Genomic DNA, 457,223 nt, shown 5'->3' on the forward strand with positions numbered 1-457,223 from the left:
ATTTCGACACCTTGCTTTTGATAGAGCGGGTACAGTTCGTTCATATACGGCATTTCCCGCTCACACGGTTTGCACCACGTCCCCCAAAAATTCAAAAAGACGCCTTTGCCGCGATAGTCTGAAAGACGATGTTCATGCCCTTTCAAATCGGCCAACACAAAATCAGGCGCCGTCGAACCAACAGCGACAGCCGTTTTCTCCGTGAAAAAATTCGTGTAAATCGTATAGCCGATCGCCGCGAGCAACACGAGCAAAATCGCTGTCCTCATCACTAAGCGCTGTTGCTTTTTCATCGTTCAAACCCCTTTACGCTTCTCCTCCCCCACAGCCAACGCTAGAGGGGGAGGCAAGCGGTTCACAATCTCCCATTTTCCATCATAGCAAAGTCCCTCGCTCGTTTATGCGCAAGGATATGAACATTATGTGACAATCTTCGTCATTTTCTTCCCCCGGATTGGGCAAGGACGCGCAGCAACTTTACCTCATGCGGTGTCAGCTCGCGGTATTCGCCGGGGCGCATCCCTTTCAAATCGAGAAACGCGTACCGCTCCCGCTTCAGCTTCAGCACCTCGCAGCCGATCGCCTCAAACATGCGGCGCACTTGCCGGTTTCGTCCTTCGTGGATACGGATTTCCACAATGGCTGTCCCCTTCTTCCGGTCGGCGGAGAGCAGCTTCACTTTGGCTGGCGCCGTCATGCCATCTTCCAGCTGCACTCCTTGTTCGAGCCGTTTCAGCTGCTCGTGCGTTGGAATGCCTTTCACTTTGGCAATGTACACTTTTTCAATTTCATACCGCGGGTGCATAAGCAGGTTGGCAAAGTCGCCGTCATTCGTCAACAAAAGCAGTCCAGACGTATCGTAGTCAAGCCGCCCGATCGGATAAATGCGTTTGTCCAGATCTTTGAAAAAATCGGTCACCACTTTGCGGCCTCTGTCATCTTTGACGCTGGAAATCACCCCGCGCGGCTTGTACAGCAAATAATACACCGGCTCTTCGCGCTCGATCGGGATGCCGTCGACTTCGACATCATCGCGCGGCCCGACCTTGACGCCAAGCTCCTTGACGACGCGGCCGTTCACTTTCACCCGCCCTTGCAAAATGAGTTCTTCCGCCTTGCGCCTTGACGAGATGCCGGCGCGGGCGATCACTTTTTGCAACCGTTCCATTCTCTCTCACCTCTTTCATCATCTTACCCTTTCCGTCTAACAGATACAAGTACGGCACTTTTATTTTTCACCTTTCCCGTCCCCTTTGCAAACAAAAAACCCGCCGGACGGCGGGAACGAAAAAAGGCGCCGCTAGCGCCCGAATACAAACAAAACGATGAAAACAGAAACAATAAAGCTGAGAATGTCGGCCAAAATGCCGACTTTTAACGCATCGCCCATTTTTTTGACGCCGACGGCGCCAAAATAGACGGTGAGCACGTAAAGCGTCGTCTCCGTACTGCCTTGGATCGTAGAAGCAAGGCGCCCGATGAACGAATCCGGGCCGTAAGTAGCGATCAAATCGGTCGTCATGCCGAGCGCCGCCGTGCCGGAAAGCGTGCGGAGAGCCGCAAGCGGAACGACTTCGGCCGGCAGTCCAATGGCATCAGCCAGCGGTTTGATCACTTCCATCATGGCATCAAGCGCCCCTGAGGCTCGGAAAATGGCGACCGACACCAACATGCCGACCAAATACGGGATGAGCGAAAACGCGATCTCGATCCCTTCCTTGCCGCCTTCCACAAACGCTTCGTACGTCGGCACTTTCTTTGCTGTACCGTAAAGCAAAATAAAAGCAATGAGCGCAGGGATCAGCCAAACAGAAAGAAGTTGGACGATAGCCATTATGGCTTCCTGCCTTTCCGCATCCGTTTCCAATAATAGTACCGGTCAATCAATACCGCCCCAATCGTCGAAATCGTCGAAGCGACGATCGTCGTCCCAATGATCTCGCTCGGCGCCGCTGAACCGTACGTCATGCGAATCGAGATGACAGTCGTCGGAATGAGCGTAATGCCTGATGTGTTCATGGCCAAAAACGTCACCATCGATCGGCTCGCTTCGTCGCGGCCGCCGTTGAGCTTTTTTAGCTGCTCCATCGCCTTTATGCCCATCGGCGTCGCCGCATTGCCAAGGCCGAACATGTTGGCGACCATATTCGAGACGATATAGCCAAGCGCGGGATGGCCGGGCGGCACCTCTGGAAACAAGCGGCGTACGAGCGGCATAAACAGGCGCGCAACGTTAGCAAGCAAGCCGGACCGCTCGGCAATCGCCATCAACCCGAGCCAAAAGACTAAAATGCTGATCATGCCGATGCTGATCGTCACCGCCTCTTTCGCGCTTTCAAACACCGCCTTGTTCACTTCGTCCATCGTGCCGTTGGCCGCCGCAAAGACGATGCCAATCACCGCCATCATCACCCAAATGAGGTTAACCATCGCTTCTCACACCTAAAAAGCGAAATACTTGCCATAAAAACCCTCGGCCGCTTTCTTCCTTTCCCGGTTCATACAGCAGCGGCACCGAATCAACCGCCTTTTGATGCAAATAAAGCACCACCTTTCCGACCTCTGTCGGTGCCTGTTCTGGGTATTCTTTCCACTCTTTGCGCGGCTTCAGCAAATACACTTTCACCCGCAGCCCGCTCTCCTCTTTATCGGTCACCGGATATCGCAAATCGCGGACCGCCTGCAGCCGCCCGCGGTAAAACGGATCAGAAATTTTGTCGACCACCCGCTCGCTGCTCACTTTGGCGATGTGATAATGAGAAAATCCATATTCGTACATAGCGATATGGTCATTCCAATCGTCCGGTGCATCCAACGTCACGGCGATCAAATCGATGCCGCCTTTGGACGCCGTCGTCACGAGCGTGCGATGGGCTCGTTTCGTATAGCCGGTTTTGCCGCCGGTGCAATATTCGTAAAGACTTGTCAACAACTTGTTTTTATTTCGCCACACACGCGCGCCGTCTTCGCCGGGCGGAGCGGGGGCGCGGTACACTTTCGTTCCGGAAATGCGACGAAACTCTTCGTTTTTCATCGCGTATTGCATGAGCAACGCCATATCATAGGCCGTTGAGTAATGGTTTTCCGCATCGTCCAATCCGTGCGGATTGGCAAACTCTGTGTCGCGCATCCCGATTTCAGCCGCCTTTTTGTTCATTAAAAACACAAACCCCTCGACGCTGCCGCCGACATGTTCAGCGATGGCCACCGCCGCGTCGTTGCCGGAACGAAGCATCAGCCCATATACCAAATCGCGCAGTTTGATTTTCTCCCCTTGGCGCAAGTAAATTGACGACCCTTCGGTCCGGACAGCGCGGGCGCTGACCGTCACCGTGTCGTCCATCTTCCCCGATTCAATCGCCAAAATGGCGGTCATAATTTTCGTAATACTGGCGATGCGCCGTTTTGTATAGGCATCCTTGGCAAACAAAACCCGCCTGGAATGCTGCTCTATCAAAATCGCGCTTTTTGCGCTCACCCCATCCATAGCGCGCATCCGCTCTGGAACAAATGCCATAATCCCCGCAGCGAGTGCAAGAATGAGCGCAATGAGCCGCTTCTTCTTATTCATCTCATATCGGCGAGGATCCCCCTCCTTTAAGGAGCGGAGAGGAATCGCCTGTTCCTCCTTTCCATTCAACCTGAAATGAGTGCAATAGAGGGAAGATCGCGACATACCAAGGCCATGTTCTGTACAAGTGTATGCGCCGGTGGGACAAATATGATGAAAAATTGCGGCAAAACCTACCGGGGCGGCGCTTCCGGCGAACTACCCCCGAAACGGCCTTCATCTAAAAAAAGAAGCGGGGTCTTCCCCGCTCGGGTGAACTCCCCACCGCCTACGCTTCGCTTAGAGGCGGGGGACTTCAAGCGACTTGTGCGTGTTCGCCGAACGGTAAGCCACACACAATTACGCTTCCCTTCATTCCGAAGGTGTCCGTTCTAACCATATTCGATCGTATGGATTGGCTAAAGCCTACCAACATTCAGCTGAGGCTGTCCCAAAAGATCGTCCTCTTTGAGAGAGATACAATATATCGTGTCGCCGAAGTGATTTGTTCCTACCTCTTGTAATAAAAAAGGGTGTCCCGTTGTGTTTGGGACACCCTCAGACTTCTTTCGGAAAGATGTTAAAACGGCTGCCAGCGCAGCTTCCGCGCCTCATGAAAACGCGCTTCGACATCGCGCCAATTGACGACGTTCCACCAATGTTCGATGTATGCCGCCCGGTCGTTTTTATATTGCAAGTAATAGGCGTGCTCCCATACATCGAGCACAAGAAGCGGAATCACATCCCATTGCGCCATGTGCTGGTGTTTTTCCGCCTGCAAAATTTCCAGACGGTGCGCTCGCGGCGCCCAAACGAGCAGCGCCCAGCCGACCCCTTCGGCGCTTTTCGCCGCTTCGGTGAAATGACGGCGAAAGGCGGTAAAACTGCCAAAATCGCGCTCGATTTGCGCCCGCAGCTCCCCGCGCGGCTCGCCGCCGCCCTCTGGATGCATGTTGTACCAAAAGATTGTATGCAAATAATGCCCGGAGCCGTGGAACGCCGCTTCCCGCTCCCAATGCTTCAGCAGTTCAAAATTGTTCGTCCGGCGCGCTTCGGCCATCATGCGCACCGCCTTGTTCAGACCATCGACGTAGCTTTGATGATGCTTCGTATGGTGAAGGCGCATAATTTCTTCGGAAATATGAGGTTCAAGCGCATCATAGCTGTACGGCAAAGGCGGCAGCACATGCCTGCCAGGCGGGATCGGCTGTTGCCGCTCTTCGTCATGAAGGTCCGAAGGGAGCGACGAAGCCGGTTCTGCCTGTGCTGTTGCCGAATCAAAAGGCTGCTCCGACTCTTCCTCCCGCTTCCCCTCTTCGCCGACGTCCAGCCGTTCTTCCTCGCCGTCTTCGCCAACACCGCCCGATTCAACCAGCGGCGCTTCCTCTTCCAGAAACAGCGCCTCTTCGTCTTTTTCGGCGGCCGAAAAGTCCGCAAGACGGACGGCCCGGTTGTACACGTCGTCAACAAGACGCTGGAGTTCGGAAACCGCTTCCTCTGTCCACGCACCGTTCCGTTCGTCAATATACGCCAACAAGGAAGAAAGGCCAACATCCTCAGCTGCCCCGCGCACGGACAAGGCATGCTCCACCTGCCTTCCCCATTCGGCCGACTCTTCGGCATAGCGGCAAAGCGCGGCGGCGTATACGTCATCAACAAGGCGCTGAAGCTCGCGGACGGCCTCTTCCGTCCACTCGCCGTCATGCGCGGCAATGAACCCGCACAGCGACGAAGCGCCATCCGTGCTGGCTCCGCGCAACGCCAACGCTTTCTCAACTTGTCTTGCCCATTCGTTCACCTCAGCGGCATACTGGGCGAACTTCTCTTGATCGTTCATTTGGTAAAAACCTCCTCCTGCTTTTTTCGCCATATCGTATGCCTGCTTGCGGAAATCGTTCTTGTCCGCATTCACCCAAATTTTTGGCTGCTCATACATAGAGGAGCGAGGGCATACTCAGCTGAAAAAACAGAAGGAGGGGAAAAGCATCTATTACGTCCAAGGCATGCAGTCGCCGCTGATGGCCGACCATATGGCGCGCGAAGAATGTTACTACTTGCAAAAGCTGGCGGAAACGACCGGCGAAGTGAAAGCTCCGGCCTGCGATCCGACCAAGCCGCGCACACAATAGTCCATAAGAAAAAAAGCGGTTCGCCCGAAGGAACCGCTTTTTCTTGCCCGTATAGCCGTTTTGCCGGCCCCGCCAAGCACGGAACACACGGCTTTTGTTTCACTGCGGCGCGCGCTCTGGCAAGCGGCACTCGCCGGTTTCCGCCCATTCGCTGACAAGCGCCTGCAGCGTTTTGGCGTCTACCTCAGCAAAATAACGGCGCAATTCCTCTTCATCATGAATGTAGACGCGCTTTCGCTTCCGATACGCCGGATTTTTCCATAAACAGACAAAAGCAATGATGTCGCGCAAACGAATGTCGCGCCCGTTAGCCGTAAACAGTGGATCGCTTTCATACGGCAGCCAATCAAGCAGCGCCGCCTCAAAATGGCGCAAATACAACACAGACAGCGTCCGCTCTTCGCCGCCGTCGCGGTACGTGACTTCCGATCGGTTGAAGTAGTCCTCAAACGTATTCGACTGCGATTTTTGCAATTCTTCGCCGTGCAGGCGGCAAATGTTCATGAGCGCACCCCTTCCCGGTCAGCCGTTTTTTCTTTAGTTTACCATATTACGGCTGTCCGTCGCTCAAATTTTCCGCCAATTTTCCGAAAAACAAGTCAGCTTCCCGCTCAACCTCGCCATCGTCCGTCCATTCTGGCAGCGGCGGCAGTTCTTCAATCGTTTTCAGGCCGAAATAGTCGAGAAATTCGGCCGTCGTCCCGTATAAAATCGGCCGCCCAGTCCCTTCGGCGCGGCCGACTTCTTTAATGAGCGCCCGCGCCATGAGTGTCTGCAGCGGCTTGTCGCTTTTCACGCCGCGGATTTCCTCGATTTCAGCGCGCGTAATCGGCTGGCGGTAGGCGATAATGGCGAGCGTCTCGAGCGCCGCCTGCGACAGCGGCGACGCTCCCGGCGCTTCGACCAGCTTTTTCAAATACGGAGCATACTCTTTCTTCGTCGCCAATAAAAACACGCCGCCCAGCTCGACCAGCTGAATGCCGCGTTCTTCGCGGCAGCAGTCTTCCTGGAGCGCCGCCATCACTGCTTTCGCCTCCGGCTCGCCAATATCCAAAACAGCGGCAATTTGGGCAAGCGACAGCCCCTCGTCGCCAGCGGCAAACAACAGCGCTTCCACGATCGCTTTGAATGGAGCCGGCGCACCAGCAGCGCTGTTTGTTTTCATTTCCTTTTGGTCCATTCTCCCTTCTCCCCTTTCCTTTTTCACCGTTTTGATCGCAACTGCAGCCATCTTGCGGCTTCCCGGCATTTTCCGCGAAAATGCAGGACTGGCGCGTGATTTTCATCCCCGGGTGAAGGGCAAAACGTTGCCCATGAGACTTTTTCGTGAAGATGCGCATGCCTTGAGCAGACATTTTCACGCCTGGGCGAAGAGCAAAACTTGCTCATGAGCCTTTTCCGAATCAGCAGCTGTCCGTCTCTCCTTCGCACCGACCATCAGCCGATGGGCCCAGCAGGCAAAAGGAAAGCGGTCCGCCATCGCGAACCGCCTCAACCGGCCAGATGATTGGCGGCGAGAAACAAATCGCTGAAATTCCGCTCTTGCTCAACGATGATTTTATTTTGTTTCATTAATTCCAAAATAGCCAAAAAAGTGACAACGATATACGAACGGTCGCAGGACGGAAATAACTCATAAAAGTTTTTCCGTTCTTTCGCCTGCTGCAGTTCATGCAAAATTTCCGCCATCCGCTTTTCAACGGAAATATCTTGGCGGGCAATTTTCGTCCGCATCGGTTTTTGCAGTTTTTTGCGGCGCAACAGTTTTGACAGGGCGCCGAGCATATCGTAGACGTTGACATCAAGCGGCGCGGACGCTTTTTTTTCATCGGCGTACGCGCTCAAGTCACTCGGGGGTTTTGTAAACAGAAGCGCCCGTTCTTCTTCGCGCCGCTTCAGCTCGCGTGCAGCTTCCTTAAACTTTTTGTACTCAAGAAGCCGCTGCATCAGCTCTTCGCGCGGATCGTCCGCCTCGGCGAATTCCAAGCTGTCGTCTTCGGCGTGTTCGTCGGACACCGGCAGCAGCATTTTGCTTTTCATCGCCAACAGCGTAGCCGCCATAACCAAATATTCGCTGGCGATATCAAGCTCAAGCTCTTGCATGGCGTGAATGTACGCCATATACTGTTCCGTAATTTGCGCCACCGGAATGTTGTAAATATCGATCTCATAGCGGTTGATTAAATGCAAAAGCAAGTCAAGCGGCCCTTCAAACGCTTCAATTTTGACGTTATACGGCACTTGCACATCCATCCCACCATTTTTCCGCAGCCATTCCCCGCGCCGATGCGCACATTGGAGAACCTTGCTGGCAATATACTTATTGTATCATAATTCCGCGGCGAAGCGAACGGAAATGAGACGGTTTTTGCCTCGAACGCCATGAAAACGTATAATACAAGGAGAGCCCTGCCGCAACGCCGGCAGCTGCACGGCTTTGCCTGGCAACAAGGTCGCCTACCGCGAAACACGCCTCGGCGAAAGGAACGATGGCCCATGTATCCAAAAGCATATATCGACTATTTAGTCCATTTCCATGGCGACCGCGATTATTTCGAATGTCATGAGATTTTAGAAGAACAATGGAAGCGCGACGGACGGAAACGGGAATGGCTCATTCTCATCCAAATTGCCGTCGCCTTTTACCACTACCGGCGCGGCAACAGTTCCGGCGCGCTCCGCCTTATCAAACGGGCGCGGACGTTGCTTGAGGAGGCGCGCGGGATGATCCGCCGGCTCGGCCTTGACGAGAAGGAGTTGGCCGTGCTGCTTGAAGAGGCCGCCGAGCGGATTGCCCGCGGCGAACCGTATGAAAGCATTGAGCTGCCGATTCGCGACCGCTCCCTGTACGAACAGTGCCAAGCCGCCTGCGCCGAGCGGCAGCTTGTTTGGGGGCAGGCGAGCGATCTCACTGATATCGACCTTGTAGACAAACACCGGCGGCGCGACCGTTCGGACGTCATCGCCGCCCGCGAACAAAAAAAGCGGGCGAAAGCAGAAGGGACATAACCCCTCTGCCGCCCGCAACAGCGCGGCGTTGCGCCGATTTGTCTCGTTGGGCTAGCACGTTTGGCATTTATCGAAAAACGAGGCGGTCCACTCGTTCGCGCATAGCCGACGGTCGGGGTACGCCTCTTTCAACGCCTTGACCATCTGTTTTCCGATCCCTTGGTGGCGATGCGATGGATTGACGCTGATGTGCTGGATTTGCACAACATCAGGAGCGCACAACAGGACGCCGATAATGCCGACGATATCGTCCCCTTCCTTCCATAAAAACAGCTGCCAGTCGCTGTTCGTTTCATACTGTTTGATTGTCTGCTGGAGCCGTTTCAAATCTTTTTCCGTCGGCATAAACGACAACAGTCCCATGGCGATTTTCTCATAGTTTTTTCGATAACGGATCAACATAAAAATCCCTCATTATCGACAAACGCTTTTCCGAAAAGGAAAACACGTTGTCATTTTCTCTATACGTATTATAAACATTCTCACCGATATTGTGAACCATTTCATGCCTTTTTACACAAATGTCCGCAAAACGTTCGCCATCTCAATGGCCGAAACGGCCGCTTCCCAGCCTTTATTGCCCGCCTTTGTGCCGGCCCGTTCAATGGCTTGCTCGATCGTATCGGTCGTCAATACGCCGAAAATGACCGGGACGCCGCTTGAGAGCGCGGCGTGGGAGACGCCTTTGGCCGCCTCGCTGCACACGTAGTCAAAATGGCTCGTCGCCCCGCGGATGACGGCGCCGAGCGCAATGACGGCATCAAACTGCTTCGATTCCGCCATTTTTTTTCGCGAGGAGCGGAATTTCAAATGCGCCCGGCACCCAGGCGACCGTGATGTCATTGTCGCTGACGCCATGGCGCGTCAAACCGTCGATCGCCCCTGACAAAAGCTTGCCCGTAATGAATTCATTAAAACGAGAAACGACGATGCCGATTTTCAACCCGGTGCCGACTAAATTTCCCTCAAGAACCCGCATGTTTTTTCTCCTCCTGTTTTCAAAAATGAAGCATATGCCCTAGTTTTTCATATTTCGTGCGCAAGTATTTTTCATTTTCTTTTTTCGCTGGCATTTGAAGCGGCACCCGTTCGACAACTTCAAGCCCGTGCCCTTTCAAGCCGGCGATTTTGCGCGGATTGTTCGTGAGCAGACGCATTTTCGTGACGCCAAGGTCTTTTAAAATTTGCGCACCAATGCCGTAGTCGCGCAAATCGGCCGGGAAGCCGAGCTTTTCGTTCGCCTCGACCGTATCGTAGCCTTGCTCTTGCAGCTTATAGGCGCGCAGTTTGTTCATCAGGCCGATGCCGCGCCCCTCTTGACGCATGTAAAGCAGCACCCCACGCCCCTCGGCTTCGATTTGCCGCAGCGCCGCATGCAGCTGCGGACCGCAGTCGCACCGATACGAACCGAACACATCACCGGTTAAACACTCGGAGTGGACGCGCACAAGAATCGGTTCATCGGGAATAATGTCTCCCTTGACGAGCGCCACATGCTCCTTGCCATCAAGCACGTTCGTGTAGCCGACGGCGCGAAACTCGCCGAACTCAGTCGGCAGCCAAATGTCGACCTCGCGCTTCACTAGTTTTTCCCGCTGGCTCCGATAGGCGATCAAATCTTTGATCGTGATCATTTTCAATCCGAATTGGTCGGCGATTTGCCGCAAATCCGGAACGCGCGCCATCGTTCCGTCCTCTTTCATGATTTCGCAAATGACGCCAGCCGGCTTCGCCCCGCAAAGGCGGGCCAAATCGACCGCCGCTTCCGTATGGCCGGCGCGCCGCAGGACGCCGCCTTGTTTGGCAATCAATGGAAAAATATGGCCAGGCCGTTTAAAATCGCTCGCTTTCACATTTGGATCGAGCAACGCCCGAATGGTCGCCGCCCGCTCGTAGGCGCTGATTCCGGTCGTCGTCGTCTTGTAGTCGATGCTGACGGTAAACGCCGTCCCATGAGCGTCGGTGTTATGCGCGACCATCGGCTCAAGCCCGAGCCGCGCCGCCAACTCTTCCGTAATCGGCACGCACACAAGCCCGCGGCCATGGGTGATCATAAAATTAACGACATCCGGCGTCGCTTTTTCAGCCAATGCGACAAAATCGCCCTCATTTTCCCGGTCTTCGTCGTCGCAGACGATGATCACTTCGCCGTTTTTCAGCGCGTCCAGTGCCGCTTCAATCGTGTCAAACATCTGAAGTTGCCCCCTATCCCGTTTATTTATAGCCATGCCGCTCCAAAAATTCGCTCGTCACTCCAGAAGGCAGCTCCTCTTTCGCGGCAAGAAAAGCAGCGACGTATTTGCCGATCATATCGCACTCGATATTGACGAGGTCGCCCGGCTGCTTTTCGCCTAAAATCGTCGCTTCACGCGTATGCGGAATGAGCGAAATGGTGAACGTGCGCTCGCTCAGACCGAAAATCGTCAAGCTCGTCCCATCGACGGCGACCGATCCTTTATAAATCATGTACGGGCGAAGCGGGGGAGGCGCTTCAATTTCATAGTAGACGGCGTTCGCCTTCGGCCATCGGCGGACGATGCGCCCGACGCCGTCCACATGACCGGTGACGAAATGGCCGCCAAACCGCCCGCCAGCCGCCATCGCCCGCTCTAAGTTCACTTTCGATCCCGGCTTCAATGTTTTGAGCGCCGTCGCCTTGACGGTCTCCGGCATGACATCGACGGTAAACCGCCGGTCAGTAAACGACGTGACGGTCAGGCAGACGCCGTTGACGGCGATGCTGTCGCCGAGGCGAACGTCTTCGAGCACCCGGCGGGCGCCAATCGCCATCACGATGGCGTCGCCCGTTTGCCTCATTTGTTCAACCGTGCCGACCTCTTCAATAATACCGGTAAACATCCTTACTCCCCCCTCTTTTTCACCGCAGCAACGACTTTTATATCCGGGCCGACCATCTCCAACTGCCGGATGTCAAGCTCCATCACCTCTTCAAGGCGCGAGAAGCCGAGGCCGCCGACCGGCGTCGGCGCTTCGCGGCCGCCGATCAGCTTCGGGGCGATGTAGGCGACCACTTCATTGACCGCCCCTGCCCGGAGGAAACTGTCATGAACGCGCGAGCCGCCTTCCACAAACAGCGACGTAATGCGCTGCTCACCGAGCAGCCGGAGCACGTCGCACACATGAATGTGCGCAGCCGCCATCGGGATGATGCGCACCCCGAGGCGCTCGTATGCCTCGGCCTTTTCCCAGCTGATGCCGCTTCCGGTGATGATCCACGTTTCCGCCTCCCGGTCGGTGACGACATGGGCGTCAAGCGGCGTATGCAAGTTTGTATCCAAAATGATGCGGAGCGGATTTTTCCGTTGCTCCCCGATGCGGACCGTCAACTTCGGATTGTCCGCCAACACGGTGTTGACGCCGACCAAAATGGCGTCATGCTGGGCGCGAAGGCGGTGCACATCTTGGCGCGCCGCCTCGGACGTAATCCATTTGCTTTCCCCGGTCGCCGTCGCAATTTTCCCATCGAGGCTGCACGCGTATTTTAACGTCACAAACGGCGTTTTTGCCGCGATATAGTGAAAAAACACCCGGTTGAGCTCATCCGCCTCTTCTTTCAGCAGCCCGACATCGACCTCAATGCCCGCCCGTCGCAGCTTGTCGATCCCTTTCCCGGCGACGAGCGGATTCGGGTCGGTTGTCGCGATGACGACGCGGCGGACGCCGGCTTGAATGAGCAAATCCACGCATGGAGGCGTTTTGCCGTAATGGCTGCACGGCTCAAGCGTCACGTACACCGTTGCCCCGCGCGCCTTCTCGCCGGCCATGCGGATCGCATGCACTTCCGCATGCGGCTCTCCCGCTTTTAAATGGGCGCCAAGCCCGACGACCGCTCCGCCATTGACCACAACAGCACCGACGACAGGATTGGGGGATGTTTGCCCGATTCCGGCTTTCGCGACATCGAGCGCAAGCCGCATATAATGTTCATCGCGATACACCACACTCCCCCCTTTTTTCTAAAAAAATAAACCCCCGGAACTTCCCCGGGGGTTCGTTGATGAGAGAATGAACCATGATGTGCAGCCAAACAAACAAGAACACTTGTTCGTTAACTATGTCATACCGACCGACACAAAGCGGCCGCCGCTACACCAAACCGGCGCCGGCCGTCCAGGCCGGCCGAAAACAACCGTGCGCACATCGCCATCCTTCTCCCATCCAGACTATACTGTCGGCTCCGGAATCACACCGGATCGTGCCGATACGGCTCGCGGGCTGAGAGGCATAGCGCCTCATCACCGCCGGTCGGGAATTTCACCCTGCCCCGAAGGAGGCTTCACTATATTGTTAGGTTTATTATACCACAAGAGCGGCCGGAAATCATCATTGTACGACCCAAAACCAGTACGCCGCTCCCCACAATAGGCTCATCCCCAGCAAAATGAAAAACAAAAGCCAATTGTTCCGGCTTGTCCGCTCCTCGTCTTCCGTCCGTTGCTTACGGTTCGTCAAATACTTTCACTTCTTTCATCACGTCGCCGTTTTTCATCGTCTTCACGACGTCCATGCCCGATGTCACTTGGCCAAAGACGGTGTGCACCCCATCCAAGTGCGGCTGCGGCTCGTGGACGATAAAGAACTGGCAGCTGCCGGTGTCGCGGCCGCGGTGCGCCATGGACATCGCGCCGATGACATGTCGGTGTGGATTGTTGTCCGTCTCGCACGGGATCGTATAGCCGGCATCGCCCGTTCCATTGCCGCGTGGACATCCTCCTTGGCTGACAAATCCAGGGATGACGCGGTGGAACGTCAACCCGTTATAAAAGCCTTCGTTTGCGAGCTTCTCAAAATTGGCCACCGTCACCGGCGCTTCGTTCGGGAATAGTTCAAATTCGATTTTCCCACCGTTTTCCATCAAAATATATCCTTTTTTCGCCATGGTACTTCAGCTCCTTTTTTGCGCTTCAACCGCTTTTATCATATCATGATTCGAAAGGGAAAGAAAGCCAAAATGCCGCCTCGTCGAACTGCTCATTGTTTTTTTAATATAATATATTTATTATAATTATTTATATGGAATCGGAATGGGTACACTAGTGATGAATGATAGACGTAGCAAAACTGGCAAGGGGGCGTCCGACGGTGTTGTTGATGGCGGTGACGGTAATCGTCTTTTCTGTTTCGTTTCTCCTCATGCCAAAACGGCTTTCAGGCCTTGAAATGTATACAACTTCGCTGTTTGCGGTTTTCTTCGGCCTTTCAACGGATTTGTTTCTCGATGTCAAGTACCATTTATACGGGTATTTTGATGTTGGAGTCGACGGACTGGCCTATGTATTTATTGTTTTCATTTACGTCACCGTCAACCTCCTTGTTTTTAAACGGATACCCGATACATCGTCCGATTTGGGTGCAGGCCGCCTATATCGGCGGATGGTCGCTCTTTTCCTTTTTGTATGAAATGGGGCGCTGAGGACAGAAATTTTTTACTACCACGGCTGAAAGCTTTCCTATTCAGCCGCCTTATATCCGCTTCTGTTTCTGATTTTGCTTTGGCATTTGTTGTTCGTGCGCCGCTTGGCGGCGAAGGCAAAGCGCCGTTACGAATAGAAATTCACGCCAGCGTACGTTATAATGGTAGTGCATGGTTGGTAGATAGGAGGCGAGCAATGTGAAACGAACGATTGCTTCATCGCTGCTTTGGGCGATGCTGCTGGCGTTTCCGGCCATCGCAGCCGCCGATGCCGCGCCGGGTGATGTCATCGTCACGCTTGGTGAAAATTTGACCGCTGAACAAAAACAAAAAGTGCTGGAAGAAATGAAAGCGCCGGACGGAGCGCAGACAATCACGGTCTCGAACGCCGAGGAGCATAAATATTTGGATGGACTCATCCCGAAGGCACAAATCGGCACGCGCGCCATCTCATCGTCCATGATCACCATCGGTGAACCGGGCTCAGGGCTTCACGTTGAGACGCACAACATCACATGGGTGACGAAAGAGATGTATACAAACGCCTTGATCACCGCTGGGGTGAAAGATGCCGATATTTATATCACGGCTCCGTTTCCGGTTTCCGGCACCGCAGCGCTGACGGGGCTGATGAAGGCGTACGAAATTTCGTCCGACAAGGTGATTCCAGATGACGTAAAAAAGGTAGCCAACGAGGAAATGGTGCAAACGGCCAAGCTCGCTGATTCGATCGGCGCGGACAAAGCGGTCGCCTTGCTGGCGAAAATCAAAGAGGAAATCGCCAACAACCCGCCGCAAACGGACGCTGACTTGCGCGCCTTGATTGAAAAAATCGCCAATGATCTTGGCATCACATTAAGCGCCGATGAAATCAACGCTCTCGTCTCCCTTTTTCACAAAATGCAAAACGCCGACATCAATTGGGACCAAGTGAACGACCAGCTGAGCAAGGCGAAAGAGCAGCTGTCTGCGTTTTTGCAGTCAGAAGAAGGGAAAACATTCATCCAAAATTTGATCGACATCCTCAAAGAAATTTGGAATGCCATCAAATCGGCCTTTTCCGCCAACCAACAATGAGAGAAGGCGCCCTGCTGCATTAGGGCGCCTTCTCTTCTTGGCGGCGGCCGTTCTTTTCCAGGGCCGCCTTCATTGGTTGACTTTCGCCTTCAACGGCAAGTCATATTGGATCAAGTCTTCATACGTTTCCCGTTTGACGACGAGCTGGGCGTCGCCGTTTTCGACGAATACGACCGCCGGACGCGGCAGACGGTTGTAGTTGTTCGCCATCGAATAGCCATAAGCACCGGTGCAAAAGACGGCTAAATAATCGCCCGGTTTCGCTTCCGGAAGTGCGATGTCCCAAATGAGCATGTCGCCTGATTCACAACACTTCCCTGCAATGGACACAACTTCCATCCGATCGCCCAACACCCGGTTGGCCAGCACCGCTTCGTATTTCGCTCCATACAGCGCCGGGCGGATGTTGTCGCTCATGCCGCCGTCAACGGCGATATAGGTGCGGACGTTCGGCACCTCTTTTCGCGAGCCGATCGTATAAATCGTCGTTCCGGCATCCCCCACGAGCGAGCGGCCGGGCTCAATCCAAATTTCCGGCATCGGAAGTTGATGCACTTCCGCCTGTGTTTTCACCTCATCCACGATACAGTCGACATACGCTGACACCGGAATCGGGTCGTCTTCATCCGTATAGCGGATGCCAAAGCCGCCGCCAAGGTTGACGACCGCAGGAACGAACCCACACGTTTTGTGCCATTCGGCCAGCTTCGCAAACACTTTTCGTGCGGCGAGCACAAAGCCGGTCGTTTCAAAAATTTGCGATCCGATATGGCAATGGACGCCGAGCAGTTGAAACGCAGCCGACGCCATGACGCGCCGGAACGCTTCATCCGCTTGACCGTTATTCAAATCAAAGCCGAACTTCGAGTCTTCCTGTCCGGTTAAAATGTAATCGTGCGTATGCGCCTCAACCCCTGGCGTCACGCGAAGCAAAACCGGAACCGCTCGACCGGATGGCCCCACCAATTGTTCAATCAGCTCGAGCTCGTAAAAGTTGTCGGCCACGATGCAGCCGACCCCGTGTTCAAGCGCCATCGCCAGTTCATCCCAACTTTTGTTGTTGCCATGGAAATGGATGCGCTCCGGCGGGAACCCGCCGGCCAAAGCCGTATACAGCTCTCCGCCTGAGACGACATCGAGCGACAATTGTTCCTCAGCGGCCAGCTGCACCATGGCAACTGAAGAAAACGCCTTGCTGGCGTAGGCGACTTGCGCCTGCACGCCATGGCGGCGGAACGCTCCCTTAAACGCGCGCGCCCGCGCGCGGATCAAAGCAACGTCATAAATATAAAGCGGCGTTCCATACGTTTTCGCCAACTCGACCGTATCGACGCCGCCAATTTCCAAGTGCCCTTTTTCATTGACGCGGCTCGTCCCATGAAAAAACATTGAAATCCCTCATTCCTCATCAAAGTGGCGCAAACATGCATACCAAAAGCAAAAAAGACAGTTTCGCAACCGGCGCCTGCCTTGAAAAAAACAAAGCCGCAGAGCAATCAGCCCCGCCGCATGGCAGGCTGTCATACAGCCGCGTGCGCCCTCTGCATCGAGCGCCCGCCCTCCTTAGGCGGACGGACGACTTGCCAATGGCGCTTGCAAAGGTGCGAAACGTCAAGTATAACGTATCATAATTATAAAAAAGTTTCAATAGCGCCAAAAGGGAGAAAGCGGCCGTCCATATATGCCAATGGAAACGGCCGCTTGTGCGATGACGACCTGCGTCATGTCGGTTGCTTTCGCACGTCCTGCGGATGAACGATGCTCGGACGCACTTTCGCCCCGGCCGCCGAGCGGCGGACGACAATTTGCATAAATGCCGCCGGGTCAAACGGAATGAACGGCCATAAGTACGGCGTGTTGAGGGAACGGATGCTAACGAGCCAAAGCAAATAAACCGTCGCGCCGATGACGAATCCGGGCACCTTAAACAAGAAGACGAGCACGACGAGCGCCAGGCGGGAAATTTTATTGGCCACGCTCAGCTCATAGCTCGGCGTTGCAAATGAACCGATCGCCGCGACGGAAACATACAAGATGACTTCCGACACAAACAGCCCAACGTCAATCGCGATTTGCCCGATCAAGACAGCGGCGATCAAGCCCATCGCCGTAGAGAGCGGCGTCGGCGTATGAATGGCTGCCATCCGCAAAAGCTCAATTCCAAAATCAGCGATCAAAATTTGCACGATGATCGGAATATTCGTTTGCTTGTTCGGACCGATGAACCCCCACTCTTTCGGCAGCAGTTCAGGCTCAAGGACAAACAGCACCCAAAGCGGCGGCAAAAACAACGACGTCAAAATGCCTAAAAACCGCACCCAGCGCACAAACGTCCCGACCCCTGGCGACTGCCGGTATTCCTCGGCATGCTGGACGTGGTGAAAAAATGTTGTCGGCGTGATGATGACGCTTGGCGATGTATCAACCATAATGAGCACGTGCCCTTCAAGCAGGTGCGTCGCTGCTACATCTGGCCTCTCGGTGTAACGGACGAGCGGGTACGGGTTGTATCCTTGCTTGACTAAAAACTCTTCAACTGTTTTGTCGCCCATCGTCAGTCCATCGACGTTGATTTGCTGCAACTCTTTCTTGACGAGTTCAACAAGCCCCGGGTCAGCGACGTCTTTAATATAGGCGATGCATACGTCCGTTTTTGACCGCTCGCCGACTTGCAAAATTTCAAAGCGCAGCCGCTCGTCGCGGATGCGGCGGCGGGTGAGCGCCGTGTTGACAATGATGTTCTCGACATAGCCGTCGCGGGCGCCGCGCACAACTTTTTCCGTATCCGGCTCTTGCGGCTGCCGACCCGGATAGCTGCGGACGTCGACAGCAAATCCGGTCGATTCGCCTTCAATTAAGACGATGATCAAGCCCGACAGCAGCTTGTCAACCGCTTCGTCGAGGCTCGTCACCGGACTGACTTGCTGATGAACGAGTCGATTTTCGATGATCTGCCACGCTTGGGACGCCTGGCGTTCATCATCGTTGACGTGCACAATTTGTTTTAACAATTCGATAATGTATTGCGTATCGCATAAACCGTTGCAGTAGTAAATATGTACTTCCCGGTTTAGGATATAGATTTTCCGCACGCCTAAATCAAAGCTTGTCCCGACGCCGATCCGCTGTTGCAAAAACTTCGCGTTGTCAACGAGCCGCTTCGCGATCGGCGCTTTCGGTTTCTTTTCTTTTTCCGGCATGTCCACCACTCCTTTCGAGAATCAACTCGACCGCCTTGCGCGTAATCGGCGCTCCGTATTTCGCATGGTCTCGATATCCCATTTTGCCGATGTCGCCGATGCCGACGATGAGCGGAATGTTCAGCCGGTCAAGGCAGTAGACGGTATCGCCATTGATCCGCCCGATCTCGAGGTCCCGGACGCCTTCTTTATCGACCCCATATTCGGTCATCACGCCGTCACGGTCGATGCTCACATGCACTTTTGTCCATTCATGCTGGTGCGTATTGGAGGCAACCGCCAGCGCCCCGAGCACTTGGATTTGCTCATGCGTCGCCACATAGCGAAGCGCCTGCTCTCCGGCCCCCTCCCCGAGGGCGCCGCAATCGTCAAACATGACAAACACTGGATCGTGCGGCGTTTGCAAAATGAGTTCGACCAACTGTTCACCGCTCAGTTTCGTCGGATTGCCTTGCGAGCGAGAAATGCAACGGCCGCCGATTTCGGCTGCAACCCGCTCAATCGCCCGGCAGGCGAACTCGTCCCCATCCGTTACTAAAATGACTCGTCGTTTTTCCATCATCTCTACCCTTTCGGTTTGCAAGTGAGCGCCGCGGCAAAAGAGCCAGCCACGATAAAAGCGAACAAGGCGCCGGCAAATCGGAACACCGCTGCTCCGGTTTCGACAAATCCCTCCGGCCGCGGTTCTACCATGGCCCCTTTCGCCAACCAATACCCAAATCCGCATAGCGGCATCGTCGCCCCGGCGCCAGCCCAAGCGACGAATGGATCATAGACGCCGCCAAAGCCAAGGAGTACGCCAAAGACGACAAGCGAACCGGCGACGCCAGCCGGCGTCCATTTGCCGCGGTCGATGATGAGCTGAACGATGGCGCACAGCAGCCCGCCGGCGAGAAAGGCACGGACGTATTCCATATCACATTCCCTCCTGATCGTTCCCAAATAAAAGACGTCCTACGGCGGCAAATCCGACTCCTGTCCAGCCGCTTCGATGACGACGCCGTGAGCGATCGCTGGGATCGACTGTTTTTGCTGCACCATCGTTTGACTCAAGAGCGCCCCGGTAGCGACGACAAACAGGCGTCGAAACGTTCCGCGGGCGAGCTCTTGAAGCAAATACCCGTACGTGACGACCGCCGAGCAGGCGCAGCCGCTGCCGCCGGCGAACACCTTTTGATCTGGCCGGTAAATCATCATCCCGCAATCGTTGTAAACGTCGGTCACATCGTAGCCTGATTCAGCAAGCAACTCGCGGACGATGACGCTGCCGACGCGCGACAAGTCGCCGGTGACAATCAAATCGTAATCGCCCGGCGAGACGCCTAAGTCACGGAAATGCTGCTCGATCGTATCGGCCGCCGCCGGGGCCATCGCCGCCCCCATGTCGAGTGGGTTTTTCAGCCCGGCGTCAACGACTTTGCCGATCGTCGCCGCCCGGACGCGCCAACGTCCCGGCGCGCGGCCAACGAGCGCGGCACCGGCGCCCGTGACGGTGAACGTCGCCGTTTTCGGCTTTTGCACCCCCAGTTCAGTCGGGTAGCGAAACTGCCGTTCGGCCGTCGCGTTATGACTGCTTGTCGCCGCAAGCGCCCGATCAGCCAATCCACCAGCGACAAACGCAGCGGCTGCCGCCAACGTTTGCATCGAGGTCGAACAGGCGCCGAACAAGCATAAAAACGGAATCGGCAGCTCGCGGGCGACATAGTTCGATGTCGCATTTTGGTTTAACAAATCACCGGCCAAAAATAGATCGACTTCTTCGGCAGAGACGCCCGCCTTTTGCAAGCAGCAATCCACCGCCTCCCGCATCAGCCTCCGCTCGGCCAGCTCCCACGTCGCTTCGCCGCAATATAAGTCGCGATGACAAACATCAAAATAACTTCCGAGCGGCCCGTCGGCTTCAAGCGGCCCGACTGCGGCAGCGGCCGCTTGGATGTAAACACCATCGTCAAACACCCATGTCTGCTTTCCGACACGTTTCATGGCCAATCCCTCTTTTCGTCACGGCCAAACAAGGCCAAGCACATAGGCGGCAATCAGACCATAAATGACCGCTGCCCCACCGGCTTTCAACATCTGCCCGGCCACCCCGGCCGTCCATCCTTCGCTGCGATGTTCGATGGCAGCGCTCGCGATGGCATTGGCCAGCCCTGTAATGAGCATCGTCGCCCCCGCACCGGCAAATTGGCTGAAATCATCATATTTCCCGACGGCCGTCAGCACAATCGCCAATCCGGCCATCACCATAGACGCCCACAGATGAGCCTCGAGCGGCGAAGCGGCAAACGTGACGCCATACCAATCAACGAGCCATTGCGCCAACGCACAAAGCGCCCCGCCGACAAGAAACGCTTTTACCGCATTGGCGGCGTATGGGGGAGAAGGCTGAAACGCCTTCACCTCACGGACATAATCGGACTTTAATCCCACGTTTCCTTCCTCCTTTGTCAGCGAAAGTGATCGACAAAATAAAGCCAATGAAACAACGAACCGGCCACTTTGCCAAAGGCGATGGCCATAAGTAAAATGACGATTTTATCATCGACGCCGATCCGCTTCGCTAAAATCGGCCAAACGTTCAACACCTCTGTTAAAGCGGCAGCGAGCATTCCGATAAACACACCATGAAACAATCCGATCGGCACAAGCCAATATTTGGATAAATGCCACACCGAATGGCACAGGCTCATCCAGCCGCCGACAATGGCACCCGCGACAGCACTCCACTCATAGGCGTGAATGCGCTTCGTCGTTTTCGTCAGCTGCGTCAAGCGCGGAATGACGCCAAGCACAACCAAAAAGGCGACAAACCCGGTTCCGACCGCCAGCCCTCCAGCAAAGCCGACGAACACTACCAGCAACACCTTAAGCGTCGTCAAGATGCCTCATGCTTTCTTTGTTTTCGTGCAAAATGACGTATTGATCGATCGCCTGCTGGTAGTTGAACATTTCGACTTCAAGAGGGCTGGGCTCCTCGTTGATTCGTTTGCGGAACCAATGGTTGAAAAATAAAATCATCCCGATGCCGAGCCCAAGCGAATATGGAATTTGCAAAAGCAGCGGTTTATCGACCGATTGGCCGGTCATCATCTGGTAAAGATGGCGATGCGCTTGCTGCATGCTCACATCTTCGTGGAAATTCATGATCGCCATGGCTGAACCGACGAACAAAAGAAGCCAAACGAGAAGAAAAGAAGCCATTGAAAACCGCCGTTTTTCGTACACAACTTCCACGATCGTCTGTGAGGGGCCGACCATCTGCACATCAAGCGACGGGTCGGCATCAAGCACAGCCCGAACAATGTGCATCATATCGATAATGACGATGTTCTTGTCGCTCGGCTGGATGCGGTAGAGCGGAATCGCCTTCAGCCGGCGAATCAGCCCGCCATCTCCTCCCGTCATTTGGGCCACTTCTCCGAGCGTGACGACCGCTCCCGGTTTCACTTGCACGCGATGGCGTGGCTTAATAAACACAGTGGTTGCCATCTGCTTCACACCTTTATCCCCATTTTGTTTTTCTTTAGTTTGGTTGGCAAAAACACCGATCATGCGGCCTGTCGGCGTTCACCATCGATTTCATAAAAATAGAAAAGAATGGGCAAAAAATGCCCATTCTTTTTTAGACTTTTGTTGCTTGCTCTGGAAAAAGCGTTCCAAAATGCGCTTACAGACCAAAAGACGGATGCGATTCATGGTTCACCGCCGATGAATTGACATCCGTCCATTTTGAGAACACTTTGTGCGGACAAAATGGACTATCCGTCCATTTTGTTGCCCACTCCGTGCGGACAAAATGGACTATCCGTCCATTTTGTCCTTTATGTGCTGCAATATTTTCTTTTCCAGCCGGGATACTTGCACTTGAGAGATGCCGAGCCTCGATGCCACTTCGGACTGGGTTTGGTCTTTGTAATAGCGCAAATAGACGATCAGCCTCTCACGCTCGTCGAGTTCTTCGATCGCTTTTTTTAAGGCGATTTTGTCAAACCATGACGCCTCGTCGGCGTCAGCAATTTGATCAAGCAACGTAATCGGATCGCCGTCGTTTTCGTACACCGTTTCGTGAATCGATGTCGGCAAGCGGACCGCCTCTTGAGCCAGAACAACGTCTTCTGGCGAAATGCCTAAATGGTCGGCGATTTCCGTAACCGTCGGCGCCCGCCCGCGCGTTTTCGACAGCTCATCTTTCGCCTTGCGGATTTTGTTGCCCATCTCTTTCAGCGAACGGCTCACTTTGACGGTGCCGTCGTCGCGAAGAAACCGCTGAATCTCCCCAATGATCATCGGCACGGCGTACGTCGAAAACTTGACGTCATATGACAGGTCAAACTTGTCGACCGACTTTAACAAGCCGATGCAGCCGATTTGAAACAAGTCATCCGCTTCATAGCCGCGGTTTAAAAAACGTTGAACGACCGACCAGACGAGGCGCATGTTTTTTTCAATAATTTCATCACGCGCTTCTTGATCGCCTTCTTGGCTGCGGCGGATCAGCTCTTTCATCTCCTGATCTTTGATTGGCGACTGACCTTGCTTGACATCGACATCCATAGGCATGTCTCCCTCAGTTACATAACGCTTTGCTTTTCACAATATGCTTTTTCAAATACACAGTCGTCCCTTTATTCACTTCCGATTCGACGATGACTTCGTCCATGAAGTTTTCCATAATGGTAAAGCCCATCCCTGACCGCTCGAGCTCGGGCTTTGTCGTAAACAACGGCTGGCGCGCTTCTTCGATGTCAGGAATGCCGACTCCTTCGTCTCTCACCGTCAAATGGACGACACCGTCTTCAATGATGACCGAAATGGAGACGATGCCGTTCGGATCGTTGTTGTAGCCGTGAATGATCGCGTTTGTCACCGCCTCAGAGACAACCGTTTTAATTTCCGTCAGTTCGTCCATCGTCGGGTCAAGCTGGGCGACGAACGCCGCCACAGTCACACGGGCGAACGATTCATTTTCGCTGCGGGCAGAAAATTGGAGGTGCATTTCGTTGCGCATTTACGCCACCCCCAATGCTTGCAAGGCGAATTGCTCATCCGCCTCAACGCGGATGATTTTAAACAGACCCGACATGTCAAACAGCCGTTTGACGGCCGGCGATACGGCGCATACAACCATCTGCCCGCCGACGTTTTTGATTTGCTTATAGCGTCCGAGAATGACGCCGAGGCCAGAGCTGTCCATGAACGTCAATTGTCCTAAATTGAGCACGATATGGCGGATCGCTCGGTTTTCGAGCACATCCGTCACTTGTTCACGCAATTCTTCGGCTGTATGATGGTCAAGCTCCCCAGACAGGCGAACGATGAGCACGTCTTGCTTCACTTCCAAGTCGATCGCGAGACTCACAGCGTGTTCCCCCTTGTCCATTTCAGGATATGGAGACATTTCGCTGCTGTCCGCCCGAAATCCTGCCGCCCGACAAAACTAGTGGTCGTTCGCCAAAGAGAGCGAAAAGACCGCAAAACTTGACATTATCCCACTTGCACGAAGCGGCCAAACACCCGCTTAAACAAATCCCAAAAGCTCGCTTCTTCGACCGTTTGCTTGGCGACGATCGGGCTGTGCAAAATTTCTTTTCCATCCTGTTTTAAAATGAGGACGCCAAGCTCATCGCCTTTGCGAACGGGTGCTTTCACATTGTCTTTCACTTTGATCACTTTTTCGATCTGCTCGACCGACTGTCCTTTTTTCGTCAGCACCGACACCGACTCCGACGTCACCGCTTCGACGGATGACCGTTTGCCTTTGCTTATGTTGACGCGGGCGACTGTTTCATTCCGTTTGTACACCTGGTGAGTTCGATATTGGGAAAACGCGTAATCGAGCATCTTCGTAATTTGCGCATTGCGCGATTTCGGCGTCGGTGCTCCAAACACAACAGCGATGACGCGCATGCCGTTCTTTTTCGCCGTGGCGGTCAAACAATATTTCGCTTCGGCTGTATATCCGGTTTTCAGGCCGTCAACGCCCGGATAAAATTTGACAAGCCGGTTCGTATTGACGAGCCAAAATTTTTTGTCCGTATTTTCGCGCAAATAGTCTTCGTACTTGCTCGTATATTTCGTAATATCTTCATATTTCAACAGTTCGCGCGCCATCATGGCCATATCATAAGCGCTGCTGTAGTGATGTTCCGCCGGCAGGCCGGTCGCATTGGCGAAATGGGTGTTTTTTAAGCCAAGCTGTTTCGCTTTTTTATTCATCATCTCGACAAATGCTTCTTCCGACCCGGCGATCTGCTCAGCCATAGCGACCGACGCGTCGTTGGCCGAACCGATGGCAATGCCGTGCAGCATCTCATCGACGGTCATTTCCTCGCCCGGCTCGAGGAAAATTTGCGATCCACCCATTGACGCGGCGTATTCGCTCGCCCGCACTTTTTCATCGTAGGACAGCTTTCCTTCATCGATGGCTTCCATGATCAACAGCATCGTCATAATTTTCGTCATGCTCGCCGGCGGCAATGGTTCATGGGCATTTTTTTCATACAATACTTTGCCGGTGTCGCGTTCAATCAAAATGGCTGATTTCGCCTCATCGGCCAGCTTCACTTTCGCCTCCTTCATCTCTTTCGCCTCGGCATGGGCAGAAAGAGGAAGAAAAAGAAGAAACGGCAATAAAAGAAGACGAGTGACTTTCGTTTTCATCTCCCAAACCTCCATTCTTTATACATGCCATTTTTTCCAGGCGAGATATTTTTATACAAAAAACAGCTCATTTTCCAAAAAACAAAAAAAAAAAACGCCCGAAACACGCGTTTCAGGCGTCTTCTACTTGAACAACTGCTTTTTTCCTTGCGGATCGCCAGCGTCCCTCTCTATACGATGGTCTCATAAATGAGCGGCGGCCGAGCAACCGGCTGCGGCGACAGACGAATAGCCGCCTCGATCTTTTCTTTCACGTCAAGCACATCTGGCCGGTTGCTGTGAATCGTGGCGAGCGCTTCCCCTTTCTGCACGCGATCGCCGATTTTTTTATGGAGCACAATGCCGACCGCCAAATCGATCACGTCTTCTTTTTTCGCCCGGCCGGCGCCGAGCCACATGGCGGCCGTGCCGATGTCATCGGCGGCCATCTCGGCGACATAGCCGTCGGCAGCCGCCGTGACGGTCGACGTATAGGCCGCCTTGGGCAATTTATCCAGATCGTCGACGACCGATGCATCTCCACCTTGAGCGGCCAAAAACGTTTTGAACGCCGCGATGGCGGCCCCGCTGCGAATCGCCTCTTCAAGCAAACGGCGCGCCTCATCAAGCGATGGCGCCTTCTCCGCCAAATAGACCATATGGCTGCCGAGCGTCAAACAAAGTTCGGTTAAATCGTGCGGCCCGTTTCCTTTTAACGTTTCGATGGCCTCTTTCACTTCCAAGGCGTTGCCGACGGCATAGCCGAGCGGCTGGCTCATGTCAGAAATGACCGCCATCGTCCGGCGGCCGACGCGCTTGCCAATGTCGACCATCACTCGAGCGAGCCGGCGCGCCTCGTCAAGTTTCTTCATAAACGCTCCGGCGCCCGTTTTCACATCCAAGACGATGGCATCAGCCCCAGCGGCGATTTTTTTGCTCATGATCGACGAGGCGATGAGCGGAATGCTGTTGACGGTCGCCGTCACATCGCGAAGCGCATATAGCTTTTTGTCAGCCGGTGTCAAATCGCCCGTTTGGCCGATAATGGCGATTCCGTTTTCATTCACGAGTCGAATGAACTCGTCTTTGCTGATCTCGACATGAAACCCGGGCACGGACTCGAGTTTGTCGATCGTGCCGCCCGTATGGCCGAGGCCGCGCCCAGACATTTTCGCCACCGGCACGCCGACAGAAGCGACAAGCGGCCCTAAAACGAGCGTCGTCGTATCGCCGACCCCGCCGGTCGAATGTTTATCGACTTTCACGCCGCGAATACTCGACAAATCGAGCATTTCGCCGGATTGCACCATCGCCATCGTCAGCGCGGCCGTTTCTTCCTCGGTCATGCCGCGAAAATAAATCGCCATCGCGAGCGCGCTCATTTGGTAATCGGGAATGTCCCCGTTTGTATACCCTCGGACGATCCACTCAATTTCTTCCTTCGTCAGCGCCTTTCCGTCGCGCTTTTTCGCAATCAAATCGACCATTCGCATCGCGGTCACCTTTTTCGTTTTGATTTCGCCATTTCGGCGACAATCGCTTTCACAAGCCGCAAAAAGTCCGTCTTCACCCGCTCGGCCGTTTCAACCACTTCGTCGTGGTGAAGCGGAGCATCCGACATCCCTGCAGCCATATTCGAAATGCACGAAATGCCGAGCACCTCAATGCCGCCGTGGCGGGCGACGATCACTTCCGGGACGGTCGACATGCCGACCGCATCGCCGCCGAGCGTACGAATCATGCGGATTTCCGCCGGCGTTTCGTACGACGGCCCCGTATTGGCGACATATACTCCTTCATGCACGCAAACGCCAAGTCTCGCCGCCGTTTCCTTGGCGAGCTCGCGCAGCCGCCGGCTGTACGCTTCCGTCATGTCTGGAAAGCGAGGACCAAGCTCCGGATCGTTCGGACCAATGAGCGGATTTGTGCCCAGCAAGTTGATATGGTCGGAAATGATCATGAAATCGCCGGGCTGGAACCGTTCGTTGATGCCGCCCGCAGCGTTTGTCACGATCAATTCGCGGACGCCAAGCGCCTTCATCACCCGGATGGGAAACGTCACTTCTTGAAGCGAATACCCTTCATAATAATGAAACCGCCCTTGCATGGCGACAACGGTCGCCCCCTCAAGCCGCCCATATACGAGCCGTCCAGCGTGTCCTTCAACGGTCGACACTGGAAATCCGGGAATATCTTCATACGGAATGCGAACCGCCTCTTCGATTTCATCAGCGAGCACGCCGAGCCCCGAGCCGAGAATGAGACCGATTTCAGGCGGAGTTGGCATCAATGGGCGCAAATGACCGGAGGTTTTTTCAATCGCTTGTCGATCCATTCTTTTCCCCCTCATCGTTCTTTATGAAGTTAGGCCAAATCAGCCAAAAAGCTTGTTCCGTACGGCGGCCGGTTGACTTGGAAGTTATCCGCAATCGTTGCGCCGACATCGGCAAACGTCTCGCGGACTGGGAGCGGCTTGCCGCCGCGAAATCGCGGGCTGTACACAAGAAGCGGCACATATTCGCGCGTATGGTCAGTTCCATGGTGAATCGGGTCGTTGCCATGGTCAGCGGTGATGATAAGCAAGTCGTCCGCTGTCAAGCGCGGCAACACATCGGCAAGCCGGGCGTCAAACTCTTCGAGCGCATCGCCGTAACCTTTTGGGTCGCGGCGATGGCCGTATTTAGCGTCAAAATCGACGAGATTGACGAAACTCAACCCGGTAAAGTCCATGCCGAGCGTGTCGACGAGCTTATCCATTCCGTCCATATTGGATGTCGTTCGCAACGACTGGGTAACTCCTTCATTGTCGTAAATATCGGCGATCTTCCCGATGGCAATCACTTCATAACCGGCGTCTTTCAATTCATTCATCACCGTTTTGCCAAACGGCTTAAGCGCATAGTCGTGCCGGTTGGCGGTTCGCTCAAAATGGCCGGGTTTGCCGATGAACGGTCGGGCAATGACGCGCCCGACCATATACGGCTCGTCGCGCGTCAATTCACGAGCGATTTCGCAAATGCGGTACAATTCATCAAGCGGCACAACTTGTTCATGGGCGGCGATTTGCAAGACGGAGTCGGCTGATGTATAGACGATGATCGCCCCTGTTTTCATATGCTCTTCGCCAAGCTCTTCGATGATCGCTGTTCCGCTCGCCGGTTTGTTGCCGATCACGTTCCGGCCGGTGCGCCGCTCGAGCTCAGCGATCAATTCATCTGGGAACCCGTTCGGAAAGACGCGGAACGGCTTGTCGATGCGAAGGCCCATCAGCTCCCAATGGCCTGTCATCGTATCTTTTCCAGCCGATGCTTCCTTCATTTTTGTATAGTACGCGAGCGGGCGCTCGACTTTCGGCACCCCTTTGATCTCACGAATATGGCTTAGGCCGAGCTTCGCCATGTTCGGCATATAGAGGCCGCCGCGATACTCAGCGATATGGCCGAGCGTATCCGCTCCTTTGTCGTTGTATTTCTCGGCATCCGGCGCCTCACCGATGCCGACTGAATCCATCACAATCAAAAAAACACGCTGGTATGTCGTTTTCACATTCATTCCCCCTGCCTGCAATGAAAAATGGAGTCTCTTTCTATCGTTCCCGTATTTTCGCGAAAACACGCCTATGGCCAATTGGTCAGAAGTCTGACAACTAAAACGACAGGCAAGCGCCTAGCATACGGCAGCTGCTAGGCGCGCGGGTGGTACTGTTTGTACACGTCTTTTAGGCGCGTTTTCGTAACATGCGTATACATTTGCGTCGTCGAAATGTCGGCATGCCCAAGCAACTCTTGCACAGCGCGCAAATCGGCTCCGTTCTCAAGCAGATGCGTCGCAAACGAATGCCGAAGCGTATGCGGCGTCAATTCTTTTTCGATGCCGGCTTCTTTCGCGAGCCGCTTTAAAATTTTCCAAAACCCTTGCCGTGTCAACCGCTGGCCATAATGGTTCAAAAACAGCGCCTCCGTTGCCCGTCGTCGCAGATTGACAAGCTGCGGGCGCCCTCGCTCCAAATAGTGGGCAAGCGCTTCAATCGCCATGCGCCCGATCGGCACGATCCGCTCTTTCCGCCCTTTTCCATAGCAGCGGACAAACCCCATCGTCAAATGCACGTCGCTTAAGTTGAGCTGCACAAGCTCACTGACGCGCATGCCGGTCGCATACAACAGCTCCAGCATCGCCTTGTCGCGCAACCCAAACGGTGTGCTCACTTGCGGCGCTGCAAGCAGCGCCTCGACTTCCTCGACCGACAGCACTTTCGGCAGCGTCCGTTCAAACTGCGGCGTTTCGATATGGACGGTCGGGTCTTGCGCCGCGATTTTCTCCCTTAGCAAAAACTGATGAAACGAACGGATCGACGCCAAATGGCGGGCGATCGTCCGCGCCGATTGCCCTTGTTCGCTTAAAAACTTTAAAAAATGGAGAATATGGAGGCGCTCCACTTCGCCCCACGCCTGAAGCTGCTCGACTTGACACAAATAGCGGACGTATTTTTTCAAATCGCGTTCATACGAAACGATCGTATTGTGCGCCAAATTCCGCTCCACCGTCAAATAATGCAGAAAATCTTTCAACTCGTATTCCAACGCTCTCTACTCCCCGTCGCGATAAAAAAATATCAGCCGGTCGAGCCAACTTGGCGGCGCACTCTCCGCCGCCGATACTTTGACCGCCGATCCCTTCGGCTCATCGTATCGGTGGTAATACTCGTACTCGCGGTTAAACCATACAAGACTATAATAAAATAAAATGGTGCATCCCGTAAATAAAAGAAACACTTTCACCATTTGCCAAACGGTTTTCATGGCATCCTCCCTATCAGTTGCTTGTCAGCTTGCTAGTATGAGGATATGCCATTTGTTTCGTTGTTTATACGCAAAAAACCTTTCCCGTTGGAAAAGGTTTTATTTTTCTTCATGCTTTTGCTGGCAACGGTGACAAATGCCGTGGAACGTCAAACGATGGTCTTTAATTTTAAATTTCCACTTCTCCTCAACAATCGCTTCGACATTCTCAAGCAAATCTTCTTGAATTTCCGCCACCGACCCGCATTCTAAGCAGATGAGGTGGTGATGAAAATGGGCCGCTCCTTCCTTGCGGAGGTCATAGCGCGACACCCCGTCCCCGAAATTGATTTTATCGACAATTTTCAACTCGGTGAGCAGCTCGAGCGTCCGATATACGGTCGCCAGTCCGATCTCTGGGGATTTTTCTTTCACGAGGAGGTAGACGTCTTCCGCGCTTAAATGGTCTTCTTCATGTTCAAGCAGGACTCTTACTGTCGCTTCCCGCTGTGGCGTCAGTTTATAGCCGGCTGAGTGCAGCTGCTTCTTAATTCGTTCCACACGATCTTCCATGTTTTCATTCCTCCCTCGCCATTCACCTCCCATTATAACAAATGTGCGCAGGAAGGTTCAAAGTATAATTACTATCACAAAAAAACAAAAATGATTACTACATAATAATTATTATTAAATTAGCGACCCATTTCACCACCTGTTTCATCAAGACCGGCGAAAGGTACGCTTCCACCGCCGAAGAGACAAGCAGCCCGAAGGCGGCCGCGGCCATCGCCGCGGCATAGCGCATCACCATCGGGAACACTGGCTCGTGCGGCCGTTTCATAAACTGATTGCGCACCATCCGCAAGGAAAACGATATCGACATCACGCCCATCACGATCATGAGCGGAATGACAAGCAAATTTTGCGGCATCACCGAAACAAATGACAATAAAAACCCTTTCCAGCCCATTTGATTGACTAAAAAGCCGACGGTGAAGCCGACGACAATGCCTTTTAAAAACAGTAAAACCAAAATGACCGGCAGTCCGATGACGGAAATGCCGAGCACCCACATGAGGACCATATATTTGACGTTATGCATGTAGCTTTGACGGAACATGTCGTGGGCGCTTGCCACGTTGTCTTTTGATACTTGTCCAAAAAATTGCGCCAAGTAATAATACAAATCTTGCTTTTGGCTGAAGCCGAGGCTGTTGACGACAATGGCGCCGAAAATGACGCCCATGAGAAACAGGACGATGACAAACACGTACAGCGAAGCATGTTCACGCCAATGAACAGCGATAGCCGATTTCAGCGGATGGGTTCTCATTGTGCTTCGTCCTCCTACTTTGTCTCTTAGTAGATTGTATGTCCATCCGCTTTCGGTATGACTGTTTTTCTAAAAGGCTGGTGATGGAATAAAAAAGCAGCTCAACACCGACGTGTGACCAACTCCACGGGCGGCACGCCGCCTCGGTCCATTGGCGCATGGCTGGGCCAAGCAGCACGCACGGCATGATGATGAACGGCAGGAGCGCTGCCCGAGTGGTTACCCCTCCCACACTTTCCCGTATCTCCCACCGCCCCCGGCCTCGATATGGAGCGCACCGCTGCGGGCAAGGACGATCAGTTGGGCCAACTTTTCTCCCACCGTCTCCGCGATCTCTTCCTCCGCCGCCTCATGAAGAACGCTCATTTCCGTGCCAAAACGGGCGAGCAGCTTTTCATACGCTTTTGAACCAAGGCCGGGGATGAATTCAAGCGGCACTTGATAAATGTACGGCGGCCGTTTCGGCCCGCGTTCCGCCGTTTTCAGCTCCGCAAGCCGGTCAAACACGCCTTTCACGAAGCGATGATGGCCGCATGCCGCACAGCGGTCGACGTCCGGTGCAACCGGCGCAAGGCAGCGCTCGCACACTGTCTGGTGATATTTTCCGAGTTTGGGATTTAAACCGTAGTTGGCGACAATCGCGCGCCCGTCTTCACCGCGCAGCGCTTTTTCCAATTCAGCAAACGTCGGGGCGGCGAGCCGCACTTCTTCATATTCGCGGGCGATCTTCCGCAGCGAATGGGCATCGGAATTCGTCAAGTACGGGTAGCGATGCAATTCGGCGATCTGGTCCGCCATCGCCGTGTCGGCGCTTAACCCAAGTTCAATGGCATCAATCCAATCCGGGTCAAACACTTCTGTCAGGCTGTGCTTGACCCCTTTTCCGTACAAGCTTTTAAACGGGGTGAACGCGTGCGCGGGAATGAACCAGCCGCCCTGCTCTTTCGCGGCAGCTTGCAGCTCGCGGCCGGAGGCGTAAACGCGCTGTGAACTGAGCGACATGTTCTTTACCCGTTTGCCAAGCCAGCCGGAAAACGTGCGCATCGTCTGCACAGTCGGCAAAAAAACGAGCACGTGGATCGGTCCATGGCAATGGTCGTCATATACTTCGATTTCACTGCCTAACAAAAGCGTCACTTTCCCAGCGCTGACGCCGCCCCCCTCATGTTCGCGCCAACCGTGCTTCTCCATTGCCCGCTCGAGCTCGTCCAGCACTTCGGGCACATGGCTGTCAATGACGCCGACGAGGTCGATCCCTTTCACCTCAGCCGCTTCATGCAAGATGTTCTCAAGCGTCAACGTCCGCGCCCCAGTAATTTTCACCGGGCGGCCCGAGGCGGTGCGGCCGATGTGAATATGTAAATCAGCATAATAACAGCCGAGGCCGCGCTCGTTTTTTTTATTCGGCATTTTGCTCCCCTAGCGCGCGGCGCAGCTGCAAATATTGCAAGGCGTATGCCGTTTTCGCATCGTAAATGTCGCGTTGTTGAAGCATCTCAAGCGCCTCCTCCAATGTCACTTCCAACAGCTCGACAAACTCATCTTCATCCAAACCGGCGCTGTCCTCCGCTTTTTCCAGCCCCTCGGCGACATACAAATGGATGAGTTCATCGGCAAACCCTGGGGATGTATAAAAGGAAATGAGATGGCGCATCGAATGGGCGCGGTAGCCGGTTTCTTCTTCGAGCTCGCGGTGTGCGGAAGCGAGCGGCTCTTCCCCATGTTCTAGCTTGCCCGCCGGAATCTCGACTAATGCGCGCTCCAGCGCTTTTCGGTACTGGCGGACAAGAACGATTTTCCCGTCCGGCAACAGCGGCAGCACCGCCACCGCCCCCGGATGTTTGATCACCTCGCGCCGGCTCGTTTTCCCATTTGGCAGCTCGACTTCCTCGATATACAAGTCAATGATGCGGCCGCTGAACAATTTCTCTTTGTGGACGGTTTTTTCATACAACTTCTCCATTCTTCTTCTCCCCTATCGATTGATGGACTCTTTTCCATTGTACTACATGTTTGGCCATTTTTTCGCTTTCGTTGTACAATGAACATATCATCATCGATCGCGAAAGGGGGCGCAAAAGATGAACAAACGCCGCATCGGCACATCAGACTTATACGTCAGCGAAATTGGACTCGGCTGCATGTCGCTCGGCACTGATGAAAACCATGCCATCTATCTCATCCATGAAGCATTGGAGCGCGGCATCAACTACTTGGATACAGCCGATTTATACGACCGCGGCTTAAACGAGGAATTTGTCGGCAAAGCGGTGAAAGGAAAACGCGACCAAGTCATCATCGCGACAAAAGTCGGCAACCGTTGGCGCCGAGACGGAAGCGGCTGGGACTGGGATCCGTCAAAAGCCTATATCAAACAAGCGGTCAAAGAGAGCCTGCGCCGCCTGCAAACGGACTACATTGACTTATACCAGCTCCACGGCGGCACGATCGACGACCCGATCGATGAGACGATTGAAGCGTTCGAAGAGCTGAAGCAAGAAGGCGTCATCCGTTGGTACGGCATCTCCTCGATCCGCCCAAACGTCATTCGCGAATATGTGAAGCGCTCGAACATCGTCAGCGTCATGATGCAATACAGCTTGCTTGACCGGCGGCCGGAAGAATGGTTCCCGCTTCTTCGCGAACATCACATCAGCGTGATCGCCCGCGGTCCGGTCGCTAGAGGCTTGCTCACGAGCCGCTCGCTTGAACAAGCGAGCAGCGCGGTGAAAGAACACGGATACCTCGATTATTCCTACAAAGAACTGCAGGCGCTCATCCCGAAGCTGAAGGAAAAAACGGCCGGGCGCCGTTCATTGACCGCGACCGCGCTGCAATTTTGCCTGTATGACCCGGTCGTTGCCGCCGTCATTCCGGGCGCAAGCCGGCTTCGGCAGCTTGAAGAAAACATCGCCGCCGCTTCCGCCCCGCCGCTTGATGCCGACGAATACGAATGGCTGAAACAAACGACAAAACGCTCGGTGTACGACGTGCATCGGTGAACTACCCCCACTTAATTTTCTAGCGAAAATTTGAAGTGGGGGCTTCCAAAGAAGTTTGACTGCTTCAAGCAATCCTTATTCTTTGAGGCGTGTCCACTTCGCCGCTAGAGCATAAGACACTCAGGTCTACAGCTTTACTTTTCTTTAAGATGTTTAATGCGCCATTGACATCAGCATTAATTAGTTTGCCAGACTTTGTTCGATACAAGCCGCGCTTAATACGTTTGCCGCTGAACTTATATTCTTTTGGATTGTCGGCATTATATTCAGGAATCTCATCGCCGTCAAAAAAGCTGGCTTGAGACGTATAGGATTCTTCCTGTTTCAAGAATTCAATGCCGTAAAATTCACAAAGATATTCTAGTTTTTCTTTTATGTTACCGAGAGGAATATTGACAAAGTTTTGATTTGTCTTTTTTCCTAGATTAATATTGCGTTGCCATGTTTCCGCATAGCCAATGACAAGTTTGCCAATTTGATTTTCAATACAGTAGTTAATGATGTAACGGCAAGTCTTGTTGATATAATCATTCACTTTATTATTGCGATTCATAGCAAGCAAAGCCTGTTTACGAGTGGTGCCTTTGATTTTTTGCTTATCTTTTATGCTTTGAAGTCTGGCATTTTCTTTGTTAAACCATTGATTTATACTTTTTAATCTCCGCCCATCAATGATGAATGATCTGCCGTCTGATGTGACACAAGTGGCAACATTGTTTAATCCTAAATCAATTGCCAGTGCTTTTTGGTCATTTAATTCTCTTTGATCTTCAGGCATTTCATATTTGTACTGAATCTCAAAGAACCTGGCATGATGCTTAGGAATGATTTCAATCTGCTTAATCTTTTTGTCCAGTAACACAGGCGGAATCGTTATCGTGATAGGCTTGTGAGTCTTTTTAAATAGGCGAGAATACGGTATCGTGAATTTGTTGCCGTCTATACGAATCTGGCCAATGATCAGTGAATGAAAGCCATCTTTTTTAAGATATTTTGGAATACTGATAGCCTTGTGGTCATATTTTCCTTGTTTGGCAAGACTGATCAAACCAAAGAAAGATTTAAAGGCTTCATTGACCTTTTTTAAAATTTGCTGTGCCATGTTGCTGTTTAACAGCTTATAGTTTTCGTTAGTTTTTGCAAGATGATAGTTTTTCTCATAATTAAGAAATTCCTTGTGTTTAAAATAGTATTGTCTGACATTGTACAATCCGACGTTGTACATGTTCTTGGCAATATGGCACAGTTCTCGAAGAGTCAAGTATTCTTCTTTGGTCAAACCATTTAGCTGTTGTTTGATACAAAAATACATTTCTTCACCTCCCATCTAACTATATTATACTATATTTTACTGAATCTATCCTATTTTCAGCAAAATATAGTTAAGGCGATTCATCTCCCACTTACTCCGCTTCGCTTCGTTAAAGTGGGAGTCTTCTCGCCTAATTAAGATAAAAACCAAAGGAGCGGAAAGAAAGCCGACATGCCTTGCTGAAAAATAGATCGAGCCAAAAAATGCAAACAAATCGAGAGCCCGGCGGCCGTTGACGGCCGCATACGGGCTCTCGTTCGGTACGTGCGGCCGCTCATTTGTGACGAGCGGGCCGACCGTCGTAAGCGGCGCGCGCAAATTGACGGCCAACGCGACGACTGCTCCGGCCGTCCAGAATGGAAAAGAAGAGGGGCGCGTCGCTGCCGCATTCGATTTCATCGTCCATCCCCTCCGCTACTTAAATTTCCGCCAGTCTAGCTCGCTTTCCTCAAGCAGCTCGGCAAACGATTTCTGTTCCTCACGGCGGCGCGCTTCCTCTGCCGCTCGCCTCCGCGCTTCTTCCTCGGCAAGTGCGCGCTTTTTCTCAAGCAGCTTCGCTTCCACCGCGGCGCCAAGCCGGTCGGCGATCGTCAAAGCCTCCGTCCCTTGCTCTTTTTTTCGCCCGATTTTCTTCATCATGTCCGCCCCCTTGCATAACAATCGTTCATTTGTCAAACGATACAACTACACGACAAAGAAAAGGAGAGATGATGGATGGCGAAAAACCGCGCCCAAAAAGGGAAACCGTCCGCTGATACGGTCAAGCCGGTGATCGCAAAAGAAGAATTGGAAAAAGCAATCCACCCGACCAAGCGGCAAAACAGTCCTCAATAACCGCAACATGGACGATGCAGCTTTTATCAAAAGGGGCGCCCTGCAGCCCAAACCGGCTTTCAGGGCGTCCCCTTTACAACACTTCGGTGATGTGCGGCATATGCTCACCAAGCCAAGCAATGGCCGCCTCCAGCGTCGGAAACTCTTTCGTTTCAAACGTCATTTCGTTTTGCAGCAGCCAGACGTCTTTCGCCTCATGATACGGGCCGGCGACCGACCAATGAAGCAAGCTGTACGGATCGTTTTCATGGGTGAACGACACCCATGTTTTTTGCTTCGCCGTCTTTGCGAGCTGCTCTAACTTACCGTTCATCGCCGGATTTCACCTCAACAAGCGGCATATGACCATTCAACGTTTGCCCTAGGCTTTTGAGCTGAAAAACGGTTGTTCCCGGCTTGACGTCAATCGTCATCGCTTCATCAAAAAAGATAAGGCGCGACCGTTCCACGAGCACCGGCACGAAATTCGTCTCGACGGCCAAATCATCGTCATCGGCCTTGTCGACAAGCCATAGCACCGGAACGCCGTCGACCAAACAGCCGCAGCCGTCCGTGTCAAACGCCAGCTTTAACTGCCGCTCGGATTGCGCTACAATAGAGGCAAGCGCTCGCTTGGCTGCATCCGTAAACGTGATCGATACACTCATGCTTGACTCCTTTTTCCTTATTGATTTTCTTTTTCATTTTACCTACCAACACGCGAAACTGTCAAAGCAAAGAAGGAACAAGCGATGGCAAACGTGCAAATCAAAGTGAATGACAACGGTTCGCTGCGCGTCACCGGCGATGTGGAACTGCTCGATGGAGAAGGAAAGCCGTTTGTGACGAAATAAACGTTTTCGCTCTGCCGTTGTGGGCTGTCGAACAATAAACCGTTTTGCGACGGTTCACATAAAGGCCGATTCCAATCGGTCGTCCGCGCCCCTTTGCCGGAAACGGATAAACAATAAGGCGGTGAGAAGCCGATGGACGAACGATGGCTGCAAAAACAAGTGCGCAACTGCCTGCGGCATTATGGCTATGATGATGACATGATGCCGCTTGGCGAAGACGACTGGCGCGAGCTTTGCGCCCGCATTGCCGCCGCCAAAGAGAGGCAGCCAAACGCGGACATGTATGAACTTGTCCATGACGCCGTCTACCGGTTCATCACCAGCGCTTGACCCGGCTCGTGTCAAACGAACACGGGGTTGGCCCCAAAGGCCATCTTTCTTCAAGAAGAGGAAAGGCGTTTCGCGCGTCTAGACGATGATCAGAAAGGGTGCCCCTTATATTTGGGACACCCTCGCTTACTTTTGGAAAAACGCCCCTTTCGCCACCTTTTCCACCAAACTCGGCGCAAGGCGATACAGCCGGCTGCCGAGATCCATCCAACGCGGCATGTTCACTTCGCGCGTCGGCGTCATCATCACGTCGACCACACGCTTCGCCACCGCCTCCGGGCGCAGCATCCAACGCGACACGTTGCGCACATACTCTCCCGATTCATCAGCGGTTGAAAAAAAGTTCGTCTCCACCGGCCCCGGATTGACGGCCGTGACAAAAATGCCAAAGCGCCCCGCCTCGAGGCGAAGGCTGTCAGTAAAGCCGATGACGGCATGTTTCGTCGCGGAATAGACGCTCGACTTCGGCGTCGCGATTTTGCCGGCTTGCGACGCAATGTTGATAATATGACCGCTTCCTCTCTCTTTCATATGCGAATACACCGCCTTCGTACAGGCGATGAGGCCGAAGACGTTGACGGCAAACATCCTCTCCATTTCATCCAAGTCGATGTCCTCGACATAGCGAAAGACACCAAACCCGGCGTTGTTGACCAACACATCGATCGCGCCAAGATCCGCAATGAGCTGGGAAACAACCGCCTCGATCATGCCGCGGTCGCTGACATCAAGCGATGCATACGGGGCGCGAATACCGGTTTGCGCTTCGATCCGCGCGCTCGCTTCTTTCAGCCTTTCTTCACTGCGCGCCAAGAGCACCGGCACCGCCCCTTGGCGCGCCGCTTCATAGGCGATTTGCTCGCCAATTCCTCCCGACGCTCCGGTAATGACGACATGGCGCCCCTTCAGCCGCACACCGACACCCCCGCCGCTTCGTAGACGTATCGGCCGGCTTCCTGCTTTTTCGTCACATACCCGTTCGCCTCGAGATAATCAAGCTGGCCGATCGTCTCTGACATCGTCAGCATGAGCTGGCGTTCGTAAGCGGTCGGGAACAGCTTTTGACAAACGTCAAACACCGTATGCGGGCGTTCTTTCACCATTTCGAGCACCCGCTCGGCGCGCTGGCGCTGCTTACCCAGCCGCTCTCGAACGAGCGCCGGAATATCGGTCGCATCGTCGCCATGGCCGTTTAGCGAGCGAACGATATCGTATTGCAGCATTTTTTGCAGCGACTCGTTGTACTGCAACAACGGTTTCGGCCGTCCCGTCTCCCCTTCCGCCGGCGGCTCCATCATTGGATTCGGGGAAATATGAACAAGCAAATGATCGCCGCCGATCAGCAATCCGTCCGCCTCGCGGTAGAGGGCGATATGGCTTTGCGCATGCCCCGGCGTTTCGATGACCTGCCACCCGGGCATCCCCGGCACCGCGTCCCCTTCCGTCACCATGATGTCAAGCCCGCGCCGGCTTGCGTAGCGAAGCGATCCGCCTTCTTTGGACAGCTGACTGAACAAACGGCGGTCGACGCCGCATTCCGTAAAAAATTCCTGAAAAAATTGGACGTACCGCTCCATAAACGAACGTTCGCGGCGCAAAAACGGATCCGCTTTCGGATGACCGATGATCGGCGCATGCGGAACATAATCAAGCAAGCCGACATGATCCGGATGATGGTGAGTAATGACGATTTGTTCAATATCCTCTGGCGCATAACCGACCTCGCCAAGCTGCTTCACAAACAGCTGCCATGCTTCCTCTGTTTTCACTCCGGCATCGACCAGCGTCAACCGATCGCCGGCGATCACGTACATATGCACATCGCCGACCGGAAACGGCGTCGGCACTGTGATCCGATACACTCGTTCCTCGTTCATTGCATTCCCTTCTTTCCTCAAGTTCATGAACCATCCCGTTCGAACCGTTTCATCAGTCAAAATGAATAGTTATTCATTATATTTTATTTTACAGTTTACATCGATTTCATCCATTTGTCATGCCTTTTTCTTCCGCACGACGAAATTGCAAAAAAATTCGCTCTCCTCTCTTGACAACAGCGCCTGTCCCGCGGCATAATGACTAATAACATCACGGATACGGCAAACCGGCGATGAACAGGGCCAGTAAACCGCAAACGGCACCAGAGAGCGAAGCCCGCGGCTGGAAGGCTTTGCGGCCCTCTTTGCGGTTGAACCTACCCTAGGAGCTGTTAGGCCAACCTAAACGCCTCCCCGGCGTTATCGGGGCAGAGTCGGGCCTGTTTGGCGCTTGGGCCAAATCGGGCCAAAAAAGGTGGTACCGCGGAAACGAAGGTTTTCCGTCCTTTTGCAGGACGGGAAACCTTTCTCTTTTGGATGGATACACCAAGGCAAGGAGGAGTGGAATGATGAACAACGAACGATCGATCGCGCTCATCGGCGCCGGCTCGATGGCGGAATCGCTCATCGCCGGCATGACGAAAGCGTTTTGCCATCCGGCGCACATTGTCGTCGCCAACCGACAAAACCGCGCTCGGCTTGAGGAGCTGGCGCGCCAATACGGTGTTTGCACGGCAGGTTGCGCGCAAGAAGCCGTCAAACAAGCGGATATCGTCATTTTGGCGATGAAGCCGAAAGACGTCGTCGAAGCGATGAACGCCATCGCACCGACCCTCCGCGCCCATCAGCTCATTCTTTCACTGCTCGCGGGCATCACGACCGAGACGATCGAACGGCTCGCTGGACGCAACATCCCTGTCGTGCGCGCCATGCCAAACACATCCGCCGCCGTCGGCTTATCAGCGACCGCCATCGCCGGCGGCCGCTTCGCCGCGAAAGAACATCTTGAGGTCGCCAAACAGCTGTTTGAAACGGTCGGCATCGTCGCTGTTGTGCCGGAGCGCGACTTGCATGCGGTCACCGGCCTGTCCGGGAGCGGTCCGGCGTATGTGTATTACTTGGTCGAAGCGATGGAAAAAGCGGCGGCCGACATCGGCCTTGAGCGAGATGTCGCCAAACGGCTCATTTTGCAAACGATCATCGGCGCAGCCGAGATGCTAAAAGCGTCCGACAAGCACCCATCCGTCCTGCGCCGTGAAGTCACGAGCCCAGGCGGCACGACCGAAGCCGGCATTGGCGTGCTTGAGCAATACCGGTTCCAAGAAGCGGTCATCGCCTGCATCCGCCGGGCGACGGCCCGCTCCGAAGAGCTCGGCAGCGCTCTTCTCTCTGCCATCGCCGAAGCGTAAAGAGCGGACCTCCGGAGCGCGCCGCTCCTTTTCCCGCCTAGCCCGAACACGGCGACAATCCGTTTTATTTTGTTTTTGATAAGCAGCGTGCTATCATCAGTCATGAACCACTCATCGGCCTAGAAAGGAGCTGCTTGTCATGAACACGGTATTGTTTTCGCCGTATACAATCCGCGGGCTGACGCTGAAAAACCGAATTGTCATGTCGCCGATGTGCATGTATTCGTGCGACACGAAAGACGGCGCCGTACGCACGTGGCATAAAATCCACTACCCGGCTCGCGCTGTCGGCCAAGTCGGCTTGATTATCGTTGAAGCGACCGGCGTGACGCCGCAAGGTCGCATTTCTGAACGCGACTTAGGCATTTGGAGCGATGACCATATCGCCGGGCTTCGCGAACTCGTTGGGCTTGTGAAAGAGCATGGGGCGGCCATCGGCATCCAGCTTGCCCATGCGGGGAGAAAATCGCAAGTGCCGGGAGAGATCATCGCTCCGTCAGCCGTCCCGTTTGATGATTCGTCGCCGACGCCAAAAGAAATGACGAAAGCCGACATTGAAGAAACGGTGCAAGCGTTCCAAAACGGCGCACGGCGCGCGAAGGAAGCCGGCTTTGACGTCATTGAAATCCATGCCGCCCACGGCTACCTCATTAACGAATTTTTATCGCCGCTCTCCAACCGGCGCCAAGACGAGTACGGCGGCTCTCCGGAAAACCGTTACCGTTTCTTAGGCGAGGTGATCGACGCTGTCCGCGAGGTGTGGGACGGACCGCTTTTTGTCCGCATCTCGGCGTCCGACTACCATCCGGACGGGCTGACGGCCAAAGACTATGTCCCATACGCCAAGCGGATGAAAGAACAAGGAGTCGACCTCGTCGATGTCAGCTCCGGCGCTATTGTTCCGGCGCGCATGAACGTCTATCCCGGCTACCAAGTGCCATTTGCCGAACTGATCCGCCGTGAAGCAGACATCCCGACCGGCGCTGTCGGCCTCATTACGTCCGGCTGGCAAGCGGAAGAAATTTTGCAAAACGGCCGCGCCGATCTCGTCTTTTTGGGGCGCGAGCTGCTGCGCAACCCGTATTGGCCATACGCCGCGGCGAGAGAGCTGGGCGCAAAAATCTCGGCGCCCGTCCAATATGAGCGCGGCTGGCGGTTTTAACCGCGCGGGATCGAAAACGAGGCGAAATCAACGGCGAGCTCGGTGTTCGGAAACACGCTGCGCGCCTCGGCGACGAGCTGCAGCGCCGCCTCACCTTGGTAGCGAGAGCTGATATGGGTCAAAATAAGCCGCTTCGCCCCGGCCCGCCTCGCCACCTCGGCTGCGTCTGTGGTCGTGGAATGGAAATAGTCATGGGCCAGCCGCTGTTCCGCCGCGGCAAACGTCGCCTCGTGGACGACGACATCGGCATCGCGGGCGAGTTCAATCGCCGCTTCGCAAAAACGGGTGTCGCCCAACACGGCGACGATTCTCCCCTTTTGCGGCGGCCCGACAAATTCGCGCCCGTCGATGACCGTGCCGTCATCCAGCACGACCGTTTTTCCTTGCTTAATTTCTTGATAAATCGGGCCGGGGCGGACGCCGAGTGCTTGCAATCGCTCGACCAAGAGCGGGCCGGGCAAATCTTTTTCAACGACGCGGAAACCGTATGACGGCATGCCGTGATCGAGCCGTTTGGCGATGACGGAAAACCGTTCATCGTCAAAAATGACGCCCTCATCGATCTCCGCAATGTTCAGTTCATAGCGGAGCTTTGTCCCGCTGACGGCAAGGGCCGTTTCGACAAACGCGCGAATGCCTTTTGGGCCGAAGACCGTAAGCGGCGTCTCGCCGCTTTGAAACGAACGGCTGCCTAGCAGTCCAGGCAATCCAAACAAATGGTCGCCATGCAAGTGCGTAATAAAAATATGCTCGATGCGGCGCGGGCGAATGGCGGTATGCAAAATTTGATGCTGCGTCGCTTCGCCGCAGTCAAACAGCCATGTCGCCCCGCGTTCACCAAGCAGCTGCAGGGCGACGGACGATACGTTGCGCTCTTTGGCCGGCACGCCGGCACCCGTGCCTAAAAACAACAGTTCCAACGCGCTTCACTCCTTTTTCTCGCTCAATATGGCCTGTTGTTAGCGTACCAATGTCAAAACGGCTTTTCAACTTTCTTTTGCGCTCAAAAACGCCGGGTTGGCGCCCGGCTCTTTCATGAACATAAACGCTTTCCCGCCGGAAAGCAACAAAGTGTTTGCGTTCCGACCGGCAAACCTCTACAATGGTTTCATTGAAGAGACAAATTTGGTTAAAGCGAGGTACATACGGTGGACAACATGAATCCGAAATCGATCATCGTCATTTTCGGAGCGACGGGAGATTTGGCGAAACGGAAACTGTTTCCGTCCCTTTACCGCCTGTATGAAAAAGGGCATTTGAACGAGCAATTCGCTGTCGTCGGCGTCGCGCGCCGCCCGTTGTCGGCCGACGAGTTCCGGAACTATGTGCGCGACTCGGTCGAAACGGCGTTTCACCAAAAGCTCGCCGACGGCCGATTCACCTCCCATTTCTATTACCATCCGTTCGACGTGACGGAAGCCGAGTCGTATCAGCGCTTAAAGTCGCTCCTCGAACAGCTCGACGGCACATACAAGACCGAAGGCAACCGCATCTTTTATTTGGCGATGGCGCCGGAATTTTTCGGCACCGTTACTTCCCGCTTGCAGTCGGAAGGATTGACGGAAACGCACGGCTTTAAGCGGCTCGTCATCGAAAAGCCGTTCGGGCATGACTTGGCGAGCGCCGAGAAGCTGAATGACGAGATTCGCCGCGTCTTTTCCGAGCGGGAAATCTACCGGATCGACCATTACCTCGGCAAAGAAATGGTGCAAAACATCAAGGTCATCCGCTTTTCAAACGCCATTTTCGAGCCGCTTTGGAACAACCGGTTCATCGCCAACATTCAAATCACATCGAGCGAAACGCTCGGCGTCGAAGACCGCGGCCGCTACTACGACCATTCCGGGGCGTTGCGCGACATGGTGCAAAACCATATGCTGCAAATGGTCGCTCTGTTGGCGATGGAACCGCCGATCAAATTAACGACCGATGACATCCGCCATGAAAAAGTGAAAGTGTTGCGCGCCTTGCGCCCGATTGCGCACGATGAAGTCGACCGCTATTTCGTGCGCGGCCAATACGGGCGCGGGGTGATCCACGGCAAACACGTGCCGGCGTATCGCGAGGAGCCGAACGTCGATCCGGACTCGAACACGGAAACGTTCGTCGCTGGAAAACTCCTGATCGACAACTTCCGTTGGGCTGGCGTGCCGTTTTACATTCGCACCGGCAAACGGATGGCGGAAAAATCGACGAAAATCGTCGTCCAATTTAAAGATGTACCGATGAACTTGTATTACCGGACGAATGAGACGATCGCCCCGAACTTGCTCGTCATCCACATCCAGCCGGACGAAGGGATCACCCTTCATTTAAACGGCAAAAAAACCGGGGAATCGACGACCATAACAGCTCCATTTCAACTCGACTATTGCAACAACTGCATCGATGGGATCAACACGCCGGAAGCGTACGAAAAGCTGCTGTACGACTGCATGCGCGGCGACGCGACAAACTTCACCCATTGGGATGAGGTAGCAGCGTCATGGCAGTTTGTCGACCCAATTTCTGAGGTGTGGGCGAACACAAAAGCTTCCGACTTTCCGAACTATGCGGCTGGCTCCATGGGCCCGGCGGCCGCGGGCGAGCTGCTCAAAAAAGACGGCTTCCACTGGTGGCCGATCGAGCATCCGCGGCCATAACCGCGAATCGTTTGCGCCCGCCGCCCTTTTGGACAAGCGAGCGTTATCTCTCATGCAAAGGAGCGAATGAACGATGAAGGTGTATGACGTCACGGCCCCGATTTACGAGGGCATGCCCGTATATAAAAACAAACCGGAAAAACAACCGAAGCGCACCACCGTCACCAACGGCTATGTGACCGAATCGCGCATTGACATGGACGTGCACACCGGCACGCACATTGACGCCCCTCTTCATATGGTCGAAGGCGGAGCGACGTTTGAAACGATTCCATTGGACGACCTCGTCGGCCCGTGCAAGCTGTTCGATTTAACCGATGTCAACGACCGGATCACGAAAGACGACATCGCGCATCTTGACATTCAAGAAGGGGACTTCGTTCTGTTTAAAACGAAAAACTCCTTTGATGATGCATTTAACTTTGAGTTTATTTTCGTCGCCGAAGACGCGGCTCGTTATTTGGCCGACAAACAAATCCGCGGCGTCGGCATCGACGCCCTTGGCATTGAGCGAGCGCAAGAAGGCCATCCGACCCATAAAACGCTCTTTTCGGCCGGCGTCATCATCATCGAAGGGCTGCGGCTGAAAGACGTCCCCGAAGGCCGCTATTTCATGGTCGCCGCCCCGCTCAAACTCGTCGGCACCGACGCCGCCCCGGCGCGCGTCTTGCTGTTTGACCGCGAGCCGTAAAAACAGCCGGCCCCTTGATGGGACCGGCTGTTTGATCATGTCAAATTGAATATTCGCCATGGCCGCCCTAAAGACTGGTAAAATGGCGGGGGCTTCCCCGCCTCTGTTTACATCTCTTCCCCGTTCGTGCGAATGACGCGCTGGAACCAATAAAAACTTTTTTTCTTATAGCGCTTCAAATCGCGCAAGTTCTCGTCGTCGCGGTTGACGAAAATGACGCCGTAGCGCTTGCGCATCTCCCCTTGCGAGCTTAATAGATCCGTCGCCCCCCACATCAAATAGCCGATCACCTCGACGCCTTCTTCCATGGCCATCTTCATTTGTTCGATATGACGGCGCAAATAGTCGATCCGCTCATCATCTTCGACCGTACCGTTCTCATTCAGCTCCTCTTCCAATCCGATCCCGTTTTCGGTGATGAAAATCGGCATCTGATAGCGGGCGTACACGTCTTTTAAGGCAATCCGCAACCCGATCGGATCGATCGCCCAGCCCCATTTCGTCTTTGGCAAGTGCGGGTTCGGTTCAAGCCCTTTGATGATCCGCTCATCCTGTTCCTGATGGCGGACGATTTGGCTTTGATAGTAGCTGAACGACAAAAAGTCGACCGTCTGCGAACGGAGCAACTCCTCATCCCCCGCTTCGAGCGGCAGGCAGATTCCTTTTTTCTCAAGCCGGTTGGTCACATAACGCGGATAGGCGCCGCGGGCGAACACATCAAAGAAGAAATCAATGAACAGCTCTTTCGCCTGCACGTTCGCCAAAGCGTCTTCCGGCCGGCATGTCGCCGGATACGTCGTCAAATACGTCACCATCCCGCCGATCTTCGCCTCGGGAGCGATTTCGCGCAGCGCCTTCACGGCTTTCGCGTGGGCGATGAACACGTTATGACAGACGCGGTAGGCAAACGCTTCCGGGTCTTCGTCTTCCGGGCAGATCGCCCCCCATAAATACGGCTGTTCGAGCACTAAATTTTGTTCGTTGAACGTCAGCCAATAGTTCACTTTCCCGCGGTAACGCGCAAATACGGTGCGCGCGTACCGCTCAAACAAGTCGACGACTTTCCTTGATGCGAAGCCGTTGTATTTTCTCGCCAAAGCCAGCGGCAAATCAAAATGGTACAGCGTAATGACCGGCTCGATGCCGTTCGCCCTCAATTCATCAAACACAGCGTCATAAAACGCCAAGCCCGCTTCATTCGGCTCCCCTTCCCCGTCCGGAAAAATGCGCGTCCAAGCGATGCTCGTCCGGTAGGCGGTAAAGCCGAGCTCCTTGAACAAAGCGATGTCTTCTTTGTAGCGATGGTAAAAATCGACCGCCACTTTCCAATCGGAATGCCCTTTTGGAATCGGGCGCGCATCCACGATCGACAGCCCTTTGCCGCCTTCGTTCCACGCCCCTTCCGTCTGGAACGACGTCACCGCCCCACCCCATAAAAAGCCGTCGGGGATGATCGATTTACGCTGTTGTGACATGGAAAGACCCTCCTATCTGTGAACAGACGTGTTTCAGTGATTGAACGCCTTGGAAAATTCACCCTTGGGCATCATCCTCATTATGACATATTTGCTTCTTTATAAAACTAGACGGGCGGAGGTACGAAGCCCGTCTAGACGTTGTGAAAACTGTTTCACGCGCTTTGGAGAGCACCAACGCTCCCAGTAATGGCAATTTTATTGAGACAGTTTTTGCTTAATCAAATAATGGTTCGTAGCCACTTTTCGATACGTGAAGATCATTCCATCATCTCCAGCCGTTGCGAGCAACGCTTCAGATGACAAATCGGCGATTTTCGTTCCTGTTGCCCGGTTATAAATGGCACGGCTGGTGATGATATATTGACGGCTCGCCGCCCGCAGCGGCTCCGGAAATTCAGCGGCCACCAATGCGCCGGGCTGGGCTGGATTGATGCGCGCCTTTCCGTAAAAAATCTCCCCGCCGTTCATAAAAAAGGCATCATCCCCTCCAGGGAAGGACAATAGTTGCGAAACATGCCAATCGGAAAGCCGCACCGCATACAGATTATGATCCGATGTTCCTTCCTGTCCAACATACAATACATTTTGTTTTTCGTCATACCCAATCAACGGATTGATGAATACCTTTGGGATTCGCCATTGTTTTTTCGTCTTCATATCATAAACGGCAATCGATCCCGTCAACGTGCGGCTATTGTCCGTGAAGAAAATTTTCCCGTCCCCGATCGCCAATGAACGCGGAGCAGCGATCAGCGGCACCGTTCCAAGAAACCGCATTGTTTTGGCGTCGTAAATCGCCATTTTCGTCGCTCCCGATAGCGCAACATACACCTTGCCGCCATCAATTTTTACATCCGTCGGCTGCGGTCCGGGATGAATTTCTTTCACCATTTTCATGTCGCTGGCGCGAATGACAAACAGTTTGCTGTCTTCGGCGGACAACACATACAACCATCCGGTCGACGAATCATAAGCCAAATGGGAAATGGGGACATTGGTGAAAGCATAATGGGACGATCGAACATAATAGCTTTCATCGGCCGGCAATGGATATTTATAAATTCGATTTTCCCCTTCTTTGATCAAATACAAATTGTACTTTGCATCCATCAACGCATAGTTCGTCGGGAATGGAAGCGCGTTTATCTTAGCAGAGGTGTAACGGTCATACACCGCCTTATTTGTCACCACGTAGGCCCCTTGAACATCTAAAACGGGGCCGTTATAACAGTCGTGCACCATGTTGATATTTCCGGCATCAATGCGCCTTCCCGCAAAAAACACATCGCTTCCGTCAACGATGAGCGGATGGATGGGCGCGCTGCCTCTCGGCCCTTGATACGAAACTCGCTTCACCACCTTCAAATCGGACAGGCGCAATACCGCTAAATCAGGAATGGAAACATTGCGGCCGATGAAGGCCAGACCTCGCTTCTCATCGAAAAACAACGTATTTTCCTCTGAAAAAACGGAAAAAAAGTTAGGATCAGCAATCAGCCGGCTTGTTTGGCGTTTCGCCGCCAAATCCCACATGTACATCTCATACGTCGTCTTCCCGCGCCCGTACTGCTTTCCGAAAGTTACGATTTTGTTGCCTAATAAGCCAAACGGCAATCCGTTATACGGGGCTCGTTGAATCAGCCGTTTCGTTTTGACGTCAAAAACGTCTATCGATGTTTCAGACGGCACATACAGCTTCCCGTCCCGCAAAAGAAGAGTGACCGACCGCTGGGTATATTTCCGCCATAAAGCGCTGTATGCCCGCAGAGAAACGGGTTCCTGCTTTTTGATCGACAATGTGCTCGCTTCAATAAATAATAACATCCCCTTTTCCGTGAGCGCATAAATATACCCATTTTGATCATCCATGACCCAATCGAGCACGCGCCCAGGAAGCTGTTGCGTACGCGGTCCGGCTGCTTCCGCTTTAGCGGAAGGAAACACATGGAAAAGACAGATAAACAAGAAGAGACAAAATAAAAAACCTTTCCTAAATGTTGTTCCCATTCCAATCCCCCGTCAAACAATGATTTCTAATTCCTTCCTTATACATTCCTTGCGCATAGAATAGCTCAAACAATCGTGCACCGACATTTGACCATTCCTTATCCATCCTCAATATCCATGATAGCCCACCGTCGATCATCACTTCAAGCTCTTTTTGCCATACGCACCCCGTTTGGCTGCATGGTCCCACTTCATTACCTTGGAATGAAAAAAGACTATTACGTCAACTACCATTTCACGTACGGCATGCCGACTGTCATCGTCGACCAAACAATGTTTGATCATTTGCAAAAAGAAACCGATCCACAAAAGAAAAAGGTGCATATCGGAATTCATCTGACTGACGAAACAAATATTGAACGGGCTGATCAGTTGTTTCAACGCATGGAGTTTTCCTCCATCGCCGATTCGCGCCTGATGATGAGCCGCCACCAAAAGCAAACGTTCGGATTGATCATGTTTGTCGTCACCTTTTTAGGACTCGCCTTTTTGGTCACATCCGGCTGCATTCTTTACTTCAAGCAAATGGGCGCCGGCGAAGAAGAGCGGCCGAATTACACCATTTTGCGCAAACTGGGATTCACCGAAAAAGACTTGCTCGGGGGCATTCGGCGGAAACAGCTGTTCTACTTTGGCATTCCGTTGTTGCTGGGATTGTCCCATAGCTATTTCGCTGTCCGTTCCGGCTGGTTCTTTTTCGGCACCGAACTGTGGACGCCGATGTTGACGGTGATGGCGATTTACACGGTCCGCTATTCGCTGTTTGGCGTGTTGTCCGTTCGTTATTACAAAAAGCTAATTCGCGAGGCGCTTTAAAACGATGCAGCGAGTGAGGGAAGAACCAAAACCGTTCCAACGTTCGCCCACTCGATCAGTGGTCATCCCATTCTGAAGATGCAGTTCCAGTTGACGGAACGAATTTTAGCTTTATCGAACACGAAAAGCCCTTAGAGTGGTGAATGACTCTAAGGGCTTTTTTCTTATTTCAACCATTCCGTATGGAAAATGCCTTCCTTGTCAACGCGTTCGTACGTGTGGGCGCCGAAGTAGTCGCGCTGCGCTTGGATTAAGTTGGCTGGGAGCACCGCGGTGCGGTAGCTGTCGTAATAGGCGAGGGCGCTTGCGAATCCTGGCACCGGAATGCCGCGCATCGCCGCGGTGGCGACGATTTCGCGGAGCGCGTCTTGGTAGCGTTCGACAATGTCTTTGAAATACGAATCCAAGAGCAAGTTCGAAAGCGCTGGATCACGGTCATACGCCTCTTTAATTTTTTGCAAAAATTGCGCGCGGATGATGCAGCCGCCGCGGAAGATCATGGCGATATCACCGTAGCGCAAGTTCCAGTTGTATTCCTCAGAAGCCGCCTTCATTTGCGCAAACCCTTGGGCGTACGAGCAAATTTTGCTCATATAAAGCGCGCGGCGCACGGCTTCGATGAAGTGGGCGCGGTCGCCTTCAAACGGCTTCACCGCTGGGCCTGCCAGCACTTTGCTTGCTTTCACGCGCTCGTCTTTCATCGCCGAGAGGAAACGGGCGAACACCGATTCCGTGATGATCGGCAGCGGCACGCCCAAATCGAGGGCGTTTTGGCTCGTCCATTTGCCCGTCCCTTTTTGCCCAGCTTTGTCCAAAATGACATCAACAAGCGGCTTGCCTGTTTCTTCATCGATTTTCGTGAAAATGTCGGCCGTAATTTCAATCAAGTAGCTGTTCAATTCGCCTTTGTTCCAGTCGGCAAACACTTCGTGCAGCTCTGCAGCATCCATGCCGAGCACATGTTTGAGCAGGAAGTACGCTTCAGCGATCAGCTGCATGTCGCCGTATTCGATGCCGTTGTGCACCATTTTGACATAATGCCCCGCGCCGTCCGGACCGATGTACGTCGTGCACGGCTCGCCGTCGACTTTGGCGGCGATGGCTTCAAAAATCGGGCGCACGAGCTCATGCGCTTCTTTTTGGCCCCCTGGCATAATCGACGGGCCTTTCAGCGCCCCTTCCTCGCCGCCCGAGACGCCCGTGCCAATAAAGTGGATGCCAAGTTCAGCGAGTTCTTTATTGCGGCGCTGCGTATCTTTAAAATACGTATTGCCGCCGTCAATTACAATATCGCCTTTTTCCAAATGCGGCTTCAGCTGTTCGATCGTCGCGTCCGTCGGCGCTCCGGCTTTGACCATCAGCAAAATTTTCCGCGGTTTTTCCAAGGCGTTGACGAATTCTTCGATGCTGTATGTACCGACAATGTTTTTTCCTTTCGCTTCTTGCAAAAACTCGTCCGTTTTTTCGCGCGAACGGTTGTAGACCGCCACTGAATAGCCTTTGCTTTCGATGTTGAGCGCCAAGTTTTTCCCCATGACCGCCAGTCCGATGACGCCGATTTGCTGTTTCGCCATTGTCCAACGTCCCTTTCCGTTTTTGTTTGTTCATCAAACAACATACCATACGTTTGCGCTTGCCTGCAAGTTTTTCTAAACCGATTTAGGAACGAGTCTGCACGACGGATTTGTTTGCCATTTTCATATTGAAAATGAAAGGGGCGCAACGCCCCTCATGCTTAGTAGCCTCCATAGTGCGGGAAGCCGTATGGTCCAAACGGGTAATGACCATAAGGCACGCCATACGGGAAGTGATGATAGCCGTCATACCCTCCATGCCAATGATGATGGTGATAACCGTATGGAGGATAGCCGTAGCCGCCAAAGTACGGCGGATAAAAGCCGCCCATATACGGACCGAACGGTCGAACCATGGAATGCGCCTCCTCTTCATGAGTTGAAGTTCATTTCCATGATTAGGATATGCGCGGAAGAAAAAACGGTATAGGCAAACACCTATACCGTCTCTCCTGCCCGGGCAGCGGCTTGGGCAGCGGCCACCTGCTCGCGAATCGCGTCCGCTTCTTCCAAATGGGCAAACAAGACGCGCGGATCCAGCACCGTGAGCAGCCGCTCCGGCAGCGTCGCGATCCCGACGACATACGGCGTGCGCTCCGCGGATACGAGCTGCAGCGGTTTGATGGCTTCCGGTTCAATATCGACAATTTCCTTTGCTTCGTCAACGATAAACGCCACCGACAACCCGTCGACCGCGGCGACGACAAGACGCGTCTGCTCGGTTTCCTCGATCGCTTTCCCATATAGAAGCTTTCGCATATCGAGCACCGGCACAAGCTCGCCGCGGATGCGCACGACGCCGGCCATATAGTCCGGCATATGCGGAACGGCGGTCGGCGCTGTCATTTTTTCAATCGAGACGACATACGCGATCGAAACGGCGTACTGTTCCCGCTCAACGCGAAAGATGACGTATTTGTCCATTCCCCAGCCCTCTCTTCTTCAACATCTTGCCTTTGCTTTTTTTATCGGCAGCTTTCATCCTACTTTTCAGCGCGAATGTTCTCCGCTCGAGAAAAAGAGCATCCAGCCTCGGGATGCTCACTCGGCATTGGCGACTTCTTCGACAATGGCGATGACCATTTCCGTCAGTTTGACCAACTCTTCAATCGGCATCCGCTCGTTCGTCGTATGGATCTCTTCATAGCCGACAGCGAGGTTGACCGTCGGAATGCCGAAGCCGGCGATGATATTGGCATCGCTGCCGCCGCCGCTTTTCTCCAGCTTGCACGGCCGGCCGATTTTCGCCGCCGCCCGCTTGGCGATCTCGACGACGTGGTCGCCGTCGCTGAACTTGAAGCCTGGGTACATCACTTCGACCTCGACATCGGCGCGGCCGCCCATTTCTGCGGCGACTGTTTCAAACGCTTCTTTCATTTTCGCCACTTGCGCTTCCATTTTTTCCGGAACGAGGGAACGGGCTTCCGCTAAAATATCGACGCGGTCGCAGACGATGTTCGTTTGCGTGCCGCCTTCAAAGCGGCCGATGTTGGCCGTTGTTTCCTCGTCGATGCGGCCGAGCGGCATTTTCGCGATCGCTTTCGCCGCAATCGTAATGGCTGACACCCCTTTTTCCGGCGCCACACCGGCATGAGCGGTTTTGCCATGCACAACGACTTTCAGCTTCGCCTGCGTCGGGGCGGCGACGACGATGTTGCCGACTTTGCCGTCGCTGTCCAAGGCATAGCCGTATTTCGCTTGGATGAGCGACGGATCAAGCGCCTTCGCCCCGACAAGCCCCGACTCTTCTCCGACGGTGATGATAAACTGGATCACGCCGTGCGGGATGTTTTGCTCTTTCAACACCCGAATCGCTTCCAACATCGCCGCCAAGCCCGCTTTATCATCCGCGCCTAAAATCGTCGTCCCGTCGGTGACGACATAGCCGTCTTGAATCGATGGCTTCACGCCTTTGCCCGGCACGACCGTATCCATATGCGACGTGAAATAAATCGGATCCACCCCGTCTTTCGTCGCCGCGAGCGTGCAAATCAAGTTGCCTGCCCCATGCCCCGTTTTCGCGGCCGCATCGTCTTCGATCACATCGAGGCCAAGCGCTTCAAACTTTTGTTTGAGCACTTTCGCAATGTCCCTTTCATGCTTCGTTTCCGAATCGATTTGCACGAGTTCCAAAAATTCGTCGACAAGACGCTGTTCATTGACCATCGCTTTTTTCCTCCTGCTTATGTATTCCACCTTAAGTATACCGAAATGTTCCGCCAAGAGCCAAACCAGACGCCGGAACGATCGGCACGCACAGCGCTGACAGCCACGTTCGCAATGCGCCAGCGCGAGCTCCCGGGTTCGACAGACGAAAAAATCCGTAAGCAATGGGAGACATAGCAGCGGAATGAGCCTGATGGATGCGAATCCGTATGCGAAAATAGAGGCCAAGCAACAAAACGGGGCCCCTTGACCCCGTTTTTACAGCGGAATATTGCCATGCTTTTTCTTCGGCCGCTCCTCGTGCTTGTTTCGAAGCATCTCGAGCGCCTGAATGAGCTTGATTCTCGTATCGCGCGGGTCGATGACGTCATCGATCATGCCGTATTTGGCGGCGACATACGGATTGGCGAATTTCTCGCGGTATTCGGCAATTTTTTGCGCCCGCGTTTCTTCCGGATTCGGACTTTTTTCAATTTCGCTCGCGAAAATGATGTTCACCGCCCTTTGCGGCCCCATGACGGCCACTTCGGCGTTCGGCCACGCATAGACGACATCGGCGCCGATCGATTTGCTGTTTAAGGCGACGTACGCGCCGCCGTACGCTTTCCGCAAAATGACCGTAATTTTCGGCACCGTTGCTTCCGAGTAGGCGTACAAAATTTTCGCCCCATGGCGGATGATGCCGCCGTGCTCCTGCTTGACGCCCGGGAAAAAGCCGGTGACGTCCTCAAACGTAACGATCGGGATGTTGAACGAATCGCAAAAACGGATAAAACGCGCCGCCTTGTCGGACGAATCAATGTCAAGCCCGCCGGCCATAAACTTCGGCTGGTTGCACACAAGCCCCACCACTTCGCCTTTGATGCGGGTAAAGCCGATCACGATGTTTTTGGCGAAATCTTTTTGCACTTCCAGAAACGATCCGTCATCGACGACGTGGGCGATGACGTGGCGCACATCGTACGGGCGGACGGCGTCAATCGGCACGACATCAGCCAAATCGGGGCGGTAATCGTCCCCGTCCGGAATCGGGCCAAACGGCGGCTTTTCGTTATTGTTTGACGGCAAATAGCCTAAGAGCCGCCGCACCTCGGCGAGCGCTTCCTCTTCATTCGCCGCCGCAAAATGAGCGTTGCCGCTGATCGTGTTGTGCACGCGGGCGCCGCCTAAATCTTCGGCGCTGATTTTCTCCCCGGTCACCGCTTCAATCACTTTCGGGCCAGTGATGAACATTTGGCTCGTTTTTTCGACCATGAACACAAAATCGGTGATAGCCGGCGAATAGACGGCTCCACCGGCGTACGGCCCCATGATGACAGAAATTTGCGGAATGACCCCGGAGTAAATGACGTTGCGGTAAAAAACGTGCCCGTACCCGTCCAGCGACAAGACCCCTTCTTGAATGCGGGCGCCGCCCGAATCGTTCAAGCCGATGACCGGCGCCGCGTTTCGGCGCATCTTGAATCATGCGGATGCCGTGCTCCTTCAGCTCACGGATGCGCTCGGTGATGTCTTCCACCCCAAGCGCCACATGCTGAATCCCTTCGCCGCGCTTCTCGATAACTTTCGCCACCGCGCTCTCTGCCGACAGCGGCTCAAGCGGCTCCAGTTTCGCCTCTCCCGCCTGCAAAAACGCCACTTTCACCTGCTCCGACTCGACTTCCTCGATGCCGAGAAACGGCAGGCCGAGCACATCTGCATAAAACGGAAGCGCTTTCTAAATCGAGCGGACGGCGATGCCGATATGGTCGACTTTTTTCACGTGCATCGTCTGCAACCCCTTTGCCGCAAAATGATGAGGCCAACGTTTTATTATTCGCCGTTTCGACAAAAAATCCTGCTTTTTTTGTTTTTCTTTGTCTGCGCAACGGTCAAGCCATGGAGCGGTTCGTTTCATCTCTCATCCTGCTTTTTTCCTTGTCCGCTCCGCTGTTTGCCGTTACAATAAACGTAGAACAGCGGACGGAAGGAGGACGGACCGTTGTCGCGCAAAACGCAAAAATTCGTGGTTTACTTGATGCTCATTTGCATGCTGCTGACGACGCTCCTTGCCGGCATCAGCCTATGGTTTTAACCCGGCAAAAAACGCAAGCTCCGAAACTGGAAGCTTGCGTTTCTCATTGGATGGCGCCGTATCGCTTGGCAATGTCGTAAAACGACTCGTTGCTGCGGAGAATGAGCACGCGTGCGCCGATCGGCACTCGCTCGTACAAATGCTCGACATCGCGGTTGTGCATACGCACACAGCCTTGCGAAGCGTAGCCCCCGATCGATGCAGGGTTGTTTGTTCCATGGACGCCATAGATGCGCCCATCCGTCCCGCGCGCATCAAAACCGATCCACCTTGTGCCGAGCGGATTGTTCGGCGCTCCGCCCGGGATGTTCTTTTTCCGATAATACGGGTGTTTCGCCTTTACCGTCACGGTAAACATTCCTTCCGGCGTCAACGCCGCATTCACCCCGGTCGCCACCGGATAGACGGCTTCGATGCGGCCGTCGCGGACGAGCGCGAGCTTATTGATCGCTTTGTTCACAATGACAAGCGGCTTCGCCTCCGCCGCTGTCTGAAAAGGAGCCCCCAATACGGCGGCGATCACGAGACAAATGGCCAACCATACCCGCATATCCGTCCATCCTTTGCTTGAGCGTTTGGCTATAGTGTGCGCCAAAACGGATGGACATATGCCCTGCATCATGCCTTCAGCCGCTGCGGTTTTCGTTCGTTTCCGAGATGGAATTCGCTTTTGATGATTAAATATCGCTCCAATTCGCGCACCAAATGAAACAACGCCGCCCGCTCTTCAAACTGTTCGCGCGTCGTTGGCAGCGGCATCGCCTTAAACTGTTCGCGCATCTCGGCAAGGCGCCGCAAAAACCGATCGGCCGTATTTCCCGGGTGAATGGCGTCGCTTAATTCGTCGATAAAATCGGCGACCATCATCCGCTGCTCGACCGTGTAGACAAGCGATGTCACAAGCGGAAGCATATGCTCGATGACTTCCAACTGCCGCTCGCGCATGCGGAAGTAGCGGACATATTCATCCTCATTCCGCCATAATTGATTGTCGGCGTGGCGCATGGCGAGCTTTTTCGCTTTGTCGAGCGTCTCCGCCGCAAGCGGCAGCTCCTTCCCATCCCAATCAAGCTCATTTGTGCGCAAGTAGCGGACGATTTCTTTTAAAATAATGCGAAACAAATCTTCGACAATGCGCTGGTACTCTTTGAGCTGCTTCTCGGCGCTCGGCATATACATGTTCATCAGCAGCGCTACCCCAATGCCAACCGCTACCAGCAAGATCTCATTGGCGACCAATCCCCACGTGATGTCCCCGGCCGCATACAAATGCAAAATAATGACCGAGCTTGTCGCAATGCCTTCATTGATTTTCAAGCGAACCGTCACCGGAATGAACAACAAAAGCAACAGCCCAATCGTCCACGGATGATAGCCGAAGACGGTAAAAAACAACGCCGCAAACCCGATCGCGACAACGCACGCCGCAAAACGAGCCCGGGCGGTCTCAAGCGACCGCTTTTTCGTCACTTGGACGCATAAGATGACGATAATGCCGGCAGAAGCGAAGTTATGAAGACCGATGAGCTGAGCGATGGCAATCGCCAGCGCCACCCCCACCGCCGTTTTCAATGTCCGATAGCCGATTTTCATCGCGAGTCTCCTTTGCCAATGGTTGCCGACTTCATTGTACCGATGACGGCCCTTTCGGTGCAAGGAAAAACGGACAATCCTGGCCTCCGCTCCGAAGCCGATCTGTCCCAACAGGCGCAAAAGGACAAAAAAGGCGGCTGTCCGCTCATGCAGGGCAGGCCGCCTAGGCTCACGACGGAGATTTCTCATAAATCGTCTTCCCGTCGCGCTCGATTTCGCGCCGGATCGCTTCGTTCAGCGCGTCGAAAAAAGCACGTCACATGAGTAAATGCCGACAATCTCGTCAAGATCCTCTTTGATTTTCCACTTCTGTTTTCCGGTCTAGTCAATGCACAAGTCAATGTCCGAGTTGTAGCGGGCCGTGCCGCGCGCCCGCGAGCCGAACAAAACGACTTTTTGTATATCTTCTTCGCCCGCGAAATACGCCATCAGCCGTTCAAACACGGTCGGGCTCATTCCATACATCACGGTCGATCACTTCTTCTTTGATGTTTTGCAGTAGCGTTTCGATTTCATGGACATATTCATTCATCTGAAATCAAACATGCCTACTTCAGAAAACAGTGAACAGACTAAATCACTTCTAACGATATTTCATGTAGCATATCGAGATCTTGCGTCTGGCAAGATGGGAGGAGCTCACCGTAGACACTTATATTTACTTTCCGCTGTGGAAAAGCCTCAACATGAATTGATTCAATTCTCGCCATATAACGCCCGTTATTTTGAATAAGGTTAAACATAAACTCGCTATAGAAAGCAGGAATATACACGTTCATAATAAAATACATACTTATCCCCATCGTGTAATAAGTTTCCAATATGATATCGCTGCCGAGTACATTCATTTTGCCAAATTAACCAAAGCACAAAAGGGCGCATCGCTTATTTCACCTCCATATACCAATTTACGAGCCATTCTTTTCGATACAATAATAATTTTAATACCGATTCTTTGTAAATTTTACTCATGACATTTTCTGAAACACCATCTAAAACAGTTGTGACTTGTTGCTCATTTATTTGACTGATACGATCAATTTCCTTCTTCATTTCTATTATCACAAACAATAATGGTCATGCAAAAACCCGAAGTCCCTTTTCGAACTTCGGGTTCTCCTTTCACACTTCCTCGCAATATTCGTCAAACAGCGCCTGCAGCTTTTGCACGACGGCGACCGGTTCGTGCCCTTCGATGTCGTGGCGGTGGAGCATGGCACACAGTTTTCCGTCTTTTAACAACGCGAACGACGGCGAGGACGGCGGCTCGCCGACAAAATACTCGCGCGCGCGGGCCGTTGCTTCTTTGTCTTGGCCGGCAAAGACGGTCACCAAATGGTCCGGGCGCTTGTCGTAGTGAACGGCATGGGCCGCTGCGGGACGGGCGATGCCGCCGGCGCAGCCGCATACGGAGTTGATGAGGACAAGCGTGGTGCCCGGACGGCGGAATGCCGCATCGACGTCTTCCGGCGTGCGCAGCTCTTCAAATCCGGCTTCGACCGCTTCACGCCGCGCTTGTTCGACGATGTCGTGATAGAGCGGAAATTGAAATTGGAACATCTCAACACCTCCTTCGGTTTGCCTTTATCATATCATACTTCGCCGCCGAGGCTCCGTTCGTATGCTTCAATCAGCTCGCGGACGGCGGCGGTGACCGGCTTGGCGCCGGAAATGACACTGTTCTCGAGCATCGGAAGCTTCTCTTTCACGATCGGGTCAGCGAAAAAGCGCGTTTCGATATATTCTTTGATCATGGCGTGCATCCAGTCTTTTTGCTGCTGGCGGCGGCGCCGTGCTCATACAAAAACGCGTAGTCTTGCGGCGGGATGACGCCGCCGACAAAAACGAGAATGTCGCCGCGGCCGAGTTTTTCAAGCTCCGCCACAAGCTGCGGCACGAGCGTTTTATGTCCGCCGGCGAGCGAGCTGATGCCGACAGCGTGCACGTCGTTTTCGACCGCCTGGCGCGCCGTTTCTTCCGGCGTTTGAAAGAGCGGGCCGATGTCGACGTCAAACCCTAGATCGGCAAACGCTGTGGCGACGACTTTCGCCCCGCGGTCATGCCCATCCTGCCCCATTTTCGCAATCAAGATGCGCGGACGCCGCCCTTCCAGTTCGGCGAACTGCTCCACCCGCCGCTTCACCCGTTCGAGCTGGGTTTCGTTTTTGTATTCCGAGCTGTACACGCCGCTGATCGAGCGGATGGCGGCGCGATGGCGACTCGCCACTTTTTCGATCGCGTACGAAATTTCCCCGAGCGTCGCCCGGACGCGCGCCGCTTGGACGGCAAGCTCAAGCAAGTTCCCTTCGCCCGTTTCCGCCGCTTTTGTAATGGCGGCAAGCGCCGCTTCGACCTGCTCGCTATCGCGCGTCGCCTTGAGCTCGTTCAGCCGCTCGATTTGCCGCTTTCGCACGGCGGTGTTGTCGACTTCCAAAATGTCGATCGGTTCTTCTTTGTCCGGGCGGTATTTGTTCACGCCGATGATCGTTTCCGCTCCTGAATCGATGCGCGCTTGGCGGCGGGCCGCCGCTTCTTCGATGCGCATTTTCGGGATGCCCGTTTCAATGGCTTTCGCCATCCCGCCCAAGCTTTCAATTTCTTCGATATGCACCCACGCCCGCTTCATCAACTCGTTCGTCAACGTCTCGACGTAATACGAACCGGCCCATGGATCGATCGTCCGGCAAATGCCCGTTTCTTCCTGCAAGTACAGCTGCGTATTGCGGGCGATGCGCCGTGAAAACTCATCAGCGAGTCCGACATCTTTGCGACATCGCTCATTCCGATCCCCCTTTGCCTTCCAGACATAAGAAACCGCTTTCTTTTCAAGCCGCACCTTTCCCTCTCGAACCCGTCTGCTCAGAACGAAACGCTGATGACGCTTCGTGTGGGAAAAAACGGTTTCTATGTTTATTGTAGTACATCGGCCGCGTTTGGACAATGAACAAAAAGGCAAACAACTTGCTGATGCCACCATTTCACCATGAAATGGAAAACAAAGCGGTCAAAAAAACATGAACGATCTCGAAATGGCTCGATGACTTGGCGAAACAACACCATCTCAACGATTCACAAATCCTCCAAGAAGCCCTGAAAAAACATGAAAGGAAGAGGGCGTTGTTGCATGCTCTCTTGGACGATGCTCCCTCGTCCCCCTCCAAATCGCCACTTAGCGAAAATCTCAACTGCCATTTATTCATTGGAAAATGTTTCGCAAATCGATCACGAAATCCTTCAATACATGAACCAAAACAGCGTCATCCCGGTTGTACACTCCATGAAGTTCCAATCTTCCTGTTTTTCCGCGCAAATACACTTCCACCACTTGATTCGCCGGGTCAACGATCCAATATTCCTTCACCCCGGCCCGCTCGTACGCGATCCGTTTGTCCATCCGGTCGATTTTGGCCGTAGCGGGGGACAAGATCTCGACGACCAAATCCGGAGCCCCGACAATGCGGTTTTTTTGAATTTTGTTTTTGTCGCAGATGACGACAAGATCGGGGCATACCCAGTTTCGGACGTTTTCATCCATCCATCCCTTTCGATGATCTTCGAAAAGATACACATCGATCGGGGCGGCCAACACGCGGCAATCCTTCCCACGAAGATGCATCCCGAATTCAATGGAAAGTTGGAGCGAAACGGATTGATGTTCCGGTGTCGGCGACGGCGCCATGCTGATGATGTTCCCATCCAACACCTCGCACCGTTTTCCTTCCGGCCATGTCGCATACTCTTTGTAGGTCATAGGGGCCTGTTCCTTTTCCGGTGAACCCATATCCTCCACCTTCCTCCTAATTTTATATTGATTATACACCATCCATTCCTGTATCTTGAACGATGTTTATTCCTCTTCCCGAACGAGCGGCAGGCGGACGAATACAGTCATCCCGCGTCCAAGGTCGCTGTCGAACCAAATCGCGCCGTCATGAAGAGAGACGATTTGTTTGACGATGGCAAGCCCCAAGCCGGTGCCGCCTTCTTTGCGAGTGCGGGCGCGATCGACGCGGAAAAAGCGCTGGCCGAGAAACGGGAGCTGGTCTTTTGGAATGCCTTTGCCCGTATCTTGGACGACAAGCTCGCCTTCCGCTTCCGAAAAGCGGGAAAGCCGCACCGTCACCACACCGCCTTCTGGGGTGTAGCGGATGGCGTTGTCAAGCAAGTTGCGCACGACTTGTTCGAGCCGGTCGGCGTCGCCGTTGACGATGATGTCATAGTCCAACTCGAACGCCAGCTCGATCCGCTTTTGCGCGGCGATCGGTTCGTACGTGGCGATGACATCTTCGATCACTTGGGCGAACGCCACCGGCGCGCGCTCGAGCGGCACGCTTTGCCCTTCAAGGCGCGCCAGGTCAAGAAGATCGCGCACCAGCCGCTCCATCCGCTCCGTTTCGCGGTGGATGAGGCGAAGGTACGCCTTTTCTTCTTCCTTCGTTTTCGCGAGGCCAGCAAGGAGTGCTTCGCTGTATCCTTTCATATAGCTGAGCGGCGTGCGCAGCTCATGCGAGACGTTCGCTAAGAACTCGCGTTTCCGCTCGTCTTCTTTAGCAATGGCGTCCGCCATTTGGTTGAACGCCTCCGCCAGGCGGCCGATTTCATCATCGCTCCGCACGGGGATGTCCGCTTCGTAGCGTCCTTCCGCCATGCGTTCTGCCGCTTGTTCCATCGCCTGCAGCGGCTCGGTCATCTGCCGCACCATCCGTCGGCCGACAACCAAAAGCGCGGCGACGAATATGGCGGCCAACGGCCAAAACGCGGCGGCCGCCCGCTTCGTTGCTTCCTGAACGTCGGCTAACGGCAAATACAAGTAAATCGCTCCTTCAAGCCGCTTGCCGTCCAAAAGCGGAACGACGACCGCCATCACGCGGCGGCCGAACCGCTTTTCGTATCCCGTTTTGACAACAGGCTTCCCGGTTAACAATGTTTCCCGGTCGCGGCCGCTGACTAACGCGTCATAGTGGACCGGAAACGGAAAGCAGGCGCTCAGTTCGCGCGGGTTGTCAATCAACAAGATCGTGGCCGTTGATTTTTCGTCATACCATTCGATTTGACGGCGATATGCCTCCGTCACCGCCCCGCCGCGATAGTCGCGGGCGAGGCTCGTCCCTTCCGCGATCAACGTTCGCTCAACTTCTTTCATGTACACCGTCCGGTAAAAATAATTGAGAAGACCAAAAGAAAACGCCAGCGTCACCACGACCGCGGCGCCGATCGACAGCCATAGTTTTTGTCCTAACCGAAGCCGTTTCATGTTCATCCCTCAAACTTGTAGCCGATGCCCCAGACGGTTTGGATATGGCGAGCGGCGTCTTTCAGCTTCATGCGCAGCGTTTTCACATGCGTATCGACCGTGCGAGCGTTTCCTGTATAATCATATCCCCACACTTTGACGAGCAAGTCGTCGCGGCTGAACACCTGACCGCGGTGTTTTGCCAAAAACAGCAGCAGCTTAAACTCCTTCAACGTCAGCTTCACCGCCTCGCCGCCAACGGTCACGGTTCGTCCTTTTTCGTCGATGGCAAGGTCGCCAAATTGCAGCCGGCCGTCATTCTCGCGGACGCGCTGCACCCGGCGCAGCACCGCCTCAAGGCGGGCGATGAGCTCTCCCGGGCTGAACGGTTTGACGATGTAATCGTCGCCTCCCAGCTTCAATCCTTTCACTTTGTCCCATTCTTCGCCAAGCGCGGTCAAAAACAAAATCGGCACGTCCGACTGCTCGCGGATGCGGGCGCAGACGGCGAATCCGTCCTGTTTTGGCATCATGACGTCCAACAGCACGGCATCAACCGGATGTTGCGAAAGCAGCGCCAGCGCCTCCTCCCCATCTCCCGCTTCCAAGCAGCGAAAGCCGGCGTTTTCTAAATACATGCTGACCAACAGACGCATTTCTTCTTCATCATCCACGATTAAAATGGTTCGTTCGCACATGTTCGTCCCTCCCGAATGAATAGTTGCAGCGGGCCGTCTCCCGTCTTCCAACGGGCGAGCAGACGCAACGTCGCCTCATCGACCACGATAATTTCATCGCTGTCATAGCTCGCGATATACAAACGACCGAACGCCGCTTCCATCGCAAATGGATTGGCGCCGACAGACGCCGAAGCGAGTTTCTTTCCATCTAGGGAAAATTGGTAAACTGTGTTGGAGCCATGGCTTAGCACAAACACGCCGCGGCCTGTTTCGACGAAATCGACCGGCATGACCGGAGCGGCGATCGTCCGGAGCAAGCGGCCGTCTTGCAGTGAGTAGACATGAATGTTCGTTTCCACACGGCTTCCGCTGCCGTGCCCGCCGACCCACAGCTCCTCTTGTCGCTCGCGCACCACTCCGCCCAAGGCGAACTTCGGCACGGCGAACGAACGGATGACGCGGCGGCGGTCCACATCGATGATCCACGTCCGTTCGTCTTGAAAATCGATCACATACAACCTCGTTCCAGCGCGATTGACCAGCAGCGTCATCGGGGAGCGTCCGACCGAAAGGCGGGCGATCTCTTTCCCGTCCCGGCTCACAACGCGCACCGCGTGATGGGTGCTGTCGCCAAAAAACCACGTGCGGCCATCCGGAGATGGAGCAGCGCTCACAATGCCGCTTCCTATTTTCCATTCGCCAAGCAGCTTCCCGGTCGCGAGATCGTACCGATAGACCCCGTCAAGATCCCGCCCGTACAAAAAAAGCGTCCGGCCGTCTGGGCTCAACACCCCGCCTTGAAACGGCTGATCAATGTTCCAGCGGGCGATTTTGCCGCCATTTTTCGCGTTCAAAAAGGTGACCGTTTCCGCTTTGACATCGAGACTGATGACGACCGACAGCGAATCAGCGATCGGAGGAAACGATGTCTTCGCGCAGCCGCTTAGCATAAAGAACAAACACAACAGCATCCATACGCTCTCTCGTTTCATCTCGAGTTTCTCCTTCACCTATTCGTTTCTGCCCCCATTATACCTCACATTTGTGAGAGAAGTTTGAAATCGCGCCATGCAAAAACCCCACCGCCAACCGATGGCGATGGGGGAATCGTTAATAAATCGGCGTGTTGTCTTTGTTCATGTTTTCCAAAATCGCTTTGACGCGGGCGAGGAAGCGGCCGCAAATGAGGCCGTCCAAGACGCGATGGTCAAGCGACAAGCATAAGTTGACCATGTCGCGGATGGCGATCATGCCGTTTTTCACGACCGGGCGTTTGACGATCGTTTCCACTTGCAAAATGGCCGCTTGCGGGTAGTTGATAATGCCCATCGACTGCACCGAGCCGAACGCGCCGGTGTTGTTGACGGTGAACGTGCCGCTCTGCATGTCTTCCGGGCGCAGTTTGCCGGCGCGCGTTTTCGCCGCCAGTTCAGCGATTTCACGGGCGATGCCTTTGATCGTTTTTTCATCGGCGTGCTTGATGACGGGCACGAACAAGACGTCATCCGTCGCGACGGCGATCGAGATGTTGATGTCTTTGCGTTGAATGATCTTATCGCCCGCCCACGTCGAGTTCAGCTGCGGGAATTCTTTCAGCGCTTGGGCGACCGCCTTGACGAAGAAGGCGAAATACGTCAAATTGAAGCCTTCACGCCGCCTGAACTCGTCTTTGATGGCATCGCGGTAGGCGACAAGATCGGTGACGTCGACTTCGACCATCATCCAAGCGTGCGGCGCTTCGTGTTTGCTGCGGAGCATGTTCTCGGCGATCGCTCTGCGCACCGGGGTGACCGGAATTTCGATGTCGCCCGCTCCGGCTTCGACGTTCGGGGCCGCTGGTTTGATCGGCGCTGCCTGCGGCGCGGTTGGCGCGGCCGCGGCAGACGGTTGAACGGTTGCGGCGGCTGTGGCCGGTTGTTCCGTTCTCGATTCCGCTTTTGGCGCCGCTTGTTCCGCCGCCGGTGCCGCTCCCGCTTTCGGAATTTGTCCAGACTCAATGAGCTTCAGCAAATCTTTGCGCGTCACCCGCCCGCCAAGGCCGGTGCCTTCGACTTGTTCGAGGTCAATGCCGTGTTCCTGAGCCAAGCGGAGCACGGCCGGCGAATAGCGGCCGTTGTTTGCCCGGCCGGCCTTTTTCGGAGCGGCTGGCTTGGCGTTGTCTTCTGCTTTCGGCGCTTCATCCGCCGGCTTCGCTTCCGAAGCCGGTGCAGCGCCTTCGACTTCGATCGTGCAAATCGGCGCGCCGACTGGGAGCGTCTCCCCTTCTTTGGCGATCAGCTCGCGGATGACGCCGGCAAACGACGACGGAATTTCCGCGCTCACTTTATCGGTGATGACTTCAGCGATCGGGTCGTATTTGTTCACTTTGTCGCCCGGGGAAACGAGCCATTTGCTGATCGTGCCTTCCGTGACGCTTTCCCCGAGCTGAGGCATCGTCAATTGTTCGATGGCCACATCGATACCCTCCTATCTTGGCTGCAATGTCTTCGCCGCGGCGCCCCGGCCGCCTGCGGTTCGCCTCAAAACTTGAGAAGCTCCGCTGCGGACCGGGGTTCTCCGCTCCTCCACTGCTCCTACAATGAACCTCCCCCACTTATCGAAGTGGGGGTTTCCTGTTTCCCCTTCGGAGGTGGATGCATGATAGGCTGGTTGGCAGCCTATCTGCAGGCAACACCTGGCACCCGTCCCGTTGGGAGCCACAGGCAACATGAGTATCCATGATACTCAAGGGCGGGAACTCGCCATCTACGACTTCATACCTAAGCAATCCGTCGATACGTAAACGGTTTGACCGTAAATTCCAATGGGCGGATTTCACCATAATATACTTTGGCAAATAAATTCATTGCCCCATGGATATCACGGTGTCGTTTGTACCCGCATTGACATGTATAATTTCTAGAAGAAGATTTATTTTTCTTCCCGCAAACAGGGCATGTTTGCGAGGTATAACTTTCATCTTTTTTCTCGATTTGAATTCCTTCGGCATTCAATTTGTATTTGAGATAATCAAATAATTTTCCAAACGACCAATTGGATAATTTCTGATTGGTCTTTTTGTTTCGTTTCTTTTTCGTATTCCGTTGGATTCCTTCGATATCTCCAATGACGACTTCTTTCACTTGGTTTTCCAAACACCAACGAACAAATTGTCTCGTGGTTTTGTGCAGTGCATCCTTTAGTTGTGCCTCTGATTTCGAAAGTACATATTGTTTCGCCCGATTGTACTTTTTCCATTGTTTGGAGCCTTTTTTGCATCTGCTCATGAGTTTTTGCAGTTCTTTTAATTTCTTGTTTCTCAACCGATGAATGCTTCTTATTTTTCTTCCCGTGATAATGAGGCTTTCCCCATTTTCACAAATGGCTGCGATGGTGTGAATTTCCCCTGGGTCAATAGCAACACGGTTTTTACATGGATTTTCTTTTGGTTTTTTCCCATCTTCATACGATAAACAAAGCCACAAACCACGGTCATAGACCAACTCGATTTCTTTGACTTTTCCGTTTGGAAGTTTCTCTTTGTCGATTTTCACCACCAAAGGAGATTGTCGTTTTCGATTCCAAATTCCTAGCGACAGTTCCAACGTTCCGTCTTCATGCAAAACAAACCCATCTTTTGCCCATTTCGTGTTGAAATGTTTTTTCTTTTTGTATGGATATTTGATTTTTTCTCCTTTTTTCCGTGCTTCTTTTGCCCCATCACGGGCAAAGATATATTTATGCACAACCGCCTGGATGCTTTGGCTGTGGATAGAAAAACGACCTTTTGTTGCTTTTTGCAGTTCCGTTTTGGTTATCCATTTTCCTGTTTCCAAATGATGTTCTTTTGCCAAACGAAGGCATTCGTTCCAAACTTCTGCGGAGATACGATTGCATTCAAATAGTTTTTGGATAACTTCTTTCTTTGCCTGAAAACGGGTTTTCAGCGTTCGATACATGGTTTCACCTCCTATGTTTATTGTATTCTATTGCCATCCAAAGAAGAAAGAGAAAAACAGAAAAACCGAACGCCATTCATCCCCCACCTGTAGAGGTGGGGGACTTCTGGCTGATTTATGTTAAAACGCCGCGAGTTCACGCATCGCTTTTTCGACTTTTTCCGGGTTGACCATAAAGAACTTCTCCATCGTCGGCGCATACGGCATGGCCGGAACGTCTGGACCGGCAAGGCGCATAATCGGCGCGTCGAGATCAAACAAACAATGCTCCGCGATAATGGCGGCGACTTCGCTCATGACGCTGCCTTCTTTATTGTCTTCCGTAATAAGCAGCACTTTCCCCGTTTTGCTCGCCGCTTCGATGATCGCTTCTTTGTCAAGCGGGTAGACGGTGCGCAAATCGAGCAGATGGACGGAAATGCCGTCTTGTGCGACGCGTTCGGCCGCCTGCAAGGCAAAATGGACGCACAGCCCGTACGTGATGACCGTGATGTCCTCTCCTTCACGCTTGACATCAGCTTTGCCGATCGGCAATACGTAGTCGTCTTCCGGCACCTCTCCTTTAATGAGGCGGTAGGCGCGTTTATGCTCGAAAAAGAGCACCGGATCTTCATCGCGAATCGCCGCTTTCAATAATCCTTTTACATCATACGGCGTCGACGGCATGACGATTTTCAGCCCCGGCTGGTTGGCGAAAATCGCTTCCACCGATTGAGAATGGTACAGAGCACCGTGAACACCGCCGCCGTATGGAGCGCGGATGACGATCGGGCAGTTCCAGTCGTTGTTCGAGCGGTAGCGAATGCGCGCCGCCTCCGAAATGATTTGGTTGACCGCCGGCATGATGAAGTCGGCAAACTGAATTTCCGCGATCGGGCGCAGACCGTACATCGCCGCGCCGATGCCGACGCCGACGATCGCCGATTCGGCAAGCGGCGTATCAATCACGCGCTCTTCGCCAAACTGCTCGTACAATCCTTGTGTCGCTTTGAACACTCCGCCTTTTCGGCCGACGTCTTCTCCTAACACAAACACGCGCGGGTCGCGCTCCATCTCTTCGCGAATTGCCATCGTGACCGCATCAATATAGGAAATAACAGGCATCGTCAAATCCCCTCCCTTACTCCTCGGCATACACGTAGCGAAGCGCGTGCTCCGGCTCGGCATACGGCGCCTTCTCAGCGTAGTCAGTCGCTTCGTTCACTTCCTTCATGACGCGCGCTTGAATTTCTTCATCCCGTTCATCGGTCAAAACGCCCGTTTCTTTCAAATAGTTGGCAAATGTGATGATCGGGTCTTTGGCGCGCGCCTCGGCGAGCTCTTCTTCCGTCCGGTAGACGCGATGGTCGTCATCCGACGAGTGCGACGTCAGCCGATACGTCACCGCTTCAATCAACGTTGGCCCTTCGCCGCGGCGGGCGCGGTCGGCCGCTTCCTTGACGACGCGGTATACTTCAAGCGGATCGGTGCCGTCGACCGTATAGCCCGGCATGCCGTAACCGACAGCGCGGTCGGACACTTTTTCGCACGCGAGTTGTTTCGAAATCGGCACGGAAATGGCGTACTGGTTGTTTTCGCACATGAAGATGACCGGAAGCTTGTGAACACCGGCGAAGTTTGCCCCTTCATGGAAGTCGCCTTGGTTCGACGACCCTTCGCCAAAGGTGACAAAAGCGACAAAATCTTTCTTTTCCATTTTCGCCGCTAACGCAAAGCCGACCGCATGCGGCACTTGCGTCGTCACGGGCGAGGAGCCGGTGACGATCCGGTTTTTCTTTTGCCCGAAATGGCCAGGCATTTGCCGGCCTCCGGAGTTCGGGTCTTCCGCCTTGGCGAACGCCGCCAGCATCAATTCTCTCGCCGTCATTCCAAATGTCAGCACAACCCCCATATCGCGGTAGTACGGCAGTACATAGTCCTTCGTCCGATCGAGGGCGAACGCCGCGCCGACTTGCGCCGCTTCCTGCCCTTGGCACGAGATGACGAACGGAATTTTTCCGGCGCGGTTTAACAGCCACATCCGCTCATCGAGCTTGCGGGCGAGAAGCATTGTTTCATACATTTCCAACACCGTGTCATCGCTTAATCCGAGCGCTTGATGACGGTTTTGCGCCATCACAACAACCTCCCTTAGATTCACATAGTCAACCAATGATCACGCGCCAAGCTCATGCCGCCACGAACTAAAAATGAATCGCTTTGCCATCGACCGCCAGCGCCGCTTCCGCCATGGCCTCTGACAGCGTCGGATGCGGGTGGATCGCATGGGCCACTTCCCACGGAGCTGCATCAAGCACGCGGGCGAGCCCGGCTTCGGAAATCAAATCGGTCACGTGCGGCCCGACCATATGGACGCCAAGCAGATCGTCCGTGTTCCGGTCGGCGATGAGTTTCACAAACCCTTCCGCCTCACCGAACACAAGCGCCTTGCCAATGGCTTTAAACAGAAATTTGCCGATTTTGACATCATAGCCTTTCGCTTTCGCCTCTTGTTCGGTTAAGCCGACCGCCGCCGCTTCTGGACGGGTGTAAATGCAGCGGGGCACCATCGAATAGTCAATCGGCGCTGGATTGCGCCCGGCCAAATGCTCAATGGCGACAATCCCTTCATGGGCAGCGACATGGGCCAGCTGCAGGCCGCCGATGACATCACCGATTGCGTAAATGTGCGATTCTTTCGTTTGGCCGAACTCGTTTGTTTGAATATATCCCTTCTCCACAACAATTTCGGTGTTTTCAAGACCAATTCCTTCAATGTTCGCCTGACGCCCGATGGAAACGAGCATCTTGTCGGCCGCAAACGTTTTCCGCTCGCCTTGATGCTCCGCTTGGATCGTGACGCCGTTTCCTTTCTCGAGCGTTTCCGCGAGCACCCGCGCTCCTGTGACGATGTTGACGCCGCGGCGGAGGAGCAGTTTTTCCATTTCTTTTGAGACATCTTCATCTTCTGTCGGCAAAATGCGATCGGCATACTCAAGCACGGTGACCTCCACACCGAAATCGTTGAGCATCGACGCCCATTCCATGCCGATGACGCCGCCCCCGACGATCAAGATAGACGACGGAAGCACCTCCATTTGCAGCGCCTCATCCGATGTCATCACGAATTCGCCGTCCGGCTCAAGCCCCGGTAGCGTACGCGGCCGCGAACCAGTGGCAATGACGACGAATTTCGGGACAAGCATTTCGTTTTCGCTGCCGTCGTTCATCTCAACCGACACCGTCCCCGGCAGCGGGGAAAAGATCGACGGGCCGAGCAGGCGGCCGATGCCGGCGTACACATCGATCTTCCCTTTTTTCATCAAATGCTGCACACCTTTATGGAGCTGGTCGACAATCGTCGCTTTGCGCGCCTGCACTTTCGCGAAATCAAGGCGCACATCACCGACGATGACGCCAAACGCCTCGCTATTTTTCGTTTGCGCGTACACTTCCGCACTGCGGAGCAGCGCTTTGGACGGAATGCAGCCGGCGTGCAGGCACGTGCCGCCGAGCTTCCCTTTTTCGACAACCGCCGTTTTCAAGCCGAGCTGCGAGGCGCGAATAGCGGCCACATAGCCACCCGTGCCGCCGCCGAGAATGACGACATCGTATTCTTTTGCCATCTTGTCTTCCCCTTTCTCATCCGTTGCCGCATCAACGCCGGACTGAAACCGGCGAAGCCGCTTCACCCTGAATACGTTTTTTCCTCTTCTTCGCCGCGCAGGACGCGAAGCGCCCCTTCGGCAAGCGCCTGCAGTTCGTTTTCGCCCGGATGGACGATGACATCGGCGATCCATTGCACGCGGCGAGTGATTCGTTCGACAAACGATTTGCCATACGCCAACCCGCCGGTCAAAATGATGGCGTCCACTTTGCCCGCCAATACGGCGCTTGCCGCGCCGATTTCTTTCGCCACTTGGTACGCCATCGCCTCATAGACGAGCTTGGCCTTTTCATCGCCGGCTTCGATCATGTTCTCGACTTTCACCGCATCGTTCGTGCCCAAATACCCGACAAGTCCGCCTTGACCGACGAGCATGCGCATCACTTCCTCGCGATAGTAGTCGCCCGAGAAGCATAGCGCCACCAAATCGACGGCCGGCACCGTCCCGGCACGCTCCGGGCTGAACGGGCCTTCGCCGTCAAGCCCGTTGTTCACGTCCACCACCCGCCCTTGCTTATGGGCGCCGACCGTGATGCCGCCGCCCATATGAGCGACGATCAAGTTCAGTTCGTCATACCGCTTGCCAAGCTGCTTGGCGACGCGGCGCGCGACCGCTTTTTGGTTTAGGGCGTGGAAAATGCTGCGCCGCTCAATGAGCGGAAAGCCGCTGATCCGGGCGATTGGCTCAAGCTCATCGACGACGACCGGGTCGACGATAAACGCCGGGATGTTTAAGGCCGAGGCGATCTCATGCGCCAAAATGCCGCCGAGATTGGAGGCGTGCTGTCCCGAATAACCGCGGCGCAAATCTTCAAGCATCGCCTCATTGACGCGGTACGTCCCGCCTTCGATCGGGCGGAGGAGTCCACCGCGGCCGCAGACGGCGTTCAACTTCGATAAATTGATCCCTTCTTCATCGAGAGCTTGCAAAATCGTTTGTTTGCGGAACTCATACTGATCCGCAATCGTTTTATATTGCCGAAGCACCTCCGCCTCGTGGCGGATCGTTTTTTCGAGCAATGGCCGTTCGTTTTCAAAGACGCCAATTTTCGTTGACGTCGAACCTGGATTGATCGTTAAAATGCGGAACTTCTGCTCTTGCATCGTTGTCGTCCCTCCGTCATCCGCCGGCGGGGCGGAGGCCGCCCCGCGCCGCTGTTAGCGGGCGCGACGGCGGCTTAAAATATGGTGACCATTTTGCAAAAATTGACTGCGCGCTTTGCGCATCGTTTCAATCCGTTCTTCCGCCATCCGGTCGGCGGCCACATACGTTGGAATGTTGTCGCGCTTGGCGATGGCAAACACTTTTTCGATGTTGTCATAAATTTGCTCGATTTTTTTCATCGCCCGTTCCCGATTGTAGCCGTACAGTTCGTCCGCGACGTTGATGACGCCGCCGGCGTTGATCACATAATCCGGGGCATAGACGATGCCCATTTCATGGATGATGTCGCCATGGCGCGGCTCTTTCAGCTGGTTGTTCGCCGATCCGGCGATCACTTTCGCTTTCAGTTGCGGAATCGTTTGATCGTTGATGATGCCGCCGAGCGCGCATGGAGCAAAAATGTCGCACTCCACGCCGTAAATGTCGTTCGGGTCGACCGCTTTCGCTCCGAATTCCTCGACCGCGCGCGCCACCACTTCCTTGTTGATGTCAGTCACGATGAGTTTCGCTCCTTCTTCGTGCAAATGGCGGCACAAATGATACGCGACATTGCCGACTCCTTGGACGGCGACGACTTTTCCTTCGAGCGAATCGCTGCCGAACGCCTCTTTTGCCGCCGCCTTCATGCCGCGGTATACGCCGTAGGCGGTCGCCGGCGATGGGTTGCCGGATGAGCCGAATTCGGGCGAAATGCCGGTGACATAGTCGGTTTCTTGATAGATGATATCCATATCGGCGACGGTCGTGCCGACGTCTTCCGCCGTGATGTAGCGGCCGTTCAGCCCTTGAATGAAGCGGCCGAACGCCCGGAACATCGCTTCGTTTTTATCTTTGCGCGGGTCGCCGATGATGACCGTTTTGCCCCCGCCCAAGTTGAGGCCGGCGGCCGCGTTTTTGTACGTCATGCCGCGGGCGAGGCGCAAGGCGTCTTCAAGCGCTTCTTCTTCCGAATTGTACATCCACATGCGCGTCCCGCCGAGCGCCGGGCCGAGCGTTGTGTCATGAATGGCAATGATCGCTTTCAAACCCGATTCTTTATCTTGGCAAAACAGCACTTGCTCATAATCGTAAGTTTCCATATATTTGAACAATTCCATCTCAGATGGCCTCCTTCTTTTCATTTCGCTGCCGAACAGATGGCGAGCGCCAACGAATACAGTTTGCTTTCCGCCGAGTCGGCGCGCGACGTCAAGACGATCGGCGCCTTCGCCCCGGCGATGACCGCGCCGACTTTGGCTTTTGCAAAGTAGACGAGCGACTTGTACAACATGTTGCCGGATTCAATGTCCGGCACGAGCAAAATATCAGCCTGTCCAGCCACTTCGCTTTCAATTCGTTTATGCTTCGCCGCCGTCATAGACACTGCATTGTCCAAGGCAAGCGGCCCGTCAAGCAGGCAATGTTCGATTTGTCCCCGCTTTTGCATCATCGCGAGCGCCGCTGCATCGACGGTTGCCGGCATGGCCGGATTGACCGTCTCCACCGCCGCCAGCGCCGCGACTTTCGGACGCTCGATGCCGATGGAACGCGCCACGCTGACGGCATTGTTCACAATTTGCACTTTTTGCTCGAGATCGGGGGCGATGTTCATGGCCGCGTCGGTCACGATGATCAGCCGTTCGAACGCCGGCACGTCAAACACCGCGACATGGGACAACACCTTTCCTGTGCGCAGCCCGTATTCTTTGTTCAAGACGGCTTTCAGCAAGGTTGCCGTCGGTACGTGCCCTTTCATTAAGGCATCTGCTTCATTCAAATGAACGGCGCGCACCGCCAGTTCGGCCGCTTGGGCGACCGAATTGGTGTGAACGATGTCGACATCGGCAAAACGCGCCCCCCCTTTTTCTTTGAGCAACCGTCCGATTCGCTCCCGGTCTCCGTACAGCACAAACCGGTCGAGGCGATGCTCGAGCGCCATCGCCACCGCTTCGATCACTTCCTCATCCTCGGCGGCGACCACGGCCACCGTCCGACCTTGACATTGACTTGCTTCCTCGATTAATGTGTTCAAATTCATCGTCTGCACCAACCTTTTCTGCCAATCCGTCGAGGCACTTCTTTATACGCAAAAACCATGCCAATCACCAATATATGAAAGCGCTTTATGAAATAAAGGCTGTTGAAGTTCGTTTGTGTAATCTTTTTCACTATACGCAAATTATTGCACACTGTTTTTGTCAATGTTGTATTTTTCAAGCTTGTAGTATAAATTGCGCACCGAAATGCCGAGCGCGCCGGTCCGCCTCGCTTTTCAACTTGGCGATGAGCGCTTCCTTTTCCTAGACGAGCTCCGCCATCATTCGCGCGACGGCGCTTGGAACGATATTCGCCCCCTTGGGCGCCTGCTGGCGGATTAACTCAAGAACGTCTGCCCTCCCGGTCGTTTCAATAATCAAATCAAGCGGCTCATCCATCCATGGGCGCCAGTCGCGGCCAACCGCAATGCCCCATTTGCGCGCCAATTGCAGCCCCGGGGCGTTGTCATCAACATCAATGACGGCCACGACGTCAAACCCTGACGCTTCATGGAGCAGTTTCAGCAACGAGGTTCCGCCCCGATGATGATCACGTTTTTCATCCTGTTCCCCCACATTTCGTCCTATGCCAAATTTTGCAGACAGTTTTATCATACCCGCTTTTTCGTTCCTTGACAAATGACGGATAACGGTTATGATAATCGGTGAAGTGATTTCTGCTGGGAAAGGGACGCGATCGCGATGGGGCGAATGATTGCGCTGTTCATTTTAGTCGTTCCGGGGCTGGCGGCGGCGCTCGGCATTAAATGGATGCGCGATGCGTTGTTTGGCATCATGCAGCCGCCGTTTGCCGCCTTATGGCTGCAATTTCTCGCCGGGCTTGTGCTGTTTGCAGCCGGGTTGACGTTTATTGGCGGGTTTTTGCTGCACCGCGACCGAAAACGGAACAAAGTGCAGGCGCGTTTTCAACGAAAACGAAAAACGCCTTGATTCGGAATTGGAAACCATCCATTTCAAGGAAAGCCAAAAAACGCCTTAACGGTTTTCGTTAAGGCGTTTTCTCTTTCCATTCCTTCGCTTGACGCGGATAGTCGGTGAAAATCGCATCCACTTTATAGGCGAACATCGTCTTCGCCGTTTTCGGCTTGTTCACCGTAAAGGGCCGGACTGCGACGCCGCGGCGCCGCGCATCCGCGGCGAAGTCCGCCGTCACCGTTCGGTGGTACGGATGCACCCCGCCTGCATTCATCGCCTGCACATACGTCCACGGGTCATAGAGCGGCTCCATATAAAGAAGCGCCGTTTCGATCTCCGGCGCCAACTGGCGGCAAAGACGCATGCTGTTATGGTTGAACGACGAGAAAATCGTCCGGTTCTCGAGCCCATAGCGGCGCACAACGGCGATCACCTTTTGCTCAAGCCTTTCATAAGCCACGAGGCTGTTTTTCAGCTCAATGTTGACTAAAAGCCGTGTCGGCGCCAGCCAGGCGAGCACTTCCTCGAGATGGGGAATCGGGCAATGGCCGTAACGGCCGTCCCATTTCGCTGCTGCGTTGAACTTGCGGAGTTCGCGGTATAGGATGTCTTTGACCCAGCCGCTGCCGTCCGTCGTCCGGTCGACCGTTTCGTCATGAATGACGACCGGTTCGCCGTCTTTCGTCAACTGCACATCGAGCTCAATGCCATCCGCCCCCGCCTTCAGCGCTTCTTCAAACGCTGCCATCGTATTTTCCGGGTGGGTTCCCGCCGCTCCGCGGTGGGCAAAAATATATGTCATGCCGTTTCTTCCTTTCCCATATAATTCGCCATTTGGCCGACAAAGCTGGCCGAATGCGGCAGTGATCGGTTATACTAAAAGTAATGTATGAGGCACTGGAGGGGAAGATGATGCAGCCGCTGAAAATTTCCTTGGAGACGGCGCAAAAGCTGGCAAAAGCGCTCGGCGTGCCGATCGAGCAAGTGATGCACATGCCGCCGCATATTTTGATGAAAAAATTGCTCGAACTTGAGAAAAAGGAAACAGAGCATGACGAACCGTAGCGGCCCGCCCTCATCAACGGGTGGCTTGGCGTTTCGAGTAGGCGCCCGGCCGCAAAAAAGGCCGGCGCCAAAAAGCCGGTCAACCGCTTTTTCGGCCCGCCTCTTTTGCCTTCACCGCGTTCCGCCCTTTATGACGCTTTATGCTCAAGCCGCAGTTTGTCGGCCACCATGGCGATGAATTCGGAGTTGGTCGGTTTGGCTTTCGAGACGCTGACCGTATAGCCGAACAGCGATGAGATCGATTCGAGATTGCCGCGGCTCCAGGCGACTTCGATCGCATGGCGGATCGCCCGTTCGACCCGGCTTGCCGTTGTGTTGTATTTTTTGGCGATGTCCGGGTACAGCACTTTCGTGATCGAGCCGAGCAGCTCGATGTCGTGATAGACCATGGCGATGGCCTCGCGCAAATACAAATAGCCTTTAATGTGGGCTGGAACGCCGATTTCATGGATGATGCTCGTAATGCTCGCGTCCAAGTTTTTCGGCTTGTTGTCGCGCACTTGGGGCGCCGGGGCTGCTTTCCTCACAACCGGCGTCGTTTTGCCGTAAACTTGCCGAATATGGTGGGCTAAGTTTTCCATGTCAAACGGCTTTAAAATGAAATAGGAAGCCCCGAGTTCAACCGCCTTTTTCGTCACGTCTTCCTGGCCGAACGCCGTCAGCATAATGACATTGGGCTGGTGTTCGAAGCCGGCGCGGATTCTCTCCAAAACAGCCAGTCCGTCCAAATGCGGCATAATGATGTCCAACAGCAAAATATCCGGCCGCTTTTCCTCAAGCATCTGCAGGCAGTCCTGGCCGTTGTACGCCGTGCCGATCACTTCCATGTCCGGCTGGCTCGAAATATATTCATCAAGCAATGACACCAATTCGCGATTATCGTCGGCAATACACACTTTAATGCTCAACTTGATCGTCCTCCCCCACATTTTCTTCCTATGTAACTTTCCGTTAACGTACATTCGACAACAGCAGCAAAAAATCCTTTTCTTTTTCACAAATTAATGCAAAATAAAAATTATAGCAAAAAACGAGCTCTTTAGACAATATTCGTTTTTTTAACCATGTATTTGTCGAAAAATCTTTACATGTTCCATTTTAACGGATGTTTCACCAAATATCTATGCCCAATCGGCAAAATATTTGCCGTCTTTTTTGAAAAATTTTTGGGCTGCAAAAAAAGCGAGCTGACTCGCGGTCAGCTCGCCTTTTTTTGACGGCCATATAGATCGATTCCTGCTTCTTGCAGCATCCATTCAATATGGACGCCGTATCCCGATGTCGGATCGTTGACAAACACATGCGTCACCGCACCGACAAGTTTGCCATCTTGAATGATCGGGCTGCCGCTCATGCCTTGAACGATGCCGCCCGTTTTCTTGAGCAGGCGCGGATCGGTGACGCGGATGACGAGTCCTTTTGTGGCTGGAAACTTTTGTGGAACGTTGCTGACAATTTCAACATCAAATTGCTCCACCTTGTCGTTTTCGACCACTGTCAATATTTTTGCCGGTCCTTCTTTCACCTGGCTGGCCAAAGCGATCGGAATCGGTTTCGTGAATGGGCTGTCCGGCAATGGCTTTGTCAGTTTACCAAAAATGCCAAACGGACTGTTATTCGTCACCGTGCCGATCATCTCTTCGCCATCGGAGAAGCGGGCTAACTTTTCGCCTGGATTGCCGCTCGTCCCTTTTTCAATGGAGGTGACGGTCGAGCGCATAATTTGCCCATTTTGCACCAAAATCGGCTTTTTCGTATCCATGTCGGAAATGACATGGCCGAGCGCACCGTACGTTTTCGATTTTGGGTCATAGAACGTCATCGTCCCGATGCCGGCGGCGGAATCACGGATATACAAGCCGATGCGGTACACGTCGTCATGCTTGTCTTTCAGCGGAACGAGCTTCGCTGTGACGGAGTGCTGATCGCGCAGAATGGTGAGATGAAGCGGTTTTCCGGTTTTGCCGGCTTCCTCAATGAAAGGGGAGAGATCGCTCATGTTTTCAATTTTTTGCCCGTTAATGGCGGTGATCACGTCGCCGATTTGGATGCCGGCCGCCTCCCCCGGGGACTTCTTTCCGTTTTCTGTTTCGACTAAGTGGTAGCCGACCACAAGCACCCCAACCGTATTGAGTTTGACGCCGATCGATTGCCCGCCGGGGATGACTTTCAGCGTCGGCAGCACGTTGACATCCACTTGTTTAATCGGCATTCCGGCGACCTGCAAAACCAACGTTTCTTCTCCGCGCTGTTTCGCCTTTACAGACAACGAACCGTTTTTTTTGCTCAACATTGAGCGTTTCGGGAGCGTTTCGGTCATGGACGGCCGCTTGCACCGGAAGGGCTGACGCCCGAAATTCGACCGTATCGCCTTCAAACAGCACAAGCTGCTTTGGAATTTGCCAATATTCTTTCATCGGTTTGGTAAAACCGATCGCCATCAGCATGCCTAGGAGAAGCACTCCTGCTATGTTTCGGGCCATTTCTTTCTTCAATGTCGTTCACTCTCCTCGCTCCCGCCTACACCATACAAAAACGGTTACAGTTTTAATTTTGCCTGAACAGGGGAAAATATAATCGCAACGCTTATAAAAAAAGCTGCCCGGATTGGATGGACTTTCATCCGGGCAGCCCATTGCCTCGCAGCGGGGGCAACGGCCCGACGGGGGGCGGACAGCAAGGCTATCGCTTCATTTTCGCCGCCAGCTCGAGCAGCTCTTTGGCATGCTGCTTCGTCAGTTCGGTCATCTCCACGCCGGAAATCATCCGTCCGATTTCCTTCACCTTCTCCTCCTCATCGAGCTTTTTCACGGCCGTTTTGGTCCGCGTTCCGTCCGTTTCCTTCACGATCAACAGATGCGTGTCCGCCATGGCGGCGACTTGCGGCAGGTGGGAAATGCAAAGCACTTGCGACTGGCTGGCGATGCGGTAAATTTTTTCGGCGATCGCCTGGGCGACCCGGCCGCTGACGCCGGTGTCGACTTCATCAAAAATAATTGATGTCACACCTTGGTGTTTCGAAAAAATCGTCTTCAATGCGAGCATAATGCGCGACAGCTCGCCGCCTGAAGCAGTTTTGGCAAGCGGCTTCAGCGGCTCGCCGACGTTCGTCGACAGGTAAAATTCGACAACATCGATGCCGTCTTCCGCAAATTTGACCGGCACGCCGTCGACCAGTGGGGCGTCGAGCGGGCCTTCGCGTTTGGCGAAGACGATGTCAAACTGCGTTTTTTCCATGTACAAATCTTTCAATTCTTGCTGAATGCGCTCAATCAGCTGCCGGGCGTACGCCTGGCGGATGCTGGTCACCTTTTTCGCCTCGGCAAGCAATTTGCCGGTCACGTCGGCAAGCTGCCGCTCGAGGTCGTGCACATGCATGTCGCGGTTTTCAATCGTCTCGATTTCTTCGGCGATCGCTTCGGCATACTGCAAAATATCGGCGATCGTCGCTCCGTACTTCCGTTTTAATTGCTGGATTTCCGCGAGGCGGCTTTCAATGGCGTCAAGCCGCATCGGGTCGTATTCAAGCTCCTCAAGTTGGTCGCGCAGCCTATACATGACTTCCTCGAGCAAATAGTAGCTGTTGGCCACCATTTCATGCGCCTCTTTAAGTTCCGCGTCCATCGCGGCGACGTCCTCGAGATGGCCCATCGCCTGGCCGACCGAATCCAAGCCGCGTCCTTCGCCGGCGAGCGCTTCGTAGCTATGCTGAATGGCTTGATAAATTTTTTGAAAATTAAAAATCCTAACTTTTTCTTCCATCAGCCGCTCGTCTTCGCCAATCTCGAGCCCGGCTTGTTCGATTTCGCGCAGCTGAAACGTCAGCAAATCGAGCCGATGCGCCATTTGCTGCTCATTTTCACTCAGCTTTTTCAACTTTTTTACCAACGCTTCACGCTCTTCATACAGAGCGCGATAACGCGCCAGCGCCGCCGCCGTTTCCGCACCGCCAAACTCATCGAGAAGCGGCAGATGGCGGGATGGATCCATCAGCTCTTGATGCTCATGCTGACCGTGAATATCGACGAGCGTCGAACCGATGTCGCGCAGCACGGCGGTGGTGACGAGCTTGCCGTTGATGCGGCAGATGCTTTTGCCGCTCGCCAAAATGTCGCGGCGGAGCACCACCATCCCATCGCTGACATCAACGCCAATGTCCGCACATTTTTGGCAGCATGGATGGCGGTCGTCATCAAGCAAAAACAGCCCTTCGATTTCGGCCTTCTCTGCGCCGAAACGGACGAACTCAGACGAACCGCGCCCGCCGATGAGCAAATGAATGGCGTCGATGATGATCGACTTGCCGGCCCCTGTTTCGCCCGTCAACACCGTCAGCCCTTTATCAAACGACAACGAGAGCGATTCGATAATCGCGAAATTTTTAATCGACAGTTCAGCGAGCATTCCATCCTCCCCTTGAACGCTGGAATGGTGCCTGCCTTGTCCAGGCTGCCTTAATGATAAAACACGTGTTCACATCCCAACAAAGGACCGTCCCCGTTTGTTCCTCTCTCTGACGCAGAGGAAAGTCGGGCCGGTCCTCGGTTAAAGCATGGACAGCAGCTGGTTCGACACTTTTTTAGCGTCTTTTGGCGTCCGGCAGATGATTAAACACGTATCGTCGCCGCAAATCGTACCGACGATTTCGTCCCAGTCCAAGTTATCGAGCAGAACGCCGATGGCGTGGGCGTTGCCCGGCAGCGTCCGCAGCACGAGCAAGTTTCCGGTTCCGTCAAGCTTAATGAACACGTCAACGAGCGCCCGCTTCAGTTTTTGCAGCGGGTTGAAGCGCTGATCGGACGGAAGGCTGTACTTATAGCGGCCGTTGGCCATCGGCACTTTGACAAGCTGCATCTCCTTAATGTCGCGCGAGACGGTCGCCTGTGTGACGTTGAAGCCGGCTTCCCTCAGCCGGTCGACCAGCTCGTCTTGCGTCTCGATGTCGTTGTTCATGATAATCTCGCGAATTTTAATATGCCTTTGCCCTTTGTTCAAATCGCGCCACCTCCTCGTTCCCTAAGATGCGCAGTCGCGGCTCCGTCCGGCTGGGGGCGGGACTTCTTTCCGACGGTTGCTTAGGCGCCGTTTTCTTCCCCCTCTTTAAGGCTGAGGCGGGCGTGCGCTTCGCTGACGACGTCTGCAATCGGCTTGGCGAGCCGGTTTTCGCCTTCCCGCTCTTCGCCGGAATAGACCGCATGAAGCAAAAACTCGATATTGCCGTCGCCGCCGGTGATCGGCGAGTACGACAAATGAAGAACATCGAACCGTTCCGCGCAGGCAAACTGAACGATCGACTCCAGCACGTCGCGATGAACGGCCGGATCGCGGACGATTCCTTTTTTGCCAACCTTTTCTTTCCCTGCTTCAAACTGCGGTTTGACAAGCGCAATAACATCGCCGCCTGGAACGATGACCGTCTTGACGACCGGCAAAATGAGCCGAAGTGAAATAAACGACACATCGATGACCGCCACTTCCGGCAGCCCTTTTGTAAACAAATCCGGCGTCGCGTAGCGGAAGTTCGTCCGCTCCATGACGACGACGCGCTCATCTTGACGCAGCTTCCAGGCGAGCTGGTTGTAGCCGACATCGACCGCATAGGACAGTTTCGCCCCATGCTGCAAGGCGCAATCGGTGAAGCCGCCGGTCGAGGCGCCGATATCGAGGACAATTTTTCCTTTAACGCTGATCTGAAATTCGCGCAACGCTTTTTCGAGCTTCAAGCCGCCGCGGCTGACGTACGGGAGCGGGTTGCCTTTCACTTCAAGCGGGATATCCGTTGGCACTTTCTCTCCGGGCTTGTCGAGCCGGATGTCGTTCGAGTAGACGAGGCCGGCCATGATCGCCCGCTTCGCTTTTTCACGCGTTTCCGCCAGCCCGCGTTCAACAAGCAGCACATCGAGCCGTTCTTTTTTCCCTTTCATCATCTCAAGCCCTTTTCTGTTTTCTTGGCGCCATCGTTTTAATGCGGGCAACGATATGCGCGGCTGTCAGCCCAATTTCGCGCAGCAGCTCGCTGACGCTTCCGTGCTCAATAAACCGGTCAGGGATGCCCATCCGCTCGATCACCGCCTGATGGTAGCCGCGGTCATGGGCAAATTCAAGCACGGCGCTGCCAAAGCCGCCCTGCAGCACAGCTTCCTCGATCGTCAAAATCGGCAGGCGGCTTTCGAGCAGTTCAAGAAGCACCGCTTCGTCCATCGGCTTAATAAAGCGGGCGTTGACGACTTTGACCGAGACGCCTTCTTTCGCCAATTGGTCGGCAGCCTCAAGCGCCATGGAGATCGTTGTCCCAAACGTCAAGATCGCCGCATCGCGCCCATCGCGCAGCACTTCCCACGTGCCGATCGGAATCTCTTTCAGCTCCTCGTCAAGCGGAACGCCCAGGCCGTTTCCGCGCGGGAAACGCATGGCAATCGGCCCGTCATCGTAGCGGATAGCCGTATACACCATGTGCTGGCCTTCGTTTTCATCTTTTGGCATCATCAGCACCAAGTTCGGCACATGGCGCAAAAAGGCGATGTCAAACACCCCTTGGTGCGTTTCGCCGTCGGCGCCGACAAGCCCGGCGCGGTCAATGGCGAAAAAGACGTTTAAGTTTTGCCGGCATACGTCATGGACGACTTGGTCGTACGCGCGCTGCAAAAACGTCGAATAAATGGCCAAAAAAGGTTTCATCCCTTGCGTCGCCAGCCCGGCCGCCAGCGTCGTCGCATGCTGTTCGGCAATGCCGACATCAAACATCCGATCCGGAAATTCGCTTGCAAACCCTTCCAACTTCGATCCGACCGGCATCGCCGGCGTAATGGCCACGATGCGCGGATCCGTGCGCGCGAGCCGGCGCACCGTTTCGCTGACAAGCGCGCTCCACGACGGCCCGGCTTCCTTCGTTTTCACAAACGCACCAGTTTCAATTTTGTACGGGCCGGTGCCGTGCCACGTTCCCACTTTGTCGTTTTCCGCCGGACTGTAGCCTTTCCCTTTTTTCGTGATCACATGCACGAGCACCGGACCTTTCATTTTCTTCGCATAACGCAAATTTTCAAACAGATCCTCAAAATCATGACCGTCCACCGGTCCTAAATACGTAAACCCGAGCTCTTCGAAAAACACGCCGGAAACGAGCAAGTATTTTAAACTGTCTTTCAAACGTTCGGCCGTGGCCGCCAGCTTGCCGCCGACCGCCGGGATGCGCTTGAGCAACAATTCAAGCTCATCTTTCACCCACTGATATTTGCCGGCTGTTCGCAACCGTCCGAGGATGTTGTGCAGCGCCCCGACGTTCGGGGCGATCGACATTTCGTTGTCATTTAAAATGACAATCATATCCGTTTTTTCATGGCCGATATGGTTGAGCGCCTCGAGCGCCATGCCGCCGGTGAGCGCCCCGTCGCCGATGATCGGCACGATGTATTCATCCGTTCCTTTTAAATCGCGGGCGATCGCCATGCCCATCGCTGCCGACAGCGACGTTGAGCTATGGCCTGTTTCCCAGACATCGTGCTCGCTTTCGCTCCGCTTCGGGAAGCCGGACAACCCCTTGTACTGGCGGAGCGTGTCGAACTCAGCAGCGCGCCCCGTCAAAATTTTATGCACATACGCTTGATGCCCGACATCCCAAATGAGTTTGTCTTTCGGGCTGTCAAACTCCCGGTGCAGGGCGATCGTCAGCTCGACGACCCCTAAATTTGGGCCGATGTGTCCTCCCGTTTTGGACAGCTTTTCAATTAAAAACCGCCGAATCTCGGCGCTTAACTGTTTCAGTTCCGGAATGGACATCGTTTTTAACACGCGCGGATGTTCAATTTTCGTCAAATCCAAATGAGATCACTCGCTTTCATTCGGTCATTCTCCGAGCCGATTCCCTAGAATACAGGTAGTATTATTATACATGATTCGCCGCGAAAAATCGACTTTTTCCGCCAACGCCGGCCTTGGCGCCACTGTATGGCCGCGGCGCGAAGATGAAAGACCTATCATGGGGCGGAAGCAAAAAAGCAACACAGCCGCCCTTGCTCCGAAGCAAGGGCGGCTGTTCCGCTTTTAATGGTCGCGGGCGGCGACCAGTTCGCAAATATAGGCGAGCGCGGCGCCGTCAACGTCAGCGTTCCGTAAATGGCGCTGCGCCGCCTCGATATGGAACGCCAACTTTTCCTTCGCGCCGGCAAGCGACAGCAACGCTGGATACGTCGCTTTGTTGTTGCTTTGGTCGCTGCCGACCGGCTTGCCGATTTTTTCTTCTGCCCCTTCAATATCGAGAATATCATCGCGAATTTGAAAGGCAAGGCCTAGATGGGCGGCGAATTCGTCAAGCTCCCGCGTTTGCCGGGCATCAGCGCCGCCGATCAAGGCGCCGGCGTGCACGCTGTATTGCAGCATTTTCCCGGTTTTATGCCGATGAATGTATTCGAGCTCCGAAAGCGTCAGCGTTTTCCCCTCTCCTTCCATATCGGCTGCCTGACCGGCGACCATCCCTTCCGGACCGGCCGCTTTCGCCAGCCGTTCGATGAGCCGAAGCCGGACGGAAGGAGGGATGCGCTCATCGTCGATTTCGGTGATCAATTGAAACGCGTACGTCAACAACCCGTCCCCCGCCAAGATGGCCATCGCCTCGCCGAACACTTTATGGTTCGTCGGCTTGCCGCGCCGCAAATCATCGTTGTCCATGCTCGGCAAATCATCATGGATCAAAGAGTACGTATGGATCATTTCAATCGCGCAGGCGACGGGCAATCCGACCGCCGGGTCTTTGCCGAGCGCCCGAACGGTGGACAGAAGCAGCAACGGACGGATTCGTTTGCCGCCGGCCTCCAATGAGTACGCCATCGCCTTTTTCAGCTTCGCCGGCCCTTCTAAGCGCTCTATATAACGGGAGAGCGCTGTTTCCACCGCCTGTTTTTGCTCGTTGAGAAACTGTTCAACTGAAAGCTGCGCCACCGCTTACTCCTCCTCCGGCGAAAAAGGCACGAGCTGACCGTCTTCGCGCAACATATACTCGAGCTGTTTTTCGACGTGCTGCAGTTTATCATGGCAAAGTTTCGACAGCTTCATGCCTTCTTGAAAAAAGACGATCGCCTCTTCAAGCGGCACATTTCCTTCCTCGAGCCGTTCGACGATTTCCTCAAGCTTTTTCATCGCTTCTTCAAACGTCAGCTCTTTTTCTTCGCTCATATTGTTTTCTCCTCCACTCCCGTCACTTGACAATCGACTTGTCCGTCTTGAATCCGGATGGACAGGCGCTCGCCGACCTGAAGCTGGCCGATTCGTTTGACAAGCTCGCGCCGCTCATTGTACACCAAACTGTAGCCGCGCTCCATGATACGGAGCGGACTGAGCGCCTCAAGCCGCGCGACATGGGAACGAAAGCGGAGCGCATGGCGCTCTAAGGCGGTGCGCATCGCTTTTTCAAGCGCGCCGGCAGCCGCTTTTTGCCGCTCCTTCGTCCGCTCAAGCTCGGCCGCCGGGTGATGGCGCCACAGCCGCAGGCGCAGCTCACGCCATTGTTGGCGCTTCTTGTCGAGCAACCGTTCGCGCTGGCGGGCGAGCCGGTCGAGCAACACGTCAAGCTGCTGCTCTTTTTGTTCGTACAGCCGCCTTGGATAGCGGAAAGCGTACGATGCTTGAAGCCGCCGCAACCGTTCCTGGCTGGCAGCGAGCTGTTCTTTCATGGCGCGGATCATCCGCCATTTCCGCTCGGCGAGCCGCTCAGTCAGCTCCCCGACGTGCGGCGCAGCCAGCTCTGCTGCCGCCGTCGGTGTCGGCGCCCGCAAATCGGCGACAAAATCGGCGATCGTAAAATCGGTCTCATGGCCGACGGCGGAAATGACCGGCACGCGCGAAGCAAAGATGGCGCGGGCGACGATTTCTTCGTTAAACGCCCACAATTCTTCAATCGAACCGCCGCCGCGGCCGACAATGAGCACGTCAACCCCGCCGAACTCATTTGCCCGCTCGATGGCGCGCACGATTGACAGCGCCGCCCCGTCGCCTTGGACGAGCGCCGGAAACAAAATGATTTTCGCAAGCGGATAGCGGCGGCGGATCGTCGTCATAATGTCGCGCACCGCCGCTCCGGTCGGCGATGTAACAACGCCGATGCAGCGCGGAAACGCCGGAAGCGGCTTTTTATGGACGGGAGAAAACAGCCCCTCCGCCTCGAGCCGCTGCTTCAGCTGCTCATACGCCAAATACAGGCGACCGATGCCTTCCGGCTGCATTTCTTTTACATATAGCTGGTAGTTCCCATTCGGCTCATAGACGGAAATTTCCCCACGCACAAGCACGTTCATCCCATCTTCGGGACGGAACGGCAAATGTTGATTGTAGCCGGCAAACATGACCGCGGCAATGCGCGCCTGGCTGTCTTTTAAGGTAAAATACATATGGCCGCGCGAATGCTGCTTAAAGTTGGAAATTTCACCTTTCACCCATAAATCGCGCAAATGCGGGTCGACGTCAAATTTGCGCTTAATGTATTTCGTCAGCGCCCCGACGGTGACGTATTTCACTTCCATCGAAACCGCCTCACTTCACGGCGAGCTGCCGGGCCGCTTCGATCGTGTTGTGCAACAGCATCGTAATCGTCATCGGACCGACCCCTTTTGGCACCGGCGTGATATAGCCCGCCACTTCTTTGACGGCGTCAAAATCAACATCGCCGCACAGTTTGCCGCTCTCCAAACGGTTGACGCCGACATCAATGACGACAGCTCCCGGTTTGACGTGGTCCGGACCGATGAGACGCGCCTTGCCAACCGCGACGATCAAAATGTCAGCCTGCCGCGTGACGGCCGGCAAATCAGGCGTTTTCGAATGGGCGTAGGTGACGGTCGCATGCTCGCGCAAAAACAGCTGGCCGACCGGTTTGCCGACGATGTTGCTCCGGCCGACGACGACGACATGCTTCCCGGCAATGTCGATGCCGGCAGATTTGACCATCACGAGAACGCCATGCGGAGTGCACGGAAGAAACGCCGGCTGGCCGATCATCATTTTCCCGACGTTGATCGGGTGGAAGCCATCGACATCTTTTTCCGGGGCGATCGTTTCAATGACCGACCATTCGCGGATATGCTCCGGCAACGGCAGCTGCACTAAAATGCCGTGCACCGCCGGATCGCCGTTCAGTTCGCGGATTTTCGCCAACAGCTCCTCTTCGCTGATGGACGCCGGAAATGTGTAAAGAAATGAACGAATGCCCACTTCAGCGCACGCTTTTTGCTTCCCTTTCACATACGAATGCGACGCCGGATCGTCGCCGACAAGAATGACGGCCAGCCCCGGCTCAACGCCGCTTTCCTTCAACTTCGCTGTTTCTTCCGCCAACCCGGCGCGAATCGTTGCGGCCAGTTCTGCTCCGCTGATGATTTGTGCTGTCATCGTATCTCGTTCCCCTCTCCTTGTTCGTCCATCCATATCGGTTTGCCTGACTTGACGCCGAAAGCTTGCGCAGCCGGCGGCCTGTCCTATTTTTGCAGCGCCGCCTTCACTTTCGAAAGCACGCCGTTGACAAAACTCCCGGATTTCCAATCGCCGAATTTTTTCGCCAGCTCGACCGCTTCATCGAGGCTGACGCTCACCGGCACATCGTCGACATACTTCATCTCATACGTCGCCATGCGCAAGATGGCGCGGTCCACATTGGCCACCCGCTCAAGCGTCCACTTTTCCAAATTGGCACGCAACAGCTCGTCAATTTCCTCCTGGTGCTCGACGACGCCTAGTACAAGCTGGCGCAAAAATGGATCCGCTTCGCTGCTTCCTGCCACATTGGCCAGCGCCTCCTCCGGCGGAATGTGCCCGACGTCGATTTGAAACAGCGCCTGCAGCGCTTTTTCCCGCGCTTCATGCCGCTTCATTGCCTTCCCCCTCTCTAAATACGAACATTTATATTAAAATCTTATCATATTTTTCGGAAAAAGCCAGACCCTTCCCGTCGCCCGTCTTGCTGCCGATTTTACACCGCCGGCTCCGCTGATGGCCTCGTTCATTACAATAACAGACTTTGACGAAAAAAACAAAAGGCGGCTGCTCCGAAAGCAGCTGCCTTCTGTTTTTGTCACCGTTGTTCGACGGCGTCGTGCTCCTGTTTTCCGCTTTCAAACTGAATGCCGACGATGTGCACGTTTACTTCGCTCGTTTCCAAGCCGGTCATGTTCCAAAGCGCCTGGCGCACGTTTTCCTGCACCTTTTTCGCCACGTTCGGGATCGACGCGCCGAACTGGACGAAGCAATAAAGGTCAATGACAACCCCGTCATCGCGCAAATCGACTTTGACGCCTTTGCCGTGATGCTTTTTGCCAAACCGCTCGGCAACGCCAGCGGCGAAATTGCCGCGCATTTGCGCAACGCCATCGACTTCGCTGGCCGCGATGCCGGCGATCACCTCGATCACTTCCGGTGCAATTTCGACTTTGCCAAGCCCGGTGTACTCCTGTTCGGAGTTAAACATATGTTCAGACATGGGGCACCTCCTATTCCGCCTTCATAATATCATATAACTCCAAAAACTTCGTATTAAACTCGCCGCTTTGGAATTTCTCATGCTCCATTAATTTTATGTGAAACGGGATCGTCGTATGAATGCCTTCAATGACAAACTCCGAAAGAGCCCGTCTCATGCGGGCGATCGCCTCCTCACGCGTCGGCGCGTGAACGATCAGTTTGGCGATCATCGAATCGTAATACGGCGGAATCGTATAGCCCGGGTAGGCGGCGGAATCGACGCGCACGCCCGGACCACCCGGCGGCAAGTACATGGCGATTTTCCCCGGCGACGGCATAAAGTTTTTCGCTGGGTTTTCCGCATTGATGCGGCATTCGATCGCCCAACCGTTAAAGGAGACGTCCTCTTGGGTGAGCGACAGCTTTTCACCGGCAGCGACGCGGATCTGTTCTTTTACTAAATCGACACCGGTAATGAGCTCGGTGACCGGGTGCTCCACCTGAATGCGCGTATTCATTTCCATGAAATAAAACTGTTTGTTCCGGTGGTCATAAATAAATTCGACCGTGCCGGCGCCCGTGTAGTTGACCGCCTTGGCCGCCTTGACCGCCGCCTCGCCCATCCTCCGGCGCATGTCGTCGTCAAGGGCCGGCGACGGCGCTTCTTCGACAAGCTTTTGCAGCCGGCGCTGGATCGAGCAGTCGCGCTCTCCTAAATGAATGGTGTTGCCATATGAATCGGCGAGCACTTGAATTTCGACATGGCGGAAATCTTCGATATACTTTTCAATATAAACGCCAGGGTTGCCGAACGCCGTCGCCGCTTCTTGCTGGGTGATGTTGATGCCTTTGACGAGCTCTTCTTCGTTGCGAGCGACGCGAATTCCTTTCCCACCGCCGCCGGCCGTCGCTTTGATGATGACCGGGTAACCGATTTCAGCGGCGATCGCCCGCGCCTCCTCAAGACTTTCAATAACGCCGCGCGAGCCCGGCACAATCGGCACACCCGCTTCCCTCATCGTCTCGCGGGCGATGTCTTTAATCCCCATTTTGGCGATCGCTTCCGGGCTCGGGCCGATGAACGTGACATTGCATTCGCGGCACAGCTCGGCAAACGCCTCGTTCTCCGCCAAAAAGCCATAGCCCGGGTGAATGGCGTCACAGCCGGTCAACGTGGCAACGCTCATGATGTTGGTGAAATTCAAATAGCTGTCTTTCGAGGCGGTCGGCCCGATGCAGTACGCCTCATCCGCCAGCTGCACATGCAAGGCGTCGCGGTCAGCCTGCGAAAAGACGGCGACCGTCTCAATGCCGAGCTCCCGGCAGGCGCGAATAATGCGGACGGCGATTTCCCCGCGGTTCGCCACCAACACTTTTTTGATCATCGTCCGTTCTCTCCCTTATTCAGGCTTGACCAAAAACAACGGCTGACCGTATTCGACGAGCTGGCCGTTTTGCACGAGCACCTCGACAATTTCGCCATCGACTTCCGCTTCAATTTCATTAAACAGCTTCATCGCCTCGATGATGCAAACAACCGTATCTTTTTTCACTTTGTCGCCCGGCTTCACATACGGCGGCTTGTCCGGCGCCGGCGCTGCGTAGAACGTGCCGACCATCGGCGATGTAATTTGATGCAAGTTGCCTTCCACAGCCGGCTTTGCTTCTTTGGCCGCCGTCGGTTCCGTTTCCGGCGCCTGCTTCACTTCCGAAGCCGCCACTTGGACAGGCGCAAGCGCCGGGGCCGCCGTCGGTTCGACCGCTGCCACTGCCTGTGCGGGCGCCGCCGGTGCGGCTGCCGGTGCAACGGCGACAGCAACCGCTTTTTTCATATGTACTTTCGTTTCTCCTTGCTCATATACAAATTCATCGATTGAGGATTGATCGACCAACCGAATCAATTCGCGGATTTCTTGAATTTTCATCGTTCTCACACCTTTCTCCAAGTGTCAGCCCGTCTTTCGCAGGCGGTGATCAAACGTATTCATAACGATTATACACACAACTGCAGGGCAAACGAAAGGTTTTTATGCAAAAAAAACTGCTCTGGCAAAGAGCAGCGCGTTCATCCGGCCGGCTGGAACTCGACGGTGACATATTGGGCATCCGGAATTTCTTTTTTCACCATATGAATGACTTCATTCGCCGATTTAGATGAGCTTTGTTTCGCTTTGATCGTCACGCGCACTTGGTTGTCATCGGCGCGCACGAGCACGTCTTCATACCCGCCTTTCGATTTGATGAGCGTCTCCAACGTTGCTTCTTTTTCGGACAATGCTTGCAATTTTTCAATTTTGTCGAGCGCTTCACTTTTTTCTTCCTCCGTCGCGTTCGCTGAAGCGACAATGGCGTTCAGCTCATCGCGCAGCCGGCTCCGTTCATCCTCAATTTTCATGCGCAGCGCTGTAAACAAATCATCGCCTGCGGTTGACGGCTCCTCTTTCGCTCCAGTCTCTTCCACCGCTACGCTTGGTTGTTTGGCCGGCTTTTCTGTTTTCTCATTCGCGGTGAGCGCCGGGCTGTTGCCCATCTCTTTCGGCGCCGTGACATAATACACCGACAGTACGACTACTAAGCTTAGCATCGTCAACAGCCATACCGTTTGTTTTTTCAACATGGCGATCTCCTCTCCCCTTACTTGAGTCATTTTTTCGGCAAGACCGCGACGCGGTAGCTCGGAACGTTTAACACGCGCGTCACCGCCTCGACGATCCATTTTTTAATTTGCAAGTTGTCGGCCCCTTTGGCGACGACAAGCACACCGCGAATATCCGGCTTTTTCGTGGCGACAACAAGCGGCGTTTCCTCGTCGCCATTGCGGATGATGATCACTTCTTCGTTTGTCGACTGATTTTCAATCGTCCGTTTTCCGCCTTCCTTGTCGCTTTCTTCGGTCGTTTGCTGCTGGGTCGAGCGTTTTTTCTCAAACAGCTTCAGCTCGGTTGAGTCAAGGTTGACGACAACGGTGACATCCTCAACCCCTTCAATTGCTTCGAGGGCGGCTTTCAACTCCTTCTCGTACCGTTCCTCATAGGCGGCGATCACTTTATCCTTTGTCTCCTTGCTCGACAAAAACGCCGGCTCGGACGGGGATTCCGGCTGATTGGCGGAAGGCTTGGCTTCGGCATCGTCTGCGCTACCTGCAAAGTGACTCGCCGCCATGAGCGCCACACCGGCCAGCAGCAGGACAACGACATATGAGAACGGCATGTGTTTTCGCGCCCCTTCCCCGTTCCCGTCTTTGGGCGGGGAAGAAAGAAATCGTTTGAAAAACGAGAGCATCCCCCCTATTCCCTCCCTCTAAATTGCACGGCAATTTTATTTTCATCGACTTCCCATTTGCCGGCGAGAAAGGCGCGCACCTCTTCAGCCAGCGAGGCATCGCTCTCGGGCAAAGCCGGCGGCTTTATTGTATCGATGACAACCGGCTCCACCGCGCTGGAAGGGCGTTGTTTCAAAAGCGCCACTTCAATCGTCTTGATGTCCTCTGGCATACGCCAATTTTCGTTGTGATCGGCGTAAACTTTGACATCAGCCTTCAATCCATACTTTTCCATCAACTCCCCGTTTACGTCGTTTTCGAGCTGGACAGCCATTTGTTCTAAAATATATGCGCGTTGTGAAGCTTGTATTTCTTTTTTCTGTTGTTCCATTTGATTTTTTATCTCCTCTTCCCCCTTGAAGCCTTCGGAAAAACGGGCAAGTGCTGAAGCGACAAGCTGATCCGGATCCGCCGAAGCCATCCGGAGCACCGGCGTCAACATAATTAGGAGAAGCAAAAGTCCGACGACCATTTTGACATATTTTTGCATCGTCCCGGACGGCAGCAAAAAATCGATGATGATGGCAAACAACAAAAACAAAATGATGTTCGTCACCCATTCAATCACAAGCTGCATAACGTTCCTCCTAGCGGACCATCATCGTAATATTCCCTGCCATAACCATGACGGTGAGGCTGAAGAAAAACATGAGCGAGACGATCAAAAGCGCCGCGAGCACATAGGCGATGCTTTTGCCGATAATGTTGAGGCAAGACAGCACCGGACTGCCGCCAAGCGGCTGCAACAGCGCGGCTGATAGTTTGTAGATGATGACGATGGCGAAAATTTTCACCGCCGGAAAGATGGCAATCATCAACAACACAGCCACCCCGACCAATCCGACCGCATTTTTGAGCAGCATCGAAGCGGCAACGACCGTATCGGCTGCATCAGTAAACAGCTTGCCGACGACCGGGATGAAGTTGCCGGTGACAAATTTCGCCGCCCGCAGCGCCACCCCGTCCGCCACCGCCGCTGTTGCCCCCCGCACCGACATAACGCCAAGGAAAACCGTCAAAATGAGGCCGAGCAAACCGAGGGCGGCCTTGTTCAACAAATCGGCAAGCTGGGTCGCCTTGTACCGGTCGCTGAGCGTGCTGACGACACTTAAAAGCGCCGCTAGCAACAGAAGCGGGAGCGTGACATATTCCACGACAACGCCGGTTGTGTTCATCAAAAACAAAATGATCGGATGGAAAAACGCCGCCGATACGACGCCGCCGGAGGAGGCGAGCAAGGCGAGCAAAAGCGGAACGAGGGCGATGATAAAATGGCTCATCGTCCGCACCGCCTCGAGCGCATAGCCGGTTGCGAGGCGGAAGCTGTTTAAGGCGAGCAATAACAGCACCATGTAGACGACGGCGTGGGCGATTTTGCTTACCTCCTGCTGGGCGAACGCGTTTTGCAGCGATTGCAGCACGGTGCTGAAGACAGCGAGCAAAATGAGCGTCCCAAGCAGCTTCCCGTTGACTTGCAGTTCATAAAATAAATAACGGGCGAGCGCTTTCAGCCACTCGACGGGCGACCATTGCCGGTCGCCGCTTAAAAAATCGGAGAGCGGCCCTTTTTCGCTTTCCGGCAAAAAGCCCCCATACTCATGGACGATCGTTTCCCAATAACGGCGGATGTCGCTGACATCCAAATGAGCGAGCTGCTCGCTGACGTACGGCCCATCGCTCGCAGCTTGTACGACGAACGGGCAAAAAAAGAGAGAGAGCAACCCCGCAATGAGGAACGCTGTCCGCTTCAATCCGTTCCCTCCTTATCGCGCCGCCGGAATGAGGCTGATGACCGCTTCAATGATGGCAGTCAAAATTGGGACGGCGAGCGCCAAAATGACGATTTTGCCGCCGAGCTCAATTTTGGCAGCGATCGCCCCTTGGCCGGCGTCTTTGGAAATTTGCGCGGCAAACTCGGCGATGTAGGCAATGCCGATAATTTTCAACATCATTTCCAAGTACACCATTTGAATGTGGGCGCCTTCCGCCATCTCCCGCAGCGTCAGCAAAATATTGCTGATTTGGTCAACAAGAAGTAAAAAAATGGTGCATCCGACAAAAACAGTCAATAAAAAGGAGAGGCTCGATTTTTGTTCTTGCAGCAGCACAACGAGGAACGTCGCCACCAACCCGAGGCCGACGATTTGCAAAATGTCCATGGCCTCTCCCCCTATCCGCGGAACAAAAAGACATCTTTAATTTTTTGAAACAAATCGCTTACAATCGAAGCGACCATAAACAAAATATAAATAAAGCCGAGCAGCGTCACCCACTGGGCGTATTCTTTCCTTCCCATCTGGTCGAGCACCGTATGCAAAAACGCGATGACGATGCCGACGCCGGCGATTTTTAAAATGATATCGACATCGATGCCCATTCGTCCTGCCTCCTGTCTACATGAGTAAAATGACGAGCAGCAGCCCGGCTAACACGCCTAAACTTTTCGCCATTTTGCCATAGCGCGCCTGATCGTCCAGCGCCTCCGCTTCCTCCCGCTCAAGATGGGCGAGCGCCAAGGCGATTTGCTGTTGCTGGGTGAGCCGGTCATACTGGCCGAGCGTGGCGCCAAACTGTTTCATTACTTCCCACTCTCCTTGTTTGAGCGCGGTCTTCCCCCATACAGCCCGCAAGCTTTTTTCCCATGCTTCGGCCACGCTCGTTTCACACGCATGCAACGCCGCCGCAAACTGGGCAAACAGCTCGCCAATCGGAGCGGCCGTCTGGCGGGCGATATGCTGAGATGCCTCGGCAAGCGGCGTATGTCCGTACATCACTTCCGCTTCGAACGCCCTGAGCGCCGCTTTCAGCTGGCGAAGCTGGCGCGGCCGTTCGTACAAGGCGCGGGCGGCTGCCATCCCCATCCAAGTGGAGGCGGCAAGAATCAACAAGGCGCCCAGCCACTTCATCGGCCCGCCACCGCCCGCTCGTACAGCACGGCGCCGTTGGCGTCAACAATGCGCCGGATGAAGCCGGGATGCGGGACGTTCGTCAACTCAATAAACCGTTCAAACACCCGTTGCTCCATGACCGGACGCAGCGTCGGCCGCTGCCAAACATCTCGAACGGTGCGCCCGTGCACGGTCGTCCATATCGAAACGCCGGCATTCGCCGCCTCCAGCACCGCTTCGCTGTCTTCCTCGCGCCCAATTTCATCCACAATCATGACATCCGGACTCATCGAGCGAATCATCATCATCATCCCTTCCGCTTTCGGACAAGCGTCCAACACATCAAGGCGTGGGCCGAACGAAAATTGCGGAATGCCTTTCACGCAGCCGGCGATTTCCGACCGCTCGTCAACGATCGCTACCTTTTGCGCCGGAATGCGCCCAGTTCCGCTGCTGATCAGGCGCGCCGCGTCGCGCAACAGCGTCGTTTTGCCGGTCTGCGGGGAACCGATGATCATCGTATGGCGCCAGCGCCCATCATACACATACGGAATCAGCGGATCGGCAATGCCGATTTGCTCTTTGGCAATGCGGATGTTAAAGGAGGCGACATCGCGGATGGCTTTCACCTTGCCCCCTTCTGTAACGACTTTGCCGGCGAGCCCGACGCGATGGCCGCCTTCAATCGTCATAAATCCACGCCTCAGCTCCTCTTCGACGGCATAAATCGAATAATGGCTCAACTTGTTGAGCAAGTACACGCCGTCCTCTTTCGTCACTTCATATGGCAGCAAGCGGGCCTTCCCATCGACGATCACTTCAAGCGGCCGGGAAATACGGATGCGGATTTCTTCGATGCTGCGCCCCCAGGAAGGCATCTGCTGCAACACAGCGGCGATCGTTTTCGGCAAAATTCCCCATACCGCTTCCATGGCCCTCCCCCTTTTTGGTGGACTAGTCTATATGTATGGGCGGAAGATGCTGTTTATGCCTTACTTGTAAATGCCGAACAAAATGAGCGCCACCCCGAGCGCGATGAACGCGAGCCGAGAAAACGAAAGCTCATCCGCCAGCGAAAGCAGACCGATCGCCATCGTTACGATCAGCACAGTCGGGCCGACAGCAGCGAGCACGGCGTTAATGGCGAGCGCCTTTCTTACATCATTAAAGACCAACATCAGCAGCGCTGCACTCAGTTCAATAAGCGCCGACAACATTCGCATGCCCGCCATCGCCAAAACGGACGAATCGATCGATCGCAGCCAATGTTTCATGTGTCCCTCCTCAAATAGAGATGGATTAGTACAAACGTATGCGGGAACAAGCCGTTTCAGAAGAAGTTTTTGCCGGTGAAAACGGGGATGGACAACGAAGCAGGACGGGGCACCTTTGGCGCATAAAAACAGCACCGGCCCGGAACATTCCGGATCAGTGCTGCCCTTGTTCAGGTTCTTACGCCCGTGACACGTATGTGCCGTCAGCCGTATTGATGATGAGGGTGTCGCCTTCGTTGACGAAAAATGGCACTTGAACGACAAGGCCGGTTTCAAGCTTGGCCGGTTTCGAACCGCCGGAAGCGGTGTCGCCTTTAATGCCCGGCTCGGTTTCAACAACTTTCAGCTCAACGGTATTCGGCAGCTCGATGCCGATCGTTTCGCCCTGGTACATCATGATGAACACTTCCATATTTTCTTTCAAAAACTTGAGCTCATATTCGATTTGCTTTGCCGGCAGCTCAATTTGCTCATATGTTTCCATGTCCATAAAGACGTGTTGATCGCCGTTGGCGTACAAATATTGCATTTTGCGCGTGTCAATTTGCGCCCGGTTCACTTTTTCGCCGGCGCGGAACGTCCGCTCTTGAATGGCGCCGGTGCGCAAATTTCGCAGTTTCGAACGGACGAACGCCGCACCCTTGCCCGGCTTGACGTGCTGAAACTCAAGGACGCGCCAAATCTCGCCGTCGACCTCGATGGTAAGTCCTGTGCGAAAATCGTTGACTGAAATCATTGCCCGAAATCCTCCTCACGCTATCCGTTATAAAATGATCAGTTCTTTCGGCGAATGAGTGAGCGCTTCGTTCCCATCGGCGGTAATGACCGCATCATCCTCAATGCGCACCCCGCCGAGCCCCGGGATGTAAATGCCGGGCTCGACCGTCACAACCATGCCCGGCTCCAGCACCGCATCGGAGCGGGCCGAAAGCGTCGGCCCTTCGTGAATTTCAAGGCCGATGCCGTGGCCGGTTGAATGTCCGAAATAATCGCCATACCCTTGTTCGCGAATATAATCGCGCGTCAGTGCGTCAGCCTCTTTGCCGGTCATGCCCGCTTTGATCCCGCGCATGCCGCGCCGCTGCGCTTCAAGGACAATGCCATAAATCGTTTGCAGCTCAGCGCTGACTTGGCCGACGGCGACCGTCCTTGTCAGGTCGGAACAATATCCCTTGTAGTAAGCCCCGAAATCAAGCGTGACGAGTTCGCCGCGCTCGATCGTTTTTTCGGACGCCACCCCGTGCGGCAGCGCCGAACGGTAGCCAGAAGCGACGATCGTATCGAAGGAGGACGAAGACGCCCCTTGTTTGCGCATAAAAAATTCAAGCTCATTCGCCACTTCAATTTCTTTGACGCCCGGACGAATGAACGACAAAATATGAGCAAATGCAGCATCGGCAATTTCCGCTGCTTCCTTTAATATCTTAATCTCTGCTTCCGACTTAATCAAGCGCAACTTTTCCACGACATGGGATGTCGGCGCAAGCTCGGCATCAATCGCCTCTTCATACGCCTTGTACGCCGCATACGTCACATGCTCCTGCTCAAAGCCGAGCGTTTTGATCCCGAGCCGCTTCACTTGTTTCGCGATTTCATCGACGATCGGTCCGCTGTGCTGGACGATTTCAAATCCTTCAACTTGCTTGGCCGCCTGCTCGACATAGCGAAAATCCGTAATAAAGACCGCCCCTTGGCGGCTGACAAGCGCAACGCCGGCGGTGCCAGTGAATCCGGTAATGTAGCGGCGGTTGCAGCCGTTTGTCACCAACAGCCCGTCAAGATGCTGCTCTTCAAGCAACGCTCGAAGCCTTTCCAGCTTTTCCATGTTTCATTCTCCTCTGCCCATGAATATTGTAATACAAAGGCGATGTGATACGTTGGCGGTTGCCGATGCGCGAGATCGGCTGCGCCTAAAAAATATGGAAACCTTCTTTATTTTACCATGATCGCAGCAGTTTCCGCCATATGCGCCTGCTTTGGCCGACAGCTTAGCTTCCTTCCTTGGCCGCCTGCGGTTCAGCGCTTGGCGACGGCCGGTTCATTTCCTGCGCCTCGAAAGAAACCGAATACCCGACAAACACGCCGTACAAAATGTACAAGCAGAGCGTTGTAATGACCGTATTCGTCTCTAAATCCGCAACCGGCTTCACGTTCGGAAACAGCGGATTGAGCAAATAAAACACCACTACCCAAAGCGCAGCGCCATACAACATTCCCGCCCACATGCCGCGGATGTTCCTTAGCAGTGCATAGTAAAGAAGCGCCGCCGCAATGGAAATGATGCCGATCAACACAATAGCCGCATAATTGCCGGCTTTGCCGTATTTCCAATCGCCGGCGACCCACGGGATGAGAACCATGTTCGGACTGATTTCGCTGAAGTTGAAAAAGTAAGCCAAATAGCCCATCAAGCTCCAAAACACCCCGCCGACAAATCCGGTGATAATCGTTTTTTGCACGAGCGTCATCGGCCGTTCCGTTTTTTCTTGCTCCAGTTTTCCTTTCTGTTCCGCCATCATGCTACACCTCCTTGTCTGTTAGTATGACCTGCAATTTGCCGCCCCATGAATCAAGCAAAAAAATGACCGCCTCTGTGTAAATAATGGATTTTTTGGAAATCATAACAGTAACATCAACCTAGAGGTTTCCGGACGTTTCTTGTAGAATAAAATAATAAACATAAAAAATAGGTTGGTGTTTGCCCGATGAAACAAGAGAAACCGTTATACGGCGGCCAGGCGGTTGTCGAAGGGGTCATGTTTGCCGGCAAAACGCATTCTGTCACCGCCATTCGCCGCACCGATGGAACGATCGAGTACTTTTCCGCACCGCGCCGCGCCAATCCGACGCTGGCCGCCTTCAAAAAAATCCCGTTTGTCCGCGGCATCGTCGCCATTATTGAAGCGAGCGCAACCGGGGCCAAACATTTGCAGTTTGCAAGCGAACGGTATGACGTCGCCCTAGGGGAAGAACAGACGGAGGCCGAAAGCAGTTCCAACCTGACGCTGATTCTCGGCGCCGCCGCGATCGGCGTGCTCTCGTTTTTGTTCGCCAAAACGGTGTTCACGCTCATCCCAGCGTTGCTCGCCGCCGCTTTCAAGCCGCTCATCCCGGGAAAAACGGGGCAAATTTTGCTTGAAGGGGCTTTTAAGCTCGCCTTATTGCTCGGCTACATTTACTTTATTTCCTTGACGCCGCTTGTAAAACGTGTCTTTCAATACCACGGGGCGGAACATAAAGTGATCAACGCCTATGAAGCAGGCTGGCCGCTCACTGTCGAACATGTCCAACGCGCCTCGCGCCTTCACTACCGGTGCGGTAGCAGCTTCATTTTATTTACCGTCATCGTCGGCTTGTTTCTGTATTTGTTCGTGCCGACCGATCCGCTTTGGCTGCGGATTGTGAACCGGCTCGCCTTAATTCCGGTCGTGCTCGGCGTTTCGTTTGAGGTGCTGCAGTTTACAAATAAATGGAGGGACATTCCGTTGCTGCGCTGGCTGGGCTATCCCGGTCTATGGCTGCAGCGGCTGACGACAAAAGAGCCGGACGACGACCAAGTGGAAGTGGCCATCGCTTCGTTCCAGCAGCTTCTTCGTTTAGAGGCGGAAGCGGAAGCGAAAAAAGCGGTGCAGTAATCGTAAAGGGGGTGGATTCATTGCGGCACAGGGCTGTTCACCCGCTCGCCGGACTTATGATTTTGCTTGGGACGCTTGGCATTGTGTATACCCTTTTTGCCCATCCGACGGTGCTGTTTCGCCAGCTGTTGTTTGTTGCGCTGTTTGCAGCCGCGATTTATCTCTTTTACCGTTTCGTCTACCAACGCCGCACTAGCAAAGAACGATTGTCGTATCTAAAAGCGGTGCGGCAGTCGAAAAAGCTTCATCCCCGCTCCGCGCACAAGCAGCCGAAGCCGGCGAAACTAAAACGGCCGTTGAAAAAGCGAATGGCGACTCCGCATTTGACCGTCATCGAGGGCAAAAAAGGCAAAAAAAAGAATCGGGCTTCCTTTTAGCTTGATTCTTTTTTGTTTTGGGCGCTCAAAACGCCCACCGCCGCAAAAACTGCCGCGCCCGCTCGCGCCCATAGTCAATGAGACGCCGGCGCGCTTCCAGGTCGATGGAAAAATCGGTCGCAAGAACGTTTTCCACCGGCAAAAAGATGATGTTTTTTTCATGGCGGCGCGAAATATAGCGGGCGTCATGCGCCTCTTTCATCGCCTCAAACAACGCTTCGTACAAATCAAGCGCGTTGGCAATGCGCCGTTTCGGCCGCTGGCCGGGCTTGGCGCTCAATTGAACGCCGAGCACCGGCCGTTTTTTCGTTTCTTTTTCTTCATCAAAGAGAAACAGCGGAAAGTTGCTGAGCACCCCGCCGTCAACGATGAGGGAGGTGCCGTCCCGTCCGTGAAGGCGGACCGGCTCGAAAAAGTACGGAATGCTCGTGCTCATCCGCACCGCCTTGGCGATCGAAAACGAGCCGGGGTCAATGCCGTATATCGCCAAATCATCCGGCAGCACGACGATGCGCCCGTTCGTCACATCGGAGGCAACGATATACAAACTGTCAGCTGGTACATCCCGAAACATACGCACTCCGCGGGCAGCGAGCGCCGATTCGATCCACTGTTCAAACACGTTTCCCTTATAAACTCCTAAATGCCAATATAGACGCACCCACTTCCAAACAGAAAACGGAACCCACGACGCCCGTTCATCCAAAAACTGCTCCAGCCTAAGCTCCTCGAACAACTGCGTCATCTCACGGGCGGTGTATCCAGCCGCCAGTAGCGCAGCAAGCAGCGCCCCGGCGCTCGTCCCGGCAAGCCGCTTCCAGCGCAGCCCTTTTTCTTCAATGGCCTCATACGCCCCCAGCAACGCAAACCCTTTCACTCCGCCGCCGGAAAAGACGAGATCAATGTCCATCGCCGCCTCCCCTTTCTCGCTGTTTATATATATGTAAGAGAAAGAAAAGGCGTTTAGTACGAAAAACAAAAAAGAGCAAGCAGTCGCTTACTCCCCTTGCTCATTGCGCTTTTGCACGTCGCGCAGCGCCTCAAGACGGCGTTCGTCCTCTTGAAAATATTGCACCAAATCGCCAATCCGGTCGATGGCGTTCCAACTCAAATGGTGTTCAATCCCTTCCACATCGCGGTAAATGTTTTCTTCGTTGACGCCAATGAGGCGAAGAAACTGCTCAAGCAGCTCATGGCGGTACACAAGCCGTTGGCCGATTTTTTTTCCTTTCGGCGTCAAGACAAGGCCGCGGTACTTTTCATACACCAAATATTCATCTTTATCGAGCTTTTGCACCATTTTCGTCACTGAAGAAGGGTGAACGGACAACGCTTCCGCGATGTCCGAAACGCGGGCATAGCCTTTTTCTTCAATCAACAAGTAAATTTGTTCAATATAATCTTCCATGCTCGGTGTCGGCAACGTTTGTCCCCTCCTGCAACGTTTGCCTGCCGCCAGCAAATCCCCCGGCCTATACCGTCACTCCGATGCGTCGGCCCTTTTGGCAGACAAAAAGAGCAATCATTTCTATTGTACCATAAAAGGGGCATTACGTAAAATACTGCACCTCAGCCGCCGGGAAAAAGCGGGTAATGTACGAACGCATCGTTTCCTCCAGCTCCTGCGCCTCCTCGTCACGATACACGTATTTGCCGATGCCGTACCGCCCCCACTTATACTTGCGCTTCGATTCGTCCAAATCGAGCTTGGTTTTCGGGTAACGCTGCTCGATGACCCGCTTGGCCGGCTTGGTAAACCGATGCTGGATGAGCTCAAACGTCAAACTAGATAAATCCACTCCTTTCAAAACATTCGTACTCCTTTGCGATTTGCCATGACAGCTCATAAACGCAATGATACAATAAAACTAAGCTGAAAGGGGGGATGCAGAATGTCTCACGAGCTTGTCGAATTGCTTCGCTCAGTGCTGAAAGAGGAGTTGCAGCCGATTCATGAACGCCTCGACCGACTAGAAGCCGGACAACAGCGCCTCGAAGAACGGCAACAACGCCTCGAAGAACGACAACAGCGCCTCGAAGAACGACAACAGCGCCTCGAGGAAAAGTTGGACCATTTCATCATCGAAACGCGCAGCCATTTCAAAAAAATCGAGGACGAGCTGGCTGAGCATCGGCGTATGTTCGAGATACTGTCACATGATTGGCGTAACGCGAACATTGCGATTGAATATTTAAATCATAAGATCGGCCAGCACGATCTGGAAATGTATCAACTCAAAAAGCGGCTCGAACTCCAAGAAACAAAATAAAAGCGTATGCCCGATGACCGGCGCATACGCTCTAACTGCTTAGCTTACCCACGCTTGCGAATGCGGAAATTGTCTTCCAACAGCACCCAGTTTTCCGGATACGGATACCCGAGCACCCAGTAGCTGATTCCGCGCAATCCGTATTCTTTCACCAAGTCAAATTTCGCCAACGCGCTGCGGGCGTCCTCAAACCACACTTCATGTTGTCGCCCTTGTTCATCTGTATAGCGGTAAAACGGCGAGGCGGCCGCCGCATCGTATTGGATGGACGCCCCGTAGCGAATGGGGCTAGCCGGTTCGGGTCGCTCAGTTCATTGGCGGCGACAATCCGCTCGAGTGGAACGCCGTAACGCTGAGCCAACTGCCAAAGCGTCTCCCCGCGCTTTACGACATGAACAATCATGACGCTCCCCCTTTCGTTCCCTCCTTTTACCACTACATCTTGGCTTTTGCCTTTTATGTAAAAAAACGCCGGTTCCTCTACGGAAACCAGCGTTTCATCCATCCAAACCCATCCGTATCACCATTACAGGCCGCACTTCAGCTGGGCGCCGCAGTTCGTGCACGTGTTGCAGCCGCCGATCTCTTCAACCGTTCCTTCGCGGCAAATCGGGCAAATGTTGCCGATTTCGGAGCCGATCGTCACATCGGTGGCGCGCACATCTTGAATCGTATCGACAAGCACGACGGCGCGTTTTGTTTCTTTTTCCTCTTGTTCTTCTGGAAGCAGTTCTAGCTGTTCTTCGATCCGGTTTTCTTCCGCTTTCAACGTCAACACTTGCGCATCGCGGCTGCCGTCGACGTAGACGGTGCCGCCTTTCGCGCCGCCGCGCCATAAACGCTCGTACACTTTTTGCACTTGCTCGACGGTGTAGCCTCTCGGCGCGTTGACCGTTTTCGACAAGCTCGAGTCGACCCAGCGCTGAATGATGCATTGCACATCGGCGTGCGCTTCCGGCGGCAAGTCCATCGCCGTCACAAACCAAGGCGGCAAATGGTTCGGGTCGGCTTCCGGATGTTTGTCCAAATATTCTTGGACAATGTCCGCTTTCACTTCGATAAATTTACCCAAGCGCCCGCTCCGGTAGTACGAGAACGAGAAGTACGGCTCCAGCCCGGTTGAGACGCCGACCATCGTTCCCGTCGATCCTGTCGGCGCCACCGTCAGCAAGTGTGAGTTGCGGATGCCGTATTTCAAAATATCTTGGCGAATGTCATCCGGCATCCGTTTCATGTAACCGGTGTTGATGAACGCTTCGCGCAACTTTTGCGTTTCTTCTTCCGTTTCGCCGACCAAAAACGGGAAGCTGCCTTTTTCTTTCGCCAGCTCGATCGAGGCCCGGTAAGCGGTCGTGGCGATCGTGCGGAACAGTTCGTCCACAAGTTGATTTCCTTCCTCGGAGCCGTACGCTTTTTCGCAGTAAATGAGCAAGTCGGCAAGCCCCATGACGCCAAGGCCGATGCGGCGCTCGCCGAGCGCCTGTTTTTTGTTTTCCTCAAGGAAGTATGGCGTAGCATCAATGACGTTGTCTTGCATCCGCACCCCGATTTCAACCGTACGCTTCAGTTTTTCATAGTCCACGACTTTCCGCTCTTTGTCTACCATGTTCGCCAAGTTAATGGCGGCCAAGTTGCAGACCGAATATGGCGCAAGGGGCTGTTCCCCGCACGGATTGGTCGCCACGACTTTTTGTCCGTACGCGCGAGCGTTCGTCATTTCATTGGCATTGTCGATGAAGAAAATGCCCGGCTCGGCTGAATACGTCGCACAAATGTTGATCAACTTCCAAAGCTCGCGGGCGCGGATTTTCCGGTAGACGCGGACGCGGTAGCCCATTTGTTCCCATTCGCGCACATCGCCGACTTCATGCCATTTTTCATTGTAAATGCGCATTTCTTCTTCAGAATACGTTTCTACGTCCGGGAAGCGCAGCGCGTATTCTTCGTCCTTTTCGACCGCTTCCATGAATTCTTTCGTCAAGCAGACGGAAATGTTCGCACCGGTCAAAAAGTCCGGGTTGTGCACCGTGTATGTACCGCCGGTGCGCAGTTTTTCTTCGGCATCTTTGATAATTTCCTCTGTGAAGCCGCCGTAGTCAGGCGCGTTTTTGTACCGGACGATCGCTTCGTACATCGTTCGCTCCCGCTCGGTGAGCGGCGTGAATTTCAGTTTGTCGCGCGCTGCTTTTTTGATGCCCTCGTCTTCCATATTTTCAAGCAGGTAGCGCAAAATGCGCGGGTTTTGCATTTTCGAGACGATGAATTCGATAATGTCCGGGTGCCAGTCGGCCAGCATAATCATTTGGGCGCCGCGGCGGGAGCCACCTTGCTCGACAAGGTGGGTCAGCTTCGCAATGTCGTCAAGCCATGAGACCGACCCGGACGATTTGCCGTTCACCCCACGCGCAAGCGTATGGCGCGGCCGCAATGTCGAGCCGTTCGTCCCAACGCCGCCGCCGCGGCTCATAATTTCCATCACCTGCTTCCGATGTTCGGAAATGCCTTCGCGCGAATCTTTCACAAACGGCATCACATAGCAGTTGAAATACGTCACTTCCTTGCCTGAACCCGCCCCGTACAACACGCGGCCGGCCGGAACAAAATTCAAGCTGGCGAGCTCTTGATAAAACTTTTCGAACCACTCTTTCCGCTTTTCTTCGGTCTTTTCCACCGCCGCCAGCCCGGTCGCATTGCGCTTGGCGATTTGCTCATAGAAAATCTCGAGCGGCTTGTCGATAATGTCGAGCGATCGAAGGACAATGCCGGTTTCCGCCTCCTCGCCTTCGAGCACGTGCCGGTATTCGTCTTCAATCAACACGCGCGCTTTTTTCGCCTCCCAGTCAATATCGACGATAAAACCGAGACCGCGGGCTGGGAATTTCGGGTCCTCCTTGATCGTCAACACAACGAAATCGCCCGGTGTGAGCGTCAGCTTTTCCGTATCCTTAAACGAATAACGGTCCAACATGACCAAACGGGATACGCCTTTATGGGTGATGTGCATATCCGGCGTAATCGGATGCACTTGCGGAAATAGGCGGATATCCTCGTTCAGCTTGTCAATATTGATTTTCATTTTTTCGGACGACGCCACCGTCATTCTCCTATCTCTCCTCTTTTATATAATTATATAATCTCTCATGTTTTTGCCAATGTTGCCCTGTCTTCTCTACCTTACCATATCAAACAGAAAAAAACAATATATAGTATGATTTTTTACGAAAATCATACTATATATTGTGATTTAGAACAGATCATTTCGTTTTTGTCAAGCAAAAAAAGACAAAAAACGGCGAAAAACGGACCAGCCATGCCGTTTTTGCCAAAACAGGAGCGATGTTCCATATTGCCGCCTAACGCTTAAAGTTCCATTCATCGCTTTCGTATTTCGTCCGCGCCAGCTCTTCGACGTACGCCAACTCTTCGGCGGTGAGCGTGTACGGTTCCAATACGATGTTCAATCCTTTTTCAAATCCTTTGTAAAACGCTTCTTTCGCTTCCTCGATCGTCACCGTGCGGCTCGTCAACTCATTGATCGCGACGGCTTTCTTTTTAAAATCGCGCTGCAGACGCTCTTTCACCCGCTCGTTTGGATATTTAAACAAGCTGAACAGCAAGTCTTCGTCCAAATCGAGCAAAATCGAACCATGCTGCAAAATGACGCCTTTTTGCCGCGTTTGCGCGCTGCCGGCGATTTTCCGCCCCTCAACGACAAGTTCGTACCACGACGGTGCGTCAAAGCAAACAGCCGAGCGCGGGCTGCGCAAATCCGCTTTTTCTTCTTCTGTTTTCGGCACGGCGAAATACGCGTCAAGCCCAAGGAAGCGAAATCCTTCCAAAATGCCCTGGGAGATGACGCGATACGCTTCCGTCACCGTCTGCGGCATCGCGGGATGCGATTCGGAGACGATGACGCTGTATGTCAACTCTTTGTCATGAAGAACGCCGCGCCCGCCAGTCGGGCGGCGGACAAAGCCGAGGCCGTTCCGTTTCACCGCGTCTAAATCAATTTCTTTCTCCACTTTTTGAAAATAGCCGATCGACAACGTCGGCGGATTCCAGCCGTAAAAGCGGACCGTCGGCGGAATTTTTCCTTCGCTGTGCCACTCTAAGAGCGCCTCATCAAGCGCCATATTAAACGACGGCGAGCCCTCGCCGGAGTCAATAAAGCGCCATACTTCCTTTTTAGCCATCGTTCCACCTTCTTTTCAGAATCACCTTTACTAGTTTAGCAAACAACGCCGGCCAAGGGAAGAAAAATGGCATCGCGAAAACACTTTGCTTCCGAGCGGCAACTCTATATAATAGGAAATAGCGGACAAAGCGAAAGGAGGCATGACGGGTGGAAGCATTGCTCATTATTCTCGGGGCGGTCATCGTGTATTCCGTCATTACGTACTTCTGGCAGAAGAGAATTGTCAAAGCATTGACAGAAGAAGAGTTCCGCGCCGGCTACCGGAAGGCGCAATTGATCGATGTCCGTGAACCGGATGAGTTTGCGGCTGGACATATTTTAGGGGCGCGCAACATCCCGCTGACCCAACTGCGCATGCGCATGAAAGAATTGCGCAAAGACCAGCCGATTTATTTATATTGCCAAAACGGGCTGCGCAGCGGGCGGGCCGCACAAATGCTTTACCGGAAAGGGTATCGCGATTTGTACCATTTAAAAGGCGGATTTAAAACGTGGACCGGGAAAGTGAAGAAAAAAGCGTAGCGATCGGCAAAAAGAGGCGCGCTGCCGGACTAGGCAGGCGCCTTTGCTGTTGCGGCCGTCAAGGAGCCGTCTCAAATTCCGGCGGCAGGACGACCGCCTCAAGCACCGAAGCAGCCGCGCCGATGGCGCAGCTTTTCTCTTTCAGCTTGGAGGAGATGATAGACGGCTCGCTTTCTTTTTTGACGAGAATGCGCTCCCTCACCTCTTTGCGCGCTGCATCAAGCACGAAATCACCGGCCTGAGCAAGCGGGCCGCCGATAATGATCGCCTCCGGATTGTACGCGTAGATCACCTGCAACAGTCCGATGCCGAGATAACGCCCCGTTTCCTCCAAAATGCCGGCCAACGGTTCATCGCTTTCCGCCGCCAGCGCCATCGCGGCGATGGAAAAGCGGTCGTCCAGCCACTCCGAACGGCCTTCTTCGGCCAAACGGCGTTCAATATATTTTTGTGAAGCGTACATTTCCCAGCAGCCGGTATTGCCGCAAGTACAGCGGACGCCGTTGACATCGATCGTATGATGGCCGATCTCGCCCGCTAGCCCGTTCACCCCGCGATACAGCTGATGATGAAGGACGACGCCGGCGCCAATGCCGATGCCGGCGCTAATATACACAAAATGGGCAAACTCCTTGCCGGCGCCGAACCATTTTTCGCCAAGCGCCGCCAGTTTCGCCTCGTTTTCGACGATGACCGGATATTGCGGCCATCGCTTTTGCAAGGCCGATGCCAACGCCACATCGCCCCAACGCAAGTTCGGCGCAAAAATCACCGTCCCGCTTTCCGTATGGACAACGCCCGGCACCCCGATGCCGATTCCCATTACGCCGTACGGCGTCGTCGGCGCCCGGCGGACCGCGGCTTCAACCAATTCGGCCATCTCGCCGACAATCGCCTCCTGCCCTTCGGACGGGCGGAACGAACGCCGCTGCTCCCATATGATTTCAGCATTTAAGTTCGTCACCACGGCGTACAAATAGTTAACGCCGAGCTCGACGCCGACAAGCGAACCGGCGTCGGCATTAAAGCGGAGCATGAGCGGCCGGCGTCCGCCTGTGGAGACGCCGATGCCGCTTTCATGGACAAAATGCTCGGCGATCAGCTCATCGACGAGCGCTGAAACCGTCGCTTTATTCAGTCCGGTCGTTTTCGCAATATCGGCGCGTGAAATCGGGTGTTGGTCGCGGATCAATTTCAGGACGAGCTGTTTATTTATTTTTTTGACAAGAGTGATGTTCCCTGTCCTCACGTTTTCGGTCATCCTTTTCGTCATGACTTTTAGTATGCACCGCGAATGATGGATCAGCCATTGCTATTAGTTTATATAATAAACTAACTCGACTTTTCTGTCAATGCCGCCATAGCAATGCAGCTGTCCCCAAACGAAACGGCCCGCCCACTGTCGGGCGAGCCGTTTGTCGGTATCACGGATCAGTTTGTCGGCTTTTGATAGCGCAAAATCGGCTTGCGCGCTGCGGTCGTTTCATCAAGCCGCTTGACGACCGTCGTATGCGGCGCTTCTTGAACGATTTCCGGAGTTTCTTCCGCTTCCTTGGCAATTTGAATCATCGCATCGATGAACGCATCGAGCGTCTCTTTCGACTCCGTCTCGGTCGGCTCAATCATCATGCACTCTTCGACGATGAGCGGGAAGTAAGTGGTCGGCGGATGGAAGCCGAAATCAAGCAGCCGTTTCGCGATGTCAAGCGTTCTGACGCCAAGTTTCTTTTGCCGCTTGCCGGATAAGACAAACTCATGCTTGCAATGGCGGTCATACGGCAAATCGTAATACTCGGCAAGACGGCGCATCATATAGTTGGCGTTTAAAACGGCGTATTCGCTCACCGCTTTCAAACCGTCCGGCCCCATCGAGCGGATGTACGTGTACGCCCGGACGTTGATGCCGAAATTGCCGTAAAACGGCTTGACGCGGCCGATTGACTGTGGACGGTCGTAGTCAAGGTAGCAACGGCCGTTTTCCCCTTTGGCGATGACCGGTTTCGGCAAAAACGGCACAAGGTCAGCTTTCACCCCGACCGGGCCCGATCCTGGCCCTCCGCCGCCGTGCGGGCCGGTGAACGTTTTATGCAAGTTCAAATGGACGACGTCAAAGCCCATATCGCCGGGGCGCGCCTTGCCGAGGATGGCGTTTAAGTTCGCGCCGTCATAGTACAGCTTGCCGCCCGCTGCATGGACGATTTCCGCCATTTCGACGATTTGCTCTTCAAACAGCCCGAGCGTGTTCGGGTTCGTGAGCATGAGCGCCGCTGTGTCAGGGCCGACGACGCGCCGCAAATCCTCCAAATCAACAAGGCCGGCGGCAGTCGATTTGACCGTCACTGTCTCAAACCCCGCAACGGTTGCCGACGCCGGATTCGTACCGTGCGCCGAATCCGGGACGATTACCTTCGTCCGGTTGAAATCGCCGTTGGCCTCATGGTAAGCGCGGATCATCATGAGCCCGGTCCACTCGCCATGGGCGCCGGCGGCCGGCTGCAAGGTGACCGCATCCATGCCCGTGATTTCTTTTAAATGCTCCTGCAAGTCGTACATCAACTCAAGCGCCCCTTGCACCGTTTCTTCCGGCTGCAGCGGGTGGATGTGGGCAAACCCGGCGAGACGGGCGACGTTTTCATTGATTTTCGGATTGTATTTCATCGTGCACGATCCAAGCGGGTAAAACCCGGAATCAACGCCGTGGTTTCGCTTGGAAAGCGCCGTGTAATGGCGCATCAAATCGAGCTCCGATACTTCCGGCAGCTCCGGTTCTTCAGAACGCAAATAATCGGGCGGCACAAGCTCGCTGACATCGACAGCCGGAACATCGAGCGCCGGCAGGCTGTAGGCGAGCCGTCCCGGCTTGCTTCGTTCGAAAATAAGCGGTTGATCGTTATGCATGGCAATCCCCCAATTCATTGACGAACCGATCGATTTCTTCTTTCGTGCGCAGTTCGGTGACAGCAACAAGCATATGATTGGAAAGTTCCGGATAATCACCGCCAAGGTCGCAGCCGCCGATGATCCCCTTTTCGAGCAGGCGGGCGTTCACCTCAGAAACCGGACGGTTGAGCCGGATGACGAATTCATTGAAAAATGGACCGGCAAACGGCGACACAACCCCGTGCTGTTCGAATGCCTGTTTCGCATAATGCGCCTTTTGCATGTTCATCGTCGCCATCTCTTTTACGCCCCGTTTTCCGAGCGCCGAGAGCGCCACCGAGGCGGCGAGGGCATTCAGCGCCTGGTTCGAGCAAATATTGGATGTCGCTTTATCGCGGCGGATATGCTGCTCGCGCGCCTGCAGCGTCAACACAAACCCGCGGCGCCCGTCTTCATCTTTCGTTTGCCCGACGAGCCGGCCTGGAATTTTCCGCATCAGCGGCGCTTTGACAGCGAAATACCCGCAATGTGGGCCGCCGAACTGCATCGGGATGCCAAACGGCTGCATATCGCCGACGACGATGTCCGCCCCCAATGCGCCGGGCGGGGTCAAAATGCCAAGGGCAAGCGGATTGCTCGCGACAATGAACAGGCTTTTCTTTTCATGGACGAGTGGCTCCATCGCCTTGAGCGGCTCGATTTGCCCGAAGAAGTTCGGGTATTGGACGACCACACACGCCACGTCATCCCCTATTTCCGCTTCAAGCGCTTGAAGATCGGTAACACCGCCGTCGTACGCAATTTCTTTTACCTCTAATCTCTGCCCTTTCGCATACGTGCGCACGACATCGCGGTATTGCGGGTGAACGGCCGCGGAAATAAGCACTTTCGTCCGCTTCGTATGAGCGGCAGCAAGCAGCACCGCTTCCGCGAGCGCCGTGCCGCCGTCGTACATCGACGAATTGGCGACATCCATGCCTGTCAGCTCGCATACCATCGTTTGGAACTCAAAAATGGCTTGCAGTTCGCCTTGGGAAATCTCCGGCTGGTACGGCGTATACGCCGTATAAAATTCGGAGCGCGACAGGACGTGGTCGACCACGGCCGGAATATAGTGGTCATACACGCCCGCTCCTAAAAAGGAAACATATTGCTTGGCGTTGGCGTTTTTGTCCGCTAACGCGCTTAACTCTTTCCATAGCTCCGGCTCCGACTTCGCCGGTTTCACGTTCAACTCGCCGCGAAAACGCACTTGTTCTGGAATGTCGGCGAACAGCTCATCAATGGATGCAACGCCGATCGTTCGCAACATTTCCTGCTTGTCTTCTTCCGTCATCGGCAAATAACGATGGAGCACCGTATTTTCCTCCTTGCTTATGACTTCGTCCGCTTGTAAAACGGGATCGGTACAATCTTCGCCTTCAAGCGCTTGCCGCGAATGTCCACCTCCACGACCTGACCGGCTGCGGCAACATCCGCTGTCACGAGCGCCAACCCGATGTTTTTCTTCAGCGTCGGCGACTGCGTGCCGGTCGTAATGAATCCGACTTCAGCGCTCCCGGCAAATACCCGGTAGCCATGGCGCGGAATGCCGCGGTCCATCATCTCGATGCCGACAAGCCGCCGCGGCGGTCCGGCTTCTTTTTGCCGCTTTAACGCGGCCTGGCCGATAAACGGCGATTCTTTTTCCGTTTTGACGGCAAACCCGAGCCCGGCTTCAAGCGGGGAGATCGTTTCGGACAATTCTTGGCCGTAAAGCGGCAGACACGCCTCAAACCGGAGCGTATCGCGCGCTCCCAGTCCGCATGGGAGGACGCCGTCTTCGGCCCCGGCTGTTAAAATGGCCTCCCATAACGTGATGGCATCCTCTGCCTGGCAATAGATCTCGAACCCGTCTTCGCCCGTATAGCCGGTGCGCGAGACGAGCGCCTTTACGCCGGCCACTTCCACATTGTCTTGGAACGAAAACGGACGCATCGCCGGCAAATCCAGATTGGTTAATTTTTGCAGCACGCGTTCGGCCGCTGGTCCTTGCAGAGCAAGCTGCGCCGTTTGCGCTGAAACGTTGTCAAGCTCGACATCCGCATCGATGTGCTCATTCAGCCAGGCAAAATCTTTTTCCGTATTGGCGGCGTTGACGACAAGCAAATAGTCGCTCTCTCCTTTTTGATAAATAAGCAAATCATCGACCGTGCCGCCATCTTCGTTGCACATGAGCGTGTATTGCGCCCGCCCTGGACGAAGCTTGGCGACATCGTTCGTCATCAGTTTTTGCAAAAAGGCAAGGCTTCCGCGGCCGCGGACCGCAATTTCCCCCATGTGGGAGACGTCAAACAGTCCGGCGCGCGTCCTTACCGCTTCATGCTCTTCCTTGATGCTTGCAAACTGCACCGGCATTTCCCAGCCGCCAAATTCGACTGTTTTGGCGTTGTAACGGGCGTATACCGGAAATAGCGGCGTGCGCTTTAACAAGGCGATTCCCTCCCTCATCGAAATGCATGACGCAAAAAAGGACAGACTCCCCCCTTTGCGAAAAAGAGAGGCTCTGTCCTGGCACCTGAAAGTTTCCCGTCGGCCGCTTGCCTGCGCCTTGGCGGCAGCGAGGTCCCGACGGTTTCCCCTTGGGTGGCCCGCCGATAGGCAGGCGCTCTCCAGAGCTGCGTCAAGCAAGAGTCTTTTTGCCTGAGAGATTCGCGTTTCCGCTTGCTCCTTCGGCGCTACATTCCGTAGTCTCTCCCCTTGCCGTCATCCGCCGATCAATAAAATTTTCCAAAGCGGGCATACTAAGAAACGCCCTTGACCGCCATTCATGCGAATGTTCTAAATTTATACTACCATTAACCACTCAAAAAGGGCAATAGGAAATGATCGAACTTTTATAGAAATTAGTCATCAAAATGTTCTTGTTTTGTCTAACAAAGAGGGTTTTTACGGAATAAACATTCGTTACAAGGGAAGGGGATGGACATGAACATTGCGATCGAAATGGACGAGACGTGGAAAAAGGAATTTCTTGAGCGCATTGAAAAAGACGGGCCGTGGGCAAGCTGGGAAATGTATGAGCTGGCGTTAGAGGCAGCCCATCATTTAAGCGTGCCGGAATTTGACGGCCTGCAGGCGCCTAAGCACTTGCCGCATTTGACGATCCTCCCGCACCAGCTCGAAGTGGCGCGCCGCGTCGTTGAAGAGATGAACGGCAAAGCGATTTTGGCCGATGAAGTCGGACTTGGCAAAACGATTGAAGCCGGGCTCGTCCTAAAAGAGTATATGATTCGCGGCCTTGTGAAAAAAGCGCTCATTCTCGTTCCCGCCTCCCTTGTTTCACAATGGGTGAAAGAATTGAACGAAAAGTTTTTCATCCCGGCCGTCCAGCAAAAAAAGAGCTACATCTGGGAACAGTGCGACATTGTGGTTTCTTCGATCGATACAGCGAAAAAGGAGCCGCACCGCTCCATCATTTACGAACAGCCATACGATATGATCATCATCGACGAGGCGCACAAACTGAAAAACAACAAAACGAAAAACTACGAGTTTGTGCAAAATTTAAAAAAGAAGTTTTGTTTGTTGCTGACGGCGACGCCGATTCAAAACCGGATTGAGGAAATCTTCAACCTCGTCTCACTTTTGAAGCCGGGCCATTTAGGCAACGCCGAGCAGTTTGCCAAAACATACGGCAAAACAAGGGCGGTGCAGGCGAACGAGCATTTAAAAGCGCTCGTCAACAAAGTAATGATCCGCAACCGCCGCGCCGATACACCGATCGAATGGTCGAAGCGCCATGTCGAGCCGGTGTTGATCGAGTTTACGGATGAAGAGCGCGAACTGTACGAAGCAGTGAGGGCGCTCCGCCATGAGCCGTTCGCCGGTTCGTTTTCGCTCATTACGCTGCTTCGCGAGGCGTGCAGCAGCCGTGAAGCGCTGTTTTTAACCATAAAAAATATGATGGAGAAATGCGAAGGAGCCATTCCTGAAGCGCTTGAGCAGGTGCTGGAAAAAATCAACGCCGTCACGACGAATTCAAAGGCGGAAAAAGCGCTTGAACTGATCCGCTCCATTAACGATAAGGTGATTATTTTTACGGAATACCGGGCGACACAGCTGTATTTGCAATGGTTTTTAAAACAGCACGGCATTTCATCCGTCCCGTTTCGCGGCGGCTTCCGGCGCGGCAAAAAAGACTGGATGCAGGAACTGTTTAAACACCACGCCCAAGTGTTCATCGCCACCGAAGCGGGCGGCGAGGGCATCAACTTGCAATTTTGCCGCTATGTCATCAACTACGACTTGCCGTGGAACCCGATGCGCCTTGAGCAGCGGATCGGCCGCGTCCATCGCCTCGGGCAGACAGATGACGTTTACATTTACAACTTCGCCGTCAAACAGACAGTCGAAGAGCATATTTTAACGCTTCTCTATGAGAAAATCCGCTTGTTCGAGCGGGTAGTCGGCGAGATGGACGACATTTTGGCGAAAATGAACCTCGCCAACTTGGAACGCTACTTCGAAGACGCCTTCGTTCATTCACGGAGCGAAGGGGAGATGAAAATCAAAATGGAAAACATCGTCGCGATGATCGAGCTGGCGGAGCAGCTCGGAAAGGAAGGAGGCAAACGGCATGCAGCAACATGAAATCCGTCGTTTTGTGGAGCGTTATTTTGCCGCCAACGGGTGCACGTTGTTGGAAGCGAATGACGACTATATGACGGTCCAGCTGACGCCAGAAATGGATAAAGAGCTGATGAACCGGCCGTTTTACTGGCATTACATCGAACGGACGGGCGGCGTCCCGCAGCCGATGCAGCTCACGCTGATTACCCGCCCGAGCGAACGGACGGAAAAGCTGAAAGGCGACCGGCTTCATTTCGGGGCGCCGCGGCTGCATCAGCTGTTCCGCTCGGCGCAAAAACGCGGCAGCTTCATTCGTTTGTACGAAGAGCCGGACGCCCCGCTCGCCAGCCATGCCGCCCTTCATCCATGGCTTGGGATGAACGTTGTCATTTCCTACGAATGCGACCGAAAAAAAGATGCCATCGTCTCTCTCGGCCTTCATCTCATCAGCGGCACGATCATCGAATCGTTCCACGAGCGGCTCCGCGCGCGCCGGCTGACGCCGAAAATCCCGGACTATTGTTTTACAATTTCGCCGCTCATTAAGCCGCCAAGCGGCATCGCCCGCCTCGAGCAATATATCCGCGGCCGCATTGCCGCCGACGATCATGCATGGGCCGAGGAAGCGCGCCGGCGCTGGGCCGACGATTTAGCTTTGCTTGATGAGTTTTACAAAGAGACGGAAGAAAAGCCGGAGTGTTATTATATCGAGAAAGAAGCGCTTGAAAAACAGTACAAGCCGCGCATCACCGTTTCCGTCATTAACGGCGGGCTGTTTTACTTGCTGCCTCGCACATCGTGAGCTGCCGTGCGAAAAGCCTGCAGCCTGAGCCCGGCGCGGATTCCGCCATCCCTCCCCATCAAAAACGCCCGCCGGCTGCAAGCCAGCGGGCGCCCATTACAGGCGGCGCCGAAACAACAAACGGAGCGAAAGCGGCACGATGCCGAACAAGCGGTAAGAGAGCGGCGGCCGCTCTTGTTTGCGCGCGCTCCGCCGCCGCGCCCGCTCCTCTTTTGGCATATCCATATACGTGACGAACCGCTGGGTGACAAATTTGACATAGTCGTTGACTGCCATCGAAGCCCCCCCTTTTTTCTTTTAGTTTTTCCTCATCTTTCCTTTTTTAACCGTTTTCCGAAAGAAGTCCCCTCCTCAAGAAACGTAAATGGCACAGCCCGATGAGTAGGCGGGAGATGAATTTCGGCCGGCGGAGCAGTTCACCCGTTTTGCTCCGTCCATTCCGTAATATCGAGCGATGGAAGGGCAACGGTGAAGGCGACCGTCCGCTGCAGTCCGGCCGCCGAGCGAACCGTCAAGAAAACCCGGACGCTCGCCTCCGTTTCCTTTTGCCACCGGCAGACCGCCTCCCCGCGCGGATACGTCCACTTTCCTTCCTGTTTCGTTGTCACAGCAGCCGTTGCTGCAATTTGTTCCTTTACATCAAACACCGCCATTTGCACGAGCTCGTCCGCCTCAGCCGCCTGCCGGACGGCGTGCGCCGCCTTCTGCTCCGCCTCGTATAAAAGTGCGGCATTCGTCATAAAAAACGCTAGCAGCAACGCGACGACCGCGACAAGCGGGAAAATCACCCCATCTTGGCGGCCCATTTGTCCTCCCCCCTTACGTCTTTTCCTCCTTGCCGACACCGCGCAAAGCATGAGGCCATAAAGCCTCAATGATGCGCTCGCTTCGTTCCAGGCTTAGCGCCGCCTTGCCTAAAACATCCGCGCCACAAACGCGTCGCACACCTTGCCGTCATCGGCTGTCACTTGCAAAAACAAGCCATGGGCGCCGATGCGATAGGACACCGCCCGCACATGGCGGAGCGCCGTCTCGTAGCCTGCTCCATTCACTTGACGAATCAGTTCCGCTTTTGGTGCAACCAACGAGAAACTGACCGTCTCGCCATTCCATTTGTGTAAGTACAGCACACGGCCATCCGTCGACCATTTTTTCGCTTCATTCAACTCGATTTGCAGCTGCTGCAAAAACAGCCTCCATTCCAAGCGCGCAAATCCGTCGCTCGGCTCTGCGGCGAGCGGGCGGACAGCAAGCAGCGCCGGGATGACCGCGGCCACCGCTAAAGCAACAGCCAAGGCCATCAATGCCTCAAGCAATGCAAACCCGCCTTCCTTACTTCCTATCGCTTGCTGTACCCGCACCGTTCTTTTTCGCGGCCGGCATAATCGTTCCAACGCACACAGACTTTCCACATCCGCCCTCCTTCCTCATACGCCCGAAGCCGAAACACCGTCCGCCCAATCGATGCCTTCGTTTCACCAACAAGCGGCTCCTCATACAGCGCAATGGCCAGCAGCCGCTGCGCTTGTTCTTCAAGAGCGAGGTTGTTCCGTTCAAGCTCCATTTGCATCAACATAGGCAGAAAAACGGCGGCCGCCGTCCATAACAGCGCCAACGCGAACAACGCTTCCATGAGCAAAAATCCGCGGCTACATTTTTTGCACATAAAACCGCCCCTTCCCGAGCAAAAACGTCACCTTGTAGCTGCCCCGGCCGCTTTTCACCCAAACAGTTCCCGCTTGCTCGATATTGCCATTATCGGTAAAGATGAGCGGATTACGGAGCGTGCCGAGCTGAAACCGCCAAGGCGCAGGAAGCGAGCGGACAACGACTGTCCGGCCGCTTCCTCCTTCGACCGCCCTATACTCACCGCGTCCATTGCTGAAAAAGACGGACACCTTCCTCCGATGGGCGATGGCGTGCTGCTGCGCGCTGTACAAGTCGACGCGCAGCACGGCCAGCATATGCGCTTCCTCCTGCTGGCGCACCGCCCCACCGAACGCCGGAACAGCCAACACCGACAGCAAAAGGACGACCGATAAAACGACCAGCATTTCAAGCAGCGTAAACCCGCCGTTACGAGCCACTTTCACTCACATCGCCGTTCGCGCTGATTTGGATGGCATGACCGTTCGGACATTTGTCCGACTTGATATAGCGGCCAGCGAGCAATTCCTGCACCGTCGGAATTTTGTTATGTTCCATCTCGTATGCCTTCACTTGCGCCTGCACGGTGTTCAGAAACGCTTCGCACCCTTTTTCGTTAATCATGCTGTTATGTTTCGCAATGTTCGGAATCGCAATGAGCAGCAGCACGGAAATGACCATCAGGACGATCAACATTTCAATGAGCGTAAACCCTTTTTGGTTCACAACTATTCCTCCTCGCTCGACAAATGTAGTTATCGCTTGTTTTACAAGCTGTTCAACATCGAAAACATTGGCAGCAAAATGGCCAAATACATGCCGACAATCAGCGCCCCGACAACCGACAGCAAAAGCGGCTGCACGAGCTTCAGCGCAGCCTCGGCCCGTTTTTCGATCATCTGCAGCAAAAACTCGCTGTAATGTTCAAGTTCTTTGCCAAGCTCGCCGTTCGACTGGCCGTGGCGGATGACAAGCGCCAGCTCTTGTTCGTAATAGCGGGCGGCGCCGATTAATCTGTCAAGCGCCATCCCTTTCATCAACCCATGGCGAAGGCGCCGGCCTTCCATTTGCAAAAATGGCCAGGACGACGGCTCGCTGAACACGCCGAGCGCATCATAAACCGACAACCCGGCCTGCAGCAAGCGCCCGAGCTGTCGGGCAGTCAGGCAGGTGAGGAACAGTCTCAGAAACGAAGCAAGCCCTGGAATTCGCAAGGCGAATTGAAGTTTTCGGGAGACCGGCCAGCGGCGGAAATAAGCGGTGTAAAACAGCCCAGAGAACACCGCCAAGACGGCGATGGCCGCCATCGCCATAGGGGCATGGGCGACCACCGCAAGCAGCCAAGCGGTGTGCCCGCGTTGTGGAGAAAACGCCGCCGCCGCCCGTTCAAACTGCGGCAGCAGCCACCATTCCATCAAGACGAGCATGATGATGAGCAAAGAAAGAAGGAACAGCGGATAGCGGCTGAAGCGGTGAAGCTGCTCGTAGAAGCGCGCTTTTTGCGCCAGCGCTTCCCCTGTCTCTGCCATGCCGCGCGGTAAATCGCCATGCCGTTCGGCAAAAAAGAGAAGGTTAACCGCCATGCGGTCGACCGACAGCGCTTCGACAGCCGCAAACAGCGGCAGCCCGGCGCGCAGCTGCTGCAAACAGCGTTCCACTTCCATCCGGCGGTGTGTGGGAGCCTGAATGGCCAAAAACTCAAGCGCTTGCCCAAGGGGGTAACCGCGCTCGAGCAACCGGCCGAGCCGAGTGAAAAACAACGCCTGTTCAGCGAGCGGCCACATTTTGCGTTTCATCTTTCTCCCCCTCCGACGAGCTCAAGCATGCGAACGGGCAGGTAGCCGAGCGCAATCCCCTTGCGGATCAAGCGCGCCAGCGTCATATAAGAGCGCTTTGGCTTCCCTCTCCCATTGGAGAGGGAACGAATCACGTCCTCCAGCGCTGAACCGCAAAGCAACTCATAAACAGCCGTGCGCCGGCGTCGTCCAAGACGGCCGCACGATGGATGGCAATCGTCGCCGCACAGCGGGCAGCAAAGCTCGACAAGCCGCTGGGCAGAGACGGCAAGCAGCGTCTCGGCCAAATCGCCGAGCGGAATGCCGAATTCATGCAGCCGGTAGACGGCGCCGACTGCATCGGCGGCGTGCATCGTCGAGACGACCAAATGGCCGCTCAACGCTGAACGGATGGCAATGGCCGCCGTATCATGATCGCGGATCTCGCCGACCATCAACACATCCGGGTCATGGCGCAGCGCCGCTTTTAACCCGGCGGCGTATGTGATGCCTGCTTTTTCATTGATTTGCACTTGCAACAATCGTTCGTTCTGTTTTTCGATCGGATCTTCAAGCGTGATGATGTTGCGTTGCCTTTCAGCTTGGCAAAGATCAAGAAGGGTGTAGAGGGTCGTCGTTTTTCCCGACCCCGTCGGGCCGGTCAACAGCACAAGCCCTTGCGGATGCTGCATGAAGGAAAATAATCGTGCGGTGGAGCGGAAGAATAAAGATAGTTCGCGAAGCGGCAGAGAGAAGCGCTGCGGCAGAAGCCGAATGACGAGGCTTTCATCGTAGAGCGTCGGCAATGTCGATAAACGCAAATACACCGTTTCCCCAAACTCAGCCACTTCCATGGCGCCGCTTTGCGGACGGCGTCGTTCCCCGATGTCCATGCCGGCTAAAAATTTAAAGTGGGCGATGAGACGTTCCGCCGTTTCCTTCGAAAGCACGCCAACGTCGACAAGCATGCCATCAAGCCGAAGACGAACAGCGGCATCGCGGCGGCGCGGAACGAGGTGAAGATCCGAGGCGCGGCGCTGCACCGCTTCGGCGAGAAGGCGGTTTGCCGTTTGTTCGATCTCGTTCAGCACATATTCCCTCCTTTCGACAGACTGCTTTGTATTTCGACGAGCATGAGTCGTTATCCTGCTTTTGGCGCAGCTTTTTTGTGAAATTTTTTTGAATGTCAGTCCACTCACTGCCAATAGTGACAAAAATCATTCCTCGCTTTGGACGATTTCATTATAATAACCATATCAATGATTCATTTAGGAGGGAAACCAATGGAACAAACGCTGAAAATCACAAGCGTATTGTCTGACCCGACAAGATTTCATATTTATGAATATATGGCAAAAGTGCATCGCGAAGTTTCTGTTCAAGAAATCGCAGAAAAATTTCATATCCATCCAAACGTTGCCCGCTTGCATTTAACGAAGCTTGAAGACGTTCGCATGGTCGTATCGGATACGCAAAAAACGGGAAAAGGCGGGCGGCCGAGCCGGCTGTACCGCCTGTCCGACGAAGTGATCGGGCTGTATTTTCCGTTCCGCGATTATCAACTCCTCGCCCGCATCGCCATTCAAACGATGGCCAAACTCGGTCCCATTGGAAGCGAGGCGTTGCGTGAAACAGGAAAGCGGTTCGGCCGTGAGCTCATCGCCAGCCGTTTGCCGCATAACGGCACAGCGAGCGCGCTCACCATGGCGGACAAAATCGCCATAATGGAAGAGGCGGCCGAAGCGGCTGGATTTTTGCCGCAATTGCACTATGATGAAGAAAAAGGAGTGCTATACCTCGATATTTTCAACTGCCCGTTCAAAGAAATCGCCGCGCAAGCACCTGATACCGTCTGCGGCATGCATCACGCTTTTTTGGAGGGAATGGTCGAGACGCTGTTTGCCGGTGCTGAAGTAACGGAAACGGAAAATATGATGGAAGGCAGCCACCGCTGCGCCTACCGCACCATCATCCGTCCGTGACAGCGTCCCTCCTTCCTTCTTTTTTGTCTGAAGCAAGCAACGGCCGGCATTGGCATCATTTCTTACCACTTGTCCGAAAGCGTTATTTACATTCCCAATCATTGTACATTATAATAAGTAAAGACCAATGGATTGCTCAAAAAGGAGGGATACATAATGGATCGCATGTTCCGCGTCTTGGCTTTTTGGACTGGCATTTTTGCCGTCATGTTTTATCTTGGCCATATGCATACGACATCGCTCATCTTCTTTGGCCAAACCGTGTTTTTCCTTTTCGTCGGCTTTTTGAAACTGACCGAGCGAATGTACATTTACATTTTCGGGGCGTATTTGACGATTTTCTTTGCCGCTTTTACATACTGGACGACGTTCATGATGGTGCCCGGCATGGGCGAATGAAAACAGGCAGAGCCCGTTCTCTGCCTGTTTGTCTTTATGGCAAAAATTCCGGCGCCGCCCAAATGTCCGGGATGGGAAGCTTCACGCCTTTTTGTCCGATGAGCACATCGAAAAAACGGCTGATGCCGTCATCGGCGACCAACGCGCGAAGCATCCGGTCTTCCCGGCTCGGCGGGGCAAACAACTCCGCGCTTTTGGAAACTGCCCATTCGTCCAAGAGACCGGCAGCAAGCAAAAACCGATCTTGGCGGAGAAACGCCACCTCCTCCCACCCGGTCTGCCGGGCGTACAAGCGGATGGCATCCCATTGTACATGGGCCGTCAAATCCATCTCCCCAGGACGGTGAAGCGGGTCGGGGACGAGCCGATGGCGGAAATAACCCCGCAAGCTGCCGTGCCGCCGCGCCGGCGCCCGCAGCTGTTCGTCCGTATAACCATAATCAATCGTCACCATCACCGCCTGGCGAAACTGCGGCCCGATGTCAAGCCAAAATGATCTTGCCGCGAGCGGCACTTCCAAGCGCTGCCCTTCGGCAAGCGAGAGGCCGCGCTCAGCCAAGTAGCGGGCAATATCCAAATTGCAAAGCGGCTCCTTTTCCTCGACGAGCCGACCGTCACGGGCGGCGACGAAACATTCATAAAGAATCCCTTGTTCCTTTGCAATCACATGAACCGGGAGTGCGTCAAAAAATTCATTGCTGAATACGATCCCAGAAAACGGCCCACGCTCGGCGAGCCAGCGAGAGACGTTGTCATATTGCTCCACTTTATCGGCAGCCGCGCGAAGCGTTTCCCGCTGCCTTTGACGGTGGAACAGGCTTTGATCGATGATCGTATACGACAACTCACGGTATGTATCAGGGCTTTTTTTCTCCCATTCTTCCAATATCGCCAGCGCCAAACGTCCATCCCCGCCCCCCACTCGCAAATCGCCGGCGGCAGGCCGCCCCGCTCGACAATCCGAATGAAAAACGAAGCAAGCGCTTTTCCGAATACGGCAGCGAACGAGCTGTTCGTAATGAAATCTCCCTTCCTGCCGATTTTCGTCCGCTCGCGCATATAATAGCCCGCCTGTGCGTCATAAAGCGCCATGTTCATATAATCGGCGTATGACACCCGCCTCCCGGCGCCGCGGCAATTTGTTCGTACAGTTGTCCCATGATGGTTTCCTTCCGTGAACTACCCACCACCTACGCTTCGCTTAGAGGTGGGGGCTTCAAGCGACTTGTGTGTGTTCGCTGAACGGTAAGCCACACACAAGAACCCTTTACGCTTCCCTTCGTTCCGAAGGTGTCCGTTCTAGCCATATTCTATCATATTCGTTGGCTAACACCAACCGAAATTCATCTCCCACTTTCACTGGTGCTGGCGCACCTTCACGTTTAGAAGTAGGAGACTTCTTTCGGAGGGAAGTTAAATTTTTTATTTTTACTATTGACATAGTGAAAATAATGGTATATGGTTACAGTAGTAGCTTAACTATATCCCCTCCCATTATTATGGATAGAACATCCCCCAAAAACCCTTCTTGGCGCGGCTGAGAGGGGTTTTTTTATTTTGCAGGCTTCACAGGCAGACGCCTGTCTGCCTGTTTCCATGCCCTCTCCGGAAGCCCTGCCGTGCGGCGGCTGTCGGGAAATCAAGAAAACCCGTGCAAAAATGGATTGGTGTCCATTTCCATGCCGATCGTCGTCTCCGGTCCATGCCCGGACAAAACCAACGTCTCTTCAGGCAGCGTCAACAGCTTGCGGTGAATGCTTGCCAACAGCTGCTGGTGGTTGCCGCCCGGCAAATCGGTGCGCCCGATGCTGCCGGCAAACAGCGCATCGCCTGAAAATACGAGCTGCGCGGCTTCACAGTAATACGAGACGCTGCCCGGCGAATGGCCAGGCGTTTCCCGCACGTCAAACACAAACGGACCGATCGTCAACGTCGTCCGCCCTGTAAGGCATGTCGGCTCGCAACGGACAACGACCGGACCGCCGAAATAAAGTGAACCGTTGAGCGCCGGATCTTGCAGCCATGATTTTTCGTTTTCATGCACATACACGGGAATATCCCAGCGGGCGAGCACATCAGAAATGCCGCCGATATGGTCAAAATGGGCATGCGTCAGCAAAATCGCCAGCGGGGTCAATTTCTTTTCTTCAATTCGGCGCACGATCGTTGCTCCTTCCGCTCCAGGGTCAATGATGACACATGCACCGTCCGCGGCCGACAACAAGTAGGCGTTCGCCTGAATCGGGCCGACAGGAATGCGCGTCCATTCCATCACCGTCTCCTCCTTATCGTTGGCATGGTCAGCGTTATCCTTATTTTACCGTTTTTCTCCCGCCGATGAAAGAGAAACATGCAAATGCGGAACAGACCTCGACAAAAGAAAAAAAAAAGATTACAATGAAAAAGAATGAGCTCGCTTGTACATACTGTTTCACAAGGGGGTAAAACGGATGGGTACAGTCATTATTTTTGCGCTCGTGACGTTGCTCGCCCTTTACGGCATGCTCCGCACGCTGCGCGAGAAAAATGTGCTCGGATTTTTATTTGGGCTTGGCACAGCGGCGGTTTTCGGCTGGTTTACAGTGATGACGATTTTGCACCACGGCATTCCGACAGGCACACACTGAAAACGCAAGAGGCGGACGGAGCCTCTTGCGTTTTTTCACACCTTTCAGAGCATTGCGATGCAATTGGCAGCCCATGCGGCATTTCTCCGCAAACGCCGCCTTCAAGCCATTTCGAGCGCAGCCAAAAACAAACCGAGGCTGTCGCGGTATATTTGCGCAAATTGCGAGAGCGGTAGCGGGTTGACCCCTTCTCCGAGTTCGACCGTATAGCCTCTGCGCCGCCATGTCTGAATGAACCAGTCGCGGTAGCCGGCGTGGCTGTCAATATAGCGAATCGCTTGGTATCCGCTCGCTTCGGCCATCGCCTTGACGGCCGCCTCCGCTTCTGGCGGCTCCAATCCTTCGTACCCCCAATAAATCTCCTTTCCTTGTGTATGAAACGCAACAACCATTGCAAAATCCCCTTCTTCAGCCAGCGCTGCCATCGCTTTCGCCTCCGGCTCGGTGAGCGGGGCGAAGCCGGGAAAATCACGCGGCGCCGGTCCCTTTGGCGGTTTGCGTGCCTGTTCAATTTCCCAGCGGGCCGGAAACTGGTTGTTTAAGTCGATGCCACGAATGTTCGCTTTCCACTGGGAAAAATCAGCGGCCCCACCGTTAATGCGGATGGCTTCACTCCGGTGCGGCTCCTTCTCGGGAGGACCGTTCAACACAAGATTGACGCCATCGGGATTGACCATCGGCACGACGGAAAGAGTCGTTTTATGGTAATACTCGAGAACCCGGCGGCCGGCCAACATGTCGTCATTGACAAGCGCCCGCACATAGTCGTCGATGAGCGCCATTAATACTGCCGTTGTAATCCATTCGTTGGCATGGAACGATCCGTTCATATGGACGCGCACCGGGCCGCGGCCGATTTGCAGCTCAACAAGCGGCAAACCGAGCACGCTGTATCCGATCGTCCGCTGGCGCACAAACGGGTAATGGCGGACGATCACGTCAATATCCTCCGTCAAAGCGGCAAAATCGTACGGCCGGACGCTGCGAACGACAGGAGCGGCGATCCGCATAGGCAGCGGCGCTGTTCCGTCAATGACCGCCATCGCCCCCGGCATCCGCCGCAACGCCTCGATCGGCAGCGATAGACTGCGGGAGAGTGTTTCCCATGACTCGATGACGCCATATCCCGGAATAGCGACTGTCTGTCCGGGACGCAGCCTTCCTTTGTCGACATGTGGATTGGCGTCTACAATCAACTCCGTCGGCACTGAAAACCATTGCCCGTATTTTTCAAGCGTATCGCCAGGCCATGCTTGGACGCGCATGCGCCATCTCCCCTTCCCTTTCTTCTACCTTCAACATATGCGGCAGGCGCCAAAAAATGAAAACAACGGCTTGCTCCAGCAAGGGAGCAAGCCGTTGCGGTTTAGGCGCCGATGAGCGATTTCGCCAACCAGGCGCCGCCGATGACTCCGGCGTCATTGCCGAGCGTTGCCAGCACGATCTCCGCTCCGGCGGCGACACGCGGAAAAGCATAGCGGCGGAAATGGGCGGCGACATGCTCAACGAGCAGTGCCCCCGCCTTCGAGACACCGCCGCCGATCACAATTTTCTCCGGATTGGTCACATTAGCCGCATTCGCCAACGCCAAACCGAGATAGCGCGTCACCTCCTCAACAACCTCAAGCGCGAGCGCATCCCCCGTTTTGGCGGCGTCAAACACAGCTTTGGCGGTGACATCGCCGCCGCGGAGCGCGCTCGGACGCTCGCTGGCAGCCAGCTTTTCGCCGGCAATCCGCACAATGCCGGTCGCCGACGCAATCGTTTCCAAACAGCCCGTTTTGCCGCAGTTGCACGGCGCGCCGCCGTCTGCAACCATCGTCATATGGCCGATTTCTCCACCGGCGCCGTTCGTCCCGCGCACGATGGCCCCGTTGGCGATTACGCCGCCGCCAACGCCGGTGCCGAGCGTCACAAACAGCAAATGGCGCGCCCCTCCCCCGGCCCCTTTCCACATTTCGCCGAGGGCGGCGATATTCGCGTCATTGTCGACGGCCACCGGCAGCCCTGTCTCTTCTTCGAGCTGTCGTTTTAAGGGGTAGTGTTTCCATCCTAGATTGACCGCTTCATACAGCATTCCTGTTTCTTCCTGAACCGGCCCGGGGGCGCCGATTCCGATGGCGAGCAGCTGTTCTTTCGTTCCGCCAAGCCGGGCGAGCGTTTCATCCAACGACCGGGCGATATGGGCGACGATCCGTTCGCCGCGGTTGGACGTGTCTGTTGGAATTTCCCATTTGTGTACAATAATTCCGTCTTCTGTAATAAACGCCATCTTCGTCGTCGTGCCGCCAAGATCGATGCCTACCAACCATTGTTCCATCGCCATTCCCTCATCCTTTTCTCATTCGTTTTTCCCGCTCGATTTGCGCTTCCTGCCGCAAAACAAATAACGCAGCCTGCAATTGTTTGACATCGATAAGCTGAGACTCGTACAGCTCTTTCACTTCCTCCTCCATCAGCTCCAAATCGGCGATCCGGTCGCCGACATAAATGATCGTGCCAAACTGTTTGAGCAGCTGTTGCACATCGTATACTGTCTTCATCGTCATCGATTCTCCTTTTCTCCCTTTTTAGTGTATCGGCAAATATCCGCAGCCGTCAAGACAAAAAACGCAGGCGCTAAAAATCAGCACCTGCGTCAGCGGTCAGGGTCGCGCGGGTGAAGAATCGCCGGTCGCCGGTTTTTCAGCGGCATCGGCGAGCGGATGAGCACATCGCGCATCGCCCGATAAGAAAACGGAATAAACGGCCATAAATACGGGATGCCAAACGACGACATCCGGGCCAAGGAGATGATCCAAACGGTAAGGCCGAGCACATAGCCGTACAGGCCGAACAGGCCCGACAAAATGAGCAAAGCAATGCGGACGAGCCGGTTCGCCAAGCTCATCTCATAGCTTGGCGTCGCAAACGTGCCGATGGCGGCAACCGAGAAATATAAAATCACTTCGTTGGAAAAGAGGCCGACCTCCACGGCAATGCCGCCGATCATAAGCGCCGCCACCAAACCGAGCGCTGTCGCCAGCGAGGACGGCGTATGAATGGCGGCCATTCGCAGCATATCCATGCCGATTTCGATCATCAAAATTTGAGCAAAAAGCGGAATATCGCCTAATTTCGCCTTTCCTAAAAACTGCAGCGGCCCCGGCAGCAGTTTCGGCTCCGTCATCAATAAATACCAAAGCGGCAACAAAAACACCGACGCCCAGACAGCCAAAAAGCGAACGAGCCGCAAATACGCCCCGACGATCGGCTTGTTCCTGTATTCTTCGGCATGCTGCAAATGATGCCAAAACGTTGCCGGGGTGATAATGACGCTTGGCGACCCGTCAACGATGACGAGCACATGCCCTTCGTACAAATGGGCGGCCGCCGTATCAGGACGCTCCGTATAACGAATGACCGGGTACGGGTTCCAATGCCGCCCGGAAATAAACTCTTCAACCGTCTTTTCCGCCATCACGAGCCCGTCCGTATCGATGGCGGAAATCGACTGCCGGACGCGGCGGACAAGTTCCGGGTCGGCAATTTCTTCAATATAGCAAATGCAAATGTCCGTTTTCGAGCGGCGCGCCACCTGTACATACTCCATCCGCAGCGACGGGTCGCGGACGCGGCGGCGGATGAGAGCCGTATTAAAGATGATCGTTTCCACAAACCCGTCGCGCGCCCCGCGCACTACCCGCTCAGTGTCCGGCTCCTGCGGGCCGCGCACTGGATAGGTGCGGGCGTCAATTAAAAGGATGCGATCCACGCCATCAACGACGAGTGCCGTCGGTCCGGAAAGCACGGCGGCGACCGCCTCCTCGAGATCGTTCGTTTGCCCGATTTCTACATAAGGAAGATGCCTTTTTAACAGTTTTTCGAGCGGATCAGCGTCCAGTTCGCTCTCGTCTAGATGGGACAAATTTCTCATTAAATAATGCAAAATATCGTCTTTCACAAACCCGTCAATCATAAACAATGCCATCGCCCGGCCGCCATACTCGACGTCGAGGCGGATGACATCAAAGCTTTTGCCGACCCCAAGCCGCTCGGCTAAGTAAGCCGCATTGTCTTGGAGACGGCATGAAGCTGGCCGTTTCGGCACACGTTTGTCCATCGCCATCCCCCTGCATCTCGTGTTACTGTATACTCCCCATCATAGACAACCAGCAGGAAATTCATACATAAATGTCCCTTTCTATGCATATATTGGTGGAAACTTGTCCGCTCAGGGAGGATGCCATGAGACGATGGTTGTTGGCCGCCGTAGGAGCAGCGTTTTTTCTCGCCGCTATAGCTGCGCTGTTTTCGTGGTGGGAGCGTCAGCGCACCGAGGAAACGATTAAATTTTTCCCGCTTGACCGCGAGGCGGTGTTCACCGAAGCGAAAACCACTCTTGCGCTTGCAACAAACAAAGAGCGCGGGCGCTATTCGCTGCGTTGGTCCACTATCTCCACGCTGAATCGCCGCGCCTATTTGCGGCAAGACGTTTCATTGCTGTTTGCTGACGGCCGATTGGTTGATGTATTGTCCCGATGGGAGACGAACACCGGAACGATCGCTATGGAAAAAACAGCAATTATGCATGACAGCCGTTTTTTCCAAGCCATTTCGTTCCATCATGGTGAACTGCACAAGGGCGAAACGATCACAAGCAGCCAAACGATGTCAAGCGCGTATTTGTATGTCATCGACTCGCCATACCATCCGCTCGCATCATTCCGCCGGCCGAAAACGGACGCCGAGCGCGAATGGCAGCGCGTCTTGAACAAGGCAACGAACGAATTTCTCCGCCATAAGGCGGACGAGCTGCTTTCCCATTTTTCGCTATCGAAAGAAGACTACTACGCCCTTTATTTGCCGGAGCTTGTCGCTTATACGGAACAACCGCTGCCCGGCTTGTCGATGACAAAAACACAGACGATCATCGGCCGCCTATGGGAGGGGATCTATAAGTCGTACGTTCTCGGCATAAAAAAAGAGGATGGCTCCATCCTCTCGCCGATCGGCAGCACGGTGCCGCTTATTTTGATCCGGAAAGATTACGGTCAAATCCTTGTTTTGCTTGAAGCGAAAAATGGAGACAAAGTCATGCTCATCCAAGTTCCTTAGCGGAAACCAAGCCATAAGCCGGACGCTGCCAATAACAACGCGGCGGCCAATGCGCCGGCCTGCCGCCCCGAAGCGGTCTGCTTCGGCAAATGGACAGCACCCGCTGCCAGAAAGCCGCCGACAAGCCCGCCGATATGGCCGGCGTTGTCAATGCCGGGAACAAGCAGGCCAAACAGCAGGTTGACGACGATTAAGCTGATTACGTTCATGCCCATCGTCCGAAAAAATAGATGCCGGTAAACCGTCCCAAAATAAAGAAGTGCCCCAAACAATCCGAAAATGGCGCCGGACGCCCCGGCCGAAATCGATGGAGTGAACAAAAAGCTCGACAGCGTTCCGAAAAAACCAGCCGTTGCATAAATGATCAAAAAGCGAAGCGAACCGTACAACCGCTCTGTCGTCGTCCCTAAATAATACAGCGCAAACGTGTTCGTCAACAAATGCAAAAACCCGATATGCAAAAACATCGGCGTCAAAAATCGCCACCATTCCCCCGCCTCAATGAGCGGATTGAATTTGGCGCCATACCGGATCAAGACGTTGGGGTCCGTGCTGCCGCCGCTCCACTCGAGAACAAAAAACATAGCGACTTGCACGATCATCAGCAGCCGAGTGAACACCGGCCTGCCGTATTCAAAAATGCGCCGCTCTTCCTCCCGTTGGCGGCGCCATTCCGTCAGCACTTGATGTTTGAAACGCTCGGCGGCGGCGAACGGGTCTTCCTCTTCCGAAGATGGAGCCGGGCGGAGCGTCGCCCCGGTCATCTCCTCGAGCCGCGGCAGCATGTCATTGATGTTGCCGCTATGAATGAGAAGCGTATGAAACGCGCCATCGCCCGTCCCTAAAAGCAGCAGCGGTTCGTCAATGAGAAACTCCCAGTCATCAACCGGCGGATACGCCATGATGTATACGTTGACAACCCGGCCTCCTCTGCCGGTTGCCCGTCCGTCCATCCGCCGAATGAATTGCCACGTATATTCCATATCAAGACGCAACGACCGACTCCAGTCGAAATCGGCGCGGACGAGGCGGATGAGTGTCGGCCGCCGCCAGCGGGCCGATTCGAGCCATACTTCATCCCCGCGTTCGGCCATCCGCGCGATGCGGTAACCGCCGCGAAGCAAAAGATGAACAAGCTGCCAAAACAATACATCCATCGTTCCAACCATGTTCTTCTCTCCTTTTCTCCAGCAGGCCGAACCCAGCGGACAGCAAAGCTCCGGCTGTCTGGATGATCCAGCGCAAGCCAGAGGGAGGCTGTGCCGTTCCCGCCCCAGGCGCGCTTTTTCCCCCCCGCCCGCTTTGAAATCGACGATAAGGGTGGCCAGCTTCCCGTTCGCGGCATCATAAAACGGCCAGCCGGCCACCGCCTCTCTAGCGCAACATTTGCGACACAACCGCGTTGCGCACCGCCGGAATGTTGAGCGCAAAGCGAACAAGCTGCTTTCGCAGCGGCGGAATGCGCAACGCCCAGTCAGCCATTCGGTAACGATAGCGATAGGTGAGCCATCCGGCTGCGACCGCCAACAGCGAGTACGACCATTTGTTCATTGGTGTTCCCCCTTCATCAATATGACATGCTCGTTATTCTTTTTCCCTTTTTCCCCTTAATTATGAAGCAGACGGCCTAACGCCCCAGCACAAGGGCGGCGGCAAGCACCGCACCGGCAGCCGACAAGACGTTGACGGCATCGTTGTCAAGCCAGCGCCATCCTTTCACCTGAACGGTCATCCGCCCGCAATGCTGTTTTCGCTCGGTGGCGATCCCGCATACCGGACAGCGGTAAACGGTCTGCCAGGCGGCGCCAAGCCATGTATCCAGCCAGCTGCCAAACCAGCCGAACAGTGCAAGGGGGAGCCACGGTGCAGCGGGAAGGAGCAACGCGCCGCTGGCGGCGATGAACAGCGCCCCAGCAAGGGAAGCGGCCGTGCCAAGGAGCGTCACCGCTCCGGAAGTGCCGGCCTCGACCGGCTGAAAACTCGGCCATGTCCGCGGCGGACGCCGGCTCAAGGCACCGATTTCCGACGCCCATGTATCGGCGTTCGCCGCCGCGACCGCGACGACGAACAGCTCGTTCCAAACCGGGTCAGGGAGCAGTGCCGCCAGCAGTCCGAGCGCAGCCGGCACTCCACCGTTGGCCAGCACTTGGACCGCATCACGCCGCCCCCCTTTTGCCACCTTTTCGGCGAGTTTCTCCTTTTTCCGTCTCCCGATATGGCTGAAAAAGCTGGAGCTGGCAAAAAATAATCCTAGCAACCATAGCCCGCTCCATGAAAAACCATACCCAACCAAGGCGCCGACAACAACGGTCGCCGCCGCTCCCGAGGCGGACAGCAAGCGCAGCAGCCACCCGCTGCCGGCTGCGATGGCGGATGCAGCAATATACGCCCATTCACCGCTCACAGCGAATGACCCCTTTATCGGTAATAATGAACTCTACCGGCACGTCATGTTCTTCTGCTGGGATGTCGTCCACCACTTGAAACGAATAGGCAAGCGCCGCCGTCACTGCCGCCGCCCCCGGCAAGTACCGGTCATAATACCCGCCGCCGTAGCCGATCCGAAAGCCATTTTTGGCAAAACACACTCCTGGAACAATAATGAGATCAAACTCCTCGCGATCCATCGCCATCGTTTGTTCCTCGATCGGCTCAAGCAGCCCGGCATACGCCTCTTCAAGCTGGGCAAACGACACGATCCGCCGAAACGTCATCATTTTCGCCGCTGGGTCGCATTTTGGCACGCCGACTTTTTTTCCTTCCCTCCAAGCTTGTTCAATGATCGGCGCCGTATCCACTTCCGTCTCCCGCGCCACCGTGATGGCGATCGCCCGGGCTTGTTTCCACGGCGTCCATTGATATAAATAACCGGCAATTTGCCGGTCGCAAACTCGTTTTTCAGGCGCCGGAAGCTGCCGAAGCCGGCTGAGCATATGACGGCGCAGTTCCCGTTTGCGGTCCATCGTCGCTCCCCTTTCTGCCCGAAAGATAAAAAAGCAGCAGGAATGGCGTTCCTACTGCTTACTTCGTTTCGCGGTGCAACGTAACTTTGCGGTCCCGCGGGCAATATTTTTTCAGTTCAAGACGTTCCGGGTTGTTGCGTTTATTTTTGGACGTAATATAGTTGCGTTCGCCGCATTCTGTGCATGCCAGTGTAATGTTCACACGCATCCTTTTTCCCTCCAAACGTGCTTTATATAATCAGACCTTTCTATGATAGCATTTTTCTGCGACGATTTCCACCTCTAAATTTCATTTCCCTCCATTTTATCTTTTTCCACAAGACCGGCCACAAATAGAATGCGATATGATATAGTGAAAAGAGGAGGGATTCATGATGGTAGAATACACGATCATCGCCTTGGCGGCCTTATCGATTCTTTTGCTTGTCCTTTCCTTTTTCGCCAAAGACGAATGGAAGTCGCTTGAAGAACAAATTGACCAGCTGGCTGTCTCGTTGGCGCAAGAAACGTATCAAATGAAAAAAAGGCTGCAAGTCATCGAGGAGGAACTGCTCATCCCTGAGCGCCGGCGCCCGCCCCGCCGCGGTCCTTTTTCCGACACCGAGCGGCGCATCTTCTTTTTGCATAAACAAGGATTTCCGCTCGAAGAGATTGCGCAAGAGACCGGTTTGACGGTTGCCGAGGTCGAGCGGATCGTGAGGAGATTGCTGCGATGAAGAAACGGACGATGCGCGCCTTTGCTCTCGGCCTGCTTGTTGCCACGTCATTCATCGGCGTCTCGTATTATCATTCCGCCCCCGATGCGCCGACGGAAGCGGAAGTGCAAGCGTTTCTCGAACAACGCGGGCTTGTTGCCATTGCGAAAAGCGAATACGATCAACTTCGCCGCGGCCGGCAAACGTCGGCTGAACAGCCGGCTGCGCAACCGGCGAAAACAGTATACATATACCGCCTTGTCATCCAAAAAGGCGACACTCCGGAAACGTTCGCCAAAGAGCTTGAGGATGCCGGCATTATTCAAAGCGCTCGCACGTTTCGCGAGTATTTGCAACAGCACGGGCTGACGCGCTCGATCCGCCCCGGCGCCTATAACGTGCGAAGCGATATGGATTATGCGGCGATCAGCCGCTTGATTGCTAAACCATAACGGAAAGAAGGAGGCAAATGATGAAAAGACTGCCTCCTTCTTTGTATTTGCATCAATCATTCAAATCATAATGCTTCCCTTTGACGAGATAAAGGAGATGCTCGGCGATATTGGTCGCATGATCCGCCGTCCGTTCAATATACCGGGCGACGAGAGCCAGCACGTTCATTTGCGCCAGCGCCTCTTTATCTGTTTTCTCCATCTCAAGCAGCGCTCTCATCATCTCCCCGTACCGCTCGTCAACCTGACGATCCATATCGGCAATTTGTGCAGCCAGCGATGCATCTTCCCGATCGTACGCCGTCATAGCCGCCGATACCATGTCTGCCGCCAATTGGTGCATCGACACTAGCGAGCGGATGTCGATGACGAACGGCTCGCCGCCGATGCGGATGCACGCCTTGGCGACATTAACGGCCAAATCGGCGATCCGCTCGATATCGCCCGCGATTTTGATCGCGGCGATGATGCGGCGCAAGTCGGTCGCGACCGGCTGCTGTTTCGCAATGAGCCACAACGCAAAGTCGTTCACTTCTTCTTCGAGCTTGTCAATCGAGCCGTCTCCATCAATGACGGCCATCGCCAAATGTTTGTTTTGTGTTTGAAACGCGTCAATCGCCTGTTGCAATGCCACTTCTGTTAACCGCCCCATCTCAACCAGCTTGTTGTGCAGCGCTCGCAAGTCATCAGCAAACGTTTCACGCATTTCAGGCTTTCCTCCCTTGTTTTTTATCCGAAACGACCGGTAATGTAGTCTTCTGTACGCTGGTCGGCCGGATTGGAAAACAGCTTGTTCGTCTCTGCGTATTCAATCACTTCTCCGTTCAAGAAAAACGCTGTTTTGTCCGAAATGCGGGCCGCTTGCTGCATGTTATGGGTCACAATAATGATGCTGTATTGTTTTTTCAATTCTTGAATAAGTTCCTCGATTTTCAACGTGGAAATCGGATCGAGCGCAGACGTCGGTTCATCCATTAAAATAACGTCCGGCTCAATCGCCAAACAGCGGGCGATGCACAATCGCTGCTGCTGTCCGCCTGATAACCCGTAGGCATGATCGTGCAGCCGATCTTTTACCTCATCCCAAAGCGCCGCCCCTCGCAAACTTTTTTCGACAATTTCGTCGAGCACTTTTTTATTGCGGATGCCATGAATGCGAGGACCGTACGCAATATTGTCGTAAATCGATTTCGGGAACGGGTTCGGCTTTTGAAACACCATGCCGACTTGTGTCCGCAATTGTTCAACCGGATAGGAAGGGTCAAAAATGTTGCGCCCGCGGTAGACGAGCTGGCCGGCAATGCGGACGTTCGGCACGAGCTCGACCATTCGGTTCAACGTTTTAATATAGGTCGATTTTCCACATCCTGACGGCCCGATAATTGCCGTCACCTCATTTTCATAAATTGTTAAATGAATGTGCTTCAGCGCATGATGTTCACCATACCATAAGTTTAAATCTGTTGTCTCGTACACAACGCCTTTTGTTGCAACATCTTCGACCGCCGGCGTTGCCGCAGACGGTTCGACCAACGGTGAGAGTTTTGTTTTCTTTGTGTTTGTTGCCATCATCTGATTGGTCTCCTTTCGCTCTTCCCCGAAATTTTTGCGTTAAAACCGCTTTTGAAACTTGTTGCGAATCAATACCGCGACCGAATTCATCAAAATTAAAAAGACGAGCAGGACGATAATCCCGGCAGCCGCTACATGCTGAAACTCCTCTTGCGGCCGCCCTGTCCAGTTGTAAATTTGCAACGGCATAGCGGTAAACGTATCAAGTACGCTGCCCGGCAGGTAGGCGATAAACGTCGGGATGCCGAGCACCACAAGCGGAGCTGTCTCCCCAATAGCGCGGGAAAACGCCAAAATGGCCCCCGTCAGCATTCCCGGCAGCGCCGCCGGCAACACCACCCGACAAATCGTTTGCCATTTCGTCGCCCCCATGGCATACGACGCTTCCCGCAGCTGCTGGGGAACCGCACGAATCGCCTCTTGGGCCGCGACGACGATCACTGGAAGAATGAGCAAGCTCATCGTCAACCCGGCCGCCAAGACACTGCGCCCAAGTCCAAGCTCACGGACAAAAACCGTAAGCCCCAGCAGGCCAAACACGATCGACGGCACGCCGGCCAGATTGGAAATATTCGTTTGAATCAACGCGGTGAAACGGTTTTTGCGCGCGTATTCTTCCAAATAAATGGCCGTCCCAACCCCCAAAATAAACGAAACCGGTGCGACAATCATCATCAGCCAAAGGGAGCCAACCAGTCCGGATTTAATCCCAGCTTCCTCCGGACGGCGCGAAGGAAAGCTGTTTAAGAAATCACCATCGAGCCAGCCGATCGCCTGCATGATGACACGGGATAATAATAATGCGAGAACAATGAGTCCAAAAATCGTAGCAGCAAAAAAAATGGCTTGCAAGACGGCGTTTTGCACCAGCCTTCCTTTCATTCGTCTCCAAACGAGCGGTTTGTCCAATTTGTTTTCCATGTGTTCAATACTCCTCCCTCAATCGGCGGGAAATGTATTGCGCCAATATATTCATCAGCAGCGTGAAAATAAAGAGCGTCATCCCGACAGCGTAAATGCTGTAATAAATCGTCGTCCCATAGCCGGCGTCGCCGGTTGTCACCTGGACGATGTAAGCGGTCAATGTTTGAATCGATTGCGTAACATCAAACGTAAACTCCGGCGATGATCCGCCAGCCACCGCGACGATCATCGTTTCACCGACCGCCCGGGAAATGCCTAAAATAAATGAGGCAATCACTCCGGAAGCGGCGGCAGGAAGCACGACCTTAAGCGCTACTTCAAACTTTGTCGCGCCAAGGGCCAAGGCGCCTTCGCGAATGGAGTTTGGCACTGCGCTCATCGCGTCTTCTGACAGCGAGGCGATCATCGGAATGATCATAATCCCCATGACGAGCCCCGGGCTGAGCGCATTAAAAATCTCTAGATCCGGGATGACCTTTTGCAATAACGGCGTCACGATCGTCAACGCAAAAAACCCGTACACGATCGTCGGAATGCCGGCAAGCACTTCGAGCGCCGGCTTGATGATTCGGCGCGTCCGCTCCGACGCATACTCGCTCAAGTAAATGGCCGAAGCGAGCCCAATCGGAACAGCCAAAAGCATAGCGATACCGGTCGTCAGCAGCGTGCCGGTCACAAGCGGAGCGACTCCGAACGATCCGTGTTCCTCATTCCACGGAAGCCACTCTTTGCTTGTGACAAACTCAACAATCGATACACGGCGGAAAAATTCGATCGTCTCAAAAAGAAGGGTAAACAAAATGCCGAGCATTACGAGCACGGAGAGTGCCGCCAATGTAAAGAGGAACTTCGGCGCGAGCTTTTCCATCCTTTTCGTCCAATGTTGCCGCGCTTGGTTTTCAACGATCATCTCCCGAACCGAGAACTGCTGTTCTTTCTTCGTTGGAACCCCCATAAAACGAAAACTCCTTTCCGACTTATTCCAACCGCAGTCACAAGTCTAGGCCGACAGACACCCCTTGTCGCCGGCCTAACGAAACCTATTTCAATCCTTCCAATGTTTCAAGCTGTTCTTTATACTTTTCCTCCGGCAGGCGGACGTAACCGACCTCTTCCGCCAAGTCCCCGGCTGTTTCCAGCAAAAATTCCATATAGTCATACACTTGCGGCTTTTCTTTCAACGATTTGACGTTCACATACGTAAACAGCGGCCGCGAAAGCGGGGTGTATTTCCCGGTTTCAATCGTCTCGTTTGTCGGCTCGACTGGCCCGTTGCCGCCATCGATCGGAACCACTTTCAGCTTATCTTTATTTTCCAAGTAATACGCATAACCGAAGTAGCCGATCGCATATTGATCCCCTTCAACCCCACGAACGAGGATATTGTCGTCTTCCGAAAGTTGAGCCGTTTTGACCAGTTCTTTTCCTTCCAGAATCACTTCATCAAAGTAGTCATATGTCCCAGAATCATGACCAGGCGAGAAAAACTTGATTTCCTCATCCGGCCAGCCCGGACGGATATCCGACCATTTTTTCACCGTGCCGTCTTCCGTCCACATTTTTTTCAACTCATCCACCGTCAAGTAATCAACCCAATCGTTTTCTTTATTGACCACAACAGAAAGACCGTCATAGGCAAGCTGAAACTCTTGGAACTCGATGCCGTTGTCGGCAGCTTCCTGTTTTTCTTCCTCTTTGATTGGACGAGAGGCGTTCGAAAAATCGGTTTCCCCTTTCGTGAACTTCTCAAATCCCCCTCCCGTTCCAGAAGCACCGACGGAAACTTTGACGTTTGGCTGTTCCATCATATATTCTTCAGCAGCTGCTTCCGCAATTGGATATACCGTCGAGGAACCGTCCATGATCACTTCACCGGACAGCTCTTTCGTTGCGGATCCACTGTCCGCCTCGTTTTCCTGCGCTCCATTTCCTCCTCCACAGGCGGCAGCAATCATCATTGTTCCGCCAAGCAAACTCGACAACATCAGCCGTTTCCATTTGCTCATCGCTTTTCCCCCTGACTGTTTTCTTTTACATGTCCTAGTTTTTCCTTACATGCCGTATCATAAATGGACGCTGTTAATAAGGTTTAAACAGAATGTTAAGATTGTGTAAACTCCAGATATCCAATATCCATTATTTTTCATCAATAGCTTCTCTTTCCGCTAAAAAATAAAAAGAGCTGATCCGACAAAAGGAGCTCTCCCTATCGAATCAGCTTCAGCATCAAGATTGTTCTGTTGTTTCGGTGCCGTCGGCTGGCGGTTGAACAGGCTCTCCAGCCATTCGTTTCGCCTTCAATTCAAAATAGGCGTCCAAAATACGGCGGCCGATGCGGTTGTTAATGCCGTCGCTTGCCCCTTGCGTCGCCCACGGAACGACAACAGCGAACGACACTTCTGGATCGTTGTACGGCGCATAGCCGACAAGCGTCAAATTGTAGGTCGAGTCATTGCGGCGGCTTTTGATCGGTCCATCGTAATACGCCTGTGCCGTCCCCGTTTTGCCGGCCGGCTTGTACGAAGCACTCGCAAAGTACGAATACGCCGTTCCGCCCGGCTCTTGCATCACACGGCGGAACCCTTCCTGCACGCGCTCAATGTATTCCGTCTTCATATCGACGCGGTTTAACACGATCGGCTCGAACCGTTTGATGACGCGACTAGGTTCTTTTCCGTCAATGGACGGCTCACGAATTTCTTTGACGAGCTGCGGCTTCATCCGATAGCCGCCGTTGGCGATCGTCGACACGTATTGCGCCAGCTGCATCGGCGTATACATATCATACTGGCCGATGGCTAAGTCAAGCAAAAATCCGCCGAGCGTGCCTTGGCCTTGGAAGCCGCTAAGTTCGTTCGGCAAATCGATGCCTGTTTTGACGCCCAAACCAAATTGGCTGAAATAGTGGCGAATCGTCGTAAATGCCTCTGGATTGATGCGAAGAGGCGCGTGCGGACGATACACACCGCCCCCGATGGCGATCGCTGTTTTGAACATATAGACGTTCGATGACTGCTTGAGCGCCGTCAGCTCGTTGATCGTCCCCATCGTTTTCCATGACTTTTTCGGCTTTGTACCTTTAATGTATAACGGCTCATCCTTAATATACGTATTCGGATGAAGCACCCCGGTTTGAAAGCCGGTGAGCACGGTCGCCCCTTTCACCGTCGATCCCATTGTATAGGCGGACGTGATGTTGCCGATGGCAAAGTCGACAAATTTGCCATCTTGAAGAAGCTTGCCGGCCATCGCCAACACTTCGCCCGTCTTCGGGTTCATCATGACGACAAACGCCCGGTCCAAGAGCGGCGACCGGCCTTTGCGCTTCGTCGCCAAAATCTCCTGCTGAATGATCTCTTCGACTTTTTGCTGCAATTCGGCATCGATCGTCAGCACAAGGTCTTTCCCGCGCTCGCCCGGGTACACTTCCTCAACCGAAACGACGCGGCCCGACTTGTCGACCACGTTTTTCACTTTCGCCTTTTTGCCGTGCAGCACTTCTTCATACTGCATCTCCAAATAGCTTTTGCCAACGCGGTCGTTGCGGCTGTAGTCGCGGGCCAAAAAGTAGTCGAGCCGCTCGCGCGGAACGCCTTCATCTTCTTCCGTCACACTGCCGAGCACGGAGCGGAATGTATTGTCATACACGTATTTCCGGTCCCAGTCAACGGTCGTATTGACGCCAGGCAGCTCGCTTAAGTGTTCGCTGACGACCGCATATTCGCGGTCGGTCACCCCTTTGCTTTTGACCGTCTGCGGCGTCAAGGCGTAGCCGCTCTCCATCTCATGTTTAATGGCGATCACTTCAAGCTCCGACTTCGAAATTTGCGCCAAATCTTGCTTGGTGATGCGGTCAAGCGTCCATTCATACACCTTTTTGTCGATCTCTTTTTGTGTCAGCCCTTGGTCAGCGAGCTTTTTCCGTTCTTGTTCGCTCACTTTCTTTTTGGCTTCTTCCGGATGGGTCAAAATCCAATAATCTTTCATGTCTCGCTCCGTCACTTTTTCCTCTGCATCCGGAATGTCGATGTATTGGGCGAGTTTCCTTGCTATGTCCAATATTTCTTCCGGCTGTGTCGTTTTGGAGCGCGTGTACGTAATCGCCTTTTGCGGTGTGTTGTCGACGATCACGCGGCCGAATCGATCGTAAATTTTGCCGCGCGGCACCGGCGTGCTGACGATTTCATCCTGCGTCCGCTCCACTTCGCGCCGATAATCTTCACCGTAGACGATTTGTACGACGCCAAGGCGCAAAATCAGCGCCGAAAACAACAAGAAGACAAAGAAAAACAAAATGTTCAACCGAATCGGCACTTGTGCCCGTTTCTTCCGTTTCATCCCCCGGCCCTCCTTTCCCCCCTATTGTAAAAGAAAAAGAAGGGGTTGGCTAGGGAAAAACATGGGCGACTTTTATGCTGTCGGGCCGCCCCGTTCATTGGCCAGCTTCGGCCGAAGCAAAAGCCGACCTTGCCGCTCCCGCTCCGGATGGCCATCAGTCAAGCGGATGCGGCGGACGAACCAATAAATGATCAAATGCCCGGCGCCGCATACAAACATCAGCACACGAATGCCCGTCTGCTCGTTAAAGAGCTCCACCGCCGCCAAAAAAGCAAGAATCGACGCCACCCGTCCGGCGTTTAAAAACAGCTCGCGGACGACGATATATTCGACGCGCGCTTCCGCTGATTTCCAGCTTTTCCCGATCACGTCAAACGTCAACGATGAGTACGGAACAAGCAAAATCGGATAAGCGATGGCAATCGTGACGGCATAAAGAAGAAGGCGCGGGTACGAAGGATGAAAGACGATGAGAAAAATGGCTGCATACAGCAAAAGACCGCCCAACAAAATGGCTTTCATCCGGTATTCCCGCTTCATCAACCGGGAGACGACGTAATAAGCGATAAACGATGTGAAGGAATTGACCAATCCGTACTTGCCAAGCGCCCATTCGCTATGGGAGCTGACGTAGACAAGCACGGAAATGACAAAAACGAACGAGCCTTCACGCAGTCCTTGAAAAAAATGGGCGTTCGTAATGAGCCGCCAGTTCCGGTTTTCATTCCGTTCCTTTAAAATGCGGAAAAATAAATATTTCCCCGCGGCCGCGCGGCGCTTCAAGAAAAAGCTGAGCAGCACAGCGACAAGAAACAAGCCGAGCGACAGCGAGAAAACGAACGTATACCCTTTCGCTCCATGAAGCGATGAGATGATATAACCGGCGGCAATCGGCCCGATCATGCCGGCTGATGAGGTCAACACCCCGAAAAAACCGTTAAAAAAGTCGCGCGTCTCCGGTTCGGTAATTTCAAATGTCAGCACGTTAAAAGCGAGCCAGTAAAAACCGTAGCCGACGCCAAGCAGCGCGCCGAGAACGAGCAAATATTGATGGGCGCGGGAGCCGACCAGCAAAACCGTGACAAAAAAAACGGCTAAACATGACACGCCAAGCCGCAAAACGAGAATGCGGTCGATCTGTTTCGCCAGACGGCCGGCAACGATAAACGTCAGCGGCTGCATCGTGACGACCGCCAAGTTGTACAATGCCAAATCGCGAAAATCGCCGGTCTGTTTCCACAAATAAATGTTGACAAACGTGTTCGACAGGGAAACACCGAGCGCGTAAAACCCGCCGATGCAAAGCAAAAGCAACAGGTCGCGGTTCACTTGTTCTTGGCCGGTTAGTTTTTGGAAAAATGCCATTGCAAACTCCCCTTTTCATCTATCGGGTAGTGTGGCCATTTCTGCCGCCTCTATGCACCCGGCGCAACGAAAACCGCTCCCTTTGCCTGCCCCCTTCGTCGAAAAAAAAGCGGAGCGTTTTGTTTCGCCCCGCTTTGTTCATTATTTTGCTTTCGCTTCGCTGTACCGTTTCGCCACTTCGTCCCAGTTGACGACGTTCCAGAATGCGGCAATGTATTCCGGACGGCGGTTTTGGTATTTCAAGTAGTACGCATGCTCCCAAACGTCCAAGCCGAGAATCGGCGTTTTGCCTTCCATAATCGGCGAATCTTGGTTCGGCGTGCTTGTGATTTCCAGCTCGCCGTTGTTCACAACAAGCCATGCCCAACCGGAACCGAAACGGCCGGCCGCTGCTTTCGAAAACTCGTCTTTGAACGCGGTGAAGCTGCCGAATTTTTTGTTGATGGCGTCAGCCAGCTCACCCGTCGGCTCGCCGCCGCCATTTGGCGACAAAATCGTCCAGAAAAGCGAGTGGTTCGCATGGCCGCCGCCGTTGTTGCGCACCGCCGTGCGGATGCTTTCCGGAAGGGCTTCCAAATTGCTGAGCAGTTCTTCGAGCGATTTGTTTTGCAAATCCGGATGTCCTTCAAGCGCCGCATTCAAATTTGTAACGTATGTGTTATGGTGCTTCGTGTGGTGAATGTTCATCGTTTCTTTGTCGATGTGCGGCTCCAGAGCATCATACGGATACGGCAATGCTGGCAATTCAAATGGCATACCGATCTCCTCCTTTTTGATTTATGTACACGAACGCCAAAGCGTTCGCTTGAGATTAGCTTACCAAAGTTGGCACAATGTTTCAATCGACTTGCTTGTCCTCGCTTTTTGTTTACATATTTTCAACACACCGTTGACCGTTTCTTCATAATGACAAGCTATAGTATATGGCTGCCATTCGTTCCGAAGCCGATGCACTAAATGAACGGGTGTTGCAATGGCGCGCCTTGCTTGAAACCTTTCATTTGCCTTCTGACTAAAGCGGGAAGATGCCCGCTTTTTCTTTGTCTCAAGTTGAATTCTTCCTCTTTCCCGGCTACAATGGAAAAGGAGATAAAGAAAGGTGTGTCTGAGATGAACGTATTCGTCCAGCTGTGGAAAAGCTTATATTCTCCGAAAGACATCGCCCGCTTTCGATTTCAGGGAATTGGGAAAACGATCGGTTATTTGTTTTTGCTGACTTTGCTGTCCACTCTTCCGACGTTTTACTATGTCTCCTCGTCGCTCACTGAAGGCATCCGCACAACGAGCGCCTTATTGAATAACGAGTTGCCGCCGTTTTCGATTGAAAACGGCGAACTTCACTCGGAGGCGGCCACGCCGATTCATATTGATCAAGGCGGATTTACGATCATTTTTGACAGCACCGGCAAAGTGACGAGTGAGAACGTCGAGCAGTTTCCGAACGCCATCGCGCTCTTGAAGCATGAAGCCGTGCTCGTCGCCGGCCATCAGGCGCAGCATTACAGCTATGCCACGTTTCCGGATGTGACCATTACCGACGAAGACGTTCGCGCGTTCATCGCCGGTCTTCAGTCGCTTCTCCCTGTCCTCATCCCGCTTTTTGGGTTCGTTTTATACGTGCTCGCCTGCGCCGGGAAATTCATCAGCGTGTGCATCTTTGCCTTTTTCGGCCTGATTCTTGCCGGCGTGCTCGACAAAACGCTGCGCTACCGCCATACATGGGTGATGTCGGCTTACGCCATTACGCTGTCGACCGTCTTTTTCACCGTGATGGAAACGGTGCAAGCGGTCGTGCCCTACGGCGCGTTGATCCATTGGTTCGTTTCGCTTGTCGTTCTCTTTTTGGCAGTCAAGGAAGTGCCATCAGCCAAACGGGAAATATAAAAAAGCTGCCTGTCGATGCAGGACAGCTTTTTTTGTGCTTACGCTGCTTTGCTTCTTTCTCCTCGTCCTCGACGCGCGCGCCGCCCCCCCGGAGTCTGCCAGCGGCTGAAGCGCTGTAGATCCCACTAGTGCAATGGTGCCGGAGTAGGTTTCTTCTTTCTTTGCCGCTCCTTCATTGCCGCCCGCGTTGTTCTTTTCAGTCTGCCCGCAGCCGGCCAAAACGCCGGTCATCAACAAGGCGGCCAATCCCAATTTGACTCGTTTGCTCCACATTCAGAAATCCTCCCGTTTTGTTTTCGTACTTTCAACGTACAAGACCATTGTAGCGAGACATCGTTAGGCCCTTATAAAGCAGTTGTTGAGTTTCTGTAAAGACAAAAAACAGGAATATTTTCAAAAAGCCGTCAAGCGAGCCTTGAAGGCAAAGAAGAACGGTGATGCCGTTTTTCAAATTGGAGACATTCTTTTGTTGAAGTGTTTTCCTCATGAGCTCAACGACCTTGCTAAGGAAGACATATTTTCGCTGGACAAGCATACATATGAAATAGATATACGCATGCGGAGGAAGCGTCATGAAAAAATTCATTTTTCTCCTGCTTCTCTTTCTTTCCAGTTATATCGTTTACCGCGACCTTGTCATCGGAACGCTTCACCCTTCATCTGAAACAGCGGCAGCCGTTGTCCAGTCGAAACAGGCGGCCATCCCGTACCGGACGGTGACCATTCGCCCTGGCGATACGTTGTTGTCCATCATCGAGAAAGAACTCAACGGTCCATTGCCCGTTCCGCTCGAGCAGCTGATCCGTGATTTTGAACGGTTAAATCCAGGCGAACATGCGCAAACATTAAAAATCGGGAAAACTTATAAAGTACCGATCTATCGCTAACCGGCGAATCGCTTGTCAAACGGCGGATGGCACTGTTACAATAATGCAGAAAGCGACTCGAATGTTAAAGGAGCGAATTCCCGTGGGTGAAATCATCCATCGTTCAAAGACTCGGCCGGTCCGCGTCGGTCCGCTGACGATCGGTGGGAGCAACGAAGTCATCATTCAAAGCATGACGACGACGAAAACGCACGATGTCGAGGCGACGGTGGCGCAAATCCGCCGGCTTGAGGAGGCGGGCTGTCAAGTCGTCCGCGTCGCCTGCCCGGATGAACGGGCTGCCGCGGCGATACCGGAAATTAAAAAGCGAATCAACATCCCGCTTGTCGCCGACATCCACTTTGACTACAAACTGGCGCTGAAAGCGATCGAAGGCGGCGTTGATAAAATCCGCATCAATCCAGGCAACATCGGGCGCCGCGAAAAAGTCGAAGCGGTCGTGAAAGCGGCGAAAGAGCGCGGCGTGCCGATCCGCATCGGCGTCAACGCCGGATCGCTGGAAAAACGCATTTTAGAAAAATACGGATATCCAACAGCCGACGGCATGGTCGAGAGCGCCTTATACCATATCCGCATCTTGGAAGAACTCGATTTTCACGACATTATCGTTTCGTTGAAAGCGTCCGATGTGCGCCTCGCCATTGAAGCGTACGAAAAAGCGGCGCGCACGTTCGACTATCCGCTCCATGTTGGCATCACCGAGGCGGGAACGCTTTTTTCCGGCACGATCAAAAGCGCGGTTGGACTCGGCGCCATTTTAAGCAAAGGCATCGGCAATACGATCCGCGTTTCGTTAAGCGCCGACCCGGTTGAAGAAGTAAAAGTGGCGCGCGAAATTTTAAAAACGTTCGGGCTCGCCTCCAATGCGGCGACGCTCATTTCCTGCCCGACGTGCGGGCGGATTGAGATCGATTTGATCAGCATCGCCAATGAAATCGAGGACTATATCGCCAAAATTAAGGCGCCGATCAAAGTCGCCGTGCTCGGTTGCGCGGTCAACGGCCCGGGCGAAGCGCGCGAGGCGGATATCGGCATCGCCGGCGCCCGCGGCGAAGGCTTGTTGTTCCGCCACGGCAAAATTGTCCGCAAAGTACCGGAAGAACAAATGGTGGAAGAACTGAAAAAAGAAATCGACAAGCTGGCGGAAGAATATTTTGCAAAGCAAAAGGAAAACAAAGCCGCTCTGAAAGGCAGCGCCGCCCAATGAGCGGAATGTTCCTGCATAACGAGAAAGGGCGTCCCCGCCTTGGGGACACCCTCGCTTTTTTTTACGTATAAAACGGCATAATAAACAGGCGGACGAGAATGGCGATGACGCCAATCCCGATGGCCCAAGCCCCAAGCGTTTCCGCGCCGCGCCGGCGCGCGATAAACCCGACAATAATGCCGGTCGCCCCTAACAAAATCGGCCAAATAAACAAGGCGATGATGGACAGGGCCAAAGCGAGCCAGCCGAGCCCGGCGCCGTCCGCGCGTTCTTCATCCCGCTCGTCGCGGCGGCGAATCGGTTCAGCGACTTCCGCCGCTGTTTCTTCCATGAAAGTGCGTTCTGGTTCCTCTTTTTCGATCGATTGCACGTAACTTCCATTATACGTGCGCTCGCGGTCGTCTGCCATATGCTTCCCTCGCTTTCCTAAAGTAAGGAGCATTCTTAGTATGAGAAACCGGTGCCATTTTATCAGTGTGAATATTTTCTAAAAGGGGGATGCGACGATGAAACACCGGCTCGGGATCGACATTGACGGCACGGTTACGTGTCCGAGCACATTTATTCCGTATTTAAACGAAGCATTCGGCAAAGAGCTCGCATTACACGACATTACACAATACAATTTGGCGCCGTTATACGGCGTGGCGGAGGAAGAAATGGACCGGTGGCTTGCGGAAAATGAGGCGGGCATTTACGAACGTGCGCCGCTGGCTCGCTACGCGCTTGAGGTGATTGACAGCTGGAAAGACAAATACGAGCTGTATTACATCAGCGCCCGCGGCCGCCATTTGTACGAGCTCACCGAACGCTGGTTTCAACGGCACGGCATCCATTACCACCATATTGAGCTGATCGGATCCCACGATAAAATCGCCGCCGTCCGCCAATACAGGCTGGCCGCCTTTTTTGAAGATAAATACGATAACGCTTGTGAGATCGCAGAAGCATGCGGCATCCCGGTCATTTTGTTTGACACGCCATACAACCAAGGTCCGCTTCCTGACAATGTCATCCGCGTCCGGCATTGGCTCGAGGCCAAGCGTGAAGTCGAGCTGCGCTTGGCGCCATAAGAAAAACATCTCCCGTCTTATATCGGGAGATGTTTTTGGCATTGCGGACATGTTCCGTAAATTTCAAATTTATGGTCGGCGATTTCGTAGCCGTCGAGCTGCGTGGCCAGCCTTTCCATTGGACATATATCGATTTCTTTTGTTTTCCCGCACTCGGTGCAAATGAAATGATGGTGATGGCGGCGGGCGTCGCAGGCGAACCGAAACCGTTTCTCTCCTGACAACTCGGTCATCTCCAAGATGCCGAGCGCAGCAAAGAGCGACAAATTGCGGTACACCGTGTCAACGCTTAAGCCCGGATAAGCGGGACGAAGCGCCTCAAGCACTTCTTTTGCCGTCAAATATTTGTCGCGGCCGGCAAACAGCTCGAGCATTTGTTTCCGTTTTTCCGTATATTTAAACCCTTTTTCCTTCATTAACCGCAACGCTTCGCCAACGTTCATCGCGACCGCCCCCTTCTCCATTTTTTCCATCCTAATACGAGAAGCAAAATGGCCACGGCCATCATGACAATCGTTCCGCCCGGCGCCCAATCGAGTTCGTATGCCGCCAGCAAGCCGACGATGACGGAAAGCTCCCCGAAGAAAACGGAATATGCGATGGCTTGTTTAAAGCTTTTGGCGATGCGGATGCTCGCGGCCACCGGCAGCGTCATGAGCGAAGAAACGAGCAGCACGCCAACGATGCGCATCGACGCCGCGATGACGAGAGCGACAAGCACGATAAACAAAAAATGAATGAGCTTGGCGCGGACGCCGGAAACGCGGGCATATTCCTCATCAAACGAGAGAAGAAACAATTCCTTGTAAAAAGCGAAAATGACGGCGACAGCAACAATCGCGACGCCGAGCGCCGTTCCGACATCAGAGCGGCTGACAGCGCTCACGCTGCCGAACAAGTACGAAAACAAATCAGTTGTAAATCCGTTGGCCGCTGAAATCAAAATCACACTTAAGCCGATGCCGGCCGATAAAATGATCGGAATGGCAAGCTCCTCATAATGCCGGTACACAGCACGCAGCTTTTCGATAAACAGCGAGCCGATGACGGAAAAGCCCATGCCGATGTACAGCGGGTTCCATCCGGCTGCCGCCGGCACGGACTTCCCGAGCAGCAGCCCGGCGGCAATGCCGGCAAGCGTGACATGGCTCAACGCATCCGCGATGAGCGAGAGCCGCCGAACAACGATAAACACGCCAAGCAGCGGCGCGGCAAATCCGGTCAATACCCCGGCCCAGAAGGCGTTGCGCAAAAACTCGTACTGCCATAAGGCTTCCCACACGTGTCATTCCTCCAACGTCAATCGTTTATATGGCCCCTCTAGTGCTCGTGGGAGAGAACGTGAAGCGGATGCCCGTAAAACTGCGAAATGGCTTCGTCGCCAAGCTGTTCAAACTCCTCCGCTTTTCCATGGAAATAGAGGCGTCTGTTCAAACAGGCGATATGGGTGACCCGCTCCGTCATCGTCCCGATGTCGTGCGTCACTAAGATAAGCGTCAAACCGCGGCGGTTCAAATCGCCAAGCAGCTCATAAAACTCGTGCACATGGCGGGCATCCACGCCGACCGTCGGCTCGTCTAAAATGAGCAAATCCGGTTGGCTCGCCAACGCCCGGGCGATAAACACCCGCTGCTGCTGGCCGCCGGACAGCTCGCCGATATTGCGCTTCGCCAACTCGCTCAGCCCAACAGCCTCAAGCGCCGCCGTGACCGCCCGCCGGTCTTCTTTCGTCAACAGGCGGAACAAGCCGCGTTTCGCCGTCAATCCGCTCGCCGCCACTTCCTCAACCGTCGCCGGGAAACCGCGGTTAAAACTGTTGGCTTTTTGCGATACAAAGCCGATTCGATGCCATGCCCGGAACGATTCAACCGGTTCACCGAACAACAAAATGCGGCCATGCGACGGCTTGAGCAAACCGAGCACGCATTTCAGCAGCGTCGATTTTCCCGAGCCGTTCGGGCCGACCAATCCTAAAAATGCTCCTTTCGGCACCGTTAAACTAACATGCTCAAGCACGTTCTCGTTTTCATAACGGAACGACACATCCTCAATTTGCAAAACAAGCCCACTCTCCATGGCGGTTCTCCCTTGCTAATTCAGAATCATTCTGATTTGCTTCACTATGCAAGTATACCCCTCCATCCGCGTTTTGTAAACCTCAATGAATTGCTGATTTAAAGCGGGCGCCGCGCACTTCATGCGTCGGCATAATGGTGATGAACGCATCCGGGTCGATTTCATTGACGATCGATTTTAGTTTTGTCACTTCCAAGCGCGTGACGACCGCATAAATAATTTCTTTTTCTTCATCGGTGTAGCCGCCTTTGCCGATCAATTTCGTCGTTCCGCGGCCGAGGCGGTGCAAAATGGCGTCCGAAATCTCCGCATAATAATCAGTGACAATAAAAGCGGCCCGCGTCTCATCAATCCCTTCGATGACTGCGTCGATCGTCTTGGAAGCAATATAGTACGTCATGACCGAATACATCGCCGCCTCGACCCCGAGCACAAACGCCGCCCAGCCGAAAATAAAGACGTTGACAAACATGACGAACTCCCCGACGGAAAACGGGATTTTTTTCGTCAACAAAATTCCTAAAATTTCTGTCCCATCGAGCGACCCACCATGGCGAATGACCAACCCGACGCCAAGCCCAAGCGCCAAACCGCCAAACACCGTTGCCAAAATCGGCTCGGCCGTCAGCGGGGAAAAATGATGAAATGCCCGTTCAGCGGCTCCGAGAATGACGACGCCTAAAATCGTCGACAACATAAACGTTTTGCCGATGTGCTTGTAGCCGAAATACATAAACGGGGCGTTTAAGAGGATGACAAGCGTGGCAAAATTGAGCAGCCGCCATTCATCTGGGATCAAGTAATCGAGGATGAGCGAAACACCGATAATGCCGCCATCGATCATTTTATTCGGAACAAGCAGCCGCTCGATCGCGAAGGCAGCCAATGCCGCGCCGATGGCGATCATGACCGCTCGGTACAACACATGGTTCAACGGTTCCTTTTTATGCTGTTTTGCCGCCAAATTACCACCCTTTCTCCCTTTGCTTTCATTTCCATTATATCATACACCCCTTTTCTGTTCACGCCATATGATGGAAAAGAACGAAGGAGGCGGTGGCAATGAATTTTTATCAACAGCTTGTCAAGCAAAAGTTGAAAACGATCACCCCGGAGGAATTGGCGGCCTACAGCCGGGACTACGGCCTGCCGATTACCGTCAGCCAGGCGAAAAAAATTCTCCATCTGGCCCGGACGAATGATCTCAACGTTTTCGATCCGCAAGAACGGAAAAAATGGGTGCGCGAGCTGGCGAAAATCACCTCGCCGGAGATCGCCAAAAAAGCGAACGAACTGTTTTTGCAATTTGTGCAAAAAAAGTAAAAAAGGGCGGAACGCCCTTTTTTATTGCTCGTCAGCTGCAATTTTCTCAAGCAATCGATCATCAAAGGTCTTTGCCCGCAGCATCGCAATTTCATGCTTGTACGGTGGTTTTTTGTTGTTTTTCTCCTCACCGACATACGGCGTTTCTAAAATTTTTGGAATATCCTCCAGTTGTGGATGATGGACGATATAATTGAGCGCAGCAAATCCGATATGGCCGAACCCGATGTTTTCATGGCGGTCTTTTCGGCTGCCGCGCGGGTTTTTGCTGTCGTTAATGTGCAGTACTTTCAACCGCTCAAGACCGATGATGCGGTCAAATTCATCAAGCACGCCGTCAAAATCATTGACAATGTCATAGCCGGCGTCATGCGTATGGCACGTGTCAAAACAGACGGACAACTTGTCGTTATAGGCGACGCCATCAATGATGTACGCCAGCTCTTCGAACGTGCGCCCGCATTCCGATCCTTTGCCGGCCATCGTCTCAAGCGCGATTTGCACGGTCTGCCCGCGCGTCAACACTTCATTCAGCCCGCGGATGATTTGCCGGAGCCCCGCCTCCGCCCCGGCGCCGACATGAGCACCCGGGTGCAGCACAAGCTGGCTCGCCCCTATCGCTTCTGTCCGCTCGATTTCAGCGCGCAAAAAATCAACGCCAAGCGCAAACGTATCAAGGTTGACCGTGTTCCCGATGTTGATGATGTACGGGGCGTGAACGACGATCTCCTCAATGCCGTGCGCCGCCATATGTTTTCGCCCGGCTTCGATATTGAGTTCCTCGATCGCCTTGCGCCTTGTGTTTTGCGGCGCCCCCGTGTAAATCATAAACGTATTCGCGCCGTAGGAAACGGCTTCCTCACTGGCGGCGAGCAGCATGTTTTTGCCGCTCATCGACACGTGTGAACCGATTTTTAGCATCCTCTTCTCTCCCTTTTCGTTTCATTCCGGGTCAAGACTACAATTGTTTGAAACGGCCAAGCCGCTTTTTCTTCTTTTCGAGCTCGGCGCGCAGCTTTTTCTTATAGCCCGGCTTCACTTTCTTCGCCTTTTTCAGCTTGGCGATCACCGGTGCGAGTTCGTCTTTCTTTTCGCCGGCCCGCTTGCTCCGCCGGTTCCATGGCGGGAGCTCTTTCCATTCGCCGCGCACAAGATCACGGTGGACGAACGAAATGCCCATTTTCTCCAGGCGGGCGATCGCATCCTGGTCGGACGGCTCGTAAATCGTCGCCGCAATGCCGTTGTAGCCGGCGCGCGCCGTCCTTCCAGCGCGGTGGATGTAAAACTGCAAATCATCCGGCAGTTCGTAGTTGACAACATGGCTGACTCCTTCGATGTCGATGCCGCGCGCCGCCAAATCGGTGGCGACCACGTATTGAAACTCGAGATCGCGGATTTGGTTCATCACTTTTTTTCGTTCGCGCGGCGTCAAATCGCCGTGCAGCACACCGACTTTCAGCCCTTGTTCCGCAAGAAGGTCGGCGACTTCATCCGCCATCTTTCTCGTGTTGACGAACACGATGGCCAAATACGGGTTGTAGCTGACAAGCACATCATGAAGCAGCCTAGCCTTCTCGCGCCCACGCAGCGGAATGAGCACATGCTCGATGTTTTCGTTTGCCGCCTGTCTCGGCTTGACCTGGACGAATGTTGGATTTTCCATATATTTTTTCAAAAACGGCTTCAGCTTTTCCGGAATGGTCGCCGAAAACACAAGCATTTGCAACTCTTTCGGCATGCGGGCGGCGATTTGGTCCACATCGACGAGAAAGCCCATATCCAGCATCAAATCGGCCTCATCAACAACAAGAGTGCGCGCCGTATGCACATCAAGCGCCTGCTCGCGGATGAAATCGTTGATGCGCCCCGGCGTGCCGATGACAATGTGCGGCTGCACCGTCAATTTTTCGAGCGCTTTTTGCTTATCTGTCCCGCCGATGAAACAGCGGGCGATGATCATGCGGTCTTTCGGGCAAAATTTTGTAATCTTCAATGTCTCATGATAAATTTGCGTCGCCAGCTCGCGCGTCGGCGCCGTGATGACAGCCTGCACTTCCGCACGCTCCGGATCGATCTTTTCGATGATCGGCAACAAATAGGCATGCGTTTTCCCTGTCCCGGTTTGCGACTGGCCGACCATGCTTTCGCCGCGCAACGCCCCCGGAATGATGCGTTCTTGAATTTCCGTCGGTTTATAAAAACGAAGCGCCTTAATGGCTTCGATGACAAACGGTTGAAACGAAAAACGGGCAAACTGCGTCTCCGTCATTCCACCACAACTCCCTTCTGCCTGAGCCGCTCCATTTGCTTCACCATTATAGCGAATGTCGGAGGTCGGCCGCAACTAAAGACCACGGCAGCGGGAAAAACCTTTCCCGCCCCGCCCGCATATTGTATGAAAGAGGACGATTGTTCATCCGCACAGTGGAAAGGAGGCAACTGTCATGAGTGCCATGAGATACAGCCGGCCCCCGATGATGCCTTCTCCATTCATCGGTGCCCCGTCCGCCCCGTTCGCCCGCATGCCGGCCCCGTTCCCTCGCCCCGGCGGCGCAGGCGGCCTGCTAGCCCGTTTATTTTCCCGCGGGCAGCCGCCAACGGTGGTCCCATCTCCATCGGGGATGCCGCTATTGCAAAACACAGCCGCCAACGCCGCCACAACAGCCAACACAGGCAGCGGGTTTATCGGCATGTTAAACAACGTGCAAAAAATGCTCGGCATCGCACAAAACGTTGTGCCAATGGTGCAGCAGTACGGGCCGCTCGTCCGCAATCTTCCGGGGATGATCCGCATTTTTCGTGAGCTGAAACCAGCTGATAAAAAAGAGGAGAACCCCACCCAACCGGAGCGCGCACCGGCTGAAGAGGAGAAACGAAAATCAGGAGGGCTGGCGGCCAAGAAACGCCCCGTTCCGCGGCCAAAGCGCGAAGAGCTAGCAGAAAAGCGCACGCCAGCCGCATCCAAACCATCAACCCCCAAGCTGTATATATAGCCATTTTCCGCCCCAGCGCTGCTTGTTGCCGTTTGGGGCGATTATTCTTTGTCTTCCCTTCCGCTCTCCGATATAATGAAAGGTGAACAACCGCCGCACGGTCGGCGGCAGGGAGGGAAAACGATGGAAGTCATTAAAATCACCCCGCGCGGATATTGCTACGGGGTTGTCGATGCGATGGTGATCGCCCGCAATGCGGCTTTGGATCCGTCATTGCCACGGCCCATTTATATTCTTGGAATGATCGTCCATAACAAACACGTCACCGATGCGTTTGCCGAAGAAGGCATTATTACACTCGATGGAGAAAACCGGCTTGAGATTTTGGAAAAAATCGACCGCGGCACGGTCATTTTCACCGCTCACGGCGTATCGCCGGAAGTGAAAAAGCGGGCGCTCGAAAAAGGGTTGGTCACGATCGATGCAACGTGCCCGGATGTGACGAAAACACACCGCTTGATCGAACAAAAGCTCGCGGATGGCTATGACATCATTTACATCGGCAAAAAAGGGCACCCGGAGCCGGAAGGAGCGGTCGGCATCAATCCGGAGCGCATTCACCTTGTGGAAACGGTCGACGATGTCGAACGGCTCGCGTTGGAAAACAAGCGCCTTATGGTGACGAACCAAACGACAATGAGCCAGTGGGACGTCGCCGATATTATGGCGAAAGTGAAGGAAAAGTACCCGCACGTGGAAATGCATAAAGAAATTTGCCTCGCGACCCAGCTCCGGCAAGAAGCGGTCGCCGAACAGGCAAAGGACGCCGACGTGACGATCGTTGTCGGCGACCCGCGCAGCAACAACTCCAATCGCCTCGCCCAAGTGTCGGAAGAAATTGCCGGCACGAAAGCGTACCGCGTCGCGGATGTCACGGAAATCGACATCAATTGGATAAAAAATGCCAAAAAAGTCGCCGTCACCGCCGGCGCTTCGACCCCAACGCCGATCACCAAGGAAGTGATCGACTTCCTCGAGCAATTTGACCCGAACGACCCGGCGACATGGCAGCGGGAGCGGAAAGTGCCGCTGCACAAAATTTTGCCAAAAGTAAAAGCAAAGAAAGACGAGTAACAGCTCGCCCCGTTTATAAACAAAGGCTGTCCCGCAGTCGGCAAAACCGCCTGGTGGAACAGCCTTTTTCGCTTGCCGCTTAGATGAACTGAAACGGATCCGTATGAACGCTGGAGGCGATCACGTCCGTTTCCCACTGCCGCTTCCGGAGCTCTGCCATTAAATAGCGGGCTAATCCTTGCTTCATCACTTTTTCAACATTATGGCCCGGGTCGACAAGGCGCAAGCCGAGCGCCTGGGCGTCATGGGCCGTATGGTAGTACACATCGCCGGTCACGTACACGTCCGCTCCAGCCGAGGCGGCAGCAGCGACAAACTTGTTCCCGTCCCCGCCCAGTACGGCGACGGTTTGCACAAGGTCATCGAGCCGGCCGACGACGCGCACGGCCGGGACGGAAAATGCGGTTTTCACTTGTTCGGCGAAGGCGCGCAGCGTCACCGGCTGCGGCAGCCTCCCGATGCGGCCAAGCCCAAAGCGGCGCCCCTCGTTGTCAAGCGGATAAAGATCATAGGCTACTTCTTCATACGGATGGGCAGCCAGCATCGCTTGAATGACATTCCGTTCCAAGGAAGCAGGAACGATCGTCTCAATGCGCACTTCCTCCACTTCTTCGAGCTTCCCTTGTTCCCCGATAAACGGCTGCGCTCCTTCTTCCGGCAAAAACGTTCCGATGCCGTGGCTGTTGAACGTGCAATGGCTGTAGCGTCCGATATGGCCGGCGCCGGCATCGCCTAACGCCGCCCGCACCGCCTCGGCATGACTCACCGGCACGTAGACAACGAGCTTTTTCAACGGTTCTGTATATGTTGGCACGAGCACCGCCGTCTCGCTTAAACCAAGCGCCTCGGCGAGCCAATCATTGACCCCGCCAAATGCGACGTCTAAATTCGTGTGGGCGGCATACACAGCGATGTCGTGCTTGATGCACGCCGCGATCGTCCGCCCGTGCCCGTCGTCCGTCAACAGCTGCTTAAGCGGGCGGTAGAGCGGCGGATGATGGGCGATAATCAAATCGACTCGTTGATTGATGGCTTCGACGACGACGTCTTCCAGCACGTCGAGGGCGATCATCACTTTCCGGACCGGCTTGTTCAACGTCCCGATTTGCAGGCCGATCCGGTCCCCTTCCATGGCGAGCTGTTTCGGGGCAAGCCGTTCCACAAGCTGAATAACTTCATGACCGTACGGAACCCGGCTCATCGCAACGCCTCCTCTACCAATTGGACTTTTTTCTCCAGTTCGCGCATTTTCACCCTAGCCGCCTCGCTTTCCCCTTTCTCCGCCAAATCGGCGATAATCCGTTTCCAATGCAGAAGCTCGCGCTGCCATTTTTCGCGGAACACCTCGCTGTTTTCCCGGCGCAAAAACGGCCCAAGGAGCAATTCCGCCTCCAGATGGCGGTACGGCCGCCGGGCGTCGCCGCGCTCGGCGACAAGCACTTCGTAAATTTGCCCATCTTCCTTCAGTATGCGTTCGGCAATCAACTCCCACCCATGATCGAAGAGCCAGCGGCGGATCAGTTCAGCGCCAATGTTCGGCTGCAAAATGAGCCGTTGGACACCGACGAGCTTTTCTTTCCCCTCATCCAAAATGCGGGTGATAAGGGAGCCGCCCATGCCGGCGATCGTGATGCAATCCACTTCCCCCGGAGCGATGACAGCCAATCCGTCTCCTTTGCGCACCGAAATGCGGTCGGAAAGCCCCGTCTTTTCCACTTGTTGCTGCGCGGAGCGAAGCGGGCCGTCAGCGACCTCGCCGGCAATGGCTTTTGACACATACCCGTGCAGGCAGGCATAGCAAGGCAAATACGCATGATCCGACCCGATGTCAGCGAGCACGGCTCCTTTCGGAATGAAGGAAGCGACCGTTGCCAACCGCTTTGATAGGCGAAACTCGTTCATGGCTCCTTTGGTGCAGCCCGCCTTCCTTCCACCGCTGGGCGAAGGCGGCCGCTCCTTCCTCCTTTCCTGTTCTCAAGGTCGCGCGCCTCTATTGTACTAAACAAAACATCCCCTTGCCAAAAGCAAAGGGATGTTCACCATCCATTATTTTAAACCGGCGAGCCATTTCGTCATCGCGTCGATGTTGTCAGCCGGCACAAGCCCTGGCGGCATGTTGCCGCGTCCGTTTTGCAGGACATCTTTAATTTGGTCCGCCGATAACCGTTCGCCGACTCCTTTTAATGCCGGGCCGACGCCGCCTTCATAGTTTTGGCCGTGACAGCCAGAACACGTTTGTTGGTAAAACTGTTCCGGATTGAATTCGGCCGTTTGTTCCGTTTTTTCCCCGCCTTTTTTCTCTTTGGCCATTTCCTTCGCATCGCCTAGCCCTTTAAACGACAAGACGAACGTCAGCACAATCCCGAATGCCATGATGATGAAAAACGGGATGAGCGGATTGCGGTTCATCTCTTTTACCTCCCTTATGTATAATGAAGAACGTTGCAAACAATTTTATTTTACTGTAAATAATGGACAAGGAAAAGCTCTAAGTTGCCGAAAAGGCAACAACACACCTCAACACCACCAGATGGCGGCGGCTACAAGCAGCGGTCCGCTGACAGCGGCGAGCGAAAAGTAGCGAAGGCGAAGCAGACGGCCGACTGCAAACCAGAGAACACAGTTTCCGATCACGGCAGCGGCTAGCGCACCCGCTTGCCCCTGGAAAAAGCGGTCAACCTCCAACATGGATGCCACGAGCAAAATCCAAGCGCTTCCGATGAGCGGAAAGTGAAGAAGTTCTCGTTCGTTCCGCCACCGCCAGCAAAAAAACAGGCAAACAGCGAAAAAAAGGGCACAAAGGAGTGTTTGCAAAACAAATGACAATTCAGTAAAATAAATGGCAAGGGCGGCAGCTGGCAACAATAAACAAAGGCTGGCCTCCAGCCGGCTGCGCAACGGGCGGCGCGGGCTCAGGGAAGCATCGCCCTCGGTATAAAGCGCGAGCAAATAATTGCAATAATGCTCTGGCAGGAGGCGCGAACGTTTCCAATACTCGATTTCTCGGATAATCGTTTCCCGCCGTCTCCGGTTCATTTGCATTCCACCTTTCGCCAAAAGAAGAAGAAAAAAATAGTTTACTTCCGAAGAAGTAAACTATGGAACGAACAGTCATTCCAAAAAGTCTTTCAGCCGTTTGCTGCGGCTCGGATGGCGTAGCTTGCGCAACGCTTTGGCTTCGATTTGGCGAATGCGTTCGCGCGTCACACCAAACACCTTGCCTACTTCTTCCAGCGTCCGCGTCCGGCCGTCGTCAAGCCCGAAACGGAGGCGGAGCACGTTCTCTTCGCGGTCGGTCAGCGTATCAAGCACATCTTCAAGCTGCTCTTTCAACAGCTCATAAGCGGCGTGTTCCGATGGCGACGTCGCATCTTGGTCTTCGATGAAGTCGCCAAGATGCGAGTCGTCTTCTTCGCCGATCGGCGTCTCGAGCGACACCGGCTCTTGGGCGATCTTCAAAATTTCCCGCACTTTTTCCGGCGTCAAATCCATTTCCTCGGCGATTTCTTCCGGCGTTGGTTCGCGCCCGAGGTCTTGGAGCAACTGCCGTTGAACGCGGATCAGTTTGTTGATCGTCTCGACCATATGCACCGGGATGCGGATCGTCCGCGCTTGATCGGCGATCGCCCTCGTAATGGCTTGTCGGATCCACCACGTCGCGTACGTACTGAACTTGTAGCCCTTGCGGTAATCAAACTTTTCAACCGCCTTGATCAGCCCCATGTTCCCTTCCTGGATCAAATCGAGGAAAAGCATGCCGCGGCCGACATACCGTTTGGCAATGCTGACGACGAGGCGGAGGTTGGCTTCCGTCAGCCGGCGCTTCGCCTCTTCATCGCCTTGTTCGATCCGCTTCGCCAGCTCAATTTCTTCTTCCGCTGATAAAAGGGGGACACGGCCGATTTCTTTTAAGTACATGCGCACCGGGTCATTGATTTTCACGCCGGGAGGAACGGATAAGTCATTTAAGTCGAATTCCGCCTCCTTGGCCAGCTCATCGATGTCCGGATCGGCTTCCAAATCGGATTCGCTGATGACTTCAATGCCTTGGTCAGCCAAGTATTCATAATATTCGTCCATTTGGTCGGAGTCCAAATCAAAGCCGGAAAGCCGCTCGGCAATTTCTTCGTATGTGAGGATGCCGCGCTTCTTGCCGAGCTCAGCGAGCTGCTCTTTCACCTGCTCCAGCGTTTCGCCGGCAGCCGCCTCGGCCTGCTTTGATTGGGCTGGTTTTTCGGCCATTTCATTACCTCCTTTAAAAACTCATACCACCATATTATGAGGAAGATAACATTTTTTTCATTTCAATCATTTCTTTGGCGATGCGGGCGGCTGTCAAAAAGTCCTTTCTTCGCTCCGCTTCCGTTTTTTCTTGTTCTTTTACCTTTAGCATTAACCATTTTGGGCGATTCAACACATGCCTGATATAATCCTCGAGCTCCTGTTCGGAAACGTCATCTGCGATCAATAAAAGCGACAGCTCGCTCGCGAGCGGCTGCAACTCGCCGGGGATTCTTGAGATGAGCGCACCCGGGTCGGCTTCATGCCCTTCTTCGTAAAAGGCGTAAATATAAGCGGCTAACGCCCGATGCTCCTCGATGTTAAACCGGCCGCCAATCCGCTCTTGAACGACCAGCGCCACATCGCGGCTTCTCATCATATGAGCAAGCAGCAACCGTTCCGCATTTTGAAAAGCCGGCAGCAACTTTTTCGCCAGCATCGGCCGCGCCGTTTCCCCATCGGGCGCCTCCCGCGGCTTTGTCCTCTCGCGCTGGCTGCGGGACAGCTGCTCATGAAGAGCGGAAAGCGACAACGAAAACTCTTCGGCGAGCTGGCGCAAATAATAATCTTGTTCCACCGGGCTCGACAGCTTGCCGATCTCCCGGAGCGCTTCATCAATATAGCGGAGCCGCTCCCCTTCGTGCTGCAAATTTTTTCCGCGCCGCAAATACGCCATTTTAAACGCCACGAGCGGTCGGGCGGCAGCCACTTCTCCGGCAAACCGTTCACCGCCATAAACACGTATATATTCATCCGGGTCAAGACCGTTCGGAAGGGATGCCACCTTGACGCGGCATCCCAATGCGCTCAGCTGCTCAGCAGCGCGCCAAGCGGCTTCGATCCCGGCGCTGTCGCCGTCATAACAAATCGTTATAGTGTCCGCATGGCGGCGCAAAATGCGCGCCTGCTCCTCGGTCAGCGACGTCCCCATCGTCGCAATGGCATAATCGATGCCGGCCTGCGCTGCGGAAATGACATCGGCAAACCCTTCGACAAGCAGCGCCTCCTGCCGCTTGCGGATCGGCACCCGCGCCGCATGAAAGTGGTATAGAATCGCCCCTTTGCGGAAAACGGGCGTTTCTGGGCTGTTGACATATTTCGGATGCCCTTCGCCGAGCAGGCGGCCGGAAAACCCCACCGTTTCGCCGCGGTGGTCGTGGATCGGAAACATAATGCGGTTCCGGAACCGGTCGACGTATCGCCCGTCCTCTTTTTTCGTCAACAACCCCGCCTTTTCCATCACCGGAAGAGAAAAGGAATGGCTCTCCAGCAACTTGGCCGCCGCATCAGGTGCATCCGGGGCATAGCCGATTTCAAACCGGTCGATCGTTTCTTTTGTCCATCCGCGCGCCTGCAAGTAATCAAGCGCGGCTTGTCCTTCTTTTGTATGGACAAGCAAATGATGGTAAAATCGTTTCAGCAAGGCATGCGCTTCCGTCATCGCCTTCGCCTCGTCCGTCTGACCATCATCGCGCCCGCGAACATCCAGCTCATAGACGGACAAATCGACGCCTGCCTTGGCCGCAAGCCGTTTGGCCGCTTCCACAAACGGAATGCCCTCGATGTCCATTAAAAACGTGAAGGCATTCCCTCCTGCTCCGCAACCGAAGCAGTGGAAAATTTGCTTTTCCGGAGAAACGGAAAACGACGGCGTCTTTTCCCCATGAAAGGGGCATAAGCCAAAATAGTTGCGGCCCTGCCGTTTCAGCTGGACGTATTCGCCGATGACATCCACAATATCGACGCCGCGGCGAATGGCTTCAATCGTTTCTTCGGGAATGCGATGTCCCATACGAACAACCCCGTATCATAATTTAATTTATTCTCGGCTGTCAGCCGATTTCCCTTTTACTTTCGACAAATTTTTTCAACTCCTCCGTTTTGCCTTCCCCCTTGCCCGCAACAGCCGGCCCTCCCAATCCGCCCGCCGCCTCCGTAAAGCAAACGGCGTCAAGCTGGCGAAAGGGCGCTTCGATATATTATATTTCAAGGCCAAAGGGAACATTTCATTTTTTTTGACTTTGTTGCAGCGGACAACCTGGCCCCTAAAGCAAGGGAAGGCTTCACACTCCCTATTATTCTACATCATCCCCAAAAATCCTTCTTTTTTTTCGGGCGCCCGGCGGTTTTTGTCGAAAACTTTTCCCTTGTTTTCCTTGACAAACAGCTATAAATAGTTTACTCGACTTATGCCCACTCTAAACCTATGCAGGGTCATTTTTCCCGCAATTTTTTATTATAATATAACTCAGGGACGTATGCCATAAAAAAGCGCACGATTACCGGCAGGAAATCGTGCGGACAAAACAGGCGGATCCAACGTTCTTAACACTTCAACTTTTTCATAATGATGCTTGCCGTTTCTTCCACAGCTTTGTTCGTTACATCGATGACATCGCAGCCGATTTTTTTTACGACTTCGTCAAAATAAGCCAGCTCTTCTTTAATGCGATCCATGTTCGCATAGATGGCTTGGTCGTTCAAGCCGAGCGATTTCAAACGCTCGCGGCGGATCGACAGCAGCTTGTCCGGGCTGATTTTCAAACCGAAGCATTTGCCTGGCCCGACTTGAAACAGCTGCTCGGGCGGCTCGACTTCCGGAACGATCGGTACGTTTGCCACCTTCAGCCGCTTATGCGCCAAGTATTGCGACAGCGGCGTTTTCGATGTGCGCGATACGCCGATCAACACAATATCAGCGCGCAAAATGCCGCGTGGGTCGCGGCCGTCGTCGTATTTGACGGCGAATTCGATCGCTTCGATTTTTTTGAAGTAATCTTCGTCGAGCACGCGCACCTGGCCCGGCTCATACCTTGGCGTCAGCTGGAACAAGCCGCTCATTTTTTCGATGAGTGGGCCGATGATATCGTAAGCGACCACCCCTTCGCGCGCCGCCTCGGCAAGCAAAAATTCGCGCATTTCCGGAATAACGAGCGTAAAGGCAATAATGGCTTGGTTCATTTTGGCCAACGCGACCACTTCGGCTAACGTCGTTTTATCCTCTACGTATGGAACGCGCTTGATTTGAACCGGCGAGGCGTAAAACTGGCTGGCCGCCGCCTTGACGACAAGCTCAGCCGTCTCCCCGCCCGAGTCGGATACGACATAAACGAGGCGTTGATTCATTTTGTTCCTCCTTTTCGCTCACACATCGTCTTTGGCTAATGAGACGAACGCTTTCGTCATATTCGTTTTCGTAATGCGGCCGATCACTTCATACCCCTTCTCCGTTTTGCGCACGACCGGCATAGCGTCGATTTGCTTCTCGATCAGCCGTTCGGCCACCTCAATCAGCGGATCATCTTTATAACAAACAGCGATGTTCGGCATCCTTGTCATGATAATATTAACGGGAATCGCTGTCAGTTCCTGTTTGCCGATGCTCGCGCGCAGCAAGTCTTTGCGCGACAAAACGCCCGCAAGAAGCGACTCCTCATCGACGACAAACAGCGTGCCGACGTCTTCCAAAAACATCGTGACAATCGCATCATAGACGCTCACGTTTTCGTTGACGACGACCGGGATGGACTGGTAGTCTTCAACTTTTAATTTTTTAATCTTATCGGCGAACAGCTGCGTGCCCGTTTTTCCGGTATAAAAATAACCGACGCGCGGCCGCGCTTCCAAATAGCCGGCCATCGTCAAAATCGCGAGATCGGGCCGCAGCGTCGCCCGCGTCAAGTTCAGCTTTTCGGCGATGCTCTCGCCGGTGATCGGCCCGTAGTCTTTGACAATTTGCAAAATTTGTTCCTGGCGTTTATTCAGTTCGATCGTCGCTCACCACCTTGCCAAAAGGTCCCTCACGCTATCATCCTTGTTTATATTATACTACATCACGCGTTTACAAGGAAAATTAAGCATCCTGGCCGCTATCGGGGGCGAGTGTGTCTTTCAGCACGCTCATTTGCTGCAAAAAGCGTTTCGCCTTCAGCGACAGGCCGGCATATTCATCGTAGTACGCCGACAGCACCGCCTTCAATTCCGCCTTTGTCGTTTCTTTGACCGAAATCGCGCCCAGCCGGGCAAGATCAATATGGAAAAACAGGCGCAACAGCCGGGCCGACGCTGGCGACAACGGCATCCGGTGCGGGTCGGCCTCCTCGCAGCGATGACAAAGGAAGCCCGCCTCCTTGACCGAAAACGAGACGCTCCCTTCTGTCGCCCCGCAACGCGCGCAACGGTCAAGCACCGGCGGAATGCCGAGCACTGGGAGCATTTTCATCTCATAAATCAACGCCATGATCTCTAAATCGCGCCCTTCGCTCATATACTGTAACGTCTGCCGCAACAGCTCAAACAAGTACGGATTGCGCTTTTGCTCTTCTGTGCTTTTGTCGGTGAGCTCCACAATATACGCGGCATAGGCAGCGGCAAACAAATCTTCACGCAGCGCCCGCATCGAATCAATGAGCTCCCCTTGATGGAGAACGCCGACGCCGCGGCTGCGGCGGATCAAATAATGGCCATAGGCGAGCGGCTGCGTAACAGCAGAAAGGCGGCTGCTTGGCTTTTTCGCACCTCGCGCCATCACAGCCACCTTTCCCCATTCCCTTGTAAACAATGTGACAATTTTATTCGTCTCGCCATAATCGATGGTCCGCATCACGATCGCTTCACACTTTTCAAACATTGAACCACCACCAATTGGGCCAGTGACGATGCTAAGAGATCGGCTGGTCGATTTCTTTCTGGTCGGTGTTCTGCTCCTCACCGCCGAGCCGCTGCTCCCGTTCCAACTCTTTAAACAACAAGTACGTATCGATATTGCCTGTTTGGCTAAACAACTTCCAAGTAAACTCAAGCATGGAATGACACCTCTTTCTGCCTGCAGGCATTGCATATTGGTGGTTTTACCTATAGGTTGGCTCGGGCAAAACCCGTTTATGTCGCGTAAAATTTTCTAGCCGTCAATACTCGTCCTCGCGAAACCCGAAGTCGCGCAACTGCGAAAGGCGGTTGCGCCAGTCCTTTTGCACCTTCACCCACAGCTCCAAAAACACTTTGGATCCAAGCAGTGCCTCAATGTCAGCGCGCGCCCGCTGTCCGATTTCCTTTAACATCCGGCCTTGCTTGCCGATGATGATTCCTTTTTGCGAATCGCGCTCAACAACGATGACAGCCCCGACGTAAACCGTGCCCGTCTCTTCGCGCCGCTCAATGCGTTCGACGACGACGGCGATCGAATGTGGAACTTCCTCGCGCGTCAAGTGAAGCGCTTTCTCGCGAATGAGCTCGGCGATGATAAACTGCTCCGGATGGTCGGTGACTTGATCCGGTGGATAATATTGCGGTCCTTCCGGCAACCGCTCTTTAATTTGCTCCAGCAGACGCTCGACATTGTTTCCTTCAAGCGCTGAAATCGGCACAATTTCCGCAAAAGGGTGCAAATCCTTGTACTGGTCAATGAGCGGCAGCAGCTCATCCGGGTGAACGCGATCGATTTTGTTGATCACCAAAAACACCGGCGTATCGACTTCTTTCAAGCGCTCCATAATGAACGCCTCGCCGCGCCCAAACCCTTCCTCGGCATTGACCATAAACAAAATCAAATCGACTTCGCGCAGCGCATTGAGCGCCACTTTCATCATAAAATCGCCGAGTTTATGCTTCGGTTTATGCACCCCGGGAGTGTCGATAAAAATGATTTGTGCGTCCTCATCGGTGTACACGCCTTGGATTTTATTGCGCGTCGTCTGCGGTTTGTCGCTCATAATGGCGATTTTTTGCCCGACGACACGGTTTAAAAACGTCGATTTTCCTACGTTCGGTCTTCCGATAATGGCAACAAACCCTGATTTGTATCCTTCCTTATTCATGCATATCCTCCGCTGAAAAAGCATCTGGCAGCAGTTCTTGAACGGTGACGATTTTGACATCGCCGTTGATATTGGCCAAAATGACTTTCATATCGCTAGGGCAAAGCTCAGCGATCACTTGACGGCATGCGCCGCACGGCGGAACCGGGCGGGGAGTGTCGGCAATGACCGCGAGGGCGGCAAACTCCGTTTCCCCTTCGGAATACGCCTTAAACAGCGCGATCCGCTCCGCGCAATTGCACACGCTGTAAGCGGCGTTTTCAATGTTGCAGCCGCGGTACACACTGCCGTCTTTCGTCAGCAACGCGGCGCCGACTTTGAATTTCGAATAAGGCACGTATGCGAATTCGCGCGCTTTTTTCGCTTCGGCAATGAGCTGTTCGATCTCCATGAATGGCTCTTCCTTTCCTGAAAGCAAACGCTGCTTTCTTTTATTATTTTACAAAAAATCGCCGCCAATTTCATCATTTGAAACAAAAATGTAACAGAAAAATTAGAATTTTATCTCTCGTTCGTTCAGCGAAGATGCGGCCAAAACAGCAGCGCCCCGATGATGACAGCAACCCCGGCAGCCACGAGCACAGCCGCAGCAGCGATATCTTTCGCCGCTTTCGCCAGCGGGTGAAACTCTCCTGTCACCAAGTCGACCGTGCGCTCGATGGCTGTATTCACCAGCTCGAGTGTAACGACCGCACCAACTGTCAGCACTAACACAATCCACTCCCAGCGCGACAGCCCGACAGCGAAACCGAGCGCAAAGGCAACAACGGCGGCCGCCAAGTGAAAACGCAAATGCGCCTCCTCCTTCACCGCCGCCTTCATTCCCGCCCAAGCCCAGGCGAAACGATCCCGTTCCCTCGCACCTCGCATGGCTATCGCGTCAATCCGAACCGCGTCAATATTTCCTCTTGCTTGGCAAACATGACGCGCTCTTCCTCTTCCGTTTCGTGGTCATAGCCAAGCAAATGCAAAAAACCGTGCACGGCCAAAAACCCGAGCTCGCGCATGAACGAATGCCCGTATTCCGCCGCTTGCTCTTTCGCCTTCGGAATGGAGATGACGATGTCGCCAAGCACCAGCGGCATATCGGCGCCGATGATGTCGACTTCGCCCTCTCCTTCCTCTTCCAACGCGAACGAAAGCACATCAGTCGGAGCGTCTTTGCCGCGATAGTCGCGGTTCATCAGGCGAATGCGCTCGTTGTCCACGAATGAGACGCCCACTTCCGTCCCGTCCGGCACGTTCTCGCTCGCTGCCGCTTCGCGAAGGAGTTGCTCGAGCATCTCAAGCTGCTCTGCGGTCACTTCGCCCGTTTCGTCGATAAAGTCGATGTGAATGGTCATGCATGCTTCACCTTTTCCTTTCGTACTTCCGGGTATTCAATGCGCGAATGGAAGACGCCGTTGAGCGTCTCACAAAGCGAACGGGCGACGATCTCCAACTCTTTCATCGTGATGTCGCACTCGTTCAACTGGTTGTCCTGCAGGCGGTCGGCGATGATCCCCCGGACGATCTTTTCGATTTTTTCCTGCGAGGGGTTGGCCAACGAACGGACAGCCGCCTCGACGCTGTCGGCAATGTTGATGACCGCCGCCTCTTTCGTCTGCGGCTTCGGCCCGGGATAGCGGAACTCGGCTTCGGAGACCACTCCCGTTTGCTCGAGCGCTTTATGATAAAAATACTTGAGCAGCGTCGTGCCATGATGCTGTTCGGCGATGTCGACAATCTCCTTTGGCAGCCGGTGCTTGCGAAGCAAGGCGACGCCGTCGGTGACATGGGCGATAATAATATTTTTGCTCAATTGCGGCGACAAATGATCGTGCGGATTGCCGCCCATTTGGTTTTCAATGAAATAGCGGGGCCGCTTTGTCTTGCCGATGTCGTGGTAATAGCAGGCGACGCGCGCTAGCAAGCCGTCGGCGCCGATCGCCTCGCACGCCGCTTCCGCCAAATTGGCGACCATGATGCTGTGATGATACGTCCCCGGCGCCTCCGTCAACAATTTGCGCAACAGCGGGTGATTTGGATTCGACAGCTCAATGAGGCGAAGCGGCGACAAAATGCCGAATGCCGTCTCAAACACCGGCAGCAGCCCGATCGTCAAAATGGCGGAGAAAATGCCGGAGGCCGCCGCCATGAGAAGAAAAAGGCCGATCTCAGCCAGCGAGTAGCGGCCATTTTTCATTAGCAACAACGATAGGAGCAAACCCGCATTGACGACGGCAACAAGCACACCGGCCCGCCAAATTTTCGCCTTCGCCAGCTCCTTCGGCAGGCAAAACGTCCCAGCCAGGCCGCCAGCGAGCAAATAAACAGCCAAGGACACCGATACGGCGCCAGTCGCCCCGATTTCTTCATTAAACAAGATGCTGCCGCACACCGCCCCAATGATGGCGGTCATCACCGCCAGCCGCTCGCCAAGCAGCACGCGGACAAGCATCGGACCGAACGCTGCCGGAACGAGATAGCCAGCCGAAACGGCCCCGCCGGACGGCAGCAGGCGAATGAGCACCATCACCGCCATCATCAACGTGAACACCGCTCCATAAAGCAGCAAGTTTTCATTCGTCTTCTCGGCGCGGAAATAGTAAGCGAGCGGCGCAAGCAAGAGCAGCACGAACAAACAAAGCCCCGCGGCCGGCCAATGCGGGCGTCCGCCGCCAAGCAGGCCGACGAGCTCAAGCCGGTGGTAAATGTCACTCGTAATAAATTGCCCTTCCTCCACGATCACTTGCCCTTGCAAAATTTTCACTGGCTTCACTTCATCCATCGCCTGCCGCCGCTTTTCTTCCGTCGCCGTCCGGTCGTAGACGACGTTCGGAATGACAGCCTGCCGGCACAACTTGGCGACGGTTTCGCGCAACGCCGGCGACAGCGCCGCATACTTGAGCTCTGTCGCTGCTTTCGCGCGCGCCTCGTCAAGCTCCGCCTGGGAAATGCGCTCGCTCATGGCCGCATGCACGGCCGTCAACGCTGCTTCTTTGGCTGTCTCGAGTTCACCGGGAGAAGCGCTGAGCAGCCGCCGCCATTCTTCAGAGGACAGGTAGGCAAACCACTCCGGCGGCAGCCGTTCCTCGAGCTTCGCTGTCAAATCACCGGGCGAACGGCCCGAACCCGCCTCGTTTTGCACGCTCTCAATGGCGGCAAACAGCGAGGAAAGAAGATCGACACGGTTTTCGGCATATTCTTTTTTCAACGTATAAACGTCTGCCACTTTGGCGGCTGCTTCTTCTTTCAGCCTGGCTGTCGCTTCTTTGTCCTCAACCGTCACCGGCGAGCGGATCGTTTCTTTAGCGACGTCAAACAGGCGCAGCTCATATTGGCGCGGTTTCACTTGCCAGTACAACACAGCAAACAACAGCGCAGCCAAAAACAAAAACAGCCAAAAGCGGACGAAGCGGACGTCTTTTGTCCGCTCGAGAAAAAAACGAAGCCTTCCCACCGGTTTTCCCCTCGCTTTGTAAGAAAAGCTGTGCCATCCATCCCGGTCTGTGCTCTATAAGCCGGCCTCATCGTAGGCATTAATAATTTTCGCCACAAGCGGATGGCGGACAACATCAGACTGCTCCAAAAACACAAAAGCAATGCCGCTGATGGAAGCCAAAATGCGCTTCGCGACCGACAGCCCCGACTCGACTCCTTTTGGCAGGTCGACTTGGGAAATATCGCCGGTGATCACCATTTTTGACCCAAAACCAAGCCGGGTTAAAAACATTTTCATTTGCGCCGGCGTCGTATTTTGCGCTTCGTCCAGAATGACGAACGCATCCTCAAGCGTCCGGCCACGCATATAGGCGAGCGGAGCGATCTCAATCGTGCCGCGTTCAATGAGGCGCTGCACATACTCCGCTCCGAGCACGTCGTTTAGCGCATCGTACAGTGGGCGCAAATACGGGTCGACTTTCTCCTTCAAGTCGCCGGGCAAAAAGCCGAGGCTTTCCCCCGCCTCGACAGCCGGTCGGGTCAAAATGATGCGTTTGACGCTGCCGTTTTTCAGCGCCTTCACCGCCATGACAACCGCCAAGTACGTTTTCCCGGTTCCGGCCGGCCCGATGCCAAACGTCAAGTCGTGTTGTTCAATCGCCGCCACGTAATAACGCTGGCCGAGCGTTTTGACGCGGATCGACTTCCCTTTGGCATTTTTCGTAATCTCTTCTTCGTACAGCTGGATGAGGCCGTCAAGCGCCCCTTTTTTCGCCAGCTGTACGGCATAGATGATGTCGCGCTCGCTGACGGCCACCCCTTTGCGGATGACAATCAATAAATGGCGAAGCAGCTCATCGACGAGCTGGACTTGCTGCGGCGTTCCGGAGACGTTGACCGTCTCCCCGCGCGTCACAATCGACACGCCAAGCTCTTCCTCAATCCGCTTTAAATGGGCGTCATGAACGCCAAAGAGCGCCGCCGCTTCCTGTTGATTGCGCACGTGTTGGCTGATCGTGATAAACTGCTCTGACATTCTCAATCTCCTTGAACGATGGGTTGTGGTACAGCAATATTTTCGATGACTTCGTAATGCAATTCTACCCTTACTTTACCATTCTCTTTCGTCTGATGCAAAACTTTTTCGCCGCGAATGACCGCCTCTTCCGGCAGCTTGGCCCGCAGCTCGCGGCGGGCGATCTTTTTCGCTTCTGCAAACGCCTCTTCCCACGTATAGCTCCGTTTCACTTCCTCGGCTTCACGAATCGTAACACGCTCGTAATACACCGGCAAGTCCCATTTCCAAAACCGAAACGGCCGCTTTTTCGTTTCGATGACCGTATGGGCGAACGCCGGCTTCTCCCACCCCCAGATTGGAAGGGAAAAGCGGCCCATTGCGATATAATGCCGTTCGGCGAACGCGCCGGTCAACACATGAAACGTCGTCTCAAGCGGCAGGACAACGGTGGACTTGTACCATGTCTCGCCAAGCACCTTTCCGGTCGCCGGTACAAATTTCGTTCTCCCCTCGGCGCCGATCACGCCGGAAACGAGAAGCTGACCTTTTTGTACATAATCATTGACGGAAACGAGCGGTTGTCCTTCTTCAACGAACAAATCGGCGATCACCGCCTCTTTTTTGGCGACTAAATGGCGCGGGGGGATCGGTTCTTTCGGTTCCGGAATTTCTTTTTCCACGACGCGGAAATGCAGCAACGTCCCTTCCCACTCGACGCCGACCCATGTAATGTCATGGATGCGTTCGGTCAGTTTCCTTTGCAACGTTTCCGGGTCATCGAGCAGAAATTGAAACACGCCGCGCTCGACGCCCATCCGTTTTAGTTCGCGGACGATTTGATGTTCTGTCTCGGGGGAGGCGCCTTCAATGTCAATGCTCCACACAACGTTGGACAGCAGAAATACAATGGCCGCAAAAAGGAGCAGCCCGAGCCCAAACCCGCTGTTTCGCCGCGCCCGTCGCCAAAAAAACGGCAACCCTCTTCTCCCGACAAACGAAAGCTTGCACTCGCTTTGCCGGGCGATATGGCGAAACCGCTTGACATCGCTGAGCTTAATGAAAAATGTCGCCGTCTCCCGACTATGATTTTTCACATTCCATACGGCGATGCCCTGGCGCACGCAGGCGTTGATCAGCCGTTCGATCCCTTTTCCTTCCGCCTTGACACGCACGCTGCCGGCTAACGTGTCAACCCATCCATTTTTCATCGTTTGTCCTCCTCTATATAAACGACTTGGCTGATTTTCCCCTCCAATAAAATTTCTTCCGGCAAAATCGTTTTGATGACAAACTGTTCGCCGCGGACAAGCAGCTGCCCGTTCTGCAGCAAAAGGCGGAGCTCTTTATCGCTGAACGCGAGCAGCCCTCGGTGGTTTTCAATGTAAATATGTATGTGCCCCACCATCGTGATGCGGGGCAGATCCATGACGATATCGGCGGGAAGCTCGAGCTTTTCCGCCATCCACCGCTTCATCTGCTGGCGCCATTTCTTCACCATACAAAAAGACCCCCCTTTCATCTCATATGTATGAGACAAAAGGGGGTTCTAGCACCGCTTTTCAAAAACAACGGGCCCGCCTGCCGGCAAGGCCCATTGCTTGTTTTATGAAAGCTGTTGTTGCACCAATTTATTGACGAGCGAACCGTCCGCTTTGCCTTTCACTTTCGGCATGATGGCGCTCATCACTTTTCCCATATCCGCCTTCGACGAAGCCCCGACTTCCTTGATCGTCTGCTCGATCAGTTCGCGAAGTTCGTCCTCTGTCAGCGGTTTCGGCATATACGACTGAACGATGTCAATTTCGGTTTTTACTTTTTCGACAAGATCTGAACGGCCAGCGTTTTCAAATTCGCGGAGGGAGTCTTTACGCTGCTTCAGTTCACGAGAAAGAACGGTCAGCTCTTCGTCTTCCGAAAGCGGGCTTTTGCCGAGCTTGATCGCCTCGTTTTGCAGCGCCGCCTTCAGCATACGGAGAACAGACAGCTTTTCTTTCTCCTTGTTTTTCATCGCCTGCTTCATATCGTCATTCAAACGATCGAGAAGACTCACCGATTATACACCCTCTTTAATGCATGCTCTTAGTGCTTGCGCTTTCTAGCCGCTTCAGATTTTTTCTTCCGTCTGACGCTTGGTTTTTCATAAAATTCGCGCTTTCTCACTTCTTGCAAAGTACCCGTTTTCGAAACGGCGCGTTTAAAGCGACGAAGAGCGTCGTCGATCGACTCGTTTTTGCGAACGATCGTTTTGGACATCCTGCTTCCCTCCCTCCGAACAACAACCATTGCATATTGTACTTGTCAATTATAATACATGTCGGCAGAAAAGGTCAATAAAAAAGCGCGATCCCGGCGCCGAAAAAAGCAGTCATCGTCCGCGGACGAGGCCCATACATATAGGATGAAAGGGGAGATCGCCCGTGGGGCCGCTTTTGATGCTGTTTGCCATTTACACCGCCATTTTTCTGATCGGTATGTTCATGATGAAGGCCGGGTTTTACGCATTATCCGGCCATCGGTTGAAACGATGGCTCATGCGCTTTACCGCTGCGCCATGGCAAGGATTTCTCACCGGGATGGCGGCAACCGCCCTCGTGCAAAGCAGCTCGGCGGTCATGGTGATGACGATCGGCCTCGTCGCCACCGGCTATTTATCGTTTCGCCAGTCCATCGGCATCATTTTAGGCAGCAACATCGGCTCAACCGTCACAACCGAGCTGATGACACTCGATATCGGCGACGGCGCCATTCCGCTTCTCATCGGCGGCGCACTTCTCGTCTTCATAGGACGCCGCCGCTTCGTTTACAGCATCGGGATGATCGCCGTCGGCCTTGCCGCCTTGCTGTTTGCCATGAACGGCTTCTCCAGCCTCGCCAAGCCGCTCGCCGATTACCCGCTTGTTGACGCCTGGCTCAAGCAAACGAACAGCTCGACCGCCATCGGACTCTTCGTCGGCATTGCCTTGACCGCCCTCGTCCATTCGAGCGCGGCGACGATCGGCATCGCCATGGGGTTTTTACACGAACAGTTGTTGACGCTTCCAGCCGCCATCGCGATATTGCTTGGCGCCAACATCGGCACGTGCATTACCGGGCTGCTGGCCTCCATCGGTTCAAGCAAAGAAGCCCAGCTGACCGCTTATACCCATTTATGGCTGAACGTCGCCGGCGTTGCCGTCTTTGCCTTCTGGACGGAGCCGTTCGCCCGTTTTGCCGCCATGCTCAGCCCGGCGCCGGATGTGCAGCTCGCCCATGTGAGCGTCTTGTTTAACACCATTTGTTCAGCCGCCGCGTTGCCGTTTGTCGGCATCATCGAAACGGCCATCTTGCGTTTGCATGGCCAAAAGCGGGCTTAATAATCGGCGCGCCCAGTTTGGCCGCTGACGATGGCAACCCCGGAGCTCGTCCCGATGCGCGTCGCCCCAGCCTCGATCATCGCCTCAGCTGTTTTCCGGTCGCGAACGCCTCCTGAAGCTTTGACGCCCACATTGTCGCCGACCGTTTTTCGCATCAGCGCGACGTCTTCAACCGTCGCGCCGCCGCCTGAGAACCCAGTCGATGTTTTCACATAGTCAGCGCCCGCTTTCACCGCCAATTGGCAAGCGCGCACTTTTTCATCATCCGTCAAAAGCGCCGTTTCAATAATTACTTTCACGAGTGCTTTTCCGGCTGCCGCTTCGACGACGGCGCGAATATCGCGCTCCACCCAGTCGTCGGCTCCGCTTTTTAAGGCGCCGATGTTGATGACCATATCGACTTCGCGTGCGCCGTTTTCGATGGCGTTTTTCGTTTCAAACGCTTTCGTTTCCGGCGTTGTCGCCCCAAGCGGAAAGCCGATGACCGTGCAGACGCGGACATCCGTGCCGGAAAGTTCCCGCGCCGCCGTTTTCACCCACGACGGGTTGACGCATACTGAGGCAAACCCGTACTGTTTCGCCTCCGCGCATAATTGAACGATTTGCTCTTCCGTTGCCTCCGGCTTGAGCAGCGTATGGTCGATCATGTTCGCAATGTTCACTGTCATGGACACTTGCCCCTTTCTGCCGCTGCAAAAAGATAGAAGGTCTGACGTCTACCATCATACCATGTCTGCGAGGCAAAAACTAGCCGTCATCTGTATAGTTCCCGAGAAAAAGAAGAAAAAACCCCAGCCGAGGCTGGGGTGTCTGTGCTTGTCTCTCCATATCAGGTTATGAGCTTAACTTTACGGGATGAGCTGCCCCATCCGGCACAATGCGGACAAACTCACCTTCGTTGTACGGGTAGCCGGCTTTCGTGATTTTTACTTTCACGAGTTCGCCGACCATCTCTTCTGTCCCCGGGAAACGGACTTTCAAATAGTTGTCCGTATAGCCGATATACATGCCCGGATGATCTTTGTCTTGCTCTTCTGGAATGACTTCGAGCACGTGCCCTTCAAATCGCGACGCGTATTCTTTCGCCAGCTGATCAGATAGGGCAATGAGTCGGCGGACGCGGTCATGTTTCGTCTCTTCGTCCACTTGGTCCGGCATGCGCGCCGCCGGTGTGCCAGTCCGCTTCGAATACGGAAAGACGTGCAGCTCGGAAAACTGCTGCTCGCGGATAAAGTGGTACGTTTCCATAAATTCCTCTTCCGTTTCACCCGGAAAACCGACGATGACATCGGACGTTACGGCGAGTTCCGGGAACACTTCCCGCAGGCGGGCAAGCCGCTCGGCGAAAAATTCCACCGTATATTTGCGGCGCATCCGCTTGAGCACCGTGTTCGACCCGGATTGAAGCGGAATGTGCAAATGGCGAACGATTTTGTCCGAACGCTGCAACACATCGATCACTTCATCGGTAATTTGGCTCGCCTCAATCGACGAAATGCGAATCCGTTTCAGCCCCGGCACTTGCTCATCCAAATCGCGCAGCAGCGCCGCGAAGTTATAGTCTTTTAGATCGGTGCCGTAGCCGCCCGTATGAATGCCGGTCAACACGATTTCCTTATAGCCGGCGGCGACAAGCTGGCGCGCCTGGCGGATGATTTCTTTTGGATTGCGCGAACGCATCAAGCCGCGCGCCCACGGGATGATGCAAAACGTGCAAAAGTTGTTGCACCCTTCTTGAATTTTCAACGATGCCCGCGTCCGGTCGGTGAACGACGGCACATCCATTTCCTCAAACACGCGCGTTTTCATAATGTTATGGACCGCGTTGATCGGCTGGCGCTCGCGCTGAAACTGCTCAACGTAGTCCAAAATTTTATGCCGGTCTTGCGTGCCGATGACAATATCGACGCCCGGAATCGCCATCACTTCCGCCGGCGATGTTTGCGCATAGCAGCCGGTCACGCAGACGACGGCATCCGGATTGCGGCGCACCGCACGACGGATGACTTGGCGGCTTTTTTTGTCGCCGGTGTTCGTCACTGTGCACGTGTTGATCACATACACATCGGCGCGGCTCTCAAACTCCGTCCGTTCGTAGCCGGCCTTTTTAAACAGCTGCCAAATCGCCTCTGTTTCGTAATGATTGACTTTGCAGCCTAATGTATGGAAAGCCACTGTTGGCATGTTGTTCACCTCACTGCAGGCCATGCCGCTGAGCTAGCAGCATGACTGAATTTGTTCAAACCGTTGATTACTGTTGCGCCGCCTCCCAATCTGGCGCGCGCAGCTCCCATTCATAGGAAGCCGCGGCAAGCAGATAAAGCGGCGCCGTTTCCGTGCGCAAAATGCGCGGGCCAAGGCTGCACGGCAAAAAGCCGCCTTGTCGGAGCCGCTTTGCCTCCTCAGGGCTAAATCCACCCTCAGGTCCGAACACGGCTAGCAGCGTGCCGCCGGGCTTGAGGCCGGCAAGCAGCGCCGGCAGCGAACCGTGCCGTCCCCCGCGCCCTTCTTCTTCATAGGCGAATAGACGTTGATCCACCGTTTCGCCAAAAGCAAGCAGCGCGTCCAGCGAAAGCGGCGCTCGCACCTCGGGCAATGACGTGCGTTCCGCCTGTTCGGCCGCCTCTTTCGCAATTTTTTTCCACCGTTCCACTTTTTTCTCCGCTTTCTTCATGTCCCATTTGACGACCGAACGGGCGGCGAAAAACGGCAGAAAGCCGGCGGCGCCAAGCTCCGTCCCTTTTTGGATGACAAACTCCCACTTTTCGCCTTTCGGCAGCCCCTGGGCGATATAAATGCGCACCGGCAATTCGCGTCCCTCTTCCTTCCATTGTACAATACGGGCGCGCACATGATCACTGGCAATTTGTTCAATGCTGCATACAGCCGTGCGCCCGTCCGGAAAGACGCAAGCGATCGCATCCCCCGGCTTCATGCGCATGACGCGGGCGATATGGTGCGCGTCAGCGCCGCTGATCGTGACGACTTCGCCTCGGCGCTCCCGTTCGGAAACGAAATATCGCTGCAACGAACATCCCTTCTTTGTTTACGACTTGATGGCGACTAACGCGACCCAATCTTCCATCACGTTCACTTCCTCAATGACAAACCCAGCCGCCAGCAGCCCGTCTTTGACGTCCTGCTTTTTCGCCTGGATGATGCCGGAGGTGATGAAGCGGCCGCCCGGCTTCAGCAGCCGGAAAGCGTCGGAGGCAAAACGCAAAATGATTTCCGCCAAAATGTTGGCGACAATCACATCAGCCGGCTCATCGACATGGTCAAGCAAATTGTTTTGCGCCACCGTAACGACCGACTGCACTTTATTGAGCTTGACGTTCAGCCGTGCGCTGTCGACTGCGACCGGATCCAAATCGAACGCCCGCACCGACCGGGCGCCGAGCATCGCCGCAGCGATGCTTAAAATGCCGGAGCCGGTGCCGACGTCAATGACCGCATCGCCGGGGCGCACATATTTTTCGAGCGCCTGCAGGCACATGACCGTCGTCGGGTGGGTGCCGGTGCCAAACGCCATGCCCGGATCCATTTCAATGATCAACTCATCATCGGAAACCGGCTCATACGTTTCCCACGTCGGCACGATCGTAAACTTCTCCGACACTTTCACCGGATGATAATGCTTTTTCCACGCCGTCGCCCACTCTTCCTCATTCACTTCGCTCAATGTAATCTTATTTTTTCCAAGGTCAATATCATATAGCCATAAATTGTTAATCGCTTGTTTAATTTGTTCGACTGTTTCGCCAAGAAAGCTGTTGACCGGCAAATACGCCTTAATGATGACGCCTTCTTCCGGATAATCGTCCGGATTGAGTTCGACGATTTCCCCGTACCAGTCATCGCGGTCTTTCACAAGATCGTACGGATCTTCAATGACCACGCCGCCGGCGCCGGCCTCATGCAAAATGTTCGAAATCGCCTCGACCGCCTCGTGCGTCGTATGAATGCTGATTTCCGACCATTTCATCGCGCTCACGCTTCTCCTTTAAACGCCTTTTTGACTTTCTCAAAAAAACGGCCGTGCGGCCCGTCGTGCATCGTCTCCCCACCAAGCCGGTCAAACTCGCGCAGCAGTTGCTTTTGTTTTTCCGTCAGCTTTGTCGGCGTCACGACGCGGACGATGACGTGCTGATCCCCCTGTCCATAGCCGCGCACGTTTGGCACTCCTTTCCCTCTCAGGCGGAAGCGCGTGCCCGTTTGCGTGCCGGCCGGAATTTTCAACTTCACATCGCCATAGAGCGTCGGCACCTCAATCTCATCGCCGAGCGCCGCTTGAGCAAAGGAAAGCGGCACTTCACAATAAATGTCGAGCCCGTCGCGCTCGAAAAATTCATGCGGCTCCACTCGGAAAATGATGTACAAGTCCCCCGGCGGCCCGCCGTTGACCCCTGGCTCCCCTTGGCCGGCGACACGCAGCTGCTGGCCGTCGTCGACGCCGGCCGGGATTTTGACATGAATCTTTTTCCGTTGCTTGACGCGGCCCGTCCCGCCGCATGTCGGACATTTTTCCGGAATGTACCGGCCCGTCCCGCCACATGTCGGACATGTCCGACGGTTGATGATGCGGCCAAACGGCGTCGCCTGCTCGCTCGTGATTTGCCCGCTGCCGCCGCAACGTGAGCACGGCTGGGGGCTTGTGCCCGGTTTGGCGCCGCTGCCATGGCACGTTTCGCACGTCTCTTCGCGCGGCACTTCAATTTCCGTTTCTTTTCCAAATGCCGCTTCCTCAAATGTGAGCGTCATCATGTATTCCACATCGGCCCCTTTGCGCGGCCCGCTCGCCCGCTGGCGCGGCCCGCCGCCGAAAAACGTCTCAAAAATATCTTCAAACCCGCCAAAGCCGCTAAAGCCGCCGAAATCAAACCCTCCGCCTCGGAATCCGCCGCCGCCAAACGCTTCGTTCGGGTCGGCATGGCCGAATCGGTCGTAGCGGGCCCGCTTTTCGTCGTCGCTCAATACTTCGTACGCCTCTTTAATTTCTTTAAACTTTTCCGCGGCGTCCGGCGCTTTGTTAATGTCTGGATGATACTGCTTCGAAAGCTTTCGGTACGCTTTTTTGATCTCGTCTTTCGTCGCGTTTTTGCTGACGCCGAGAACTTCGTAGTAATCGCGCTTCGCCATCGTTGATCATCCACTCCCGATTCATTCACATAAATTTTATTTTATCATTTCCCTTTGGTTAATGGCAATATGTGAATGCTAGAAAAAAAGTCAAAGCCAAGGCAGGCCTGACTTTGACTTTCGGCAGCATTATTTGTCATCCTTCACTTCCTCAAATTCCGCATCAACAACGTTGTCCCGTTTGGCCGCGTCGGCTTGCGCTCCAGCGTCTTGCGCCTGTTTCGCCGCTTGCTCATACAGCTTGATCGACAGCTGCTGCACCGCTTCCTGCAGCGCGTCTTTTTTCTTGCGGATGTCATCGATGTCGTTTTTCTCAAGCGCCGCCTTCAACGCATCTTTTGCCTCTTGCGCTTTCTTGATCTCATCGGCGCTCACTTTTCCTTCGACTTCTTTTAACGTTTTTTCTGTCGTGAAAATAAGCTGGTCCGCTTCATTGCGCAGTTCGGCAGCCTCTTTCCGCTTCCGGTCGGCTTCGGCGTTTTCTTCCGCCTCTTTGATCATGCGCTGGATTTCTTCTTCCGACAGGCCGGACGACGATTTGATCGTGATCGACTGTTCTTTGTTCGTCCCCAAGTCTTTCGCGCGCACATGGACGATGCCGTTGGCGTCAATGTCAAACGTCACTTCAATTTGCGGCACGCCGCGCGGCGCCGGCGGAATCCCAGTCAGCTGGAAGCGGCCGAGCGTTTTGTTGTCCGCCGCCATCGGACGCTCCCCTTGCAGCACATGAATGTCTACTGTCGTTTGGTTGTCGGCGGCTGTTGTGAACACTTGCGACTTGCTTGTCGGAATGGTCGTGTTCCGCTCGATCAATTTCGTAAATACGCCGCCCATCGTCTCAATGCCGAGCGACAGCGGTGTGACGTCAAGCAAGACGACATCTTTCACTTCGCCGGCAATGACCCCGCCTTGGATCGCGGCGCCGATCGCCACGACTTCGTCCGGATTGACGCCTTTATGCGGCTCTTTGCCAAGCTCGCGCTTAATCGCTTCCTGGACAGCTGGAATGCGGGTCGAACCGCCAACCAAAATGACTTTGTCAATATCGGCAGGCGTCAAGCCGGCATCTTGCAGCGCCTGGCGAACCGGCCCCATCGTCCGTTCAACGAGGTGGGCGGACAGTTCTTCAAACTTCGCCCGCGTGAGCGTCGTTTCCAAGTGAAGCGGACCGTTTTCATTGGCGCTGATAAACGGCAGCGAAATTTGCGTCTGCGTCACGCCCGACAGTTCTTTTTTCGCCTTTTCAGCCGCATCTTTCAAGCGCTGAAGCGCCATTTTGTCTTTGGACAAATCGATGCCGTGCTCTTGTTTGAACTGATTGACCAAATAATCGATGATCACTTGGTCGAAATCGTCGCCGCCCAAATGGTTGTCGCCGGCGGTCGCTTTCACTTCAAAGACGCCGTCGCCAAGCTCCAAAATCGAAACGTCAAACGTTCCGCCGCCCAAGTCATAGACGAGAATCGTTTGATCCTCTTCTTTGTCGAGGCCGTAAGCAAGCGCTGCTGCTGTCGGCTCGTTGATGATGCGCTCGACTTCAAGCCCGGCGATGCGGCCGGCGTCTTTCGTCGCTTGGCGCTGCGCGTCGTTGAAATAGGCCGGCACCGTAATGACCGCCCGCGTCACCGGTTCGCCCAAGTAGTCTTCGGCGTACGATTTCAAATATTGCAAAATGATGGCTGAAATTTCTTGCGGCGTATATTGCTTTCCTTCAATCTCCACTTTGTAGTCCGTGCCCATATGGCGCTTGATCGAGATGATCGTGTTCGGGTTCGTGATCGCCTGCCGTTTGGCGACTTCGCCCACTAAGCGCTCCCCGTTTTTGAACGCCACAACCGATGGGGTCGTGCGGTTTCCTTCCGGGTTCGGGATGACTTTCGCCTCGCCGCCTTCGAGCACGGCGACGCAAGAGTTCGTTGTTCCTAAGTCAATGCCGATAATTTTACTCATCGCTCATCACCCTCCATTTCCGTTATTGGCTGACTTTGACCATCGCAGGACGGAGAATGCGGTCTTTCAGCTTGTAGCCTTTTTGCAGCTCTTCGACGACTGTATTCGGCTCATAGCCATCTTCGTCCGTCTGCATGACCGCCTGATGCAGATGGGGGTCAAACGGTTTTCCGACCGCCTCAATCGCCTCGACGCCTTCTTTTTTCAAGGCGTCCAAAAGCGAGCGATACACCATCTCCATTCCTTGCAAAATCGATTTTGCCTGCTCGTTTTCCGTCTCTATTTTCAACGCGCGCTCAAAGTTGTCGAGCACCGGAAGCAAATCGCTCGCCAAACTTTGGGCGCGGTATTTTTCAGCCGCTTCCAGCTCTTGGCGCGTCCGGCGGCGGAAGTTTTCAAAATCGGCATACAGACGGAGATAGCGGTGTTCCATCTCAGCCAGCTTCGCTTCCAGCTCCGCTACTTGCGCTTTGGCGGCAGCCAGCTCCTCTGTCTCGGCGCGCTCCTCCCCGGCAGGTTCGGCCCCCGCTGAAGCCTCCGCCGGCTTCCCATCGCCTTGCCCGGCGGCATCGTTTTGCCTAGCGTCGTCCCTTTCGCCTTCCGGTGGCACGCCTGCCTCTTCCGCCGATGCCGGCTGTTCCATCTCCGGCTCGTTGTATGTAGCTTGACCAGCACGTTTGTCCCCTTGTTCCATTGCCTTCACCTCCCCTTCGGGCTCGTCATTCTATGTATCAATGGCCACAAGGAACGGATGGATTGGCGAATCCATCCGTTAACCAATATGGCCATTGTTACTGATTTTGATACCATTTCGTCAGCGCGGCCGACAAATCGGAAGCGACGCGGTTCAGCACCGTGATGACGCGCGAATACTCCATGCGCGTCGGCCCGAGAATCGCGATCGTTCCGAGCGGCTCCTCGCCGACCGAGTATGTCGCCGTAATGAGGCTGCAGTTTTCCATGCCGTGCAATTCATTTTCCCGGCCGATCGACACCTGCACCCCTTTTTGGCTTTGCTTGCGAAGCAGACGGTAAATGTCTTTTTCCTGCTCAATGATGTTCAGAAGCGGGCGCACTTTTTCAATGTCGCTGAATTCCGGCTGATTGAGCATGTTGGCTGTGCCGGCGAAAAACATTTTCTCCTCTTCAGGAAGATCGAGCGTGTCGATCAGCATATTGAGCAGGCTGTCATAATTGCGGATGTGCCGGCGCAGCACATCGGCCACTTCCGTCTTGATTTTTTCTTTTAAATCGATGAGCGGAACGCCGCTGAGCCGCCCGTTCAAAATGTTGACCATCTTTTCAAGGTCGCCGGCGTTGACCGATGGCGGAATCGTCACGACCCGGTTTTCGACATGGCCGGTATCGGTCACAACGATGGCCACAGCCGTCTGCTCGTTGAGCGGAACGATTTGCATTCGCTTCAGTTTGCTTTCTTTAAACGCCGGACCGAGGGCGATCGACGTGTAGTTCGTCAAGTCGGATAAAATTTGCGCCGACTTTTGCATCAGCTTCTCGAGCTCATAGATGCGTTCGGCAAACACGGAGCGGATTTTCTGAATATCGGCTCTTGTCAGCCGCTGCGGCGGCAGCAGATGGTCGACGTAGTACCGATACCCTTTTTCCGACGGCACGCGGCCAGAGGAAATGTGCGTTTTTTCAATGTAGCCGAGCTCTTCCAAATCCGCCATTTCATTGCGAATCGTCGCTGAACTGAACGCAATTTGGTGCTTTTTCGATAACGTCCGCGAACCGACCGGCTGCCCGGAACGAATGAAATCGTCGATAATCACCTGCAAAATCAGCAGTTGGCGGTCCGTTAACACGTTTCTCACCTCTATTAGCACTCGATCAATTCGAGTGCTAAATCTATTACTAGGGTAACAAATCGCCCGGCAAATGTCAATCTTTACATTTCGCCGAGAAAGGCGGCGAACACTTCGTTGCCGAGCAGCTTGCCGCGCTTTGTCAAGCGGACGTGGGTCTCCGTTTCTTCCAAGCGCCCGTTTTCCACTTCGGCGCGGATCGCCTTGCCGAAGATATCGTGCATATCGCGGCCAAACTTTTGCCGGAAGCGAGCTTTCGACACTCCTTCCGTTTTGCGCAACCCTAAAAACATTTCCTCTTCCATTTGCTCTTGAAGCGTCAACCGGTGCACATCGCGGTGCGGCCATTCGCCGTTGTCCACCTTGGCGATGTAATGGCGGACCGGACCGATATTGGCGCGCCGCACCCCGCCGATATAGCTGTGCGCCCCGGCGCCGATGCCGTAATACTCTTCGTTGTTCCAATAAGTGAGGTTGTGACGGCTTTCAAACCCCGGAAACGCGTAATTGCTGATTTCATACTGTTGGTAGCCGCACGCTTCGGTTCGCTCCATCGCCGCTTCGTACATGGCCGCTTCCGCCTCTTCTCCCGGGAGATGGAGTCGGCCCTTGCGCCACTCGTTGTAAAAGATCGTTTTCGGCTCAAGGATAAGCGAATAGGCGGAGAGGTGCGGAACGTGAAGCGAAAACGCGGCGTCCAAATCGGCGAGAAACTGCTCAAGCGTCTGCCCGGGAAGCCCGTACATCAGATCGAGGCTGATGTTGGCAAACCCGGCCTCCCTCGCCCGCTCTACCGCCTGCACGATATCCCCGCGCCGGTGCGTGCGGCCGATCGCTTGCAGAAGCCGGTCATCAAACGTCTGCACCCCAAGGCTCAACCGATTGACCCCGGCTTCGCGGAGAACGGCGAGTTTTTCTTTCGTCAGCCCATCCGGGTTCGCCTCAACCGTAAATTCAGCCGTTTGCGGATCAAACTGAAAATGGCGGTGAATGCTCTCAAGCAAGCGCCCAAGCTGCGCCGGCTCCAGCACCGTCGGCGTGCCGCCGCCGATAAACAGCGTCTCAAGACGGTTGCCGAACTCGGCCGCCGTCCGCGCCATTTCCTTGTCCATCGCCCGCAAATAGTCGTCAATCGGCTGACCGGCAGCAAACACTTTGTTAAAATCGCAATAATGGCAAATATGGGCGCAAAACGGAATGTGAAAATATGCTGATGTTGCCATCGTCATCCTCCCTTCGGCTGCAGCCGGACTGCCGTCCCTCATCTTCCCGTCAGCGTCGCATGGCGATAAACAAACAAGGCCATCCCCGAAGGAGACAGCCTTGCCCGTCATTTTTTCTGGTCGTCGATTTTCAAGACAGCCATAAACGCTTCTTGCGGCACTTCGACCGAGCCGATTTGTTTCATCCGTTTTTTTCCTTCCTTTTGCTTCTCGAGCAGCTTCCGCTTCCGTGACACGTCGCCGCCGTAACATTTGGCGAGCACGTTTTTGCGCAGCGCCTTGATCGTCGAGCGGGCGATGATTTTGTTGCCGATGGCGGCTTGCACCGGCACCTCAAACTGCTGGCGCGGAATTAAGTCTTTCAGTTTTTCCACGATCACTTTGCCGCGTTCGTACGCCGCCTCGCGATGGACGATAAACGACAAAGCGTCAATTTTTTCGCCATTCAACAAAATGTCCATTTTGACAAGATTGGACGGCCGATAGCCGATCAACTCATAGTCGAATGACGCGTACCCTTTCGTGTTCGACTTTAAGGCGTCAAAAAAGTCGTACACGATTTCCGACAGCGGAATGTCATAAATCAGCATGACCCGCTTTTCGTCCAAATATTGCATATCAACGAACGTGCCGCGCTTTCCTTGGCACAGCTCCATGACCGGCCCGACGTAGTCGTTCGGCACCATGATCGTCGCCTTCACATACGGCTCTTCGATGCGGTCGATTTTCTGTGGATCCGGCATGTTCGTCGGATTGTCGACCGAAACTTCGGTGCCATCGGTCAAATGAACTTTGTAGACGACGCTCGGAGCCGTCGTAATTAAGTCGATATGAAACTCGCGCTCAATCCGCTCTTGAATGATTTCCATATGCAGCAAGCCGAGAAACCCACAGCGGAAGCCGAACCCAAGCGCCTGCGACGTTTCCGGCTCAAAGTGGAGCGCCGCATCGTTCAATTGCAGCTTCTCGAGCGCCTCGCGCAAGTCATTGTAGCGCGCCGTATCGATCGGATACATGCCGCAAAACACCATCGGGTTGAGCTTCCGGTAGCCGGGGAGCGGCTCGGCGGCCGGCCGTTCGGCGTCGGTGATCGTATCGCCGACACGCGTATCTTTGACATTTTTAATGGACGCTGTCAAATAGCCGACATCGCCGACCGTGAGCTCGTCGACGATTTTTTGTTTCGGCGTAAAGACGCCGACTTCGGTCACTTCAAATTCTTTGCCGGTCGACATCATTTTAATGCGCTGGCCCGGCTTCACCGTCCCGTCAACAATGCGGACATACGCGACAACGCCGCGGTACGGGTCGTAAAGCGAGTCGAAAATGAGCGCTTTCAGCGGCGCGTCTGGATCGCCCGACGGAGCGGGAATTTTCTCCACGATTTGTTCCAAGATTTCTTCAATGCCGATGCCGACTTTCGCTGAAGCGAGCACGGCTTCAGACGCATCGAGGCCGATGACGTCCTCGATTTCTTGGCGGACGCGCTCCGGTTCGGCGCTTGGCAAATCAATTTTGTTAATAACAGGAAAAATTTCCAAGTTGTTATCGATCGCTAAATACACATTTGCAAGCGTCTGCGCTTCGATGCCTTGCGCCGCATCGACGACCAAAATCGCTCCCTCGCAGGCGGCCAAGCTGCGCGACACTTCGTACGTAAAATCGACATGGCCCGGCGTATCGATCAAATGGAAAATATACTCCTCGCCATTTTTCGCTTTGTATGTCAACTGGACCGCATTCAATTTGATCGTAATGCCGCGCTCGCGCTCAAGATCCATCATGTCCAACGTCTGCTCGCGCAACTCGCGCTCCGACAGCGCGCCTGTTTTTTCCAAAATGCGGTCCGCAAGCGTCGATTTTCCGTGGTCAATGTGAGCGATAATGGAAAAGTTGCGAATCCGTTCCTGCCGTTTCAACCGTTCTTCCCGGTTCATCGTCTCTCACTCCTGCTTTTTCGCAAAACTACACTAGCTTTGATTATAGCAACAGAGGAGAGAAGATTCAATGACAAACAAAAAAGCCGCCCATACGAGGCGGTAAATCGTCTGCCGGCGCCGCGCCGAAAGCGGCGGACCGATTTAGTCGACGGCCCGCCCAGCGAATGACAGCAACGTTTCCACAAGCGCGGTTGCGCCATCGGCCAGCCGCCGGCCGAGTTCAGAAAAGAGGTTGAACGTTTTCAGTTCCCGAACCACTTCTTGTTTTTTCTGCAAATCGCCCGCCGCCACTGTCTGCCCGAACACGGCTGCCTCAATCTCCCCGTTTCCGTTTTTCTCGAGATCAATGACGGCGGGAAGCGACGGATCCGCATAGCCGCGCATCTTCTCAATACCGCGGTGCGCCTGCTGCATGCCGAGCAGCACGCCAAAAAACAAGAGGAAAAGCGCTGCGCTAAACCGGATGAACCATCTTGCCATATGCGATGCCCCTTTTTACTTTTTCTCCGCCGGAGCCGGCGCCTCGACTTTTTCCGCCTGCCAATAATACTCGCTGAACACATCGGCAAAGGCCGTAGCCGAACGGAACAGCTCGGCGAACGTATTGTCGACGCCGCCAAACTCCACTAAAATGGCGTTCCCGGATAAATCTTGGTTAAATTTCCCATTGGTTCCTGCTCCTTGCTTCTTAATGACCCCGCGGCTCAACCCCGGGTATTTCTTCTGCAGCAAATGGTGCAGCTCGGTCGCCAGCTGCAAGTTTTTTTCGTATTCCGCGTTCTCACCGCCGATGATAAACGCCACGCGCGCGTAATCAACACCGTTGATCGTCGTGGTCGTATACTTCCGGCGACGCGCATCGCGGTGAATGTCAATAAAATATTGCAAGTCACGGTTTTGCTTCATCGCTGCCACGACCGTCTGCCGCGACATGTTATACGCCTGTGTGTATGGCATTCCTTTTTTCAACAGCTCCGCTTCGATGTCGGTTTTGTTCACTTGCGCGCCGATGCCCCTCTTCTCCAATTCTTCCATCAATTTCTCCCCGACTTTGGTCACATTCACGCTCCGATGAAACGCCAAATTTGGATCGGTTACGCCTTTTAAAGCCGGCAAATACGACTCGCGCGTATGTGTATGGTAAATATAGACGACTTTTCGGCCTTGCGTCGTTTGCTTCGGGGGAGGGAGCGCTTTTTCGTCTTGGGTTTGCTCGGCTTGCTCAAGCTCCTCGACCGACGCCTGCCGCTCGGCAAACATCACTTCCAGCGGCGGCGCCGACTCATACGGGATGTTCGTGTAGTCGGTCCCTTCTCCGGCGATTAAAATTTTGCTGTCATACAAGGCAAAGCCCGGTAGCTCGCTGCCGAGCAAGCTGCGCGGATCGTCGGGGTTGATGCTTGTCGCCAAGCGGAACAACAGCGATGAATAGTTCGTCTGTTGCCGCTCTTTTGGAAGCATTTGGAGAAAATACCGGTTTTCGAGCCCAAACAGGCGAATGAACATCTCCTCCGGAAAATGGGCGGCCATATCGTTCAGCGATGATGACGACGGACGGTATTCGGGCCGCAGCGACGTAAGCGCTCCGACGAGCATAAACATCATCATGCATCCAAGGATGATGAGCATAAACAGTTTTTTTAAGCTGGCTCCTGGAACGGCGATCACGACGTTGGGGGAGCGCCATCGTTTCATATTCCCACCCTTTCCCGGCTTGTCTCCTCACTTTAACGTATGGCCAAGCCGGGAAAGATAGAACCGTTTTTTGTCTAGTGGGTGTAAGAGCCGACGTTGCCTTGGTCAACCTGCCAGTGCAGCGCCGCGTTCAAGCCGCCGGCCAGTAAGTTCGCCATATCGCCGATGAACGAATCGACCTCTTTTGGCGTCACCATTAAGTTATGACCGAGCGGGGCGAGCACTTCGTAAATCAGACGCCGCTTTTCTTCATCACCAAGCGTGCCGATCATGCCGAGAAACGTCGACCGTTCGGTTGGCGACGGCATATCTTGCTCCGTCAGCTTCTTTTTGCGCCCGAACGCCCAGCCGGCCGGAGCCAGCGCGCTTGACGGCCGCTGGCTTTCGCGCATTTCGCGGCCGAAATGCTTTAAAATGAAATCGATCGTATCGCTTGTGATCGAAACGGCATCGACGACCGTCGGGACGCCGATCGAGATGACCGGGATGCCGAGCGTCTCGTAACTCAGTTCTTTCCGCTTATTGCCAACGCCCGAGCCGGGGTGGATGCCGGTGTCGGAAATTTGGATCGTCGCGTTGACCCGTTCGATTGAACGGGCGGCCAGCGCATCGATGACGATGACAAAATCCGGCTTCGTTTTCCGGACGACGCCATCAATAATATCGCTCGTCTCAATGCCGGTCGTTCCCATCACCCCTGGAGCGAGGGCGCTCACCGGGCGAAATCCTTCCTCAACACTTTCCGGCTGCAATTGAAACAGATGACGGGTGACAAGCACGTTTTCCACCGTCAGCGGCCCAAGCGCATCCGGCGTGACGTTTTGGTTGCCAAGCCCGACAATTAGGCAGCTCGCTTGCTCGGGAATGCGGAGCCGTTGTAAAAAGGCGCTCAGTTGTTCCGAAAAAATACGCTGCACTTTTTGCTGCAATTCCGTATTTTGTTCACGGATGCCTTGCGCCTCAATCGTCACATAATGGCCCGGCTTTTTGCCGATCGATGCCGCTCCTTGTTCTGTGACGTGTGCGTGCGACAGCTTGACGCCATCGATCTCTTGGTCGCGGATGATGACCCCCTCAATCGGGGAGGCGCCTTCCTTTTTTTGTTGCAAACGCTCCTCGACCGCAATTTCATGCGCCTCGATCGCCAAGTCGGTGCGCACCGAATACATGCGCAAATCGAGCGGCTGCTGTTTCATGTCGTTCCTCCTTGTGCCGTTTTCTTTTATTGTCGCCGCAATGAAACGCCGTCATTCATATTTCGTAAAGGATTTTTGCTTGAACACTCTTGCATAATCAAAACACGTTTGATAGAATAACACTTGTTCTTGTTCAGAGGAAAAATCGGAACGATAACGGAGGTGAACGGACGTGGCGAACATTAGATCGGCGATCAAACGCGCGAAAACGAGCGAAAAACGTCGGGCCCACAACGCCTCGATGAAATCGGCCATGCGCACGGCTATCAAAAAATTTGAAGCGCTCGTTGAATTGAAAGACGTGGAAAAAGCGAAAGAAGCGTTCATTGTCGCGTCGAAAAAATTAGACAAAGCCGCGAGCAAAGGCCTTATCCATAAAAATGCCGCCAGCCGGCAAAAATCGCGCTTAGCGAAAAAATTGAACAGCATTCAAGCTTCCTAATGAAAAACGACCTGGCGCCAGGTCGTTTTTTTGTCCCCTCTTTTTTCTTTGTGACGCCGCCATGCAGGCGAAGCAGACGGCAAAAAAGCCAACGGCGCATGCTTTTTATCGCTGGCTTTTCCGCCCCGGGCGAGCGCCCCAACGCATCAACAACAGCTCAACGGCCAACCGGCGGTCCATGGCTCCGCTTTTTACGTCATAATCAGCGGCGGCCAGCTCGGTGATCGCTTCCGTCAGCTCCGCATCGGAAAAGCGGGCGGCTTGGGCAAGGGCGAGCTTGACGCGGAACGGATGCACGTTGAGGGCCGAAGCGATTTGCGTCTGCCCATAACCTGTTTGGGCGAGCCATTTCACTTGCGCCAACAGGCGGAAATGGCTTGCAAGCAACGCCAAAATTTTGATCGGCTCCTCATTATGTTCAAGCAAATCGTAAAACGTCTGCAATGCTCCCGGGATATCGCGCCTCGCCACTTGTTCGACAAGCGCAAAGACGTTTTCTTCCGGCGTGCGAGCGACAAGCTGCTCGACGGCCGCCTCATCCACTACTCCGCCCGGTCCGGCAAACAAAGCGAGCTTGTCGATTTCGTTCGCCAGCGCGGACAACCGCGTTCCGGCCCGCTGCAAAAGCAGCTCAATGGCTTCCTCGGCCACCGATGCTCCTTGGCTTTCCAACCGGCGGCGCACCCAAGCGCGCAGCTCCGCTTCCTGAAGCGGGGCGGCGGCCACAACTTCGCACTGCTCCTTGGCGAGCTTGGTAATTCTTTTCCGCTCATCGAGCTTGTCATACGGCGCCAAAAAGACGACGATCGAGAACGGCGCCGGCGCCCTGAAATAGTTCTCCAGCTTAGCCAAATCGTGCTCGATCTCTTTGTCCTTTTCCGCCGTAAAAAAATATGGATTCTTCACCAAAATGACGCGCCGCTCGCCGAAAAACGGCACCGTCTCGGCCTCCTCAAGCGCCGCCTCGACCGGCGTTTCCTCGCAGTCGTACACAGCCAAGTTCCACTCGCGCTCCTCGGGGCCAAGCGCTGCGTTCACCAATCGCTCATACGTTTCCGTTAATAAAAACGGCTCATTGCCGTATAATAAATAAAGAAGAGAAAAACGCCGTTTTTCCATGTTTCCCCATACGCGTTCCAGCATGTTCCCGTCTCCATTCCCTAGCAAACGTCTCTGCTAGAAAAGATACACCGTTTTTCGTCATTTTACAAGGGAACCGGCTTCCGAAAAAACCGGTTCCCCTTTATATAAACGCCAGCCTATAAGTCCTAGGACCTTATTGGCCAGCGGGTTATTTTTATGTTTTCCCGGCTGTTTGAAAGTATTTGTGTCAACTGTTGTCAAGGAAGGAAAAGAAGCGAGCGGCGGTAGATTTTTCACACGTTTTCGTCTATACTAAAAATGATTGAACGAGGAGGGGGAAAACGATGAACGTATTTGAAAAGGAAGTGCAAAACCAACGAAATGACGCCGTCGATTCCGCCGTCGGATTCATCGTGTCGTTCGGCTTTTTCGCTACCATGTTCATCATCGCAACGTTGATCGAATTTTTCGGTCGATAAGGATTGCTTACATAAGCAATCCTTATTTTTTGTTTTGGCTGAAACGTTCCGCTTTTTTTGTGCACTACATCTTATGGTTTCATCACCTGAAAGGTTCCACCGTTTTCGCCATACACATAGCGAATAGCTCCGTTTTCATCCGTCCGCCAAACGATCGCCCGCTGTTGCCTAAGCCGCATAAGCACCTCGGAGGACGGATGCCCGTAGCGATTGTAGCGCCCGACGGAAATGATGGCCGCTTGCGGCTTGATTGTCCGCAAAAACGGCTCTGTTGTCGACGTTTTGCTGCCGTGGTGGGCGACTTTCAATACATCGGCACGCAGCGTCGGATAAGCATCGATGAGCGCCTGTTCCGCCTCTTCTTCGATGTCCCCAGCAAACAGCCATATCAAGCCGCCGAGACGGGCGAGCAACACAAGCGAACCGTTGTTGTCCTCGTTGTTGCCTTTTTCTGGGTGGAGCACAATGAACTGCACGCCTCCATCTGTCCATCTTTCTCCCCGCACAGCGGTGCGGACCGGCCCGGAAAACGGGCGCGCCATCTTTTGGACGCGCGGCAGCGCCCCCGGGCTTGTGACCATTTCCTTCACCTTGACCGCTTCGAACACCTCAGGAGCGGACCCGATATGGTCGGCATCATCGTGCGTCAATATGAGCTTATCGATCGTTCGCACCCCTTGCGCTTTTAAAAACGGGACGACGACATCGCGGCCGACGGAAAACGGGTGAGCCCGCCTGCGCCACGATTCCTTTCCCCATTCTGCCGCCCCGCCCGTGTCAATGAGATAAACTGCTTTTCGATAAGGAAGCTCAATATAAATACAGTCCCCCTGCCCAACATCCAATACCGTCACTTCCCCGTGCGGATCCACGTATGGGGCGGCCAGCTGAAGCGCCGTCGCCGCCGCCACCGCTGTCAATCCGCGGATCAGGCGGCCGCGTTCCCAATCCAAAAACGTCGCCGTGATGGCCGTCAGATAGCCAGCTAAGCACCACGGACCCGGACGTCCGAGCACAAGCATAAACGGGTGATCGGCCGCGAAAAAATAGACAACCGCGTCTGTCAGCTCAATGAGACGGCTAAACAGCCAAATGAACGGAGAAAAGGGAAAAACTGCAGATAGAAACGCGAGTGGCAAAATGACAAATGAATACCAAGGGACGAAGAAGACATTCAGCCCTATGCTCCAAACAGAAATTTCATAAAAATGGTAAAGCAAAATCGGCAGTGCGGCAAGCTGAGCGGCGAGCGCGGTCTGAAGCAAGTTTTGGAGCATCGAACGAGCAGAGGCGAGCACCGACACATGGGCAAGAAGAGCAAATGTGACAAGAAACGACAGCTGAAAACCGACATCCCAAACCATATAGGGATCAAAGACGAGCAAGGCAAGCGTTGTCCAACTCAACGCATCCAGCGGATGGATCCTTCCTTTTTTCCACTGAACGGCCAACACCATCATCCCAGTCGCACAAGCGCGCAGCACCGACGGCGAAGCGCCAGCGAGAACGGCGTACACAGGCAAAAACGCCAACAGCCCTGCCAGCACGGCTTCCCTCGTCACGAAGCGAATCGCACCGGCAAAACCAGCGCCAATCAGCAGCGTGACATGCCCTCCTGAAATGGCTAGCAGATGGATGAGACCGAGCTGCTGATACCCTTCAAGGACCGACTCATCAAGGGTGCGCTGCTCCCCATAAATCAGTGCAGCGGCGATGCCAGCCGCTTCCGGCGGAAACCGGGCTTCAATGCGGCGGACGCCAGCCTCGCGAATGGCTTCAAGACGTTCGATGATAGTGGGACGGACGCGCATGCAAGCAGAGAGATCGATCGCCTCAGGGAGAAAGAGCCAATGAATGCGGTGGCGGCGCAAATAAAGTCGGTAATCAAACGCATACGGATTACCAGCTGGCATCGGGCGCTCAAGCGTTCCGGTGACGCGGCATACCGTTCCAGGCACCAGGTGCGCTTGCAGCGTCTCTTTTTCCGCAGCCGTCCGAATGATGTAACGGAGTTGCACCCGCTCCTTGCCAGCTTGCACCGCCGCCTGCAATCGATCACCGTCAATTGCCGGCGCGGCGGAAAAACGAACGGAAAGCGAATGTCGGCCGCCGGAAAGGGAAGTGTTGTTATGATAGTCAACGATGAGAAAATAGGCAAAAAAGGAGAGAGCGGCAACGAGAGAAGGAAGGAAACAGTGCGGCCGGCGGATGAAAAGAAGAAGGAGATACACAACGAGGAGAAGACAGGCGGTTGGGGACGGCGAGGCCGCCGCGACGGCCAAAAGCGCCGCCGCAGCGGGATAGACGGCTTGTCCTTTCATGATTCCCCACCGCCGGAAAGCAAGGCGAACACATCCATTTTCAGCGGCACTTGCACGAGACGGACGCCAGCTTGAGCAAACAGCTCCAAGGCGTACGGGTGGTTTTTGTAGTCTTGGGCGTAATAGACCGCGCGGATGCCGCTTTGAATGATCGCCTTGCAGCAATGCAAGCACGGAAAATGAGTGACATACATCTCCGCCCCCTCGGTCGGGACGCCGAACTTGGCGCATTGCAAAATCGCGTTCATTTCGGCGTGAATCGTCCGCACACAATGACCGTCAATGACGTAGCACCCCTCATCAATGCAATGGGCGCCGCCGGCGATCGACCCGTTGTACCCGCCGGCGATGATGCGCTTATCGCGCACGATCGTCGCTCCGACGGCGAGCCTCGTGCACGTGCTGCGCAGCGCAAGCAAATGGCTTTGCGCCATAAAGTATTGATCCCATGTGATGCGTTCCATTTTCTATCCCTCCGCTCGTGTCCATGCTTTTAGTCTACCCACTGCCTCTTGCCCCCGTCAACGCCGAAAAACGTCCACAGCAGCCTTGATCCGCCATAAATTAAGAAGCATTGCCCTCCCCCGCCTCGCTTACGGAACAAGCAAATACGGCTTCAATTTCTCCAGCGTCTTTTCACCAATTCCAGTCACATTCAACAAATCCTCCACCCGCCGAAACGGCCCGTGTTCTTCACGATAGGCGATGATCGCGTTTGCCTTCGCCGGTCCGATGCCGGGAAGCTGCATCAACTCCTCTTCCGTCGCCGTATTGATGGCCACTTGCATCCCGTTTCGATCCCCATCGCTTGGAGACTTGCTGACGGCATTTGACGCCGGTGCATCCTCGCCTTTTTTCGGCACGTAAATCATCATTTCATCATGCACTTTTGCTGCCAAATTGACTTTCGTTTCATCCGCCTCATCCGTCAATCCGCCAGCTAGGGCGATGGCATCGCGAACGCGAGCGTCCGCCGCCACCTCATACACTCCGGGGTTCGCGACCGCCCCTTTCACATCCACCACAGCGGTTTTTGACGCCTCGTTCTTTTTTTCTTCCGTCCGGGCGGCATCCGTTTCAGCCGCCGCCGGCAAAACGACTTGCCCCTTTTCATCCGTCGGATGATGAAACACCCATAACCCCGCCGCCGCGGCAAACAACAAGAACATCCCGACTTTTCCATACCGTTTGCCAAGCTCCTGCACATGCTCCCACATACGATCCCATCCTTTCCATCTCAAGTCATAAACCGAGCCTTTTTCTCATACATATCAAAAAAGAGATTTCCGGTGAACCAAAACCGGGAGGGGGGACACACATGAACATCGGCGTCATCGGCACGGGGAATATGGGCACCATCTTAATCGAAGCGTTCCTCGACTCCGGCGCTGTGAAAGCGGATCAGCTCGTCATCACGAACCGTACGCTTGCGAAAGCGTTCGCGATACAACGCGCGCATCCCGGCATGGCAGTGGTTGCCGATGCGGCTGAAGTCGTCAAACAATCCAGTTTCGTTTTTTTATGCGTCAAACCGCTCGACATCCACCCATTGTTGCAGCAGCTGGCCCCGCACTGGACAAAGGAGCATTGCCTTGTGTCGATCACAAGCCCGATCAGCGTAAAACAGCTTGAAACAGCCGTCCCTTGCCAAGTCGTGCGCGCCATTCCGAGCATCACAAACCGCGCGCTCTCCGGCAGCATACTCATCACAATCGGATCACGCTGTTCGGCCGACTGCCGGCAAACGATCGATGATCTTCTCCGGCGCATCGCCTCGCCGGTGTATATCGATGAGGCCATCACCCGCGTCGCTTCCGACATCTCCAGCTGCGGTCCGGCGTTTTTCAGCTATTTGCTGCAACGCTTCATCGACGCCGCAGCGGCCAAAACCGCCATCACGAAAGAACAGGCGACGATGCTGGTGACCGACATGATCATCGGCTTCGCGGAATTGATGAAGCAAAACTTGTACACGCTCCCGACGCTGCAGGAAAAAGTGTGCGTCAAAGGCGGAATCACCGGGGAAGGAATCGCCGTCCTCGAACAGCGGCTCGACGGCGTCTTCGAAGAAGTGCTGGCGAAAACACATGAGAAGTTTCAAGAAGATGTGGAAAAGGTGAAGCAACAATTTTCGTGAACATGAATTCGACAGCAAGCGGCAAATTCCTGCTTGGCCTGACCAAATTTGTTTCAATCCTCACCCGGCTTAATAGCCGGGTGCATAATCCTTCTAACTCACACATCTTTTTCAATTTCCCAGCCGTCAATCGCGTCGATCGCAACATTTGGCCATACATTCACCCCCTTCTTTTCCACATGCGCATAAAAAAAAGAGCCATGCGGCTCTTTCCTTCTTTTCATCCTATTTGGCGCAGTGTTCAACCATGTCTCCAATGCTTCGCTGGCAACAGCGCCTTCGTTTTTGTCGATCTCGCCCTCATCGCCTCCTCGCCACAAAAAACCACCGTTCCGCCGTCTCGGTCGGGGGCGCATCGGTGAAATCGGCGGTCACCTCGAGCACCTCAAAGCCAGCGGAATCGAGCCATCGCTCATAGACAGCGCGCTCAAACGTGCGCTGTTCGTGCCATTCGTCATAGCGCTCGTAAAGATCGCCGCGGCGGGCGAAAAACGTCAGTTCGTGCCCGACGCTGTGCGGCCAGTCAAGCGGATGGCACGTCCAAATGTAGCTGAGATCGTCGCCTTGATCGGCGAAGACGGCATTGCGGAACAAGACGTCCATTTTGTAAACCGAGTGGACGTCAAACAGCAGCAGCCCTTCAGGACCGAGCGCGCGGGAGACGGCGGCGAACGTCCGTCTCACGTCCTCTTCATCTGTCAAATAGTTGAGCGCATCGCAAAAAATGAAGGCGCCATCAAGGCCGGAAAATCCGTCCAGCTCCGCCATGTTTTGCTCGAAAAACGGCACGTGGACACCGGCTGCCTCCGCTTTCGCCTGGGCGACGGCGAGCATATGTTCAGAGAGATCCACGCCGGATACTTGCCATCCGGCCTTGGCGAGGCGGATGGCAAGCTCTCCCGTCCCGCAGCCGATGTCGACAACCCGCCGTCCCGGCCGTTTGGCGTATCGGGCGAAAACCCGCTCGACAAATGATTGCCACGCATCATACGGCGCCTCGGCCATGAGCGCATCGTACCAATCGGCGAAACGAGCATAGGTCATGGCTGCAGCACAGCCGCGACGTCTTCCATTGGGGCGTCCCCCCAAAGCCGTTCGAGATTGTAATAGTCGCGCTCGTCTTTCGCAAACACGTGGGCGACGATGTCGCCGAGGTCCACAAGCACCCATTTCGCCTCCTGGAATCCTTCAACCCGCTTCACCGCTAAGCCGTGCTCTTCCGCTTGGTCTTGAATTTCGCGGGCGATGGCCTGCACTTGTTTGTCCGAATTGCCATGGCAAATGACAAAATAATCGGCAACGGGCGAAATGCCTTTCATATTGAGCACGACAATGTTTTCCGCCTTTTTATCATCCGCGGCGCGAACGATAAGCTGCAACGCCTCTTGTTCCGTCACTGTTTTTCTTCCCCCTTCACTTCACGCACGAGTGAATTGTACGCATGAATCGTATCTGGATAAATGAGCTGGCGCTTCTCAAGCAAAAACGCAATCGTATTTTTCACCGCCTGCAACAGCGCGCGATCGAGATCTTCCTCGGCGAGGCGCCTTACTTCCTCAACGCCGGGAAACTTCCTCCCCGGTTCGATATAGTCAGCCAAATAAATAATTTTTTCAAGCAGCGTCATTTCAGCTCTTCCCGATGTATGGTAGCGAATGGCATCCAGCACGTCTGGATCGTCAATGCCGACTTCCGTCTGCACCAAATAGGCGCCGACGGGCGCATGCCACAATTCACTGTTGTACGCAAGCAAGTCGTTGGGCATATTGTGCGCCAAAATGATTTGTTTCATTTCTTCAACCGGGCGGAATTTCGCATAGTCATGGAAAATGGCGGCCAATTCCGCTTTTTTCGCGTCGGCGCCATACTGGTTGGCTAGCTTAACGGCCGTTTCGACAACGCCAAGCGTATGCTCGTAGCGCTGCTCCGTCAACTGTTGTTTCACAATCAGCAACGCCTGTTCTCGCTCCATATAATCCCTTCTCCTCAATATAAAGTCTCACACCTTCCGGCACGAGGTAGCGGATCGTCTGCCCGTTTTGCACCCGCTGGCGGATAAGCGACGAAGAGACGGCAAACTGCGGCACCTCCACCTCGACGACCGGGTATGGCGTTTCCATGGAATAACCGGGGCGCTTCACCCCGACAAACGTCACAAGCTTAATCAGCTCGTCAATGCGGTGCCAGTTCGGCAAATATTCGACCATATCCGCCCCGATAATGAAATAAAACTCATCATCCGGATGCATGGCGACGAGCTGCTGGACCGTATCGTACGTATAGGAAGGCCCCTCCCGTTCAAGCTCGATCGTCTCAACACGAAAGTATGGATGACCGGCCACCGCCAACTCGAGCATGCGGAGCCGATCCTCGCTTTTCGTCACTTGTTCGTGCTGCTTATGGGGAGGAAGGCGGTTGGGCAGAAACCAAATTTGTGACAACTCAAGGGCGTCAAGCACTTCATTCGCCATAATCAAATGGCCGTAATGGGGCGGATCGAACGTTCCGCCGAGAATCCCGATTTTTCCCATCTTCCTTCCCCCCGCCGTTTCATCTTGGCCGCGCCGCTTGTCAGTCAGGCAAAACGATTTGTTTGTGTTCTTTCGACTCTTTGTATAAGACGATCGTATTGCCGATCACTTGCACAAGTTCGGCCCCCGTCCCGGCTGCCAGCTGCTCAGCGACGGTGTAGCGGTCTTCTTCGCAGTTTTGCAACACGCTCACTTTCAACAGTTCGCGCGCCTCCAGCGCTGCGGCAATTTGTTTCGTCATCTCTTCGGTGACGCCGCCTTTGCCGACTTGGAAAATCGGCTTGATATGATGAGCTTGCGCCCGCAAAAACCGTTTTTGTTTTCCCGTCAGCATATGTTACCTCCTTAACGCTTCGATGACAAGCTGTTTCATCCGGTTGACATCCGGCCATTGGCCGGTCCATTTTTCAAACGCTAGCGCTCCCTGGTACACGAGCATGCCGACGCCGTTTTGCACACGAGCGCCGCGTGCTTTCGCTTCCTTCAGCCACTTCGTTTCAAGCGGGTTGTAAATGATATCCGATACGATCGTCCCCGGCTGCAGCCGTTCAAGGGAAAGCGGCTGCGCCTCGACACGCGGATGCATGCCGACAGAAGTGGTATTGATCATAATATCGTATTCGTCAAGCCGCGTTTCCGCCTCGGCGAGTGAAAAATACGCCGAGCGGCCATCCTCCCCTTCGCGCACGAGCTGCTCCGCCTTTTCCGCCGTCCGGTTGGTCATATCGATGCGCTTGGCTGCCGTCGACAGCAACGAAAAGTAAATGCCGCGCGCCCCGCCGCCAGCGCCGATCACCAAAATCCGCTTGCCGTCGAGACTGACGTCCATTTCCTCCTCGAGCGCCTTGACGTAGCCAGGTCCGTCCGTATTATAGCCGACGAGCCGGCCGTTGTCATTGACGATTGTATTTACCGCCCCGATGCGGCGCGCATGTTCGTCCACTTCGTCCAAAAACGGAATAACCGCCATTTTATGTGGAATCGTCACGTTCACGCCAGCGATGCCGAGCGCACGAACACCAGCAAGCGCCGCCCCGACTTGCCCCGGCTCGACGGAAAACAAATGATAGCGCGCCGGAATGCCCAAACAGGCGAATGCATCATTATGCATGAGCGGCGACAGCGAGTGCTCGACGGGAAACCCAATCAACCCGTATACCTTTTCCACGTTTCTCCCCCTCCCGCTTTCCATTAAATCAACGATTGACGGATAAATACATCGACCCCTTTTGGAGCATGGACGACAAGCTGAGCTCCCGGGTCGTTGCACGTCACCCAGCCGAGTCCGGAAAAGACGATGTCCGTCTTCCGCTCTTTCACCGACAGCGAGCGCGGCACAAGCGGCGGAAATTCAGCGGCATAGCGCTTGCTTGGCGGCGACAGCAACTCGCCAAGCTGATTGGCATAAAGGGAGTCGGCTTTTTCCAACTTTGTCCGATGAACCGTCAACTCATTGGCCATGTAGCAGACGAACGAACGGCGCCCGCCTTTGATGTAATCGAGACGGGCCAAACCGCCGAAAAAGAGCGTCTGCCCTTCGTTGAGCTGATAAACGCGCGGATGGATTTCCCGCTTCGGCGTAATGATTTTCAAATCGCGCGCATCGACAAAGTGCGCCATTTGGTGATGGTTGATGATCCCTGGCGTATCATACAACGTCGCTCCACTCTCAAGCGGAATTTCGATCATATCGAGTGTCGTCCCCGGGAAATATGACGTGGTAATCACATTCCCTTTGCCGGTCGCCTCTTCAATGATGCGATTGATGAACGTCGACTTGCCGACATTCGTGCAGCCGACGACGTAGACATCGCCGCCCTCACGGTAGCGATTGATCGCTTCCATCACCTTCGCCATGCCAATTCCTTTCGCTGCGCTGACAAGGCAGACGTCAACCGGACAGAGCCCCAGCTCTTCCGCCATGCGGCGCATCCAGCGCAGCAGCTTCGGGTATTTGACCGACCGCGGCAATAAATCCGCCTTGTTGCCGACAAGCAAAATCGGGTTGTCAGCCGCAAACCGTGGCAATCCTGGAATAAAGCTTCCGTTAAAGTCAAAAATATCGACGATGTTGACGACAAGCGCCTTCGATTCCCCGATGCGGTGCAACATGCTCAAAAAATCATCATCGTCAAGCGGCACATCTTGCACCTCGTTGTAATGTTTTAGGCGGAAGCAGCGCTGGCAAATCACCTCTTCCGCATCTTTTTCGAGCACGCTTTTTGGCGCATACCCCGCGTTTTTTGGGTTTTCGAACTGAATGGCCGCCCCGCAGCCGATGCAACGCAGTTGTGGCTCCACGATCATTCCTCCCAATAAATCATGCCTTTTTTCCGCATAGCGTTTAAAATTTTCCGTTCCATTTTCCGGTTAACGCGCGTCCATAATCCGTCCGTCTGGGCGACCGGGACGACTAAAATCGTGTTCAGTCCGAGCCGGTTGCCCCCAAGCACATCGGTCAGCAGCTGATCGCCGATGACGACGACTTCCTCTTTGCTCAGCCCCATCATGGCCAGTGCCTGCAAAAATGCGCGCGTCAGCGGTTTGCGCGCTTCAAAGATGAACGGGATGCCAAGCGGTTCGGCAAACGACTGCACGCGTCGTTTATTATTATTCGATACGATCACAACCTTAATGCCCGCCCGCTTGACCGTCTCAAACCAGGCGGCCAGCTCCGGCGTGGCGCTGGGCCGGTCCCATTCAACGAGCGTATTGTCCAGATCGGTGATAATTCCTTTTACCCCTTTTTTCTTCAGATCGTCCGGCTGAATGTCAATGACGCGCTTCACAAATTGGCTTGGCAAAAAATAATGAAGCATATCGCTCACCTGCCTTTGTCTTTGCTTTTCCCATGATAGCGAATTTGGCCGTTCATTTCAAAACAAAGTTTGGCAGCCGACCGGCTGCAGACATGCAGAACAGAAAGTTTTCGACAAATTCCGCGCCCTCCTAGTTTGTGGATAACTGTTATCCACAACATTCACAAAGTGATGATCATGCCTACACTACTTTATAAACAAGTTTTCCACACATTATCCACCACCCCTGTGGATAACAGAACGGTTGTTCTATTTTGCAAATTGTGGTACATTGAAAGTAACCTACCATTATATGTATAAACCCATCATTTCATTCCATTCAAAAGGAGGGCTTCGCCGATGAGACATTTATCGGATGAACTGTTGATCAAGTCGTACTTCAAGGCGAAAGAACTCAACTTAAGCCTGGAATTCATCGAATTGATCGAAAAGGAAATCCAGCGCCGCTCATTGACCCATAAAATCTAGCTGTCGTCGTGAAACGGAGGCCTTCGGGCTTTTTTTTGTTGCCAAAAGCCTTATAGCTCGTGCGCCTCGCGCCAATAGCCGAGCCGTTCGCCGACTTTCACCGGCATCGGCGCAGCAATGCGTGGGTCAGGGGCGAAACTTCCGCGTTCAAACAGCAAGACGACCGTTGAACCGAACGAAAAATACGCCATCTCCTCCCCTTTCACGAGCTGCTCTCCCGTATGGGTCAACTCGATGCTGTTGACGAACATGGCGCCGATTTTCACAATCGCCAAGCGCTTGCCGCCAGCTGTGACCTCGGTGATGAGGCGGTAATTTTTCTCGAGCGGCCGACGCCCATATTTTAAGCCAAGACGGTTGACCGGATATGACTTGCGGCCGATCGCCCACTGCTTTTCGATCACTCCAGATATTGGGCTGTGGATGCGGTGATAATGGCTCGGGCTTAAATACAGAATAAAAAAGAACCCGTTCACATACGGCTTCGCCGCTTCCACGCTACCGAGCATTTCCGCAATGGAATACGGCTTTCCCTTGACGATCATTTCGCAGTTTTCTTGTATCACACCCATGTCTTCAATGACAGCATCGACCGGGCTGACGACCGTATGCTCATCCGCATCGACCGGCCTCACCCCAGCCTTCAGCCGGCGGACGAACAGTTGCTGCAACGTCTTATAATTTTTTAGGCTTTTTTCCATTTCGTCTTGGTTAATATGATAAATTTTTGCATACGATGATATCAATAGCCCGCTGAGACGCGATTTGGCAAACGAAGCGAGCAGCTTTGAAGAAAGCGAGTGGTTGGTCAGCTCAATCAACAAACGGTACAGCCATTTTCGCAAGCACGTTCCCTCCAATTTATGAAACGTCCAGTCGTTACTACCTTCCATATTACCGCCAAAATGAGTATAATGGTAGTAGAATTTTCTTTTGGCGCTTTCTGTTGAAAAAGGAGTGGGGAGAGTTGTTCTTATCGGATTATTTAGATTATACGTTAAAAAAGCTGAAAGCAAACATGGCGAACATTTTGACGATGACGAACTTGTCGCTTGGCGGCTTTTCCGTCTTGACCACGCTGAAAGGGCAGCTTCATATGAGCGTGCTGCTCATTTTTTTAGCAGCGTTTGTCGATCGCTTTGACGGCGCTGTGGCGCGCAAGATGAACATTGAATCCGAACTTGGCAAGCAGCTCGATTCGATGAGCGACATCGTCTCCTTCGGCGTCGCGCCCGCCTTGTTAATGTACGAAGCGCTGTTTTACGAATTCGGCGCGCCGGGGGCAGTGTTCACCATCTTGTATATCGCCTGCGGCGCCTTCCGGCTCGCTCGTTTCAACATTACGGAGAACAACGGCTATTTCGCCGGGCTGCCGATCACGGCTGCCGGAGTGTTGATGACGTTGGGCTATTTGGCCATTCCGTACTTTCCGCCGCAATCGTTTATGTTTTTGGCGCTCATTTTATCGTTTTTAATGGTCGGCACGTTTAAGTTGAAAAAAATATGACGATCGCCGGAGCTGCCCCTTTCCAATTGACCGACGGACTGGGCGGCTTTTTTATGTCCAAAGTCACACCTTTTTCCCTTTTCAACCTTCTCTATTCAGTATATGATAAATATGGTTTCTTCATAAAACAAAGCAGCATGGATCGTTTGCACAAAAAAGCGGGGGGGGGGGGATCAATTTGGATAAAACATCAGTCATCGGCCTCATCCTTGGCGTGATCGCCGTCGGGTTGGGCATGTACTTTAAAGGCGTTTCGCCTGCTGTATTGATCAATCCAGCCGCCATTTTGATCATTCTCGTCGGCACAGCCGCGGCGGTCGTGATCGCCTTTCCGACGCAGGAAATTAAAAAAGTGCCAAAACTTTTCAAAGTCATTTTCACGGAATCAACGACGCCGACGGTCGAACAACTGATTCCGCTGTTCGTCGATTGGGCGAACGTCGCCCGCCGCGAAGGGCTGCTGGCGCTCGAAGCGAAGCTGGATGACATCGAGGATCCGTTTTTGCGCAACGGGCTCAGCATGGCGATCGACGGGCAGACGCAAGAGTTCATCCGCGATGTGATGACGGAAGAAATTGCCGCCATGGAAGAGCGGCACGAGGCGAACGCCGCCATTTTTACACAGGCCGGCACGTATGCGCCGACGCTTGGGGTGTTGGGCGCTGTCATCGGCTTAATCGCTGCGCTCGGGAACATGGAAAATATCGCTGAGCTCGGCAAAGCGATCAGCGCCGCTTTTGTCGCCACGATGCTCGGCATTTTCACCGGCTATGTTCTTTGGCATCCGTTTGCCAACAAACTGCGGCGGAAATCGAAGGAAGAGGCGCGCGTGCGCTACATCATGATTGAAGGGGTGCTGTCCATTTTGGAAGGACAAGCCCCGCGCATGATCGAACAAAAACTTGCGTCCTATTTGCCGGAAAGCGAACGCCATCAGGCGCTGGCGCAAGCGCAAGGGGAAACGGTCAATGGCTAAGAAAAAAAAGCACTCACACGATGACCACATAAACGAATCTTGGTTGATTCCGTACGCCGATTTGCTTACGCTGCTTCTCGCCTTGTTTATCGTTCTGTTTGCCAGCAGCCAGATCAACCAAAAAAAGTTTCAAGAAATCGCCCGCGCCTTCAGCACCGCCTTTGCCGGTGGGACAGGGGTGTTTGATTTTCAAAGCCCCATTGAACCGATCACACCGCCTGCGGAAGACGAAAAAGGGCGGCAGCAAAATCAGCAGCAACAGTCTCAGACTCCTTCTTCGTCTATAAACGAAGGAGAAAAAGAAGAGCTGAAACAAATCCAAGTGAAAATTGACAGCTATATTCATCAAAAACACTTGACAGGGAAATTGCAGACATCGTTGACGGATGAAGGGCTTGCCATCACCATTTTGGATGACATTTTATTCGACTCCGGCAGCGCTGAAGTACGCATGAAAGACCGGCGTCTTGCGGCGGAGATCTCCGCTTTGCTCGTCATGAACCCGCCGCGCAATATCATGATCAGCGGCCATACGGACAACGTGCCGATTCATAATGAGAAATTTGCTTCCAATTGGGAGCTGAGCGTCATGCGCGCCGTCAATTTCATGAAAGTTCTGCTTGAGAACAAGCAACTCGACCCTCGCTACTTCAGCGCCAAAGGATATGGCGAATACAAGCCGATCGCCACGAACACGACCGCCGCCGGCCGGATGAAAAACCGGCGCGTCGAGATTTTAATTTTGCCCCGCATCGACGGAAGCCGTTCACTGGCGCCTGCACAGTAAAAGACCGCCTTGCTGTCCGGCGGTCTTTTGCTTTTCTCCGGGCTCTCCACCCGTTTCATGCCCTGTTCCGTTTCAATGTTCCAATTCATAAAAAAGGAAAAGGCCGACGGCGGGCAACCTGTTCACAGCTTGATCGTCCACTTAATTACCCCGGCCTTGGCAAGCGCCTCGATCAAAATGACAACGACCGGCCCGACAAACAGCCCGATAAAGCCAAGCAGCTGGAAGCCGAGGTAGACGCTGACGAGCGCCGCAAGCGGGGAAATGCCCAAATTGGTGGAAAACACTTTCGGCTCGATGATCCGCCGCACGACAGTGATGACGATAAACAGCACAATCAGCCCGACGCCAAGCGTATTGTCGCCGTTCGCCATGCTGATGATGCCCCACGGAACAAGCACTGAGCCGGTCCCCAAAATCGGCAAAATGTCGACGATGACGATGACGAGCGCCATCAAGGCAGCGTAATCAATGCCGAGCACGAGCAACCCGGCCAGCGCGAGAAAAAACGTCACCAGGCTGAGCAAAAATTGCGCTTTAATAAAGCCGATCCCCGCCTTGCTCAGCTGGGCGATGACCATCCCGAGCCGCTGGCGGGTGCGCTCTGACAAATAGCGGCTGATCGACCGTTTCATTCGCGGCAAGTCGAGCGAAATGAGAAACAATGCGACCAAATAGACTAAAAAGTGAATGAAAAACGCCGGGATGGCGGTGATATAATGAACGAGCGACTGCGTCAAATTCGTCGCAAACGACAGCAGCATCTGTTGCACCGTGCGCACGCCGCGCTCGAGCGAATCAATGATTTCCTGGGGGATCGAACTTGAATACAACCGCCACGTTTCGATGAGGCGGTTGAACACTTTTGTCGCCTCGCTCAGCACGTACGGAAGGTTTTGCGAGAGCGCCATCACTTGCTGAACCAAAATGACAACTAAAAAATAAAGCGAAAACCCAAGGATTACCAAAAAGAGTGAAAAAATCGCCGTTACGGCGTGCGCGCGCTTCAGCCGATACTGGTCTTGCAGGCGGCGGATAGGCGGCTCCAACAAGAGGGCGGTGGCAAGCGCCAGCAGGAGCGGCACGCTGTACGGCAGCAGCCATAAACAGATCGCCGACAAAAGCGCAATGATGATCCAACGTTTCACATGCGTCCCTCATTTAATCAAGATTTGTCAAAATGATGTTCCACTATAAATATAGCGAACACACTGCGGGCCGGCAACTGTTTTTGCGCATAAAGCGAAACAGCGGCTGAACGATCAGCCGCTGTTTTCCCGGTCAGACGCTTTGCTGGCGCAGTTCGGCAATATATTGTTTCCCTTGTTCTTCGTTATATTGCCCTTCCCATTTCGAAATGACGACCGCTGCCAGCGAGTTGCCGATAACATTCACAACGGTGCGCGCCATATCCAAAATGCGGTCAATGCCAGCGATAAACGCCAATCCTTCGACCGGAATGCCGACTGTGCCGAGCGTCGCCAACAACACGACGAACGAAACGCCCGGGACGCCGGCGATTCCTTTGGACGTCACCATCAAGACGAGTACGAGCGAAATTTGTTGCGACAGCGGCATGTCAATGCCATAGAGTTGGGCGATAAATACAGCCGCCAGCGCCTGATACAACGTCGACCCATCCAAGTTGAACGAATAGCCGGTCGGAACGACAAACGAGGTGATAGCCTTCGGGCAACCGAACCTCTCCATTTTTTCCATAATTTTCGGGAGCACCGTCTCCGAACTTGACGTGCTATAGGCAAGCACGAGCTCATTTTTTAAGATTTTAATAATATGAAAGATATTCACACCTACCAATTTCGCGGTGCCGCCGAGCACAACGAGCACGAAAAAGGCCATCACTGCGTAAACGAGCACAACAAGCTTGCTGAGCGGAAGAAGTGAAGCGACGCCAAATTTCAACACCGTCACCCCGATCAAGGCAAAGACGCCGAACGGCGCAAACTTCATCACTTGGTTTGTCACGTAAAACATCGCTTCCGCCGTTCCTTGGAAAAAGCGAAGCACTGGTTTTCCTTTTTCGCCGATCGCGGCTACACCCAATCCGAACATGACCGAGAAGAAAATGATCGGCAACATGTTTCCTGTCGCGAGGGATTCAAACACATTTTTCGGCACGATATTGACGAATGTCTCGACCATCGAATGGTGCTGCACTTCATTCGTCGTATCAATGTATGATTGAATATCGGTTTTCTCAAGCGATTTCATATTGACGCCGGCGCCTGGTTGGAACACGTTTGCTGCCAAGAGGCCAACGACAATCGCAATCGTCGTGATAATCTCGAAATAAAGGATTGTTTTGCCGCCCAGCTTCCCGAGCTTTTTCACATCGCCGACATTGGCGACGCCGACAATTAAGCTCGAGACGACAATCGGAATCACGATCATCTTAATGAGACGGAGAAAAATGTCCCCAATCGGTTGCAAATACGTTGCCACGTTCGGGTTTCCGTAGAAAACGACTCCGACGATAATCCCGAGAATAAGACCGATCAAAATTTGCCATGCTAACCCGATCTTTCTCATCATACTTCGCCTCCTTTAGACAATTTTAGACAAAAAACGACGAAATTATTTTGCTATTAAAAATAAAATCTGTCAATACTTTTGAATGAAACCGCTTTGTCGCAAGGAACTATCAATATATTTTGTTTTTTTATAATAATTTAAATACTTGTATCGTTGGCAAAAGAAAACAGGCCGCCGGTCAGGCGCCTGCCTCATTCCCGAATTTCATGATCACTGCTTTTCTTTTTCCTGCCGGTAAAACTCATGAAACATTTTCATTAATGCCCGTTTTTCGATGCGCGAGACGTAGCTTCTTGAGATGCCGAGCTCTTTGGCGATTTCACGCTGCGTTTTCTCCTGTTGCCGGCCGAGGCCAAACCGCTTGACGATCACTTCTTTTTCCCGCTCGTCTAGCACGCTGATGTATCGTTTCACTTGCTCAAGCTCTATGTTAAGCTGAATTTCGTCGACGATGTCTTGCCCTTCGGATTTCAAAATATCGAGCAGGCTGATTTCATTTCCTTCCTTATCTTGGCCGATCGGCTCGTGAAGAGAAACGTCCTTGCGTGTTTTTTTCAGTGAACGCAAATGCATCAAGATTTCGTTTTCAATGCATCGGGCCGCATATGTGGCCAACTTCGTCCCTTTCCCCGGCGAATAGCTTTCAATCGCCTTGATCAAGCCGATCGTCCCGATCGAAATTAAATCTTCCACTTCTTCTCCCGTATTTTCGAACTTTTTGACAATATGGGCGACAAGGCGCAAGTTATGTTCGATGAGCCGGTTGCGGGCTTGCTCGTCGCCTTTGGCCATTAACTCCAAATATTTTTCCTCTTCTTTGGCGCTTAACGGCTGGGGAAACGCGTTGTTTTTAATGTACGAGACGAGAAACGTCAATTCTTTCAACAAAAACGCAAATGCTGAAAAAATGCCAGACATGCTCTCACCCCCGCCTGTTGTCATCGGCGGAAACCGCCTATCGTTATGTATATGCAGGGGCGTTGTTGTCCGTGTCTGGACAAAAAATTCAGCCGACCCCCTTAACGAGGCCGGCTGCGGGCAAACGTGCCACCCGTATCAGTGAACAAACACACTCATTTCTTGTGTTGCAGCTCGCCTGCTGTTCCCCTCCCATCCTAGACAGGCGCCCGCCTTGTTACACTCCTGCTTCGGCGCTCACTTCCGCAGCGATGACGAGCGTAATCGACGCCGTAATCACAACTGCCGTGACGATGGCGAACATCCCCGTTTCCTCCTTGGCCTTCTCGTTTATTTTTATTTTACCAAAGAAGACGGGGAACGCTTCTGCCACATTTTGAACAATTCATGAAATTCGACGGTCAACAACAGTGCGCGGAGCACCGATCGCACTTTCGACTAAGTCAAGTGGAGTTTCCCCTTTGCTTTATCCACGTCACCAGCCATACGATTACAATGGACATACATCGTCTCTCCTTTCATCCTTCATTGCTGAACATGTTTACAACAATCGTTGATGGAAAAAGCATTTGCGGTCAACAAGCTCCTCCTCGGCTGCACGCGCGAACCGCTTCTCTTCCCTGTTCCCCTGCCGCGGCTTTCTCCGCTCAATCGTGATCGTGAGAAAAAACCCACCTTTCGGCAAAAGGCGGGTTTACGGTTCAAATGGGTTCTCTTCTTCAAGCTGACAGACATAACGGGCAGCGCGGCGCGAGCAGTACAACGCCGCCGCCAAACACCCGGCAACCGCCAGCAAGGCGAACGGTTTTTTCGCTTCCTCAAGCGCTCCCGGGATGATCGTCCCTAAATAGAAAAACACACCGAGCGAGAACAAGACAAGGCTGTACATCTTGAAATCGCCCGCCTTCGCCCGCAGCTCGTCTCGTTGCTGCTCGTTCAAGCCCGATCCCTCCTCTCCCCTTTCACTGTATCATACATGAACGGAAGGGAGGAGCGGCAATTTCAGCCAAGCGCCTGCGCCAAATCGTCGAGCAAATCGTTCACATCCTCAAGCCCGACGGACAGGCGGATGAGTCCGTCTGTAATACCGAGCTGTTCGCGCCGCTCTTTCGGAATCGAGGCGTGCGTCATTTTCCCCGGCAGCGAAATTAAACTTTCGACCGCCCCTAAGCTTTCGGCAAGCGTAAAGTAGCGTACGCGCGACAGCACGTTCTCCGCGCGCTCCAAGCTGCCGACATCAAACGAAATCATGCCGCCGAATCCACGCATTTGTTGTTTGGCCAGCTCATGGTTCGGATGATTTGGAAGGCCTGGATAATAGACGCGGGCAACGGACGTATGCTCGGCCAAAAAGGCGGCAATGGCGCGCGCGTTTCGTTCATGCTCTTCCATCCGCACGCCAAGCGTTTTGATCCCGCGCATAAGCAGCCACGAGTCTTGCGGGCCGAGCACGCCTCCGGTTGAATTTTGCACATAATGGAGCCGTTCGGCAAGCTCCGGCGTGCGGACAACCGCCAACCCGGCGACGACGTCGCTATGGCCGCCTAAATATTTCGTCGCGCTGTGGATGACGATATCGGCGCCAAGCGCAAGCGGTGTTTGAAAGTACGGAGTGGAAAACGTATTATCGACGATCAACAGCAGCCCGCGAGCACGGGCAATGGCGGCGGCGGCTTGCAAGTCAGTGATTTTCAAAAGCGGATTCGTCGGCGTTTCAACGTAAATCGCCTTCGTGTTTGGGCGAATATGCGCTTCAATGTTGGCGACATCGCTCGTGTCGACGAACGTCGCCTCAAGCCCGAACCGGTTCAGCACGTTCGTCATGACGCGGTACGTGCCGCCATAGACGTCGTCGGTCAGCACGATATGGTCGCCGTTTTGAAACAGCATCATGACAGCCGTAATGGCGGCCATGCCGGAAGCAAACGCAAACCCGGCTTCGCCGCCTTCAAGGTCGGCAATGAGCTTTTCGAGCGCCGCGCGCGTCGGATTGCCGGTGCGCGAGTATTCAAACCCTTTATGTTTGCCGACTTCCTCTTGTTTGTACGTGCTCACTTGATAAATTGGGACCGACACCGCCCCAGTGTACGGGTCGCCTGCGATGCCGCCATGGATGAGCATCGTCTTTCGTCTCATCTTATCGCCCACCTTCGTAAATGTTTTTGCTTAAATATCGCTCGCTCCCGTCGGGGAAAATGACAACGATGTTCGTCCCGGGCTTCGCTTGTTCCGCCTCGAGCAAAGCGGCATGAAACGCGGCGCCGGACGAGCTGCCGACAAGCAGCCCTTCCCGCCTTGCCAGCTCGCTGACGCGGCGGAAAGCGTCGTCGTCGGAAATCGTGTAAATAGCGTCAAAATACTCCGGATCCATAAACGGCGGCAAAAACTCCATGCCGATTCCTTCGGTTCGGTGCGGCCCCGGCTCGCCTCCGCCTAAAATGGATCCTTCCGGCTCAACGATGACCGTTTTAATGGCCGGATTTTTTTCTTTTAAAAACGTCGCCGTCCCCATGAACGTGCCGCCCGAACCAGCGCCGGCAACAAAAACGTCGATTTGTCCGCCCAAGTCGTCCCACAACTCCGGCCCGAGCGTTTTGTAATACGTCCTTGGGTTGGCCGGGTTTTCGAACTGCTGGGGGCAATAGGCGCCCGGAATCGTGCGGGCGAGCTCTTCGGCTTTGCGAATCGCCCCCTCCATCCCCTCTTCGGTCGGCGTATGGACAATTTGCGCCCCAAGCGCCTTCATCAGCTGCTGCTTTTCAACGCTGAATTTTTCCGGTACGCAAAAAATGACGTTGACGTTCTTGCCGATCGCCGCCAGCGCCAAGCCGATGCCGGTGTTGCCGGCCGTCGGCTCAATGATCGTGCCCCCTTCTTTTAGTTTTCCCGACGCGAACGCCTCCTCGAGCAGCTCTTGCCCGAGCCGGTCTTTAATGCTTCCGCCTGGGTTGAAATACTCGAGCTTCGCAAACAAACGGACGCCTTCCGGCAACGGAAAGCGTGTAATCTCGATGACCGGCGTATGGCCGATTAATTCATGAATGCTTTTTGCTACCCGCATCGTTGGTCACTCCATTCCTCACGCTCATTTGGCGGCGGGACGGCTGCGTTTTGGCGTTTATTTTCGCTTCTGCATGGCGGACAACACAGCCAACACCAGTTGTGCAGAGTGTTTCGCCGCCGTCTCCAAAAACTGTTCAAACGACACATCCGACTCTTGACCGGCAATATCGGACAGCGCCCGAATCACCACAAACGGCGTCCCAAACTGCACGCACACTTGGGCGATGGCGGCTGCCTCCATTTCGACGGCGCACAGCTCCGGAAACTGGCTGCGCACAAATTTGACGCGTTCCGGATCGTTCATAAACGAATCGCCAGTCGCGATCAAACCGACCGCCGCCTGCAAACCGTCAAGCCGCGCTGCTGCCTGCTTCGCCGCCTCAACAAGCGCTCCATCGGCCCGGTAGCGCGCCGGCAAGCCGGGAACTTGCCCGTAGGCGTAGCCAAACGCCGTCACATCAACGTCATGGTGGACGACCTCATCGGAAATGACGAGATCGCCGACGCGCAACGACGGCAAAAATCCGCCGGCCGAGCCGGTGTTGATGACGAAATCAGGGCGGAATCGGTCAAGCAAAAGCGTCGTTCCCATCGCCGCATTCACCTTGCCGATGCCGGACTTGAGCAGCACCACCTCGGCACCGCCAAGGCGGCCGGTGGAAAACTCGCATCCGGCGATCACCGTTTCCTCGCGCCCTTCCATGCGTGCGCGCAAAATGGCCACTTCTTCTTCCATTGCTCCAATGATGGCTGCCTTCATCGTTCTCCCTCTTTCTATGTCGGTTGTTTCACCGCCTCCATCACCCAGACGAACGCGTTTTGCTGCGCAAAGGAGACGGAAAAGCCATGGCTGGCAAACAGCGAAGCCAATACGTCAAGCGTCGTGTAATATTCGCGCTCAAGATCGTCAGCCAAATCGTGGAAGCCGCGCTCCCGTGCGGCTTCGACAGCTTGGCGGAACGCCTTTTTGTCGCGAAACGCCGTATCGGCAAACACTATTTTACCACCAGTTTGGAGCAGTTGGCTATATTTGCCGAGCGCCTCGTCTTTTTCCTCATCCGTCAAATGGTGAAACGCGTACGTGCTGGCAATGGTGTCGACTGGCTCAGGAGGAACCGGAAATTGCAAAAAATCGCCGTCCATAATGACCGCCCGGCCGCCGAGCTTTTCCGTTGCTTTTTTTCTCATCGGCGCCGACGGCTCGATGCCGTATACCGTTTTGCCGCGCTCCAGCAGCTTTTTCGTCAAATTGCCGGTGCCGACGCCAAATTCAAGCACAACACGGCCGGCTTTATCAGCGACAGTGTTTAAAATGCGATCATAACCGGCAAACACATCGCGGTATTGCTCATCTCCCCCTTCGACTGATCGATCGTATGACTCCGCCCATTGCTCGAACAAACCAAGAAATTCCCTGCCCATATGGCCTCACTCCATAAAGTTTATAATTCCTATAAACATAGTATTCTTTAGATGATAACCTGCTCCCACTGTACCATAACTTCTTCCGCCGTTCAATGATCGTGCTCGCTGTCATTTGTATTGTTCCCCATCGCCGCTTCTATTGCGCGGGTGGATGGAAGCGGGAAAATTTGCTACACTGTCGATGAAAGGAGGCAAAGACATGGTGAACATTTCCCTTGATTTGATTGAAGACAAAGTGGAGTTTTTTGAAGCTGACGACTTGCGAACGCTTGAAAAAAAAATCAACGAGCAAATCGAGCATAACAAAGCGCTGCTGCTTTCCGTCCATCATGTGTCGCACCAAATGCATGTCATGGAAAACGGGAAGCGGTTTTACAGTGCCGTCGTCCACTTTAAGGCAAAAAAATGACAGGCGCCCCTTCTAAGCGGGCACCTGTTCCCCTTCAAAAATCGCTACGGTTTTTCCCGCAGCTTTTGCACTTTCGTCGGCTTCCATCCTTCATTCGTCACCCATTCAATATACACTCGGTAATGGGCGGTCTGGTCTCTCGTTGAAATCGTCGCCACCGCTTTGTTCGGCCCATTGTTGCCGATGAACCAAACGATCATATCGTCCGGCGCGATGCCGGTCGCATAGCTGACCGCATCGAGCATTTCCTTCCAGTCCACCGAATCTTTTTTAAACACCGTTTCATGCGGCTCTGATTGCGTCGTGCCGACCGGCTGCCATGCCGGGTTGACGATTTCTTTTTCAATATTCGACCCCGGCGGCCCCGGCGTTGCCGTCACGTCTTGTTCGGCTTCCTCTTCAGCCGGTTCGGACTCGTCCCCGGAAGCAGCTTCCTCCGTTTCAGACGGCGCGGTCGGTTCTCCCGTTTCGATTTCGACCCGCTTCGCCCCATCCGCCCCCGCAGCCGGCTTCGCCTCAGCATCCGCCGCTTTATGGCTCGGCTCGCCGCCGAACAATATGTTCCAACCGACAATGAGAATGAGCAACACCACAACGGCGATTGCTCCATTGAGCCAGCGGTTGATTTTCCGCCGCTTGGCGCGGGTGGCAAAACGTGTTCCGGTTTGTTGCATCGGCCTCCCCCTCCTTTATGTGGCCGCAACGAATTCATTATATCGATTCGTCACTCCTGGTCGTTTTTGTTTCGGTCATACGCATAAAGCGCCTCAACCGCCGCGGCAAACACATCATTCGTGGCCGCCTGTCCGCTCGGGCAGTCGAGCTCGACGACGGCGAGGGCGTATTTCGGGCGGTCAGCTGGGAAATAGCCGGCAAACCATTTATTGATTAATTCGCTGCCGCCCTTCGTTTTTCCTGTCTCCGCCGTCCCGGATTTGCCGGCCACTTCGTACGGAAGCGAGCGAAAGCGGCGGCCGGTGCCGTCTTCATTGATGACGACGCCGCGCAGCAGCTGCTGGAGCTGCCTTGCCGTTTGCGGCGCAAGCGGCTCCTTGTCCGTCGCCGGCTCGGGTGAAAACGAAAACAACGTCGTCCCGTTTTTATACAGCACTTTGTCCACGACCCGCACCTTCAAGGCCTCGCCGCCGCGGGCGATCGTCGCCATCATGTTGGCGACGCCAAGCGGGGAGACGCGCACATCTTTTTGCCCAATGGCCGTTTGCGCCACGGCAAGCGGCACCCGCTTATCGCGCTTGTCGTGCCAAATCGTTCCTTTCTGCTCTTCTGGAAATTGACGGAAATGTTCCTCATGGTACACGGCTCCTTCCCAGCCGGCTGTCGGATACAACCCGAGCTTTTCCGCATACGTTTCCAATGCATCCGGGTCATGGCGAACGAGCTGTTTGCCGAGCGCGGCAAACGCGTTGTTGCAGCTGACGGCAAAGCTGTCGGCCAAGTTGAGCATGCCGTAGTCGTGCTCCTCATCCAGCGTCGTGCTGTCAATTTTTTTGCTGCAATCAAACATCGCAGCAGGCGAAGCCAGCCCTTCCTCAAGCGCCGCGGCGGCGACAACCGTTTTAAAGACGGAGCCGGGAATTTGCGGCAGCACCATTTGATTTTCCGCCCCGCTGTTTTTATACGGGTCGCGCGGATTCATATTGGGGCGGCTGACCATGGCGAGCACGCTGCTGTCGTCCACATCGAGCAGGACGAGCCCGCCTTTTTTCAACCCGTACCGGTCCACGATTTGCTCCATTTCTTGCTGGATATCACGATCGAGCGTCGTTTGGACAGTCGCCGGGTAAAACGGATTGCCCGGGTCGCTGTATTTCACATCAAGCCCAAACAGCGGCCTTCCTTCAGCGTCAACGTGGTACAACAGCTTCGTTTCGCCATCTGTGAGCAAAAACTCGTCGAACGCCTTCTCAAGCCCTTGAATGCCAACTTCAGCCTGCGGCGGGAGCGAACGCTTCGGATAGCGCATGCGCAGAAGCTTCTCATCCTTCCGGGTAAAGCCAAGCAAATGCGGCGCATACACCGTCTCAAGCGGATATTGTTTCTTGACGGCAAAAACCCCGGGGATGCGCAAGTCGTTAATTTGCTTCATTTGGCTGGCGCTTAAGGCGAGCGGCTCGCCGTCTTGCTGCAGGATGAACGGGCCGTTTGCCTCCTCAAGCTGGCGGCGGATGTCTTCCACCGTAACGCCGGCGATGCGGGCGACTTGCTCAATCGGCCATTTCATCGTCGCCAAAAACGGAAACAGCACAAGCGACGGCACGTACCGCTTTGTCAGCGGGCGGCCATTCCGATCGACGAACGAGCCGCGCCCGTCGTCAATTGTCAGCTCCTGCGTACGCTGGGCGACGCTTTCCGCGATTAAATTGCGGCCGGCAAACGATTCCGAATCAATGAGCTGGATTTGCGCTAACCGGCCGATCAGCAGCAGCAAGGCAGCCTGGATGAGCGCGATGGTGACGATTGTCCGTTTTTTCCACATAATGAAAACACCTCATCATCAGTTTCGACGAGGTGCTTTCCTTTCAAACGTGCCGTCGGCGGCGATTTGCTGCAACCTTCATTCGGAGCGGCCCGGACGCGGTGGTCCGCCTGTTTATTTGACCGCCACGATTTTGACCAGCATTTCCCCGCCCGGCGTTTGCACCGTCACCTCATCGCCGACGCGGCGGCCGAGAAGCGATTTGGCAATCGGCGAGTCGTTGGAAATTTTCCCTTCGAACGGGTCGGCCTCGGCGCTGCCGACGATCGTGTACGTCTCTTCTTCGCCGTCCGGAAGCTCGATGAACGTCACCGACTTGCCAAGCGAGACGACATCCGGGTTTTCTTTGTCTTCTTCAATGATGACGGCGTTGCGGATCATATTTTCAAGCATTTGAATGCGCGATTCCACAAACGCTTGCTCGTCTTTCGCGGCGTCATATTCCGAGTTTTCCGACAGATCCCCGAACCCGCGGGCGATTTTGATTCGTTCAACGACTTCTTTCCGCTTGACCGTTTTTAAGTACTCAAGCTCTTGTTCCAGTTTCTCTTTTCCCTCTTTCGTCATTGGATACTGCTTTTCATTCGCCATTTGTCTCACTCCTCTATGTTTTGCATTATGTAAAACGTACGAACAGAAAAACAACTGTTCGTACGCTTACTTGGTATATAATATATTGTTTTGTCTCTGTTATGTTATTATAAAAACGCTTTTTGTTCAAGAACTGTGCGAATTTTTGCCACCATTAAATCGATGGCGACTGCGTTTTGCCCGCCTTCTGGAATGATCACGTCCGCGTAGCGTTTCGTCGGTTCGACAAACTGGTTGTGCATCGGCCGCACGACGGACAAATACTGCTCAATGACCGAATCAAACGTGCGGCCGCGCTCTTTCATATCGCGGATGAGGCGGCGGATGATGCGAATGTCCGGGTCGGTGTCGACGTACACTTTGATGTCCATCAAATTGCGGAGCCGCTCATCCTCCAAAACGAGAATGCCTTCCAAAATAATGACATCCTTCGGCTCGACGCGGACGACTTCGTTCGAACGGGTATGCAGCTTATAGTCATACACCGGCTTGTCGATCGGCTCGTAGCGAAGCAGCCGATGAACGTGCTCGATCAACAAGTCGTTGTCAAACGCCAACGGATGGTCGTAGTTCGTCTTCAGCCGCTCTTCAAACGGGAGATGGCTTTGGTCCTTGTAATAAAAATCTTGCTCGAGCACAAGAATCGAGTGATCGCCGAAATGGTCATAAATTGCGCGGGCGACGCTCGTCTTTCCCGAGCCGGAACCGCCGGCGACGCCGATGACAACGGGCTTGTCCGCCATCTCAATTCTCCTTTCTCATCATGTTGTACGGGAAGAGAGGGCGTTTGACTCGCACTTTGACGATTTGCAGCGGGTGGCGGGCTGCATCGAGCTTGTTGCCATCTTCATCCCAAATAGTATCGATCACTTGGGTAAAGTTTTCGATTTCCGGGCCGAAAAATTCGACCTCATCACCCGGTTTAAAATGGTTGCGCTGCTGGATGGTGGCGATGCCGGTCTCCGGATCGTAGCCAAGCACAAGGCCGGCAAACTCATGTGTCGTCTTCCGGCTGTGCGTGCCGTACATATGGTTCGTATAATCCGGAAACCCGTCAAAAAACGACGGCGCTGTTTCGCGGTTGGCGCACTTGTCAAGCTCCCGCACCCACTCTTCGCGGATCGTGAAATGATCCGGGTCGGCACAGTAGGCGTCAATCACTTTCCGGTAGACGCTCACAACCGTCGCCACATAATGGATCGACTTCATCCGCCCTTCAATTTTCAAGCTGTCAACGCCAAGCTCAATCATCGCCGGAATGGCGCGGATGAGGTTTAAATCTTTCGCGCTCATGGCAAACGGAGCATCGCCCTCAGCAAACAGCGGGATTTCCCGGCCGTCAGCCAGCTGGTACAAGTCATAGTCCCAGCGGCACGACTGGCAGCACCCGCCGCGGTTCGAGTCGCGCGCCGTCATATGGTTGCTCAACACGCAGCGGCCCGAGTAGGCGGAACACATCGCTCCGTGGATGAACGCCTCGATTTCGATATCGACTTTTTCTTTGATTTGCCGAATTTCCTCGGCGCTTACCTCGCGGGCGAGCACGACCCGCTCGAGCCCTTCCTCTTTCCAAAACTGGACCGCTTTCCAGTTCGAAAGCGATTGCTGGGTGCTTAAATGCACTTCAAGCTTCGGCGCCACCCGGCGCGCCGTCTCAATAATGAGCGGGTCGGCGACGATAATGCCATGGACGCCGGCATCTTCGAGCGCCCGCAAATAGTCGTCAAGGCCGGGAATGTTTTCATTATGCGCATAAATGTTGGCCGTGACGTATACTTTTGCTCCGTATCGGTTGGCAAATTCAACTCCTTCGCGAATTTCGTCAATCGTGAAGTTGTCGGCGTTGGCGCGCAGGCTGTACTCTTGGCCGCCGATAAAGACGGCATCCGCCCCGTAATGGACGGCAATTTTCAGCTTTTCCAGGTTGCCGGCCGGCGCAAGCAATTCCGGTTTTTTCACAATGACGCGCTTGCCGTCAACGATTTCGGAAATGCGGTCGTTTTTCAGCAGCATTCGTTCTCCCTCCTTTGTCAATAAATCGTCTCTTTGAAGAAAAATCCGGTGTCCAATCGGCGGTGCGGCGGTTGGAGCGCCTCAACAGCGGCAAGCAGCTCCTCTTTTTCCCGCTCATACTGCTCGCGGTCTTTGGCGCACATATCAATGGCGCGGCGGTACAGCTTTGTCACTTCCGTAATGTAGCGAGGCTCATGCAAAATGCCATCGATTTTGAAACTGTCAATGCCGGCTTCGATCATGTCGCCAAGCTCGTCGATGATGCAAACATCGTTTGGGCTCATAATATGCGTGCCGTTTTCATCTTCAAAAATCGGATATTTGTTGTCGCGCTCCTTGTCGTATAAAAACATCCCTTTTTCATATTTTTTTCGTTCAATTTCCATCACTTTTCCTTGATACTCGAAGTAGTTGCCGATGAGCGAACGCTTCGATTGGTACATGCACGTCGCCCCATGCACTTGCACTTCGATTTCCACTTCGGCATGGGCTTTGATTTCCAAAATGGCGTCCATGTTCAACTCGCGGGCCAAGACAGCGCGCTTCGCTCCTTTTCGCCCCCAATAGTTGCACGTATACCAGTTCGTCGCCGTCGTTTCCGTGCTCCAGTGGAGCTTCATATGAGGGGCGGCCTCGCGAACCGTCAACAGCACGGCCGGGTCGCCAAACACGATGGCGTCAGCGCCGGCGGCGGCGACAAAAGCGATATAATCGCCCAGTTCATCGACTTTGTCATTATGAAAAATGGCGTTCATCGCCACATACACGTTCATGCCGTGCCGGTGAGCCGCTTCGATGGCCGCAGCAACGTCGGCGCGGGAAAATTCGCCGGCAAGCCGCAAGCCATAGCGCTGTTCGCCGATCATTACAGCGTCCGCTCCCGCTTCAGCCAATTCCTCAATATGGGAAACGCTCGTCGGCGTGACGAGCAATTCCGGTTTTTTCATTCTCGTTCACCTCGTTTTTTCGATATAGCCAGCCCGTCGCCAACGGGAATGATGACCGTGTCGTAATCGCTCCGGGCCATCAGCCATTCATTGTAGCGTCGGATTTTTTGCGCGATGTTCCACAGCCGCTTATTGCCCGCAGGCTCTTCAGCCGCGACAAGCCCTTTAAACAGCACGTTGTCGCTAATGACAAGGCCGCCCTCGGCCAGAAGCGGCTCATACAGCGTAAAAAAGCGCTCATATTGCCCTTTGGCCGCGTCGATAAACAGCACATCAAACGGCGCCGCCGCTGCCGCATCCGCCACAGCGTCAAGCGCATCGCCCAAAATCACCTCAATCCGTCCGGCTATGTTCATTTTCTCGATATAAAAACGGGCGCGCTCGTACCGCTCCCGGTCTTTTTCAATCGTCACAATGCGCACATCCGGCAGCGCCTTCGCCATCCGGATCGCCGAATAGCCGATCGCGGTGCCGATTTCCAAAATGCGGCGCGGCGCAGCCAAGTTCAACACAAACAGCAGCACCTCCATGCTCACCGGATCGATGATCGGCACGCGCTGTTCGCGGGCGTACCGCTCCATTTCCGCGATTTCTGCATCCGGCGCCGGGCGCAACTGCCGCAAATAACGGACGATATGTTCTGAAAGCAAGAGGACTCCTCCTCCGTCGATCATGTCATCAGCATGAAAAATAAGAGCCGCCAACCGACTCTTATCGTTGGCCGCCGCCCGATTCAGGCGGGGGCGCTGTTCAACTTTATTATAGTATCATAAACGGGCAAAAAAGCGAAGCCGTTTTGCCCATTGAGCAAGCAACTTCCAGTTTGCGCTATTGTTTCCCAATGTATTTCGCTTTTTCGCGGTTATGCTCGGCGAGCGTTTTCGTGAAAATGACGTCGCCCGCCGGAGTGGCCAGAAAGTATAAATAGTCGGTCGCAGCCGGCTGAAGCGCCGCTTCGATCGACATCTCGCCGGCGTTGGCGATCGGACCGGGCGGCAGCCCTTGATGAATGTAGGTATTATACGGCGAATCAACTTGCAAGTCTTTATACAGCACCCGATCTTTATGTTTGCCGAGCGCGTACAGGACGGTCGGATCGGTTTGCAGCGGCATGCCGATGCGCAGCCGGTTGTAAAAGACGCTGGCGATTTTTTCGCGGTCGGCTTTCTCGGTCGCCTCTTCTTCGATTAACGACGACATGGTCAACAATCGATGCGGCGACAATTGTTTTTCTTTCATCGTCTCTTTGTATTGACCGAGCACCTCCGCCGTTTTCGCGACCATCGCCTCAATGATCTCCGGAAGCGGCGGCTTTTGGTCGGCAAACACGTAAGTGGCCGGAAACAGGTAGCCTTCAAGCGGATAACGAATGCCGCGCTGAAAAATGTCCGCTGTCAACAACTCAGGGTACGTGCGGCGAAGCTGTTCAATATACGCGCGATCGTTCAACAGCTTCATCACGTCTTCCTGCTTGTACCCGGTTTTGGCGGCGATGATGGCAGCGATTTGCACAAGCTGCGATCCTTCTGGAATGGTGAGCTTCAATCCGATTTTTAGCGACCGGCCGGTTTGCAATAGCTCGATGATGCGCGCCATCGGCATCGCCCGCGTCAGCTCATACTCCCCCGTTTGAAAGCCTGACTCGTTTTTCCAGCGAACATAGAAGCGAAAGACGGCCGCGCTTTTAATGAGCCGCTTTCGTTCAAGCTGTTCGGCAATATCCGCCGCCGATGAGCCGACCGGAATCGACACATGGACAGGAGTGCGGTCGTTCGGAGCAACCGGCTGGAACGCCGAACGGATGTAGAAAAAACTGCCGGCGCCGGCGATGACGATTGCAGCCACCAGGGCGGCGCAGACGATCAAGACGGTTTTCCGTCCAAGCCGCGCCTTGGGCGCCTTGAAACCATTCTGGTTCATTTCCAGCCTCCTTTCATCGGCCATATTATACTACAACTTTCGGCATTTTTCGCCTTTGGACGCTAAAAAACGGCCGCCCGCAGGCAGCCGTTTTGTCCGTTACGCCTCGTCTTCTCCTTCTTGCTCGGCGCAAAACGTATTCCACACTTCTTCAATCATATCCCATTCTTCTTCCGTTTCGATCGGGAGCAGCTCGCCCTCTTCGTTTTCATTGCCTGGGACAAAGGCTGAGACGTGCACCTCTGTCTCGCCGTCCTCATCTTCGGCTTCGGCGCCGACCGGATAGTAAAACACGTACGATTTGCCAAAATCGTCCGATTCAAACGTAAACAAAATTTCGCACAGCTGCTCGTTGCCTTGTTCGTCGACAACGGTAATATGACGGTCTCCGTGTTCCATGTTTTCTCCTCCAATTTATCGTTTACTGTCCAAATATGACTGCAAAATGACGGCCGCCGCCATTTTGTCGATCACTTTCCGCCGCTTTTTCCGGCTGACGTCGGCAGCGATCAACATCCGTTCGGCGGCCATCGTCGACAGCCGTTCATCCCAAAGCACAACGGGCAAAGAAAACTCCTCGCGCAGTTTGGCGGCGAACCGCTCACTTGCCTCAGCGCGCGGTCCGAGCGTGCCGTTCATGTTTTTCGGCCATCCGACGACGATCGCATCGACGCCGTACTCATCGATAAGGGCGCGCAGCCGCTCTAAACCATAATCGCCGCGCTCCGTATCAATGGCGATCGTCTCGAGTCCTTGCGCCGTCCAGCCAAGCTCATCGCTCACCGCGACGCCGAGCGTTTTCGTTCCGAGATCAAGCCCCAATATCCGCATCGGTCAATCCTTTCGTTGCCTCTGTAAATAGAATTTCACCAATTCCTCGATTAATTCGTCGCGTTCAATTTTGCGGATGAGCGCGCGCGCATCTTTATGGCGCGGGATGTAAGCCGGGTCGCCGGACAGCAGGTAGCCGACAATTTGGTTGATCGGGTTGTAGCCTTTTTCTTGCAAGGCGTCATACACCGTCAACAACACTTCGCGGACATTCGTTTCCGCCGGCTCTTCGGAAAAATGAAACTGCATCGTTTGGTCAAACGAGCTCACCGTTTCCACCTCGCTCCTTATTCAGGCACCCCGTCCTTTTACATCCATTGTACACGATCCGCGCCAATTAGGAAACGGATTTCACCCATGTTTCGACATAACCGAGCGCTTCGCCGACCTTGCTTGGGTCCTTGCCGCCAGCTTGCGCCAAATCCGGGCGCCCGCCGCCGCCCCCACCGCAACGCGACGCTACTTCTTTCACCAGCTTGCCGGCATGGAATCCTTTTTTCACCAAATCGTCCGTTACTGCGGCAATCAGTTGCACTTTTCCGCCCTGGGCGGACGCCAACACGATGACCGCCGTGCCGAGCTTTTGTTTCAAATCATCAGCCATGGCCCGCAGTTGATTCATGTCATTGGCCTGCACTTTTGCCGCCAACACCGGCACGCCGTTTACATCTTTCACTTGACGGGTGAGGTGCTCAGCTTCCATATGGGCGAGGCGGGCAGCAAGCGATTCATTTTCGCGTTCGAGCTCTTTCAGCTCGGCAAACAGTCCGTCAAGACGCGCATTCAATTCTTTCGGGCTTGTTTTCAGTTTTTGCGCCGCCTCTTGCAAAATAGCCAGCTGTTCACTCATAAAGCGGTATGCCGCTTCTCCGGTCACCGCTTCAATCCGACGCGTGCCGGCGCCGATGCCGGACTCGGAGACGATTTTAAACAACCCGATGGCTGATGTGTTGGGCACATGGCAGCCTCCGCACAGCTCGAGGCTGTAGTCGCCGACTTTGACGACGCGGACGATGTCGCCGTATTTTTCGCCAAACAGCGCCATCGCGCCCATCGCTTTCGCTTCCTCGAGCGGTTTATAAAAAATGTCAACCGGGAGGCTTTTCCAAATTTGTTCGTTGACGATGGCTTCGATGCGCTCGAGCTCCTCTGGCTTCACTTGCCCAAAATGGGTGAAGTCAAAACGAAGCCGGTCCGGGGTGACAAGCGACCCCGCTTGGTTGACATGGCGGCCGAGCACGTCTTTTAGCGCTTGATGGAGCAAATGGGTTGCCGTATGGTTTTTGATAATGCGGGCCCGTTTCGCTTCATCAACGCGCGCCGTATACACCGCACCTTTTTTCACCGTACCACTCTCGACGATGATCGCATGAAGATGTTGGCCGTTCGGCGCTTTTTGCACATCTTTGACGACCGCTGTTCCTGTTTCGCTTTCAAACACGCCTTGGTCAGCGATTTGTCCGCCGCTTTCGGCGTAAAATGGCGTCACATCGACGATGATTTGCGCCTCTTCGCCGGCGCGGACTTCCTCGACAAGCTGTCCGTCTTTGACGATGGCGAGAACGGTGGAAGAAGCGACGAGCTCATCGTAACCGACGAAGCGGCTTTCGTCTTTAATGTCGCCAAGGACGCCGCCTTGCACCTGCATCGAATCCACGTCTTGGCGGGCGGCGCGTGCCCGTTCGCGCTGCCGTTCCATTTCTCGTTCAAACCCGTCATGGTCGACTTTCATTCCCGCTTCTGCCGCGTATTCCTCCGTCAGCTCGATCGGGAAGCCGTACGTATCGTACAGACGGAACACGTCCTCGCCGGGGATGACGTCGCTTCCTTCGGATTTGGCCTTCTCGATCACGTTGCTTAAAATGGCGAGCCCTTCGTGAAGCGTCTCATGGAACCGCTCCTCCTCACTGCGGATGACGCGGGCGATAAAATCGGCTTTTTCTTTCACTTCCGGATAATAGTCATGCATAATTTCGCCGACAACCGGGACGAGCTCGTACATAAACGGACGCTCAATGCCGATGTGTTTCGCGTAGCGCACGGCGCGGCGGAGCAGGCGGCGCAGCACATAGCCGCGGCCCTCGTTGGACGGCAGCGCCCCATCGCCGATCGCAAACGTCACCGCGCGAATATGGTCGGCGATCACTTTAAACGCGACGTCTTTCTCCGGATCTTCGCCATACCGTTCGCCGGAAATTTGCTCGGTGGCGCGGATGATCGGCATAAACAAGTCGGTTTCAAAGTTTGTCGGCACATCTTGCAAAATCGAGCACATCCGCTCCAAGCCCATGCCGGTGTCGATGTTTTTCTTCGGCAGCGGCGTGTACGTGCCGTCCGGGTTATGGTTGAACTGCGAAAAGACAAGGTTCCATACTTCCAAGTAGCGCTCGTTTTCCCCGCCTGGGTACAGCTCCGGGTCGTTCGGGTCGTTGCCGAACGCTTCACCGCGGTCATAAAAAATTTCCGTATTCGGGCCGCTCGGGCCTTCGCCGATGTCCCAGAAGTTGCCTTCAAGGCGAATGATCCGCTCTTTTGGCAAGCCGATTTCGTTGCGCCAAATGTTGTACGCTTCCTCGTCTTCCGGATGGATCGTGACGGACAACCGTTCCGGATCAAAACCGAGCCATTTGTCGCTCGTTAAAAACTCCCATGCCCAATGGATCGCTTCACGCTTGAAATAATCGCCGATCGAAAAGTTGCCGAGCATTTCAAAAAACGTATGGTGGCGCGCCGTTTTCCCGACATTTTCGATATCGTTCGTGCGAATCGATTTTTGCGCATTGCAAATGCGCGGATTTTCGGGAATGATGCGGCCGTCAAAATACTTTTTCAACGTCGCGACGCCGCTGTTGATCCACAGCAGCGACGGGTCGTCAACCGGAATGAGCGATGCGCTCGGCTCCACCATATGGCCTTTTTCCTGGAAAAACTCTAAAAACATGCGCCGCACTTCGGCAGATGTCAGTTTCTTCATGATGATCCTCCCCTTTGTTTTTTCTATAAAAAAACTCCCATCCCTTGGCAGGGACGAGAGTTGCGCTCGCGGTACCACCCTGTTTATGGGCAGAAAATGCCCATCACCTCTTCGGCCGTAACGCAGCCTTGCGTCAGGTTTTGCCTGCGCTCCGGATTAGCCTTCTGTTGCCCTTCATCTGGAATTTCTTTCAGCCGCGGAAATTCCTCTCTGTGCGCCGGTTGCGCGTTAAGATGGACTGCAACATACTCGATCCGTCATCGCGTTATGTATTCGCTTTGTTCATTGAAAGATTATAGACAAGCAGCAAGCGTTTGTCAATGCGGGGCGTAATGTTCTTTCCAGTGCGATACAGCCACTTTCAGCACTGCTGCAGTCGGGACGGCGAGGATGAGGCCGAGCACGCCGGCCAGCTCGCCGCCGGCAAACAGCGCGAACATAATGACAAGCGGATGCATATGCACGCTTTTGCCGACAATGAACGGTGATAAAACGTTCCCTTCAAGAAACTGCAAGGCAAAAATGATGATCAGCACGATGATCACCATTTTGAGCGAGATGGTCGCCGCCAAAATCACAGCCGGAATCGCGCCGAGCAACGGGCCGAAGTACGGAATGATGTTCGTCAGCCCGATGATAAATCCAAGCAAAAGCGGATAGTCCATGCCGGCGAGCCAAAGGCCGAGCGACGCCGCAAGACCGATCGCTGCACAGACGAACAGCTGGCCGCGAATGTAGCCGCCGAGCGATTCATCGACATCCTTCAAAAACGTCATCCCCGGCCCACGCCACCGCTTCGGTGTCATGTACCAAATCGCTTTTTTCAACACATCGATGTCTTTTAACATATAGAAGACGATAAACGGAATGATCAACAGCGTCGCCGCCGAACCGATGAACGATTTGGCGGCGTTGATCGCCATCGCGACGGCGGCCGCCGCTGCCTGCTCGATCTCGCCAAACATCGCCTCGATGCGTGTGTGCACCTCAAGCGGCCAATTCGACGTCTCGTCGTGGATGTGGCGCACCCATTGGCGGTATGTATTCATCAAAGACGGCAGCTGTTCATCCAGTTCACGCAACTGGGCGATGAATAGCGGCACGCCGCGGTACAAGCCGTAACCGACCAAACCGAAAAACAACAAATAAATCAACAAAATGGCAAGGGCGCGCGGCATTCCCTTGCGATGGATGGATTCCACAAGCGGGTAGAGCAAATACGTAATAAACGACGCCAGCAAAAACGGCGTCAACACCGTTGCGATAAAATCAATGACCGGCCGCCAAACGTCTTTCATCCGAACGATCAAATAGATGATTGCCGTCATGAGCAGCCATTTTCCGATGCGAAAGAACGACAGCCATTGTTGCTCGCCCATCGCCACACCTCCTACCGTTTAGTGTAGGAGATGCGGCGGGAAATATGCCTTCACCGCTTTTAGCACTATTTGACAGCCACAAGGCGACGCCCCCGCGCAAAGGCGAGGGCGAGCGCCGTCAGCGGATCGCTTGCATCAAGCGGCGGCGCATCCTCCGCATCGTGCGACCGTTCATCCAATCGTTTCGTTGGGCGAGCTGATAAGCGGCGACGCCTAATCCGACTGCTAACAGCGACGTCATCATCCGGTTCATGCGTGTCCCCCCTAAAATTGGATCGTGCGTTCGTGGTCGTCAAACAAGTCGTCAAGAGAACTCAACGTTCCGTCTTCTTCCACTTGATGGGCGTGGATCATCCCTTTCGAGACGGACAGCTCAATGAAGCAATCCCAGCAATAATACTGGTTGACACCAATTTTCCCCAGATTTTTTCGCTTGCAATTGGGGCAAATGAGCATCGACAGCCACTCTCCTTACATCATAGTTTCCACGGTGATCACGCCTTCCCTGGCGGTGAACGGAACTGCCTTCATCCGTTTCTTTCCTTCGGTCAAATCGGAAAAAAATCCCTCGCTGATCTCGTATCCGTCAATTTTGCCCAATTGCCCGTCAAAATATACGTCATCCAACAGTCCGATCGTTGTTCCGTCCGCGGCGACAACCATGCTGCCGGCGAGGCCGCGTTCGCCGTAAAGAGAGTGGCCGCTGTCAGAAGAAGGAAACAACTGGAAGCTATCGGCATCACAGATGATGACTCGGTCGTTTTCGAACGACTGCACGGCGGAAAGCGGCAAGTAGCGGCGGCGGCCAAACAAACCGCCCCGTTCCGCTACCAACCCTTTGACCGTGCCGTGGCTGGTAAACCAAATGTCCGCGATCGTCCCGACCGCTTTCCCTGTCGTTTGCTCATAAATGGGAAGCCCTTTGACGTCGGAAAACGTCCGCATCGTTCTCCCACCTTTCCAGCCACCTTTAGCTTGGCTCATCGCCCATAAAGTCATACGGCGTAACGTTTTCCATCCCCATGTTCGCCTCTTCAAACGGCAGTTCGACCTCGACAAACGACGCCGCCGCCCCCGCCAGCTTCTCAGCGAGCGCCGTCTGGCGCGCTCCGTCGCTTTGTTTTGCGACGCCGAATCGAAACGCTTCCTCTTCCCCGCATAAAACGAGAAACTGCTTGCTTCTTGTCACCGCAGTATACAACAAATTCCGTTTCAACATCCGGTAATAGCTTTTGACGACGGGCAAAATGACGATTGGAAACTCGCTTCCTTGCGCCTTATGAACCGAACAGCAGTACGCATGGGTGATTTGTCCTAAATCTTGCCGTGTGTACGTCACTTCAATGCCATCAAACGAGACGACGAGCAAGTCTTGCTTTTCGATATTTTCTTTGGCGTAAAAAATGGCAACGATTTCGCCGATGTCGCCGTTAAACACATTGTCTTCCGGTTGATTGACGAGCTGCAGCACCTTATCGCCGACGCGGTAGACGATCTCACCGACCGACAGCTCCCGCTTCCCCTCAGCCGGCGGGTTGAACAGCTCTTGAAGCGCTTTGTTCAATTGGTCAATGCCCGCTGGACCACGGTACATCGGGGCGAGCACTTGAATATCTTTGACGGAAAACCCTTTTTTGCGCGCGTTGTCCGCGATTTGCCGCACGACATCGACGACCTGGCCCGCACGGCAGCGGATGAATGAACGGTCTGCCTTCGGAGCGGTCAAATCGTCCGGCACGACGCCGCGCTTCATCTCATGAGCGAGCTCGATGATCGATGATCCTTCCGCCTGGCGATACACCTCGGTCAACCGAGCGAACGGAATGACGCCTGAAGAGAGCAAGTCTTTCAGCACTTGCCCTGGCCCGACGGATGGCAATTGATCCTCATCGCCGACAAAAATGACTTGCATGCCGTTTGGCACGGCTTTTAACAGCTGGTTGGCGAGCCACGTGTCGACCATCGACATCTCATCGATGACAAGCAGCTTGCCGGAAATCGGTTCGTTCTCGTCGCGGCTGAACCCTTCCGCCCCATTCCAGCCAAGCAAGCGGTGGATCGTCGCCGCCGGCAGCCCGGTCGCCTCGCTCATCCGCTTCGCCGCTCGGCCGGTCGGTGCGGCCAGCAGCACCGGAAACGGCTCGCCTTGTTTGTAGTCAGCCGGGTCAAGAGACAGGCCGTTTAGGGCGGCAAACAGCTCGACGATGCCTTTGATGACCGTCGTTTTCCCCGTTCCCGGACCGCCGGTCAAAATAAACAGCGGCGAAGAAAGCGCTTGTTGGATCGCTTCCCTTTGCTGGGGGGCATATTGCATGCCAAGCTGTTCCTCAAGCGCCCCAAGCGCCAGCAAAAACTCCGACTCGGCAAACGCCGACGGCGGCGTCTGCCCGAGCAGCCGCTTAATGTTGGAGACGATCCCTTTCTCGGCGAAGTAAAGGGAAGGGAGATAATAACGCCCTTGCTCGGCGATCAGCTTCCCTTCTTCGCTTAACATCAGAAGCGTTTGGCTGATCGCTCGTCCATCCACCGCACCGCTTTGCCTTCCGTCAAGCAGCTCCCCGATGCGCTCCATCAGCTCTTTTTCGCGCAAATAAACGTGCCCTTCCTGCAAGCACGCCTGTTCAAGAACAAACAACGAGGCGGCGCGCAGCCGGGCCGGATGGCTGCCGGAAATGCCGAGCTGGCGCCCGATTTCATCAGCGCGGCCAAAGCCGATCCCTTCGATATCCTCAACGAGCTGGTACGGGTTCTCGTGGATGATGTCAACCGCTTCTTCGCCATACGCTTGGTAAATTTTCATGGCCAGCTGCGGGCCAAAACCGAGCTGGGCGAGGGCGATCATCGTTTGCTCAAGCCCTTCGTGGGCGCGAAGCGCATCGTACAGCTGCTTCGCCTTTTTTTTCGTCAGCTTCGGCACACGCTCTAGCGCCCTGGGGTCGCGCAAAATCGCGGCGATCGCGTTTTCGCCGAGCGTCTCGACAATCGCCGCAGCCGTTTTTTTGCCGATTCCTTTAAACAAACCGCTCGATAAATAATGAATGACTCCTTCTTTCGTGTTCGGAAGCTGTTTGCGGAACTGACTAGCCGCATATTGGCGGCCAAAACGCGGATGTTGGCGGAATTGTCCGTAAAAGATGTAGACGTCCCCTTCGTTTAAACGCGGAAAATAGCCGGTGACGACGACTTCCTCCTCAACGGGCGCTTCGTTCGTTTCCTCAACGCGCACGCGGACGACCGTGTACAATGTTTCCTCATTATGAAAAATGACCGCCAAGCACACTCCTTTAATGAACGTGCGTCCGTCAAGGGCGAGGATTTGTTGCTCTTGCAACAGCCATCCCCCTGCCTTTTTACGGCGCAAGCCGCTTTTCCATCAGTTTCTTTCCGTATCCGGCAAGCACGTGATCGGGCTTGGCTTCCAAGGCAGCGGCAAACATATTGCGGGCGGCATCGAGCTCATCTTTGTACGCATAAATGACGCCTAAATTGTAGTACGCATCAGCGTGGCGCGGATCGAGTTCCAACGTTTTTTCGAAATAACGCTTCGCCTCATCGACATAATCGAGTGTGGCGAGGCAAAGGCCAAGCTGAAACAGCGCTTCGGCATCCGTCTCGTTCAGATCAGCCGCGCGCTGCAAATACGGCAGCGCCAGCCGCGGCATCTCGAGCCGCCATAAGGACATGCCGAGCATAAAATGCGTATCGGCATCGTCAAGACCAAGCCCTAGCGCGCGCTCAAACATATCTTTCGCTTTCGCGAACTGCTCACGCTTATAATGCACTGTACCCATGCCGTAATACGCGGCCGCCGCCTTCTTGTCAATTTTCAACGCCTGCCGGAAACAGTCAAGCGCCTTCTCTTCTTCACCGGCAGCAACGAGAACCGTGCCAATGTTAATGTACCCGGCTGGATCGTCCGGATGCTGTTCGACCGCAGCGGAAAAACAGCGGATGGCTTCCTCATACTTCCCCTCGCGCATATACCTCAAGCCTTGTTCGTTGAAATTGGCCACCGCCCATCCCCTCCCTGATTCAACGTGATTTTCAAGCAATGGCCTCCAGCCTAATAGCCTGGTTGAAGATCGTGCGCACCGGCACATCCGTCAACCAACATACCAAAGCTTTTCGCCGTTGCGGAACACTTCATCGATGATGCCGCCGCCAAGACACTCCTCGCCGTTGTAGAACACAACCGCCTGCCCCGGCGTCACCGCCCGCGCCGGCTCATCGAACACGACTTCGGCTTTGCCGTCTGGAAGCGGTCGAACTTCGACGCCGACATCCGGCTGGCGATAGCGGAATTTCGCCGTACAGCGGAACGGCGCTTCCGGTTTGCGGTCAGACACCCAGTTGACATCGATCGCTTTTAATGATGTGGAGTACAAATAATCGTTTTCAAACCCTTGGGCGACATACAACACGTTTTCGCGCACATCCTTGCCGACGACAAACCACGGCTCGCCGCCGCCGCCGATGCCAAGGCCGTGGCGCTGGCCGATCGTGTAATACATGACGCCGTCATGCCGCCCTTTCACTTCGCCATCGAGCGTTTTCATCACTCCCGGCTGAGCCGGCAAATAATGGCTCAAAAATTCTTTGAAATCGCGTTCGCCGATAAAGCAAATGCCCGTGCTGTCTTTTTTTCCAGCGGTGGCGAGTCCAGCCTCTTTGGCGATCCGGCGCACGTCCGCTTTCTGCAAATGGCCGATCGGAAACATCACTTTCGACAGCTGAGCTTGGCCGAGCTGGTTTAAAAAGTACGTTTGGTCTTTGTTCGGGTCGGCTCCACGCAGCATTTTATATTCGCCATCGCGAAACTCGACGCGGGCGTAATGGCCAGTTGCGATGTAATCGGCGCCGATCGACATGGCGTGCTCTAAAAACGCCTTGAACTTAATTTCCTTATTGCACATCACGTCCGGGTTCGGCGTGCGCCCGGCTTTGTATTCATTCAAAAAGTACGTAAACACTTTGTCCCAATACTGTTTTTCAAAATTGACCGCATAATACGGGATGCCGATTTGATTGCAAACGCGCACGACGTCTTCGTAGTCCTCAGTCGCCGTGCAAACGCCGTTTTCATCGGTGTCATCCCAGTTTTTCATAAAAATGCCGATCACATCATATCCTTGTTCTTTCAATAGCAGCGCAGCGACCGACGAGTCGACCCCGCCGGACATGCCGACGACGACGCGCGTTTCGTGCGGCGCTTTGTTCATGCTGTTTCCCTCCCTCTAGAAATGTTGATTTATCAAGGCTTTTCGGCCCCTCAGGGGTGTCCAAAAAATATTTTTCGACAAAATCCCTTACATCCTCCTTTAGCGGTTTGTGAGCCGCTTTATGATCTTCACTGTTTCCTCGGCCGCCCGCTCAATTTGTTCCATCGTATTGCCGAGCCCGAAGCTGAAGCGCACAGACGAACGGATGCGCTCCGACTCTTTTCCGCACATCGCGACAAGCACGTGCGATGGGTCGATTGATCCGGCGGTGCATGCTGACCCGCTCGAGGCGGCAATGCCGGCTAAATCCAAGTTCACGAGCAGCGATTCGACATTCGTTCCCGGGAAGGCGACATTCAAAATATGCGGCAGGCCATCCGGGCGGCCGTTGACCGCATAATCGATCCCTGAGGAGCGGAAAATCGCAAGCATCGCCTCGCGCCACGCCGCATATTGCCGACGTTTCTCTTCCCTTGTTCGCTCAGCGATTTCCGCCGCCTGCGCCAAGCCGATGATGCCGGGGACGTTTTCCGTGCCGGCGCGCCGCTTCCGCTCCTGTTCGCCGCCGAAAAAGAGCGGAGTGATGCGGACCGTTTCCCGGACATACAAAGCTCCGCTTCCTTTCGGGCCGTTGATTTTATGAGCAGAAATCGACAGCAAATCGATCCCGTATTCATTCACATCGATCGGAAGAAGCCCGTACGCCTGGACGGCGTCCGTATGGAAATAAGCCGGATGATCGCGAAGCAGCGCCCCGATTTCTCGAATCGGCTGGATCGTGCCGACTTCGTTGTTGGCAAACATGACCGACACCAAAACGGTCTCATCGCGCAGCGCGGCCTTGACATCCTCGACCGATACGGTCCCTTGTTCGTCAACGGGCAAATACGTGACCTTAAACCCTTGCGTCTCTAAATATTCACAAGCGCGCAGCACCGCATGATGCTCGATGGCGGTTGTAATGATATGATTGCCGCGGCCACGGTTCGCTATGGCCGTTCCGATGACCGCAAAGTTATCCGCTTCCGTGCCGCCGCTTGTAAACACAATCTCCGTCTCTTTCGCCCCAATCGAGCGGGCGACAACAGCCCTCGCTTCATCGACCGCGCGGCGGCTCTGCCGTCCAAAATGATGGATGCTTGACGGGTTGCCGAACTGTTCCGTCATCCACTGAACCATACCGGCAGCTACGTCTGGATGGACAGGGGAAGTTGCCGCATGGTCCAAATAAATCCGTTCCAACGGTCATTCTCCTTTCCTTTCTGTTGCTTAAATATAAAACATATATGCCCCTTCATCCCCGTCGCTATACTTCGCCAAATCTTCGAGCGTTGTGCTGTCGAGCACTTCCTCGACCGCATCGCGGATGCGAATCCATAGCTCGCGCTTCGCCGGCTCTTCCTCCTCGAGCTCCTCGACCGGGGTCAGCGGCCCCTCCAACACGCGCAAAATGTCGCCGGCGGTGATTTTCGCCGGATGCTCAGCGAGCACATAGCCGCCATACGCTCCACGAATGCTTTTGACGAGCCCGGCGTTGCGCAACGGCGTGACGAGCTGCTCTAAATAATGTTCAGATAAATTGTTCGCCTTGGCGATCGAACGAAGCGAGATCGGACGATCGCCATATTTTTTGGCCAATTCAATCATAATCGTCAAGCCATATCGGCCTTTCGTCGAAATCTTCATTCATATCCCTCCTAACCGCTTAACCCTTGCAGCCGAGTGCCGGCGGCCGGTCCAAGCAGGCGGCTTGCGACCTTTTGGCATTGCGGCAGCGCCAAGCCGGCATCGAACCGATCGTCACACAAAAAAGGAACGTGCCAAACGACACCGGGCCGCCGAGCAACCAGCCGGCCAACAGCACGAACGCTTCGATCCCGATGCGAATGTACGCCACGTTCCATCCGGTCAGCTCGGTCAAAGCGAGCATGAAACGCCTATGTTATTATATCATAAAAATCCCTTTCCCTTCACGGCTGAACCTTGACCTCTTGTTTCAACTGCTCAAGCCGCCGGTACACCTTGGCGTAATGTTTTTCCTCGCCATGCTCTTTCGGTTCATAATAGCGGACGCCTTCCAGAGCGGAGGGCAAATACGCTTGCGCCACCCAGCCGTTCGGATAATCGTGCGGATACAAGTAGCCTTGTCCACGCCCGAGTGCAGCCGCCCCTTTGTAATGAGCGTCTTTTAAATGATCCGGAATATCGCCAAGCTTGCCGGAACGGACATCGGCAATGGCAGCGTCCAGCGCCTTGTAAGCACTGTTGGATTTCGGGCTTAAACAGAGTTCAATCGTCACAACCGCGAGCGGAATGCGCGCTTCCGGCAGTCCGAGGCGTTCCGCCGCTTCGACCGCTGCCTGTACTTTCACTCCCATCATCGGATTGGCAAGTCCGATGTCCTCATAAGCCATCACAAGCAATCTCCGGCAAACGGACGCCAAGTCTCCGCCTTCAAGCAGACGGGCCAAATAATGAAGCGCGGCATCGGCATCGCTGCCGCGCACGCTTTTTTGAAACGCGGACAACAACGAATAATAATGATCGCCATATTTGTCATGGGTAAAACCGCGGTTTGCGGTGCATGAAGCCACGATATCCTCATCAATATACAAGCGGCCGTGGCGCTCATCGGCAGCCGCAACCGCCGCCTCCAGAAGCGAAAGCGCGACGCGCGCATCCCCACCGGCTGCCTCGGCGATGCGCCATAACAACGACTCGTCAATGACAACCGGCGGCTCGCCGACCCCTCGTTCCGGATCAGCGAGCGCCCGCTTCAGAATGATCATGAGGTCATCCGGCTTGAGCGGTTTCAGTTGTTGGATTTGCCCGCAGCGGCTGCGAATGGCGGGATTGACCTCGTGAAACGGGTTTTCCGTTGTGGCGCCAATCAAGGTCACGAGCCCGGATTCGAGATGCGGCAACAAAACGTCTTGCTGCGCTTTATTCAGCCGATGGATTTCGTCGATAAACAACACGACGTTCCCTGACCAGCGCGCCGCTTCGACTGCCTCTTCGATTTCCTTTTTGCCGGCGGCCGTCGCATTGATAGCGACCCATTCGCGCCTGGCGGTGCGGGCAATGGCGTAAGCGAGCGACGTCTTCCCTGTCCCCGGCTCTCCGTAAAGCAAAAGCGATGGAACATGACCTTTTTTGACCATTTTATAAAGCGGCGTACTAGGGCCAATGATGTGCTGTTGCCCAACGATCTCATCGATCGTCCGCGGCCGCATCCGCCAAGCAAGCGGCTCCGTCGTTTTGGGCATGCCGACCCCCTCCTTGAGATTGATGACGCTATGTTCACAGACATCCTCCGATGCCGCCTATTCATTTTCGGCGAATGGGGCGTCTCCCCGTGGGAAAATCGGTGGTTTTAATAAAAATAGCGTTCAATGGCCTCCTTCAACTCATTGTACAGCGGAAGAGAGTATTTCGCCAAATAGAGCAGAAGCGCCTCCACCATAAACCGCCTAGCTGTCTCCCCTTTCTCGAGTTCTTCCTTCAATAAGCGCAGCGAGCGAAGAATATCGTCTTCAACCGGACGCAGCGCCGCCATGCGCTCTAAACAGCTGATGGCCCGTTCTTTCCATTGACTCCGCTCTTGGGTCGCCGCAGCAATGTAATCCGCCATCACCGTTTCATCGAGCAATCCCGCCTTGCCGTCAAGCAGGCTGGCAACGATGGCATCAAGCCGATCGAGCAAGAAGGGGGCAAGCTTCTCAGGAAGCAGCGGTTTTCGGTCTACCGCCAAGTAAATCAGATATTCTTTCAGCATTCCGTTGAGCATCGTCGCGCAATCAAACGAAACTGGACGCACTTGTTCGCCGTATATGTCTTCAATCGCCCGGCGATACCAGTGGAGCGTATGGGCGCGGATGCGAAACACCAGATGCTGCACCTCATGGCTCACCTTCACAGCTTGTTCGCCCAACTGCATTTGCACCAGCTCTTTATGTTCGTCAAACAGCTGGATTTGTACAGTCAACTGACGCCTTAACCGCTCGCGCGCGGTTAAGGCGGGATCAGCCTCGATTTGTTTAAGCTGGCGAAACAAAACTTCATAATGGTAGCGGAAAATCGATACAGCCAACTCTTCCTCCGATTTGAAATAATTGTAAATCGAACCTTTGGCTACTCCGCTCCGCTCGGCTATTTCCTGCATAGAGGTAGCGTGATAGCCTTTTTCGGCGAATAATTTCATCGCCGTTTCAATGATGTCCTCTTTCCGTCCCAATGTTTTCTCCTTCCTTACTCCTTCTTGTGACATCGGATGGGATCTTCAAATCATTTACATGTTTCGAAATATCATTCGTTACTTTCTGAATGTTGTCGCCGACAATCTGGGCGGATACGCGGGCAAACACTTTTCCGTCCAGCTTTTGAATGGACGTATACACGTCCGCCTCTTTCACTTCGGCGACAGCTGAAAGTGGAATCACTCCGTTTCTCGTCACGATCGGAAGCTCTTTCAACTCATCGATCCCAACGTTTCATCATACGAAAGTTCGACTTGCTCATCCTTGCCGCCGAGTTTCAGCGTCCCCACATCGACCGGTTTGGTCGCATCGGCCACCGCCCCCAGCCAGTCCTAGAAACATGAGCAAAAACGAACATACAAACACAGCTGCCGCATTTTTCAAACTGAACCTGGTCAAAAACGTCATCATGCCACCTCTCATCCTACGATTTTGACCAATAATTCTAATTGTTTTGGACTGACCGGTCATACAAAACTATTTCTATGATACATGAAAATGGGAAAAAATGAAAAGGGCGAAGTTTAAAGTGGAAATCAAACGGAAAAACTATGACCATATCAACATTACCATTTGATGGGGTGGACAACATGAAAACAAGACAGGATGCTTGGTCACATGAAGAAGATGTACTGTTGGCTGAAACGGTGCTGCAATATATACGCGAAGGAAAAACGCAACTTGCCGCTTTTGAAGTCGTTGGGAGACAACTGCACCGCACAGCGGCGGCATGCGGGTTCCGCTGGAACGCCGAGGTGCGGAAACGACACCTTGAAGCCATTGAACAGGCAAAAAAACAGCGAAAAGAACGGAAACGGGCATTGGAAATGATGAAAAAATGGCAAAAGGAGGCGGCCGCCGTATCGTTCGGCGCCCCTGACGATCCGAAACTTGCCGAGGGATCGTCCCCGTTTCTCCCGGCTACCCCGTTGACGCTTGACGAGTGCATTTCCTTTTTGCAAAGGCTGCGGAACGACGTTGAGCAGCTGGAAGCCGCCCGCCGGGAAAACGAGCGACTGAAACGGGAACGGGCGGAGTGGCAGGCTCGCAATGAACAGTTGGCCAAAAAGGCCGAACGCTTGGAAGCGCGCCAGACGACGGTGCACGAAGATTACGAGGCGCTCGTCAAAATTATGGCCCGCGCCCGTCAGCTTGCCTCCGAAGAAGGCGACCGCTTTTCCCTCGCCCAGCTTCTTCTCTCCGAAACGGGCGGACAAGTCGAACCGATGGCCCATTCATAACAAAACAAGAGGCAATGGCATGCATCGCCCCTTGTCTGCCCATCGTTTCCTCATTCGCTGACGCGGGCGATGGGGATGTCTTTTAACAATTCATTGATGACGTAAGACGCCATAATAAGCCCGGCAACCGACGGAACAAACGCGTTCGATGATGGCGGCATTTTCGCTTTGCGGATCGGCGAAGCATCGTTGCCGACGACTTGGCGAACGTCTTCGCGGATTTTCACCGGCTTCTCATCGGAAAAGACGACCGGAATGCCGCGGCGAATCCCTTCTTTGCGCAGCTTGGCGCGGATGACTTTCGCAATCGGATCGGTGTGCGTTTTTGAAATGTCGACAATACGAAAGCGGGTCGGATCCATTTTGTTCGCCGCACCCATGCTGGAAATGATCGGAATGCCGCGCTTGAGGCATTGTTTCATCAAATGCACTTTGTACACAATCGTGTCGGACGCATCGATGACAAAATCCAGATCATAGGCGAAAAATTGCTCATACGTCTCTTCTGTATAAAACATTTGCAAAGCGATCACCTCGCACGCCGGGTTGATGTCGGCGATGCGCTCTTTCATGAGCTCCACTTTCGGACGCCCGATGGTCGAGAGCAACGCATGGATTTGCCGGTTGATGTTGGTGATATCGACGTTATCGCGATCAACAAGCACCAACCGGCCGACGCCGGAGCGGGCGAGCGCCTCGACGGCGAACGACCCGACACCGCCGACGCCAAGGACGGCGACGGTGGCGTTTTTTAAGCGTTCCAACCCTTCAGGGCCAATCGCGAGTTCATTGCGGGAAAATTGGTGCAGCATCGTTCTCCTCTCCGTTTGCTTCAAAATTGATGTTTATGCCGCTTTTTATCCTACCATCAAGACAGCAAAAGAGGCAACGGCATTTTGCTGGCAAAACAAAACCCCTATGCGGCCATCCGCATAGGGGAAATGCTGTTGATTCCTTAATGTCGCCAGTCCCAATCGTGCCGTCGATGCCTTCGTTTTGAACCCGCTCTCCCATAGGTGGGTGCCCTGTTCCAAGGTTTGCGCTTCCCCTGTGACGAAGGGGCGTGCACGCCGCTTGGAAACCCCGGACTCCCGGATCATCTACTGTTCGGTCAAAACGATGGGTGACTCGACGAACACATTAGGACGGTGTGTTGCTTTGATTGTATCATATTTTTTCGCGTTTGTGAACCTCTGCCGTCAATGTTTCTCCTTCCAACGGCGCCATTATTCCTCACGAGGAAGCACAACGGCCAAATGCAGCTCCTCGAGCTGCTTGTCGCTGACCGGCCCCGGCGCTTCCGTCAATAAGCAGCTCGCACTCGCCGTTTTCGGGAAGGCGATCGTATCGCGCAAGTTCGTGCGCCCAGCGAGCAACATCACCAGCCGGTCAAGGCCAAGCGCAATGCCGCCGTGCGGCGGAGTGCCGTATTCAAACGCCTCAAGCAAGAATCCGAACTGGCGGCGCGCTTCTTCTTCGCTGAACCCTAAGGCGCGGAACATTTTTTCTTGCACGTCGCGCTCGAAAATGCGGAGCGAACCGCCGCCGAGCTCGTACCCGTTTAACACTAAATCGTACGCCTGTGCGCGAACGGCGCCCAGGTTTGTCTCCAACAGCGGAATGTCGTCGCGCACCGGCATCGTAAACGGATGGTGGGCGGCGTAATAGCGCCCTTCTTCTTCGTCATACTCCAAAAGCGGCCAATCCGTCACCCACAAAAACGCGAGCTTCGCTTCGTCGATCAAGCCGAGCTCTTTGCCAAGCTTCAGCCGGAGCGCCCCAAGCGCCGCTGCGACGATCGCTTTTTCGTCGGCGACAAACAAAAGCAAATCTCCGTCTTCGACAGCAAGCGCTCGACGCAGCGCCGCCTGTTCCTCATCGGTGAAAAACTTGGCGATCGGCCCTTTCAGCTCATCTCCTTCCGCTTTCAGCCAGGCGAGCCCTTTCGCCCCGTAGCGGGCCGCAAATTCGCCTAACGCGTCGATGTCTTTGCGCGAATAGCGGCTTGCTGCGCCTTTCGCGTTGATCGCCTTTACTTGCCCGCCTTCCTTGACCGTGCGGGCGAACACTTGAAATGCTGAATTACGGACGATTTCCGATACGTCGACGAGCTCAAGACCAAAGCGTATATCCGGCTTGTCCGAGCCGTAGCGGCTCATCGCCTCGTCATACGTGATGCGCGGAAACGGGCGCGGGATGTCGATCCCTTTTGCTGCTTTCACGACGGCAGCCATCATCCGTTCGGTTAAATCCATAATATCCTTTTGTTCGATAAACGACATTTCGATGTCGATTTGCGTAAATTCCGGCTGGCGGTCAGCGCGCAAATCCTCGTCACGGAAGCAACGGGCGATTTGGTAGTACCGTTCCACGCCGCCGACCATGAGCAGCTGCTTAAAAATTTGCGGCGACTGCGGCAAGGCGTAAAATTCGCCCGGATGAACGCGGCTTGGCACCAAATAGTCACGCGCCCCTTCCGGCGTGCTTTTCGTCAACATCGGCGTTTCAATTTCCAAAAAGCGTTCGCTATCCAAAAAGTCGCGCACCGTCTTTGTGATTTTGTGGCGAAGCGCCAGTGTTTGAAACATGACTGGGCGGCGCAAATCCAAATACCGATATTTTAAGCGCACGTCTTCCGCCGCATCCGTGTCATCGGAAATCGAAAACGGCGGCGTTTTTGCCTCGTTGATGATCTCGATTCGTTCCGCTTGAATTTCAATGCGGCCGGTCGCGATGTTCGGATTGACCGTCTCGGGCGCGCGGGCGACGACCGTTCCTTCGACGCTTAAAACGTATTCGCTCCGCACGCGTTCCGCTGCCGCCAGCGCCTCGGCCGAGACATCGGGGCTGGCGACAACTTGGACGATGCCCGTTCGGTCGCGCAAGTCAATGAAAATGAGGCCGCCTAAGTCGCGGCGCTTTTGCACCCAGCCTTTGAGCACGACGCGCTCGCCGACGGCCGTTTCCGGCACTTCTCCGCAATGATATGTGCGTTCCATTCGCTCACTCCTCCTTCCCGATCCGTTCATGCAAAAAGTGCGCCAACTCGCCGAGCGGTACATTCGTTTGCTCGCCGCTCGCCATATGCTTTACCGCCACTTCCTGTCTCTCGAGTTCTTCATCGCCGATAATGGCGACAAACGATGCCCCAAGCCGGTCGGCGGCCTTCAGCTGCGCCTTCAATTTTCGGCCCAAATAATCTTGATCGACCCTCAATCCGGAGCGGCGCAATGCATAAACGAGGCGGACCGCCTCGTCTTTCGCCCGCTCACCGACAGCGACGACATAGCAGTCAAGCCCACTCTCCACCGGCAATTCCACTCCTTCGGCGTCAAGGGCGGCCAACAGCCGCTCGATGCTCAAGGCAAAGCCGATGCCCGGCGTCTCCGGACCGCCGATTTCTTGGACAAGCCCGTTGTAACGCCCACCGCCGCACAGCGTCGCCGCCGCGCCAAATCCTTCCGCTTCGCTCATAATTTCAAACGTCGTGTGGTTGTAATAGTCAAGCCCGCGCACGAGCCGCGCATCGATGACAAACGGGATGCCGAGCGCTGTCAAGTATTGTTTCACTTTCTCAAAATAGGCACGCGATTCGTCATTTAAATAGTCTAAAATCGACGGCGCCGTCGCCATCAGCTCATGATCGCGGTCTTTTTTGCAGTCGAGAATGCGGAGCGGATTCGTATGAAGCCTCGTCTGGCAGTCCGGGCACAGCTCGTGGATGCGGTTTGAAAAATGGCGAACAAGCGCCTCTCGGTGCGCCCGGCGGCTGTCAAGGTCGCCCAAGCTGTTCATGACAAGCCGGATCCGTTTTAAGCCAAGCGCTTCGTAAATATGCATCGCTAGCGCCATCACCTCGGCGTCAATCGCCGGATCGCTGCTGCCGAGCGCCTCGACGCCGAACTGGACGAACTGGCGGAACCGTCCCGCTTCCGGACGCTCGTAGCGAAACATCGGCCCGCTGTAATACAATTTCAGCGGCTGGTTCGGACTGCCGTACAGCTTATGCTCGACAAACGCTCTGACAACCGGCGCCGTTCCTTCCGGGCGGAGCGTCAGCGCGCGCCCCCCTTTGTCTTCGAACGTGTACATTTCTTTTTGCACAATGTCCGTTGTATCCCCCACGCCGCGCAAAAAAAGCTCCGTATGTTCAAAAATCGGCGTCCGGATTTCCTGATACCCATACCGGCTGCAGAGGCTGCGGGCAATGTGCTCGACATATTGCCATTTTTCCGAGTCACCCGGCAGCACATCTTGTGTCCCTCTTGGAATTTGAAAAGCCATGCTCATCCTCCTTTGCCCAAAATAAAACGCCCTTGTCCCCATGATCATAGGGACGAGAGCGTCATTCCCGCGGTGCCACCCTAATTGAAGCCGATCCGGCTTCCGCTTGTCGCCATTAACGCATGGCACACGTTCCCCTTTACTGGCGCAAAGCGCGTTCAAAGGGAAACCTACGGAGTGTCTTTCGTTAAGCCATCATGGAGAAGCGCTCGCAGCCTTGGGCGCTTCCTCTCTGGCCATGTGGACCTTAACTACTTTTCTCCATCATCGGTTGTTCCGTATGAGAAAGATGTAATTTTATATTACGGACAATCTCGCCCGTTTGTCAAGTTGTCCTAGCAGCTGTGATCCATGGTTGTTCGCAAAGAGAAAAACCTTGATGTCTCATCGCATTTTTCTCCTTGTTGTAAAAAAAGAGAGCCGATTCATTGAACCGCCCCTCCATGGGATCGAAGAGGCGGTCCACCTTCGGCTCTCTTTAATGGCGAATCAAGTAATCAAACGCGCTTAACGCCGCGGTTGCACCCGAGCCCATCGAGATAATGATTTGCTTATAGGCGCTGTCCGTGCAGTCGCCCGCGGCAAAGACGCCTTCAATGTTCGTCGCGCCGCGTTTATCGACGATAATTTCACCGAAGCGATTCCGTTCCACCGTTTCTCCCAACCATTCGGTGTTCGGAACAAGGCCGATTTGCACGAACACGCCTTGCAATTCGATATGATGTTCTTCTCCTGTTTCCCGGTCAATGTACGTCAAGCCGTTGACTTTGTCCGTGCCGGTGATTTCCGTCGTTTGCGCGTTTTTTATCACCGTTACGTTCGGCAGGCTGTACAACCGGTTTTGCAACACAGCATCCGCCTTGAGTTCAGGGGCGAACTCCAGCAGCGTCACATGGCTGGCGATGCCAGCGAGGTCAATCGCCGCTTCGACTCCAGAGTTCCCGCCGCCGATGACCGCCACGTGCTTCCCTTCGAACAGCGGGCCGTCGCAGTGCGGGCAATAGGCGACCCCTTTGTTTTTGAACTCTTCCTCGCCCGGCACGCCAAGGTTGCGCCAACGGGCGCCCGTTGCGATGACAACGGTTTTGCTTTTCAACACAGCGCCGTTTTCCAGCTCGACTTCAATCAAGTCTTTTTTCTCGAGCCGTTTTGCCCGCTGCGAGCTCATGATGTCGACGTTGTATTGCTTTACATGTTCTTCAATGCTGGCCGCAAGCTTCGGTCCTTCCGTATATTTGACGCTGATAAAGTTTTCAATGCCGAGCGTATCTAAAATTTGTCCGCCGAAGCGCTCCGCGACAATGCCAGTGCGAATGCCTTTGCGCGCTGCGTAAATGGCTGCTGTCGCACCTGCAGGGCCGCCGCCGATCACCAGCACATCAAACGGCTCTTTGTTGGCGAAGGAAGAAGCGTCCGGAGCACTCCCTAATTTGGCGAGGATATCTTCAAGCGACATGCGGCCGCTCGCGAACAGTTTGCCGTTTAAAAACACCGTCGGTACGGCCATAATCCCTTTTTGCTCCGCTTCTTCTTTAAACGCCGCCCCGTCGATCATCGTATGCGAAATATCTGGGTTCAACACGCTCATAATGTTGAGCGCTTGCACGACGTCCGGGCAGTTGTGGCAGGTCAGGCTGACGTACGTTTCAAAATGATGTTTGCCTCTGATTTGTTGAATGCGGTCCACGACGTCTTGGCTGACTTTCGGCGGCCGCCCGCTCACTTGAAGCAGCGCCAAAATGAGGGACGTAAATTCATGGCCGAGCGGCACGCCGGCGAAGGTGATGCCGGTGTTTTCGCCGACCCGGTTGACGCTGAAGCTTGGCGTTCGTTCCAGCTTCGCTTTTTCCACTTTGATTTTCGGCGACATCGCCGTTAATTCATCGATTAAAGCAAGCATATCGCGGGAAACGTTGTCGTCTCCCGCGCTTACCGTCAAGACAATATCATTTTCAAGCAATTGCAAATACTGAGCTAGTTGCGCCTTGATGTCAGCATCCAACAGCATCTCCTAAGCCCCCTTAAATTTTGCCGACGAGATCTAGGTTTGGCTTCAGTGTTTCCGCTCCTTCTTTCCATTTCGCCGGGCAGACTTCACCCGGATGGTTGCGCACGTATTGGGCCGCTTTAATTTTATCAATCAGCGTGCTGGCGTTGCGGCCGATGCCGTCCGCATTGATTTCCACCGCTTGAATGACGCCGTCTGGATCAATGATGAACGTGCCGCGCTGCGCCAATCCTTGTTCTTCATCGAGCACATCAAACATGCGCGACAGTTGATGCGAAGGATCGCCGATCATCACGTATTCGATTTTGCTGATGGCTGGCGATGTATCGTGCCATGCTTTATGAGTAAAGTGAGTGTCGGTCGAAACCGAGTACACTTCTACGCCAAGTTCTTTGAACGTCGCGTAGTGGTCTTGCAAATCTTCGAGCTCCGTCGGGCAGACGAACGTAAAGTCCGCTGGATAGAAGCAAACGATGCTCCATTTTCCCATGAAGTCTTGCTCTGTCACTTCGATGAATTCGCCGTTGTGATACGCTTGGGCACGGAATGGTTGCACTTTTTTCCCTACGAGTGACATTCTTCATCTACCTCCTGTGACTATTTTATAATAATTTTAAACCAATACTTATTATCATATAGGGGCACGTGTTTGTCAATACATATGCAATAGATTTTTTCCTCTACCGATCCGGATCAGTGTTGAGCGGATACGCAGCGCTCATTCGCAGCTGTTTCGTCTGAACGGCCACACCGCCTCGGCCCACGAAACATCCACACGCCGCGTGCGCTCCTTCCAACTCGCCATGTTTACGGACGGGGCTGCTGTTTTTTCAACATTTGTACGTCTTTCGGCGCCACACCGAATTCGGATGCCAACTCAAACGCTCTATATTGGGCCTCGAGCCGCACCCATTCGTGAAAGTCGGCGGACAACACATCGTCCGCCCGATGCGCCTGCTCGCCTCTTTTGGTTTGCCGCATCGCACTCCTCCTTTCTTATTGCCACACTTGTTTTCATCTTTCCCATTTTTCGCCGAAAATAAAAAAGAAACCGGGAAACTTCATCGGTTTCCCGGTTTCTCGCTGCTGTCGATGATCAAGGTGACCGGCCCGTCGTTTGTGAGCGATACGTCCATCATCGCACCGAATACGCCGGTTTCTACATGAACGCCTCTTTCGCGCAAAGCGGCGTTGAACGCTTCATACAGCGGCAAGGCATGGTCGGGCTTTGCCGCCGCCATAAAGTTCGGGCGCCGGCCTTTTCGGCAGTCACCGTAAAGGGTGAACTGCGACACCGACAGCACCGCCCCGCCGACGTCAAGCAAGGAGCGGTTCATTTTTCCGTTTTCATCTTCAAAAATACGCAAATGAGCGATTTTCTCAGCCAAATAGGCAGCATCGTCCTCCGTGTCCTCGTGTGTAACGCCAAGAAGGACGACAAGCCCGGCATCAATCGCTCCGACCGTCTCGCCGTCGACGGTGACTTTGGCCTCTTTCGCCCGCTGGATGACCGCTCTCACTCGCCTTCCTCCTTTCGCCGCCCTTAGTTGTTCATCAAACGCTGGACGGAATAAATGTCGGGAATTTGCTTGATTCGATCGACCACTTTTTGCAAGTGGCTCAAATTATGAATGGCGATCGTCATATGGATCGTCGCGATTTTATGGCGATAATCGGAGCGTCCCGAGACGGCGGAAATGTCTGTTCGCGTTTCATTGACCGCCTGCAGCACCTCATTCAGCAAACCGCGGCGGTCAAATCCGGTGATCTCAATGTCCACGTTATATTCGCACTTTCCGTTTGCCCCGCTTTCCCATTCTACGGCAATCAACCGATCGGCCGCTTCTTCGGTCTTGACGTTCGGGCAATCGGCGCGGTGGACGGAAATGCCGCGGCCGCGGGTAATAAAGCCGATGATTTCATCCCCCGGCACCGGGTTGCAGCAGCGCGACAGACGGATGAGCAAGTTGTCCATTCCTTGGACGCGGATGCCGCAGTCGCGTTTTTTTCCAGCCGGCAGCTTGGCTTCGAAGACCGCTTCGGCCAGTTTGCGCTGCTGTTCCTCGAGATCGCGCTGCTTCCGCCATTTTTCCGTCAACCGATGAGCGATTTGCGCCGCTGTGATGCCATGATAGCCGACTGCCGCATACATATCGTCTTCATTCGAAAAATTAAATTTTTCCGCAACGCGCTTGACGTTGTCCGCCGTCATCACTTCTTTCGGTTCAAAACCGAGGCTGCGCACTTCTTTTTCGACCATTTCTTTTCCTTTTTCGATATTTTCTTCACGCCGCTGTTTTTTGAAAAACTGGCGGATTTTGTTGCGCGCCTGCGACGTCTTGGCGAGCTTCAGCCAGTCCTGGCTTGGACCGTACGAATGTTTCGACGTCAAAATTTCCACGATGTCGCCCGTCTGAAGCTTATAGTCAAGCGGCACCATTTTGCCGTTCACTTTGGCGCCGATCGTTTTATTGCCGATTTCCGAATGGATGCGATAGGCGAAATCGATCGGCACCGACCCGGCTGGCAGCTCGATGACGTCGCCCTTTGGCGTGAAAACGAACACCATATCGGAAAACAAGTCCATCTTGAGCGATTCCATGAACTCTTCGGCATTGCTCGCGTCGTTTTGCCACTCCAAAATTTCCCGAAACCAAGACAGCTTTTCTTCAAATGAATTAGGTTTGATCGTCTTTCCTTCTTTGTACGCCCAATGGGCGGCAATTCCGAACTCGGCGATTTGATGCATTTCGAATGTGCGGATTTGCACCTCGAGCGGCTCACCCTTGGGGCCGATCACCGTCGTGTGGAGCGACTGGTACATGTTCGGCTTCGGCATGGCGATGTAGTCTTTGAAGCGCCCTGGCATCGGCTTCCAGCATGTATGGATGATGCCGAGCACCGCGTAGCAGTCTTTAATGCTGTTGACAATGATGCGGACGGCAAGCAAATCGTAAATTTCATTAAACTGTTTGTTTTGCATTACCATTTTTCGGTAAATGCTGTAAATATGTTTCGGACGCCCGGAAATTTCGCAAGGAATATGCACTTCGTTGAGCCGTTCGCGCACTTCTTGAATGACTTCCTCCAAATATTGCTCGCGCTCAGCCCGCTTTTTCTTCATTAAATTGACGATGCGGTAATATTGCTGCGGGTTTAAATAGCGAAGCGCCGTATCCTCAAGCTCCCATTTGATTTTCGAAATGCCGAGCCGATGCGCGAGCGGAGCGAAAATTTCGAGCGTCTCATTGGCAATGCGCCGCTGTTTTTCGGCCGGCAAATGTTTCAATGTCCGCATATTGTGCAGCCGGTCGGCGAGCTTGATCAAAATGACCCGGATATCTTGCGCCATGGCCAAAAACATTTTCCGGTGGTTTTCCGCCTGCTGTTCTTCCTGCGATTTATATTTAATTTTCCCAAGCTTCGTCACCCCGTCGACAAGCATCGCCACTTTCGCGCCGAACTCGCGCTCAAGGTCTTCTTTTGTCGCCTCAGTGTCTTCGATGACATCATGCAAAAACCCGGCGGCGATCGTTGTCGCGTCCATCTTTAAGTCCACCAAAATGCCCGCGACTTGAATCGGGTGGATGATGTATGGTTCGCCCGATTTCCGAAATTGGTCGCGGTGGGCGTGCTTGGCAAACTCATACGCCTTTTTCAAAAAGGCGACATCCTGCTCCGACAAATAGCAGCTCGCTCGTTCAAACACTTGCTCCGCTGTCAGCACTTGTTCATTGGCCATAGGGTTGAATCACCTTTTTAATCGATTAAAATTGAAGCTGCAAAGCACAGAGGTCCGTTGCGTTCATACGGTTAATAAGAAAGAGCACTCATGTGTGAGTGCCCCTTTTTTCTTTATTGTATCCGAAGATGCGAACAATGTCGACTGTTTAAAACTGCATCAGCGTCAAAATGTCGTAGCCTTCCAATTTTTTGCGGCCGCCAAGCTCGGTGAGCTCAATCAAAAACGCCAATCCGGCCACCACTCCGCCGAGCTGTTCCACCAAATCGATCGTCGCCCGCATCGTCCCACCCGTCGCGAGCAAATCGTCGGTGATCAACACACGCTGCCCTGGCTTAATGGCATCTTTATGCATCGTCAAGACATCTGTTCCATATTCCAGGCCATACTCCACACGGACGACTTCGCGCGGCAGCTTCCCTTCCTTGCGCACCGGCGCAAACCCGACGCCAAGCGCATAGGCGACTGGGCATCCGATGATAAAGCCGCGCGCTTCCGGACCAACGACGATATCGATTTGTTTTTCGCGCGCATATTGAACAATTTGGTCGATCGCGTATTTGTACGCCAGACCGTTGTCCATCAGCGTTGTAATATCTTTAAACATGATGCCCGGCTTCGGGAAATCGGGCACAATCGTAATGTATTGTTTTAAGTCCATGATACGTTTGCCTCCTCGTGCGTTTGCGAACGTGTCATTTCCGCCAAACAGCGTTTCAATTGCTCGTAAGTGGAATAGACTAACTGATGCTCCGCCTCAAGTTCGTCCCGCCGCCGGCGGTACGTCGGCGATTCGTGCAAACCGCGCTTCGCCGGCTGATGAACGAGCGAAATGACGCCGTTTTGTTCGCTGATAAAGTCAAGCTCTAAAAACACCTTCGCCATAAAATGAACCGTCTCTTCCGTCCAACCGCGGGCGCGGGCCAGCTCACCGCCGCGCTTGGCGAGCGGAAACGAACGGTGTTGATGCAAAAAGGCGTAAAACCATTTAAAATGTTCGCGCGTCGGAAACGTGCGGAAAAATTGCGCCTCGGGCTGGGCGAACACCGCGTAAATGCGCGCCGGCCGCCCGTTGCCAAGAAGCGCCGACAGCAAGGCCAGCCGCGGCGGCACGTCAAGCAGCACGACATAGCGGTCGTCAATCGATAAGGCGCCCGCCTCTTCTTCGGTCGGCACGCAATAAAGCTCCCCGCGAAATGGCGCCACGTCCGGGCGCTGTCCAGTTTCGCAGCGAAAGGAGACGACTAGCCGCTTCTCTTTTGGCAGCCGCTCAAGAAGTGAACGGACGTCGCGGCAGCCGCGGACGTCAAACAGCTGGCAGTCGCTGACCGCCAGATCACACAACGACAGCTGTGGCTTGGCGAACCCGTTCCATTCGTTCACCGACAGCTCCCCGACCGCCGAAATGCGCGCATCCGGAGCGATTTCTTCGCATAACGGCCCGAGGCCGAAGCCGATGGCATCGATCGCGGCCCCGTCTTGGGAAAAGACGGCTTTCATATGGGCTCCGTTCGCCCCGACGCGCCGCATGGTTTCAACCGACGCCCCTTCAACGAGAACAAGCGGCCGCGGATTGCCGACGCCAAACGGAGCGAACCGCTCAAGGCCGCGGGCGGTCGACAGCGTCAACTCAGCAATCGAACAGGAAGCATCGATGAACGTCGGCGGCGTAAAATCGTCCTCAGACAACGTTTCGGCGGCGATGGCGTTCAGCCGTTGCCGCAATTCTTCGACATCATCAAGCGCCAATGTCATCCCCGCCGCCATCGGGTGGCCGCCAAAGTGCGGCAACAGGTCGCGGCATTGCGACAGGCTGGCGAATAAGTCAAACCCATGAATGCTGCGGGCTGACCCTTTGGCGATCCCTTTTTCCCGGTCGATTGAAAGCACGACCGCCGGGCGGTAAAACTGCTCAACAAGCTTAGAAGCGACAATGCCCACCACTCCGGCATTCCATCCTTCGCCTGCCACAACCAAGACGCGATGTTCCTCAGGAGGAAATTGGCGGCGCACCATGTCCGCCGCTTCTTCAGCGATTTGTGCCACAAGCTGCTGACGTTCGCGGTTTAACTCGTCCATCTCCGCCGCCAGCTGCACCGCTTCGTTCTCATCGTCCGTCATTAAGAGCGCCACTGCCGGATCGGCGCCTCCGAGGCGCCCCGCCGCGTTCAAGCGCGGAGCGATGACAAATCCGACCGTCTGTTCGTTGATGGCCGCCGCATCAATGCGGCATTGCCGAAAAAGAGCGCGCAGCCCGATGCGCTCCGTCGCTCGCAACGCTTCAAGCCCGTGTGCAACAAAGAGGCGGTTTTCCCCAACAAGCGGAACCAAATCAGCGATCGTGCCGATCGCGACCAAATCAAGCAAATGGCGCGGCACCCGCCCAAGCAAGGCATGGGCTACCTTAAACGCAACGCCGACGCCGGCTAAATCGCGAAACGGATATGTACTTCCCGGCTGCTTCGGATGGATGATCGCATGCGCCTCCGGCAACACCGGACCTGGCTCGTGGTGATCTGTTACGATGACATCCATTCCCCACTCGTTGGCGGCCGCAATTTCCTTGACCGCCGCAATCCCATTGTCGACGGTCACAATGACGGAAACGCCGCGCTCTTTTGCGGAGCGAAACGCCGCCATGTTCGGCCCGTATCCTTCCGTAAATCGGTTCGGAATGTAGAACTCGACCGACGCCCCCGCCTCCTTGAGAGCACTCACCATCACCGACGTGCTGCAAACGCCATCGGCATCGTAATCGCCGTATACCAACACGCGTTCACCCGCGTCGATCGCCCGCTTTAGACGCTGAATCGCGCGCTCCATCCCGTCAAGCAAAAACGGATCATGAAACGATTGCTCAAGCGGATTGAGAAACGACGCCGCCTCCGAGGCCGTCCGCACCCCGCGGCGGACGAGAAGCCTCGCCAATAAGGGCGTGACGCCGGCTTCCTCAGCCAGCCGCCTCACCGTCTGCTCATCGAGGCGCTCCACCTCCCAACGCGTTTTCGCTTTCAACATATCTCCCACCTCAACTCTCCTTATTATACAAAAAGGAGAAAAGGGCAGGCAACGACATTACGGTTTTTTTTCCGGGTTGTACGGGTTGATGTGAACCATGACATTGCGGACGCGCGGCAGCGTCAGTAGTTTTTCTTTCACTTTCTTTCCGATCCGGTGCCCCTCTTCGACCGTCAAGCGCGGATCGACGGCGATTTTCAAATCGACGATGACGTAATGGCCGTGCTCGCGTGCATGCAGCTCATTGATTTGCCGCACATCGGGAATGGACAAGACCGCCTCGCGCAAATAGCCAGCCTCTTCCTTGTGAAGCACATGGTCGATCGCCGTATGGACCGACTGTCGGCCAAGGTCCCATGCCATTTTCAGAACAAGCAGCGAGACGAACAATCCGGCGAGCGGGTCGGCATATACAAGCCAGTCAATCTCCCATTTTCCACCGACAATGGCGGCGCCGACGCCGATGAGCGCAGCAAACGACGAAAACACATCCGATCGGTGCTCATAGGCGTTGATGATCAGCGCATCGCTGTTTAGCTTTTTCCCGAGCCGGTATTTATAGTGAAACATCGCTTCTTTGACAGCAATCGACAACAACAAGATGTAAATGGCGGCCGCCCCGGGCGGCGACAGTGGGGCGAAAAATGACAGAAACGCCGAGCGCCCGATCTCGATCCCAACGAGAAATAGAAGAACCGCGACAATAATGGCGGCGATTGATTCCGCTTTCCCATGCCCGTACGGATGATCCTCATCCGGCGGGCGCGCAGCGGCCCGCAGTCCGACCCAAACGGCGAACGAGCCGGCAACATCGGACGCTGAATGGGCGGCATCAGCGATCAACGCTTGGCTTTGGCTCCACACGCCGACCGCCGCCTTGACAGCAGCAAGCGCCATGTTGCCGGCGATGCCGACGACCGCTGCTGTTTTCGCCTGCTTGAATCGCTGTTCGTGTTCCATGGCCATCTCCCCCACCTTTGCATTCAGCAACCTCACACGCTGCCTATGTTGCATCTGACGGTTAGTGTATCCATTTTCCGCCCCGAGCATTGCCCCGAACAAAAAAGGCGCCGGAAAAGCACATTCACTTTTCCGGCGCGCTGTTACACCTGCGGTTCGGCCTCGGCCGCCGCTTTTTTGGCTCCTTTCCCTTTTTTGAGCTCCTGTCCTTTCCAAACGACCCAAAGCTGAGACGCGATGCAAAGCGACGAATAGACGCCGCACACAAGTCCAACGAGCAAGGCGAGGTTGAAATTGCGGATCGCTTCGCTGCCAAAGATGAGCAACGCGATGACCGTAAACAAGACGGTCAATACGGTATTGACCGAGCGCGTAAATGTTTGCTGCAACGCCCGGTTGACGATATACTTCAAGTCGTCAACCGTTTTCACTTTCCGCTTTTTCATCAAATCCCGGATGCGGTCAAACGTGACGATCGTATCGTTGATCGAGTACCCGATGATCGTCAGCACCGCGGCGATGAATGTCAAATCGACTTCAAGACGCGTCAAGCTGAACACAGTGACAATGAAAAAGGCGTCATGCAACAGGGCAACGATCGCCGCCAACGCCATCCGCCACTCAAAACGGATCGTCACGTAAAGAATGATGCCGATCGAGGAAATCAGCACAGCAATGAGCGCATTGCGGGCCAGCTGCTTGCCGACGACCGGAGAGACGGTGCTGATGTTTGGTTCGTTGCCATACGCTTGCTTCAATTCATTTTTCAGCTTGGCAATTTCTTGCTTATCGAGCACGCCAATCAAGCGGACGACGCCTGTTTTCCCATCCGTGCCGGACAGGACGACATCCTCCGGCTTGTAGCCGAGCCGCTCGAAATAGTCGCTCAACTCTTTCGCATCGATCGGCTGGCTGCTCGTCACCTCAACGCGCGTTCCGCTCGTGAAGTCAATGCCAAGATTCAGCCCCAGGGCAAACAACGAGATGACGCCAGCGATCGCCAATGCGCCAGAGAAAATGAAAAACTTTTTGCTATGTTTGACAAAATCCCAGCGGTCAAACTTCGTCGGCACTTCCGTTTCCTCGGTCGTTTCGGCAATGTTTAAGATTTGCGACTTTTTGACGCCAAACCACTCCGGCTTTTTATCGAGCCAGCGGCTTGACACAAGCAGTCCGAGCAACAGCCGCGTGCCATAAACAGCGGTGAGAAAGCTGACGACGATGCTGATGATGAGCGTCGTCGCAAACCCTTTCACCGAGCTTGTCCCGTAAATAAAAAGAACAGCGCCGGCGATGATCGTCGTAAGGTTGGCGTCAAAAATCGTCGCAAACGACCCGCGGTTGCCAGCACGGAACGCCGACAGCATCGACTTGCCGAGCTTCAGCTCCTCTTTGATCCGTTCGTACGTAATAATGTTGGCATCGACCGCCATCCCAACCCCTAAAATCAGGGCGGCAATGCCCGGCAGCGTCATCACGACGTTCATCCAATCAAACAAAAGCAAAATCAAATAAATGTATACCGACAGCGTAATGACGGCGATGATCCCGGGAAGCCGGTAAAACCAAATCATGAACAAGAAGATCGCCGCCACACCGATGATGCCGGCCAACACCGTTTTTTGCAGGGCGTTTTTCCCAAACTGAGCGCCGACGGACGTGGAGTAAATTTCATGCAGCTCGACCGGCAGCGCGCCGGCATTGAGCAAATCGGCCAGCTGTTGCGCTTCTTTGACCGTAAAATTGCCGACGATCGACACATCCGTCTGATTGAACACTTGGTTGACTGAAGCGGCGGAAATAAATTTCGGATCCGTTTTGCCCGCTTCTTTCCGGTAGGAGTCCACCCCTTCTTTAAAATCGAGCCAAATGACTAAAATGTTGTTTGGCGGCCCCATTTTATATACTTTTTCCGTCACCTGGCGGAACTTGTCGGCGTCTTTCAATTTCAGAGCGACGCTCGGCCGGCCGTTTTCATCAAACGACAGCTTCGCTCCGCCTTGGACGAGGTCGCTTCCATCCATAAGCACGTTGTCATTGACATCGCGGAACGTCAATTTCGCCTGCGTGGACAAAATTTCGCGCGCCTCATTTTGGTCTTTCACCCCGGCGAGCTGGACGCGGATGCGGTTTCCTCCCTCGATGTCAACGCGCGGCTCACTGACGCCAAGGACGTTGATCCGTTTATTCAGCGCACTGACGGTGCTTTGCAGCGTCTCTTGGTCAATCTTATCGCCTTTTTTGGCCGGCTTCACTTCATACAGCACTTCAAAACCGCCTTGCAAGTCAAGGCCCAGTTTGATGTTATGTACAATTCCTTGAATCGTCGGCCCCATCACTCCGGCGAACAAAAGCAGGAGCAGAAAAAAGGCGACGATGCGGTTTCGTTTTACCATTCTCCTTAAGATCCTCCTTCAACTTGCTTCAGAGCCGTCCGGTGTCGCGCCAAGCAAAACATTGGCCTCGCCTTCCATTATGAAACAGCAGCCGGCAAGTGTCAATTTTCCACTATAACAACTCCTTTAAAACCCGCTCCAACTCATCATCGCCGGCCGCCTGCTGCTTATACGAACGCATCGTCAAAAATATCATATACTCGCTCGGCGAAAGAGAGAAAATGTCGCTGACCAACTCATGCAGTTTTTTTTCCGCCGGCCGATGCTTCCACTTTCGGGAACATAAACATTCCCACAGCCCGTCCATCGTCACTTGCGTATAGCCGAGAAGACGAAACTCATCGCACTTCGACTCGAGCGCCGGCATGAGCTGTTCGCGCAGCTTCCGGTTTTCATCCATCCCCCATACCCCCTTGTATCCATTGCCGCCTGCCAATCTTGTCATGCTTGGCCATGGGCCTTGCATATATTGTATAAAAGATGGAGGCATTTGAGAAGGCAGGGGGAGAAAATGTCTAAATTTTTACAAGGTACGGTCATTTTAATCGTCGCTGGCTTTATTACGAAAATTCTCGGCTTCATCAACCGAATTGTCGTCGCCCGCATGATCGGCGATGAAGGAGTCGGGCTGTACATGATGGCCGTGCCGACGCTCGTTTTAGCGATTACCGCGACGCAGATCGGGCTTCCGGTCGCCATTTCCAAACTCGTCGCCGAAGCAGAGGCGGCCGGCGACCGGCAACGGGTGAAACAAATTCTCGTCGTGTCGCTGGCCACCACCGGCGCGCTAAGCATCGTGCTTCTGCCGGCGTTGATCGCTGTTGCGCCATGGCTCTCCCGGACGATGTTCACCGACCCGCGTACGTACTATCCGCTTCTTGCCATCGCTCCAATTGTGCCGATCGTCGCCATCTCTTCGGTGCTGCGCGGCTACTTTCAAGGACGCCAGCAAATGAAACCGTACGCCTACTCGCTCTTGCTGGAACAAATCGTCCGCATCAGCTTGATCGCCTTATGCACACAGCCGCTTTTGCCGTACGGCGTCGAGTATGCCGCCGCCGGCGCCATGGCGTCTTCCGTTCTCGGCGAGCTGGCAGCATTATTGTATTTACTGTTTTTATTTAAGGTTAAAAAATCGATTCGCCTGCGGACAAAGTTTTTTCACTACGTCCAAGCCGGCAAAGAGACGTTCGTCCGCCTCATGCGCATTGCCTTGCCAACGACCGGCGGCCGTTTGATCGGCTCGCTTTCTTGGTTTTTTGAGCCAATCGTCGTCGCCAACAGCTTGGCATTGGCCGGCATCGCCGCCTCCACTGCCACAAGGCAATACGGACAGCTTGTCGGCTACGCGCTGCCGTTGTTGACGTTGCCGTCGTTTATTACGTACGCGCTTTCGACCACCCTGGTGCCGGCCATCAGCGAAGCCATGGCGCAACGCAAGCTGCTTTTGGTCGAATACCGGATCACCCAGGCGATGCGCTTGTCGCTTATCACCGGCGGCCTTTCCACCGTCATTCTTTACTTGTTCGCCGAGCCGCTCATGCGCTGGATGTACGGCACAAGTGAAGCCGCGATCTTTATTCAAGTGATGGCGCCGTTTTTCTTATTGTATTATTTCCAAGGCCCGCTGCAGGCGGTCTTGCAAGGACTGGACTTGGCGAAAGCCGCCATGACGAACAGCTTGATCGGAGCAGTGGTGAAGCTCGTGTGCATCTTCGTCCTTGCTTCCCGTCCAAGTTTGGGCATTATGGGCGCGGCGCTGGCGACTGCAGTCAGCACCGTTCTTGTGACGTTGCTTCACTTTGCCACGGTCGTCAAGATGGTGTCTTTTTCCATCGATGCACGCGAGTACATCAAAGCGCTTGGCGCCATCATCGCTGCGGGCGCAATCGGCTATGCGCTCTCCCGCCATCCGCTTTTGGCGGTGCCCGCACCGCTTTGGACGCTGCTTGCCATGGCCGCGACAGCCGCCCTATATGCCGCCTGCCTCATTCTGTTCCGGCTCATCCGGCGCGAAGAGCTCGTCTACCTTCCGGGGCTGCACTGGCTGGCCGGCAAAAACAAGCGAAAATAAACGTCTAAACCTGTCCGGCGGTGAATATATTGTGGTAAAAAGCGTTTGGGCCAAGGAGGGATTGCGGTGTCACGGCTTGGCAGCGCACTGGTGTATGGAATCGCCACAGTTTTTGTGTTGGCGGCGCTCGTCAGCTTCATTTTTTCGTTGTTGCTCAAATGGACGGACATTCACGAATCGTCGCTCACCTGGATCGTGTTTGCCGCCTCGGTTGTCTCGCTGTTTATCGGCGGCGTTGTCGCCGGCGGAAAAAGCCAAGAAAAAGGATGGCTCGCCGGCGGGCTGACCGGCCTCTTATTTACGGCGATCATCTTTTTGTTTCAATTTCTTGGCATGGAAAAATCGTTTACCGTCGAACAATGGCTGTACCACCTTGCCTTTTTCGCCGCTGCTTCCTTAGGTGGCATCGTCGGAGTCAATTTGTCATCGTCGCGCTATGAACGGACGTAAAAACGACAAACCATCGCAAAAGCAAAAGGTGTCCTCAAGGCAAACGGGACACCTTTTGTGATGGAGAGCGCGATGGTAAGAAACGAGATTGCGTCTCGCTCGCGCTTTTCACACCGCCGTTCAAATCGGCGCTCAAGCTTAGATGCCGATGGCCGCGCTTTCGCTACGCCTTACTTTCCGCCACCACTTCTCTCACCGCGGAGCGGTCGAACGTCAGTCGCGTGCCGTCGCCGGCGCGAACGATGATTTTGTCCTCATCGACCGAGTCGATGATGCCGTGCAATCCACCGATCGTGATGATTTTATCGCCTTTTTTCAAATTCGCCTGCATTTGCTGGATGGCGCGTTGCCGTTTTTGTTGCGGGCGAATGAGCAAAAAGTAGAAAAACACAAAAAACAGCACAATCGGCAACAAATTGGCGATCACTGCGTTCATGCAATCCCCCTCCTTTCCGGTCGTCAAAAGTTTTTTGCATTCGGCTTGTTGAAGCCGTAGCGTTCGAAAAATTCCTCACGGAAATCGGCGAGTCGATCTTCGCGGATCGCTTGTCTCACCTGCTCCATCAATTTTATCAAAAAATAGACGTTATGATAAGACGTGAGGCGGATGCCAAATGTTTCATCACATTTGATGAGATGGCGGATGTACGCACGCGTATAGTTCCGGCACGTGTAGCAGTCGCAGTTCGGATCGAGCGGCGAGAAGTCGCGAGCGTACTGGGCATTTTTGATCACCACCCGTCCTTCGCTCGTCATCACGGTGCCGTTGCGGCCGATGCGCGTCGGCAATACGCAGTCGAACATGTCGATGCCGCGGATCGCCCCGTCGATGAGCGAATCCGGCGAACCGACGCCCATTAAATAGCGGGGCTTGTCCGCCGGCAGAAGCGGCGTCGTAAACTCAAGCACCCGATTCATGACCTCCTTCGGCTCGCCGACCGACAACCCGCCGACCGCATAGCCCGGGAAATCGAGCGACACTAAATCGCGGGCGCTTTGCCGGCGCAAATCTTCATATTCACCGCCTTGGACGATGCCAAACAGCCCTTGCTCATTCGGGCGGCGGTGCGCCTTCAAGCAGCGCTCCGCCCAACGGCTCGTCCGCTCGATGGACTGTTTCATGTATTCATATGTCGCTGGATACGGCGGGCACTCATCAAACGCCATGATGATGTCGGCGCCAAGCGCATTTTGAATCTCGACTGCTTTTTCCGGCGATAAAAACAGCTTATCGCCGTTTAAATGGTTGCGGAAATAGACGCCTTCTTCCTCGATGCGGCGGAATTCACTGAGGCTGAACACTTGGAAGCCGCCGGAATCCGTCAAAATGCCGCGATCCCAATTCATAAACGCATGCAATCCGCCCGCTTCCGCGACAATGTCATGCCCCGGGCGCAGCCAAAGATGATAGGTGTTGCTTAAAATGACGCCGGCCCCCATTGTCTTCAGCTCTTCCGGCGACAGCGTCTTGACCGTGGCGAGCGTCCCAACCGGCATAAACATCGGCGTTTCAAACGAGCCGTGCGGCGTATGGAGGATGCCAAGGCGCGCGCCCGTCTGCCGGCACGTTTTGATCAGTTCAAAGCGAATCGGTGTCGTCAACGTGCTCTTCTCCTTTCTCAAATGATGAGCATCGCATCACCGAAGCTGAAAAAGCGGTATCGCTCTTTGACCGCTACTTGATACGCGTGCAAAATATTTTCGCGCCCGGCGAGCGCACTCACGAGCATGATGAGCGTCGATTTCGGCAGGTGGAAGTTCGTCACCAGCCCATCAATCCCTTTGAACTCATAGCCCGGATAGATGAAAATGTCGGTCCAGCCGCTTTCGGCGACAAATCGGCCGTTATGTTTGCCGGCGACCGTCTCGAGCGTCCGTGTCGACGTCGTGCCGACGGCGATGATGCGGCCGCCCTGCTCCCGGACGCGGTTTAACGTCTCAGCCGTTTCCTCGCTCATTTGATAAAATTCGGCGTGCATATCGTGCTTCTCGACTTCGTCCACTTGCACTGGTCGAAACGTGCCAAGCCCGACGTGAAGTGTAATAAAGGCGATATGCACCCCTTTTTCGCGAATGGCGTCAAGCAGCTCTTCGGTGAAATGCAAACCGGCGGTTGGCGCCGCTGCCGAACCAATTTCACGGGCGTACACCGTCTGATACCGCTCCGGGTCGTCGAGCTTTTCTTTAATGTACGGCGGCAGCGGCATCTCGCCAAGCTCGGCCAATACTTCATAAAACAGGCCGTCATACGAAAACTCAAGCACTCGCCCGCCGTGTTCCAGCGTATCGAGGCAGACGGCTTGAAGCTTCCCACCGCCAAAGGTGAGCTTCGTCCCCGGCTTGACCCGTTTGCCCGGCTTAACGAGCGTCTCCCAACGGTCGCCGTCAAGGTGCTTTAAAAGCAGCACTTCCACCGTCCCGCCCGTTTCCTCTTTTTCGCCGTAAAGACGCGCCGGCATGACGCGCGTATCGTTTAACACGAGGCAATCGCCCGGATTCAAGTACGAAATAATGTTTCGAAACGTTTCATGGCGAATGGCGCCCGTTCGTTTATCGAGCACCATGAGCCTTGATGCCGCCCGGTCTGGAAGCGGCGTTTGCGCAATCAACTCTTCCGGCAAATGAAAATCAAACAAATCGACTTTCATGCAGTTCTCCTTCCTTCAGCGAAATCGTCCGAGTACGTAAAAAATCAACGATAACACAACGCTCAGCAAGATGGATGTCACAACGGGAAAATAAAACGTCATATTCCCTTTGCGGATGACGATATCCCCCGGCAAGCGGCCGAGTTTGACAAACTGCATGACAAACCCGACAATGATGAGCACAACGCCGATCGTCATGATCAACTTTGGCAAGCTGTTCACCGCTTCGGAACCTCCATTTCGAAATGGGCATACGCAGCCGGCGTGACGACGCGCCCGCGCGGCGTCCGCTGCAGCAAACCGATTTGCAGCAAATACGGCTCATACACTTCTTCAATCGTCTGCGCCTCTTCCCCGATCACCGCCGCCATCGTTTCAAGCCCGACCGGGCCGCCGGCGAACTTCTCAATGATCGCTAAAAGCAGCTTATGGTCAATGTGATCAAGCCCGAGCCGGTCGACCTGCAGCCGCTCGAGCGCCTCGACAGCGAGCGGCAGGGTAATTTCACCGTCCCCGCGCACTTGCGCAAAATCGCGGACGCGCCGCAGCAAACGGTTGGCGATGCGCGGCGTGCCGCGCGCCCGACGGGCAAGCTCAAGCGCCGCTTCGCGCTCGATGCCGATTTGCAAGATGGCCGCCGCCCGCTCAATGATTTGGGCGAGTTGGTCGACGTGATAGTATTCGAGCCGGCTGATGACACCAAACCGGTCGCGAAGCGGCGCCGACAGCGCCCCGGCTCTCGTCGTCGCCCCGACGAGCGTAAACGGCGGCAAGTCGAGGCGAAGCGTGCGCGCATCCGGCCCTTTGCCAATCGAGATATCTAAGCAATAATCTTCCATCGCCGGATAGAGCACCTCTTCCACCGCCCGCGGCAGCCGGTGGATCTCATCAATAAAGAGCACATCCCCCGGCTCAAGCGAAGTGAGAAGCGCCGCCAAATCTCCCGGCCGCTCGAGCGCCGGTCCAGATGTCGCTCGCAGCTTGACGCCCATTTCATTGGCGATGATCACGGCCAGCGTCGTTTTCCCAAGCCCCGGCGGCCCATACAGCAGCACATGGTCAAGCGTCTCCTCGCGCAGCTTGGCCGCTTCAATGAACACCCGCAAGTTTTCTTTCACTTTATCTTGCCCGATATACTCATGCAAATATTGCGGACGCAAACTCGGTTCCAATGCCGCCTCGCCGCCTAGGGCAGCGCTGGATACGATCCGGTCATCCACCGCCATCCCTCCCTTCTTGGTTTCCTCCTTTCCTTACTTGAGCAAGAGCGCCAACGCCCGCTTCACATATTGCTCCGTCGACATCGCTTCACTGCGGAGCGCCGGAATGATTTTTTCAATTTCCCGCTCGGCGTAACCGAGCGCCTTGAGCGCAGCGACCGCCTCAGCCAGCTCTCCGGAAAGCGGGGCGGCCGAACGTGCAGCCGCCGGCGCCGCAAGCGCTCCGAGCTTCCCTTTTAAATCCAAAATCATTTGCCGAGCCGTCTTTTTGCCTACGCCTGGAAACTTGCATAAAAACGCCTCGTTTTCTTCCTCGATGGCCCGCGCCAGTTCATCCGGACGCCCGGCCGCCAAAATGGCAAGACCCCCTTTCGGACCGATGCCGGACACTTGAAGCAGCTTAGTGAACAAGTTGCGCTCTTCGCGCGTGGAAAACCCGTATAAAGCGTGCACATCTTCGCGCACATATTCGTATGTATACACCGTCACCACCGCCTCGCGGCTCTCGCGAAAGGCAAACGGATTCGGCGTAAAAATTTCGTAGCCGATGCCATGATGGTCAATGACGATATATTCCGGGCAGACGTAGTCGACGTACCCGCGGATAAACTCGATCAATGGAACGCTCCTCCCCTTTTCTCGTCCTTTCATTGTATCATATGATTTCATTATAGCAAAAAGAAATCCCGTGATGCGCATCGCACCACGGGCTTGTTGCCGCTTTACTGGACAACCGCAAAATGGCGGTACATTTCAATCACTTGTTCGTATTGTTCTTTCGAGAGGACGCGAATTCCTTGCTTCAGCTTTTCTTGCTGACGGCTTTCGAGCTTTTGCACGTCGATTTGGAAAAACGACTGGATGATTTCGCTCGACTGGCCCGGTTTGCCGTTGAAGATAGACAACGTGCCATCGTCCGTAATTCCGAAGTAGCCGTTTGTTTTTAACAACGGCGAAATGTCGTTGATTGTTTTGAGAAACACGATCGTCTGATCATCGAGCGTCACGAGTTGCCAACCGCGATATTTTTTCCATATTTCTGTCATCGAATCGACGGTTTCGGTGACTTTCTCTTCGCTCATCTCTCCGTCCAAGTATTGCCGCTCGAGCACAATCGTCATCTTAACCGGTGCGGCGGAGGCCGAATGAACCGGTAACACGATGGCGGCGATCCACATTATGAGGGAAAGAATTCGCATCGTTTGTTCCTCTCTTCTCGGATGATGGTTCCTTTACGCCACTAGTTTTACCAGCGGACGCCATTTTATTCCTTGATCCATCAGCTTTTTTGCCAAGCAAGCTGCCGCCGATCCAAAAAGTGGGGCGGGGATTCGAGCCAACGGCGCTCGATCATCATATTCCATTATGTTCCACGACCTTCGAACGTATGTACAAAAAAATCCGCCGGCTTCGCCGACGGACGTCGCTACTCCTCAAGCACCGATTCGTCCAAATTATGGTACACTTCTTGGACGTCATCATCATCTTCAAGCGTATCGATCAACTTCAGCATTTTTTTTAAATCGTCGCCCTCAAGCGTCGTATACGTTTGCGGAATCATCGTAATTTCCGCGCTGGCAAACGTGAATCCTTGCTGTTCCAGCTCGTCTTTCACCGTTTCAAACGATTCGGGCGCTGTATAAATTTCGAACGATTCGTCCGTTGTTTCCATCTCCTCGGCGCCCGCTTCAATGGCCAACAGCAGCAATTCATCCTCATCAACGTTATGCTGTTCGCGGTCAATCACGAGCAGCCCTTTGCGCTCGAACAAATAGGAGACGCAACCCGTTTCCCCTAAATTGCCGCCGTTTTTCGAAAACGCCGCACGCACGTTGGCGGCGGTGCGGTTTTTATTATCCGTCAGGCAAACGACCATGACGGCAACGCCGCCTGGTCCATATCCTTCGTAGCGAATTTCCTCATAGTTGGTATGTTCTTGGGTTCCAGTTGCTTTTTTAATCGCCCGTTCGATGTTTTCGCTCGGCATGTTGGCCGCTTTCGCCTTCTCAATGACAAGGCGCAGGCTCGGATTGGACGCTGGATCGCCTCCGCCGCTTTTGGCGGCCACATAAATTTCCTTCGCCAGTTTCATGAACAGTTTGCCGCGTTTGGCATCTTGAGCATTTTTCCGCCGTTGGATATTTTTCCACTTCGAATGTCCAGCCATCGACAGTTCTCCTCTCATCGCAACGGAATGTTCCGATTATTACTATAGCAAAAAACGCGGAAATTGTCAGCCAGCTCCAGCGAAGGAGCAGCCATGAAAAAAGGCGCCCCGCTTTTTTGGGACGCCTTTTTCGGTTTGTCACCGAGTGTTTTCCGGCCGTTCTTGAATCGTGCCATCGATAAAAATGGTGCGCAAATCACGGCGGATTTCTTCCATATTGATTGGAGTCCCGCGTCGAAGCGCGTTGTCAATCGTGCGAATGCGGTGGTACATGCTCGGATTCGAGGTGACGCGCACCCGCTTGCCGTCCGCGTACGGAGCGACCGCTTGCTCGACACGCTTCTCAAGCCGCTTGGGATGGCGGGCGTCTGTGGCAATCGCGATGAGCGCCTGATCGCCATACACAACCGCGCGGGCATCGTCGACTCCGTTCACCGCTGCGGCGCGGCGGGAAAGCTTCTCAGCCAAACCGCCGGCATAGCTTCGGTAGTACGACGGGTGCGGATCGACGTTTAGCGAGTGCAAATGCCCATGGTAGTTGTAATCACTGTCACCGAAATCGACGTCGGGCGGAAGAGCCGGAACGTCCGTGTCAAACCGGGTCGCTGCTGGTCCTCCGAGGCGGCCGTCGTCCGTCAAATAATCGGTGACCGGACCGCGGCGCGCCCATATATAACGGTTGTCATAATTGAGCGCATTCGTCCCATATTGGCCATAGCGGAAATCGTCGCCTCGCTCCGTCGAGTAAAAACCGATCGGTCTCGCCGCATCATGATAACGCTGCGCCCCTTCCTCATTCGCCCGGTAGTTGGTGCATGAGGCGAGCAATCCGGCGACCGACAACACGCCGATCCATCTGACCGCGTATCTCAATGGAAAACCCCCCTTGGTTTCCTTCGCCCAAGGCTGGCATGAAGCCAGCCTTACGTTTAGCTTGCGGCAAACGCGGGGGGTTTATCGCTGTTAGTTCAACCCAACGAGATGACAGCTTAAAACTTCGGCGGCGCAATCGCCAACTGTCGTTTATGATGCGAACGTTCATGAAGCCGTTCAATAATTTTCCGATCGCGTTCTGGAATCTCTTCCCCTTTTAAATATTTATCGATCATTTCATACGTCGTGCCCATTTCGCTTTCATCCGTCTGCCCTTCCCACAGTCCGGCGCTTGGAGCTTTCTTGATAATTTCTTCCGGGACGCCGAGCAGACGACCCATTTCGCGCACTTCGCCTTTTGTAAAGTGAATGAGCGGCACTAAATCGACTCCACCGTCACCGTATTTCGTAAAGTAGCCCGTATGCCATTCGGCGGCGTTGTCCGTACCGACGACGAGATAGCCGTAATTGTTGGCGACCGCATACAACGTTGTCATGCGCAAACGCGCCCTTGTATTCGCATCTCCGAGGCGCGCGCGCTCTTCGCTCCATTCCCCGATGGCTTTCAGCTCGGCCTCGACCGCGCCAAACAACGTCCGGTGCGCCTCGGTCAAATCGATGACCAAATGCCAGATGCCGCAGCTTTTCACCACTTTCAGCGCATCTTCCATATCTTTCGGATTGCTTTTGCAAGGCATGATCAGCCCCAGCGAATCGTCCGGAAAGGCACGCTTAATCAAATGGGCGACAACCGCCGAGTCGATGCCGCCGCTGATGCCGACGACCGCCCCGTTTAAACCGGCTGATGAGACTTGGTCACGCAACCATTGCACGAGTTTGTCAATTTTTTCTTGCATCCGCCCTCGACTCCTTTTCCAAAGATTCCATTTCTCATTGTAGCATAGCATAAAGGCTACGGACAAACCGTTCTCTCCGCTTGCGGTCAAACACAAGAGGGCGGCGGCGCGCGGCGGCTGACCGCCATTCACGAAACACATCAGCCGGAAATAAGAGCGCATGCAAAAACCAGCGTTTTTCCAACCAACGGCGAAGCGGAGCGAAACGGGCGAGTGTTGAATATGACCAACCGATATACGGCAAGAGGCGATTGGCGTATTGGCAATAGTCAAGCCCGGGCGAGGCAAGAGCGGCCGCGTCATAGTCGATGAGGTACATCTGGCCGGTTGTGGTGCGCAAAAAATTATGGGAGGCGACATCACCATGAATGATGGCAGCAGAATCCTCCGTCAACTCTGGAGCATGCTCGCGACACGTTGATAGACAGTAATCCGCCCAGCGCAGCGTAAATAAAATGTCTTCTTTGTCCATGATCGTTTCAACAACAGGCAAATGTCGGCAAAACTCCTCATAGCGGCGCCGCCATTTGTCATACAGCTGCGCACGCGGTAGCCCTATCGCCTCCTGCTTGCTGCTGGCGATGTTTGCCGTTATGGTATGGTAACGTTCGAGCAAATGAAGTCCGTCAGCGGCGTCAGCCCAAGCGGCAAACGAGATTGGACGCGCTCCGGCTACATATTCCGTCAGCAGCCAATAGCATCCGCCGGCTTCAACCACTCCTCCGCGCCCGATCGGCATAGGGGCCGGCGCGTCGGAAAAACCGGTCTTCCTTAATGCGGCAAGAAGCCAGGCGTGCCGCGCGGCCGCAACAGGAAAGCGATACGCTTTGGCGACAAACATTCCTTGCCGGGCGGCAATGGCGAAGACATGCGGTTTCAATGCCACAACTTGTTGAATAACAAGCCGATATTGGCGGTCAAGAAGAAAAAAGAGACGGCCGACGGCGTCTCTTTCGATTGGATTATTGTTCTTCACCATGTTCGCTCTCCTCATCCGGCGGTCCGGCAAACAGGCGCGGGCTGGCGGCCGGCGGAGCAGGCGAAGGCGCATACCCAGGCGGGCTTGTCGGGTAGACGACGCCCGGCCACGGAAGCGGCGCCGCCTGTTGTGGGGCATACCCGTATGGAGCCGGCGGCACGTACACGCCAGGCGGTGCATACCCCCCATAGTGCGGAACCGGCGAATATACAGGCATATAGGCAACTGGCGGATACCCAGCCGGAGGCGCATACACCCCGGGCGGCGCGTATCCCGGCGAAGCGAAAGCGGCTCCCGCTGGCGGCGCCGGCGGGATGGCAGCCCCATGTCCACCCGGCCCAAGAAGCGGTGGGGACTCCGCCGATTCACTGCTGCTTTCACTGATGCCTGGATAAGGTGCTGCACCGCTTTCTGGGCTTTCCCCGGCCGGCGGATTGGGCAGCGGAGAATACGGCGGCATCGCTGGCAACGGCGGCACATAAAACCCTGGCCCCGGCAAAATCGGCGTCACCGGCACACATCCTTGATCACTGCCAAACGCCGGCGCTGGCGGCGGCGCGACCGGAACGTATGGAATGTTCGGAAGCGGCGGCGCTTCATCACTTTCCGGTTCCATCTGCTCCCCTTTCAGTTTATCCGGGCTTTCTCCTGTTTCCTCTTTCATAATGCCAGGTAAAATATTGCTCGGCTTCGGCGGAATCGGCGGCAGATTCGACAACGATTTGGCAAATGAAACGTGAGAGGACGCAGCGGCCGGCGGGATCGTATGCACAAACGGCGGTTCGACAGTCGGCGTTTTCGCTCCCTCGGCGTTCGCGGCATTTGGCGCCTCATTGACCGGCACATTCGGTGTTTCATTTACTGGTGCGTTTGGTGTTTCGTTGACAGGTACTTTCAGCTCCCCTTTCCCCGTCGCTTTCGGTGTTTCGCTGACTGGCGCCTTCGGTGCTTCCTTCACTGCCGCTTTCGGCGCTTCGCTCACCGGCGCCTTCGGTGCTTCCTTCACCGCCGCTTTCGGCGCTTCGCTCACCGGCGCCTTCGGTGCTTCCTTCACCGCCGCTTTCGGCGCTTCGCTCACCGGCGCCTTCGGTGCTTCCTTCACCGCCGCTTTCGGCGCTTCGCTCACCGGCGCCTTCGGTGCTTCCTTCACCGCCGCTTTCGGCGCTTCGCTCACCGGCGCCTTCGGTGCTTCCTTCACCGCCGCTTTCGGCGCTTCGCTCACCGGCGCCTTCGGTGCTTCCTTCACCGCCGCTTTCGGCGCTTCGCTCACCGGCGCCTTCGGTGCTTCCTTCACCGCCGCTTTCGGCGCTTCGCTCACCGGCGCCTTCGGTGCTTCCTTCACCGCCGCTTTCGGCGCTTCGCTCACCGGCGCCTTCGGTGCTTCCTTCACCGCCGCTTTCGGCGCTTCGCTCACCGGCGCCTTCGGTGCTTCCTTCACCGCCGCTTTCGGCGCTTCGCTCACCGGCGCCTTCGGTGCTTCCTTCACCGCCGCTTTCGGCGCTTCGCTCACCGGCGCCTTCGGTGCTTCCTTCACCGCCGCTTTCGGCGCTTCGCTCACCGGCGCCTTCGGTGCTTCCTTCACCGCCGCTTTCGGCGCTTCGCTCACCGGCGCCTTCGGTGCTTCCTTCACCGCCGCTTTCGGCGCTTCGCTCACCGGCGCCTTCGGTGCTTCCTTCACTGCCGCTTTCGGCGCTTCGCCCACCGGCGCCTTCGGTGCTTCCTTCATCGCCGCTTTCGGCGCTTCGCCCACCGGCGCCTTCGGTGCTTCCTTCACCGCCGCTTTCGGCGCTTCGTTGGCCGGTGCGTCATTCGCCGGCGTTTTGCCTTCTGGAGCAACGGCGCCGAACTCTGTATCAATGTCGATCGAAACGAACGGCTTGGCTTCCGCGTATGGGTGCTCTTCTATTTTCGCTTTTTTCGGCGGCGCCTGCCATTTTGTTTCTTTTTTGACCGGCACTCCCGCCGTCGGCACTTTGATTTTCATTCCGGGCATAATCATATCCGGGTCGCTTACATGCCCATTTATTTTTTTCAATTGTTCAAAATCAACCCCATATTTTTGGGCTATTTTCCAAAGAGTATCTCCCTTCTGAACAATATGGATTTTCACTCCGCTCCCCCTCCTACACCGATACTGTTTGCACTCTATCCGACCGATGCTTGTTTCCCGATATCGTCTTTCAACACAATGTATGACGATGAGCGCCCATTTATGATAAAAAAATCCCCGGCCGGACGGAAGCGATTCCGTCACGCCGGGTTGGGGAACTAGGCAAGAGCAAGCATGCGGTCAAGCGCCGCTTTCGCCTGACAGGCCACTTCGTTCGGAACGGTGATGCTGTCGGCCGTTTCCGCCATAAAGTGGACGCCGCAAAATACGATATACTCCGCTTCATCGTTTTTTGCCGCCAGTTGGGCCAGTTGAAGCGAATCGCCGGTCGCATCGGCAAACTGGATGACTTCATCTTTTTGGTAGTGATGCCCAGGGATAAACAAGCGGCGGCCGAGCCGCTCTTTTATCGACCGAGCGCGGGCCTCGAGCTCGCTTTTTTCCATCGTTCTATAGCGCTCTGGTATGTCATCGAGCCGTTTTAGCTGCTCCAGTACGTTCATTATTTTCTCCCCCCGTCATTGTAAATCAAAACTAATGTCAAGCGCTCGAGCGGAATGGGTTAAAAATCCGAGCGAAATGTAGTCGACGCCGGTCGCGCCGTACGCTGCTACGTTGACGAGCGTAATTCCCCCGGACGCTTCGGTGATGATCGGCTTTGGCACGAGCCGGACAAACGAACGCACTTCATCCGGCGTCCGGTTGTCAAACATAATGACGTCTGCCCCCGCTTTGACCGCGTCGGCGATCGATCCGCAAAAGGCGATATGGTTGTCTTTGATCATGACGCCATCATACAAGCCAAAGCGATGGTTGTAGCCGCCCCCGCACGTGACGGCATACTTTTCAAGCATGCGCAGCCCGGGAGTTGTTTTCCTTGTGTCGCAAATGCGCGTATGACTGTCACCGAGCAAATCGACGGCTTGGCGCGTCACGGTGGCGATGCCGCTTAGGCGCTGAAGCAAATTCAAAATGACGCGCTCGCCGGACAACAGCGCTCTGACCGGGCCGGATGCAGCGGCGATCGCTTCGCCGGCTGCGACCCGCTCGCCGTCCCGTTTCATAATCGATACTTCGATGCGCGGATCAAGCAGCCGATATCCGGCTGCAATGATGCCGACGCCTGCTATGACCCCGTCCGCTTTCGCGGCAAACACGCCTGCCGCCCGCTCATCGGCAGGAAAAACCGTTTCACATGTGATATCGCCATCGCCGATATCTTCAAGAAAAAACTGCCGCAGCAATTGCTCAAGCTTTACCTCGTTCATGTCCCATCCCCCTCTTTGTTCACTTGGCTCATTCACCGTCCAGCCGGCAAACAGGCCCATTCTTCTTTCGTCCGCACGAGGCGCCGCCCGTCTTCCGTCTCTAACACCGCTCCCTCGCCGCGCACCGCCTCCGATACAAGCCCGACCGCTTTTCCTATGGTGGCCAACATCGTCGGATGAAACTGGATGAACTCCATATCCGCCACCCCGCCTTGCGCCCGCCATGAGTTGCTGTCCGATCGGCCTTTCTTTGTGAAGATCATCACATTTTCATGCCGCGGCAAATAGTAAGCGACCGTTAACACCGCCAGTCCGCTGCCGACAATCACAACGCCGCCTTCTCCCATGTTTGGACGCCCCTTTCTTTCCACATGTCTTGACATCTATATTTACACATATTTAAACTAATGGCAAGAGGTTTGCTGAAAAAAATGAAGTGAGGCGGGAAACGATGATTTATTTGGACTATGCAGCGACTACACCGATGTGCCAAGAAGCCATTGCGGCCTACGCCGAAGCAGCAGCTGTTTATTTTGGCAACGAAAGCAGCCTGCATGACATCGGAACGAAAGAAAAACAACTGCTCACCTTATGCCGGCGCGAGTTGGCCGCCATGATCAACGGGGAAGCGGAAGGGGTGTATTTCACAAGCGGCGGCACGGAAGCGAACGTGCTCGCGGTCCGTTCGCTCGTCGCCGCCCGCCGGCAGAACGGAAATCATTTGATTACGACGGAAATCGAGCACGCCTCTCTCCATCATCTGTTCAAACAGTTGGAAACAGAGGGGTACCGTGTCACTTACTTGCCGGTCGACCGTTTTGGACGCATCCGTCTCGAAGATTTGGAGCGGGCGATCACGCCGCAGACGATTCTCGCTTCCATCCAGCACGCCAACTCGGAAATCGGCACCACCCAGCCGCTTGCCGACATCGGCCGCCTGCTGCGGGCGCGCGGCGTCCTTTTCCATAGCGATTGCGTCCAAACTTTTGCTAAAATACAGCTAGACGTCAAAGCCATGGCGATTGACAGCATCTCGGTGTCCGCCCATAAAGTGTACGGGCCGAAAGGCGTCGGAGCGGTGTATATCGATCCGCGCCGCCATTGGAGTCCGGTGTTTCGGGGAGCGACGCATGAATCCGGCTTTCGCCCGGGAACGGTCAACGTGCCGGGTATCGCCGCCTTCATCACAGCCGCAAAGCAGCTGTACGATCGGATGGAAAGCGAGCAAGCGCACTTCGAACGGCTGCGCCGCCGGCTGCTTGACGCCATCACCGTCAAACAGCTGCCGATCACGGTCGAAGGCCATCCCGACTACCGGCTCGCCCACATTGTCGGTTTGACCGTTAACGGGTTGGACGGGCAGCTGGTGATGCTCGAATGCAACCGCGCCGGCATCGCCATTTCCACCGGCAGCGCCTGCCAGGTTGGACAGCAGGCGCCGTCGCGGACGATGCTCGCCGTCGGAAAAACGCCGGAAGAAGCGAAGCAGTTCGTCCGCATCTCCTTCGGCATGGCGACGACACAATCTGACATTGACGAACTCGTATCCACGCTCGAACAGTGATCTTGCCGCAAAAGGGGGGATGGACAGGATGAAGGAGGAAAAGAAAATTTTAGGGGAAGCAAGGCGCCAGCTCATTTTGCAGTGGCTGAAAGAAAGCGACACACCGCTTACCGGCGCCGAGTTGGCGGCGAAAACGAACGTCAGCCGCCAGGTGATCGTCCAAGACATTTCGCTGTTAAAGGCGCGCAACGAACCGATTATCGCGACAAGCCAAGGATATCTGTATTTAAAGCCGGCTGAGCCGGCCAAAACGTATACGCGAACGGTCGCCTGCTTCCATACGCCCGAGCGGACGAAAGAAGAGCTGTATTTGCTCGTGGACTGCGGCGTGACGGTGAAAGACGTCAAAATCGAACATCCGGTCTACGGCGACTTGACCGCGTCGATCATGGTCAGCAACCGCCTGGAAGTGGACCAGTTTATCGCCAAAATCGAAGCGACGAAATCGTCGTATTTGCTTCAGTTGACGGATGGGACGCATTTGCATACGCTTGAGGCCGACTCACCGCTGAAACTGGATGCCGCCTGCCACGCTTTGAAACAAGCCGGCTTTTTAATTGAAGCCTAAACGGAAACCGCATGCACGTAAAGAAAAAAACGCGGACAGGAACACACCGTTCGCGTTTTTCACCTGTTTTAGGCAAAATAATATGGATAACTGCCCAACAGCTGCACCGTGCAGCCGAGCGCTTCGATTTCGGCGATCGCTCCCGGAATGAGCACCTCGTCGAGCGGCGCGTCGATATCAATGATGAAAAAGTAGTTTCCGAGACCTGTTTTCGCCGGACGCGACTCAATTTTCGTCAAGTTGAGCCGCCGCCAGGCAAACGCCGACAGCACCTGATGGAGCGCGCCAGGATGGTCTTGCGGCAACATCACAACGACAGTCGTTTTGTCGCCGGCATAAAGCGGCGAGTTGGGCGAAAGCGGCTCATTCCGCCGGCTGACAACGATGAAGCGCGTATGGTTGTAGTCATAGTCGTGAATATTCTCTTGGACGATCACCAGCCCATATTCGTTGGCAGCGAGCCGGTTGGCGATCGCGGCCGCCGGCAAGTGGGGGTGTTCGCTCACAAATTTGGCGGCAGCGCTCGTCGATGTCATCGGCACTTGACTGGCGCCTTTGAGCACCGTATGTAAAAATTTGCGGCATTGGGCGATGGCGTGTGCGTGCGAGTACACCTCTTTCACTTCGCGCCAGTGTGGGGCATGATACGGGTGCACAAGCAAATGCTGCTCGATTGGGACGACAATTTCGCCGATGATCGGCAGCGGCTGTTCATGAATCAAATAATCGAGCGTTAAGTTGACCGACCCTTCCAATGCATTCTCAAGCGGCACAACGGCCGCCTTAATTTCCCCAGCGGCGGCGGCGTCGATGCAGTCGGGAATCGTATTGTACGGCTCGCGCGGCTCCGACGGAAACAGCGCCGCGACCGCCGCTTCGGTAAACGTCGCCTTCGGTCCTAAATAGCCGATTTTCATTTCGTTTGCCTCTCCCTTGCTTTAATACACTCCTGAACCGACAATTTCCACTTTTTCGACAAATTCAAGCCTTCTCAACTTCCCCAACAGGTCATCGATGTCTTCATGCATATCGTTCGTACTGACGGAAAGCGTCACGTTCGCCCGCCCTTGCAGCGGGATCGTCTGGTGGATCGTCAACACGTTGCAGCCGGCCGCCGCCACGACGCCAAGCAGCTGTGACAGCGTGCCCGAGCGGTCTTCCAAATGGAAAAACAACGTCACGATATTTTCTTTCGTCACCGCCTGAAACGGAAAAATGGCGTCGCGGTATTTGTAAAAGACGCCGCGGCTGATGTTCGCAAGTTGCGCCGCCTCGGCGACCGAGGCGGCTTTTTTCCGCTCAAGCAGCTGCTTAGCCAGCACGACTTTTTTCATCGCTTCCGGCAGGACATCTTCGCGCACCAAGTAAAATTTTTTCTCCACCGCACCTTCCCCCACTTTTTACCGTTCATCCCAGTCGTCGACAAACTCAAACTCGTAATCGAGCAGCCGGACGGTGTCGCCGTCTTGCGCCCCGCGCTCGCGCAGCGCATCGTCCACCCCCATGGCCCGCAGCTGGCGGGCGAAGCGGCGCACCGATTCTTCACGCGAGAAATCGGTCATTTTCAACAGCTTTTCGATTTTATCGCCAGATAGAATAAACGCTCCGTCGCTGCCGCGGGTGATCGTAAACGGCGGCTTCTCTTTCTCATACTTATAGACGACACGCTGCACAGCCGGCTCTTCCGGTTCATGGAGCGGGAACTCCGGCGTTGTTTCCAATAAATCCGCAATGGCAAACAAAAGCTCGCGCACCCCTTGCCTTGTCGCGGCTGAAATTGGAAAGACCGGCACCGCCTCGCCGACTTTCTCTTTGAAGCGGCGCAAGTTTTCTTCGGCACCTGGCATGTCCATTTTATTGGCGGCAACAATTTGCGGCCGCTCGGTCAAGCGCAAATTGTACTGTTTCAGCTCCTCGTTGATGACGACGTAATCGTCATACGGGTCGCGTCCTTCCACCGCCGCCATGTCGATGACATGGACGATGACGCGTGTCCGTTCAATATGGCGCAAAAACTGATGCCCAAGCCCCACCCCTTGATGGGCGCCTTCAATCAGCCCCGGCAAGTCGGCCATGACAAAGCTGCGGCCGTCTTCTGTTTCGACAACACCTAGGTTGGGCACAAGCGTTGTAAAATGATATTCCGCGATTTTCGGCCGCGCGGCGGAAACAACCGACAGCAACGTCGATTTGCCGACGCTTGGGAAGCCAACAAGCCCGACATCGGCAAGCAGCTTCAATTCCAAAATGACGTTTCGCTCTTCGCCCGGTTCGCCGTTTTCGGCGATTTCCGGCGCCGGATTGGCCGCAGTCGCGAACCGGGTGTTGCCGCGCCCGCCGCGCCCGCCTCTGGCGACGACAAACCGCTGTCCGGCTTCCGTCAAATCGGCGAGCACCTCATTTGTATCGGCATCGATAACGACCGTCCCAGGCGGCACTTTGACGAGCAGGTCTTCCGCATTTTTCCCATGCTGGTTTTTCGACATGCCGTTTTCGCCACGCGGCGCTTTAAAATGGCGCTGGTAGCGAAAATCCATTAGCGTTCGCAGCCCTTCGTCCACGACGAAGACGACGTCGCCGCCCTTGCCGCCGTCCCCGCCGGCCGGACCGCCTTTCGGGACGTATTTTTCCCGGCGGAACGCGACCATGCCGTTGCCGCCGTCCCCGCCTTTTACATAAATTTTCACTTGATCGACAAACATGGCTGTTCCTCCGATTCGCTTCCATCATGACAAAATGAGTGTAGCTAATATTTATTATTGTATACAGAGCCAATTCAATGCTGTCAATATGTGCTTACCAATAAGGCGACCCGGAGCCGAGCGGCAGCTCGAGCTCCACCGTCAATTCGTCCGCCCCGACAGCAAACGACACGAGCCGAAGCGGTGCTGATGGCTCACAGCGCTCGAGGCAGGCGCGAATGGCATCACCATCCCGCCATGCGCCGCGGCCGTCAAAAAAGAGCCCCACCCGCCCATCCGCAATCTCAATCGTCACGCATAAATGGTTTTCCGCCTGCTCATCGGCCTGCGCCTCAAGCAGACGAAAAAACCGGCGGCACCATTCGCTCAATTGTTCGTCATACGGCGACAAATCAGCCTCGCCGCCGACAATTTCATACTCAAGAAAAATCGGGTGCGGCTCCCAGTTGTACGTCATCATCAGCTCAGCAAACCGTTCGGCCTTTAAGTTCGTTAACCGCGTTTCCTGCTGCGCTTCGCCGATAATGCCGTTGATGATTTCTTGCACCCGCTCCACTTTATTGAGCGCCAAATGGCCTTTAATGAGCTGGATTTTGTTCAGCCAGTCATGGCGGGCATGGCGCATCACTTCGACGACAGTCCATCGCTTTTCCATGCAACGCTCCCCTATTCAATGCAGCGCAGCTTCCCGCGCCGCCTGTTGTTTCCTTCTCCCTTTTTAGAGAGGACAGTTTACTTTTACTATAGCATTTTCTGACAGCGAACGGGAGCGGTTTTTCGAGGGGAAAAAGAAAAACTCTAACCGCCACGGTTAGAGTTTTTCGAAACAATATTACGCTTCTTGACTGACCGGATAGACGCTCACGCGTTTGCGGTCGCGGCCGAGCCGTTCAAAACGGACGATGCCGTCGATTTTGGCGTACAGCGTGTCATCGCCGCCACGGCCGACGTTCAAGCCCGGATGGACTTTCGTTCCGCGTTGGCGGTACAAAATCGAGCCGCCCGTGACGAATTGGCCGTCAGCGCGTTTCGCGCCAAGGCGTTTCGCGATCGAGTCGCGGCCGTTTTTCGTCGAACCGACCCCTTTTTTCGAAGCGAAAAATTGCAAATCGAGTCTCAGCATGGCAGTCACCTCCTGCTACTTCCATGTTACACGGATGAATTTTCCGTAATCGCGTTCGATCGTCTTCAGCGAGACGACCATCGCTTTGAGCAAAAGCTGTACTTTTTCTGCCGTCGCTGCTTCTTCCAGCTTCGGAAGCTCACAGCGAAGATAGCCGCCGTCTTGGCCGAGCGACACATTCGGGCGGACGCCGGTGAGCTCCTCAATGGCGTTGATCGTGCCGAACGAAACCGCCGAAGCACCGGCGCATACAATGTCCTCTCCGCGTTTCGCAAAATGGGCATGCCCTTCCATCGTAAACGCGCGAATGCAGCCGTCCGCCTCCCGTTCAATCGTGACGCGAATCATCTTATGCGTTGATTTTTTCGATCACGACTTTGGTGTACGGCTGACGGTGGCCTTGTTTGCGGCGATAGTTCTTTTTCGCTTTATATTTGAAGACGATGATTTTCTTTTGCCGGCCATGTTTTTGCACTTTCGCCGTCACGGTTGCGCCTTCGACCGTCGGGTTTCCGATTTTCACCGTTTCCCCGCCGATGAACAACACTTTGTCAAACGTGACCGTATCGCCTTCATTGGCATCCAATTTTTCAATGTAAATTTCTTGGCCTTCTTCCACTTTCAATTGTTTGCCACCAGTTTCGATAATTGCGTACATGCATCGCACCTCCTTCATAATACTCAGACTCGCCAGCGTCAAGGCGGTTCCGGATGGAACGCTTCACAACCCGCGCTGAGCGGTTGTAGTACGGGTGCGTCTTTTTGCGACAGCCGCCCTCTTTTGTCCTTTCCGAAAGGGACAAAAAGTCTACAACGTCATTTATAATAACATAGAAACAGCCTATCGTCAACCACTATTTTCCCCACAAAAGCCAACAAAAAAGCGGCGGTCGCCGCTTTAATAAATGAGTGCACCTAGTGGCGCGTCGGTCCGCTTTTCCGCAAAAAACGCATGCAGCAGCTCATTTTCATCGAGCGTCATCCGCTCGCCGCTCCCGCCAGTGACCTCGATCGCATGCTTTTGTCCACGGTAAAAGCGGTGCAGCACGGCCGAGATGCGCTCCTCGGCGGAGGCGGTGATCGTCTGCAGCCTTGTATAGTCGCCTTTTTTTCCGTAATACCGTTCAAGCAAAAAGCGCATCACGATATACGGATGCTGCTTCCACTCCTGCCAGACGGCATGCGCCAAAAAAGCGGCGATCACCCACAACTCCAACTGGCGCGGCACCGCGACGAGCAAAAGGATCACGCCGGCAACGAGCATCGCCGCTGAGATGGCGACCATATTCCGGTGCGCCTCACTGAACGGGCGGCGATACGAAAGCAGCAAAAACAACAGTTTGCCGCCATCAAGCGGCCAAACCGGCAGCAGGTTCAGCCCGAAGACAGCAACGTTATAGCGAAAAAACAATTCCCAGCTCCCGTCATCCATCCAACCGGCCTTCCAGAAAAAACACGCTGCGGCCCCGAGCCAAAGATGCTGCGCCGGCCCGGCGAGCGTCACGATCCACTCCTCGCGAAACGGCCGGTTTCCATGCTCTTCCACTTCCGCTACCCCGCCAAACGGCAGCAGCAAAATCCGTTTCACCCGCCACGAAAAAAACGCCGCGGCCGCCGCATGGCCGAGCTCATGAACAAGGACGATAAAAAACAGCAAACAAAGCTGCTTAAAATGGGCGGTCAGCACCGCCATGCCGCCGATCAGCCATAACAACGGATGAACATGCAGTTTGCCAAGCAGCCCGATATACTTATTCAAAGGAGATCACCTGGATGGGGTCAATAAATTTATCTCCCTGCTTAATGGCAAAATAAAACAGCCCTTTTTGGTTATCCGTTTCGCTCGCTTGGACGGTGCCGATCTCTTTTCCCATTTCGACAAAATCGTATAGTTTCACCGATATCGTCCCTAAATGGCCATACCACGTCTCGCTGCCGTCGGCATGCTGAATGACGACTGTTTTCCCGAGATTCTCTTTCATGCCGGCAAAGGTGACGATCCCTTCTTTCATCGCTTCCACACTTTCGCCGTTTGCGGTTTCAATCATCACCCCTTGGCCATTTTTTTCAAAGCTCTCCAGCACGCGGCCGGATGCGGGCACCGCGTATGATGAGGCAGTTTTTGTTTCCTGTTCTTTTTTCGGTGCAAAAAAGGCGAGCGGCTCGCCAAACGTTTGTTCATACCAAGCCGAGACAGCGGCGAACTGAAATTCCGTCTCCATCGTCCGAGCGACAAACTGCCGGGCCGGCTCGAGCGAAGCGGACGGATGTTTGAACAAAATGGCGGTGACGAGCACAAGGCAAGCGGCGATGAGCGTTTGAAAAAGAAACCACTCTTTGCGGAACAGCGGGTGCGGCCCCGATTCAAACGAATAGCGGTCGTACGTAACGACCGGCAGCCCGTACCGCTCCTCATCAGCGGCGCTCCATCTAGATTCTTTTGGATCCTGCCCCTTATATTGACGTTCCCTTCTTCGTTTTTCAATGCGTTTTTTCATCTCACGGACGCGTCGATCCATACGTCCCCCCTCCACCTTTCTAACAACGTTTGTACTAGTTTATGAGACAACCCGTTTGAATATGAGCAGGCGTTTTTCGCGGCGCTGAATCTGCCCATCGATGCAGACGTGATCAGCCGCGGCGGCGAAAAATGATGGTTTGCGACTCAAAAGGCGGTGAAAAGCAGGTTTTTCGCACAGCTTGGCGGCGCTTGGCACAGACGAGGGGCAAAACAAAAAGGGCAATTTCCCTACCGGAATTGCCCTCATTCCTCTATTTCAGGCTAAATATTTTTCGAATCTTTGAGAACAACCCTTTCTCCTCTTCCTCAAGCGGCGGCAGCGGCACCGATTCGCCGAGGATGCGGCGGGCGATGTTGCGGTAAGCGATCGACGCCTTGCTGTTAGGGTCGAGCACGATCGGTTCGCCGCGGTTCGACGCTTTGATCACGTTTTCATCGTCGACAATAATGCCGAGCAGCTCGATCGACAAATGCATGACGATTTCATCGACATCGAGCATATCTCCGTTTTTCATCATATGGCTGCGAATGCGGTTGATGATCAAGCGCGGCGACTTGACGTGCTCTTCCGCTTCAAGCAAGCCGATGATGCGGTCGGCGTCGCGGACGGCCGACACTTCCGGCGTCGTGACGACGATCGCCTCATCCGCGCCGGCGACGGCGTTGCGGTATCCTTGCTCAATGCCAGCTGGACAGTCGATGAGCACATAGTCGTATTCTTGCTTCAGCTGCTCGATCAGCTCTTTCATCTGCCCCGGATTGACCGCCGATTTATCGCTCGTTTGCGCAGCCGGCAGCAAATACAAATGGTTCTCGAACCGCTTATCTTTAACAAGCGCCTTTTGCACGGTGCAGCGCCCTTCGACGACATCGACTAAGTCGTAAATAATGCGGTTTTCAAGCCCCAGCACAACATCAAGGTTGCGCAGCCCGATGTCCGTATCGACCAGGCACACCCGCTTCCCCAAAATGGCAAGGGCCGTCCCAAGGTTCGCGGTCGTCGTCGTTTTGCCGACGCCGCCTTTCCCGGAAGTGATGACGATCGCTTCTCCCACGGTCACATTCTCCTTTCTAAGCGCGTCAAATTCGGCCGCAAATGCATGAGCAGCTGCAAGCGGTCGACAACAATCTGGTTATGTTCATCAACATAAGCGCATTCCATTTCATTTCCTTCGTCCGTTTTGTAGTCGGGAGCGCGGTTCATCACATCTCCGATGCGCAGCTGCATCGGCTTCATCACCGACGCGGCGATGACAGCTTCTTTGTTCCCGCTATACCCAGCATGAGCAATGCCGCGCAAAGCGCCGAGGATGAAAATGTTCCCCCCGGCGATGACTGTTCCGCCAGGGTTGACGTCGCCGATCAGCAGCAAATCCCCTTCGACATGAAGCACTTGCCCGGAACGGACGATGCGCGGGACAGCCGAAATTTTCATTTTTTGCACCCATTCGAGCGCTTCCGCTTTCGATATGACATTGCTTTCGATTGAATCGACGACCAAGTTTTTGGAACGGCGGATGAGCGCGCGCAGCTCCTCTTCTTGTTCGGGCGTCAAGTAACGGTTCCCGACTTTGAGATGCACGGAGACGAGCGGACTGTTTGGCGCAACGCCGGCGCGTTTGATGAGCCGCTCTTCGATTTCTTTCAACAAGTCCTCGTACGAACAACGGTCATCCAACTGCAGCGTCAGCCCGTCTTTCGTCCCTTTAATCGTCACGTACTGCTGCTTTTGCTTTGCCACAACGTTCACCCCAACGAATAATTCTACAAAACGGGCCGTTTTTCCTCTTTTATTCTTCCTGCTCCGACCGGCGAATTTTTGCCATCCACCGTTCAAGCGGGTGCAAAAAGACGAGCAAAAACACGGCGTTTAACAGCAGCGTTGGCCATAAGCGGCGCCCCCAAAAGACGGCAAACGGCCAATCCGTCCGTCCGATCAACAGCTGGATGCCGTACACATAACTGTCAAGCACCGCGACAGCCAACAACGACAACAAAAAAAGAACGAGCCAGTTCTGGTGAAACCATCTCATCACTTTGCCCGCTCCATAGGCGATGAGCGCATAGGCAAACGCGTAAACGCCGAGCAGCTCCGTATAGACGCAATCATACAGAAACCCGAAAATAACCCCGTATCCCATCGCCCGCGTTCCGCCGAAGTGCACAGCCATCAGCACCAAAAAAATGAGAAAAAAGCGGGGAACAAAAAAATACCGGATGTATACATCGCCTTTCGGCCATACATCAACCAAAATGCTTTCACTGACAAAACATAACACCGCAAGGAAAGGGAGACGCCACTTATTCACTTTGCCTCCTCCTCTTCTTGCAGTGTTGCATCGATCGTCCGTTTCACAATCATAACGTCGTCCACATCGTACAAGTTGGCAAACGGCTTGACATAGATGACTTGCGTCAGCCCGTACTGATCCGGTTTGACTTCCGTCACTTCACCGATCGGCAATCCCTTTGGAAACACGCCGCCGAGACCGGAAGTCAATACTTTTTGCTTCTCCTTCACTTTGGCGTCAATTGGAATTTCGCCAAGGATCAGTTCGCGTCGTTTGCTGTCATACCCTTCAATTAAGCCGAATACATTTTCGTTTCCTTGGACATACGCGGAAATGCGGTTGTTTTGGTCAAGCGCGCTCAACAGCTGGACGGTGGATGTGAATTGGGAAGCATGCTGCACTTTGCCGACAAGTCCAGCCGGGGTAATGACGGCCATATCTTTTTTCACCCCGTGTTGCGCACCTTTGTTGACGATCACCGTCTCCCGCCAACGGTCTGGATTCCGTCCGATCACGGTCGCTTGAATGGGGATAAAATCGCGCAAACTCTCTTTTTTATCGAGAAGCGCCCGCAACCGTTCGTTTTCCTGGCGCAGCGACTCCACTTCGGCCTGCAGCGCCGCATACTCCTCAAGCCTCGCCTTCAGCAATTGATTTTCCTCATATGTATGGCGAAGGTCGCTCACATTTTCAAGGAAGCCCGCGACCACTTGCGCAGGCTTCCCGAACAGAAGCTGGACAAAGCCAACCGTGTCTTTCACAAACTGCTCCGGCCACGTCAGTTGCTCGCGGCTGCGCAGCGAAAACCCGATCAACATGACGAGAATGACGATGCTGACAAGCAAAAAAATGAGGCGCTTATTTCCGAAAAACTGTGGCATGCGTCGGCACCTTCTTGCTGTCAGCGATGGTCTCTCGCCTTGTTTTTGAACAAGTCGATGTGGTCGAGCGCTTTTCCTGTACCGATGGCCACGCAGTCAAGCGGATTTTCGGCGACGATGACCGGCATATCCGTTTCTTGGCTGATGACCTTATCCAAATTGCGCAACAAAGCTCCGCCGCCCGTCAGGACGATGCCGCGATCCATAATGTCGGCCGCTAGCTCCGGCGGCGTTTTTTCAAGCGTGTTTTTCACGGATTCCACAATGGCATAAACCGTGTCGCGAAGCGCCTCAGCCACTTCCTCGGCGCTGATTTCGATCGTTTTCGGCAAGCCCGTCAATAAATCGCGGCCGCGAATTTCCATGTTTCCGATTCCTTCCGGATTTCCGGCTGAACCGATTTCCATTTTAATCGCCTCGGCTGTCCGTTCGCCGATCATGAGGTTATACGACTTGCGAATGTATTGGATGATCGCTTCATCCATTTCATCACCGGCAATGCGAATCGACTGGCTCGTCACGATGCCGCCGAGCGAAATGACCGCCACTTCGGTCGTGCCGCCGCCGATGTCGACGACCATGCTGCCAGTCGGCTCCCATACCGGCAAGTTAGCGCCGATTGCAGCCGCAAACGGCTCTTCAATCGTATAGGCGTCGCGCGCTCCGGCCTGGCGCGTCGCATCGATGACCGCCCGCTCCTCGACCGCTGTAATGCCATACGGCACGCACACCATCACATACGGCTTGCCGGCAAACAATCCCTTCGTCTTGATGGCTTTGCGAATATAATATTTCATCATCGTCGCTGTCGTCTCATAATCGGCGATGACGCCGTCTTTCATCGGCCGCAGCGCCACGATGTTGCCGGGCGTGCGCCCGATCATGTTTTTCGCCTCGTTGCCGACCGCAACAATTTGCTTCGTGTCGCGCTGAATGGCGACGACGGACGGCTCGCGCAAGACGATCCCTTTTCCTTTGACATAAACAAGCGTGTTCGCTGTCCCTAAATCGATCCCAAGATCTTTCGTTCCAATCCCAAACATATCGTTGATCTTCCTTTCCGAAACGAAATGCGTATTATCATTTTTCTATTGGCCAAATTGGTCGGATGTCAGTCATTTATAAATTGTACAGCACCGCCTAAACGGATTCGGAAAAACTCATAGTTGATATTATAACTGATTCGACAAAAAATGAGAACCGTTAGACATAGCCTTTTTCTTTCAGACTGATGAATTTTTGATCGCCGATGATAAGATGGTCCAACAGCTCAATGCCGATAATGCGGCCGCATTCCGCGAGCCGTTTGGTGACATCGATGTCTTCGCGGCTTGGGGTTGGATCACCGGAGGGGTGGTTGTGCACGCAAATGACAGAGGCGGCGGATCGTTTGATCGCCTCTTTAAACACTTCGCGCGGGTGGACAATTGAAGCGTTTAAGCTGCCGATGAACACCGTTTTGCGATAAATAACTTGGTTTTTTGTATTCAAATAAATCGCAACAAAATGTTCTTGCGACAAAAACCGCATATCTTCCATCACATATTTGGCTCCGTCCTCCGGGCAGCGGATCACATAGCGGTCGTTATAGCCGGATTGGTGGATGCGGCGGCCGAGTTCCAACGCCGCCAAAATTTGCGCCGCTTTTGTCGGCCCGATTCCTTTAATATTCGTCATTTCTTCCACTGTTGCGTCTTTGAGCAGCCTTAGCCCTTCAAAGTGGCGAAGGAAGCGTTGGGCAAGCTGCACGACCGACTCGTCCTTCGTTCCGGTGCGCAACAAAATCGCCAGAAATTCATGGTCTGCCAAGCTTTCCGGCCCCGACGACAACATCCGTTCGCGCGGACGGCTGTCTTTCGGCACATCGCGGATCATCCACGCCATTGTATTCCTCCCTTTTCGTATTTTTGTTCGACCAAACGGCTGGCGCGCTGCAGGCGCCCAGCTGCTTGGCCACATCGCGTCCCCATGCCGTCTCGCGGCCATGGCGAAGCCCCAGACTGAACATCCTTTGCTGAAACAATCACGTCTCCATTCCGTAAGGCGGCCATCCAAGCCGGCGCAGCTCCCGTGCCGTCCGCGACAGCGGCAAGCCGACGACCGTCAAATAATCCCCCTCAATCCGCCTGACAAACAAGGCAGCCCGTCCTTGAATGCCGTACGCCCCCGCCTTGTCCATCGGCTCTCCGGTGGCGATGTAGGATGTGATTTCCTCATCGCTCAACTCCCAAAACGTCACCGCTGTTTTTTCAGCGAATGACACAGTCTTCCCGTGCGGCGCCGCGATCGCGACACCGGTCCAAACATCATGCGTTCGTCCGGACAAAAGCCGCAGCATGTCAAACGCTTCTGTTTCGGTGCGCGGTTTTCCCAACAAGCGTCCGTTGCACACGACGATCGTGTCGGCGCCAAGAACGAAGGCACCGGGCGCAGACGGCGCAACCGCTCCCACTTTCCGGCGGGCCAGCAATTGAACGGCTGCGTCGGGCGGCATTCCGGGGGGGATCGTCTCATCGGCCTGGCTTTCCTGCACGTCAAACGCCCAGCCGGCCAGCTCGAGGATTTGCCTGCGGCGCGGGGAACGAGAGGCAAGCACGAACCGTGGGGGCATCGTCATTCTCCTTTCTTCGTTTCGGTTCGGAAGATTCATTTGTATCGTAGCAAATTTTGCGGTGAAAGGCAATTTCTGCAGGTGGGCGAAAAAACAAAAAACGGAGCCGTTCAGCTCCGCAGCGGAACCAACTCCATGTAAACGGCAAGCGCCTCAAGCAGTAGCTGCTGGGTTTTGTTCAGCAGCTCTTTTTCCTCCCCCTCCTTGTAGGCAACAAGCGCCAAATACGCCTGCTTCAGCGACTCGGCATATTTCTTGACCGTGTTGTCGTTGGGTGTTTCGCTTTTTTCAAACGAGCCGTACACCTTGCTCAGCGCCTTCCATTCCCCGTCGCTCACATCCTTGCCGGCGAGCAAAGCGGCGGAAACTGCTGCCATGCTTTTGTATAGCGCCTCTCCTTTTTGGACGATATCCGACCGGCGCGCCTTCGTGTCGGCCGCAAACGACAGCTCCTTTACGTACGTGCTCGGCACCGCTCCTCGGTATTGGTCGTTGACCGCCCGCAGCGCTTCCTTATCCGCGCCAACCGCAATATAGAGAGCCGCCGGCTGTTTTCCAGCCACCACGACCGGCACGTCGGCCTGTCGAATCGATTCGGCTGCCCGCGCCGCCGAATCCGCATTTGAGTAGACGCCGGCCTGAATGACAGCGACCGAAAACGGGGCGGGCAACTCGCTTTCCGCACGTCCTCTGCCCGAAACCGCTCCATCCTCCGTCAGTTCTGTCAACGCTTCCGCCGCCGGCGATGGCTCCGCTTTTTCCTTCGGGACAAGACGAAGCATCACCATGCCAAATGCCATGCCGACAAGCGCCGCGACTGCCGCCGCGAGAAACAGCGGCTTGACGTGCGACGGCAGCCACGGCCGGCGCGTTTTGCCGACTTTCTTCTTGGGGACTGCCTCTGAAATGGAAAAGATCGGTTCATCATCTTCCATAGCGGCAGCCCCCTCCTTTTCAGCAACGGCCATCACTTCTGTTTCCGTTTCTTGTCCGCCGTTGCGCCCGCAATCCGTTGCGTCTCCACCGTCTGGAAGGCTGCCCCCCTGCCGAGGGCTGAGCGAAAGATATCCGACCGAGGTTCCACCAACGGAAGAAGCGGCCGGCGAAGCCGCTCTGTGCTTCTGTCCGCTGGGTTCATCCTGTTGCTCGTCCGATGGTTGTTCAATGGTAAACGGCCGCGATTGTCCGTTAATGTTCACCGTAATGCCCGGACGCTGCTTGTCCATTTTGCCACCGTCCTTTTTCACACTTCGATTTCTTTCGCCTATCTTACCATAAAGAGAAAAAAAAAGAACAAGACATTTGTCGCCTTGTTCCTGCTTCTTTTCTTCATTTTCCGACATTATCGGTCACGAATCATCTCCGTCCCCAGCGCTTCGACAGGAATCGGCTGCTCGCGCCCCTCATAGGTGCAAAGCTGCTTTGTCTCACCTTTCAAGCAGACAGCGTACTCAATCCCGCCGTCTTCCCGCTTTGTGGCAAGCACGTACGATGGATTTGTTTCCGGCGGCAATACATTTCCGGTAAACGGATCTTCGATTGGATCCAACAAACCGTTGCCCACCAATTCGCCATACAACAATATGGCAGAAGAACGGGCTGGCAAAAACTCCACTTTTTCCACGCCGACATACAGCCGCGCCGCTTCATATAGTCCATACGCATTGGAAACAAACGCCCGCTCGCGCGCACGGTCGATCACCGTCCACATAGCAAGACCGACGATCATCGCCACCATGCCGATGATCACAAGCACAGCCAACAGCTCAATGAGGGTCATTCCCCTCTTCATGCGAATGAGCATATCGGACTTCCACCATCCTCTCTATCGGTCCGAAGACGGCGCCACCTCCACGAGCGGATTGTCTTTACCGCTTGGCGGAGGGACATCGCGGATGGGAATGAGCTGCTTCCATTTCTCAAGCTGCGGCGCGTAAAAGGCGCGGACATTGATGGAATAGGCGAGCGGTTGCACGTCGACAGCGGTGGACGTCAACTCCGGCGGGCCGGTAAACGTCAATCCTTCCACCGCCAAAATGCGCTCAGAGTGCTCAAGCACCTCTAAAAACCGTTCAAGCTGATAATAGGAGGGAGATTCCACCGTCAATTGGGCGGTAATAGACTGGATGCCGCTTGGAGGAATCAACGCCTTGTCTCCGGGCGCCTTGCTTTCCGCTCCATTCGCGTTCCCTTGCGAAGGAGATTCTCCGGTTCCTTTCCCTTCAGCGAAGCTGACGCTCAATAGCCGGCTGTCAGAAATATATTCCGCTTTTTGAAACGCCAGTAACAGTTGGTCGGCGAACGGGCGCACCGGCACTTTCCTCTGCAAAGCCGCCAGGCTCTCTGCCGTTTCTTCTCGATTCCCCGCCGCCTGCTTTTTCATTGCAGCCAACACGTTTTTCTCGCTTTGTACGACCGCCTCGAGCCGATCCATTTGTTCGTAGCGCGGCATGAGCACAAAAACATAGAAAGCGGCAAACAAAAGAGCGGCAAGAAGAAACACCCCGGTAAACACGAGCGGCCATTTTCCAAAACGGCCCATCATTCGTTGTCCCCCTCTTTTCCTGTCGGCTGAAGTTCCAGTTCATATTGCGCGATATACCGCGGCACGATCGTTTCCCCCTCTGCCCCGCCGCTTTCGCCGCTGGCCGAGATGCCGGTCAATTTGACGGCTTTGACCAAATGAACTTCCTCAAGCCGATCTAAATAATAGGCCGCTTCTTCCGCCGCATCAAACTGCACTGTCATCGTCACCGTCTTTTGGCCGGCATACGAAAAGTTCATGATAAAGCCGCGCTCCGGCAGTTGTTTGGCCAACGCACGCAACAGCGGCACCGTTTTGAGCGGATAACGGTTCGCCCATTCGACCGCTTTAGCAAGCTCTTGCTCAGCTTGCTGCTGCTCCGTCGTTTTTCCCTTCGCCTCCATCGCCGCCTGCTCGGCGCGCACTTGCCGAAGCTCCCCTTCAAGCGCCGCGAGCCGTTGATTCGCACGCTCCATCAGCCAGTAGCCTCCCCCAGCGCCAAGCAGCAGAAGAAAAACCGCGAAGGCCGCCAGCACGGCGCCCGCCGCACGGCGCGGCTCTTTGCGCGGCAGCAAGTTGATGTCAACGATCATGGTCAGCCATTCCTTCTTTCAACGCCAATCCCCAGGCGAGATGATAACGGTCCGGCAACGGATCAAGCGAGCGAGAAAGCCGCTCCGGCGGCACATCAAGCCGCTCTGACATAACGGCAAACAAATCGTCAAGCCGCGGATGGTCGCCGGTGAGGAAGAGGCGCGTAATTTGCTGTTTTCCTTGCTGGATGGAAAACGAATAAAAGCTCATCATCCGCTCGATTTCCTTATACACCTCCGCAAACGGGTCAACGATCGGCATCGTTCGCTCCCCGGGCGCCTCAAGCGGCACATGGCGCATAAACTGCGGCAAATGGCGGTGGAAGACGCTCAAATTGACAGCCGATTCGTCAAACTGGACAAGCAAAATGTGGTCGTCCGCCGCGGCTTGTCCGGCAACAAAAAACGGGCGATAGGCGCAAAGCGGGGACACATCGGCCGCCACCGGGCGCAGGCCTGCGTCTTCCAAGAGCGCCGCATATTCGGCCACCGCCTCTTCCGGCGCGGCAAACAACAGCACGTTCAGCACCTCGTTTGTTCTCTCGGCCACGACGTAGTCAAACACCGGATCGGCGAACGGAAGCGGAATCGATTCACCAAGCTCCATAAACAAATAGCCGCGTATGTCCTCGTCCGACAAATGAGCGGGAAGCGGCAAATGGCGGATCATCACAAACGGATCGGGAACGACAAAGCGGACACGCCGCCCGTCAAGTTTCCATTCGTCAACACATTCGTCCAAAATCATCGCCAACGTTTCCCGATCGGCGATTTTTCCATCGTGAATGATGCCGGGCGGCAAGGCTCGCTCGCCCCATCGCCTCGCCTCGGGCGGCTGCCCCGGCTTTGCTTCCACATAGCGCAGGACATGATCTTTGATGATGATGTTCGCCTGTTTCGCCTTTCGCCGCCATAACGCCATCTTCATTCCGCTTCCTTTCTGCCGTCTTTACATCATGAGTGAAATATACGCGCGCACGATCGCTTCTCCGAAGAAAAACGCGGTCAACGCCCCGAGTGCGATCGCCGGCGCAAACGGCATCGGCTTGCCGCGCCGCACGCGGCCCAACGCCATGCCGACAAGCCCGATCACCGTTCCGTACAACGTCGCCAAGAAAAACGCGAGCAACACCATTTTCCAACCGAGCACAAACCCAAGCACGGCAAACAGCTTCACATCGCCGCCGCCCATCCCGCCTTTGGACAAAACGGCGATCAGCCATAAAAGCGAAAATCCGACCGCCGCCCCAAGGAGCATATCGGCCCACGGCAAAAACGGAATCACAAGCCGCTCAACCAAAAACAAACCGACAAACACCAAAAGCACCCGGTCGGGGATGAGCATGTAGCGAAGATCGGAGACGACAATGATGGCAAACAAGCTGATCAACGTCCACGCCACAACGAGCCGCCCGCTCCAGCCGACCCACATCGGCGCGGCCATAAACAAGGCAGCGGTGGCCAATTCCATCGCCGGGTAAAGGGGAGAAATGCGCCCCCCGCACCCTTTGCACCGCCCGCGCTGTACGACATACGACACAACCGGAATGAGCTCCCCCGCCGATAGCGTCCGTCCGCACGCCGGACAATGCGACCGCGGCCTGATGATTGACTCCCCGACCGGCACCCGCAGCCCGACAACGTTGAAAAATGAGGCGAGGAGGAGGGAGAAGAGAAAAATAACCATAGCAATCATAATGAGACACCAATAAACCCAATTTTTAGGTGTGATATTATTTGCTTAGTTCTTCTTCAGATGCAAGGCCGTCGTTATTTGTATCTACAAGACCTACTGAATCGTGTTCTTTTAAATAATACGTATACTTACCTGAATTCCCCTGATGTACTTCTACTTCATATTGTCTATCATCTACGCTATCTAAATAGTCATTTAAATCTGTTTGGTCTAGCGTTTGAATTGAACTGTTGGCACTATCTGGTGTAAAACTATTAGCTGTCATATACATCTTAGCTGCATTGATAATTTGAATTCCCTCAGCAATCTTTGCATCATTTTTTGACTTATTAATAATTCCCCCAATGCTCGGAATCGCAATCGCCGCGATAATCCCTAAAATGACGATGACGGCGAGCAGTTCGATGAGCGTCAAGCCGCGCTCGTTTTTCAACACCCGTTTGAACATAGTTCCCTCTCCCTTTCTTTCATTTTTATCCTGTTTTACCTATTATTCTACAACATAGGAAGAAAAATAGAAATATATTCTTATTTTATTGTTGAATATGGTTGAAAATATCATACATCGGCACGATGATCGAAGTGACGATCGTCCCGACGACGCCGGCGAGAAGCACGATCATAAGCGGTTCGATGAGCGATTTCAATCGGTCGGTGGCCGCATCGACTTCCGTTTCGTAAAAATCGGCGACTTTGCCGAGCATGGCGTCAAGCGCACCGGTCTGTTCGCCGATCGTGATCATTTGCGCAACAAGCGGCGGAAACGCCCAATGGCGGCGGAGCGGCTCCGAGAGCGATTGCCCGCGCTCGAGGGAGGTTCGCGCTTCAGCCAGCACAGATGCGATCACTTCATTTTCCACGACGCGCCCGGCGATAGAAAGCGCCTCTAAAATCGGCACCGAGCTTGCAACAAGCGAGCTGAGCGTCCGTGTCAGGCGGGCGAGCGCCGCTTTTTGCACGAGCGTGCCGAACATCGGCATCCGCAGGGCGGCATAATCCAAATAGTACTTCGTTGTCTTTTGCCGCCGAAGAACCACAAACGATGCGTACACGCCGGCAAAAAGCAGGACGACGGCCCACCAATACCGCTGCATCACACTGCTTGCTTTGAGCACAAACTTCGTAATCGCCGGCAGTTCAGCGTGGAACTCGGCGAACATCTCGACAAACGTTGGCACAACGGCGACAAGCAAAAAAATGACAACCGCGGTGGCAACGATGGCAACAGCAATCGGATAGGTGAGCGCCGAGGCGATTTTTTGCCGCGTCCGATGCATTTTTTCAAAATGATCGGCCAAGCGGTCAAGCGTCTCGTCAAGCGTCCCGCTCGCTTCACCGGCGCGCACCATGTTGACAAACAGCGGCGGAAAGATGCGCGGATGATTCGCCGCTGCCGCTGAGAGCGGGTTCCCGCCGCGCAATGACTGTTCGATGTCAAGAAGCGTCTTAGCGAGCGGCTTGCTTTCCGTTTGCTCCGCCAAAATGCGGATCGAATCGACGATCGTCACTCCGGCGCGCACAAGCGTTGCGAACTGGCGCAAAAAGATGACAAAGTGCTGCAGTTTGACGGCGCGGCCAAACGAAATTTCTTTGTTCCATATGGACGGCGGCACTTCGGCAAGCGCCAGCAGGCGAATTCCTTTTTCCCGAAGCTTTGCCGCCGCCTCGCGCCGCGAAACGGCAGTGATCACCCCAGCTTTTTTCCGTCCGCTTCGGTCGCGCCCCTCGTACTTAAACTGCGCCATCGTCCCCACGCTCCCCCGCCAAATACACTTCAGCCGCCAGCGGATCGATGCGTCCAGCGGCTGCAAGTTCCTTAACGCTCATTTCCATCGTCTGCATGCCGAGGCTGCGGCTCGTTTGCATAATGTTGATGATTTGATGTTCTTTTTCGTTGCGGATTAAGTTGGCGACGGCCGCATTGTTCACTAAAATTTCCAGCGCTGCCGTCCGCCCGGTTTTGTGTCTGTTTGGAAACAAGCGCTGAGCGATGATGGCCACGAGCACGGAAGCAAGCTGCAGCCGGATTTGCGCCTGCTGGGCCGGCGGAAAGACGTCAATCATCCGCTCAATCGCCGCCGGCGCGCTCGCCGTATGAAGCGTGCCAAGCACTAAATGGCCCGTTTCCGCGGCGGTGATTGCCGTTTGGATTGTTTCCAAATCGCGCATTTCCCCGACTAAAATGACGTCTGGATCTTGACGAAGCGCAGCGCGCAATCCGGCGGCAAAACTGCCAGTGTCGAATCCCACCTCGCGTTGGTCGATGATCGATTTCCCGTGTTTATGCAAATACTCGATTGGATCTTCCAGCGTGATGATATGTTTCGACATCGTTTTGTTCATATAGTCGATCATCGCCGCCAATGTCGTCGATTTGCCGCTGCCGGTCAGTCCGGTGACAAGCACGAGTCCGTGCTGCTTTTCGGCGATGCGCTTTAAAACATCCGGCAGGCCAAGTTCCTCCAGCGTCGGGATGCGCACCGGGATGAGGCGCACGGCGAGCGACACGCATGACCGCTGTTTAAACACGTTTAAGCGAAAGCGGGAAACGCCGGCAATGCCATACGAAAAATCAAGCTCTCCGGTTTCCTGAAACTGCTGCCAAAGCGGCGCCGGAATGACGGCTTTCGCCATTTGCTCTGTTTCCTCCGGGTGCAGGCGCTCATGGCCGTAAGCTCTCAACTCCCCGTTCACGCAAAAAATCGGCGGCGCGCCGACGGTCAAATGCACGTCGGAAGCGCGGCATTCAAAGGCCGCGCGCAATAACGCCTCAAGCTTTTCCTTCATCCGTCTCACCCATCAATGCAAAATGGCCACTTTCAGCACTTCTTCAAGCGTGGTCAACCCTTGCTTCACTTTCAACAGCCCATCATCCAGCAAAAAAATCATTTTGTTTTGCAGGGCAAGCTCTCGCAATTTCGAAAACGGCTCGTTGTTTAAAATGACGCGCCGCATCTCATCGGTGACAATAAGCAGCTCGTGAATCGCCAGCCGTCCGCGGTAACCGGTCATGTTGCACATCGGGCAGCCGCGGCCGCGGACAAGTTGATGAACCTCAATGCCGCGGCGGGCGAAAATGTCCCGCTCCCGCTTCGTCGGCTCATACACCTCTTGACAGTCGCGGCAGACGCGGCGCACAAGCCGCTGCGAGACAACGCCGGCGAGCGATGTGGCCACTAAAAACGGCTCAATCCCCATATCGATCAGGCGGGTGATCGTGCTTAATGCATCGTTCGTATGGAGCGTGCTCAACACTAAATGACCGGTGAGCGAAGCGCGGATCGCCACTTCCGCCGTCTCGCGGTCGCGAATCTCCCCAACCATGATGATGTTCGGGTCTTGACGCAAAATCGAGCGGAGCCCTTGGGCGAACGTCAAGCCGACATTCGGGTTGACTTGAATTTGGTTGACGCCTTCGATCTGATATTCGACTGGATCTTCAATCGTAATAATGTTCACGTGCTCGCTGTTTAAATGGTTGAGCGCCGCATAGAGCGTCGACGATTTCCCCGAACCGGTCGGTCCGGTGATCAAGACGATGCCGTTCGGCCGCTCGATCAAGCGGATGAACCGATCTAAATTGACCGGGTTGAAACCAAGTTTATGAATATCGTTTAACGCTGCGCCCAAGTCGAGGACGCGCATGACGATTTTCTCACCGTATACGGTCGGCAGCGTTGAAACGCGCAAATCGACCGGATGAAAATCGATGTCCATTTTGATCCGCCCGTCTTGCGGCACACGGTGTTCGGTGATGTCCATATTGGCCAAAATTTTAATTCTCACCGTCAACATGCTTTGCATATGTTTCGGCAGCGCGCGTTCGGTGCGAAGCAGGCCGTCGATCCGATAGCGGATGAGTACTTTCGTCTCCTGTGGATCGATATGAATGTCGCTCGCCCGCTGTTCAACAGCAAGCTGCAAAATTTGGTTCACCAAACGAACGATGGGAGAATCGTCCTCAGCAGCCCGCTCGTCGTCGCGCACCTCAGGCGGCGGCGTTTGCAAAAAATCCTCAAATGCTTCGTCGATGTCGTAATATTTATTGATCGCCCGCAAAATATCGTCTTTTGAAGCGATCGCCGTTTCAATTTGAAACCCGGTCGACAGGCGCAAATCGTCGATGGCAAAAAAGTCCATTGGATCGGCCATGGCAACGAGCAGCCGATCGCCTTCCACCTTGAGCGGCATGACCATATGGCGGCGGGCAAACTCTTTCGGCACGAGGTTTGTCGCTTTCGGATCGATCGGGTACTGGTACAAACTGACGTGCGGAATGCCGAGCTGAAACTCGAGCGCCTCAATCAGCTGCTGTTCCGTGATGTAGCCGCGCTGCAACAAGGCGTCGCCAATCTTTTGCCCGGGCGCCTTCTCGCGCAGCGCCTCGGCCAGCTGACTTTCGGTGATCAACCCCGCTTCGACAAGCAAATCACCAAGCCGTTTCCGTTCCTGCTTTTTGCTCATTTTTCCTTCCCTCCGCCCGCATCCGTCTTCTCTTCACTGCCAGCGGCGGGGGCCGATTCCCCGTTGCCCGCCTCATCGCCTTTCTTTGACGCGGTCCCGCTCTCTATATTCCCACCGCTGTTTTCCGCAGTCGAATTCGGTTGGTTCGCCGCTCCGTTGTTTTCCGTTACCCCATTCGCCGGCTCCATCGTTCCGCCTTCTCCGTCGCCGCTTTGCCCAACATTGCCTTCCGGCACTTCAAGGCCGCGCACGTGAATCGTATACGTTGGCGGATAAAAATCTTCGCTCACCGTTTCTTTGCGCACGAGCCGATCGCCGTCGCGCACTTCGCGTTCCACCGTCACAACCATCCCCGGCCGCCCGATCTGTTCCGTCCTCTTCTCGCCCGGCGCCAGGCGCGCGTCATAGCGGACGATGACACGCGGTTCGATAGACTCCGCCTCGCCTAGGCGAATGATATATTGATAGGCAAACGGCAACCCGATAATGGCAACACGCACCTTTCGTCCATCATGCCGGAGAAGAAGCGTGTAGTCGGTCGTGTTGGGGTTGAACCATTCCAAATCGCGGCCGCCGCTAATGGCCGCCTCAAAACCGGGCGTCACTCCATCCGGCAACATACGGCTCGTATAGCGCTCCACGACAGTGAAATTGGTCGCCAGCACCGCCCGGTACACCGCTGAAGCGATCGCATCGGCCGCTTCATCGGACAAATCGGCCTTCACCTTTTTCATATAATCGCCAAACGAAAACAGCTGTTTCGCTTTAATCACCGCGCGCCGCTCGCCAGACAACAAGCGAACGGCCGAAGAGTCAGGCACCGATGCGGCCGCTTCGCTGACGACCGGCTGCCGGCCGTTTGCCAACGATATGTAGCGATCCAAGTCGATCGGAGATGATGGCTTTTGCAGCTGAGCCGCCTGTCCCTCTAAATCCGCCCCAAGCTTCTTGATGTCAAGCGCCGATAACGCCGCTGGAGGAACGATGGCTGCCGCCGCTTGGAGGCATTTTTCTAAATCAGCGATCACAAACAGCGGCGTGCGCCTCCCGTCGACAAACCGCTTCGTGCTCTCGGCAAGACGAAACGCAAACGCATCCGCCGGCAGGTCAATGCGCTTTTCTTGGTACTGAAAAGAAATGGAAGCGGTCGCCCGCCACTCGTTCACCCGCTCGACAACCGCCTCTCGGGCTCTTTCCGGCGTCATGCCGGAGAGTGACACCGGACCGACCGCCGTGCCCGGGCCAAGGCGGCCGTCATCCGGGGCTAAAACATCATAGGCGAGGGTGCCCAGATGCGAAAAAGCGATAAAATAAACGGTGCAAACAGCCATGACAACAAACAATTTCCACGCGGCAGCCTTTTTCACCGCCGACCCTCCTCCATTACGCCTCCACATTCATCGAGACATCGACGATGACGCTTGGCCCCGCCTCTTGCGCCTTGCGCACATCCTCTTCGCCAAGCAGAGTGCCCGCTTTAAACAGCAGGCGGCCGTCTGCATCATAAATATCTTTTGTCAGCCGTTTTCCGGCCAACAGCGCAACTTGTTTTTCCCTCAGCGACTGCAGCGCTTCAACATTTTCCGCGCTTTCGGCCATCGCCTCCATTTGCGCGGAAACGTCCTCTTCCGCCATAACGCTGGTTGGCTCGATGCTCTCTGCCTTCAACAACTGCGCCGGGTCATCAAGAAGCGATTCGTTTGCTCCGTCGTTGATGATCAAAATATCTTTGCCGTACGTCAACACTTCCGAGGCCGGCAGCACCGCTTCCCCTTTCTCGAGCTGAAGAGCGATGCCGACAATATCCCCTGACTCTTCATCAACGAAAAACTCGCGGGCTTCGCCGAGCAGCTGCCCTTTGCGCGTGATGGCTTTCGTATTTTTAATCCGGATTTGCTTATTGACGAGCTGATTGGCGATCGGAATTTCCGAGAGGTCAATTACATCGTGTCCTTGCTCCACCGTCACAGCAAACTCGCCGATGCCGACGACTTTTTTAAACGGAATCGCCTTTAAACTGAGCTGCACATCGTCTTGTTCCACGGTCAAAAAATCGATCGATCCTTTGTCCGGGTTGATCACCAAACTTTTCACCGTGCCGATTTGTGCACCGTCAGCAATGCTGATGATCGGCAGTCCAATGATTTGCGCGCTAGCTTTCATCTTGTTCACCCCAACTATTTAGTGTTGCGGCAAACTGCCGCCAAAGCGCCAACTCTTCGGCCACAGCCGGATAGGCACGAAAACGGTCAGCGAGCTCCTCAAGCCACGCTGCGAGCTTGCCGTACTGTTGTTCTACTACATAATGTTCCATTAACAAACGGGCCAATACGTAATAGTCGCGGTCAGAAAGCGGAGCGTCCAAACAGCGGCGGATGCAGCGTTCGTAATCGGCGGCGCCCAAACGACGGCGGTTGAGGCGCAATTCAAGAACGACCGCCTGCACGACTTCCGGACCGATCATTCGCGCTGGCCGTTCGCTCTCTTCCTCCCGCCGGCTTTCCGTTTGCCCATCTTCTTCCGGCTCTCGGCGCTCGGTTGATTGTTCGCCTTCCGACCGGCCATGCTCCGCTCGTTGCCCTTCCTGCCTGTCAGGCTCTGCTTTCATCGCGTCCTCCTGACGGGGCGGTTCGGCAGCCTCGTCCGTTTCCGGCAGCGAACAGTCGACAATACCCGTATTGCTTCTTCCAAAAGCGCCCCTTCACGCGGCATTGCCTGGCCGGAAGGCAGCCCGTTTTCTACAGCAGAAACGCCCGCCGAGCTAGAAGACATGAACGCGGAAAGTTGCCCCTCCTCTTCTTCATGGCTGAGATCAAGCGCCTGCAACAGGCCGCGGCCGTCGGCGGCCGCTCCCTCCTGCAGCACCGCCGCTTCGATGTCTGGCGTCATCGAGACAGGTAGCTCATCGAGCCAATCGCGCAGACGGCGCGCCGGCTCAACATTCAGTCCGCCACCGTCACCCGTCATGGCGGTCGGCTCTACTGCATCCAAATCCAAGGCGGACAACTTCTCCAGCTCCACACGATCCGAATCCAACGGAAAAAACTCCTCTTGCTCGGCATCGTCTCGGTCCACGGAGCGCATTTTTTGCTCCACATCGGCCGAATCCAACGAAAGCAGCTCCTCCGGCTCGGTTTGATCCGCTCCGGGATCGGAAGCGGCTTCCTCTATGCCATCCATCGATCGAAGCAAGAAAGCAGTCTGTTCTTCCCAGGGCTCCTCGCTGGATTTCGGCGCCCGCTCCGTCTCTCCCGAAGCTGCTTCCGACGCTGCAGGCGACGCTCCTGAAGCGGTGTTACCGGTTTCCTGCACGTGCGATCGCAACGCCTCCCCACCCGAGTCAGCGCCTTGAAATTCCCTAGAAGCGCCGTTTTGTCCAAAAGCTGCCGGCCAGGCCGAATCGACTAGATTTTCCGTTGCATTCTGGACCATCGTCCCATACCTATCGCCTACTGCCGTCCGGTCGCCACTCCCTTTCCATCCTCCCTTTCTCCGTTCCCCAGCTTCCTCCGTCTCCACCGACCGGTAAAGAAGCGGACCGAACCAACGATCAAGCAAATACGAGCCCGCCAACAGCAAAAGCCCGACGAGCAGGACGATTTGCCATAACGGAATCACCGATTCGGCCAACTGCGCCAGCCCCGCAGCCAAAAAGGCAGCCGCCACCACCGCCGCGCCCCCGGCCCTGCTGAAGCCAAGCGGCAGCAGCCAAACGGCCAACAGCGCCACTATGAATGCAACAACGTAAACAACCGCCTCTTTCCACATGCCCACCCGTTCCTTCCCGGCGTATCATTGGCAATAACGCGACAAATATGCCATTGCTCGTTCTCTTATCCTAAAATTCTACATGGTTCAACTCGAAAATATTGTATAATAAAGTTACATATTTTGAAAGAAGGTTATGACAAATGGCGGGAAGCAATTTTCCTCTTCCTAGTCGTCAAGCAGGATTTACGTTGATCGAAACGTTGCTGGCCATCACTCTTTTATCGGGCGTCGCGATCGGTTTGTTTTACTTTTTCACGAATGCGATGATGCATACGTCTTACAACCAAGGTCGGACGGTGGCCGTCAACGTCGCCCGCGGCGTCGCTGTCTATTTTGAAAAAAACGCAGATTTCTCACGGCTAAAAGAGTATATGGAAGACCATCAAACACCGTTTCTTGAGCTAACAAAAGACAATTGCGGCAACGAATCGTTGGCGGCGCTGTTTTTTCCCGGTGAATCTGGCCAACTGCATACGGTATGTGAAGCGCAGTTCGCCCCGAAAATCAACAATGTCCGTTACGAAGCTTCCGTTTACCTTGTCCGATACGACAAGGAGGCATGGGATGCATTCACTTCATCGTCGGAATTCGCTTCCTTGCCTGCGCCGCTGCAGGCGCGCATCCGCGCTGAAACGGAAAAAGCAGCCGAATCAAACGCCGGCGGCTACATGATCAAATTATACACCTCCGTCCGTTGGGACGAGCGCACGAACGAGACGGCGTGGGTCGAAGGAGTGATCACCGATGAAACGATCCGCTAGAAGCGAAGCCGGCATGACGATGATCGAGCTGTTGGCCGCCGTTTCCATTTCTTTGCTCATCATCGGCGCTATCTACACGGTGTTTTTAACCGGCATTCGCGCCTACGAGCGCATCGGCATCGAAAACGACTTGCGCAGCGAAGCGGACTACACCATGGCCCGAATAATGAACGAGCTGTACACGCTCTCTCCAGATGGAATGGAAAGTCAAGAGGAAAACACGCCGTTAACGGCCGTCACCTTTGTGAAAAACCAAGAATTCAAAGCCGATGCGGACACCGGGCTTGTCTCCCGTGAAGAGAAAAAGCCGGAAAGCATCGAGCGGATGACGCTGTCCATCCAAGACGGCGCGCTCGCGATCAATGGCGAAACGATCACCTCTTCCCGCTTTTTGCTGGGCGACTCTTCATCGTTTTCATTCCGTTGCGCACGAAAAGAAGGCAACCTGTGCCGCAGCGGCGTCATGACGATCCGTCTCATTGTCTCCGACCGTCGACACGCCGACCCGAGTGGTTGGCTGTATGTGCCGCCGTTTACATTGACAACGGAATTTGGTTTTTAAGTATTGCATTCCGAAACTTTGTCTGCGAAGGGAGGGGCTGCGATGAACCGACTGCGCTTGAACGCCGCTGGCTACAGTTTGGTGACAACAATGCTCATGATCACCCTCTTTTTTTTGCTCGGCTTGACGATTTTAACAGTCGCCGTCCAGCAAGCGCGATTTACCGCGGTGCGCGTCGAGAACATCGAATCGTTTCACGAAGCCAAAACAGCCCTTAATGAAGCAATTGCTGAGCTTAAAGCTGAGCTTTCAGACGATGATTTTTTTGTTCACCATGACATCTTCACCCCTAGTCAATGGGATGCATTTCTCGGTATTAACGAGGACACCCCCAGCCCGGAGACGATCACCGGCAAGCTGAAAGCGCGCTACGGCGTGGAGGTGGAAGACGTGTCCTATCGCTTGTACAACATTCCGACGAACAAAGTGTTCCTCCGCGCGCTCAATTTGTCCAAACCGTTTACGGACGGCCATCGCGAGCGGAAAGTCAAACGGCTCGTCTTTTTAACGAATACGCCCAGTTTTCTCAAATACGCGCTCGGATCAAAAGAAACCGTCATCTTAAACGGCGGCGTCTACGTGGAGCAAGGAAACGTATACGCCGGAAAAAGCGCTTACATCAGCAACGCGGCAAACTACGTGAAAAAAAGCGGCGAGTTAACGATCGCTCCTATCGATGCCGGACTGCCCGCATCAATAAACGATTCGATTTGGCACATTCATGACAAGCTGCTGTTTTCATGCACGCAAACGAGCAGTTGCTGGAAGACTGGCGGCCGAACTTTCCAAATGGAAGAAGGCCTTTTCTTCCCAGGATGGCCGGACGATGGCGGCCCCCTCATTCAACAAGAGACGGACGATTTCATCGATACTGATTTCGAGCGCACCGTGAAAGATAAATTGCTTCAAGCAGCCGGTCTCTCGCCGTTGTCGCCTGAAACCCAACAAGCGTATATCGAGCGCATTGAAAACGATCACCAGGCGCCGCTCGATGTAGCGCGGGAGCTTGAGCAAGAAGGGAATTTGGCTCGGGTCGTGACAGACGACGAAACGCCGTATGAACAATCCATCAATCAGATGCCAAAAGACAAGCCGCTTTGGTTGGACGCAGAAGGGAAGGAGATCACCCTTTATCGCGGCATTGACGTGCAACAAAATGGCCAAAACCAATGGCTCATTGTCAATGGCGATCTCCGCATTGAAGGATCGACAAAATCAACAGCGGCTGTACGCGGCAATTTGATCGTGTTCGGTGATTTGACGCTCACCGGAAACTTGGCGTTGAACGCGAGCATTTACGTCACTGGCAAGACGACCATTTACAACAGCCATATCGACGGAGCGGATGGAAAAGGGCTCGTGTTGTTGTCCAAAGGCACGCTCGATATCGCCCGCATCAATGAATTTCAAGACTCAAGTGAAATCCCGAACTTAAAAGGGTATTTTTATACGGACAGCAGCGCGACGATTTATGTTGTCGGGTCGTATTTGTACATTGAAGGCGGGTTGTTCGCCCGCGGGAACGGAGCGGCTGCTCCGGATACAGACATCAACGGGCTCGTCATCAACGCCTTTCGCGGCCGGATCGAGCCGAAAGACGGTGAGCCGTGGAACTTCATTCCAAGCTCTGACATGCGACAATCTCGTCTGATCGTCAAATACAATCCACGGGTGTTAGTCGAACAAGGAACAGGATTGCCATTTGTCAATCAAATCTCACTCGTCGCCGACCGGCTTGAAGTTGAGTGAACGAAGACGGCTAAATTCCCTCTCTCATCCTCTCGATCCCCTGGACAAACGAAAAAAAAGCGGATCTCCAATTCAGGAGGCCGCTTTTTTCATCATTACCAACGCCCACCGTTGCTGCCGCTTCCCCCCTCATCTTCACGCGGTTGGACAAAGACCCACACTGAGGCTTGAATTGGCCTGCCATCCGGCGTTCTCGCATTGGCGGTCGCCGTCACAACCGCGTAGCCGACATCCACTGCTTCCAAATACCATCGTCCATTTTCTTGGACGACGTCGACAAATCGGAAGTCAGACGATGTCACAGAGCGGAGCGTTTTATCCGTCGCATTTTCCGGGATAAAGCGGAGCTGCTCCGCCACTTCGAGCCGATCGCCCGGATTCATATAGATCACCGGGTTGCGGAAAGCCATGCCTGTGAGCGCTACGTACGGATCAATCACACGGATGGACGCCGTCGCAGAGGCATTCCCGCCGTCTGTAGAGCGCACGGTGATGGCAACCGTCCCTGGTTTCAGCGCTGTTACAACTCCATTTTGCACAACAGCCACGGCATTATCGCTTGACGACCATACTAGTGTTTTGTTCGTCGCATCGCTCGGTACAATCGTCACCGGAATGGTCTGCACATCTCCGACGTTCATCGTCGTTTGATATGAACCAAACTTCAGCTCGGTGATCAGCTTCGTATACGCAAACACCGCGCTCCCTATTCCCATTCCTCTCGTCAATCCTCCTGACGACTGCACGTTCACTGTGTACGATCCATCGTTTGAGATCGGAATTTCATACGGAGAACTGAGCGCCGTCCAAGCGGACGCCACGCCATTGCGCACAATCTGATACTGATACGACACCCCTTCACCGGCCACCGGTCCCATCAATTTGACGGTAGGCGCCTCGTACGTCATCGCTCCATTCGCCACTGTGCCTTTTGATGTTGTCACCAAAAGATGCGGCTTAATATACACAGGCACCGTTTGGCCATTGCTGTAGGTGACAAGCAACACGCCGTCATCAGTTGGGTCATATTGAAGCGCCTTGACAGGGAGCTGCAGCAATCCATACGAGTTAGGATGTTTGCTCGTTCCAATTAGAGAGGAAGAAGCGCTGAACGTTTGCCATTTGCTGATTAGCCCACTCTCATCGCCTTCATAGTAAAAGTTCAGAAAATCATCTAAACGAACCCTCATGCCGATCCGTTCTGCCGGCAGCGAAAGCGTCGACGTCCTCACCCCATAGCGGCTGTCGGCGAACGTCACAACGGCAGGGGGCAATTGGACATTGCTCATGGCAAAATCCGCCTGCATCACCCACTGCGCTGAGAGCGTCAGCTTATTCAATTGGCTGTATTCGAACGTCTGGTCGGCAAACGACCATTGTGCGTAACGCTTCCCATTTTCCTCGTACGTCACCACTTTGCCATCGGGGACGACAGAGATGCCGTCAGGAAGCTCCTGAACGATTTTTACATTGCTGATCGTCCCTGTCGCATTGCCGACATACCCGACAAGCGACAGCGAATACGTGGCCCGGAAGCGGTTGTCGTCGCCATCGGTTGCCCCCCGTTTGATTAAGCTTGTGACATCATTGGTCAGCCCTTGCAGCTTCACCGTTCCAGTAAACGACGGCGGCGCTTCGTCTTTGACCGTGACGGTCACCGTTTTCGTCACAGCCGGCTGTGGTTGGCCATACACATCGCGATACGTCAGTTCAGCAGTGAACGTATATGTCCCTTTTGCTTTAAATGACACGGGAATCGGAATCGTCACCGGCGCCGGAGTGCCTTGACCAACTTGGTATGGGATGGAAAACGAAATATACGCGTTTGCTTCGTTTCATCCAGCCATACTTGGCCGTTTTCCTCAATGGTGACATTGCCGCCGAATGACGAAAGCGGGATGCGCACCGTGCCTGTAAGCGCCGGCGTCGTAGCGAGCTGGGAAAAGCGCTGGAACAAAGAGGCCAAATTTTGCACCGTTCCTTGCCGCGCTTCGCCGCCGGCAGTCGCTGAAAGCGACAGTAAATAGTCCATATCGACTTCATCATTGTCGCCGAAGCCGATTGGGTAAAGGGTGATATTGTTCATCCCGAGCGTTTTTGCCACCGCTGTGGCATCGGCTCGGATTTTTCCTTCAATGCTGCTGTAAGTGAACGAATAGCCGTTATCCCAAGACACCCGCCATCTATTAACATAATCTTGGCCGTCGCTGTAAAATCGGCGAGAATATCCTTGGTTGTCGGTAAAACGGATACCGGCAGTCCGTCCATCGCTGTACAATTCGTATGTGACCGAAAGAGAATCGGTTACTCTATTCCCTGTATAGGAATATCCACCCCCAAAATTCTGCTTGACCTCCCGATACGTAATCGTATCGACTGCATTCAACACCGTCGGCATGCCATCCGTTAAGAAAATGATATACTTTTTCCTCGTTGGATCCGTGAAATACGATTTAGCAAGAGACAAAGCAGCCGAATAGTTCGTTCCGCCGCTGGCGGTCAAGCTGTTGCCGGTATTGAGAATGGCGTCGAGCTGGCTTGCTACATCCGAATATTTTCCGAATGGAACGACGCTGGCCTGCTGGATTCCGTCGGAAAATGGGATGAGCGCGAAACGGTCATTTCCATTGTAATTCGACTTAAAGTAATTAACAGCCGTCTCCAAAGCCGATTTTGCGCTTTGCAGCTTCGTCATCGTCATCGATCGCGACACGTCCATGACAAACACGACGTCGATTGGAGGGCGGATGATTCCTGAAACAGCGCCTTGTGGAATGAGCGTCACATCGAGCCGTCCTTCGGCATTGCCGTTCGGCGGCTTGGCGTATTCCGGCTGTGAAAACGAAAGGGAAAAATCCAATTTCGCCGTGCTCGCCTCCATTTGCCTCGTATATTGATAAGGCGTCTGTGGGAACGAAAAATACACATCCTGATCGGCATACACAACACCTGCTTTCATCGGCCATAGGCTTGCCATCAGCCAAAACAACATTCCCCATAAAAGCCAGCCGCGCCACCGCTTCATGCGCCTCCCCCCCCCCCCGCGCCAAAAGAACTATCTTTCTTCCATTATATCAATCCTTTTCATCGCTTGGCATTATTTTTTTAAACGTTTTCGCACTTCAGATATAAAGTAAAGCGATCCTGTAATGAGCATCAACTCATCACTTCCCATTTGTTTTTTCTTTTCCCCGATCCAGCCGATCCAATCACCTGTCACCGCTTTCTGCGGATGGGACGAAAGGTCCGCCAACTGTTCCGCCGCCGCCGCGCGCGGAAAGTCAAACGTGGTAAACGTGATCGTATCTGCAAGCTCATCAAGCTGCCGAATCATCCGCTCCAGCGGCTTGTCGGTCAGCGCGGCGAACAAGACATGGACGCGTTTGTCAGGATAATGGGCGCGCACCGTCTCCACGAGCGAGCGAATCCCAGCTTCGTTATGGGCGCCGTCAAGGATGATGAGTGGACTATCACTCACCCGCTCAAACCGGCCGGGCCAAGCGGCTGTGGCCAGTCCATCGGCGATATGCTCCGGATCGATCAAAAACGAATAGCCAAGGCGCAACAATTCTGCCGCCATCACCGCCACCGCCGCGTTTTCGACTTGATGGGCGCCGGGCATTTGAATGCGCAAATCGCGGTATTCGGCAAACGGCGTGACAAGCGAAAACTGCTCCCCTTCCACCGTCGCCTGCCGGTCGGAAACGGTGAAATCGACGCCGAGACGATATGTTTTCGCCTTCCGCTCCGCCGCCGTTTTGGCGATCACTTCCCACGCCTCCGGTTCCTTCACCGCCGTCACAAGCGGTACGCCCGATTTGATGATTCCGGCTTTCTCCGCGGCGATTTGCCCAAGCGTATCGCCTAAAATGTTCATATGATCGTAGCTGACGTTTGTAATGACAGAAACGAGCGGATAAATGATGTTAGTTGAGTCCAAGCGGCCGCCAAGCCCGACTTCGACGAGCACGATGTCTTGAATGTTCTGTTTTCCAAAATAATACAGCATCATCGACGTGATCACTTCAAACTCGGTCGGTCCGCCAAACTCTGTTTGTTCCAACTCATCGGCAAGCGGCTGAATGACTCGCACGAGCTCGACGATCTCTTGATCGGAAATCGGTTCGCCGTTGATGCTGATTCGTTCGTTAAACTGCTCGACATACGGCGAGGTGAACGTGCCGACCGAATAGCCCGCCGCCTGCAAAATCGAGCGCAAATAGGCGACCGTTGACCCTTTGCCGTTCGTTCCCCCGATATGGACGGCGCGGACGCGGCGTTCCGGGTGGCCGAGTTGTTCCATCATCCATTCCATCCGTTTCAATCCCGGTTTCATGCCGAGCCGCAGCCGCCCGTGAATCCAAGCGACTGCTTCTTCATACGTTCGAACCATGTTCATCGTCCTCCTTTTTCCATTGGTGTCTTGCCGCCCCCTGCCGGCTTCATGCGGCAGATGCGCCACACATCGAGAAGCGTGGCGAAAGCGAGTATATGTTGACAACAAACCTCTTCTCAGAATATGCCAACCTTCCATCATGATCCATCGAAAAAGACGAATCCACAGGAAAGCGGATTCGTCTTCATCATAATCAACCGCAAGATCGTTTGTCTACCGTTTGAGCTCGGCGAGGCGCGCCTTGACGGCTTCGCGTTTTTCGATGTAATCTTGCCGCTTGCGCCGCTCTTCTTCGACGACATGAGCCGGCGCTTTCGCCAAAAAGCCTTCATTCGCCAGTTTCTTTTCGACGCGCTCGACTTCTTTGTTCCATTTGTCAAGCTCTTTTTCAAGCCGCTTAATTTCTTCCTCAATATTGATCAATCCTTCAAGAGGCATGATGAGCTCGGCGCCGGTGACGACCGCCGTCATCGCTTTGTCCGGCGCGGGAACGTTTGTATCAATCAAGAGCTCGCTCGGGTTGCAGAACCGCTCAAGATAGGCGCGGTTTTTCAAAAGCGCGGCCCGCACGTGCTCGTCTTTTGTCTTAATATAGAGCGCAATCGGCTTGCTCGGCGGCGTGTTTACTTCGGCGCGGACGTTGCGGACGGCGCGGATGATGTCCACAAGCATCCGCATTTCTTCCGCGGCTTCTTCGTTCGACAGCTCAGGGCGCACTTGCGGCCACGGAGCGACGGTGATCGATTCGCCTTCATGCGGCAAGTTTTGCCAAATTTCCTCGGTAATGAACGGCATAAACGGGTGAAGCAGGCGCATCGTGTTGTCGAGCACATACGCCAACACGGAGCGCGTCGTCTTTTTCGCCGCTTCGTCGTCACCGTAAAGCGGCAATTTCGCCATTTCAATGTACCAGTCGCACAAGTCGTCCCAAATAAAGTTGTACAGCGTACGCCCCGCTTCGCCGAATTCGTATTTCTCAGCGAGCTTCGTCACCGTCTCGATCGTTTCGTTGAGACGCGTTAAAATCCAATGGTCGGCGACCGTTTTTTCGCCGCTCAAATCAAGCTCCTCGTACGTCATGCCGCCCATGTTCATCAAGGCAAAGCGCGAGGCGTTCCAAATTTTGTTAGCAAAATTCCACGTCGCTTCGACTTTTTCTGTGCTGAAGCGCAAGTCTTGCCCCGGCGAGCTGCCGGTCGCCAAGAAGTAACGGAGCGCATCGGCGCCGTACTGGTCGATCACATCCATCGGATCGACGCCGTTGCCGAGCGACTTGCTCATTTTCCGCCCTTGGGCGTCGCGGACGAGGCCGTGGATGAGCACGTCTTTGAACGGACGCTTTCCGGTGAATTCAAGCCCTTGAAAAATCATGCGCGACACCCAGAAGAAAATGATGTCATAACCGGTGACCAGCACATCGGTCGGGTAGTAGCGCTTGTAATCCGGCGAGTCGGTATCCGGCCAGCCCATTGTCGAGAACGGCCAGAGCGCCGAGCTGAACCATGTGTCGAGCACATCTGGGTCTTGTTCCCAGTTTTCGATGTCTTTCGGCGGTTCATGGTCGACGTAAATTTCACCCGTCTCTTTATGGTACCATGCCGGGATGCGATGCCCCCACCAAAGCTGGCGTGAAATGCACCAGTCGCGGATGTTTTCAAGCCAATGCAAATACGTTTTTTCAAACCGTTCCGGCACGAACTGCACTTTGCCGTCGGTTTGCTGGAGCTTGATGGCGGCTTCGGCGAGCGGCTTCATTTTCACAAACCATTGCGTCGACAAATACGGTTCAATAACTGCGCCGCTTCGTTCGCTATGACCGACTGAGTGCACGTGCTCCTCGATTTTAAAGAGGACGCCTTGTTCTTGCAAATCGCGGACGATCTGCTTCCGGCATTCAAACCGGTCAAGCCCCTGGTATTGCATGGCGTTTTCATTCATCGTGCCGTCTTCGTTCATGACGAGAATGCGCGGCAAGTTGTGGCGATTGCCGATTTCAAAGTCGTTCGGGTCGTGCGCCGGCGTAATTTTGACCGCCCCAGAGCCGAATTCCATATCGACGTACTCATCGGCGATGATCGGAATTTCGCGGCCGACGATCGGCAGTTTCACCATTTTGCCGATCAAGTGCTTGTACCGCTCGTCATCCGGATGCACGGCAACGGCCGTGTCACCGAGCATCGTCTCCGGACGGGTCGTCGCCACTTCGATGAAGCCGGAGCCGTCGGCGAGCGGATAGCGCATATGGTAGAGCGCGCCTTTCACTTCTTTATAAACAACCTCAATGTCCGACAACGCGGTTTTCGTCACCGGATCCCAGTTGATGATGTATTCGCCGCGGTAAATGAGCCCTTTCCGGTAGAGCGAGACGAACACTTCGCGCACCGCTTTGGAAAGCCCTTCGTCAAGCGTAAACCGCTCGCGCGTGTAATCAAGCCCAAGCCCTAACTTCGCCCATTGACTGCGAATATGGCCGGCGTATTCTTCCTTCCACTTCCACGTTTCTTCTAAAAATTTTTCCCGGCCTAAATCGTAGCGCGACAGCCCTTGCTGGCGCAATTTTTCCTCGACTTTCGCCTGGGTGGCGATGCCGGCGTGATCCATTCCCGGAAGCCACAAAACGTCATACCCTTGCATCCGCTTCATGCGCGTAATGATGTCTTGCAGCGTCGTATCCCACGCATGCCCTAAGTGCAATTTGCCGGTGACGTTGGGCGGCGGGATGACGATCGTAAACGGTCGTTTGTTCGGATCACCGGTCGCTTCAAAAAATTTTCCTTTCAGCCACCATTCGTAGCGCCCGGCTTCAACGGCGCGATGATCGTATTTGGGTGGCATCGACACTTCGTGCTGTGCCATGTTTCATTTCCCTCCTTCAACATGATGGACAATGCGGCGACGGCGGCTTCCCACTAAGCAATGCCGCGCAGCCGGCAAGCAAAAAAGCCCCTTTCATCCGAAAAGGACGAAAGGAGCTGCTTTCGCGGTACCACCTTTTTTCTTAAGCCTAGAAGGCTGGTGATGAAGAGAACCGCAACACGGCCAACCCACCGGTGAAACATCGGCTGGCGAGCCCACAATCAGTTTAGTTGACCGGCCTTCTAGAAGCTTAAGCGCTTCATTGGCATAACGGCATGATGCCGGCTTCCTCTACTCGGCAGCAGCGCCTTTCAAAGAAGCAGCTCAAGGGCGACCTTCCAGCAGCCGTCATCCTAGGAAATCTCGCAGCTTCTGATTTCCCTCTCTGCAGGCGCGGACCGCTGTACTCCTCCCCGTCTTCGCTTTTGTCGTCATGATTCGATTATTATACTACCATTGTCCATCATCTTTGCCAAGTTTTTATTTATTTATTCCATCCGTGTGCATTTGGTGACAAACCACCGCACGTTTCATATTGTATAGTAAACCGGAGAAGGAGGGAACACCGATGCGGCGATTCAACCCGTATTCATGGCCGCCTTGGCTTCGGCAAGTGCGCGCCGTCTGCGCCCAAGTGATCATCCCGCTCACCATTTTTCAAGCGATCCGCACCATTTTTCTGCCAACGACGTTTGATGTCATTTTATTGGCCATCTTCGTTTTCATTGCCGTGGCGCTCCATTTGGAATGGATTTAGTGCGACGCCGTTTTGTTGGGCTGGATTCAAAATCCATTTAACCATTGCTGCTTTCATCCGCCGGCTGTTCATTATCCATCGCCTCTTCCTGCTGCGCGGCGTCGCGTTGGACAAGATGCATGACAACGGCCTCCATGTTTTTGAACGCCCAGTAACAACGTTGCAGCGCGGTCACATATTCCCGTTCGTTCCGCTCGTTCCGCGAAGCGGCCTCATACCGCTCCAAACAGCGGACAAACCCACGCGGCTCCGCCAAATGGCTGTATAAAAACGCCCGCTCCCCGTCGGACAGCGGCAGCTCCTTCTCGTACTCCCCCATCCCTTCAAGCCACTCGCGCCCAAGCGGCGGCATTGTCTGTACGTGAAAACGGAGCGCGGCGATCACATCAAAGAGCGGCGAATTCCAATGCGCCCGCTCCCAACTGATCCAATACGGCGGGAGATGGTGGGAGAGGCGCGCTTTGCCGTGCACCCAGGCGATGCGCCATTGCTTCGTCTCTTTGAGCGTCTCTTCCCACACATCGAGCCGTTCTTCAGCGAACGAGTACGCGCGCATCACCTCATGAAAATAGGTGCAGCATTGGAGCTGAAACGGAGACATGTACCACGCCGCTTCGTACCGCTCAATCCGTTCTTCCCAAACCATCCGCGCCCGTTGCCATTCGTCCTTTTTTTGCTTTCGGTACGCCGCCGCCTCTTCCTCACTCACCTCGATCGTACGGACGGTGGCGCGATGGAGGCGGGCGAGCTCGCGAAAAAAGGCGTCCACCGCATCCTTCTCCACCTTTGATTCGCCGTCATGCCATGCTTGCAAATAATAAAGGCGCCTGCCTTCTGTGGCAAACAGCGACCGCCGCCGCGTCAGGTAAAGCGGGAGACAATGGGGGCCGCCATGCTGAAGAGACTGCCAAACGGCGGCGGCTTCTTGCTCGCTTTCAAGCGGCTTTAAGGCGAAAACACCGCGGTTCGTGTATACTTTGACGGCTTTGCCTCGCTGCTCCATGCGCTCTGGACGAAGACCGTACTGGGCGAGCACAGCCTCATATCGGTCAGCCTGTGCGGCCATTTGTTACGCCCCCTTATCGGCAAAAGAAACGGAAAGCGTTCCTTTCATGAGAAAGGACGGCTTCCCGCCATGGCCGGAATATAGAGCAGCTGCCCCTCGTGCACGTCATCTGGGCCTTCCAAATCGTTGGCGCGCAAAAGCTGCGAGACGGTCACATCATACCGTTCGGCAATCTTGTCCAATGAATCTCCTTGCTGGACGATGCAAATTTTCAGTTTCGTAAACTCTTTCTCCTCGCTTTTCGCAAACAGTTTCGTCAAGTAAAGCGCATTTTCGCTTTTTGTTTTCGTTTCTTCTTCCTCAACCGCCTTTTTCGCCGCCCCGATCGATACCTTCGCCTCAGTTGGCGGCAGCAGCGAAGCGATGTCTTCCTCCGTCTGTGCGCTGACCTCCTTCGTTTCCGTCTCAAGCGGCAAAAACGGCTCTTTGGCCTCCTCTTCTTCCTCAGCCTCCGTTTCTTCATGACGCATGGCGGCCGGCTCCATGACGGAAACGGTCGTTTCGTCGGCGGCAAAAACCGGCTGTTCATCCGCCTCATCGGTGAGATCATCCGCGGAAGCAAACGCTTCCTTACCGGCCGCTTCCTTGCGGGCGATTGATTCAAACGGGGCAAACAGCGGCTCATCGTCCTCCTCATCGTCCGGCAAATCATCGTCAAGCGGCGCTTCACTGATGCCGCTGATCGAAATGTCGGCAGTGATCAGCAATCTCCCGTTTTCATCCAAATCATAATCAAACGATTCAACCGTCACGTACACATCCTCAAGGGAACGAATGCGGTTTTTTGGAATCGTAATATCGATTGGAAAGCGGTGCGACAGTTCGCTGATCCCGTCTTCGCGCACCGAAATGTGCTGAATGAACCGATAACCAGCCAGCTCAAACACATCGTCATCCGCTTCAGCCTGCCCTTCGCCCGCTTGGTGGAATTCGCCGCTCAACTCAAGCGCGCCGCGGATCGTAATATATTGGTCGTACTCATCGACGGAAATGACCGGATCAAGAGAAATGGATAAAAACTCGGCGACTTCCTGTCCTCTTTTAAACCAGACCGATTCTTCCAATGAAAAACGCAAATACGATTGCTCCAACCGGGCCTCCTCCTTCCGTCCCTTCGGCAAATAATTTCTATGACATTATCCATTGTATGAACGGAAACGAGGCGGTATGATAAAAAATTGGGCTGCCGACGGTCGGCAGCCCCTTTCCTTATCCGCGCAGACGGGCAAACACCCGCTCAGCAGCGGCAATCGTATATTCAATATCATCATCACTGTGCGCCGTCGACAAAAACAGCCCTTCAAATTGCGACGGCGGCAGGAAAATGCCTTCATTCGCCATTTCCCGATAATAGGCGGCAAACAGCTCCAAGTCGGACGTTTTCGCTGTCTCGTAGTTGACCACCGGCTCGTTCGTGAAGAAAAAGCCAATCATCGACCCAGCGCGGTTGATCGTATGCGGGATATCGTATTTCTCTGCTGCCTGATGAAGCCCATCCGCAAGGCGCGCCGCTTTGCGGCCAAGCTCTTCGTACGTTTCCGGCGTCAGCTGGCGGAGCGTCTCGTACCCGGCCGTCATGGCGAGCGGATTGCCGGAGAGCGTGCCGGCTTGGTACACCGGCCCGCTCGGCGCGACAAGCTCCATGATCTCGGCTTTGCCCCCGTACGCCCCAACCGGCAAGCCGCCGCCGATCACTTTGCCAAGGCACGTCAAATCCGGCTCAATGCCATAATACCCTTGGGCGCAGTGGTAATCGACGCGGAACCCGGTCATGACCTCGTCGAAAATCAATAAGGCTCCGTATTGTTTCGTCACCTCGCGTAGCCCTTCCAAAAAGCCAGGCACTGGTGGAACGACGCCCATATTGCCGGCGACCGGTTCGACGATCACCGCGGCGATGTCTTCGCCAAACCGCTCAAACGCATAGCGGACGCTGTCCAAATCGTTGTACGGCACCGTGATGGTATGCTGGGCGACCGATTCCGGCACGCCCGGGCTGTCCGGCAGGCCGAGCGTCGCCACGCCGGAGCCGGCTTTAATGAGCAGCGAATCGCCGTGGCCGTGGTAGCTGCCTTCAAATTTGATAATTTTGTTGCGCTTCGTGTAGCCGCGCGCTAAGCGGAGGGCGCTCATCGTCGCCTCCGTACCGGAGTTGACCATCCGCACGATTTCCACCGACGGCACCCGCTCAATCACGAGCTTGGCGAGCTCATTTTCAAGCAATGTCGGAGCGCCAAAGCTTGTGCCTTGTTCCGCCACGCGCTTCAACGCTTCCACGACCTGCGGGTTGGCATGCCCTAAAATGAGCGGACCCCATGACAGTACGTAATCAATGTACTCATTGCCGTCAATATCGTAAATTTTCGCTCCTTGGCCGCGCGCCATGAAAATCGGCGTCATCCCGACCGACTTGAAGGCGCGCACCGGGCTGTTCACCCCTCCCGGCATCAATTTCACCGCTTCTTCGTAAGCGGTTTTTGACCGTTCGTAGCTTCGCATGCTTCCGCCCTCCTCTCTATTCAGCCAGCCAGCGGGCGACATCTTTGGCAAAATACGTAATGATCAAATCCGCGCCCGCCCGTTTCATCCCTGTCAACATTTCCATGACGACCGACTTCTCATCGATCCAGCCGTTTTGCGCCGCCGCTTTGACCATCGCATACTCGCCGCTCACGTTATAGGCGACAAGCGGAAGCGGAAAACGGTTTTTGACGTCGCGGATAATATCCATGTAGGCAAGCGCTGGCTTCACCATCAAGAAATCAGCGCCTTCTTTGACATCCGACTCCGCCTCGCGAAACGCCTCAAGGCGGTTGGCCGGATCCATTTGGTACGTCTTCCGGTCGCCAAACTGCGGCGCGCTGTCGGCGGCATCACGGAACGGGCCGTAAAATGCCGAAGCGTATTTGATTGCATACGACATGATCGGCACATACTCAAACCCTGCTTCATCAAGCCCACGGCGAATGGCGGCGACAAAGCCGTCCATCATGTTCGACGGCGCGATGATGTCGGCGCCGGCTTGCGCTTGGCTCACCGCCGTTTTGGTGAGGAGCTCGAGCGACGGGTCGTTCAGCACGCGCTCGTTTTCGACGACGCCGCAATGGCCGTGGCTCGTATATTCACATAAACACGTATCCGCAATGACGACTAGATCTTTGTGTTCAGCTTTGATTTGGCGGATCGCCCGCTGAACAATCCCTGTTTCGCAATACGCCTGCGAACCGACTTCATCTTTTTCATTCGGCACACCAAACACCATGACGGCGGGAATGCCAAGCTTGGCGATGTCGTCCACTTCCTCAGATAAACGGTCAAGCGATAAATGGTAAACCCCTGGCATCGACGGCACTTCCCGCTTAATGCCGCTTCCCTCGACCACAAACAGCGGATAAATGAGATCCTCGACGCGAAGATGCGTCTCACGCACCATCGCCCGAATCACAGCCGTTTGCCGCAAACGGCGATGGCGGTCAAATGACAGTGCCATTCATCGTCCCTCCATGGAAAAATATTGTTCCATCGCTTTGATTATACCATCCGTGGTGTAATCCGTCGGACAAATATGGACCGGAATGCCCGCCCGCTCGGCCGCTTCTTTCGTCACCGGTCCGATGCAGGCGACCGCAACACCGGAAAGAAGGGCATCCACTTCTTTGTCGAGAAGGCGGACAAGGCTGTCGACCGCCGACGGGCTCATCAAGGTGACCGCATCAAGCTCCCGCCGGCGCAGCAGCGACAACAACCGCTCCCGGCCGTTTTCATCAGGCTCGGTCTCATACACCGTGAGCTCGTCGACCGCGGCGCCGGCGTTTCGCAACGCCTCAGGTAAGGTCGGGCGCGCCAAATTGCCTTTGACAAACAGCACCCGGTCGCCTTGTTTGACGCGCGGCATGAGCAAGTCAGCCAGCCGTTCAGCGGTGTAATCATCCGGCACAAGCGCCGGGGAAAGACCATGCTCGGCGAGCGCGGCCGCCGTCTTCCGCCCGACGACGGCGACATTCGGCAGCGGCCGCGGCAACGAAACGTGCGGAAAAAAGAAGCGGACGGCGTTCGCGCTTGTGAAAACGAGCCAACGGTATTCGCCAAGCCGCTCAACCATAGAAGCGATTTCTTCCGGCGCCGCCGGTCGGATGGCAATGAGCGGGATCTCGACCGGCACGGCGCCGACAGCGCGCAGCTTGGCAGAAAACGATGCCGCCTGCTCTTTGCCGCGCGTCACGAGCACCGTTTTGCCGGCGAGCGCGCTGTGTGTCATGATTGGCTCAACTCCTGTTTCACCCGCTCGATGAGCGCTTTCGCCCCTTGTTCGATCAAGACAGCAGCCGCCTGTCGGCCGACCGCTTCCGGATCGGCGCCAGTGACGATTTCTTTATACATTTCTTTGCCATCCGGGGAGGCGACAAGCGCGGTAAGACGCACCGTCCCCTCCTTCACTTCCGCATAGCCGGCAATCGGCACTTGACAGCCTCCTTCCATTTGCTGCAAAAAGGCGCGCTCCGCCCGAACAGCCCGCTCGGTTTGCTCGTCGTTTAACCGGCTGAGCCATTGGCGCAATTCGTCATCATCCTCCCGGCATTCGACCGCCAGCGCCCCTTGGCCGACCGCCGGAACACAGACATCAAAAGGAAGATAGTCGCTGATGACGTCATCGCCCCAACCCATGCGCGCAAGACCCGCCGCCGCTAACACGATCGCATCGTACTCTTCGCTTTCGAGCTTCGCCAACCTTGTGTCAATATTGCCGCGAATCCATTTGATCGTCAAATCCGGGCGATAGGCAAGCAGCTGCGCCGAACGGCGCAAGCTGCTCGTGCCAATGACCGACCCAGGCGGCAAGTCGGAGAGCATCCGGTTTCCTTTGCTGACAAGCACATCGCGTGCATCTTCGCGGCGCGGAACCGCACCGATCACTAAACCTTCGGGCAGCACAGCCGGCATATCTTTCATGCTATGGACCGCCATATCGATGCCGCCGGCGAGCAATTCATGCTCAATCTCTTTCACAAACAACCCTTTGCCCCCGACTTTCGAGAGCGTAACATCAAGCACCCGATCTCCTTTCGTGACGATTTCTTTCACTTCAAACGTAAACGGCGCCCCAAGCTGTTTCAATTCGTTGATCACCCACTTCGTCTGGGTCAAGGCAAGCTTGCTGCGCCGCGAGCCAACGACAATGTTCCGCATCTCGTTCCACCTCGATTACGAATACCAGAAATGAAATTTTGACAAACTACCAAACAAGAAAAAGTTGACAAGCAAAAATAAAAACGAACCGATATTCCATAGCGCGATCGCCTTCCCTTGCATCTGCCGGACGGCTCGCTTGTAAAAATAGACGCCATAGACGAGAAGAACGACAAACGACCCAAGCACTTTCGCATCATACCAATGGAAATGGCCGATTTGAATATACGCCCAAATCACGCCAAGAATGAGCCCTAATAACAACATAGGCAAGCCGAGCGCGTTTAAAACATACGACAAACAATCAAGCCGCGACAAATCCGCCATGCGCCAAAGGCGCGCCCCCCACTTTTTCTTTTTCAGCAAACTGTACTGCAACATGTAAAGCACCGAAAACAGAAACGACAGCGTAAACGCCGCATACGCTCCGAGCGAAAGGGTGATGTGGATGATCAGCAGCTCCGAGACGAGCCGCTCCGCAACAGCCGGCGACTGCGAAGACGGTGCAAACGTATGAATGGCCAAAATAAAAAAAGCAAGCACGTTCGTAAAAAAGACGATGAAATCGACGCGCAGCAGCCGATTGATGACGAGCGACAGCGTAATGAGCAGCCAAGCGTAAAAATAAAGCCCTTCCGACATCGTTAAAATCGGAAAGCGCTTCGTCTCCATGATGCGAGAAACAAACGTCACTGTCTGCAAAAGCCACACAATAGAAAGCAACCAGAAGGCGATGTCGTTCGCCTTCCGGTTTTGTTGCAAAAAATCGATGAAATAGAATAGGATCGAAGCGATGTAAAGCAAAATGGACAACTCATACAACAGCGCCACCATCCATCCCACCTTACAGCTGCCATGATGGGCGGGCGGCACGGACCGCTTCCGCGTCTTGTTCATCGCATTGCACGGATTTCGCCTGCTCTATATGCCGCTCGGCTTTCACCGCATCTTCGATATTGAAAATTTTCATAAACAGCAAAAGCGCCTCCTCGGCATTCGGGCCGGCGGCGAGTTCCTTCGCCTGCAAAATCGGATCGCGGAGCAGCTGGTTAATAATGCTTTTCGTATGCTTATTCAACACTTTCCAGTCGCGCTCCGACAAATGCGGCAGTTTCCGCTCCAAACTTTTCATCGTTTCTGCTTGAATGGCCAGCGCCTTTTCGCGCAATGCGGCAATGACTGGCACGACGCCGAGCGTCTGCAGCCATTGGCTAAACGCCATAAGTTCCGCTTCGATCATCGTTTCAATGCGAGCCGCTGCCTTTTGCCGTTCCGCCAAGTTGGCCGCCACCACATCTTGCAAATCGTCAATGTCGTACAAAAACACCGTTTCCAAATCAGCCAACGCCGGATCCAAATCGCGCGGCACCGCGATGTCAACCATAAAGAGCGGGCGGCCTTTGCGCATTTTCTCAAGCGGCGCCACCATTTCCTTCGTCAAAATATAGCCTTTGGCTCCCGTCGAGCTGATGACGATATCTGCTTCCAGCAAAGCGCATGACAATTCGCCGAGCGGCTTCGCTTCGCCGGCAAACTGCTTAGCAAGCTGTTTCGCTTTTTCAAGCGTCCGATTGACAACCGTCACCTTCCCGACGCCGCTGCCGTACAAGTTTTGCGCCGCCAGCGTCCCCATTTTGCCGGCCCCGATAATCAAGACGTGCTTGCCGGCAAGGCGGCCGAAAATTTTCTTCGCCAGCTCAACCGCCGCATAGCTGACCGATACAGCGTGCGCGCCGATGCCCGTTTCCGAGTGGGCGCGCTTCGCAAAGGTCACCGCCTGCTTGAACAGATGATTGAAAATCGTGCCGCTCGTCCCGACCTCTTGAGCGAGCAAATAGCTGTCTTTCACTTGCCCTAAAATTTGCGTTTCCCCAAGCACCATCGAATCAAGGCCGGCCGCCACGCGGAACAAATGCTTTATGGCCGCTTCTCCTTCAAGCACACGCAAATACGGAGCAATCGCTTCCACTTTGACGCCAAACCATTCGGCTAAAAATGCTTTCATATAGTAACGTCCGGTATGCAGTTGATCAACCACTGCATAAACTTCCGTCCGGTTGCACGTCGAGACGATCACATTTTCGAGTACGCTTTTTTGCTCGGCGAGCTGTTTCATCGCCGCACCGAGTTCCGCTTCTGCAAACGCGAGCTTTTCGCGGATTTCTACAGGGGCGGTTCTATAGTCGACGCCAACGACTACGATTTGCACGATGCCATCCCCCTTATTGACCGAATCCCTTCCATCATTATATCACAACTGTCCATCGTTCCGATTTAAAAAAATTGTGAACATGCCTCCAAAGCTATGCTAAACTGTAGACAGTGATCATTCTATCATAAACATGTCCAAAAGGGAAACGGAGGACGCGACGATCATGAAAACCCGAACGGTATTCGCCGGCATCTTGTTCATCGGCCTCGGGCTGTATTTTCTCGCCGGACAGTTGGAATCCCCCCTTTTCCATTTCTTCCAAGGGTGGCCGGCCTTGCTTGCCATTTGCGGCGCGGCTTTGCTTGGCCAGGCGCATTCAGCGCGTGAATATGCTTACCTTTTCCCCGGCTTTCTTTTACTCGGATTTGGCGTTGAGTTGCTCCTTGCGAGTGCATTTTCGGCCTGGCCCCGCGGCGTGAACATGTTTTTTTTCCTCATTGCGTTCGCTTTTTTCGCCAGCAGCCGCAAACAAAAAGGCGGGGCCGGCTTTGGCGTACTTTTCTTGCTTCTCGCTGTCGTGCTGACGTTTTCCGGGCGCGGCCAGCCGTTCTTTCACCTCGTCCAAGCCGGACTTTCCTCTGTCTGGAAGTTTTGGCCGCTCGGACTCATCGCCATCGGCGTCTATCTATTATGGACTAGGCGAAAATAGCCTTGGAAGTGAAAACACCAGCGGAATCGCTGGTGTTTTCGTCATGAGGACACAAACGGCAAAAGCGCCGCCCATGCTTCGTCTTTCCCTTGTCCGGTCTCGGCGGAAAACAAAATGAGCGGGTCGCCGTCAGCCATCCGCAGCGTCTCGCGCGCGATTTTCGCGTGTTTTTGATGCTTGCCGCGCGGCACTTTATCCGCTTTCGTCGCGATGACGATCACCGGGATCTCGTAATGTTTCAAAAACTCGTACATCATCACATCGTCTTTCGTCGGCGGATGGCGCAAATCAACGAGCAGGACCGCCGCCTTAAGCACCTCGCGCGTCGTAAAGTACGTCTCCATCATGTTCCCCCATTTTTGCCGCTCCTGCTTCGACACGCGGGCGAAACCATAACCTGGCACGTCCACAAAGTAAAACGAGTCGTTAATCAAATAAAAATTCAACGTTTGCGTTTTCCCTGGCTTTGAGGAGGTGCGCGCCAAGTTTTTCCGGTTGATCATTTTGTTGATGAATGATGATTTGCCGACGTTCGAACGGCCGGCGAGCGCCACCTCTGGCCGTCCGCCGTCCGGATATTGTTCCGGCTTGACGGCACTGGTCACAAGCTCTGCTTTCTTCACATTCATCGCTTCCACCCCACCAGCGCGTGCGGCAGCACCTCATCGAGATGGGAGACGAGCACAAAGCGCAAGTCGCGCTTCACCGTTTCCGGAATGTCCGCTAAATCTTTTTCATTGTCTTTTGGCAAAATGACCGTTTTCAGCCCGGCGCGGTGGGCACTTAACGTTTTCTCTTTCAAGCCTCCGATCGCAAGCACCCTGCCGCGCAGCGTAATTTCGCCGGTCATGCCAACAAAGCGGCTCACCGGCTTGCCCGTCAGCGCGGAAATGAGTGCGGTGGCGATCGTAATGCCTGCAGACGGCCCGTCTTTTGGCACCGCACCCTCCGGGACATGGATATGGATATCGTACATTTCATGGAATTTCGGATCGATGCCGAGTTCCTCAGCGCGCGATCGAACATAACTGAACGCCGCCTGCGCCGATTCTTTCATCACATCGCCGAGTTTTCCGGTCAACACAAGTTTGCCGTTACCTTTCGCGAGCGACACCTCAATGGCGAGCGTATCGCCGCCAAACGCGGTGTACGCAAGACCGGTCGCCACGCCGATCTGGTCCTCCGCTTCCGCCTGTCCATAGCGGTATTTTCGTTTTCCTAAAAATTCTTCGAGATTGTTTTCTGTGATGACGACCCGTTTTTTCTCACCGGAGACAATGAGGCGGGCCGCCTTCCGGCAAATCGCCGCCAACTGTCGCTCCAGCTCCCGCACTCCAGCTTCGCGCGTATAATGGCGGATGATGGCAAGCATCGCATCATCGCGCACTTGCAGCGCCGCTTTTTTCAAGCCGTGCTCATCGAGCTGCTTCGGCAGCAAATGCCGCTTCGCAATATGGAGCTTTTCAACTTCGGTATAGCCCGGAATCTCAATCACTTCCATCCGGTCCAACAGCGGCTGCGGAATCGCCGCCAAATAGTTGGCAGTCGCAATAAACATTACCTTCGACAAATCGTACGGCTCTTCAATGTAATGGTCGCTGAACGTATGATTTTGCTCCGGGTCAAGCACCTCCAGCATGGCCGCCGATGGATCGCCACGGAAATCACTCGACATTTTGTCGATTTCATCAAGCAAGAAGACGGGGTTGATCGTGCCTGCTTTTTTCATCCCTTGGATAATGCGTCCCGGCATGGCGCCGACATACGTGCGGCGATGGCCGCGAATTTCCGATTCGTCGCGGACGCCGCCGAGCGAAACGCGGACGAAGCGGCGGCCGAGCGCTTTGGCGATCGAGCGAGCGAGCGACGTTTTGCCGACCCCCGGCGGTCCGGCGAGGCAAAGAATCGGACCTTTTAACGATTTCGTCAGCTGTTTGACAGATAAAAATTCAAGCACCCGTTCTTTCACTTTATCGAGCCCGTAATGCTCCTCGTTTAAAATCGCTTCCGCCTGCTTAATGTCGTGGATGTCTTCTGTTTCTTTCGACCACGGCAAGGCGATGAGCCAATCGAGGTAGTTGCGAATGACTGTGCTTTCCGCTGAGGTCGCCGGAATTTTTTCATAGCGGTCAAGCTCCTTCAATGCCGTTTGTTTCACATGCTCCGGCATGCCGGCCGCCTCGATTTTTTCTTTCAGCTCCTCGACTTCGCCCGTTTTTCCTTCTTTTTCGCCAAGCTCTTTTTGAATCGCCTTCATTTGCTCGCGCAAATAATACTCTTTTTGCGTCCGCTCCATCGACTGCTTGACGCGGGCGCTGATCTTTTTCTCAAGCTGGAGCACTTCTTTTTCGTTGTGCAAAATTTGGATGATTTTATTGAGGCGCTCTTTCACGTCGATCGTTTCTAAAATACGCTGTTTTTCCTCAAGCTTAAGTGGCAAGTGCGAGGCGATGATGTCCGCCATTCGCCCCGGCTCATCGATGTCGACGATCGAGGCGTAAATGTCGACCGACAGCCGCTTGGACAAGTTTATGTACTGCTCGAAATATTCAAGCATCGTCCGCTTGAGCGCCTCATCTTCTAAATCTTTCGCCGCCCGATCAGCAAACTTTTCGACTTTGACGAGAAAGTACGGCTCCTCGCTGATCACTTCCGTAATGAGCGCCCGAGCGACGCCTTCGACAAGCACGCGGAACGTGCCGTTCGGGAGTTTTAGAAGTTGCTTGACGCGCGCGATCGTTCCCATTTTATATAAGTCATCCATGTCCGGTTCGTCGATGGCAACGTCTTTTTGCGACGTCAGCAAAATCATATGATCCTCAACCATGGCTTGTTCGAGCGCTTTGACCGATTTCTCGCGCCCGACATCCAAATGGAGCACCATCGTCGGAAACACGAGCAGCCCACGCAGCGGCAAAAGCGGAACGACCGTCTCCTTTTTCTTTCCGTTCACGCCGAACACCTCCATCTCTCGCTTCTATTCGTTTATTGTATAGTACGGTAGCCGGGTTTGTAAAATTTGACGAACGAAAAAGCGCGCGGCGCTCCATCTGCATGCAAAGAAAAACCGACTTCAGCGACGATCCGCTTGCGCCGAAGCCGTACATAAAAGAGAGGCCGGGCGAACCGCCCGACTCGGTTGCGAGCGGATCGCCCGCTTTCGTTGCCAATCGTTCGCCTTGCCGCCGTTTCCTTTGGCTAGACGAGCTTTTTCTCCGAGCGGTCCATAGCCGCTGGCAGCAGCACGGAGCCGCGGCGGAGCGCCTCTTCGTCGAACACATGGACGAGCACTTCCTCGAGGCGGCGGACGGCGATGATTTGAATGCCGCTGACTTCGCCTAGCAACGATTGCATATTCTCAATCGGGATGATGACTTTTTTCGCCCCAGCTTGTTTGGCCGCTTTGATTTTGGCGAACACGCCGCCGACCGGTTTCACGCAGCCACGGATACTGATTTCTCCGGTCATCGCGACCGTATGATCGACTGGAAGCTGGTAAATGGCGGAATAAATGCCGACTGCAATCGCCACCCCGGCTGAAGGGCCGTCAACCGGCACCCCGCCCGGGAAGTTGACATGAATGTCGTAACGGTCGGCCGGCACGCCCATCGCCCGCAACACAGTGATGACGTTTTCTGCTGAACCGCGCGCCATGCTTTTGCGGCGCACCGATTTTTCGGCGCTGCCGATGCTCTCTTCCTCAATAATGCCCGTGACGTTGATCGTCCCTTTTCCTTTCGCCGGCAAGGCGGTCACTTCAATTTCAAGAAGCGCGCCGGTGTTCGGGCCGTACACGGCAAGGCCATTGACGACGCCGACCGCCGGGGCGGACGCAATTTTCTTTTCATAGCGCGGGGCCATTTGGCTTGAATGAATGACCCATTCAATGTCTTTATCCAAAATTTTGTCGCGGTTTTCCGTAATGGCAAGACCGGCGGCGATTTGCATCATGTTCACCGCCTCCCGCCCGTTGCGCGCATAGGCAGCAAGCAGGCGAATGCCGCTTTCTGACACGTTCAGGCGGATTTTTTCCGCCGCCTTTTTGGCGATGAGGGCGATCTCATCTTGGTCCAATTCACGGAAAAATACTTCCAGGCAACGAGAGCGAATGGCCGGAGGAATTTCGTTCGGCGTGCGCGTCGTCGCCCCGACAAGACGGAAATCAGCCGGCAGTCCATTTTGGAAAATATCGTGAATATGGCTTGGGATTTGCAGATTTTCTTTGCTGTAATAGGCGCTTTCAAAAAATACTTTCCGGTCCTCAAGCACTTTCAGCAGCTTGTTCATTTGGATCGGATGAAGCTCGCCGATTTCGTCGATGAATAAAACGCCGCCGTGGGCGTTCGTCACCGCCCCTTGCTTCGGCTGGGGAATGCCGGCTTGCCCCATCGCCCCGGCCCCTTGGTAAATCGGGTCGTGCACCGAACCGATGAGCGGATCGGCAATGCCGCGCTCGTCAAAACGCGCCGTCGTCGCGTCAAGCTCCACGAACACCGCATTTTTCTTAAACGGGGAGAGCGGATTTTTTTTCGCTTCCTCAAGCACGAGCCGAGCAGCTGCCGTCTTGCCGACGCCAGGGGGGCCGTAAATGATGACATGCTGCGGGTTGGGGCCGCATAAAGCAGCTTTTAACGCCTTGATGCCGTCTTCCTGACCGACGATATCGTCAAAACTTTTCGGCCGCACTTTTTCCGCCAGCGGCTCGGTGAGCGAAATCGAACGCAGCTTGCGGAGCTGTTCCATCTCTTTGCGCGACTCCTTATCAATCGAAACTTTTTGCACACGTTGCCCTCTTAGCAAATTCCAAAAATAAAGGCCGATGATGACCCCGAAAAACAGCTGGATGACCAGTACGATGTTCGTCCAATCCATGCCCCGATATCCTCCTGCCTTTAGATGGTATGTAGTATGATAGTATCTCCGCGAACGGGCGGGAATAAACAAAAAAAGCGCCGACCGGCGCCAAGGGCATGGGCGGCAAAAAAAGAAACCGCCGAAAAAAGGCGGTTTTCCCATCAGGCAGATGTTTTCCGTTCCAGCTCGATGACGGTGCCGTCATGACGGATCAGCGTCGGCGGCTTTGTGCCGCGCACCGTGTCGAGCGTGATGATGCACTTTTGCACATCTTCGCGCGACGGCAACTCAAACATCACATCGAGCATAATGCCTTCGATGATCGAGCGAAGGCCGCGCGCGCCCGTTTTCCGCTCAATCGCTCTTTTCGCGATTTCCCGGAGCGCCGCTTCTTCAAACTCGAGTTCAACGCCGTCAAGCTCCAGCATTTTTTGGTATTGTTTCACGATCGCGTTTTTCGGCTTCGTCAAAATATCGATCAACGCCTGTTCGTCAAGCGGCTCAAGCGTCGTAATGACCGGCAGACGGCCGATGAACTCCGGAATAAGCCCGAACTTGAGCAAGTCTTCCGGCAGCACTTTCGACAGCAAGTTTTTCTCATCAACATCGGCTTGGTTCATTTCCGCACCGAATCCGATCACTTTTTTGCCGAGGCGGCGCTTAATGATCGGCTCGATGCCATCAAACGCCCCGCCGCAAATGAACAAAATGTTCGTTGTGTCGATTTGGATGAACTCCTGATGCGGATGTTTGCGGCCGCCCTGCGGTGGAACGCTGGCGATCGTTCCCTCCAAAATTTTGAGCAGCGCCTGTTGCACCCCTTCACCGGAAACATCGCGGGTGATGGAAGGGTTTTCCGATTTACGGGCGATTTTATCGATTTCATCGATATAAATAATGCCTTTTTCTGCCCGTTCCACATCATAATCGGCCGCTTGGATGAGCTTTAACAAAATGTTTTCGACGTCCTCGCCGACATAGCCTGCCTCCGTGAGCGATGTCGCATCGGCGATGGCAAACGGCACGTTTAAAATGCGCGCCAATGTTTGCGCCAGCAGCGTTTTCCCGCTCCCGGTCGGTCCGATCATCAAAATGTTGCTTTTCGACAGCTCGACATCATCGATTTTGCTGCCGGAATTGATCCGTTTATAATGGTTGTAAACCGCAACGGCGAGCGATTTTTTCGCGTCATCTTGGCCGATGACGTATTCATCTAAAATTTCCCTGATCTCCATCGGCTTCGGCACGTCTTTAAATTCAAATTCTTCCTCGTTTCCAAGCTCTTCCTCGACGATCTCCGTGCACAATTCAATGCATTCATCACAAATGTAAACGCCCGGGCCGGCGACGAGCTTGCGCACTTGGTCTTGCGTTTTGCCGCAAAACGAACACTTTAGCTGCCCTTTTTCATCATTAAATTTAAACATGTCATTCACCCCTTGCTAACAAAATCGCACCTGCGTTATGTATCATGTCTCGCCATCCCATGTTGCAAAAAACTTATGTATTCGCTATTTTACCATACATGCGTCAAAAAAAGCGAATGAAAAACCCGTGATGTATTAGAAAAGTTTGAAAAATCACCTCCAGGCGCCAATGACTGAGATAAAGAACAAGGCACGAACGTCTCGCGCCTTGTTCCTTCTACCTTTATTATTATGCCGCAACCGTGCTGTGCTCCACAAGAAAATCGATCGTTTTCCGCCATTTTAAATCTTCTTTGACGCCATCCAAGCTGCCGAGCAGCTCTTTTAACTTGTCCACGCTCAAGTTGTAGGCTTCCGCCATTTTTTGGAGTTCTTCCTCCACCTCTTCATCGGTTACCTCGATGTTTTCTGCTTTGGCGATCGCTTCGAGCGTCAAGGCCGCACGCACCCGTTTTTCGGCGTCTTCTTTCATTTGCTCACGCAACGCCGCTTCATCCTGACCTGAGAATTGATAGTACAGCTGCAAGTTCAGCCCTTGCATTTGCAGTCGTTGATCAAATTCGCGAAGCATCCGGTCCGTCTCGTTTTGCACCATGACAGCCGGAATATCGATTTCCGCATTGGCAGCCGCTTTTTCGACGACCGCATTGCGCAACGCCGTTTCCGCTTCATTCTTTTTCGCTTCTTCCAGACGGGCGCGGATTTTCGCTTTCAGTTCGTCAAGCGTTTCAACTTCTTCATCGACGTCTTTCGCAAACTCGTCATCCAAAGCCGGCAATTGCTTCGCTTTCACTTCATGCACTTTCACTTTGAACGTCGCCGGTTTGCCGGCCAGCTGCTCAGCGTGGTATTCTTCCGGGAACGTCACTTGAATTTCTTTTTCTTCGCCGGCTTTCATACCGACAAGCTGTTCTTCAAACCCCGGGATAAAGGTGCCTGAACCGATTTCGAGCGAATAGTTTTCCGCCTTGCCGCCTTCAAACGGCTCGCCGTCGACAACCCCTTCGAAATCGATGACGACCGTATCGCCGTTTTCCACCGTCCCGTCTTCTTTCACGACAAGTTCGGCGTAATTTTCTTGCAAACGTTTCAATTCGTTTTCGACATCTTCGTCCGTCACGGTTGTATCCATTTTTTCCACTTCAAGCCCTTTGTATTGACCGAGCTTCACTTCCGGCTTTACGGTCACTTTCGCTTTGAAAATTAAGCTTTTGCCTTTTTCCATTTGCTCAATGTCAATCTCCGGCATTGACACCGGTTCGATGCCTGCCTCTTCGACGGCTTTGGCATACGCCTCTGGCAGCAAAATATCGAGCGCGTCTTGATAGAGCGCCTCAACGCCAAACCGTTTTTCAAACAGGACACGCGGCACTTTCCCTTTGCGGAAGCCCGGCAGCGCAATATTTTTCACCACTTTTTTAAATGCGGCATCCAAGCCTTTGTTCACTTGCTCGGCGTCGACCTCAACGGTCAATACGCCTTCGTTCCCTCCAAGTTTTTCCCATTTGACTGACATCCTTGTTCCCTCCACCTGAAATCATTGCTCGGACCATAGCGCACTCCGCTTGTCCATATCTTTTTATGATGCCCAATTATGTAGACAAGTATGCGAAAACAGATACATAGCACAGCCACTATATTATAACATACAACAGCCATGTTTCAACAGAGAACTAGCCATTAGAGGGAGGAAAGTTCCTCTATTTCGTATAGATTTTGGCAAAGCGTTTCCATCTCCGCCGCCTCCACACCGTAGCGGTCGGCCAAGGCGGTCGCGTCAGCATCCAAGCCTAAAAACCGGCTCGCCATCCAATGGAGAGCAGCAAGCCAGGCCGCTGCATCCGCCGGCTCTGGCGGAAACGGGTACAACACATATGCATAGCGAAGCCAAATGTCCGCCGCCGTTTCATACAAACTCGGGCTTTCCGCCGCGAGCTGCTGTTCAAGCCGACCCAGCAGCGATGAAGCAAATTCCGTTTCCGTCTGTTCGTCCAACGCTGACGGGACGACCTCCATGCAACGGCCAAATTTCTCAACCGTCACCGTTTCGTTGACTTGCTTCCCTGTCAACAGGCGAAGGAGCATCGTTTTCGCCATCGGGCTTTTTTCCGGTGCGCGTAAATATTGCTTGAGCAACGGCAGCACCGGCTCGATGTCTTCTTTTTCCAGTTGTTTAATCAGTTGCAGCTGCTCAGCAATGTCCCCGGACTCAAGCAGCCGTCTCACCCGCTTCCACTCCGCGGGCGGAAGCGTGCGGGCATTCATTTTTTCACTAAACCGGAGCAGCTGATGAAGCTGTTCGCGCAACGAAGCGGATAGCGACGGATGGCGCAAGGCGGCGCGGATCACCGTTTCCGCCTTGCTGTATCGATTCGTTTGCAGCAGCACAGCGAGATACATTTGCAACAGATCGCTGTTGTTCGGCTGTTCGTCAAGTAAGGCGGCGAGGCGCCACTCCGCCTCATCGTAGTCTCCAAGCTCATAGCAACAGACAGCCAGCCCAAGGCGAACAGGAAAACTGTGGTCGCCAAGCTGTTCAGCAGCGCGCAAAAAGCGGAGCGCTTCTTTGTAGCGTTTCGCTTCAAGCGCCGCAAACGCTTCTTCCATCAGTCGTTCTTTCGTTTGCGGAAACATGATGATTTTTCCTTTTTTCCCGGTCATCTTCGCCCGCTCCCATTTGCATTTACCATCAGTGTAACAAGTTTTCCCTAGCGAAACAACCCGCGCCTTGCTGGGTAACACAAACCGCTTGTTTGCCAAAAAGCAGCCGGCCTCTGGACGCAGGCGCCGTCAAACGCGAAAAAGGCTGCGCCCGCCGATTGGCAGAGCAGCCCATCTCTCCTTGCCTCCCGAAACACATGGCGCTTACGGCCGTGGACAATGCCGTCGTTCGTAGGCGGCGATATGCGCTTCGTACACAAACGTCAAATCAATTTCGTCCCATCCTTTTAGCAACAGCTGTTTTCGATACGGGTCGATGTCAAACGGACGCGAAAATCCTTCATCGTCAAATACCCGCTGTTCTTCAAGCGAAACCGTCAGTTCATAGTCTGCGCGCTCGCTTTGGCGCAGCAAGTAGCGGACATCCTCTTTATCCAGCCGGATCGGCAACAGCCCGTTTTTTAAGCAGTTGTTGTAAAAAATATCGGCAAACGATGGGGCAATGATGACGCGAAATCCGTAATCTTGGAGCGCCCACGGCGCATGTTCGCGCGATGAGCCGCAGCCGAAGTTTTCATCGGCGACTAAAATCGTCGCCCCTTCGTTTTCCGGGCGGTTGAGCTCAAACTCCGGATTTGGCGTGCCGTCGCTCAAATACCGCCAATCGTAAAAGAGAAACTGGCCAAAGCCGGTGCGTTCAATCCGTTTCAAAAACTGCTTTGGAATGATTTGATCGGTATCAATATTCGCCCGGTCGATGCCGGCGGTTTTCCCGCGGTGAATCGTAAACGGCTTCATCCCGTCTCTCCCCTTCCGTCCCGTGTATCGTTCGTTTCTATGCCGCTTTTGAGAAGATAGCCCCAAAACGGGGGCGGCCATATCAAGGAGCACCCGTCATCGGACCAGCTCAGCTTCAAGCTGGCGCACATCGACAAAATGTCCGTAAATCGCAGCCGCCGCGGCCATCACCGGGCTGACGAGATGCGTGCGCGCCCCTTTTCCTTGCCGCCCTTCAAAGTTGCGGTTCGACGTTGACGCACAGTGCTCGCCTTCCGGAATGATGTCCGGGTTCATGCCCAAACAGGCGCTGCATCCAGCATCACGCCATTCAAAACCGGCATCGATGAAAATTTGCGCCAACCCTTCCGCCTCGGCTTGTTTTTTCACTTGCTGCGATCCAGGCACGACGAGCGCCCGTACACCCGGAGCCACTTTTTTCCCTTTCACGATGCTCGCCGCCGCGCGCAAATCGCTGAGGCGTGAGTTGGTGCACGAACCGATGAAGACGTGCTGCACCGGAATATCCGCAATCAGCGTGCCCGGCTTGAGCCCCATGTACTCAAGCGCCCGGCGCACCGCGTTTTGCTCTGTTTTGTTTTCAAACTGCTCGGGATGCGGCACGACACCATCGACCGATGTGCTCATCGCCGGGGTTGTACCCCATGTCACCATCGGGGCGATCGTCGACGCGTCGATTTCAATCGTCTTGTCGTATTCCGCCCCCTCATCGCTTGCAAGCGCCCGCCACCGTTCGACCGCTTGCTCAAACGCTTCGCCTTTTGGCGCATATTTGCGGCCGCGCAAATAGGCGAATGTCGTTTCATCCGGGCTGATGAGCCCGGCTCTCGCCCCCGCTTCAATCGACATGTTGCAAATCGTCATCCGTTCTTCCATCGACATGCGGCGGATCGCCTCACCGGTAAATTCAATAATATAGCCGGTGCCGACGCCAACGCCATAGCGGCCGATAATGGCCAAGATGACATCTTTGGCGGTCACCCCTTTGCCGAGGCGGCCGTTGATGCAGATTTGCAGCGTTTTCGGCTTATGCTGCCAAAGCGTTTGCGTCGCCAGCACGTGCTCGACCTCGCTTGTGCCGATGCCAAACGCCAACGCGCCAAACGCCCCGTGCGTCGACGTATGGCTGTCGCCGCAAACGATCGTTTTCCCCGGTTGGGTCAAGCCGAGCTCCGGACCGATGACGTGCACGATTCCTTGCTCTTCGCTATGCAAATCTGCCAGTGGGATGCCGAACTCGCGGCAGTTGCGCTCAAGCGCAGCGATTTGGTTGCGCGCCACTTCGTCGGTAATCACAAATCGGTTAACGGTCGGCACGTTATGGTCCATCGTCGCAAAGGTCAAATCCGGCCGCCGCACCTTCCGCCCTTTTTGCCGCAATCCTTCAAAGGCTTGCGGCGAGGTCACTTCATGCACTAAGTGCAAATCGATGTACAATAAATCCGGTTTGCCCTCCTCACGGTAGACGACGTGGTTTTCCCAAATTTTATCGATGATCGTTTTCGGCTTCATTGGTTTTCACCTCGCACGTCTTAGGTATAAACGGTCCTAATTTGAGCAATGGTCGTATAATCCAGCACCGCCGCTTTGATTTCTTCGACCATTTCGTTCGTGGATACGATGCGGCCGCCGCTTGGCGCCAAGTCGGCGGTGCGCAAACCTTGATCGAGCGCCTGCCACACCGCGTGCTCTACCGCCTCCGCTTCCGCGGTGAGCCCGAACGACAGGCGAAGCATCATCGCGGCCGACAAAATCGCGGCAATCGGATTGGCTTTGTTCATACCGGCAATATCAGGCGCCGAGCCGTGAACCGGCTCATACAAACTCGGCCCGGAAGCGGATAAGCTGGCTGACGGCAGCATCCCGAGCGAACCGGACAGCATCGAGGCCTCGTCGCTCAAAATATCGCCAAACATGTTTTCTGTCACAATGACATCAAACTGCTTCGGCGCGCGGATGAGCTGCATCGCGGCATTGTCAACAAGCATATGCTCAAGCGTGACGTCCGGAAATTCCTTCGCCACCTCTTCGGCCACTTCTCGCCATAATCGGCTTGACGACAGGACGTTCGCCTTGTCGACCGACGTCACTTTTTTCTTCCTCCCGCGCGCAAGCATAAACGCCATGCGCACGATCCGTTCGATTTCTTCCTTTTTATATAAGAGAGTGTCAACCGCTCTTTCTTCCCCGTTTTCCACGACGCGGCCGCTCGGCTGGCCGAAGTAAATGCCGCCGGTCAGCTCGCGGACGATGACAAAATCGACGCCTTTCACGAGATCCGGTTTTAACGGCGAAGCGGAAACCAAACTGTCATAGCAAACAACCGGCCGCAAGTTGGCATATAAGTCGAGCTGCTTGCGAATGGCAAGCAATCCTTTTTCCGGGCGCAAATGCGGAGGGTTGTCGTCCCACTTCGGACCGCCGACCGCCCCGAGCAGCACCGCATCGCTCTGTTGGCAAAGGCGAAGCGTCTCTTCTGGGAGCGGCGTCCCGGCTTCATCGATCGCGACTCCGCCAATCAATCCATACTCAAACGCAAACTCGTGGCCAAACCGGATGCCGACCGCTTTCAAAACCTCGACCGCTCCGGACGTCACTTCCTTGCCGATGCCATCGCCCGGCAAGACGGCAATCCGATAGTTTCCCATGTTTGAATCCCTCCGTTTTATGATGTTGCCACCTTTTCGTTTTCAGCACGCATCGCTTCGATCATAAACACGCGGTTCATGGCGTTGATGTACGCTTTCGCCGACGCCTCAAGCACGTCTTGCGCCGTTCCGCGCCCGCTCGTTTCAACATCGCGCACGCGCACTTTCACAAACACTTGCGCTAGCGCATCGCGGCCGCCGCCGACCGACTCAATCCGGTAGTCAAGCAGTGTCACTTCCGTTTGGAAGCAGCGCTCGAGCGTATTGTACAGCGCCTCGACGCTGCCGGAGCCGGTCGCCGCTTCTTGGATTTCATTCCCCTTCCCGTCTTTCAGTACCACGACCGCTGTCGGAATTTGATTCGTCCCGTATTGCACTTGAATGGAAGACAATTGATAAAAATCTTTGAAGTGGTCGAACTTCTCTTCGAAAATCAACGCGATTAAATCGTCGTCGGTAATATCCTTCTTTTTGTCCGCCAGTTCTTTAAAACGGACAAACAGCTGATTGATCTCTTCATCGGACAACGTGTAGCCGAGCTCCTCAACCCGGTTGCGAAGCGCATGGCGGCCGGAATGTTTGCCGAGCACCATCGAATTCGACGGCACGCCGACGAGCTCCGGTGAAATGATTTCGTACGTCGTTTTTTCTTTTAAGACGCCGTCTTGATGGATGCCGGATTCATGCGCAAACGCGTTTTTGCCGACGACCGCTTTGTTGGGTGGAACGACGACCCCGGTCAGCTTGCTGACAAGATTGCTTGTGCGCTTAATTTCTTGCAAATTGAGGCGCGTTTCCACTTGATAATAATCTTTGCGAATGTGAAGGGCGACGGCGATCTCCTCAAGCGCCGCGTTGCCGGCCCGCTCGCCGATGCCGTTGATCGTGCACTCGACCTGCGTCGCCCCATGCTCAATGGCCGACAACGAGTTCACCACCGCCATGCCCAAGTCATCATGACAATGAGCGGAGAGCGAAACATTTTCAATATTCTGAACATTGTTTTGCAAATAGAGGAAAATTTCCCCGTATTCTTTCGGCGTAATATAGCCGACCGTATCCGGGATGTTGATGACCGAGGCGCCGGCTTTGATCACTTCGGCGACGATTTTCGCCAAAAACGGCAGCTCGCTCCGGCACGCATCTTCCGCCGACCATTGGACGATCGGGAAAAAGCGCTTCGCGTATTTCACTGCCTCAACCGCCGCTTCAATCACTTGTTCCGGCGTCATCCGCAATTTATGCACCATATGGATCGGCGAGGTGGCGATGAATAGGTGGAGCCGCGGCTCCGCGCCGCCTTTTAACGCCTCCCACGCCGCATCAATGTCGCTTCGGACCGAGCGCGACAGCCCGGTGACCGAGCATGTTCTCACCGTTTCGGCAATTTGTTTGACCGCCTCAAAATCGCCTTTTGACGAGGCGGGGAAGCCCGCCTCGATGATGTCAACCCGCAGCCGTTCAAGCTGACGGGCAATTTCCAACTTTTCTTGCAAGTTCAAATTGACGCCGGCCGACTGTTCCCCATCGCGCAATGTAGTATCAAAAAACTTAATGTTTCGCACCTGGCACCACCGCTTCTTTTTGTTTTGCTTTCACAAACGGCATCATGCTCCGCAGTTCGCGTCCGACGACTTCGATTAAATGCTCGTTCTCGCGCCGGTTGATGGCGTTGAACTCCGGACGGTTTGCTTGGTTTTCCAAAATCCAGCTTTTCGCGAATTTGCCGGTTTGGATGTCATCGAGCACCTTTTTCATTTCCGCTTTCACGGCGTCGTTAATGATGCGCGGACCGGTGATAAAGTCGCCCCATTGCGCCGTATCGGAAATCGAGTAGCGCATCCACGACAAGCCGCCTTCATAAAGAAGATCAACGATGAGCTTCATTTCATGCAAACACTCGAAATAGGCGACTTCCGGCTGATACCCGGCTTCAACGAGCGTTTCAAACCCGGCCTTGATGAGCGCCGTCAGCCCGCCGCACAGCACCGCTTGTTCACCGAACAAGTCGGTTTCCGTCTCTTCTTTGAACGTTGTCTCCAACACCCCAGCTCGAGCAGCACCAATCGCTTTCGCATAGGCGAGCGCCGTTTCTTTCGCGTGTCCGGTTACATCTTGATAAACGGCGATGAGCGCCGGCACCCCGGCTCCTTCCGCATATGTGCGACGCACGAGATGGCCTGGTCCTTTCGGCGCCACCAAGAAGACATCGACATGCTCCGGCGGGACGATTTGGCTGAAATGAATGTTAAACCCGTGCGCAAACACAAGCGCGTTGCCCGGTTCAAGCCCCGGTTCAATCTCTTCCTTGTAGACAGCCGGCTGTTTCTCATCCGGCAGCAACACCATCACAATATCCGCTTGTTTTGCCGCTTCGCGCACCGAGTATACTTCAAAGCCGTCCTGTTCCGCCTGCTCCCACGATTTCCCTTTGCGCAACCCGACAATGACGCGGACGCCGCTGTCGCGCAAGTTTTGTGCATGGGCGTGGCCTTGTGAGCCGTAGCCGATGATCGCGACCGTTTTCCCTTGCAAATATTGTTCGTTTGCATCCCCGTTATAGTAGACTTTTGCCATGATTACCCTCTCCTTTGTCGTGTAGTGTAAATGGGCCGCCATGCGCCCTCATTGCGCACAGGCGCGGTTATTCGTATCGACAATGTTTTGACAACGATCGTTGCAACGGAGACAGCGGCCGTTAAATGATAAACGCCGTTTTCTGGTTGGCTGCCGCTTTTTGCGCCCCGCGGGTGAACGCGGTCGTACCGGTGCGCGCCACTTCTTTGATGCCATAGGGGCGCAACAGCTCAATCAACGCCTCGACTTTTTCCGGCTCGCCGGTGACTTGAATGACGAGGCTGTCTTTGCTGACGTCGACGATCGAGGCGCGGAACGGCTCAATGAGCGTGTAGATTTCTTGGCGGATCGCCGGAGCAGCCGACACTTTCACAAGCGCCAGCTCACGGGCGACGATCGCCTGATCCGTGATGTCATTGACTTTCAATACATCGATCTGCTTGTTTAGCAGTTTGATAATTTGTTCCGCGGTCCGTTCGTCGTCGACATTGACGACAAATGTCATCCGCGAGACTCCATCGATTTCCGTATGCCCGACGGTGATGCTTTCGATATTGTAATGCCGCTTCGTAAACAGCCCGGTGATGCGGTTTAACACGCCCGGGCGGTTGTTGACCGTCATCGTGATCATTCTTCGCACGCTTTCACCCCCACCATTTCATGAAGCCCTTTGCCAGGCGACACCATCGGATACACGTTCTCGTCGGCGCGGACGTGGAAATCCAACAGCACCGGGCCGTCCATCGCAAACGCTTGTTTTAACACTTCAGCTGCTTCCGCCTCCGTCTTCGCCCGCAGCCCCGGTATGCCGTATGCTTCAGCGAGTTTTACAAAATCCGGATGATTCGGGATGAGCGAATGGGAGTACCGTTTTTCGTAAAACAGCTCCTGCCATTGCCGCACCATGCCGAGCGCCTGGTTGTTGACGATGACGATTTTAATTGGCAACCCCAGCTCTTGAATGACCGACAGCTCTTGAAGCGTCATTTGGAAACCGCCGTCGCCGACGATGGAAACGACGGTCGCGCTCCGATCCGCCAGCTGGGCGCCGATCGCTGCCGGAAGCCCAAAGCCCATCGTGCCGAGCCCCCCGGACGTCACCCACCGGTTCGGTCGATTGAACTTGTAATATTGCGCCGCCCACATTTGGTGCTGGCCGACGTCCGTTGTGACGATCGCTTCGCCATTTGTCAATTCGTAAATCATTTCGATAAGCTTTTGCGGCTTGATCGTCCCGGCTTCCGGCTCGTAATGGAGCGGGAAGCGCCGCTTCCACTCATTGAGCTGTTCGAGCCACGCCGCGTTGTCAGCCGGTTTGCCTTGCTGGGCGATCAGTTCCTGCAGCGCCGCTTTGGCGTCGCTGACAATCGGAATTTTGGTCGGCACGTTTTTGCCGATTTCCGCCGGGTCGATGTCGATATGAGCGACAGTCGCCTTTGGCGCGAAGTATTTCAAGTTGCCAGTGACCCGGTCGGCAAAACGGGCGCCGATGTTGATAAGCAAATCGCACTCATAGAGCGCCATGTTCGCCGTGTACGTCCCGTGCATGCCCGCCATCCCCAAGAAAAGCGGATGGTCTGCTGGGAAGCCGCCAAGGCCAAGAAGCGTATGAACGACCGGAATGTTTTGCTGCTCGGCGTACTGCCGCAATTCGTTTGCCGCGTCGGCGTGCAAGACGCCGGCGCCGGCTAAAATGACCGGCCGCTTCGACTGGCTGACCGCCTCGACAAGACGGCGGATTTGCCAATGGTTCGGCTGTGTCGTCGGCTGATACCCAGGCAAGCAAACTTCTTCATCGTAATCGAATTCCCCTTCGGCCGTTGTGATGTCTTTCGGAATATCGATCAACACCGGTCCCGGTCGTCCAGTCGTTGCGATGTGGAACGCCTCTTTGATGATTTTCGGCAGCTCACTGATGTCGCGCACTTGGTAGTTGTGTTTCGTAATCGGCATCGTAATCCCGACGACATCGGCTTCCTGAAAGGCGTCCGAGCCGATGACGCTCGTCGCTACTTGCCCAGTGAACACGACGAGCGGCAACGAATCCATCATGGCGTCGGTCAGTCCGGTGACGATGTTGGTCGCTCCCGGCCCCGATGTCGCGATGACGACCCCCGGTTTTCCCGAAATGCGCGCGTACCCTTCCGCCGCATGAATGGCTCCCTGCTCGTGCCGCGTCAAGACGTGAAACACACCGGCTTTATACAGCTCATCGTAAAGCGGAAGCACCGCGCCGCCCGGATAGCCGAAAATGACTTCGACTTGCTCCGCCTTCAGCGCTTCGATCAACATCATCGACCCGCTCATCTTCGTCTTCGTCTGCTCCTCCACGTTCATCTTTGCCATCGTCGATCCTCCCCGTTGGTTGTGATTCATATAAAAAACCTTTTCACCCACCATGACTGGCATTTCCAGCCAAAGGGGCGAAAAGGTTTCCTTTCCGCGGTACCACCCTTCTTCACGGCCATGACGGCCGCCTCAGGAGCAGCCAGCCGAAACCGGCTGCTCGTTTTTTGTAACGGGTGAAGCGCACATCCCCACCCGTCCGGCCCTACTGGCGAATCTGCGTTCAAGCCGGCGCTCGGAGGTGAGTTCATCAAGCGGCAACATCACCGGTTCGCAGCTCCCCCGGCTCTCTGTGGATGTTGGCCCCGCTGACTACTTATCCTCGTCAACGCTTTCTCGCTATATGGTTGTCATTCTTGCTCAACTGACATTGGCGTTCGTCGGATACACCTTTACTCCTTCGACGACTACGCGGCGGCGGAATTCTTCAAGCAGCCGCTTCGTATGCGGACCCGGCGTCCCGTCGCCGATCGTCCGGCCATCGACTTTAATGACGGAAATGACTTCGGCTGCCGTCCCGGTTAAAAACACTTCATCTGCCACATACACGTCATGGCGGGTGAACGGCTCCTCTTTCACCGTATAGCCGAGATCAACGGCAATTTCCATAATCGCCTGACGCGTGATGCCTTCCAGCGCCCCGACATACCCTGGAGGCGTGTAAATGACGCCGTTTTTAATGATGAAGACGTTGTCGCCGGAACCTTCGGCCACATATCCTTGGTCGTTTAAGATCAGCGCCTCGCTCACGTTGGCCAAATGCGCTTCGATCTTCACGAGAACATTGTTCAAATAGTTGAGCGATTTGACCTTCGGACTCAGCACATCAGAGCGGTTGCGGCGCGTCGCTACTGTCACCACTTCGATGCCGGTTTCATATAAATGTTTTGGAAAGAGCGCGAGCGGCTCCACGATAATGACGATTTGCGGCGTTTTGCATTTGTACGGATCAAGGCCCAAATCGCCAACCCCGCGCGAAACGACTAAGCGAATGTATGCATCCTGATAGCCGTTGCGGCGGACGGTTTCAAGCACATGGCCGATCATTTCGTCCTTCGTATATGGAATGTCGAGCAAAATTGACTTGGCCGAATTGTACAGCCGATCTATGTGCTCCTCAAGACGGAAGACGTTGCCGCTGTAGACGCGAATGCCTTCAAATACGCCGTCCCCATACAAAAATCCATGGTCATACACGGAAATTTTGGCGTTTTCTTTTGTCACAAATTCTCCGTTTAAAAAGATCCATTGTTCGCCCACTTCGGTTCCCCTCTTCCTTGATCAGTCAACGGTTGCTTTAAACGGCTCGGTGATGCGTTTGAATCGTTTCTTTTGTTTGAAAATTATAATAATCCGAAACGACCGCGCCGTCAATAACTTTTTTTGAAAATTTCGATTCGTCGAACTGCTTGTATACGCTTACAATTTGATAGAATCAAGGATTTGCCGTTTAAAAAAATTTTTTCTTCGCCTAGCAGTGAAGAGGGAAGAAGCTATGTTTCCCCATTCGCAAAAGCAACGCAACGCCTCCGGCTCGAGAAACCCGCCGGCCTCTTGAAAACGTCCGGAAAACGAAAAAGACGGACGCTTTGTCCGCCTAGATGGAAAACGTTTGTTGCAAGCCTGGGACCGGCTTCCCTGCTGTGTCGTAAAATTCCACTGTCGCCCGGCCGTTTGCAGCGGTCAGCACCGCGTACGTTCTTTCTTTTCTCCCGCGCGGCAAGGCGATGCTGCCGGGATTGATGAACAGCACCCCCTCGATTTGCTCGGCCCCAGCCAGGTGGGAATGGCCGAAACAAACGACATGGGCGCTCGTTTCTTTCGCCCGGTAGTAGAGGCGCAGCAGCGACGTTTTGACGCCGTACAAATGGCCGTGCGTGATGAGAAAGCGAAGGCCTTCCGCCTCCTCGGTCCGCTCATTCGGAAACGCCGCGAAATCGCAGTTGCCGCGCACGACGACAAATGGAGCAAGTTCGGCCGCTTGAGCCGACAGCTCGGAATCGCCGCAATGAATAAACAGATCGGCTTCATGGCGATGGCGCTCGACAATGGCGGAGAGTTCGCCGCTGAGCCCGTGGCTGTCGCTTACAACGACCGCTTTCATTCCATCCGTCCCTCCCCTCCCATGATGTCATCCCATTGCTCGTCAAGCTTGGCCAGCGCCTTCGCCCGGTGGCTGATCTCATTTTTCTCTTCCGGGGTGAGTTCCGCCATCGTCTTCCCCTTTTCCGGAAGATAAAAGACGGGGTCATAGCCAAAACCGCCTTCTCCCCGCGGCGCTTCGGCGATGTACCCTTCGCACGCCGCCTCCACAACGGCCGTCGGCCGCCCGGGGATGGCGACCGCCAGTGCGCAATGAAACCGGGCGGTGCGCTGTTCCATCGGCACGCCTTCCAACTCGTGAAGCAGCTTCGCGATGTTGCGCGCATCGTTTTTGTCTTCACCGGCATAGCGGGCTGAATAGACGCCCGGCCGGCCGCCGAGCGCATCGACCACCAGCCCCGAATCATCGGCGATCACCGGGCAGCCGAAACGGTGAGATATGGCTTCCGCTTTTAACCGGGCGTTTTCGGCAAACGTGCTTCCCGTCTCCTCGACGTCCGGAACGTCCGGAAAATCAAGCAGCGATTTGACGTCGATGCCCCGCTTCGCAAACAAAGCGGCAAATTCGCGCACTTTTCCGGCATTTTTCGTCGCGATCACAATCTTGTTCACTCTGTCCCCTCCTCCTGCTTCGCTTCTTGCTTCGTCCCGATGCGAGCCGCCCAATCGCCCAAAACGCGGCGCTGCACGGCGATCAGCTGTTCAATGCCGATGTGCGCCGCCTCAAGCAATTCATCGAGCTCGGCGCGAGAAAAAGTCGCTTCTTCCCCGGTCCCTTGAATTTCAACAAACTGGCCGGATCCGGTCATGACGACGTTCATATCGACTTTTGCCCGCGCGTCTTCATCGTAATTCAAATCGAGCACAACGCCATGCTCCGGATCGATGCCAACGGACGTAGCGGCAAGAAAATCGCGGATTGGAAGCGCCTCGAGCTTCCCTTCGTCAACGAACTTGGAAAGCGCCAGCACGAGCGCCACGTAGCCGCCGGTGATCGAGGCGGTGCGCGTTCCGCCGTCCGCCTGAATGACGTCGCAATCGATCCAAACCGTTCGTTCGCCAAGCCGCTCCAATTCAACGACCGAGCGGAGCGCGCGGCCGATCAGGCGTTGAATTTCCATCGTCCTCCCCGACACTTTCCCTTTGCTTGCCTCCCTCGCATTCCGCTGCTCTGTCGCCCGCGGCAACATCCCATATTCGGCGGTGATCCATCCTTTTCCGCCGCCGCGCATAAACGGCGGCACTTTTTCTTCCACCGTCGCCGTGCAAATCACTTTCGTGTCGCCGATTTCAATCAACACGGACCCTTCGGCATGTTTCACATAATGCGGCTGTATATGTACAGGGCGCAGCTCACGGTTATGTCGTCCGTCTGCTCTCATTCACTCTTCCTCCTTTTTCCTTCCCGTTTGCCAGCAGGAGCCGGTCGGTCCTGCCTCCTTCCTTGCATCACGACTCCGTGCCGCCGTTGCCAAAAAACAAAGAGGCGGAGCACGCTTCCACCTCTTTGTTATACCATAACAGCCTATTCGTTTCCAGCTTGGGTGAACACCCCACCACTTACGCTTCGCTTAGAGGCGGGGGCTTCAAGCGACTTGTGCGTGTTCGCCGAACGGTAAGCCACACACAAGAACCCTTTACACTTTCCTTCGTTCCGAAGGGGTCCGTTCTAACCTTATTTTATCCTATTCGTTGGCTAACGCCAACCGACATTCATCTCCCACTTTCACTTTGCTTAGAAGCGGGAGACTTCTTTCGGAAAGATGTTAAAACGACCCGGTATTGACGTTTTGTGGGCGGGCGACCGGTTTTGTGAGCGGTTTGCCGTCTTCCGTAACAAGATCGGCTTTGCCGTTCACCGTAATCGTGACGCTCTCAACGCCGCTTTGCTCGGTGAGCGACAACACAAGCGAGTTCAAGACGACGTCAGAAATCACATTTTTCTTGTTGCTGCCAAAAATGCCTTCGTTAAAATTGAGCGTGACTTGGCCATCTTCGTATTTTGGCTTGTCAAGCAGCTTGGCGTCCGGCTGGAAGACGCCGACAAGCACACTGCCATGTTCCGGCCCTTGAATAAGTTCATGGACCGCCGCCGCGATATCATCTTTTTCTTGGTTGGAAACACGTCTTGTCACAGGGACATAATACGTCGTTTCTCCCTGTTGGGCAACAAAATACACGGTGACGGGATGCGTATTCGTAATGTCCGGCACACCGCCCGCCTCCATGTTGATGCCGTCGGCGCGGCTCACCCCGTCTTGAATCGGCGTTTTATTGACCGGCATCACCTCTTGGTCATAACCGTTAATGCGGATTTTGACGCGCTTAATGTTGTCAAACTGCGTCAACGTCCACGCAATGGCTTGCAAAATCCGCTTTTCGTCTTCCGGTTTGTATTGCTTGAATTCCGGTGAAAAATCGGCGATCAACGTCCCGTCTTTTTCAAGTTTGGTGCCAAGCACGGTTGTCCCTGCCGGAATGACGGCGCGGAAACCGTTCGGCAACATATTCGACACCGGTCCGTCTTCAACCAAATACTCAAGCACTTGTTTCGCAACAGCCTGCGTTTTTGGCAACTCAACCGTTTGCGGCACGACATATCCGTTTTTGTCAATCAGGTAAAGCTCTCGCTTGACCGTCTCGGTCGCCTTCTCTTCCTCTTTGGCCCCCTCTTTCCCTTTCGTTGCCTCCTCGAGCGCCTGGCCGTCTTTTACATAGCTCGTGTTTTGCGGCGGATCAATTTCCTTCACTGCTTCATCTTGGCCAAACAAGCCGCAGCCGCCGAGCAGCAAAAGCGAAGCGAGCACCGGCGCCGTCCATCTATGAACCGTCCGTTTGCCCATTGACGTTCCCTCCTACTCGTGGTTTGTACTACTATATATACGAGCCACTGTCCAAAATAGAATAAAAAAATCCTTTAGCGTCTATGCGCTAAAGGATTTTTTTGCCTACAGGCGAATCGATTCCACCGTTCCGATCGGTCTGCCAAACCACTTTCTTGAAATCTTTTCAAAAAGCTCTTTCGGACCGGTCGTAAAAAACAAATGCTCCGGCTCGCGCTGGCCCGTATAAAGAAGGTGGCTGTGATGCAAAATGGCGCTCACTTCGCGGGCCATTTCACCGCCCGAGCAAATCAGTTTCACTTTTTTGCCCATGTAGGCCCGGATCAGCGGGGCAAGCAGCGGATAATGCGTGCAGCCTAAAATAAGCACGTCAATCGGCAGCGGGCGCAGCGGAGCGAGCGACTCGGCGACGACCGCCTTCGCTTTCTCCCCTTCAAAATCGCCGCTTTCGACCAGAGGGACAAACTTCGGGCACGCCAAGCTTTCGACATGGACGTGCGGATTGATCGATTGGAGCGCCTTTTCGTACGCCTTGCTTCTCACCGTGCCGATCGTGCCGATCACGCCAATATGCCCATTTTTTGTCGCCTTCAAGGCGGCGCGGGCGCCGGGATGAACGACGCCGAGCACCGGAATGTCAAGCCGCTCCCGCACTTCATCGAGCGCGACCGCGGTTGCCGTGTTGCAGGCAATGACAAGCATTTTCAACGGATATTGCCGCAAGTAGTGAATCATCTGCCATGTAAATCGGCGAATTTCTTCAACCGGGCGCGGCCCGTACGGACAGCGGGCGGTGTCGCCAAGGTAAATGATCTGTTCCTTTGGCAGCTGCCGCATAATTTCTTTGGCGACGGTTAAGCCGCCGACTCCTGAATCAATGACACCAATTGCTCTTTCCAAGTGATCGCCTCATTCTTTCATCATTTCTTGATGCAGTTTGCGCAAACAGCGCTCAAAAACGACAATTTCTTCATCCGAAAAGTTTTCCAGCACTTGGGCCAAATCGCGCTGGCGTTTTTCAATCACTTCCTCAATGATGCGCTCGCCTTTTTCGAGCAGGTGAATGCGGACGACGCGCCGATCATGTTCATCACGCACTCGGGCGACGAGACCGTTTCGCTCCATGCGATCGACCAAGTCGGTCGTCGTGCTGCACGCCAAATACATTTTGTTCGATAACTCGCCAACCGTCAAGTCCCCTTCTTCAAGCAGCCATTGCAACGCAACAAACTGCGGAGGCGTGATGGGATAGTTCGTTAAAATTTCGCGGCCGCGCTGTTTTAAGTTGGCGGCGATATAGCGAAGCAATTTTTCCAACTCGGCAACCGTTTTTTCGTTCATCGCAGACGGCATACAATCTCCCCTTGATCATTTTCGCGGCCTGGCCCCAAAACAACGTGCCTCAGCCAACGGCCATTCTATTTTTCATTTTACAATACCGGGGGGCATAATCAATACAAAATATAGAACGCCGCTGCAGACAAAAGGCCAGACAGACGGCAAAGCCTCGTCCGGCCGCAAAGGAACATAACAGCCGGCCACCCGGAAAGGGAAAAGCCGGCATTGTGTGAACTACCCACCACCTACGCTTCGCTTAGAGGTGGGGGCTTCAAGCGACTTGTGTGTGTTCGCTGAACGGTAAGCCACACACAAGAACCCTTTACGCTTCCCTTCGTTCCGAAGGTGTCCGTTCTAGCCATATTCTATCATATTCGTTGGCTAACGCCAACCGAAATTCATCTCCCACTTTCACTGGTGCTGGCGCACCTTCACGTTTAGAAGTAGGAGACTTCTTTCGGAGGGAAGTTAAAGTTTCAGTTCGCCCATTCGAAGCAATTCAATCACAGCTTGCGAGCGCCCCTTGACCCCAAGCTTTTGCATCGCATTCGAAATATGGTTGCGAACGGTTTTTTCACTGATGAACAGTTCTTTGGCGATTTCCTTCGTCGTCTTATCTTGCACGAGCAATTCGAAGACTTCTTTTTCTCTTTTTGTCAAAAGCGGCTTCGATTGAAACGATTGATCCCTCAACGGTGGTAACCCTCCTTGCTCTCAATGGGCCCGAACTGCCGGATGGGTATTTCCTCACCATATCGTATGTGAGAGCAAGGACGGCGGTGACGAAATTTTGCTTATCTAATAGAAAAATAGGTCTTTTTTTTCGCCTCCCCACCTGATCAAAGACAAGGGGGCTGGGCAAGCGCAAAATCCCCTCCATGGCTGGCCACGGAGGGGATGAGAGGTCCAACTGTTACACTTCGTCGCTTCCAAAGAAATCGCGGAACATTTGAATCGTCGTTTCGCGGTTTAACGCCGCGATCGATGTCGTCAACGGAATGCCTTTCGGGCACGATTGCACGCAGTTTTGCGAGTTGCCGCAGTTGGCCAAACCGCCGTCGCCCATAATCGCCCGCAGCCGTTCGGCTTTATGCATCGCTCCGGTCGGATGGGCGTTAAACAGCCGCACCTGCGACAGCGGCGCCGGGCCGATAAAGTTCGACTTGCTGTTGACGTTCGGGCACGCTTCAAGACAGACCCCACACGTCATGCATTTGGACAGCTCGTACGCCCATTGCCGCTTCCGCTCCGGCATGCGCGGACCCGGACCCAAGTCGTACGTTCCGTCGATTGGAATCCATGCTTTGACGAGTTTTAGCGCATCAAACATCCGGCTCCGGTCGATGACCAAGTCGCGGATGACCGGGAACGTGCGCATCGGCTCCAGGCGGATCGGCTGCTCTAATTTATCAATGAGCGCCGCACATGCTTGCCGCGGCTTTCCGTTAATGACCATCGAGCAGGCCCCGCACACTTCTTCCAAACAGTTCATTTCCCAGGCGACCGGCGTCGTTTTTTCCCCTTTGGCGTTGACCGGATTGCGGCGAATTTCCATGAGCGCCGAAATGACGTTCATGTTCGGGCGGTACGGAATGACAAACTCTTCTTCATACGGCGCGGAATCCGGACGATCTTGGCGCGTGATGATGAACCGAACCGTTTTGTTTTCGCTCATCTTACTTCACTTCCTCTTTCTTTTTGCTGTAGTCGCGTTTGCGCGGCTTAATCAACGAGACATCGACATCTTCGTAATGGAACGCCGGACCGTCTGGCGTATAGCGGGCCATCGTCGTTTTCAGCCATTCTTCGTCATTGCGTTCCGGAAACTCCGGCTTGTAGTGCGCCCCGCGGCTTTCGTTGCGATAGTACGCGCCGAGCGTAATGACGCGGGCAAGCTGGAGCATGTTGTACAGCTGGCGGATAAACGTCGCCCCTTGGTTGCTCCATCTCGACGTATCGGTGACGCTGATGTTTTTATACCGCTCCATCAGCTCTTGAATTTTCTCATCGGTCTTCAGCAGCCGGTCGTTGTAGCGGACGATCGTCACGTTTGCCGTCATCCATTCACCGAGCTCTTTATGCAGCACGTAGGCGTTTTCCGTGCCGTCCATCGCCAAAATGTTTTCCCATTTTTCCTGCTCTTGTTTGACATAACGGTCGTACAGCGTCGACGGCATCGCATCGGCCGATTTCTCGAGGCCGCGGATGTAGCGGACTGCATTCGGGCCGGCGACCATTCCACCGTAAATCGCCGACAGAAGCGAGTTTGCCCCGAGACGGTTGGCGCCATGAATGGAATAATCGCACTCACCGGCGGCAAACAGCCCTTTGATGTTCGTCATTTGGTCATAGTCGACCCATAAGCCGCCCATCGAATAGTGAACGGCCGGAAATACTTTCATCGGCACTTTGCGTGGGTCTTCGCCCATGAACTTCTCATAAATTTCGATAATGCCGCCGAGCTTGATATCGAGCTCTTTCGGATCTTTATGGGAAAGATCGAGGTACACCATGTTTTCGCCGTTGATGCCGAGCTTCAAGTCGACGCACACATGGAAAATTTCCCGGGCGGCGATATCGCGCGGCACCAAGTTTCCGTAAGCCGGATATTTTTCCTCAAGAAAATACCATGGTTTTCCATCTTTATACGTCCAGACGCGGCCGCCTTCCCCGCGCGCCGATTCGCTCATCAACCGAAGCTTGTCATCGCCTGGAATCGCGGTCGGATGGATTTGGATAAACTCGCCGTTCGCGTAGTAAACCCCTTGCTGATAGGCGATGGAAGCCGCCGATCCGGTATTGATGACCGAGTTCGTCGATTTCCCGAAAATGATCCCCGGGCCGCCGGTCGCCAAAATGACGGCATCGGCAGGGAACGCTTTAATTTCCATCGAACGCAAGTCTTGCGCGACAATGCCGCGGCAAATTTGTTCGTCATCCAAAACGATCCCCAAAAATTCCCAATGCTCATATTTCGTCACAAGCCCCGCTACTTCATGGCGGCGCACTTGTTCGTCAAGCGCATACAAAATTTGCTGTCCGGTCGTCGCCCCGGCGTACGCCGTGCGGTGGTGCTGCGTCCCGCCGAAACGGCGGAAATCAAGAAGCCCTTCCGGCGTGCGGTTGAACATGACGCCCATCCGGTCGAGCATGTAAATGATCCCTGGCGCCGCCTCACACATCGCTTTGACCGGAGGCTGGTTCGCCAAGAAGTCCCCGCCATAGACGGTATCGTCAAAGTGTTCCCACGGCGAATCGCCTTCCCCTTTCGTGTTGACCGCTCCGTTAATGCCGCCTTGGGCACAGACGGAGTGAGAACGCTTTACCGGAACGAGCGAAAACAACTCAACAGGCACTCCTGCTTCGGCGATTTTAATCGTGGCCATCAAGCCGGCCAACCCGCCGCCGACAACGATGATTTTTCCTTTTTTCATGGCTACTCACTCCCTAGAAAATTGCTGCTTTTGCTTCAATGTCCCTCGGTTTGCCTCTGTCGATCAAGCGTTCGTTCGACAAACGGCTGCAGCGTGATCCATCAAGAGCCAACGCAGCGGTTCATGTCATCCAACAGCTGAAATCAATTTTTTACGCAAAAGCCAAAATGGCGCGAATGCCGACAATCGAAAGCGCGACAAAGATGATCATCGTAATGTACGTGAACACTTGCTGTGAACGAGGGGATACCGTTAAACCCCAGCTGACGAAGAACGACCATAAACCGTTGGCGAAGTGAAAGACGGTCGACAAAATACCGATAATATAAAACCAAAGCATAAATGGATTATCGACAATATTGGCCATCATATCATAATTCACTTCAGCGCCAAACACGGCTTGCACCCTTGTTTCATACACGTGCCAGACGACAAAAATCAATGTGATAATGCCCGTAATCCGCTGAAGCATGAACATCCAGTTGCGGAAATAGCCGTACTGGCGCGTGTTGAATTTGGCTGTAAACGCGATGTAAATGCCGTATACCGCGTGGAACAGCAATGGAAGGAAAATAATGAAAATTTCCAAGAAAATACGGAACGGCAAGTTTTCCATAAACGCAGCCGCCCGGTTAAACGCTTCCGGTCCGCGCGTCGCAAAATGGTTGACGACCAAGTGCTGCACTAAAAACACCCCAACGGGGATAACCCCGAGCAGCGAATGGAGCCGGCGATAATAAAACTCGCGATTCCCTGCCATTATGTAAACCCCCTTTAACGTAAGTAAAAATAAATTCTCCTCGTTACAGAATGGATAGAAACGCCTTCCATTTCCATCTTGCATTTGTCACATTCATTGTACTCCCACATTATACAAGCGTCAAGAAAACATCGTCACAAAGTGTTCAAACATTCTCCGTTCACGTTTTTTGCAAGAAAGAGAGTGCATGCCGGCGGCTGTTTGGCTATAATGGGAAAATGGATAGAAAGAGGGGAACATGATGAGACAGCCATCATTGGAAAAACAGTACGAAACATTTCGATCGATTACCCAATCGGCGTTTGGCGCTGAGCTGCTCCGCCATTCGCTTCTTCCCGAGCTGCTCGGCAAAAACGCCCCGTCCCTTTTATACTGGGCGGGCAGACAGCTGGCGCGTCGCTATCCGCTTCGCGACTTGGAACAAATCGCCGCTTTTTTTGAGGAGGCCGGCTGGGGAACGCTGACGGCTGGCGAAGAACGGAACGACGAGCTGCCCATCGAGCTGTCCGGCTCTATCATCGCCGCTCGCTTTTCCTTGTACGGCAGCTGCTCGTTTCAGCTCGAAGCCGGATTTCTTGCCGAACAGATTGAGCAGCAAAAACGTCTTGTCACCGAAGCGGTTGAACTGCCGGCCAAGCGAGCCGGCCAGGCGCGCATTTTAGTCAAATGGGACCGGAAGCAGCCCATCGAGTAACGAAAGGGCGTCCCGGCTCAGCCGGACGCCCTTTCGTTTCCGTTTGCAGTTATTCATGCAGCTTCTCATAAATCTTCTCCGCCACCGCCCGCGGAATGTTCGCCTGTTGCAGCTCTTCCACCGTCGCCTCTTTCATCTTTTTCACCGAGCCGAAATAATTCAAGAGTGCTTTTTTCCGCTTTTTCCCAACACCCGGGATGTCATCAAGCACGGAATGGAACATCGTCTTCTGCCGCGCCTGGCGGTGGAACGTGACCGCAAACCGGTGCACTTCGTCTTGAATGCGCTGCAATAAATAAAACTCTTGGCTTTGCCGGTCAAGCGGCACGACCGTTGGCGGGTCGCCGGCCAAAAGCTCGGATGTGCGGTGTTTTTCGTCTTTCGCCAGCCCGGCCAGCGGCACATCGAGGCCAAGCTCGTTTTCCAATACATCCCGCACCGCCGACAAGTGTCCTTTGCCGCCGTCGATGATGATCAAATCGGGAAGCGGCAATCCTTCTTTCAACACGCGCGTATAGCGGCGGCGCACAACTTCGCGCATCGTTTCATAATCGTTCGGTCCCGCCACTGTTTTTACCTTATATTTCCGGTATTCTTTTTTCGCCGGCTTGCCATCGAGGAAAACGACGAGCGCCGAGACCGGATCGGCCCCGTAAATGTTCGAGTTGTCAAACGCCTCGATGCGGCGCGGCGCCGGAATGCCAAGACGCTCTCCGAGACGTTCGATGGCTTTGATCGTCCGTTCTTCGTCCCGCTCGATGAAATAAAATTTTTCTTTCAGAGCAATGGCCGCGTTTTGGCTCGCCAGCTCCACAAGCTCTTTTTTCTTCCCTTTTTTCGGCTGGACGACGGCTACGCCGAGCAATTCACGGGCAAGCTCCCCGTCAATGTCGGACGGGAGGACGACTTCTTTTGGCTTCAAATGATGCGCTTTCGCATAAAACTGGCCCAAAAACGTCAGCATTTCCTCATCCGGGTCTTGATAAAGCGGAAAAATGGACACGTCGCGCTCGATCAGCTTTCCTTGGCGGAGGAAAAACACTTGCACGCACATCCAGCCCTTGTCGTACGCATAGCCGAATACATCGCGGTCGATGAAATCATTGAACATCATTTTTTGCTTTTCCATCGTCATCTCAATCGCCGCGATTTGGTCGCGGTATTCTTTCGCCCGCTCAAATTCGAGCGCTTCCGCCGCCTCGTGCATTTTCTCGGCCAACTCCCGCTTTACGTCTTCATAGCCGCCGTTTAAAAAGCGGACGATTTGTTCAACCATCGCCTTATTTTGTTCGTCCGACACCGGGTTGACGCACGGGGCGAGGCATTGGCCCATATGGTAATACAAACAGGCGCGCGAAGGCATCGTCGAACATTTGCGGAGCGGATACAAACGGTCGAGCAGCTTTTTCGTTTCGTTCGCCGCCTGCACGTTCGGATACGGGCCGAAATATTTGCCGCCGTCTTTTTTCACTTTGCGGGTGATGAGCAAGCGCGGATGTTGTTCCGCGGTGATTTTAATAAACGGGTAGCTTTTATCATCCTTGAGCATGACGTTGTATTTCGGATCATGCTTTTTGATCAAATTCATCTCCAAAATGAGCGCCTCGGCGTTTGACGAGGTGACGATGTATTCGAAATCGGCGATTTCCTCCACAAGCCGCTGCGTTTTGCCATCATGCGTCCCGGTAAAATACGAGCGGACGCGCGCCTTCAACGACTTCGCCTTGCCGACGTAAATGACCGTTCCGTGTTTGTCTTTCATTAAATAGCAGCCCGGCTGTTCCGGGAGCACGGACAGCTTTTCCTTCAGCCGGTCGTTCATGGCCATCCCCTCACTCTCCGTCCACCCATTCATACAGTGTAATCGTTCCATACACCGGGTCGGCAAGCGGACTGGAACGATACGTTTTCACTTTGCGCACATGGCGGGAAATATCGATCCCTTGAGCCTCGAACCCTTGGACAACGTGATTGGTCATATATATCATAGCATGGCGGTAGTTTTCTTTGTCTTGCAAAAAGAAGGAAAAATGGAGCACGTCTTTATGTGGAAAGGGCACGTTCAAATAGTCTAGGACGCGCGTCTCTTCCCACGTATATACCACAAACGGCTGCGGCTTGTCACGCAAATCGTCGGCAAGCTGATACACTGCCGGGGGCGTCTTTGCCTGCTCGTGCAGCAGCCCGATGCCGATTGCAGACTGCAGCAGCACAACCGCCGCTGCCAGCGCTAATCTCCATGCCTTCGGCGCAGCCAAAAAGCGGCCCCACACATAAAACAGCGCAAAATGAACCAACGGAAGAAGGTGGCGCGGCTTGTCAATATTTTGTCCAAACAGCGCCCAGACAGCATACAGCAACGCGGAAACGACAAGCGCACGCGGCAGCTGAAACCGCCCCGTGCGCCAGGCGATGGCACCGATTGCCGCATAGGCGGACAGCAATGAAACGTGCTGGCTGGCGATGCCGGTCCAAACAAAGTTGTGGACGATAAAGCGGTACAATCGCTCAGAAAACGGCAGCGGGCTCGTTGCCGCCGTTCCGCCCCATTCGCTGAAATGACCGGCAACAAACGCCCAACCAAGCTTGAAAAACGGCCAAAGGCCGCCTTCCGTCGCCGCGACCGCCGCCACCCAAACAAATTGAAAGGCGGCCGCCGCCAACAGCGATGCCGCCACGCGGCCGAGGCGGCGGTGCGTTTTCCAGTCTTCATGCCAAAGGATCAACAACGCGGCAGCAAACGGGGCATAAGACAAACGGATGCCCATGAGGATGCTAAACAACGCGGACGGCCAAAGCTGCGCCATCCATGTTGTTCGCCGCCGCGCCCATTCCACCGCCCATATGTACCACCAAAGCACGCCAAGCGCCGCGCCGTCCGACATCGGTCTGGCGGCGGCAAGGAGCACGTAGCTTGAAGAAAGCACCGAAAGCGCCGCCCATAGCGCCGCTGAGCGCGGCATATGGCGAGCGAGCAGCCAAACGATGGGAAAGACAGCGGAATACAACACAAGCACGTTCAAAATCGAAAGCGCTTTGGCTGGATTAGCGATTGCGGCATGAACAGCCATCCCGCCCAAAACGAAATATGGATATCCTGGAAAATGCGGCTGCATCGCCAACAAATCATAGCGCTCCAGCGCCCGCGCAAAGTCAACTTCGTCCCACGAGGCCGCGTACGGGCTGGCGTAACGCAGGCCGGCCCCCAACAAAACGGCAGCCAAGCCGATGCTGAAGCCAAGCCAAACGCGGTCAAGAAACGGTCGTTTCATCGCATCCCCCCTAAAGGGCTGGTGATTTAATACAAAATACTGCTATTCCCATCTGTTTCTCAATTAGATAAACCATGCGAAATCAACCTTCTTTTTTGGGGCGAAATGCCACTGATTTACTGGTGGCCGCGGTTTTTCACCAGCCTTCTAAAGAAAAAGTACAAGGCATCCGCGCCTTGTACCTTACATCACCCGTTTTGTCTGTTCCTCCAATGCCGCCGATGGTTGCTCCTGTTTGCCGCTTTGTTGCCCATGGCGGCTCGTCACGAGCAAGTAAATCACGACAAAATAACCGATATAGGCGATCATTTCCTCGAGCGACGGCATTGATGAATAGCCAAACAACGCTTTTAAAAAGACGCCGACTTCGCCGGAAAAGACAGGGGCGACGCCATGGTCGCGCACGTAATGTTCGTAATCGATCGGATGTTCCGGAAGCAGCCACGTCAAATCGTATACATGCGGCATGACGCTGCCGATGAGGCCGATATCTTGCATCATCGAAATGGCTTGCACGAGCAGTCCAGCGGCAATTAGGACGATAAACGCGCCGGTGACTTTAAAAAACGTCTTCAACGGAATGCGCATCGTCCCTTTAAAGAAGAAGTAGCTGACGAAAGCAGCAATGGCAACCCCAGTTGCCGCTCCCCATCCTTGCATCGCCGCTCCGATGTTGCCGTGCGTAATCGCAGCGAAGAAGAAGACCGTTTCCACCCCTTCACGCAACACGACCAAAAACGAGTGAATGACCATGCCGACGACATTGCCGGCGGTGACAAACTGATCCATTTTCCCTTCCAAGCTTTTTTTCATGTCCCGGCTGTGTTCGGCCATCCAGAACACCATTTGCGTCAACAGCAGCGTGGAAACGACCATGATGCCGATCTTTAAATATATCTCGCTTCCCATTGCCGCAAAACCGGTAAAGACAAGCTGAAACAACATGGCGACACCGACGCTCGCCGCCACAGCGAGAGCGGCGCCAAGCCATACGTATTTCGTGTATTCGCGGTGACCGACCCGTTTCAAATACGAGGTGATGATGCCAACGATCAGCAGCGCTTCCAGTGCTTCGCGAAACGTAATGAGCAGCGCTTGAACTTCCATGCCCCCGCCTCCCCTTCACATGTAAACTAAGCCCGTTTCCGACGTCGCACATAAATCAAGGCAGTGCCAATGATGATCGCAACGATGATAATGAGAGGAATCCAGTTTTTTGATTTCGACAAATCCGTCCATTCCTTTTTTTTCACTTCATCCGGTTTTTCTGTAGCACTGTCCGAAAAATGGCCAACTTCTAAGCTTTTCAAACCGAATTGTTGTTGCAGCACGGTTAAAATAGTCTCTTTGCTTTTTTTAAACGCATTGATGTCCGATTTTTTCTCGCCGACGCCAAATAACCCCGGGTTGCCAAGCGACTGCAGAGCCTTGTCAAACTCGGTGCGCAGCTGTTTGTCAAGCGCAGGGTCTTTCCCTTGGATGATTGGCGACAGCGCCTCATACGTCGCAAACGCCTTCGCCAACAGCCGCTTGCTCGTGTCGTACTGATCAAAGTTCGCCTCAATATTGTCCAAACGTCGGGCGATATTGAGCACTAAAATTTTTTCCATATCTTTGATCACAGCCTGGCGGTCCTTCGCTTCGATGGCTGCAAGCACGGCCTTGGACGGCTCAGGTCCCATATGCATGTCGATTTCTTCTTTTATGGTTCCGAAAATTTCCTTCGCTGCGGCAAAGTTCGGCGGCTGCTCGTTCAACTTTTCTTTCATCTCTTTATACGCCTCAGCAACCGCTTCTTTGTTCGGATCTCCATACAAATAGGCGAACGCTTTCAGCGGAATGAGATTGAGAATAATGATCACTGCTATGTAAAAAAAGAAACGGGATGTTTTCACGTTTCTGATCCCCCTCCATCAAGATCAATGATAATCATTATCACCATCATTGTCAATATTGGGAAAAATGGCCGGCGGCCCAAGGCGGCCGCCTCACGAACAATGGCGCTCCCGCTCCAAAGAAAGCAGATGCGCTTTTCGGTCAATGACCGCTTTTGTTACCGGGCGGCGCATTTCCTTCCAGATGGCCGGGATGACCGCGGTCATATAGGCGGTGAACTTGATGAACGAACGGCCGGTCGTCCGCACTTGGTAGCGGATCGGCACTTCCTTTAGTCGAAACCCTTTGCGCACTAAGTTGAGCGTCAACACTTGGGCGTAATTGTAATCGTGGATGATTTCCGCCTCTTCAATCGCTTGGCGGGAAAACGCACGCATCCCCGACTGCCCGTCATACAACCGCTGGCCGAGCAGGAGCGACTGCAGCCACGTAAAGGCATAGTTGCCGAGGCGGCGGTGCCATTTCATGCCGCGAATCGTGCCAAGAAAGCGCGAGCCGATCGTATAGTCGGCCTCACCGGCGAAAATCGGCGCCAAAAGGTCAGGAATTTGTTCCGGCGGATATTCGTTATCGGCATCGATCATCACGCCGATATCCGCGCCAAGACGGACACACTCTTCAAGCCCTCGCCGCACCGCCGCACCGAGGCCGCGGTTTTCCGGCCAGCGGCAAATGTAGTCCGCTCCCGCTTCTTGCGCCGCTTCAGCAGTCCGGTCGGTTGACCCGTCATCAATGACCAAGACGCTGACCTCTACATCGGGATGGAAATGACGCGGAATGCGGCGAATCACTTCCCCAATCGCTTCTTCTTCATTGTGCGCCGGCAAAAAGACGATGACGCGCTGCTTCTTCATCGCTCTCCTCCTTTCTTTCGCATCGCTTCGATCAAAACCGGACCGCGGCTATGGCTCGGATACGGAGCGCCAAGCAAATAGGCGATCGTCGGCGCCAGCGAAACGAGGCTTTTTTTCTCATCGACTCGTTTTCCTGCTTCAATCGCCGGGCCGTATAAAAAAAACGGCACATACCGCTCCCCTTCATCGAGGTGGCCGTGGCCGCCGATGCCATCCGCTTGGCCATGGTCGGCGCAGACAATCAATGTCGCGCGCTCGAGCTCGCCCCGTTCCTCAAGCCAGCCGACAAACTCCGCGATCAACGCGTCGGCTTCTTCAATTTTTTCGATATACTCGTCATACAGCACACCGCGGCTATGGCCGGTCTGATCGGTGGCGATCAACTGTACGACAAGCAAATCCGGGTTTTGTTCCTCGACGATGCGTTTCGCCCGCTCGATGATATAACGGTCGGCGAGGTCGTTCGGCATGACGGCCGTCACCGTTTCGACATCGTCGCCGAACGAATCGACCAAATGAGCGATGCCAAGCAAGCGGCCGGTTTTTCCGATTTTCCGGAGCGAATCGAAAATCGTCTCCACTTTTGCCCCAAGCTTCCATACCATATTGGACCGGATGCCGTGCTCAAACGGATACGTCCCCGTCAGCATCGAGGTGAAGCAAACGACCGTGCGCGCCGGATAGACGGTTTCCATTTGCGCAAATTCCGTCCCTTGAGCGCGCAACCGTTTCAAAAACGGGGCGTTGGCCGCTTCAAACCGGTCTTTGCGCATGCCATCAATCACGATGACATACACTTTGTCACTGATCGGCACGGTTGGACTCGGCACATTGTTTGTATAAGTCGGAATGATCTCCGGCTGCCAGTCGAACAAATTCCGATGCAAAATCCATGAAAACAGCCACACCCCAGCGGCAAACAGCCAAAGCGCCCCGCACAGCGGCGCCAAAGCCGCTCCTTGATCGATCTGCTGCGAAGCGTATTCCCATACAGACAAAAGAAGAAAACATTTTGGCAGCTGCTCTTGGGCGTTGCCGCTCGTCGAATCGCTGTTTTTCAACACCAGCTTCCAAAAGCGGGTGAAATTCCACCACGACGTGCCGATGCGCAAATGGTAATACAGCGTCCCCCAAAAAAAGACGGTAAAGAAAAAGTAAAGCCCCGACGCCAACAACAACAACGACGCATCAGCGAACGACCAAACGATGAGAAACACGACATAAGGGATCCATAAATAATTGCGCAAAAACAGCGGATAATCATAGACATAGTAGATGACAAACAGCGGCAGCGCCGCCGCCAGACCAAGCATCCATCCCCATGAGCCGCCCATCCAATCAGCGGCATGGTAGATCGTCATCGTTCCCGCGACAAAAATCGGCGTAAACGGCTTTCCTTCATTCAGCAAATTCCAGCAGCGCGCCGCGATTTTTTCGAATCGTGATGCTTGTTTCATCGCTTCTCCCTTTCCTTTTTCCATACACCCCGCACCATCTGCCAGTCGGACCGCCAAAACCACAATACCGCGGCACCAGCGGCGTAAGAAAACAAAAACTTAAACGCATGGGTCAACACTGCCGCCGCATATGCTTTCTCCCACGGTGCGCCGAGCCGGGTCAACGCAAACGCCATCACCGCCTCGTATGTTCCGATCCCGCCGGGGGCGACTTGGGCGATCTGGCCGGAAACGGTCGCGCTGTTTGCCCACACCGCCTGTCCAAAGGAAAGCGGGATGCCGACTGCTTTCGCGATCACGCCAATGACTGCCGCCTCACACAGCCAGCTCGCCGCCACCGCCCCGACCATCGCCGCGCCGCTCCAGCCGTGAAATACGCTCCGCCATCGCCGCCATAACCGATCGAGGCGGAGCGGACGGCGAAACACGATCACGGTCAGCACGAACCCGGCCGCAACGGCCGCTGCCAAGAGAGAAATGCGGGGAATGTAATGCATATACGCATACATCCCAATGACAGTCAATCCACCAAGCACCGCCATATCAAGGAGCCGCATCACCGCCACCGATTCAATGGCCTCGCTGGCTGAAACACCGGGCTGGCGGGCAAGCAAAGCCATACGCACAGCATCACCGATTTTCACTGGGGCTAGATGGTTAACAAACAAACTAAGCAGCACGGCACGCCAATAAACAGAGAAGGCGATTGGCTTTCCGACATATCGCTTCCACGCCCACGCCCGCAGCCAAAACGACAAGCCATATACGAAAGCAGCGGCAGCCATCTCGATCGGGCGGCTGACTATCCTGGATAGATGATGGAGCATCTGCCGGCCGTCAAAGCAGCGGTATGTCAACCAAGCGGAAAAGAAAAGAAGCGCGAGCCCAGCTGCTTGCAACGCCGCTTTAGCCGCCGGTTTACCGCTCATATTCGCGCGCCCACGCCACCGTGCGGGCGAGCCCTTCGGCAAACGCCACCTTCGGCTTGTAACCAAACGCCCGCTCCGCCTTCGTGATGTCCGCCCATGTCGCTTTCACATCGCCTTTCCGCTCCGGCGCGTGCACGATTTTCAGATCGGGAAAGTGCTTCCGCAACTCAGCGAGCAGCTGCTCCATGGTGACGGGCGCCCCGGCGCCCAAGTTGAACACTTCGCTTCGCCCGCCGCTGCGGTGAAGTGCTGCGATCATGCCCTCCACAATATCATCGATGTACGTATAATCGCGCGCCGTCCCCTTGCCATACACGACAATCTCCTCGCCCGCCAGCAATCGGCGCAAAAACGTGCCGATCGCCATATCCGGACGACCCCACGGCCCGTAAACGGTGAAATAGCGGAAAATCGTCATTTGGTAGCTATACAAATGGGCATAGGCATGACAAAACGATTCCGCTCCGTATTTCGCCGCCGCATACGGCGACACGACGCGGCCGTCAGCCATCTCTTCCCGGAGCGGCACATTGCCTCGGTCGCCGTACACCGATGACGATGAGGCAAACAGCACGTGCGCCGCACCCGCTTCCCCCGCCGCCGCCAACACATTGACCGTCGCTTTGATGTCATAATCGATATACGCGAGCGGCTCCTCGAGGGAATACGGCACGCCCGGCAGCGCCGCCAAATGGTAGACGACATCGGGGCGAAACTCGACCAGCCACCTTTTCGTTCGCTCCCCATCAAGCAAATCCAAGCGGACAAGCGGCACCCGGCCGCCGGTGAGCGTCTGAAACTGCCGCTCTTTCCGTTCAGCAGAATAATATGGATGAAAACAATCCACTGCAGCCACGTCATATCCGAGTCCGCTTAACCGGGCGGCTAGATGGCTGCCAATAAATCCGGCTCCCCCGGTCACCACCACTTTCATCGCCTTCACCTCATCATCGAATTCCATTGTCCATTAGCATCTTACCATAAACCGTCGGGGAACGTCGTGGCCAATCGGCAAAAACCAAATGTTTTCATTTCCCGCCTTGGCTCGGTGAGGCAAGCGGCAGCCCAGCCATCGCTGCCTTCGCTCCGGATGGACGCCTGCAAAAAAAGGGAGCCGCGCCGGACACCCTTGCTGATCATTTAGTTCGCTTTCTGGATCACTTGCTGAAGCGCAGCCTCGATTTGCGGCAGCCATTTGTCACCCTCAGCTTTGTTTTTTGCCTTTGCCGCCTCTAGGTAGCGTGTCGCCTGTTCGTTCAAGTCGGTGTATGCTTTGTCGCCAAGCAGCGTTTTGATATCCTGTTCGATCATGTTAATAAAGAGCGCGCCTTCTAAGGCGGTGATCACCGACTTGTCTTGCCCCCAATTTTCTTTGCTTTCTTCATATTCATGAAGCGCCACTTTCGCCCATCCGCGCACGAACGCATGGTTCACCGCTTTCGGATCGAGCATTTTGACATCGGTTTGCAGGTCAAACTGTTTCAAAATGTAGTCCGCCTCCTCCGCGGCATGCCGTTTCATATACGGATAGACGGACTGATAAAACGCCCAGCCTTCCGCCTGCTCCACTTTGGCTTCTTCGGCGTTTTCCTTGGCCGCAGCCGCCGCCTTCGCCGCATAGCCGTGCGGCAGCGCTCCGCTCGCTAAATAGAATGTTTTCATCAATGTTTTGTCCACGACTTGCTTACCGAGGGCAAATGAGAGCGCATCATCGTTTTGGACCGCTTGCTCCATTTGGGCAAACGCCCCGTTGATCGCGTCAACCAACTTCGTTCCGTAAGCCGCATCGCGCTTTTCCACGGTCGACTGCAAAATCGCGTAAAAGGTTTTGGCTTCCTCAAGCTCTTCCTTTACTTCTTCCTTATTGGCCCAATGTTCTTCTGCTTCGGTAAACTCATGCTTGATCGTCGTGTAAAACACTTTTTGCATCAGCTTGTCAAAAATTTGCTTGACAACCAACGGCTCAAGCGACCCGTCTTTGCCGGCGGCCAGTGCGTTGGTAATATGTTGGTCAAGCGTATCTTCAAATTCCGCGTCACGTTTTTGTACAAGCGGCTGCAGCTTTTCTTTGTAGATGCTCTCCACTTTGCCGAAGTCGACCGCCCCGCCTTGCTTCGCCTTCTCAAGCTCCGCGAGCGCTTCGCTGAACGCTCCCGCATAATCGACTTCCGCTTCTTCCTTCTCGTTCTCCGTCTTCTCTTCCTCTTTCGGCTTTTCTTGTTTTTCCACAGCCGTTTGGTTGCTGCTTTCTTTTTCTGTTCCCGCCGTCTGTTTGCTCTGGCCGCACGCGCCAAGCGCCAACGCCGCGGCGGCCAACAAGGCCAGCCACTTCCATTTTAATGACATTATGTATCCCCCGTTCACACATCCAAAAAATGATAATCAATATCAATACAATAAGATTATAAGAGAAAATGAATTTCAATGTCAACACATGATGAAAAAGAGAGGACTCCCTTCTTGCTGAAAATCCTCTTTTCCTAGCTGATCACACCTTAAATAAAGAAATCCAGAGGCTTCTTCCCCTCTGGATTTCCTTCTTTCTCCGTTATGACACATGTTTGCCAACCAGCTGCACAAGCGCCTCTTTCGGCTGGTAGCCGATCGCTTTGTCGACAAGTTGGCCATCTTTGAACAGAAGCAGCGTCGGGATGCTCATGACGCCGAACTTCGACGCTGTTTCTTGGTTTTCATCGACATTCACTTTGACGATTTTCACTTTGTCGCCCATTTCACGGTCAAGCTCTTCCAGCACCGGAGCGATCATGCGGCACGGTCCGCACCATGGCGCCCAAAAGTCAACGAGCGTGAGGCCGTCTTTCGTTTCTGCGGCGAACGTTTGGTCAGTGGCGTTGACAATCGCCATATGGATTCCCTCCCATCTTCTTGAATGCTGCAAGCAAAGTATACCATGGAATGCATGTCGGCGCGAATGTTTTGCTTCGTTTCTACTATTCGCTTTTGCCGCGGAATTTATCCGTCAAAAAAACGGACGGCTGCAGCCGCCCGTGTTGTTCATTACGAATGCACTTTCAGTTTTTCTTTTCAAACGCTTTGCCGGAGTAGATCGGACGGGTAAAGACGATGTTGCCGCCCGCCTCTTCGACGGCGATGACGTCGCCCGCTTCGGCGCAAGAACACTTCAATCGTTTTCGTCTTCGCTTCAACATCGTCTTCGTCGAGGTCCAAATCGTCAAGCTCTAGCTCTTCAAGCGGTTTCTTTTTCGCTTTCATGATCCCCGGCAGCGACGGATAGCGCGGTTCGTTCAAGCCTTGTTGAGCGGTGACAAGGAGCGGCAGCGACGTTTCGATGATTTCCTCATCCCCTTCGACATCGCGCACGACCGTCACGTTGCCGCCGTCGGCAATGTCGAGCTTTGTGATCGTCGTTACATATGGAATGCCGAGCAATTCCGCCACACGCGGGCCGACTTGGCCGGAGCCGCCGTCAATGGCGACGTTGCCGGCTAAAATCAAGTCCGGGTTTTTTCTATAACTGATTATATTGTAATACACAAAAAAGAGACAATTTTAGGCTATACCTAACCGAAATTCATCTCCCACTTTCACTTCGTTTAGAAGTGGGAGACTTCTTTCGGAAAGATGTTAAAGACGGGCGGCTGTTTTTCCAAAAACGCCTGCACGCCTTCTTTTGCATCCTCGGATCCAAACACGCGGCCAAACCATTCCGCTTCCTCGCGCACGGCCTCAACGAACGTTTTTTCCTTGGCGGCGTTAAGCAACTCAATAACCGCCCGAACGGAAAGCGGACTTTTGGCGGCAATCTTTTTCGCCAACGCTTTGGCTTCATCAAGAAGCCGCTCTTCCGGCACCGCCTTGTTGGCAAGCCCCCATTCAACCGCTTCGAGTCCGGTGATCGGCTCGCTCGTCCACATCATTTCCGGCGCTTTGCCAAAGCCGACGTAGCGCACAAGCCGATGCGTTCCAGCAAATCCAGGGATGAGGCCAAGCTGCAGCTCCGGAAGGCTGAGTTTGGCGTTTTCCGCCACCACACGAATGTGGCAGCTCATAGCCAGCTCCAACCCACCGCCTAATGCAGCGCCGTGAATCGCCGCAATGACTGGTTTGGAAAAGCGTTCGATCCGCTCCATCACGAGTTGGCCGTTGCGCGACAAGCCGGATGCCTCCTCGACGGAAGCGATGGACGTGAATTCTTTAATATCGGCGCCGGCTGAGAAAAACCGCCCCTCGCCATGAAGCAACACGACGCGCACGTCCGGGTCGGTCTCAAGCTCGTCCAACAAGTTTGAAAGCTCTTTCAAAACAGTGGATACAAGAGCGTTCGCCGGCGACCGCGAAAACGTCACGACGGCGACGAACTCCTCTTTCGCTACGCGAAAAAAATTCATGAAGCCTCTCCCCTTTCTGCCTTTCCTAACGCCCGGCGGCGCACCCTTTGATGAGCAGTTCGTACACCGGATCGGCGAGCGCGGCTAGGTCGTACTTTTGCTCGTTCATCACCCACGTCGTCACCGTTTCATCAAGGGTGCCAAAGATCATTTGCCGGGTGAGCCGGACGTCTAAATCTTGGCGAAATTCCCCTTTTTCCATCCCCTCCATGATGATGCGGTCGATGAGCCGCAAATATCCTTTCAGCACGTCATTAATGCGATGGCGCAGCTCTTTGTTCGACTGACGCAACTCAAGCTGCGTCACGACCGCCATATGCGGATCAGCAGCGAGGGCGGAAAAATGAGTTTTCACCAACACATACAATTTCTCTAGGGGGCTTGAAATTCCTTCTGTCTCTTGTTCAATTTTCTCGATGAACGCCCCCATCTTTTCCTGAAAAAGCGAAATTAAAATATCCTCTTTGTTTTTAAAATAAAGGTAGATCGTGCCGTCGGCGACACCGGCCTGCTTGGCGATTTTCGACACCTGTGCTTGATGGTAGCCGTGCTCGGCGATGACGACGACGGCCGCGTCAATAATTTGCTTGAACTTCGGCTTTTCTCTGCGCAATCGTCATTCTCCTTTGCTTCCGATCCCCATCTTCAAGTGAATGAATCATCATTCATATTCCCATTTTACGAATTGTTCCGACGATTTGTCAAGTCTTATTTTTTTCTTGCTCTGCGAGAACACGGCGCAAAATTTTGCCGACCGCCGTCTTCGGCAATTCGCTGCGGAACTCGTACAGGCGCGACACTTTGTAAGCAGCCAGGCGCTGGCGCATAAACGCGTCAAGCTCCTGTTCGCTGCACATCTCCCCGGCTTTAACACGACGAACGCTTTCACCGTCTCGCCGCGGTACGGATCCGGAACGCCGATCACGGCCGCTTCCTGCACTTTCGGGTGCTCATACAGCGCTTCTTCGACTTCGCGCGGGTAAATAACCGCCGGCGATAATGACATCTTTCTTGCGGTCGACGATATAAAAATACCCACGCTCATCCATATAGCCAATGTCGCCGGTGTACAGCCATCCGTCGCGCAGCACTTGCTCAGTCTCCTCCGGCTGGTTCCAGTAGCCTTTCATCACTTGCGGCCCGCGCACGACGAGTTCTCCACGCTCGCCGGGCTTTGCTTCCTCACCCGTTTCCAAGGAAACAATTTTCGCGTCCGTATCCGGCCGCGGAACACCGATGCTTCCTTTCACCCGCTCCCCGTCCCAAAGGAAGTTGCTATGGGTGACAGGGGATGCCTCGGTCAACCCGTATCCTTCAATCAATTTTCCGCCCGTCACCTGTTCAAACTGCTCCTGCACCTCAACCGGTAGCGGAGCGGATCCGCTGATGCAGACGTTGATCGAAGATAAATCATATTTCAGCAAATCCGGATGGTTCAACAAAGCGATGTACATCGTCGGTGCGCCTGGGAACATCGTCGGCCGGGTGCGCTCGATTGCTTTTAATGTTTGCTTGACATCAAAGCGCGGGAACAGCACCATTTTGCTCGCCATCATCACGGACAAATTCATCACCGTCGTCCTGCCGTACACGTGGAAAAACGGAAGCACACCGAGCACCGTTTCTTTTCCTTTTTCGCATTTATACACCCAATGGGCGCACATGAGCGTATTGGCGATCAAGTTGCGATGCGTCAACATGGCCGCTTTCGGATGTCCCGTCGTGCCGCCTGTATATTGCAGCAGCGCCACATCTTCCACGGGGTCGATGTCCACCCCGATCGGAGCGGTTTCCTTGCGGCTCATGATCGTACGGAACAGATGAACAGTTTCGCTTTCCGCGATGCGGACAATCGGCATGTTTTGCTTCCATTGCACAAGCGGATACAGCCATTTCTTCACCGTGGGCAAATACTCTTGCATTCTCGTGACAATCCAATGCTTGACCGGCGTCCTCCCTTTCACCTTTTCCGTCTTTGGATACAAAAGATCCATCGTCACGAGCACCGAGGCGCCGCTGTCGTTCAGCTGGTATTCAAGCTCATACTCGGTGTAAAGCGGATTCGTCTGCACGACGATGCCGCCCGCTAGGAGCGTCCCGTAGTAGCTGATCACCGCCTGCGGGCAGTTTGGCAGCATCACCGCCACCCGGTCTCCTTTTTTGAACACCAAGGCGGCGCAAAAAGTGGGCGAATGTGAGCGCCTGTTCATACACTTGGCGGAACGTCATCGTCTTTCCGAAAGGCTATTTTCGTATAGATTGTTGCTATATAGGACATTATGTACAATAGAGTCATAAAAGGTAGAAAGGGTGTTCCGTATGGCAATGGCTTGGCACGATGTTTACCAAGACTTCTATACACTTCCAAAGAAAGAACAGTTGGAATTATTTAGAGCCATTAAAAAGGACTTGTTTCCAGAGCCAAAATCCGACATTTCAAAAATGGTCAGAGAGGTTCGTGAAACTCGCTTTTCTAAAGGATTAGCGTGTGTTCACTGTGGAAGTATGTCCGTTAAACGTAATGGGAGATATCGTTCTCGCCAACGGTATCTATGTAAAGATTGTGGGAAGTCATTCAACGATATGACAGGTAGCCCATTGTCAGGAACAAGATACCCTCATAAATGGCTGAAATACTTTGAGATGATGGTGAAAGGCTACACATTGCCAAAGATAGCGGAAGAACTTCATATTCACATTTCAACTGCCTTTTATTGGCGACACAAAATTCTATATGCGATTCGTTCTCTTGGTCATCCAACACTAAAGGGAATCGTGGAAAGCGATGAAACTTACTTTTTAGAAAGTGAAAAAGGCAAAAAGTTCATCGCTCACAGAAAGGCTCGTAAACGTGGCGGTGTAGCCAAAAAACGTGGCATTTCTGAAGAACAAATTTGTGTGGTAGTTGCACACGATAGAAACGGACAAATCCTTTCCCAAATGGTAGGAAGAGGTCGTGTTACGGCTATGGAAATTGATGAGGTGTTAGGAAAACATATTGACACCTCTGCTTTGCTATGCACAGATACAGCAACCAACTATAAAAAATTCGCTACGATGAAGGAATTACAACACGAAGCCATTAATGTTCGCAAAGGTGTCTATACAAAGAAAGGAATTTACCATATTCAACACGTCAACGGGTATCATACTCGTTTGAAAAAGTGGATGGATAGGTTTCAAGGTGTAGCAACGAAATACCTTGATAACTACTTATTCTGGCATCGTTTTCTTGAATTGAATAAGAAGATACCGAAAAAAGAACAAGCGAAAGAAATGTTCCTTGCCTCTTGCCAACAAGTAAATTTTACAACTGTTGAAACAATTAGAAGGAGTGCATAAATCAATCCCCTCCTAAGGCATTGACCTTGTAATTACTTCAATGACTAACGTAAGAACACCTAAAACGATGGTCATTAAAGTTGAACTGAATAATACTTTTCTACTGACAACAGTAAATTTTTGGTTTTTAATGAACTTTCGATAAGCAAAATAGACGAAAATACCCAATATAATTGAGAAAATCCAACTTATTAAGCCCACTTGTGTAACCAATTTTCGCCAATCGAAAACCCAAAAGTATAGAATGGCGAAATGAATGGCTACTAAGGGTATCGTTATGATTACCGATATTAACCTTAACATAATCATCACTCCCAGATTTATTATACCATTATTTTTAAAAACCCGTGGTGCTAGTTGAGCGTCAGCGCTCAACTAGCCCTAGTGTGACCAGGGAATACGCCAACAAGATGCCATCGAGTGCCACTTCAAACCCGGTAATGGAATTCGCTCGAATGTCGGTGATCCGGTATTGGTCTACGAGAATCGAAAACACCGTCTCGATGACTTTGCGTTTTTTCCTGATCCATTCTTCCCATGCCTTGGATGGGCCGTGCTTTTGATTGTGTCGAGACGGTGTCCAGAACGCGGCTTGGTGTTCTTCGTACAGCTTTTCTCGAAGAGCGTGGCTGATGTACCCTTTGTCCCCAAAGTTGTAGGGATGAGGGATTTGAGTCATCACCGTTTCAGCGGCTTTGACGTCGTGGCAGGACGCTTCCGTCACGACATAGCCCATGGCCAGCCCTTGATTGGTCACTTGAAGATGCAGCTTGAAACCGTAGTACCATTGCTTTTTGGAAGCACAATACCCCATATCCGCGATCCCTCGAAATCGCTTGACGCGCTGCATTCTTGCGGGATGGCACAACGGAAGAGGCAAGCTGTCGACGACCGCATAAGCATGGTGTTGGCCACGTTTCGCCAGCTCATGACGGATCCATTTGATGGCGAAACCAAGCGCCCGGCAGCGGCGGTTGTATCGGGAGCGTTCAAGAAACGAGCCGTTTGTGAACAAATTTCCCGTGACAAAACGATGCCAGGCTCGTTCGGAAGAAAAGCCCAGCAGCTTCCCCAAAAGGTGAACCGCCATGACCACTTCGTCTTCTTGCTTGACCAAGTGACGGTTGCGGCGATGAAGATACATTTGAATCAACGACAGTTGGGCAGAAACAAAACAGAAAATAGCGGCATATTGTTTTTGAAGTTTGGCTGGATCTGTAGTAAAATGAAAGTGCTCTTGCATGGGGGATCTCTCCTTTCGAATGTTGGGTGACACTTTCATTCTACTGGAGATCCGCCAGCAAGGGCTATTTTTATGCTTGATCAAGTTTATCTAGCACCACGGGTTTTTAAAAAAATTTGGTAAACATTTATTGAGGTTATTAGCAACAATTTTTTAGAAAAGAGCCTTCCGAAAAAATCGATGGCGTCTTTGTCGCCATATTGTTCCGCCGTCTCCCACAAATAGTCGGAAATCGTTTTCTTTGGATAGTCGAGCGTAGCAGGAATGGACGGCGGATAATGAGCGAGCCACGGTTTTTCCATATGCATCCCTCCTTGTTTCTATTTTATTTCACTTTTTGTAATTTTTCATCAAAAAAACGCCTCGCCTGAGCGAGACGTCACCAAAACCAGTACACCAAACCAATGAAGAAAAAGCACGCGCAAATGACAAACAAGATTTTCGCCAGCACATCGACCGATCGGTTGCGCACCGCCATATACGCGATGCCGGCGATCAAAAACAGCCCGACCGCAATCAACAACCATTTGACTACTGCGTTCATTCGGTTGTTCCCCTTTACTGAATCCCTTCGCCGATGACAAACGACAAACCGACGGAAATGACCATCGAGATAAAGCCGACCGCCCGGTTGTCGTTGGCGATTTCATCATCGATGTTAAACTTCGGCGTCAAAAATTCATAAATAAAATACGCAGCGAGCAGAAGCAAAAACCCGTACACGCCCCAGCCGACCATCGACAACAGCGACTCATGGTGGGCGAGCGCGTAACGAAAAATATTGGCAATGCCAAAAATCTTTCCGCCGGTTGCCATCGCCACTGCCATATTGCCTTTTTGAATTTCTTCCCAGTTTTTATACTTCGTGACGAGTTCAAACACGGCCAAAAACACCACGATGCACAGCACGGCGACGCTGAAATTGGCAGCGGTTCTCACCATTTCGTGCTCCCAAAACGGCGCCATCATTCTCGCCCCCATCATTTCAGTTCCACGACCGTCACCCCGGTCCCGCCTTCATTCGCCTCACCAAATCGGAAGCTTTTGACCGCCCTGTGCTGCTTTAAAAACTGCTGCACCCCTTGACGGAGCGCGCCTGTCCCTTTGCCGTGGATGATGGAGACGCGCGCATATCCGGCGAGCACGGCGTCATCCAAGTATTTCTCAAGCCGAAGGAGCGCGTCTTCGTACCGTTCGCCGCGCAAATCAAGCTCAAGGCTCACATGGGCGTCCTTGCCTTTCACGGTCGCAATCGGCGTCACGTCGTTCACCGGCGCGCTGCCGATGTATTCTAAGTCACGCTCGTGAATTTTCATTTTCAAAATGCCGAGCTGCACTTGCCATTCATCGTCCGACACTTTTTCGATCAAGTAGCCTTTTTGGTTGAGGCTCGTCACCTTCACTTCATCACCCGGCTGGAATACATGGCGCGGCGCCTGTTTTTTTGCTCTTTTCCGTTTCTCGACTTTCGGCACGGCGGCGGCGAGCCGCTGTTTTGCCTCGGCGAGCTCATGTTCTTTCACTTCCGCCTGCTTTTCTTTTTGCAGGCGGCGCAGTTCATGGATCACCCGCTCGGCTTCGCGCTCGGCGGCGCGGATGATGTCCGTTGCCTGCTTCGCCGCTTCAGCCAGCCTCTCTTCTTTTTCCTCTTCGAGCGCTTCGAGCTTTTGCTCCCACTCGGCGCGCAGCCGCTCCGCTTCCTCCAACGCCGCGCGCGCCCGTGCTTCGTCTTCCTCGGCTTGCTTTTTGCTCCGTTCGAGCGACGCGATCATGTTTTCCACGTTATGGCTTTCCGCGCTCACTTGCGCTTTCGCCCGCTCGATAATCCGCTCATCCAACCCCAAGCGGCGTGAGATGTCAAAGGCGTTGCTGCGGCCGGGAATGCCGATCAATAGTTTATACGTCGGACGGAGCGTTTCGGTGTCAAATTCAACGCTCGCGTTCACCACCCCGGGGCGGTTGTAGCCGTACGCTTTCAATTCGGGATAATGCGTCGTCGCCACCGTCCGCGCCCCGCGCCCGTGCACTTCATCCAAGATGGCGATGGCAAGCGCCGCCCCTTCCTGCGGGTCGGTGCCTGCTCCGAGCTCATCAAACAGCACAAGGCTTTGGCCATCGACATGGCGCAAAATGTCGACAATATTGACCATATGGGACGAGAACGTGCTCAAGCTTTGTTCGATCGACTGCTCGTCGCCGATATCCGCGTACACTGCGCGGAACACCGCCGCTTCCGATCCGTCGGCCGCCGGGATAAACAGCCCCGCTTGCGCCATTAATGTCAACAAGCCGACCGTTTTTAACGTCACCGTTTTCCCGCCGGTGTTTGGGCCTGTTATGACGATCGTCGTATAATCGCCGCCGAGTTCAATGTCATTCGGCACCGCCTTTTCTTGATCAAGCAGCGGATGGCGGGCCTGCACAAAGCGAAGATAGCCTCGGTTATTGACCGCTGGCTTCGCGGCTTGCAGCCGGCGGGCGTATTTCGCCTTGGCAAACGCAAAATCGAGCGCCGCAAGCGACTCAACCGCCCGCGCAAGCGGTTCAGCCTGCTCAGCGACTTTTGCCGACAGTTCGCGCAAAATGCGTTCGATTTCTTGCTTTTCTTTCGCCCGCGCTTCGCGGAGTGCGTTGTTCAACTCGACGACCGCCTGCGGCTCGATAAACAGCGTCGCCCCGGACGCCGACTGGTCGTGGACGATGCCGCCATAGGCACTGCGATACTCTTGTTTCACCGGAATGACATAGCGGTCGTTGCGGATCGTAATGATGGCGTCCGACAGCCGCTTTTGCGCCGACGGCGAGCGAATGATGCTCTCAAGCTTCTCGCGGATGCGCGCTTCCACTGACCGAATTTGCCCGCGGAGCGAACGGAGGCGGTCGCTTGCGGCATCCAATACCTCGCCATGGTCGTCGATCGAACGGCGAATGTCATGCTCAAGCGCCGGCACCTCCACGAGCTCATCGGCATAAATGGACAGACGATCCAATCCCCCGTGCTCTTCATGCAGATCCATAATCAGCCGTTTCATCTGCCGGCTTGCGGTCAAGGTGGATGCCGTTTCCACGAGTTCTTGCGGACTGAGCACGCCGCCGATCGACGCCCGTTTCAAATGAGGGCGAATGTTGACAACTCCGTCAAGCGGCGCATAGCCAGCAAGTCGCAAAACAGCGGCCGCTTCATCCGTTTCCTCAAGCCAAGCGGCCATCTCCTCCAAATCGGATGACGGCATGAGCGCCTCGATTTTTTCCAAACCGAGCGGCGAGGACGCATGCTCAGCCAACTGCTCTTTCACTTTATCGAACTCCAAGGTGTGAAGCACTTTTCGTTGCACGTATCTGACCCCCAGCTCATTCATTTCGTTCGTTTGTCGCGCAAAAACTGCCGCAGCTTGTCAAGCGGCCATGTGTTGATGACCGTTTCGTTCTTGATCCAGCCTTTCCTTGCCGTCGCCACGCCAATAGCCATATCATCAAGCATGTCCAAATGGTGGGCGTCCGTGTTAATGGCAATATACGCCCCCGCTTCCTCGGCTTTTTTCACGTAAGCTGCCGACAAATCGAGACGGCTCGGGTTGGCGTTTAACTCAAGCACCGTGTTCGTCTCGGCCGCGAGTTTCATGAGCCGATCGAGATCGACGTCATAACCGCCGCGCTGGCCGATGAGCCTTCCGGTCGGATGGGCGATGACATCGACGTACGGATTGCGAAACGCCGCCTCGAGCCGCTTCATGATCGCCTCGCGCGGCTGTTTGAACGCAGAGTGAATGGCGGCGATGACAAAATCCAGCTCCTTGAGCACGTCATCATCGTAATCGAGCGTCCCGTCCGGCAAAATATCCATCTCAATGCCGGCGAGGATGGTAAAATCCGAATAGCGCGCGTTCAGCCGTTCGATTTCCTCGCGCTGGCGCCGCAATCGATCCGGCGTCAAACCGTTGGCGACTTTCAAAAATTGCGAATGGTCGGTGATGGCCATATACCGATAGCCGAGGCGGCGGCACGCCTCAACGAGCTCCTCAAGCGAACACGCCCCGTCGCTCCATGCCGAATGCATATGCAAATCGCCTTGAATGTCTTCAAGGCGGACAAGCGGATATCGATCCGAATAGCGCTCGATTTCCGTGCCGTCTTCACGCAGCTCCGGGGGAATGTGCGGCAGCCCGAAATGGGCGTAAAACGCCGCTTCATCCGGGAACGTTTTCACCTTGCCAGTCGCTTCGTCTTCCACGCCGTATTCGCTGATTTTCTCCCCGCGCTCTTTGGCGAGCTGGCGCATGCGCACGTTATGCTCCTTCGATCCGGTGAAATGATGGAGCGCGGTCGCAAACTGCGCCCCGCTAACCAGCCGGAAGTCGACGGCCACATCGTCGTCATAGCGAAGCAGAAGCGACACTTTCGTTTCCCCAGCAGCGATGACCTCGCGGACACGCTCAAAACGAAGAAGCCCGTCGCGCACCGCAGCCGGACGGTCGGTGGCGATGACATAATCCAAATCTTTCACCGTTTCGTTTACGCGACGCAAACTGCCGGCCCGCGAGAAGCGGATCACGCCATCAAGACAAGCAAGCTGGCGTTCCACATCCGCCGCGGCGGCGAGCACCCGAGCGAGCGGCAGCCGCTCAGGGCGTTTGCCCGCCTCCTCAATCGCCGCCAACAACTTTTCCTCCGTTTTCGCGCCAAAACCAGGAAGCTCCCGCACTTTTCCCACCAGACACGCTTCTTTCAATCCATCCATATCGACAATACCGAGCTCTTGATGCAGCTTGGCGATTTTTTTGCCGCCAAGCCCCGGGATCTTAAGCAAGGAAAGAAGCGTTTCCGGAATATCGCGCTTTAATTCCTCGAGCACCGATGATGAACCGGTTTCGACAAACTCGGTGATGATCGCCGCCGTGCTTTTGCCGATGCCGGGAATGGCGGTGAAGTCGCCGATTTCCGCGAGGCTCCGCTCATCCGTTTCCAAGGCGTTCGCCGCTTTGCGGAAGGCGTTGACCTTAAATGGATTTTCTCCTTTGATCTCCATATACAGTGCGATCGTTTCAAGCAGGCGGATGACTTCTTTTTTATGGACGCTCATCCCCATTTCCTCCCTTTCCCGCAAAACCGCGGCCACGCCCGGTCAGACGCGGCCATGAATCCACCAATGATTAAGCATGTCCGACAACACCGGCGTATGTTTCACAATCACGGTCGCCATAAGCGAACGCTGCAGCTGCTCCTGCACGCTGTCAATCGGCACGAGCGCCCCGATATACAACAGCAAAAAGACGAGCAAATACACTTCCGCAAACCCGAGCGCCGCCCCCGCCAGGCGGTTGACGCTTCGCAAGAGCGGCAGTTGGGCGACGAAATCAAGCATCGAGCCGATTTGCAGGACGATTTTCACAGCAAAAAACAAAAGCGCAAAGGAAATCGCCCGATAATAGGCATCGTCCAAATGCGTGCTCTGAAACAGCAGCTTCATCGTCTCCGGGTCTCCGAACGTCGGATACGGAATCCAAAGGCGCAATGTCGGCACAAACCGTTCATAATAGCGATAGGCGACGAAAAAGGCGATGAGAAACCCGGCCATATGAATGAATTGAAGGATAAAGCCGCGCTTCAGCCCGATCATCGCCCCCATCAACAGGACAAATAGCAGCACGACATCAATCATCCTGTTTCCCGTCCTTTTCCTGTTTCAGCTGTTCCGCCAGCCGTTGATATTGTTCTTTCAGTTTGAGATACTCACTGGCGATGTTGACGGCTGTCAACACGGCCAGCTTCGGCACATCAAGAAGCGGATTTTTCTCGCTGAATTCATGCATTTTATCATCAACGAACGCCGCCACGAGCCGGATGTGGGCCGGGCTTTCCGCGCCGACGATCGTGTAGTCTTGTCCATAGATGCGGACGCTCACTCGCGTTTTTGGCTGTTCTGTCAAGCTTTCTCCCCCATTTCGCCAAATCCTACTGTTTATCATATCATGAACGCTGGTATAATGGAAAGAAGCGACACATAGCAACGATAGAGAAGATTAAAGGAGCGATCGAACGTTGTCAAACTATGTGATTCAAGCCGACCAACAGCTGCTTGACGCCTTGCGCGCCCACTATGAAGGCGCCTTGTCCGACCGGCTTCCGGCTGGAGCGTTGTTTGCCGTCAAACGCCCGGATGTCGTGATCACCGCCTACCGCTCAGGCAAAGTGCTGTTTCAAGGGAAAGCGGCGGAGCAAGAAGCAGCGAAATGGATATCAGGGGCGAGCGCCTCAAACGAAACAGCTGACCACCAGCCGTCCGCTTTGGCAGCTCATCAACTCGGGTCTCTTTCCGCCATCGGTTCCGATGAAGTCGGCACCGGCGATTATTTCGGCCCGATCGTCGTCGCCGCCGCCTACGTGGATCGGCCGCATATCGCCAAAATCGCGGCGCTTGGCGTGAAAGATTCGAAACAATTGAACGATGAAGCGATCAAACGGATCGCACCAGCCATCATGGAAACCGTGCCGCATGCGGTCACCGTGCTGGATAACCCCCAATACAACCGCTGGCAGCGAAGCGGCATGCCGCAGACGAAAATGAAGGCGCTCCTTCACAACCGGACGCTCGTGAAACTCGTTGACGCCATCGCGCCCGCCGAACCAGAAGCAATCATCATCGACGAATTTTTAAAACGGGATTCGTATTTCCGTTACCTTTCCGATGAAGATCGCATTATCCGCGAGCGGGTGCACTGCCTTCCCAAGGCGGAAAGTGTCCACGTATCAGTCGCCGCCGCCTCGATCATCGCCCGCTATGTGTTTTTAGAGGAGATGGAGCAATTATCCCGCGCCGTCGGCCTTTTGCTCCCGAAAGGTGCCGGCGCCATCGTTGACGAAGCCGCCGCCCGGATCATCCGCGCGCGGGGGGAAGAGATGCTCGAGACGTGCGCCAAGCTTCATTTCGCCAATACGAAAAAGGCGCTTGCCATCGCCAAGCGCCGGAAGTGAAGGAGTGGGATTGATGAACAATGATGTTTGTTTGAGTTTATCTAGCACCACGGGTAATATGTGTGTCCCTGCATCTCGTCATGAAGAAAGGGTGCCCCGTTCTCTTGGGACACCCCTTTGCCGCACATTCAGCCTTTATCGCTCACGCCTGCTCTTCCAGCGCGGCGACGACTTTTTCCGCCGTGCTTCGGCTTGATTGCGGATTTTGCCCGGTGATCAAGTTACCGTCGCGCACCGAGAAATCGGTCCATTTCTCGCCGTGGACGAAATTTGCACCGCGCAGGCGCAGCGTCGACTCGAGCAAAAACGGCATATGCACATCAAGCCCGACTTCACGCTCTTCTTCATCCGTAAATGACGTGACCGTTTTTCCTTTCACAATCGGCGTGCCGTCTTTGTATGTGGCGTTCACCAGCCCTGACGGACCGTGGCAGACAGCGGCGATGATGCGCCCGTCTTCGGCAAACTGCTGCAAGACGTATTGCAGCGTTTCATTGTCGGGAAAATCGAACATCGTCCCGTGTCCACCGGGAAGGAAAATGGCGTCAAACCCGTGTGCATCAGCCTTGCTTAAACGTGTTGTGTTCTTCAGCACTGCTTCCGCCTCCGACCAAGACGGGTCTTTTTCATTGATGCTGCGCGGGTCAAGCGGCACCTCGCCGCCTTGAATGCTCGCCACTTTCACGTCATACCCTTTTTCTTTAAATACCAAATACGGTACGGCAAACTCCTCAAGCCAAAGCCCGGTTTTATGGTCGTCGGTGATCGTCGTATGGTTCGTCACCACCATGAGCACTCGTTTCGTCATGCCCGCATTCCTCCTTTAGGTTTTAGCATGTTCTCTACCATTCATCATACTTTACATTGGGCAAAAGCGGAAAAAATATGCTTGTGAAATGGAAAAGGAATGAATCGCTGGCGGACGATCAAGCAACGAGCACCTATATTTCGTTGATGAGGAGAGGCGGCATCGTGCCAGCTCTCCTGAAAAAGAACGCCGCCCCCAGCATGCGGGGAGCGGCGTTGACTCGCCTTCCTAACTGATTTTTTGTTGTTCCAGACCATCCACTTCGCTCACTGGCTGCCGAAACGGCCACCAGTTCGCGCGGCCGAACGTGCGGACCATGACCGGCACAAACAGCGGCAGAACGACGAGGGCGTAAAGGAGAAGCCCCGTCAGCACAATCGTTGCGATTTGCAAGAGCGACAAGACACCGGACGGATACATCGCGGCGAACGTTCCGCCTAAAATGACGGCGGCCGAGATGATGACCGTCCCCATATGGCCCATCGCCGACAGCATCGCTTCCTTCACCGGCCAGCCGCGGTATTCGTTGAACCGATCCATGAGGAAGATGCTGTAGTCGATGCCAAGCGCCAACAGCAACACAAAGGCGAAGAACGACACCGCCCAGTTCAAGCCGGCATAGCCGAGGCCGTTGACGAAAATGAGTTCGGTGACGGCCATCGATGTGTAATACGTCAGGACGAGCGACAAGATCAAATAGAGCGGCATGATAAGCGAACGAAGGAGCGCTGCGAGCACGATGGCGATGCCGATCAACATCAGCACGGCCGTCCGTTTATAGCCGGCGTTTGAGATCGCCTGCAAATCGGCGTACGTGCTGGTGACGCCGCCGACAGCGATCGTCGCGTCTTCCCACTTCGTCCCTTTCACCGCCCGCTCAGCGGCGGTGTGAATGTCATCCACACGACTGAGCGCCGATGTCGAATACGGATTTTCTTGTGAACTACCCACCACCTACGCTTCGCTTAGAGGTGGGGGCTTCAAGCGACTTGTGTGTGTTCGCTGAACGGTAAGCTGCATACAAGAACCCTTTACGCTTCCCTTCGTTCCGAAGGTGTCCGTTCTAGCCATATTCTATCATATTCGTTGGCTAACGCCAACCGAAATTCATCTCCCACTTTCACTGGTGCTGGCGCACCTTCACGTTTAGAAGTAGGAGACTTCTTTCCGAGGGAAGTTAAAGGTTTCCTTGTCGGCTTGGGCGACGACTGTTCGCAAATCAACCAACTCTCTCCGCAATGCGTTGACCAAACATTTCGGTTCATAATCGCGAAAATCGCGAACCCGACCATCAAACTCATCATCGATCGATTGGTTATAGTAGCCATCGCTAAAGTATCGCAATGTCTTGAATCTCTCTTCCACTCTTGCCCTCGCCATTCTAGTCTCCTCCCCTGGCTCAACAAATCGCAATCTCTTTTCTCTCCCCCCCCCCCGATCAGAAATCAAGCCCGTTTTTCATTGCCGCTCATCACCGCCCCACGCGATAGCCAAGCCACGCCAGCCACACGCCACACGAATACGTAGCCGCCAAATAAACGACCACCTTCGCCCATTGGCGCTGCTGCATCATTTGCACACTTTCCCATTTCAACGTCGAAAACGTCGTGAACGCGCCCATGAAGCCGGTGCCGACAAGCAGCTTCGTCGCATCGGCGGCGCCGCTTCCGGCGAGCCAGCCAAGCAAAAAGGACCCAAGCAAGTTGACAATGAGCGTCCCTATGGGAAAACGCGGCGAACGCCGAGCCGCCCAGCGGCTGACGGCATAACGGCAGATGGCGCCAAAAAAACCCCCCATCATCACCAATAGCGGTGCGGTCATCATGCTATTTCCTCCTTTCGCTTTGGATGGGCGGCAACATATCCCGCCCATGCGGCGGCTAGGCCGCCGAACAGGCTGGCGGCGATATACACGGCCGCCATGCCAAAGCGCCCTTGTTCCATCCATTCCACACATTCGACGCTGAGCGTCGAAAACGTCGTATACGAGCCGATGAACCCGGTCGTCGCCGCTGTTTTCAGCCACGGCGGCCAAGACGGGCGGCGGGTGAACACCACCGTAAGCCAGCTGAGCAAAAACGAGCCGGTCCAGTTCACCAAAAGCGTTCCGAGCGGAACTCCTCCCAACCAGGCATCGGGCACGACAAGACCAACGACATAGCGGACAAGCGCGCCGATCATGCCGGCTGCGCCGACGGCGAGATAGACCAATAACCATCCCTCCTTCGTAAAATAAACAGACTCCTGCCGCTTTTCATTTGTAGCAGGAGTCATCAGCCGGAAGCCGGCGGTTATGGCGAACTCCATCGCCTATAACGTTTTCTTGTTTGTTATTTTACCATAATGTCCCCTTCCCGTGTGAAGGACAGCAAACAGGCGGCATTTTGCCAAAAAAAAGGCTGATTGTGCTAGGCTTCTCTAGTTGAGAAAAGACAGGATTCAGCGGTATTTTTACTCGCCCACCAGTCTTCTAGCGGGCGCGGCGAAATCCGTGCTCTTCGAACATTTGCAGCGCTGGACCGTTTGTCAAATACGAGTAAAACTGTTGCGCCTCCTTGAGATGTTTGCTCGTCTTGACGACACCAAGCGGATAGACGATCGGGTCGTGCATGCCGCTTGGCACTGCAGCGACGATATTGACGTTCTCCGAGGCAAGCGCGTTCGTCCGGTACACAAATCCGGCGTCGACGTTGCCGGTTTCCACATACGTCAACACTTGGCGAACGTCTTTCGCGTACACGAGCTTCGGTGCCACCTTCTCCCACAGCCCCGCCTTCTCCAACGTTTGTTTCGCGTACATGCCGGCCGGAACCGATTCGGGGATGCCGATGGCGATCCGTTTGGCGCGGATGATGTCATCGAGCGACTGAACCGCTCCTTCCCCTTGTTTTGGCGCAATGAGGACGAGTTCGTTCGCCAGCACTGTTTTTTCGTGTTTGGAATCGATCAACCCTTCTGCTTTCAATTTTTCAAACGGCTCAGCGGCCGCCGAAAAGAAAAGATCGACCGGCGCCCCTTCGGAAATTTGCTTTTGCAACGCGCCCGACGCACCGAAATTGTATTGGATGCGGATGTTCGGATGCTTTCGTTCAAACGCCGTTTTCGCTTCTTCCAGCGCTTCTTGCAGACTAGCGGCGGCGGAGACGGTGAGCTCCACTTTATCCGCCGATTTCGTTTGCCCCTTCCCCTCTTTTGATCCGCTGTCGCAGCCATACAAGCCGAACAGCAAGAGCAATACGGCAAGCCATGCGATTTTTCGCATCTGTCTCCCCCTTATCTTTTTATATGTAATGATATCTAATTATAAATAATAATAAGTAGTTAGGAAAGAAAAATTTTTTCCCCATGCGTTCTTTGCGCTACAATGAAAGAAAGGAGGATGGCATGATGACGGAGCCGCAGTCATACACGATTGAAGAAATCGCTTCCTTATTAAAAGTGTCCAAACTAACGGTGTACGATTTAGTGAAAAAAGGGAAGCTGCCCGCCTTTCGCGTCGGGCGGCAAATGCGGATTACCGCGGATGATCTTCGCCGGTACATCGACGGGCAAAAAGGGGAGACAAGCCCCGTTTCTTCCGCCGTTTCACGGCCGGTCGAAGCCGCCGTTCGCCCCATCATCATCAGCGGCCAAGATGCGGCGCTCGATTTGCTTGGCGTCCATCTGGAAAAAAACGGCCCTTATCAATCGCTCCGCACCTACACGAGCAGCCTCAATGGGCTGATCGCCCTGTATAAAGGGCAATGCGACATCGTCAGCGTGCATTTGTTTGACGGGCAGACAGGCGAGTACAACCGTCCGTATGTGGAAAAGCTGTTGACAGGCCATGCGTACATCATGGTGAACGTCATGCGCCGGCCGATTGGATTTTATGTGTCAAAAGGCAATCCTCGCAGCATTCAAACGTGGCGCGACTTAGGAAGGAGCGACGTCGTGATCGTCAATCGGGAGAAAGGGGCCGGGGCGCGCGTCCTGTTAGATGAACAGCTGCGCCTGCATGGATTGTCGCCGTCCGCCATTCGCGGCTATGAACGCGAGGAAACAAGCCATTTGAGCGTCGCCTCCGCGGTGGCGTCAGGTCTCGCCGATGTCGGCATCGGCACGGAAAAGGTGGCGCGAATGGCCGGCGTCGAGTTCATTCCGCTAATGAACGAACAGTATGATGTCGTCATGCTGCGGACGCCGGAGAATGAATCGCTCATCGCTTCCGTGCTCGACGTGCTCCGCTCCGATTCGTTCCGCGCCGAACTCGAAGCGCTCGGCGGGTACGATGTGTCGCAAACCGGGCGCATTATAGCTGAACGCGGCTGACAGGGCATCCACCTTTGTTAGCATCTTTCGTTTTCTGAATCTGTTTGAAAACGAGCTCTCATCAAAAAAAGCTGTTCCAAAAGCCCATCGCTTTCGGAACAGCTTTTCGTTTTACCCGCGCAACACGGCGCCAAATTGCTGCTCGACCGCCGCCAATACCCGCTCATAGACGGCCGTGACTTCTTCATCCGTGAGCGTCCGCTCCGGATCATAGAAGCGGAGCGAGAAGGCGAGCGATTTTTTCCCGGCCGGCAGGCGCTCGCCTTGGTAGACGTCAAAGAGGGAGACGTCTTTCAACAGCGGTTTCCCGGCTTCGGCGATCGCCTGCTTCAAGGCGCCGGCTTCGACCATTTCGTCAACGACCAAGGCGATGTCGCGCACGACCGACGGGAAGCGCGGAATCGGCTCGTAGCGGATCGCTTCGCTTTCGGCGTTCAACAGATCGGTCAAGGCGAGCTCGAACACGTACGTTTCTTTTAAATCGTACTCTTTTTGCACGGCCGGATGGAGCTGGCCGACAAAGCCGATCACCTTGCCGTCAAGCGCAATCTCCGCCGTCCGTCCCGGATGCAAGTCGGCGCGCTTGGCCGGCTTGTACTCGATGCGGGCGGCGAGTCCAAACAAGTCGAACAAGCCGTCCAAAATGCCTTTGGCAACGTAAAAATCAACGGCCTTTTTCTCTCCTTGCCATAAATGGGCGTGCCATAAGCCGGTGAGAACGCCGGCGAGGCGCTCTTTTTCCGCTGGTTGGACGCCTTTTCCTTTGGACAAGTAGACAGAGCCGATTTCGTACAAGGCGACGTTCTCGACTTGGCGGGCGCGGTTGTAGCTCGCCGCTTCAAGCAGATGCGGAATTAAGCTTTGCCGCAAAACGCTCCGCTCTTCGCTCATCGGCAGCGCCAAGCGGACCAATTCGGCCGTCTCAAGCGCAAAGCGCGCCGCTTTGTCCGGGCTCGTGAGCGAATACGTGATGGCTTGGAACAAGCCCGCCCCTTCCAAATAGCGGCGGACGCGGCGGCGCTTCGCCTGATGCGGCGTGAGTCCGCCCGGCTTCGCCTCCGCCACCGGCAGCGTCGCCGGCAGACGGTCGTAGCCATACAGGCGCGCCACTTCCTCGATGATGTCTTCTTCAATCGCAATGTCGCGCCGACGCGACGGGACATCGATCGTAAACGTTCCGTTGTCTTCTGTGAACGGAAATTGCAAATTCGAAAGAATCACGGCCACTTCCTCTTTCGACATCGCCGTGCCGAGGACACCGTTGATGCGTTCGAGCGTGACCGTCACCGCCACCGGCTCCTCACGCCACACGCTCGCTTCCACGACGCCGCCGACGACCTCGCCGCCGGCGTATTCGGCCATCAGGGCGGCGGCGCGCTCGAGTGCTTCTTTCGTCCGCGCCGGATCGATGCCTTTTTCAAACCGAGTGCTCGCTTCGCTGCGCAGCCCGTGGTCTTTTACCGCCTGGCGGATGACCGGGCTTGTAAAGTACGCCGCTTCAATAAACACGGTTTTCGTGTCATCGCGCACTTCCGAATTCGCCCCGCCCATCACCCCGGCTAAGGCGACCGGCTCGCGGCCGTTCGTGATGACAAGGTGGTCTTCGGTCAGCTTCCGTTCGACATCATCGAGCGTGACAATCGTTTCGCCTGCCTTTGCGCGGCGGACGACAATTTCCTGCGAACCGAGGCGGTCGTAGTCAAACGCATGAAGCGGTTGGCCATACTCAAGCAAAATGTAGTTCGTAATGTCGACGACGTTGTTGTGCGGGCGAATGCCGGCTGCCATCAAGCGCGCTTGCATCCAAAGCGGCGACGGGCCGATCCGGACGTTTTTCACGATCCGCCCGGCGTACAGCGGGTTGTCTTCCGGCGCCTCGACGCGGACGGAAATGTAGTCGTGAACGTTTTCGTTCGTTTCTTTGACCGCCGCTTTCGGCAGCTTTACTTCACGTCCGAGAATGGCCGCGACTTCATAGGCGACGCCGATCATGCTTAAACAGTCGGCGCGGTTGGGCGTCAAAGACAGTTCGAGCACTTCATCGTGCAAGCCGAGCCATTCCAGTGCATCGGCGCCGACCGGCGCATCGCTCGGAAAGACGAAAATGCCGTCTGCATACTCTTTCGGCACGATTTTCGTTTCGACGCCGAGCTCTTGGAGCGAACAAATCATTCCGTTCGATTCTTCCCCGCGCAGCTTCGCCCGTTTGATTTTGAAATTGCCCGGCAGCACCGCCCCGACTTTGGCGACGGCGACCTTTTGCCCTTTGGCGACGTTCGGGGCGCCGCAAATGATTTGCACCGGCTCGCCTTCGCCAAGGTCAACGAGGCATTTCCGCAGTTTATCCGCGTTCGGGTGCGGCTCGCACTCGAGCACATGGCCGATGACGACGCCGTTCATCCCGCGGTCGAGCGCCTCAACCCGCTCGACTTCAATGCCGCTTTTCGTGATGCGATCAGCGAGTTCCGCGGCGGTGACCCCCGTCAAATCGACGTACTCGCTCAGCCAACGGTAAGACACGAGCATGGAAAACCCCTCCTTTTTCTGTTACACACGCAAAAATTGCCGCAAGAAACGTAGATCGTTTTGATAGAAATGACGGATGTCGTCAATGCCGTACTTCAGCATCGCGATCCGCTCCGGCCCCATGCCGAACGCAAAGCCGGTGTACGTTTTCGAATCAAAGCCGGCCATCTCAAGCACGTTCGGATGCACCATGCCGGCTCCTAAAATTTCGATCCAGCCGGTGCCTTTGCAGACGCCGCAGCCCCGCCCTTCGCATCGGAAGCAGGACACATCGACTTCGACCGACGGCTCGGTGAACGGGAAAAAGCTCGGCCGGAAGCGGATGTCGCGCCCTTCCCCGAACAGCTTGCGGGCAAATTCGCGCAGCGTCCCTTTCAAATCGCTCATCCGGATGTTCCGGTCCACAACCAATCCTTCAATTTGCGTAAACTGGTGCGAATGCGTCGCATCGTCCGTATCGCGGCGGTACACTTTGCCCGGACAAATGATTTTCACCGGGCCGCGCCCGCGGTGTTTTTCCATCGTCCGCGCCTGCATCGGCGATGTGTGGGTGCGAAGCAAAATCTCCTCCGTGATGTAAAACGAATCTTGCATATCGCGGGCCGGGTGGCCTTTTGGCAAATTGAGCGCCTCAAAGTTGTAATAGTCGGTCTCGATTTCCGGCCCTTCGGCGACCGTATAGCCCATGCCGATAAACAAATCTTCAATTTCTTCAATGACGCGTGTCAGCGGATGGGGATTGCCAAGACTCACAGGTCGTCCCGGCAGCGTCACATCGATCGCTTCGGCGGCCAGCTTCCGCTCGACTTCCTCCTGTTCCAGTTTCGCTTGTTTCGCCTCGAGCGCCTGCTGAATCGCCGCTCTCACTTCATTGGCCAGCGCGCCGAGTTTCGGGCGCTCTTCCGGCGGCAATGCCCCCATGCCGCGCAGCACTTCGGTGATCGGCCCTTTTTTGCCCAAGTAAGCGACGCGCACGTCATTCAGTGCTTTGACGTCTTTCGCCTCATCGATTCGGCGAAGCGCTTCTTGCTTCAGCTCGTACAGCCGTTCTTTCACTTGAGTCCCTCCTCTATCCAAAATAAAAAACCCGCCCCCCGGTAAGGGACGAGTTGTTGCTCGCGGTACCACCCTTGTTAACAGCACAAATGTGCTGTTCGCTTCATTGCGATAACGGCCGAAAGCCGGAACACCTTTACATCCCCTTTTGGGATGGTCCCGGTGCCAACTCGGGAGGTGAACTTCACTTGCGTCGGCCATAAAAACGCTCCCAGTCTCCGGCGTTTTCTCCCTGGATGGCGAGCGGCAAGCTACTTTTCTCCGTCATCGTTGTTGTCCGTATGGAAAATGTCGCTATTTATTATACGCAAAGAAAACGGCAAAGGCAAGGTCAGGCCGAAATTTCTTTGCGCAGCTCATCGTTTACCGCACCGCCTGCAAGGAATAAAGCAAAATTCCGGCCGCGACGGCGACATTCAGCGACTCGGCTTGGCCGTAAATCGGGATGTAGATGGTTTCCGTCGTCATCTCGAGCCATTCGCGCCGGACGCCGCTTCCTTCATTGCCGACGAGCAAGGCGAAGGAAGACGAAGGCGGAACGGTGCGGTAATCAACGGCATTCTCCAAGGCCGTTCCGTACACCGGAATGCCCTGCTCCTTGAAACGCGCGATCCATTGCGCCAAATCGCCTTTGACAACCGGAAGATGAAACAGCGACCCTTGCGTCGCCCGCACGACTTTCGGATTGTACACATCGGCGCACCCTTCGCCAAGGATGACAGCATCGATCCCGGCGGCATCGGCGGTGCGAATCATCGTCCCGAGATTGCCCGGGTCTTGCACGGCGTCAATGAGCAAGGCGGTCTTCACGCCTTCAAGCTCGGCCGGCAGCTGTCGGCACACCGCGGCGATGCCTTGCGGCGTCTCCGTGCTGCTGATCGCCTTCATCACCGCTTCGGTCACGATCACAACCGGGACGCTGACGTCCCAGCCGGGCGGGATGGCTGTCCGCTCGTCCACCATCAGCTCAACAAGCGGCGCTCGGCTTTTTACAGCCTCTTCGACAAGATGAAACCCTTCAAGCAAAAACAATCCGGTCTCATCGCGCCCTTTTTTGGTCAGCAGCTTTTTCCATTGTTTGACGCGCGCATTTTTCGGCGATTCGATCCGCTTCACCGTTTCGTCCCCCAATGTTTGGCGATAAACTCGTCGCGCCCGGACGCGGCGCGGTCTTGCTTGTAATGCTCCGGATTTTTCTTATGGTAGTTTTGATGATACTCTTCCGCCGGGTAAAACGTCGTCGCCGGCAAAATTTTCGTTACAATCGGCTTCGAGAAGCGCCCGCTTTCCTCGAGCGCCCGCTTTGACTGCTCGGCGAGCTGGCGCTGTTTTTCGTTATGGTAAAAAATCGCCGTCCGGTATTGCGGCCCGCGGTCGTGAAACTGGCCGCCGTCATCGGTCGGGTCGATTTGACACCAATACAGCTCCAACAGCCGCTCATACGGAAAGACGTCCGGGTCAAACGTGATTTGCACCGCTTCGTAATGGCCGGTCGTGCCGGTTTTCACTTGCTCGTATGTTGGGTTTTCGACATGCCCGCCCGTATAGCCGGAGACGATGCCGTAAATGCCGTCAAGCTCCTCAAACGGCGTCACCATGCACCAAAAGCAGCCGCCGGCGAATGTCGCTTTTTCCATTGTGTCGTCACCTCATTCGTCAAGTTTCTTCATTTGATTATAACAAAATGTGTGCCGTTGTCATCTTTCACGACCAAAGCCAAGTTCCTTCACAAAGCCAGGCTCGTTCCGTTCCGCACGCCGGCCGCTCATGTCACTGAGTCAAGCTGTCGTTTCATTTCGGTCTAGTTTTTCCTCTATTATACCATATACGAGAGCCGCTCCATGTATAAATCCGCCGCCATTGGCAAACGATAACGGTGTATAATACGGCCAATGAGGTGAGACAAATGGATTTGAACTTGCGGAAAGCCATTATGCACAACGTCGCCAACAACTCGAAAGAACAGCTCGAGAATACAATCGAGGACGCGATCCAGCGTGGCGAGGAAAAATATTTGCCCGGCCTCGGCGTCCTCTTTGAAGCCATTTGGACGCACGCCAATGAACAGCAAAAAGACATGATGCTCACCACGCTCGAGCAGGCGGTTAAACAATGACGAACACCGGCCGAATTGGCCGGTGTTTTTATTCGTCAAACGTCAGTTGTTTCACTTTGTCGGCGTCAAGCCGTTTGATCACTTCGACAAGCAGCTTGACCGTGTTCTCGTAGTCGTCGCGATGCAAAATGGCGGCGTGCGAGTGGATGTAGCGCGTCGGGATGGCGATCGTGAGCGACGGAACGCCGCTGCCCGTTAAATGAATCGCTCCCGCATCCGTACCGCCGCCCGGCATGGCATCAAAATGGTACGGAATGTTCAGCTCTTCCGCCAATTCGATGACGAATTCGCGCAAGCCGCGGTGCGACACCATCGTCGCGTCGTACAGGACGATGTGCGGGCCGGCGCCGAGTTTGCCCATCGCTTCTTTTTCCGACACGCCCGGTGTATCGCCGGCAATGCCGACATCCACCGCAAAGGCGATATCCGGCTGAATGAATTGGGCGGCCGTGCGCGCGCCGCGCAAGCCGACTTCTTCCTGCACCGTGCCGACGCCGTATACCGTGTTTGGATGGTCGACGCCTTTCAGCTGCTTGAGCACATCGATGGCGACCGCACAGCCGATCCGGTTGTCCCATGCTTTCGCGAGCAGCATTTTTTCATTGTTCAATACCGTAAATTCAAAATACGGCACGATCATATCGCCCGGGCGGACGCCCCACTCCATCGCTTCCTCGCGGCTTGTCGCGCCGATGTCGATGAACATATCTTTGATTTCCACCGGTTTTTTGCGCGCCTCCGGCGGCAGAATGTGCGGCGGCTTCGAACCGATGACGCCGGTGACGTCGCCTTTTTTCGTCACGATCGTCACGCGCTGGGCGAGCATCACTTGGCTCCACCATCCGCCAAGCGTTTGGAAGCGGATGAAGCCTTTGTCGTCGATTTGCGTCACCATAAAGCCGACTTCATCCAAATGGCCGGCGATCATCACTTTCGGCCCGCCCGATTTCCCTTCTTTTTTGGCAATCAAGCTGCCGAGGCCATCCGTTGTCACTTCATCCGCATACGGAGCTATGTATGTCTTCATCACATCGCGCGCTTCCCGCTCATTGCCCGGGACGCCTTTCGCATCGGTCAGCGCTTTCAGCATCGTCAACGTTTCGTCCAACTTCGCCATCTTGGCACTCCTTTCCGGTTTTGTCCACTTTTTTATTATACTTGAAAAGGCTGACGATTGGCAAAATGAATCATTCGCCATCCAAAAAAAGATCAATAGCGCTCGTTTTGCCGCTTGTGGTTCACTTCATTTTTCCGCCGATACGCCGCCTCGATGTCATCGGAAGAAAAACCGAGCGCCACGCCAAGCCGCCAATACTCCGCAAACAGCGCATCATATTCCCCTCGCGCTCTCGTCTCCCCGAACCGCTCGGCGGCGCGAAACACGGCAAGAAACTGCTCGACAAGCGGCCGTCCCGCCGACGGAGCTTCGTTTTCTTCATAAAACAAGCCGCACTCCAGCCCGAGCGACAATAAAAAATGCAAGCCGTCCACATATTCCTCAAGCACTCGCTCGGCTGGCGCGGGCGGTTTGATGCTCCAAAATTTAAAGCAACGCGTCTCATTCGCGAGTTCACCCAGCTCCACAAGAAAGGCGAGCTGCTTGCGGGCAAACAAATCTTCCTCCATCAAGCCATGCTCCGTTTCAATGCGCCGATCCAACATGCGCTGCATATCGTAAAGCAAAGGCCAATTCATTCTTTCCTCCCCTTTCTACCTCATCCATCGCCAATAGAGAAACAGCTCCACCGCTGCCAACAGCGGCAAGCCATAGCCAAAAGCCCGATGGCGCGTTTTATGGCGAAACGTGTACATTCCAGCTGCCGCACCGATGGCCCCGCCCGCAAACGCCAGCAGCCAAAGCGTCCGCTCAGCGGTGCGAAAGCGGCGGCGTTTCGCTTTTTGTTTGTCGAGCCCCATCATAAAAAAGGCAAGAAGATTGATCGCTATTCCGTATTGTACCATATCGATCCCTTTCCTTGATAAGAAAATGGCCATCCTGATCAAGGATGGCCATCGTTGTTATTTATTCAAATTCGCTTTCGCCAAGTCGGCGAGTTGGGCGAACGCGGCTTGATCGTTCACCGCCAAGTCGGCGAGCATTTTCCGGTTCACTTCCACGCCGGCCAGCTTCAAGCCGTGCATCAAACGGCTGTAGGACAAGCCATTTTGGCGAGCCGCCGCGTTGATGCGGACAATCCACAGTTTGCGGAAATCGCGCTTCCGTTGACGGCGGTCGCGATACGCATACATGAGCGATTTCATCACTTGCTGGTTCGCAACTCTATATAACGCGTGTTTCGCGCCGAAATAGCCTTTCGCAAGCTTCAATACTTTTTTGCGACGTCTGCGCGTCACTGGTCCACCTTTTACGCGTGGCATAATCGTTCCCTCCTATAGTCGGTCGTTATTTCAAGTTGTCGAGCATTTGGCGAATGCGTTTGAAATCGCCAGGCGAGACAAGCGTCGCTTTGCGGAGATGACGCTTTTGTTTTTTCGTTTTATTGGCAAACAAGTGGCTCGTATACGCATGGCCGCGTTTCAATTTGCCGCTCGCCGTCTTTTTGAACCGTTTCGCCGAGCCGCGGTGAGTTTTCATTTTTGGCATCACAGTTTCCTCCTTACTTGTTGTCGTTTTTCGGTGCGAGCACGAGAAACATGTTGCGCCCGTCCATTTTCGGCGCCGTTTCGACGACCGCGATGTCGGCACACGCTTCCGATAAGCGGTCAAGGACGCGCTGTCCGATTTCTTTATGGGTGATCGCCCGTCCTTTGAAGCGGATCGTCGCTTTCACTTTATCGCCTTTTTCCAAAAACTTGCGCGCGTTGCGCAGTTTCGTGTTGAAGTCATGCTCCTCGATCGTTGGGCTGAGGCGCACTTCTTTCACATTGATGACCTTTTGCTTTTTGCGCGCTTCTTTTTCTTTCTTCTGCTGCTCGAAGCGGAATTTCCCGTAATCCATGATGCGGCAAACAGGCGGTTTGGCGTTCGGCGCCACAAGCACGAGGTCCAAGTTGCGTCTCGCCGCAATTTCGAGCGCTTCCTGCTTCGACTTGATGCCAAGTTGGTCGCCGTTTTGATCGATCAAGCGCACTTCCCGGGCACGAATTTGCTCGTTGATAATGAAATCTTTGCTAATAATGAGCCACCTCCAAGGTTTTTTCCAACTGGCTTGTTTGCCGGCAGAGCCCGCTCTCAACGAAAAAGCGCGGATGCACAAAGCACCCGCGCACGACGTTCGGACAAAAAGTTGGCGAACCGTAACAACCTGCCAACAGCCTTCTTAGCGTCGGTCAGGTGAGAAGCGGGCGCTTCTGCTTTCGTTACAAACAAGCAATCATTCCACTTTATACACTATACCACCTTGGCGATGGCATGTCAAGGAGCGGCTCTTGATAAACACAACGTCCTTTATTATAATGGATTCTCACTTCGTTAGCAAGAGAAAATTTTCAGTTGACCGCAACAATGCGCTCCAGCCTCCGCCTGCGCGCGAAAAAAAGCGGTCCGAAACGCGTCGGACCGCCATAGGTCGTTCCTTATTTCGCCCGTTTTTCCCGCACGTCTTCCGCTAACAAGGCAGCAAATTCATCAAGCCCCATCGTCCGGCTCTCTTTTTCGCCGTAGCGTCGGACGTTGACCGCTCGCTCGGCCGCCTCTTTGTCGCCGACAACGAGCATGTACGGGATTTTTTGCATTTGCGCTTCGCGGATTTTGTAGCCGATTTTTTCGTCGCGCTCGTCGACTTCAACGCGGAAGCCGCGTTCTTTCAGCGTCCGCTGCACGTCATAGGCGTAATCGAGGTGCGCCTCCGGCGACACCGGGATCACCTTGACTTGAACCGGGGCGAGCCATGTCGGGAACGCGCCTTTGTATTCTTCGATCAAGAACGCGACAAACCGCTCCATCGTCGAGACGACGCCGCGGTGGATGACAACCGGGCGGTGCGGCTTCCCGTCTTCGCCGATGTACGTAAGGTCAAAACGTTCCGGCAAGAGGAAGTCGAGCTGCACCGTTGAGAGCGTTTCGTCTTTGCCGAGCGCCGTGCGCACTTGCACATCGAGCTTCGGCCCGTAAAACGCCGCTTCCCCTTCAGCCTCATAGTAGTCGAGACCAAGCTCGTCCATCGCTTCGCGCAGCATTCGTTGCGCTTTTTCCCACATTTCATCGTCGTCGTAATATTTTTCTTTGTCATGCGGATCGCGGTATGACAAGCGGAACGAGTACTCGTCAAGCCCGAAATCTTTGTATACTTCTAAAATCAAGTTGACGACACGTTTAAACTCGTCTTTGATTTGGTCAGGGCGCACGAAAATATGGGCGTCATTAAGCGTCATGCCGCGGACGCGTTGCAAGCCGGTAAGCGCTCCGGACATTTCGTAGCGGTGCATCGTGCCAAGTTCGGCGATGCGAATCGGCAGCTCACGGTAGCTGTGCAGCTTGCTTTTGTAAATCATCATATGGTGCGGGCAGTTCATCGGACGCAGCACAAGCTGTTCATTGTCCATTTCCATCGGCGGGAACATGTTTTCTTTGTAATGGTCCCAGTGTCCTGACGTTTTGTACAGCTCGACGCTGCCGAGCACCGGCGTATACACATGGTCATAGCCAAGCTCGATTTCTTTGTCGACGATATACCGTTCAATGATCCGGCGGATCGTCGCCCCCTTCGGCAGCCAAAGCGGCAAGCCTTGCCCGACTTTTTGCGACGTCGCAAACAGCTCAAGCTCTTTTCCTAATTTGCGGTGGTCGCGCTCCTTTGCCTCTTCGAGAAGATGCAGATAGCGCTCCAAATCTTCCTTCTTGAAAAACGCTGTCCCGTAAATGCGCTGCAGCATTTTGTTGTTGCTGTCACCGCGCCAGTAGGCCCCCGAGATGCTGAGCAGCTTGAATTCTTTGATCTTGCCGGTCGACGGCACGTGCACGCCGCGGCAAAGGTCGAAAAACTCGCCTTGCTCGTAAATGGAAATCGTCTCGCCTTCCGGAATATCAGCGATCAACTCGAGCTTCAACTCATCGCCGATTTCTTCATACAGCCGGATAGCTTCTTCACGGCTCACTTCTTTGCGGACGATATCCAAGTTTTCTTTGACAATGTTGCGCATTTCCGCCTCAATTTTCGGCAAATCGTCCGGCGTCAGCTTATGCTCCATATCGATATCATAGTAGAAGCCGTTTTCAATAACGGGTCCGACGCCGAGCTTGACGTTGCGATACAGCCGTTTGATCGCCTGCGCCATTAAATGGGCGGCGCTATGGCGCAAAATATCAAGCGCCTCTGGCATATCTTGGGTGATAATCACCAGCTCGCCGTCCTCATGAAGCGGCGTGCGCAAATCGACGAACCGGCCGTTCAGTTTCCCGGCGATCGCTTTTTTCTTCAGCCCCGGACTGATCGACGCGGCGATGTCTTCGGTCGATGTCCCGCTCGCAAACTCCTTTTGCGCTCCGTCCGGGAACGTGATGCGAATCATGTCTGGCATCGGCAATCACTCCTTTGTCATAATTAAAAAAGAAAAAAACTCCTCCCTCAAAAGGGACGAGTTTTCGTCGTGGTTCCACCCTTCTTCCCATGGCAACACAACGCCATGGCTCAACAACAATAACGGCTAGCCACCGGCGGCAACTACTGGGCGCTCCGTTCGCTGCCGCAGCTCTGAGGGGGTAAGCGCATTTTTCGTGTTAGGAAGGTTCCAGCCGCCGCCTTCCCTCTCTGGAAACCGTAAAAATGCACCCATATCCTCGTCATCGCTTGTCTATGCGGTTATTTATGTACGATATTATAGCGGAACCGAAAAGAAAAATCAAGATTCTTCCCCATTTCCGGCGCTGGCGACAAACAAGCGGGAAAAATCAGCGCGGCGGCGGAGGCGAAGCCGCTCTTGAAACACGTTTTGCAGCGTCTGCACCATGCCGTCATCCGGGTGGTCGGTATACAGCTCAATTTCCGCCGGAGCAAGCGAGACAAGCGGCGCGAGCACCGAAGAATCGATATACATCGGCTGGCTGACGACGAGATGGCGGTCGATCAGCCGTTTCACTTCCGCCGCCGACAGCTCGCGGCGGTGGCGGTCGTAAAACACGAAGTGCGGCGGGTCGTGCACCAAATACAGGCGCGGCCATTGCGGCGTCCGGCCAACCAGGCATTCGCGCAGCATTTGCACGAAAGTTTGATACTCTTGCTCCAATTTGTACTCGTCAATCGCGAGCCCGACATAATGTTCAAGCCGCTCGATGTACGGCTTCAGCCGAAAGGTGACAAACGACGAAAACGAGAAGGACAGCCCGTCGCGCAAAAACGAAGCGCACGCCTCGCGCAGCAGCGCCATGCGCGAAGCAGCAAACTCCGCCCCTTTCTGATAATCGCGCCGTTCACCGTCCAAAAACGAATGGGCGAGCGCCAAAATTTGCTGCTGTTCCTCGCGGTCGCGAAAATAAAAGACACCGGAAATGATCGACAACAACAGCCGGTCTTCGAGGACAGACTGCACAAATGCAGTCATGGCTGGTATGATATACGTCTCGAGCACGTGCTTCTCATCGCCGTATATGTAAACCGCCACGATCTTGTTTCCGTCGTAAGCGGCGTGAAACAGCGGACAGGCATCCCGTTTCCGTTCATTCAGCAGCCAAAACAGTTTCTCCGCCTCGCTTGCCTTGTCAAAATGGATTTCGATCACCCGCTGTCCCCCCTTCTCCGAGATCAACACTTGGTTTATATATATGGGGACAATCAGCTGTTTAGACTAAAAAAGCGCAAAACGTCCAACGTTTCCCGCCTACAGGGATGCGCCGCTCGGCGGCTGCGGCGGACGGAGCGCACAGACATTCGCAACGGGTTCATTCGCCAAGATGCCCCGCTCCTTGGCGGCTGGCGGAGAATGCATCCTTTCCGCCCCAGCGCAGAAAAACGGCGCCCCCTTGCGTCAGGGGACGCCGTAAGCGCGCCGTTTGACCGCTTATCCATCATTCGCGGCGGTTTGGCCCGGTAATTTCAACCGGGTGCGCGAGTGAGCGGATCCGCTCCATAATGCGGGCGGCTTTCACTTTTTCTTCCTCGCCGCGCTGCGAATACGTCAAATGGTGGGCGAGCTGCTTCATATCAAAGTTGGAGGTGAAAAAGGTCGGCAAATTTTCAAACATCCGGTATTGCAAAATTGGGCCGAGCACATCGTCGCGCACCCAGCTCGACATCGCCTCCGCTCCAAGGTCATCGAGCATGAGCACCGGCACTTTTTTCACATAATCGAGCTTTTCGTTCATCGTCTGATCTTGCAATGAATGCTTCAGCTCGCGAAACAGCTCCGGCACATAGACGATGAGCGACGGAATGTTCCGTTTCGCCAGTTCATTGGCGATCGCCCCGAGCAAATACGTTTTGCCGACGCCGAACGACCCGTACAAGTACAATCCTTTCATTTTTTTCCCCGGCTCGTACTCCGTCACGAACTTCTCTGCAAACTGGATGGCTTTAATGCGCCCATCGTCGCTAAGATCCACATCCGACAGCGAAGCTTGCAAAATTTCCCGCGGCACGAACATGCTTTGAATGAGCGCTTCCTGCCTTCTCCGTTCATCATCTTGCACTTTTTTCGGGCAGCGGTCGTATTCAACGTCAATTCGCCCGCCGGCGACCACCAAGTTCGGATGATACCCCGGCAACATATTTGGGCATTGCTCGAGCCCTGGGCACTGGCGGCAATGGCCATGTTGCTCGATAAATTCGTACAGCTTCATTAAACTTCGGTCCACCGCATCGCGCGACAGCTGCTGCTCGTGCGCCTGCAAAAACGGCTGCACGTCCGGATGCGTCAAAATATAGCGCCGCATTTGTTCATAGCGCCGCCGGAACCCTTCGTTTCCGAACAGCCGCTGCAACAGTTGATTTACTCGTTCCATCGCCTTTACACCTACGATCCATCACGGTATTTTTTCAGCCGTTCCTCGAGCTCTTTGCGCGCCTGTTCCACATCAAAGTCGTCATCATCCGGCTGGCTGTAATCCATGTTCAGCCAGTCGGGGACGATTTCGGTGCGCACGACTTTGCGCACTGTCCGCGTCCCTTTTTCTTTTTCATTCGCCCAGTTTTGGTACGTCTTTGCTTCCTCTTTAGCCAGCTCCATCGCCTCTTTGACGGTGCGCACCTTTTTGCGCGCCCAATGGCTGGCGATTTTCTCGACATATTTTTTCGATAGTTTCATATTCGTCCGCAGCATGACGTAATAAATCAGCACATTGACGACGCCCGGAAGAAGCTGCTGTTGAAACATAATATCTTCGATCAATTGCAAATCGGCGAGCGACGGCTCCGCTCCCCCGGAAATTTCCTTCAGAAGCTGGCGCGGGGAGATCGTCTCGAGCTGCTTCATCAACGCCTCCTCTTTTGTGCGCGGCTCGATGTATTCCATCGTCCGGTAAGCGAGCGGCTGCACCCGTTCGACAAGGCGCGGGGCGGCGCCGCCGTGCTCGATCTCATACCACTCCCGGGCCGCCCGGCGCAGGGCGTCAATGTCAATCTCGTATGCCGGATCGATGACGCCGAGGACAATTTTTTGCATTTCCAGCGGCGGGATGCCGTACAAAAATGCCAACTTTTTGATCGCTTCTTTCACTTTCGCGGTTACGGCCCGGCGCGGCACCATCTGTTTCGACAAGCCGGCAAAAAACAGCTCAAAATCAAACACGCCGTCATCGAGCGCATACGACGCCTCGTCCCGCCCCATGTGCACTTTTCCATCCGGCGGCTCGAGCTCGCGCCCGGCCTCTTCATTGAATCCCGCGACGATTTGTTCAGCATGAACGGACGAAAATACGTCCGAAAACGCGCGCGTCACCAGGGTGAACTTTGTCTCATCCACAACCGGGCAGGCAAAACAGTCATTCAGCTGGGCAAACATATGACGGCCGACTTGCCGGTACAAAAAGACGCCGAGCATTTCGTCGCGGAAAAATTGATCCGGCGCCAGCGGCGGGCGCAGCTCATACACAAACTGCTTCGGCTCTTCCGCCTCGGGGGCGTGGACGTACGTATTCAGCAGCCCGATGCCTTCGAGCTTCAGCCGCTCGCTGTAAATGTCCGGCAGGCCGCACTGCATGAGCGCCATAAGCCGATGGTGGGTCGCTTCCCGGCCGCCAAGCAGCTCGAGCTCCCCCCAAAGCGTCATATATAAGGCGAGCGCACGATGGCCGATCAGCGGCTGATACAGCATAGTCAACACTTTTCGGTCCGCATCGTGCAGCGCAGTGCGGCTTTGCACCATATACCGATCAACGGCCAACAACTCTTTCCAATGGTGTGGCATCGCTCCGACCTTCCATTCTGCCATATTCGTTTCCATCCACCTCTCGCCTTCCCGGCCGAAAAATAAGCTGAAAAAAGGGCCTGCCGCATTCCCGCTCGAGCCCTTTTACCGTTGTCCTTTTTTAATCAGCTCTTTTAGCTCTTCGATAAATACGTTGATATCTTTAAACTGCCGATAGACGGAAGCGAAGCGGACATAGGCCACCTCATCGATGCGCGACAGCCGCTCCATGACCATTTCGCCGATCGTTTCGCTTTTTACTTCCGATACGCCTTGGCTGCGCAGCTCGCGCTCGATTTCCTGCGTCACTTTTTCCAATTGCTCAAGCGCCACCGGCCGTTTTTCACACGCTTTGATCAAACCGCGCAAAATTTTTTCCCGGCTGAACTCCTCGCGCGTCCCTTCTTTTTTGACGACAATCAGCGGCGGTTCCTCGACCCGCTCAAACGTCGTAAATCGATAGTGGCATTGTTCGCACTCGCGCCGGCGGCGAATCGAGCGGCCTTCTTCGGCCGGGCGTGAGTCAAGCACGCGCGTGCCTTGGTGATGGCATGACGGACATCGCATAACATCCACTCCGTTCCTCTTCTTATCTTCTATCATACCGGAATGGCAGATGGCAGACAAGCCATAGTCAGCTATTGAGGCCAGAACCGATATACGGCAGGCGGCCGTCAAGCTTCCGGTATAACTCAAGGATGACCGCCCGGCTGCGGCCAAAATCAAACGGCAAGAACTTTGTCTCGGTCGTCACCGAAAAGTCCACCGCCGTTTCAAACGGGCGGACGGAAATGACGGTGGCGACGATAAACAGCTTGGGGCCGCGCCGCGTTTGGGCGCAAAGCTCGCCGCGCTCTTCGGAAACGGAAAGCAGCTCGGCGTCAGGCAGCGAAGCGAGCAGCTCTTTCACCGCGTCGATGACAGCGCGGTGGGCCGCTTTGTAGTAATGGCTCCGGAGCTCGGCGTCCTCATGGTTTTCCCGCGTTTCGCAATGGTTCGTCAACGCATACTTCAACTTTTTCCACATGCTCATAGCCACGTCTCCCTAATCGTTCTTTTTTTCACCATCATACCATGATTTTGGCCGCCATGGCACCGCCGAAAGCGTAAAAAAAGGAGCGTCCTGTTTACGCTCCTTTTGCTTCCGTTGTTATGGAATTACAGCGCGTGCGCCTTTTTCACTTCAATCGGGCGCATGCCGCGCGGCAGCTCAATCGTTTCCCGCGTTTGCGCGCCAAGCTTTTCGGCGATGTAATCCGCGGCGATGGTCGGGTCTAAATGGCCGCATGTATACACATCAATGCTGGCATAGCCGTGTTCCGGAAACGTATGAATCGTTAAATGGGATTCGGAAATAATGACGACCCCGCTTACGCCTTGCGGAGCGAATTTATGGAACGCGACTTCGCGAATTTCCGCTCCCGATTTTAATGCGGCGTCTACAAACGTTTTTTCAATAAAGTCCATATCGTTCAGTTTGTCAAAGTCGCATCCCCAAAGTTCCGAGATAACGTGACGACCCATCGTATCCATGCGAAAGTCCCCCTTTTAACCAATTTTCTCAAATAAAAAACAGATTTGTAGGTTGCAAAATGGCATGTATAACTACCACGGGGGAAAGTTAGTCCTAAGAGGTCCTAACCCTTTAAGTAGTCACATTACCTTTGCCGTTAAGAAGTTCACGAAACATAGTATACTTTGTTTAGGGGGTTTTTGCAACAGGCTTTTTTAATTTTTCGCATGCCAAAAGGAAAAAGCGCCCACACCGCCACACGGGCGGATCGGACGCTTTGCGCATCTTTTCACGATTGCGAGATTGGAAGAAAAACTGCTTAAGCGCTCACATGAAGACGCTCATTCATTTTGGCGGCGACAAGGCTGGCCAAGTCGACGACGCGGCACGAATAGCCCCACTCGTTGTCGTACCAGGCGAGCACTTTCACTTTCCGGCCGTCAATCACCATTGTCGACAAACCGTCAATGATCGCCGAATGCGGGTTCATGCGGGTTCGTGTTGAAATCGATCGACACAAGCGGCTCCATCGTGAAATCCAAAATGCCTTTCAGCGGACCATTGGCTGCGCGGAGAAGAGCTTCGTTCACTTCCTCGACCGTCACATCCCGCTTGACGTCAACGACCAAATCGACAAGCGACACGTTCGGCGTCGGAACGCGCAACGCCATGCCATGAAGCTTTCCTTGTGAACTACCCACCACCTACACTTCGCTTAGAGGTGGGGGCTTCAAGCGACTTGTGTGTGTTCGCTGAACGGTAAGCCACACACAAGAACCCTTTACGCTTCCCTTCGTTCCGAAGGTGTCCGTTCTAGCCATATTCTATCATATTCGTTGGCTAACGCCAACCGAAATTCATCTCCCACTTTCACTGGTGCTGGCGCACCTTCACGTTTAGAAGTAGGAGACTTCTTTCGGAGGGAAGTTAAATTTGCCGGTCGCTTCAATCACAATATCAATATCAAGCTCTTTCCACGGCAATTGTTGCGGTCGCGCGAGTTCAGCAATTCCACCTTTTTGCCGTTGACAAGCAATCCGTCTTCCAAAGCGGCGACATCGCCGTCGAATTTGCCGTGGTTGGAGTCGTATTTCACCAAATGGGCTAACGTTTCCGGCGGATAGCTAGCATTCACCGCCACAATTTCAAGGTCGGGAGGATTGATGGCTCTCCGGAATACCATCCGTCCAATTCGTCCGAATCCGTTAATCGCCACTTTCGCCTTCATTCACCTTGTTCCCTTCTCATATATGTTATACTATTTATTTTAATCCACATAAATAGTATATCATATTTTTGTGAAATACGGAGAGCAAAATCAATAAAACGCAGCAAAAAAGACGCCTATTTTCCCAAGGCGTCCCATTGATGCAAAATGGCCAGCAACTGCCGGCGTGTCTCTTCGATCGTCCCGTTGTTGTCAATCACCGCATCGGCCCGTTTCACTTTTTCCGCCATCGGCCACTGGGAGCGGATGCGGGCGAGCGCTTCCTCTTCGGTGAAACCGTTGCGCGCCATGAGCCGGCGGAGCTGAACGTCATCGTCGACGTACACAACAAGCACTTTATCCACCCAATGAGTCAGCCCGCTTTCAAATAACAGCGGAATATCTAGGACGACGGTCTTCGCTCCGGAGCGGATGTGCGCTTCTTTTTCAGCCAGCATTTTTTTCCGCACCGCTGGGTGAACGATGGCGTTGAGCACTTTCCGCTGTTGTTCGTCGTTAAAGACGATCGCCCCGAGTTTGGCTCGGTCGATTTCGCCGTCCGCCCGCAAAATGCCCGGACCGAATGCAGCGACGATTTGCCGGTACGCCTCCTCCCCCGGGCGGACGACGGCGCGCGCCGCCTCATCCGCATCGATGACCGGAAGGCCGAGCTCGCGCATCATCGCGCTGACCGTACTTTTGCCGCTCGCAATTCCACCGGTTAATCCGATCGTGAATGCCATTCGGCACCCCTCCTTTTTTGTCTGCTGCCTAGCGTTGGCAACGCGGGCAATAATGCGTGCCGCGGCCGGCGACAACCATTTTCTCAATCGGGGTGCCGCACCGTTTGCACGGCTCCCCTTTGCGGCCGTATACGAACAGGTGATGCTGGAACATTCCGGCTTCTCCTTGCGTATTCACATACGTGCGCACCGTGCTTCCCCCTTTCATGACCGCCTCGCCGATCGTCGCTACCATTTCTTCGTGCAACCGTGCAAGTTCTTCATCCGTCAGCGAAGCAGCCGGCCGTCCAGGGAGAATGCCGGCGCGAAACAGCGCTTCGTCGACATAAATGTTGCCAAACCCGGCCACGACCGTTTGATCAAGCAACAACGCTTTCACCGTCCGCTTTGTTTTCGCCGCTTTTGCGGCCAACACCGCCGGAGAAAACGCTGGGGACAGCGGTTCCGGCCCTAATTGAGCGAGCGGCGGCCGGCAGTCTGCTTCCTCTTTCGCGTACACGTGCATGGTTCCGAATTTGCGTACATCGCGATAACGAAGCTCACTGCCGTCTGTAAAACGAAACACAATGTGCGTATGCGGTTCAAGCGGCTCATCGGACTGGGCGACCGCGTAGCGCCCCTCCATGCGCAAATGGGAGATGAGCATATCCCGGTCAAGCAAAAATTTCAAAAATTTCCCGCGCCGATCGATGCCGCGCACCGTCTGCCCGGCCAGCCTGGCAGCAAACGCCGCCGGGTCTTGCGGATGACGAATGATATTCGGCCAAAACACCCGCACCTCTTCAATCGTTTTGCCAGCGACAAGCGGCAACAGCGTGCGGCGGATCGTTTCCACTTCCGGCAGTTCCGGCATGGCGCCTCCCTCCTTTTCCTGTTCGTGCACCTGTTTTAAAGCAACAGCTCATTGCGCGGCCCCGTGAAAAACCGAGCAGCTGGCGGGCAGGCCGCTTTTATTTGGCGTCGTACCACGTCGGACCGTAATGGTAATCGACTTTCAGCGGCACGCGGAGTGCGACGGCTTGCTCCATCACCTCTGGAACGAGGCGGCACAGCCGCTCGATTTCCTCTTTCGGCGCCTCCAAAATGAGTTCGTCATGCACTTGCAGCAACAGGCGCGCCTGCAGCCGTTCTTCGCGCAGCCTCACGCTTAGATCGATCATCGCTTTTTTAATAATATCAGCGGCACTCCCTTGGATCGGTGTGTTCATCGCCGTCCGCTCGGCGAAGCTGCGGACGTTGAAGTTGCGGCTTGTAATATCGGGCAAATAGCGGCGCCGATGCAGCAGCGTCGTCACATACCCTTTTTGTTTCGCTTCTTGCACAATGTTGTCCATATATTGCTTTACACCTGGAAAACTGGCAAAATATCGCTCAATAAATTCAGCCGCTTCTTTGCGCGTAATGTTCAAGTTTTGCGCCAGACCGTAATCACTAATGCCGTACACGATGCCAAAATTGACGGCCTTCGCTTGGCGGCGCATGTTGGCTGTCACGTCTTCTTCGCTCACATGGAAAATGTCCATGGCTGTTTTCGTATGGATGTCCAACCCGCGCCGGAACGCTTCAATCAAATTGTCATCTTCCGCGATATGGGCGAGGACGCGCAGCTCGATTTGCGAATAGTCGGCCGCAAAGATGAGCCAGTCCGGCTCCGACGGCACGAACGCCTGGCGGATTTTCCGCCCTTCCTCAAGCCGAATCGGAATGTTTTGCAAATTCGGTTCGACGGAGCTGAGGCGCCCGGTTTGCGTCAACGCCTGATTGAACATCGTGTGCACTTTGCCCGTCACGGGGTGCACCACTTTCAGCAGCCCTTCAATATACGTTGACTGCAGCTTGCCGAGTTGGCGGTAATGCAAAATATGTTCGACGATTTCATGGTGCGGTGCAAGCTTCTCAAGCACATCGGCTGAAGTCGAATAGCCGGTTTTTGTCTTTTTCAACACCGGGAGCTGCAGCTTGTCAAATAAAACCGTCCCGAGCTGTTTCGGCGAGTTAATGTTGAACTCTTGGCCGGCGAGTTCGTAAATGCGCCGCTCGACCGCCTGCAGCTGCTCGGTGAGCTCCGCCCCCATCTGTTCAAGCCGCTTCGTGTCCACTTTCACTCCAGTAAATTCCATATTGGCCAAAATGCCAGCCAGCGGCTGTTCGAGCTCGGTCAGCAGCCGATCTTGTTCGTTGCGGCGCAGTTCGTCCATCAACGGCTCTTCAAGCGCCCAAATGGCCGCCGCCTTGCGGGCGAGATGCTCGGCAAGCGTCGGTTCATCAGGAACCGTCCGCTTCGCTCCTTTTCCATAGACCGCCTCATCCGATCGCACCGCCTCGTACTGATGCATTTTCGCCACCGCGGCAACGTCGCCCGCCGCCTGCGCCGGATCGAGCAAGTAAGCGGCCAGCAACAGATCGAACACGACGCCGCGCAGTTCGATTCCTTTCCATTTTAGCGCGACGGCCGCCCGCTTTGAATCAAACATCGTTTTTTTCTTCGTCTCATCGCCAAGCCAAGCGAGAAATTTCGGATCGGCGAGCGCCGTCTCCGGGCGCAGGAAAAACCGCCCGCGTTCGTTGGCCAAGGCGATCCCGACAATCGGGGCATGGTGATAGTTGTCGCCCACCACCTCCACGACGAGGGCCGCTTTGTCGGCGAGCATTTCGTCCGTGACGCTGTCGGCGATCGCAAAATCCATCCCGGCGAGCGGCTTTTCGCCTTCATCCGTTTGGACGGCCATCTTGTCGAGAAACGACTGGAATCCGAGCTCCTGAAACAAGGCGACCACTTTTTCCCGGTCTTCTCCTTTGTAGACAATGTCATCGAGCGTCAGCTCAACCGGGGCGTCGCGGCAAATAGCGGCCAGCTGTTTGCTTAAAAGCGCCAAATCCCGGTATTGGCGCAAATTTTCTTTCAGCTTCTCCCCTTTGATCTCATCGATCGATGCCAGTACGTTTTCGACCGTGCCGAATTGCTTGAGCAGCTTGACGGCTGTTTTTTCCCCGATGCCGGGCACGCCAGGGATGTTGTCGGATTTGTCGCCCATCAATCCTTTCAAGTCGACAATTTGCTCCGGGGTGAGGCCGTATTTTTCCACGACCGTCTCCGGCGTGTACGACTCGATGTCGGTAATCCCTTTTTTCGTAATCTCCACCGTCACTTGCGGGGAAGCAAGCTGGGTTAAATCGCGGTCGCCGGAAATGACTTTCACTGCAAACCCTTCTCGCTCAGCCCGCGCCGCCATCGTTCCGATAATATCGTCCGCTTCGTAATGGTCGAGCTCATAGGCGGGGATGCGGTACGCCTTGAGCAATTCGCGCAGCAGCGGAAACTGTTCCGACAGTTCCGGCGGCGTCTGCTGCCGCCCGCCTTTATAGTCTTGGAACGTTTCATGGCGGAACGTCGTTTTCCCGGCGTCAAACGCCACGAGAATGTGGGTCGGCTGCTCTTCCGCCAAAATTTTGTTTAACATCATCGTAAACCCGTAGACTGCGTTCGTATGAATCCCTTTATCGTTATGCAAAAGCGGCAACGCGAAAAAGGCGCGGTACGCCACGCTGTTGCCGTCAATTAAGACGAGCTTGTTTTTCAACATCATCCCTCCTCGGACGTTCCTTGTTCTATTGTACCACGCCGGCGGGCGGCCATAAAAAGAAGCCGGCTACCGCTCCGGCTTCGGGAAATGAATCGTAAACTCGGTGCCGCGCCCGACTTCGCTCGTCACCGTAATGTAGCCGCGATGCGCCTCGACCAAGTGCTTGACGATCGAAAGGCCCAGCCCCGTCCCGCCTGAGTTGCGGCTGCGCGCCTTGTCGACGCGGTAAAAGCGTTCGAAAATGCGCGGGATTTCGTGTTCTTCAATGCCGATGCCGGTATCTTTCACATGGATGAGCACTTCTCCATCTGTTTCTTCCGCCCAAACGGCGACGTTCCCCCGTTCCGGCGTGTACGCCAACGCATTGGCGAGCAAATTGAGCAAAATTTGCTTCAGCCGGTTCCTGTCGCCGCGGATCGTCAACCCGGACGGCGCCTCGGCGCGCAAGTCGATTCCTTTTTCCGCTGCCTGCTTGCGAAACACGGCCACCGCCTCCACCATCACTTGGGCGACGTCGACGTCCTCCATGTTCAACCGAAACCCTTGCTGCTCAATTTTTGACAGATCAAGCAGCTCCTCAACGAGCGTCTGCAGCCGCTCGCTTTCCTTTAAAATGATGGTCAAAAAATGCTCAAGCGCCGCTTCGTCTTTCATCGCCCCGTCAAGCAGCGTCTCAGCGAATCCGCGGATCGACGTCACCGGCGTTTTCAACTCGTGCGACACGTTGGCGACAAAGTCTTTGCGGATTTGCTCGAGCCGCTTGAGCTCGGTAATGTCGTGGAACACGACGACGATCCCTTTCCATTCGGCGTTCGTGCCGATAATCGGGGCGCCGTACACGTCGAAATGCTTCCGCTCAAGACCGACCGTCAATTGCATTTGCCGGCGGATAGGCGTTTCTGTAATAAAAATGTCGTCAATAAGCCGGACAACGTCGCGGTATGGCAGCACATCGGCATATGGACGGTACAAGCAGGCGGATGGCTCAAGATGAAAATAGGTTTGGAACGTGCGGTTGAGCAAATGAACATGCCCGCGATGGTCAATAAACAACAACGCGCTGCCGACGTTTTCAATGAGCGTATGAAGCCGTTCGGTTTGGATTTCTCGCGCCCGGCTCATCTCCTGCAAGTTGCGGGCGAGGCGGTTGATCGAGCGGACGAGCATGCCGGCTTCTTTATATTCGCCATCAGGCACACGGGCGGCATAGTTGCCTTTTTCGAGTTCAAACGCCGCCTTCGTCGCTGCTTCAATCGGCCGCATATATTGGTTGGTGATTTTAAAGACAAGGGCGATTATGACAACAAGCGCCATGCCGAGGCTGCTCGTGAGCACGCCCCAAATTTGCTGGTTCACTTTTTTCAGCGAGCTCGTCGGCGTGCTTAACACGACATAGCCGTCCCGCTCCGAGCCGCGTCCGTATGGAGCGATGTAATAGTATACATCATTCGCTTTTTCAATAACCGAAAAGCGCGGAAACTGCTGTTTGCGCAAAATGGTGCGGATGATGCGCTCATGGTCTTCATCGCTGATCGCCGCGATGCGCCCACTGTCAAAGCGCACTTGTTCATTTCGGTCAAGCACCGTGATGCGCGATGACAGCTCGTTCCCCATGTCATGCAAGTCGATGCGAATTTGCTCAAGCGGCTCGTTTTCAAGCAAAATGGCGAGCGCTTTCGCCTCTTTTTCCATCCGCTTGTTCATCGTCTCGGCGTAAAACTGTTTGAGCAGTTGTCCAAGCAGCAAACCGAGGGCGATCAAAACCGTGACGATGAGCGTGATGAGCCAAAACAACAGCCGGTTGCGCAAGCTATCCATGCTACTTGGGCTCCTCCAGTTTGTAGCCGAGGCCGCGCACCGTTTTGATGTATGCCGGTTTTTTCGTGTCCTCTTCGATTTTCTCGCGCAAATGGCTGATATGGACATCGACAATACGCGTATCGCCGGCAAAATCATAGTTCCATACCGCGCTGAGCAGCTGGTCGCGCGTCAGCACCCGTCCTTTATGCCGCGCCAAATACAGGAGCAGCTCAAATTCTTTCGGCGTCAGCTCGAGCGGCTTGCCGCTGATCGCCGCCTCATATCGCTCTGGAAAAATCTCGAGCCGGCCGACAGCAAGCCGCTCGCCCTCCTCCGCCGCCGGCTGTGCAATCTCCGTACGGCGCAAGATCGCCTTCACCCGCGCAACGACTTCCCGCGGGCTGAACGGCTTGGTCATATAATCGTCGGCGCCAAGCTCGAGGCCAAGCACTTTGTCAAACTCGTCATCGCGGGCCGTAAGCATTAAAATCGGCGTCATGATTTGCTGCTGACGGAGCCGCTTGCACACTTCGACACCGTCAAGCTTCGGCAGCATCAAGTCCAAAATGATGAGCGCCGGCTGTTCGGACGCCACTTTGGCGAGCGCTTCTTCGCCGTCATAGGCAGCCACAGCTTGAAAGCCGGCTTTCTCCAAGTTGTACGCCAACAATGTCACGATCGGCTGTTCGTCATCAACGACTAAAATTTTTTTTTCCATGCCGCTCCTCCGTTTCATCCGATAGTTTCTGCCCTTATGATACCATAACTCGCGATTTGTCACGAAAAAAATAAAGAGACTGCTCCCCCGGCGGGCAAGCAGCCCCGCAAGGAACAGTCTCTCGCACGTTGTCGCCGGCTTTTGGCCGCCGGCGAAACACGATTCCGGTCAAAAATTTTCTAAAACCCGGCCATCAAAGCGCGGCAAGGCGTGCGGCGGACAGACGGACAACGTTCCATCCAGCACCGTCTCCGTCCCGCGCGTCGCGGTCACGGCCAAGGTGACGCAATGGCCTTCCTCATCCACCCCGGTCACTTCGAGCAAAAATTCGAGCGTCTCATAATGGTAAACCGGGCGGAGAAAGCGGATGTCCTGCCGGGTGATGTAGCTTCCCGGACCGGGCAAATATTTGGAGACCGCCGACGTAATCATCCCCGTCAGCATAATCGGCGCACAACCGGCCGGCCGAGCGGCGTCTGCAAAGCGTAGTCATGTTGGATGTAAAGCGGGTTGGCATCATCGGTCAGTCCAAGGTAAAGAAGCAAGTCTTTGTCCTCAATGGACGCCTGAAAGACAATTTTTTTCTCCAACCTGAATCTCCCTGATCGTTCTCCCGGGTTTCCGTTTTTTCAACACGTTCCCACCCCTCCTCCCAGAAAGCGCTTTCATTAATCACGGGCAAAAATTCGGGACAGCGCCCGAATTTTCGCCTTTTCGTTATTCCAACACGCGCATGACGTTTTTGACCGATTCGACCGATTTGGCCAGCGCCGCTTTTTCATCTTCGGTCAGCTCGAGCTCGATCACTTTCTCGATGCCGTTGCCGCCCAAGATCGTCGGCACTCCCAGGTAAATCCCTTCATAGCCGTACTCGCCCTCAAGGTAGGCGATCGCCGGCAAAATGCGGCGCTGGTCTTTCAAAATCGCTTCGACCATTTCGACGAGCGAGGCGGCCGGCGCGTAGTAGGCGCTGCCGTTGCCGAGCAAGTTGACGATCTCGCCGCCGCCTTTGCGCGTCCGCTCAACGATGGCGTCCAAACGGGCTTTCGGAATGAGCTTCTCGAGCGGAATGCCGCCGGCGTACGAGTAGCGGACGAGCGGCACCATGTCATCGCCATGGCCGCCCAGCACGAAGCCGGTGACATCTTTCACCGAAATGTTCAGCTCTTGGGCGACGAACGTGCGGAAGCGCGCCGTGTCCAACACCCCCGACTGACCGATGACGCGGTTTTTCGGAAAGCCGGACTCTTTGAAGACCGTGTACGTCATCGCATCGACCGGGTTCGTCAGGACGATGATGTAGCAGTTTGGTGAGTATTTGACGACTTCTTTCGTCACTTGTTTCATAATTTTTTGGTTCGTCGTCACCAAGTCGTCGCGGCTCATCCCCGGTTTGCGGGCGATGCCGGCCGTAATGACGACGATGTCGGAATCGGCCGTGTCGGCATAATCCGACGTACCGATAATGTTGGCGTCAAAGCCGAGCACCGGGCTCGACTCGAGCATGTCAAGCGCCTTCCCTTTCGTCGGATTTTCCAGCTGCGGAATATCGACCAATACGATGTCGCCAAGCTCTTTTTGCGCCAGCAGGAACGCTGTCGTCGCCCCCGTGAATCCGGCGCCGATCACCGAGATCTTCTTCCGTTTCATCGCCATCGTTTTGCCAACCCTTTCAGTGAACTACCCACCACCTACGCTTCGCTTATAGGTGGGGGCTTCAAGCGACTTGTGTGTGTTCGCTGAACGGTAAGCCACACACAAGAACCCTTTACGCTTCCCTTCGTTCCGAAGGTGTCCGTTCTAGCCATATTCTATCCTATTCGTTGGCTAACGCCAACCGAAATTCATCTCCCACTTTCACTGGTGCTGGCGCACCTTCACGTTTAGAAGTAGGAGACTTCTTTCGGAGGGAAGTTAAATTAGTCCATATTGCGGATGAGTGCATCGGCAAATTCCGAACATTTCACTTCGGTTGCCCCTTCCATCAGGCGGGCAAAGTCGTACGTGACGATTTTGGCGGCAATCGTTTTTTCCATCGCCTGGATGATGAGCTTCGCCGCTTCGTTCCAGCCGAGATGCTCAAACATCATGACGCCGGACAAAATGACGGACGACGGATTGACTTTGTCAAGACCGGCGTATTTCGGCGCCGTGCCGTGCGTCGCCTCGAAAATGGCGTGGCCGGTTTCATAGTTGATGTTCGCCCCCGGCGCGATGCCGATGCCGCCGACTTGGGCTGCGAGCGCATCGGAAATGTAGTCGCCGTTTAAGTTCATCGTCGCAATGACGTCAAATTCGCGCGGACGCGTCAAAATTTGCTGCAGGAAGATGTCGGCGATAACGTCTTTGACGATGATTTTGCCGGCTGCTTCCGCTTCCGCCATCGCTTTGTTCGCCGCCTCTTTGCCCTCGGCTTCAACGATCCGATCGTATTGCGCCCACGTGAACACTTTATCGCCGAATTCTTGTTCGGCAAGCTCATAGCCCCAGTTTTTAAACGCGCCTTCCGTGAACTTCATAATGTTCCCTTTATGGACGAGCGTCACCGACTTGCGGCCGTGTTCGATCGCATAGTTGATCGCCGCGCGCACAAGCCGTTTCGTCCCTTGTTCGGAAATCGGCTTAATGCCGATGCCGGACGTTTCCGGGAAACGGATTTTGCGCACGCCCATTTCGTTTTGCAAGAAGTCGATCACTTTTTTCACTTCCGGCGTTCCTTTGGCGTATTCAATGCCGGCGTAAATGTCTTCCGTGTTCTCGCGGAAAATGACCATATCGGTGTCTTCCGGACGTTTGACCGGCGACGGAACGCCAGGAAAGTAGCGGACCGGACGCAGGCAGACAAACAGGTCGAGCTCTTGGCGGAGCGCGACGTTGAGCGAACGGATGCCGCCGCCGACCGGCGTCGTCAACGGCCCTTTAATGGCGATTATGTATTCGCGGATCGTCTCAAGCGTTTCATCCGGAAGCCAGCTGCCCGTCAGCTTGTACGCTTTTTCGCCAGCGAGCACTTCCTTCCAAACGATTTTTTTCTCGCCCTTGTACGCTTTTTCCACCGCTGCTTCCAGCACGCGCGAAGCGGCCGCCCAAATGTCCGGGCCGGTTCCGTCCCCTTCAATGAACGGAATGATCGGATTGTTTGGAACATTGAGCACACCATTGGTGACAGTAATTTTTTCCCCTTGCGTCACGAGTAAAACCCCCAATGCCAGTTTTTTATTGAAAAGGCGTGAAGGCTCGCCTTCACCGCCTTGTCCACTTATTTCAGCCGCGCTCGTCGATCGGCACGTACGCCCGCTTGCCCGGGCCGGTGTACTCGGCGCGCGGACGGATGAGACGGTTGTTGTCATATTGTTCCAAAATATGTGCCAACCATCCCGATGTCCGGCTCACGGCAAAAATCGGCGTAAACAAATCATGATCGATTCCTAAACAATGGTAAACCGAAGCGGAATAAAAATCAACGTTCGGCGGCAACGCTTTTTCCGACGTGACAATTTCCTCGATTTTCGTCGACATTTCGTACCAGTGCGGTTCGCCGACGAGCTTCGTCAGTTTTTCCGACATTTTCTTCAAGTGCTTGGCGCGCGGGTCGCCTTTCCGATAGACGCGATGGCCGAAGCCCATAATTTTTTCTTTGTTGGCGAGCTTCGTGCGGATGTACGGCTCGACGTTGTCGACCGTGCCGATTTCCGTCAACATTTTCATCACCACTTCGTTCGCCCCGCCGTGAAGCGGTCCTTTCAACGCGCCGATCGCCGCCGTGATGCCGGAATAAATATCGGACAGCGTGGCTACGCAGACGCGCGCCGTAAACGTCGACGCGTTCAACTCATGGTCGGCGTGCAGCACGAGCGCCTTGTTGAACGCTTCCGTGGCGATGTCGTCTGGTTCTTTGCCGGTCAGCATGTACAAGAAATTGGCGGCAAAGCTCAAATCTTTGCGCGGCGCAACCGGTTCCAACCCTTTGCGCACGCGGGCGAAGGCAGTGACAATCGTCGGAATTTTCGCCTGCAGGCGGATCGCTTTCCGGTAGTTCGCTTCTTTCGTCATCACGTCCGCTTCTTCGTCGTACAGGCCAAGAAGCGAGACGGCAGTGCGCAGCGCGGCCATCGGATGCACGTTCTCAATCGGATAGAGCTTGAAGTGTTCGATGATCTCACGCGGGATGTCGGCATTTTCCGCCAATCGCTGTTTCAGCTCCTCGAGCTGTTCTTTCGTGGGCAGCTCGCGGTGCCAAAGCAAATAAATGACTTCTTCAAAGGAAGCGTTTTCAGCCAAATCTTCGATGTCATAGCCGACATACGTCAATGTATCGTCGATGATTGAGCTGATGCTAGAGGTTGTCGCTACAACTCCTTCCAAACCGCGGGTTACCGTCATGTCAATTTCCCCTTTTCTTTATAGTTCCTCGTTCCTGCTTGCCGCTTTACGGCCGGTGAGCGCTTGCTCGAAACAGGCGCAAAAAACAAGCGCACGCTATCGAAAGTGCTTACATCACCGCGCGGATGCCGCCGCGCTGTGGCGGGGGGCGCCGTTTGACCCGAAAACTAGCTTACGCCTACTATTATAAACAATTATCAGACTTTTGTGAACGGAAATGTATCGTCCTGGCAAAAGACATTACATAAAATAACGTTCCCCGCCCTAGTTCAAAAATATTCTATCATTTTTATGACCATATAGGCAATCCCCGCGCCGATCAACGGACCGACCGCCACCCCATGAAACAGCGACACCGCAATGACCGTGCCAAACACAAGTGCCGCGGTGATATGTGGGTCATTCGCCAAAAGCGTCACGCCCCCTTTCGCGATCAACGCAACAAGAATGCCGGATAAAAGCGCCACCCAGGCCGCCAACGATTGCAGCGAGCCGGCAAGCTGCTTAAGGCCGATCTCCCCGGAGGCAATGGGCGCCAGCACGGTGATCGTAATGAGCGTAATGCCCCAGTTGAGGCCTTTGGCATGGATCAACGGGAGCAGCCGCTGATCGAGGCCGGCGAGTTTAATGGCAAGCAGCACGACAATCGCGGCAATAAATGATTTGTTTTTCGCCAATAGGCCGACCAAAAGCAGCCCGAGCAAAAACAAGACGGGTTCGTTCATGATTGTTCACCCTTTCCTCTGAAGCTTGTCTTTTTGCTTCTTCGTAAAGAAACATGTAATATATCAGTATGGAAAACGAGTGGGGGTGAAACATTGTCCCGAATATATGTTGACCGCTTTTTGCGTTTTCTCATCGTCATCGCGATCGTTGCGTTCGGCGCTGCCGCCGCCTACTATGCCGCAACATTGACGTACCCGTTTATCATTGCCTTTTTCATCGCCTTTCTCATCAACCCGGTCGTCGACTTGTTGGAACGAAAGGTGAAAATGCCGCGCTGGCTCGCGGTCAGCGCCACGCTCATCGTCTTGTTCGCCGCTGTCGCCGGGCTGGTGACGCTGTTGATCGCTGAGATCGTTTCGGGAACGCAATATTTGGCCAATGTGGTGCCGGAAAAATTCCAGGCGCTCGTCGCGTACATCGAATCGTTTGCCGCCAATCAGCTTATCCCGCTTTACCAAGACTTGGCCGTCTTGTTTAAAAGCTTGAACGCCGATCAACAAGATACGATCATGCAAAACATTCAGGCGGTCGGAACGCAAATCGCGACGACGGTCGGCGAATTCATTCAGCGCGTGCTGCAAAACATTCCCCAGCTCATCGCCTGGCTGCCAAACGCGGCGACCGTATTTATTTTTTCACTGTTGGCGACCTTTTTCATCAGCAAAGACTGGCACCGCTTAATGCGGATGGCGCAGCGTTGGCTGCCGGCGAAAGCCCGCACGAGCGGGAAAACGGTGTTTTTGGATTTGAAGCGGGCGTTGTTTGGCTTTATTAAAGCGCAAGCGACGCTCATTTCGATTACGACGGTCATCGTGTTGATCGGCTTGCTCATTTTGCGCGTCGATTACGCGATTACGATCGCGTTGATCATCGGCTTTGTCGATATTTTGCCCTACCTCGGGACCGGCATCGTCTTCGTGCCTTGGATCATTTACGCCGCCATCAGCGGCGACATCCCGTTTGCGATCGGGCTCGGCGTTTTGTATATCGTCGTTCTCGTCCAACGGCAAATTATGGAGCCGAAAGTGCTCTCCTCCTCGATCGGGCTCGACCCGCTCGCGACGCTCATCGCCTTGTTTGTCGGCTTCAAGCTGCTCGGCTTCCTCGGCCTCATCGCCGGTCCGGTCGCGCTCGTCATCATCCGCGCGCTCCACAGCGCCAACGTCTTCCGCGACATTTGGCGCTTTATCGTCGGCAGGCCGACTTTGTAAAAAACAGCCTTGGCTCCACTGGCCAAGGCTGTTTCAGTCCGCGTTACAACACGCTGGCATGGCCGCGATAGACGGCACCGAACCCGCCGTCCACCGTAATCTCCTGCCCATCTTTAAACAAGGTTGTTGCGTTTTCCACTCCGACAATCACTGGAATCCCAAGGCTCAAACCGACGACCGCCGCATGGCTGGTCAACCCGCCCTCTTCAGTAATGATGGCTGCCGCTTTTTCGATCGCCGGCATCATGTCGGCATCGGTGCTGACAGTGACTAAAATGCCGCCGTCGACCATTTTTTGCCGCGCTTCTTCCGCTGTTTTCGCTACAACGGCCTTGCCGAACGCCGACTTGCGGCCGATGCCTTGCCCTTTGGCGAGAAGATCGCTGATAACGTGCACCTTCATTAAGTTCGTCGAACCCGTTTCGCCGACCGGCACGCCAGCCGTGATGACGACCAAGTCACCGTGCTTCACCAACCCGGAGCGCACCGCCGCATCGACGGCGACATCGAGCATTTCGTCCGTCGTGTTCACATGCGGCGCTTCTTTCGTATACACGCCCCACACAAGCGCCAGCCGGCGCGATACCGCTTCATTTGACGTCACGGCAATAATCGGCGCTTTCGGGCGATACTTCGCCACCATTTGCGGCGTTTTTCCGCTCACGGTCGGCGTCACGATCGCCGCCACATCCAAGTTGAGCGCGGTGTGGGCGACCGACTGCCCGATGGCGTCGGTGATCGTCGTTTGGCTTTCTTTTGTGCGTTGGGACAAAATGTCGCGGTGCTCAAGCGCCTGTTCGGTGCGGAGCGCGATTTGGTGCATCGTTTTCACCGCTTCGACCGGATACTGGCCGGCCGCCGTTTCCCCGGAAAGCATGACGGCGTCGGTGCCGTCAAAAATGGCGTTAGCGACGTCGCTCGCCTCCGCCCGCGTCGGACGCGGATTGCGCTGCATCGAATCGAGCATTTGCGTCGCCGTAATGACCGGCTTGCCGAGCATGTTGCACTTTTTAATGAGCAGTTTTTGAATGAGCGGCACTTCCTCAGCCGGAATTTCCACGCCCAAATCGCCGCGCGCCACCATCAGGCCGTCGGCGGCTTCTAAAATTTCGTCAATGTTGGCGACGCCTTCTTCATTTTCAATTTTGGCGATAATTTGGATATGGAGGGCGTCATGCGCCTCAAGCAGCTCGCGGATCTCCAGCACATCGGACGCCCGGCGCACAAACGAGGCGGCGATGAAATCGATCCCTTGGCGAATGCCAAACAAAATGTCAGCCCGATCTTTCTCGGTGATGCCTGGCAAGTTGACTTTGACACCCGGCACATTGACTCCTTTTTTGTTTTTCAGCACGCCGCCGTTTAACACGGTCGTGACGATTTCTCCCGCTTGCTTGTCGACCGCGTTGACTTCCAGGCTGATGAGCCCGTCATCAAGCAAAATTTTCGCGCCGACGGACACATCATCGATTAAGCTGGGATAGGTGACCGAAATTTTTTCCGGCGTGCCGAGCACTTCGCTCATCGAAATGACGAGCTTTGACCCTTCCTTCAGCTCAATGGCGCCGTTTTCCATATTGTGCGTCCGGATTTCCGGCCCTTTCGTGTCAAGCAAAATGGCGACCGTTCGGCCCGTTCGCTTCGCCGCTTCGCGAATATTGGCGATGCGCCGCCCGTGCTCTTCATGATCGCCGTGCGAAAAGTTTAGGCGCGCCACGTTCATTCCCGCTTCCATCAGTTGCACGAGCTTGTCTACGCTCTCGCTTGCCGGCCCGATCGTGCAGACGATTTTCGTTTTCCGCTTCATCTTGTCTTCTCCTTTCCCCTCGGGACTTAAATGGACAATTCTTTCGACAATGCGTACATCCGCTGATCAATCGTATGTTTGTTGGCTAGCGCCTCCGCGATGTCATGGTCGACGAGCTGGTTGTTTTGGATGCCGACGCAGCGCCCGCCTTTTCCTTCGAGCAACAGCTCGACCGCCCGGGCGCCGAGGCGGCTCGCGAGCACGCGGTCAAACGCCGTGGGCGACCCGCCGCGCTGCACGTGGCCAAGCACCGTCACACGCGTCTCAAAGCCGGTCGCTTCCTGGATTTGCCGGCCGAAGTCGACGCCGCTTCCAACTCCTTCCGCCACGATGATGATGCTATGTTTTTTGCCGCGCTCATGGCCGCGCTTTAAGCGGGCGATGACGTCGTTCATATCATAATCGGCTTCCGGAATTAAAATCGTTTCCGCCCCGCCGGCCAGCCCCGACCATAAGGCGATGTCGCCGGCATGGCGGCCCATCACTTCGATGACGTACGTCCGCTCGTGCGACGTCGCCGTGTCGCGGATTTTGTCGATGGCATCAATGACCGTATTGAGCGCCGTGTCAAACCCGATCGTAAAATCAGTGCCCGGAATGTCGTTGTCAATCGTCCCCGGCACGCCGACGCACGGAAAGCCGTGCTCGGTCAGTTTTTTCGCCCCTTGGTACGAACCGTCGCCGCCGATGACGACCAGCCCTTCAATGCCGTGCTTTTTCAGCTGCTCGATCCCTTTTTTCTGACCTTCTTCCGTCTTAAATTCCGGACAGCGGGCCGTATAGAGTATCGTGCCGCCACGGTGGATAATATCCCCGACATCGCCGACTTCCAGCTTTTTAATGTTGCCGGCGATCAGTCCGGCATACCCGTGATAAACGCCGTACACTTCCACACCGTGGTAAATCGCTTTGCGGACAACCGAGCGAATGGCCGCATTCATTCCCGGCGAGTCGCCGCCGCTTGTCAACACACCAATGCGTTTCACTCATTTCACCTCATTTGTATCAAATTCAACACGTCCGACCTCATACATCTGTCGCTCTTGAACAACTTTAATGTACCATGAACATGAGCGGAACACAACAGCGACGCCTTGTTGAAACGGTTTACATGAACAAAATTTTTTCATGGACAGAACAAAGCTGCCCCGAAAGTCGAGACAGCTTTTTCCTTATCTTGCCCGAATCGTTTCCTGCAAAAACGACACTTGGCCGATTTGTTTAAATTTTTCATAGCGCTGCCGGACGAGCGCCTCGCCGTCAAGCGCCAACAACTCTTTCAACGACCGGCGCAGCACGCGGTCCATTTCCTTTGCCTGCTCGTCAGCGTTGCGGTGGGCGCCGCCTTTCACTTCCGGAATGATTTCGTCAATGACGCCGAGCGCTTTTAAGTCGTGAGCGGTAATTTTCATCGTTTCCGCCGCCCGTTGCGCCAATGATGCATCATTCCATAAAATGGCAGCCGCCCCTTCCGGCGAAATGACCGAGTACGTGGAATTTTCAAGCATATGAATATGATTGCCGACGCCAAGGGCGAGCGCCCCGCCGCTTCCGCCTTCGCCGATGACGATGCAGACGACCGGCACGGTGAGTCCTGCCATTTCAAACAAGTTGCGGGCGATCGCTTCGCTTTGCCCACGCTCTTCGGCCGATTTGCCCGGATAGGCGCCTTTCGTGTCGATAAAGCAGATGATCGGCCGCGAAAACTTTTCTGCCTGCTTCATGAGCCGCAGCGCCTTCCGGTAGCCTTCCGGGTGTGGCATGCCGAAGTTGCGGCGCAAATTTTCTTTCGTATCTTTGCCACGCTGGTGGCCAATGACTGTCACCGGCAGCCCGTCGTATTCGGCAATGCCCCCAACGATCGCTTCGTCGTCGCCAAAACAACGGTCTCCATGGCATTCGAGAAAGTTCGTAAACAGCCGCTCAATATAATCAAGCGTCGTCGGCCGCTGCGGATGGCGGGCGATTTGCACGCGATCCCACGGCGTCAAATTGGCATACACGTCGTTTTCCATCTTGGCGAGCCGCGCCTCCAGTTTCTCGATTTCCGCCGACAAATCGACATCGGCCGTTTTCATAAACTCTCTCAGCTCTTGAATTTTGCGGCGCAGCTCAACAAGCGGCTTTTCGAATTCTAGTTCCGCCACCATCCTGATTCCCCTCCTCCCGTGTGAATGCGAAGCACAGTCGCCAGCGTCTCTTTCAGCTCATGGCGGTGAATGACGGCATCCAACTGACCGTGCTTTAATAAAAACTCCGCCGTCTGGAAGTCTTCCGGCAGCTCTTCGCGCACCGTCTGTTCGATGACGCGGCGGCCGGCAAAGCCGATGAGCGCACCTGGTTCGGCGAAGTTGTAATCGCCAAGCGAGGCGAAACTCGCTGACACGCCGCCTGTTGTCGGGTGGGTCATGACGGAGATGAACAAGCCGCCGTCGTTGCTGAATCGTTTGAGCGCGGCGCTCGTTTTCGCCATTTGCATTAGGCTTAGCACTCCTTCTTGCATGCGGGCGCCGCCGGAAGCGGTAAAAATGAGAAACGGCACACCTTTATCGTGCGCTTGTTCGACTGCACGGGTGATTTTTTCGCCGACAACAGACCCCATGCTGCCCATGCGAAACGAGGAATCCATGACCGCGATGACGAGCGTATGGCCGTCAAGCGTCCCTTCGCCGGTCACGACCGCCTCGTTCAATCCCGACTTGCGCCGGTCTTCCTCGAGTTTTTCTATGTAGCCCGGAAACCCGATCGGGTTGACAGAAATCATATCGGCATCATATTCGCGAAAGCTGCCGTCATCCAGCACGCTCTCGATCCGTTCGCGCGCCGGCATCGGATGATGGTAGCCGCAGCTTAGGCAAACGCGCAAATTTTTCACCAACTCTTTTGTATACATAATTTTTTTGCATTGCGGGCATTTCGTCATCACGCCTTCCGGCACCTCATGCCTCACTTGCTCGGAAGAAAGCGACGCATACTTCTTCTTTTTGGCAAATAAATCTTTCCACACGAGGGAGCTCCTCCTTTGCGTTTTCGCCTCTCTACTACTTTATCGAAAATGCAAGCGGTTGTTTGTCAAACGGTGTCAGTTCTGTTTCGACAACGGCGAAGGCCGGTGCCTCTCCCAGACAGCAGCGGCTTCAGCCGGATCGCGTTTTTTCAATGCTGCTAACAGCTGGTCATAAAACGAGTCGGCAAGCGGCCGGTCGGGCGCACAGGCGGAGGCAAACCCAGACAGCGCCCGCCAAATGCGGATGAGCAAGTAGTTGTCAGCCGCCTCAGCAACCGCCTGAAAAAACGGCGTGAAATCAGTCGGTTTTTGGCGAACGGTTTTTTCCAGCCTCTCCAGCGCATCTTCACTGCAGCGGAGGCAAGCGAGCTCGAGCAGCAGCCGTTCGATCAGCCATTTCGTTTCCGCCAAATCCGCTTTCGCCCGTTCATTTTCAAGCAAAAACATCGCCAGCAACTCAATCAGCTGATGTCCGCCGACCTCGCACAAGTAGGTCCCTTCGCCGCGCCGCGTCTCAATCAGGCCGAGAAACTCAAGCGCCCGCAGCGCCTCGCGCACCGACGAGCGGCCGACGCCGAGCCGCTCGGCCAGCTCGCGTTCTGACGGCAGCTTGTCGCCCGGGACAAGGCCATCCTCGACAACGAGACGATGGATATGCTTCAACGTCTCGGCGTACACTTTTTCATCGTTGAACGGAGACCCCTCCTTTTCGATTCATGCCATACTCCATGCGTGGGCGGCATGCCGTTCAACCGCAGCCAGATGCACTGGTCTGACCACCTAATGGTTATACGATATAATAAAATAGCGAAATAGTAAAGGGGAGTTATTTCACAGCAATGCGCCCGAAGCCGAATAAGGCGAGCAGCCCATCGACAAGCGGCGCTGTGAGCGCGACGGCGTACTGCTCCGGAAGACGGAGAAGCGTCCGCTTCGCTTCGTCATACAAATAGACCGGCGTAGCGCCGCGCTGCTGCTCAAGCAGCTGTTTCAGCTTGGACAATTTGGCCTCATCGGCCCGGCTCGCGTTAATGTATAGCGCCGACACGGGCAGGAGGCCGGCGCGGCGGATGATGAGCTGTCGCCTGCCTGCGCGCCGGTCGACCGTTCCAAAAAGCAACACAAAGTTTCCTTCCGCCAGCTCATCGGAGGCGCGGGCATAAATGGACGGAAAGGCGACCGCCTCCACTTCCCCGCTTTCATCGCTAATTGTCACAAACGCCATTTCCTCCCCCCGTTTCGTTCTCGTTTTCCGCTGTTTGGCCACATAGCCGCCGACCACGGCCGCCGAACCGTGCATTTCGGCAATCGGCACCGCCCGGGCCGCTTGAAACAGCGGGCGGCAGACCGCGGCCGGATGCGGGGTGACGGCAAACCCGAGCAACTCTTTTTCCTGTTTCCGCCGCTCATCCGGCGGCAGCGGGGGGGCATCCATGTATTTCGGCTTCAGCGACAATCCGCCTGTGTTCAAGTACGGCCCGACCAATTGCACGTGTTCGACCGCCACGTCAATGCTCGCTAAAAGCGAAGCCCGCTCCCCGTCCATTTCATCAAACGCGCCGGCCAAAACGAGCGCCTCAAGCGCCGGGCGCGGCAATCCTTTCGGCAACAGGCGGATGGCGAAATCGAAAAAATCGGCAAACGGTCCGCGCTCCCGACGCTCTTCGATGATGAGCCTCGCCGCTGTGCCGACATGTTTCACCGCCGCCAGCCCGGTGCGGATCGCCTTGCCTTCGATCGCAAACCGATAGCCGCTCCGGTTGACGGATGGCGGCAGCAGCGGAATCCCTTTTTGCGCTGCTTCGCTAGCGTAAAGAGCCGTTTTTTCCCGGTCGCCGGAAGCGCCCGAGAGCATGGCCACGTAAAAACAAAGCGGATAGTGAGCTTTAATGTAGGCCATCGCATACGACAACAGCGCATAGCTGACCGCGTGGCTCCGGTTGAAGCCGTAATCGGCGAAGCGGACGATATGCCGGTACAATTCCTCGGCAACTTCCTTTGGATAGCCGTTCGCCGTGCAGCCGGCGACAAACGCCTCCCGCTGTTCAGCGAGACGCGCCTTCTCTTTTTTCGCCACCGCCCGCCGGAGCACGTCCGCTTGTCCGAGCGAAAACCCAGCCATGCGGGCGGCGATTTGCATAATTTGCTCTTGGTAGATCAGCACTCCGTAAGTCGGCGCCAAAATCGGCTCAAGGTCAGGATGGATATACGAAATCGCCTCGTCTCCGCGCTTGCGCCGGATATAAGCAGGAATCATGTCCATCGGCCCCGGCCGGTACAAGGCGTTGACAGCGACCAAGTCTTCCAGCTCCGACGGCCGCAATTCCGCAAGCAAACGCTTCATTCCGCTTGATTCAAGCTGAAAAATGCCGTTTGTCTCTCCGGCGCTCAGGAGCGCATACGTTTTTTCGTCGTCAAGCGGAACACGACGCACATCAAACGGCTTTCCTGTCTGCCGTTCGATGAGACGCACCATTTGCCCGAGCAGCGTCAACGTGCGCAAGCCGAGAAAATCCATTTTGAGAAGGCCGAGCGCCTCGAGCGACCCCATGGCGTATTGCGTGAGCGGCCATTCGCCATGGCTTGGCTGCAACGGGACTTGGCGCACAAGCGGCTCAGGGCTGATGATGACGCCAGCCGCGTGAATCGATGTATGGCGCGGCAGCCCTTCGAGCGTTTGTGCGATATCCAGCCACTGCTTGCCGTCCGGCACCGTTTCGGCGGCGCGGCGGAACGCGGTCGACTCGCTGCGCCATTGGCGGATCGTCACCCCTTGTTTATCCGGCAAAAGCGACACAACCCGCTCCGCCTCGCGCCCGGGAATGCCGAGCGCTTTCGCCGTCTCGCGCAGCGCCGACTTGGCGCCGAACGTCCCAAACGTAATGATTTGCGCGACGCGGTCGCGCCCGTATTTGTCCGCCGCATAGCGAATCATTTCTTCGCGCCGGTCATCGGGAAAATCAAGATCAATATCCGGCACCGACACCCGCTCCGGATTCAAAAACCGCTCAAACAACAGCCCATATTGGATCGGATCGACATCGGTAATAGCCAAAGCATAGGCGACGAGCGAGCCGGCCGCCGAACCGCGGCCCGGTCCGATGAGAATGCCACGTTGGCGGGCGTAGGCAATCACATCGGCGACAATCAAAAAATAATCGCTAAAGCGCATTGCCTGAATGACATCAAGCTCATGCCGCAGACGCTTCCAGTAACGCTCATCGGCGTCCGGCACACGGCGGGCGAGCCCTTGTTCGCACAGACGGCGTAAATACCCGTCCGCCGTCTCGCCGTCAGGCACCGGAAATTTCGGCAGCCGCCAGCCGCCAAACGGAATGTGCAGTTCGCACCGATCAGCGATCGCCGCGCTGTTCTCAAGCGCTTCTGGCAAGTCAGCAAACCGACGCGCCATCTCATCCGGCGCCGCCAAATAACGGCCGCCATCCTCTTGGACGTCAGCAAATGGCACGCCGAGCCTGATCGCCTGCAGGCAGCGCCACGCTGCGGCGTCGCCGCGCTCAACATAACGGACGTCATTCGTCGCCACGACCGGAACCCCGGCTTCTTCCGCCAACTGCCGCAACGCTCCTTCGTACGGTGCGCGCGTCCGCTCGCCGCGCTGGACAGCCACATACAAACAGCCAGGAAACAGCTGTTGATAGCGGGCGAGCACCGCTTTCGCCTGCTGCCATTCCCCGGCGGCCAGCAGCGACTCGACCCGCCCTTCAGCCCCCGGGGTGATGGCGACAATTCCACCGCTCAACCGGCGGAGGGCGTCTTCATCGATCTGCTTTTCTTCTCCCATTTGGATCATCGTGCTGATTTCGATTACATGGTGGTACCCTTCCTCATTGGCGGCCAACAGCACGAGCGGATAGGCGCCGTCCCCGCTGAGAGCAATATCGGCCGTCACGCCGATGATCGGACGGATGCCATGGCGCTTGCACTCCTTGTAAAAGGGCAGAGCGCCATACAGCACGTTGCGGTCGGTCAACGCCAAGGCGGGGCAGCCGAGCTGTTTCGCCTTGGCCGCCAGCGCTTCCACGGTGGCCGTGCTTTGAAACAAACTATAGCCGCTTGACACATGCAAGTGCACAAACGTCATAGACAGCCCTCCCTTATTCATCCATCTGCGGACGAAAACTTTTCCATTGGCTGCATGCTCCGTCCCATTCGTTGATATACATAGTAAAAGAGAAAGAAAGGGCGGGGAAACGATGGACGAAAAAGCAGCGTTTTTGCCGGCGTTGATCCAAAGCTATTTTATCGCGGTCGGCGTGTTGCTTGGCGGCGCCATCATCGGCGCTCTCGGCGCATTTTTGAGCGGCGGCCAGCCGCTGACGGCCATGTACCGGTTTGCCGGCGACTTGCGCATTTGGGCGGTCGTCGCCGCCATCGGCGGAACGTTTGATACGTTTTACGTCGTCGAGCGAGGGCTGTTTCTCGGGGAAACAAAAGACATTGTGCGGCAGTTTTTGCTCATTTTGTCCGCCATGGGCGGCGCGCAAACAGGAGTGGCGATCATTACGTGGCTGACACAGGAGCACATTTCGCCATGAGAATTCCTCCGTATTACCAATATCCGTCATGGCAGCGTTTTTTCGCCGGCGTAGCGATTGGGGCGCTCATCAGCTGGTTTGTCTTTTTGTACATTTTCGGCGTCCTGCAGGAAAAGCAGGTGCGGCACGTCAATGAGCTGAACGAGCAGATCGCCGACTTGCAAAATGAAATTCGCATTTGGCAAGAAGACTATATCCATTACAACAAAGAAATGAAAAAAAAGCTGACCGTGCAGGACGTGTCCGTCCATCTTGTCAACGCCAAGCAATACAAGCTTGATTCGTACACAGCGTTCCGCATCGAAGACAGTGTGAAAGAAGATTTGTCCCATTTAATCACCAAAGATATTGAAACGGTGTACAACAGCCGCGAGCTGATCAAGCGGGCAATTGAAAACAAAACGTATACGATCCACGAAAAAGCGTACCGGCTGGAAATTCATACGCTCACCATTTTCACCTTTTTGGCTGTGGAAGTGAAATTGAAGCCGCTCCCTTAACACGCCATGCAGCCGACAAACGAGAAAAGCCAAAACAAACCGACACCCCGACGCCGACAAGAGCGCCGGACACTGCATCAGGCGGCAAAAGAGGGGGCGGCGCCGCATGACGCCCTTCTCGCCCCCTTCTGTTACCGTTCCGCCCGGCAAACGGCTCTCACCTCTTCAACAATGCGGTCGGCTTCTTCCCATGAAGCGATCGACGCGCCGGCCGCCAGCGGATGGCCGCCGCCGCCATGCCGCTTGGCGACGACATTGATGACCGGCCCTTTCGAACGAAAACGCACGCGAATCTCCTTCTCCTCCTCAACGAAAAACACCCAGGCGATGATGCCATCAATGTTGCCGAGCAGCCCAACAAGCTGCGACGCTTCAAGCGGGGTGACGCCGTATTCTTCAAGCAGCGCCCGCGGCATTTTCACCGCCGCCACTCCTTCATCGATCGTGAAATTCGACAGCACATAACCGCTCAAACGGGCGAGCGGCAGGCTCGTCCGGTACAGCCCGTCATACAATTCCGTCAGCGAAAAGCCGTACGAAATGAGCTCTCCGGCATAGCGAAACGTTTTTTCGCTCGTGCGCGGAAACAAAAAACGGCCCGTGTCGCCGACAATGCCGGCGTAAATCAGGCGCGCCGCCTCGGCGGTCATCGTCAGCCCGTCGTCTTTGCCGGCCAAATACAGTTCGTAAATCATTTCGCTCGTCGAGCTGGCGTCGGTGTCAACCCACATGATGTCGCCGTACGGCGTATCGTTCGGATGGTGGTCGATTTTGATCAGCTTCCGCCCGAGCCGGTAGCGGCTGTCACAAATCCGCTCTTCGTTCGCCGTGTCACAGACAATCACGAGCGCCTGTTCATAGGCGCCATCGTCAATGACATCCATTTGACGTAAAAATGACAACGATGGATCATCCGTCCCCACCGCATACACTTGTTTTTCCGGAAACGACGCCCGAAGCAGCGCCGCCAGCCCGCCTTGCGACCCGTACGCGTCCGGGTCCGGGCGCACGTGGCGATGGATGATGATCGTATCAAATTGGCGAATCGTTTCAAGAATGTCCCGGCAAACGTCTTTCATCACTTCGTCCCCTTTTTATGGCTTGTCATTTTCAACCGCTGGCATTTTTCCGCGCTTCTATGTACAATGGAAAAAGAAACGGACTACGGAGGGAGCCAGCATGCCCGTATTGGTTATTTTCATTATATTTTCCTTTTCGTTTTACGTCTATTATAAAATTCGCTACGTTCGCTCGCAGCGCCCGATGGAGCGCCGCTTCCTCTCGGCGAAATCGAGCATGGCGCTCGGGCTGTTTGTCGCCTTGTTCGGAGTCAACCAATTGTTTTTGTATCAGACAACTGTCACCTATATCATCTCCTCCATCTTTATCGCCCTAGGCGCCGGCAGCGTCTGGGCCGGCTGCCGCGCCTACCGCTGCTATCTGCCGCAGGCGATCGAAGAGGCGGAAAAAGCGGCGAAACAAAGCTGACCATAACCGTTCACAGCGAAAGGGAAAGGATGTCCAGCAACAAAGGGCGGACATCCTTTTTTCGTTGTCGATTACCGGTCGATCAGCTGGCACATCATCATCGCCTTCCCGACGATGGCGCCTTCATTGTACACCTCGACGTCCACTTTTCCGAACTTGCGCCCGAGCTCTAAAAGCTTCGCCTGCACGTCGACTGTAGTGTCGATTTGCACCGGCTTGATGAAATAAATCGTAATGCTTTCCATCACCAAATCGCCGCGTTTGTACGCCCGCAGCATCCGCGCCGCCGCTTCGGTGACGATCGTCGTAAACACGCCGTACGAGAGTGTCCCTAAATAGTTCGTCATTTGCGGCGTGATCGTGCAGCGAAACAGCGTTTCTTTGTCGCCTGACTCGCGGAACTGGGCGGTGACGAGGTCATCGATCGTCTCGCCGACTTGCAGCTGGCGCTGCGCCATTTGCAGCGCTTTTAACACGTCTTGGCGGCTGATGATCCCTTGCAGCCGGTTATGGTCATCAACGACCGGAAGCAGTTCAATTCCTTCCCATACCATGATGTGCGAGGCAAATGCGACCGATGTTTTTCCGTTCACCGTAATCGGCTGCTTCGTCATCACCTTTTCGACCGGCAGCTGCCGGTCGACATCCAGCACGTCTTTTGCCGTCACAATACCTTGCACTTTCAACTGGTCGTCGACGACCGGAAACCGGGTATGGCGCGTCTCGCGATTTAGCGCATACCAGCGCTCGACGGGATCGTCTGTATATAAATAGACTGTTTTCTCGACAGGGGTGACAATGTCCTCAACGAGCACAATCTCCTTTTTGATCAGCTGGTCATAAATCGCCCGGTTGATCATCGTCGCAACCGTAAACGTGTCATAGCTCGTCGAAATGATCGGCAGCTGCCGCTCATCGGCGAGCTTTTTCACGTGGTCGGCCGTGTCAAACCCGCCGGTGATGAGCACGGCCGCCCCGGCTTCAAGCGCCAGTTCGTGCGCCTTCGTCCGGTTGCCGACGATAAGCAAATCCCCTGCACCCGTATAGCGCATCATTGCCTCCAGCTGCATCGCCCCAATGACGAAGCGGTTGAGCGTCTTGTGCAGCCCTTCCCGCCCACCGAGCACTCGTCCGTCGACAATGTTGACGACTTCAGCGTACGTGAGCTTCTCAATGTTTTCCTTCCGCTTTTTCTCGATCCGAATCGTGCCGACGCGCTCGATCGTGCTTACGTATCCTTTGTTCTCCGCATCTTTGATCGCTCGGTACGCCGTTCCTTCGCTCACGCCCATTTCCTTGGCGATCTGCCGGACGGAAATTTTCTCGCCGATCGGCAGCCGGTGGATGTATTCTAAAATTTGTTCATGTTTGGTCGCCAACGGTCTTCACCCTTTACGCATTGTTACTTTCATTATACAGGGCTCAGCAGCGGGGATTCAACGATCGCGCCGGCCATCAGAAAGCGCCCTTCCCAAAGTGGGAAGGGCGCCGCTGTTACAGCTCGATGCTTTCGCCTGACTTCAGAGCACGGCCGACACCCGACGGTAGAAGCGAGACGAACCGTTCGGGGTCTTGGACAATCGGCGGGAACGTGTTGTAATGGATCGGCACGACGAGTTTCGCTCCGAGCCACTCGGCGGCAACGGCCGCGTCTTCCGGCCCCATCGTGAAGCTGTCCCCAATCGGCAAAAAGGCGACATCGATGTTATGGCGCTCGCCGATCAGCTTCATGTCGGAAAACAGCCCGGTGTCGCCGGCATGGTAGATCGTTTTCCCTTCGGCCGTGAACAAAATGCCGGTCGGCATGCCTAAATAAATGATTTGCTTGTCCTCGGTCACAAACCCGGAGCTGTGGAACGCCTGCGTCAACTTGACCGTGCCAAAGTCAAATTCGCGCGCCCCGCCGATGTTCATGCCAAACGTCTCGACGCCTTGCCAGCTTAAATACGTCGCCAGCTCAAATGTGGCCACGACAAGGGCGTTGTTCCGCTTGGCGATTTCCACCGTATCGCCGACATGATCCCCGTGCCCGTGCGTGAGCAAAATGACATCCGCTTTCACATCTGCCGCGTTCAAATCGGTCGTCGCATTGCCAGTGATGAACGGGTCGATCAAAATCGTTTTTCCGTTCGTCTCAATGCGGACAACCGAATGGCCATGGTAGCTGATTTTCATCGTCACATCTCCTTTCCACTACACATGATTCGCCGCCGCCCATCCATTCCCTTCTTTTCCTGCCTGTCCATTTACAAACGGCCCGTTTCTTGGTACGCTCAAAATGGACAACAGTGAAAAAAGGAAGGAATGGGACGATGAACAAACGGCTGCAAGCATTTTCCTCTTGGCTTCAACAACATAGTTCATTCGCCTTCGTCACGTCAAGTGCGAACGTGTTTTATTTGAGCGGATTTCGGTGCGACCCGCACGAACGGTTGCTGGCGCTTTTGGTCTTTCCTGACAGCGAGCCCGCGCTCGTCTGCCCGCAAATGGAAGTCCCGCGCGCCCGCCGGAGCGGCTTTGGGCATACGGTGATCGGCTACGACGACAGCGCCGACCCGTGGGAAGAGATCGAGCGCCATCTCAAAGCGCGCGGTGTCAAGGCCGTCTCGATTGCCGTCGAAAAAAACGATTTGTCGTTCGCCCGTTTCGAGCGGCTCTCGGCGCTGTTTCCGAACGCCCAATGGCTCGATGCCGAAGAAAAGCTGCGCCAGCTTCGCCTGATCAAAGATGAGCAGGAAATGAAAGCGCTGCGCCAGGCGGCAGAGCTGGCTGACAAAGCGGTCGAAATCGGCGTCTCGGCCATTCGCCCGGGCGTGACGGAGCTTGAACTTGTCGCCGTCATTGAATATGAGCTGAAAAAACTCGGCGTTGAAGGGATGTCGTTTCCCACAACCGTGCTTGCAGGCGCCAAATCAGCCGATCCGCACGGCGTGCCGGGAACGGCGGCGGTCGCACCGGGCGATTTCGTGCTGTTCGATTTGGGCGTCATCGTCGATGGGTATTGCTCCGACATTACCCGCACCGTCGTCTGTCAGACGGCAAGCGACGAACAGCGGCTCATATACGATACCGTTCGGCGCGCCCAGCAGGCGGCGATCGACGCCTGTCGCCCGCAAACCGCGATGAAGGAGATCGACCGCTCCGCTCGAAACGTCATCGAACAAGCCGGCTACGGCCCGTACTTCACCCACCGCGTCGGGCACGGCTTAGGAATCGAAATCCACGAATACCCATCGCTTCATGGCGCCAACCCCGACCCGCTCGCTCCCGGCATGGTGTTTACGATCGAACCGGGCATTTACGTCCCATCCATCGGCGGCGTGCGCATTGAAGACGATGTCGCGGTCACGAACAACGGCGTTGAGGTGTTGACGTCGTTTTCGAAGGAATTGATCATTGTATAACGAGAAAAACCATTGGCAAAAGCTTCTGCGAATAAGTGCACGAACAAAGCTGTCCACCGGCTCGATCCCCAAGCCGATTCGGACAGCTTTGTTTTCTCATCGCCATCAAGGCGGCTCCATCTTCATGATTTCATCCGTGCAACAACGAATGAACATCTGTATACGGCATGTTGTGCGCCGCCGCGACCGCTTCGTACACGATGTGCCCGTCGAGCGTGTTGATCCCTTTTAACAGCGCCGGGTTATCCAAGCACGCGGCGCGGTAGCCTTTGTTGGCGATTTGCAAGGCGTATGGGATCGTGACGTTCGTAAGCGCGAATGTCGACGTGCGCGGCACCGCGCCCGGCATGTTGGCGACGGCGTAATGGACGACGCCGTGCTTGACGTATGTCGGATCGTCGTGCGTCGTGACGCGGTCGGTCGTTTCGAAAATGCCGCCTTGGTCAATGGCGATGTCGACCAACACCGATCCCGGCGTCATCGAGCGCACCATCTCTTCCGTCACCAGCTTCGGCGCTTTCGCCCCCGGGATCAAGACGGCACCGACGACCAAATCCGATTCGCGCACGCACTCGGCGATATGGTACGAGTTGGACATGAGCGTCGTCACGTGGTCGCCGAACAAATCATCGAGCTCGCGCAGCCGCTCGGCGTTAATGTCCAAAATCGTCACGTCTGACCCGAGACCGACCGCGATTTTCGCCGCGTTCGTCCCCGCCGTTCCGCCGCCGATGATCGTCACTTTGCCGCGCCGCACTCCGGGCACGCCGCCAAGCAAAATGCCTTTCCCGCCGTGCGGCTTCTCGAGAAACTGGGCGCCGACTTGCACCGACATGCGGCCGGCGACTTCACTCATCGGCGTCAACAGTGGCAGCGAGCCGTTCGCCAGCTGCACCGTCTCGTAAGCGATGCCGACCACTTTTTGCTCGACGAGCGCTTTCGTGAGCGCTTCGGCCGCGGCTAAATGCAAATACGTAAACAAAATCAATCCGGGGCGAAAATAGCGGAACTCCTCAGCCAGCGGCTCTTTCACTTTCAACACCATCTCCGCCGTCCAAGCATCTTCCGCGTTCGGCACGATCACTGCCCCGGCTTTTTCATACTCGGAATCGGAAAACCCCGACCCAGCGCCGGCTTCCGTCTCCACATACACGTCATGCCCCGCTTTGACGAGCGTCATCACGCCTGCCGGAGTGATGGCGACGCGGTTTTCATTGTTTTTGATTTCTTTTGGAATGCCGATCTTCATTACATTTCCTCCTTTTTCCTTCCCGCTTCTTCCTTTTATTGTGCTCCGTTTCGCGCAAAAGCAAACGAAAAAGGAGGAGACGCTGGTCTCAACGGAAAAGGTGGCGGTAAATGACGTTCGCTCCGCCGGTGACGTCAATGACGGCGCCGGTGATGAAATCCGAGTCGTCCTCGCATAAAAACGCGATCACGCGGGCGATATCTTCACCAGTCCCCGGGCGTCCGACCGGCGTTTCCGCATCCCTTCTCGCGCGGGCGTCGGCGATCCCCGCCTCTTTCATGGCGCCGACAATATTGCCTGGGCACACCATATTGGCGGTAATGCCATATTCCGCCTCTTCCAGGGCGATCGTTTTCGTCAGCGATACAAGCCCGACTTTCGCCGCGCCGAACGCCGAACGGTGCACCCAGCCCGGGGCATCCGCCGCTCCTTGAAATCCGTACGTAATGATGCGGCCAAACCGTTGTTTTCGCATAATCGGGATCGTCCGCCTCACTAAATGGAAGACCGAGCTCAAATTGCCTTCAATCATTTCGTACCATTCGTCTTCCGTATAATCGGCCAGCTTTTTCCGCTCAAAAATGTACGGCCCTGCATTGTTGATGAGGCAGTCAATGCGGCCAAACCGCTCCATGGCGGCGTCCACAAGCGCCGCTAAATCGTTTTTGTCCGTCACATCTCCCTGCACAAACTGGAGGCGGTCAGCGGCGCCGCGGTACTTCTCGGCAAGCGAGCGCACCGCCTGTTCATCGCTCCGGTAGTTCACCGTCACCGAGTAGCCTTTATCAAGCAGCAGCTCGGTCACTTTTCTCCCCAATCCTTTCGCTCCGGCCGTAATCAAGGCGTGCCGCACCCTTCTCCCTCCTCGTCGCGATTTGCTGTCTCATTTTTACTTTACTACAAACCAGAGCGAATACAAAAAAATAACCATAACGCGCAGGCGCTATGGCTATTCGCCGACTTCGCGGCGCGGGTCGTAATACGATTCATCCTCGTCAACAATGCCGCTTTCATACGACTCGGTAATTTGCTCGGTGATCGTCCGCACTTCCTCCTCATCGTACTGCCAGTCGTTATACCGCTTTTCCATTGCTCTTCCTCCCCTGTTCACAAAATCTCAATATATGGCCTAGTTTCTCGTCAAAGGGCGATGGGTATACCATATATAGAGATAGCATTTTTAACCAAAGGGAGGGGAGAACATGACCATGACCTACCAAACGATCGTCGTCGCCGTCGATGGCTCGAAGGAAGCGGAATGGGCGTTCAAAAAAGCGGTTCAAATCGCCAAGCGAAACGGGGCGAAACTCATTTTGACCCACATCATCGACTTGCGCGGCTTTACGACCGTTGAAGCGCACGATTACGCCCTCGCCGAACGGTCGGAGCAATATGCGAACGAACTTCTGGAACGGTATAAAAACGAAGCCGTCGCCGCTGGACTCGACGATGTGGACACCGCGGTCGAATTCGGCTCGCCGAAAGTGAAAATCGCCAAAGACGTCGCTCCGAAATACAAAGCCGACCTCATCATTTGCGGGGCGACCGGGTTGAACGCGGTCGAGCGGTTTCTGATTGGCAGTGTCTCGGAAAACATCGTCCGCCATGCGAAATGCGATGTGCTTGTGGTCAGGACACCGAAAGAATAGCCTTCCGCGCCCAACGAATGCATCCATTCTCTGTGCCGCCGGCAAATGCCAAAAAGAACACCCCGCCGTTACGGGGTGTTTAGCTTTTCTTTCGCTTTTTCAAGCGCCGCCCGCACTTCGGCAAAACCGGTGCCGCCGGCGCTGTTGCGGCGGTTGACGGCCGTGCGCGGGTTCAAGGCGTCATAAATGTCTGCGTCAAAGAGCGGCGACGCCTCCTTATACACGTCAAGCGGCAAGTCGGCCAAAAAGACGCCTTTCTCAATGCAAAGCAGCACGAGCTTGCCGACGACCTCATGCGCCTCGCGGAACGGCATGCCTTTTGCCGCCAAGTAATCGGCAAGCTCGGTCGCGTTGGAAAAGTCCTGATTCGTCGCCCGCTCCATGACGTCTGTGCGCACGTTCATCGTTTCAATCATGCCGGTGAAAATTTTCAGCGACCCGACGACCGTCTTTACTGTATCAAACATGCCTTCTTTATCTTCTTGCATGTCCTTGTTGTAGGCGAGCGGCAGCCCTTTCATCACCGTGAGAAGCGCCATCAAATGGCCGTACACGCGGCCGGTTTTGCCGCGGATGAGCTCGGCCATGTCCGGGTTTTTCTTTTGCGGCATGATGCTGCTGCCGGTCGCAAACGCATCATCGAGCTCAATGAACTGAAACTCTTGGCTCGACCAAAGGATGAGCTCTTCAGCGAGCCGCGACAAGTGCATCATGAGCATCGAGCTGTTGCTTAAAAACTCGATGATGAAATCGCGGTCGCTCACCGCATCCAAGCTGTTTTCGTAAAGATCGGCAAAACCCAACAGCTCCGCCGTCCGCCGCCGGTCGATCGGAAACGTCGTTCCGGCGAGCGCCCCGGTGCCGAGCGGCGAGCGGTTAATCCGTTTCAGCGACTCAGAAAAACGTTCATAGTCCCGCTCGAGCATCCAAAAATACGCAAGCAAATGATGGGCAAACGAAATCGGCTGCGCCCGCTGCAAATGCGTATACCCGGGCATGATCGTGTCGACATGTTTGTCGGCTTGAGCGACAAGCGCCCGCTGCAGCCCGCGGATGAGACTGAGAATCTCTTCAACGCGCTTGCGCAAGTATAAATGCATATCGGTCGCCACTTGGTCGTTCCGGCTCCGTCCGGTGTGCAACTTGCCGCCGACCGGGCCGATGTCGTCGATCAACATTTTTTCAATGTTTAAATGAATGTCTTCATACGCGACGGAAAACTCGAGTTCCCCCCGCTTCGCTTTTTCGAGCAGCCGCAGGAGTCCGCTCTTGATCTTCTCGACATCTTCCGCCGGCAAAATGCCGCACTCGCCAAGCATTGTCACATGGGCAAGGCTGCCTTCAATGTCTTCTTCCACCAGCTCCTGGTCGAACGGGATCGACGCGCCAAACTCGTCGACCCATTCTTCCGCTGTTTTCGTAAACCGTCCGCCCCAAAGTTTTTTCACGAATCTCGCCGCAGAGGAATGCGACTTCCTCCTTCCTTTTCCTTATTGGCCGGCCGATACCGACGCTTTGTGTGCTTGTTGACGATGCTGTTGACTTTCGTCGGCAGACCGTACAGCGAGATGAACCCGACCGCCGCTTGATGGTCAAACTCGTCTTCCGACGTGTACGTCGCCAGCTTTTCATCATAAAGCGAGAACGGCGATTTGCGCCCTTCGACGATCGCATGGCCTTTAAACAGCTTCACGCGCACGACGCCGGTGACGTTTTTCTGCGTTTCTTTCAAAAACGCGACAAGCGCGTCTTTGAGCGGCGAAAACCACAGGCCGTTGTAAATGACTTCGGCGATTTTTTGCTCGATGATCGGTTTGAAATGGGCGACTTCTCTCACCAATGTCAAGTCTTCGAGCTCTTTATGCGCTTTGATGAGCGTGATCGCCCCCGGGCATTCGTACACTTCGCGCGACTTAATGCCGACAAGGCGGTTTTCGACGTGGTCGATGCGGCCGACGCCGTGCTTGCCGGCTAACGCGTTCAGCTCCAAAATCAATTGCGCGAGCGGATACGCCTTGCCGTTTAACGTCACCGGAACGCCTTGTTCAAAGCCGATCTCGATGACATCCGGCACATCCGGCGCGTTCTCAAGCGAAGCCGTCAGCTCATACGCCTCTTCCGGCGGAGCCGCCCACGGGTCTTCCAAAATGCCGCACTCGTTGCTGCGGCCCCACAAGTTTTGGTCGATCGAAAACGGGCTGTCCAGGTCGACCGGAATCGGAATGCCGTGCTGTTTCGCGTATTCGATTTCTTCCTCGCGCGACCAGCTCCACTCGCGCACCGGGGCGATGACGTCCAAGTCCGGATTGAGCGCGTTGATCGACACTTCAAAGCGCACTTGGTCGTTCCCTTTCCCCGTGCAGCCGTGGGCGACCGCCACCGCGCCTTCGAGCTCGGCGATTTCAACGAGTTTTTTCGCGATGAGCGGACGCGACAGCGCCGAGACGAGCGGATATTTCCCTTCATACAGGGCGTTCGCCTGCAGAGCGATGAGCGCATACTCGTTCGCAAACTCGTCTTTGACGTCGATGACGTACGATTTGATCGCGCCGACTTTGAGCGCTTTTTCTTTCACGAAATCAAGGTCTTTTCCTTCCCCAAGGTCCAAGCAGCACGCGATCACATCATACCCGCGCTCCTGAAGCCATTTGATCGCCACCGATGTATCTAAACCGCCCGAGTAGGCCAACACCAATTTTGGATTTGCCATGGTCGTTCTCCTCTCCCGTCACATAAATATACTTAAATATAAATAAATATTCAAATCGAACACATTATCACTTTATCAGCTTTCCCGTGATTTTTCAATACTTATTCAATAAAAAGAATAAAAATTCCTCACCGATATGCGGAAATGTTTCGTATAATAGAAAAAAAGGAGGCGGCAAGAATGAACGGCATCTTCATCGACGACAAGCGGCTCGGCATCCGCGTGCCGCATCTGGATAAGCCTTGGGAGGACTACAGCCCAAACGAACAAGAGGCGATTTTACTGGAATGGGAAACAATCCGCGGCTTGATCCCCGACCGCATCGCCGAACTGGAGCGGGAAATCAACGAAAAACAAGACGCGCTCGGCCAAGAAGCGGATTTTGCGCGCTCGTGCCAGCTCAATGCTAACATCGCCGAACTCGCTTCGATCGTGAATGATTTATGGATTTGGTATCGGATCAGTCCCCATGTTTCCTTTGAAAAGGAAGCGGCGGTAAAACGCAAAATACGCTGACGAAACCGGCCGTCTCTTTTTTCTACGGCCATGTCGCCCCCGCCGCCCTTGCCGCGGCTTTCGCGACCACCTCCCAAAAGGCTCGGGACACCCTTTCTTAACTATGATGTAGGCGTAAAACAATCTTGAAGAAACGATGTGCTGTGTTTTGTTTAAGAAAAAACAACCTTTTAGGTCAGTCCCCCCATTTCCGCTCATCCTCTCCTTTCGTCAAAGCGTCTTTCGCTGCTTCTCCCTATCCTTCCGAATCTCTCTCACCACATGCCTCAACTCCGGCAAAATGAGCTTCGTCATCGCGAGGCGCACAGCGCCGGTGGAGCCGGGAGTGCAAAAGACGGCGGTGTCCATCGCCACTCCGGCGACGGCGCGCGACAGCATGGCGGCCGGGCCGATGTCTTCGGTGTAGCTTAGGAAGCGGAACAGCTCGCCAAAGCCGACGAGTTCTTTCTCAAGCAGCGCTTTCACCGTTTCGATCGTCACGTCGCGCTTGGCGATGCCGGTGCCGCCGTTCGTGAGCACCGCATCGACATCGGCGTGGCAGCAGCCGTCAAGCACTGCTTCGCGAATGGCGTCCGCTTCGTCTTTGACGATCTCATAGCCGACGACCTCATGCCCGGCTTCCGTGAGCAGCTCGATCATCAACCGGCCGCTTCGGTCGGTTTCCTCCGTTCTCGTGTCGCTGACGGTGATGACTTTGCAGCGGACGGTTTTGGGAGCTTCTTGTTTATGGGCAGCTGTGCTCATTCCCTCATCTCCTTTTGTCATTGTGTTGTTAGCTATAGTATAGCAAAAATTACCCAACTCTTGCCGGCTGCTTCTCGCTGGCGAAACGAAAGGAAAAGACCCCATCGTGAAATCAATGTCTTCCGCCTACACTCCACAAGACAACCAATCGGCTGTCCCGAAGGCGCGCCTGGCCGTTTTCGGACGGCCGTCTTTTTTGTACACTTTCGGACAAAACTATTTGTTATATAATAGACAGAATTATTATAATATTAAAACATAAAGAAAAATGCAATTGTCCACTCATGGATAACGGACAAGTCGGCAAAAGGAGGGAAAAGCGGTGCATCGTACGCTAAGTGAAAAGCTACAGGCCATTTTGCAAGATGGGATGGCGGTCATCGGACGGCACCGCGAATCGATCGCAGCCCGCTGGAATGAAAAATTAGGCAAACTGAAGAAAAAGCAGCATATCGCGGCCCATTCACTTGAAGCGGCCATTGAATCAGCTTGCCCGCCGCGTACAAATCAAGCAGCTTCGGGTAGTCAATCGGCGGATTGCCTTGGCCAAGCCAAGAACCGGTCAACGCTTTGGATTGGGAAGGCATCCGCGCGCCCGAGGCCGCGTGAGGCGCCGGTGACGACCGCCACTTTTCCTTTCAGCAGTTCCGCCCATGACGACATCGGTGATCCCTCCGTTTAACGTAAAAATTGCGGTTGTTTCTTTTGGAAAAACGCCGCCAGCCCAATCGCCGGCTCTCCTGTCTTAAACGTGGCCGCAAATAACGCCGCTTCGATGCCAAATCCGTCTTCTCATCTCCGTCCGGAGTTGTTGAAACAAGAATCAAGCGCACCAAAGCGGCAAAACAAAAAAAAATGGCTGCCCCGTTTGTTTGGGGCAGCTGTTTTGGCCAAAATGGCTGCAACGATTCTTTTTATTACAATCCGCTTACAAATTCGCCAGCCGCATGACATCACGGGCGATCATGACCTCTTCGTTCGTCGGGATGACGAGCACTTTGACCGGCGAGTGCGGGTAGCTGATGAACGCTTCTTTGCCGCGCACTTTGTTTAGGATGGGATCCCAGTAAACTCCCATAAACTCGAGGCCGCGCAACACTTTGGCCCGCACGACTTCGCTGTTTTCGCCGATGCCGGCGGTGAAAATGATGGCGTCGACGCCGCACATGCGCGCCGCATACGAGCCGATGTATTTATGAATGCGGTTCGCAAACACTTCCAACGCAAGTTCCGCGCGCTCATTTCCTTCGGCGGCCGCTTTTTCCAAGTCGCGCAAGTCGCTCGAGATGCCGGAGATGCCGAGCATGCCGCTCTTTTTATTCAGCACTTCAATCACTTCATTAACGGTCATTCCTGTTTTTTCCATAATGTATGGGATAAGCGCCGGGTCGATGTTGCCAGAGCGCGTCCCCATCGCGACGCCCGCTAATGGCGTAAAGCCCATCGACGTGTCGATCGATTTGCCGCCTTCGACCGCCGCGATGCTCGCCCCGTTGCCTAAATGGCACGAGATGAGGCGCAGCTGCTCGATCGGCCGGCCGAGAAGCTCCGCCGCCCGCTGGGTGACGTATTTGTGCGACGTGCCATGGAAGCCGTACTTGCGAATGCCGAATTTCGTGTAATACTCATACGGCAAGCTGTACAAAAACGACTGTTCCGGCATCGTTTGGTGAAACGCCGTATCAAAAACGGCGACGGCCGGCACGTTCGGCAGCACTTCCTGAAACGCGCGGATGCCGACGAGGTTGGCCGGGTTATGAAGCGGAGCGAGCTCGGACACTTCTTCGATTTGTTTTATCACCTCATCGGTGATCAACACCGAATCGCTGAACTTCTCCCCGCCGTGGACGACGCGATGGCCGATGCCGTCAATTTCGTCAAATGACCGGATGATGCCATAGCGAATCAGTTTGTCAAGCAGCAGTTTCACCGCCACGGCATGGTTCGGGATGGAAGTGACTTCCCGCTGTTTCTCCCCGTTCACGACGATCGTAAAAATCGCGTCGTCAAAGCCGATCCGCTCGACGATTCCTTTCGTTAACACCGTTTCCGCCGGCATGTCAAACAATTGGAATTTCAACGAAGAACTTCCCGCATTAACGGCTAACACTTTTGCCATCGAACATACAGCTCCTTTTTGCCAAAATCCGTTCGCACTTACGGTTAGTGTGCGCGATTGGGCGCTGTTTCACTATGCCTTTTTCATTGTATGCCTCCCTTTTCTTCCTTTCAAGCGGCGTTTTCTTTCGTAATCGGTTGCAAAGAAATGTTTTTATGTTGTGAAAATAAAAACAGCCTCCAAGCAGGTTGGAGACTGTCAGCGCCCTTTTTCGCCGGCGATCCAGGCATCGATTTTCGCCATCATCGCCTGCATGGCCGTCTTGTTGGAAAAGCGCGGCAGTTCGGCGAGCAGCACTTGTTTCGGCGCTTTCGCCATCGGGCCTTTCTTTTGCAAAATGAATATGCTTTTCGCCGCCTGCTCGTGTTTAAAAATGGACAGCGGCAACTGCAACAAGCCTTGAACGATGGCGGTTTCTTTTAAAAATTCATTCAGCTGTTCCGCCTGAGGGCTGGAAAACAGCGTGTTCGGAATGAGGAAAAACAAATAGCCGCCGTCTTTTGTATAGCGCAAGCTTTGCTCGATCAACAAATGATGCGCATACGACCGCCCTTCTTTCGCTTTTAACACAAAGCGGCTAGCATTGGCGTCATCCGGGTAGTAGCCGACCGGCAAATCGCAGACAACGACATCGGCCGGTTCGACGAACAAAGGGCGCAGGCTGTCCTGGTTAAACAGCTGCACCGGGTGCTGCTGCAAGTTGGCATTGACATATGCGAGTTTGACGAGCAGATCGTCAACGTCGACGCCGTAGCTTTTCGCCTGCCGGCCGCCGAGCCCGTTTAACACGGCTGTAAGCAAATTGGCCGTACCGACGGCCGGGTCCAGAATCGTTAGCGCCAAATGCGGGCGCGTGAACTGCCGGACGAGGTAGGCCAAAAACACACTGACCGCATCCGGCGTCATTTGGTGGTTCGGCTGGACGTGCTGGCGCATCCCTTTTAAGACGGCAAGCTGAAACGCCTTGCGAATGTGCTCGTTCTGAAACTGTTCGAGCCCCAATTCGCGATATTGCTTTTTCAACCGTTTCGCGTTCAGCTCGCTCACCTCATCTTGCAGCACGTCGCCGTGAAACAAATTTTCCCCTGTTTCCGCGACAGCTTCCAAATACGTGCATTGCAGCTCCTCCTGCAAAATGCGGGCCGTTTCATCCAAGACGGCAAACAGCCGCTCAACGGGTGTCATCATGCGTGCGTCCCCCTTTCTGCCCATGTCCCTTCTATATATTGTACGTCCGTCCGCCCCGCCCCGCAAGGCAAACAGCGGCCAAAACGAAACGGCCCCGAACGGATCGGAGCCGTTTTCCTTATTTCGCCGCTTTCGCCGCTTCAATCGCTGCTTCGTAGTTCGGATGGTTCGTCACTTCCGGCACGTATTCGACGTATGTGACCGTGTCGTTGCTATCGATGACAAACACGGCGCGGGCAAGCAGGCGAAGTTCTTTGATCAGGACGCCGTACGCTTGTCCAAATGAGACGTCGCGATGGTCGGACAACACTTCAACGTTTTCGATGCCAGCGGCGCCGCACCACCGTTTTTGCGCAAACGGCAAATCCACGCTGATCGTCAGCACTTTCACGTTGTCAAGCTTCGACGCTTCCTCGTTAAACCGGCGCGTCTGCGCGTCACAAACACCGGTGTCAAGCGACGGCACGACGCTAATGAGGCGGACATGCCCCTTCGTATCGGCGAGCGTCACTTCCTGCAAATTTTGGTTCAACACGGTGAAGTCCGGCGCTTTGTCGCCGACTTTCACTTCGTTGCCGACGAGCGTGACCGGATTGCCTTTAAACGTCACTTGAGCCATGGCTTCTCCCCCTTAGGAAAAAATATGTACCATCTCCATAGTAAAACGAAAAGGCGGCGTTTACAATCGTTTTACTCGCCGCATCGCCCCTTTCGCCTGCAGCCCGCCAAAACAAAGCGCTGGACGAAACCCGATCCAGCGCCAAGCCCGGCTAAATGTCAAAATCGTTCGCGGTGGAAGACGCGCCGTCTTTTTTGTTTTTCTTCAACATCGCCTGGATTTTTTCGATGGCTTGTGGGGCGAGATCGAGAATTTTTTCGTATAAATGCGTGCTTTCATCTAGATGGAGAAGTTTGACACCCGATGAGTTGACGACGAGAAACGCGATCGGGGTGATCGACACGCCGCCGCCGCTGCCGCCGCCAAACGGGTGCCCGTTCCCCTGTTGCTGCCCGTTTTGCCCGTTCGTTTGCGCCCCTTGACCGTTTGTCTGGCCGTCAAGCATAAATTCGCTGCCGCCGGCCGCAAACCCGAACCCGACCTTCGACACCGTTAAAATGACGCTGCCATCCGGCGTCTCGACCGGATCGCCGATAATCGTGTTGACGTCGATCATTTGTTTTAAATTTTCCATCGCGGTTGTCATAAGCCCTTGGATCGGATGGTTCGTCATCATCATTCCTCCTAATAGCCTTCATTTGCCTGTCGCGCAGCGGAAAGGCTGCGCTTTGGCGGACGCCGCCTGCGCCACTGTTTGATGACGCGCAATCCTGCTACCATAGCATGCCCGATTCGGAAATGAAACATACATAAAAACGACGTTTCCGAGACGGCTCGGTCGTACACGGGAACGATCGCAATCACCGGGGTCGTTTTCATGTTCATGTACCGTCTCGCCGCTCCGATAATAGCGTATTTCAACGACCAGCCAAGCCCGACGAGCAGCCCGGTCGATGCCGCATCACCCGTTCCGATGTTTGTCTTCCATTCCCATTTGGTAATCGTCACATGGCGATAAAATTGTTTCATAATTTCATGAAAATCGATGACGTGCTCCAAAAACTGTTTTGCTTCGCGAAAAAAGTCGGCGATTTTTTTCGGCGTCCATTTTCCTTTCTTTTCTTCCTTGCCGCGCGTCTCCCCCATCCCTTTTTTGTGGATGAACGCCACCCCGGGCGCTTCCGATTCGGTTTCCAGCTTGATGAGCGGAATGTGAATCGTGTAGCGGATGAGGCCAAACAGCGTGTGCACCACAATTTTGTATTCATCATCGTCCTGCCGATGGCGAAACACAACCGTCACGGAAAGTTTCATGAAGGCGGCAAGAAGGAACAACACCATAACGGCTATGGCGACTATGATTACGACTTTCAAGGCCCGTCCTCCCTTTCACCATATCATTGTCGCCATATGGAAAAAAAATAAACCTGCCGCATGGCAGGTGAACAACGCCGTTTGCCCCGCAAAAGCCGGCTACTCGCGGATGACGATCGTATCGGCAAACTGGTCGTGCATTCCTTTTTTCTTTTCCGAAAAGGCGACAAACAAAAAGCCGACAAACAGCAATGTTTTGCTGATGAATTTGCCGATGACTTCGCGAAACAACACGGTCAGCCAGGTGAGCGGCCCTCCTTGTTCGTCGACGACTTTTAAACCGAACACCATCTTGCCGAGTGTCTGCCCGAACGCTTTCGTCATCAGCACAAAGTAGGCGTAAAAAACGACCGCCGCCGCCACCGAGGCCGGCGCAAACAACCCGTCCCGCTCAAGCGGCCAATCGAATAGGCGGAAAAGCGGCCAAACGACAAGCCGGTTGAGGCTCGAGACAACAATGACATCAAGGCAATACGCCCAAAAGCGAAGCCAAAACCCGCCGTAGCGGGGAGCGGGGTCCGCCGCATCACGGATGGACGCCGGCAGCGCCATCGATTGTGTGTCCTCCATTTCTTGATCCCCCTATTCGGCGTACAAGTACATAAGCCGCGGCGAGGATGGGCGCGACAACAGGCGGATGAGCCCGGCCGCCTCGCTGTCCGGCTTTATCTGGTTCGACACCATCTCAAAGAGAGAGCTCCACGGCGCATCGTTCACGTATTTTACGACTTGAGCGCCGGTTAAATGATGCTCTTTTTTGAGCGCAGCGATCACGTCATCCAAGTAGCCGAACTCGTCGACAAGGTGGAGCGCCTTCGCCTGTCGCCCGTCATAAATGCGGCCGTCCGCCAGCTTGCGCACCGTATCTTCCGGCAGCTTTCTCCCTTTGGCTACCACATCCACAAACGCATCATACGAATCATTGATCAGCCGCTGCAAAATCTCCCGTTCCGCTTCGGTCATTTTGCGCGCCGGATTCATGAGGTCTTTGTACGGCCCGCTTTTGATCGTGACAAGCTCGACGCCGTACTTCTTTGCCAGCCCTTCATAGTTGACGCTTTGCATGATGACGCCGATGGAGCCGGTGATCGTCTCCGGGCTGGCGAAAATTTTATCGCCGGCCGCCGCGATATAGTAACCGCCCGAGGCGGCCATGGTCCCCATCGATACATAAATCGGCTTGTTCGTCTTCTTTTTCAGCTTCATCAGCTGATCGTAAATTTCCGCGCTTTCCGCGACACCGCCGCCCGGCGAATTAATGCGCAAGATGATCGCTTTGACGTCTCGATCTTCCTTCGCCTGTTTGATCATTTGCAAAAACGTTTGGTGATTGTACTGTGATGAGGAAAGAAACGACTCCGCTTCCCCCGCATCTTGAATCACTCCGTTCACTTCCAACACTGCGATTTTTTTCAACGGGTCGCCCTCGGCGATGACTTCTTCGCTAAATGGCGACTCCATGAGCGCCAGCCACCTTTCCGACCAGCCGCCCTCCTTGTCGGACAAAAGAACGCCAACCGCCTGAACAAGCACGGAGATCACAAACAAGGCGGCGGCGATGGCCAACGCCGTCCATCGTTTTCGATTCATCATCTTCCCCCCTTTGCATCGGCTGCCATATTTTTAGAATCGTGGCAAACGTGGTACAATATTCATTGTACATCGGTTCAAGATTCGACGCTACTAGGAGGATGCAAAATATGGATACCGAACGCAACCGCCTTTATTTTTTTTATAAGCGCGACGATGAACTCGTCCGGCGAGTGAAGCCGCTCATCGAACGGGCTGAGCGCGGGCCGTTTGTCGTTGTCGACGACTATCGGGAAGCGAACATCATTGTCAGCATCGGCGACGACGGCGCGTTTTTGCAGGCGGTCCGGCAGACGGGATTTCTTCCTGACCGTTTGTACGTCGGCGTGTCCGTCTTGCCGGCGCGCGGGTTTTACTGCGATTTCCATATTGACGACATCGATCATATGGTGGAAGCGGCGAAAAATTGGAAACTCGAAGTGCGGCGCTACCCAATCATCGAAGTGACGATCGACGGCGCGGCTTCGTTTTTCTGCTTAAACGAATGTTCGATCCGCTCGCAAATCATTAAAACGATGGCGGTCGACGTGTTCATCGACGATTTGCATTTTGAGACGTTCCGCGGCGACGGCATTATCGTCTCGACGCCGACCGGCAGCACCGGCTACAATAAATCGGTGCACGGAGCGGTCGTCGATCCGCTCTTGCCGTGCTTTCAAGTGAGCGAACTCGCCTCGCTCAACAGCAACCGCTATCGGACGCTCGGCTCGCCGTTCATTTTGAGCGGCTCGCGGACGTTGACGCTGAAAATGTTGGAAGAAACAAGCCATTTTCCGATCATCGGCCTCGACAATGAGGCGCTCAGCATCCAGCACATTGAACGGATCGACATCCGCCTGAGCGACCGGGTCGTGAAAACGGTGCGCCTAAAAGACAATTCGTTCTGGGATAAAGTGAAACGCGTCTTTTTGTGAAGCGTGTGTCTGTTCTCCCGGCGAAACACCGGATCTAAAATGGCGAATCCGTTCGACGCGCATGCGGCAAGAGGGTGTCTCGCAACGAGACACCCTCTTGTTTGGTCGCCGCGCGGACATCGCTCCGCTTCTGGCAACGGCCAGCTCAACCGGCTCTTTCTACTTACGACGACCGGCCGACAAGGCGGGCTTCCCGCTCGCGCAGCTCGACGCGGCGGATTTTTCTGGACGCCGTTTTCGGCAAATCGTCGACAAACTCGATTTTGCGCGGGTATTTGTACGGCGCCGTCAACTGTTTCACATGTTCTTGCAGGGCCGGAATCAGAGACGAATCGTCTTTGTCGACCCCGTCGCGCAGCACGACAAACGCTTTGACAACATGGCCGCGCACTTCATCTGGACTGGCGACAACGGCGCACTCTTTTACGGATGGGTGCTTGACAAGCGCGTCTTCGACTTCAAACGGGCCGATCGTATAACCGGCGCTGATGATGATGTCATCCCCGCGGCCTTCAAACCAGAAATAGCCGTCTTCGTCTTTGCGCGCTTTGTCTCCTGTAATGTAGTAGTCGCCGCGGAACTGCATCGCTGTCCGCTCCAGATCTTTGTAATAATACTTAAACAGCGCCGGCGTCTCGATATGGACGGCGATGTCGCCGACTTGTCCGGGCGGGCACGGCTCGCCGTTTTCATCGATAATTTCGACGCGGTTGCCTGGCGTCGGTTTCCCCATCGAACCCGGCTTGATGGGCATTCCTTTCATGACGCCGACCAGCAGCGTGTTTTCTGTCTGGCCGTAGCCGTCTCGCACTTCGACGCCGAAATGCTTGGCAAACGTGTCGATCACTTCGCGGTTGAGCGGCTCTCCGGCGGACACGGCGCTGTGCAAATGAGATAGATGATAGCGGCCGATGTCCGGCACTTTCGCCATCAAACGATACTCGGTCGGCGTGCAGCACAGCACATTGATGTTGTATTTTTCCAATAGCTGTAAATATTTTTCCGGCTCAAAGCGGCCGTAATAGACAAAGCCGGTCACCCCTGAGCCGAGCACCGATAAAAACGGGCTCCAAATCCATTTTTGCCATCCCGGTCCGGCCGTCGCCCAAACGAGGTCGCCTTCTTCAATGCACAGCCAGTTTTTCGCAGCCGTGCGCAAGTGGGCGTACGCCCAACCATGGCAATGCACAACCCCTTTCGGATTGCCGGTCGTGCCGGATGTGTACGACAAAAACGCCATATCATCGCGCGAGGTATCCGCCGCCTCAAGCGTTTCGCTCTCTTTGGCCATGGCGTCTTCAAGCGGAATCCATCCGTCTCGGGGTTCCCCGATGACGAACTTCGTCAAACGTTCGATGCCGTCAATCGGCGCAAATTCGTCCGTATACGGCGCATAAGCGACAACCGCCTTCGCTTCGCTATGGACGAGCCGATATTGCAAATCCTTTGTCCGCAGCATCTCCGAGCTTGGGATGACGACAAGCCCGGCTTTGAGCGCCCCTATATACACTTCGTATGTTTCAATGAGGCGCGGCATCATGACGAGCACTTTATCGCCTTTTTCGAGCCCACGCGATAAGAAAGCGTTTCCAATCTGGTTGGCGCGCGCCATCAAGCGGCCGTATGTAATCTCTTTCGTTTCGCCTTGCTCGCTCTCCCATTTCAACGCGATCCGATCCGGGCCGGCGGCCGCATGCCGTTCCATTTCCGATGTTAAATTGTAGCGCTCGGGAGCAATCAAGTCTTCCCGCCTCATCGTTCCTCTCCCCCTCTGTCTTGTTTCGCCTTGGTCGGCATCTTTATTATACAAAATAGCCGTTCTATTTTGAATACCGTTTTTCTCATATGAAAGCGGCGGGAAATGCCCCCGCCGCGTAAGCCATCATTATGAAATTAGAATTGGCGTGCGCCGCCCAATTGTTGCTGCGCCATGGCAACGAGGCGTTTCGTGATCTCTCCGCCGACCGAACCGTTGGCGCGGGAAGTCGTGTCAGCGCCTAAGTTGACGCCAAATTCTTGGGCGATTTCGTATTTCATTTGTTCGAGCGCTTGTTGGGCACCCGGAACAAGCAATTGATTGTTGTTGCGTGCCATCTGTTTTCACCTCCTTGTACCTATAGAATGTGTGAAAACAGATGGCGATATGCAGCGATGCTTTTTGGTAAATTTTGAAATTCAAAACAGCTCGGCAAACTCATCGCCCTGCCCTGTTTCTTCATCAATGACGAGCGTTTCTGTGTCATTGACTGCCTTTTCCAGAAGCGGAGCGAGGTCGAGCTGGCTCTCATAATGGAACACTTTTTCTTTTTTTGGCTTCGTTTTCGGCGCTCTTGGCGTAAAAATGGTGCAACAGTCTTCATACGGAAGAATGGAAATATCATGTGTGCCGATTTGCTTCGCCAGCTCGATAATTTCAAGTTTATCCATCGAAACAAGCGGGCGCAAAATCGGGGTATTGGTCACCTCATTGATCACGTACATGCTTTCTAGCGTCTGGCTCGCGACTTGGCCGAGGCTTTCGCCTGTGACAATCGCCAACGCCCGCTGGCGGCGGCGCAGCGCGTCGGTGATCCTAAGCATCGCCCGCCGAGTGGAAATGAGCGAGTACTCGTTCGGAACTCCTTGATAAATGGCTTGCTGCACTTCCGTAAACGGCACGATGTGAAGCTTGATTCTCCCGCCGTATGTCGTCAACTTGCGCACGAGGTCAATCACTTTTTGCTTCGCCCGTTCGCTTGTAAACGGCGGGCTGAAAAAGTGGACGGCCTCGATTTCCAAACCGCGCTTCATCGCCAAATAACCAGCAACCGGGCTGTCGATGCCGCCGGAGAGCATGAGCATCGCCTTGCCGCTCGTTCCGACCGGCAGGCCGCCGGCGCCGAAAATGTCGCGGCACGTGACATATGTCCCGTCTTGGCGCACTTCAATGCGCACGTCAATATCCGGCTCGCGCACGTTGACCCTAAGCCCGTCCGTCTGCCGCAAAATATGCGCCCCCACCTCGTAGTTCAGCTCGTCGCTTCGATACGGAAACTGCTTATCGACGCGGCGGGCGCTCACTTTAAACGTTTTTCCTTTGTATGGGAGCTGGCGGACGGCGGCGAGCGCCGTATCCTTAATGGCGTCCAGATCGTTTTCGCACTTCATCGCCAGGCTGAACGAATGAATGCCAAAAACGGTTTTCAGCTTTTCGATAATCGGTTCATGCGGCTCGCCGTTTAATAAAATGTACATTCGGTCACGCATATATTCAATCTGAATCCGCTCGAACGCCTGCAGTTTGCGGGCAATGTTGTTTTTAAGACGCCGGACGAAGATGTTCCGATTTTTTCCTTTCGTCGTCATTTCTCCGTAGCGGATCAAAATGCGGTCATAGTTCATCATCTTATTCCGTTACCTCGCTTAATGTTTTGATCGCCTGCTTGATGGCTGCCACCGCCGGCGCGATTTCTTCCCGGCTGTTGTCAAACGACAAGCTGATGCGAATGCCGCGCTCGGCTCGGTCTTCACCAAGCCCCATGGCCAAAAGCGTCTTGCTCGGCGCCTTTTTTTTCGATGAACAGGCTGACGTCGTCGAAACGTATATTCCTCTTTTTTCCAGTTCGTGAACAAACACTTCCGGCTTCACGCCGCGCTTTAACGAAAAGTTGATGATATGAGGAGCGGCGCCATCGCGCGGCGTGTTGATCTCGATGTCTGGAATCGCCAAGAGCGCTTCAAGCCACTCGTCTTTCAATGCTTGAAGCCGGCCGATGTCCCGCTCGTAGCGCTCGAGCGCCAAGCGAAGCGCCTTCGCCATCGCGACGATGGCGGCGACATTTTCCGTTCCGGACCGAAGCTGCCGCTCCTGCCCGCCGCCGGCAATCAACGGCGCCAAGCGGACGCCTTCACGGACATAAAGCAAGCCGGCGCCGCGCAATCCGTGAAATTTATGCGCCGATATCGTGCATAAATCGACACCGGCTTGCTTCAAGTCGAGCGGCACTTTGCTGATCCCTTGCACCCGATCGACGTGAAACAATGTTTTCGGATAGCGGGACAAGAGGGCGCCGATTTCTTCGATCGGCTGCACCGTGCCAACTTCGTTATTGACGTGCATGACCGACACGAGAATCGTATCGTCGCGCAGCGCGCGTTCCACTTGCTCAACCGATACCCTTCCTTCGCGGTCGACCGGCAAGTACGTCACCTCAAAACCAAGCTCCTCAAGCTGGCGGCACGGTTCAGCGACAGACGGATGCTCGATTTTCGTCGTAATGATATGCCGGCCGCGCCGCTGATATTGCCAGGCGACCCCTTTGATGGCGAAATTGTTCGCCTCCGTTCCGCCGGAGGTAAAAACGATTTCGTTCGGCTTAACGCGCAGCATGGCGGCGATTTGTTCACGCGCCTGCGCCAAAAGCCGCTCCGCCTTCATGCCCAGCCCATGGAGCGACGACGGATTGGCAAAATAGTTCGTTGCGACGGCGACGAACGAATCGATCACCTCGGGAAATGGTTTGGTCGTCGCACTGTTGTCAAGATAAATCATCGCTTCCATCCTCCGCTCATTGTCGGCAAAATATCGCTGTACATCGTCCATCTTAACCAAAACAGGCGCCAATCGACAACGAAAACACACCGTCATTTACATTATTCACCAAAAACCCATTGAACAATCTTCCACCTGCGCGAAGAGGTGGGAGATTCTTGGGAACACCCGCCCCACGGCAGGCTGTCAGCCAAGCCATCCCCGTGCGTCCCACGGTTTGGCTGCCTTACGAAGACAGCAAACGAAGCCCCTCATTCAAGATATTCCGGGCGGCGTTCTTGTTTGAGGGAAGAGGCAGAAAAGCTTGTGTTCAGCCATATGATTCTGTGTTTTTTAGGTAAAATAATGGATAATCAATACTCGTGATCGGGTGGTTTATCACTGTTCGCGGCTGTTATCCTCCTGCCATAATTTCTGCACACGGTCAAACGCGCCCGGCTCGACTTCTTCAACGGCCGCCACCGCCTGCCGGAGCGCCTCCTCATAATCATAATGGCGAAATAAAAATTCGGCTTCTTCCAGCCCTTTGCGGACCGCTGGATAGCGGCGGCGGTAGCGGTTGCCGTATTGAATCGTCCGCTCCGCCAGCGTCGCCTGTTCGATCATTTCCACCGTCCGCTCATACAACCGTTCCACAGCCGCTTTCGCCTCCTCCAACGCTTGGTCGACCGCCGGCATGTCAAGCGGCTTTTCTTCAAGACGCGCGGCAACGGCTTGCAAGCTGCGTCTCGCTTCCGCCAATTCAAGCGCATACGGTTCAGGCAGCCCCGGCAGCCGGCTTTTTTGCACAAGGCGGAGAGCCTCGGCCAATGTTTTTCTCATGCCGTCAAGCTTTTCGCGGGCGATCAATTCGTCTTTGCGCAGCGTCTGCAGCATCGTTCGAAACTGTTCATGCTCTTCCTTCATGAGGTCGATCTGAGACACAAGCTGCTCAAGCTCCTCTTTCAGGAGCGAATACGCTGTTTTCGCCTCGGCAACGCGGTCTTGAATGAGAAAAAACCGCTTTTGCAACTGGTGCAGCTGCTTTTCGATGCTCCGGTACTTTTCGAGGTCGCTTGGCGCCAAATGGTAGCTTTGCTGGACGAACAGCGCCTCGGCCTCGGTTTCCTTCGCCTCGGCGGCGAGCTCCTGAAGCATGCCGCTGAGGCGCGGCATTTCCGTTTGCACATATTGATGCGCGAGCACTTCGTTTTCGAGCAAATCGTAGAGCGCGTCGATCTCTTCTTTCAGCTCAGCGACAATCTGCTTCGCTTCTTCGATGCGCAGCTCATGGATCATGGCCAGACATTGCTCGATTTTTTCCCGTTTTTCCTGAAGCGTGCGCTCCATGTGCAAATGGTCAAGGATGTATCCGCGCTCTTCCATCTCTCGATAGCCATCAGCCAACTCAGCGAGCTGAGCTGGCAACGACGTTTGGCATTCGCCAAGAAGTTTAGGAATATCTTCCATCATGGCTGTGAGCCGGCCGAGCTCTTCCTTCAGTGTCAGAACCACATCGCGCGCCGCCAAATAGTTGCCGGCTTCCGTCAATTCGGCAAACCGCTGAAACTGCTTTTCCGCTTCCGTTAAACGGACGTCAAGCAAGTCGGCAGCCGAACCGAACGTATAACGGTAAGCAAGCAGCGTCTTTTTCGCTTCCCGGTGAGCCGCACGCAGCTCCTCGATCTCCGCCCGGCTTTGTTCCTCGCTGCCGATCAACTCATTCACTTCATGAATGATTTCATGCACTTCTTCCTCAAGACGACGCAATCCGTCGGCGATCTGCCCAAGCAGCCGGCGCGCCTGCCGGTAGCGGTATTTGTCGAGCAGCCGCTCCGCGTCAAACAGCTGTTCTTCCACATTCGGCAGCTTCACTGCCACAATGTCGTCCCATTGCTGGCGCCATCGTTCAAACAGCTGCTCCGTCTCCCCTGTCATATTCAGCTGTTTCACTTTCGCCAGCTCATCCGGTACCGGCCGGTTCATCAAGTTGATTTTCCATTCCTCGAGCCGATCGATTTCCCGGTACATCCGCTTTCGGTACACATGATTATATATGATTGCCCCCGATCCGAGGAGCAGAACGATCCATGCCATTCCCATCCGCTGATGCCCTCCTTGCATTCAAGCTACTTCTATCGAACAAACGAAAATAGCGGGGAAGACAAAAATATATGTTTTTCAATGTTTTTATGATACCATGTTAACGACATTTTTTGACCAAAATTTTTATTTTTTTTACAAGAATCTTCACTATTTTTTCTATGATACATGAAGAAAGGAGGAAAATCGATCATGCGCGACGGGCATATTCATACGCCGTTTTGTCCGCACGGAAGCCAAGATCCGCTTGAGGCCTATGTAGAGCGCGCGATCGAACTGGGCTATACCGACATTTCCTTTACGGAGCATGCCCCGCTTCCTGAGCGGTTTATCGATCCAACGCCCAACCAGGACTGTTCGATGAAGCTTAGCCAGCTTGAGCGCTATTTGCACGCCGTCGCTGAGGTGAAAACCCGCTACCGAAACGACATTGCCATCCGTGTCGGGCTCGAAGTCGATTTTATTCCTGGCTTTGAGGAAGAAACAACCCGCCTGCTCGACGAGGTCGGCCCGCTGCTTGACGACAGCATTTTATCGGTTCACTTTTTGGCCTACGAAGGGCAATATGTATGCCTTGATTACAGCGAAGATATGTTCGCCGACATCGTCCGCTTGTTCGGATCGGTCGAACGCGTCCACCGCGCCTACTACGAAACAGTGCTGCAATCGATCCGCACGGAGCTTGGCCGCTACAAACCGAGACGTATCGGCCATATGACGCTTGTGCGCAAGTTCCAACGCCGTTTCCCATGCTTGGAACCAATGGATGAGTGGATTGTTTCCATTCTCGATGACATCAAGCAGTTCGGCTATGAATTGGACTACAACGGCGCCGGCGCCGCCAAACCACTCTGCCTTGAGCCGTATCCGCCGGGCGGCGTGATCGCCGAGGCGCGGCGGCGGGGCATCCCAATCGTCTACGGATCCGACGCCCATCGCGCCGCCGACTTGCACCAAGGACGGGAGAGGATGGACCGCGAGGCGCTTTCGGTTGACAACCGCCCGCAGCCGTCATAAAATAGGCGAATCAGCCATTTCCCTGCTTGCATCCTGCTGGATGTTGAGGCCAGAGTCCTGCTCCAACCATGATGAAAAAGGAGGCTAGTTCTATGTTTCGTCCCATGGCTTACAACGGAACACGCGAAGAAAATTACGCGCTCGTCATCGAACAGCTGAAATCGCTCATTTCCGGGGAACCCAACTTCATCGCCAACTTGGCGAACGCAGCCGCCTTGCTCAACCAGTTTTTCACCGACATCAATTGGGTCGGTTTTTACCTCGCAGACGGCGAGGAGCTTGTGCTTGGCCCGTTCCAAGGCTTGCCGGCATGCGTGCGCATTCCGTTCGGCAAAGGAGTGTGCGGCACGGCGGCCGCCAAACGGCGGACGGTGGTCGTTCCAGACGTTCACCAATTCCCGGGCCATATCGCCTGCGATGCGGCGTCTCAATCGGAAATCGTCGTGCCACTCATCAAAGACGACCGCGTCATCGGCGTTCTTGACATCGACAGCCCGGTGAAAAACCGCTTCGATGACATCGACCGCCGCTACTTGGAGCAGTTTGCCAGCGTGCTCATTTCCGCCTGACGAAAAAAGCGCACCAAGCGCGAAGAAGGAATCCGCTTGCTCGGATTCCTTTTTTTACACCTTATACAAATGACCGTCATCGTGCACAAAAATGCAGTTTTTTCCTGTCTCTTTTGCCATATAAAGCGCGGCGTCGGCTCGTTTGAACAGCTGTTTTGCATCCTCGCAGCCTTGGCGCTCCCACCATGACACACCGCACGAAACGGTCACCGTCGGAATCGTTTGTTCTCTGACTTTTTCTGTGATGCGGCGGGCAATCGAAATGGCGTCAGACAGCGGCACTTTCGGCAAATACACCGCCAGCTCTTCCCCGCCCCAACGCGCCGCCACATCGCCATCGCGAATGTTGGCGCACACCGTCTCAGCCACTTGGACGAGCACCCTATCGCCCGTTTGATGGCCGTACACATCGTTGATTTGCTTAAAGTTGTCAATGTCAAACAAAATGAGCGCCCCGGATGCATCGGATCCCATGGATGTTTGGATCACCTCGTCCAAGTAACGGCGCGTATGCAGCTTTGTCAAATAATCGGTGACTACCATCTTCTCGAACTCTTCGCGCAGCATCGCGTTCATAAACGCCAGCGTTGAATGTTGAACGAGGGATTCCAAGAGCTTAAACATCTCAAACGTAAATCGGTATGGCTCGCTGGCGAGCGCAATGCACAGTCCCTTCGTTTCCTTGTTTTGCTGCATCGGCGCCGCCATGATGGAACGAAACGAACCGAAAGCGGACACGCATACATCACCGGCAAATAAAATGTCATTTCCGCTTTGGCGCCGCTTTTCCACCCATTCGATATAGGGCTCGGACCGATGGTCGAAAAAAAACAGCGTGCTGCCTGGCAAAAGCTCCCGCTTGCCGTCGGCAAACAAGAAAAAACCGACTTCATCCGCGCCGAACGATTGTTGGATTTGCGATACCATGTACTCAATGGCTTCATGAAGCCGCGGCCGGGCGTTCAATTGGCGCATTGTGTCGTTGATCAGCTGCAAATCGGCGACAAGCCGGCGCGACTGTTCATACAACTTGGCGTTCTCAAGCGCACTTCCAGCCGTGCTCGCCAGCAGCGAAATAAAATGAATCTCTCGTTTTGGAAATGGCGCAGCGTATGGGGCGATCATTTCAATCACCCCATACACCGCCTGCACCCCTTTAATCGGGGCATACAGCACCGAGCGCGGCGGCGCCTCCATCACCTCGCATTGCACTTGTCCAGTCAAAAACGCCCGCAACGCCGCCTTCTGTTTTTCCCTTTCATCCAATACAAGCGTTTTAATCGGCAAATTTCCGCGCAGATGGTTGTCATGCGACAACAGAAGGTGGTAGGTGAATGATGGATAGACGTTTTGCAGCGTGCGGATAATTTCTTCAAGCACAACATCGATATGCATCGAGGAATGAATTTTTGCGGCAAAGTGATGCAGCTGTCCATACCGTTTCTCTTCGCCCTCTCCTTGCAGCACCGCGCTAAGTTTCCGAAACAATCGCGCCAAATCCGTCCGGATCTCCCACAACAACCGCTCGTCAAAACCGCCATCTTTTCGATACACGAGCTCGACCATCGCCGGTGTCTCATCGGAAAGCATGAAAAAGAGCCGGGCCGCCATATGCGGCCCACCGGCATCGACAACAGCGACTTTCCGCTCTCCATCAGCCGCGATCGGCCTAGCGTCCGGCGTCCCAACCGCGGCCGCTTCCGGATAAAAGGCAGCCCGCACCGGGTCGTACAAATAAAAAACGGCTTGCTCGAGCGCCAGCTCTTCTTTTAGCAGCGCGAGCAACTCGCCCGCCGCCGCCGAAAACGGCCTATCGTCCTGAAACGCTAAAAACCAGTGGAAAAATTTTTGTTTAAATGATTCATACCGCTTCATTTCTTCCTTGTTCATCGCCTTTTCCACCCAAACCGGCATCATCATTCCAAATAAGAGAATGGGATGACAATTTTTCTAAAAATTGCATTTTTTATTATATCATACAAATAGAGAAGAAGGGAAACAAAATGTTGACTTTATCCTCTAAAAATCATATAATAGCCTTTGTGTAAAATATAGCAGCCTTTGTGCCCACTTTTATGGTTCATTTTGTTCCTCGACCCGCCGAGGTGCATCGTGTAACTCTTAGCTGCGAGAGCGAGGATGCATGAAAACAAAATGGCCATAATTGTTGGCGCACATCTGCTTTTATTTTACGGGAATAAAAGCGTAAGGAGGAGCAACGAATGGCTCGTTATACTGGCCCAATGTGGAAAATTTCCCGCCGCCTTGGCATCTCGTTGAGCGGCACGGGGAAAGAATTGCAAAAACGTCCGTATCCGCCTGGCCAACACGGTCCGGGGCAACGGCGGAAATTGTCGGAATATGGCTTGCAGCTGCAAGAAAAACAAAAGCTGCGCCATATGTACGGCGTGAACGAACGCCAATTCCGCAAAACGTTTGAAGAAGCAGGCAAAATGCCGGGCAAACACGGCGAAAACTTCATGATTTTGTTAGAATCGCGCCTAGACAACCTCGTCTATCGCTTAGGGTTGGCCCGCACGCGCCGTCAAGCCCGCCAGCTCGTGACGCACGGCCACATTTTGGTCGACGGCAGCCGCGTCAACATCCCGTCGTACCGCGTCAAACCGGGACAAACGATCGCCGTTCGCGAAAAATCGCGCAACTTGCAAGTGATTAAAGAAGCGCTCGAAGCGAACAACTACATTCCAGATTACTTGTCGTTTGATCCGGAAAAAATGGAAGGGACGTACACCCGCTTGCCGGAGCGTTCCGAACTGCCGGCGGAAATCAACGAAGCGCTCATCGTCGAGTTCTACTCGCGTTAAGGCGCAAAAAAGATCCGAAATGCATCAGCATTTCGGATCTTTTTTCTTAGGCGTAGCGAATCAAATAATACTTTTTCTTCCCGCGGCGGATGACCGTAAACCGCCCCTCAAGGCGGTGTTCAGCCGTTAATATGGCTCCGACGTCTTGAAGGCGCTCGCCGTTGACGTAAATGGCGCCGTTTTGGATGTCTTCGCGCGCTTGTCGCTTCGATGGCGAAATGCCGGCAGAAACGAGCAGCTCGACAAGCGGAACGTCGCCTCCTTCATGAACGAATGACGGTACATCTTTGAACCCTTGCTCAATTTCCGCCGCTGTCAAATTGGCAATGTCGCCGCTAAAGAGCGCTTCAGAAATGCGAATCGCTTGCCTGAGCGCCTCTTCGCCGTGCACGAGCTTTGTCACTTCCTCAGCAAGCGTCTTTTGGGCCGCCCGCTTCTCTGGGGCCTCACGAAGCTCTTGTTCAAGCGCTTCGATTTCCTCTTTCGACAGGAACGTAAAATACTTCAAGTAACGGATCACATCGCGGTCATCGGTGTTGATCCAAAACTGGTAAAACTCGTACGGCGACGTTTTCTCTTTGTCGAGCCAAATCGTGCCGCTTTCCGTTTTCCCGAATTTCGTGCCGTCCGCTTTCGTCACAAGCGGGATCGTCAAGCCAAACGCCCGCGCCTCGCCTTTCGTTTTGCGAATAAGCTCAAGCCCTGCCGTGATGTTGCCCCATTGGTCGCTCCCGCCGATTTGCAGGCGGCATCCTTCCGTCTCGTACAGGCGGAGAAAATCGTATGCCTGCAGCATCATATAGCTGAACTCGGTAAATGAAATGCCCGTCTCGATGCGCGATTGAACCGACTCTTTCGCCATCATGTAGTTGACGCTGAAATGCTTGCCGACGTCGCGCAAAAACGTAATGACATCCAGCGGCCCGATCCAGTCGTAGTTGTTTTTGATTTTCGCCGGATTGCCGTCCGCTTCAAAATCTAAAAAGCGGCCGAGCTGTTCTTTAATACGCGCGCTCCATGCCTCGACGGTTTCTTTGGCATTGAGCGTGCGCTCGCTTTTTTTCCCGCTCGGGTCGCCGATCAACCCCGTCGCTCCGCCGACTAGAGCGATCGGCCGGTGCCCCGCCTGCTGGAAGCGGCGCATCGTCAAAATGGTGGCCAAGTGGCCGATATGCAAACTGTCCGCCGTCGGGTCAAACCCGCAGTAGAGCGTCACCCGCTCCTCATTTAACAGTTTGCGCAACCCGTCTTCATCCGTCGTTTGGTTGACGAGCCCGCGCCATTGCAATTCCGCAAGCAAATCCATGTCCTTCACCTCTTTATAAATGTCATGCAAAAGAAAACACCCGCCCGTGATGAAGGGGCGAGTGTTCGTCGCGGTACCACCCTACTTAGAAAGCATGGTGCTTTCTCACTCATTTGGATAACGGCGCCGGCCGGCGGATGGCTACTAGGTGCCAAAAACGTTCGCCATCGCTGCTCAGGGAGGTAATTCACGCCTGCCTGTGGACTGGCTCGCACCGTCCGCCAGCTCTCTGCACCAGGGAGGCAGCCGCTACTTGTTCCCATCATCGCTTTCTCATATGAAATATATACATTACTATTACCATAGCGATGCGCTCGCTGTCAACCCTAACGCTTTTCGCACAAACGGCGAAAAATCAGCAAAATTCCACAATGTTATACGACGATCGACAAAAAGATTTATGAACAAATGCAGCGCATCGCCGCCCGCTACCCGTATTACGGAAGCGACAATGTGTATTACACCAAAGACAAGAAAACAGGAAAAATGACCTCCATCGCCAACCGGTCGAAGTCAGGGCGATGCTCATCGAAAACAAAACGGGAAAAATCATCAGCTTCGTCGGCGGCCTCGATTATGGGCGCGAGCAGTTGAACCACGCCACCCAGGCGCACCGGTCCAACGGGTCAACGATGAAACCGCTCTTAGTATACACGCCGGCGATGGAGATGGGCGTCATCCAGCCGGCGACGATCATTCCCGACTTGTCGCTTTCGATCGGTTCGTATACACCGAAAAACGCGGACGGAAAAACGCACGGGCTCGTCACGGTGCGCTATGTCTTGCAGCAATCGTTCAACATCCCGGCTGTTCGGACGTATATGAGAATTCGATCCCGCCATCCGATCGACTATTTGCATAAAATCGCGCCAGCCGTCGCCATTTTTATTTATATCGGAAGCGGCGGCGCAAAACTACGGCCTTGGCACCGAGGATACACCGATTTTCCCCAACATGCACGAATCGAGCGCTCTTTTGGTCGGCAGCACCCTCACCGCCGTCGACGCGGTTCTTTCCGGAGCGGCCGGGCATGCGCTCAACCTTGGAGGCGGTCTGCACCACGGCTTCCGCGGCAAAGCGTCCGGCTTTTGCGTCTACAACGACAGCGCGGTCGCCATTCAATACATCCGGGAGAAATACGGACTGCGCGTGTTGTACGTCGACACGGACGCCCACCATGGAGACGGAGTGCAATGGGCGTTTTACGACGATCCGAACGTTTGCACGTTTTCCATTCATGAAACGGGGCGCTATTTGTTCCCAGGGACCGGAAATGTCAACGAGCGCGGCTTAGGCGCAGGCTACGGCTATTCGTTCAACATTCCCGTTGATGCGTTCACGGAAGACGAATCATGGATCGCCGCCTATACGACCGCGCTTCGGGAAATCACCGACTTTTTCCGCCCGGATGTCATCGTGACGCAAAACGGCGTCGACGCCCACTATTACGATCCGCTCACCCATTTGTCGGTGACGATGAAAACGTACCGCGCCATTCCGAAGCTCGCGCACGAAATCGCACATGAATATTGCGGCGGACGCTGGATCGCCGTCGTCGTCGGCGGCTATGACATCTGGCGCGTCGTGCCGCGGGCATGGGCGCTCCTTTGGCTCGAGATGACAGGACAAGCCGATGTGTCCGGCCCGCCGCCAGATGAGTGGCGCGAACGTTAGCAACCGCTTTCACCCTTCGCGCTTCCGCTTGAGTGGGACGACCCGGATGACTTGTATCCCCCGATTCCGCGCAAAGCAGAGATCAGCGAAAAAAATGCCCAGACGGTGGAAAAAGCGTTGTATTTCATCCGCAGCCAGCGGCCGGCACGGTGACCGGCCGGCCGAACCGCCCTCCAAATTCAGAAACAATAGGCGAAGGGGGCTGCTTTTTATGGGCGCCATCGAGCCGGTTCGCGCCTGTTGGCGGCGCATGGGAAACGCAAACGAGAGCGCCTCGGCAGGCGCGTTCAGAGGAAACGCGAAAAAGGCTGATCCGAAAACGCTCCGCGTTTTCGGATCAGCCTCGCTCCTTATTTCGTCGATTCCCGCACTTCAAGCCGGTGCGGCAAGACGACGATATGGTTGTCAACTTTCTCCTTGTTCATGTACTTCGTCAGCAACCGCATCGCTACCGCTCCGATGTCGTACATCGGCTGCACGACGGTCGTCAGCCGCGGCCGCACCATCGTCGCAAGCCTTGTGTTGTCAAAACCGACAACTTCCACCTCTTCCGGCACGCGCACGTGATAGTCTTGGGCGCTGTGGATGATGCCGAGCGCCATTTCGTCCGTGCCGGCAAACACCGCCGTCGGTCGTTCGGCAAGCTCCGCGATTTTCTCATACGCTTCCAAGCCGGAGTCGTATGAATTGTCGCCCTCAACGACCAGCTCTTCGTCATATGGCACCCCGCGCTCTTCCAACGCGCGCCGGTAGCCAGCCAACTTCCGCTGGTTGATCGGATCGTCGGTCGGACCGGTCACATACGCCACACGGCGGTTTCCTTTTTCCAGCAAATACGTCACCGCTTCAAACGCCGCCTGCTCATAATCGATGTTAACCGATGGAATCTCCTCCGGCCCGACCGTCGCCGCCAGCACGATCGGCACCGATGATTTTTGAAATTCGGCGACGTGCTCTTCGGTGATGGTCCCGCCCATAAACAACAGGCCGTCCACTTGCTTGGCGAGCAACGTGTTGAGCAAATGCAGCTCTTTTTCTTTGTTTTGGTCGGAGTTGCTTAAAATAATGTTGTATTTGTACATCGTTGCAATGTCTTCGATGCCGCGCGCCAGTTCGGCGAAGAAAATGTTCGAAATATCCGGGATGATCACCCCGACCGTCGTCGTTTTTTTGCTCGCCAACCCCCGCGCCACTGCATTCGGGCGGTAGCCGAGCCGCTCGATCGCTTCCAACACTTTTTTTCGTGTCGACGGCTTGACGTTCGGGTTGCCGTTCACGACACGCGAAACAGTCGCCATCGAGACGTTCGCCTCCCGCGCCACATCATAAATCGTTACGGTCATTCCTTTCACTCCTTTTCACTCAACCGGTCAAATTCCGAATGTATGTACAACTATCATACGATACATTATCGCCAACTCGCAACGAAATCGCAACCATTTTTGCCGGTTTGTTCACAAACCGTTCACCGATAGTTTTCCCGAAACCACGCCATTGCATGAAAAGGAAGCCCGCCGTTTCCCCGTGTTTTTGTGCTGGGCGCCAACGGCCATCAGCGCAAACAGGAATCCGCCAGACAGCGCGATTCGGTTGCCCTATCATGCCGCCAACCCAACCGGCCTCCATTTCCCGCCTCGACCACAGCCTGCTTCGCACTGCCCCAAAAACAAAAGACGCCCCAACACAATGGGACGTCTTCTTTCGCCGACACACCGCCCTTTGCCCTTTACGCTTGGACGAACTGGCGCTGGAAGGCGCGCACTTCTTCCATAAACTCGTTGAATTGGGCGATGTCCATTTGCTGGGCGGAATCGGACAAGGCGACGGCCGGGTCCGGATGCACTTCGGCCATGACGCCGTCGGCGCCGATCGCCAAGGCCGCTTTGGCGCACGGGATGAGCAGATCGCGCCGCCCCGTTGAGTGGGTGACATCGACGAACACCGGCAAGTGCGTTTCTTTCTTCAAAATCGGCACAGCCGAAATGTCGAGCGTGTTGCGCGTCGCCCGCTCGTACGTACGTATGCCGCGCTCGCACAAAATGATCTGCCCGTTTCCTTGCGACATGATGTACTCAGCGGCGTTGATGAATTCTTCGATCGTCGCCGCCAAGCCGCGCTTCAGCAAAATCGGCTTATTCACTTGGCCGGCTGCCTTAAGCAGCTCAAAGTTTTGCATGTTGCGGGCGCCGATTTGGATGACGTCAATATAGTCCAAGGCGATTTCAATGTCCGCCGGCGTGACGATTTCACTGATGACCGCCAAATCAAACTCATCGGCGATCCGTTTCAAAATTTTCAGTCCTTCCACGCCGAGCCCTTGGAAATCGTACGGCGACGTGCGCGGTTTGTACGCACCGCCGCGCAGCATCTTGATGCCTTGTTTTTTCACCGCTTCGGCGACCGCAGCCACTTGCTCGTAGCTTTCCACCGCACACGGGCCCATGACAAAATATTGTTTGCCGTCGCCGATCCGCTCTCCTTTCACCTCGACGATCGTGTTTTCTGGATGCTTTTTCCGCGAGACAAGCAGCGCTTTCCGATGGTCATCTTCTTGCAATTCGAGCGCCGCTTTGAAAATTTCCTTGAAAATGTGCTGCAGCGTCGACGTTTCGAACGGACCGTCGTTATGCTCGGAAATGAGGTCGAGCATTTTCCGCTCGCGCACCGGGTCGTAGCGGTGCGTTCCTTGCGCTTCTTTGATCTTGCCGATTTCTTGAACGAGCCGCCCCCGTTCGTTGATCAGCTTCAACAATTGCAGGTTAATCTCATCGACCCTTGCCCGCAGCTCCTCCAACCGTTCGTTGCTCATGCTTCTCTCATCCTTTCGCCCATTTTCATGCATCGTTTCCGCCCCATAGCGGCCGCCGGCCGGCTGCGTTCGGGGCGCTTCCCCGTTTTGAAGATCGAAGTTTTGTAATTAGTCTTTATTATAATCGATGACTTATCGGTTGTCACGAAAAAAATGCTTTTTTGATTAAACGCTTTTAAGTGGTAAAGTTTAAAAGGAGAACAAACCGCCTGTCGCGCGGACAGGCGGCTAGGCGGTGGCTATGTTCGTTCTCAGCGCATCGTACGTAATAGCCCAATGGGACGCGTGCCAGACGACTTTGCCGTTTTCAAACAAAAGCGCCTGCGGCGATTCGTGCTTAACGCCGGTCGTCTCGGCGATGTAGTTCGAGAGCAGCCGCGCTTCTTGAACGTACAGGCAATATACCGCGAGCTCCGGGTGATCGGCGGCGAACTTTTCACATTCGCCGAACGCCGCTCGGCTGATCGGGCATGTTAGGCTATGTTTGACGAACAAAAAGCGGTTCGTTTCCTTCTTGACGCGTTCAAACTGTTCGACGGTTTCCAGTTTCTCCATTCCCACGTTCTGCTCACTCCATTCCGCTTCGGTGTCCCATCGTTTGCTCGGCGTCATCGAGCGCCGCTTCCGCTTCCTCAAACAGCTTTTGCAGCGTCTCGCGGTCGGCCGGCTCAGCGGATGGCGGAATCGGGATCGTCGCTTTTTCAGCACCGGTCTTTGCCTCTTCGCCTTCGGACGGGGCCTCAGCTGTTTTCAGCGGGATGAACTCGGCGATTTCCTTCGTTTTCTCTTTCGCTGTTTCCAACCATTCCGCCGCCGTCGTTTTCACCGGCTCCCACGTTTCGCTGCTGCTCCATTCCGCGAGCCATTGCCGTCCTTTCTCACTTGTTAAAAACATGGCCGCCGCCGCGCCGGCGATGCCGCCGACAAGCGTCCCAAGCAAAAATCCGCCGTTATTTTTCGCCATTTTGCATTCCCTCCTGTTCACGCAATCGTTCCCTTTCCCTCCATTTTTCCCTTAGATCGAGCAAAACATTTGCCCATCGCAACGTTTTGCGCCATTTTTTCCGCCCGCCGCCCGCTCGAGCCGACAGCGCCGCGGCTGTCTGCTGAAGGGCGCGGTTGAACGAGCGGACGGCGTCGCCGACTTCACTGACGGCTTCGACGGCGCTATTCAGCTTTTCCACCTTCTTTTGCACATCGCCGGCGATGTCGTTCGCCGTATGCAAAAGCTCGGTGACTTCGCGGGCCACCGCTTGCACTTGCTCCTCCGTATGGCCCACCGCCGCCGTCAGCCGGCGCAGCGTTTCCTGCAGGACGACGAGCGTCCTCGCGATGTACACGACAAGCAGCAAAAACGCCGCCGCCGCCACCGCAGCGCTCGCGTACAAAAGCCACTCCACTTCGTTTCCCTCCTTGCCGTCCGGACCGCCTCATCCCGTTTGTACCCGTTTGCCTCCGCCTTTAAACGTTCACCGCCGTCTCATTCGATTCCTGCCGCCCAACGAAAAACGGGCTGTTTTGGTCACAGCCCGCTTCCCGGCCGGCCGCTACGCGGACAGAACGGCCTGTTCGTACGCCCGTTGAAATTTTTGAATATCGCCGGCTCCCATAAACACCAACACTGCATCCGGATGCTGCTTCAACACTGCGACGTTGTCTTCTTCAAGCAGCTGCGAGCGCGGAATTTGCGCCTGCAAATCGCGGATGGACAGCTTGCCCTCGCGTTCGCGCGCCGAGCCGAAAATATCGCATAAATAGACGTGGTCGGCCTGCTTTAAACTTTCGGCAAACTCGCGCAAAAACGTCTGCGTTCGCGTATACGTGTGCGGCTGGAAAATGGCGACGACCTCGCGTCCCGGATATTTTTGCCTTGCCGCCTCCAATGTGGCGGTAACTTCGCGCGGATGATGCGCATAATCGTCAATCAACACCTGGCGCCCGACCGTTTTTTCGCTGAAGCGGCGTTTCACCCCTTGGAACGTCTGCAGCCGGGCGGCGATCGTGCCGGCGTCAATGCCTTCATAGTGGCAAAGGGCGATGACCGCGAGCGCATTCAGCACGTTATGGGTACCAAAGCGCGGGATGGAAAAAGAGGCAAAAAACGTGTTGCGCACGAACACGTCAAACGCCGTCCCTTCGGTCGTCTTGACAATATTGCGCGCCTGAAAATCGTTTTCGTCGCTAAGCCCGTAAAACAAAATCGGCACTTTCGCCTGGAGATTCGGCAAATACGGATCATCCCCGCAGGCGACAATCGCCTTGTTCACTTGTTCCGCCATTTGTTGGAAGGCGGAAAAGACGTCGTCAATATTGGCAAAATAGTCGGGGTGGTCGAAGTCAATGTTCGTCATGATTGCATAATCGGGAAAATAGGACAGAAAATGCCGGCGGTACTCGCACGCCTCAAACACAAAGTATTTGCTCCCCGGCTCCCCTCTTCCCGTTCCGTCCCCAATTAAATATGACGTAGGGTGCGCCCCTTTCATCACGTGAGCGAGCAAGCCCGTCGTCGTCGTCTTTCCATGTGAGCCGGTCACCGCGATGCTTGTGAATTTCCCCGCCAGCTCGCCCAAAAAGCGGTGGTATCGAATGACAGGGACGCCGAGTTGACGGGCCGCTTCGATTTCCTCATGCGTATCGGAAAAGGCGTTGCCGGCAATGACCGTATAACCTGGGCGGATATTGTCTTTGGAAAAAGGCAAAACCGGGATGCCCCGTTCCTCGAGCGCCTTTTGCGTAAAAAACCACTTTTCTACATCCGACCCTTGCACTGTATAACCGAGATCATGAAGCACTTGTGCAAGCGCGCTCATTCCCGTGCCTTTGATGCCAACAAAATGGTAAACTGTCATCGCTAAGCCCTCCAGCCATCTTCTCTCTGTAGAACAGTATATGATATTCGTCTAGTTTTGCCATTTGCTTCATGCCGCCGCGCCAGCGGTTTCATTTCCCCATTATAGCACGGCCGGCGGCAAAACACTACCGCCCGGAAGCAACGCCGTTGGCAGAGCGCCCGCCGTGCTCCCCGCGCCAGCGCGCCCACTCTTCCTCGCTCATCAGCACATCGCGCGGTTTGCTGCCGCGCGCTTCCGAGATGAGCCCATGATGCTCCATCATCTCGATGAGCCGGGCGGCGCGGTTGTAGCCGATGCGGAAATGACGCTGCAAACTTGACGTTGACGCCCCTCCCTGGGCGATGACAAACCGGCATGCTTCGTCAAACAGCTCGTCGTCTTCCTCGCCGAACGCCGCCGCTTGCCGGAACTCGTCCGGACTGAACATGTACGAAGGGGCTTGCTGCGCTTTCACGTGGGCGGTGACCCGCTCAATTTCTTCATCGGAAATGAAGCAGCCTTGCAACCGCACCGGCTTGGCTGACCCGTTTTCCAAAAAAAGCATATCGCCGCGCCCAAGCAGCCGCTCGGCGCCGTTCACATCCAAAATCGTGCGCGAGTCGACTTGGGAAGAAACAGAAAAGGCGATGCGCGTCGGAATGTTCGCCTTGATCAAGCCGGTGATGACGTCAACCGACGGCCGTTGCGTGGCGATCAACAAGTGAATGCCGCACGCCCGCGCCTTTTGCGCCAAGCGGCAAATCGATTCCTCGACATCGGCCGGGGCGGCCATCATCAAATCAGCCAGTTCGTCGATGACGATGACGATGTACGGCAACGGCGCCTCACTTCCTCCGCTTGCACGCAGACGGTCATTGTATTTTTCAAGATCGCGCACGCCGGCATGGACAAACAGCTCGTACCGCCGCTCCATTTCGCCGACCGCCCACTTGAGCGCCCCGGCGGCCGCTTTTGCTTCGGTGATGACCGGGCTGAGCAAATGCGGCAAGCCGTTGTACGGGGCAAGCTCCACCATTTTTGGATCAATCAGCAGCCACTTCACCTCATGCGGGGCGGCTTTGTACAACATGCTGACAAGCATAGCGTTCATGCAGACGCTTTTGCCTGACCCGGTCGCCCCGGCAATGAGACCATGGGGCATGTTGCGGATATCGGTCACGACCGGCGCGCCGCTGATGTCAAGCCCAAGGGCGACAGTGAGCGGAGAGCGGCGCTCGCGGAAGGCGCGGTCGTCTAAAATCTCCCGCAGCCGCACCGGACGGCTCGATGGGTTCGGCACTTCAATGCCGATCGTCCGCTTTCCGGGAATCGGCGCTTCAATCCGAATGTCTTTCGCTGCCAAACTCAGTTTAATGTCGTCCGTCAAGCTCGTAATTTTGCTTACTTTCACGCCCAAATCGGGCTGCACTTCAAACTGCGTCACCGTCGGCCCTTGCGTTGCCCCAACGACCTTCGCTCCGATATGGAAGCTCGCAAACGTCCGGTCGAGGCGGGCGCATTGTTCGCGAATCCACTGTTCGTCAGCAGACGCCGCCTCCCCGGGCGACTCAAGCAACGCAGACGGCGGCAGCGAATAGCCGTCCCGGCGCGAGCGTTCCTCGAGCTTGCGCCGGTCTTCCTTTAGCATCATCACATTGTACGGGATGCGCGCCCGTCCGAGACGGGGAGAAGACAGCCGCGCTTCTTCTTCCCGTCCGGCGCCTTTCTCCGCCCCATGGCCGCGTTGCCCCTCATCCGGTCGCGGCGCTCCTTCTTCTAGCACCTTGGTGATCTTCTCCGCCACCGTTTCATTCTCAATCGCCTCTTCAAGCCGCGGACCGGCGCCAAAGACGGACCGCTCCTCTTCCTCTTGCCCGGCGCCCCTTTCCTGCTGATCGTGCTGCCGCTCATCCGATCGCGGCGCCCCTTCTTCCGCGGCCTTGGCCATAGTCTCTGCTGCCGTTTCGCTCCCGGCCGCAACGGCGGCTTGTTCATCCGGTGGGGCGGTCGCTTTGCTGCTCTCTTCCTGTTCGGGCGGCGCCAAAGAGGCGGAGCGGCTTTGCTCCGGTTTAAAGTCGGAAACCGGCGTTCGTTTTGCCCCCCGCTGTTCGCCGCCCTGTCTTTGATACCCAAATACCGGCGACGGCACATCGGACGGGCGGAACGGGCGTTTTTCCGCCGTTTCCCGCGCCAGGCTGTCTGACGGGCGGCCAGAGGCCGGCCGCGTTCTTCCCCCGTCTACCAACCGCTGCGGCTGTTTCTGTTCCTCCCGCGGCTGATCGTCGGGAATGAGCGGAAACCGAAAGCGGCCTTGCGGGTATTGGTACACCACTTTCGCCTCTGCACGCTCCGGTTGAGGAATGGGCGGCTGTTCCTTCTCTTCTTCCTCCGCGAACATGCGAAGCCATCGTTTCCAAAATTTCATCGGCCGTTTCACTCTTTCTATCTCATTCATTGTCGGCAAAAACGCCGCCGGGACGGTCAAAACACGAACGGCTGGCCGACTTCGTACTCGTCGGAGAGCACAAGAATCCCTTTTTCTTGCGGGGCGTTCGGCAGCCCGAGTTCGCGCGCCGAACAAATCATGCCGGATGACCGGACGCCGCGCAGCTCGCTTTCCTGAATGACAAGGCCGCTCGGCATGACGGCGCCGATTTTGGCGACGACGACTTTCTGCCCGGCGGCGACGTTCGGCGCCCCACAGACGATTTGCAGCACTTCACCGCCGACATCGACTTGGCAGACGCTCAGTTTGTCGGCGTTCGGATGCTTCGTTTTTTCTTTCACATATCCGACGACAAACTTCGGCGACAAATCAGCCTCGATCGGTTCGTCAAAACCGTTTTTCGCCAAAATGTCATTGATGACGCCAACGAGTTCTTCATCGACATCGAGCGGGCCGTTGCCGGAAAACGGATGGTATGAAGAAGCGGAAAAAATGTTGTAACCGACCGTCTCTCCGCTCCGCTCCGAAAAAATGCGAACGACGTCGCCTCGTTTCACAAACGCCCGCTCTTCGGCAGGAATCGGCTTCAGCGACACAAGCAATACATCGCCGATTCCTTCGCGATTGTAAAATACATTCATCGGTTGATTCCTCCTTGCACCTTACGTTCTCCGTTTTTTTCCTAAAATAAAAATAGGTTCTAACTCTCCGTTTTCGTACAAAAAGGATAAGGCGGTAATCGGCACGCGGCCGCCGGCAAAAAAACTCATCGTCATTTGCGCTAGAACGTCGTAGCCGACCTCGTTGCGCAAATCGGCGATAATGAGCACATCTTGATGCGGGACGGCCAACGCCATCGTCCCTTCGATGCGCGCTTCCATTTCCGCCAAAAATGCCTCGTTCAACAACCGGCTCGCATCATAGCCGTCGTTCGTGTTGACAAAATAAAACACGTTGTCCGCCACGCGGTCTTCTTTCACCGGCGTCGGCAACGACCGGACGTTGAAACGGGCGATTTCCTTCACCCGCTCGGCGCTCCACCGCTCCGCTTTCAGCATTTGTTCATCGATCAAGCGGTACGTTTTGCCTAAATCAAGCGCATAATAAATGCGCGTTTCCGCCGTATGGCCATCGTGCACAAGCGGCACGCCTTCTTTCGTCTCCGTCGGAAACGATGTCGAGCGAATGACCGGGTAAATGTTCCGCTCGTTGCCGGAAAGCGCCGCCGCTTCTTCCATCGTTTTCAGCGTTTGTTCCACGTAATAGACGATTTCGCGCACCGCTTCGTCTTTTTGATCGTGCCACTTGGCGATCACACCGGGAAGCGAAATCGTCACGCCTTTTTTCGTGCGTTCATCCTCGATGCGCATCGCATCCTGCTTGGCGTCAAAGCGAAACGTCCAGTGAGGATGGCCGCCTAGACGCTTCTTAATCGTCTCGTACATTTGCCGGCTGTCCATTCGTTTGCCTCCTTAGCATAATAGCGTCGTCAGCCGCTCCCTTTTATCATACCGTGAACGGTCCGTTTTGGCAAAAAAACTCATAGTGGCCGGCCAGCAGCTCGACGATGTGGGAAAACATCGCCGCACGCTTGATGCGCCCGTTCGTCAGCACGCCAACCGCCCCTTCATTTGCGCGAATGTTCCGCCGCCCCGTATATTCCTCCATCACCTCGCCGAGTTCTCTTCCTGCTTCAAGTCCGGCGCCGATCTCCGGCGGCAGGGCAAGGCGCGCACCCGCCGCGGTGAGAACAAGGCCGCTTCGGTCGGCCAACGCCCCCCAATTGCACAGCCACCATTGCCCGTCGATCCGCATCACGCCGCCTTCCAACCCGATGCCGATCTCCGCTCCTGCCGCGTCCAGCGCCCGTTTGGCGCGGTTCATCGCCCCAAGCCGCGTTTCTTCATCGGACAGCGGCTGGACGGAGACGCCGGAGGGCACGTCCAGCGGTACAAGGCGCCACGACGGCGCGGCGAACACCGCGCGGACGGCGGCAACTTTCGCTTCGTTTTTCGTTCCGACCGCAACAGTTTTCATCATTGGCCCTCCTTCGCATGGAAAAGGAGAAGCTGCCGCTTCTCCCCCTCCCTTTGTTCCGCTCTGCCGTTCGTTTCTCTTTGCCTAGCTGTTTTGGCGGATCGCCTCAACCGTCGCCCGGTCGCACCGTTTCACGAGCTCGACGATGAGTGCTTTCGCCGCCGCATAATCGTCGACATGAATGATCGCCGCATGCGTATGAATGTAGCGGGCGCAAATGCCGATCACCGCCGATGGCACGCCGCGGTTGGCGACATGGACTCGCCCGGCGTCTGTCCCCCCGCCCGGGGAAATGAAAAATTGGTACGGCACATCAAGCGACTCGGCCGTATCGAGCACAAATTCGCGCATGCCGCGGTGCGTGATCATCGTCCGGTCGTACAGACGGACGAGCGCTCCTTTCCCGATATGGCCAAACGCCTGCTTGTCGCCGGTCATATCGTTCGCCGGGCTCGCCTCAAGGGCGAAGAAGATGTCCGGATTGATCATCGTGGCCGCCGTCTGCGCCCCGCGCAGCCCGACTTCTTCCTGCACAGTCGCGCCGGCGTACAGGACGTTCGGCAGCGCAGCGCCTTGGAGCTCTTTCAGCAGTTCAATCGCCAACCCGCAGCCAAACCGGTTGTCCCACGCCTTCGCCATCACCGTCTTCCCGTTCGCCAACGGCGTAAACGGGCTGACCGGCACGATCGGCTGGCCGGGGCGAATGCCGATTCGCTCCGCGTCGTCGCGGCTTTCCGCACCGATGTCAATGAGCATGTTTTTCAGGTCCATCGGCTTATTGCGCTGCTCTTCATCAAGCAGGTGCGGCGGAATCGAGCCGATGACGCCGATGACCGGCCCGTTGTCCGTAATAATTTGCACGCGCTGGGCGAGCAGCACTTGGTTCCACCAGCCGCCGAGCGTTTGAAAGCGGATCATGCCGTTGTCGGTGATCGCCGTCACCATAAACCCGACCTCATCCATATGACCGGCGACCATCACCGTCGGGCCGGTTTCGTCGCCGCGCTTGACGCCGAAAACGCTGCCGAGCCGGTCTTGCACCACTTCGTCGGCATACTTCGCCAGCTCTTGGCGCATAAACTGGCGCACCGGATGTTCATAGCCCGGCGCCCCCGGCAGCTCGGTCAACGTCTGAAACAATTGGAGCGTTTCTTCATTCATCGCCTATCTTCCTTTCTGTTTTCAGTTCCTTTTCCCGTTCTGCTTACCTATTTCGCCAAAATCGGCTATACTAAACCGTATCAAGGCAAAAGGAGGACCGAACGCATGGCTTGGAAAAAATGGATCGTTGGCGCCGCAGTGGGCGCCGCCGCCATCTGCGCCGTCCGCGCCGCCGCAAAGCCGACGCTTCTCGCGCCGGAACAAGCGCTCGCGATGGCGAAACGCGCGCTCGGCGGACCGCTCCCCATTCGCGGTTCATGGATTCAAGTTGCGCCGGAGCAGTATGAGAAAAACGGGTTGACGTACACTGTTTACCGCGGCGGCGTTTGCCGCGATGACGGGGACGCGGAATTTTTCGTCAACGCCTACACCGGCGCGGTCATCGAGGCCAAACCGTTATAGCGACGGCCGGTTCCGCTTCACCGCTGCGGCGATCGCGCCGTCCGCCTGCCATTTCACCGCCCGGTAATAAGCGTCGTGGTAAAACGTAAACCAGGCGTTTCGCTCCATGCCGTACGGGATCCATCGCTGTTTGGCAAAAATGGAATCCATCGGGTAGTCGTCGTACGCCATCACCCAAAGCACGTTTTGATGGGCGTGCGTCCCGAGCAAATCGCCAAGATGAATCGCCATCTCCCCGTCTGATTCGATCACCACGATCGCATGGCCGGCGCTGTGGCCGCCGGTATGTATAAGGCGGATTCCCGGAACGACTTCGGTCTCTTTCGCAAACGGAACGACTTGTTCGGCGATCGGTTCCCAGTTTTCTTTCCAATACGTATTTCTCGAACGAATGTTCGGGTTTCGCATCTCATCCCACTCAACATCCGACACGATGACCGCCGCCCGCGGAAACGCCGACACGAGCCGCCCGTCTTCCCACACTGTCAAGCCGCACGCATGGTCAAAATGAAGATGCGTCATGATGACAATGTCAATGTCGCAGCGCGCAAGCCCAAGCGCGGCAAGCGATTCATCGAGCGACGATTCTTCGGTGACGCCGAAGTTGCGCTTTTGTTTGTCGGTCAGCTTGCCGTTGCCGATGCCGGACTCAATGAGCAGCCGCTTGCCGCCCGCTTCAACCAAAATCGGGTCGGTGCGCAGCTCAATCTGGTTGTTGTCGTTTGGCGGATACTTTTTCGACCAAAGCGGCTTCGGAACGACGCCAAACATCGCCCCGCCGTCCAGGTGAGTGACGCCTCCGTTCAGCCACGTCAAGGTGATTTGCCCGATTTTCAGCTGTTCCATGTCCATCTCCCCCTTCCTTAGTGTACCATTTTCTTCATAATCGAGAAAGAAAAAAATCGCCCCGCCGTTCCGTTCTAAACCGATGGGGAAAACGGCGGTGTTCCGTGGGCGAACCGGTGCGGTTCAACATTTTTCTGTTTGAG

The 457,223-nt window shown here is 54.6% G+C and carries 464 protein-coding genes, 1 other RNA gene, 24 pseudogenes, 3 riboswitches and 8 other annotated features (1 of these 500 running past the window's edge); of the genes and pseudogenes, 74 read left to right on the plus strand and 415 right to left on the minus strand.

The window, feature by feature from the left end:
- The 6 genes from resA to QSJ10_RS09565 form a co-directional block, all read right to left on the minus strand.
- Window positions 1-293 carry the 5' portion of a thiol-disulfide oxidoreductase ResA gene (resA, locus tag QSJ10_RS09540; protein ID WP_033017125.1) on the minus strand. Its footprint begins 232 nt before the window's first position, so 293 of the gene's 525 nt are visible here — the first part of the coding sequence; the start codon lies at window positions 291-293; the stop codon falls past the left edge of the window.
- A 143-nt stretch (window positions 294-436) separates the two neighbouring features.
- Window positions 437-1,168: a pseudouridine synthase gene (locus QSJ10_RS09545; RefSeq protein ID WP_033017126.1), complete on the minus strand. Its 732-nt coding sequence runs from the start codon at window positions 1,166-1,168 to the stop codon at window positions 437-439.
- Window positions 1,169-1,300: 132 nt separating this feature from the next.
- Window positions 1,301-1,834, minus strand: a complete 534-nt coding sequence (locus QSJ10_RS09550; RefSeq protein ID WP_011231766.1) for a spore maturation protein — start codon at window positions 1,832-1,834, stop codon at window positions 1,301-1,303.
- Window positions 1,834-2,430 carry a nucleoside recognition domain-containing protein gene (locus QSJ10_RS09555; protein WP_033017127.1) on the minus strand — a complete coding sequence of 199 codons (597 nt, stop codon included), beginning with the start codon at window positions 2,428-2,430 and terminating at the stop codon, window positions 1,834-1,836. Before QSJ10_RS09555 ends, QSJ10_RS09550 begins: the two co-directional genes overlap by 1 nt.
- Window positions 2,423-3,571: a D-alanyl-D-alanine carboxypeptidase family protein gene (locus tag QSJ10_RS09560; RefSeq protein ID WP_053532285.1), complete on the minus strand. Its 1,149-nt coding sequence runs from the start codon at window positions 3,569-3,571 to the stop codon at window positions 2,423-2,425. Before QSJ10_RS09560 ends, QSJ10_RS09555 begins: the two co-directional genes overlap by 8 nt.
- Window positions 3,572-4,130: 559 nt before the next feature.
- Window positions 4,131-5,387, minus strand: coding sequence for a superoxide dismutase (locus tag QSJ10_RS09565; RefSeq protein ID WP_033017165.1), 1,257 nt, complete (start codon window positions 5,385-5,387; stop codon window positions 4,131-4,133).
- 163 nt (window positions 5,388-5,550) lie between these two features.
- On the opposite strand from QSJ10_RS09565, the pseudogene QSJ10_RS09570 reads away from it, so the two are divergent.
- Window positions 5,551-5,679 (plus strand): annotated as a pseudogene (locus QSJ10_RS09570) (DUF2935 domain-containing protein); the annotation flags it as partial.
- A 99-nt stretch (window positions 5,680-5,778) separates the two neighbouring features.
- Here the strand turns inward: QSJ10_RS09570 and QSJ10_RS09575 are convergent.
- From QSJ10_RS09575 to QSJ10_RS09585, 3 genes are all read right to left on the minus strand, one after another.
- Window positions 5,779-6,183 (minus strand): hypothetical protein, encoded by a 405-nt coding sequence (locus QSJ10_RS09575; RefSeq protein WP_053532284.1) that lies wholly within the window; start codon window positions 6,181-6,183, stop codon window positions 5,779-5,781.
- A gap of 46 nt (window positions 6,184-6,229) precedes the next feature.
- Window positions 6,230-6,859 carry an SMC-Scp complex subunit ScpB gene (scpB, locus tag QSJ10_RS09580; RefSeq protein ID WP_047818634.1) on the minus strand — a complete coding sequence of 210 codons (630 nt, stop codon included), beginning with the start codon at window positions 6,857-6,859 and terminating at the stop codon, window positions 6,230-6,232.
- 311 nt (window positions 6,860-7,170) lie between these two features.
- Window positions 7,171-7,932 (minus strand): segregation/condensation protein A, encoded by a 762-nt coding sequence (locus tag QSJ10_RS09585; protein ID WP_033017133.1) that lies wholly within the window; start codon window positions 7,930-7,932, stop codon window positions 7,171-7,173.
- Window positions 7,933-8,175: 243 nt separating this feature from the next.
- Between QSJ10_RS09585 and QSJ10_RS09590 the strand changes: the two genes are divergently transcribed.
- On the plus strand, window positions 8,176-8,688 hold the full coding sequence (locus tag QSJ10_RS09590; RefSeq protein ID WP_033008269.1) for a DUF309 domain-containing protein: 513 nt from the start codon (window positions 8,176-8,178) through the stop codon (window positions 8,686-8,688).
- A 51-nt stretch (window positions 8,689-8,739) separates the two neighbouring features.
- Here the strand turns inward: QSJ10_RS09590 and QSJ10_RS09595 are convergent, their stop codons facing one another.
- From QSJ10_RS09595 to QSJ10_RS09625, 7 genes and pseudogenes are all read right to left on the minus strand, one after another.
- On the minus strand, window positions 8,740-9,090 hold the full coding sequence (locus QSJ10_RS09595) for a GNAT family N-acetyltransferase (RefSeq protein WP_033008266.1): 351 nt from the start codon (window positions 9,088-9,090) through the stop codon (window positions 8,740-8,742).
- 111 nt (window positions 9,091-9,201) lie between these two features.
- Window positions 9,202-9,667, minus strand: a pseudogene (gene ribH / locus QSJ10_RS09600) (6,7-dimethyl-8-ribityllumazine synthase).
- Window positions 9,668-9,686: 19 nt separating this feature from the next.
- Window positions 9,687-10,880: a bifunctional 3,4-dihydroxy-2-butanone-4-phosphate synthase/GTP cyclohydrolase II gene (locus QSJ10_RS09605; RefSeq protein WP_033017135.1), complete on the minus strand. Its 1,194-nt coding sequence runs from the start codon at window positions 10,878-10,880 to the stop codon at window positions 9,687-9,689.
- A 22-nt stretch (window positions 10,881-10,902) separates the two neighbouring features.
- On the minus strand, window positions 10,903-11,547 hold the full coding sequence (gene ribE, locus QSJ10_RS09610; protein WP_033017136.1) for a riboflavin synthase: 645 nt from the start codon (window positions 11,545-11,547) through the stop codon (window positions 10,903-10,905).
- Between the two features lie 2 nt (window positions 11,548-11,549).
- A complete protein-coding gene (gene ribD / locus QSJ10_RS09615; protein ID WP_080997629.1) occupies window positions 11,550-12,647 on the minus strand; it encodes a bifunctional diaminohydroxyphosphoribosylaminopyrimidine deaminase/5-amino-6-(5-phosphoribosylamino)uracil reductase RibD in 1,098 nt (365 codons plus the stop codon).
- Between the two features lie 204 nt (window positions 12,648-12,851).
- Window positions 12,852-12,985, minus strand: a riboswitch (FMN riboswitch).
- A 47-nt stretch (window positions 12,986-13,032) separates the two neighbouring features.
- Entirely contained in the window at window positions 13,033-13,161 is a 129-nt protein-coding gene (locus QSJ10_RS09620; RefSeq protein ID WP_255350139.1) for a hypothetical protein, read from the minus strand.
- Window positions 13,148-13,588, minus strand: coding sequence for a peptidylprolyl isomerase (locus tag QSJ10_RS09625; protein WP_033017138.1), 441 nt, complete (start codon window positions 13,586-13,588; stop codon window positions 13,148-13,150). Before QSJ10_RS09625 ends, QSJ10_RS09620 begins: the two co-directional genes overlap by 14 nt.
- Window positions 13,589-13,791: 203 nt before the next feature.
- Between QSJ10_RS09625 and QSJ10_RS09630 the strand changes: the two genes are divergently transcribed.
- Window positions 13,792-14,109 carry a hypothetical protein gene (locus tag QSJ10_RS09630; protein ID WP_049624996.1) on the plus strand — a complete coding sequence of 106 codons (318 nt, stop codon included), beginning with the start codon at window positions 13,792-13,794 and terminating at the stop codon, window positions 14,107-14,109.
- A 211-nt stretch (window positions 14,110-14,320) separates the two neighbouring features.
- Entirely contained in the window at window positions 14,321-15,199 is an 879-nt protein-coding gene (locus QSJ10_RS09635) for a DUF1002 domain-containing protein (RefSeq protein ID WP_049624997.1), read from the plus strand.
- A 69-nt stretch (window positions 15,200-15,268) separates the two neighbouring features.
- Here QSJ10_RS09635 and lysA read toward each other — a convergent pair whose 3' ends face one another.
- From lysA to QSJ10_RS09740, 21 genes are all read right to left on the minus strand, one after another.
- Window positions 15,269-16,588, minus strand: a complete 1,320-nt coding sequence (gene lysA, locus QSJ10_RS09640; RefSeq protein WP_033017140.1) for a diaminopimelate decarboxylase — start codon at window positions 16,586-16,588, stop codon at window positions 15,269-15,271.
- 332 nt (window positions 16,589-16,920) lie between these two features.
- Window positions 16,921-18,399, minus strand: a complete 1,479-nt coding sequence (locus tag QSJ10_RS09645; RefSeq protein ID WP_049624999.1) for a spore germination protein — start codon at window positions 18,397-18,399, stop codon at window positions 16,921-16,923.
- Window positions 18,347-18,958, minus strand: coding sequence for a stage V sporulation protein SpoVABEA (gene spoVAEA, locus QSJ10_RS09650; RefSeq protein WP_020278271.1), 612 nt, complete (start codon window positions 18,956-18,958; stop codon window positions 18,347-18,349). The genes QSJ10_RS09645 and spoVAEA overlap by 53 nt, the downstream gene beginning before the upstream one ends.
- A 5-nt stretch (window positions 18,959-18,963) precedes the next feature.
- The gene (locus QSJ10_RS09655) at window positions 18,964-19,314 is read right to left on the minus strand and encodes a SpoVA/SpoVAEb family sporulation membrane protein (protein WP_033017142.1); all 351 of its coding nucleotides are present in this window, start codon (window positions 19,312-19,314) and stop codon (window positions 18,964-18,966) included.
- Between the two features lie 39 nt (window positions 19,315-19,353).
- Window positions 19,354-20,382 carry a stage V sporulation protein AD gene (gene spoVAD, locus QSJ10_RS09660; protein ID WP_033017144.1) on the minus strand — a complete coding sequence of 343 codons (1,029 nt, stop codon included), beginning with the start codon at window positions 20,380-20,382 and terminating at the stop codon, window positions 19,354-19,356.
- Between the two features lie 18 nt (window positions 20,383-20,400).
- Entirely contained in the window at window positions 20,401-20,829 is a 429-nt protein-coding gene (locus QSJ10_RS09665) for a SpoVA/SpoVAEb family sporulation membrane protein (protein ID WP_053532283.1), read from the minus strand.
- Between the two features lie 17 nt (window positions 20,830-20,846).
- Complete coding sequence (locus QSJ10_RS09670) at window positions 20,847-21,278, minus strand: stage V sporulation protein AB (RefSeq protein WP_033017146.1); 432 nt, start codon at window positions 21,276-21,278, stop codon at window positions 20,847-20,849.
- On the minus strand, window positions 21,265-21,888 hold the full coding sequence (locus tag QSJ10_RS09675; RefSeq protein ID WP_033017149.1) for a stage V sporulation protein AA: 624 nt from the start codon (window positions 21,886-21,888) through the stop codon (window positions 21,265-21,267). The genes QSJ10_RS09670 and QSJ10_RS09675 overlap by 14 nt, the downstream gene beginning before the upstream one ends.
- Before the next feature lie 312 nt (window positions 21,889-22,200).
- Window positions 22,201-22,953 carry an RNA polymerase sporulation sigma factor SigF gene (gene sigF, locus QSJ10_RS09680; protein WP_033017150.1) on the minus strand — a complete coding sequence of 251 codons (753 nt, stop codon included), beginning with the start codon at window positions 22,951-22,953 and terminating at the stop codon, window positions 22,201-22,203.
- A gap of 13 nt (window positions 22,954-22,966) precedes the next feature.
- Window positions 22,967-23,407 (minus strand): anti-sigma F factor, encoded by a 441-nt coding sequence (gene spoIIAB / locus QSJ10_RS09685; protein WP_033017151.1) that lies wholly within the window; start codon window positions 23,405-23,407, stop codon window positions 22,967-22,969.
- Window positions 23,408-23,758, minus strand: a complete 351-nt coding sequence (gene spoIIAA, locus QSJ10_RS09690) for an anti-sigma F factor antagonist (protein WP_011231792.1) — start codon at window positions 23,756-23,758, stop codon at window positions 23,408-23,410.
- Between the two features lie 125 nt (window positions 23,759-23,883).
- On the minus strand, window positions 23,884-25,059 hold the full coding sequence (locus tag QSJ10_RS09695) for a D-alanyl-D-alanine carboxypeptidase family protein (RefSeq protein WP_033017168.1): 1,176 nt from the start codon (window positions 25,057-25,059) through the stop codon (window positions 23,884-23,886).
- A gap of 170 nt (window positions 25,060-25,229) precedes the next feature.
- Window positions 25,230-26,531: a pyrimidine-nucleoside phosphorylase gene (locus QSJ10_RS09700; protein WP_033017153.1), complete on the minus strand. Its 1,302-nt coding sequence runs from the start codon at window positions 26,529-26,531 to the stop codon at window positions 25,230-25,232.
- Between the two features lie 5 nt (window positions 26,532-26,536).
- Entirely contained in the window at window positions 26,537-27,373 is an 837-nt protein-coding gene (locus QSJ10_RS09705) for a purine-nucleoside phosphorylase (RefSeq protein WP_033017154.1), read from the minus strand.
- 29 nt (window positions 27,374-27,402) lie between these two features.
- Complete coding sequence (deoB, locus tag QSJ10_RS09710) at window positions 27,403-28,590, minus strand: phosphopentomutase (protein WP_183083998.1); 1,188 nt, start codon at window positions 28,588-28,590, stop codon at window positions 27,403-27,405.
- A 131-nt stretch (window positions 28,591-28,721) separates the two neighbouring features.
- A complete protein-coding gene (gene xerD, locus QSJ10_RS09715) occupies window positions 28,722-29,618 on the minus strand; it encodes a site-specific tyrosine recombinase XerD (RefSeq protein WP_053532282.1) in 897 nt (298 codons plus the stop codon).
- Between the two features lie 6 nt (window positions 29,619-29,624).
- Entirely contained in the window at window positions 29,625-29,837 is a 213-nt protein-coding gene (locus QSJ10_RS09720) for a YqzK family protein (RefSeq protein WP_033017156.1), read from the minus strand.
- Window positions 29,838-29,936: 99 nt separating this feature from the next.
- On the minus strand, window positions 29,937-30,389 hold the full coding sequence (gene fur, locus QSJ10_RS09725; protein ID WP_033017157.1) for a ferric iron uptake transcriptional regulator: 453 nt from the start codon (window positions 30,387-30,389) through the stop codon (window positions 29,937-29,939).
- A gap of 97 nt (window positions 30,390-30,486) precedes the next feature.
- The gene (gene spoIIM, locus QSJ10_RS09730; RefSeq protein ID WP_033017158.1) at window positions 30,487-31,149 is read right to left on the minus strand and encodes a stage II sporulation protein M; all 663 of its coding nucleotides are present in this window, start codon (window positions 31,147-31,149) and stop codon (window positions 30,487-30,489) included.
- A 219-nt stretch (window positions 31,150-31,368) separates the two neighbouring features.
- Entirely contained in the window at window positions 31,369-32,559 is a 1,191-nt protein-coding gene (locus QSJ10_RS09735; RefSeq protein WP_033017159.1) for an endonuclease Q family protein, read from the minus strand.
- The gene (locus QSJ10_RS09740) at window positions 32,549-33,112 is read right to left on the minus strand and encodes an NUDIX domain-containing protein (RefSeq protein WP_033017160.1); all 564 of its coding nucleotides are present in this window, start codon (window positions 33,110-33,112) and stop codon (window positions 32,549-32,551) included. The genes QSJ10_RS09735 and QSJ10_RS09740 overlap by 11 nt, the downstream gene beginning before the upstream one ends.
- Window positions 33,113-33,230: 118 nt before the next feature.
- Here QSJ10_RS09740 and QSJ10_RS09745 point away from each other — a divergent pair, with 118 nt between their 5' ends.
- Window positions 33,231-34,151: an aldo/keto reductase gene (locus QSJ10_RS09745; protein WP_033017162.1), complete on the plus strand. Its 921-nt coding sequence runs from the start codon at window positions 33,231-33,233 to the stop codon at window positions 34,149-34,151.
- 64 nt (window positions 34,152-34,215) lie between these two features.
- Here QSJ10_RS09745 and QSJ10_RS09750 read toward each other — a convergent pair whose 3' ends face one another.
- The 5 genes from QSJ10_RS09750 to QSJ10_RS09770 form a co-directional block, all read right to left on the minus strand.
- Complete coding sequence (locus tag QSJ10_RS09750; protein WP_053532306.1) at window positions 34,216-35,463, minus strand: RNA-guided endonuclease InsQ/TnpB family protein; 1,248 nt, start codon at window positions 35,461-35,463, stop codon at window positions 34,216-34,218.
- Between the two features lie 45 nt (window positions 35,464-35,508).
- On the minus strand, window positions 35,509-35,862 hold the full coding sequence (locus tag QSJ10_RS09755) for a hypothetical protein (RefSeq protein ID WP_033016484.1): 354 nt from the start codon (window positions 35,860-35,862) through the stop codon (window positions 35,509-35,511).
- Between the two features lie 15 nt (window positions 35,863-35,877).
- The gene (locus QSJ10_RS09760; RefSeq protein ID WP_033016482.1) at window positions 35,878-36,102 is read right to left on the minus strand and encodes a DUF3886 domain-containing protein; all 225 of its coding nucleotides are present in this window, start codon (window positions 36,100-36,102) and stop codon (window positions 35,878-35,880) included.
- A gap of 268 nt (window positions 36,103-36,370) precedes the next feature.
- Window positions 36,371-36,610: a YqkC family protein gene (locus QSJ10_RS09765; RefSeq protein ID WP_033009050.1), complete on the minus strand. Its 240-nt coding sequence runs from the start codon at window positions 36,608-36,610 to the stop codon at window positions 36,371-36,373.
- The gene (locus tag QSJ10_RS09770) at window positions 36,600-36,944 is read right to left on the minus strand and encodes an iron-sulfur cluster biosynthesis family protein (RefSeq protein ID WP_033016481.1); all 345 of its coding nucleotides are present in this window, start codon (window positions 36,942-36,944) and stop codon (window positions 36,600-36,602) included. The genes QSJ10_RS09765 and QSJ10_RS09770 overlap by 11 nt, the downstream gene beginning before the upstream one ends.
- 84 nt (window positions 36,945-37,028) lie before the next feature.
- On the opposite strand from QSJ10_RS09770, the pseudogene QSJ10_RS09775 reads away from it, so the two are divergent.
- A pseudogene (locus QSJ10_RS09775) lies at window positions 37,029-37,247 on the plus strand (CDGSH iron-sulfur domain-containing protein).
- Window positions 37,248-37,262: 15 nt separating this feature from the next.
- On the plus strand, window positions 37,263-37,460 hold the full coding sequence (locus QSJ10_RS09780) for a YqzH family protein (protein ID WP_033016480.1): 198 nt from the start codon (window positions 37,263-37,265) through the stop codon (window positions 37,458-37,460).
- A 126-nt stretch (window positions 37,461-37,586) separates the two neighbouring features.
- Here QSJ10_RS09780 and QSJ10_RS09785 read toward each other — a convergent pair whose 3' ends face one another.
- Window positions 37,587-38,375, minus strand: a complete 789-nt coding sequence (locus QSJ10_RS09785; RefSeq protein WP_033016479.1) for an SDR family NAD(P)-dependent oxidoreductase — start codon at window positions 38,373-38,375, stop codon at window positions 37,587-37,589.
- The gene (locus tag QSJ10_RS09790) at window positions 38,366-39,337 is read right to left on the minus strand and encodes an MBL fold metallo-hydrolase (RefSeq protein ID WP_033016478.1); all 972 of its coding nucleotides are present in this window, start codon (window positions 39,335-39,337) and stop codon (window positions 38,366-38,368) included. The genes QSJ10_RS09785 and QSJ10_RS09790 overlap by 10 nt, the downstream gene beginning before the upstream one ends.
- 509 nt (window positions 39,338-39,846) lie before the next feature.
- On the opposite strand from QSJ10_RS09790, the gene proI reads away from it, so the two are divergent.
- Complete coding sequence (proI, locus tag QSJ10_RS09795; RefSeq protein ID WP_049625499.1) at window positions 39,847-40,686, plus strand: pyrroline-5-carboxylate reductase ProI; 840 nt, start codon at window positions 39,847-39,849, stop codon at window positions 40,684-40,686.
- Window positions 40,687-40,825: 139 nt separating this feature from the next.
- Window positions 40,826-41,848 (plus strand): NADPH dehydrogenase NamA, encoded by a 1,023-nt coding sequence (gene namA / locus QSJ10_RS09800; protein ID WP_033016477.1) that lies wholly within the window; start codon window positions 40,826-40,828, stop codon window positions 41,846-41,848.
- Here namA and rnz read toward each other — a convergent pair.
- On the minus strand, window positions 41,845-42,768 hold the full coding sequence (rnz, locus tag QSJ10_RS09805) for a ribonuclease Z (protein WP_033016476.1): 924 nt from the start codon (window positions 42,766-42,768) through the stop codon (window positions 41,845-41,847). The genes namA and rnz overlap by 4 nt on opposite strands.
- 228 nt (window positions 42,769-42,996) lie before the next feature.
- Here rnz and zwf point away from each other — a divergent pair, with 228 nt between their 5' ends.
- Both zwf and QSJ10_RS09815 read left to right on the plus strand, forming a co-directional pair.
- On the plus strand, window positions 42,997-44,490 hold the full coding sequence (gene zwf / locus QSJ10_RS09810; protein ID WP_053532712.1) for a glucose-6-phosphate dehydrogenase: 1,494 nt from the start codon (window positions 42,997-42,999) through the stop codon (window positions 44,488-44,490).
- 73 nt (window positions 44,491-44,563) lie between these two features.
- A complete protein-coding gene (locus QSJ10_RS09815; protein ID WP_033016473.1) occupies window positions 44,564-45,181 on the plus strand; it encodes a cyclase family protein in 618 nt (205 codons plus the stop codon).
- A gap of 107 nt (window positions 45,182-45,288) precedes the next feature.
- Here the strand turns inward: QSJ10_RS09815 and QSJ10_RS09820 are convergent, their stop codons facing one another.
- Window positions 45,289-46,656 carry a glycoside hydrolase family 1 protein gene (locus tag QSJ10_RS09820; RefSeq protein WP_033016471.1) on the minus strand — a complete coding sequence of 456 codons (1,368 nt, stop codon included), beginning with the start codon at window positions 46,654-46,656 and terminating at the stop codon, window positions 45,289-45,291.
- A 198-nt stretch (window positions 46,657-46,854) separates the two neighbouring features.
- On the minus strand, window positions 46,855-48,483 hold the full coding sequence (locus QSJ10_RS09825; RefSeq protein ID WP_235597744.1) for a YncE family protein: 1,629 nt from the start codon (window positions 48,481-48,483) through the stop codon (window positions 46,855-46,857).
- Between the two features lie 357 nt (window positions 48,484-48,840).
- On the opposite strand from QSJ10_RS09825, the pseudogene QSJ10_RS09830 reads away from it, so the two are divergent.
- Window positions 48,841-49,482, plus strand: a pseudogene (locus QSJ10_RS09830) (bacitracin ABC transporter permease); the annotation flags it as partial.
- Window positions 49,483-49,646: 164 nt separating this feature from the next.
- Here QSJ10_RS09830 and gnd read toward each other — a convergent pair.
- The 6 genes and pseudogenes from gnd to QSJ10_RS09860 all read right to left on the minus strand — a co-directional run.
- The gene (gene gnd / locus QSJ10_RS09835) at window positions 49,647-51,056 is read right to left on the minus strand and encodes an NADP-dependent phosphogluconate dehydrogenase (RefSeq protein ID WP_033016466.1); all 1,410 of its coding nucleotides are present in this window, start codon (window positions 51,054-51,056) and stop codon (window positions 49,647-49,649) included.
- 161 nt (window positions 51,057-51,217) lie between these two features.
- The gene (locus tag QSJ10_RS09840; RefSeq protein ID WP_080706545.1) at window positions 51,218-51,412 is read right to left on the minus strand and encodes a hypothetical protein; all 195 of its coding nucleotides are present in this window, start codon (window positions 51,410-51,412) and stop codon (window positions 51,218-51,220) included.
- Window positions 51,413-51,494: 82 nt separating this feature from the next.
- On the minus strand, window positions 51,495-51,980 hold the full coding sequence (locus QSJ10_RS09845; protein WP_049624856.1) for a chemotaxis protein CheW: 486 nt from the start codon (window positions 51,978-51,980) through the stop codon (window positions 51,495-51,497).
- A 117-nt stretch (window positions 51,981-52,097) separates the two neighbouring features.
- Window positions 52,098-53,222 (minus strand): tripeptidase T, encoded by a 1,125-nt coding sequence (locus QSJ10_RS09850; protein ID WP_033016462.1) that lies wholly within the window; start codon window positions 53,220-53,222, stop codon window positions 52,098-52,100.
- A gap of 258 nt (window positions 53,223-53,480) precedes the next feature.
- Window positions 53,481-54,674: pseudogene (locus QSJ10_RS09855) on the minus strand (acyl-CoA carboxylase subunit beta); the annotation flags it as partial.
- Window positions 54,658-54,990 (minus strand): annotated as a pseudogene (locus tag QSJ10_RS09860) (VOC family protein); the annotation flags it as partial. The pseudogenes QSJ10_RS09855 and QSJ10_RS09860, both read right to left, overlap by 17 nt.
- A gap of 213 nt (window positions 54,991-55,203) precedes the next feature.
- On the opposite strand from QSJ10_RS09860, the gene prli42 reads away from it, so the two are divergent.
- The gene (gene prli42, locus QSJ10_RS09865; RefSeq protein WP_152908485.1) at window positions 55,204-55,296 is read left to right on the plus strand and encodes a stressosome-associated protein Prli42; all 93 of its coding nucleotides are present in this window, start codon (window positions 55,204-55,206) and stop codon (window positions 55,294-55,296) included.
- 43 nt (window positions 55,297-55,339) lie between these two features.
- Here prli42 and QSJ10_RS09870 read toward each other — a convergent pair whose 3' ends face one another.
- The 19 genes and pseudogenes from QSJ10_RS09870 to QSJ10_RS09960 form a co-directional block, all read right to left on the minus strand.
- Window positions 55,340-55,846 (minus strand): L,D-transpeptidase, encoded by a 507-nt coding sequence (locus tag QSJ10_RS09870; protein ID WP_053532715.1) that lies wholly within the window; start codon window positions 55,844-55,846, stop codon window positions 55,340-55,342.
- A gap of 68 nt (window positions 55,847-55,914) precedes the next feature.
- Window positions 55,915-56,889 (minus strand): aromatic acid exporter family protein, encoded by a 975-nt coding sequence (locus tag QSJ10_RS09875; RefSeq protein ID WP_053532716.1) that lies wholly within the window; start codon window positions 56,887-56,889, stop codon window positions 55,915-55,917.
- A gap of 169 nt (window positions 56,890-57,058) precedes the next feature.
- A pseudogene (locus QSJ10_RS09880) lies at window positions 57,059-57,354 on the minus strand (nucleotidyltransferase family protein).
- 657 nt (window positions 57,355-58,011) lie between these two features.
- The gene (locus tag QSJ10_RS09885; RefSeq protein WP_020756259.1) at window positions 58,012-58,449 is read right to left on the minus strand and encodes a BrxA/BrxB family bacilliredoxin; all 438 of its coding nucleotides are present in this window, start codon (window positions 58,447-58,449) and stop codon (window positions 58,012-58,014) included.
- Window positions 58,450-58,481: 32 nt separating this feature from the next.
- Window positions 58,482-58,643, minus strand: a complete 162-nt coding sequence (locus tag QSJ10_RS09890; protein WP_230581371.1) for a hypothetical protein — start codon at window positions 58,641-58,643, stop codon at window positions 58,482-58,484.
- Window positions 58,644-58,669: 26 nt separating this feature from the next.
- A pseudogene (locus QSJ10_RS09895) lies at window positions 58,670-59,638 on the minus strand (methylmalonyl-CoA mutase family protein); the annotation flags it as partial.
- Between the two features lie 447 nt (window positions 59,639-60,085).
- A complete protein-coding gene (locus tag QSJ10_RS09900) occupies window positions 60,086-60,670 on the minus strand; it encodes a Uma2 family endonuclease (RefSeq protein WP_011231854.1) in 585 nt (194 codons plus the stop codon).
- Window positions 60,671-60,736: 66 nt separating this feature from the next.
- Window positions 60,737-62,143: a sensor histidine kinase gene (locus QSJ10_RS09905; protein WP_053532718.1), complete on the minus strand. Its 1,407-nt coding sequence runs from the start codon at window positions 62,141-62,143 to the stop codon at window positions 60,737-60,739.
- Window positions 62,144-62,145: 2 nt separating this feature from the next.
- The gene (locus QSJ10_RS09910) at window positions 62,146-62,820 is read right to left on the minus strand and encodes a response regulator transcription factor (protein ID WP_053532719.1); all 675 of its coding nucleotides are present in this window, start codon (window positions 62,818-62,820) and stop codon (window positions 62,146-62,148) included.
- A complete protein-coding gene (locus QSJ10_RS09915) occupies window positions 62,799-63,794 on the minus strand; it encodes a YncE family protein (RefSeq protein WP_053532720.1) in 996 nt (331 codons plus the stop codon). The genes QSJ10_RS09910 and QSJ10_RS09915 overlap by 22 nt, the downstream gene beginning before the upstream one ends.
- A 118-nt stretch (window positions 63,795-63,912) precedes the next feature.
- Complete coding sequence (locus tag QSJ10_RS09920) at window positions 63,913-65,256, minus strand: dihydrolipoamide acetyltransferase family protein (protein WP_053532721.1); 1,344 nt, start codon at window positions 65,254-65,256, stop codon at window positions 63,913-63,915.
- Window positions 65,257-65,561: 305 nt separating this feature from the next.
- Window positions 65,562-66,740 (minus strand): RNA-guided endonuclease InsQ/TnpB family protein, encoded by a 1,179-nt coding sequence (locus tag QSJ10_RS09925; RefSeq protein ID WP_033016453.1) that lies wholly within the window; start codon window positions 66,738-66,740, stop codon window positions 65,562-65,564.
- 120 nt (window positions 66,741-66,860) lie between these two features.
- Window positions 66,861-67,844 carry an alpha-ketoacid dehydrogenase subunit beta gene (locus tag QSJ10_RS09930; RefSeq protein ID WP_021322378.1) on the minus strand — a complete coding sequence of 328 codons (984 nt, stop codon included), beginning with the start codon at window positions 67,842-67,844 and terminating at the stop codon, window positions 66,861-66,863.
- A gap of 16 nt (window positions 67,845-67,860) precedes the next feature.
- Window positions 67,861-68,856, minus strand: coding sequence for a thiamine pyrophosphate-dependent dehydrogenase E1 component subunit alpha (locus QSJ10_RS09935; RefSeq protein ID WP_033016452.1), 996 nt, complete (start codon window positions 68,854-68,856; stop codon window positions 67,861-67,863).
- Between the two features lie 67 nt (window positions 68,857-68,923).
- Window positions 68,924-70,345, minus strand: a complete 1,422-nt coding sequence (gene lpdA, locus QSJ10_RS09940; protein ID WP_033016492.1) for a dihydrolipoyl dehydrogenase — start codon at window positions 70,343-70,345, stop codon at window positions 68,924-68,926.
- A gap of 62 nt (window positions 70,346-70,407) precedes the next feature.
- The gene (gene buk / locus QSJ10_RS09945; RefSeq protein ID WP_053532190.1) at window positions 70,408-71,490 is read right to left on the minus strand and encodes a butyrate kinase; all 1,083 of its coding nucleotides are present in this window, start codon (window positions 71,488-71,490) and stop codon (window positions 70,408-70,410) included.
- A gap of 54 nt (window positions 71,491-71,544) precedes the next feature.
- Window positions 71,545-72,648 (minus strand): leucine dehydrogenase, encoded by a 1,104-nt coding sequence (locus tag QSJ10_RS09950; protein ID WP_053532191.1) that lies wholly within the window; start codon window positions 72,646-72,648, stop codon window positions 71,545-71,547.
- A 20-nt stretch (window positions 72,649-72,668) separates the two neighbouring features.
- The gene (gene yqiS, locus QSJ10_RS09955; protein ID WP_053532192.1) at window positions 72,669-73,568 is read right to left on the minus strand and encodes a phosphate butyryltransferase; all 900 of its coding nucleotides are present in this window, start codon (window positions 73,566-73,568) and stop codon (window positions 72,669-72,671) included.
- Between the two features lie 262 nt (window positions 73,569-73,830).
- Window positions 73,831-74,094 (minus strand): hypothetical protein, encoded by a 264-nt coding sequence (locus QSJ10_RS09960; RefSeq protein ID WP_230581370.1) that lies wholly within the window; start codon window positions 74,092-74,094, stop codon window positions 73,831-73,833.
- Between the two features lie 174 nt (window positions 74,095-74,268).
- Here QSJ10_RS09960 and QSJ10_RS09965 point away from each other — a divergent pair, with 174 nt between their 5' ends.
- A complete protein-coding gene (locus QSJ10_RS09965; protein WP_053532193.1) occupies window positions 74,269-74,517 on the plus strand; it encodes a DUF2627 domain-containing protein in 249 nt (82 codons plus the stop codon).
- A 58-nt stretch (window positions 74,518-74,575) separates the two neighbouring features.
- Here QSJ10_RS09965 and QSJ10_RS09970 read toward each other — a convergent pair whose 3' ends face one another.
- On the minus strand, window positions 74,576-75,304 hold the full coding sequence (locus QSJ10_RS09970; protein ID WP_033009425.1) for a glycerophosphodiester phosphodiesterase: 729 nt from the start codon (window positions 75,302-75,304) through the stop codon (window positions 74,576-74,578).
- 110 nt (window positions 75,305-75,414) lie between these two features.
- Here QSJ10_RS09970 and QSJ10_RS09975 point away from each other — a divergent pair, with 110 nt between their 5' ends.
- A complete protein-coding gene (locus QSJ10_RS09975; RefSeq protein ID WP_064502501.1) occupies window positions 75,415-75,567 on the plus strand; it encodes a YycC family protein in 153 nt (50 codons plus the stop codon).
- A 128-nt stretch (window positions 75,568-75,695) separates the two neighbouring features.
- Here the strand turns inward: QSJ10_RS09975 and spo0A are convergent, their stop codons facing one another.
- From spo0A to dxs, 6 genes and pseudogenes are all read right to left on the minus strand, one after another.
- Entirely contained in the window at window positions 75,696-76,475 is a 780-nt protein-coding gene (spo0A, locus tag QSJ10_RS09980) for a sporulation transcription factor Spo0A (protein WP_033016446.1), read from the minus strand.
- 290 nt (window positions 76,476-76,765) lie between these two features.
- A pseudogene (spoIVB, locus tag QSJ10_RS09985) lies at window positions 76,766-78,062 on the minus strand (SpoIVB peptidase).
- Between the two features lie 187 nt (window positions 78,063-78,249).
- On the minus strand, window positions 78,250-79,971 hold the full coding sequence (gene recN / locus QSJ10_RS09995) for a DNA repair protein RecN (RefSeq protein ID WP_033016445.1): 1,722 nt from the start codon (window positions 79,969-79,971) through the stop codon (window positions 78,250-78,252).
- Between the two features lie 141 nt (window positions 79,972-80,112).
- The gene (gene ahrC, locus QSJ10_RS10000) at window positions 80,113-80,562 is read right to left on the minus strand and encodes a transcriptional regulator AhrC/ArgR (protein ID WP_033016443.1); all 450 of its coding nucleotides are present in this window, start codon (window positions 80,560-80,562) and stop codon (window positions 80,113-80,115) included.
- Between the two features lie 80 nt (window positions 80,563-80,642).
- Window positions 80,643-81,491: a TlyA family RNA methyltransferase gene (locus QSJ10_RS10005; RefSeq protein ID WP_033009419.1), complete on the minus strand. Its 849-nt coding sequence runs from the start codon at window positions 81,489-81,491 to the stop codon at window positions 80,643-80,645.
- Window positions 81,492-81,495: 4 nt separating this feature from the next.
- Window positions 81,496-83,388: a 1-deoxy-D-xylulose-5-phosphate synthase gene (gene dxs, locus QSJ10_RS10010; RefSeq protein ID WP_049624620.1), complete on the minus strand. Its 1,893-nt coding sequence runs from the start codon at window positions 83,386-83,388 to the stop codon at window positions 81,496-81,498.
- A gap of 70 nt (window positions 83,389-83,458) precedes the next feature.
- On the opposite strand from dxs, the gene QSJ10_RS10015 reads away from it, so the two are divergent.
- Window positions 83,459-83,614, plus strand: a complete 156-nt coding sequence (locus QSJ10_RS10015) for a hypothetical protein (RefSeq protein WP_172698511.1) — start codon at window positions 83,459-83,461, stop codon at window positions 83,612-83,614.
- Here QSJ10_RS10015 and QSJ10_RS10020 read toward each other — a convergent pair.
- The 20 genes from QSJ10_RS10020 to QSJ10_RS10115 all read right to left on the minus strand — a co-directional run bounded on the left by QSJ10_RS10020 (window position 83,611) and on the right by QSJ10_RS10115 (window position 98,014).
- Window positions 83,611-84,504 (minus strand): polyprenyl synthetase family protein, encoded by an 894-nt coding sequence (locus QSJ10_RS10020; protein ID WP_033016440.1) that lies wholly within the window; start codon window positions 84,502-84,504, stop codon window positions 83,611-83,613. The two genes, QSJ10_RS10015 and QSJ10_RS10020, sit on opposite strands and share 4 nt — an antisense overlap.
- Window positions 84,505-84,507: 3 nt before the next feature.
- Window positions 84,508-84,738 carry an exodeoxyribonuclease VII small subunit gene (locus QSJ10_RS10025; RefSeq protein ID WP_033009414.1) on the minus strand — a complete coding sequence of 77 codons (231 nt, stop codon included), beginning with the start codon at window positions 84,736-84,738 and terminating at the stop codon, window positions 84,508-84,510.
- The gene (gene xseA / locus QSJ10_RS10030; RefSeq protein ID WP_033016436.1) at window positions 84,735-86,081 is read right to left on the minus strand and encodes an exodeoxyribonuclease VII large subunit; all 1,347 of its coding nucleotides are present in this window, start codon (window positions 86,079-86,081) and stop codon (window positions 84,735-84,737) included. The genes QSJ10_RS10025 and xseA overlap by 4 nt, the downstream gene beginning before the upstream one ends.
- A 10-nt stretch (window positions 86,082-86,091) precedes the next feature.
- Entirely contained in the window at window positions 86,092-86,946 is an 855-nt protein-coding gene (folD, locus tag QSJ10_RS10035) for a bifunctional methylenetetrahydrofolate dehydrogenase/methenyltetrahydrofolate cyclohydrolase FolD (protein ID WP_033009410.1), read from the minus strand.
- Between the two features lie 86 nt (window positions 86,947-87,032).
- Window positions 87,033-87,425, minus strand: a complete 393-nt coding sequence (nusB, locus tag QSJ10_RS10040; RefSeq protein ID WP_033016434.1) for a transcription antitermination factor NusB — start codon at window positions 87,423-87,425, stop codon at window positions 87,033-87,035.
- 200 nt (window positions 87,426-87,625) lie between these two features.
- Window positions 87,626-88,030, minus strand: a complete 405-nt coding sequence (locus QSJ10_RS10045) for an Asp23/Gls24 family envelope stress response protein (RefSeq protein WP_033016433.1) — start codon at window positions 88,028-88,030, stop codon at window positions 87,626-87,628.
- A 10-nt stretch (window positions 88,031-88,040) separates the two neighbouring features.
- On the minus strand, window positions 88,041-89,396 hold the full coding sequence (accC, locus tag QSJ10_RS10050) for an acetyl-CoA carboxylase biotin carboxylase subunit (protein ID WP_033009405.1): 1,356 nt from the start codon (window positions 89,394-89,396) through the stop codon (window positions 88,041-88,043).
- Between the two features lie 15 nt (window positions 89,397-89,411).
- Window positions 89,412-89,936 carry an acetyl-CoA carboxylase biotin carboxyl carrier protein gene (gene accB / locus QSJ10_RS10055; protein WP_033016432.1) on the minus strand — a complete coding sequence of 175 codons (525 nt, stop codon included), beginning with the start codon at window positions 89,934-89,936 and terminating at the stop codon, window positions 89,412-89,414.
- Window positions 89,937-90,076: 140 nt separating this feature from the next.
- Entirely contained in the window at window positions 90,077-90,628 is a 552-nt protein-coding gene (locus QSJ10_RS10060) for a SpoIIIAH-like family protein (RefSeq protein WP_033016429.1), read from the minus strand.
- A gap of 26 nt (window positions 90,629-90,654) precedes the next feature.
- Entirely contained in the window at window positions 90,655-91,293 is a 639-nt protein-coding gene (gene spoIIIAG, locus QSJ10_RS10065; RefSeq protein ID WP_033009400.1) for a stage III sporulation protein AG, read from the minus strand.
- 5 nt (window positions 91,294-91,298) lie between these two features.
- Window positions 91,299-91,910: a stage III sporulation protein AF gene (gene spoIIIAF / locus QSJ10_RS10070; protein WP_033016427.1), complete on the minus strand. Its 612-nt coding sequence runs from the start codon at window positions 91,908-91,910 to the stop codon at window positions 91,299-91,301.
- 10 nt (window positions 91,911-91,920) lie between these two features.
- On the minus strand, window positions 91,921-93,084 hold the full coding sequence (gene spoIIIAE / locus QSJ10_RS10075; RefSeq protein ID WP_033016426.1) for a stage III sporulation protein AE: 1,164 nt from the start codon (window positions 93,082-93,084) through the stop codon (window positions 91,921-91,923).
- 12 nt (window positions 93,085-93,096) lie between these two features.
- Window positions 93,097-93,492 carry a stage III sporulation protein AD gene (gene spoIIIAD, locus QSJ10_RS10080; protein ID WP_049624625.1) on the minus strand — a complete coding sequence of 132 codons (396 nt, stop codon included), beginning with the start codon at window positions 93,490-93,492 and terminating at the stop codon, window positions 93,097-93,099.
- 11 nt (window positions 93,493-93,503) lie between these two features.
- Window positions 93,504-93,710, minus strand: coding sequence for a stage III sporulation protein AC (spoIIIAC, locus tag QSJ10_RS10085; RefSeq protein ID WP_020960538.1), 207 nt, complete (start codon window positions 93,708-93,710; stop codon window positions 93,504-93,506).
- A 16-nt stretch (window positions 93,711-93,726) separates the two neighbouring features.
- Window positions 93,727-94,239, minus strand: coding sequence for a stage III sporulation protein SpoIIIAB (gene spoIIIAB, locus QSJ10_RS10090; protein ID WP_033009392.1), 513 nt, complete (start codon window positions 94,237-94,239; stop codon window positions 93,727-93,729).
- Window positions 94,236-95,153, minus strand: a complete 918-nt coding sequence (gene spoIIIAA / locus QSJ10_RS10095) for a stage III sporulation protein AA (protein WP_033016424.1) — start codon at window positions 95,151-95,153, stop codon at window positions 94,236-94,238. Before spoIIIAA ends, spoIIIAB begins: the two co-directional genes overlap by 4 nt.
- A gap of 60 nt (window positions 95,154-95,213) precedes the next feature.
- Entirely contained in the window at window positions 95,214-95,495 is a 282-nt protein-coding gene (locus tag QSJ10_RS10100; RefSeq protein ID WP_033009388.1) for a YqhV family protein, read from the minus strand.
- Window positions 95,496-95,673: 178 nt separating this feature from the next.
- Window positions 95,674-96,231, minus strand: coding sequence for an elongation factor P (gene efp, locus QSJ10_RS10105; RefSeq protein ID WP_033016423.1), 558 nt, complete (start codon window positions 96,229-96,231; stop codon window positions 95,674-95,676).
- Window positions 96,232-96,258: 27 nt separating this feature from the next.
- Entirely contained in the window at window positions 96,259-97,320 is a 1,062-nt protein-coding gene (locus QSJ10_RS10110; RefSeq protein ID WP_033009385.1) for a M24 family metallopeptidase, read from the minus strand.
- Between the two features lie 163 nt (window positions 97,321-97,483).
- Window positions 97,484-98,014 (minus strand): YqhR family membrane protein, encoded by a 531-nt coding sequence (locus tag QSJ10_RS10115; protein WP_033016421.1) that lies wholly within the window; start codon window positions 98,012-98,014, stop codon window positions 97,484-97,486.
- Window positions 98,015-98,200: 186 nt separating this feature from the next.
- On the opposite strand from QSJ10_RS10115, the gene QSJ10_RS10120 reads away from it, so the two are divergent.
- Together QSJ10_RS10120 and QSJ10_RS10125 are read left to right on the plus strand one after the other, a co-directional pair.
- Window positions 98,201-99,130 carry a DUF1385 domain-containing protein gene (locus QSJ10_RS10120; protein ID WP_033016420.1) on the plus strand — a complete coding sequence of 310 codons (930 nt, stop codon included), beginning with the start codon at window positions 98,201-98,203 and terminating at the stop codon, window positions 99,128-99,130.
- A 20-nt stretch (window positions 99,131-99,150) separates the two neighbouring features.
- Window positions 99,151-99,507 carry an SA1362 family protein gene (locus QSJ10_RS10125; RefSeq protein ID WP_033016419.1) on the plus strand — a complete coding sequence of 119 codons (357 nt, stop codon included), beginning with the start codon at window positions 99,151-99,153 and terminating at the stop codon, window positions 99,505-99,507.
- A gap of 25 nt (window positions 99,508-99,532) precedes the next feature.
- On the opposite strand, the gene QSJ10_RS10130 is transcribed toward QSJ10_RS10125, so the two are convergent.
- From QSJ10_RS10130 to QSJ10_RS10140, 3 genes and pseudogenes are all read right to left on the minus strand, one after another.
- Window positions 99,533-100,417 (minus strand): patatin-like phospholipase family protein, encoded by an 885-nt coding sequence (locus QSJ10_RS10130; protein ID WP_033016418.1) that lies wholly within the window; start codon window positions 100,415-100,417, stop codon window positions 99,533-99,535.
- A gap of 87 nt (window positions 100,418-100,504) precedes the next feature.
- Entirely contained in the window at window positions 100,505-100,930 is a 426-nt protein-coding gene (gene mntR / locus QSJ10_RS10135; protein ID WP_033016413.1) for a transcriptional regulator MntR, read from the minus strand.
- Between the two features lie 127 nt (window positions 100,931-101,057).
- Window positions 101,058-101,315, minus strand: a pseudogene (locus tag QSJ10_RS10140) (spore photoproduct lyase family protein); the annotation flags it as partial.
- Window positions 101,316-101,399: 84 nt separating this feature from the next.
- Between QSJ10_RS10140 and QSJ10_RS10145 the strand changes: the two are divergent.
- Window positions 101,400-101,777, plus strand: a complete 378-nt coding sequence (locus QSJ10_RS10145) for a coiled-coil domain-containing protein (protein ID WP_033016412.1) — start codon at window positions 101,400-101,402, stop codon at window positions 101,775-101,777.
- Between the two features lie 44 nt (window positions 101,778-101,821).
- Here the strand turns inward: QSJ10_RS10145 and QSJ10_RS10150 are convergent.
- The 3 genes and pseudogenes from QSJ10_RS10150 to QSJ10_RS10160 form a co-directional block, all read right to left on the minus strand.
- Window positions 101,822-102,061 (minus strand): annotated as a pseudogene (locus QSJ10_RS10150) (spore gernimation protein); the annotation flags it as partial.
- Window positions 102,062-102,303: 242 nt separating this feature from the next.
- Window positions 102,304-104,877 (minus strand): vitamin B12-dependent ribonucleotide reductase, encoded by a 2,574-nt coding sequence (locus tag QSJ10_RS10155; RefSeq protein ID WP_053532195.1) that lies wholly within the window; start codon window positions 104,875-104,877, stop codon window positions 102,304-102,306.
- 253 nt (window positions 104,878-105,130) lie between these two features.
- Window positions 105,131-105,970 carry a lipoate--protein ligase family protein gene (locus QSJ10_RS10160; protein ID WP_033010185.1) on the minus strand — a complete coding sequence of 280 codons (840 nt, stop codon included), beginning with the start codon at window positions 105,968-105,970 and terminating at the stop codon, window positions 105,131-105,133.
- 149 nt (window positions 105,971-106,119) lie between these two features.
- Here QSJ10_RS10160 and QSJ10_RS10165 point away from each other — a divergent pair, with 149 nt between their 5' ends.
- Window positions 106,120-106,494, plus strand: a complete 375-nt coding sequence (locus tag QSJ10_RS10165) for a rhodanese-like domain-containing protein (RefSeq protein ID WP_033016410.1) — start codon at window positions 106,120-106,122, stop codon at window positions 106,492-106,494.
- A 58-nt stretch (window positions 106,495-106,552) separates the two neighbouring features.
- Here the strand turns inward: QSJ10_RS10165 and QSJ10_RS10170 are convergent, their stop codons facing one another.
- The 4 genes from QSJ10_RS10170 to gcvT form a co-directional block, all read right to left on the minus strand.
- On the minus strand, window positions 106,553-107,743 hold the full coding sequence (locus QSJ10_RS10170; RefSeq protein ID WP_064213575.1) for an ROK family transcriptional regulator: 1,191 nt from the start codon (window positions 107,741-107,743) through the stop codon (window positions 106,553-106,555).
- Window positions 107,744-107,925: 182 nt separating this feature from the next.
- The gene (gene gcvPB / locus QSJ10_RS10175) at window positions 107,926-109,392 is read right to left on the minus strand and encodes an aminomethyl-transferring glycine dehydrogenase subunit GcvPB (RefSeq protein WP_053532196.1); all 1,467 of its coding nucleotides are present in this window, start codon (window positions 109,390-109,392) and stop codon (window positions 107,926-107,928) included.
- Window positions 109,385-110,731: an aminomethyl-transferring glycine dehydrogenase subunit GcvPA gene (gene gcvPA / locus QSJ10_RS10180; RefSeq protein ID WP_049625172.1), complete on the minus strand. Its 1,347-nt coding sequence runs from the start codon at window positions 110,729-110,731 to the stop codon at window positions 109,385-109,387. The genes gcvPB and gcvPA overlap by 8 nt, the downstream gene beginning before the upstream one ends.
- A 17-nt stretch (window positions 110,732-110,748) precedes the next feature.
- Window positions 110,749-111,846 (minus strand): glycine cleavage system aminomethyltransferase GcvT, encoded by a 1,098-nt coding sequence (gene gcvT / locus QSJ10_RS10185; RefSeq protein WP_033016486.1) that lies wholly within the window; start codon window positions 111,844-111,846, stop codon window positions 110,749-110,751.
- A gap of 188 nt (window positions 111,847-112,034) precedes the next feature.
- A riboswitch (glycine riboswitch) is annotated at window positions 112,035-112,123 on the minus strand.
- A 218-nt stretch (window positions 112,124-112,341) separates the two neighbouring features.
- On the opposite strand from gcvT, the gene QSJ10_RS10190 reads away from it, so the two are divergent.
- Window positions 112,342-114,006, plus strand: a complete 1,665-nt coding sequence (locus QSJ10_RS10190) for a DEAD/DEAH box helicase (protein WP_053532197.1) — start codon at window positions 112,342-112,344, stop codon at window positions 114,004-114,006.
- On the plus strand, window positions 113,993-114,787 hold the full coding sequence (locus QSJ10_RS10195) for a YqhG family protein (RefSeq protein ID WP_033016406.1): 795 nt from the start codon (window positions 113,993-113,995) through the stop codon (window positions 114,785-114,787). Before QSJ10_RS10190 ends, QSJ10_RS10195 begins: the two co-directional genes overlap by 14 nt.
- A gap of 96 nt (window positions 114,788-114,883) precedes the next feature.
- Here the strand turns inward: QSJ10_RS10195 and QSJ10_RS10200 are convergent, their stop codons facing one another.
- The 8 genes from QSJ10_RS10200 to comGA all read right to left on the minus strand — a co-directional run bounded on the left by QSJ10_RS10200 (window position 114,884) and on the right by comGA (window position 119,300).
- Complete coding sequence (locus tag QSJ10_RS10200; protein ID WP_033016405.1) at window positions 114,884-115,063, minus strand: YqzE family protein; 180 nt, start codon at window positions 115,061-115,063, stop codon at window positions 114,884-114,886.
- A gap of 140 nt (window positions 115,064-115,203) precedes the next feature.
- Complete coding sequence (comGG, locus tag QSJ10_RS10205) at window positions 115,204-115,593, minus strand: competence type IV pilus minor pilin ComGG (RefSeq protein ID WP_033016402.1); 390 nt, start codon at window positions 115,591-115,593, stop codon at window positions 115,204-115,206.
- A 108-nt stretch (window positions 115,594-115,701) separates the two neighbouring features.
- A complete protein-coding gene (comGF, locus tag QSJ10_RS10210; RefSeq protein ID WP_230581369.1) occupies window positions 115,702-116,103 on the minus strand; it encodes a competence type IV pilus minor pilin ComGF in 402 nt (133 codons plus the stop codon).
- Between the two features lie 23 nt (window positions 116,104-116,126).
- Window positions 116,127-116,453 carry a hypothetical protein gene (locus tag QSJ10_RS10215; protein WP_033016399.1) on the minus strand — a complete coding sequence of 109 codons (327 nt, stop codon included), beginning with the start codon at window positions 116,451-116,453 and terminating at the stop codon, window positions 116,127-116,129.
- A complete protein-coding gene (gene comGD, locus QSJ10_RS10220) occupies window positions 116,437-116,880 on the minus strand; it encodes a competence type IV pilus minor pilin ComGD (RefSeq protein ID WP_227412606.1) in 444 nt (147 codons plus the stop codon). The genes QSJ10_RS10215 and comGD overlap by 17 nt, the downstream gene beginning before the upstream one ends.
- Window positions 116,864-117,160 carry a competence type IV pilus major pilin ComGC gene (gene comGC / locus QSJ10_RS10225; RefSeq protein WP_080706542.1) on the minus strand — a complete coding sequence of 99 codons (297 nt, stop codon included), beginning with the start codon at window positions 117,158-117,160 and terminating at the stop codon, window positions 116,864-116,866. Before comGC ends, comGD begins: the two co-directional genes overlap by 17 nt.
- 41 nt (window positions 117,161-117,201) lie before the next feature.
- On the minus strand, window positions 117,202-118,230 hold the full coding sequence (gene comGB / locus QSJ10_RS10230; RefSeq protein ID WP_033016395.1) for a competence type IV pilus assembly protein ComGB: 1,029 nt from the start codon (window positions 118,228-118,230) through the stop codon (window positions 117,202-117,204).
- Entirely contained in the window at window positions 118,227-119,300 is a 1,074-nt protein-coding gene (gene comGA, locus QSJ10_RS10235; RefSeq protein ID WP_011231917.1) for a competence type IV pilus ATPase ComGA, read from the minus strand. Before comGA ends, comGB begins: the two co-directional genes overlap by 4 nt.
- A 192-nt stretch (window positions 119,301-119,492) precedes the next feature.
- Here comGA and QSJ10_RS10240 point away from each other — a divergent pair, with 192 nt between their 5' ends.
- Window positions 119,493-120,191, plus strand: coding sequence for a helix-turn-helix transcriptional regulator (locus QSJ10_RS10240; protein WP_011231918.1), 699 nt, complete (start codon window positions 119,493-119,495; stop codon window positions 120,189-120,191).
- 156 nt (window positions 120,192-120,347) lie between these two features.
- Window positions 120,348-120,590, plus strand: a complete 243-nt coding sequence (locus QSJ10_RS10245) for a DUF2626 domain-containing protein (RefSeq protein ID WP_033010198.1) — start codon at window positions 120,348-120,350, stop codon at window positions 120,588-120,590.
- Between the two features lie 34 nt (window positions 120,591-120,624).
- Here QSJ10_RS10245 and QSJ10_RS10250 read toward each other — a convergent pair.
- Both QSJ10_RS10250 and QSJ10_RS10255 read right to left on the minus strand, forming a co-directional pair.
- Window positions 120,625-121,750: pseudogene (locus tag QSJ10_RS10250) on the minus strand (class I SAM-dependent methyltransferase).
- A 479-nt stretch (window positions 121,751-122,229) separates the two neighbouring features.
- A complete protein-coding gene (locus QSJ10_RS10255) occupies window positions 122,230-122,862 on the minus strand; it encodes an MBL fold metallo-hydrolase (protein ID WP_049625174.1) in 633 nt (210 codons plus the stop codon).
- Window positions 122,863-123,040: 178 nt separating this feature from the next.
- Between QSJ10_RS10255 and QSJ10_RS10260 the strand changes: the two genes are divergently transcribed.
- Complete coding sequence (locus QSJ10_RS10260) at window positions 123,041-123,217, plus strand: DUF2759 domain-containing protein (RefSeq protein WP_033010201.1); 177 nt, start codon at window positions 123,041-123,043, stop codon at window positions 123,215-123,217.
- A gap of 101 nt (window positions 123,218-123,318) precedes the next feature.
- Here QSJ10_RS10260 and QSJ10_RS10265 read toward each other — a convergent pair whose 3' ends face one another.
- The 4 genes from QSJ10_RS10265 to QSJ10_RS10280 all read right to left on the minus strand — a co-directional run bounded on the left by QSJ10_RS10265 (window position 123,319) and on the right by QSJ10_RS10280 (window position 127,319).
- Window positions 123,319-124,482 carry a M14 family metallopeptidase gene (locus QSJ10_RS10265; RefSeq protein ID WP_053532198.1) on the minus strand — a complete coding sequence of 388 codons (1,164 nt, stop codon included), beginning with the start codon at window positions 124,480-124,482 and terminating at the stop codon, window positions 123,319-123,321.
- Window positions 124,483-124,583: 101 nt separating this feature from the next.
- Entirely contained in the window at window positions 124,584-125,537 is a 954-nt protein-coding gene (locus tag QSJ10_RS10270) for an ROK family glucokinase (protein WP_033014814.1), read from the minus strand.
- Between the two features lie 10 nt (window positions 125,538-125,547).
- Complete coding sequence (locus QSJ10_RS10275; protein ID WP_033014816.1) at window positions 125,548-125,760, minus strand: YqgQ family protein; 213 nt, start codon at window positions 125,758-125,760, stop codon at window positions 125,548-125,550.
- Window positions 125,761-125,855: 95 nt separating this feature from the next.
- A complete protein-coding gene (locus QSJ10_RS10280; RefSeq protein WP_049625175.1) occupies window positions 125,856-127,319 on the minus strand; it encodes a spore germination protein in 1,464 nt (487 codons plus the stop codon).
- Window positions 127,320-127,444: 125 nt separating this feature from the next.
- On the opposite strand from QSJ10_RS10280, the gene QSJ10_RS10285 reads away from it, so the two are divergent.
- The gene (locus QSJ10_RS10285) at window positions 127,445-128,314 is read left to right on the plus strand and encodes a hypothetical protein (RefSeq protein WP_033014617.1); all 870 of its coding nucleotides are present in this window, start codon (window positions 127,445-127,447) and stop codon (window positions 128,312-128,314) included.
- Here the strand turns inward: QSJ10_RS10285 and QSJ10_RS10290 are convergent.
- The 5 genes from QSJ10_RS10290 to rpmG all read right to left on the minus strand — a co-directional run bounded on the left by QSJ10_RS10290 (window position 128,311) and on the right by rpmG (window position 131,485).
- On the minus strand, window positions 128,311-129,483 hold the full coding sequence (locus QSJ10_RS10290) for a rhomboid family intramembrane serine protease (protein WP_053532199.1): 1,173 nt from the start codon (window positions 129,481-129,483) through the stop codon (window positions 128,311-128,313). The genes QSJ10_RS10285 and QSJ10_RS10290 overlap by 4 nt on opposite strands.
- Window positions 129,484-129,688: 205 nt before the next feature.
- On the minus strand, window positions 129,689-129,865 hold the full coding sequence (gene yqgO / locus QSJ10_RS10295; protein ID WP_162839640.1) for a protein YqgO: 177 nt from the start codon (window positions 129,863-129,865) through the stop codon (window positions 129,689-129,691).
- Between the two features lie 76 nt (window positions 129,866-129,941).
- Window positions 129,942-130,718 (minus strand): DUF92 domain-containing protein, encoded by a 777-nt coding sequence (locus QSJ10_RS10300; protein WP_033014619.1) that lies wholly within the window; start codon window positions 130,716-130,718, stop codon window positions 129,942-129,944.
- The gene (locus QSJ10_RS10305; protein ID WP_033014621.1) at window positions 130,708-131,277 is read right to left on the minus strand and encodes a 5-formyltetrahydrofolate cyclo-ligase; all 570 of its coding nucleotides are present in this window, start codon (window positions 131,275-131,277) and stop codon (window positions 130,708-130,710) included. Before QSJ10_RS10305 ends, QSJ10_RS10300 begins: the two co-directional genes overlap by 11 nt.
- A 58-nt stretch (window positions 131,278-131,335) precedes the next feature.
- Window positions 131,336-131,485: a 50S ribosomal protein L33 gene (rpmG, locus tag QSJ10_RS10310; protein WP_011231931.1), complete on the minus strand. Its 150-nt coding sequence runs from the start codon at window positions 131,483-131,485 to the stop codon at window positions 131,336-131,338.
- A gap of 166 nt (window positions 131,486-131,651) precedes the next feature.
- On the opposite strand from rpmG, the gene QSJ10_RS10315 reads away from it, so the two are divergent.
- Together QSJ10_RS10315 and QSJ10_RS10320 are read left to right on the plus strand one after the other, a co-directional pair.
- Window positions 131,652-131,993, plus strand: a complete 342-nt coding sequence (locus QSJ10_RS10315; RefSeq protein ID WP_033014623.1) for a hypothetical protein — start codon at window positions 131,652-131,654, stop codon at window positions 131,991-131,993.
- Window positions 131,990-132,424 carry an MltG/YceG/YrrL family protein gene (locus QSJ10_RS10320; protein WP_033014624.1) on the plus strand — a complete coding sequence of 145 codons (435 nt, stop codon included), beginning with the start codon at window positions 131,990-131,992 and terminating at the stop codon, window positions 132,422-132,424. Before QSJ10_RS10315 ends, QSJ10_RS10320 begins: the two co-directional genes overlap by 4 nt.
- Before the next feature lie 52 nt (window positions 132,425-132,476).
- On the opposite strand, the gene phoU is transcribed toward QSJ10_RS10320, so the two are convergent.
- The 8 genes from phoU to sodA form a co-directional block, all read right to left on the minus strand.
- Window positions 132,477-133,130, minus strand: coding sequence for a phosphate signaling complex protein PhoU (phoU, locus tag QSJ10_RS10325; RefSeq protein ID WP_033014630.1), 654 nt, complete (start codon window positions 133,128-133,130; stop codon window positions 132,477-132,479).
- A 23-nt stretch (window positions 133,131-133,153) separates the two neighbouring features.
- A complete protein-coding gene (gene pstB / locus QSJ10_RS10330) occupies window positions 133,154-133,996 on the minus strand; it encodes a phosphate ABC transporter ATP-binding protein PstB (protein ID WP_033014632.1) in 843 nt (280 codons plus the stop codon).
- A 39-nt stretch (window positions 133,997-134,035) separates the two neighbouring features.
- Window positions 134,036-134,917, minus strand: coding sequence for a phosphate ABC transporter permease PstA (pstA, locus tag QSJ10_RS10335; RefSeq protein ID WP_033014634.1), 882 nt, complete (start codon window positions 134,915-134,917; stop codon window positions 134,036-134,038).
- Window positions 134,918-134,921: 4 nt separating this feature from the next.
- Window positions 134,922-135,875: a phosphate ABC transporter permease subunit PstC gene (pstC, locus tag QSJ10_RS10340; RefSeq protein ID WP_033014638.1), complete on the minus strand. Its 954-nt coding sequence runs from the start codon at window positions 135,873-135,875 to the stop codon at window positions 134,922-134,924.
- Between the two features lie 85 nt (window positions 135,876-135,960).
- Window positions 135,961-136,926 (minus strand): PstS family phosphate ABC transporter substrate-binding protein, encoded by a 966-nt coding sequence (locus QSJ10_RS10345; protein WP_033014639.1) that lies wholly within the window; start codon window positions 136,924-136,926, stop codon window positions 135,961-135,963.
- Window positions 136,927-137,146: 220 nt separating this feature from the next.
- Window positions 137,147-139,258: a peptidoglycan D,D-transpeptidase FtsI family protein gene (locus QSJ10_RS10350; RefSeq protein ID WP_053532200.1), complete on the minus strand. Its 2,112-nt coding sequence runs from the start codon at window positions 139,256-139,258 to the stop codon at window positions 137,147-137,149.
- Window positions 139,259-139,330: 72 nt separating this feature from the next.
- Complete coding sequence (locus tag QSJ10_RS10355) at window positions 139,331-140,623, minus strand: MFS transporter (protein WP_033014640.1); 1,293 nt, start codon at window positions 140,621-140,623, stop codon at window positions 139,331-139,333.
- Between the two features lie 141 nt (window positions 140,624-140,764).
- On the minus strand, window positions 140,765-141,379 hold the full coding sequence (gene sodA / locus QSJ10_RS10360; protein ID WP_033010224.1) for a superoxide dismutase SodA: 615 nt from the start codon (window positions 141,377-141,379) through the stop codon (window positions 140,765-140,767).
- Between the two features lie 354 nt (window positions 141,380-141,733).
- Between sodA and QSJ10_RS10365 the strand changes: the two genes are divergently transcribed.
- Window positions 141,734-142,507 (plus strand): DUF1189 domain-containing protein, encoded by a 774-nt coding sequence (locus QSJ10_RS10365; protein WP_033014641.1) that lies wholly within the window; start codon window positions 141,734-141,736, stop codon window positions 142,505-142,507.
- Here the strand turns inward: QSJ10_RS10365 and QSJ10_RS10370 are convergent.
- Window positions 142,487-142,780 (minus strand): hypothetical protein, encoded by a 294-nt coding sequence (locus tag QSJ10_RS10370; protein ID WP_033014642.1) that lies wholly within the window; start codon window positions 142,778-142,780, stop codon window positions 142,487-142,489. The genes QSJ10_RS10365 and QSJ10_RS10370 overlap by 21 nt on opposite strands.
- A 299-nt stretch (window positions 142,781-143,079) precedes the next feature.
- On the opposite strand from QSJ10_RS10370, the gene QSJ10_RS10375 reads away from it, so the two are divergent.
- Both QSJ10_RS10375 and ispG read left to right on the plus strand, forming a co-directional pair.
- Window positions 143,080-143,394, plus strand: a complete 315-nt coding sequence (locus QSJ10_RS10375; protein ID WP_011231945.1) for a LysM peptidoglycan-binding domain-containing protein — start codon at window positions 143,080-143,082, stop codon at window positions 143,392-143,394.
- Window positions 143,395-143,476: 82 nt separating this feature from the next.
- A complete protein-coding gene (gene ispG / locus QSJ10_RS10380; protein ID WP_033014644.1) occupies window positions 143,477-144,601 on the plus strand; it encodes a flavodoxin-dependent (E)-4-hydroxy-3-methylbut-2-enyl-diphosphate synthase in 1,125 nt (374 codons plus the stop codon).
- Between the two features lie 61 nt (window positions 144,602-144,662).
- Here the strand turns inward: ispG and QSJ10_RS10385 are convergent, their stop codons facing one another.
- Window positions 144,663-145,010 carry a hypothetical protein gene (locus tag QSJ10_RS10385; RefSeq protein WP_033014645.1) on the minus strand — a complete coding sequence of 116 codons (348 nt, stop codon included), beginning with the start codon at window positions 145,008-145,010 and terminating at the stop codon, window positions 144,663-144,665.
- Between the two features lie 97 nt (window positions 145,011-145,107).
- Here QSJ10_RS10385 and QSJ10_RS10390 point away from each other — a divergent pair, with 97 nt between their 5' ends.
- Window positions 145,108-145,674 carry a nucleotidase gene (locus QSJ10_RS10390; protein WP_033014646.1) on the plus strand — a complete coding sequence of 189 codons (567 nt, stop codon included), beginning with the start codon at window positions 145,108-145,110 and terminating at the stop codon, window positions 145,672-145,674.
- A 17-nt stretch (window positions 145,675-145,691) separates the two neighbouring features.
- Here QSJ10_RS10390 and QSJ10_RS10395 read toward each other — a convergent pair whose 3' ends face one another.
- The 4 genes from QSJ10_RS10395 to QSJ10_RS10410 all read right to left on the minus strand — a co-directional run bounded on the left by QSJ10_RS10395 (window position 145,692) and on the right by QSJ10_RS10410 (window position 148,714).
- Window positions 145,692-146,117, minus strand: a complete 426-nt coding sequence (locus QSJ10_RS10395; RefSeq protein ID WP_033014648.1) for a Fur family transcriptional regulator — start codon at window positions 146,115-146,117, stop codon at window positions 145,692-145,694.
- The gene (locus tag QSJ10_RS10400) at window positions 146,114-146,956 is read right to left on the minus strand and encodes a metal ABC transporter permease (protein WP_033014652.1); all 843 of its coding nucleotides are present in this window, start codon (window positions 146,954-146,956) and stop codon (window positions 146,114-146,116) included. The genes QSJ10_RS10395 and QSJ10_RS10400 overlap by 4 nt, the downstream gene beginning before the upstream one ends.
- Window positions 146,957-146,994: 38 nt before the next feature.
- Entirely contained in the window at window positions 146,995-147,750 is a 756-nt protein-coding gene (locus QSJ10_RS10405) for a metal ABC transporter ATP-binding protein (RefSeq protein WP_049624491.1), read from the minus strand.
- Window positions 147,751-147,832: 82 nt separating this feature from the next.
- A complete protein-coding gene (locus QSJ10_RS10410) occupies window positions 147,833-148,714 on the minus strand; it encodes a YitT family protein (RefSeq protein ID WP_033014655.1) in 882 nt (293 codons plus the stop codon).
- A gap of 98 nt (window positions 148,715-148,812) precedes the next feature.
- Here QSJ10_RS10410 and QSJ10_RS10415 point away from each other — a divergent pair, with 98 nt between their 5' ends.
- The gene (locus QSJ10_RS10415) at window positions 148,813-149,073 is read left to right on the plus strand and encodes a DUF2624 domain-containing protein (RefSeq protein WP_033010236.1); all 261 of its coding nucleotides are present in this window, start codon (window positions 148,813-148,815) and stop codon (window positions 149,071-149,073) included.
- 21 nt (window positions 149,074-149,094) lie between these two features.
- Here QSJ10_RS10415 and QSJ10_RS10420 read toward each other — a convergent pair whose 3' ends face one another.
- Together QSJ10_RS10420 and QSJ10_RS10425 are read right to left on the minus strand one after the other, a co-directional pair.
- Entirely contained in the window at window positions 149,095-149,994 is a 900-nt protein-coding gene (locus QSJ10_RS10420; RefSeq protein ID WP_033014659.1) for a deoxyribonuclease IV, read from the minus strand.
- Between the two features lie 37 nt (window positions 149,995-150,031).
- Window positions 150,032-151,342: a DEAD/DEAH box helicase gene (locus QSJ10_RS10425; protein WP_033010238.1), complete on the minus strand. Its 1,311-nt coding sequence runs from the start codon at window positions 151,340-151,342 to the stop codon at window positions 150,032-150,034.
- Between the two features lie 175 nt (window positions 151,343-151,517).
- Between QSJ10_RS10425 and QSJ10_RS10430 the strand changes: the two genes are divergently transcribed.
- On the plus strand, window positions 151,518-152,066 hold the full coding sequence (locus tag QSJ10_RS10430) for a YqfQ family protein (RefSeq protein ID WP_230847095.1): 549 nt from the start codon (window positions 151,518-151,520) through the stop codon (window positions 152,064-152,066).
- 123 nt (window positions 152,067-152,189) lie between these two features.
- Entirely contained in the window at window positions 152,190-153,140 is a 951-nt protein-coding gene (locus QSJ10_RS10435; protein ID WP_044743145.1) for a 4-hydroxy-3-methylbut-2-enyl diphosphate reductase, read from the plus strand.
- 79 nt (window positions 153,141-153,219) lie between these two features.
- Here the strand turns inward: QSJ10_RS10435 and QSJ10_RS10440 are convergent, their stop codons facing one another.
- The 20 genes from QSJ10_RS10440 to rpsU all read right to left on the minus strand — a co-directional run bounded on the left by QSJ10_RS10440 (window position 153,220) and on the right by rpsU (window position 169,931).
- Window positions 153,220-154,341, minus strand: a complete 1,122-nt coding sequence (locus QSJ10_RS10440) for a Nif3-like dinuclear metal center hexameric protein (RefSeq protein WP_053532201.1) — start codon at window positions 154,339-154,341, stop codon at window positions 153,220-153,222.
- Window positions 154,338-155,042 carry a tRNA (adenine(22)-N(1))-methyltransferase gene (locus tag QSJ10_RS10445; protein ID WP_033007937.1) on the minus strand — a complete coding sequence of 235 codons (705 nt, stop codon included), beginning with the start codon at window positions 155,040-155,042 and terminating at the stop codon, window positions 154,338-154,340. Before QSJ10_RS10445 ends, QSJ10_RS10440 begins: the two co-directional genes overlap by 4 nt.
- 144 nt (window positions 155,043-155,186) lie before the next feature.
- Complete coding sequence (gene cccA / locus QSJ10_RS10450) at window positions 155,187-155,549, minus strand: cytochrome c550 (protein WP_033014667.1); 363 nt, start codon at window positions 155,547-155,549, stop codon at window positions 155,187-155,189.
- 108 nt (window positions 155,550-155,657) lie between these two features.
- Window positions 155,658-156,176, minus strand: a complete 519-nt coding sequence (locus tag QSJ10_RS10455; protein ID WP_049624495.1) for a hypothetical protein — start codon at window positions 156,174-156,176, stop codon at window positions 155,658-155,660.
- A 75-nt stretch (window positions 156,177-156,251) separates the two neighbouring features.
- On the minus strand, window positions 156,252-157,382 hold the full coding sequence (gene rpoD, locus QSJ10_RS10460; RefSeq protein WP_033014671.1) for an RNA polymerase sigma factor RpoD: 1,131 nt from the start codon (window positions 157,380-157,382) through the stop codon (window positions 156,252-156,254).
- Window positions 157,383-157,416: 34 nt separating this feature from the next.
- Complete coding sequence (gene dnaG / locus QSJ10_RS10465; RefSeq protein ID WP_049624496.1) at window positions 157,417-159,213, minus strand: DNA primase; 1,797 nt, start codon at window positions 159,211-159,213, stop codon at window positions 157,417-157,419.
- Window positions 159,214-159,746: 533 nt separating this feature from the next.
- Window positions 159,747-160,547, minus strand: coding sequence for a pyruvate, water dikinase regulatory protein (locus tag QSJ10_RS10470; protein ID WP_033014676.1), 801 nt, complete (start codon window positions 160,545-160,547; stop codon window positions 159,747-159,749).
- An 18-nt stretch (window positions 160,548-160,565) separates the two neighbouring features.
- Complete coding sequence (gene ccpN, locus QSJ10_RS10475) at window positions 160,566-161,162, minus strand: transcriptional regulator CcpN (protein WP_033009658.1); 597 nt, start codon at window positions 161,160-161,162, stop codon at window positions 160,566-160,568.
- Between the two features lie 112 nt (window positions 161,163-161,274).
- Window positions 161,275-162,051, minus strand: a complete 777-nt coding sequence (gene recO / locus QSJ10_RS10480) for a DNA repair protein RecO (protein WP_033009656.1) — start codon at window positions 162,049-162,051, stop codon at window positions 161,275-161,277.
- 31 nt (window positions 162,052-162,082) lie between these two features.
- Window positions 162,083-162,226, minus strand: coding sequence for a YqzL family protein (locus tag QSJ10_RS10485; protein WP_064502498.1), 144 nt, complete (start codon window positions 162,224-162,226; stop codon window positions 162,083-162,085).
- A gap of 102 nt (window positions 162,227-162,328) precedes the next feature.
- The gene (era, locus tag QSJ10_RS10490) at window positions 162,329-163,237 is read right to left on the minus strand and encodes a GTPase Era (protein ID WP_033009655.1); all 909 of its coding nucleotides are present in this window, start codon (window positions 163,235-163,237) and stop codon (window positions 162,329-162,331) included.
- Window positions 163,230-163,628, minus strand: a complete 399-nt coding sequence (locus QSJ10_RS10495) for a cytidine deaminase (protein WP_033014679.1) — start codon at window positions 163,626-163,628, stop codon at window positions 163,230-163,232. The genes era and QSJ10_RS10495 overlap by 8 nt, the downstream gene beginning before the upstream one ends.
- Before the next feature lie 125 nt (window positions 163,629-163,753).
- Window positions 163,754-164,107 (minus strand): diacylglycerol kinase family protein, encoded by a 354-nt coding sequence (locus QSJ10_RS10500; RefSeq protein ID WP_033014681.1) that lies wholly within the window; start codon window positions 164,105-164,107, stop codon window positions 163,754-163,756.
- Between the two features lie 2 nt (window positions 164,108-164,109).
- Window positions 164,110-164,580, minus strand: coding sequence for an rRNA maturation RNase YbeY (gene ybeY, locus QSJ10_RS10505; protein WP_033014683.1), 471 nt, complete (start codon window positions 164,578-164,580; stop codon window positions 164,110-164,112).
- Window positions 164,577-166,679, minus strand: a complete 2,103-nt coding sequence (locus QSJ10_RS10510) for an HD family phosphohydrolase (RefSeq protein ID WP_033014685.1) — start codon at window positions 166,677-166,679, stop codon at window positions 164,577-164,579. The genes ybeY and QSJ10_RS10510 overlap by 4 nt, the downstream gene beginning before the upstream one ends.
- A gap of 54 nt (window positions 166,680-166,733) precedes the next feature.
- Entirely contained in the window at window positions 166,734-167,696 is a 963-nt protein-coding gene (locus QSJ10_RS10515) for a PhoH family protein (RefSeq protein ID WP_033014687.1), read from the minus strand.
- A gap of 2 nt (window positions 167,697-167,698) precedes the next feature.
- Window positions 167,699-168,886: a sporulation protein YqfD gene (gene yqfD / locus QSJ10_RS10520; protein ID WP_049626365.1), complete on the minus strand. Its 1,188-nt coding sequence runs from the start codon at window positions 168,884-168,886 to the stop codon at window positions 167,699-167,701.
- Complete coding sequence (yqfC, locus tag QSJ10_RS10525; protein ID WP_033014691.1) at window positions 168,883-169,176, minus strand: sporulation protein YqfC; 294 nt, start codon at window positions 169,174-169,176, stop codon at window positions 168,883-168,885. The genes yqfD and yqfC overlap by 4 nt, the downstream gene beginning before the upstream one ends.
- A gap of 105 nt (window positions 169,177-169,281) precedes the next feature.
- On the minus strand, window positions 169,282-169,728 hold the full coding sequence (locus QSJ10_RS10530) for a GatB/YqeY domain-containing protein (protein WP_033009641.1): 447 nt from the start codon (window positions 169,726-169,728) through the stop codon (window positions 169,282-169,284).
- 29 nt (window positions 169,729-169,757) lie between these two features.
- Window positions 169,758-169,931, minus strand: coding sequence for a 30S ribosomal protein S21 (gene rpsU / locus QSJ10_RS10535; protein WP_008879912.1), 174 nt, complete (start codon window positions 169,929-169,931; stop codon window positions 169,758-169,760).
- Window positions 169,932-170,095: 164 nt separating this feature from the next.
- Here rpsU and QSJ10_RS10540 point away from each other — a divergent pair, with 164 nt between their 5' ends.
- A complete protein-coding gene (locus QSJ10_RS10540; protein ID WP_033014693.1) occupies window positions 170,096-171,031 on the plus strand; it encodes a Na/Pi symporter in 936 nt (311 codons plus the stop codon).
- Here QSJ10_RS10540 and deoC read toward each other — a convergent pair.
- The 13 genes from deoC to gpr all read right to left on the minus strand — a co-directional run bounded on the left by deoC (window position 171,028) and on the right by gpr (window position 186,000).
- Window positions 171,028-171,699, minus strand: a complete 672-nt coding sequence (deoC, locus tag QSJ10_RS10545; protein ID WP_033009639.1) for a deoxyribose-phosphate aldolase — start codon at window positions 171,697-171,699, stop codon at window positions 171,028-171,030. The genes QSJ10_RS10540 and deoC overlap by 4 nt on opposite strands.
- A gap of 166 nt (window positions 171,700-171,865) precedes the next feature.
- On the minus strand, window positions 171,866-173,215 hold the full coding sequence (gene mtaB, locus QSJ10_RS10550) for a tRNA (N(6)-L-threonylcarbamoyladenosine(37)-C(2))-methylthiotransferase MtaB (protein ID WP_033014697.1): 1,350 nt from the start codon (window positions 173,213-173,215) through the stop codon (window positions 171,866-171,868).
- Window positions 173,216-173,282: 67 nt separating this feature from the next.
- Window positions 173,283-174,059 (minus strand): 16S rRNA (uracil(1498)-N(3))-methyltransferase, encoded by a 777-nt coding sequence (locus QSJ10_RS10555; protein ID WP_033014699.1) that lies wholly within the window; start codon window positions 174,057-174,059, stop codon window positions 173,283-173,285.
- Between the two features lie 18 nt (window positions 174,060-174,077).
- The gene (prmA, locus tag QSJ10_RS10560; RefSeq protein WP_033009663.1) at window positions 174,078-175,016 is read right to left on the minus strand and encodes a 50S ribosomal protein L11 methyltransferase; all 939 of its coding nucleotides are present in this window, start codon (window positions 175,014-175,016) and stop codon (window positions 174,078-174,080) included.
- A 5-nt stretch (window positions 175,017-175,021) separates the two neighbouring features.
- The gene (gene dnaJ / locus QSJ10_RS10565; RefSeq protein WP_033014701.1) at window positions 175,022-176,170 is read right to left on the minus strand and encodes a molecular chaperone DnaJ; all 1,149 of its coding nucleotides are present in this window, start codon (window positions 176,168-176,170) and stop codon (window positions 175,022-175,024) included.
- Between the two features lie 129 nt (window positions 176,171-176,299).
- On the minus strand, window positions 176,300-178,120 hold the full coding sequence (gene dnaK / locus QSJ10_RS10570) for a molecular chaperone DnaK (RefSeq protein ID WP_033009632.1): 1,821 nt from the start codon (window positions 178,118-178,120) through the stop codon (window positions 176,300-176,302).
- Window positions 178,121-178,142: 22 nt separating this feature from the next.
- On the minus strand, window positions 178,143-178,814 hold the full coding sequence (gene grpE, locus QSJ10_RS10575) for a nucleotide exchange factor GrpE (protein WP_033014705.1): 672 nt from the start codon (window positions 178,812-178,814) through the stop codon (window positions 178,143-178,145).
- Between the two features lie 97 nt (window positions 178,815-178,911).
- Window positions 178,912-179,946, minus strand: a complete 1,035-nt coding sequence (gene hrcA, locus QSJ10_RS10580) for a heat-inducible transcriptional repressor HrcA (protein WP_047818719.1) — start codon at window positions 179,944-179,946, stop codon at window positions 178,912-178,914.
- A gap of 83 nt (window positions 179,947-180,029) precedes the next feature.
- Complete coding sequence (gene hemW, locus QSJ10_RS10585) at window positions 180,030-181,169, minus strand: radical SAM family heme chaperone HemW (RefSeq protein ID WP_033009628.1); 1,140 nt, start codon at window positions 181,167-181,169, stop codon at window positions 180,030-180,032.
- Window positions 181,170-181,276: 107 nt separating this feature from the next.
- Entirely contained in the window at window positions 181,277-183,106 is a 1,830-nt protein-coding gene (lepA, locus tag QSJ10_RS10590) for a translation elongation factor 4 (protein ID WP_053532202.1), read from the minus strand.
- Window positions 183,107-183,250: 144 nt separating this feature from the next.
- Window positions 183,251-183,589, minus strand: a complete 339-nt coding sequence (locus QSJ10_RS10595; RefSeq protein ID WP_033009625.1) for a DUF3679 domain-containing protein — start codon at window positions 183,587-183,589, stop codon at window positions 183,251-183,253.
- A 15-nt stretch (window positions 183,590-183,604) separates the two neighbouring features.
- The gene (spoIIP, locus tag QSJ10_RS10600; RefSeq protein ID WP_053532203.1) at window positions 183,605-184,804 is read right to left on the minus strand and encodes a stage II sporulation protein P; all 1,200 of its coding nucleotides are present in this window, start codon (window positions 184,802-184,804) and stop codon (window positions 183,605-183,607) included.
- Between the two features lie 74 nt (window positions 184,805-184,878).
- Window positions 184,879-186,000 (minus strand): GPR endopeptidase, encoded by a 1,122-nt coding sequence (gene gpr, locus QSJ10_RS10605; protein ID WP_053532204.1) that lies wholly within the window; start codon window positions 185,998-186,000, stop codon window positions 184,879-184,881.
- Between the two features lie 172 nt (window positions 186,001-186,172).
- Between gpr and rpsT the strand changes: the two genes are divergently transcribed.
- Entirely contained in the window at window positions 186,173-186,442 is a 270-nt protein-coding gene (rpsT, locus tag QSJ10_RS10610) for a 30S ribosomal protein S20 (RefSeq protein ID WP_033014711.1), read from the plus strand.
- A 105-nt stretch (window positions 186,443-186,547) separates the two neighbouring features.
- Here rpsT and holA read toward each other — a convergent pair whose 3' ends face one another.
- Window positions 186,548-187,585, minus strand: coding sequence for a DNA polymerase III subunit delta (holA, locus tag QSJ10_RS10615; RefSeq protein WP_049626360.1), 1,038 nt, complete (start codon window positions 187,583-187,585; stop codon window positions 186,548-186,550).
- 284 nt (window positions 187,586-187,869) lie between these two features.
- Between holA and QSJ10_RS10620 the strand changes: the two genes are divergently transcribed.
- The gene (locus QSJ10_RS10620; RefSeq protein WP_033014714.1) at window positions 187,870-188,004 is read left to right on the plus strand and encodes a YqzM family protein; all 135 of its coding nucleotides are present in this window, start codon (window positions 187,870-187,872) and stop codon (window positions 188,002-188,004) included.
- Window positions 188,005-188,075: 71 nt separating this feature from the next.
- On the opposite strand, the gene QSJ10_RS10625 is transcribed toward QSJ10_RS10620, so the two are convergent.
- The 3 genes from QSJ10_RS10625 to QSJ10_RS10635 form a co-directional block, all read right to left on the minus strand.
- A complete protein-coding gene (locus QSJ10_RS10625; RefSeq protein ID WP_053532205.1) occupies window positions 188,076-190,325 on the minus strand; it encodes a DNA internalization-related competence protein ComEC/Rec2 in 2,250 nt (749 codons plus the stop codon).
- A complete protein-coding gene (locus QSJ10_RS10630) occupies window positions 190,322-190,789 on the minus strand; it encodes a ComE operon protein 2 (protein WP_033009609.1) in 468 nt (155 codons plus the stop codon). The genes QSJ10_RS10625 and QSJ10_RS10630 overlap by 4 nt, the downstream gene beginning before the upstream one ends.
- 129 nt (window positions 190,790-190,918) lie before the next feature.
- On the minus strand, window positions 190,919-191,542 hold the full coding sequence (locus QSJ10_RS10635) for a helix-hairpin-helix domain-containing protein (RefSeq protein ID WP_033014716.1): 624 nt from the start codon (window positions 191,540-191,542) through the stop codon (window positions 190,919-190,921).
- A 101-nt stretch (window positions 191,543-191,643) separates the two neighbouring features.
- Here QSJ10_RS10635 and comER point away from each other — a divergent pair, with 101 nt between their 5' ends.
- Window positions 191,644-192,462, plus strand: a complete 819-nt coding sequence (gene comER, locus QSJ10_RS10640) for a late competence protein ComER (protein ID WP_033014718.1) — start codon at window positions 191,644-191,646, stop codon at window positions 192,460-192,462.
- A 300-nt stretch (window positions 192,463-192,762) separates the two neighbouring features.
- Here comER and QSJ10_RS10645 read toward each other — a convergent pair whose 3' ends face one another.
- The 8 genes from QSJ10_RS10645 to QSJ10_RS10680 are packed head-to-tail and all read right to left on the minus strand — an operon-like array spanning window position 192,763 to window position 197,812.
- Window positions 192,763-193,506: a class I SAM-dependent DNA methyltransferase gene (locus tag QSJ10_RS10645; protein WP_033014721.1), complete on the minus strand. Its 744-nt coding sequence runs from the start codon at window positions 193,504-193,506 to the stop codon at window positions 192,763-192,765.
- Window positions 193,503-193,859, minus strand: a complete 357-nt coding sequence (gene rsfS, locus QSJ10_RS10650) for a ribosome silencing factor (RefSeq protein ID WP_033014722.1) — start codon at window positions 193,857-193,859, stop codon at window positions 193,503-193,505. Before rsfS ends, QSJ10_RS10645 begins: the two co-directional genes overlap by 4 nt.
- Window positions 193,856-194,434, minus strand: coding sequence for a bis(5'-nucleosyl)-tetraphosphatase (symmetrical) YqeK (gene yqeK, locus QSJ10_RS10655; RefSeq protein WP_049624295.1), 579 nt, complete (start codon window positions 194,432-194,434; stop codon window positions 193,856-193,858). The genes rsfS and yqeK overlap by 4 nt, the downstream gene beginning before the upstream one ends.
- Window positions 194,343-194,993, minus strand: coding sequence for a nicotinate-nucleotide adenylyltransferase (locus QSJ10_RS10660; RefSeq protein ID WP_053532206.1), 651 nt, complete (start codon window positions 194,991-194,993; stop codon window positions 194,343-194,345). Before QSJ10_RS10660 ends, yqeK begins: the two co-directional genes overlap by 92 nt.
- Before the next feature lie 40 nt (window positions 194,994-195,033).
- On the minus strand, window positions 195,034-195,327 hold the full coding sequence (yhbY, locus tag QSJ10_RS10665) for a ribosome assembly RNA-binding protein YhbY (RefSeq protein WP_033014727.1): 294 nt from the start codon (window positions 195,325-195,327) through the stop codon (window positions 195,034-195,036).
- 3 nt (window positions 195,328-195,330) lie between these two features.
- Window positions 195,331-196,161 (minus strand): shikimate dehydrogenase, encoded by an 831-nt coding sequence (gene aroE, locus QSJ10_RS10670; protein WP_033014729.1) that lies wholly within the window; start codon window positions 196,159-196,161, stop codon window positions 195,331-195,333.
- A 23-nt stretch (window positions 196,162-196,184) separates the two neighbouring features.
- A complete protein-coding gene (gene yqeH / locus QSJ10_RS10675; RefSeq protein ID WP_033014730.1) occupies window positions 196,185-197,294 on the minus strand; it encodes a ribosome biogenesis GTPase YqeH in 1,110 nt (369 codons plus the stop codon).
- 2 nt (window positions 197,295-197,296) lie between these two features.
- The gene (locus QSJ10_RS10680) at window positions 197,297-197,812 is read right to left on the minus strand and encodes a YqeG family HAD IIIA-type phosphatase (RefSeq protein WP_053532207.1); all 516 of its coding nucleotides are present in this window, start codon (window positions 197,810-197,812) and stop codon (window positions 197,297-197,299) included.
- A 339-nt stretch (window positions 197,813-198,151) separates the two neighbouring features.
- On the opposite strand from QSJ10_RS10680, the gene QSJ10_RS10685 reads away from it, so the two are divergent.
- Window positions 198,152-198,280, plus strand: coding sequence for a sporulation histidine kinase inhibitor Sda (locus tag QSJ10_RS10685; protein WP_053532208.1), 129 nt, complete (start codon window positions 198,152-198,154; stop codon window positions 198,278-198,280).
- Between the two features lie 50 nt (window positions 198,281-198,330).
- Here the strand turns inward: QSJ10_RS10685 and QSJ10_RS10690 are convergent, their stop codons facing one another.
- Window positions 198,331-199,125, minus strand: coding sequence for a phosphatidylserine decarboxylase (locus QSJ10_RS10690; protein WP_053532209.1), 795 nt, complete (start codon window positions 199,123-199,125; stop codon window positions 198,331-198,333).
- 122 nt (window positions 199,126-199,247) lie between these two features.
- Between QSJ10_RS10690 and pssA the strand changes: the two genes are divergently transcribed.
- The 3 genes from pssA (at window position 199,248) to motB (ending at window position 201,550) form a co-directional block, all read left to right on the plus strand.
- Window positions 199,248-199,787, plus strand: a complete 540-nt coding sequence (gene pssA, locus QSJ10_RS10695; protein WP_053532210.1) for a CDP-diacylglycerol--serine O-phosphatidyltransferase — start codon at window positions 199,248-199,250, stop codon at window positions 199,785-199,787.
- Between the two features lie 178 nt (window positions 199,788-199,965).
- Window positions 199,966-200,763, plus strand: coding sequence for a flagellar motor stator protein MotA (gene motA / locus QSJ10_RS10700; RefSeq protein ID WP_033014738.1), 798 nt, complete (start codon window positions 199,966-199,968; stop codon window positions 200,761-200,763).
- Window positions 200,756-201,550, plus strand: a complete 795-nt coding sequence (motB, locus tag QSJ10_RS10705) for a flagellar motor protein MotB (RefSeq protein ID WP_053532211.1) — start codon at window positions 200,756-200,758, stop codon at window positions 201,548-201,550. The genes motA and motB overlap by 8 nt, the downstream gene beginning before the upstream one ends.
- 122 nt (window positions 201,551-201,672) lie before the next feature.
- On the opposite strand, the gene ytvI (QSJ10_RS10710) is transcribed toward motB, so the two are convergent.
- The 9 genes from ytvI (QSJ10_RS10710) to QSJ10_RS10755 form a co-directional block, all read right to left on the minus strand.
- Window positions 201,673-202,698 carry a sporulation integral membrane protein YtvI gene (gene ytvI, locus QSJ10_RS10710; protein ID WP_053532212.1) on the minus strand — a complete coding sequence of 342 codons (1,026 nt, stop codon included), beginning with the start codon at window positions 202,696-202,698 and terminating at the stop codon, window positions 201,673-201,675.
- 133 nt (window positions 202,699-202,831) lie between these two features.
- The gene (locus QSJ10_RS10715) at window positions 202,832-204,100 is read right to left on the minus strand and encodes a cation:dicarboxylate symporter family transporter (RefSeq protein WP_033014831.1); all 1,269 of its coding nucleotides are present in this window, start codon (window positions 204,098-204,100) and stop codon (window positions 202,832-202,834) included.
- 213 nt (window positions 204,101-204,313) lie between these two features.
- A complete protein-coding gene (gene sigK, locus QSJ10_RS10720; RefSeq protein ID WP_033014743.1) occupies window positions 204,314-205,021 on the minus strand; it encodes an RNA polymerase sporulation sigma factor SigK in 708 nt (235 codons plus the stop codon).
- A 217-nt stretch (window positions 205,022-205,238) separates the two neighbouring features.
- A complete protein-coding gene (locus QSJ10_RS10725; protein ID WP_172698512.1) occupies window positions 205,239-205,394 on the minus strand; it encodes a hypothetical protein in 156 nt (51 codons plus the stop codon).
- 321 nt (window positions 205,395-205,715) lie between these two features.
- Entirely contained in the window at window positions 205,716-205,961 is a 246-nt protein-coding gene (locus tag QSJ10_RS10735) for a YrhC family protein (protein WP_033014744.1), read from the minus strand.
- A gap of 62 nt (window positions 205,962-206,023) precedes the next feature.
- On the minus strand, window positions 206,024-207,157 hold the full coding sequence (locus tag QSJ10_RS10740; protein ID WP_033011952.1) for a bifunctional cystathionine gamma-lyase/homocysteine desulfhydrase: 1,134 nt from the start codon (window positions 207,155-207,157) through the stop codon (window positions 206,024-206,026).
- Between the two features lies 1 nt (window position 207,158).
- A complete protein-coding gene (locus QSJ10_RS10745; protein ID WP_033011950.1) occupies window positions 207,159-208,082 on the minus strand; it encodes a PLP-dependent cysteine synthase family protein in 924 nt (307 codons plus the stop codon).
- A gap of 57 nt (window positions 208,083-208,139) precedes the next feature.
- Entirely contained in the window at window positions 208,140-208,844 is a 705-nt protein-coding gene (mtnN, locus tag QSJ10_RS10750) for a 5'-methylthioadenosine/S-adenosylhomocysteine nucleosidase (protein ID WP_033014747.1), read from the minus strand.
- 14 nt (window positions 208,845-208,858) lie between these two features.
- Window positions 208,859-209,506, minus strand: coding sequence for a class I SAM-dependent methyltransferase (locus QSJ10_RS10755; RefSeq protein ID WP_033014748.1), 648 nt, complete (start codon window positions 209,504-209,506; stop codon window positions 208,859-208,861).
- 202 nt (window positions 209,507-209,708) lie between these two features.
- Here QSJ10_RS10755 and QSJ10_RS10760 point away from each other — a divergent pair, with 202 nt between their 5' ends.
- Complete coding sequence (locus QSJ10_RS10760) at window positions 209,709-209,918, plus strand: YrzA family protein (RefSeq protein ID WP_063165193.1); 210 nt, start codon at window positions 209,709-209,711, stop codon at window positions 209,916-209,918.
- 44 nt (window positions 209,919-209,962) lie between these two features.
- Here QSJ10_RS10760 and QSJ10_RS10765 read toward each other — a convergent pair whose 3' ends face one another.
- The 25 genes and pseudogenes from QSJ10_RS10765 to QSJ10_RS15585 form a co-directional block, all read right to left on the minus strand.
- Window positions 209,963-210,592: a YrrS family protein gene (locus QSJ10_RS10765; protein WP_033011947.1), complete on the minus strand. Its 630-nt coding sequence runs from the start codon at window positions 210,590-210,592 to the stop codon at window positions 209,963-209,965.
- A gap of 50 nt (window positions 210,593-210,642) precedes the next feature.
- Window positions 210,643-212,415 (minus strand): peptidoglycan D,D-transpeptidase FtsI family protein, encoded by a 1,773-nt coding sequence (locus QSJ10_RS10770; RefSeq protein WP_033014750.1) that lies wholly within the window; start codon window positions 212,413-212,415, stop codon window positions 210,643-210,645.
- A gap of 114 nt (window positions 212,416-212,529) precedes the next feature.
- Entirely contained in the window at window positions 212,530-213,006 is a 477-nt protein-coding gene (greA, locus tag QSJ10_RS10775) for a transcription elongation factor GreA (RefSeq protein ID WP_011232025.1), read from the minus strand.
- A gap of 107 nt (window positions 213,007-213,113) precedes the next feature.
- Window positions 213,114-213,749: a uridine kinase gene (udk, locus tag QSJ10_RS10780; protein ID WP_033014751.1), complete on the minus strand. Its 636-nt coding sequence runs from the start codon at window positions 213,747-213,749 to the stop codon at window positions 213,114-213,116.
- A 1-nt stretch (window position 213,750) separates the two neighbouring features.
- Window positions 213,751-215,019: a peptidase U32 family protein gene (locus QSJ10_RS10785; RefSeq protein ID WP_033014753.1), complete on the minus strand. Its 1,269-nt coding sequence runs from the start codon at window positions 215,017-215,019 to the stop codon at window positions 213,751-213,753.
- 17 nt (window positions 215,020-215,036) lie between these two features.
- Window positions 215,037-215,966: a peptidase U32 family protein gene (locus tag QSJ10_RS10790; protein WP_033011940.1), complete on the minus strand. Its 930-nt coding sequence runs from the start codon at window positions 215,964-215,966 to the stop codon at window positions 215,037-215,039.
- Window positions 215,963-216,616, minus strand: a complete 654-nt coding sequence (locus QSJ10_RS10795; RefSeq protein WP_033014754.1) for an O-methyltransferase — start codon at window positions 216,614-216,616, stop codon at window positions 215,963-215,965. The genes QSJ10_RS10790 and QSJ10_RS10795 overlap by 4 nt, the downstream gene beginning before the upstream one ends.
- Window positions 216,617-216,794: 178 nt before the next feature.
- Window positions 216,795-217,886, minus strand: a complete 1,092-nt coding sequence (mltG, locus tag QSJ10_RS10800; RefSeq protein WP_033014755.1) for an endolytic transglycosylase MltG — start codon at window positions 217,884-217,886, stop codon at window positions 216,795-216,797.
- Window positions 217,887-217,985: 99 nt separating this feature from the next.
- Complete coding sequence (locus QSJ10_RS10805; protein ID WP_033014756.1) at window positions 217,986-218,285, minus strand: DUF1292 domain-containing protein; 300 nt, start codon at window positions 218,283-218,285, stop codon at window positions 217,986-217,988.
- A gap of 15 nt (window positions 218,286-218,300) precedes the next feature.
- On the minus strand, window positions 218,301-218,717 hold the full coding sequence (ruvX, locus tag QSJ10_RS10810) for a Holliday junction resolvase RuvX (protein WP_033014757.1): 417 nt from the start codon (window positions 218,715-218,717) through the stop codon (window positions 218,301-218,303).
- 3 nt (window positions 218,718-218,720) lie between these two features.
- Window positions 218,721-218,987 carry an IreB family regulatory phosphoprotein gene (locus QSJ10_RS10815; protein ID WP_053532219.1) on the minus strand — a complete coding sequence of 89 codons (267 nt, stop codon included), beginning with the start codon at window positions 218,985-218,987 and terminating at the stop codon, window positions 218,721-218,723.
- Window positions 218,988-219,054: 67 nt separating this feature from the next.
- Window positions 219,055-221,691 carry an alanine--tRNA ligase gene (alaS, locus tag QSJ10_RS10820; RefSeq protein ID WP_033014758.1) on the minus strand — a complete coding sequence of 879 codons (2,637 nt, stop codon included), beginning with the start codon at window positions 221,689-221,691 and terminating at the stop codon, window positions 219,055-219,057.
- Window positions 221,692-222,008: 317 nt separating this feature from the next.
- A complete protein-coding gene (locus tag QSJ10_RS10825) occupies window positions 222,009-223,070 on the minus strand; it encodes an AI-2E family transporter (RefSeq protein WP_033014760.1) in 1,062 nt (353 codons plus the stop codon).
- A gap of 118 nt (window positions 223,071-223,188) precedes the next feature.
- The gene (locus QSJ10_RS10830; protein WP_013144658.1) at window positions 223,189-223,323 is read right to left on the minus strand and encodes a YrzQ family protein; all 135 of its coding nucleotides are present in this window, start codon (window positions 223,321-223,323) and stop codon (window positions 223,189-223,191) included.
- 11 nt (window positions 223,324-223,334) lie between these two features.
- Entirely contained in the window at window positions 223,335-223,526 is a 192-nt protein-coding gene (locus tag QSJ10_RS10835) for a YrzR-like zinc ribbon domain (protein WP_008881018.1), read from the minus strand.
- Between the two features lie 15 nt (window positions 223,527-223,541).
- Window positions 223,542-224,015: a PRC-barrel domain-containing protein gene (locus tag QSJ10_RS10840; protein ID WP_033014765.1), complete on the minus strand. Its 474-nt coding sequence runs from the start codon at window positions 224,013-224,015 to the stop codon at window positions 223,542-223,544.
- 25 nt (window positions 224,016-224,040) lie between these two features.
- On the minus strand, window positions 224,041-226,401 hold the full coding sequence (gene recD2, locus QSJ10_RS10845) for an SF1B family DNA helicase RecD2 (protein ID WP_053532220.1): 2,361 nt from the start codon (window positions 226,399-226,401) through the stop codon (window positions 224,041-224,043).
- 19 nt (window positions 226,402-226,420) lie between these two features.
- Window positions 226,421-227,083 (minus strand): tetratricopeptide repeat protein, encoded by a 663-nt coding sequence (locus QSJ10_RS10850; protein WP_033014766.1) that lies wholly within the window; start codon window positions 227,081-227,083, stop codon window positions 226,421-226,423.
- A 90-nt stretch (window positions 227,084-227,173) separates the two neighbouring features.
- A complete protein-coding gene (gene mnmA, locus QSJ10_RS10855) occupies window positions 227,174-228,289 on the minus strand; it encodes a tRNA 2-thiouridine(34) synthase MnmA (protein ID WP_033014767.1) in 1,116 nt (371 codons plus the stop codon).
- 99 nt (window positions 228,290-228,388) lie between these two features.
- Window positions 228,389-229,531, minus strand: a complete 1,143-nt coding sequence (locus QSJ10_RS10860; protein ID WP_049626599.1) for a cysteine desulfurase family protein — start codon at window positions 229,529-229,531, stop codon at window positions 228,389-228,391.
- Window positions 229,532-229,558: 27 nt separating this feature from the next.
- The gene (cymR, locus tag QSJ10_RS10865; protein ID WP_011232042.1) at window positions 229,559-229,975 is read right to left on the minus strand and encodes a cysteine metabolism transcriptional regulator CymR; all 417 of its coding nucleotides are present in this window, start codon (window positions 229,973-229,975) and stop codon (window positions 229,559-229,561) included.
- 19 nt (window positions 229,976-229,994) lie between these two features.
- The gene (locus QSJ10_RS10870) at window positions 229,995-230,219 is read right to left on the minus strand and encodes a hypothetical protein (protein ID WP_033014772.1); all 225 of its coding nucleotides are present in this window, start codon (window positions 230,217-230,219) and stop codon (window positions 229,995-229,997) included.
- A gap of 40 nt (window positions 230,220-230,259) precedes the next feature.
- Window positions 230,260-231,555, minus strand: coding sequence for a replication-associated recombination protein A (locus QSJ10_RS10875; RefSeq protein ID WP_033014774.1), 1,296 nt, complete (start codon window positions 231,553-231,555; stop codon window positions 230,260-230,262).
- Window positions 231,556-231,662: 107 nt separating this feature from the next.
- On the minus strand, window positions 231,663-232,523 hold the full coding sequence (locus QSJ10_RS10880) for a TetR/AcrR family transcriptional regulator (RefSeq protein WP_033014776.1): 861 nt from the start codon (window positions 232,521-232,523) through the stop codon (window positions 231,663-231,665).
- A 1-nt stretch (window position 232,524) separates the two neighbouring features.
- Window positions 232,525-232,871, minus strand: a pseudogene (locus QSJ10_RS15585) (efflux RND transporter permease subunit); the annotation flags it as partial.
- Window positions 232,872-233,135: 264 nt separating this feature from the next.
- Between QSJ10_RS15585 and QSJ10_RS10890 the strand changes: the two are divergent.
- Window positions 233,136-233,786: an RsfA family transcriptional regulator gene (locus tag QSJ10_RS10890; protein ID WP_033014780.1), complete on the plus strand. Its 651-nt coding sequence runs from the start codon at window positions 233,136-233,138 to the stop codon at window positions 233,784-233,786.
- Window positions 233,787-233,836: 50 nt separating this feature from the next.
- On the opposite strand, the gene QSJ10_RS10895 is transcribed toward QSJ10_RS10890, so the two are convergent.
- The 14 genes from QSJ10_RS10895 to QSJ10_RS10960 form a co-directional block, all read right to left on the minus strand.
- Window positions 233,837-234,598 (minus strand): tRNA threonylcarbamoyladenosine dehydratase, encoded by a 762-nt coding sequence (locus tag QSJ10_RS10895; RefSeq protein WP_033014782.1) that lies wholly within the window; start codon window positions 234,596-234,598, stop codon window positions 233,837-233,839.
- Window positions 234,599-234,749: 151 nt separating this feature from the next.
- Window positions 234,750-234,936, minus strand: a non-coding RNA gene (gene ssrS / locus QSJ10_RS10900) — 6S RNA.
- A gap of 76 nt (window positions 234,937-235,012) precedes the next feature.
- Complete coding sequence (gene aspS / locus QSJ10_RS10905; RefSeq protein WP_033014783.1) at window positions 235,013-236,785, minus strand: aspartate--tRNA ligase; 1,773 nt, start codon at window positions 236,783-236,785, stop codon at window positions 235,013-235,015.
- A 4-nt stretch (window positions 236,786-236,789) separates the two neighbouring features.
- The gene (hisS, locus tag QSJ10_RS10910) at window positions 236,790-238,070 is read right to left on the minus strand and encodes a histidine--tRNA ligase (protein WP_033014784.1); all 1,281 of its coding nucleotides are present in this window, start codon (window positions 238,068-238,070) and stop codon (window positions 236,790-236,792) included.
- Window positions 238,071-238,115: 45 nt separating this feature from the next.
- Window positions 238,116-238,347, minus strand: a binding site (T-box leader).
- A 201-nt stretch (window positions 238,348-238,548) separates the two neighbouring features.
- Window positions 238,549-240,078, minus strand: coding sequence for an alkyl hydroperoxide reductase subunit F (gene ahpF, locus QSJ10_RS10915; RefSeq protein WP_033014785.1), 1,530 nt, complete (start codon window positions 240,076-240,078; stop codon window positions 238,549-238,551).
- Window positions 240,079-240,091: 13 nt separating this feature from the next.
- A complete protein-coding gene (gene ahpC, locus QSJ10_RS10920; RefSeq protein WP_033014786.1) occupies window positions 240,092-240,655 on the minus strand; it encodes an alkyl hydroperoxide reductase subunit C in 564 nt (187 codons plus the stop codon).
- A 230-nt stretch (window positions 240,656-240,885) separates the two neighbouring features.
- On the minus strand, window positions 240,886-241,059 hold the full coding sequence (locus QSJ10_RS10925; RefSeq protein WP_015375481.1) for a hypothetical protein: 174 nt from the start codon (window positions 241,057-241,059) through the stop codon (window positions 240,886-240,888).
- Between the two features lie 80 nt (window positions 241,060-241,139).
- The gene (gene dtd, locus QSJ10_RS10930) at window positions 241,140-241,598 is read right to left on the minus strand and encodes a D-aminoacyl-tRNA deacylase (protein ID WP_053532213.1); all 459 of its coding nucleotides are present in this window, start codon (window positions 241,596-241,598) and stop codon (window positions 241,140-241,142) included.
- Between the two features lie 23 nt (window positions 241,599-241,621).
- Window positions 241,622-243,820, minus strand: a complete 2,199-nt coding sequence (locus QSJ10_RS10935; RefSeq protein ID WP_053532214.1) for a RelA/SpoT family protein — start codon at window positions 243,818-243,820, stop codon at window positions 241,622-241,624.
- 148 nt (window positions 243,821-243,968) lie between these two features.
- Window positions 243,969-244,481, minus strand: a complete 513-nt coding sequence (locus tag QSJ10_RS10940) for an adenine phosphoribosyltransferase (RefSeq protein WP_033014788.1) — start codon at window positions 244,479-244,481, stop codon at window positions 243,969-243,971.
- Window positions 244,472-246,838 (minus strand): single-stranded-DNA-specific exonuclease RecJ, encoded by a 2,367-nt coding sequence (gene recJ / locus QSJ10_RS10945; protein ID WP_053532221.1) that lies wholly within the window; start codon window positions 246,836-246,838, stop codon window positions 244,472-244,474. Before recJ ends, QSJ10_RS10940 begins: the two co-directional genes overlap by 10 nt.
- A 57-nt stretch (window positions 246,839-246,895) precedes the next feature.
- Window positions 246,896-247,804 carry a cation diffusion facilitator family transporter gene (locus QSJ10_RS10950; protein WP_080985658.1) on the minus strand — a complete coding sequence of 303 codons (909 nt, stop codon included), beginning with the start codon at window positions 247,802-247,804 and terminating at the stop codon, window positions 246,896-246,898.
- A gap of 137 nt (window positions 247,805-247,941) precedes the next feature.
- Window positions 247,942-250,194, minus strand: coding sequence for a protein translocase subunit SecDF (gene secDF, locus QSJ10_RS10955; RefSeq protein ID WP_033014789.1), 2,253 nt, complete (start codon window positions 250,192-250,194; stop codon window positions 247,942-247,944).
- A 112-nt stretch (window positions 250,195-250,306) separates the two neighbouring features.
- Entirely contained in the window at window positions 250,307-250,594 is a 288-nt protein-coding gene (locus QSJ10_RS10960; protein ID WP_033014790.1) for a post-transcriptional regulator, read from the minus strand.
- Between the two features lie 111 nt (window positions 250,595-250,705).
- Here QSJ10_RS10960 and spoVB point away from each other — a divergent pair, with 111 nt between their 5' ends.
- Both spoVB and QSJ10_RS10970 read left to right on the plus strand, forming a co-directional pair.
- The gene (gene spoVB, locus QSJ10_RS10965) at window positions 250,706-252,268 is read left to right on the plus strand and encodes a stage V sporulation protein B (protein ID WP_033014792.1); all 1,563 of its coding nucleotides are present in this window, start codon (window positions 250,706-250,708) and stop codon (window positions 252,266-252,268) included.
- Window positions 252,269-252,334: 66 nt separating this feature from the next.
- Window positions 252,335-252,718, plus strand: coding sequence for a TIGR04086 family membrane protein (locus tag QSJ10_RS10970; RefSeq protein ID WP_033006360.1), 384 nt, complete (start codon window positions 252,335-252,337; stop codon window positions 252,716-252,718).
- Window positions 252,719-252,881: 163 nt separating this feature from the next.
- On the opposite strand, the gene yajC is transcribed toward QSJ10_RS10970, so the two are convergent.
- The 15 genes and pseudogenes from yajC to QSJ10_RS11045 form a co-directional block, all read right to left on the minus strand.
- Window positions 252,882-253,154 (minus strand): preprotein translocase subunit YajC, encoded by a 273-nt coding sequence (yajC, locus tag QSJ10_RS10975; RefSeq protein WP_033014793.1) that lies wholly within the window; start codon window positions 253,152-253,154, stop codon window positions 252,882-252,884.
- 23 nt (window positions 253,155-253,177) lie between these two features.
- Window positions 253,178-254,320: a tRNA guanosine(34) transglycosylase Tgt gene (gene tgt / locus QSJ10_RS10980; protein ID WP_033014797.1), complete on the minus strand. Its 1,143-nt coding sequence runs from the start codon at window positions 254,318-254,320 to the stop codon at window positions 253,178-253,180.
- A 17-nt stretch (window positions 254,321-254,337) separates the two neighbouring features.
- Window positions 254,338-255,366, minus strand: coding sequence for a tRNA preQ1(34) S-adenosylmethionine ribosyltransferase-isomerase QueA (gene queA, locus QSJ10_RS10985; RefSeq protein WP_053532215.1), 1,029 nt, complete (start codon window positions 255,364-255,366; stop codon window positions 254,338-254,340).
- 15 nt (window positions 255,367-255,381) lie between these two features.
- On the minus strand, window positions 255,382-255,588 hold the full coding sequence (locus tag QSJ10_RS10990) for a DUF2905 domain-containing protein (RefSeq protein WP_013524224.1): 207 nt from the start codon (window positions 255,586-255,588) through the stop codon (window positions 255,382-255,384).
- Window positions 255,585-256,586 carry a Holliday junction branch migration DNA helicase RuvB gene (gene ruvB, locus QSJ10_RS10995; protein ID WP_033014842.1) on the minus strand — a complete coding sequence of 334 codons (1,002 nt, stop codon included), beginning with the start codon at window positions 256,584-256,586 and terminating at the stop codon, window positions 255,585-255,587. Before ruvB ends, QSJ10_RS10990 begins: the two co-directional genes overlap by 4 nt.
- A 33-nt stretch (window positions 256,587-256,619) precedes the next feature.
- Window positions 256,620-257,204, minus strand: coding sequence for a Holliday junction branch migration protein RuvA (gene ruvA, locus QSJ10_RS11000; RefSeq protein ID WP_033014800.1), 585 nt, complete (start codon window positions 257,202-257,204; stop codon window positions 256,620-256,622).
- Between the two features lie 104 nt (window positions 257,205-257,308).
- Window positions 257,309-257,785, minus strand: a complete 477-nt coding sequence (locus QSJ10_RS11005) for an intercompartmental signaling factor BofC (protein WP_033014802.1) — start codon at window positions 257,783-257,785, stop codon at window positions 257,309-257,311.
- Between the two features lie 227 nt (window positions 257,786-258,012).
- A complete protein-coding gene (locus QSJ10_RS11010) occupies window positions 258,013-258,753 on the minus strand; it encodes a YebC/PmpR family DNA-binding transcriptional regulator (RefSeq protein ID WP_014196414.1) in 741 nt (246 codons plus the stop codon).
- A 138-nt stretch (window positions 258,754-258,891) separates the two neighbouring features.
- Window positions 258,892-259,626, minus strand: a complete 735-nt coding sequence (locus QSJ10_RS11015; protein WP_033014804.1) for a YhcN/YlaJ family sporulation lipoprotein — start codon at window positions 259,624-259,626, stop codon at window positions 258,892-258,894.
- Window positions 259,627-259,742: 116 nt separating this feature from the next.
- A complete protein-coding gene (gene nadE / locus QSJ10_RS11020; protein WP_053532216.1) occupies window positions 259,743-260,483 on the minus strand; it encodes an NAD(+) synthase in 741 nt (246 codons plus the stop codon).
- A gap of 34 nt (window positions 260,484-260,517) precedes the next feature.
- Window positions 260,518-261,462, minus strand: a complete 945-nt coding sequence (locus QSJ10_RS11025; RefSeq protein WP_033014807.1) for a phosphotransferase — start codon at window positions 261,460-261,462, stop codon at window positions 260,518-260,520.
- The gene (gene safA, locus QSJ10_RS11030) at window positions 261,446-263,572 is read right to left on the minus strand and encodes a SafA/ExsA family spore coat assembly protein (RefSeq protein ID WP_289493241.1); all 2,127 of its coding nucleotides are present in this window, start codon (window positions 263,570-263,572) and stop codon (window positions 261,446-261,448) included. Before safA ends, QSJ10_RS11025 begins: the two co-directional genes overlap by 17 nt.
- Window positions 263,573-263,793: 221 nt before the next feature.
- Window positions 263,794-264,075: pseudogene (gene nadA, locus QSJ10_RS11035) on the minus strand (quinolinate synthase NadA); the annotation flags it as partial.
- Window positions 264,076-264,090: 15 nt separating this feature from the next.
- The gene (gene nadC / locus QSJ10_RS11040) at window positions 264,091-264,840 is read right to left on the minus strand and encodes a carboxylating nicotinate-nucleotide diphosphorylase (RefSeq protein ID WP_033014259.1); all 750 of its coding nucleotides are present in this window, start codon (window positions 264,838-264,840) and stop codon (window positions 264,091-264,093) included.
- Between the two features lie 74 nt (window positions 264,841-264,914).
- Window positions 264,915-265,223 (minus strand): annotated as a pseudogene (locus tag QSJ10_RS11045) (FAD-binding protein); the annotation flags it as partial.
- 68 nt (window positions 265,224-265,291) lie between these two features.
- On the opposite strand from QSJ10_RS11045, the gene QSJ10_RS11050 reads away from it, so the two are divergent.
- Window positions 265,292-266,404, plus strand: a complete 1,113-nt coding sequence (locus tag QSJ10_RS11050; RefSeq protein WP_033014262.1) for an IscS subfamily cysteine desulfurase — start codon at window positions 265,292-265,294, stop codon at window positions 266,402-266,404.
- 28 nt (window positions 266,405-266,432) lie between these two features.
- Window positions 266,433-266,972 carry a transcription repressor NadR gene (locus QSJ10_RS11055; protein WP_033014264.1) on the plus strand — a complete coding sequence of 180 codons (540 nt, stop codon included), beginning with the start codon at window positions 266,433-266,435 and terminating at the stop codon, window positions 266,970-266,972.
- A 68-nt stretch (window positions 266,973-267,040) separates the two neighbouring features.
- Here QSJ10_RS11055 and pheA read toward each other — a convergent pair whose 3' ends face one another.
- The 30 genes from pheA to QSJ10_RS11205 all read right to left on the minus strand — a co-directional run bounded on the left by pheA (window position 267,041) and on the right by QSJ10_RS11205 (window position 292,146).
- The gene (pheA, locus tag QSJ10_RS11060; protein ID WP_033010956.1) at window positions 267,041-267,889 is read right to left on the minus strand and encodes a prephenate dehydratase; all 849 of its coding nucleotides are present in this window, start codon (window positions 267,887-267,889) and stop codon (window positions 267,041-267,043) included.
- Window positions 267,890-267,910: 21 nt separating this feature from the next.
- Window positions 267,911-268,354, minus strand: a complete 444-nt coding sequence (locus QSJ10_RS11065; RefSeq protein ID WP_033010955.1) for an ACT domain-containing protein — start codon at window positions 268,352-268,354, stop codon at window positions 267,911-267,913.
- An 18-nt stretch (window positions 268,355-268,372) separates the two neighbouring features.
- Window positions 268,373-269,674, minus strand: coding sequence for a GTPase ObgE (gene obgE / locus QSJ10_RS11070; RefSeq protein WP_033014266.1), 1,302 nt, complete (start codon window positions 269,672-269,674; stop codon window positions 268,373-268,375).
- Window positions 269,675-269,768: 94 nt separating this feature from the next.
- Complete coding sequence (locus QSJ10_RS11075; RefSeq protein ID WP_033010953.1) at window positions 269,769-270,329, minus strand: sporulation initiation phosphotransferase B; 561 nt, start codon at window positions 270,327-270,329, stop codon at window positions 269,769-269,771.
- Between the two features lie 177 nt (window positions 270,330-270,506).
- Window positions 270,507-270,797 carry a 50S ribosomal protein L27 gene (rpmA, locus tag QSJ10_RS11080; RefSeq protein ID WP_008881065.1) on the minus strand — a complete coding sequence of 97 codons (291 nt, stop codon included), beginning with the start codon at window positions 270,795-270,797 and terminating at the stop codon, window positions 270,507-270,509.
- 15 nt (window positions 270,798-270,812) lie between these two features.
- Window positions 270,813-271,145 (minus strand): ribosomal-processing cysteine protease Prp, encoded by a 333-nt coding sequence (locus QSJ10_RS11085; protein ID WP_033014268.1) that lies wholly within the window; start codon window positions 271,143-271,145, stop codon window positions 270,813-270,815.
- Between the two features lies 1 nt (window position 271,146).
- Complete coding sequence (rplU, locus tag QSJ10_RS11090) at window positions 271,147-271,455, minus strand: 50S ribosomal protein L21 (protein WP_033010949.1); 309 nt, start codon at window positions 271,453-271,455, stop codon at window positions 271,147-271,149.
- A gap of 15 nt (window positions 271,456-271,470) precedes the next feature.
- Window positions 271,471-271,550 (minus strand) — a sequence feature (ribosomal protein L21 leader region).
- Window positions 271,551-271,695: 145 nt separating this feature from the next.
- The gene (locus QSJ10_RS11095; RefSeq protein WP_053532373.1) at window positions 271,696-272,556 is read right to left on the minus strand and encodes a M50 family metallopeptidase; all 861 of its coding nucleotides are present in this window, start codon (window positions 272,554-272,556) and stop codon (window positions 271,696-271,698) included.
- Complete coding sequence (locus QSJ10_RS11100; protein ID WP_053532374.1) at window positions 272,549-273,316, minus strand: M23 family metallopeptidase; 768 nt, start codon at window positions 273,314-273,316, stop codon at window positions 272,549-272,551. Before QSJ10_RS11100 ends, QSJ10_RS11095 begins: the two co-directional genes overlap by 8 nt.
- 253 nt (window positions 273,317-273,569) lie before the next feature.
- On the minus strand, window positions 273,570-274,373 hold the full coding sequence (minD, locus tag QSJ10_RS11105; protein ID WP_033014273.1) for a septum site-determining protein MinD: 804 nt from the start codon (window positions 274,371-274,373) through the stop codon (window positions 273,570-273,572).
- 2 nt (window positions 274,374-274,375) lie between these two features.
- Window positions 274,376-275,059: a septum site-determining protein MinC gene (gene minC / locus QSJ10_RS11110; protein ID WP_162839632.1), complete on the minus strand. Its 684-nt coding sequence runs from the start codon at window positions 275,057-275,059 to the stop codon at window positions 274,376-274,378.
- Window positions 275,060-275,108: 49 nt separating this feature from the next.
- Entirely contained in the window at window positions 275,109-275,627 is a 519-nt protein-coding gene (gene mreD / locus QSJ10_RS11115) for a rod shape-determining protein MreD (RefSeq protein WP_033014275.1), read from the minus strand.
- A complete protein-coding gene (mreC, locus tag QSJ10_RS11120) occupies window positions 275,624-276,490 on the minus strand; it encodes a rod shape-determining protein MreC (RefSeq protein WP_033010591.1) in 867 nt (288 codons plus the stop codon). The genes mreD and mreC overlap by 4 nt, the downstream gene beginning before the upstream one ends.
- A gap of 20 nt (window positions 276,491-276,510) precedes the next feature.
- On the minus strand, window positions 276,511-277,533 hold the full coding sequence (locus QSJ10_RS11125; RefSeq protein WP_033014277.1) for a rod shape-determining protein: 1,023 nt from the start codon (window positions 277,531-277,533) through the stop codon (window positions 276,511-276,513).
- Window positions 277,534-277,693: 160 nt separating this feature from the next.
- A complete protein-coding gene (gene radC / locus QSJ10_RS11130) occupies window positions 277,694-278,374 on the minus strand; it encodes a RadC family protein (protein ID WP_053532375.1) in 681 nt (226 codons plus the stop codon).
- A 139-nt stretch (window positions 278,375-278,513) separates the two neighbouring features.
- Window positions 278,514-279,101: a Maf family protein gene (locus tag QSJ10_RS11135; RefSeq protein ID WP_033014281.1), complete on the minus strand. Its 588-nt coding sequence runs from the start codon at window positions 279,099-279,101 to the stop codon at window positions 278,514-278,516.
- A 110-nt stretch (window positions 279,102-279,211) separates the two neighbouring features.
- Complete coding sequence (locus QSJ10_RS11140) at window positions 279,212-280,327, minus strand: hypothetical protein (RefSeq protein ID WP_053532398.1); 1,116 nt, start codon at window positions 280,325-280,327, stop codon at window positions 279,212-279,214.
- A gap of 116 nt (window positions 280,328-280,443) precedes the next feature.
- Window positions 280,444-280,905, minus strand: coding sequence for a type II secretion system protein (locus tag QSJ10_RS11145; RefSeq protein WP_033014283.1), 462 nt, complete (start codon window positions 280,903-280,905; stop codon window positions 280,444-280,446).
- Window positions 280,906-280,926: 21 nt separating this feature from the next.
- Entirely contained in the window at window positions 280,927-281,646 is a 720-nt protein-coding gene (locus tag QSJ10_RS11150) for a hypothetical protein (RefSeq protein WP_053532376.1), read from the minus strand.
- Window positions 281,643-282,218 (minus strand): PilN domain-containing protein, encoded by a 576-nt coding sequence (locus QSJ10_RS11155; RefSeq protein ID WP_033014287.1) that lies wholly within the window; start codon window positions 282,216-282,218, stop codon window positions 281,643-281,645. The genes QSJ10_RS11150 and QSJ10_RS11155 overlap by 4 nt, the downstream gene beginning before the upstream one ends.
- Window positions 282,208-283,146 carry a type IV pilus biogenesis protein PilM gene (pilM, locus tag QSJ10_RS11160; RefSeq protein WP_053532377.1) on the minus strand — a complete coding sequence of 313 codons (939 nt, stop codon included), beginning with the start codon at window positions 283,144-283,146 and terminating at the stop codon, window positions 282,208-282,210. Before pilM ends, QSJ10_RS11155 begins: the two co-directional genes overlap by 11 nt.
- 21 nt (window positions 283,147-283,167) lie before the next feature.
- On the minus strand, window positions 283,168-283,914 hold the full coding sequence (locus QSJ10_RS11165) for a prepilin peptidase (RefSeq protein ID WP_053532378.1): 747 nt from the start codon (window positions 283,912-283,914) through the stop codon (window positions 283,168-283,170).
- 37 nt (window positions 283,915-283,951) lie between these two features.
- Entirely contained in the window at window positions 283,952-284,362 is a 411-nt protein-coding gene (locus QSJ10_RS11170; RefSeq protein ID WP_053532379.1) for a prepilin-type N-terminal cleavage/methylation domain-containing protein, read from the minus strand.
- Between the two features lie 85 nt (window positions 284,363-284,447).
- Window positions 284,448-285,659 carry a type II secretion system F family protein gene (locus QSJ10_RS11175; RefSeq protein WP_053532380.1) on the minus strand — a complete coding sequence of 404 codons (1,212 nt, stop codon included), beginning with the start codon at window positions 285,657-285,659 and terminating at the stop codon, window positions 284,448-284,450.
- Window positions 285,646-286,701: a type IV pilus twitching motility protein PilT gene (locus QSJ10_RS11180; RefSeq protein WP_053532381.1), complete on the minus strand. Its 1,056-nt coding sequence runs from the start codon at window positions 286,699-286,701 to the stop codon at window positions 285,646-285,648. The genes QSJ10_RS11175 and QSJ10_RS11180 overlap by 14 nt, the downstream gene beginning before the upstream one ends.
- Before the next feature lie 12 nt (window positions 286,702-286,713).
- Window positions 286,714-288,378, minus strand: coding sequence for a GspE/PulE family protein (locus tag QSJ10_RS11185; RefSeq protein WP_053532382.1), 1,665 nt, complete (start codon window positions 288,376-288,378; stop codon window positions 286,714-286,716).
- Window positions 288,375-289,745 carry a G5 domain-containing protein gene (locus tag QSJ10_RS11190; RefSeq protein WP_053532383.1) on the minus strand — a complete coding sequence of 457 codons (1,371 nt, stop codon included), beginning with the start codon at window positions 289,743-289,745 and terminating at the stop codon, window positions 288,375-288,377. Before QSJ10_RS11190 ends, QSJ10_RS11185 begins: the two co-directional genes overlap by 4 nt.
- Before the next feature lie 16 nt (window positions 289,746-289,761).
- The gene (locus tag QSJ10_RS11195) at window positions 289,762-290,541 is read right to left on the minus strand and encodes a PRC-barrel domain-containing protein (RefSeq protein WP_053532384.1); all 780 of its coding nucleotides are present in this window, start codon (window positions 290,539-290,541) and stop codon (window positions 289,762-289,764) included.
- Window positions 290,531-290,986, minus strand: a complete 456-nt coding sequence (locus tag QSJ10_RS11200; RefSeq protein ID WP_289493264.1) for a hypothetical protein — start codon at window positions 290,984-290,986, stop codon at window positions 290,531-290,533. Before QSJ10_RS11200 ends, QSJ10_RS11195 begins: the two co-directional genes overlap by 11 nt.
- Window positions 290,983-292,146, minus strand: coding sequence for a hypothetical protein (locus QSJ10_RS11205; RefSeq protein WP_434543317.1), 1,164 nt, complete (start codon window positions 292,144-292,146; stop codon window positions 290,983-290,985). Before QSJ10_RS11205 ends, QSJ10_RS11200 begins: the two co-directional genes overlap by 4 nt.
- 143 nt (window positions 292,147-292,289) lie before the next feature.
- Here QSJ10_RS11205 and QSJ10_RS11210 point away from each other — a divergent pair, with 143 nt between their 5' ends.
- From QSJ10_RS11210 to QSJ10_RS11220, 3 genes are read left to right on the plus strand one after another with little or no spacing between them, the layout of a single operon-like run.
- Window positions 292,290-292,910: a type IV pilus modification PilV family protein gene (locus tag QSJ10_RS11210; protein WP_053532386.1), complete on the plus strand. Its 621-nt coding sequence runs from the start codon at window positions 292,290-292,292 to the stop codon at window positions 292,908-292,910.
- Window positions 292,894-293,472 (plus strand): PilW family protein, encoded by a 579-nt coding sequence (locus QSJ10_RS11215; RefSeq protein WP_014196441.1) that lies wholly within the window; start codon window positions 292,894-292,896, stop codon window positions 293,470-293,472. The genes QSJ10_RS11210 and QSJ10_RS11215 overlap by 17 nt, the downstream gene beginning before the upstream one ends.
- A 42-nt stretch (window positions 293,473-293,514) precedes the next feature.
- Entirely contained in the window at window positions 293,515-295,221 is a 1,707-nt protein-coding gene (locus QSJ10_RS11220) for a hypothetical protein (protein ID WP_053532387.1), read from the plus strand.
- A gap of 95 nt (window positions 295,222-295,316) precedes the next feature.
- Here the strand turns inward: QSJ10_RS11220 and QSJ10_RS15590 are convergent.
- The 3 genes and pseudogenes from QSJ10_RS15590 to QSJ10_RS11240 all read right to left on the minus strand — a co-directional run bounded on the left by QSJ10_RS15590 (window position 295,317) and on the right by QSJ10_RS11240 (window position 302,473).
- Window positions 295,317-298,246, minus strand: a pseudogene (locus QSJ10_RS15590) (VWA domain-containing protein).
- Window positions 298,247-298,318: 72 nt separating this feature from the next.
- Entirely contained in the window at window positions 298,319-299,614 is a 1,296-nt protein-coding gene (locus QSJ10_RS11235) for a bifunctional folylpolyglutamate synthase/dihydrofolate synthase (protein WP_033014314.1), read from the minus strand.
- A gap of 216 nt (window positions 299,615-299,830) precedes the next feature.
- Window positions 299,831-302,473 carry a valine--tRNA ligase gene (locus tag QSJ10_RS11240; protein ID WP_033014315.1) on the minus strand — a complete coding sequence of 881 codons (2,643 nt, stop codon included), beginning with the start codon at window positions 302,471-302,473 and terminating at the stop codon, window positions 299,831-299,833.
- 99 nt (window positions 302,474-302,572) lie between these two features.
- Window positions 302,573-302,902: a binding site (T-box leader), on the minus strand.
- A 139-nt stretch (window positions 302,903-303,041) separates the two neighbouring features.
- On the opposite strand from QSJ10_RS11240, the gene QSJ10_RS11245 reads away from it, so the two are divergent.
- Complete coding sequence (locus tag QSJ10_RS11245) at window positions 303,042-303,230, plus strand: YszA family small membrane protein (RefSeq protein WP_011232115.1); 189 nt, start codon at window positions 303,042-303,044, stop codon at window positions 303,228-303,230.
- Between the two features lie 37 nt (window positions 303,231-303,267).
- On the opposite strand, the gene ysxE is transcribed toward QSJ10_RS11245, so the two are convergent.
- From ysxE to hemA, 8 genes are all read right to left on the minus strand, one after another.
- Window positions 303,268-304,296 (minus strand): spore coat protein YsxE, encoded by a 1,029-nt coding sequence (gene ysxE, locus QSJ10_RS11250; RefSeq protein ID WP_053532389.1) that lies wholly within the window; start codon window positions 304,294-304,296, stop codon window positions 303,268-303,270.
- A 44-nt stretch (window positions 304,297-304,340) separates the two neighbouring features.
- Window positions 304,341-305,387, minus strand: coding sequence for a stage VI sporulation protein D (spoVID, locus tag QSJ10_RS11255; protein WP_033014317.1), 1,047 nt, complete (start codon window positions 305,385-305,387; stop codon window positions 304,341-304,343).
- Window positions 305,388-305,505: 118 nt separating this feature from the next.
- Window positions 305,506-306,795 carry a glutamate-1-semialdehyde 2,1-aminomutase gene (hemL, locus tag QSJ10_RS11260; protein ID WP_025038965.1) on the minus strand — a complete coding sequence of 430 codons (1,290 nt, stop codon included), beginning with the start codon at window positions 306,793-306,795 and terminating at the stop codon, window positions 305,506-305,508.
- A 16-nt stretch (window positions 306,796-306,811) separates the two neighbouring features.
- The gene (gene hemB, locus QSJ10_RS11265) at window positions 306,812-307,786 is read right to left on the minus strand and encodes a porphobilinogen synthase (protein ID WP_053532390.1); all 975 of its coding nucleotides are present in this window, start codon (window positions 307,784-307,786) and stop codon (window positions 306,812-306,814) included.
- The gene (locus QSJ10_RS11270; protein ID WP_033014319.1) at window positions 307,787-308,554 is read right to left on the minus strand and encodes a uroporphyrinogen-III synthase; all 768 of its coding nucleotides are present in this window, start codon (window positions 308,552-308,554) and stop codon (window positions 307,787-307,789) included. It lies immediately after the preceding gene.
- Window positions 308,551-309,483, minus strand: a complete 933-nt coding sequence (hemC, locus tag QSJ10_RS11275) for a hydroxymethylbilane synthase (RefSeq protein WP_033014321.1) — start codon at window positions 309,481-309,483, stop codon at window positions 308,551-308,553. The genes QSJ10_RS11270 and hemC overlap by 4 nt, the downstream gene beginning before the upstream one ends.
- A 15-nt stretch (window positions 309,484-309,498) precedes the next feature.
- Window positions 309,499-310,317, minus strand: coding sequence for a cytochrome C assembly family protein (locus QSJ10_RS11280; protein ID WP_033014322.1), 819 nt, complete (start codon window positions 310,315-310,317; stop codon window positions 309,499-309,501).
- Window positions 310,318-310,327: 10 nt separating this feature from the next.
- Window positions 310,328-311,692: a glutamyl-tRNA reductase gene (gene hemA / locus QSJ10_RS11285; RefSeq protein WP_053532391.1), complete on the minus strand. Its 1,365-nt coding sequence runs from the start codon at window positions 311,690-311,692 to the stop codon at window positions 310,328-310,330.
- A 166-nt stretch (window positions 311,693-311,858) separates the two neighbouring features.
- Between hemA and QSJ10_RS11290 the strand changes: the two genes are divergently transcribed.
- Window positions 311,859-312,344, plus strand: a complete 486-nt coding sequence (locus QSJ10_RS11290; protein ID WP_033014324.1) for a LiaI-LiaF-like domain-containing protein — start codon at window positions 311,859-311,861, stop codon at window positions 312,342-312,344.
- Between the two features lie 41 nt (window positions 312,345-312,385).
- On the opposite strand, the gene yihA is transcribed toward QSJ10_RS11290, so the two are convergent.
- From yihA to QSJ10_RS11410, 24 genes are all read right to left on the minus strand, one after another.
- Entirely contained in the window at window positions 312,386-312,973 is a 588-nt protein-coding gene (gene yihA / locus QSJ10_RS11295) for a ribosome biogenesis GTP-binding protein YihA/YsxC (RefSeq protein ID WP_033014325.1), read from the minus strand.
- Window positions 312,970-315,312, minus strand: a complete 2,343-nt coding sequence (lon, locus tag QSJ10_RS11300) for an endopeptidase La (RefSeq protein ID WP_049626414.1) — start codon at window positions 315,310-315,312, stop codon at window positions 312,970-312,972. Before lon ends, yihA begins: the two co-directional genes overlap by 4 nt.
- Before the next feature lie 230 nt (window positions 315,313-315,542).
- Window positions 315,543-317,216: an ATP-dependent protease LonB gene (gene lonB / locus QSJ10_RS11305; protein WP_053532392.1), complete on the minus strand. Its 1,674-nt coding sequence runs from the start codon at window positions 317,214-317,216 to the stop codon at window positions 315,543-315,545.
- A 143-nt stretch (window positions 317,217-317,359) separates the two neighbouring features.
- Entirely contained in the window at window positions 317,360-318,625 is a 1,266-nt protein-coding gene (clpX, locus tag QSJ10_RS11310) for an ATP-dependent protease ATP-binding subunit ClpX (RefSeq protein WP_033014328.1), read from the minus strand.
- A 229-nt stretch (window positions 318,626-318,854) separates the two neighbouring features.
- The gene (gene tig / locus QSJ10_RS11315; RefSeq protein ID WP_033014329.1) at window positions 318,855-320,141 is read right to left on the minus strand and encodes a trigger factor; all 1,287 of its coding nucleotides are present in this window, start codon (window positions 320,139-320,141) and stop codon (window positions 318,855-318,857) included.
- Between the two features lie 164 nt (window positions 320,142-320,305).
- A complete protein-coding gene (locus tag QSJ10_RS11320; RefSeq protein WP_033014331.1) occupies window positions 320,306-321,286 on the minus strand; it encodes a tetratricopeptide repeat protein in 981 nt (326 codons plus the stop codon).
- 204 nt (window positions 321,287-321,490) lie between these two features.
- Window positions 321,491-322,084 (minus strand): 3-isopropylmalate dehydratase small subunit, encoded by a 594-nt coding sequence (gene leuD / locus QSJ10_RS11325; RefSeq protein WP_011232131.1) that lies wholly within the window; start codon window positions 322,082-322,084, stop codon window positions 321,491-321,493.
- Window positions 322,085-322,180: 96 nt separating this feature from the next.
- Window positions 322,181-323,596, minus strand: a complete 1,416-nt coding sequence (gene leuC, locus QSJ10_RS11330; RefSeq protein ID WP_033014333.1) for a 3-isopropylmalate dehydratase large subunit — start codon at window positions 323,594-323,596, stop codon at window positions 322,181-322,183.
- A gap of 20 nt (window positions 323,597-323,616) precedes the next feature.
- Entirely contained in the window at window positions 323,617-324,732 is a 1,116-nt protein-coding gene (gene leuB, locus QSJ10_RS11335; RefSeq protein ID WP_033014334.1) for a 3-isopropylmalate dehydrogenase, read from the minus strand.
- A 17-nt stretch (window positions 324,733-324,749) separates the two neighbouring features.
- A complete protein-coding gene (locus QSJ10_RS11340) occupies window positions 324,750-326,297 on the minus strand; it encodes a 2-isopropylmalate synthase (RefSeq protein WP_033014336.1) in 1,548 nt (515 codons plus the stop codon).
- Window positions 326,284-327,309, minus strand: a complete 1,026-nt coding sequence (gene ilvC / locus QSJ10_RS11345; RefSeq protein WP_033014337.1) for a ketol-acid reductoisomerase — start codon at window positions 327,307-327,309, stop codon at window positions 326,284-326,286. Before ilvC ends, QSJ10_RS11340 begins: the two co-directional genes overlap by 14 nt.
- Window positions 327,310-327,430: 121 nt before the next feature.
- Window positions 327,431-327,949 (minus strand): acetolactate synthase small subunit, encoded by a 519-nt coding sequence (ilvN, locus tag QSJ10_RS11350; RefSeq protein ID WP_033014338.1) that lies wholly within the window; start codon window positions 327,947-327,949, stop codon window positions 327,431-327,433.
- Window positions 327,937-329,655 (minus strand): acetolactate synthase large subunit, encoded by a 1,719-nt coding sequence (gene ilvB / locus QSJ10_RS11355; protein ID WP_033014347.1) that lies wholly within the window; start codon window positions 329,653-329,655, stop codon window positions 327,937-327,939. Before ilvB ends, ilvN begins: the two co-directional genes overlap by 13 nt.
- Window positions 329,656-329,725: 70 nt before the next feature.
- Window positions 329,726-329,993, minus strand: a binding site (T-box leader).
- Window positions 329,994-330,015: 22 nt separating this feature from the next.
- Complete coding sequence (gene ilvE, locus QSJ10_RS11360; protein WP_033010640.1) at window positions 330,016-330,915, minus strand: branched-chain-amino-acid transaminase; 900 nt, start codon at window positions 330,913-330,915, stop codon at window positions 330,016-330,018.
- A gap of 337 nt (window positions 330,916-331,252) precedes the next feature.
- Window positions 331,253-331,759, minus strand: a complete 507-nt coding sequence (locus QSJ10_RS11365; protein ID WP_033014339.1) for a metallophosphoesterase family protein — start codon at window positions 331,757-331,759, stop codon at window positions 331,253-331,255.
- Window positions 331,756-332,370, minus strand: a complete 615-nt coding sequence (locus tag QSJ10_RS11370; RefSeq protein ID WP_033014340.1) for an XTP/dITP diphosphatase — start codon at window positions 332,368-332,370, stop codon at window positions 331,756-331,758. The genes QSJ10_RS11365 and QSJ10_RS11370 overlap by 4 nt, the downstream gene beginning before the upstream one ends.
- On the minus strand, window positions 332,367-333,140 hold the full coding sequence (gene rph / locus QSJ10_RS11375; RefSeq protein ID WP_033010643.1) for a ribonuclease PH: 774 nt from the start codon (window positions 333,138-333,140) through the stop codon (window positions 332,367-332,369). The genes QSJ10_RS11370 and rph overlap by 4 nt, the downstream gene beginning before the upstream one ends.
- A 384-nt stretch (window positions 333,141-333,524) precedes the next feature.
- Window positions 333,525-334,601: a GerMN domain-containing protein gene (locus QSJ10_RS11380; RefSeq protein WP_033014341.1), complete on the minus strand. Its 1,077-nt coding sequence runs from the start codon at window positions 334,599-334,601 to the stop codon at window positions 333,525-333,527.
- Between the two features lie 105 nt (window positions 334,602-334,706).
- A complete protein-coding gene (gene racE / locus QSJ10_RS11385; RefSeq protein ID WP_033014342.1) occupies window positions 334,707-335,501 on the minus strand; it encodes a glutamate racemase in 795 nt (264 codons plus the stop codon).
- Between the two features lie 9 nt (window positions 335,502-335,510).
- Complete coding sequence (locus tag QSJ10_RS11390) at window positions 335,511-335,954, minus strand: MarR family winged helix-turn-helix transcriptional regulator (RefSeq protein ID WP_033014343.1); 444 nt, start codon at window positions 335,952-335,954, stop codon at window positions 335,511-335,513.
- A 453-nt stretch (window positions 335,955-336,407) separates the two neighbouring features.
- Entirely contained in the window at window positions 336,408-336,632 is a 225-nt protein-coding gene (locus QSJ10_RS11395; protein ID WP_049624963.1) for a helix-turn-helix domain-containing protein, read from the minus strand.
- A gap of 220 nt (window positions 336,633-336,852) precedes the next feature.
- Complete coding sequence (gene sdhB / locus QSJ10_RS11400) at window positions 336,853-337,614, minus strand: succinate dehydrogenase iron-sulfur subunit (RefSeq protein WP_049624962.1); 762 nt, start codon at window positions 337,612-337,614, stop codon at window positions 336,853-336,855.
- Between the two features lies 1 nt (window position 337,615).
- A complete protein-coding gene (sdhA, locus tag QSJ10_RS11405) occupies window positions 337,616-339,373 on the minus strand; it encodes a succinate dehydrogenase flavoprotein subunit (RefSeq protein ID WP_033014351.1) in 1,758 nt (585 codons plus the stop codon).
- Between the two features lie 151 nt (window positions 339,374-339,524).
- Entirely contained in the window at window positions 339,525-340,133 is a 609-nt protein-coding gene (locus QSJ10_RS11410; protein ID WP_049624961.1) for a succinate dehydrogenase cytochrome b558 subunit, read from the minus strand.
- Window positions 340,134-340,374: 241 nt separating this feature from the next.
- Here QSJ10_RS11410 and QSJ10_RS11415 point away from each other — a divergent pair, with 241 nt between their 5' ends.
- Complete coding sequence (locus QSJ10_RS11415) at window positions 340,375-340,827, plus strand: YslB family protein (RefSeq protein WP_033010653.1); 453 nt, start codon at window positions 340,375-340,377, stop codon at window positions 340,825-340,827.
- Between the two features lie 49 nt (window positions 340,828-340,876).
- On the opposite strand, the gene uvrC is transcribed toward QSJ10_RS11415, so the two are convergent.
- The 14 genes and pseudogenes from uvrC to QSJ10_RS11485 all read right to left on the minus strand — a co-directional run.
- Window positions 340,877-342,649 carry an excinuclease ABC subunit UvrC gene (gene uvrC / locus QSJ10_RS11420; protein WP_049624968.1) on the minus strand — a complete coding sequence of 591 codons (1,773 nt, stop codon included), beginning with the start codon at window positions 342,647-342,649 and terminating at the stop codon, window positions 340,877-340,879.
- Between the two features lie 10 nt (window positions 342,650-342,659).
- On the minus strand, window positions 342,660-344,099 hold the full coding sequence (locus QSJ10_RS11425) for a hypothetical protein (protein ID WP_053532393.1): 1,440 nt from the start codon (window positions 344,097-344,099) through the stop codon (window positions 342,660-342,662).
- A gap of 183 nt (window positions 344,100-344,282) precedes the next feature.
- Window positions 344,283-345,206, minus strand: a complete 924-nt coding sequence (locus QSJ10_RS11430) for an FTR1 family iron permease (protein WP_050367644.1) — start codon at window positions 345,204-345,206, stop codon at window positions 344,283-344,285.
- 26 nt (window positions 345,207-345,232) lie between these two features.
- On the minus strand, window positions 345,233-345,994 hold the full coding sequence (locus QSJ10_RS11435) for a hypothetical protein (protein ID WP_053532394.1): 762 nt from the start codon (window positions 345,992-345,994) through the stop codon (window positions 345,233-345,235).
- A gap of 93 nt (window positions 345,995-346,087) precedes the next feature.
- Complete coding sequence (locus tag QSJ10_RS11440) at window positions 346,088-346,849, minus strand: glycosyltransferase family 2 protein (RefSeq protein WP_053532395.1); 762 nt, start codon at window positions 346,847-346,849, stop codon at window positions 346,088-346,090.
- A complete protein-coding gene (locus QSJ10_RS11445; RefSeq protein ID WP_152968876.1) occupies window positions 346,846-348,306 on the minus strand; it encodes an alkaline phosphatase family protein in 1,461 nt (486 codons plus the stop codon). The genes QSJ10_RS11440 and QSJ10_RS11445 overlap by 4 nt, the downstream gene beginning before the upstream one ends.
- A complete protein-coding gene (locus QSJ10_RS11450; RefSeq protein ID WP_033014359.1) occupies window positions 348,303-349,235 on the minus strand; it encodes a lysylphosphatidylglycerol synthase transmembrane domain-containing protein in 933 nt (310 codons plus the stop codon). Before QSJ10_RS11450 ends, QSJ10_RS11445 begins: the two co-directional genes overlap by 4 nt.
- Entirely contained in the window at window positions 349,225-350,169 is a 945-nt protein-coding gene (locus QSJ10_RS11455) for an NAD-dependent epimerase/dehydratase family protein (protein WP_033014381.1), read from the minus strand. Before QSJ10_RS11455 ends, QSJ10_RS11450 begins: the two co-directional genes overlap by 11 nt.
- A 206-nt stretch (window positions 350,170-350,375) precedes the next feature.
- On the minus strand, window positions 350,376-351,581 hold the full coding sequence (locus QSJ10_RS11460) for a hypothetical protein (RefSeq protein ID WP_049624956.1): 1,206 nt from the start codon (window positions 351,579-351,581) through the stop codon (window positions 350,376-350,378).
- 202 nt (window positions 351,582-351,783) lie between these two features.
- A complete protein-coding gene (trxA, locus tag QSJ10_RS11465; protein ID WP_033014362.1) occupies window positions 351,784-352,101 on the minus strand; it encodes a thioredoxin in 318 nt (105 codons plus the stop codon).
- 266 nt (window positions 352,102-352,367) lie between these two features.
- Window positions 352,368-352,724, minus strand: a pseudogene (locus QSJ10_RS11470) (electron transfer flavoprotein subunit beta/FixA family protein); the annotation flags it as partial.
- Between the two features lie 86 nt (window positions 352,725-352,810).
- The gene (locus tag QSJ10_RS11475; RefSeq protein WP_053532396.1) at window positions 352,811-353,605 is read right to left on the minus strand and encodes an enoyl-CoA hydratase; all 795 of its coding nucleotides are present in this window, start codon (window positions 353,603-353,605) and stop codon (window positions 352,811-352,813) included.
- A 25-nt stretch (window positions 353,606-353,630) separates the two neighbouring features.
- Window positions 353,631-354,218: a fatty acid metabolism transcriptional regulator FadR gene (fadR, locus tag QSJ10_RS11480; protein ID WP_033010670.1), complete on the minus strand. Its 588-nt coding sequence runs from the start codon at window positions 354,216-354,218 to the stop codon at window positions 353,631-353,633.
- Between the two features lie 48 nt (window positions 354,219-354,266).
- Window positions 354,267-355,843, minus strand: a pseudogene (locus QSJ10_RS11485) (AMP-binding protein); the annotation flags it as partial.
- Window positions 355,844-355,924: 81 nt separating this feature from the next.
- Between QSJ10_RS11485 and QSJ10_RS11490 the strand changes: the two are divergent.
- Window positions 355,925-356,947, plus strand: a complete 1,023-nt coding sequence (locus tag QSJ10_RS11490; protein ID WP_053532397.1) for an IS1595-like element ISBsm2 family transposase — start codon at window positions 355,925-355,927, stop codon at window positions 356,945-356,947.
- 364 nt (window positions 356,948-357,311) lie between these two features.
- Here the strand turns inward: QSJ10_RS11490 and QSJ10_RS11495 are convergent, their stop codons facing one another.
- The 8 genes from QSJ10_RS11495 to zapA form a co-directional block, all read right to left on the minus strand.
- Window positions 357,312-358,190 carry an IS982-like element ISGsp1 family transposase gene (locus tag QSJ10_RS11495; RefSeq protein WP_047818946.1) on the minus strand — a complete coding sequence of 293 codons (879 nt, stop codon included), beginning with the start codon at window positions 358,188-358,190 and terminating at the stop codon, window positions 357,312-357,314.
- Window positions 358,191-358,276: 86 nt separating this feature from the next.
- The gene (locus tag QSJ10_RS11500) at window positions 358,277-358,492 is read right to left on the minus strand and encodes a hypothetical protein (RefSeq protein WP_053532752.1); all 216 of its coding nucleotides are present in this window, start codon (window positions 358,490-358,492) and stop codon (window positions 358,277-358,279) included.
- 77 nt (window positions 358,493-358,569) lie between these two features.
- Window positions 358,570-358,734 carry a hypothetical protein gene (locus QSJ10_RS11505; protein ID WP_162839634.1) on the minus strand — a complete coding sequence of 55 codons (165 nt, stop codon included), beginning with the start codon at window positions 358,732-358,734 and terminating at the stop codon, window positions 358,570-358,572.
- 14 nt (window positions 358,735-358,748) lie between these two features.
- Window positions 358,749-359,156, minus strand: a complete 408-nt coding sequence (locus QSJ10_RS11510) for a DUF350 domain-containing protein (RefSeq protein ID WP_033010786.1) — start codon at window positions 359,154-359,156, stop codon at window positions 358,749-358,751.
- 14 nt (window positions 359,157-359,170) lie between these two features.
- The gene (locus QSJ10_RS11515) at window positions 359,171-361,525 is read right to left on the minus strand and encodes an endonuclease MutS2 (protein WP_328198502.1); all 2,355 of its coding nucleotides are present in this window, start codon (window positions 361,523-361,525) and stop codon (window positions 359,171-359,173) included.
- 20 nt (window positions 361,526-361,545) lie between these two features.
- Complete coding sequence (polX, locus tag QSJ10_RS11520; RefSeq protein ID WP_053532754.1) at window positions 361,546-363,270, minus strand: DNA polymerase/3'-5' exonuclease PolX; 1,725 nt, start codon at window positions 363,268-363,270, stop codon at window positions 361,546-361,548.
- A gap of 42 nt (window positions 363,271-363,312) precedes the next feature.
- Complete coding sequence (locus tag QSJ10_RS11525) at window positions 363,313-363,849, minus strand: CvpA family protein (protein WP_053532755.1); 537 nt, start codon at window positions 363,847-363,849, stop codon at window positions 363,313-363,315.
- Window positions 363,842-364,117 carry a cell division protein ZapA gene (gene zapA / locus QSJ10_RS11530; protein ID WP_014196491.1) on the minus strand — a complete coding sequence of 92 codons (276 nt, stop codon included), beginning with the start codon at window positions 364,115-364,117 and terminating at the stop codon, window positions 363,842-363,844. Before zapA ends, QSJ10_RS11525 begins: the two co-directional genes overlap by 8 nt.
- Before the next feature lie 112 nt (window positions 364,118-364,229).
- Between zapA and rnhC the strand changes: the two genes are divergently transcribed.
- A complete protein-coding gene (rnhC, locus tag QSJ10_RS11535; protein ID WP_053532756.1) occupies window positions 364,230-365,162 on the plus strand; it encodes a ribonuclease HIII in 933 nt (310 codons plus the stop codon).
- 142 nt (window positions 365,163-365,304) lie between these two features.
- Here rnhC and QSJ10_RS11540 read toward each other — a convergent pair whose 3' ends face one another.
- The 6 genes and pseudogenes from QSJ10_RS11540 to modA all read right to left on the minus strand — a co-directional run bounded on the left by QSJ10_RS11540 (window position 365,305) and on the right by modA (window position 369,232).
- Window positions 365,305-365,970, minus strand: coding sequence for a type 1 glutamine amidotransferase domain-containing protein (locus tag QSJ10_RS11540; RefSeq protein ID WP_033014377.1), 666 nt, complete (start codon window positions 365,968-365,970; stop codon window positions 365,305-365,307).
- Window positions 365,971-366,198: 228 nt separating this feature from the next.
- Window positions 366,199-366,906 (minus strand): annotated as a pseudogene (locus QSJ10_RS11545) (MMPL family transporter); the annotation flags it as partial.
- Between the two features lie 210 nt (window positions 366,907-367,116).
- On the minus strand, window positions 367,117-367,350 hold the full coding sequence (locus QSJ10_RS11550) for a contact-dependent growth inhibition system immunity protein (protein WP_230847145.1): 234 nt from the start codon (window positions 367,348-367,350) through the stop codon (window positions 367,117-367,119).
- A 91-nt stretch (window positions 367,351-367,441) separates the two neighbouring features.
- Window positions 367,442-367,792, minus strand: coding sequence for a fluoride efflux transporter CrcB (crcB, locus tag QSJ10_RS11555; RefSeq protein WP_033006429.1), 351 nt, complete (start codon window positions 367,790-367,792; stop codon window positions 367,442-367,444).
- The gene (locus QSJ10_RS11560; protein WP_053532739.1) at window positions 367,792-368,181 is read right to left on the minus strand and encodes a fluoride efflux transporter FluC; all 390 of its coding nucleotides are present in this window, start codon (window positions 368,179-368,181) and stop codon (window positions 367,792-367,794) included. The genes crcB and QSJ10_RS11560 overlap by 1 nt, the downstream gene beginning before the upstream one ends.
- A 46-nt stretch (window positions 368,182-368,227) precedes the next feature.
- Window positions 368,228-368,290, minus strand: a riboswitch (Fluoride riboswitch).
- Between the two features lie 150 nt (window positions 368,291-368,440).
- The gene (gene modA / locus QSJ10_RS11565) at window positions 368,441-369,232 is read right to left on the minus strand and encodes a molybdate ABC transporter substrate-binding protein (RefSeq protein WP_033014387.1); all 792 of its coding nucleotides are present in this window, start codon (window positions 369,230-369,232) and stop codon (window positions 368,441-368,443) included.
- Window positions 369,233-369,357: 125 nt separating this feature from the next.
- Between modA and QSJ10_RS11570 the strand changes: the two genes are divergently transcribed.
- Window positions 369,358-370,281, plus strand: coding sequence for a substrate-binding domain-containing protein (locus QSJ10_RS11570; RefSeq protein WP_033010799.1), 924 nt, complete (start codon window positions 369,358-369,360; stop codon window positions 370,279-370,281).
- Window positions 370,282-370,392: 111 nt separating this feature from the next.
- Here the strand turns inward: QSJ10_RS11570 and pheT are convergent, their stop codons facing one another.
- The 4 genes from pheT to msrA form a co-directional block, all read right to left on the minus strand.
- On the minus strand, window positions 370,393-372,807 hold the full coding sequence (gene pheT / locus QSJ10_RS11575) for a phenylalanine--tRNA ligase subunit beta (protein WP_049626573.1): 2,415 nt from the start codon (window positions 372,805-372,807) through the stop codon (window positions 370,393-370,395).
- 21 nt (window positions 372,808-372,828) lie between these two features.
- Entirely contained in the window at window positions 372,829-373,863 is a 1,035-nt protein-coding gene (gene pheS, locus QSJ10_RS11580) for a phenylalanine--tRNA ligase subunit alpha (protein ID WP_033014393.1), read from the minus strand.
- A gap of 41 nt (window positions 373,864-373,904) precedes the next feature.
- Window positions 373,905-374,140: a binding site (T-box leader), on the minus strand.
- 86 nt (window positions 374,141-374,226) lie between these two features.
- Complete coding sequence (locus QSJ10_RS11585) at window positions 374,227-374,979, minus strand: TrmH family RNA methyltransferase (protein ID WP_033010801.1); 753 nt, start codon at window positions 374,977-374,979, stop codon at window positions 374,227-374,229.
- A complete protein-coding gene (gene msrA, locus QSJ10_RS11590; RefSeq protein ID WP_013144533.1) occupies window positions 374,976-375,500 on the minus strand; it encodes a peptide-methionine (S)-S-oxide reductase MsrA in 525 nt (174 codons plus the stop codon). The genes QSJ10_RS11585 and msrA overlap by 4 nt, the downstream gene beginning before the upstream one ends.
- 269 nt (window positions 375,501-375,769) lie before the next feature.
- Between msrA and sspI the strand changes: the two genes are divergently transcribed.
- Window positions 375,770-375,979 carry a small acid-soluble spore protein SspI gene (gene sspI, locus QSJ10_RS11595; protein ID WP_015375579.1) on the plus strand — a complete coding sequence of 70 codons (210 nt, stop codon included), beginning with the start codon at window positions 375,770-375,772 and terminating at the stop codon, window positions 375,977-375,979.
- 28 nt (window positions 375,980-376,007) lie between these two features.
- On the opposite strand, the gene QSJ10_RS11600 is transcribed toward sspI, so the two are convergent.
- The 24 genes and pseudogenes from QSJ10_RS11600 to QSJ10_RS11720 form a co-directional block, all read right to left on the minus strand.
- Window positions 376,008-377,096, minus strand: a complete 1,089-nt coding sequence (locus tag QSJ10_RS11600; RefSeq protein ID WP_033014396.1) for a M42 family metallopeptidase — start codon at window positions 377,094-377,096, stop codon at window positions 376,008-376,010.
- Between the two features lie 92 nt (window positions 377,097-377,188).
- Window positions 377,189-377,674 carry a dUTP diphosphatase gene (locus QSJ10_RS11605; protein WP_011232188.1) on the minus strand — a complete coding sequence of 162 codons (486 nt, stop codon included), beginning with the start codon at window positions 377,672-377,674 and terminating at the stop codon, window positions 377,189-377,191.
- Window positions 377,675-377,689: 15 nt separating this feature from the next.
- Window positions 377,690-377,941 carry a DUF1294 domain-containing protein gene (locus QSJ10_RS11610; protein ID WP_033014398.1) on the minus strand — a complete coding sequence of 84 codons (252 nt, stop codon included), beginning with the start codon at window positions 377,939-377,941 and terminating at the stop codon, window positions 377,690-377,692.
- Window positions 377,942-377,998: 57 nt separating this feature from the next.
- Window positions 377,999-378,358: a 50S ribosomal protein L20 gene (rplT, locus tag QSJ10_RS11615; RefSeq protein ID WP_011232190.1), complete on the minus strand. Its 360-nt coding sequence runs from the start codon at window positions 378,356-378,358 to the stop codon at window positions 377,999-378,001.
- A 25-nt stretch (window positions 378,359-378,383) separates the two neighbouring features.
- Entirely contained in the window at window positions 378,384-378,584 is a 201-nt protein-coding gene (gene rpmI, locus QSJ10_RS11620; RefSeq protein ID WP_011232191.1) for a 50S ribosomal protein L35, read from the minus strand.
- A gap of 13 nt (window positions 378,585-378,597) precedes the next feature.
- A complete protein-coding gene (gene infC / locus QSJ10_RS11625; RefSeq protein ID WP_080706499.1) occupies window positions 378,598-379,176 on the minus strand; it encodes a translation initiation factor IF-3 in 579 nt (192 codons plus the stop codon).
- Window positions 379,172-379,303 (minus strand) — a sequence feature (ribosomal protein L20 leader region). It overlaps the preceding gene by 5 nt.
- A gap of 213 nt (window positions 379,304-379,516) precedes the next feature.
- Window positions 379,517-381,460: a threonine--tRNA ligase gene (gene thrS, locus QSJ10_RS11630; RefSeq protein WP_033010805.1), complete on the minus strand. Its 1,944-nt coding sequence runs from the start codon at window positions 381,458-381,460 to the stop codon at window positions 379,517-379,519.
- Window positions 381,461-381,509: 49 nt separating this feature from the next.
- Window positions 381,510-381,735, minus strand: a binding site (T-box leader).
- A gap of 46 nt (window positions 381,736-381,781) precedes the next feature.
- A complete protein-coding gene (ytxC, locus tag QSJ10_RS11635; RefSeq protein ID WP_033014399.1) occupies window positions 381,782-382,657 on the minus strand; it encodes a putative sporulation protein YtxC in 876 nt (291 codons plus the stop codon).
- A gap of 286 nt (window positions 382,658-382,943) precedes the next feature.
- Window positions 382,944-383,876: a primosomal protein DnaI gene (gene dnaI, locus QSJ10_RS11640; protein ID WP_033010808.1), complete on the minus strand. Its 933-nt coding sequence runs from the start codon at window positions 383,874-383,876 to the stop codon at window positions 382,944-382,946.
- A gap of 11 nt (window positions 383,877-383,887) precedes the next feature.
- Window positions 383,888-385,279: a replication initiation and membrane attachment family protein gene (locus QSJ10_RS11645; RefSeq protein WP_287135935.1), complete on the minus strand. Its 1,392-nt coding sequence runs from the start codon at window positions 385,277-385,279 to the stop codon at window positions 383,888-383,890.
- Window positions 385,280-385,384: 105 nt separating this feature from the next.
- The gene (nrdR, locus tag QSJ10_RS11650; protein WP_033008531.1) at window positions 385,385-385,846 is read right to left on the minus strand and encodes a transcriptional regulator NrdR; all 462 of its coding nucleotides are present in this window, start codon (window positions 385,844-385,846) and stop codon (window positions 385,385-385,387) included.
- Between the two features lie 67 nt (window positions 385,847-385,913).
- Complete coding sequence (locus tag QSJ10_RS11655) at window positions 385,914-386,312, minus strand: hypothetical protein (RefSeq protein WP_033008532.1); 399 nt, start codon at window positions 386,310-386,312, stop codon at window positions 385,914-385,916.
- 125 nt (window positions 386,313-386,437) lie between these two features.
- Window positions 386,438-386,812, minus strand: coding sequence for an adenosylmethionine decarboxylase (gene speD / locus QSJ10_RS11660; RefSeq protein ID WP_033008533.1), 375 nt, complete (start codon window positions 386,810-386,812; stop codon window positions 386,438-386,440).
- 299 nt (window positions 386,813-387,111) lie between these two features.
- Window positions 387,112-388,020, minus strand: a pseudogene (locus tag QSJ10_RS15650) (glyceraldehyde 3-phosphate dehydrogenase NAD-binding domain-containing protein).
- A gap of 116 nt (window positions 388,021-388,136) precedes the next feature.
- The gene (gene coaE / locus QSJ10_RS11675) at window positions 388,137-388,742 is read right to left on the minus strand and encodes a dephospho-CoA kinase (RefSeq protein WP_033008536.1); all 606 of its coding nucleotides are present in this window, start codon (window positions 388,740-388,742) and stop codon (window positions 388,137-388,139) included.
- A gap of 28 nt (window positions 388,743-388,770) precedes the next feature.
- Window positions 388,771-389,595, minus strand: a complete 825-nt coding sequence (gene mutM / locus QSJ10_RS11680; RefSeq protein WP_033014418.1) for a DNA-formamidopyrimidine glycosylase — start codon at window positions 389,593-389,595, stop codon at window positions 388,771-388,773.
- 97 nt (window positions 389,596-389,692) lie between these two features.
- Entirely contained in the window at window positions 389,693-392,329 is a 2,637-nt protein-coding gene (gene polA, locus QSJ10_RS11685) for a DNA polymerase I (RefSeq protein ID WP_033014420.1), read from the minus strand.
- A gap of 63 nt (window positions 392,330-392,392) precedes the next feature.
- Window positions 392,393-394,144, minus strand: coding sequence for a two-component system histidine kinase PnpS (gene pnpS / locus QSJ10_RS11690; RefSeq protein WP_033014422.1), 1,752 nt, complete (start codon window positions 394,142-394,144; stop codon window positions 392,393-392,395).
- Between the two features lies 1 nt (window position 394,145).
- Window positions 394,146-394,844, minus strand: coding sequence for a response regulator transcription factor (locus QSJ10_RS11695; RefSeq protein ID WP_033014424.1), 699 nt, complete (start codon window positions 394,842-394,844; stop codon window positions 394,146-394,148).
- A 168-nt stretch (window positions 394,845-395,012) separates the two neighbouring features.
- Window positions 395,013-395,480: pseudogene (locus QSJ10_RS11700) on the minus strand (MaoC family dehydratase).
- A gap of 81 nt (window positions 395,481-395,561) precedes the next feature.
- Window positions 395,562-396,500: a malate dehydrogenase gene (gene mdh / locus QSJ10_RS11705; protein ID WP_049624515.1), complete on the minus strand. Its 939-nt coding sequence runs from the start codon at window positions 396,498-396,500 to the stop codon at window positions 395,562-395,564.
- A 263-nt stretch (window positions 396,501-396,763) separates the two neighbouring features.
- The gene (gene icd, locus QSJ10_RS11710; protein ID WP_049624514.1) at window positions 396,764-398,035 is read right to left on the minus strand and encodes an NADP-dependent isocitrate dehydrogenase; all 1,272 of its coding nucleotides are present in this window, start codon (window positions 398,033-398,035) and stop codon (window positions 396,764-396,766) included.
- A 73-nt stretch (window positions 398,036-398,108) separates the two neighbouring features.
- Complete coding sequence (citZ, locus tag QSJ10_RS11715) at window positions 398,109-399,227, minus strand: citrate synthase (RefSeq protein ID WP_053532824.1); 1,119 nt, start codon at window positions 399,225-399,227, stop codon at window positions 398,109-398,111.
- Window positions 399,228-399,496: 269 nt separating this feature from the next.
- The gene (locus tag QSJ10_RS11720; protein WP_033014433.1) at window positions 399,497-399,952 is read right to left on the minus strand and encodes a DUF441 domain-containing protein; all 456 of its coding nucleotides are present in this window, start codon (window positions 399,950-399,952) and stop codon (window positions 399,497-399,499) included.
- 93 nt (window positions 399,953-400,045) lie between these two features.
- On the opposite strand from QSJ10_RS11720, the gene ytvI (QSJ10_RS11725) reads away from it, so the two are divergent.
- Entirely contained in the window at window positions 400,046-401,164 is a 1,119-nt protein-coding gene (gene ytvI / locus QSJ10_RS11725) for a sporulation integral membrane protein YtvI (RefSeq protein ID WP_033014434.1), read from the plus strand.
- A 43-nt stretch (window positions 401,165-401,207) separates the two neighbouring features.
- Here ytvI (QSJ10_RS11725) and pyk read toward each other — a convergent pair whose 3' ends face one another.
- The 6 genes from pyk to dnaE form a co-directional block, all read right to left on the minus strand.
- Entirely contained in the window at window positions 401,208-402,971 is a 1,764-nt protein-coding gene (gene pyk / locus QSJ10_RS11730; RefSeq protein ID WP_033014443.1) for a pyruvate kinase, read from the minus strand.
- A 26-nt stretch (window positions 402,972-402,997) separates the two neighbouring features.
- Window positions 402,998-403,957, minus strand: a complete 960-nt coding sequence (pfkA, locus tag QSJ10_RS11735; protein WP_033014452.1) for a 6-phosphofructokinase — start codon at window positions 403,955-403,957, stop codon at window positions 402,998-403,000.
- A gap of 186 nt (window positions 403,958-404,143) precedes the next feature.
- A complete protein-coding gene (gene accA, locus QSJ10_RS11740) occupies window positions 404,144-405,121 on the minus strand; it encodes an acetyl-CoA carboxylase carboxyl transferase subunit alpha (protein ID WP_033014453.1) in 978 nt (325 codons plus the stop codon).
- Window positions 405,106-405,978, minus strand: coding sequence for an acetyl-CoA carboxylase, carboxyltransferase subunit beta (accD, locus tag QSJ10_RS11745; protein WP_053532823.1), 873 nt, complete (start codon window positions 405,976-405,978; stop codon window positions 405,106-405,108). Before accD ends, accA begins: the two co-directional genes overlap by 16 nt.
- 75 nt (window positions 405,979-406,053) lie before the next feature.
- Entirely contained in the window at window positions 406,054-406,656 is a 603-nt protein-coding gene (locus tag QSJ10_RS11750; protein WP_033014455.1) for a FadR/GntR family transcriptional regulator, read from the minus strand.
- Between the two features lie 148 nt (window positions 406,657-406,804).
- Complete coding sequence (gene dnaE, locus QSJ10_RS11755; RefSeq protein ID WP_033014456.1) at window positions 406,805-410,083, minus strand: DNA polymerase III subunit alpha; 3,279 nt, start codon at window positions 410,081-410,083, stop codon at window positions 406,805-406,807.
- 112 nt (window positions 410,084-410,195) lie between these two features.
- On the opposite strand from dnaE, the gene ytrH reads away from it, so the two are divergent.
- Window positions 410,196-410,537, plus strand: a complete 342-nt coding sequence (gene ytrH / locus QSJ10_RS11760; protein WP_033008565.1) for a sporulation membrane protein YtrH — start codon at window positions 410,196-410,198, stop codon at window positions 410,535-410,537.
- On the plus strand, window positions 410,534-411,037 hold the full coding sequence (gene ytrI, locus QSJ10_RS11765; protein WP_033014457.1) for a sporulation membrane protein YtrI: 504 nt from the start codon (window positions 410,534-410,536) through the stop codon (window positions 411,035-411,037). The genes ytrH and ytrI overlap by 4 nt, the downstream gene beginning before the upstream one ends.
- 131 nt (window positions 411,038-411,168) lie before the next feature.
- On the opposite strand, the gene QSJ10_RS11770 is transcribed toward ytrI, so the two are convergent.
- Window positions 411,169-412,116, minus strand: a complete 948-nt coding sequence (locus QSJ10_RS11770) for a DHH family phosphoesterase (protein WP_033008569.1) — start codon at window positions 412,114-412,116, stop codon at window positions 411,169-411,171.
- A gap of 100 nt (window positions 412,117-412,216) precedes the next feature.
- Between QSJ10_RS11770 and QSJ10_RS11775 the strand changes: the two genes are divergently transcribed.
- Window positions 412,217-412,525 (plus strand): YtpI family protein, encoded by a 309-nt coding sequence (locus tag QSJ10_RS11775; RefSeq protein WP_033014458.1) that lies wholly within the window; start codon window positions 412,217-412,219, stop codon window positions 412,523-412,525.
- A 71-nt stretch (window positions 412,526-412,596) separates the two neighbouring features.
- Here QSJ10_RS11775 and QSJ10_RS11780 read toward each other — a convergent pair whose 3' ends face one another.
- Both QSJ10_RS11780 and QSJ10_RS11785 read right to left on the minus strand, forming a co-directional pair.
- Entirely contained in the window at window positions 412,597-413,904 is a 1,308-nt protein-coding gene (locus QSJ10_RS11780) for a CBS domain-containing protein (protein ID WP_033014460.1), read from the minus strand.
- A 115-nt stretch (window positions 413,905-414,019) separates the two neighbouring features.
- The gene (locus QSJ10_RS11785) at window positions 414,020-414,700 is read right to left on the minus strand and encodes a metal-dependent hydrolase (protein ID WP_033014462.1); all 681 of its coding nucleotides are present in this window, start codon (window positions 414,698-414,700) and stop codon (window positions 414,020-414,022) included.
- Window positions 414,701-414,837: 137 nt separating this feature from the next.
- Between QSJ10_RS11785 and QSJ10_RS11790 the strand changes: the two genes are divergently transcribed.
- Entirely contained in the window at window positions 414,838-415,929 is a 1,092-nt protein-coding gene (locus QSJ10_RS11790) for a M24 family metallopeptidase (RefSeq protein WP_033014463.1), read from the plus strand.
- 130 nt (window positions 415,930-416,059) lie between these two features.
- Here the strand turns inward: QSJ10_RS11790 and ald are convergent, their stop codons facing one another.
- The 3 genes from ald to QSJ10_RS11805 all read right to left on the minus strand — a co-directional run bounded on the left by ald (window position 416,060) and on the right by QSJ10_RS11805 (window position 418,268).
- Entirely contained in the window at window positions 416,060-417,178 is a 1,119-nt protein-coding gene (ald, locus tag QSJ10_RS11795) for an alanine dehydrogenase (RefSeq protein WP_033014465.1), read from the minus strand.
- A gap of 88 nt (window positions 417,179-417,266) precedes the next feature.
- On the minus strand, window positions 417,267-418,031 hold the full coding sequence (locus QSJ10_RS11800; protein WP_013144502.1) for an SDR family oxidoreductase: 765 nt from the start codon (window positions 418,029-418,031) through the stop codon (window positions 417,267-417,269).
- Between the two features lie 96 nt (window positions 418,032-418,127).
- Window positions 418,128-418,268 carry a hypothetical protein gene (locus tag QSJ10_RS11805; RefSeq protein WP_011232228.1) on the minus strand — a complete coding sequence of 47 codons (141 nt, stop codon included), beginning with the start codon at window positions 418,266-418,268 and terminating at the stop codon, window positions 418,128-418,130.
- A gap of 112 nt (window positions 418,269-418,380) precedes the next feature.
- Between QSJ10_RS11805 and QSJ10_RS11810 the strand changes: the two genes are divergently transcribed.
- A complete protein-coding gene (locus QSJ10_RS11810) occupies window positions 418,381-418,827 on the plus strand; it encodes a universal stress protein (protein WP_033014467.1) in 447 nt (148 codons plus the stop codon).
- Window positions 418,828-418,895: 68 nt separating this feature from the next.
- Here the strand turns inward: QSJ10_RS11810 and argH are convergent, their stop codons facing one another.
- On the minus strand, window positions 418,896-420,275 hold the full coding sequence (gene argH, locus QSJ10_RS11815; protein WP_053532822.1) for an argininosuccinate lyase: 1,380 nt from the start codon (window positions 420,273-420,275) through the stop codon (window positions 418,896-418,898).
- A 65-nt stretch (window positions 420,276-420,340) separates the two neighbouring features.
- A pseudogene (locus tag QSJ10_RS11820) lies at window positions 420,341-421,537 on the minus strand (argininosuccinate synthase); the annotation flags it as partial.
- A gap of 180 nt (window positions 421,538-421,717) precedes the next feature.
- Between QSJ10_RS11820 and QSJ10_RS11825 the strand changes: the two are divergent.
- Window positions 421,718-422,053 carry a hypothetical protein gene (locus tag QSJ10_RS11825; RefSeq protein ID WP_049625007.1) on the plus strand — a complete coding sequence of 112 codons (336 nt, stop codon included), beginning with the start codon at window positions 421,718-421,720 and terminating at the stop codon, window positions 422,051-422,053.
- Window positions 422,054-422,263: 210 nt separating this feature from the next.
- Here QSJ10_RS11825 and QSJ10_RS11830 read toward each other — a convergent pair whose 3' ends face one another.
- A complete protein-coding gene (locus QSJ10_RS11830; protein ID WP_033014471.1) occupies window positions 422,264-422,797 on the minus strand; it encodes a MogA/MoaB family molybdenum cofactor biosynthesis protein in 534 nt (177 codons plus the stop codon).
- Window positions 422,798-423,119: 322 nt separating this feature from the next.
- Here QSJ10_RS11830 and QSJ10_RS11835 point away from each other — a divergent pair, with 322 nt between their 5' ends.
- Window positions 423,120-423,479 carry a hypothetical protein gene (locus QSJ10_RS11835; RefSeq protein ID WP_033014473.1) on the plus strand — a complete coding sequence of 120 codons (360 nt, stop codon included), beginning with the start codon at window positions 423,120-423,122 and terminating at the stop codon, window positions 423,477-423,479.
- A gap of 246 nt (window positions 423,480-423,725) precedes the next feature.
- On the opposite strand, the gene QSJ10_RS11840 is transcribed toward QSJ10_RS11835, so the two are convergent.
- From QSJ10_RS11840 to sppA, 7 genes are all read right to left on the minus strand, one after another.
- A complete protein-coding gene (locus QSJ10_RS11840; protein WP_033014474.1) occupies window positions 423,726-424,916 on the minus strand; it encodes an acetate kinase in 1,191 nt (396 codons plus the stop codon).
- 198 nt (window positions 424,917-425,114) lie between these two features.
- Window positions 425,115-426,104: a class I SAM-dependent methyltransferase gene (locus QSJ10_RS11845; protein ID WP_053532821.1), complete on the minus strand. Its 990-nt coding sequence runs from the start codon at window positions 426,102-426,104 to the stop codon at window positions 425,115-425,117.
- A 118-nt stretch (window positions 426,105-426,222) separates the two neighbouring features.
- Window positions 426,223-426,723: a thiol peroxidase gene (tpx, locus tag QSJ10_RS11850; RefSeq protein ID WP_033014480.1), complete on the minus strand. Its 501-nt coding sequence runs from the start codon at window positions 426,721-426,723 to the stop codon at window positions 426,223-426,225.
- A 151-nt stretch (window positions 426,724-426,874) separates the two neighbouring features.
- Window positions 426,875-427,336 carry a GerW family sporulation protein gene (gene ytfJ, locus QSJ10_RS11855; protein ID WP_033014481.1) on the minus strand — a complete coding sequence of 154 codons (462 nt, stop codon included), beginning with the start codon at window positions 427,334-427,336 and terminating at the stop codon, window positions 426,875-426,877.
- 11 nt (window positions 427,337-427,347) lie between these two features.
- Window positions 427,348-428,037 (minus strand): DUF2953 domain-containing protein, encoded by a 690-nt coding sequence (locus tag QSJ10_RS11860; RefSeq protein WP_033014483.1) that lies wholly within the window; start codon window positions 428,035-428,037, stop codon window positions 427,348-427,350.
- Window positions 428,038-428,136: 99 nt separating this feature from the next.
- A complete protein-coding gene (locus QSJ10_RS11865) occupies window positions 428,137-428,589 on the minus strand; it encodes an RDD family protein (RefSeq protein WP_100664331.1) in 453 nt (150 codons plus the stop codon).
- Window positions 428,590-428,619: 30 nt separating this feature from the next.
- A complete protein-coding gene (sppA, locus tag QSJ10_RS11870) occupies window positions 428,620-429,627 on the minus strand; it encodes a signal peptide peptidase SppA (RefSeq protein ID WP_053532820.1) in 1,008 nt (335 codons plus the stop codon).
- Between the two features lie 110 nt (window positions 429,628-429,737).
- Between sppA and QSJ10_RS11875 the strand changes: the two genes are divergently transcribed.
- Window positions 429,738-430,541: an NAD kinase gene (locus QSJ10_RS11875; RefSeq protein ID WP_033014487.1), complete on the plus strand. Its 804-nt coding sequence runs from the start codon at window positions 429,738-429,740 to the stop codon at window positions 430,539-430,541.
- 163 nt (window positions 430,542-430,704) lie between these two features.
- Here the strand turns inward: QSJ10_RS11875 and mbcS are convergent, their stop codons facing one another.
- The 5 genes from mbcS to ezrA form a co-directional block, all read right to left on the minus strand.
- The gene (gene mbcS, locus QSJ10_RS11880) at window positions 430,705-432,297 is read right to left on the minus strand and encodes an acyl-CoA synthetase MbcS (protein WP_033014489.1); all 1,593 of its coding nucleotides are present in this window, start codon (window positions 432,295-432,297) and stop codon (window positions 430,705-430,707) included.
- Window positions 432,298-432,434: 137 nt separating this feature from the next.
- Window positions 432,435-432,635 (minus strand): alpha/beta-type small acid-soluble spore protein, encoded by a 201-nt coding sequence (locus QSJ10_RS11885; RefSeq protein ID WP_033014490.1) that lies wholly within the window; start codon window positions 432,633-432,635, stop codon window positions 432,435-432,437.
- Between the two features lie 81 nt (window positions 432,636-432,716).
- Complete coding sequence (gene thiI, locus QSJ10_RS11890; protein WP_033014580.1) at window positions 432,717-433,922, minus strand: tRNA uracil 4-sulfurtransferase ThiI; 1,206 nt, start codon at window positions 433,920-433,922, stop codon at window positions 432,717-432,719.
- 4 nt (window positions 433,923-433,926) lie between these two features.
- Window positions 433,927-435,072, minus strand: a complete 1,146-nt coding sequence (locus QSJ10_RS11895; RefSeq protein ID WP_033014582.1) for a cysteine desulfurase family protein — start codon at window positions 435,070-435,072, stop codon at window positions 433,927-433,929.
- A 378-nt stretch (window positions 435,073-435,450) separates the two neighbouring features.
- Window positions 435,451-437,154 carry a septation ring formation regulator EzrA gene (gene ezrA, locus QSJ10_RS11900; protein WP_033014492.1) on the minus strand — a complete coding sequence of 568 codons (1,704 nt, stop codon included), beginning with the start codon at window positions 437,152-437,154 and terminating at the stop codon, window positions 435,451-435,453.
- 192 nt (window positions 437,155-437,346) lie between these two features.
- Here ezrA and hisJ point away from each other — a divergent pair, with 192 nt between their 5' ends.
- Together hisJ and QSJ10_RS11910 are read left to right on the plus strand one after the other, a co-directional pair.
- The gene (gene hisJ / locus QSJ10_RS11905; RefSeq protein WP_053532819.1) at window positions 437,347-438,171 is read left to right on the plus strand and encodes a histidinol-phosphatase HisJ; all 825 of its coding nucleotides are present in this window, start codon (window positions 437,347-437,349) and stop codon (window positions 438,169-438,171) included.
- Window positions 438,172-438,263: 92 nt separating this feature from the next.
- Complete coding sequence (locus tag QSJ10_RS11910; protein ID WP_011232274.1) at window positions 438,264-438,740, plus strand: GAF domain-containing protein; 477 nt, start codon at window positions 438,264-438,266, stop codon at window positions 438,738-438,740.
- Between the two features lie 54 nt (window positions 438,741-438,794).
- Here the strand turns inward: QSJ10_RS11910 and QSJ10_RS11915 are convergent, their stop codons facing one another.
- Window positions 438,795-440,630, minus strand: coding sequence for a diguanylate cyclase (locus tag QSJ10_RS11915; protein WP_053532825.1), 1,836 nt, complete (start codon window positions 440,628-440,630; stop codon window positions 438,795-438,797).
- A gap of 332 nt (window positions 440,631-440,962) precedes the next feature.
- Here QSJ10_RS11915 and rpsD point away from each other — a divergent pair, with 332 nt between their 5' ends.
- Window positions 440,963-441,565 carry a 30S ribosomal protein S4 gene (gene rpsD / locus QSJ10_RS11920; protein WP_033014494.1) on the plus strand — a complete coding sequence of 201 codons (603 nt, stop codon included), beginning with the start codon at window positions 440,963-440,965 and terminating at the stop codon, window positions 441,563-441,565.
- Between the two features lie 46 nt (window positions 441,566-441,611).
- On the opposite strand, the gene tyrS is transcribed toward rpsD, so the two are convergent.
- Window positions 441,612-442,871: a tyrosine--tRNA ligase gene (gene tyrS, locus QSJ10_RS11925; RefSeq protein ID WP_033014498.1), complete on the minus strand. Its 1,260-nt coding sequence runs from the start codon at window positions 442,869-442,871 to the stop codon at window positions 441,612-441,614.
- Window positions 442,872-442,921: 50 nt separating this feature from the next.
- Window positions 442,922-443,146, minus strand: a binding site (T-box leader).
- A 100-nt stretch (window positions 443,147-443,246) separates the two neighbouring features.
- Between tyrS and QSJ10_RS11930 the strand changes: the two are divergent.
- Window positions 443,247-443,737, plus strand: a pseudogene (locus QSJ10_RS11930) (penicillin-binding transpeptidase domain-containing protein); the annotation flags it as partial.
- A 25-nt stretch (window positions 443,738-443,762) separates the two neighbouring features.
- A pseudogene (locus tag QSJ10_RS11935) lies at window positions 443,763-444,698 on the plus strand (acetoin utilization protein AcuC); the annotation flags it as partial.
- Between the two features lie 197 nt (window positions 444,699-444,895).
- Here the strand turns inward: QSJ10_RS11935 and ccpA are convergent.
- From ccpA to QSJ10_RS11990, 11 genes are all read right to left on the minus strand, one after another.
- Entirely contained in the window at window positions 444,896-445,888 is a 993-nt protein-coding gene (gene ccpA / locus QSJ10_RS11940) for a catabolite control protein A (RefSeq protein WP_033014500.1), read from the minus strand.
- 383 nt (window positions 445,889-446,271) lie between these two features.
- Complete coding sequence (locus QSJ10_RS11945; protein ID WP_033014585.1) at window positions 446,272-447,354, minus strand: bifunctional 3-deoxy-7-phosphoheptulonate synthase/chorismate mutase; 1,083 nt, start codon at window positions 447,352-447,354, stop codon at window positions 446,272-446,274.
- A 228-nt stretch (window positions 447,355-447,582) separates the two neighbouring features.
- Window positions 447,583-447,915 (minus strand): bacillithiol system redox-active protein YtxJ, encoded by a 333-nt coding sequence (ytxJ, locus tag QSJ10_RS11950; protein ID WP_033014501.1) that lies wholly within the window; start codon window positions 447,913-447,915, stop codon window positions 447,583-447,585.
- A gap of 7 nt (window positions 447,916-447,922) precedes the next feature.
- A complete protein-coding gene (locus tag QSJ10_RS11955) occupies window positions 447,923-448,318 on the minus strand; it encodes a hypothetical protein (protein WP_033014503.1) in 396 nt (131 codons plus the stop codon).
- Window positions 448,305-448,754 carry a DUF948 domain-containing protein gene (locus QSJ10_RS11960; RefSeq protein WP_033014504.1) on the minus strand — a complete coding sequence of 150 codons (450 nt, stop codon included), beginning with the start codon at window positions 448,752-448,754 and terminating at the stop codon, window positions 448,305-448,307. Before QSJ10_RS11960 ends, QSJ10_RS11955 begins: the two co-directional genes overlap by 14 nt.
- A 147-nt stretch (window positions 448,755-448,901) precedes the next feature.
- The gene (murC, locus tag QSJ10_RS11965; RefSeq protein ID WP_033014506.1) at window positions 448,902-450,206 is read right to left on the minus strand and encodes a UDP-N-acetylmuramate--L-alanine ligase; all 1,305 of its coding nucleotides are present in this window, start codon (window positions 450,204-450,206) and stop codon (window positions 448,902-448,904) included.
- Window positions 450,207-450,333: 127 nt separating this feature from the next.
- A complete protein-coding gene (locus tag QSJ10_RS11970; protein ID WP_033014593.1) occupies window positions 450,334-452,613 on the minus strand; it encodes a DNA translocase FtsK in 2,280 nt (759 codons plus the stop codon).
- Window positions 452,614-452,669: 56 nt separating this feature from the next.
- A complete protein-coding gene (gene ytpR / locus QSJ10_RS11975) occupies window positions 452,670-453,275 on the minus strand; it encodes a YtpR family tRNA-binding protein (protein ID WP_033014508.1) in 606 nt (201 codons plus the stop codon).
- A 21-nt stretch (window positions 453,276-453,296) separates the two neighbouring features.
- Window positions 453,297-454,094: a DUF1444 domain-containing protein gene (locus QSJ10_RS11980; protein WP_033014510.1), complete on the minus strand. Its 798-nt coding sequence runs from the start codon at window positions 454,092-454,094 to the stop codon at window positions 453,297-453,299.
- Window positions 454,095-454,140: 46 nt separating this feature from the next.
- Window positions 454,141-454,671 (minus strand): DUF84 family protein, encoded by a 531-nt coding sequence (locus QSJ10_RS11985; RefSeq protein ID WP_033009790.1) that lies wholly within the window; start codon window positions 454,669-454,671, stop codon window positions 454,141-454,143.
- Window positions 454,672-454,755: 84 nt separating this feature from the next.
- Window positions 454,756-455,832, minus strand: coding sequence for a M42 family metallopeptidase (locus QSJ10_RS11990; RefSeq protein WP_044744770.1), 1,077 nt, complete (start codon window positions 455,830-455,832; stop codon window positions 454,756-454,758).
- A gap of 105 nt (window positions 455,833-455,937) precedes the next feature.
- Here QSJ10_RS11990 and QSJ10_RS11995 point away from each other — a divergent pair, with 105 nt between their 5' ends.
- Entirely contained in the window at window positions 455,938-456,234 is a 297-nt protein-coding gene (locus QSJ10_RS11995) for a PepSY domain-containing protein (RefSeq protein ID WP_049625016.1), read from the plus strand.
- On the opposite strand, the gene QSJ10_RS12000 is transcribed toward QSJ10_RS11995, so the two are convergent.
- Window positions 456,229-457,080, minus strand: a complete 852-nt coding sequence (locus QSJ10_RS12000) for a YtnP family quorum-quenching lactonase (protein ID WP_049625017.1) — start codon at window positions 457,078-457,080, stop codon at window positions 456,229-456,231. The genes QSJ10_RS11995 and QSJ10_RS12000 overlap by 6 nt on opposite strands.
- Window positions 457,081-457,223: the final 143 nt, after the last annotated feature.

Source organism: Geobacillus stearothermophilus ATCC 12980 (genome assembly GCF_030369615.1).
GTDB classification, from domain to species: Bacteria; Bacillota; Bacilli; order Bacillales; family Anoxybacillaceae; genus Geobacillus; species Geobacillus stearothermophilus.

Coding starts and splice junctions, on each gene's coding strand:
- QSJ10_RS09545 (WP_033017126.1), bottom strand. CDS start 1,168: ATGGAACGGTTGCAAAAAGTGATCGCCCGCGCCGGCATCTCGTCAAGG.
- QSJ10_RS09550 (WP_011231766.1), bottom strand. CDS start 1,834: ATGGCTATCGTCCAACTTCTTTCTGTTTGGCTGATCCCTGCGCTCATT.
- QSJ10_RS09555 (WP_033017127.1), bottom strand. CDS start 2,430: ATGGTTAACCTCATTTGGGTGATGATGGCGGTGATTGGCATCGTCTTT.
- QSJ10_RS09560 (WP_053532285.1), bottom strand. CDS start 3,571: ATGAATAAGAAGAAGCGGCTCATTGCGCTCATTCTTGCACTCGCTGCG.
- QSJ10_RS09565 (WP_033017165.1), bottom strand. CDS start 5,387: ATGAACGATCAAGAGAAGTTCGCCCAGTATGCCGCTGAGGTGAACGAA.
- QSJ10_RS09575 (WP_053532284.1), bottom strand. CDS start 6,183: ATGAACATTTGCCGCCTGCACGGCGAAGAATTGCAAAAATCGCAGTCG.
- scpB (WP_047818634.1), bottom strand. CDS start 6,859: ATGGACCAAAAGGAAATGAAAACAAACAGCGCTGCTGGTGCGCCGGCT.
- QSJ10_RS09585 (WP_033017133.1), bottom strand. CDS start 7,932: ATGGATGTGCAAGTGCCGTATAACGTCAAAATTGAAGCGTTTGAAGGG.
- QSJ10_RS09590 (WP_033008269.1), top strand. CDS start 8,176: ATGTATCCAAAAGCATATATCGACTATTTAGTCCATTTCCATGGCGAC.
- QSJ10_RS09595 (WP_033008266.1), bottom strand. CDS start 9,090: ATGTTGATCCGTTATCGAAAAAACTATGAGAAAATCGCCATGGGACTG.
- QSJ10_RS09605 (WP_033017135.1), bottom strand. CDS start 10,880: ATGTTTGACACGATTGAAGCGGCACTGGACGCGCTGAAAAACGGCGAA.
- ribE (WP_033017136.1), bottom strand. CDS start 11,547: ATGTTTACCGGTATTATTGAAGAGGTCGGCACGGTTGAACAAATGAGG.
- QSJ10_RS09625 (WP_033017138.1), bottom strand. CDS start 13,588: ATGGCGAAAAAAGGATATATTTTGATGGAAAACGGTGGGAAAATCGAA.
- lysA (WP_033017140.1), bottom strand. CDS start 16,588: ATGTTTTTTCATGGGACGAGCCGCGTCAATGAAAAAGGGCACTTGGAA.
- QSJ10_RS09645 (WP_049624999.1), bottom strand. CDS start 18,399: ATGCCGGAAAAAGAAAAGAAACCGAAAGCGCCGATCGCGAAGCGGCTC.
- spoVAEA (WP_020278271.1), bottom strand. CDS start 18,958: ATGGAAAAACGACGAGTCATTTTAGTAACGGATGGGGACGAGTTCGCC.
- QSJ10_RS09655 (WP_033017142.1), bottom strand. CDS start 19,314: ATGGAATACGTCCGTGCCTTTCTCGCCGGCGGGCTGCTGTGCGCCATC.
- spoVAD (WP_033017144.1), bottom strand. CDS start 20,382: ATGAAACGTGTCGGAAAGCAGACATGGGTGTTTGACGATGGTGTTTAC.
- QSJ10_RS09675 (WP_033017149.1), bottom strand. CDS start 21,888: ATGGCAACCACTGTGTTTATTAAGCCACGCCATCGCGTGCAAGTGAAA.
- sigF (WP_033017150.1), bottom strand. CDS start 22,953: ATGGATGTCGATGTCAAGCAAGGTCAGTCGCCAATCAAAGATCAGGAG.
- spoIIAB (WP_033017151.1), bottom strand. CDS start 23,407: ATGCGCAACGAAATGCACCTCCAATTTTCTGCCCGCAGCGAAAATGAA.
- QSJ10_RS09695 (WP_033017168.1), bottom strand. CDS start 25,059: ATGAAAACGAAAGTCACTCGTCTTCTTTTATTGCCGTTTCTTCTTTTT.
- QSJ10_RS09700 (WP_033017153.1), bottom strand. CDS start 26,531: ATGCGAATGGTCGATTTGATTGCGAAAAAGCGCGACGGAAAGGCGCTG.
- QSJ10_RS09705 (WP_033017154.1), bottom strand. CDS start 27,373: ATGGATCGACAAGCGATTGAAAAAACCTCCGGTCATTTGCGCCCATTG.
- deoB (WP_183083998.1), bottom strand. CDS start 28,590: ATGAATGTGAAAACGACATACCAGCGTGTTTTTTTGATTGTGATGGAT.
- QSJ10_RS09720 (WP_033017156.1), bottom strand. CDS start 29,837: ATGAAAACCGTTTGGCAAATGGTGAAAGTGTTTCTTTTATTTACGGGA.
- fur (WP_033017157.1), bottom strand. CDS start 30,389: ATGGAAGATCGTGTGGAACGAATTAAGAAGCAGCTGCACTCAGCCGGC.
- spoIIM (WP_033017158.1), bottom strand. CDS start 31,149: ATGAGAACCCATCCGCTGAAATCGGCTATCGCTGTTCATTGGCGTGAA.
- QSJ10_RS09735 (WP_033017159.1), bottom strand. CDS start 32,559: ATGCCGAATAAAAAAAACGAGCGCGGCCTCGGCTGTTATTATGCTGAT.
- QSJ10_RS09740 (WP_033017160.1), bottom strand. CDS start 33,112: ATGGAGAAGTTGTATGAAAAAACCGTCCACAAAGAGAAATTGTTCAGC.
- QSJ10_RS09745 (WP_033017162.1), top strand. CDS start 33,231: ATGAACAAACGCCGCATCGGCACATCAGACTTATACGTCAGCGAAATT.
- QSJ10_RS09750 (WP_053532306.1), bottom strand. CDS start 35,463: ATGTATTTTTGTATCAAACAACAGCTAAATGGTTTGACCAAAGAAGAA.
- QSJ10_RS09755 (WP_033016484.1), bottom strand. CDS start 35,862: ATGAAATCGAATGCGGCAGCGACGCGCCCCTCTTCTTTTCCATTCTGG.
- QSJ10_RS09760 (WP_033016482.1), bottom strand. CDS start 36,102: ATGATGAAGAAAATCGGGCGAAAAAAAGAGCAAGGGACGGAGGCTTTG.
- QSJ10_RS09765 (WP_033009050.1), bottom strand. CDS start 36,610: ATGAACGGTAAGTTAGAGCAGCTCGCAAAGACGGCGAAGCAAAAAACA.
- QSJ10_RS09770 (WP_033016481.1), bottom strand. CDS start 36,944: ATGAGTGTATCGATCACGTTTACGGATGCAGCCAAGCGAGCGCTTGCC.
- QSJ10_RS09780 (WP_033016480.1), top strand. CDS start 37,263: ATGGACGAACGATGGCTGCAAAAACAAGTGCGCAACTGCCTGCGGCAT.
- QSJ10_RS09790 (WP_033016478.1), bottom strand. CDS start 39,337: ATGAACGAGGAACGAGTGTATCGGATCACAGTGCCGACGCCGTTTCCG.
- proI (WP_049625499.1), top strand. CDS start 39,847: ATGAACAACGAACGATCGATCGCGCTCATCGGCGCCGGCTCGATGGCG.
- namA (WP_033016477.1), top strand. CDS start 40,826: ATGAACACGGTATTGTTTTCGCCGTATACAATCCGCGGGCTGACGCTG.
- QSJ10_RS09815 (WP_033016473.1), top strand. CDS start 44,564: ATGAAGGTGTATGACGTCACGGCCCCGATTTACGAGGGCATGCCCGTA.
- QSJ10_RS09820 (WP_033016471.1), bottom strand. CDS start 46,656: ATGTCACAACAGCGTAAATCGATCATCCCCGACGGCTTTTTATGGGGT.
- QSJ10_RS09825 (WP_235597744.1), bottom strand. CDS start 48,483: ATGTTATTATTTATTGAAGCGAGCACATTGTCGATCAAAAAGCAGGAA.
- gnd (WP_033016466.1), bottom strand. CDS start 51,056: ATGGCGAAACAGCAAATCGGCGTCATCGGACTGGCGGTCATGGGGAAA.
- QSJ10_RS09840 (WP_080706545.1), bottom strand. CDS start 51,412: ATGGTTCGACCGTTCGGTCCGTATATGGGCGGCTTTTATCCGCCGTAC.
- QSJ10_RS09845 (WP_049624856.1), bottom strand. CDS start 51,980: ATGGACAAATACGTCATCTTTCGCGTTGAGCGGGAACAGTACGCCGTT.
- QSJ10_RS09850 (WP_033016462.1), bottom strand. CDS start 53,222: ATGGTCAATGAACAGCGTCTTGTCGACGAATTTTTGGAACTCGTGCAA.
- QSJ10_RS09870 (WP_053532715.1), bottom strand. CDS start 55,846: ATGCGGGTATGGTTGGCCATTTGTCTCGTGATCGCCGCCGTATTGGGG.
- QSJ10_RS09875 (WP_053532716.1), bottom strand. CDS start 56,889: ATGAAAATCGGCTATCGGACATTGAAAACGGCGGTGGGGGTGGCGCTG.
- QSJ10_RS09885 (WP_020756259.1), bottom strand. CDS start 58,449: ATGTTCCAATTTCAATTTCCGCTCTATCACGACATCGTCGAACAAGCG.
- QSJ10_RS09890 (WP_230581371.1), bottom strand. CDS start 58,643: ATGATCAAAGAATATATCGAAACGCGCTTTTTCGCTGACCCGATCGTG.
- QSJ10_RS09900 (WP_011231854.1), bottom strand. CDS start 60,670: ATGGGTTCACCGGAAAAGGAACAGGCCCCTATGACCTACAAAGAGTAT.
- QSJ10_RS09905 (WP_053532718.1), bottom strand. CDS start 62,143: ATGAAACGGCTTCGGTTAGGACAAAAACTATGGCTGTCGATCGGCGCC.
- QSJ10_RS09910 (WP_053532719.1), bottom strand. CDS start 62,820: ATGTGCGAACGAACCATTTTAATCGTGGATGATGAAGAAGAAATGCGT.
- QSJ10_RS09915 (WP_053532720.1), bottom strand. CDS start 63,794: ATGAAACGAGAGAGCGTATGGATGCTGTTGTGTTTGTTCTTTATGCTA.
- QSJ10_RS09925 (WP_033016453.1), bottom strand. CDS start 66,740: ATGTATCGAACGCTGAAAACCCGTTTTCAGGCAAAGAAAGAAGTTATC.
- QSJ10_RS09930 (WP_021322378.1), bottom strand. CDS start 67,844: ATGCCTGTTATTTCCTATATTGATGCGGTCACGATGGCAATTCGCGAA.
- QSJ10_RS09935 (WP_033016452.1), bottom strand. CDS start 68,856: ATGGCGCAAAACCGTCATCAAGCGCTCGGATTAAGCGATGACACGGTG.
- lpdA (WP_033016492.1), bottom strand. CDS start 70,345: ATGGCAAAAGAATACGATGTCGTCATTCTCGGCGGCGGCACGGGTGGC.
- buk (WP_053532190.1), bottom strand. CDS start 71,490: ATGCAAGAGCAGAAGTTCCGCATTTTAACGATCAATCCAGGTTCGACG.
- QSJ10_RS09950 (WP_053532191.1), bottom strand. CDS start 72,648: ATGGAATTGTTCAAATATATGGAAACTTACGATTATGAGCAAGTGCTG.
- yqiS (WP_053532192.1), bottom strand. CDS start 73,568: ATGAATTTGAACACATTAATCGAGGAAGCAAGTCAATGTCAAGGTCGG.
- QSJ10_RS09965 (WP_053532193.1), top strand. CDS start 74,269: ATGGGGCGAATGATTGCGCTGTTCATTTTAGTCGTTCCGGGGCTGGCG.
- QSJ10_RS09970 (WP_033009425.1), bottom strand. CDS start 75,304: ATGACATATATTTTTGCCCACCGCGGAGCGGCGGGAACCCACCCGGAA.
- QSJ10_RS09975 (WP_064502501.1), top strand. CDS start 75,415: ATGCAGCCGCTGAAAATTTCCTTGGAGACGGCGCAAAAGCTGGCAAAA.
- recN (WP_033016445.1), bottom strand. CDS start 79,971: ATGCTCGCTGAACTGTCGATTAAAAATTTCGCGATTATCGAATCGCTC.
- QSJ10_RS10005 (WP_033009419.1), bottom strand. CDS start 81,491: ATGAAAGGGAAAAAAGAACGGCTCGATGTGCTGCTTGTTGAACGCGGG.
- QSJ10_RS10015 (WP_172698511.1), top strand. CDS start 83,459: ATGATTCGCCGCGAAAAATCGACTTTTTCCGCCAACGCCGGCCTTGGC.
- QSJ10_RS10025 (WP_033009414.1), bottom strand. CDS start 84,738: ATGAGCGAAGAAAAAGAGCTGACGTTTGAAGAAGCGATGAAAAAGCTT.
- xseA (WP_033016436.1), bottom strand. CDS start 86,081: ATGGAAGTGAAATACGTCACCGTCGGGGCGCTGACGAAATACATTAAG.
- folD (WP_033009410.1), bottom strand. CDS start 86,946: ATGACAGCACAAATCATCAGCGGAGCAGAACTGGCCGCAACGATTCGC.
- nusB (WP_033016434.1), bottom strand. CDS start 87,425: ATGAAGCGGCATGAAGCGCGGGAAAAAGCGCTGCAGGCGCTGTTTCAA.
- QSJ10_RS10045 (WP_033016433.1), bottom strand. CDS start 88,030: ATGTCTGAACATATGTTTAACTCCGAACAGGAGTACACCGGGCTTGGC.
- accC (WP_033009405.1), bottom strand. CDS start 89,396: ATGATCAAAAAAGTGTTGGTGGCGAACCGCGGGGAAATCGCCGTCCGC.
- accB (WP_033016432.1), bottom strand. CDS start 89,936: ATGAAAATTCAAGAAATCCGCGAATTGATTCGGTTGGTCGATCAATCC.
- QSJ10_RS10060 (WP_033016429.1), bottom strand. CDS start 90,628: ATGTTGAAAAAACAAACGGTATGGCTGTTGACGATGCTAAGCTTAGTA.
- spoIIIAG (WP_033009400.1), bottom strand. CDS start 91,293: ATGCTCTCGTTTTTCAAACGATTTCTTTCTTCCCCGCCCAAAGACGGG.
- spoIIIAF (WP_033016427.1), bottom strand. CDS start 91,910: ATGCAGCTTGTGATTGAATGGGTGACGAACATCATTTTGTTTTTGTTG.
- spoIIIAD (WP_049624625.1), bottom strand. CDS start 93,492: ATGGACATTTTGCAAATCGTCGGCCTCGGGTTGGTGGCGACGTTCCTC.
- spoIIIAC (WP_020960538.1), bottom strand. CDS start 93,710: ATGGGCATCGATGTCGATATCATTTTAAAAATCGCCGGCGTCGGCATC.
- spoIIIAB (WP_033009392.1), bottom strand. CDS start 94,239: ATGAAGTGGCTGGGCGCCTTGTTGATTCTTGCCGCCTCCACTTGGATG.
- spoIIIAA (WP_033016424.1), bottom strand. CDS start 95,153: ATGGAAGCGGTATGGGGAATTTTGCCGAAAACGATCGCCGCTGTGTTG.
- QSJ10_RS10100 (WP_033009388.1), bottom strand. CDS start 95,495: ATGAAACATTGGCTGCGATCGATCGATTCGTCCGTTTTGGCGATGGCG.
- efp (WP_033016423.1), bottom strand. CDS start 96,231: ATGATTTCAGTCAACGATTTTCGCACAGGACTTACCATCGAGGTCGAC.
- QSJ10_RS10110 (WP_033009385.1), bottom strand. CDS start 97,320: ATGGAAAAGCTGGAAAGGCTTCGAGCGTTGCTTGAAGAGCAGCATCTT.
- QSJ10_RS10115 (WP_033016421.1), bottom strand. CDS start 98,014: ATGATGGCGGAACAGAAAGGAAAACTGGAGCAAGAAAAAACGGAACGG.
- QSJ10_RS10120 (WP_033016420.1), top strand. CDS start 98,201: ATGAAACAAGAGAAACCGTTATACGGCGGCCAGGCGGTTGTCGAAGGG.
- QSJ10_RS10130 (WP_033016418.1), bottom strand. CDS start 100,417: ATGGACATTGATCTCGTCTTTTCCGGCGGCGGAGTGAAAGGGTTTGCG.
- QSJ10_RS10145 (WP_033016412.1), top strand. CDS start 101,400: ATGTCTCACGAGCTTGTCGAATTGCTTCGCTCAGTGCTGAAAGAGGAG.
- QSJ10_RS10155 (WP_053532195.1), bottom strand. CDS start 104,877: ATGACGGTGGCGTCGTCCGAAAAAATGAAAATCAATATTGACAAGCTG.
- QSJ10_RS10160 (WP_033010185.1), bottom strand. CDS start 105,970: ATGGCTAAAAAGGAAGTATGGCGCTTTATTGACTCCGGCGAGGGCTCG.
- gcvPB (WP_053532196.1), bottom strand. CDS start 109,392: ATGCATAACGATCAACCGCTTATTTTCGAACGAAGCAAGCCGGGACGG.
- QSJ10_RS10190 (WP_053532197.1), top strand. CDS start 112,342: ATGAACATTGCGATCGAAATGGACGAGACGTGGAAAAAGGAATTTCTT.
- QSJ10_RS10195 (WP_033016406.1), top strand. CDS start 113,993: ATGCAGCAACATGAAATCCGTCGTTTTGTGGAGCGTTATTTTGCCGCC.
- QSJ10_RS10200 (WP_033016405.1), bottom strand. CDS start 115,063: ATGGCAGTCAACGACTATGTCAAATTTGTCACCCAGCGGTTCGTCACG.
- comGG (WP_033016402.1), bottom strand. CDS start 115,593: ATGGGCCGCCAAGATGGGGTGATTTTCCCGCTTGTCGCGGTCGTCGCG.
- QSJ10_RS10215 (WP_033016399.1), bottom strand. CDS start 116,453: ATGTGCAAAAAATGTAGCCGCGGATTTTTGCTCATGGAAGCGTTGTTC.
- comGB (WP_033016395.1), bottom strand. CDS start 118,230: ATGAAACGCAAAATGTGGCCGCTCGCTGAACAGGCGTTGTTTTTCACT.
- QSJ10_RS10240 (WP_011231918.1), top strand. CDS start 119,493: ATGGAACAAACGCTGAAAATCACAAGCGTATTGTCTGACCCGACAAGA.
- QSJ10_RS10245 (WP_033010198.1), top strand. CDS start 120,348: ATGGATCGCATGTTCCGCGTCTTGGCTTTTTGGACTGGCATTTTTGCC.
- QSJ10_RS10255 (WP_049625174.1), bottom strand. CDS start 122,862: ATGGAATGGACGCGCATTCCTGTCGGCCCGATTCAGGCGAACGCCTAC.
- QSJ10_RS10260 (WP_033010201.1), top strand. CDS start 123,041: ATGGGTACAGTCATTATTTTTGCGCTCGTGACGTTGCTCGCCCTTTAC.
- QSJ10_RS10265 (WP_053532198.1), bottom strand. CDS start 124,482: ATGCGCGTCCAAGCATGGCCTGGCGATACGCTTGAAAAATACGGGCAA.
- QSJ10_RS10270 (WP_033014814.1), bottom strand. CDS start 125,537: ATGGAACAATGGTTGGTAGGCATCGATCTTGGCGGCACGACGACGAAG.
- QSJ10_RS10275 (WP_033014816.1), bottom strand. CDS start 125,760: ATGAAGACAGTATACGATGTGCAACAGCTGCTCAAACAGTTTGGCACG.
- QSJ10_RS10280 (WP_049625175.1), bottom strand. CDS start 127,319: ATGGACAAACGTGTGCCGAAACGGCCAGCTTCATGCCGTCTCCAAGAC.
- QSJ10_RS10285 (WP_033014617.1), top strand. CDS start 127,445: ATGAGACGATGGTTGTTGGCCGCCGTAGGAGCAGCGTTTTTTCTCGCC.
- QSJ10_RS10290 (WP_053532199.1), bottom strand. CDS start 129,483: ATGGTTGGAACGATGGATGTATTGTTTTGGCAGCTTGTTCATCTTTTG.
- yqgO (WP_162839640.1), bottom strand. CDS start 129,865: ATGAACAAATGGTCGTACTCGCTGTTGGCGGTCGCAGCCGGATGGCTC.
- QSJ10_RS10305 (WP_033014621.1), bottom strand. CDS start 131,277: ATGGACCGCAAACGGGAACTGCGCCGTCATATGCTCAGCCGGCTTCGG.
- rpmG (WP_011231931.1), bottom strand. CDS start 131,485: ATGCGTGTGAACATTACACTGGCATGCACAGAATGCGGCGAACGCAAC.
- QSJ10_RS10315 (WP_033014623.1), top strand. CDS start 131,652: ATGGTAGAATACACGATCATCGCCTTGGCGGCCTTATCGATTCTTTTG.
- QSJ10_RS10320 (WP_033014624.1), top strand. CDS start 131,990: ATGAAGAAACGGACGATGCGCGCCTTTGCTCTCGGCCTGCTTGTTGCC.
- phoU (WP_033014630.1), bottom strand. CDS start 133,130: ATGCGTGAAACGTTTGCTGATGACTTGCGAGCGCTGCACAACAAGCTG.
- pstB (WP_033014632.1), bottom strand. CDS start 133,996: ATGATGGCAACAAACACAAAGAAAACAAAACTCTCACCGTTGGTCGAA.
- pstA (WP_033014634.1), bottom strand. CDS start 134,917: ATGGAAAACAAATTGGACAAACCGCTCGTTTGGAGACGAATGAAAGGA.
- pstC (WP_033014638.1), bottom strand. CDS start 135,875: ATGGGGGTTCCAACGAAGAAAGAACAGCAGTTCTCGGTTCGGGAGATG.
- QSJ10_RS10345 (WP_033014639.1), bottom strand. CDS start 136,926: ATGAGCAAATGGAAACGGCTGATGTTGTCGAGTTTGCTTGGCGGAACA.
- QSJ10_RS10350 (WP_053532200.1), bottom strand. CDS start 139,258: ATGAAACGGAAGAAACGGGCACAAGTGCCGATTCGGTTGAACATTTTG.
- QSJ10_RS10355 (WP_033014640.1), bottom strand. CDS start 140,623: ATGGCATTTTTCCAAAAACTAACCGGCCAAGAACAAGTGAACCGCGAC.
- sodA (WP_033010224.1), bottom strand. CDS start 141,379: ATGCCATTTGAATTGCCAGCATTGCCGTATCCGTATGATGCTCTGGAG.
- QSJ10_RS10365 (WP_033014641.1), top strand. CDS start 141,734: ATGAACGTATTCGTCCAGCTGTGGAAAAGCTTATATTCTCCGAAAGAC.
- QSJ10_RS10370 (WP_033014642.1), bottom strand. CDS start 142,780: ATGTGGAGCAAACGAGTCAAATTGGGATTGGCCGCCTTGTTGATGACC.
- QSJ10_RS10375 (WP_011231945.1), top strand. CDS start 143,080: ATGAAAAAATTCATTTTTCTCCTGCTTCTCTTTCTTTCCAGTTATATC.
- QSJ10_RS10385 (WP_033014645.1), bottom strand. CDS start 145,010: ATGGCAGACGACCGCGAGCGCACGTATAATGGAAGTTACGTGCAATCG.
- QSJ10_RS10390 (WP_033014646.1), top strand. CDS start 145,108: ATGAAACACCGGCTCGGGATCGACATTGACGGCACGGTTACGTGTCCG.
- QSJ10_RS10395 (WP_033014648.1), bottom strand. CDS start 146,117: ATGAACGTTGGCGAAGCGTTGCGGTTAATGAAGGAAAAAGGGTTTAAA.
- QSJ10_RS10405 (WP_049624491.1), bottom strand. CDS start 147,750: ATGGAGAGTGGGCTTGTTTTGCAAATTGAGGATGTGTCGTTCCGTTAT.
- QSJ10_RS10415 (WP_033010236.1), top strand. CDS start 148,813: ATGAATTTTTATCAACAGCTTGTCAAGCAAAAGTTGAAAACGATCACC.
- QSJ10_RS10420 (WP_033014659.1), bottom strand. CDS start 149,994: ATGCTAAAAATCGGTTCACACGTGTCGATGAGCGGCAAAAACATGCTG.
- QSJ10_RS10425 (WP_033010238.1), bottom strand. CDS start 151,342: ATGACGGAGACGCAGTTTGCCCGTTTTTCGTTTCAACCGTTTGTCATC.
- QSJ10_RS10430 (WP_230847095.1), top strand. CDS start 151,518: ATGAGTGCCATGAGATACAGCCGGCCCCCGATGATGCCTTCTCCATTC.
- QSJ10_RS10435 (WP_044743145.1), top strand. CDS start 152,190: ATGGAAGTCATTAAAATCACCCCGCGCGGATATTGCTACGGGGTTGTC.
- QSJ10_RS10440 (WP_053532201.1), bottom strand. CDS start 154,341: ATGAGCCGGGTTCCGTACGGTCATGAAGTTATTCAGCTTGTGGAACGG.
- QSJ10_RS10445 (WP_033007937.1), bottom strand. CDS start 155,042: ATGAACGAGTTTCGCCTATCAAAGCGGTTGGCAACGGTCGCTTCCTTC.
- cccA (WP_033014667.1), bottom strand. CDS start 155,549: ATGAACCGCAATCCGCTCATCCCGTTTTTCATCATCATGGCATTCGGG.
- QSJ10_RS10455 (WP_049624495.1), bottom strand. CDS start 156,176: ATGAACCGGAGACGGCGGGAAACGATTATCCGAGAAATCGAGTATTGG.
- rpoD (WP_033014671.1), bottom strand. CDS start 157,382: ATGGCCGAAAAACCAGCCCAATCAAAGCAGGCCGAGGCGGCTGCCGGC.
- dnaG (WP_049624496.1), bottom strand. CDS start 159,213: ATGGGACATCGCATTCCCGAAGAAACGATTGAAGCCATTCGCCGCGGC.
- QSJ10_RS10470 (WP_033014676.1), bottom strand. CDS start 160,547: ATGAATCAACGCCTCGTTTATGTCGTATCCGACTCGGGCGGGGAGACG.
- recO (WP_033009656.1), bottom strand. CDS start 162,051: ATGTTTGAAAAGTGTGAAGCGATCGTGATGCGGACCATCGATTATGGC.
- QSJ10_RS10485 (WP_064502498.1), bottom strand. CDS start 162,226: ATGCTTGAGTTTACTTGGAAGTTGTTTAGCCAAACAGGCAATATCGAT.
- era (WP_033009655.1), bottom strand. CDS start 163,237: ATGAATAAGGAAGGATACAAATCAGGGTTTGTTGCCATTATCGGAAGA.
- QSJ10_RS10495 (WP_033014679.1), bottom strand. CDS start 163,628: ATGGAGATCGAACAGCTCATTGCCGAAGCGAAAAAAGCGCGCGAATTC.
- QSJ10_RS10500 (WP_033014681.1), bottom strand. CDS start 164,107: ATGCGAGGTGCGAGGGAACGGGATCGTTTCGCCTGGGCTTGGGCGGGA.
- ybeY (WP_033014683.1), bottom strand. CDS start 164,580: ATGACCATTCACATCGACTTTATCGACGAAACGGGCGAAGTGACCGCA.
- QSJ10_RS10515 (WP_033014687.1), bottom strand. CDS start 167,696: ATGTCAGAGCAGTTTATCACGATCAGCCAACACGTGCGCAATCAACAG.
- yqfD (WP_049626365.1), bottom strand. CDS start 168,886: ATGAAAAATGGATGGGTTGACACGTTAGCCGGCAGCGTGCGTGTCAAG.
- yqfC (WP_033014691.1), bottom strand. CDS start 169,176: ATGGTGAAGAAATGGCGCCAGCAGATGAAGCGGTGGATGGCGGAAAAG.
- rpsU (WP_008879912.1), bottom strand. CDS start 169,931: ATGTCCAAAACGATCGTTCGCAAAAACGAGTCGATCGACGACGCTCTT.
- deoC (WP_033009639.1), bottom strand. CDS start 171,699: ATGACAGTGAACATTGCGAACATGATCGACCATACGCTGCTCAAGCCG.
- mtaB (WP_033014697.1), bottom strand. CDS start 173,215: ATGCCAACAGTGGCTTTCCATACATTAGGCTGCAAAGTCAATCATTAC.
- prmA (WP_033009663.1), bottom strand. CDS start 175,016: ATGAAATGGTCGGAAATCAGCATTCATACGACGCACGAGGCGGTCGAG.
- dnaJ (WP_033014701.1), bottom strand. CDS start 176,170: ATGGCGAAGCGCGATTACTACGAAGTTCTCGGCGTCAGCAAAAACGCG.
- dnaK (WP_033009632.1), bottom strand. CDS start 178,120: ATGAGTAAAATTATCGGCATTGACTTAGGAACAACGAACTCTTGCGTC.
- grpE (WP_033014705.1), bottom strand. CDS start 178,814: ATGGAACAAGGGGACAAACGTGCTGGTCAAGCTACATACAACGAGCCG.
- hemW (WP_033009628.1), bottom strand. CDS start 181,169: ATGGCAACATCAGCATATTTTCACATTCCGTTTTGCGCCCATATTTGC.
- lepA (WP_053532202.1), bottom strand. CDS start 183,106: ATGAACCGGGAAGAACGGTTGAAACGGCAGGAACGGATTCGCAACTTT.
- QSJ10_RS10595 (WP_033009625.1), bottom strand. CDS start 183,589: ATGGCAAGATGGTTCATCCGGTTTAGCGCAGCGCTTTTCCTCTTGTTT.
- spoIIP (WP_053532203.1), bottom strand. CDS start 184,804: ATGAAACGATGGCGCTCCCCCAACGTCGTGATCGCCGTTCCAGGAGCC.
- gpr (WP_053532204.1), bottom strand. CDS start 186,000: ATGAAACAGCAGCCGCTCGATTTGCGCATGTATTCGGTGCGCACCGAC.
- holA (WP_049626360.1), bottom strand. CDS start 187,585: ATGCTGGAACGCGTATGGGGAAACATGGAAAAACGGCGTTTTTCTCTT.
- QSJ10_RS10620 (WP_033014714.1), top strand. CDS start 187,870: ATGAACGTATTTGAAAAGGAAGTGCAAAACCAACGAAATGACGCCGTC.
- QSJ10_RS10625 (WP_053532205.1), bottom strand. CDS start 190,325: ATGAAAGGACAAGCCGTCTATCCCGCTGCGGCGGCGCTTTTGGCCGTC.
- QSJ10_RS10630 (WP_033009609.1), bottom strand. CDS start 190,789: ATGGAACGCATCACATGGGATCAATACTTTATGGCGCAAAGCCATTTG.
- QSJ10_RS10635 (WP_033014716.1), bottom strand. CDS start 191,542: ATGTGGGAGCATGTGCAGGAGCTTGGCAAACGGTATGGAAAAGTCGGG.
- comER (WP_033014718.1), top strand. CDS start 191,644: ATGAACATCGGCGTCATCGGCACGGGGAATATGGGCACCATCTTAATC.
- QSJ10_RS10645 (WP_033014721.1), bottom strand. CDS start 193,506: ATGACCTATGCTCGTTTCGCCGATTGGTACGATGCGCTCATGGCCGAG.
- yqeK (WP_049624295.1), bottom strand. CDS start 194,434: ATGGAGCGAGAACAGGCGTTGCTGATTGTGAAACAACAGTTGACGGAG.
- QSJ10_RS10660 (WP_053532206.1), bottom strand. CDS start 194,993: ATGGGAAAAATCGGGATTCTCGGCGGAACGTTCGATCCGCCCCATTAC.
- yhbY (WP_033014727.1), bottom strand. CDS start 195,327: ATGCTGACGGGAAAACAAAAACGGTTTTTGCGGGCGCAAGCTCATCAT.
- QSJ10_RS10680 (WP_053532207.1), bottom strand. CDS start 197,812: ATGCTTCATTATTTTTTGCCAAGCCAATTTGTGAAGCGCGTCATTGAC.
- QSJ10_RS10685 (WP_053532208.1), top strand. CDS start 198,152: ATGAGACATTTATCGGATGAACTGTTGATCAAGTCGTACTTCAAGGCG.
- motB (WP_053532211.1), top strand. CDS start 200,756: ATGGCTAAGAAAAAAAAGCACTCACACGATGACCACATAAACGAATCT.
- QSJ10_RS10715 (WP_033014831.1), bottom strand. CDS start 204,100: ATGAGAAAGATCGGGTTAGCATGGCAAATTTTGATCGGTCTTATTCTC.
- sigK (WP_033014743.1), bottom strand. CDS start 205,021: ATGTCTGGCATTTTTTCAGCATTTGCGTTTTTGTTGAAAGAATTGACG.
- QSJ10_RS10740 (WP_033011952.1), bottom strand. CDS start 207,157: ATGAGACGAAAGACGATGCTCATCCATGGCGGCATCGCAGGCGACCCG.
- QSJ10_RS10745 (WP_033011950.1), bottom strand. CDS start 208,082: ATGCGGGTAGCAAAAAGCATTCATGAATTAATCGGCCATACGCCGGTC.
- mtnN (WP_033014747.1), bottom strand. CDS start 208,844: ATGAAGGCAGCCATCATTGGAGCAATGGAAGAAGAAGTGGCCATTTTG.
- QSJ10_RS10755 (WP_033014748.1), bottom strand. CDS start 209,506: ATGGGCAGGGAATTTCTTGGTTTGTTCGAGCAATGGGCGGAGTCATAC.
- QSJ10_RS10760 (WP_063165193.1), top strand. CDS start 209,709: ATGGTGAACATTTCCCTTGATTTGATTGAAGACAAAGTGGAGTTTTTT.
- QSJ10_RS10765 (WP_033011947.1), bottom strand. CDS start 210,592: ATGCAACAAACCGGAACACGTTTTGCCACCCGCGCCAAGCGGCGGAAA.
- QSJ10_RS10770 (WP_033014750.1), bottom strand. CDS start 212,415: ATGTGGAAAAAACGGACAATCGTCACCATCGCGCTCATCCAGGCTGCC.
- greA (WP_011232025.1), bottom strand. CDS start 213,006: ATGGCGAATGAAAAGCAGTATCCAATGACGAAAGAGGGAAAAGAGAAA.
- udk (WP_033014751.1), bottom strand. CDS start 213,749: ATGGCGGACAAGCCCGTTGTCATCGGCGTCGCCGGCGGTTCCGGCTCG.
- QSJ10_RS10785 (WP_033014753.1), bottom strand. CDS start 215,019: ATGCTGCTGAAAAACGACCGCATTTCCGAAATCGTTGACGGCAAGCGC.
- QSJ10_RS10790 (WP_033011940.1), bottom strand. CDS start 215,966: ATGAAAAAACCGGAATTGCTCGTCACGCCGACGAGCGTTTCCCATATT.
- mltG (WP_033014755.1), bottom strand. CDS start 217,886: ATGAACCAGAATGGTTTCAAGGCGCCCAAGGCGCGGCTTGGACGGAAA.
- QSJ10_RS10805 (WP_033014756.1), bottom strand. CDS start 218,285: ATGGAACACGGAGACCGTCATATTACCGTTGTCGACGAACAAGGCAAC.
- ruvX (WP_033014757.1), bottom strand. CDS start 218,717: ATGCGGATATTGGGGCTTGATCTCGGAACGAAAACGCTCGGCGTCGCG.
- alaS (WP_033014758.1), bottom strand. CDS start 221,691: ATGAAGAAACTGACATCTGCCGAAGTGCGGCGCATGTTTTTAGAGTTT.
- QSJ10_RS10825 (WP_033014760.1), bottom strand. CDS start 223,070: ATGGGCGAGCAACAATGGCTGTCGTTCTTTCGCATCGGAAAATGGCTG.
- QSJ10_RS10830 (WP_013144658.1), bottom strand. CDS start 223,323: ATGAACCGGATGATGACGTCGCTGTTAGCAGTCGGATTAGGCGTCGCC.
- QSJ10_RS10835 (WP_008881018.1), bottom strand. CDS start 223,526: ATGCTCATTTGCCCCAATTGCAAGCGAAAAAATCTGGGGAAAATTGGT.
- QSJ10_RS10840 (WP_033014765.1), bottom strand. CDS start 224,015: ATGCGGACGTTTTCCGACGTCAAAGGGCTTCCCATTTATGAGCAAACG.
- mnmA (WP_033014767.1), bottom strand. CDS start 228,289: ATGAACAAAGCGCCGCACGAAACGCGCGTCGTCGTCGGCATGTCCGGC.
- cymR (WP_011232042.1), bottom strand. CDS start 229,975: ATGAAGATTTCGACGAAAGGCCGATATGGCTTGACGATTATGATTGAA.
- QSJ10_RS10870 (WP_033014772.1), bottom strand. CDS start 230,219: ATGCTCGCTTTGACCGAGCTGACCGGATGGAACGTGGCGTACATTCGC.
- QSJ10_RS10875 (WP_033014774.1), bottom strand. CDS start 231,555: ATGCCCAAAACGACGGAGCCGCTTGCTTGGCGGATGCGGCCGCGGACG.
- QSJ10_RS10890 (WP_033014780.1), top strand. CDS start 233,136: ATGAAAACAAGACAGGATGCTTGGTCACATGAAGAAGATGTACTGTTG.
- QSJ10_RS10895 (WP_033014782.1), bottom strand. CDS start 234,598: ATGCTGCACCAATTTTCCCGCAATGAACTCGCGATTGGCCCTGAAGGG.
- aspS (WP_033014783.1), bottom strand. CDS start 236,785: ATGGAACGCACATATCATTGCGGAGAAGTGCCGGAAACGGCCGTCGGC.
- hisS (WP_033014784.1), bottom strand. CDS start 238,070: ATGGCTTTTCAAATTCCAAGAGGGACACAAGATGTGCTGCCGGGTGAC.
- ahpF (WP_033014785.1), bottom strand. CDS start 240,078: ATGCTGTTGGATGCTGACATCAAGGCGCAACTAGCTCAGTATTTGCAA.
- ahpC (WP_033014786.1), bottom strand. CDS start 240,655: ATGTCACTCGTAGGGAAAAAAGTGCAACCATTCCGTGCCCAAGCGTAT.
- QSJ10_RS10925 (WP_015375481.1), bottom strand. CDS start 241,059: ATGCGGCAAACCAAAAGAGGCGAGCAGGCGCATCGGGCGGACGATGTG.
- QSJ10_RS10935 (WP_053532214.1), bottom strand. CDS start 243,820: ATGGCCAATGAACAAGTGCTGACAGCGGAGCAAGTGTTTGAACGAGCG.
- QSJ10_RS10940 (WP_033014788.1), bottom strand. CDS start 244,481: ATGGACTTAAAACAATACATTACGATTGTGCCCGATTTCCCGAAGCCG.
- recJ (WP_053532221.1), bottom strand. CDS start 246,838: ATGTTGAAAGCGAAAACGCGTTGGGAGGTGGAGCGCCTCGATGAGCAG.
- QSJ10_RS10950 (WP_080985658.1), bottom strand. CDS start 247,804: ATGGCCATGGAACACGAACAGCGATTCAAGCAGGCGAAAACAGCAGCG.
- secDF (WP_033014789.1), bottom strand. CDS start 250,194: ATGGTAAAACGAAACCGCATCGTCGCCTTTTTTCTGCTCCTGCTTTTG.
- QSJ10_RS10960 (WP_033014790.1), bottom strand. CDS start 250,594: ATGGATGAAAACCGGAAGCTGCGCGAACAGCTCATGCCGGCGCTCGAG.
- spoVB (WP_033014792.1), top strand. CDS start 250,706: ATGTCTAAATTTTTACAAGGTACGGTCATTTTAATCGTCGCTGGCTTT.
- yajC (WP_033014793.1), bottom strand. CDS start 253,154: ATGAACGCAGTGATCGCCAATTTGTTGCCGATTGTGCTGTTTTTTGTG.
- queA (WP_053532215.1), bottom strand. CDS start 255,366: ATGAAAGTCGATTTGTTTGATTTTCATTTGCCGGAAGAGTTGATTGCG.
- QSJ10_RS11005 (WP_033014802.1), bottom strand. CDS start 257,785: ATGCGAATTCTTTCCCTCATAATGTGGATCGCCGCCATCGTGTTACCG.
- QSJ10_RS11010 (WP_014196414.1), bottom strand. CDS start 258,753: ATGGCTGGACATTCGAAGTGGAAAAATATCCAACGGCGGAAAAATGCT.
- nadE (WP_053532216.1), bottom strand. CDS start 260,483: ATGCAAGAAAAAATTGACAAACTCGTGCAATGGTTGCGTGACCAAGTC.
- QSJ10_RS11025 (WP_033014807.1), bottom strand. CDS start 261,462: ATGGTGAAGAACAATAATCCAATCGAAAGAGACGCCGTCGGCCGTCTC.
- nadC (WP_033014259.1), bottom strand. CDS start 264,840: ATGAACGAGGTAAAGCTTGAGCAATTGCTGCGGCAGTTTTTTCTTGAA.
- QSJ10_RS11050 (WP_033014262.1), top strand. CDS start 265,292: ATGATTTATTTGGACTATGCAGCGACTACACCGATGTGCCAAGAAGCC.
- QSJ10_RS11055 (WP_033014264.1), top strand. CDS start 266,433: ATGAAGGAGGAAAAGAAAATTTTAGGGGAAGCAAGGCGCCAGCTCATT.
- pheA (WP_033010956.1), bottom strand. CDS start 267,889: ATGAAAATCGGCTATTTAGGACCGAAGGCGACGTTTACCGAAGCGGCG.
- obgE (WP_033014266.1), bottom strand. CDS start 269,674: ATGTTTGTCGATCAAGTGAAAATTTATGTAAAAGGCGGGGACGGCGGC.
- QSJ10_RS11075 (WP_033010953.1), bottom strand. CDS start 270,329: ATGGAAAAGCGATGGACTGTCGTCGAAGTGATGCGCCATGCCCGCCAT.
- rpmA (WP_008881065.1), bottom strand. CDS start 270,797: ATGCTGAGACTCGATTTGCAATTTTTCGCTTCGAAAAAAGGGGTCGGT.
- QSJ10_RS11085 (WP_033014268.1), bottom strand. CDS start 271,145: ATGATTCGCGTCACGATTGAACGGGAGGCGGACGGCTGCATTCGCGCG.
- rplU (WP_033010949.1), bottom strand. CDS start 271,455: ATGTACGCAATTATCGAAACTGGTGGCAAACAATTGAAAGTGGAAGAA.
- QSJ10_RS11100 (WP_053532374.1), bottom strand. CDS start 273,316: ATGGATCGACGCGTCCGTGAGATGAAAAAACGCATTGAAAAACGAAGA.
- mreC (WP_033010591.1), bottom strand. CDS start 276,490: ATGCCACAGTTTTTCGGAAATAAGCGCCTCATTTTTTTGCTTGTCAGC.
- QSJ10_RS11125 (WP_033014277.1), bottom strand. CDS start 277,533: ATGTTTGGGATTGGAACGAAAGATCTTGGGATCGATTTAGGGACAGCG.
- radC (WP_053532375.1), bottom strand. CDS start 278,374: ATGGCGTGGATGATCCGCGATGTGCCGAAAGACAGCCGTCCGCGCGAA.
- QSJ10_RS11135 (WP_033014281.1), bottom strand. CDS start 279,101: ATGCCCCCACGGTTCGTGCTTGCCTCTCGTTCCCCGCGCCGCAGGCAA.
- QSJ10_RS11140 (WP_053532398.1), bottom strand. CDS start 280,327: ATGGACAAGCAGCGTCCGGGCATTACGGTGAACATTAACGGACAATCG.
- QSJ10_RS11145 (WP_033014283.1), bottom strand. CDS start 280,905: ATGCTCATTCGCATGAAGAGGGGAATGACCCTCATTGAGCTGTTGGCT.
- QSJ10_RS11150 (WP_053532376.1), bottom strand. CDS start 281,646: ATGATGGGCCGTTTTGGAAAATGGCCGCTCGTGTTTACCGGGGTGTTT.
- QSJ10_RS11155 (WP_033014287.1), bottom strand. CDS start 282,218: ATGATCGTTGACATCAACTTGCTGCCGCGCAAAGAGCCGCGCCGTGCG.
- pilM (WP_053532377.1), bottom strand. CDS start 283,146: ATGAAGATGGCGTTATGGCGGCGAAAGGCGAAACAGGCGAACATCATC.
- QSJ10_RS11165 (WP_053532378.1), bottom strand. CDS start 283,914: ATGATTGCTATGGTTATTTTTCTCTTCTCCCTCCTCCTCGCCTCATTT.
- QSJ10_RS11170 (WP_053532379.1), bottom strand. CDS start 284,362: ATGTTCAAACGGGTGTTGAAAAACGAGCGCGGCTTGACGCTCATCGAA.
- QSJ10_RS11175 (WP_053532380.1), bottom strand. CDS start 285,659: ATGGCGCAGTTTAAGTACGAGGGGCGCGACCGAAGCGGACGGAAAAAA.
- QSJ10_RS11180 (WP_053532381.1), bottom strand. CDS start 286,701: ATGAAGGAAAAGCTTGAGGCGTTATTGCGCGCGGCCTTTGAATGCCGC.
- QSJ10_RS11185 (WP_053532382.1), bottom strand. CDS start 288,378: ATGAGCAAAAAGCAGGAACGGAAACGGCTTGGTGATTTGCTTGTCGAA.
- QSJ10_RS11195 (WP_053532384.1), bottom strand. CDS start 290,541: ATGAAAGCTAGCGCGCAAATCATTGGACTGCCGATCATCAGCATTGCT.
- QSJ10_RS11200 (WP_289493264.1), bottom strand. CDS start 290,986: ATGAAAGCAGAGCCTGACAGGCAGGAAGGGCAACGAGCGGAGCATGGC.
- QSJ10_RS11205 (WP_434543317.1), bottom strand. CDS start 292,146: ATGTGGAAAGAGGCGGTTGTTTACGTTGTTGCATTCATAGTGGCGCTG.
- QSJ10_RS11210 (WP_053532386.1), top strand. CDS start 292,290: ATGGCGGGAAGCAATTTTCCTCTTCCTAGTCGTCAAGCAGGATTTACG.
- QSJ10_RS11215 (WP_014196441.1), top strand. CDS start 292,894: ATGAAACGATCCGCTAGAAGCGAAGCCGGCATGACGATGATCGAGCTG.
- QSJ10_RS11220 (WP_053532387.1), top strand. CDS start 293,515: ATGAACCGACTGCGCTTGAACGCCGCTGGCTACAGTTTGGTGACAACA.
- QSJ10_RS11235 (WP_033014314.1), bottom strand. CDS start 299,614: ATGGTTCGAACGTATGAAGAAGCAGTCGCTTGGATTCACGGGCGGCTG.
- QSJ10_RS11240 (WP_033014315.1), bottom strand. CDS start 302,473: ATGGCACAGCACGAAGTGTCGATGCCACCCAAATACGATCATCGCGCC.
- QSJ10_RS11245 (WP_011232115.1), top strand. CDS start 303,042: ATGCGGCGATTCAACCCGTATTCATGGCCGCCTTGGCTTCGGCAAGTG.
- ysxE (WP_053532389.1), bottom strand. CDS start 304,296: ATGGCCGCACAGGCTGACCGATATGAGGCTGTGCTCGCCCAGTACGGT.
- hemL (WP_025038965.1), bottom strand. CDS start 306,795: ATGCGAAGCTACGAACGGTCAAAAACCGCTTACGAAGAAGCGGTGAAA.
- hemB (WP_053532390.1), bottom strand. CDS start 307,786: ATGGCACTGTCATTTGACCGCCATCGCCGTTTGCGGCAAACGGCTGTG.
- QSJ10_RS11270 (WP_033014319.1), bottom strand. CDS start 308,554: ATGACACACAGCGCGCTCGCCGGCAAAACGGTGCTCGTGACGCGCGGC.
- hemC (WP_033014321.1), bottom strand. CDS start 309,483: ATGCGGAACATTGTCGTTGGCTCGCGGCGCAGCAAGCTTGCCTTGACC.
- QSJ10_RS11280 (WP_033014322.1), bottom strand. CDS start 310,317: ATGGTGGCGCTGTTGTATGAGTTGTCCATTTTGCTTTACATCGCTTCG.
- QSJ10_RS11290 (WP_033014324.1), top strand. CDS start 311,859: ATGAAAACCCGAACGGTATTCGCCGGCATCTTGTTCATCGGCCTCGGG.
- yihA (WP_033014325.1), bottom strand. CDS start 312,973: ATGAATGTGAAGAAAGCAGAGCTTGTGACCAGTGCCGTCAAGCCGGAA.
- lon (WP_049626414.1), bottom strand. CDS start 315,312: ATGGAGGTGTTCGGCGTGAACGGAAAGAAAAAGGAGACGGTCGTTCCG.
- lonB (WP_053532392.1), bottom strand. CDS start 317,216: ATGGATTGGACGAACATCGTACTGGTCATCCAGCTGTTTTTCGGGGTC.
- clpX (WP_033014328.1), bottom strand. CDS start 318,625: ATGTTTAAATTTAATGATGAAAAAGGGCAGCTAAAGTGTTCGTTTTGC.
- tig (WP_033014329.1), bottom strand. CDS start 320,141: ATGTCAGTCAAATGGGAAAAACTTGGAGGGAACGAAGGCGTATTGACC.
- QSJ10_RS11320 (WP_033014331.1), bottom strand. CDS start 321,286: ATGACCGGGAAAAAAGGAAAAATCATCATGTTTCCGCAAACGAAAGAA.
- leuD (WP_011232131.1), bottom strand. CDS start 322,084: ATGAAGCCGTTTACGATTCACCGCGGGAAAACCGCCGGCATCGACCGG.
- leuC (WP_033014333.1), bottom strand. CDS start 323,596: ATGAAGCCGAAAACGATCATCGATAAAATTTGGGAAAACCACGTCGTC.
- leuB (WP_033014334.1), bottom strand. CDS start 324,732: ATGGGAAACTATCGGATTGCCGTCTTGCCGGGCGATGGCATCGGCAAG.
- ilvC (WP_033014337.1), bottom strand. CDS start 327,309: ATGGCAAAAGTCTACTATAACGGGGATGCAAACGAACAATATTTGCAA.
- ilvB (WP_033014347.1), bottom strand. CDS start 329,655: ATGGCAAAGATGAACGTGGAGGAGCAGACGAAGACGAAGATGAGCGGG.
- QSJ10_RS11365 (WP_033014339.1), bottom strand. CDS start 331,759: ATGAAAGCGGTCGTTGTAAGCGACAGCCACGGGCTCAGCGGCGAACTC.
- rph (WP_033010643.1), bottom strand. CDS start 333,140: ATGAGAGCAGACGGACGACATAACCGTGAGCTGCGCCCTGTACATATA.
- QSJ10_RS11380 (WP_033014341.1), bottom strand. CDS start 334,601: ATGGGCAAACGGACGGTTCATAGATGGACGGCGCCGGTGCTCGCTTCG.
- QSJ10_RS11390 (WP_033014343.1), bottom strand. CDS start 335,954: ATGCCGTCTGCGATGAACGAAAAAACGGTTGCCGAGTTGGAAAAATTG.
- sdhB (WP_049624962.1), bottom strand. CDS start 337,614: ATGAGCGAAAACAAAACGGTTCGGTTCATCATCACGCGCCAAGATCGT.
- sdhA (WP_033014351.1), bottom strand. CDS start 339,373: ATGAAAAAAGGAAAAATCATCGTTGTCGGCGGCGGGTTGGCCGGCTTG.
- QSJ10_RS11410 (WP_049624961.1), bottom strand. CDS start 340,133: ATGGCAGGGAATCGCGAGTTTTATTATCGCCGGCTCCATTCGCTGCTC.
- QSJ10_RS11415 (WP_033010653.1), top strand. CDS start 340,375: ATGAGACAGCCATCATTGGAAAAACAGTACGAAACATTTCGATCGATT.
- uvrC (WP_049624968.1), bottom strand. CDS start 342,649: ATGAACGACCGGCTGAAGGAAAAGCTGTCCGTGCTCCCGGAACAGCCG.
- QSJ10_RS11425 (WP_053532393.1), bottom strand. CDS start 344,099: ATGAAACGACCGTTTCTTGACCGCGTTTGGCTTGGCTTCAGCATCGGC.
- QSJ10_RS11430 (WP_050367644.1), bottom strand. CDS start 345,206: ATGGAAGTTCAAGCGCTGCTCATTACGTTTCGCGAAGCACTGGAAGCG.
- QSJ10_RS11440 (WP_053532395.1), bottom strand. CDS start 346,849: ATGAAGAAGCAGCGCGTCATCGTCTTTTTGCCGGCGCACAATGAAGAA.
- QSJ10_RS11445 (WP_152968876.1), bottom strand. CDS start 348,306: ATGAAACAAGCATCACGATTCGAAAAAATCGCGGCGCGCTGCTGGAAT.
- QSJ10_RS11450 (WP_033014359.1), bottom strand. CDS start 349,235: ATGAGCGGTAAACCGGCGGCTAAAGCGGCGTTGCAAGCAGCTGGGCTC.
- QSJ10_RS11455 (WP_033014381.1), bottom strand. CDS start 350,169: ATGAAAGTGGTGGTGACCGGGGGAGCCGGATTTATTGGCAGCCATCTA.
- QSJ10_RS11460 (WP_049624956.1), bottom strand. CDS start 351,581: ATGTCATTAAAATGGAAGTGGCTGGCCTTGTTGGCCGCCGCGGCGTTG.
- trxA (WP_033014362.1), bottom strand. CDS start 352,101: ATGGCGATTGTCAACGCCACTGACCAAACGTTCGCCGCAGAAACGAAA.
- QSJ10_RS11475 (WP_053532396.1), bottom strand. CDS start 353,605: ATGAATTTTTTTCGCGTAGCGAAAGAGGAGTTCGTCGCCGTCGTGACG.
- QSJ10_RS11490 (WP_053532397.1), top strand. CDS start 355,925: ATGGCAATGGCTTGGCACGATGTTTACCAAGACTTCTATACACTTCCA.
- QSJ10_RS11495 (WP_047818946.1), bottom strand. CDS start 358,190: ATGCAAGAGCACTTTCATTTTACTACAGATCCAGCCAAACTTCAAAAA.
- QSJ10_RS11500 (WP_053532752.1), bottom strand. CDS start 358,492: ATGGAAAAACCGTGGCTCGCTCATTATCCGCCGTCCATTCCTGCTACG.
- QSJ10_RS11505 (WP_162839634.1), bottom strand. CDS start 358,734: ATGAACGCAGTAGTCAAATGGTTGTTGATTGCGGTCGGGCTGTTTTTG.
- QSJ10_RS11510 (WP_033010786.1), bottom strand. CDS start 359,156: ATGGCGCCGTTTTGGGAGCACGAAATGGTGAGAACCGCTGCCAATTTC.
- polX (WP_053532754.1), bottom strand. CDS start 363,270: ATGAGCGTCCATAAAAAAGAAGTCATCCGCCTGCTTGAAACGATCGCA.
- QSJ10_RS11525 (WP_053532755.1), bottom strand. CDS start 363,849: ATGATTGATGTCGTGCTGCTATTTGTCCTGTTGATGGGGGCGATGATC.
- QSJ10_RS11540 (WP_033014377.1), bottom strand. CDS start 365,970: ATGACGAAACGAGTGCTCATGGTGGTGACGAACCATACGACGATCACC.
- QSJ10_RS11550 (WP_230847145.1), bottom strand. CDS start 367,350: ATGGCGAGGGCAAGAGTGGAAGAGAGATTCAAGACATTGCGATACTTT.
- crcB (WP_033006429.1), bottom strand. CDS start 367,792: ATGACCGCACCGCTATTGGTGATGATGGGGGGTTTTTTTGGCGCCATC.
- modA (WP_033014387.1), bottom strand. CDS start 369,232: ATGCGAAAAATCGCATGGCTTGCCGTATTGCTCTTGCTGTTCGGCTTG.
- QSJ10_RS11570 (WP_033010799.1), top strand. CDS start 369,358: ATGACGGAGCCGCAGTCATACACGATTGAAGAAATCGCTTCCTTATTA.
- pheT (WP_049626573.1), bottom strand. CDS start 372,807: ATGCTCGTGTCTTACCGTTGGCTGAGCGAGTACGTCGATTTGACGGGG.
- msrA (WP_013144533.1), bottom strand. CDS start 375,500: ATGGAAAAAGCGACATTCGCCGGCGGCTGCTTTTGGTGCATGGTGACG.
- sspI (WP_015375579.1), top strand. CDS start 375,770: ATGGATTTGAACTTGCGGAAAGCCATTATGCACAACGTCGCCAACAAC.
- QSJ10_RS11600 (WP_033014396.1), bottom strand. CDS start 377,096: ATGGCGAAGTTGGACGAAACGTTGACGATGCTGAAAGCGCTGACCGAT.
- QSJ10_RS11605 (WP_011232188.1), bottom strand. CDS start 377,674: ATGAATTGGCCTTTGCTTTACGATATGCAGCGCATGTTGGATCGGCGC.
- QSJ10_RS11610 (WP_033014398.1), bottom strand. CDS start 377,941: ATGGTACAATACGGAATAGCGATCAATCTTCTTGCCTTTTTTATGATG.
- rplT (WP_011232190.1), bottom strand. CDS start 378,358: ATGCCACGCGTAAAAGGTGGACCAGTGACGCGCAGACGTCGCAAAAAA.
- rpmI (WP_011232191.1), bottom strand. CDS start 378,584: ATGCCAAAAATGAAAACTCACCGCGGCTCGGCGAAACGGTTCAAAAAG.
- thrS (WP_033010805.1), bottom strand. CDS start 381,460: ATGCCAGACATGATTCGCATCACGTTCCCGGACGGAGCGCAAAAGGAG.
- dnaI (WP_033010808.1), bottom strand. CDS start 383,876: ATGGAACGAGTAAATCAACTGTTGCAGCGGCTGTTCGGAAACGAAGGG.
- QSJ10_RS11645 (WP_287135935.1), bottom strand. CDS start 385,279: ATGCCACACCATTGGAAAGAGTTGTTGGCCGTTGATCGGTATATGGTG.
- nrdR (WP_033008531.1), bottom strand. CDS start 385,846: ATGCGATGTCCGTCATGCCATCACCAAGGCACGCGCGTGCTTGACTCA.
- QSJ10_RS11655 (WP_033008532.1), bottom strand. CDS start 386,312: ATGAGCATGTGGAAAAAGTTGAAGTATGCGTTGACGAACCATTGCGAA.
- speD (WP_033008533.1), bottom strand. CDS start 386,812: ATGGATACGATGGGTCGTCACGTTATCTCGGAACTTTGGGGATGCGAC.
- coaE (WP_033008536.1), bottom strand. CDS start 388,742: ATGGCATTCACGATCGGATTAACCGGTGGAATTGCGAGCGGCAAAAGT.
- mutM (WP_033014418.1), bottom strand. CDS start 389,595: ATGCCGGAACTGCCGGAAGTGGAAACGATCCGCCGCACGCTGTTGCCG.
- polA (WP_033014420.1), bottom strand. CDS start 392,329: ATGATGTTGAAAAACAAGCTCGTCTTAATTGACGGCAACAGCGTGGCG.
- pnpS (WP_033014422.1), bottom strand. CDS start 394,144: ATGGATAGCTTGCGCAACCGGCTGTTGTTTTGGCTCATCACGCTCATC.
- QSJ10_RS11695 (WP_033014424.1), bottom strand. CDS start 394,844: ATGGAAAAAAAAATTTTAGTCGTTGATGACGAACAGCCGATCGTGACA.
- mdh (WP_049624515.1), bottom strand. CDS start 396,500: ATGGCGATGAAACGGAAGAAGATCTCGGTGATCGGCGCCGGATTCACG.
- citZ (WP_053532824.1), bottom strand. CDS start 399,227: ATGACGGTAACCCGCGGTTTGGAAGGAGTTGTAGCGACAACCTCTAGC.
- QSJ10_RS11720 (WP_033014433.1), bottom strand. CDS start 399,952: ATGAACGAACCCGTCTTGTTTTTGCTCGGGCTGCTTTTGGTCGGCCTA.
- pyk (WP_033014443.1), bottom strand. CDS start 402,971: ATGAAGCGGAAAACGAAAATCGTCTGCACGATCGGGCCGGCAAGCGAG.
- accA (WP_033014453.1), bottom strand. CDS start 405,121: ATGGTGGCGGAACTAGAATTCGAAAAGCCGCTTGTTGAGCTGCGCCGC.
- dnaE (WP_033014456.1), bottom strand. CDS start 410,083: ATGACGTTTGTGCACTTGCATGTGTCAAGCGGCTATAGTTTGTTTCAA.
- ytrH (WP_033008565.1), top strand. CDS start 410,196: ATGGACGAAAAAGCAGCGTTTTTGCCGGCGTTGATCCAAAGCTATTTT.
- ytrI (WP_033014457.1), top strand. CDS start 410,534: ATGAGAATTCCTCCGTATTACCAATATCCGTCATGGCAGCGTTTTTTC.
- QSJ10_RS11770 (WP_033008569.1), bottom strand. CDS start 412,116: ATGAAAGACGTTTGCCGGGACATTCTTGAAACGATTCGCCAATTTGAT.
- QSJ10_RS11775 (WP_033014458.1), top strand. CDS start 412,217: ATGCCCGTATTGGTTATTTTCATTATATTTTCCTTTTCGTTTTACGTC.
- QSJ10_RS11785 (WP_033014462.1), bottom strand. CDS start 414,700: ATGAAAATCAGCTACCATGGCCATTCGGTTGTCCGCATTGAGACGAAC.
- QSJ10_RS11790 (WP_033014463.1), top strand. CDS start 414,838: ATGAACAAACGGCTGCAAGCATTTTCCTCTTGGCTTCAACAACATAGT.
- ald (WP_033014465.1), bottom strand. CDS start 417,178: ATGAAGATCGGCATTCCAAAAGAAATCAAAAACAATGAAAACCGCGTC.
- QSJ10_RS11805 (WP_011232228.1), bottom strand. CDS start 418,268: ATGGAAAAGCGGTATAACGACTGGCAGTACGATGAGGAGGAAGTGCGG.
- QSJ10_RS11810 (WP_033014467.1), top strand. CDS start 418,381: ATGACCATGACCTACCAAACGATCGTCGTCGCCGTCGATGGCTCGAAG.
- QSJ10_RS11825 (WP_049625007.1), top strand. CDS start 421,718: ATGAACGGCATCTTCATCGACGACAAGCGGCTCGGCATCCGCGTGCCG.
- QSJ10_RS11830 (WP_033014471.1), bottom strand. CDS start 422,797: ATGAGCACAGCTGCCCATAAACAAGAAGCTCCCAAAACCGTCCGCTGC.
- QSJ10_RS11840 (WP_033014474.1), bottom strand. CDS start 424,916: ATGGCAAAAGTGTTAGCCGTTAATGCGGGAAGTTCTTCGTTGAAATTC.
- QSJ10_RS11845 (WP_053532821.1), bottom strand. CDS start 426,104: ATGATGACACCCGTTGAGCGGCTGTTTGCCGTCTTGGATGAAACGGCC.
- tpx (WP_033014480.1), bottom strand. CDS start 426,723: ATGGCTCAAGTGACGTTTAAAGGCAATCCGGTCACGCTCGTCGGCAAC.
- ytfJ (WP_033014481.1), bottom strand. CDS start 427,336: ATGACGAACCATCCGATCCAAGGGCTTATGACAACCGCGATGGAAAAT.
- QSJ10_RS11865 (WP_100664331.1), bottom strand. CDS start 428,589: ATGGCGCTGCCGGCGTCCATCCGTGATGCGGCGGACCCCGCTCCCCGC.
- sppA (WP_053532820.1), bottom strand. CDS start 429,627: ATGAATCGAAAACGATGGACGGCGTTGGCCATCGCCGCCGCCTTGTTT.
- QSJ10_RS11875 (WP_033014487.1), top strand. CDS start 429,738: ATGGATACCGAACGCAACCGCCTTTATTTTTTTTATAAGCGCGACGAT.
- mbcS (WP_033014489.1), bottom strand. CDS start 432,297: ATGAGGCGGGAAGACTTGATTGCTCCCGAGCGCTACAATTTAACATCG.
- QSJ10_RS11885 (WP_033014490.1), bottom strand. CDS start 432,635: ATGGCACGCAACAACAATCAATTGCTTGTTCCGGGTGCCCAACAAGCG.
- thiI (WP_033014580.1), bottom strand. CDS start 433,922: ATGAACTATGACCGCATTTTGATCCGCTACGGAGAAATGACGACGAAA.
- QSJ10_RS11895 (WP_033014582.1), bottom strand. CDS start 435,072: ATGATTTATCTTGACAACAGTGCGACGACCAAACCATTTCCCGAGGTG.
- ezrA (WP_033014492.1), bottom strand. CDS start 437,154: ATGGGAATGGCATGGATCGTTCTGCTCCTCGGATCGGGGGCAATCATA.
- hisJ (WP_053532819.1), top strand. CDS start 437,347: ATGCGCGACGGGCATATTCATACGCCGTTTTGTCCGCACGGAAGCCAA.
- QSJ10_RS11910 (WP_011232274.1), top strand. CDS start 438,264: ATGTTTCGTCCCATGGCTTACAACGGAACACGCGAAGAAAATTACGCG.
- QSJ10_RS11915 (WP_053532825.1), bottom strand. CDS start 440,630: ATGAACAAGGAAGAAATGAAGCGGTATGAATCATTTAAACAAAAATTT.
- rpsD (WP_033014494.1), top strand. CDS start 440,963: ATGGCTCGTTATACTGGCCCAATGTGGAAAATTTCCCGCCGCCTTGGC.
- tyrS (WP_033014498.1), bottom strand. CDS start 442,871: ATGGATTTGCTTGCGGAATTGCAATGGCGCGGGCTCGTCAACCAAACG.
- ccpA (WP_033014500.1), bottom strand. CDS start 445,888: ATGACCGTAACGATTTATGATGTGGCGCGGGAGGCGAACGTCTCGATG.
- QSJ10_RS11945 (WP_033014585.1), bottom strand. CDS start 447,354: ATGAGCAACGAACGGTTGGAGGAGCTGCGGGCAAGGGTCGATGAGATT.
- QSJ10_RS11955 (WP_033014503.1), bottom strand. CDS start 448,318: ATGGCGAAAAATAACGGCGGATTTTTGCTTGGGACGCTTGTCGGCGGC.
- murC (WP_033014506.1), bottom strand. CDS start 450,206: ATGACAGTTTACCATTTTGTTGGCATCAAAGGCACGGGAATGAGCGCG.
- QSJ10_RS11970 (WP_033014593.1), bottom strand. CDS start 452,613: ATGAAATTTTGGAAACGATGGCTTCGCATGTTCGCGGAGGAAGAAGAG.
- ytpR (WP_033014508.1), bottom strand. CDS start 453,275: ATGAATGTATTTTACAATCGCGAAGGAATCGGCGATGTATTGCTTGTG.
- QSJ10_RS11980 (WP_033014510.1), bottom strand. CDS start 454,094: ATGGACAGCCGGCAAATGTACGAGACGATTAAGAAGCGTCTAGGCGGC.
- QSJ10_RS11985 (WP_033009790.1), bottom strand. CDS start 454,671: ATGAAAACTGTTGCGGTCGGAACGAAAAACGAAGCGAAAGTTGCCGCC.
- QSJ10_RS11990 (WP_044744770.1), bottom strand. CDS start 455,832: ATGAATGAAGAAACGCTCCAATTGTTTCAGACGTTGACCGAGCTGCCG.
- QSJ10_RS11995 (WP_049625016.1), top strand. CDS start 455,938: ATGGCTTGGAAAAAATGGATCGTTGGCGCCGCAGTGGGCGCCGCCGCC.
- QSJ10_RS12000 (WP_049625017.1), bottom strand. CDS start 457,080: ATGGAACAGCTGAAAATCGGGCAAATCACCTTGACGTGGCTGAACGGA.